Raw genomic sequence first — 440,391 nt, forward strand, 5'->3', positions numbered from 1 at the left:
ATGAACAATGGAAATGGAATAGTGCGGGAGAGGAAAATCTCTTGAAATGCTTTCATAACCGTCCATTAAATCTTTATAATCCATTTTTTCTGATTCTTGAATTAATGGATAAACAATATAGACTTGTCGTCCTTTGGCTATTTCATCTTTTAAAAAACGCCAAACTTTCAAGCGATTACTATCATACCGATGTACCGTTTGAATGGGTTTTCGACCAGCAGGTAATTCATCAATAACCGAAATATCCAAATCTCCATACAAACTCATGGCAAGTGTACGTGGAATAGGCGTAGCGGTCATGACTAAAATGTGCGGTGGAATAGTGGCCCCACCAACCTCCTCAGAAGGGAGGCTTTGCAATACGTGTTCAATTTTATTTAAAACAGCTGTAGTATTTCCAATTACTTCTTCATTAGTAAATCTAATTACTTTGAATCCTAATTCATTTAATATTTCTGTTCTTAATTCATCAGCTTCTTTTTGCTCTTGTAATTGATGATAACCACCATCAACTTCTATAATCAAATTCTTTTCAAGATTGACGAAGTCAACAATAAAAATATCTATAATATGTTGTCGTCTAAATTTATAATTCAATTTTTTATTTCTCAAAAATTCCCAAAGTATAGATTCTGCTTGTGTAGCTTTCTTTTTATTGTTAATTTTTCTTTCTTTTAATAATGCATAAGTTGAGGGTCTAGCAGTTTGGTACTTTTGTAGCACTTTTTCTACTTCCTTCCTTTGGAAGGATTGAGGTAGGCTCCCTTTTTTCCATAATTTGCTACGTTGTTCCACTCCAAAACGATGTTGTTCGTCTATAATGGCTAAACCAAGGTTATTAAAAATCACTTTATCTTCTAGTAACGCATGTGTACCAATAAGAATGTCTAAAGAACCGTTTTCAAGTGCTTCATGAATCACTTTTCGTTCTTTTGTTTTGGTTGACCCTGTTAAAATTTGAATGTTGATATTTAAGTTTTTCGCTAATTCGGTCAAACCAATGTAATGTTGGGTAGCTAAAATTTCAGTAGGAGCCATCAAACAACTTTGAAAGCCGTTATCTTTAGCCATAAGCATACAAAGTAAGGCCACAATTGTTTTTCCCGAACCAACATCACCTTGTAGCAGACGGTTCATTTGTGCATTGCTACCTAAATCGTTGCGTATTTCTTTAATAACTCTTTTTTGAGCATTGGTTAGTTCGAAAGGCAAATGATTGTTGTAAAAATTGGTAAAATTTTCTCCAATAGTTTTAAAAGGCAGTCCTTTAATTTTATGCTTACGAATGAGATTTTTAGTAATCAATTGCAATTGAATGAAAAATAATTCTTCAAATTTCAATCGAAATTGCGCTTTGGATAATAAATCTTGGTTTTTCGGAAAGTGAATATTAAATAAAGCTTCTTTTTTAGAAAGCAATTTTAATTCGTCAAGTAAATAATTAGGTAAGGTTTCAGAAAACAGTACATGCGTTTCAATAAAAAGTTGTTGCATGAGTTTGTTAATCACTCGATTTGAAATCCCTTTGTTGGCTAATTTTTCTGTACTTGGGTAAACCGGTTGCATAGCCGATCGCAAACTCGCTTTATGTTCGGCAAGTACTTCCATTTCAGGGTGTGCCATATTAAAGGTGCTTCCAAACTGAGTCACTTTTCCAAAAATAACGTATACTTCATTCAGTTTTAAACTTTCTCTGATCCATTTATGACCTTGAAACCAAACCAATTCCATTTCTCCAGTATCATCGATAAAGGTAGCGACTAAGCGTTTGCCTCTTTTTTGTTCTACTGTTTTAATATGGATGATTTTTCCAATAATTTGAACTTCGGAGTTGTTATTTTGTAGTTGATTGATTTTGAAATAGCGCGTTCGGTCGATGTATCGATTGGGAAACAAATGAATTAAATCACCATATTTATGAATATTGAGTTCCTTTCGAAGTAAATCCCCTCGATTGGGACCCACTCCTTTTAAATATTCAATAGGTGTTTCTAATAAATTCATGTTTACTGTCAATGTCAATATCAAAAGCGAAGATAAAGTATAATTTAAGAATAATAAAATGTACTTTTTATATTAACAAATTAAAAACAGGTAAAAATACCTATATGGGATTTTTTTAGATGTACTACTTTTATGACAGTAAATTTTCATGCTCTAACAGACAAATAAGGCATTATGGAAACTAGTAAAAATACAACCTGTACTTGTAATTCTTCTTCTTGTCCTAATCAAGAGAAGTTACAATGGAATACGTTTAGAAAAGCATTGCGATCCATTCCAAGCTTTACAGTAAGTATTCTTATTGCTTTCTTTCCTAAATGCCCTGTTTGTTGGGCGATTTACATGAGTATGTTAGGTAGTATTGGTATTACCGAAATGCCTTACATGCAATGGTTATTACCGGTTTTTATTATTTTCTTAGCGATACATCTCGGCTTGTTGTTTCGAAAAATTCCTACAAGAGGTTATGGACCTTTTCTTATTAGTATAGTGGGTTTTTGTATTATGATTCCAAGTAAATTAGTTTTTAATTTACCAGATTGGATAACCGTATTAGGAATGTCTTTCGTGTTGATTGGGTCTTTATGGAATAATTTTAAGACGCCTTACCCTAATTTTTTGAAACAGAATTTGTCGTATAAAAATTAAAACTAACTTTTTTTGAGAAATATCATTTAGAAATTATAGATAGTTTTTTGCCAACTAAATGATAGAATATCCAGATTTTCATATTGAAAATCTGGATTTATTTTATTTACTAGGAGCGATTGCAATCCTTTTTAAGTCAGTATTGAGGGCTTTTAAGTTTTGATTGGCTTCCATTTTTGTGTTTTTATCTACATTAGGATTTAGTAATACCTTATAATTAACCGCCATCTCTTGTTTTAAATTATCAATTCCTGTAATTCTTTCTTCAGTAGAATTTGCGATAGTTAAAGTAGCTTTTATACTGTCTAAAGCTTGATTTTGTTTGTCGATAATTTCCTGCATGGCATTTTGAATAGAGTCTTCGTTCGTTTTAGGAGCTGAAATTAAATTTTCTATTTCATCTGCATTTTGAGCAATTTCTTTCGTAAATTCTTCCATATTATTATTAGAAAGCTGAGTAACACTTTCATGTAGTTTTGCGTTTTGATTGAAAAGTGGAAAGGAAATAAAACCGTTAACAAGTACCATGAAAACAGTCATTAACATAAAACGCCAAATCATTTTAATAATTAAAGGTCTTGGTTCTTGTTCTCTTTTTTGTTCTGCTCTTAAGAGAAAAAAAGTAAGCAATACTAGCAGAAAGCTAAAGCCAGTCATACCATAGCCTAGAATTTTCAGAACGTCTAAATTTTCAAACATAATAATGGTTTTTTATAGTTGTATAGATTGTACAAAGGTCGTACAGAATTATTAGAAAAAGATAAGGAAAAAACAGGTATTTACATGAGGTTTTTCCTCAAATTTATTCTATTTCTTTACTGATTTTTTTAATTAGTTCTTCCGCAATAGGGGTATTCATGGTTTTTAGCTGTGCTAGAAGCAGCTTTTTTTCAGCTAGGGTAAGTTGGGGTTCTGGTTTTACAAATTGTTCCGGATTGGCTTCTTTAAAAAATAACTGGTCAGTCCATTCATTTCGAATACCATCTATCACTAAATGAATACGATCATGTGCTCCTTTATTGGCTACAGAATGCGTGAAATTAGCATCTATATACCAACATTCTCCTTCTTTCATGATCAAACGTTCATTATCCAAAATAAATTCAACATTTGGATTGGTAATTATGGGAATATGAATTCTAAAGACCCCATCTTCATAACCCAAACAATTATCAGTATGCGGTTTAATGTAGCCTCCAGCAGCTAATCGTAAGAGTCTTACCGTAGTTTTTTCAAACAAAAAGGAATCCATAATTTCTTTGAGATAGGTACAAGAGGCCATTATTTCAGTATAACTCACTTTTTCGTTACCTATGTTTATCGCATTGATATTCTCTGATTTTCCGCCTTGAGAAAGTAACGCAATAGAACACCATTCGCCTTCATAATCATTGGTATTATAATGATTGATCCATTTTTGAGTGAGTATGGTTTGTACTTCTTGTTGTAATTTCTCAACATCGAATGTAAAAGGGAATCGAATATGTTTGACTAAATTTTCCATGACTATTTTCGAATCCATTGTATCATGTGAGGAAAAGGTTGTTCGTTATTTTCTATCGCTTTTTCAAGTCCATAGGTTAAACCAAACCATTCTAATAAGGGTAAACCAATGAAATTATTTTCTTTGTAGGATTGAATCAACCATTCCGAACTTCCTTTGTAACCATTGGAATGAAAAACGACATCGAGCGGAATTTCCAAATGAATCGCTGCAGCATACGACCAAAGCATTGCTCCAATTTCATCTCCTTGAGTCGGCCATTCTTGAGGCATATCTGGAGTACCAATTTTTTCTCGATCTTCAGCAGTGGTAACAGCTAAATGTCCGGCTTCATGTAAAATATCACCAGGATATAATAGCTTGTTGTAATCAATTTCAATTCCTTTATTGGAAAGTGCTAAACCAGGTAAAAAAGTATCGTATGTAAGTTCCTTTTCCAAAACAGAAACACCTATTTCAGATAAAAAAGAAGTAATTTTTTCAAGAGTAGCTTCCATAATCGTTTATATTAAATCACAATACCAAAACCCGTAGGTATAAGGTGAATCTTCCGTTTTACAAACATCGTTTGAAGAAGAGTTAGTAGGTTCATATTTTCGATACACAATTTCACCTAATTCAAAGGGAACGGGTTTTGAGAAGATAGGACCGTCAAATGTAAAGGTATGAAATTCTCCGTTTTCACCACAAGGATCTACATTAGGAGGTAAATCATTGATGAAATTTTCATCGATAACACGACCTACAAATTCTTTACCTAAATATTTTTCGTTGACACAAACAATAATCGTTTTAAAACCCAGTTCAAGAAATTCCTCAATTAGAGCTTTCGTATCTTTTTTCCATAAAGGAAATACTCCTGTAAAGTTGGCCAAAGCCAATTTATCTTCTCTGTATTTTCGTAAATCTTCTAAGAAAATGTCTCCAAAAATAGAGTAATCAATGCCTTTTTCTTTAAATTCTAGCAAGGTCTTACGCATTACTTCATCATAGATCTCCATAGTTGGCATTTCTGGAATCATCATTTTGGTTAAGGGTAACCCCATAAGCTCCGCTTGCTTTTCCAATAGTTCGATACGCACACCATGCATCGAAATGCGTTGGTATTGCGAATTTACACTCGTAAGCAAGGTTTCAATTTCGTATTCGTTTTCTTGAAGGATTTTATATAAAGTTAAGGCCGAATCTTTGCCACTGCTCCAGTTAAAAATAGCTTTCTTTTTCAATTTTGGTATAATTATAGTGTAAACTTACAAAAAACGGTACATTATTGCACTAAGCTTTGTAAATTTGAAACAATTAATCCGAATCATGAAATACTTCTATATTTTATTCTTTACTTTTTCGTTGGTAGCCCAACAAACCAAAAAAGTAGATTTTATTCAATGTGATGCTTTGGTACAACCAGATTTTTCTGAAAAAACAATAAAAGGAAAAGTGACTTATACCTTTGAGGTTTTAAGTGCGATAGATACAATTAGAATGGATGCTATTCGTATTGATTTTAAAGATTTTATAATTAATAATAAAGAAGTTGCCTATAAAAATTCTGGTAAAGAATTGTTACTTTTTGAAGGTTTTACTAAAGGAAAAAATACTGTTTCGTTTAGCTATGAAGCAAAACCTAAACAAACCTTATATTTTACTGGAGCAGGAGAAGATTTACAAATTTGGACACAAGGTCAAGGCAAAAATACCAGTCATTGGTTACCTAGTTTTGATGATGTAAATGAAAAAGTGATTTTTAATATAGCAATTGAATTTGATAAGGATTTTGAAGTTTTATCCAATGGAATGCTTCATTCAATAGGAGAATATCCTCCTTTGTCTTCAAGTAATAAGGTTTGGGAATACAAAATGCAAAAACCCATGTCTTCCTATTTAGTCATGCTTGCCATTGGTAACTTTGCCAAACAAACCACAAGAACAAAATCAGGTTCCACTTTAGAATTTTATTTGGATAAAAAGGATGTTGCTAAATTTGAACCAACCTTTCGTTATTCCAAACAAATTTTTGAGTTTTTAGAAAAAGAAATAGGAGTGAAGTACCCTTGGAAAGTGTACCGACAAGTTCCAGTGAGAGATTTTCTATACGCAGGGATGGAAAATACCACTTCTACGATTTTTTCACAGGATTTTGTGGTAGATTCCATCGGTTTCAATGATAAAAACTATTTAAATGTTAATGCACACGAATTGGCACACCAATGGTTTGGGGATTTAATTACCGCAAAGGAAAGTAAACACCATTGGTTACAAGAAGGTTTTGCTACGTATTATGCTTTGTTAGCTGAAAAAGATGTTTTTGGCGACGATTATTTTTACAATCAGTTGTACCAATCTGCATTGGAATTAAAGCAAGCCAATACCTATGATAGCATTCCTATTTTAAACGAAAAGGCGAGTTCGTTAACCTTTTACAAAAAAGGGGCTTGGGCTTTGCATGTTTTAAGAACGAATGTTGGAGCAAAAAACTTTCAGAAAGCCGTTCAAAATTATTTGAAAAAGTATGCATTTCAAAATGTAACTACTGATGATTTTTTAGCAGAAATACAGAAAGTATCTCGTTATGATGTGGCTTCTTTTAAAAAGAATTGGCTAGAAAATCCCACATTTAATTTAGAAGAAGCGATTGGTTATTTGATACAAAACGAATCGGTCAATCAATTGGTTGAATTTGGTAAAACCAACAACCATTTATCGAATGAAGCTTTGTTTGACAAATTTAGAACCATGATTCAATCCAAGTTGTATTATACTGTAAAACAAGAAATCGTGTATGAAACGCAAAACTTGACAGAAGCACAGCAATTGGATATCTTAAAATTAGCTTTAACCACAAATGATATTAAAGTTAGACAAGCCGTTGCAGAAGTACTATCTCGCATACCCTTATCTTTTAAAAATGATTTTGAAACGCTATTAAATGATCCCTCTTACATTACTAGAGAGATAGCTTTATTTCGATTGTGGACTAATTTTGAAGCTGATAGAGATCGTTTAGTTGCGATGTCTAAAGATTGGATAGGTTTGAATTACAATTTGAAATTAGCACATTTAACATTAACCATTGTTGGTTCCAATGATAATCCAGCAGTGCGAGAAAAAGCTGTACATGAATTAGAAACCTATACACAATTGCCTTATGAAGCTTCTGTACGCGAACCTGCATTAGAAACGTTGATTAAACTTGGAAAAATATCTGATACAGTATTAGAACAATTGATTGATGCTTCTTTACATCACAAATGGCAATTTGTAAAATTTGCAAAGGATAATATTAGGGTTTTAATATCTAATGACGAGTTTAGAGAAAAATTTATACTTTTAAAGGATAAATTGAACCCAACACAAAAAGAACGAATCGATTATTTTTTAAAGGAAACAGCATAAATGAGAGCATTAGTTATATCAGGAGGAGGAAGCAAAGGAGCCTTTGCTGGAGGCGTAGCACAATATTTAATTGAAGATTTGCACAAAGATTATGATTTGTATCTTGGAACGTCTACAGGTAGTTTGTTAGTTTCTCATTTAGCGTTGCAAAAAGTTGAAAAAATCAAAGAAATATATACTTCGGTAAACCAAAATAGTATTTTCAGTAATTGTCCGTTTATTATTAAAAAAAGATATGGTGAAGATACCATAGCAATTAATCATTTTAACGTTTTCCGAAATTTTATGAAAGGATCTAAAACGTTCGGTGAAAGTAAAAACTTAAAAAAATTAATTCGTAAAGTATTTACAGAAGAGGAGTTTGAAGAATTAAAAGGAGGTCCAAAAGAAATTATCGTTACGGTTTCCAATTTGTCTTTAAATATTGTGGAATACAAATCCATAAATGATTTTAGTTATGATGATTTTTGCGATTGGGTTTGGATTTCCTGTAATTATATACCTTTTATGTCTTTGGTACGAAAGGATAGTTTTGAATATGCTGATGGTGGTTTTGCTTCGATGATTCCAATTGAGGAAGCCATTAAAAGAGGTGCAACTCATGTAGATGCTATCATTTTGCAAAGTGAAACCAATTTATACAATCGAATGCCGGCTCGTGGTCCTTTTGGATTATTAAGTAATCTTTTTGCTTTTATGATGGATCGTATTGAATATCAGAATATTAAAATTGGTAAATACGAGGCGAAATTAAATAACGCGACCATCAATTTTTATTTTACACCCACATTATTAACTACAAATTCATTGGTTTTCAATAAAAAACAAATGTTGGAATGGTGGAAAATTGGTTACGAATATGCCAAAACCAAAGAAATTGACCGTCAGGAAATTCCTGATGAAGAATAAATAATTAAATTTAAACTTTTATGTTATCTTTGCCACCTTATCAAAAAATATGAAACAATTTTACACTTTTTTATTACTTGCTTGTAGTTTTTTGGTTCAAGCCCAAATAGTTACAATTCCAGATGCCAACTTTAAGTCGAAATTACTGAGTGCTAGTTCTTCTAATAGAATTGCAAAAAATTTAAATGGAAATTACACTCGAGTTGACTTAGATAATAATGGAGAAATTGATCTTAATGAAGCCCATCAAATTAAAGAATTGGACGTATCATATTCTAGCATTTCTGATTTAACAGGTTTAGAGTCATTTTCGAGTTTGGAGATTTTATATGCACGATTCAATACAATAACTACTGTAGATATTAGTCAAAATATTAATTTAAAGAATTGTTACATAAGTAGTAATCAAATCACAAGTTTTGATGTGAGTCAAAATGTAAATTTAGTAAATCTTGATTTAGGATACAATCATTTAACTAATATTGATCTAACTCAGAATACGAATTTAGAAAGTTTAGACATAGGCGGAAGTGTTCTTAATAATATTGATATCAGTCAAAATTTAGCTTTAAAATATTTAAATGTTAATGGAACTAATATCTCTAATTTAGATGTTACACAACATTTGGGTTTGTTAAATTTGTCAATTGCTGGGAATCCAATTACAAATATAAATTTGCAAAATAATATTTTGTTAGAAAGTTTATTTATTAATCAAAACCAAGTATTAACAGGAATAGATTTAACTTACAATACCGCTTTAAAAAATTTAACTTTGTCCAATGTTCCTTTTAACACATTTGATCTATCAACCTTAACAAACTTGACCAATTTATACTTAGTAGGAGACAATCTTAATACCATTGATTTAAGTCAAAATACAGCACTTAAATTGTTTAAAACGTCAGGTAATAATTTCAGTACTATAGATTTAACGAATAATGTTAATTTAGAAGTTCTCGATATTTCTAACAATCCAATTGTAAATATTGATTTAAGTCAGAATACAAAACTTAATGAAATTAGAGCTGTTAATACTTTATTAACCGTATTCGATTTGTCATACAGTAATTTTCTTAGAAATATTCAATGTTATGATTCTCCTCAATTGGAATATATAAATATAAAAAATGGAATGCCATCTCTTCCTTTTTATAATTTATTTATTAGAAATTGTCCAAATTTACGCTATATATGTTGTGATGAAGATCAAGTAAACTTTGTTCAACAGCAAATTAATAATGCAGGTTATGCAAGTGTGTGTAATTTAAATACTTATTGTTCATTTGTTCCCAATGGCACTTATTATGAAGTTACTGGAAATGTTGCATTAGACTTAAATAATGACGGTTGTAATAATGGTCAAGACGATGTTAATGTACCAAATTTAAAATTTCAGATTGTTAAAGGACAGAATACAGGATTTATAATTTCTAATGGGTTAAACAATTATAATCTTCCTTTAATAGCTGGAAATTATACCATTACACCACAAATGGAAAACCCAAATTACTTTGTAATTAATCCTAATACTATTTCGGTTGATTTTCCAGTTCAAAACAGTCCTTATATTCAAGATTTTTGTTTTACTCCAAATGGACAGCATTCTGATTTAGAAGTGTTTGTCTTTTCTACAATTCCTGCAAGGCCAGGTTTTGATGCTAAATATAAAATTGTTTATAGAAATAAAGGCAATAAAATAGAAAATGGACAAATTTCTCTTACTTATGAGGATACCGTTTTAGATTTTGTTTCTGCTGTTCCTTCTTATAATTCTGCTACTACTGATTTATTATCATGGAATTTTTCCAATTTGCAACCTTTTGAAACAAGAGAAATTGAAGTTATTTTGAATGTTAATTCACCAATGGAAAATCCAGCAGTAAATATTGCAGATGTTTTAACTTATTCGGTAAACATTTCAACAGCAAATGTGGATGAAATGCCAAACGATAATTCTTTTCAGTTAAATCAAACCGTTGTAGGTTCTTATGATCCAAATGATAAAACATGTTTAGAAGGAGAAAAAATAACTAGTAATGAAGTTGGTAATTATGTATATTATATTATACGATTTGAAAATACAGGAACTTATCCTGCAGAAAACATTGTGATTAAAGATGTTATTGATATTAATAAATTTGATTTAAATACCATAGTTCCTTTAAAAGGTAGTCATGAGTATTTTACACGTATTAATAGTAACACGGTTGAATTTATATTTGAAAATATTAATTTAGATTTTAATGACGCATTCAATGATGGATATGTGGTTTTTAAAATTAAGTCATTGCCTAATTTACAAATTGGTGATTCATTTTCTAATAGTGCCAATATTTATTTTGACTATAATTTTCCTATAGTAACGAATACATACACTACTGTTGTAGAGAATACGTTGCATACAAATGAATTTGATTTTGATTCTGTTTTTTCAATATACCCAAATCCTGCAACTGAACTTTTAAATATAGATATTGCTAATAATCTTAAAGTAACTAAAATTGAAATCTTTAATATTTTAAATCAAGTTGTTTTTACAGGCAATCATAGTATGAACAGTATTAATATTTCTAATTTAGAAAGTGGAACATATTTTATTAAAGTTTCATCTGAAAATGGAGCTAAAACAATCAAAATTATCAAAAGATAACTATTTGATATATTAAATTTATAAAGCACTTAGAGAAATTATTTTCTAAGTGCTTTTTTTCATTTTACTATAATTAAACTTAGGGAAAACCCTAGATTTTAAAATCTAGGTTTAATCCTATTCCATGACTTTATTAGTTTTCTCAACTTGCAATAGTAAAAAAAATACTATTCCTTATGAGAACACAAATTTTATTCAAAACACTATTAAGATTTATAATTTTAGTATCGTTTCAATTTGGATTTACCCAAAATATCCAAGTTAAAAGTTTGCCAGATGAACCTGGAGAAAGAAAAGCAACTTCCATCGTAAAATTATTAGGTATTCCTTTAAATAATGTTTCAATTTCGGTGGTTTATGGAACCGATTCTTTAGAAGTTAAAAACGCTTTTATACTGAACAAGAAGAATCCTTCTAAATATTTTGAGACCAAAGCCAGCCTTAAAGATTTAAAAAATGGAACTGTTGAAGCTACTGTCGTATTTCCTCATTCAGGTTTAGAACCAAAACCAAGAGAAAAGATTTTTACGAATGGTACTAAAGTCTATTTTTCATGGGCAAGAACTCATATTCCAAATGGAGCAACAGAAGAACTTACCATTAATAGTCCAGTGAGTAGTTTTGTAATGCCAAGACCTTTAACAATAGCTTATATGGGAGATTCTTATGCTTCTGGTGAAGGTGGTAAAGGAGATGAGCCATGGGAAAATGACGCTTGTCATCGTTCCAATAATAGTGGTGGTATTTTAGCAATAAAAAAATTAATTAGAGAAAGAAAAGATGTGGCTTTCGATTATGTGAATACAACGTGTAGTGGAGCAAGAGTAATTGACTTTTTTTTAGTAGCACAACCTGTTGATCCAAGTAAAAATGCAACCAAACAAGATAAGCAATTGGATATTGTTAAAAGTTGGTTATCAAGAAAAAAATATGACGGTTTAGATATTTTACTTGCTGATGGTGGCGGTAATGATATTGGTTTTGGAAACCTTGTTGGTAGCGGCTTATTATCTTTTTTTAGAGAGTTAAGAACCGATAAAGCTCTTAACCAAGAATTAAATACAGCGCTCGATAATTTACCAGATGTTTATGAATCATTCATGAATTTTTTGAATGCAGAAATAACTCCTTCAAAAATTGTTTGGATGAATTATCCCAATCCTTTAATTGGTGAAGGAGATAGACTATGTTATCAACATCCGAGTGCATGCTGGGGAATCCTAGAAAATCAAATTGCCAATGAAGATTGGGAATTTATAAACAATAATATATTTAAAAAATTAAATGATAGAGTAGCGGAAGCGGCAACCCTTCATGGTTGGGATTTAGTAGATGTCTCTAAAAAAGCAAACGGTTTTGGAGTTTGTAATTGTGAAGGATATTTTAATACACTTGGCCAATCCATAATGAGACAAGGTGATGAAAGAGGAACTTTTCACCCAAATATGAGAGGATTCAATATAATTTATAAAGAAGCAGTATATAAAAAATTAGATGCAAATGTGGATGCCATTTTCAAAGACAGAAGAATGTTAGCAATTAAGAAAGCGAAAGAAGCCGCTAAAGCAAAAATAAAATTGCAAAATAATAAGAAAAAAGAACTGACTTTAATTAATAATCAATCCAATTTTTCGGATAAAATAAAACCTATTCAAAAAGTTTCAATTGAATCGAAATAATCTAAATGCAAAATAATATGAAAGCGTCATTAATATGTATTGGTATCGTAACATTATTTATGTCATGCCACAACACAACACAAGCACAAATGGAAGGGAATTACACAGGAGAAATAAATGGAGCTATCATTACGCTGTCTTTACAAAAGCAAAGTAAAGATATGTATGTAGGAACCATGCAGGATGAGCAACAAACGTATGCTATAACTGCCCAAAAAGAAGAGAATTGCTTAAAAGGAAATGCAGTAGAGAACAATCTACAAATCAATATTATTGTTTCAGGTTGTTTGCAAAATAATCAAATAGATATGAGTTTTGATTTTAGTAATATTGGTTTAGCACAAACTCAAAATGTAGTTTTTACCAAAACTGGAAGTCAAAATGCTACAGTAGTCTCTAATCCAAAAACAGCAACAACACAAAAGAGTTCTAATACGGAAAGAGATTTAAATGTTGTGGGAGTTTGGAAACAAGAACAATTGTATAATTCAGGTTCTGGAGATGGTTTTTTTGGAGGCAGTTTTACGCAAAAAGTAGTTTTTTACACTGATGGCGGAATAGCAGATGGAGGAAGTCAAGCTACCATGAGTGGAAGTGATTATTCCGGAAGTTCCTCTTCAGGTTATGGCAATAAAGTAGCTGGTGTTAGCTGGTCCACGCAAAACAAACATTTATTCATTACGGTAACACAAAATGGACAAACTCAGACCGTTGATGTGGGTAAATACTATGTTGAAAACGGAAAAATGTTGATTACTAGTCAAAATGGAACTAAAACCTTATTACTAAAAGTGCAATAAAAATGTTCAATTTTAAAGCAAAAATTATGAAAAATAAGCATATTCTATACTTAAGTGTTCTTTCAATTTTGTGGAGTTGTAGTGAAGAAGATTCAAGTGATACACCCAATCAAAATCCAAGTGTTTTTGATTTAGTTGCTATAGCTGATGGAGCAACAAATGTGACTTTAAACCCTACTTTTATTTGGGAACCAGCAATTGATCCAGAAGGTTTTAATGTAACCTATGATGTATTGATAGGGACTTCAGAAAATGATTTACAACCAATAGCATCCAATATTAACGGAACCACTTTCACTCCTTCAGAAAGATTGCCTTTATCCGAAAATTTATTTTGGAGTATTAAAGCCAAAGATAATTTAGGGGCACAAACCCAAGCGAATAGTGTCTTTAATTTTACAACAAGAAACTTGACAAATGGCACTTTAGGTTTAAATGGTTTTACGCTTTTAAATGAACACACTACTCTAGTTTTTCAAGATAAACTTTGGATATTAGGAGGAGAAAACAACGGCGTTCGCAATTCTTCTGATGGTGTAAACTGGACAGTAATTAATTCGAGTCCGCCTTTTGGAAGTAGAAAAAATCATTCATCCGTTGTGTTTGATAATAAAATGTGGGTTATTGGTGGGAAAACAAACACTGTTAATAATAAGAATGATGTGTGGTTTTCTACAGATGGAGTTACTTGGACACAAGCAACAGCAGCTGCTTCTTTTTCTGTTCGTCAAGGCCATTCTTCAGTAGTTTTTGACAATAAAATGTGGGTTATTGGTGGTCATTTAAACGCATCACAATCACTTAATGATGTATGGTTTTCCACGGATGGAGTAACTTGGTTACCTGCTACAAATAATGCTAACATTGCGATTAAGCAAGAACACGCTACCGTTGTTTTTAATAATAAAATGATTATGGTTAATGGAAATGAAGTACGAACATCAACGAATGGTGCAACGTGGGAATTAGTAACTACTGTATCCGGATTTGGTAGTCGTTCCCATCATCAACTATTGGTATATGATGCTAAAATTTGGTTAATTGCAGGTTTTGCAACCATTGATCGAAATGATGTTTGGTTTTCTAAAAATGGTTTCGATTGGACTAGAAATGTAGAGAGTGCTAATTTTAATGATCGTTCATCGCATACAGCAACCGCTTTTAAAGATAAAATTTGGGTTATTGGAGGATTGAAACTCTTTGCTTCTTCTTCAGAAGAGCCAAATAATGGTATTTGGTTCTTAGATTAATTGTATAAATATCATTGTACTTTTTTCACTTGAGTACAATGATATTTTATTTATTTTTACTTAAAATCGATTTATGCTTTTCTTTTTATGGTATGCTGCATTGTCTTATCTGATATTATTTACAATTATCAGTGGATGTATCTATTGGTATACCAAAGAAAAAAGTTTTAAATATTATGTTTTTTATAGTACTTTTTTGTTAGCCTACTTAAGTACTAAAGACGAACGAATTTATATTCCTTTATCAAAAATAATTGATTCGGATATTCTCTTACATTATAATTGGTTAATTCAAGTAGTATTCTATAGTTTCTACTTTATTTTTGCCTTATACTTTTTGGATTTTCAAAAATTTTTACCAAAGGTTTTTAAAAAGGTACGCCTATTTTTATTTGCTGTAATTGGTTTATTCCTAGTTTTTGCGTTTGTATCGATACACTACCATTTATACACTTTGTTTTTTTCGCTTTTTACCTATTTCTATTTGCCAATTGTTTTGTTACTTTTTTTCTATTTTTTTCCATTAGCTTTGAAACATTCCGATAAACATAAATATTTTTTATTAACAGGTATAATCGCTTATATTGTTTTTGCCTTACTTGCTTTTATCTTAAGTTATCATAAATTACATGATTACCAACCCTTGCAATATTTTATCATTGGAATTATTATTGAAACTTTTTGTTTTAGTTTGGGATTGGCCTATAAAATTAAGTTAATAAATGACGAAAGTGTGAAACAAAAGAACGAACAGTTAAAAACCAGACACCAACTTGAAATCACAAAATTAAATGCCCTTATTGAAGGTGAGGAAAAAGAAAGGAATCGAATTGCTCAAGATTTGCATGATGGTATTAATGGTGATTTATCAGCAATTAAATTTCAATTGATGGCATTTAAAAATAAGTTGGCAAATGATGTTGGCAAAGAAAATTTAGATAAAAGTATCGCTATGATAGATACTACTTGCGAACAAGTTAGAACCATTTCACACAATCTTACTCCCTATACTATTTCGCAATATGGATTATCAGTAGCATTGGAACAATTTTGTAATAAAATGAATCATTCTTCATTATCAATCGATTATCAGTGGTTTGGAGAAGACTTGGTTTTACCAAAAAATAGGGAAACCAGTTTGTATCGAATTGTTCAAGAATTGGTTCAAAATGCTATTAAACATGCAAAAGCGAAAGAAATTCTGGTGTATTGCAATAATTTAGAGGAGTTCTTAAATATTACCATTGAAGATGACGGAATTGGTTTTGATGAAAATAAACAAACTAAAGGAATTGGGCTTATTAACATAGAAAAAAGAGTAAATTATTTGAATGCTAAAATGGAAATAGAAAGTTCAAACCAAGGAACCACTATTTTAATTAGTATACCATTAAAAACAAACAATTATGATTTCAATAGCCATAACGGATGATCATGCCATGATTATTGAAGGCTTAAAAGCCATGTTTCAACAAGATCAAAACTATAATATAACCGCTTCGTATACTTCTATTGAAGAAACGTTACAGCATATTTATCTAGATAATCCAGATATATTATTGTTAGATATTAATCTAAAAGATGGGAATGGAACAGAAGCGTGTAAAGAAATTTTAAAGCTAGTTCCTAAACTAAAAATTATTGCTTTAACTAGTTTTGAAGATATTAACTTAGTTCGATTGATGCTTCGAAATGGTGCCAAAGGCTATTTATTAAAAAATACCTCTTCTGAAGAAATCATAAAAGCCATTAATATGGTTATGGAGGATGAAATTTTTTTGCCCAAAGAATTGAAAAATCAAATTTTAAGCGAAACTATTGGAATAGATAAAAAACAAGATTTTTTACCTAAAATTACCCGTAGAGAAAAAGAAGTTTTAGAATTAATTGTTCAAGAATTTACAACGGATGAAATTGCAGAAAAACTTTTTGTGACTCATAAAGCTATTGAAGCACATCGTAGTAACTTGATACAAAAACTCAACGTTAGAAATACCGCAGGATTAGTTAAAATTGCCATAGAAAAAGGATTGGTTTAAAAAAAATTAGGGTTAGGGGTAACAATTTTGTTTGGTAATGTATCTGTATATATAAAACTTTAAAAAACAGATATCATGAAAAATTTAAAAGCTAGATTAAGTGTATTCTTTGTTTTTTCGCTTCTATTGATGAGTTGTGAAACTAATGATGACACGTATGTTCCGGAAGAAAATCAAGAAACAACCATAAATTATGATTTTGGAGCCACCGTTTCCAAAGATTTTATGGGGCAAATAATCGACGAAGACAAAAATCCTATTTTGAATGCAACTGTAAAAATTGGTTCCTCTCAAGCATTTACTGATGCGAATGGAATTTTTATCATTAAAAATGCATCGGTAAAATCTAATTTTGCCTATATCAAAGCAACTAAAGCAGGATATTTAACAGGTTCAAGAACGGTAATTCCTACTTCAGGAGTGAATCATGTAAAAATTATGTTGTTAAGTGCAACTGTTGTAGGTTCTGTAAATTCTGGCACTACTGGAAATGTAGTACTACCTAATGGAGCCAAAGTCAATTTTGACGGTAATTTTAAGAAAGAAGACGGAACAGCTTATAATGGAAATGTGAATGTAGTTATGCATCATTTAGACCCTTCAGATGAAGACATCGATGCAAAAATGCCAGGTTCTTTATTAGCTTCAGATGCAAATGGAGACGCAAAAGTGTTGGAAACCTTTGGTATGTTAAACGTTGAATTACAAGGTACAGGAGGTGAAAAATTGCAATTATCTGGAACAGCTTCCATCGAAATGCCAATCGATCCTGCTCAAGCTACAAATGCACCCAGTATCATTCCGTTATGGCATTTTGATGAAGATGCTGGATATTGGGTAGAATCGGGTTCAGCAACTAAACTAGGAAATAAATATGTGGGAAATGTTACTCACTTTTCATGGTGGAATTGTGATGCACAGTTTCCAACGGTTAATTTATGTTTAACAATTGTGAATCCAAATAATCAACCTATCGCAAATGTACAAGTACAATTGGTTCCAAATAATCAAACCTATCCACGAACAGGTTTTAGCGATAGTAATGGTGAAATTTGTGGTTTAGTACCTTCAAATCAAACTTTAACGATGAATATTTTCGATAATTGTGGTAATTTAATAAGTACTTCGCAAATAGGTCCTTTTGTTGCCAATACAGTTTTACCAAATATTGTTTTAACGGCTGGAATGGTGCAACAAACTACTGTAGTAGGTACTTTGGTACAATGTAATAACACAGTTGTAACAGATGGTTATGTTTTATTGCATTATGGAAATCAAACTTTAGTATCTGATGTTACCAATGGTGATTTTCAATTTAATGCTTTAGTTTGTAGTACTAATGATTCTTTTACTCTAGAAGCATATGATTATGCAAACTTACAAACATCTGGAGAAATAGCATATACGTTTACAACACCGGTAACTAATATCGGTAACTTAATTGCTTGTACGGCAGTAAATGAGTATGTTACCTATCAAATTGATAATAATCCTGTGCAATATTTAATAGGTCCTATTCAAGCGGGTTATTCTCCAAATGGATTATCTATCAGTGTTCAAGGAAATGGAACAAGTACAAATGGTTTTTATTTGTGGGGAAATAATAATGTACCTGGAATTTATACCACAAGTACGTATCAATTAGAAGGTGGTGACTTTAATTATATTGGCCAACAAACCACCAATACAGTTTCTTTTAATTTAAGTAATTTTGGACTTGTTGGGGATTATATTGACATGACTTTTAGTGGGACTTATGAAAATCCTACAACAAACACATCGCATTCCATAACAGGTGTCATTCACGTTGTTAGAGATAACTAATAGTGTATAAGTACATGAAAAAGAAAATAAAAATCCCGAAGTAATTCGGGATTTTTTATTTAAAAAACAGTTTTTAGTTCTTCCTTAATATAACTGATGGCTACATTACTTGGTGCTTCACTTTCTGTCAATTCTATTAAAATGGCTTCTCGCAATTTTTCTGCATTGGCAACTTCTTCAGAAATTGATTTCTGACGTATCATCTGAATCGTTGAATTTTTGGCTTTATTAATTACATCCCAAGTAGTTGCAGTAATATAAATTTGTTGGGTCAAATTATGTTCAAATTCTGTCTGAATAGTATGTATTAATAAAGTAGCATAGTCATTCTTATCTGTATTGGGCGGACTAACACGTAGCAATAATTGCGCTGGGTTAATTCGTTCTAATAACAAAACCAAACGCTCATAAGCTTGCAAACGAATGGGTAAAGCTTGTTTCTGATTTTCTTTTAATAATTCAAAACGTCTTCTGCTTTCTTCACTTTTAAAAAAAGAATGAAATAAAAAATAAGCCACACCACCTGTAATCAATGCGGGCAATGTATAAAAAGCTAATTCAATAAGTTTTGCACTATCCATAATTATAAATTTTCAATCACAAAGAAAATATTAAAAAAATCAAAAAACAAATGAGATGTCTATTAATATTTGAAAGTTTTTAAATTGTTTTTGATAAATAGAAGCACTCAAAATTAGTTTTTAAGAAGAATTGTCCCGCTATTCGTTATATCTTTTTTATTTTTTAATCTATAGGGTAAAAAAAAAATTATAAAAATAAAAAAGGATGTCACTTTTATCGGGGCTAAAATACACTTGTTCCGAATCCATGCATTTCATGTAAATACTAGTTTTAGAAATAAATGGTAGGTACTAAAAAAGCAATGGTATAAGTGCAACTATTTGGTTAATAATAAATTATTCAAAATTCAATTTTTAAAATTCAAGTTGATTATTGCATCGGAATACCTTATTTTTGTAGATTACTAAAAAGTATAAAATTATCGTGATACAAAATATAATTTCCCAATTAAACGAAGCACAACAAGCTCCTGTTTTACAAAAAGATGGTCCTATGATTGTGATTGCAGGTGCAGGATCTGGAAAAACAAGAGTACTAACGGTTCGTATTGCTAATTTGATGAGCCAAGGAGTGGATGCTTTCAATATTTTAGCGTTGACTTTTACGAATAAAGCAGCAAGAGAAATGAAAAAACGTATTGCTGATATTGTGGGAAACAATGAAGCAAAAAACCTTTGGATGGGAACTTTCCACTCTGTTTTTGCAAAAATTTTAAGAATTGAATCTGAAAAATTAGGGTATCCTTCTAATTTTACTATTTATGATACGCAAGATTCGGTACGTTTAATTGGTTCCATCATCAAAGAAATGCAATTGGATAAAGATATTTATAAACCGAAGCAAATTTTGGGTAGAATCTCATCCTATAAAAATTCCTTAATCACAGTTAAAGCCTATTTTAACAATCCCGATTTACAAGAAGCAGATGCGATGAGCAAAAAACCAAGAATGGGAGAAATTTATCAGCAATATGTAGAACGCTGTTTTAAATCGGGAGCTATGGATTTTGATGATTTATTGTTGAAAACCAATGAATTATTAAATCGTTTTCCAGATGTTTTAGCGAAATACCAAGATCGTTTTCGTTATATTTTAGTGGATGAGTACCAAGATACCAACCATTCTCAATATTTAATTGTAAGAGCTTTATCCGATCGTTTTCAAAATATCTGTGTCGTTGGTGATGATGCGCAAAGTATTTATGCTTTTCGCGGAGCTAATATTAATAACATTCTGAATTTCCAAAAAGATTACGACAACGTTCGCATGTATCGTTTGGAACAAAATTACCGTTCTTCTAAAAATATAGTGGAAGCAGCGAATAATGTAATTGATAAAAACAAAACCAAATTAGATAAAGTAGTTTGGACAGCAAATGATGACGGCCCAAAAATTAAAGTGCATCGCAGTGTAACGGATAGTGAAGAAGGGCGTTTTGTGGCTTCAACAATTTTTGAACAAAAAATGCAAAATCAATTACCCAACAGTAATTTTGCAGTTTTATATCGTACCAATGCACAATCACGTTCTATTGAAGATGCCTTACGAAAAAGAGATATTCCGTATCGAATTTATGGTGGTTTATCGTTCTACCAAAGGAAAGAAATTAAAGATGTTTTAGCTTACTTACGTTTGGTTATTAATCCTAAAGACGAAGAAGCTTTAGTACGTGTAATCAATTATCCTGCTCGTGGTATTGGAAATTCAACAGTTGAAAAACTAACGGTAGCGGCAAATCATTTTAAGCGCTCTATTTTTGAAGTGATGGAGCATATCGATAAAATAGATTTAAGATTAAATACAGGAACAAAAACAAAACTGCAAGATTTTGTGACAATGATTAAGAGTTTTCAAGTCATTAATGAAAATCAGGATGCCTTTTACTTAACAGAACACATAACTAAAAAAACGGGTTTAGTTCAAGAATTAAAAAAAGATGGAACTCCGGAAGGAATTACCCGTATCGAAAATATTGAAGAACTTTTAAACGGTATTAAAGATTTTACGGAAGGTCAGAAAGAGATTGATGGAGCTAGAGGTGCTTTAGCTGAATTTTTAGAAGATGTAGCTTTGGCAACTGATTTAGACAAAGATACAGGTGATGATGATCGTGTGGCTTTAATGACGATTCACTTGGCCAAAGGACTCGAATTTCCACATGTGTTTATTGTTGGATTAGAGGAAGATTTGTTCCCAAGTGCCATGAGTTTGAATACCAGAAGTGAATTAGAAGAAGAAAGACGTTTGTTCTATGTGGCATTAACTCGCGCAGAACATCAAGCGTATTTAACCTATGCACAATCTCGCTATCGATGGGGAAAATTAGTAGATAGTGAACCCTCTCGATTTATAGAGGAAATTAATGATTCGTATTTGGAATATTTAAATCCTGTAGATCATGGAGGTTATCGTTACAAACCCCAAATGGATATTGATATTTTTGGTGATATTGACAAATCGAAACTGCGTTTATCTAAACCAGTTTCAAGTGCACCACCTGCTTATTTGAAAACTGAAGTAAATGATAAACCGAATATTCGTAAATTGAAACCCGTTTCAGGTATTAAAACGCAAAGTAATACCAACTTATTCGATTCTAATCTAATGGTTGGTAATATCGTAATGCACGAACGATTTGGCAAAGGGCAAATTATGAGCATAGAAGGAGTAGGAGCAGATAAAAAAGCGGAAATCAAATTTGATGTAGGTGGTTTGAAGAAATTATTATTAAAATTTGCCAAACTTCAAGTAATAGGATAAATCCAAGATGACCCGTTTTAAAAAAACAATAAAGCAAAGAAAAAGAGTTTTAAAAAATAAGAAAAAGAAAATTGAAAATCGAAATTATAGGATTTTCAAAGGTTTTATACTATTGTATTTAGTTTTTACTCTAATTTTAGAATATGAAACAATAGGGGGTAACTCAAATTATTTTTATTATATTATTCTTTTGCCAACATTCATTGGTGTTTATTTGAGTACAAAATATATTTTTTTAAATAATGTGTGGAAAGAAATAATATCAGATAGTAAAAATAATTCATTTAGTAATACTGTTTCAAAAATTTTTGTGTTTTTTGTTGTAAATTTAGTACTCTCCTTTATAGTTTTCACAACACCTCCACAACTGATTTGGAATTACATCAATTATTATAAAGCTAAGAATCAACTATCTGAAACGTATATAACTGATGTTACTGGAATAAGTACTAAAACCAATAAGGCAAGTCCTAGGTTTTATTTTAATTTTAATGGTCATTCAGAAAGTGTTAAAGCTTCATTTAAGTATGTAAAGGCTCATGAGGACTTTAAAAAATTTCAAATTAGATTACTAATTAGAAAAGGTGTTTGGGATGAATATTTACTTGAAGACTGGGAAATTATCAGCAAGTGGTAAGAATAAATGCTAATTTATAAAAATGTAACTTAAAACAATTTTTCTAGTATCTTTACTTTATATTTAAAATAAAATGGCCGAATTCATAAGAATATACGAAGATAAACCCAGCGAAGCAGCAATACAAAAAGTCGTAAATGTATTACGTGATGGAGGATTAGTCATTTATCCTACCGATACGGTTTATGGATTAGGTTGTGATATTACAAACTCTAGAGCATTGGAAAAAATTGCTAGACTTAAAGGAATTAAACTTGAGAAAGCGAACTTTTCTTTTGTCTGCAGTGATTTGAGTAATATTTCGGACTATATCAAACAAATAGATACTTCCACGTTTAAAATTCTTAAAAGAGCTTTGCCTGGTCCATATACCTTTATTCTTCCTGGAAATAATGAACTCCCGAAAGAATTTCGTAAAAAGAAGACCGTAGGTATTCGTGTTCCCAATAATAATATTGCGCTTCAAATTGTAAGTAAATTAGGAAACCCAATTGTTTCTACTTCGATTCGAGATGAAGATGAAGTTCTAGAATATTCTACTGATCCAGAGCTTATTTTTGAAAAATGGCAAAATAAGGTAGATTTAGTAATCGATGGAGGCTATGGTGATAATGTAGCTTCCACTATCATAGATTTATCAGGTTATGAACCGGAAGTTATTCGTGAAGGAAAAGGAAGTTTAGATATTTTATAAATATGAAAGCAAATTGGGTGCTATTTTTCTTATTATTAAAAAGTATTTTCTGTTTTTCTCAAATTGAAATAGAAGGTTGGGTCAGTAATACAAATAAAGAACCTTTATTTGGAGCATCCGTATATGTGGACGGTACAACTATTGGAACAACAACAGATGATAAAGGTTATTTTAAACTATTATTGTCGTCTTCAATGAATTCGATTTTAGTAGTTAGCTATTTTGGCTATACTACTTCATATCAGAATATTAAAAATGAATCAAATCTTCTATATATAACTTTAAATGAAGAAGTTAAAGCATTAAAAGAAGTTGTGGTTCAAAGAAATCAATTTACTAGAGCTGAGATGCTTAAACTATTTAAAGAACAATTTTTAGGGACTAATACAGCGGGTAGTAATTGTGTTATTGAAAATGAAGACGAACTTTATTTTGATTATGATAAAAAAAACTTTGTTTTTAAGGCATACGCTGATAAACCTCTAGTAATAAAAAATAATTATTTGAACTATAAAATTCAGTTTCAATTAATAGATTTTGAATGTCAATTTTATAAATTAAGTATTAAAAGTTTGGATATTATTAATGCTCTGTATGCAGGTACTTCTTTTTTTACAGAAATTAATAATGACAGTAAATATACTAAAAGGAGAAAAAAATCTTACGAAGGTTCTTCTTTGCATTTTTTTAGAAATCTAATTGCAAAGCAATGGAACAAAAAGGAATTCTTATTGTTTGAAGGAAGTTTTATGACGTCACCTGATACACATTTTGAAATTTCAAATCAAAGTAATGCTTTATATAAAATTAAAGTTGCGCAACAAAAAAAGAGCGCCAAAAATAATTTTGTAGCAGAATTTAGTATTTTGTTCAATAATAAAGAACAATCAAAAATAAGTTTTTTTACGGATACTTTTTATGTGGATCGTTTTGGTCAATTTACGGATTATGATAAAATATATTTTTCTGGAGATATTACAACTAGAAAAATAGGAGATTTGTTACCAACGAATTATGGTTTATAAAAAAAGCGCTTCAATTGAAGCGCTTTTTATAGTTTATATAAATTATTTTCCTAATAATCTTTTCTTTAAAGTACGGTCTACGCATCGATCTTCTAACCAAATACCAAAAAGTGCTTTTCTAAAGTCTAGACCTTCAATTTCTCCTGTTAGTTTATCATTGATGAATACATAGGTTTTTACATCTTCTTTAGAATAAACGAATTCTAAATATCCTTTTTCAGTTACATTTTCAAAGAAAGACATGAATTTGTGCATTCTATCTCTTAAAGGTTCTAATTCACTTTGATATGATTTTTCAATACCTTCTTCAATGGCTTTGATTAATTTTTCTCTCGTTACTAAAGATGAAGTTACATATAATCGAGTAGCTATGGTTTCATCAGATTCTAAAATCTTTTTAGGATCGTCTGTTTTTTCAGTCAAATATAAAGCCTGAACATATAAGTTAATCCACATTTTATCTCGAATCCCATATCCATTAAGAACTAATTTGGTTTTCCCACCTGAATCGCGAACCTTGATGTGTTTCTTAATTTTAATTCCATCAACATCTAAATCATCTTGAGAAAATGCTGATACGCTCAACAGAAAAGCTAATAACAAAATAATTTTTTTCATAAATTTCAAAATTTGGGTTTACAAAACTAATTAATTAATAATAAAGATAACGTTTTTTTAATAAAAAAAATAATTTTTATTAATATTAAAACATATAGTTACAAAAGTAATGCCAAAAATAAAAGCATGATTTTTAAATCATGCTTTTATACTATTCTAAAATGTCTTATCGACGATTATTTATTTTCACTCAAACTTTTCATTTCTTTTTCAATCATATCATAGAACTGATCGATTTTAGGTAAAATGATAATTTTTGTTCTTCTATTTTTAGCGCGGTTTTCAGGAGTATCATTCGCTACTAAAGGAATAAAATAACTTCTACCAGCTGGTATAAGCTGTTTTGGATCTACACCTAAATCATTTTGTAATACACGAACAATAGAAGTGGCTCTTTTAACAGATAAATCCCAGTTGTCTAATAATACTGTATTTTTAATTGGCACATTGTCTGTATGTCCTTCAACCATACATTCAAAATCGGGTTTACTATTAATTACTTTTGCAACTTTACCTAAAACGGTTTTCGCACCTGGACTTACTTCATAACTTCCTGATTTGAATAATAAGTTGTCGGCTATAGATATGAATACAACTCCTTTTTCAACATTTACATTGATATCTGGGTCGTTTAAACCAACTTCTTTTTTCAAACTAGTTACTAAAGCTAAAGTAACACTATCTTTTTTAGACAAAGCGTCTTGAAGTCTTGATATTTTTAAATCTTTTTCTTTTAAACTTTCTAATGATTTTTCAAGATTTTCTGCTCCTTTAGTGGTTAACACTGTTAATTCTTTAGAACTGTTAATCAAATCAGAGTTATTTTTTTTCAAATAATCTAACTGATCGCTCATGGCAGATTTTTCAGTCAAACAGTTATTCAATTTAACTGTCGCAGAATTTAATAAATCCTGAATTTCTTTGTTTTTGTTTTCTAGTTCCGCATATTTCTTTTTAGAAACACATGACGTAAAGGTCAACATTAATGCGGCTGCAACTACGGTGATTTTCTTCATAATTCAATTTATTTTGATACAAAATTAAGAACATTTATGTCTAACTTTAAAATAATAATAGCTAAACTATTGTTAAAATATTTTTGTATAAGTTTGTTGTTTTTGTATAAAAAAACGATTTACAATTGAAGATATTGTATAGTAATTCCTAATATTTTGTGAATTTCTTTTCTTGTAATAATGCTTAAAGTTGCTATAAAAATGAAAATGAGCACGTAAGATGGCAAATAGATGTTTAAACTTTCCTTGACTTAAAAAACGAAAGGCAGCTACACCGTCTAAAAGTAATCTTATAAATAAAATAGGAACTAATTTATTATCAGGTAAATTTTTAGTCAACATATATAAAGAGTTCCTAAAATTTAAATAGGTTTTTTTAGGATTCTCATTGCTTAAAGTTGCGCCTCCTACATGATACACCAACGACTCATAACAGAATTGTATTTGATAACCTAAATTATGCGCTCTCCAACACAAATCAATTTCCTCTTGATGGGCAAAAAAATCTTCATCAAAGCCATATAATTCTTGAAATACTTGGTTGCGAATGAAGAAACAGGCTCCTGAAGCCCAAAAAATATTTATAGTAGTATCATATTGTCCTTTATCTTCTTCAATTTTATCAAAAATTCGCCCTCTACAATACGGATATCCATATTTGTCTATAAAACCACCTGCAGCTCCAGCATATTCAAAATAAGATTTGTTTTTAAAATCTAAAATTTTAGGTTGAATTATAGCAATTAAGGAATCTTGTTCAAATTGATTTAAAATAGGTTGTAACCAATTTTTTGTAACTTCAATATCGCTATTAACTAACGCAAGATAGGGCTCTTTTATAGTCTTTAATCCTTCATTATACCCTTTAGCAAAACCAAAATTACCTTCGTTTTCTATGATATGTATGGATGGAAATTCAGTACGTAATACCGAAAGAGATGTATCTGTAGAAGCATTGTCTACTACATAAATTGTGGCTTCTTCAGAATATAGAAGTATGCTAGGTAAAAATTGTTTCAATAAATCGACCCCGTTCCAATTTAAGATAACGACAGCTATTTTTTTCATCTTGAATTTTCAATTATAATATGGTAATTCTTTTAGAAAACGATACTTTTCATTTTCAAAATCCATTTGGCAAAAATAATGATTTAAGCCATTGGTAACCATTAAATACGTTGCTTTTAAAACTAAATTATAACGAGCGATTTGATCAAAAGTGTGCTGGGAAATAGCAACTTCGGGTGCTTTACATTCGATAAGCAAAAAAATACTTCCATCTGAATTAAAAACAACGATATCATAGCGTTTATTTATTCCATTTACTTTTACTAATTTTTCAACATTAATATAAGATTTAGAATACTTTTTTTCCTGAATTAAATAGTGTATGGTATTTTGACGAACCCACTCTTCTGGTGTGAGTACCACAAATTTTTTTCGAATTTCATCAAAAATAAAGGTTTTATTTTCACTATTTTTGAACCGAAAGGAATAGGTTGGAAATTGCAATGGAATCATTTCGCAAAATTAACGAAATAAAATAAACGGTCAACAATACTTGCTTTATTGAATATTATGGATGAAGTGTTACAAATTATAAAAGAAATTAAATCGGGAAATTACAAACCGATCTATTTTTTTATGGGTGAAGAACCTTACTATGTCGATAAATTAACGGAATATATTGAAGATAATGTACTAACAGAAGATGAAAAAGGCTTTAATCAAGTTGTTTTATATGGAAGAGATACTTCAATAGAAGATATTGTTTCTAATGCCAAGCGTTATCCTATGATGGCAGAAAGACAAGTGGTTATTGTAAAAGAAGCACAAGAATTATCTCGAAATATTGATAAATTAGAAGCCTATGCTGAAAATCCGCAGCCAACAACTGTTTTAGTTTTTGCTTACAAATACAAGACGTTAGATAAAAGAAAAAAAATAACCAAGCTCTTAAGTAAAACGGGTGTCGTTTTTGAAAGTAAAAAATTATATGAAAATCAAGTTGGTGATTGGATAAAAAGAGTTTTGTCTGGTCAAAAATATGCTATTGAACCTAAAGCAGCTGCTATGTTAGTTGAGTTTTTAGGAACCGATTTATCTAAGATAAGTAATGAATTGGATAAACTTAAAATTATACTACCTCAAGGACATACCATTACAGCAAAAGATATTGAAGATAATATAGGTATTAGTAAAGATTATAATAACTTTGAACTTAGAAAAGCAATAGGGGAGAAAAATCAACTAAAAGCCTATCAAATTATTACTTATTTTTCTCAAAATCCAAAAGATAATCCTATTGTGGTTACTACTGGATTGGTATTTGGTTTTTTTTCCCAATTGTTGCAATATCATGGCTTGAAAGATAAATCAAAAGCAAATGTGGCAAAAGTTTTAAAAATTAATCCTTATTTCGTTTCAGATTACGATGTGGCCATTCGAAATTATCCCATGAAGAAGGTAAGTGCAATTGTTTCTGCTTTACGAGAGGTAGATGTAAAGAGTAAAGGAGTTGGGGCAAACTCACTTTCTCAGAATGATTTATTAAAAGAAATGCTGATTCATATCTTTAATTAACTATTTTACTTGAAATATAGAAAATTGAGCGTCAGCGTTGTTAAAAACGAGTAGGTTACTGGATTTTATTCCAAAGTAAATGCGTTCTCCTGCAACTAACTTCACTAAGGTTTGTGTGCTTCTTACGGGTGGAGAATTAACACCAATACCTAAAATCGTAACAGATAAGGATTCATAAGATTCATCTGCAATTAAAGTTGTGGTTCCACCTGAAAACTTGAAAATTCCTACTCCTAAATCGGAAACACTAACTAAGGATGTCATTTTTACATATACAGCAATATTATAAATTCCATCTAATGGCGCAACAAAATATTGATTGGTTGTATTATAATCCGAATTTTCATCAAAATCTATGGTAGGAAATGAAATCTGATTCCAACCACTTAATAAAGTAGCGCCTAATACAGTAAATCCAGAACCTCCTAAACCTTTAACAAAAGATTTGGCAGCGTCTGTATATTCTATTCTATTATCGGTTGCATTTAGGGTAAGGGTTTTTGTTAATGGCGTTGTTAATTTTGGCACAGTTTCTACAATTACATCTCCATCAACATGTAAAGTAGCTTGAGGGTCAGTTAAGTTAATACCCACTTGTGAATGTACAGAAAATAAATTCAAAAGGAGTACCGTTAGTAAAAGTCTAAAATTTCTCATAGTTAGTAAGATTAAATTGATATTTCACGGTTAATAGTAAACTATACTCTTTTTAAATCAAGAAAAAGTAGCTATTGCTCAACTAGGGTACTTCCAGTTGAGGATAAATAATGGAATAATAAATTTGAAATTTTTGTAAATTAATAGTTTGTAAATAAATTCGATTACAAGAATCGAATGGAGAAAATATAATGTTATTAATTATCTTCCTAAACGAGAATTTCGTTTGGATAATTTGAGGATCAAAAAGAGATAATAATACTAGTTTCATAAATACCTATAAATAGTTCAATTGCCCTCCATTGCAGTAATGAAAAACAACAATTACTAAATCAATTATTAGAAATAAAAGATATACTAATCTTAATTTCTAACAAGACTTATAGATAGTTATTTAGAAGTTTGTTTTTATAGTTGTATTGTAAATTTACAAAAAAAAAGTTAATATGTTAATTTTTTTAGACTTAAAGTGTTAAATTTATGTAAATATAGTTTTAAGTTAAAGAATACTAAGTACATTTTATTCTAAAAAACAGACCACTTAAAAATAATTTTAGATTTTGTATATTTGCTGTCCTCAAATTTTTAAAACGATACAAAATGGGAATGAATAAAAATACAGTATTAGCTTGGGCTACTTTTATTATGATACTTATGGGATTATTATTGATAGGTCTTGGTATTTATCGCTATGCAGATGTGGCAGGTTGGGGTTTTTCTGCAGTTGGTGTTGGTTTTTTTGCCATTGCATGGGTTTTTAATGCTTTGAAAGGTAGAGTATAAAAGGTATTTTTAAATATAGAGAATAAAATTAATTGAATAAATAAATATGTCAGACGATAAGAAAGTAATTTTTTCAATGTCTAAAGTAAACAAGATTTACTCTAGCACAAATAAGCAAGTTCTAAAAGACATTTACTTGAGCTTCTTTTATGGAGCGAAAATTGGAATTTTAGGTCTGAATGGTTCTGGAAAATCTTCTTTATTAAAAATTATTGCAGGTTTAGATAAAAATTTTCAAGGAGATCTTGTATTTGCACCAGGATATACAGTAGGCTATTTAGAGCAAGAACCACAATTAGATGATACTAAAACTGTTATTGAGATAGTTCGAGAAGGAGCTGCAGAAATTTATGCGTTACTTGATGAGTTTAATAAAATTAACGACAGTTTTGGTTTGCCTGAAGTTTATGAAGATGCTGATAAAATGCAGAAACTTATGGATCGTCAGGCAGAATTACAAGACAAAATTGATGCTGCTGGTGCTTGGGAAATTGATAATAAATTAGAAGTTGCTATGGATGCCCTTCGCACACCTGAAGCAGATACTCCAATTAAGCATTTATCTGGAGGTGAAAGAAGACGTGTAGCGCTTTGTCGTTTGTTATTACAACAACCAGATGTTTTATTACTGGATGAGCCTACCAATCACTTAGATGCAGAATCGGTGTTGTGGTTAGAGCAACATTTGCAACAATATGCTGGAACTGTTATTGCTGTAACTCACGATCGTTACTTTCTAGATAATGTGGCAGGATGGATTTTAGAATTAGATAGAGGAGAAGGTATCCCATGGAAAGGAAATTACTCTTCTTGGCTAGATCAAAAATCGAAACGTATGGAACAAGAAGAAAAAGTAGCTTCAAAAAGAAGAAAAACACTAGAAAGAGAGTTAGATTGGGTTCGACAAGGAGCAAAAGGAAGGCAAACCAAACAAAAAGCACGTTTGCAAAATTATGATCGTTTATTAAATGAAGATCAAAAGGTTTTAGAAGAAAAATTAGAAATTTATATTCCTAATGGACCTCGATTAGGTACCAATGTAATTGAAGCTAAAAATGTTGCCAAAGCTTATGGTGACAAATTATTATATGATGACTTAAATTTCACTTTACCTCAAGCAGGAATTGTTGGTATCATTGGACCTAATGGTGCTGGAAAATCAACTATTTTTAGAATGATTATGGGTGAAGAGCAATCCGATAATGGAACTTTTCAAATAGGAGATACTGTAAAAATAGCTTATGTAGATCAATCGCATAGTGATATAGATCCAGAAAAATCCATTTATGAGAATTTCTGTGATGGTCAAGAATTAATGATGATGGGAGGAAGACAAGTGAACTCAAGAGCCTATCTTTCGCGATTTAATTTTGGTGGTAGCGATCAAAATAAAAAAGTAGCTACCCTTTCAGGAGGTGAAAGAAATAGATTGCATTTAGCAATGACACTTAAAGAAGAAGGTAACGTTTTGTTATTGGATGAGCCAACAAATGATCTGGATATTAATACATTAAGGGCTTTGGAAGAGGGGTTAGAAAATTTTGCGGGTTGTGCTGTAATTATCTCTCACGACAGATGGTTCTTGGATAGAGTATGTACGCACATTTTAGCTTTTGAAGGGGATTCTCAAGTCTATTTCTTTGAAGGTAGTTTCTCAGAATATGAGGAGAACAAGAAAAAACGACTTGGTAAAGAGGTTACTCCAACCAGAATTAAATATAAAAAACTGATTAGAAACTAATTTCTAATCAATAAAATGTTTTATACAAAAGACCTATTAAAAATTTAATAGGTCTTTTTCATGGTAAGATTATTTGATTAAATTATCTTACCATGAAATATACATCATTTATGACAATACGTAGCTATTTTAGCTAATATAATCAGTAGATTCTTAATAAATTAACCTAACAAATCCATTTTTTAATAGTTTTATTTATTTAAAAATAGTATTTTTAACGTGTCACAAAATCTTATAATTTATCCAAATCGCTTTCAATGAATCATTTATTTCAGACACTTCTTGTTATTTTATGTTTCGTTTTTTGCCAAGTTAGTAATTCGCAAAGTCAAAATACTAACGCAAAAGCGATTCAAAAATACCTTAGAGAGTCAGGAAAATATTTGCATTCTGATCGGCCTGAATTGTCGCTTCAAAATGCGAAAAAAGCATTGTCATTAGCTATAAAAAGTAACGACGAAGCTTCTATCGCAAAAGCCTATAATTTTATTGGTTTAAATTTTGTTGAAATTTACGATTATGATAAAGCAATAGATTATTACAATAAAGCGCTCATTCATGCCGAAAATACAGATAATGATACGATTAAAAGTTGGTTGTATAATAATTTAGGAAACGTATACTCTTATAATAAAGATGACGATGAGACAGGAATTAAATATTATTTGCAGTCTCTAGAATATGCAAAAAGAGTCGATATTATTGAATTTGCCTATAATAAATTAAATTTGGTTAATACTTATTTTGAAGATAAAAAATTTGAAGAAGGAAAAATCCATTTAAATGAAGTTAGACCACATATTGATTCTTTAAAAAACGAACACGAAGCACAATTTTTTTATTACTCATTAAGTGGTGATTATGAAGAATACAAAGGAAATTTAGCTATTGCAGAACACAATTTATTAAAAGCATTAAGCATTTGTCAAGCGAAGCATAAAAATTTCAATCCGCTACATGAAATAGGAATGAATGAAAGTATCTCTTTATTTTATTACCGAAGAAAACAGTTTGATAAAGCCTATAAATATTTGTTAACTACCGACTCTTTGAGAAAAGTAGATTATGAAAATCAAAGAAATGAAAAAGTTAAAGGGTTAATTAAACAAATTGAAAGTGAAGAGGTTACAAAAGATTTAATTCGAATGGAAGCCGATAAAAGAATGCAAGATCAAAGGCTTCTGAATAGTAAAATTTTAATCATTTTAATTGGTGTTATTTTTTTGACTACTTTAATTATTTTATATTCTCAATTAAAATTAAATAAAATAAGAAGAAAATCAAATGAAGAATTAAAAGAGGCCAATGAAAAACTAAAAATTGCAAAAGAAAAGGCGGAAGAAGCTTCTATTGTAAAATCTCAATTTGTATCCACTATTAGTCATGAATTGAGAACTCCTTTGTATGGCGTAATTGGAATTACCGATATTATTGAAGTAGAACACCAAGAATTAGAAAATAGTCCGCATTTAAAAGCGCTAAAATTTTCAGCGAATTATTTACTTTCACTAGTAAATGACATACTCAAGGTATATAAATTTGAAGAGAACAAAGTAGTTTTAGAAAATAATTTATTCAATCTAGAAGATAAATTAGAAACTATAAAAGACTCTTTAGACAATATTGCATTAAAATATAATAATGATATATTAATTAAAGTTGATAAAAGAATTCCAGAATATATAATAGGAGATAGTATTCGACTGTCTCAAATCATTTTAAATTTAGTCAGTAATTCTTTAAAATTTACTCATGATGGAAAGGTAACGATTTCTGCAGATTTAGAAAAAACAGATCAAGAATCGGTTTATATTAAATTTAAAGTAAAGGATACTGGAGCCGGAATTCCAAAAGAATATCAAGACAAAGTTTTTGATAAATTTGTTCAAATAGATCGAAAAGAAGACGATTATCAAGGAACAGGATTAGGGTTAACCATTGTAAAAAAATTAATAGAATTATTCAAAGGTGATATTCAATTGGAAAGTGAAATTAATAAAGGTACAACAGTTACTTTTACCATTCCTTTTGAATCGGGCGAAAACAAAGTCAATGAGTTTGTAAACAACATTGAAGTAGATTTATCTTTACCAAAAACCTATAAAATATTAATTGTAGAAGATAATAAAATCAATCAGATTGTCACTAAAAAATTATTGGAGAATCATAAATTTCAATGTGAAATTGCAGATGATGGCTTTTATGCTTTAGAATTATTGGAAAAATATCAATTTGATGCTGTTTTAATGGACATTAACATGCCAAAAATAAACGGTTTTGAAACTACGAAGTTAATTCGTCAAAAAGGGTATACCATTCCAATTATAGCGGTAACTGCTTTTGAAAAAGAAGAAGTTCAGGAAAAAGCAAAACTTTCTGGTATAGATGATATTATTGCAAAACCTTTTGATACGCGAAAATTATTTCAAATGATTCGTTTTCATATCAATTTAAAAGAAAAAGAACAAGCTTAGATGGTATCTTATTAATACCATCTTTTTTTATTCTTTTTTGAACCGTCTGATTTTCTAGATTTGTTGTTCTTTTTACCCGAATTGTTTTTGTTTTTATTCCTTAAATCAGGCTTTGCACCTTCTTTTTCTTCTTCTTCTTTCCAAGGATATGGATGATTATCGACAACTTTCACCTTCATACGAATTAATTTTTCGATATCAGTCCAATAATTTTTTTCATCTTTTCCACAGAAGGAAATCGCTAATCCAGAATTTCCTGCTCTACCCGTTCTACCAATACGGTGTACATAGGTTTCAGAAATATTTGGAATATCAAAATTGATTACATAAGGTAAACTTTCAATATCAATACCTCGAGCCGCAATATCGGTCGCCACCAAAACTGGAATTTCTTTATTTTTAAAGCTTTCTAATACGCGTTGCCTAGCACTTTGAGATTTGTCACCATGAATAGCACCCGCTTCAACACCATGTTTTTTTAAGGCTTTTACTACATTGTCTGCACCGTGTTTGGTACGAGTAAAAACCAAAACATTCTTCAAATTGTCATTGCGAATTAAATGATACAATAAATTCCTTTTGTCGGATTTATCAACAAAATATACTTTTTGACTCACCGTTTCCGCAGTACTAGAAATAGGAGCAACAGAAACATATTTTGGTTGTGTTAAAAAGGTATCGGCTAATTCCCTTATTGCTAAAGGCATTGTGGCAGAAAACAATAAGGTTTGTCTATTATCTGGAGTTAGTTTGATAATCTTTTTTACATCATTAATAAAACCCATATCAAGCATTTGATCGGCTTCATCTAAAACCAATTGGTGCATGTGATTCAAGTCAATAAATCCTTGCTTGTATAAATCCAATAAACGTCCTGGTGTAGCCACTAAAACATCGATTCCTTTTTTTAATTGATCTACTTGAGGCACTTGATTTACTCCTCCAAAAATTACTAAGGTTTTAATATTGGTATACTTACCATAGGTATCAAAACTTTCGCCAATTTGAATGGCTAATTCTCGAGTAGGCGTAATCACTAAGGTTCTTATTCTCTTGGTTTTTTTGGCTGAACCCACAATTTGATGAATCAACTGAATAATTGGAATCGCAAAAGCAGCTGTTTTACCAGTACCAGTTTGCGCACAAGCTACTAAGTCTTTTTCGGCTAATATTTCAGGAATGGCTTGTTCTTGAATAGGAGTAGGGCTTTTATATCCTTCTTCTTCTAGAGCTTGTTGAATATTATTAATTAAATGAAGATCTTTAAATGTCATGATAAAATTTTCTCCAAAGGTAATCAAAACTAAATAGACTTTATTTTATAGAATAGCGTAAAGTATTTACACCCTTTAGAATTGGGTTTATAACGTTTTACTTTTAATAAAATCGGTAATTAAATAGGCGATTAGTTTTCCAGTCAAATGGTTGTTAGTAGTATTGTCTAAATCTGGAGCTCCTTCACAAATATGCAAGTAAGAAGCGTTTTTATGTTTACCAAAATAATGTATATACTCTCTTGCTTGTTGCACACTAAATCCGCTCAAAGTCATAGCACTTGAAGGAATATTTGGAATAGCATCTAAATCCAATTCAACACCAAAAGGATCTTGTTTGATAAAAGATAAGCCTTCTTCTAATTGGGAAGCAAAGGTTTTTTGTTTTCTAACTTCAACTTCTTCATAGGAAACATATTTCAATCGCGCTTCTTGTTCTTTTATCGAATTAAATACACTTTTGGAAACAAAATTTTCATGTAACCCAAAAACAAAGTATTTTTTTAAAAAACCTTCTTCAAAAGCATAACTAAAGCCATTACCGGAATGTCTACCTTCTAAAATTCTAAAATCGGTATGTGCATCAAAATTAATGGCATTTACAGGTTTTCCTTTGGCTAAAGCCAATCCTTTGATGTTTCCATAAGCATTGTTATGACCTCCGCCAATTATAATAGGTATCTTTTCACATTTTATAATTTGATGAATAATATGAGAAACCTCTTTGTCAATTTTTTCAACTAATTTGAACAGTTTCTTTTTATGCTCTTTATTGGATACTTTTAATTCATTTGCTTCTTGTAATTCATGGGTCACATTCAAATGACCTAAAAGCAATAAATGATTTCCTTTACAAAATTTATTGTGTTGTGTATTTACCAAACTTTTTAAAGCACTTTCATAAGCTGATGCTGTACCAATTCTACCTAAATTAGCCTTCACGCCTATATCTTCTGGAATACCAAAAAGAACAAATGGAGCTTCACAATTGGTAATATAATCCCAAAGATTTTCATCAGAAGGAACGGTCAATGCTTTTTCTCCTAATTTAATCTCACCGCTTCTGTGGTGTGTGATTTTAGCTAAATCTTTAACTGTTAATAGTTGTATGTTTTCCATTTTGTAAAAAAAATTTCATTTCAAAAATACTATTTTAATATAACTTTCGTTCTTAGATTGAATAAATACTTTATAAATTGTAAATTTGTTTAAAAATTAAGTAATCACCCAAAAATTAAGTAATCACCCAAAATTTATGGAAAACACAAACACAAAAAGTAATTCGGGATTAAAAGCAGCAATAGTTGTATTAGCATTATTGTTGTTAGGTAGTATTGGTTATATCTACAAATTAACCTCTGATAACAAAAAACAAGTAACAGAATTAAGCACAGAAAAAGCAGCTTTAGAAGATGATATTAAAGCTAGAATCGCTGAATTAGAAGCAATGTCAGGAGAAAATACGGCATTAAAAGGCGATATTGATGCTCAAAAAGAAGAAATGACAAAACTTTTAGAAGAATTAGAGAAATCTAAAGGTGATGTACAAGCTATGGCTCGTTATAAAAATGAGTATTTCCGTTTAAAAAGAGAAATGGATAATTTAGTGGCGGAAAATAAATTATTAAAAGAACAAAATGTAACATTAACTACTTCTTTAGACAGTACAAATACAGTTTTAGAAGAAAACAGAAAGTTTACAGATACGCTTTTAGTTCAAAATAACAATATGACTAAAACGATTGAAAAAGCTTCTAAATTAGCAGTTTTAAACTTAAATGTATTAGCAGTTAAAGAAAGAAGTTCTGGTAAACAAATTGAAACTACTAAAGCAAGTAGAGCAGATAAATTAAAAATCAGCTTCGTTATTGCTGAAAATCAAATTGCGTCTTCTGGAGATAGAAAATATTATGTTCAAGTAATGGACACAAAAGGAAATATCTTAGGAGAAAAGAAAACAATTCCAATGGGAGATGATCAAACTTTAACGTATAGTTTTATTACTACTGTTAAGTATGAAAATAAATCGGTACAAGTTACTGAAGAATTAGCAGGAGACAACTTTGAAGCAGGTACTTACTTTGTAAATGTATTCAGCGAAAAAGGTGAAAATGTTTCTAAAACAAGCTTTGTTTTAAAATAATTAACCTGTTACTTTTAACAAATAAAAAACGGAACTTGTGTAAGTTCCGTTTTTTTTATTCCTCTTCTTTAGGTTGGTATCTTTCATACGTTTTTTCAATAATACGCAGCATTCGTCTTCTTAAATTCTTGGGTTTAATTACTTCTAAACCATTTCCAAAACCCAGTAATAATCGTTCTAATTCATAATTTGGAATTAAAAATAAGTGTACCAAAATACTGCCATCTTCATAGGTTTCAATAATTCTTTGGCTTTGATGTAACGGTTTTGTGATCACATATGGAGCATTCATTTGATCAATCCAAAGTTCAATTATCATTGGATACAAACCCTGATTAACGGTAACACCAACAATATTCTTATAATAGTTTTCCGCATTGAATTCTTCCTCTAAAAATGGCAAATTAAAATCATAATCAATCTTTTCAATGCGATCTAATGCTAAATTGGTTATAGGTTGGCTGGCTTTGGTTCTGCCTACTAAAAACCATCGATTGTTAAATTCTTTCAATAGAAAAGGATGAAATGTAAGCTCTTGGGCTTCTTTAGATTTAAAAGACTTATAGGAAATTACTAAAACAACTTTTTTAACGATAGCTTGATAAATTTCGTCTAAAAAATGCAAACCCTTTAAATTTTCATTTTTATCCAAATGAATCACCGGTTGTGTATGCGATTTTTCAGCGTAAATTTTATCTTCTAATCGTTGCAAAATGTCGGATACATCATGAAACAAAGAAAAATCTTTGAATTGTTTCAACATCGAAACGGTTTCGGTCAACACATTAATGTCGGTTTCTGTTAACGGAATATCAGTTATTGAAAAATCTTCTTCCGCATAATGATAATATTTTTTATCATACACTTCAATAGGAGCGTTGTAACCCAACTTTTCGCTACGCATCATCTGTAAGTCCAATTGAATGGTACGTTTGCTTACAGGAGTTTCTTTTCCTTCATATTCATATAATGCCTGACTACAAGCTTCAATTAAATCTTCTAAAGTCCATTGACGGTATTTGTTTTGAAGACATTTATCTATGGTTTTGTACCGAATAAGTGCGTTTTTATTTTGTGCCATATTAGAAGTATTCTGTTTGTTTAATTTTATTTAAAAAAGTTGAAATCTAGTGTAATTATAATACTTTTCTTTTTGGTATTCTAAATCAAATGAAAAGCAATTGAATTCGTGTCGAAAACTGTAATCATAATAAAAGAATTTCCTTTTTAATATTTTCTCTTGCTTTTGCTTCATATGCAGCTCGAAATACATCCGTTTGAAAAATAAAATCCCTTTCCAAAAAATGTTGTAATGCTTTTTTGCGTCCTGGATTATAGAGCATATTAGGATATATTTTATATTCTTGTCGAATTTGTTTGTAATACACTTCATAATCTTTCCATGGTGCAGCTAATATTTGTAAATCAAAATCTAATAACCAATTGATGTCCATTTCTCCTTGATATTCATGCATTTGAGTGGCACAAATCATTTCAAAGACCAATTTTGTATCAATTTTAGCAAATTCAGGTAGCAACTTTATCGCTAATTTAGCGCTTTCCAGTTCATTGTCTTTTCTGGTCACTTTATAAATGATATCGTGATAGAAAATTGCATATTCTATTTCATTGGAATGATTTATTTCTTCTTGGTATAGTTTGTAAAGCCTCATCATGTTCTCCAAATGAGTCAAATTATGATATTTCCTGCTTTTAGCAGAATAGGCTTTTTCTAAAAGAATCCAATGCTTATCAATAGCGAACTTTTCAAATCCTATACGTAATAATAATTCATCATATTGGCTTTGTAATGACATGTTTTTTAGTAAAAATACAATTTTTTTAAGACTACGTAAAATTATTGCGCAGCAATGAGCAAAAATTTGTTTGTTAAAGAATGATCTTGTAGCTTAAAAGGAAAAGCCTGTGGAAAAATTTGCTTACCATAGTTTTTACGGATATCCCTGTTAGACCTGCGCGGACTAATGGGTAGAGTTTACAGAAGCACCGAAATTTTTGGGAAAGTAGGGAAGCGTATTTACAGCCGTAATGCCCGTGAGGGAATGTGAGTTCGAATCTCACCAAGATTACAAATAGTTTAAAGTATTAGTAACACAAATTAATTAAGCATAGCTTCTTGATTTATAAAAATAGTATTTTTGTACATAAATCGGTTATTAAAAAAAAAGAACTATATAAAAATGTTTTTACACAAACATCCTTACGCGCCCTTTATTCAAACGGATACTGAAAAATTAATTGTAGGTACTTTACCACCACCGCGATTTTCAACTGGACAACTATTGGAAAAGGATGTTGATTTTTGTTATGGAAGTTATTATAATTCCCTTTGGTTATATATCGATAAGATACATAATTTGAAATTACGTTATGATAATTCAGACGAAGCGGTGGCCCAACGCAAATCATTTTTAATAGAGCGAAAAATAGGAGTTTGTGACATTGTGGAAAGTTGTGAACGTACCAAAATTGATGCTTCTGATTTAGGAATGCAAAATGTTGTATTGCGTAATTTGATTGAATATTTGAACGAATATCCCAATATAAAAACCCTTCTTTTTACAGGAGGAAATAGTAAAAATGGTCCGGAATATTTCTTCAGAAAACAACTGAAAGAATATGGAGTATCCTTAGAAACTATTTCAGAAGAAATTCCAAGAATTCATGAGTTTGTTCTTCCTTCTTTAAAAGGTTCTAAAAAAAGTAGCAAAAGAAAAATACAAACCGTTTCCTTAACTTCTGTTTCAGGTGCTGCAAATATATCTATAAGTAAAAATCCTACTTATCAATATTTCAAAAGCAAATATCCTACTTTTAACACCTTTGATTTCAGACTTTTACAATATGCTGAATATTTTAAATAGTAGTACGTAAAATAATTGCGTATTTTAATTTCACCTTTGCTTCAAATTTAATAGTATGAAAGCAATACCAAATGATTTTGAAGCATTTTTATATTGGGTAAAAGAAACTACAGAGAGCAGATGGTCAAATTTTAGTGAAAGTAAAAAAGATGGTAACTGGTGGAATCATAAACATCAAGTTTTGGAAGGAGCTAAATGGATAGATCCGTTGAGTGACGATGAAATAGACGCTTTAGAAATAAAATGGAACATAAAGTTTCCATCTGATTACAGAAGTTTTCTACGAATTCTTCACAAAGTTGATAAAGACGATGCTTTTGAAGAAGAGAATGAGGAAACAGGTGAAATGACACTTAGTTATTTTCCTTTATTTCACGATTGGAGAAATGATGCATTAATTCAAGACAGATTGGAATATCCTTTTAAATTTATTAAATGGAAGGTATTTGAATCCTCACAACCTGGATGGTTAAAGTCTTGGGGAAATAGGCCTTCATCTGAATCAGAATGTCTAGCAATTGTTGAAAATTGGATTGAAAAAGCTAGAATTTTAATTCCAATTAATTCACACCGATTCATGGTTTCTAATCCAAATTCAACTGCAAATCACATCATTTCTTGTTATGGTTTTGATACTATTTTATATAGTTTGAACCTAAGAGAACACATCATTAATGAATTAAGATGGGATTTAGGTCTAGATGAAAGAGAATATGCTGATGATACAGGTAAACCACCACCCTTAGCTATTTCTAATGCGATACAATATATTAAGGGTGATATTTCTGAAGAAGAAGAAGAAGATTCTATTGCTAAGGAAAAATTATACGAGAATAGTTTACTTGAACGCAGAAATGCCTATCATACGATTCCTTATTGGGAAGAAGTTATTTTATATTATAGCTCAGGCTGGAGTTCAATTGGATTGAGATTCCCATATGAAAATTACAATAAACCCAATCCAATTGTTGTTGCTGACCCTTCATAATTTTTAAAATCAAATACAATTCTATTAAAATAGATAATGAATAATGAATAATGAATAATGAATAATGACTTGAAAATACTAACAGATTATATACTTTCTTTTAAAAATCTTGAAATATTTGACAATTATTTAATTGAAAAGTGGTCTTTTGAATTACTACATCAAGATTATAAAGAGGAAAGTATTTATATGTTGGCATCATTTTGTCAACCCATTGATTACTACGATATTTTGCCTTATTTAAATAAAGTATTTAGAGATTTACGTTTAGTTGAATATGAAGAAAAATTGGCCAGAAACAGTTTTAATATATATCATCTCAATTTAATTAATAAAGGTATAGATGTAAAATATAACCTATCAAAAATTGTTGCATTTAATGACTACGAATTTTGTGACGATTTATATTTACTTCATTATGCCTGGAATGAACTTTTTGAAATAGGAAGTACAGGTTATTATCAAAACGTTTCTTTAGATAATATTGAACAAAAAATCAGGGAACAAGCATCCCGTTTGATGAAAAGACTAACATAAATAATTATAATGAAATACATAGACATTGGAATTAACATAACAAACAAACAATTCCAAAATGACCAACAAGAAGTTATAGAAAATGCCTTACAAGCAGGTGTTTTTCAAATGTTACTCACAGGAACAAGTGTAACCAAGAGTGAGCAAGCGCTACTCATAGCAAAAAAATACCCCAATGTTTTGTTTAGTACTGCTGGTATTCATCCGCATGATGCCAAAAGTATGAATGCTGAAAGCATAGCCAATTTAAAAAAAATATTGATACAGGATGAAGTTGTTGCGGTAGGAGAGTGCGGCCTCGATTTTGATCGGGATTTTTCACCTAGAAACCAACAAGAAAGTTGTTATGAAGCTCAATTGGATTTAGCTTGTAGCATTCAAAAACCACTTTTTCTTCACGAAAGAGCAGCATTCAATCGATTTTTACCTATTACACAACAGTTTTTACCGCAACTGTCTAAAGCTGTCGTGCATTGTTTTACAGGTACTCTAGATGAAGCAAAGCACTATTTAAATCAGGGATTTTATTTAGGATTTACAGGAGCAATTACGGATCAAAAGCGTTTTTCTCATTTAGAAAAAGTCATTCAATATGTACCTTTAGATCGAATTATGATCGAAACCGATGCGCCTTTTATGTTGCCAAAAAATATTTTGAAAGCAAATCTTAATCCGAAACATCAACGTAGGAATGAACCTACTTATTTACCTTATGTAGCTCAATACATAGCCTTAATTAAAAACATAAGTGTAGAAAGAGTAGCTTTAGAAACTACTACTACAACACAAGCTTTTTTTAAGCTTCCAAAATAATAATACCTAAACCTTATGTAGTTGTCAATCGATACTTAATTTCGATGTAAGTACCTTTAACGCTTGGAACTATTTCAAACTTCCCTTTAATATTTTCCATGCGTAAAGCCATATTGGTTAAACCATTTCCAGTTTTATTTGCTTTGGTAATACCAATTCCATCGTCGATAATTTGAATAGTAAATTCAGTACCTACTTGTTTAAAATGTACTTGAATGGTTTTGGCTTGACTATGTTTATATACATTATGAACGGCCTCTTTTACTACTAAAAAAAGATTTCTTCGAGCCGTTACAGCTAAGTTGGTATGTTCTTCTATAATTTCAGATAGTAATAAGGTTTGAATGGGAGTTTTATCTAAAAAACGTTCTACATAAGTCGAAGTATAATCAATAAAATTACCAATTGTATCGTTTTTCGAATTCAAACTCCATAGAATTTCTCTCATGGCTAAATTCATGTCTTCTGAAGTAGCGATGATGGCTTCAATATCTTCTTTATAGGCTTCATTAGAAATTTTATACGTAAGAAATTCGGCTTGAAGCTTAATGGCGGATATTCCAGCACCTAAATCATCATGCATATCTTGTGAAATTCTTTCTCTTTCTAATTGAATTGCTTTTTGACGTTCTAATTCCTTTTGCAACAGTTGGTTTTGAAATTCGGCTTCCTTAATTTGGTTTTCTTGGTGTTGAATTAATTGTCTTTTGTTATACACAAGAACAACCATAATAATAAAACCTACAAATACAAGCAGTATTACAATAGCAATAATAAACAAACTTTTAATGGACGGATCTAATTCATTCATATTTTACAAAAAAGGCCTCTTAAAAATAAAAGATAGGAAAAAATAGTGATTATTTGAAATCCAAAATTAATTTGAATTAGAAATTCAAGATCATTATTGTTTAACGAATACATAGGAATGGATCTAAAAATAAAAAAAACTGCCCAAATGAGTAAGGAAGTACTTATCCAAAAGGCTTGTTTTTTTAAAAGAGGATTCTCATCAGTATTTAAAATTTGCGATAATAACCACAGAAGAGAATATACGATATAAACAATGCTCATTAAAGTTCCCGCATATATGGAATATTCTTCAAGACCTTCAAATGCATAAAAAAAAATGCAACTAATGAATGCTATGGAACCAATTAAATAAATGTTTTTTTGATTCGTTTTTTTTTGATTAGCAAAATAAAAAGTAAAAAAAGGAATGTAGTATAAGGGAGAACTATTATAGATATCTCTAGGTATTATTCTAAAAAAAGCGCCAATTTCAATAATAACAACCAATAGAAAATAAATATAGAACAAGTTTTGCCTTGAAACTTTTCTTATAAAAGAAGCACCAAGGCAAAACAGAATTATAAAAAAGTAAATTTTTGTTAGCATGATTTAACAACCAGGAGGACAAAGTTGGAAGGTATCAAAGTAGTTTCTATTAGTATTATTTAATGGAGATCTCAAGTTATAATGTTCTTCTTTTTTACCAAATCCCATAACAAAAGTAAATCTATGATGATTTTTATCGTAAGGATTATTCACTATTGCAGAATAGAAGTGAATGTATTCATTCTCATCCAATTTAAGATCATTAAAATTGTTAGTGTAGGGAATGGTTATTTTTCGAGTATTATCTTTTAGTGTAGTGTTTGAGAGTTTATATAAATTATCATCTAAGGCTTTACCTAAGTTTTGGTTAAAACTATTTGTTACTCGATTCCATTTGTCTTCATTAATTAGAATTAATTTTTGATTTTCACAGTCAATCAAATAGCGATTGTCATTTGACAGATAAACTAATTGTAAAATACCCTCATCTTCAACCAATTGTAAAATTGTATCTTTTTGATTACTAATTGAGTCTCTAAATAAAGTAGATTTAATTTTAAAACTTTCCGTTACTGCTGGATGTAATGAAAAGTGAGTTGTAAATAATGTTATATAATCATTGGCTAATTTATTAGAAACGATATCATCCATTTTTTTATAAACAGCATGCAAACTTTTATTATTGCTTTCTAAATCATTCACAAAAAGATGAATATAATCGAGATGATTTTTATCTATATTTTTAGAACTATAGGCTTTTTCTATTAAATATAGTATTTCATTTAAATATTGGTTATGTTCCATTTTGCTATTTATTTTGGTTTAATTTATTAATTGCTTCAATTTTGTTATTTACTTGTAATTTCCTGTATATGTTACCAATATGCTTTTTTATAGTATCTATAGTAACACATTTTTTATCTGCTATTTCTTTATAAAGTAATCCCTCAGATAATAATTCCAATACCTCTTTTTCAGTAGGTGTTAACGCAGCCAAGTCTTGTACTTGTACTTTCGATTCATGAAAATGATGCAGAACTCTTTTAGCAATTGCAAAACTCATAGGTGCTCCACCTTTATAGGCTTCTTGTATGGACTGAATGATTTTTTCCATAGGCTCTCCCTTAACTAAATAACCGCTAGCACCTGCCCGTAAAGCAGTAAAAATTTTATCATCGTCTTCAAAACTGGTGCACATAATAAAATTGGTTTGAGACATGGTTTCTGTTAATTTAAAAACCAAATCAATTCCAGAAGCATCTTGAAGCTGTATGTCCATGAGCACAACATCAGGATCCAGACTTTCTAATTCTTTTAATGCAGAAGTACCATTAAAGAATTGTGCCACACAAATCATGTCTTCTTGAAAATCAATAATTTTCTTTAAAGCTTGATTGTAATTTTTATCGTCTTCAACTATGGCAACATTAACTTTCATAGGATATTATTTTCATAGCAAAATTGGAAAAAATCCATTTTTTATGCAATTACCCTTTTGGGTGATATTTCTCTAATACCTCACTAAAGATACAAATCTTATCTAGAAAAAAACTTACAAAAATGATTTTAAAATAAGGCAATGAATATCACCCAAAAGGGTAATGGTTTGATATAGTTCGCTCTAAATACCTTTGAACCAATAACTAATACAATAAAATCATGAAAAAAACAACCTTTAGAAATAAGATAGTACTTCTTTTAGTCAGCTCCTTTTTAGTAGTAAGTTGTGGGATATTTAGAAAGTATGAAACGATTACAACTAAACCAGAAATGCACTTTTCAAATAAAATAATAGCTCAAGACACAAGTTTGTTTTCATTTGATTTAAAAGTAGATTATAAATCATTTGAAGCTAAAATAAATGAACAATTATCACAACCTATAACCGATAGTGAAACGGGAGAATTTAAAAAAGAATATAGAGGAAAAACAAAAAATCCACTATATAATCCAACAGAATGGTTGAAAACAAAAGATCCTTTATATCATCCTAATAAATGGATTAAAATTAGAATTTTAGGAAAAACGATTAAAACCAAAGACCCCTTATATCATCCAAATGAATGGATTAAAACCAAAAATCCATTATATGATCCGAACGAATGGATTTATGCTGATATAGTGGATATTACAGTGGGATATAAATATGAATATTCCATTGAAAAAAGAGAGAATATTAGATTTGAAAATATAGGAAATAATATCCTTCGTATTATAATTCCATTAGACATTACAGGCTCTGTAGGATTTACAGGTGATGGAGCAAAATTATTCGATCTAGATAAAAAGAATGTTAAAGCAAAAATTGATTTTTATGTTGACACGAAGATATCTTTCAATACAAATTGGTGTCCAGTAGTAGAATCAAAAATAAGTCATAGATGGATATCCGACCCTAAAATTGAAATTGTTGGAGGCGTATGGTTGAATTTAAAAGTACCAGCAAATAGTGCTTTAGAAAATAAAGAAAAAGAAATTGAAAAAGAAATTGCAACTAAAATTGAATGCGAAAAATTAATTACTGAAATTAAAAAATGGATTAAGCCATCTTCCTTACAACTAAACCATCTTTCAGAACAATTATACTTAAATGTGAATCCTCAAAAATTTTATCTCTCTGATTTAATGATTGATGAATCCAACATAAATATAAAATTTGCAACAAAATTGCTAACTGGAATAAGTACAAAAAAACTATACAATGATGAACCTTATGAGCTTCCTAATTTAGAAAAATATGCTTTTGAAAAAAACTTAATAGCACTAACAGTTCCTGTTTCTATTCAGTATGAATCACTTCAAAACACTTTAAATGCCCAACTTCAAAGCGAAGGTTTAAACTTTTCTAACGATAAAGCAAAAATAGAAGTGGAAGAATTTGAACTATATCCTAGTGGAGAAAATATTACAATAGGTGTTAAACTTACTGCAAAAATTAAAGGCAATTTTTTATCAACTAAAGGGAAAGTATTCTTAACGGCAAAACCTGTCATAAATAACAAACAATTTGAATTAGAAAACATCTCATTTAGTACCCAATTAGATAATGAATTATATCCAATTTTGGGAACAATATTTAAAAACAAACTGAACAACTTTATCTATTCCAAAACCAAAAGAGATCTTAAAGATGATTTTACAAAAGCCGAAAATATTGTAGAAAATAAACTTAAAGAACAAGTACAAAAAGTAAACAATATGGATATCAAAACAGAAAAAATCATTTTTGATATTCCATATATAGCTATCCAAGAACATGATTTTGTTATTCCCATACGATTGGCTACTGGTGTTGAAATTAAGGTTAAAAATATTTGGTAATGGCAGAAATTAATTTAAAAACATAAAATCATGAAAACAAAATTTTTAATAATTGCTATATGTTTTCTTACATCAGCACATATTATGGCACAGAAAGCAATATCAATTCAAGGTAAAAAAGTAAAAGATGGAGTAATCTACTTGACTTTTAATGGTAAGGAGTTAGAATATTTTACTACAGATAACACTGCGGATAGTAAAAAAACAATTCAAGAGACAACTACTTTTTCATTAAAGGATGATAACTCTTGTAATATCTATTTAAAGTGGATTAATCCTTTAAAATATAAATTAACATGGAAAGACACCACCTATGTTGATGAACGAGATAAAGCAATCGATGATTTTGTAGATCTCTTAACTTCTCAATTTGGCTCAACAGTAACCTCATTAAATAAGAGTGAAAATGCTGCTCTTACTGAGAATTCGAGAAAAGGATTTTTACGAGCTGGTGCAACGGAATTACTAATACCAGAAAAAGGATTCAATAACACAGATCTAACATTACTTTATATTCAGCTTCGATCAAATCAATCTCAGCTTTCAGATACTGAAAGAAAAGAATTAAATGTTATCACAAAATCGATAATAGACTTAGATGCTATAATAGCAACTGATATTTTTAAAAAAGTGGATGCTATTTTCACGGAATTAGTATCACTAAACGAACCAACTAATGTAGCCAATAAAGTTGCGGAAAATGAAACTGAAATAGAAGAGCAGGAAAAATTATATGCACAAATAGACGAACTCCAGAAAAGCATCATTAAATCACTTACTGCATTGGAATTAACTGATAAATTATTAAATAGTTACTCAAAAACTATAATTTCAAAATTTATAGATCAAACCGTTAATACAACTAATTCTAACAAGCAACTAACAGCGAAATTAAAACCTATTTTAGAAATACTTAAAAACTCTATTAAGGAAGAATCAGCCAATGCTACTACAAAAGGTTTTTATAAATCAAGAAGTTTAGGCTTTGAAGATGGTAAGAAAATTAAAGCAGAGATAAGAATAACAGAATTTGAATATAATAATAAAACGAAAGAATTTTCTAAGAAAAGTGATATTCTTAACAAATCATTAGTTTTTCAGAAGTACGATTTCTTTGCTATTTCTGTTAGTACAGGTTTATTTTATTCCAATACTACTTTAAAGGGATATGGAGTAGCAAACGGCACTGATGGACAATTTGCTGTGACAGAAGAAGATATTACAAAAAATAGTGCAGTTACTGCTGTTTTTCTAAATTTTAATTTTGGTGTTGGTTCAAGATACTTAGCTCCGTTAGCACAAATAGGCATTGATCCAACAAAGAAGCGACCATTTTTATTGTTAGGTGGAGGTTTCTCTATTCCAAGCGCAAGTATTGCCTTTACAGGAGGGCCTATTTGGACATGGAGTCCTACTTTAGATAAACTATCAGTTGGACAAGCTATTTCATCAACTACAGAACTGGAAAATGATATCCAATATAAGTTTGATATGGAACCTAAGGGCTGGTATTTAGGGATTCAATATAATTTTTAATATTGTAATTATATAAATAAAAACACTCCTACGTAAAATAATTACGTAGGAGTGTTTTTATTTTGTGGCTCCTAATAGAACGTTTTTATGCTTTGATAATCAATTAGTATTAATTATCAAAACAATAAATACGTAAAAAATGAATGCAATTAAAATTCAAAAGCTATTAGCAGGAGAAACAATTGTTTCTCGAGAAGCAGGTAACAGTATGTTGCCTATTTTAAAATCCAGACAAGCCGTTCGATTGGCTCCCACTACTTGGGAAGCTTGCGAAGTAGGAGACATTGTGTATTGCAAAGTAAGAGGAAATGTCTTCACCCATTTAGTCAAAGGCAAAAACGACAAACGAGGTTTGCTCATTGGTAACAATCACGGTCACATTAATGGATGGACCAAACAAGTGTACGGAAAGGTCATTGAAATTCTCAAAGACTAACCGTGCTTTTTTTGTTTTTAAATGTAAATTTTCTGCTCAAAAAGCAGTTTTAAAAAATAAAAGACATCTTTTCCTAACTATAATTTAAAGATTCATAAAAATAATCTACCTGACTTTTAAAAAATAATTAAGCTTTGGTTATTGCTGATTTTCAATGCTTTGAATTCCTACATTTGTTTGAAATACAGTAGCCTAAAAGTAGTTGGTTTACTTTTTTCTGCTGTGTAACTTTGGTTTATGAAAATATTTTATGCGGTTCAAGCAACAGGAAACGGACATATTAGTCGGGCAACACAATTGTTTCCTTATCTCCAAAAATACGGTGAAGTAGATTTTTTCTTAAGTGGTAGCAATGCCACACTTCAAGCAACTATTCCAGTAAAGTATAGAAGTAAAGGTTGTAGCTTGTTTTATAGTAAATGTGGTGGATTGGACTATTGGAACATCGTTAAAAAATTCAAGCCGTATCAAATGTATAAAGATGCGAATGACTTGCCTTTAAAGGAATATGATGTCGTTATCAATGACTTTGATTCCGTAACTGCTTTAGCGTGTAAATTACAAAAAGTCCATTCCGTACAGTTTGGACATCAAGCCAGTTTTTTATCCGAATATACGCCAAGACCTGAAAGCAGGAGTACAGTAGGGGAATTTATCTTTAAAAATTATGCTCCAGCACCTCAAAATTTAGGCTTGCATTTTCAACCCTATGACACATTCATTCATCCTCCTATTATTAAAGATGGAATTGTACAGGCTACTCCTACAAATTTAGGGCATATTACCATCTATTTGCCTTCATTTGACAAAGATTGTTTAGAAAGAGCTTTTCAATCATTGCCTCAGGTTCATTTTCATTGGTTTTTAGACACGGTTAAGGAAAAACATACGGTTCAGAATATTACCTATTTTCCGGTAAACCAAAAAGACTTCAATCAAAGTTTAATTCATTGTGAAGGAATTATTACGGGTGGTGGTTTTGAAACGCCTTCTGAAGCTTTATTTTTAGAAAAGAAATTACTTTCTATACCTATTAAGTCGCATTACGAACAAGAATGCAATGCAGCGGCATTAAAAGCAATGGGCGTTCCTGTGGAATATGAGGTACAAGATGATTTTAACCAAGTGATTGAAAATTGGTTGAATAGTAAAAGGGTGTATCCCAAAATGAAAGCGAATAATATTCCCGAAACCTTAGCATATCTGTTTGATACGTATAAGAGGAATTAGGAAAATTATAAATTAGGAATTTGGAATTAGGAAATTGGAATTAGGAATTAGTGATTTTCTATTTCCAACAATCCAATAATCCAACAATCCAACTATAATAAAAATTGTTCATCTTCATCGATAAACTCTAATTCGGCATCTTTTTCCCAAATTTCCATTTCACAAGGCTTGCAATTGAATTTCAATTTATAAGCATTTTCACCGTGGGTTAAGGTTAAGGGTTCTACCACTTTTTCTCCCATGGTATCGCGTTGAAAACGAGCACATTTACCCAATTCATATTTGACGCAATATTTGGTTACCATTACTCTAGATTTACCTGGATCCCATTGTAATTCAAAGGCTTTTTCTATTTCTGTAACACCATGACGCTTATAAAACTGTCTCGCCAAACTATTGGAAACATTATAGGTAAAATCTAATTCTTGTACAGGATAAGGATGTTCTGTTGGTTTAATTTGGAACTCTTCTCTATGGTATTCGTTAATACGAATGTCAATTAATTGTTCTAAGACGGTTCTTCTAATTTCATTAACTTTTGAAATGGGTAAAAACCAGTTGTTGGAAAACTCAATAGCAACATTTTCTACCATAAATGGGGTATTTCCTGTTTTTACAAGATTTGCTTTAATATTGGGAAGGGTATCATTCCCATTTTTAGCCGCTTCTTTTTCTATTTCTAAAGTCGCAATACTCGTATGACCGTCTTCGTCTGTGGCTACTAACATAAAGCCGTCTTGTGTTTCTGTAAAGACTAAATCAACACTTATTTTTCGAACCGCACTGTTTTCTTTTTCTACAATTCTATTAAATTCAGCATCCGAATTTCTATAGATTTCTGTACCAATAGGAATGGCTTTAAAAGTATTGGGAACAACAATATTGTTGATGATAATGTTAATTTGCGCGCCATCCGCTTCACCCGCTTCATTAATAAAATATAAACCATCACCATTGTTTAGTTTCTCTGAGTTTTCAATCACATAACCATTGGCTTTGGTTTCAATTAGTTTACCAATGTATTGTCCTTGAGATTTTGGACTTTCCCAACTTCCAATTTTTGCTTTTCTTTGGTTTACAAAATAATCGGTGTACCCTCTATTGAAGCTACGGTCCATTTCTGGTTCGAAATTATAAAATGTTTTTCCAGAGGAAGCTTTTTGGAATTGGTCATTATTTTCTAAAAAGGCATCTAATTTTTTACGTAAAAAGGAAGTATTATTCTTCACATACACCACATCTTTCAAACGACCTTCAATTTTGAAAGAGGTAATACCCGCTTCAATTAAATTAGGCAACTGATCACTTAAATCCAAGTCTTTTATTGATAATAAATGACTATTCGCAATTAAAGTCTTTCCAGTTCCATCGGTTAAGTTATAAGGCAAACGGCAATTTTGTGCACACGAACCTCTATTAGCGCTTCTTTCGCCACCAGCAATACTCATATAGCAATTCCCACTAAAGGATACACATAAGGCTCCAGAAACAAAAAATTCTAGCTCTACATCGCTAGCTTCATGAATCTCTCTAATTTGGTCTAAGTTCAATTCTCTGGCTAAAACCACACGTTGTATGCCAGCATCTTTTAGAAACTTAACGTGTTTAGGATCTCTATTATTCGCTTGTGTACTGGCATGAAGCACAATAGGAGGCAAGTTCATTTCTAAAATGGCCATATCTTGAATGATAAGAGCATCAACGCCTATAGCATATAATTCGTGAATTAATTTTTCACAAGGTTCTAATTCTTTTTCATATAAAATCGTATTTAAAACCACAAAAACTTGTGCTTTAAATAAATGCGCATACGCCACCATTTCTGCAATATCTTCAACCGAATTGGTTGCATTGGTTCGCGCTCCATACAAAGGAGCTCCCATATACACTGCATCTGCACCTGCATTAATTGCAGCAATTCCTTGCACTAAATTTTTGGCTGGTGCCAAAATCTCAACCTTCTGTCTCATATTTTTAACTACTTACTTTCCAAAAAGTATTGGAAACTGCAAAATTATAAAATAGTTCAGAAATATTGGGAAGAATATTTAAATTTCATTGGTAATAGTTCAAGGTACAATCAATTTAAACCAACCATTTATGGAGTATCTTCTCTAAATCATCTTTAATGATGGGTTTAGAAAGATAATCGTCCATGCCAGCTTCAAAACAGCGTTCTCTTTCATGGGCTAAAATACCTGCAGTAATAGCAATAATAGGGATGTCTTTTCCTTTGCCAATGGCTCTTATTGCTTTGGTTGCTTCATAACCATTCATATTGGGCATTTGTACATCCATTAAAACCAAATCAATCGCTTCTTTCTCAAAAAGGGCTACAGCTTCTAAACCATCTTTGGCTTCAAAAAGCGTAGTATTAGGATTTGTCTTTTGAATTAAGGTTTTGGTTAACAACATGTTAATCTTGTTGTCTTCAACTATTAGTATACGGTAAACTTTTATGTTTTCTTTTTCAAAAGTAGGAATGTCACGAACATATTTTTTAGTTGTATAGTGTTCTTCTTTTCTAGGGATTACTTTCTTAAAGGTGATGGTAAAGAAAAATTTACTGCCTTCTCCATATTTACTTTCTAATTCCAATTTGCTACCCATAAGCGCAAGCAATTGGTTGGAAATAGCTAATCCTAAACCTGTACCGCCAAATTTTCTACTCGTAGAAGTGTCTTCTTGAACAAAAGAATCAAAAATCTTTTCATTGTTATCAATACGAATTCCAATTCCTGTATCATTTACTGAAAATTGAAGCTCCGCTTCTTCAGTGGTGTGTTTTATAGCAGAAATATTCAATTGTATTTCTCCAAACTCTGTGAATTTTATGGCATTACTGAGTAAATTCATCAAGATTTGCTTCAATCGAACTACATCGGCTAAAATATATTGTGGTACATTTTTCCCTTTAAGGAGTACCAAATTCAATTTCTTTTGATTGGCTTGATACTGAAATAAATCAACCACTTGTTGGGTTAATTCATACAAATCTACTTCTTCAATATTCAATTCAAATTTACCCGACTCAATTTTAGAAAAATCAAGAATATCATTCACAATTTTTAATAGGGAAGAAGCCGATTCATTAATCGTAGTCATGTATTGATAATGCGTCTTCTCTAAATTGGATTCCATTAACAAATGACTAAAACCAATAATTCCATTCAAAGGAGTTCTAATCTCATGACTCATATTGGCCAAGAAATCCGTTTTAGCTTTATTGGCTGCTTCTGCTTGTTCTTTCCCTTTAAGAATTTCCATTTCCATTAATTTCCTTTCAGTAATATCAATAAAACTAGAAACAATTTCTACTATATCTCCTTGGGAATTGGTTACTGCAAATGCATTGAATAATAACCAAGTGGTTTTTTCTGACGCAGATTTAGCTACCCCTAAGATTAAATTTTGAATAGGCATACCGCCGTTAAGGATTTGCTGAATTGGATAGTGATCTTTTGCCATCATCATACCATTTTCATGAAGAAAAATCCAATTGGGTATTTCGGTGGCATTGATTTTAATATCCAATAATTCAGCTGCTTTAACGTTGTTTAAAAGAATGGTGCCATCAGGAGCTTGAACCACAATTCCAGCATCTAAATTATTTAAGATGTCGCGATAGCGTTCCCTACTTTTTTGCAATTCAATTTCAGATTGTTTCGCAATGGTAATATCTCTTGAAAGGCAAATAAAATGAGGTTCATTTGTTTTGGTGTCTTCCATTGGGGCAATCGATAATTCAAACCAATGGGTTCCGTTGGCTAATTCTAAATCATATTGCTTTCCTGTTGAAAATCCTTTGGTAGCCACTTCTTTTAAGGCTAAAGAGAAGCAAGCTGCTGCGGCTTTGGGTAATACTTCTGAAAAAGATTTCCCTATAATAGCTGTAGTGGAGTGTGATAATAAATCTTCTTTGTGCGAATGATAATTGTAAATTCTTCCTTCTAAATCAATTTCAATTAATAAATCGGGAATAGCATCGATGATTGCTTCTAATTTTTCATACGATTTTTTGAATTCTTCTTCTACTTTCTTCCGTTCGGTAATATTAGTGGTAGTACCCACGTAACCGACCACTTCGCCTTCTGCATTTCTCTCAGGCATGGCTTGTCCCATTACCCAAACAATAGAACCATCTGGCTTAATAAAACGGTATTCTGATAAAGATAAATCTTGATGTTCTGTTGCGCTTTCCCATCCTTTCTGTAAAGAGAGACGATCTTCTTCATGAACCGCTTCTAACCAGCCATTACCCAATGCTTTCTCATAGGGCAAACCAGTTATTTCTGACCATCTAGGATTTACATAGGTGGTATAACCAGCTGCATCTGTTCTAAAAATACCTACGGGAGAAATTTCTGTAAGAATATGATATCGATTCTCACTTTCGGTCATTTCTTGTAGGGCTCTCTTTCTTATTTTTTCGTTTTCGAATACTTCTAAAGCAAAAGAAACATCTAGCGTTGCTTCTACTACTAAAGCGATTTCTTCTGCATCAAAAAAGTGCTTTTCGCTTGCATAGAAACAAAAAATGCCTACCGTTTCTTCAAATTTTCGAATAGGAAGAATCATTAACGATTGGTAACCTCTTTTTAAAGCTTCTTCTTTCCAAGTCATTAAATGATCTTGAGAAATATCATTAATTACGATATAGGGATCTTTTTTAATAGCTTCACAGCGAGAAGAAATAATAGTTTCTTGATTATCTAATAGCGTACTTTGAATCATTTCCACATAACCGTTATCTTCTCCTGCAATGACTCTGGGAACAACTTTATCTGAAATTTCTTCTTTAACACCAATCCATACCATTTTAAATTTTCCTACGTTCACCGCAATAGAGCACGCTTCTTTAAAAATAGTATCTTCATCAGTCGAGCGTACAATCATTTGGTTCATTTGACTGATAAATTGGTACAAGCGATTGGCTTTAACAATTTTTTGTTTGCTAGAAATTCCTTCAGTGATATCGGTCGCAATTCCATGACAAATAACGGTTCCTTCCGCTTCTACAACCGGTAACGAATTGACTTCATGCCAAACCAATCCTTTTTTAGGATGGTAATAGCGATAAGTACAATGAAGAGGAACTAGATTGGTTTTTGTATTCGTTACACTATCAATTACAAACTGTATGTCTTCGGGATGAATTAATTCAAATATCTTATGGGGCGCATCTTTAATTTCTTCGTGTGTAAAACCATAAATTTCTCCAACAGCTTCACTGGCATAAGGAAAGGTAAGTGAGCCATCTTTGTTTTGCCTCATAGAATAAATCAATCCTGGAGAAGTGGCTGCTATTTTATCGAACTTTTCTTTTTCGTCTGTAATGAGTTCGAATATTTTTTTTCGTTCGGTAATGTCTCTTAAAATTACGATAATACCTCTAATATTAAGATCATCCATTCGATTGTTAATAACTCCTTCCAACCAAATGTAATTCCCGTTTTCATGTTTTACTTGTAGCGTAATACTTAAAGGTGTTCTAGGTTGATCTAATGCTTGTTGGATCATTTCATGTACATAACTCACATAATCAGGATGTATGTAAAATAAGAGCGGTGTTTCTTTATGTGCTTCATCGACCCAACCCGTAATTAAAGCCGTAGATTTACTGCGATATAAGGTATTTAAATTTTCATCCATTAGAATAACAATGCTATCATTGTTATCTAATAGTGCATGATAAAGATTTTTATAAGTATCTTCTCCTTTTTCAATAGAATCATAATGCGCAAGCCGCTCGCGTAGGCTTTCAATTTCTACCTCATGGGCCTTCGTTTTCTTAAGTAGCGCTTCATAGGCTCTTTCAATGTCTTTCATGCAATTTTTAATATTTCTATCTGGTACTCAAGTAAACGACAAATTTATAACATAATAATAAATTTTATTATTAAAGATAATCTTTTAAAATTACTAATTTTTTGTATTCTTACTCAGTTTTATATCATAAAATTAATAACAATTCTAAATACCTATACTAATAATAAAGAATTAGTATTTTTTATAGTGCAAAAATAATACCATTTTTGTTTGTAGTGATTCAAATTAAAGGCCTAAAATTTTGAGTGTATCCAATTTTTTATTGTAAAAGATTGTAGGAAATTACTTTAATTACATCTATTATAGTAAATACAAAAATAAGAATACTTCTTAAACTTTTGACTTCTAATTGTTTACAAGTAATTGCCTCGTTGCTTTAAATATTGGCACAAACTTTGGTTAACCTAAATTACAAAACAAATAAAACAATATGAAAAATTTAAAACCCATAGTTGTCCTTATAGCAGTAAGTTTTTTTAGTTATGCTCAAGCACAAGTTAGAATAGGAGGTAGTGTAGACATAAGTATTAATTTACCCACTCCCAAAGTGATTATTGTAAAAGAAGAACCCAGACCTGTTTATACTCCTAAACCACACAAAAAACCGAAAGCGCACAAACCCAAAAAGCACCATTGTGAGGAAGTGGTTTATGCTTTAGGAAGCATACGCAACCAAAATGGTAGATACGATAGTTTTGATTGGATTATTGTAGATGCTTCATTGGAAAATCTAGGAAATGGTTTGGAACGTTTGACGTATTTTACCAATACCAGAGAGACCATTGAAATTATTATTCGCACGAATAACCCTAACGATTATAATTATCACTTTACTAGAAACCCGCATTGCACGGCAAACACCATTGTTTCAGTAGCTAGGAATGGTTATGTAATTGCGTTGCACCAAGGAAGTCTTTCTTTGCAACCCGGACATCAATTGCATACTGTTCTTAATCTAGATAGCTGTAATGAAGGTACTTTCAACGGAACAGTGACATTGTAAGTCTTAATTTGTTATGCTTTTATTTGAGCCTCTTTTCTTGATATGGAAAGAGGCTCTTTATTTTTTGTTAACATCTATATCTAAAGCATAACGTTTCCTTTATGCGTTCGAAATAATGAGGTAATCTGGCTTTGTTTTCTTTGTGAATAACAAACAAATGAAAGACATGAAAAAAAACAGTTCCTTTATTATCAAAGGTTTGCAAATGGTTTTATGCACCGTTTTAGGTTTAGTAACCATCACAAGTTGTAGTACATCTGAAATAGATGAAGAAGTACAAGCAGTTCAAAAAAAAGAAACCGCAATTGAAACAGCTCGAGAGTCGGCTGCATTTTATGACAATTTAGTGTTACGTTGGGCACCAGTACATCATCAAGATGTAGATAACGCAGGTTGTGGTTCTATGAATGGAAGAGGGGATTATATTACCAAAATTGATTTTGATAACGATTGGAATTCTTCTAATAACTGGAACAATATTGAACCCAATAGAGGATACCAACCCACTGCGCATTGTTATTATTCTGTGGTAGAAACCAACACCCATTTCTTTATTATATACGCTTTTTTCCATCCAAGAGACTGGACCAATATTTGCTTTTTTGGGATTGATTATCATGAAAATGATTTGGAAGGACAATTGTCTATTATTAAAAAATCTACTGCAAATAATGGTTACGGTGAATTTCAAGGTATGGTAACCGTAGCACATTCCGATTTTTATTCTTTTATCCCAACTGGAAGTCCGTTGCAAGCCAATCAAGAAAGTATTGATGGTAGTGTTTCCTATGAAAATTATAACAATCAATTGCATCCTGTTACGGCTCAAGAATCGAAAGGACATGGTTTAAAAGCTTGGCCAGCGTATAAAATTATTGGAGATGGTATTAAATATTACCCTAGTTTAACCACTGCTGAAGCACCTTCTAACAATGACGACCGCGATGTAAAATACAAGTTGGTTAACATTTTTGAGACCAATGGTTTTTGGGAAAGACGTTTTAATACGGCCTTTTTAAACAATGCCAAATCATTTCCTTCTACTCAAGGTTCAGGAAATGCGAATACACCTTGGAATTGGGATGATAAAGACGATGCTCCTGGAGCAGGTGAATTAGCTACTAATCCAGCCAAATTAGTCAACAACTATTTTAAAAATTTAGGGAATTTCAGTATGACCTATACTTTGAATCCCTATATCGGAATCAATTAACGTTCTTAAGTTTAGTTTTTTAAATGGGAAAGGTCGTCATAAGACGACCTTTTTTTACTTGTTATTTAATCAATTGGGAAATAGGCACATTCTAGTTCTGCGCACATGGACCCAAATTTGATGCAATTTCCATATTGATCTTTACATTTCATTCTTCCGCCTTGAATGGTTTGCAATTGTTTTTTACCTAATGAAGTTACTCCGTCTAATTTTAAAATTTTCTGAATCATATGAAATATATTTGAATGTTATATTTCTAAAAGTAAAAAAATAAATTGTGTAAAACATAGAATTTCAATAGTTTAACGAACCTTACAGAAAAAATGTACTATTTTATAAAAAGAGTTTAAAAGCTTTATTTTTTTAAAAACGGCACAGTTTTTATGGCTTCTTTTTTGTTTTGATTCTTGTTTTTTTCGAAAGGTATCCAGTTAGTAACCCTTTTTAGTTTAGTTTACTTGCAAAAAGGGTACCACAACACCGAACAAAGCCCGAACAAAACCCGAACAAAAGCGCAACCATACAAACAAACAGCACCATGGCAAAAATAGAAGTAGAAGGCACTTTCTCTAGAAGAATAGGGAATTATGTAATTTATGAATTAAACGGACAAATGATTATTAGAAGTATCAGTGGGTTTAGTAGTACCGACTTATACCACAATAAAAAATATGAAAAATGCAGGCAAAACGCCCATGAGTTTGGAAAATTATCTTCGCAATGCAAAGCCATTCGAATGGCTTTAAAAGAGATTTTACCTAAAAGCAACAATTTAGCGGTGGTGAACGCTTTTACTAAAAAGATGCGAAGTTTACTTCTTTTCGATACCACGTCTGAGAAAGGAAAACGCCAATTGGCACAAGCGCTACAAAACCCTTTAGCCAAAACAGCTTTGCAATATTATCCTTTTAATCCCATGAACCCGTTGGGTTTAGAACCAGTAACTCTAAACAATACAAGTCTGCGTTTTACAACCACAGCTTTGACTTTTCCAGCACAAGCCAATAGTATAGGTATAACAACCCATTTTCTTTTTTTTAATTTTATAACTAATGAAAGTTGGTTATACAGTAGTTCGATTACCCATTTTCAAAAAGCGACCCTGCCAGAAACCGTAACGGTTTCCTTACCAGACCAACCCAAAGCGGGTAGTGGCATACGTTTTACGTTGGTAGAAATAGCTTTTTTTGAGCATACAAAAGACATTTTTATTCCTTTAGAAGAGGACGCTAGTAAAATGGTGGTAGTGCTTGCTGTGGAGTAACTTGTCCTGCTGAACTTGTTTCAGTATCTTAATTATAGAATAAGACCCTTACAGGGTGACAGTATTGAGGTAAATGATTAAAGTTTAACCATAAACAAACAACCACCAACCATTTTCCTTAAACTTGTCATAAAGCCAGTACTGAGCCTGTCGAAGTATAAGCATCCCATAAGTAACTTGGAAAAAGCGAATGAGACCCTTACAGGGTGAGACTATTGCGTGAATCATTTTGAAGAATTTTTAAAATAAAAAACGAGCATATTTTAAAAAAAGCTCTATATTTGCTTCATAATGAACACAAAAAGACAACCTATAGCAATGCTATCAAAAGATAGTATCACCCTTTTAGTAGGAGCATTTTCTACTAAAGGAGCTAGGCCGTTTGTCGTGTTTTATAAGGGTTAAGAATTTACAGTAACACCAACCAAAATAACCGAGCGTCCTTCAAAAGAGGACGCTTTTTTTGTTTCGCTAAATAAAAATTAGGAATTAGGAAATAGGAGTTAGGTTATACAATTGAAAAAAATATGTAATTATTTACCATGGATACAAAACAAAAACATTGGTAAACAACAAAAAAATAAAAAAAATGTTGCATGCGTAGTACAAATAACACAAAATAAAATTTGAAAGCTAAGCAAATGAGAGACAGTCATTTGACTATTTTAAAGAAATCTGTTAGTAAACGGACAGGATATTTTATGCTTTGTATTTAATATAACTAATTGAAAATCAATAAAATAAATTTAAAAAATACTTGGAAAATAGTTTTTTTTGACATTATCTTTGCAACAGAAATTTTAATACAAGCGATACGCTAAAAGGAATGGCTCTTTTAGTATTCAGGAATAAAAAATAAAAACATGAGAGTAGCTAATTTAAACTATAATAGAACAGTAACAATGAGTATATCATCAATCGTACGAGTAGTTTTTGCTGTAAGTACATCAAGTTTCGACTTTGGAGCTACAACGAGTATGCAGGTGCATCCCTATAAACCCTAAGAAGTTATTCTTACTTTATATACAAAGCACCTTTTTAAGGTGCTTTTTTTATGCTCAAAACAAAGGAGAGTAGGTAAATATTGGTTTGTTACACCCGACTGCTAATCGGTTTACTCACAAGGTAATGAGGGTTCGATTCCCTTGCTCTCCGCAACAACTAATACACATCAGCAATACCGTATTGCTATTGAAACATACAAATGGTCTTTAGAAAGGACTAAGGCTTATTGGGGTAATGGTAACCTTCCCGACTGTCTCTCGGGAGCTATGAGTTCGATTCTCGTATAAGCCGCTGGTGTAGTTAAGAGCAGTTCGTCAGTTCGTTTGTTTTTAGTGTCATACAAATCATAATTTCACTAAAAGAATATCAAGAACGAGTCGTACTCTAAAGGTTTAAAAATAAGCTTATAAATGGATAATGCTTGAAAAAATGGAAATTTAAAAGACACAAAAATGAAGACAATTTTAATTATAAATGGAGAAAAATATTGGCACGACTATTTACCCATGTTTCAAGTAGTTCATAAGAAAATTCAAGATGCTGAATTTATTTTGAAAGAACAACAGCTTGTAGTGGTGGATAAAGAAGGCGTTTGTAAACCCGATTTCATTTTGTGGAGATTGGGTGCCATTACTCCCAATTGGAAACACAGAACCGCATTGGAATTAATACAATTATCCACTGTAGTTTGTTTAAATGATGCAAAAAGTTTGTTGCAAGGGTATGATAGGTTATCCATGTTGTACACCTTAAAAGCTTTAGATTTACCAGTAATTCCATTTGATGTAGTTACTCATAGTCGCTTTTTAAATACCCTTCAATTGCCTTTTCCTTTTGTTGTTAAAATTGGAAATTATCATGGAGGCTATGGAAAAGTTTTAATCGAAAATGAAGCAAAATGGCAAGATATAAAAGATATGGCTTTTGTTACAAACGATTATATTACTGTTGAACCCTTTATTGACTATCAGTATGACATTCGTTACTTGATTGTAAACGATAAAGTTTGGGCGATGCAACGTAAAGGCAAATTTTGGAAATCCAATGTGTTAACCAATGCTTTTCAATTGATTCCTGTACAACCTTACTGGGAAGCTAGAATAAAAAGACTTCAGGAACATTTGAATGCTATTATTTTGGCATTAGATATTTTGAAAGATGATGAAGGAAATGAGTATATCGTAGAATATAATGATATTCCTGGTATAAGTGGTTTTCCAAATGAAGTAAAAGAAGAGTTTGTGAAGGCCATACAAGAAAAGTGTAATTTTTAAAGAGAAGTAAAATGTATTTTTTAGTACAATCCAACATTTATTTAGATCCAGATCATAATAAAATTTTTGATGCCTTAAAAGATTTAGGCATTGCTTATGAAGCGATAACCGTAAAATCGACAGATACAAGTTTACCAATTACAACCGATAGAAAAGATGTTTTTGTGTATGGTTCAGTACAAATGGCAAGGTTAGCAAAACAATACACGAATTGGTATCCAGGTTCATTTTATGGGGGCAATCATTTGTATGAAATATATGCAAAACAGTACGGTTCCAATCTATTAAATGATGCAATAAGGATTGCCAAGCTAACGGATGATTTGGTTTGGCAAAATGGAGAAAAGAAATTTATAAAACCCTATCAAGTAGCAAAAGCCTTTACAGGAAAAGTTTTCGAAAAGGAAGAATGGGAAGATTTTATTATTGAAGGTCTCGCTCATCCAAAGCGCTTCATGAAAGAGGATATGCTCATTCAAATTGCAAAGCCTAAGGAAACCATAAAAGAAGCCAGGCTTTGGATTGTGGGCGGTCAAATTATCGATGCGGGTTACTATAAATTTAATGGAGATTTTCCATTTGAAGCAACTGTAGCAACAGAAGGAATAGCTTTCGCAAAAGAGATGATTGGGCTCTTTAATGTAGAAGAAGCCTTTGTAATGGACATCTGTTATACTCTTGAAGGTTGGAAAATTGTAGAGATCAATTGCATTAATAGTTCTGGGTTTTATACCAATACGAATGTAAAAAGTATCCTAAAGGCCTTGGATATTTACTTTACTCATAAGATTCAAAAAATGTAAATAAAAACGGCAATAACAATTAAAATTAAAATTATGAATACCTATAATAGAATTGCTTTAATAGGCATCGAACCTGAAGAATACGAAGTCATACGCGCACATTATACCGGTCATATTATTTGGCATTTGGCCATTCCAAAGATTGTCGTTAAAGATGAAGTTTTGTTCATAGAAAAAGCCAATGGAGTAGGTATGTTACCGGTAGATAAAGTAGTGTATTATGGAATTTATGACGATGATTTTGATTTTATTTCGGGCTTAGCCATTTGGAACGGACCTTGTTATCCCAACGCAAAAGGGATGTTAGATTGTCGTTTTAAAATTCCTTGTTTAATTAAAGCTTTGTCTTTGTCGCAATTTAGCGCCCCTAGAGGCTTTGTAAGCGCTGGAGCAACGGTAACAACAACACAAGATACCGTTGCAAAATGGGGAAATTGGCATTGTGGAGAAAACAAACATCGATTTACAGGCGCATGGGAAAGTGAGTATACAGCAACCATTGAACCCTATTTTGAAGGGGAAGCGGTACGTATTATGATTATAGGCAATAAACATTGGCAAATTCAATTAGAAGGACCCACATGGTTGAAGTCTATCCACCCAGAAACGGCCGGTTTTATGCAAGTTGATGCGGATTTATTAGCCGATACGCTACATATTAAAAAGGCCTTACAAATGGATATGATAGGAAATGATTATATCGTAACTAAAGAGGGTAAAAAATACCTTTTAGAAGTAAATCATATCCCTAATATTACACGATTTGAAACCGTTAGAACAGTATATCTTGAAACAGTAATTGATTGGATTACTTCTTCTTAATTGCTTGTTTATAAAGAGTTTATTGTTTACGCAAAATAATTGCGTATGTAGTTTTCAAATTTGTAACAGAAAATAAATGTTCTTTTTTTAATTAGCCAAAAAACAACTTGTCTTTGCTTTTGTACCCCTTTCTTTTATAAAGAAACAAAACAAAAGACCTGAAGACGCAAACGGTATTCTAACTGTTATTTTGCTGACCTATTTTATTGCCAACCTTAGCTTTTATTTGCAAAAAATAGAAAACCATTCTAACACTTTATATACCCTTTCTTTTTCCGTTCTTGTATGCAAAGACAACTTGTTTTTTATTATTAAAAAGGTATAGGATAAAAAAAAGAACTTACTAAATAATTACAAAAATTAAGAGCGAGAAACGATTCGCTTGTATCGATAACAATGAAAACAACAGAAAAAATAATTATAATTGATTTAGAAGCTACTTGTTGGAACGGACCAGTGCCTCAAGGACAAGTAAATGAAATCATAGAAATTGGTATTTGTGTTTTAGACACATTTACAGGAGAAATTAGTAAAAATAGAGGTATTTTAATTCAGCCAGAATATTCCACTGTAAGTCCTTTTTGTACTGAATTAACTACTATAACATCTGATTTATTAGAATTAGAAGGCATTCGTTTCGAAGATGCGATTGCTATTCTTGAAGAAGAATATCAAGCTGAGCACTATACTTGGGCAAGTTATGGACAGTATGATTTAAATATGCTCAAGAAGCAGTGTCATTCTAGGAAAATAGAATATCCTATGGGCAACCAACATATTAATGTTAAAGAAAGGTTCAGTGAAGTGAAAGGCTTACGAAAAAAAGTAGGTATGAATGGCGCTTTGGAAATTTTAGGTATTCCTTTAGAAGGCACCCATCATAGAGGTGTGGATGACGCAAAGAATATTGCCAAAATTCTACACTGGTGTCTTGTAAATTAGTGATTAGCACCTAGTGAGTTGTAGTGCTATAAAAATACTCTTGATGTGCCTTTACTAAAGTATTCTTACAGTAGAATTTTCTTTGGTAAAGGCTTTTTTATTAGTGTAAGGGATAGGTATAAAAGAGGTAATTCTCTTATATTTGTTGTATTAACCCACAAAAAAATGATTGTAACAATTGATGTTCATTATAAAACAGATTATGCTAAAACGGTTTTGCTTTTTTTTGAGAATTGGCAAAGCGAAACTCCTGCAAATATTATCACACATATTACAAAAGACGTATTACCCTATGAACCCGGTTCTTTTTATAAGAGAGAACTGCCTTGTATTTTAAATGCTTTAAAAGAAACAACATTAGAAGCAATCCAACTTATTATTGTAGATGGCCATATTTATGTTGATAATGATGGAAAATATGGATTAGGAGGACATTTGTATGAAGCATTGGATAAAAAGTTTCCTATTATTGGAGTGGCAAAAACATCTTTTCAAAGTAATAAAGAAACTGTAGTTGAAATTTTACGAGGCGAAAGTAAAAATCCGTTGTTTGTTTCTGCTATTGGAATGGATAAAGAAGAAGCGGCACATCATATACAAAATATGCATGGTGCATATCGTTTGCCTCATTTAGTAAAGTTAATGGATCAAATTAGCAAAGAAGCCTGATTTTGTTATAAAAATATCATAAAAAACCCTCAAGAACTAATCGAGAGGGTTTCATCTAAGAGTGATAGTTTAGCAGGTTGTTTTACTCTTTGATAAATTTTTTGATTGCTTTTCCAGAATCGCTGTTTACAATTAAGATATAAAAACCTTTGGATAACGCATTCGTATTAATAGTAATCGGATGATTGATTGAACCAATAGTTTCTTGGATTACTATTTTTCCTAAATTATCTACAACGGTGTAATCGTGAATAACAGTTTGATTAGAAATCGATACAAAAAGCGATTCTTTCACAGGATTAGGATAGAGTGTTATTGAATTAGAAAAAGAAGGGTTATCTATACTTAAGTTACAAGTGGTATCCCATTCCACAATCATAGGCACGCCTTGGTTGCTGCTAGTGCTATTTGGGCAAAATTGGGGTGCTGCAACCACATAGTAACTTCCAGGCTCTGTTATAACATAAGAGAGATTATTAGCTCCAGGAATGGCAACATCATCTTTATACCATTGAATATTTGTATCGTAGGGACTGCCAATTGTATTGTTGAAGCTACCTCCTTGACATAAAAGAAAATTACCGTTGTTACCATCTACAGATACAGTACTATTCATTTCATTATAAATAACTAAACTTGCCCAAGCATAGCTATCAATTTGAATTTCATTGGATTCGTACGTATTTCCTCCAGAGGTAACCACTACTTTTAAAAGCGCCTGATCATATGTGTACCAGTCGTAGGTAAAAGATGCTGTAGTAGCTCCTGAAATTTCAGTGTACGGATCGTTTGTAAACCAATATTTAAAATACCATTGATAGGTATCATAGTTTCCATTAGTTACTGTAGCAGTTCCATTGGTCCAAGGACACAACATTACATCACCTTGAATTTGTGGATTTTGAGCAACCAAAAAATAGCTGCAACTTAAAAATAGGAGTAGTAAATTTTTTTTCATAACAATTTATTTAAATGTGTATCGCAAATGTAATAAGCCTATATATAGTAAGGCTTTTATTAAGCGTGACAAATTGTGACATGGTTGAAAACAAATTGTGACATTTCAATAAAAAGGTACTTTTTTATTTTTGAGGAAGGAATTAAATACTTAAGAGATAAGCATTCAAAGAAATGGTATCGGGTAAGGCTAGTCTTTTTTCAATTCTTTCTTTTCTTTTTCTACATGCAACCGGTGTTATATTAAGCATATTGGCTATTTCTTTGGTATCCAAATTCATGTATACATAGGATAAGTAACGAATATCGGTAGTTGTTAAATCGGGATGTTTTTGAGTTAAACGTTGAATAAATCCTTGGTTCACATCATCAAAATGGCGAACGTAATTGTCCCAATCATCGTCTGTTTTTAAGTGCTCTTCCAGCGTTTTTATATTTTTGATAACAGCTTTGTTCTCGTTTATATTGGGTATAGTCGCAAACGACTTCATAATATCTTGCAATAATTGGTTTCTGCCAGATATATAAAGAACCCTCGACAAAATTCTTTGGTTTCTAATTTGGATTTCATTTTTCAAGCTTTCTTGTTCCAAAAGCGTAGTTTTTTCTTTTTCTAACAATAATGATTTTTCAGCAATTTCTTTTTCCAGTTTGAAAGCCGTTACTTGTTGTTCTCGCTTTGCGATAAGTTCTTTTTGTTTGATTTTTATAGAATAGTTTCTAAAAATCAACAATAAAATAATCAATGCAAAAACAATAATAATGATAATGGTATAAAAGAGTTTTCTTTCACTTTTAAGACGCATCTCTTTTTCTAGTAGTTTTTCTTTATAATTTTGAATTTGAAATTTTACTTCACTACTTTCAAATAATTTTCCATTTTTTATAGTATTTAATTTAGAAGTAGAAACGGTAATAGAATCTTTATATTGAAAAGCGATACCGTAAGATTTAAGTTGGAAATAAATAGTTGCAAACAAATCATAGAGTTCTATTTTCTTTTCTAAATCTGGTTTTTCAGCAGCAGTATTATTAGCCCATTGTAAGGCTTTTGCTAAATTATGCTGTTTTAAATAGCATTTTGTAATGAGTAAGGATAGCTCAATTCGGTTATCATTGTTAGGTTCATTAGTTAATTTTAAAAGTAAATTTTCAGCACCTGAACGAGATTGTTCGATATGACCCAATAAGAAATCATTTTGATATAAACCTACTAGAGTAGGGATTTTTACTTCTGGTATGTTAACATATTGCAGCGCTTGATTCAGATGTTTTCTTGCTTGTTGTAATTTATTTTGCTCATTTGCTAATAATCCTAAATTCATGGCATACATTCCCATTTTTAAAGAATCCTTATACTTTACAGCTAAAACGAAAGCTTTGTTGAAATAAGCATTAGCTTTTGGATACTTCTTTTCTTTACTGTACAAAATTGCCATATTATTTAACACAATCATGAGTTGTGCATCATCTAAATGTTGGCTAGCTATTTTATAACTTTCAAGATGTTGTTTTAACGCCTCGCCATAATCTAAAAGCATGTAATAATTGTTTGCGATATTGTTTTGAGCAAGAAAAAGCTGTTTGTACCATTTGTTTTTTTGTGCCATTTCTTTTGCTTCAGAGAGTAATTCTAAAGATGCTACATGATTTTTTAAAGTCATCAATACGACTGCTTCCTTAATGATGGAATCGCATTGTTTAGTGGTTTCCATACTAAACAAAAAGGTCTGCCAAAAAATGCAAAAAAATGTAATTATAAAAGTATTTTTAGTAGTCATTTTTTAAAATTCAGCTCAAAATTAATTCTAAATTTTAATAAAAAAGCAATTTAGTTTATGAATATTCATAAACTAAATTGCTTTTTTATAGAGTGAAGTAGAGTACTTCTATTTAAGATGTAGGCATTTGACTCATATCCATATAAAAGATTTCCCAATTATGTCCGTCAAGATCTTCAAAACCTCTTAAGTACATAAAACCATAATCTTTGGGTTCGTTTGGTTCTTTTCCACCTGCTTGAAGCGCTTTTTCTGCCATTGCATTAACCGCTTCATTGTCTTTAAGTTCCAAGGATAAAATGGCTGCTGCTGTTGTAGAAGTGGTTGCGATTTCTTTTGTAGTAAATTCACTGAACTTAGCGTGCGTTAATAACATGACATAAATTTCTTCACTAAAAACCATGCAAGCAGCGGTTTCATCCGTAAAATGTTTGTTATTTGTAAATCCGATAGCTGTATAAAAATCCATGGATTTTGCTAAATTGCTAACAGGTAAATTGATAAAGATTTTTGGTTTCATATTTTGTTTATTTTTTTATGTTTTCAATGACACTTTAAATCAGATCTGCAGTTTTTGTTTCGACTTCGGCATTAGTGATTTTCCACGTATTTTTTGAAATTGTCTAAAATATTTTGCCAACCGGATTGTTGCATTTCCATAGGATTCTGTGTTTCCGCTTCAAAGGTTTCAATAATTTGTAGTTGATCTTTAACAGGTACAAAAATAATTCTCACAATACGACCGTCTTCTAAAGTATACGCTAACAATTCATTGGGTTTTACTGCGGTATACGTTCCTGAAAAATCAAAACTAAAACTGCCATCTTTTGCAGCCATAGTATTCGTAAATTGACCACCTGTTAAACAATTGTTTACTGCCTTTGGTGTATGCCAATCATCCGAAGCAGCACACCATTGGGTAATATGTTCGGGTTCATTCCAGTAGTTCCATACCTTTTCAATGGGTGCCTTTATTTTTGTAGTTATAGTAATGCAATTTCGTTCCGATAGTTCTTTCACTATAGCTAAAGCTTTTGGAAACACATCCTCAAAATAGGTAGCATATTCTTCAACAGAATTTAAGTTAACGACTACATGCGTACTACCATTTGTTTCATTAAGTAGGTATTGTTCTTTCGAATTGCTCCATTCCGATGCCTTTTCGTCGTTTGGTAGTTCTTTATAATCATCAATTTCACCTAAATGATTGAACGTCATTTCTACATTGGGTTTTAAAGCAATAATAGTACTATACATTCCTTTTCCTCCAGGAGAATAAAAGTGTACACGACTTCCTTCTTTCCAATCGGATACTGCATAAGAACCGTGACAAAAGACACTTGTCCATTGCCTGTACGTTAAATCATTCCATAAAACGTCCCACACTTTATCCGCTTTAGCGTTAATGGTTACTTCAAATTTTTGTGCTATCATGTTTTTGTTTTTTTATTTGTTATACGCTTGTTGTAGTTTTTCACAATCTATTTTTTTCATTTGCAGCATGGCTTGCGTAACCTGCGCTACTTTTTTCGGATTTTTATCATTCATGAATTGAGGTAACATTTCAGGTATAATTTGCCAGGATATTCCAAATTTATCTTTCAACCAGCCACATTGACTTTCTTGACCACCATTTTGAAGAAATACAGTCCAATAATAATTTACTTCTTCTTGATTGGTACAGTTTACCACAAAAGAGAAGGCTTCATTAAAATCAAAATGATGTTCCATCGGACTTTCCATAGCAATGAATTTTTGGTTGGCCAAAGTAAATTCTGCAAATTCAACTTTTCCTGCTGCATTCGGATTATTTGCATCAAATTTACTGATGAAGTTGATTTCGGAATTTGAAAATAAAGAAGTATAAAAAGTAATTGCTTCTTCTGCAAGACCAAATTTCGTATCTACAAAAAGGAATGTAGGTACAATTTGCAAAGGATCACCGTCTAGAAATAATTGCCAAGACAAACCATATTTATCGTTGACCCAACCGTATTTTTTACTCCAGGGATATTCACCTAAATCCATTAAAATAGTACCTTTTTCCTTCAAAGCATTCCATATGGTATCTATTTCGTCTGTGTCATTTGATTTTATAAAAAAGGAAATCGCATTGGTAAATATAAAAAGCGGGCCGCCATTAAGTGCGTTGCATTCTAAATTATTTAAATGAAATGTGGTAACTAATGGATTGTTACTTTGAATTTTAGAATTTGGGAACACAGAAGTGTAAAAGCTTGCCGCTTCATTTGCATTAGTATCAAACCATAAAAATGGAGTTATTTTTTGTGTTTTCATCCTTATTTTAATTTTGCTTTTTTAATTGGTGATAATAAAAATACGAAACAGATAAAACAAAAAGCACAATTAGAGGGAAAAAGGTTTGTGCATTTATTCCATCAACAGCAGCATGACTAATCATGGCGAAAATAAAATTAAAAGTAAAACCTGCATAAGCCCATTCTTTTAGTCGGGATGGGATTTTAGGAACGATTAGAATAATAACGACTAAGATCTTAAAAACTACTAATGCAGTACCAAAATACTCAGGATAACCCAAGTGTTTGATTCCTTCTTTGGCTAATTCAGTTTGGGAAGTTAAAGCAGGCATAACTCCCTCAAATAAGGCTATTAAAACGGTTGCTGTCCAAAATACTATTTTTTGTTTTTTCATGTGAAATGTATTTGTTGTTAGGTAATTTTTAGAATGGTAATTCATTGGAATTCAAAAAAAGAATTTTAAAATTATTTACCTTTTTACAACGATAGGTTCCCTTTTTAAGCGTAATGTTTTCCATTTTATGTTCGTTTTCTTCATTTGGAAATAATTTTGTAGCTATTGCTTTATAGATAATACTTCCGTTTGTATTCTTGTAAGAGACACCTAAATAAATTCTATTTGAATTATAGCCTACATTAGAATGTAACTCTTGATGTGCTTCTAAAACACCATCAGGAAACGTGTTCGCAGTTACACAAAAGGCATTACTATCTGTTTGTAAATTAAAGTATTCCATTTTTAGTTGCTTTCGATAGTTCAAAATTAATGAGTTCTGTTATACTAAAAAAGGTGTAATTATGACAATACCATTGGTTAATTACGACAATAGTTTTTTATATTTGTTTACCAACAAACAAATCATGAAGGCAATCAGTATTTTAGTACCTAAAACGGCTGTTACAGCAGCTATAGTTGATTCACAATATCTTTTTACTTCTATTAATCAGTTTTTTATTAATGACGGAAAAGAAGTTCCCTTTAAAATACAATTAGTTGGTGAAACCAAGACCGTACTTTTAAATCATGGAACAGTTGCTATACATACCGATTTTGTTTTAGAAGATAAACCTCAATCGGATTTAATAATTGTGTCACCAATAGGCCAGAATGTGACAGATGCCTTAGCACAAAATGAAAAAATGATACCTTGGTTGGTTCAAGAATATGAAAAAGGAGCAGAAATTGCCAGTTTGTGTATTGGAGCCTTTATGTTGGCTAAAACAGGCTTGTTGAATGATAAATCCTGTTCTACGCATTGGATGTACGTAGAAACATTACAACAATTTTTTCCAGAAGTACATGTAGTTAATGATTTAATTATAACGGAAGAAAAAGGTTTGTATACCAGTGGAGGCGCAACGTCTTATTGGAATTTACTATTGCATTTAGTAGAAAAATATACCGATAAAGAAACGGCAGTTTTAATCTCAAAATTCTTTCTTTTAGATATAAATAGAAGAAGTCAGAATGCGTTTACTATTTTTAAAGGACAACGTTCGCATAATGATTCCGATATTTTAAAAATACAAGATTATATCGAAGCGGAGTTTGATAAAAAAATGAATATTGAGGAATTAGCTTCTTTTAGTAATTTAAGCCGCAGAACATTAGAGAGACGTTTTAAAAAAGCGACTAATAATACCATTATTGAGTACATGCAACGCGTTAAAATTGAAGCCGCAAAGAAAGAATTAGAAAAGGGATTAAAAACGATTAATGAAGTCATGTATGAGGTAGGCTATTCCGACAGTAAATCCTTTCGTGAGATTTTTAAAAAATATACTTCCATGTCGCCCATAGATTATAAAAAGAAATATAATGTAAATTAACACATGAGAGCGCATTATTTTTTGAGTGTTTTTTTTATAATTTTATTTTCATGTACTAATTTTCATTCGATTGAAAATAAAATTGTTGGTATTCAGCCTTATGAGAATTTCTCAGAAAAAATGACGGACAGTATTGTCCAAGTTATTCATTCTATTTATAATTTAAAAGTAGTTGTTTTACCAACACAAAAACTGCCCAAGCAAGCATTTGTTAATCAAAAATCACCTCGATATAGAGCAGATAGTTTGATTCAATTCCAAAGAATAAAGCAATCAGATACAATCAATTATATTTTAGGCTTAACGCACCAAGATATTTCTACAACTAAAAGAGATGGTAATGGAAATATAAAAAAGCCTCTTTATAAATATGAAGATTGGGGAGTAATGGGATTAGCCTATTGTCCTGGTACTAGCGGCATTGTTTCTACTTTTCGTTTGCAACATAAAAATTCCAAGGTTCATATGCTACGCGTAAAGAAAATAGCCATACATGAATTAGGTCATAATTTAGGATTACCACATTGTCAGAATAAAAAATGTGTAATGACTGATGCAGTAGAAAGTATCGCTACTATAGATAATGCGGAATTAGCTTTGTGTTCTGATTGTAAAAGAAAAATTACAAATTAAAGCTAATTCCGATTTTTAGAGAATTTTAATAATTTCCATTTAATAATGCACCACCAATAGTGGACTTTGCTTCGATACCTATTTTTTTCATCATTTCATAGGTGGTACAAACCGCAGCAGAAGTCACAGGAATGCCACATTCCGCTTGAATTAAATCAATTGCTTCTAAAGATGGCATTTGTACGCAAGCCGAAACGACTAATACATCTACATCTGTTAAATCCAATTGCTTGTAGATTTGCAAGAGATTCATTGGATCTTGAGCGGCAACTTCTAAATTATCGGGGATTTCTAAAGCAATACTTTCTTTCACTTTAATGCCTTGATGTTCAATGTAATCGACAACTTTATCAGTTAAAGGACGCATGTAAGGCGTAATAATGGAAATTTGTTTCGCGCCTAAAACCTTTAATCCGTTAATTAAAGCACCCGCAGAGGTTACAATAGGAGTAGGGAAGTCATTTGCTACCGTTTCTTGATGTAAATTTACTTCGGAAACACAATGATAGCCACGTCCCATGCTCATTATAGCAACAAGGCAAGCATAACCCATAACATCTACATGAGCATCGGATAATTCTTGAGCACATTTTAAACTCATTTTATCCATAGCTTCGAGTTCTTCTTTGGTTACTTTTTTCATGCGCATTCGGCTACTATGAAACGTAAAACGTTCTGGTAGAATGGTTTCTCGGGCACGAAAAATTGCGGGTATTTCCGTTTCCATTGTGATATTGGAAGATGGAACAATTTGTCCTATTTTGTATTTTTTAGTCATATTCTAAAATTTAGTGCTACTAAGTTGCAAAAATTATTTGCTAAAAATAGTACGCTTTTTTTTATTATTTTGTCCCTCGACTGCGCTCGGGAAGACAACGTTATCCTAATCTCGTTTGTCACCCTGAGCGCAGTCGAAGGGCATTTAATTTATATCTCTTTTACTGTATTTTCTATAAATCCAATTTTTTCAACTGTACATTTCACAACATCACCCTCTTGTAACCATTCTTGTGGTGTTCTTCCAGCACCTACACCAGCAGGCGTACCTGTTGCAATAATGTCTCCTGGTTCCAATGTGAAAACCGTACTTAAATCTTCAATTAAATCATTGATGTTAAATAACATGAATTTAGTATTAGAGCTTTGTTTTTCAATACCATTAACGGTTAAAGAAAGATTTAAATTATGAGGATTTTCTATTTCATCTTTAGTAACCAAAATAGGTCCCATAGGCGCAAAAGTATCTTGCCCTTTGGATACAATCCATTGACCAGAACGACGACAATCTCTGGCAGAAATATCATTAATTATAGTATATCCAAAAACATAATCTAAAGCATCTGATTTTGGGACATACTTTCCTTTCTTTCCAATTACAACGGCTAATTCTACTTCCCAGTCTAATTGATTGGTTAGTTTTCTATTTAATAGTACGTTTGTATTTGTTGCAGTAACTGTAGTGGGTGGTTTTGAAAAAATAACGGGTTGTTGTGGTAATTCTTTTGAAGTATCCAAAGACCGTGCACTTTCCGCCACATGTTCCGTATAATTTAAACCAATTCCGATAATATTCTTGCGAGGCTTTGGAATAGGTGCTAAAAAAGTTGCTTCTTCAATAGGAATACTAATTTCTTCAAAATCAACAGCTCTGGTTTCTGCAATTAGGTCCGTAATTTCAGAAATAACTTCGAAGCCTAAATCAATTAAATCGAGCATATTATCGGGTAGTGGAAAATTGGAAATATTTCCAAAATCTTCCATATCAACCACTAAATTATCATGTAAAAAACCTAATCTTGGTTCTGAATCTTTGGTTTGGTAGGTAAGTAGTTTCATTATTTTTTAGTTTACTGTTTTAAGTTAACAGTTTAGTTTATTATTTTTTAAAGAATAAAAGTCTTTTCTCTTTCTTCTTTTCTCTATTTTTCTTCTAATTGATGTCCGTTATTTTCTAAATAGTCTTTGCCTTGATACAAACCTAGTTTTTCAATAACTGGCAAATCATTAAAATTGAACAAACAAGCATCTTCTGTTTCGGATAAGTTATGATGTTCGTGCCAAGCCCAACTTGGAACACAAAATATATCTCTTTCTTTCCAGTCGAAACGTTTCCCATCGATTATGGTATAACCTTTTCCTTTGGCACATTGGTACACAAATGAACCCGTATGCTTGTGTGCTTTTCCTTTAAATCCTGCAGGTAATAATTGCATGGCTGCACCCATAGTTTGCATAACATGTCCACCTGTTAAAGGATTAGAATATTGCATAAAAATACCATCAAAAGGATTAATTGTATTGCTTTTTGAAGCTTCAACTAAAGCAGGATAAACTTTAGACCAAGAAAATTTGAATAAAGGAGAATAGGGTTTGTCCCAAACTTTGTCAGCTGGAATGATACCTGCTGTACCATAATTTATAGGCGAATAATTTAATGGTACATCCAAAGGTTGTTTGCCATCAAAAACAGCATAATCGTTTGCTTCTAAAGCATTTACTAAGGGAATATCTAAACCGTCTTGCCAAATACAAGTCTTTCCATTGGCATTTACACCATGTTCGTGCCAAGTAGAATTAGGAGTAATGACAAAATCATTTACTTCAAATGTAATTTTATTGCCGTCTACAACTGTGTAACCACCTTCTCCTTCCATAATAAAGCGTAGGGCAGAAGCTTTGTGTTTATGAGCAGACGTAAACTCACCAGGTTTCGTAACTTGAATTCCAGTGTACAACCATCCCACAGCAGCCGAAACGTCTTTTCTTTTGTCATTAACCAAATACACCACGCGTCTTCCAGCTTGTTCTGGAGTCACTAATTCGGAAGATTGTAATACTAATTCTCGTAAATCATCGTATTTCCAAAGCATAGGAACAGAATTGGATTTGGGTTCCCAAGGTTCAATATCATTGGCAACGGTCCATAAAGCACCTGCACCAAGATTTTCAAGCTTTTTATAATAAGCCATTAATTCGGGTGAGTCTTGTACTCTTGCACGACCATATTGATCGTCTGAATGGTTTTCTTGCATTTTATTTTCTTTTTTGTGTCACCCTGAACGGAGTCGAAGGGCAACTATTTTGTATTAAATTCGTCGTGATCGTTAATAAATGTAATCTTTCTTGTTGGAGCAGTATTTACCCGCAAATCAAAAATATCAAATCGATTGTAATGTCCTAAAATATCGTGCATTTGTTTCGGTTGGATGCATTTAGACAAATCGATGTCGGCATAAATAATACCTTCCTCATCAATTAAAGGTTCTCCAATTACAGCACCATTCGGGCCAATAAAACCAGAAAAAGCTGAATTTTTTCGTGTTAAAACTTCGTCAACATTGGGTACATCTTCTCGTAAAGCTTCTTTAATTTCTTCAGAAATAGTGGAACATGAAACAATGGTGAATAATTTTCCTTCAAAGGAATGAGCAGCAGCTCTAATTTTAATTGCTTCTGCCATATTGTAATCGGGTGGTGCAACAGGTAACGAAATATAGTTGGCAATGTGTACCAATTCGCCTTGAGCTAATAATGTAAAACGCGCTAATGTATTGGTGTTTTCTCCACAAGCCAAAGTACCCAGAGGACCAACTTCCGTATCATATACTTTTAAAGAGGAACCGTCACCAGAAGTCCATGTTAATTTTTCAGCCCAAGTAGGTACTAATTTTCGGTGTTTACCAATGAGTTTCCCTTGGTTGTCAATTATAATATTAGTATTGTAAATTTCGCCAAAAGAATCCCCTCTTTCATTTAATCCAATAACGATGTGAATATTATAGTCTTTAGCTGCTTGAAACAAAGGTTGCATTGCTTCATCTTCTGTTTTTACAGCAGCTTTATATAATTTTTCATACCACTGACTGCCTTGAACGGGTGTCATAATCCAGTTCCAATAGGGATAACCCGCAATAAAGACTTCTGGAAATGCAATTAATTGCGCTCCATTATTACTAGCTTCTTTAATGAAAGCAATGGCTTTTGCAATTGTTTTTTCGACATCTAAAAAAACGGGAGCGGTTTGTACGGTTGCTGCTTTGAATTTTTTAAACATCATATTATTTGTAATTCATAATTTTATTTTTTATTTCCTCATTAAAAGGTTCCGATTTTATACTATTTCTGTCTTCAGCTATGGTGACGTTTACCAAAGTGACTTCTCCTTCCAAAACCATTTGTTGGTTTTCATTTACAAATTGAAAACCGCAAATCACAGCAGATGATTTTAGTTCCTTTACCCAAAGCGATTTTGTTAAGACTTCTCCTATACGAGCTGCATTTTTAAACTGCACTTTTAAATCTACAGTTGGTATACCATTCGTATCATGCATTTTTGAAAAAGGCCTTTCTAAAGCTTCTTCAAACCAATCTTCTACTAAATCGTTTAACATTTCTAAAAAGCGAGGATAGAATACAATTCCTGCGTAATCAATATGTTTAAAACGTATTTTTTCTTGTTTTATAAAAGGCTTATTCATTTTTATTATTGAATTTTGATTTTAATTCCAAACTTCTCTTTTCTGCTAATTTCGAATAATTTTCTTCTTCTTCTTTTGTATCAGTTAAATAGGTAATTCCGAATTCCTCGAAAAGATTTTGTTGGAATAACATACTATCTTCTAAAAAGGTTAAATTTTTAGTCGCATAAGAATTAAAACAACCAAAACATAGCTCAATATATCCCAGTATTTTATCTTCTTTATTATAAAAGACGATAGTGTGTCTTGGAAAGTAGCAATCGGCTCTTTCATCAATATAATCATCTGTAGAAACTAAACTATTCTTTAGCTTTTTAATTTGTTTTTTGTTTAAAATAATTTTATTTCGTAAATATTTTTCAGGAAATGAGATTGCAACTACTTTTCCTTTGTTATAAATCATATATCTTTTTTCACCTTCCCATTTAGTTAACTCTAGGAATGCATAGATTTCAATTTTTTTTGTTTGTTTGAAAATGCAATTAATTAGTTTTTTATTTTCATTTTGACTTAAGCAAGTGAATAATTGAAACAACGCGAGTATTAAAAAAATCTTTTTCATAATTTACTTCAACTTAAATCGTTGTATTTTTCCCGTTTCGGTTTTAGGCAAACATTCCCTAAAATGAATTACTCTAGGGTATTTATAAGGAGCAGCTACTTCTTTGAACCACAATTGTATAGATTTAGCTAATTCATCTGATGCTTTAAAAGTGTCTTTTAACACAATATGTGCACATACAAGCATGCCTCTTTCGGTATCAGGTAATCCAACAACCGCACATTCTAAGACGGCTTCATGTGTTAAAAGTACGGATTCTACTTCAATTGCAGCGATATTATAACCAGAAGAAATAATCATATCATCGCCTCGAGCGACAAACCAATAATACCCTTTTTCGTCTTTTTTGAAAATATCACCCGTTATATTCCAACCCTCTTCAACGTAGGCTTTTTGTTTTTCTTCTCGATTAAGATATTTACAACCTGTAATGCCTCTAACGGCTAATCTTCCCGGTTGATTTGCGGCTAATTCTTTTCCTTTTTCATCAATTATTTTGGCTTCATATCCTAAAATAGGCAAACCCGTTGCTCCAGGAATTCTATTTTCTTCATTGGACGAAATAAAAATATGAAGCATTTCTGTTGCACCAATACCATCAATTATTTTTAATCCTGTTGCTTTATACCAATCTTCCCAAACTTGAATAGGTAGGGTTTCACCTGCTGAAACACATCTTCTCAAACTGGAAACATCATATTCAGTTAATTTAGTAGTTAAGATACGCCAAGCGGTAGGTGCTGTAAAACAAATGGTAATTTTAAAGCGTTCAATGGCTTGTAATAACACATCGGGACTTGGTTTTTCAATTAAAAAGGTAGAGGCTCCAAAATACATTGGAAACAAAACCAAACCACCCAAACCAAAAGTAAAGCCTAAAGGCGGACTACCCGTAAAAATATCTTCTTTCGTAGGTTGTAGCGAATAATTTGGAAAAGCTTCACAAATATTCAAAATGTCTCGATGAAAATGGGCAGTCATTTTGGGTAATCCAGTGGTACCAGAGGTAAAGCCAATGATACAAACATCATCTGAATTAGATGAATAATTGTTAAAATCCTTGGGTTTGGATTGCATTAATTGTTTTAAATCACCATTTCTATAATAGCATTTTTGTTTTAAAGAGGGAGCAGTTACAAGTTCGAGTTCGTCGGCCAAATCACTATCAGCGATCGCAATACTAATTTCGGCACAATCAATAATCGTTGTCAATTCTTTAGCACGAAGTAACGGCATGGTTGCTACAACTATACCGCCAGCTTTAATAATGGCAAACCAGCAAGCCACCATCATAGGATTATTGGCAGAACGTAATAAAACACGATTTCCAGAAACTAATCCTAAATCATCGACTAAAACGTGAGCAATTTGATTGGCTTTATCATATAAATCTTGATACGTCCAAGTTTCGCTAAACGTACGTAAACAAACGGCATTTCCATTTCCATTTTTAATGTGTATATCCAATAAATTTTCCACACAATTTAGGCTTTCAGGTCTTTTAAATTGAGGTAAATCCAAAAAAGAATACTGAGGCAGTAATTCTTCTGAAGGTAAATTATCATATGCAAAATTATCTGTATACCTTTTCATTTTAAGTATTTAAAAAGTTAACAATGGAATTAAAATAGAGTTCGTAAGCATCAAGCCATCCATAATGACCACAATTTTCCATAAGCACTAGTTTAGAATTTGGAAAAGCAGTTTCAATTTCTAAAGCTGTTTCTACTGAAATAATATCATTTTTGCCTTGTAAAATAAGAACAGGTTGTTTAAAATTGGTAAAAGAATCGGTACAGTTATATTTTATTGCAACCAAGTTATTAAAAACTAAAGCATTGATATTCATTTTTACTTGTGTTAATCTTTCCGCTATAATTGGCGCTTTAGATTTATCGTAAACATATGCATAAGCCAAATATTTAGCTCTTTGAGTTGCAGTTTCAACTGAAGTGTCACCATTGGCTATTTTTCTTCGATAATACGTAAGGCTATCCAATTGATTCTTAGTTAAATTATTTTCTAATCTCTCTTGGATAGTGGTGGTAAAGTTCATACTAACACCACCTGATGAAGAAAAAATGAGTTTATCAATAGTTTCAGGATGTTTGGTACTGTAATAGGAGGCTAAAATACCTCCGAAAGAGTGCCCCAAAATCGTCCATTTCTCAATTTTAAGATGTTGTCTCAAATTTTCAATATCTTTCACCATCGCATCCATAGTGACAGTTTTAGCATTTACCTCTTTGAGTGTTGATTTTCCTGTTCCTCTTTGGTCATAAAGAATACATTGATAGTTTCTGTTGGCTAATTCCTTTGCCAAATAACCAAATCCTTCTGAATTCATTCCAGGACCTCCATTAATTATTAATATAGGTTTACCTGAACCAAAGATTTGATAATATAGATTAGAATCGTTGCTTTGAATATTATCACTGGTTTGTGAAAAAATCAAAGAAGGGAAAAATAATAAATAAACGAGAAGTTGTTTCATCATGATTTTTTATTACTCTTTGGTTTTAAAACCTTTTTCATACTTTCCATTTGTTTTCTTTCACTTTCTTTTAAAGGGTATAAATGTGACATTCCCATTTGATACGACTTAGGAATATCGTTTGTTTGAAACCCTTCATAAGCTTGCGCATTTCTAACAAAATAAGGGTCTAACAATAAAGGTCGGCCTAAAGCGACTATATCAGCTCTACCATTTAATAAAATCGTATTAATTTGATCGATGTCTTGAATATAACCAGCAGTGATAGTTGGGATGTGTACGGTATTTCGAATGGTATCCGAAAATGGAGTTTGCCACATTCTTCCCGTTTGCGGTTTTTGATTACTAACTGTATTCCCTGTGGAAACGTTAATAATATCGGCACCAGCCTCTTTAAAAGCTTGAGCGATATAAATAACATCTTCTTCACTAATTCCATTTTCTGCCCAATCGGAAGCAGAAATACGAACAGAAATGGGCTTTTCTTCTGGGAAAGCGGAACGAATACTATTAAAAACATGAAGAGGAAATCGCACACGATTTGCAATACTACCTCCATATTCGTCTTTTCTTTTATTGGTTAAAGGTGATAAAAAGGAAGCTAATAAAAAACCATGATGCGCTTGTAACTCAATCATGTCAAAACCTGCCTCATTTGCATTTTTAGTCGCTTGGATAAATTGATGGGTTATTGCTTCCATATCATTTCTATCCATTTCTTTTGGTACGGGTGTGTTTTCATTAAACGGAATGGCTGAAGCTGATATCAAATTCCATTTTTCTTTTAATTCTTCTGTTTCCCAAGGCTTTTTAGTAGCTCCTTTTCTCCCAGAGTGTCCTAATTGAATGCCTATCTTACAATTCGTATATTGATGAATGAAATTAGTTATCCTCTTCCATTCAAGCACTTGATTTTTAGTATAAATACCTGCACAACCTAAAGTAATTTTTCCAGTTTCTGAAATAGCTGTCATTTCGGTAAGAATTAACCCCAAACCACCTAACGCCCGAGACGTGTAATGTTGGAAATGCCAATCGTTAACTACACCATCAATGGCTGAATATTGTCCCATAGCACTCATTGCGATGCGGTTTTGTAAAACTACATCACGCAATTTAAAAGGTGTAAAGGCAGCAGGTATTTCGACTCCGTTTGATGCGACAGTTTGATTTTTGGTATTGAATTCTTGTAAGACTTTATCTGTAAATGTTTTATCACGAATACGAAGGTTTTCATATGTCACTTTTTTGGAACGCGTCATGCATCCAAAAGCAAATTGATAAAAAGGGTGTTGCATATGACGGTCCATATTTTCAAACCAATCTAGGGAAATAGTAGCTGCATATTGAATCATTTCAACTGTATTCCTTCTTGTTTTTTCATAGGTTTCAAAAGCTGTAGTAATCGCTTCGGGATGCGCTACAATAGCATCCGATAATGCAATCGCACATTCCATAGCTAATTTGGTTCCTGAGCCAATAGAATAGTGCGCTGTAGCTTTGGCATCACCTAAAAGCACTACATTATCTTTGTACCAACGCGCATTGGTAACGTGTGGAAATTGTCTCCAGTGCGATTTATTGGTAATCAAAGCATGACCCTCTAATTCTTCTTTGAATAAGTTTTCCAGTTTATCAGTTGTATCTTTTTCATCATACGTGTCAAATCCTAATTTTTCCCAAGTTTCAGGAGCACATTCAAAAATCCAAGTGCTTTTTCCTTCTTCATACTGATAGGTATGTGCTGCAACCGTACCCATAGGAGTTTTTTTGAAAAAATAAGTAAAAGCATCTAAAGGTTTTGTAGATCCCATCCAAACAAATTTGTTTTTCTTCAATTGAATTTGGGTACCAAAAGAAGCCTCAAACTGACTTCTGATAGTGCTGCTAATACCATCACAGGCTACAATAACATCAACATCTTTAAAAGCTTCAAGGTTGTCTATATTGGATTCAAAATGCAAACGAACGCCTTCTTGTTCGCAACGCAAGTGTAATAATTGCAATAAAGTCTTTCTCGAACAGCCACAAAATCCGTTCCCTGCGCTACTTACTTGTTGACCATCTCTTGCAATAATAATATCATCCCAATACGCAAATTTACTTCGGATTAACTCATAGGAAGGCATGTCTCTTTTTAAGAATTCGCCTAAAGTTTCATCAGAAAAGACAACTCCAAAACCAAAACTGTCATCGGGTTTATTTCGTTCATACACATCAATTTCGCAATCTGGCATTGCTTTTTTGGTTAATATTGAAAAATATAAGCCTCCAGGACCACCACCTATAACTGTTATTTTTAATTTCTTAGCCATTTATTGAGTAAAATTTGCTTCTAAAATTGTATGATTTAATATTATGCATATTTATTATTTTCTCTTTATAGAAAAAATTTCACCTAGTTTTCCATAATTAGAACCTGCTAATCTCGCAATAGGAGTATAGGTTTCTAAATTAATTCTATTATTTTCCATAAGAATGGAATCATCGATATGCATCGTAATTATTTTACCAATTACTACACAAGCGCCACCTTTAGCATCATTATCAATAAAATAATGGTGTATCATTTCGCATTCAAAATGTACTAAACTTTCTTTCACTCTTTTGGGTAAGACAGATACGGAATCAATAGGCGTGAGGTTAGCCAATTGAAATTCGTCTATTTCAGCTCCTACACTTTCTGAAGTAAGATTCATTTGTTCTACCACATTTTCAGTAACCAGATTTACTACAAACTGTTTATTTTCTAGCACATTATTCAACGTATCTTTATTGGTGTCATTATCTCTTCGTGTAGAAAATAGAACACAAGGAGGATCACTACTTACCATATTAAAATAAGAAAAAGGAGCTAAATTGTTAATGCCATTTGCATCAATTGTTGAAATCCATCCGATGGGTCTGGGTATAATAGTACCTGTTAAAAGTTTATAAAGAACCGAAGGTTCGGTTTCTTTGGTATTGTATTGCATTTGTGTCGTTGTTTTTACAAATTAAATAAAATTTATGCTATTTTTTTAAGAATAAATAAATAATTACTAAAAATTATTACAAATGATAGATACACAATGGTATGGATGAATGCATCCAAGAACCTTTACAATCACTTTTTAGTAAAATACTATACATAGTCGTTGTTAATTTTAAATAACCTTTTATTAATATAAGTCGTTTTAGGTTACTCAGATATTTTTGTAATTTTGAAACAATACAAACAAACATTTTAATAACATGAAAAATTTAAAAAGAGCTGTTTTAGCTTTGGCTTTAGTACTATTTATTTCTTGTGATAAAGAAGAAATCAACGATTCAAACAAGTTAGATTCAAAAGCATTACAAACTAAAGAAGCGACAGCAAGAACAACAGAAGTACGTTTTGATGTATACATTAAATTAGTTACGCAATCAGGACAAGAAATTCCAGCGAGTACGTTACCTGGTTATGGAGCAACGAATTTAGACACAGGTGATTTTTATTATGATTCTCCTTATGAGCCAGGTTTATTTGAAAGTTTACCAATAGGAACGTATCGTTTTATTGCACGTGATGGCTATTGGGATGGTGCTTCTTCAGCTATTGTAGAGGTAACTCCAGAGAATGAGGAGCCAGAAGGATGGATTTACGCAACATTGCATTATTGGTCTGAATAATTCAAATACCCATTTTAATTCATACAATGCGAAAAGGAAACTAAGATCAATTAGTTTCCTTTTTTTATTGAAAATGAAGGTTATGTTAGCTTTCTAACAATCAATACCATAATGATGATGTATTTTTATAGTATAAATCGAATCGTTATGTTAAAGAAAATAATACTATTGTTACTTATTGTTTTATTAAATAGTTGTGCTAAAGAAGAGAATATAAGCAACGAGCAAATGACACAGCCTGAAGTTTTGAGCAGTGGTGTTTTTGAACCTACTAGTGGTATAAATGTAATGGGCGGAGTTACTATCTATAAAAATGGAACACAAAGAAATGTAACCCTTACTAATTTCAGCATTTCAGAAGGTCCTGATTTAAAAGTATATCTTTCCACTACAAATACTCCAGATACCTTTATTAGTTTAGGAGATTTAACTACTGCTACTACTTATACTATTCCACAAGAAGCGGATTTAAATGTATATACCTATGTTTTAATACATTGTGAGACCTATAATCACTTGTATGCTATAGCCTCTTTAACTGCAAATTAAATAGTATAAATGTAAGTTTACAATACTTTTTTAATTAAATAATACACGATAATAAAAACAATAATGCTTCCAAAGCATCCTAATTTAGTTTTCTTAGCAGCAAAAAGTGCTACAAAAAAGGCGATTAATTTTTTCATGTTTGTGTTGTATTTAAGGTAAACGAAATTCTGGATTATAAATCAGTCCAATAAGATTATCCCATGGATCTTTTACCGTGGCCACCATAATATCGCCACCCACATTTTGTGGAGCTTCATCAGCAGTAGCACCATTTGTAATAAAGAAATGATAGGATTCTTCTATATTTTCCACACCCCAAAAGCAACTTACATTGGGAACTTTTGAAGACGTAAGTTCTTCTGGTTGTAAACCTAATTCGTAACCCCCAATATTGAAACCAATGTAATAGGGTTCGTCAAAATAGGGTTGTGTTTGAAATACTTTACTATACCATGCTTTGGCATCTTGTAATCTCGCAGGACTTATCTTATAAATGACAGTGCGAAGCCCCAGAATTTTGTTTTTCATTATTTGTTCTAAATTTTTACTAAGATAGTTAAAATTTAAAAACCAATGTGTTACAAGATTTTATGCTATTATTTCAAAATTTTAATTCTTATCAATAAAACCAATAACCTTTTCAAAATACGCATCGCCACCCACTTTCCAAACATTTAAATGGTTGGCCTGATCTATTTCTAAGAATTCTTTTTGTAAACTAGGAATGGCTGCAAAGTTTTCTTTAGCATATTTAATATGAATTCTTTGATCTTGGTTACCATGAACTAATAAAATAGGTTGGGTTATCTTTTCACAATAGGCAATAGGTTTTGCCTCTTCAGGGTTAAAATCTGCTATTTTTCCAGCACGATGCACTAAATAATGGGTGAGTGGTTTCCAGTTAAAGCCCAAATGAAATCGGAAATAATCATGAGTAATCGTTTCAAAATCGGTAAACGTACTTTCAATAATCCCATAATCTATTCTTTTATCGGTACCCATAGCTTGCAAACCAATGGCACCACCAAGTGATTGTCCCCATACGCCTATAGGAGTTGTAATTTTTTCTTCAGTTATGAGATAATCAATTATTTTTGAAATGTCTTTTTTCTCTTTTACACCAAAAGTACAATGTGTTCCACCACTTTCACCGTGTGCTCTTACATCCACTGCAACAGCATTATAACCCGCATTCGCCAAGCGTTTACTCAAAGCTACAAAATGTTCTTTTCTTGAACGGATACCGTGTAGTAAGATAATTGTCCCTTTGGTAACCGTATCATTGGAATAGGTTAAATAACAGGATAGCGGAGTACCATCAAAAGAAGTTATTTGCAATGCCTTTCCATTTAACGAACTATTTTTAAAGCTTTCTGTAGTTTGTGGCGGTTGTTTGCTTTTAAAACTTTCAATGAGTGGATTTTTAATTTCGGTAATAAATCTTGGAACATAAAAATGCAAAAAAAGAAAGCCTAAAAGCACTAGGGAAATTAGACTTAACCGAATAACTTTTCTCTTTTTTTTCATTATTATTACAATTGGATAAATGATTAGTATTCTCTTACTTTACCTAACATAATTCCTAAACCAACGCCACAATAGCTTCTGTCTTTGTTAATTTGTGCCATAGGTGAAACCGAAAAACCAAAATATTTAGAAATAGGGAACTCAATTTTCGGACTTATTATTAGACTTATTGTATTATATTTATAATAATCATAGGTGTAATTTTCATCTAAATTAACTGTAGCATTATTAGGTATGTACTGCCAGTTTTCGGGTTCCTCAATTACAGTATATCCTACTCCTAAAGCTACGTTGGCTCTAATCGTTCCTTTTTGATTTAAATTATAAATTTTACCCAATTCTACTTTGTAAGTGGAAAAATAATCAAAAGGATAAGAAAACGATAAAAAACCTAATCCTCTACTGTAATCGTCTGGTTTGGATTTTGGATCTCTTATATTTCTAGTATAACCCACTTTTATGGAATATGTATTTTGAATGACATAATTCAACGTCCAATCGAGTCCAAAATAGTTCCCAATATTTACTTCAGATGTGGCATAATATGTATTTGCAGTTACATTTTGTGCTTTTACTGAAGAAAAAGTTAGCACAAAGAAAAGTAGTAGAAAATAATTCTTCATGATTAGTATATAAAAAGTTTATTTAGAGATTAAGGTTAATAAAGAAAGGTTGCGTACAGTAGCGTTTTAAATTTAGAATTATAGTACCAAAATAAAACATATCTAGTTAAACGAAACAATGTTTTTAAAAATTAATTTTTTCTTAATAACACCACGCCGTTAGGAATAATAGCAATTAAAAGACAAGTGCTTATAATGATGCCATAATTGATATCGTTCCAATGCAAGTTTCGAATACCGTGTTTGCAGGCAGTACATGCTGCAATTTTTAAATGTGCATCTAAAGCGGAAACCGCAGTAAGAAGCAGTCCAAAGAGTAGAAGACTAACACTAATATTTAGAAGAGCTTGGTTGAATTTAATTTGATAGTTTTCAAGAACAAGAACAACAAATACAATTCCGAAAGAGATATAATACAGTTCATTCAAATAAAAATAAAAATCTTTACCCACAAAATGAATTTTATGAGCCGTAGACCAAACAAAAATGGTTTGAATACTATTTCTTAAATAACGCTCTACAAGGAAAGCCGCCACTATTCCCAAAAAAAAGGCAGAGAGAGATAAAATGATTTTTTTTGTCATAATACTTCTTTTTTTTGAAAATTATCTTTCATTCAAAAATTAACATAAGTTCTTTTTTTGATGAATTTATATATTAATTTAATTTCAAAAATTGTATTATGCAACAAATGTTAAAATTTTAACATTTACATACTAATTTTTCACAAAAAAATGGAATAAACAATTAAAAATTGGCAAATAAAAAGAGATTTTACCTTTGTACTTCTTTTGAACCGATATGTAACACCATTCATCTGGTTTTTAATTACAGTATAAAAAACAGAAAACAATAGGCTATTTTTTACAAGTGCTTATTTAAAATATTTTCTGTACCCCATTTTTCCATAGCAGCAAGTACAGGTGCCATACTTTTTCCCAATTCGGATAGCGAATACTCAACTCGTGGTGGAGTTTCATTAAATTGTTCTCTAATAATTAATTGATCTTGTTCCAACTCTTTAAGCTGATCTGTAAGAACCTTTCTAGAAATAGTAGGTATTCGGGTTGCAATTTCACCAAATCGTCTCGTATCTGAACGCAAACAATATAATATAATGGGTTTCCATTTGCCGCCAATTAAGGCTACCATAGCACTTACCGGACATGGATTTTGGGTTGTTTTTTCTTCTTTAGTTACCATTACGTTACCACTATTTTTACAGTTACCAAGAGGTAACTGGTTACTTTTTAAAACTTTTATTAGTTACTTTGTGTAACAAAAGTAAAGTAATAATTTATAAATACAAAAAAAATGATTTTAATAACAGGAGCAACAGGTAATTTTGGAAGCGCAACTATTAATTTTTTAGTAGAAAAAGGAATCCAACCTCATGAAATTAGAGCCTTAGTGCGCAATGAAGCATCTGCTACTGCCTTACTCGAAAAAGGCATTGGTATCGCAATAGGTAGTTATGACGACTATAACTCACTTACCAAAGCATTTACAGGTGTAGACCAACTCTTGCTTGTATCGGGTAATGATATTGAAAACCGTCTGCAACAACATCTAAATGTAATTAATGCAGCAAAAGAAGTGGGTGTAAAACATATAGTATACACTAGTTTCCAACGTAAAAATGAAACGCCATCTTCACCGCTTTGGGTGGTAGCGCATTCGCACCTAGAAACAGAAAAGGCTTTAAAAGAAAGTGGTCTTACGTACACCATATTAAAAAACAATTTGTATATGGATTTCTTACCAGGATTTATTGGCGAACACGTTTTAGAAAATAAAACCATCTATGTACCTGCTGAAAACGGTACCATTAGTGCGGTGTTACGTAGTGAAATGGCAGAAGCAGCAGCTACTATTTTGAGTTCGAAAGGACATGAAAATAAAGAATATGATTTTACCAACAATGAAGCATTGTCCTATAGCGAAATAGCAAAAATTATTTCTGAAACTTCGGGTAAAAATATTGTTTACGTTTCACCCTCTGCAACAGAATATCAAACCACTTTAAAAGGATTTGGTTTACCAGATGAAGCTGTTGGAGTGTTCACAAGCTTTGCGGTAGGTCAGGCAGAAGGAGAACTAGAAAAAGTGAGTACCGATTTAGAAAATATACTACAAAGAAAACCCGTATCGGTTCGAAGCTTTTTAGAAAAAACATACGCTTCTTAATTTTAATTTAATTCTTTTATACAAGTTGAACTAAGTATGGGTGTACCCATGCTTAGTTCTTAGTTTTTAAAATAATCTTATTTTAAAGTTTAATCATATTATTTATTTCTTGAAACAAGAATAACATTCAGGTTTTAAAATAGTAGTTTTTTCAGGTTTACCACAGCAATGACATACATTTTCTTTATAGTCATAATTTTGCCATTCATTCCAACTACTAAAACAACTTTTACAATAAGGACGATCAGTACTATATATTACTGGAGCTTCACATCTTATACAAAAGCCTTTTTGATGTGAAATTTTGGATGTAAATGTATTATTACTAAATTTATTGTTATCAAATTCCTCTCTAGACATTTTAACATCAGAATCAAATATTTCATATTCAAAATCATCATAGTAAAGTTCTTTTATATTTTTATTTTGGTATAAATCATTGGTTTTGTCATAGATAATTTTTGAAGATATGAATTTTTTTGAAAGGCCTAAATTAGTTTTAATATAAACTGGTCTCTTAACAAAAATGCATGGATTATTTTGAATCACTTTATTTGTATAATCATAGGTTTCTTTATACAATTTATCCATATTAAGTGTACCATTTGAAAAAGCAATACCATATTCAACATTACCTGTCATAGATTTACCTAATAAATTTAATGAAGTGACTAAACCTTCATTTTCATTCGCATAAAATTTAGCATGCAAATTTGCACAGTAAATGATGACTACATTGTGAAACTGTTTAAAAAAATCTAAATCCTCAGGAGGCAAACTTTTTTTAGTATCTGTTTCATTTTTTCCAAAAACAATAATGAGCTCTAAACTGGGATTATTGGTATAATTTTTAAACATTTCTTTACTGTAGGCATCTAATCTAATAAAAGGAGAAAGTATAATTAATTCTTTTTTGGCTTCCCATATAATGCTTGTAAGCTTATCATCTAAAGCTTTTCCTGTTAAAAATTGTGACATTGAATTACATCTTTATTTTACAAATTATAAAAAGGTATAAAAACATCATTATTATAAAAATCTGTTTCTAAATGTATTTTTATAAAACTATTTGAGGTAGGATTATTAAATGCAGAATCTAAATAGAATTTTGAAAAAAAATTAAAAACTTCATCATTTAAGTTAATAATTTTTAATAAACTGTATTTTTCAACTAATGGTTTAAATTTTTTATAACCTTTATCAGATAAACAATTTAAAAATAACCAATTAATTTCTGCATCTGACAATTGAGCTCTAATTATTGAAGTATAGGAATATTTAATTTTATAGTCCTCAATAATATTATTACTAAATTTTTTTTCATCGACGATTTTAATTAATCTATATAGATTACGATAATAATGACCATAATCTGTATCGTATTTTTTATAGAATAGATTATAAATGTAATTAAAAGAGGTATTAATTTCTTGTTTTTTATTCATTATTTTAATTGTAGGAAATTTCTTTATATTATTATAAATTTCAACATTTTTTTTGTTTTTTTTAGAAGTCCTTCTAACTTCAATCAATAAAAAAAGATGTAGCAATCTAAAAGAGTTTTTAAAAACATCTCTAGATTTAGTTATTTTTTCTTCATTCCTAAAAATAAAATCATTCTTACTAAATAAATAACTATAATCTGCACCTTTTATTTTATAAATTGAATTTAAATAAAAATCCATATCTTGAATAATTTGATGATGAATAGATAACAATTTGTAAAAATTATTCTCAAAATTTTGAATATAATCCCCATCTTTTTGTTCTTCAAATTGTAATTGAACTTGACGATTTGCTTCATATTGCATGTAAAAAGCTAAAGAAGCAGCTATTATACCAATAAACGCTAATATTGGATTTAAAATACCTCCAAAAAAATCACCATAAGCTCCAATTTCTTTAAAATCTTTTTTGAATGCTTGAGGTTTGTTATATACATCTCCTAAATAATCAATTGTAAATACTAAAATCACAAGTGATAAAGCTAAGAGGATTAATGATACAATAATAATTTTACTATATTTGGTTTTATTGCTAGTTGCGTTCATAAAAATAAGATATATAGCAGAACCAAATGATATAACTGCAATTAACGATAATATATTTTCTACTAATTTCATTTATGGAATTTCAACTATTTTAATTGGAAATGAAAGCATATTCATTTCTCTTACACATTGAATTAATGAATATTTAGCAATATTCGATTTTACTAGATGAACATTTCCTTTAATTGCAGGTATTTTTTTTGAATCTGATTTAAAAGCCATAACAAATTCAAACCTTTTATTTTTATTTGTCAACTTATTTATAAATATATCTTTATCTATAATTTTATCTGAGTTTTCCTTTTTTCTATTATATGAGTTAATTACTTCATTAACGAATTTTAAACCACCGGAACTTACATCATTATTAAATCTTGCTGCAGAAACTTGAATTTGATTACTTAAATCTCTAATTTTCCCATCAAAACCTTTTTTAACATGCACAAAATATAATACATTATTACTTTCATAGAGAATATCACATAATTCAATATTTTGACCTAAAGATTTGTCAAAAACCCAATAATTATCTTTTAGATGATATTTTCTATTGTAGGAGTCTTCATCTTCATTTAAATCAAAATTCCATTTTTCTGTAAGAATATTTTGGTCTAAATAATTGAATTCAATCATTCTGTTGCAAAGTTCATTAATAGAGTTAGTAAAATTATCTTCAACTTTAAACCATCTTGTGTCAATTTGAAAGATTGGCCTGTTTTCAATATTCAGTTCGCAAATTATATGATCTAAAAACACACCTCTTGTTAAAATTTTATTTTTTCTTAAACCATAAATCCATAGACCACTAATTATTCTTCTAAATTCCATTAAATCAAGGTTCTCATAGTTCTCATATATAATTTTTAAGCCTTGATATAATAGTTTTTCTTTATCTCTAAACTCAAATTTTTTATTATTATCTTTAAGTTTAAAAATAAACATATCACTTTCATAAAAATCTTGAATATTTGATGGATGAACAAATTCAATCTCTGGGTGTTTAGGAAAATCAGAACGACTTGGAGAAAATAATTCATTCATATAATTGAATAAAACAAATATTAACTCTTTTTTGTAAACATCTTTAATTATAGTTTTATCTTTTATTTCAACAAATGAAGTTAACTGCTTTTTATAATTACTTTTAGATATTTCGTTTAAGGTTAAGAAAATACTATGTAATTCATTAAAATTGATTTTATGTTTTATATTAAAATAAGATCCGATTTCAAGAATAGTAGTTCTATCACCAAAATCTATAAATGGAAACACACTATCTTTAATTTCTTTTTTTAATTTTAAATTTATTTTTGATGGAATATTGGTAAAATTAAGAACATCAATTAGTTTTAATCCGTCCTTAAAAATATCTTTACGTTTAGATAGTTTACCTGAAATACCTCTAAATTCAATCGATAATACTTCTTCATCTAAATCAGTAATGTATTCAAAAAAATCTAAACCAAATCTTTGATCTTGATACCTGATAATAACTCTACTTCCACCACCACCAACAATTGCATAAATATTATTTTCTGCACAAGCAAATAAAACAAATGAAATTTGTTTAACTGAAAAGTCATGTAGTTTAGATAATGACTCGGGTATAAAATCTTTCCAATAGGATTCTTTTTCTTCTGTATAAGAATAAGTAAAATACTCAATATTATTAATTATTATTGGATGTAATCTATAACTTTCTTCAACTTCGTTAACTTTTTCTTTATGCTTATTTACAATATGATTTATTATATCATTGTTATTCACTAATTCATTTTTTTTAAATTCAAAGTGAGTTTTATCAATTCTATAAATTTTAATATCGTATTCTGGATTTTCAAAAAAAATATCATTCATATATAAATTTTGCAACAATTTAATTTGTTTAATATTAAAAATATATATAAAACTTCTCAAATGTTAAAATTTTAACATTTTAATCCGTTTTTTTTCCAAAATTAAAACTTGATATGAGTCTGATTTTATGGTTAACCATAATTTTAGTTTCTAATTTTATATGCTTTTTCAATATATATCCCTTTTTATCTGTTATCTGCTACAGTTCATCTTGTTTTTGAATTTTACAATAACAAATCCCTAACAATTGCATCCTTTTTTCTTGGTACTTTGCAGTTTCAAACGCGTTTTGTAAAGTGTTTGTAGCGAAAATGTATAGGTTTCATGCTACTTTACCGAAGCTTTTCCGAACAACATCCGAACAAAACCCTTAAAAAGGCCCTTTAAATACGTCAGTATACATCAAAACAGGTCAAAACCCGTCAAAACCATTCAAAACCAGTCACAGCCTCATTTTTTTATGTTTTTGGCAAAGTTGTTGAATCTATCCTTATACTTAGCTAAGGAAAATATAAAGTGTAGTACGATTAGGATCATACCATTAAGTTACTGATTGCATTATACTTTAGAAACACAAAAAAACAATTAGAAAAATTTAAAAAATTAAAATTATGGGAACATACAACAAAGGCATTATTGGTGCCTTCTCAGGAAAAGTAGGTCCAGTGGTAGGCGCAAGCTGGAGAGGTAAAGAAATTTTACGTAGTTTACCTAAAAAGAGTAACAGAATAGCAACACCAGAACAAGCGTTGCACCGTATGAAATTTACGGCTGTTATCTCTTTTTTAAACCCAATTCATCCTATTATTAGTCGTTATTACGGTAATAATCAAGGAGAAAAATCAAGGATTAATCGTGCCATGTCTTATCATATGAAAGAAGTAGTGCAGTATGCTGATCCAGAGTATACTTTTGCCTACAATAAGGTACAAGTATCCAAAGGCTATTTACCAGGTATAGAAGGCGGTACAGTTGCTTCGTCTATTGCCAATACTCTTACTTTTAGTTGGAATGATAATTCAGGGCAAGGGGAAGCTCAAGCAACGGATGCATTAGTCGTAGCGGTTTATGAACCTTTAAGCAAACAATGGGTGTATTCTTTATCTGTAGCAAATAGAAATACCACTACAGGTTCTTTAGTATTGCCACCCACATTCAGCGGTACGACAGTAGAAGTGTGGGGTTTGTTTGCTTCGGTAGATGAAAAAAAGTACGCCACAAGTACCTATTTAGGAAACGTACTTGTAAGTTAATTTATTTATAAACTAAAAAAAGAATAATTTAAAAGTGCAATATCAAGGTATTGCACTTTTTTTATAATAGTAGGACTTATACAAAATTAATTTCAAATATGAAATATTAAAAACTGTAAATTATCATATTTTTAACATGTTTTTACTGAATTATGGAATGGTTTTGGATGTAATTCTAGTTCAATAAACAAACAAAAATGAAAAAACAAATTGATCACTTAAAGAAAGAAGTTTCTTATCTTAAAACTTTAATTTTAGAGCTATTACCAGTAAAAGAAGAAGAATGGTTAGACAGTGCAGATATTAAGCAACGGTTTAATTTTAGCGAAAGTAAATTATACCGATTGCGAAAAAACAATGCCATTCCACATACTAAAATAGGAGGCAGGTACCATTATCCTAAGAGCTTTTTCAATCAGTATTTAATGAAGAAAATAGAAGCCTAAATTTTAAAAAGGGATTGCAATAAACCTATCTTTGTAAATCCCTTTTTCTATTACCCAAACCAAAGCATAACTTCCAGCACCATCACTGTTCATGGTTTCTATATATAACGATTGATTCGTTTCGTCATGATAAACTCTTGTAGTTGTTAGATTAGGTTCGTATAAATTTGAGATACCATTATATGGAACTTTTGTTGTAACACCGTCTATCGTTATGCTAATACTTTTATATGCAAGTTTTGGTAAATTACCATCCGTACCAAAAGATTCTTTACCATCAATTTTTTCAATTTGACTTGGATTATCTTTATAATAGGTATAACTATGGTTACTTTTAACAAAAGGTGATGTAGTTAATTCTATAGAAAGGGTACCTTTGGATAAAATGATTCGGTCATTGTCTATAATTCTTTGTGGAATACTCGGAAGAGATGATAAATTTACAACTCTATTGTAGTAAACATAACCATTAAAAGTTTGATTGTTTTTATTATAAGTGATATCGACCCAATTTCCTTCTGGACCAAAATGACTAACGACAGTACCATTGGTAACTTTATCTATAATATTGTTGGAAATTTCTTTAGAACTGCGCACATTCACATAACCATCAGTATCTTTTATGATTGCAAATTCAAAGTCTTGAGAATGACATAAAGAAATAGCGAATGAGAATACAAGTAAATATATTTTTTTCATTTTTTAGTTATTTTCAAAATAATCATCTAAATTAGAAAGTGCCATTGTAAAGCCTTCTTTAAAGCCCATTGCGATTATTTTTTCTAAATCTTCCAAACTTTCATATTGCGCTACGATGCTTACTAGAGTAGTATTCTTGTTGGTATTTTCTGTAAAAGTATTGGTCCATTTGGTGCGAGGCATTTCGGTAGAAGTAGTACCTTCTTCGTCACAAAATGCGTCTAAACCAGTATAACTATGCAAAGGTTCAATTTGTAAATAGTCATTTTTACACCAGTGGTATTCATTTTCAGGACTTTTCATAGCGTATAACCAAGTACCACCTTCTCTAAAATCCATCGATTTTGTAATCGTTTGATAGGGTTTTGGTGCCCACCATTGGTCTAAAATTTCAGGTTTTGTCCAAGCATCCCAAGTATGAGAAAGATTGGCATTAAATTCTCTTTTTACTAGTACCGTATGATCCTCTTTATTGATTGTAAAATCAAATACTAAATGCGTTTTCATAGTTGTTATTTTTGTGGATTGGTCTTTTTTAATTGTTCTAAAACTTGATCCAATTGGTTAAAACGCGTTTCCCAAATTTTCCGATATTGCGCGAGCCATTGGTCAATTTCTTTCATTTTTTCAATTTGTAAGGAATAGTAAATTTCTCTCCCTTTTTGTTCTTGGGTAACCAAATCACACTCACTCAAAATACGCAAATGCTTTGAAACTGCTTGACGCGTGGCTTCAAAATGATCGGCAATAGCATTAGGAGTCATCGCATTCACGGCGATTAAAGAAATAATAGCTCTACGCGTGGGGTCGGCAATCGCTTGAAAAACATCACGTCTCATAAAAAGGCATTGTTTAATAGTGAAACTAATTGGTTGCAAATATAAGTGCAACTATTTGGTTTCACAAGTTTTTTTACTATTTTTTTTAATTTTAAAAAAGGAGTAGGGATGCCCTCAACACTAAATAGTTTCTATAAAAAACAAATTTTATTCGTAAAGACCTAAGCGTGTTTTTAATAGTTTTACTTCAGAGGTGAGTTGGTTCATCTTATGCAATAAGTCTAAAATAACGGCTATACCTTCCTTATTGATATTTAAATCATTATGCATGCGAATAATTTTTTCCACGTGTACCAATTCTTCTCGATGAAGGTATTTTGTATTGTTGTAAACAATTGTATGTATCAATCCAAAATCTTCTAATTCCTCTATGAAATGAGTTTCAATTTGGCATTCTTCACAAAATAGGTCTATAATAATTAAGTCTTGCGTATCCATGTGGTTTATTGTTTTGCTAATTGTTCAAATAATTCTCTTTCTTTATCCGAAAGTTTGGTAGGAATGGCAATAGCGTAGGTCACATATAAATCACCAAAATTGCCTTCTTGTTTGTACATTGGAAATCCTTTTCCTTTTAAACGTACTTTAGTTCCGTTTTGAGTGCCTGGAGTAACCTTTAATTTCAATTGTGTACCATTGAAATCGGTAATTGTAGTTTCACCACCTAAAACGGCAGTGTATAAATTTAAATCGTGATTCAAATACAAATCAGCTCCATCTCTTTTAAACGGCGTATCATTGGTAATGGAAAAAGTAATATACAAATCACCTTTCGGCCCCTTATTTATGCCTTCACCACCATAGCCTTTTATTTTTATGGTTTGACCGTCTTCAATACCAGCAGGAATGGTAATCCGAATACTATTTCCATTTACATTAAAAGTTTGTTTGTGCGTGGTAGCGGCTTGTTTTATATCGAGTTGAAGGGAAGCATTAAAATCTTGTCCTCTAAATTGAGCGCTACTTCTTCCTGAGCTACTGGATTGTCTTCCAAACATAGAAGAGAAAAAATCGGAGAAATCTTCACCTCCAAAATCTGCAGTAGTGCGATGTCCTGAGTCATTGGAATAATGCTGTTGTTGTCTTTGCTGTTGCTGGTACTTTTCATATTCTTCTCCATGTTCCCAATCCTTGCCGTATTTGTCGTATTTTTTACGTTTTTCAGGATTACTCAGTACTTCATTGGCCTCATTAATTTGTTGAAATTTAATTTTGGCATTGGCATCGTTAGGATTTACATCAGGATGCCATTTGCGAGCGAGTTTGCGGTAGGCTTTTTTAATAGCTTCAGTAGAAGCATTTTTATCTATTTCTAGAATTTTGTAGTAATCTATAAATTCCATAAAAATCCTTTATAATTTGTTAGTTTATGTATGTTGTTTGATACGTAAATTTACAAATAATTGGAATATCAATTTTATGATATCTATCAGGAATTTTATAAAATTATAAGATGTAGTTATTTTTATACGGCTATTAAAAATGTTCTACTGTAGCTTTTTTCCAAAAATAGTCAAATTCCTCAGGGATATTATTTTCATCCAAAAGACGTCCTTTTACTATTTCAGGATATAGTTGAGAAAAAGTAGCCACTTTATTGCTATCTATTCGAGTGGTAACACAATCTCGAGTTACATCATCTGGATGCGCAATTCCTGCAGAAGCCATTAAATCTACTGCACTTTTTACCGTTTCTTTTTGATAGCGCGCTACACGAACGCTCTTTTCTTCAGGAACTAAACCTTTGGTTAATCTAGGGTCTTGAGTGGCTACACCTGTGGGACACGTATTTGCGTGACATTCTAAAGCCTGAATACACCCTAGAGCAAACATCATTCCGCGAGCAGAATTGCATAAATCGGCACCAATTGACAAATTACGAATAATATCAAATCCCGAAATAACCTTACCACTAGCAATAATTTTAATTTCGTGTTTGATACCGAAACCATTTAAGCAATCGTAAACAAAAGCCAATGCATCACGAAGTGGCATTCCTACATGATCCGAATATTCAGGAGGTGCAGCACCAGTACCACCTTCACCACCATCTACGGTAATGAAATCAAAATAGGTCTTAGTATGTACCATTGCTTTACAAATTGCTATAAATTCCGATTTATTACCGATACAAATTTTCATTCCTATGGGTTTTCCACCTGATTTTTCTCTCAATAATTGCATAAACTCCATTAATTGAAGCGGTGTTTTGAATGCCGAATGTGAAGGTGGAGAAATAATATCATGGCCTTTATCCACCAAACGAATAGAAGCAATCTCATCGGTCACTTTTTCTTTTGGTAAAATACCTCCATGTCCTGGTTTAGCACCTTGAGAAAATTTGATTTCTATCATCTTTACTTGTTCCAAAGTAGCTCTCTTTTCAAATTGATCTACATTAAAAGTACCATCGGCATTTCTACAACTAAAATAACCCGTACCAATGTTCCAAACGACATCACCACCTTCTAGATGATAAGGAGAAAGGCCTCCTTCACCTGTATTATGATAAAAACCACCTTCTTTAGCACCATGATTTAAAGCTAAAATGGCATTTTTACTTAAACTACCATAACTCATCGCACTAATATTGAAGATACTCGCAAAATAAGGTTGGCTACATTGTGAAGAACCAATTTTTACTCTCGGATTATGATTTAACAATTCAAAAGGAATGGCATTGATACTATGATTGATCCATTCATACCCTTCAGAATACGTATTCAATTGGGTTCCAAATGGTTTTGCATCTGTTTCTTTTTTACTTCTAGAATACACCATACTGCGTTGCAAGCGGTTAAAAGGTTTTCCTTCAGTATCCGTTTCTATAAAATACTGACGCATTTCCGGCCCTAAATCTTCCAATAAATAACGCATCCTACCTAACAATGGAAAATTACGTTTTATCGTATGTTTCGACTGATACATATCGTACAACCCCATAAGGATTAAAGGAATAAAAATAGCCAGTAGTAAACTGAATTTCCAGTCTATATAGATTAAAATAGCCGTAATAGCTAAAACCGTAAAACTGATAACAAGGAAAGCTTTTCTCATGTGGTCTGGTCTTTTATAGTAGTAGTTCAAAAGTAAGTTTTTTTGATTGTTTTAGCAGGTGTAAAGGTTATTTTTTTACTAAAAATGAGTTAAACAATTCAGAGTAAAATACTTATAAATAATGATTTTTAATTTGTTGCATGCTATTATTTTTGAAATTTAATTCATATTAAACCAATGATTGGTATTGAAAAGATGTAACATTCTCTATTTTTTAATGTCCTATAAGTATCAATCAAAAAAATCAAACATCATGAAGTATTTAAAAATCGTAGCCATAGTCTTAGCATTTGCAAGTTGCTATGCACAAGACAAACAAGTTTTACTTAAAAAAGAAGCCTTTACTGATTTTTCAAAATTGCCTGTTTATTCTAGATTAACCGAAAAAGACAATGGAAAAACAGTTTGGAAAAAGAAGTATCAATATCTAGATAGTATTACTATCTACAACATCCAATACCTAAGTGATGGGTTAAAGGTTAATGGGTTATTGATTACTCCAAAAACAACATCAAAAGTACCTTGTATCATTTTTAATAGAGGTGGAAATCAAGATTTTGGTGCCTTAAATATGATGGCAGCTTTGCATTTAGGGAAGCTAGCCAATGAAGGATATGCCGTTATTGCGAGTCAGTATCGAGGGAATGCTGGAGGAGAAGGAAGAGAAGAATTTGGAGGTAGAGATGTAAACGATGTGCTACAATTAATTCCCGTTTTAGCAGAAGAAAAAGTTGCCGATACTTCTAAAATAGGAATGTATGGTTGGAGTAGAGGCGGTATGATGACATATAGAGCATTAACCAAAACCAATACAATTAAAGCAGCTGTTGTAGGAGGTGCTTTAGCAGATATGGAAGAGGCTATTAAAGATAGACCCGAAATGGAAAGCCAATTACTTGCTGAATTAGTTCCAAATTATAAAGGAAATGAAGCCGAAGAAATAAAAAAGCGTTCGGCTATACAATGGGTTGATCAATTTCCAAGAAAAGTGCCTATTTTATTACTTCATGGAAATTCGGATTGGCGTGTAAAACCGGAACAAAGCTTACGAATGGCCTTAGCTTTTACTGAATATCGTATTCCTTATCGTCTTATTATCTTTGAAGGAGCTGATCATGGAATTAATGAGTTTAGAGAAGAAGTGAACGAGGCTGTTTTAAATTGGTTTGATAAATATTTAAAAGGGAATGCCAATTTACCCAATATGGAATATCATGGAGATTAACATAAAAAGGCTTTGATTCACTCAAAGCCTTTTTATTTAGAAGTCTAATTCAGTTGCTTCTTTATATTTATAATGATTCGGATTTTCTAAAATTTTGGTTTTCATTTCTAAAGCCTTCTCTTTTTGATTGGTTTTTAAATACAGTAGTAATTGGTACCAATACCCTTTAGAATATTCCTCAGAAGTTGTTAAAGAAGCTAGTTTTTGAAAGGTTGCAATAGCTGCTTCATTTTCATTTAATTGGTCATAAGAAGCTCCTAAATAGAGTAGTGCAAAAGGGTACCATTTGTCTTCAGGTTCAATAATTGACAATGTAGCAACTGCATTTTTATATTCTTTGTTCTTAAAAAAGACTTCTCCTTTCTCAAATAGTTCTTCGGGGTCACCTTTTACTGTAAAAGAGGGCAGTTCTTCCCAATTTACATAATTCTGGTAATAATCGGGTAATGCTTTGGGTGTATTAAAAATAAAAAACAAACTGATTAACACAACAATAGAAGCTGCAGCAGAATAGAACCAGTTTACAGTTTTCTTTCTTTTGAAACGAACTGTTGTATGGGGTTGCTGATTTTTACCAATTGCTCTTATTTTTTGAGATAATTTAGCATTATCTTCCTCGTTTAATATTTCGTTCATTTGAACTAATTCCTGCTGATAAGAAGTATTCGTCAAAGAAATTTTTTCTTGTTCGTGTATCGCTAAAAGCTGTTGATGTATCAAAACTTCTTCTTGAAGGTCTTCTTCAATAGCTATTCTTTTTTCAAAAGCTTCTTTTTCTGTATCACTTAAGTTACCTCTAAGGTATTGATCTATTAAATCTAGTGTATCTATGTCCATATTAAGCTCCCCATTTGATTATTTTTTGAAACTCTTTATCATTTTTTATCAATTCTATTAATTTAGAACGACATTTAAAAACCCTTTGCCTCACTGTATTCACCGTTGCATAAGCATTTGCTAAGGTTATTTCTTCATAACTTAAACCATTGAAATAACTGCTTAAGATGTCTTTACAATTTTCGGATAAAAGACTAAATTTAGCAATGTAAAATTCAAAACATTGTTGTTCTAAAATAAAAGCACTTAAATTCGTTTCTTTTTCTTCTAGTGTCAAAACATCTGTTTGTATTACCTTGTTTTTTAAGTTTTTTTTCCAAATATTTTTGCAAATCACAAAAAGGTATGCTTCAAAGGAAAGTATCACACTTCTTTTTTCTTTTTGAGTTATAATAATATACATCAAGGCATCGTGAAAAACATCTAATGCATCATCTTCATTACCTTTATTATATAAAATAAATGCCAGAACCTTTGGATATATTTTTTTATAAATCTCTTGTATAATTTGGTCTTCACCTTGAATGAGTGCTTGAATATAGCGTTCAGTGTTTTCCATTTATGATTAGTCTAAAACGAGTTATCTTTTGTAAGTTTCATTTGAAATGAATTATAATTTTAAGGATTTGGCACTTTAAAATAGATATTCAATTATGGGAGTAAAAATACATATTTTTTTACATTGTAGTTTCTGTTTGTAAATTAGCTACTTATACTATTTTATAATTGATTATTTTTATTTTATAAAATTGGGTAATAAAAAATAAGAATGCATACTATATAAAAAATTAAAAAAATAAACCATGAAAAAATTTAAAATGACCAGTTATTTTGGTCTACTGCTCTTTGTTTTATTTTCTTGTACCAATGAAGATACTTATGATGAAAATTTTTCTAACGAAAATGAAAAGAGTAATGAGACAACTATTGCCAATAGACTAATGTCAAGAACTGCTTTACCAAGATATTCTAATGACAGACTTATTGTAAGGTTTGCACCAGGCGTTGCAGATAGCATCAAAGCCGATTTAAGAGACATTCACGGTGTAACGAACTTTAAGCTCTGCGAACACTGTACTGATGACACGATTGAACTTTGGATGTTTGGGAATGGTATTAATATTGAACCTAAAAAATCGGCAATTGAACAAGGAAGTGGTGGTGGAGTTGAAGCCATAGTGGATGTGGATTATGAATTTACCTTTGGTATCGATTTAAATAATCCTGATTTAGGCACTGCTAATGATTATAATTATCATTCGTATATTAAATCCTCAAATGATGGTGTTACCATTGCTGTTTTAGATACAGGTATTGCTCCCACAATTGGTGGTGATGATAATGCGGTTTTTACAGCACCTTTCCTTTATAATGCTGATGGTGATGGAAATCCTTCGATTCTTTCTGGTTGGGATTTTGTCAATCATGATCACAACACTTTTGATGATAATAATGGTCGTCATGGAACTGTAGTTTCTTCTATCATTACAAGTATTTTAAATGATAGTCCTTCTGCAATTCCACATCAAATTATGCCTTTAAAAGTATGTGATCAATATGGGAAAGCCAGTTATTTTGATTTTTTATGTGCTACTAATTTTGGCCTTGAACATGCCGATATTTTACAAATGAGTTTAGGTTGGTATGATGATGGATTTGGCGATTTTTTAAACACCATAATTTCTTCCTTAATCAATGAACATCCAGAAGTAATAATTGTTACTTCAGCTGGAAACCAGCAAAATAATAATGATCTGTTGGCACATTATCCTTCGGGTTATACGCATGAAAATATTATTGCAGTTGCTGCAGCAAATAAGTATGCCAATGAAGCGTTTACTTTTGGAAATTCTAATATTGCTAATTTTTCTAATTATGGTTTAGAAAGTGTAGATGTATTTTCGAGAGGAGAAAATATTCCTTTTCTCGGTTATGACATGAGTGGAACCTCTTTTGCAGCACCCGTTGTAGCAGGAGTAATAGCGAGATATAAATACGAACATCCAGGGTTTAGTACAGGCGAATTACTATTTCAAGTAATTAATTCAGGTAGTGTTTGTCCAACCAGTTTTGATACGGCTAAGAAAGTAAAATATAATAAAGTTATTTTACCGTAAGTTCAAATCCTTTAGAAAACAAGCAAAAATATACATGAGAATCGTAATTTTTGCTTGTTTTTTTATATTTTCATGGCAAAAAATGTCATGTCTCTTTTTGCAAAATGTTTTTGTTGTATTCTATTATTTACGGTTTCAACTGTTTTTTCTCAAAAGCATTTAGCGCTTCAAATAGAAACCATTCTACAACCTGACAAAAGTGGAAAAGAAACGAATAATGCATTCGTTTTAGAACAACTTTTAGTAGTATTATCGCATCAACAAAAAAGCAGTATCACAGCTGAAATGGGCCAACTTTATGCTGAAATTGGTAAATACTACTATAAAACAGCGGCTAATAACGAAGCTATTTTATATCTTAAAAAAGCGATTGAAATCCAAAAAAAATACAAAAAGAATTCGTTAGAAATTTTAAACAAAACTAGAAATAATTTGGCATGGATTTATTCTTACGAAGGTTTTGAAAAAAAACGTTATGATGTTCTTCAAGAAATTCTTTCCGATAATGGGAATGATAAATATACCTTTAATGCAGGAATTGACAGTGCTGTTATTGAAGCGAATACGGGTGACTTTTACTCAGGTTTGAGCAGACTCAACTTGTTATTAACAAAATTTAATCGTGTCGATATTGATAAAGAATTGCAATTGCGAATGGTAATTGTAGGTATTTATGGAAAAATGTATGAAACTACTTTTCTTTCAAAAAAGACTTCCGATTTAGAGATTATTAAAAAACATCAGAAAGAAATTGAAAAAGAATTTGAAAATAGCAATTTACCTGATACATTTTTATATGCCGCTTACAATAATATAGCTAATGTGTATGAAGCTTTTGATAAGGATAAGGAAGCACTAGAATTGTATCAAAAAGTAGCTCTTTTTTATGCAAAAGAAGAAGCACTATCAGAACAAGTAAGTGCTTTAAATAATATGGGTTTTTTGTATGCCAAACAAGGAAAACATAAAGAAGCCACTGCTTGTTATAAAAAAGTATTGTCCCAATCTGTAGATAACGTACAAAAGGCTACTGCTTATGATAATATGGGATATTTTCTACAAAACAGCAGTGCGGTTGAAAAATTAAACTATTTTCAAAAAGCAATACAAGTACTATTGGATAAAACTACTTCTGATTTTCAAATACCAACCTTACAAACGATTAGAGATTCTAACCATGAACAAGAAGCATTAATTTTTTTAGTGGATTTAGCCTATCATTATGTAGCAACATATAAAGAAAGTAAAAGAATGGAGTACTTACATTTGGCAAAAGCAACGCTATTTCGGATTGATGAATTGGTTTCTCTTTTGCGATATGAAAGTAATTCGGAACAATCGAAACTATTTTGGATTGAAAAAGGAGTCAATACTTATTTGTTAGCGGTTGAAGTTTGTTATTTATTAAACCAACCCGATGATGCCTTTTATTTTATGGAGAAAAACAAGGCAGTTTTACTTCAAGAAAATATTAAAAATTTACAAGCAAAATTAGCTTTTGAAATTCCAAATGAACTATTGGAACAAGAATACAAATTGCATTACGAATGGATGGTTTTAGACAAACTATTTCAGCAAAACACAACTGATATTTCGATTCAAAAACGATTGATTTCAAAAGCAAATGAATTCAAATTGTTTATGGATAAAATGCAACATAATTATCCAAAATATGTGCAACTGAAAAAAGAAACAGAAACCATTTCTTTTGAAAAAATAAAAAAACTAAGCCAATCTACTAATACCTCTTTTATAACATATATTTTAAATGATAATGAAGGCTATGGTATTTTTTATTCCGAACAAGAAAGTCATTTTTTTAAAATAAATGAGGTGCCTCTTTTGCAAAAAAGAATACAATCTTTGAAACATTACCAAAAACAACCTATTCTATCTCCTGACACAATTAGGGATTATCAAAAAGTTGCATTTGATGTTTTTCTCACTTTATTTCCTTTTAAAGATGCTCTTGAAAAACTTAGTAATAAATCACTTATTATAGTTCCAGATGATAACTTGTTGAATTTTCCTTTTGAAGCATTAGCTGTAAATGCTAAAGATAAATTATCGGAAAGTTATTTACTTCAAAAAACGGCTATTTCTTACTTACAATCCTTTTCGGTATTTGAAAAAATAAAAAATAAAAAAAATAACCCTGCAAATAAGTTATTATTTATGGCTCCATCTCAATTTTCGGATGAGAGTTTAGCGCCTCTACAAATTTCAAACGAAATGACGGGCAACTTAAAAGGGTATAAATCAACAACCATTTATACTGAAAATGAAGCTTCTAAAAATAACTTTTTTAATACTAGTGGTACTTTTGAAATAATTCACTTAAGTACACATGCAGGAGTGGATTCTATCTCTCATACTCCTTGGATTTCTTTTCAAAATGAAAAAGTAACTTTATATGAATTATACGGAATTGAAAACCAAGCAGAATTAGTGCTGTTAGATGCATGTAAAACCAATGATGGACTTTTGGCTTCGGGTGAAGGTATCATTAATTTGTCAAGGGCTTTTTTTAATAATGGCTCCCAAAGTGTTGTAGCTTCTTTGTGGAATGTAAATGAAAAAGCGGGTAACGAAATTATAGAAAACTTCTATAAACAATTAGAATTGGGACAATCAAAATCAAAAGCGTTGCAATTTGCTAAAATAAAGTATTTAAAGAAACATCAATCCTATGAAACTTTACCCTATTATTGGGCTTCTTTCACACTTACAGGAAGTACTAAATCAATACATTTGGATACAACCAATTCCATTATCTATATTTTTAGTATACTAACTATTTTACTTATTGGACTCTTACTTTGGCTAAAAAATAAAAAACTAAAATAGTCTATCCCTTCCCATTTTATACCAGCTTTTAAAGGGCTGGTTTTTTTTTACTTTTTTTGGGTAATGAATTTTTAAAGCAAACACTTATGGTTAGATCGATCAAAAAGGTGTAACCCGAAAAACCTGAAAAAATAGAGTAGGGACAAACTTATAAAAATTCAAAATGGAATCTAGAAAAAAACTAAAATTATTAGTGCTACTGTGTAGTCTTTTTTTAATCAATATGAATGTGTTTTCTCAAAACAGAGAGGAAAGCGAATCAATTGAAATTTCAAAAGAAATGTTTGATAGAGTAAAACTTTGGCAAGAAGCAGGAAGAAACCAAAGAGTTCCTTTAGATCAATATTTACAAAATTATTACGAAACAAATGATACCGTATCATTAATTGTAAATAAACTACGAGAAAGTAGTAGATCCAAAAAAACTGCTTGTGGATGTATTACTTTAAATGTAAATAGTTCATATGAAATGGCTCCCGCTTCTGGTGGAGTTTATTACCCTTATGAAGATCAAGGAGGATTGACTACTTGGGCAAGAACGAATATAAATGGAGCGTCCTCAGTGCAAAGATTGTATCTTAATTCGATGGATGGTAATACCGACTATGAATATTCGAATATTATTAACAATCAAACGGGTTCAACTACCGCTCATGCTAGAATGTCTTTTAACTATCTGTGTACTAATGGTAGTCTTTTACCTGAAGATTGTGGTTGTGATAAGACCATATATATAAAATCGGGTTATTATGGTTATGGATCAGTATATACAGAAGTAGGAGGAATCTTAAACAATCGTTTTTCTAGAGGTTCAGTTGATGATGCGTCTGTTTTAGTTAAAATAGATCAATATCAATCTACCACAGATTTAGCAGTTTTAAAAGCGGGTTCGATGCTGGTTTCAAGATGGCAACATGAACAATGGAATCCACAAGCATGGTCCAATTATCTTAATTTAGCAGCAAGTGTTACAGGTGTAGTGGTGTCGGTTGTTGGAGGAGCTCCATTACCTCCTTTAGGAAATATAGCAGATCAAATAGCAGCTGCTGCAAACACACCAACCATAATTCAATTGGGTTCAAATGATACTAATGGAACAGCTGAAGGTAATTTTGCAGTAAATTACGATGGTGGAATAACTTTAAGTCCCAATCATATTGTAACTGTACAAATGGTTTCTAGTACCAGAGTTTTTGCAAAAGGAAACAAAAAATATCGTTCTCATGTAAATCGTACGAGTGATTTCTATATTTCAGCGGTATTACCATTTAATGATTCAAATCCAGAGTGTTGTATGGAAAAATATGCAAAATGGGTTAGTGCCTCTTCTGGAGGATATGGTGTGCAAGCCTATGGAAATACGGGTCTAAGAAATGGAATTTCAAGTCATGTTACGCTTTGGTCACCTTGGAATAATTTATTTGATAGTAATGGTGATGGAAATATTGACATCAACACTTCTATAGGGTATGGTAACAATTCAAAAGAGTGCATTGTTTGCGGTCTTGATCCTATTACTGGAATGTCAGTGAGAGCAAACGGATTAAATATAAATAGTAATACTAGACCTGCTATTTTTACTTGGAATGGTCAAATGAATGTATCTAATTATGTTCTTTACATTTATAATGCGTCGGGTGTATTAATTCATACTATTACAACTAGTTCACCACCAGTTACAGTTAATTTAGCTCCTGGTAATTATAGTTTTAAAGTAAAGGCAAATTGTGAAAATGGAAGTTCAACTACATCAGGTTTAACTAACTTTGAAGTTAAAGAATTATATGCAGAACAAGATCCTCGAGATTTGTCTTTTGGTAAAACAGGAGTTTCTAATCAACTAATTTTATATCCAAATCCAACCAAAGAAAACACTATAATTCAAGTTGATAAATCTGAAAAAATACTTTCTTACACCATATATGACAACACTGGAATGGTTGTTAAAACGGAAAAGTTTACAGGTGAGTTTAATGAGAAGTCCATTCAGTTAAGCGATGTAAGAAAAGGCTTTTATTTAATTACTGTTGAAACTAATAAACAAGTTTACAAAGAGAAATTAATTAAAGAATAATATTTTTTTAATTCTCTACAAAGGTTCGATTGTTGTATTGCTATAACAATCGAACCTTTACCTTTTTTCAGTTATATGAATATTACTTTTTTTATAATATTGATAAAAATAAACTTTTATAAATTCATATTAAATATTTTTTTAGTAAAAAAAATAGGAATTCAATAAAATAAATCCTGCTAATTTAATATATTTATGCAAAATTTATATATATGGATGTTATCACTTGTCCAAAATGTAACGGTTCAACACTTGTCAAAAGTGGCATAATTAAAGACAGACAGCGCTATTTATGCAAGTCATGCATCTATTATTTCACAGTAAATAAATTAGGTAAAAAGATAGATGATTATTATGTTACAAAGGCTTTACAACTCTATTTAGAAGGTTTAAGTTTTAGAGAAATAGAAAGGATTATTGGAGTTTCTCATGTATCTATTAGTAACTGGGTGAAAGAATATAAAATAAAAAAACCACCACATCCAAATTATCATCCTAGCTATAAGATATTTAAACATAATGAATTAGTAGAATATTTAAAAACAAAAGACCAATTATCAGGTGCAGGTATGATTATAACTGAACTTGGAGACAAATTCATGCTCATAAAATGGGAACGTTTTAAGGATTAACTATACTACTTTACACTTATATATATAGTTTTTTACAGTACAGAAAATAATTTCAAAATTTGATAGAACAAAATAACTAAAATCAAATTTTAAATTATGAAAAAAATACTATTTATTATTGGATTACTTTTTTCAGCTTTAACATTCTCTCAGGGTTCACCTGATTATGAAGGCGGACTTAAAGTCAAAATTAATGAAGAAGGTACAAAATATTTTAGAATTATATCTTGGGCACAATTCTGGGCACAACATAATTCAGACCGTCCTTTAGACGCAAATGGGAACGAACAATCTGATTTAAATTTTAGCATCCGTAGAGCTCGTATCTTAATGTATGCTCAAATTAGCCCAGATTTCTTAATCTTAACACATTTTGGACTGAATAGTTTAAATGCAGAAAACATGAGTCCGACAGGTACTCGCGACGCTTCTCAACTGTTTTTTCATGATGTATGGGCACAATATAGTTTAGGAAAAAATCATGCTATTGGTGGAGGTTTGCATTATTGGAATGGTATTTCTCGCTTGAACAATCAAAGCACTTTAAACATAATGACATTAGATAACCAAAGACAAGCATGGGCAACTTTAGGATTATCCGATCAATTTGCTAGACATTTAGGGGTATACCTAAAAGGTTCTTTTGGAAAATTACAATACCGAGTTTCTATAAATGAAGCCGAAACCAATAACTTAGATACTTCTACACCTGTAAATGATGGACCAGCTTCTTATACAGGACGACGTTTATTAGGATCTAAAGAAGCTGGAAAAGTATATGCAGGTTATTTTGATTATGCGTTCTTTGATGCTGAAAGTAATTTCTTGCCCTACAAAGTAGGGTCTTATGTAGGTACTAAAAAAATATTTAATATCGGAGCTGGTTTCTTTTTACATCCTAGTGGCGCAGTAGTAGCTGATGCAACTGGGAATTTGAGTGGCGAAGATGTTAGTATTTTCGCGGTAGATGCTTTCTATGATGCACCAATTGGGAGTAAAGGAGGTGCTCTTACCGCTTATGCTTTGTATCAAAATGCTGATTATGGTAAGGATTTTAGATTAGGAACAACCTATGAAACGGGTTCTCTTTTACACGGACATTTAGGTTATGTTCTACCCATTCAAACGAAAGCAAAAATCCAACCTTATTTATCTTATGATTCTAGAAAAATTGATGCAATTGATGATAATGCTTCACAATTGGGTATTGGTACTAATTTCTATTTAAGCGGTCATAATTCCAAACTTACTTTGGAATATCAAACTCTAAAATATGCTGATAATGATGCCATCAATACCATTACTCTGCAGGCAATGATATATCTATAAATAAACCAAAAAATAAATATTATGAGCGAAAAACAAAAACACGCTACGGCCTATTGGAAGGAAAACTTAAAGTACCTTCTTATTTTATTAAGTATTTGGTTCGCTGTTTCATATGGAGCAGGAATACTTTTTAAAGATGCTTTAAATGAAGTTAAAATCGGTGGGTTTCCTTTAGGATTTTGGTTTGCCCAACAAGGATCAATATATGTATTTGTGATATTGATTTTTGTATACGTTCGATTAATGAATAAACTCGATAAAAAATTCGGTTTCGACGAATAATAATTAGTAACATAAAAATAAGATATCATGAATGTACAAGTTTGGACTTACATTATAGTAGGGATTACATTTGCTTTATATATAGGAATAGCAATTTGGTCTAGAGCCGGATCAACTAAAGAATTTTATGTTGCTGGTGGAGGTGTTTCTCCCTTAGCAAATGGGATGGCAACTGCTGCCGATTGGATGTCTGCAGCTTCATTTATTTCCATGGCTGGAATTATATCTTTTGCAGGATATGATGGTGCCGTATATCTGATGGGTTGGACAGGAGGTTATGTGTTATTAGCATTATTGTTAGCACCTTATTTGAGAAAATTTGGAAAGTTTACAGTTCCTGATTTTATTGGGGAACGCTATTATTCAAACACGGCTCGTACAGTTGCTGTAGTTTGTGCATTAATTGTTTCTTTTACCTATGTTGCAGGTCAAATGAGAGGCGTTGGAGTTGTTTTTTCTAGATTTTTAGAAGTTGAAATTGAAACGGGTGTGGTTATAGGTATGGTAATTGTTCTTTTCTATGCTGTTTTAGGCGGAATGAAAGGAATTACATATACACAAGTAGCACAATATTGTGTGTTAATTTTTGCTTTTATGGTTCCTGCTATCTTTATTTCTATTCAAATGACAGGAAATCCAATTCCACAATTAGGTATGGGTGGTACGGTAACTGGTGGTGAGAATATATATTTATTAGATAAATTAAATGGATTATCTACAGAATTAGGTTTTGCCGAATATACCAATGGTTCTAAATCATTAATTGATGTATTTGCCATTACTTTAGCATTAATGGTAGGTACAGCTGGTCTTCCTCATGTAATTGTTCGTTTCTTTACTGTTAAAAAAGTAAAAGATGCCCGTAAATCTGCGGGATGGGCATTATTATTAATTGCGATTTTGTACACAACAGCACCAGCAGTTGCTGTATTCGCAAAAACCAATTTAATTGAAACGGTTAGCGACAAAAATTATGCAGATATGCCAAAATGGTTTACCAATTGGGAAAAAACAGGTTTGTTAAAATATGAAGATAAAAATGGAGATGGAAAAATTCAATATTATAATGATAAATCAAAGAATGAAGCATTTCTAGCAGCTCAAGAAGCAAAAGGGTTAAAAGGAAGCGAATTAACTATCGATAATGATATTATGGTACTAGCAAATCCTGAAATCGCACAATTACCTAATTGGGTGATTGCTTTAGTTGCTGCAGGTGCCTTAGCAGCTGCTTTATCTACTGCAGCGGGACTTCTATTAGTAATATCTTCTTCTGTTTCTCATGATTTAATTAAAAAAATGGTTAATCCTAATATTTCTGAAAAAGGAGAATTATGGGCGGCTCGTGGTGCTGCAACTGTAGCAGTTGTAATCGCAGGATATTTTGGAATTAATCCTCCAGGGTTTGTAGCAGCTGTAGTGGCTTTAGCTTTTGGTTTAGCAGCAGCTTCCTTTTTTCCAGCAATTATTTTAGGTATCTTCCATAAAAAAATGAATAAAGAAGGTGCAATTGCTGGGATGATTGTAGGATTATTACTAATGCTTTTCTATATGCTAAAATTTAAATTTGGGTTGTTTGATGGTGGCAAAGATGCTGTGGCTGGACTAAAAGACAGTTGGTGGTTTGGAATCTCACCAGAAGGTTTTGGAACTATTGCAATGATAGTAAACTTTATTGTGGCTTTTGTAGTTAATAGTTTTACCAAAGAACCACCTCATGATGTTCAAGAAATTGTGGAGCATATTAGAATTCCATCTGGAGCAGGTGAGGCTACTGGTCATTAAAAATTAAATATATTATTTTAAAAACGCTGTAAACTCTTACAGCGTTTTTTTCAGTTTAAAAGATAAAATTGTATTTTTAAACAGATTAAAATCAAATGAAAAAAAGACACCAACAAAAACTAGTTGTATTAACAGTTTTTCTTTTACTAAGCTTAAATCTACCTTTACTGTTATTATTTGATAGTAGTGACGCTTTTTTTGGTATACCCATATTCTATATTTATATTTTTTCAGTTTGGGCTTTTTCAATAATTGTTTCTCTTATTATAGTGAATAGATATTATGAATAGTATAGTCTTAATTTTCATTTTGTTATTGTATCTAACGTTTCTTTTTTTTATTGCACATTGGGCTGAAAAAAAAGAAAATTTAAGATGGGCAAATAATCCTTATGTATACTCTCTTTCATTAGCAGTGTACTGTACCGCTTGGACGTATTATGGTAGTATAGGTGTTGCAGCTAATTCAGGATTAAATTATTTAACGATTTACATTGGTCCCATAATAATTATTCCTGCATGGATTATCATTCTTAGAAAAATTATTCGTATTTCTAGATTGAATAATGTGTCTAGTATTGCGGATTTTATTTCGTTACGATATGGCAATAGCCGGTTTTTAGGTGCGTTAGTAACTTTAATTTGTTTGGCTGCTATACTTCCTTACATAGCTTTACAATTAAAAGCCATTTCAGAAACATTTCATGTGGTCACTAAAACTTCAGAGAATTCTTTAATCATATTAGACACTACCACTTACGTAGCTGTTGCTTTAGCTTTGTTCGCCTCCTATTATGGAACTAAATATGTAGATGCATCCGAAAAAAGAAAAGGAATTATAACTGCAGTAGCTATGGAAAGTACTTTAAAATTACTATTTTTTGTACTTATCGGTTTGTATGTTACTTATGTCGTTTATGATGGGTACGGGGACATTTATCAGAAAGCTTCATTATTAGAACACTTTCATGAAAAAAATACCATTGGAAGTATAGAAAATGGAATGAATTGGTTCTTTTTATGTATGCTATCCTTGTTTGCTATTTTTTTATTACCAAGACAATTTCATGTATCTGTTGTTGAAAACAATAGAGAAAGACATATTAAAACCGCTTTATGGTTATTCCCATTATATCTTTTTATTTTTAATCTTTTTGTTTTCCCAATTGCTTGGGGCGGAAATGTTCTTTTTTTTGGAGAAGCTAAAAATGCAGATACCTTTTCGTTATTAATTCCACAATTTTATGATAATACTTTTTTAACGGTTTTGGTATTTCTAGGAGGTTTTTCAGCGGCTATTTCCATGATTATTGTTTCTAGTATTAGTTTGTCGACAATGTTAAGTAATAATCTTTTAATTCCATATACCTTTTTAGGTAAGTTAAAAAATGAAGCGCAAGAAATCAATAATAAAAAAATTGTAAACATAAGAAAGGTAGGTATTTTTTTGTTGATTATAATAGCCTATCTTATTTATCGTTTTTTTGCTTTAGATTATAGTTTAGGTTCAATTGGATTAGTTTCATTTGTTATTATTGGTCAGTTAGCACCGTCCTTTTTTGGAGCCTTATTTTGGAGAAGAGGATCTAGTTTAGGGGCCAAAAGTGGTATTATTATGGGATTTTTAGTGTGTTTATATACTCTCTTAATTCCATATGCTTATGGTTTAACCAATACTACAAATACCTTTATTGCATCAGGTCTCTTTAATAGTGATTTGTTAAAACCTTTAGCATTATTTGGACTTGATTATTTGTCACCTATAGCGCATGCCTTTTTTTGGAGCATGTTATTTAATACGATGACCTATTTTGCAGTTTCTGTTAGTTTTAAAGGTAATTATAGAGAACGTAATTATGCTGAAATGTATATTGATATTGATAAATACAGTACCAATCATGAAAATGCCTTTGTATGGAGAGGAACTGCTTACACAAGAGATATTGAAAAGGTCTTATTAAAATTTCTAGGTGAAGATCGTACCCAAAGAGCGATGGCAATTTTTAATACGAAATACAATGTCGATAAAAATCAAGAAATGGCAGATGCACGTTTGGTTAAATTTGCCGAGAATCTTTTAACAGGTCATATTGGTACGGCTTCTGCAAAAATTTTAATTTCTAGTGTTGTAAAAGAAGAAAAAATAACGTTACCAGAGGTTTTAAAAATTTTGGAAGAATCCAATGAAACAATCTTAATCAATAAAAAATTGACGGAGACATCAAATGAATTGAAGAAAATTACCAACCAATTGCAAAAAGCCAATGAAAATTTAGTAATAAAAGACAAACAAAAAGACGATTTTTTAGACACCGTTACTCATGAATTGCGAACTCCCATAACTGCTATTCGTGCTGCGAGCGAAATTTTAATAGATGATGATGAAATTCCAGAAGACATAAAAAAACAATTTCTAACCAATATTATTTCCGAATCGGACCGCTTAAACCGTTTAATTGATAAAATATTAGATTTAGAAAAATTAGAAACAGGAAAGCAAAAATTAAATCTAACACTAAATGATTTTCATCAAACCTTACTCAAAACAATCGAACCCCTACAACAATTAATCAAGAATAAAAACATTTCGATTGCTATTGAAAATAATAAGCCAATAAATTTGAGGTATGATGAAGATCGAATCATACAAGTGGTAACTAATTTGCTATCGAATGCTATTAAATTTTGTCCCGATAAAGATGGAAAAATTAAGATCAAAATTATTGATAGAGAACAATTTTATGAAATACATGTTATGGATAATGGTAAAGGAATCGATGAAAAAGATGCAGAAATGATTTTTGATAAATTTTATCAATCTGATAATCAAAACATTAAAAAACCGCAGGGTAGTGGTTTAGGTCTTGCCATTTGTAAACAAATAATCGAATTACACCAAGGAAAAATTTGGGTAAAAAACAATGATATTACTGGGGCATGTTTTACTTTTACACTTTTAAAATAATACAAAAAGACACAATTAAATGAAGAAAATACTATTAGTTGACGACGAACCGAATATCATTATGTCTTTAGAATATACATTTAAAAAAAATAATTATGAAGTATTTATAGCTCGTGATGGTCAAGAAGCATTAGAAATTTTAAAAACACAAATTCCAGATGCGATTATTCTAGATATCATGATGCCAAATGTGGATGGTTATGCTACCTTGGAACACATTAAAAAAAACGATGCTTTACAAGAGTGTAAAGTCATTTTTTTATCGGCGAAAAATAAAGAATCAGACATTCAAAAAGGTTTAAACTTAGGAGCAAGTGCTTATTTAACAAAACCTTTTTCTTTGAAGAAATTAGTGGATCAAGTAAAAGAATTAATAGAATGATAGCATTACGTTTAACTATACCAATTTAGCAATATTATCTTTACATCTTCTTAATAGAATTACTATATTTACCTAACAAATAAAAAATTATAACAAATGAGCTATTATAAAATAAATGACTTAGAGAATTATTTTAAAATGTATAAAAAATCGGTTCGTGAACCTAGAAAGTTTTGGGATAAAATTGCTGATGAGAATTTTAGTTGGTACCAAAGATGGGATAAGGTCTTCGAATTTGATATTGAAGAAGCTCAATTTAAATGGTTTACCAATGCAAAAGTAAATATTGTAAAAAACTGTATTGATCGTCACTTAAATAAAAGAGGTGATAAAACAGCTATTATTTTCGAACCCAATAATCCTGAAGAAGAAGCACAACATATTACGTATAATGAATTATATGTTAAAGTAGCTAAAATGGCTAATGTACTTAAATCACAAGGTATTAAAAAAGGAGACCGTGTTTGTATTTATCTACCAATGATTCCAGAATTAGCGGTAGCAGTTTTAGCGTGTGCGCGAATAGGAGCGATACATTCTGTTGTTTTTGCTGGTTTTTCCTCAACCGCTTTATCTAGTCGAATCAATGATAGCCAATGTAAAATGGTAATCACATCTGATGGTGGTTTCAGAGGTAATAAAACGATTAACTTAAAAGGCATAGTAGACGAAGCTTTAAAAGATTGTCCAAGTGTCGAAAAAGTGTTGGTAGCTAAAAGAACGAATGAGAATATAGCGATAAAAGAAGGTAGAGACTTATGGCTACAACCTCTTTTAGACGAAGCTCTAGATAATCATGTAGCCGAAATTATGGATGCAGAAGATCCGTTATTCATCTTATATACTTCTGGTTCTACTGGTAAACCAAAAGGAATGGTTCATACAACTGCTGGATATATGGTGTATACGGCTTATACTTTTAAAAATGTTTTCAATTACGAAGAAAATGATGTGTATTGGTGTACTGCAGATATCGGTTGGATAACAGGCCACTCTTATATTGTTTATGGTCCTTTATTAAATGGTGCAACTACCGTTATGTTTGAAGGTGTACCCTCTTATCCAGATTTTAGTCGTTTTTGGCAAGTAATTGAAAAACATAAAGTCACTCAGTTCTATACTGCACCAACCGCTATTCGTGCCTTAGCAAAAGAAAGCGTGGATTATGTAAAAGGATTTCCTTTAAGTAGTTTAAAAGTAATTGGTTCTGTAGGAGAACCAATTAATGAAGAAGCATGGCATTGGTATAATGATCATGTAGGTGGTAAAAGATGTCCGTTAGTAGATACTTGGTGGCAAACGGAAACAGGTGGTATCATGATTTCTCCAATACCGTTTGTAACACCTACAAAACCTACGTATGCTTCTTTACCTTTACCCGGAATTCAACCCGTTTTAATGGATGAATTGCGAAATGAAATTGAAGGCAATCAAGTTACAGGAAGTTTGTGTATTAAATTCCCATGGCCATCTATGGCTAGAACCATTTGGGGAGATCACGAACGTTATAAACAAACGTATTTCTCTGCTTATCCTGGAAAATATTTTACAGGTGATGGTGCACTTCGCGATGAAGTAGGATATTATAGAATTACGGGTAGAGTAGATGATGTTATTATCGTTTCTGGTCATAATTTAGGTACAGCACCAATTGAAGATACTATTAATGAACATCCAGCAGTTGCAGAAAGTGCTATTGTTGGTTTCCCTCATGATGTAAAAGGAAATGCTTTATATGGTTTTGTTATCTTAAAAGAATCGGGTGAAAGTAGAAATCAAGATAATTTGAGAAACGAAATTAACAACCTCATTGCAGATAAAATTGGTCCTATATCTAAATTAGATAAAATTCAATTTGTGAATGGTTTACCAAAAACACGTTCTGGAAAAATTATGCGTCGAATTTTACGTAAAATTGCTGAAGGTGAAGATGGTAATTTTGGGGATATTACCACTTTATTAAATCCTGAAATTGTAGAGGAGATTAAAAATGGTAAATTGTAAATACCAAATATATACTACTAAAAAAGGTTGCTTTCTTGAGCAACCTTTTTTGTTTTTTATGGCAGCATAATTGTATAAAAATTAGTACATTTATACACCTAAATTTCTTCAAAAATGCAAATCATAAAAGTAGCATCTCCTTCAGATTCATTACTTTTTGGGAAAGCTAACAAGTATCATTATATGGATAGTTTTCAAGGAAGTATCATCGATACAGATAATACGATAACTCCTTTAGCAGTTTTAAAGGCTTTTTTTCAAACCAGTCCCAAATGGGTGAGTGCCTTGTTTTCATTAAGAAATAAAATAGTGAAAATAATCGGTTTAAAAACCAGCCAAACTATTAAAAATAAAGAAGAGCTAATCGCAAATTTAAAGGGCGTTACCAATGAACAAATTGGATTATTTAAAATTTTCGAAAGTTCGTCCAACGAAATTATAATGGGTGAAGATGACAAACATCTTAATTTTAGGGTTTCACTTTTGTTAGACTCATCTTCATCACATCAAGAATTAAAAAATATTACCATCACAACCACAGTACAATTTAATAATACTTTAGGAAAATTATATTTTATACCTGTTAAACCTTTTCATCATCAAATTGTACCAAGTATTTTAAAAGGAATTATTAAAGAATTAAAAAACTGCAAGTAACCTAATGAATCCAAATATTCACGTTAAAATAGTTAAAGATACTTTATCTGAAAATGTAACCCAATTGTTGCAACAACTCAATCCATCAATAGCACTTGAAATAATAAAAAAACGGCAAGCTGAAATGTTTCAATATCCAAATTACATCTGTTTCGGATTATATGTTGACCATCAGCTTATTGGAATTACTTGTGCTTGGATTATGACCAAAATTTATTGTGGAAAACAAATTGAGATTGATAATGTTATCTTAGATGAAAAACATCAATCAAAAGGATATGGAAATATACTATTAGACTTTATCGAAAATTGGGCCAAAGAGAATCAGTGTGAAACTATTGAATTGAATACATATGTACAAAATTCAAGATCCCATAAGTTTTATTTTTTAAAAAATTACAGCATATTGGGTTTCCATTTTCAAAAAAAATTAAACAAATAAGATATAATTCATTTATTAAAATAGTGAAACTAATAATTTAAGCTAAACAAGGGTTAAATAGTACGATTTTTCACACTTTTTAACTTATCTTAGCTTTTATGAACAAACAAACAGAAATTGGAATCATTGGTGGTGGTTTAGCAGGCTTAATAGCCGCAATTCATCTTCTTAAACAAGGGATTTCTGTAACTGTTTTTGAAAAGAACACCTTTCCAAAACATAAAGTCTGTGGCGAATTTATTTCTAATGAAGTATATTCTTATTTGAATTATTTAGGACTTAATATCGCTTCTTTACATCCTGCAACTATTAATACAACCTTAATTTCTAATCAGGATGGAAAAAGTATTTCTGCACCTTTAGAAATGGGAGGTTTTGGCGTGAGTCGCTTTACATTGGATTCATATTTAGCTGATAATGTGATAGTTTTAGGAGGTGAATTTATAAAAAGTACCGTTTCTCAAGTCAATTTCAAAGAAGATAATTTTATAATTACTACCGAAAATAAGGAGACCTATCAGTTCATTCAAGTTTTAGGAGCTTTTGGAAAACGTTCTAATTTAGATACTGTTTTGCAACGAAAATTTATCCAACAAAAATCTCCTTGGTTGGCTGTAAAAATGCATTATTCAGTAGATTATCCAAGTAACTTAGTAGGTCTGTATAATTTTAATGGTGGTTATTGCGGGGTTTCTCAAGTAGAAAATAAAGTGGTTAATATTTGTTATTTGGTACATTATAAAGTGTTTAAAAAATATAAAAATATTGAAGCTTTTCAAGAAAACGTTTTATATCAAAACCAAAAACTAAAAGCAATTTTTACTCAAGCAGTTCCTTTATTTGAAAAACCATTAACCATTAGTCAAGTTTCATTTGAGAATAAGCCTAAAATTGAAAATCATATGTTAATGATTGGCGATACTGCGGGTTTGATTCATCCACTTTGTGGAAACGGTATGGCTATGGCAATTCATAGTGCCAAAATTGCAAGTGAATTGGTTATTTCGTTTCTTAAAAAAGAGATGAATAGAGACCAATTGGAACGTTCATATAGTACTATTTGGAATCAAAACTTTAGAAAAAGAATACAATTTGGGAAACTACTATCTAAAATTATGCTGCATGATTTTGCTTCTAAAAATATCATGAATTTGATTGCTTTTTTTCCATCTATTTTATCCTTTATAATAAAAAAAACGCATGGAAAAGAACTTCTAGATAACATATGAAAAACTACAAACTTTGAAAAAAATAAACACGCAACATAGAACGGATGAAGAAGAAATTATGGATGATTTTTCTCTGAAAGGAGAAGAATTGCGTGACGCATTGGATAAAATTGCCGTTATAAATCGATTGTTAGGAGGCAATACATTGACTTTAGAAGGTATTAGACAATTAGTAGCAAATACCAAAGAAAAACAAATAACAATTGTAGATGTAGGTTGTGGAAATGGTGATATGTTACGTGCTTTAGCCGATTTTGGTAAAAAAAACAAGTATACCTTTCATCTTATAGGCATAGATGCCAATGCATTTACGATTGAACATGCCAAGCATTTATCTACTGATTATCCTATGATTCAATATGAATGCTGGGATATTTTTCAGGATGCATTTAGCAAATTAAAATATGATATTATATTGTGTACCCTAACATTGCATCACTTTAAAAACAATCAGATCAATTATTTATTGCAGTTGTTTTATAGCAATGCAAAATTAGGAATTGTGATTAACGATTTGCATCGAAATATACTCGCATATCGATTATTTCAATTGGTGTGTTTTGTTTTCCAACTTAATAAAATGTCTCGTGAAGACGGATTAATCTCTATCTTAAGAGGCTTTAAAAAACAGGAATTAGTTGAGTTTTCTGAAAAAAATAATTTAAAAAACTATTCCATTCATTGGAAATGGGCTTTTCGTTACCAATGGATTATTCAAAAATAAAATAGAACAGAGACTCAATATAGATTCTCTATCTAAATAAAAAAATATGGCGGTAAAAATAGCAACAGTAACAACACAAGTCCCTGAATTTTCAAGAGAAACAGCAGAAATTCTTCCTTTTTTAGATGTATGGCTTGCCAATCAAGAGGATCGTTTCAAAAGAAAAGTGAAGAAAATTTTTGAAGGTGCTCAAGTTGATAAGCGGTACTCTATTATGAGTCCTGAAGAAGTGTTTTCACTCCAATCTTTTGAACAAAGAAACGCTATTTATGCGAGGGAAATGATTGTTTTAGGTGAAAAAGTACTTCAAAAAGCCTTAGAAAAAGCAAACTGGTCTGCGGAAAGCCTTGATTTTATTATTACGGTAAGTTGCACGGGTATCATGATTCCTTCTTTAGATGCGTATTTAATTAACAAACTAGGACTCAAACAAGATATTGTTCGCTTACCTGTAACTGAAATGGGTTGTGTAGGTGGCGTTTCTGGTATCATTTATGCTAAAAATTTTCTAAAAGCAAATCCTAATAAGCGTGCAGCCGTGATTGCGGTTGAAAGTCCTACGGCCACTTTTCAACTAGATGATTTTTCGATGTCCAATATCGTAAGTGCAGCTATTTTTGGAGATGGTGCTGCATGTGTTTTACTTTCTTCCTATGAAGAAGAAATAGGTCCGACCATTAGTGATGAAGCAATGTATCATTTTTATGATAACGAACATATGATGGGTTTTGAACTAACCAATTCGGGTTTAAAAATGATATTGGATATAGAAGTTCCTAATACAATTGAAGCGCATTTTCCCAAGATTATGCATCCCTTTTTAGAAAAAAATCAGTTGACTATTGCTGATATTGATCATTTAATATTTCATCCTGGTGGAAAAAAAATAGTTACCTTAGTAGAAGGTTTGTTTTCAGAATTAGGTAAGAATATAGATGATACGAAAGAAGTTTTACGATTGTATGGAAATATGTCAAGTGCGACTGTATTGTATGTATTAGAACGGATTATGAACAACCAACCCAAAATAGGTGAAAAAGGAGTAATGCTTAGTTTTGGTCCTGGTTTTACAGCCCAACGAGTTTTATTAGAATGGTAAGCAAACTAAAGTATATAATTAGAAATCAAAATGAATAAACAAGATATTCTAAACAAGTTGCCATATTCCAAACCATTTTTGTTTGTGGATGAAATTATTTCAATTACAGAAAATGGAGTAAAAGGTACCTTCATTTTTAATGAAAACTTGGATTTTTATAAAGGTCATTTTAAAAATAATCCAATCACGCCAGGAGTACTACTCATTGAAACTATGGCTCAAATCGGTTTAGTATGTTTAGGAATCTATTTAAGTGAGTCTGAAAAAAAAGAAAATATTGCTTTTACATCCTCTGAAATTGAGTTTTTAAAACCGGTATTTCCAAACGAAAAAGTAACGGTCATTTCAGAGAAACTATATTATCGTTTTGGAAAACTAAAATGTAAAGTAAAAATGATAAATGAAAATAAAGAAGCAATTTGCACAGGAACTTTAGCAGGAATGATAACTTAGGAAGTATACCTGTATAATTGGTTTAAAATTGTTTAAAGTTAATTTTTGAAATTGTAATTGTAATTGAAAAAAAGAGTTGTCATAACAGGTTTAGGTATTGTTGCTCCAAATGGTATTGGTTTGGAGGCTTTTACCCATGCTATTAAAAATGGAATTTCGGGTATCGAATTTCATCCTGAATTAGAACGCTTGAAATTTTCTTGTCAAATAGCGGGAACTCCAAAAATTTCAGAAGAAATCAAACGAAATTATTTCAGCGAATTAGAATTGCGTAGTTTCAACTCTAGTGGTATTTTATATGGTGTTATAGCTGCTCTAGACGCATGGAAAGATGCGGGTTTAACTTTGGAAAATAACGACCAACCCGATTGGGACAGTGGAACTATTTTTGGTTCAGGTACCTCAGGAATAGAAACCTTTAGAGAAGCCATTTATAAAATTGATGCTTTTCAAACCAGAAGGTTGGGAAGTACCGTTGTAGCGCAAACCATGGCAAGTGGTGTTTCCGCTTATATTGGAGGGAAATTAGGGTTAGGAAATCAGGTAAGCACCAATTCATCTGCTTGTACTACAGGAACAGAAAGTATATTACTCGGATTGGAACGCATTCAAAATGGAAAAGCTAAAAGAATGTTGGTAGGTAGTACTAGCGATTCTGGACCCTATATTTGGGGAGGGTTTGATGCCATGCGAGTGTGTACATTCAAACATAATAATGCTCCAGAAAATGGCTCAAGGCCAATGAGTGCTAGTGCATCTGGATTTGTACCTAGTAGTGGAGCAGGAGCCTTAGTTCTAGAAGAATTAGAAAGTGCTTTGGATAGAGGAGCCAAAATTTATGCAGAAATTAGTGGAGGCAATGTGAATTCGGGTGGCCAACGTGGTACAGGAACAATGACAGCACCCAACCCAATTGCAGTTCAAAAATGCATTAGAGCAGCTTTAGAAGATGCTGGAATTCACCCCAATGAAATTGATGCTATAAATGGTCACTTGACTGCCACATCAAAAGATGCTTTAGAAATTGAAAATTGGACCCAAGCCTTGCAGCGAAAGGGAATTCATTTTCCATACATAAATTCGCTTAAATCCATGATAGGCCATGGTTTATCTGCTTCTGGCAGCATGGAATCAGTGGCTACTGTACTTCAAATTTATTATGGGTTTATTTTTCCAAATATAAATTGTGAAGATGTGCATCCTAATATATTAGAATTAATTGATGAAAATACCATTCCGAAGCAAATGATTAAGAAATCCTTAAATGTAGTCGCAAAAGCTAGTTTTGGTTTTGGAGATGTAAACGGTTGTCTTATCTTTAAAAAATATTAAAAATCTAAAATAAACATGACAAAAGAAGCAATTATAGAAAAACTAAAGCCTATCGTACAACCTTTTGTAAAAAATGAAGAGGCATTTAAAAATCTTACGGATACTACCGATTTTATAACCGATTTAAACATCAATTCTGCAAATTTAGTAGATATTGTTCTAGATATTGAAGAAGCATTCCATATTGAAATTGATAATGAATCTATGGAAAAGATGCTCAATGTGGAAAATACAGTCGCGATAATCCAAAAAAAACTAGCAGCACAATAATGGGCAATGATATTGTTGATTTAGCATTGGCGAAAAGAGAAAGTAACTGGAAAAGAAAAGGCTACTTGAATAAGCTTTTTACTGAATTGGAACAAAACTATATTCGTACTGATAAAAATCAAGATATAATGGTTTGGATACTTTGGTCTTTGAAAGAAAGTACGTATAAAGCTTATCAAAGAATACAAATTAATAGAGGTTTTTATCCCCAAAAAATTAAGATTAAAAGTTTAGAAATTAAAGATGCTATAGCTATTTCAACACTTGAATTATTTGGAATGGATTTTTTTGGAAAAACAACGATTACAACTGACTGGATTCATTCAATCGTAACAACAAAATTTTCTCATTTAAATCAAATCACTGAAGTTACTCCTCAATGTATTAAGAAAGACAAAAATTCCTTACCTTACTGTGCCTTAACCAATCAAAGCATTTCGATTAGTCATCATGGTGCTTATCAAAAAATAATACAATTCAAACTATAAAATAAATAAGATGTCACAATCAAAAATTAAAAAATTAGGAGAATTAGCCTCAACAGCCATATGTGGAAACGATATTAGTTCTTCAGTATTGTATGTTTCCGCATTATCCATATTTTACGCAGGTCAATATGCATGGATAACCCTTTTGATAGTTGCTTTTGTTTTATTTTTATTTCGTAAAATATATGGAGAAGTTGTAGGTGCTTTACCTTTAAATGGAGGTGCTTATAATGCCTTATTAAATACAACTAGTAAACAATTAGCTTCAGTTGCTGCCACATTAACTTTGTTGTCTTATATGGCAACAGCTGTAATCTCTGCTAACGAAGCCATGCATTATTTACATCATTTAGTACCTCAAATGCCAATATTACTTGCAACCATAGTTTTATTAGCACTATTTGCAGCATTAGTTATAGGAGGAATTTCTGAATCGGCTAAAGTGGCAATCGGAATATTTCTTTTTCACTTAGCTTCATTATTAGTTCTTACCTTATTTATTTTATATTATTTCTTTTATAATGGTTTGGACCAATTTATTGAAAATTGGCATTTACCCACTCATGGAAGTATTGTAATGGCAATCTTCTTTGGCTTTTCTGCTTCTATGTTAGGTGTTTCAGGATTTGAAAGTTCTGCCAATTTTGTTGAAGAACAGAAAAAAGGAGTCTTTCCTAAAACCCTACGAAACATGTGGATTGTAGTCAGTATCATTAATCCATTAATGGCATTTTTTGCCCTAAGCATTTTTAATATGGAAATGTTGCAAAGTGATGCTTTTCAAAATACCTTATTAATTGAGATGGGACTTTTTGTAGGCGGAAAATGGGTGGCTATGTTAATTGCAATTGATGCAGTATTGGTATTAAGTGGAGCCGTTTTAACCAGTTATGTGGGTGTCTCTGGTTTATTAGAACGAATGACATTGGATCGAATTTTACCGAATATGCTTTTGAAGAAAAACAAAAGGGGAAGTTCGTACCGAATTATTGCCTTGTTTTTTATCTTAAGTGTTTCGGTTTTATTGATTACAAAAGGAAATGTAAAATTATTAGCTGGTGTTTATACCATATCTTTTTTATCTGTAATGGCTTTGTTTGGCTTTGGTAACATCTTATTAAAATTAAAAAGATCGAAATTACCAAGACCTGAAAAAGCAAGTTGGATAGCTGTAATTATTGCGATAACTGCTGTTTTAATAGCTTTAAGCGGAAACATTTTGATGGAACCTAAAGATGACTTACCAAGTAATGTGCAGGTGTTTTTACCTTATTTTATTATTACGATTGGTTTCATTGTGATGATGTTGAAACGCATTGTTATTTTAAAAGCAATTTTAAGTATTTTTAAATATTTCAATACAAAGATTATCAACTTAATTAATAGTATCATTATTCAAGAATTTGTTTTCTTTACCAAAAATGATGATTTGGAGCATTTAAATATTGTAATGTTATACATTAGAGAAAATGAACAAACCAAAAAGATAAAGATTGTTACAGTTGTTAAACCAAATGAAACGGCTTCTGAACGCTTAAAAAATGATATTGCTTTTTTAGATCGAGAATATCCTGAAATTAAAATTGATTTTATTGAAATTGAAGGAGAATTTGGTCCTAAACTAATCAATGAATTGTCTAAAAAATGGAAAATTCCTGTAAACTTCATGTTTATTGCCTCACCAAGCGATAAGTTTCCCTATAAAATTGAAGAATTAGGTGGTGTCCGATTGATTATGTAGATATTAAATTCCTAATTTTCTTTTTAGTTTTAAAAATAGCAAAGCAGTAATATAGGCATCACCAGTTGCTGTGTGTCTATCGGTTTTACGAATATTAAAAACAGAACAAAGTTCATCCAAAGAAGTGTGTTGTTCTTCTGGAAAATGTTTCCATTTTTGGTACATAATATCCGTATCCATATATTGATTTTTTAATCTGCCTGCATCCATTCTGTCCAGCGCTTCATTGATTATTTCAATATCAAAGGCAATATGATGACCAACAAGCGTTGCATTTTTTATAAAATTTAAAAATTGAATTACAGCTTCTTGTTCGCTTATTTTGGGAAGATTTCCTTCTTTCAAAATACCATGAATAGGCACTGTTGCTGCATTAAAAATTTCTTGCGAAATGAAAACCTGAAAATAATCATTCACCACGATTTGATTTCCAGTAATAGCAACAGCTCCAATCGATAAAATACGATCATTTTGTGTATCTAATCCTGTGGTTTCACTGTCAAAAACGACATATCTTCTCTCACTGTTTTTTTCTTCAAAGTAGGAGAGATACGTTTTCCAAAATGGAGGATATTCTTTAATTATATTTTTAAAAGGCCATTTCATATTACGTAAAATAAGTCAACTTAAAGCGATTTTTGATTACTTCCTGAATATCATTAATCGGTTGAAAATCATTTTTAAGTTTTACTTTATCTAATTTTGTTAACTCTTTTAAATTCAAATACCTACCATCTGAATTATGCTCTAAACCTTCTTCTGTTCTAAATTTTAATAACTCCAAAAACGCTTCTTCACAAGACTTGTAAATTACCGCATTTTGTGGTTCTATTTCCGCTAATTTGGCAAAGCGTAAGGCTGTATTATTAATATTTCGAATTCCCACACTTAAAATTAAAATACGCGCAGCATCTACTAATGGAAGCAATGCTCTTGATTTAATATCGAATGTATCTTTGTGTTCTCCATCATTTTCAACTAAAAATTGTCTAAAAAAGCCTAATGGTGCAGGATTTTCTAATGCATTGGCACCTAAATAGGCATAAAATAATTGGTTGTCATGTGTTTCTTTTAAAATGGTATTGGTAATTTCATGCATCAAATTTTCATCACCATACACAAAATCATAATCAAAAAAGATAGTACACATTAATATTCCTTTTTCACCAGGATGATGAATCCAACTATAAAATTGATTTTGCCATTCACTTACGGATTTACACCACAAGGGGTTACTTGCCATCATGTTAGCGGGACAAAATTCGTAACCAATGGTATTTAATTTTTTAGTTACAATATCTGCTAAGGCTATAAAATAATTTTTGACTTCATCATATTGTGCTTCACTAACGTCTTCAAAAACTAGGGCGTTATCTTGATCGGTTAATAATAATTGTTCTTTCCTTCCTTGACTTCCCACGTTCAACCAAGCAAAACGAGTAGGAGGTGGCGTTCCTAATTTTTCAATGGCTTGTTCAATGGCTCTTTTGGTAATGGCAATATTAATTTCGCCTACAATCGAACAAATATGATAGATAGGTATGTCTTTATCAATTGAATTTTGAATCAAATCGGTTACTTTCTCACGAATACTTTTTAAATCGTTTGTGTTTTGTGCTCGTCTTGTTTGACGCAATAAAACGCCAGGATTATTAGCTTGTGCCACTACAATATCGTGTTCTGAAATAATACCTTTTATTTCAGAAAGATTGGTTCCATCTTTAGTAACACATAAATGCGCTACATTATGTTTTAGCATCATCATTTGAGCTTCAACCACAGAAATATTTTCCGCTACAGTGATTACAGGGGAAGACATGATTTTATCAATTGTAATATCAATGGGATGTAAACCAGTGGCAATTTTGGAGCGCAAATCTTTATCCGTTAAAATTCCAACGGGCAGCTTATTTTCATGAATAATAATACTACCAATTTTTTTACTGGTCATCGTTTGAGCCACTTGTCTCACAATATCTAAGGTTGAAGCAGTAACCGGATTTTTAGTATAATGGATGGGTTGATAATATTGAATTTCATTAGAAGTATCATCATAAATTACGTTTTCAGAAAGTAATTTTCCTTTATTTTTTTTATCCAAAGGATTTCTTGTATTTGATGCAAAACTTTGCAATAAAAATTCTAAAACACTTGCATTTTTAATGACAATTGGCTTAAAAACAGCAATAGGAATAGCATATATGATTGATTCTTCTCGAGCCTTAGCATTCATCAAATAATTGTCTTTGGCAAAAAAAGGTCGAAGGCCTAATATATCACCTTCATCACATTTATCAATTAAAACATCATCCGAATCTGATGTAATACTTAATCCAATAGCACCAGAAGCAACTACATAAAAGAAATCATGTGTTTCGTCATTTACTTTAAATAAATAATCATTTTTTTCAAGATATAGAACACTTATACTTTGTGCTATTGTAAATAAATTTTCATCATCTATACTTTTAAAAGGGTGAAACTTTTTTAAAAAATCATGAATTCTTTCTGCAATTGCATTTTTCATATACTTAAGACTCTCAATTGAACATTTAAATATAATAGATTTTTATATATAATAGCGTTTAAAAAAAGATATTTTTCTGATATCAGAAAAATATTTAATCAAGAGATTATCTCTTGAATTATATAGCAAAAAAACACCCTTTATTTTATGACATCTGTTAAAAAATGTGATTATTTTTTCAAAAAATTATTTTTATTAAAAAAAAATAGTACTTTTACGTAATCGATTACGAAAATATTTTAGATAATGATTACAACAGATTTTAGATATGCCTGTCATCCAAATGATGCTAGAAAATATGATACCGATGAAATAAGAAAACAATTCTTAATTGAAAACCTTTTTCTACCCGATAAAATACAATTAACATACTCCATGTATGATAGATATATTGTAGGAGGAATTATGCCAGTAAAAGAAAGCTTACATTTGCAAAGTATTCCGTATTTAAAATCTGAAAACTTTTTGGATAGAAGAGAATTAGGCATCATCAACGTAGGAGGAAAAGGTAAAGTTACGGTAGATGGAGAAGTATATGAATTAAATAAAAAAGAAGCTTTATATATTGGATCTGGAGCAATTTCTGTTTTGTTTTCAAGTATTGATAAAAATCCTGCCTTGTTTTATATTAATTCTGCACCAGCTCATAAACATTTTCCAACTAAAAAGGTTACCAAAGAAAATGCAGAAATTGTACATTTAGGTGAAGAAAAATATTCGAATAAAAGAATCATTAATAAACTGTTAGTGAATAGTGTAGTTGAGACTTGTCAATTGCAAATGGGTTTAACGGAACTTTTGCCAGGTAATGTTTGGAATACCATGCCAGCACATACTCATAATAGAAGAATGGAAGCCTATTTCTATTTTGATTTAGAAGATGGACAAACCATAGCTCATTTTATGGGTGAACCCGAACATACCAGACATCTATTTTTACAAAATAACCAAGCTGTTTTATCTCCAGAATGGTCAATTCATTCAGGATCTGGAACCTCTAATTATTCCTTTATTTGGGGAATGGCTGGCGAAAATTTAGATTATGGAGATATGGATATTGTAGCACCTAACCAATTAAAATAAGATGAATTTATTTGATTTAAAAGGAAAAAGAGCTTTAATAACAGGTGGAACCCATGGCTTAGGTATGGCTATGGCGGAAGGATTAGCAAACGCTGGAGCTGAATTAATAATTACGGGTACTACACCTGCAAAAATGGAAGAAGCTTTAAATTATTATAAAGGTAAAGGATATACCGCTTCCGGTTATTTGTTTGATGTTACCAATGAATTAGATGCTGCCAAATATTTTTCAATAATTACGAAAGAAATAGGAGACATACACATCTTGGTTAATAATGCAGGAATTATAAAAAGAGAATTAGCAGTTAGTATGCCGGTATCCGATTTTAGAAAAGTAATTGATGTGGATTTAGTTGGTCCCTTTATAATGTCTCAATTAGTAGCGAAACAAATGATTGAAAGAAGAGAAGGTAAAATTATTAATATCTGTTCCATGATGAGTGAACTAGGTCGCAATACGGTTTCAGCTTATGCAGCGGCAAAGGGTGGTTTAAAAATGCTTACAAAGAATTTGGCCACAGAATGGGCAAAATATAATATACAAGTTAATGGAATAGGACCTGGATATTTTGCTACCTCACAAACGGAACCAATTCGTGTAGATGGACATCCTTTTAATGATTTCATAATTAATAGAACGCCTGCAGCTAGATGGGGAAATCCTGATGATTTAGCTGGAACAGTCATTTTTTTAGCCTCTAAAGCAAGTGATTTTGTAAATGGTCAAATTATATATGTTGATGGTGGCATATTGGCTACTATTGGTAAACCTTCTAACGAAGACTAATTTTATTAAAATGAGTAAGCACTTTATACACGATAATTTTCTATTAGAAAATAAATATGCAGAAGAATTGTATCATAACTATTCTAAAAACCAACCTATTATAGATTATCACAATCATTTATCTCCTCAATTAATTGCAGAGAATCATGTTTTTGAAAATATAACTAAAGTTTGGATTAATGGAGATCATTATAAATGGAGAGCCATGCGTACTTTAGGAATTAATGAACAATTTATAACAGGTAATGCTACCGATAGAGAGAAATTTCAACAATGGGGAAAAACCGTTCCTTATACTATGCGAAATCCTTTGTATCATTGGACACATTTAGAATTAGCGCGCTATTTTGACATCTACGAATTATTAAATGAAAAAACGGCTAATGCTATCTATGATGTAGCAACTGAAAAAATAAAAACAAATGCTTTTAGTACTCAAAACTTACTACGAAAAGTAAATGCAGAGTTCGTATGTACTACAGAAGACCCAATTGATAACTTAAAGTATCATAAGCAAATAGCAAAAAGTAATTTTGAAATAAAAGTAAGTACCGCATTTAGACCTGATAAAGCTATTTTAATATCTAATGAAGGTTATAACGATTACTTAGATACTTTGGCTACCGTTTCAGGAATAGAAATTAATTCGTACACCAACTTATGTGAAGCGCTTCTAAAAAGGATGCATTATTTTAATGAAAATGGCTGTAGACTTTCTGATCATGGTTTAGAACATATTTATTTTGAAAATTTTACAGAAAATGAGATTGATTCTATCTTTAAAAGAAAGCGTCAAAATGGAGTATTAAACCAAGAGGAAATTTTAAAGTTTCAAAGTGCTATTTTATTATTTCTTTCAGAATCTTATCATGAATTAGGTTGGGTTCAGCAATTTCATTTGGGTGCTTTGCGAAATAATAATGCGCGCATGCACCACATTTTAGGACCAGATACCGGTTGGGATTCCATTGGGGATTATGCACAAGCTCAAAAATTATCAGCTTTTTTAAATGCTTTAGATAGTAATGATAAATTGACAAAAACAATTATTTATAATTTAAATCCCTCTGATAATGAAGTAATGGCGACAATGATTGGTAATTTTAATGATGGAAGTATAAAAGGGAAAGTGCAATTTGGGTCTGGATGGTGGTTTCTAGATCAAAAAGACGGAATGACCAAACAATTGAATGCATTATCCAACATGGGTTTAATTAGTTGTTTTATAGGGATGTTAACCGATTCTAGAAGTTTCTTATCTTTCCCTAGACATGAATATTTTAGAAGAATTTTATGTAATCTTTTAGGAGATGAAATTCAAAGAGGCGAATTGCCAAATGAAATGGAATGGATTGGTAAAATGGTAGCCGATATTAGTTATCATAATGCCAAAGAATATTTTAATTTTTAAAAGCATGTCAAGAACAACACTATTTTTTAATGATGATAGTATTAGTTGGGAATATGTAACCGATAAAATCCAAAGAAAAATAATGGGTTTTGATGAAACTATGATGATGGTTAAAGTTCAATTTGAAACAGGAGGGATTGGAACCTTACATTCTCATGAACATACACAAATTACCTACATAACAGAAGGGGTTTTTGAAGTGATTATTGAAAATGAAACCAAAACCCTACAAGGTGGTGATTCATTTTTTATTCCATCCAATGTTAGGCATGGCGTGATTTGTAAAAAAGCAGGAATTTTAATTGATGTTTTTCACCCTATGAGAAACGATTTTATTACTAATGAAACATAGAAATGAATACAGTAGTTAGTTTTGGAGAAATAATGTTGCGTTTGTCAACTGAAAGGCATTTGCGATTCAGCCAGTCAAAAAGTTTTGCAGCGTCTTATGGTGGTGGTGAATTTAATGTCGCTGTTTCGTTAGCGAATTATGGCATTGAGTCAGAATTTGTAACGCGCATACCTGACAATGAAATAGGGCATTGTGCCTTAAAAGAAATGCGTAAAATGAATGTTACTTCTGAAAATGTTCTTTTTGGAGGTGATCGATTAGGTATTTATTTTTTAGAAACTGGAGCAGGAAATAGAGGCAGTAATGTCGTTTATGATAGAGCTAATAGTGCAATTGCAACCATACAACCTGGAACTTTTGATTGGGAAAAAATTCTAAAAGGTAAAACATGGTTTCATTGGAGTGGCATTACTCCCGCAATTTCACAAAATGCTGCTGACGAGTGTTTGCTAGCTATTAAAACGGCTCATAAATTAGGTCTAACCATTTCATGTGACTTAAATTATCGCTCTAAACTATGGAAATATGGTAAAACTCCTGCTGATATTATGCCTGAATTACTTCAATATTGTCATGTGATTTTAGGAGATATAGATACGGCTTATTTTATGCTGGGAAAAGAAAAAGTAGCTCCTAATTACACAGATGAAAATGCATTACCTAGTTTGTATGAAAAGCTTTTTGATCATTGTACGAATTTAAAAATAGCGGCTACCACCTTACGTTATTCCATTAACGCATCTCATCAAAAAATTGGAGGTATTTTATATGATGGGGAAAAAATTTATAAAGCAGCAGTTAAAGAAGTTACACCAGTTGTCGATAGAGTAGGTACGGGTGATGCCTTTATGGGAGGATTAATTTATGGGTTATTAAATCCATCCTTTGAGAATCAAAAAACATTAGAATTTGCAGTTGCTGCTTGCTGTTTAAAACATACTATTGTGGGGGATTATAATTTAGCTACTTTAGAAGAAATTGAGCATATTATTGAAGGAGATGGTTCTGCAAAAGTATCTCGTTAAATAGCTTAAATTTAAAAAGATGATTACATTAAAGAAAATATCGCATTTAACAGGTTTTTCCATTTCAACGGTTTCTAAAGCCTTGAATGATAAGGATGATATCAATCACGATACCAAAAAAATAATTCAAGATTATGCTTGTAAAATCAATTATAAGCCTAATAAAAACGCTCTGGCGCTTCGAGGTTGTAAATCCTATATTGTAGCGGTTATTGTACCGAAAATAAATGACTCCATTTATAGTGATATTCTTTGTGAATTAGAATTAAGTGCTACAAAATTCGGATATCGAATCATGTTATTTCAATCTTTCGAAGAAATTAATAAAGTGACCGAATATTTGTACGATGTAAATGATGGGAGTGTGGATGCGGCAATCGTTTTTTCAGAATTTGACGAAAAAATTATCCGTTACAAACATGCTCCAAATAAAAATATTCCTGTTGCATGTATACAAATTCAAAAAGAAGAAAGTAATAGAGTTTCTAAAAACTATTGCTTATCCATTTTCGAAAATTTATTAAAAAATATAAAATAGTTATGGCTCAATTTACTCGTATTGAAGTATTTCAGAAAATGAAAGAAACGGGCTTAGTACCATTGTACTATAACGCGGACATTGAAATTTGTAAAAAAGTAATAAAAGCTTGCTATGATGGTGGTGCGCGCTTATTTGAATTTACCTCAAGAGGTGATTTTGCACATCACGTTTTTACAGACTTAATGCATTATACCACAAAAGAATTACCCGGAATGATTTTGGGTGTAGGCTCAGTAACAGATGCAGCAGCAGCATCTTTATATATGCTATTGGGAGCCAATTTTATTGTAACTCCTGTTTTAAGAGAAGATATTGCAATTGTTTGTAACCGAAGAAAAGTGTTATGGTCACCAGGTTGTGGCTCTTTAACAGAAATAGCCAAAGCAGAAGAACTAGGTTGTGAAATTGTAAAACTATTTCCAGGTGATATCTACGGTCCAAATTTTGTTAAAAGCGCTTTGGCACCGCAGCCATGGACTGCTATTATGCCTACTGGTGGAGTTTCTCCAAATGAAAAAAATCTAAGCAGCTGGTTTCAAGCAGGAGTAACATGTGTTGGAATGGGTTCACAATTAATTTCTCACGAAATTATTAAGAATCAAGAGTATATTGTACTTACCAATCAAGTAAAAAATACTTTGGCCATTATTCAAAAAATAAGAAAATAATACAATCTATTAAAAAATAGAGCTAAATACAAAATAGTATGAGTGAAATAACTCCAAAAAAGACCAGTCATTTTAGATGGACCATTTGCGGACTTCTATTCATTGCAACAACAATTAACTACTTGGACCGACAAGTGCTTTCCTTAACTTGGAAAGATTATATCGCTCCCGAATTTCATTGGACAAATAACGACTACGGAAATATAACTGCTTTATTTTCAATATTTTATGCAATATCTTTATTGTTTGCTGGACGATTTGTAGATGTTATGGATACCAAAAAAGGCTTTTTATGGGCTATAGGTGTTTGGTCTGTAGGAGCTTGTTTACATGCATTTGCTGGTATTGCAACTTCAGGATACATTACGGGAAGCTGGTTTGTTGGTTTTCAAGAAGCAAAAGATACTATTGAAACTATTAACAATACTGGTTTGGTAATATCTGTCAGTGTTACATTATTCATATTTGCTCGCTTTGTACTTGCTTTAGGGGAAGCGGGTAATTTTCCTGCTGCTATTAAAACAACAGCCGAATATTTTCCAAAGAAAGATAGAGCTTTTTCTACGAGTATTTTTAATGCAGGTGCAACAGTTGGTGCTTTAATGGCTCCATTAACTATTCCTTTCATAGCTGATGCATATGGTTGGGAAATGGCTTTTATTATTATTGGGGCTTTAGGATTTGTTTGGATGGGATTTTGGATATTTATTTACGAAAAACCTGAAAAACATCCACGTGTTAGTCCTGCTGAATTAGCATACATACAACAAGATACTATTTCCGACAGTAAAATCGAAGGATATGTTCCAGAATCTTCTAAAAAACCATCTTTATTAGAATGTTTTAAATACAAACAAACTTGGGCATTTGCTTTTGGAAAATTTATGACCGACGGCGTTTGGTGGTTTTTCTTATTTTGGACCCCAGCTTATTTGAGTTCTGTATATCAAATGGACGCAACACAAGCAGCACTTCCATTGTTTGTTTTATATATGATTACGTTAATTTCAATTGTTGGAGGTTGGTTACCAACGTATTTTGTGGATAAAAAAGGAATGAATCCATATGAAGGAAGGATGAAAGCCATGTTAATTTTTGCTTTTTTCCCACTATTAGCATTAGTAGCGCAACCTTTAGGTCATTATACCTATTGGATTCCAGTAATTATAATTGGTATTGCTGGAGCAGCACATCAAGCATGGTCAGCCAATATTTTTACAACTGTAGGCGATATGTTTCCTAAAAAAGCCATCGCAACTGTAACTGGAATTGGAGGTCTGGCAGGTGGATTAGGTTCTACGTTAATCAATAAAGGATCAGGAGTATTATTTGATTTTAGCGAAAATACAAACATGGTATTCCTTGGATTTAAAGGCATTGAAGCTGGATATTTCATTATTTTTTCTATCTGTGCTGTATGTTATCTAATTGGTTGGATAGTAATGAAAACTTTGGTTCCAAAATACAGTCCGATTACTAATTTATAAATGAACCCGTAATTACTTTATAAATAAAAAGTAAATTTTAAAGAAATGGAAAATACAATAAAACAAAAATTAAATAGGGTAAGTATACAAGAACCTGTTTCTTTTCCTATCAAAGTGGTACAGTTTGGTGAAGGTAATTTCTTAAGAGCCTTTGTAGACTATGCTTTTCAAAGATTGAATACGGAACTCAATTTTAATGCTGGTATTGCTGTAGTACAGCCCCTTGCAGGTGGTGTAGTTCATATGCTAAATGATCAAGATGGATTATATACTTTATTCATGAATGGTGTAAAAAAAGGGGAGAAAATTCAAGATATTGCCTTAATTAAAAATGTAGTAAAAGGGATTAATCCTTACACCGAATTTAAAAGTTTTATAGCTTTAGCTAAAGAAGAGGAGTTGCAATTTATAATTTCAAACACTACTGAAGCAGGAATCGAATTTGTAGCTACCGATTTACCAACTATGGAACCTCCAGCTTCATTTCCTGCTAAATTAGCCATTTTATTGCACGAAAGATTCCAACATTTCAAAGGTGATTTTAGCAAAGGTGTAACCATTATACCTTGTGAATTAATAAATTATAATGCAGCTACTTTAAAGAATATTTTATTACAGTATTGTGATTTATGGAATTTGGATAACACATTCAAAACATGGTTATTAGAAGCTTGTACCTATCACAATACTTTAGTTGATAGAATTGTACCCGGTTATCCAAAAAATGAAATAGAAGAATACGATAATAAACTAAATTATTCCGATAATTTAATTGTTACAGCAGAACCTTTCTTTCTTTGGGTAATTGAAGGAGATGAAGCTTTAAAACAAAAGTTGCCCTTTCATAAAACCGATTTGAATGTGAAAATTGTGGAGGACATGCAAGATTTTAGAACTTTAAAAGTTCGCATTTTAAATGGAGCACATACAGCCATGGTACCGTTCTCTATTTTATATGGAAATCAAACGGTAAGAGAAACAGTAGACGGTACATTTACAGGAAACTTTGTAGATTCAGTACTTCACGAAATTAACAGTACGCTTGACATGAATCCTACAGAGATTACGAATTATGTAGAAGAGGTGATGGATCGTTTTAGAAATCCATTTATCATTCATAAATTATCGGATATTGCTTTAAATACGGTTTCAAAATTTAAAGTAAGAGTATTGCCAAGTCTATTAACGTACGTTACCAATACTCAAGAATTACCTTTACATCTCACTTTTTCATTGGCTTGTTTAATCCAATTCTATAAGGGCGATTGGAATGGAAAAGCTTTGCCAATTAATGATAACGCTGAAATCATATCTTTTTTTAATAAGCTTTGGAAAACCAATGACTTACCTAAAATTGTCAATTCAACTTTAGAAAATAAAGATTTTTGGGAATGCAATTTACTAGAAGTAAAAGGATTAGCTGAAGCTGTTGTAACAGCTCTATCTGAAATTGAAACCAATGGAATTGATATTGGTTTTGAAAATTTTAAAATGAAATTCAATTCTTAAGAAGGTAATCATGCAAAAGCAATTAATAAAAGTACATCCTTCAGACAATGTGATTGTAGCACTAGTTGATTTAAATGAAGGTGAAAAAGTAACTTTTGAAGGCACTACAATTACGATTACAAAATCGGTCAAAGCAAAACATAAAATTGCGGCTCAAGATTTTGAAAAAGGAGATCGAATAGTTATGTATGGAGTATTAGTAGGTAAAGCCAATACTACTATTGAAAAAGGGGAAGTACTAACTACGATTAATGTTACACATCAAAGTGAAAAAGTATTCGAAAAAACAGGTTCTATTTCTTGGGTTGCTCCAAATGTTGAAAAATGGAAAGATAAAACCTTTCTAGGATATCATAGGGAAGATGGGCAAGTGGGAACAGAAAACGTTTGGCTGTTTTTTCCTTTGGTATTTTGCGAGAATAGAAACATTGAAATTCTAAAAGAAATATTCGAAAAAGAGCTTTTAAAACATAAAGTTAATAAACATCAAATGTTATTGCGTTCTTTAGTAAATAGCGGTGCATCTGCTGATGAAGAAACGGTTTCTGAGAATGTTTTTGAAAATATTGATGTTAAATTTATTACACATCAAGGAGGCTGTGGAGGTATAAGACAAGATTCAGAATTATTAGCAAAGTTATTGGCTGGATATGTTAATAATCCTAATGTTGCAGGTGCAACGGTATTGAGCTTAGGTTGTCAAAATTTGCAAATTGAAATTTTTAAACAAGCGTTACAAACCATTAATCCTAACTCTAAGAAACCTATTATTATTTATGAACAACAAAAAATGGGTACCGTTGATGAAATGTTATCAGCTATAATTAAAGATTCCTTTGAAGCTATTAAGGAAGCCAATAAAATACAACGAAAACCCGCTCCTTTATCTAAACTGAGAGTTGGTTTAGAATGTGGTGGTTCTGATGGTTTTTCTGGTATTTCTGCAAATCCTACTTTGGGTCATGTATCAGATTTATTAGCAGCTTTAGGAGGGACTGCTATTTTATCGGAATTTCCAGAATTATGTGGGGTTGAACAAGAATTAGTAAACCGTTGTGTAAACGAAGAAAAAGGAGAAAAATTTTTAGCTTTAATGAAAGCCTTTGAAAAAACGGTTGTTGATGCCGGTTCTGGTTTTGATATGAATCCTTCACCTGGAAATATCAAAGACGGTTTAATTACAGACGCTATGAAATCGGCAGGAGCAGCAAAAAAAGGAGGAACTTCACCAGTTTGTGATGTTTTAGATTATGGAGAATATGTATCCACTACAGGTTTAAATTTGCTAAATACACCAGGAAATGACGTAGAAAGTACAACAGCTATGGTGGGTTCTGGAGCTACTTTAGTTTTGTTTACTACAGGTTTGGGAACACCAACTGGGAACCCAATTGCACCTATAATTAAAGTTTCATCCAACTCAGAATTAGCTCAAAAAATGCCTGATATTATTGATATCGATACAGGTGCAATTATTAGAGGAGAAAAGACAATTGAAGAAATGGGAGAGGAGATGCTTCATTTTATTATTGATGTCGCAAGTGGTAAAACTATAACAAAAGCAAAACTTTTAAATCAAAATGATTTTATTCCTTGGAAAAGAGGAGTTTCCTTATAGGTAAAAAAAGCCGTTTATTTTTAAACGGCTTTTCTTTTATAAGGAATTGTTTGTCGATTTTCTAATAATTAATTCCGGTTCTAAAATAACTTTTTTCTCAATTTTTACTTTTTCAGTATTATTGATTTGTTCCAAAAAGACTTTAGCTGTCATTTTACCCATTTCTCTAGGAAACTGATCTATAGTACTAATCGAAAGTTCCATAAATTTTGTAAAAGGTTCATTACTAAATCCAATTACTGAAAAATCTTCTGGAATTTTAATACCTTTTTCCTTTAATTGTTGAATTGCTCCTAAGGCAGCAAAATCACTCGCTGAAAACAAAGCATCAGGAGGATTTTTCATAGAAAGTAATTTTTTAATCGCTTTTTTTCCATCATCCAAATTACTTTCAGTTCGTACAACATAATCCGGTTCGTAATCGATATTGTTGTCTAATAACGCTTGTTTATAGCCCAAAAAACGGTCTTTAAAAATTTCAATATTAGTATCCCCTGAAAAATGTGCAATTTTAGTTCTTCCAGTATCAATTAAGTGTTGTGTTGCTTTATAACCTCCATTAAAGTCATTAATAGTAACCGAACTCACATTATTTAATGATTTTTTTCTATCAAAGAAGATTAAAGGTACATCTTTCTTCAAAATGCGTTCAAAAATAGAGTTTTTACTACTTGAAGTAGAAATAAGAATTCCATCCACTTGCGCATTCAATAAGGCCTCAATATTATCACCTTCTTTTATTTCATTTCCATCCGTTTGACAAATGATAATATGATATCCATGCGGATTTAATTCTTGTTCAATCCCTCTAATTACGGAACCAAAAAAATTACTGTCTACTCGAGGTACAATAACACCAACGTTATTGCTTTTTCCGCTTTTAAGTGCCAGAGCTAACTTATTTTGTTCATAATTCATTTTTTGAGCCGTTTTTAGAACAAGTTCTTTGGTGGCTTCGCTAACATCATTTTGATTATTAAGCGCTCTTGATACTGTTGCAGCAGTAATATTTAATTTTTTAGCGATATCGTAAATAGTGGTTTTTTTCTTCATTTATAAGGAATCTACTTAAAAGGTATTAATAATAAAAAACTTTAAGTGTAATGGATTAAGAAAACAAAAATAAGTATATTATTAGATTTATCAATATTTTTTTAATCTATGAATATCACAATTATTTTAAGTAATTATTATGCATTGAATAATTATTTAATCTTTTTTTTATTTTTTATTAAAATTTACTTGTTTAGTAACACACTTTTATTTATTTTCGTAATCGATTACGGTAATAATTTATTAATTAATAAATCTAAAATGAAGTTTCCTTTTGAAATACTAAAACTAATGCTTGTTATTCTTGTAATAACTTCAATAGATTCATGTAAACATAAAAAAGAAAATACAGCAGTTCAAAATGAAAAAACGGCTACTAAAATTTTAAACGAAATTATTGCTTCCGTAAAAGAACCACAATTTAAAAATGAGGTATTTAATATACTTGATTATGGTGCAATTGCAGATGGAAAAACGTTAAACACTAAAGCTATCGAAAATGCAATACAAAAATGTGCAAAAAATGGTGGTGGTGTGGTTGTAATACCTAATGGTAAATTCTTAACAGGTCCGATTCATTTAGAAAGCAATGTTAATTTACATTTAGAGGAAGGAGCAGAAGTCTTATTTTCTACTAATCCTAATGATTACTATCCTTTAGTACACACTTCATTTGAAGGTATTGAACTTCTTAATTATTCACCATTAATTTATGCCTATCAAAAAAATAATATCGCAATCACTGGTAAAGGGATTTTAAATGGTCAAGCCAATGAAACCAATTGGTGGCCATGGAAAGGAAGTACTTCTGAAGGACATTCGTATGGATATATTGAAGGTAAACCCTCTCAAAAAGACAGTTTAAACTTACCCACATTAATGCATATGGGACAAAATGAAATCCCTCTAGAACAAAGAACATTTGGTAAAGGACATTATTTAAGACCTAATTTTATTGAACCTTTTGAGTGTACGAATGTGTTAATTAAAGATGTTACCATTATTAATGCTCCATTTTGGATCATCCATCCCATAAAATGCAATTCAGTAATTGTGGATAATGTTTCAATTACAAGTCACGGACCCAATAACGACGGTTGTGATCCTGAATATTCCAAAAATGTAATCATCAAAAATTGCACTTTTAATACAGGTGATGATTGTATCGCTATTAAAGCAGGAAGAGATGCAGAAGGGAGAAAAGTAGGTATTAAAAGTGAAAATATTGTAGTTCAAAATTGTAAAATGATTGATGGACATGGAGGTGTTGTAATTGGCAGTGAAATGTCTGCTGGAGTACAAAACGTTTTTGTTGAAAACTGCATTATGGATAGTCCTAACTTAGAAAGAGCCATTCGTATTAAAACCAATACGAGAAGGGGAGGAACAGTTGATGGAGTATATGTTAAAAATTTAAAAGTTGGAGAAGTGAAAGAAGCACTCTTAAAAATAAATTTAAAATATAGCATCTATGACAATCAAGAAGGCGATTTTATTCCTAAAGTTAAAAATATCTTCTTAGAAGATGTAACTGTCAAAAATTCTGGAAAATATGTAATTCTAGCGGACGGTTTAGAAAACTCAATCATTGAAAATATAGAATTTAAAAATGTATCAGTTGATACAGTTCAAAATGATTTTTCACTAAAACATGTCAGTAAAGTACTATTTATTGATACCTACATAAATAAAAGAAAACTAACCAACAACCCTAATTAAACTAAATTTTATTATGAAGATGAAAATTTTATTAACCCATAGGCAACTCTATTTAATTGCGTTGTTTCTATCTTTATTCATATCCCAAAATGGATTTGCACAAAATGGCAAAATTAAAATTTCTGGAACAGTAATAGACTCGAGTGACAAATTACCCATTCCAGGAGTAAATGTATATGAAAAAGGCACTAAAAATGGACAATCTACAAATTTTGATGGTTTTTTTGAAATTGAAACCAACAATCCAAATGCCACACTAGTATTTAGTTACATCGGTTATGTAACAAATGAAGTTCAAGTAAATGGTCAAACTAAATTAACTGTGAACCTTATTCAAGACACAAAAAAATTAGATGAAGTAATTGTCATTGGATATGGAACCTCAAAAAAAGCTGATTTAACAGGATCAGTTGCAGCCATATCAAGTGAAGAAATTCTAAAAAGACCTGTTACAAATGTCGCAGAAGCTTTAACGGGGCAAATTGCTGGAATAAACATTACCACTACAGAAGGTTCACCTGATGCTGAAATTAACATTCGAGTTCGTGGAGGCGGCTCATTATCTCAAGATGCTTCACCATTGTATATTGTAGATGGATTTCCGGTTACCAGCATTAGTGATATTTCTCCATCCAATATTGAAAATATTACTGTATTAAAAGATGCTTCTTCTACTGCAATTTATGGTTCAAGAGGTGCATATGGTGTTATTTTAATTACTACAAAATCTGGAACCAAAGGAAATAAAATAGAAGTTTCCTATAATACCTTTACGGGATTCAATAAAATTCGTAAAACATTAGATATAAATGGTTCTAAAGACTATGTAAATTGGCAATACGAATATGCTTTATTAACAAATGATTTAACTTCATTCGAAGATTATTTAGGAACTTGAGATAATATCAATCAGTACGATAATACACCTACAACTAATTGGCAAGACAATATTTTTGGGCAAACTGGAATTGTACAAAATCATGATTTAAGTGTAAGAGGAGGTTCTGATAAAATCAATTACAATTTTAATTATACTCATTATGATTTGAAAGGAATTATGATTGGTTCCAATTATAAAAGAGACAACTTATCGTTACGATTAAAAAGTAAACCGAATGATAAAATTAATCTGAATTATACCGTAAGATATTCCAATACTGAAATTAATGGTGGAGGAGCCAACGAGCAAAATGAAAAATCTACGACAGATTCTCGTATGAAACATTTTATTGGTTATGCTCCTTTTGAAATTGATGGTGTTACCAGTAGTAATACGGATGAAGATTTAGCCAGTAACTTAACAAACCCTTACATTAGTGTGGCTGATAATAACAGACGTCAGTTGAGAAGAAATTTTAACATGTTAGGAGGGATTTCATGGAATATTACTGACGAACTTCAATTGGCTACAGATTTTGGTATCGATTATTATAAATTTCAGGATTATCGTTTCTATGGCTCGACTACCTATTACGTAAATAATGCACCAGCTCCTGAAAATCAAGGTGTTCCAGCTCTAATTTTTAGTACAAGAGACGATAAAAGGTTTAGAAATGCAACTACCCTAAACTATGATTTTAAAAAATTACTTGGAAATGAGCATCATTTAAAAGTTTTATTAGGAGGGGAAACTATTAATTTTCAATCGAATACCTTAACCAATACCATTCATCGTTATCCTGATTTCTTTACTTTTGAAAATGCGATTAACTTAACGCCTCAAGGTGTTCCTTTTTCAACTGAAAATTATAATTTACCAGAGGATAAACTATTATCATTCTTTGGTAGAGTTAATTATGACTATAAAAATAGATATTTACTTACAGCAACGTATCGCGCTGATGGATCTAGTAAATTTTTAGGAAAAAATAGATGGGGTTATTTTCCTTCAGTTGCGGCTGCTTGGAAAATATCAGAAGAAAGTTTTCTTGAAAACGCAAAATGGTTAAATCTATTAAAAGTTAGAGTAAGTTATGGTAAAGCAGGTAATAATAATATTCCTGTTGGACAAACAATTCAAACGTATCAACCTAACATCACTTCTTGGATAAATAATGTGAATACCTATTGGACAACTTCAAATGTTTTGGCTAATCCTGATTTAAAATGGGAGACCACTACAACTCAAAATTTAGGTATTGATTATGAGATTTTTAATGGAAGAATTACTGGTACTTTTGATACGTATAAAAATATAACAAATGATCTATTATTAAATTTCAATATTCCTGGAACTGGATATGTTTCTCAATATAGAAATATGGGTGAAATTCAAAATAAAGGTATTGAAGCTTCTTTAAATCTAGACGCGATTAAAAAAGAAAAATTCAATTTAAGTCTGGCTTTTAATATCAGTCTTAATAAAAACAATATCAACTCTTTAGGTGAATCTCCAGATTTTAAATGGCCATCAAGGTGGACATCTGCTGTTGATACCGACTTTTTAGTAAATGTAGGACAACCTTTAGGTCTAATGTACGGTTTTCAAAGTGACGGACGTTACGAAGTATCTGATTTTGATTATGCTGGTGGAACATATACTTTAAAAAATGGTGTTGCTGACAATTCATCAATTATTAATACTCAAGTTGTACCAGGTTCTATGAAATTAAAAGATATTAATGGAGATGGAGTAGTTGATTTAGAAGACAGAACAGTAATTGGAAATGCAAATCCAAAACATACAGGTGGTTTTATTATTAATGCTAATTATTCCAATTTTGATTTTTCTGCTGGCTTTAATTGGAGCTATGGGAATGATGTATATAATGCTACTAAAATTGAACATTCTACAGCAACACCAAATGGAGGACAATTTAGAAATTTATTGACTACTATGGCTGAAGGCACTAGATGGACAAATGTTGATCCTAACACTGGTAGTTTAGTAACAGATCCTACCGAATTAGCCGCTTTAAATGCAAATACAACCATGTGGTCTCCTTTCTCAAATTATGTTTTCACTGATTGGGCTGTTGAAGATGGTTCTTTTTTAAGACTAAATACAATTACATTAGGATATAGTTTACCAAATCAACTTACACAAAAAATAGGTATCTCTAGATTACGATTATATAGTACGGTAAGTAATGTATTTGTATGGACGAAATATTCTGGTTTTGATCCAGAAGTTTCAACTAGAAGACAAACTCCATATACTCCAGGAGTTGATTATTCACCTTATCCAAAAAGCAGACAATTGCTATTAGGATTAAACTTAAATTTTTAATAACTAAAACTATTATAAAATGAAAAATAGAATATTAGTTTTTGCAATCATTATAAGCGCTATTTTAAGCTCTTGTGAGGAAGATTATCTCGATTCTAAAACATTATCTACCTTAGATGAATCTGTAATTTTTTCAACTCCAGGATTAGCACAAGGTGCTGTAGATGGTATTAAAGTTCCTTTTGGTGAAACCAATTCCTACAGAGGTCGTTTCTTACCATGGTACGGAATGAATACCGATATCGAATGGTATAATGCTTCGGAATCTACTTCAAATGATAATGCCACTTTATGTAATTATAATGCTTTACCAAATAATTCCCAAATGAATACTTCTAACAATGCTTGGGATAAAATGTACCAAGGTATTGAAAGAGCCAATATTTGTATTCGTGGTTTACGTGCCTACGGAAATCCAACACCTGGTTCAGAATTAGGGTATTTGTTAGGTGAAGCCTTAACTTTAAGAGCTGTTTATTATGCCGATTTATTAAAAGCATGGGGTGATGTGCCTGCGCGATTTGAACCTATAAATTCGGAAACATTGTATTTACCAAAATCAAATAGAGATATCATCTATAAGCAATTAATCCAAGATTTAGGTGAAGCTGCTGATTTAGTGCCTTGGCCAAACGGAAATACAGCTACTGGAAGTGTTGAAAGAGTTAATAAAGCATTTGTAAAAGGATTAAGAGCAAGGTTAGCGCTTGCAGCTTCAGGATTTCAACAATATCCTGATGGAATTAGAAGAAGTAATGATCCTGAATTGTCAATTCAAAATATGTACACTTTAGCTTTTAATGAATGTAAAGCAATTATCGATAGTGGAACGGCTCATTTAGAACCAACATTCGAAGGTTTATGGAAAAAATACAATCAAGAAAATACCCAAGCTGGAGGTGAATCGTTATGGGAAATTCCTTTTTCAGCAGGTAGAGGTAGAATGCTATTTACATTTGCTGTAAGACATACAAACAATGATCAATATCATTCTAATGGAAATAATAGAGGAGGACAAGCTGGTCCATTACCTTTTATCTTTTATGATTATGATGAAGCAGATACAAGAAGAGATGTAACCTGTGTACCTTATTTATGGGGACCAGCTACAAACGGATTTGCAAAACAACAACTAGGCGCATTGAATAAATGGTATTTTGGTAAATACCGTTATGAATGGATGAATCGAATTGTAACTTCTACTAATGATGACGGTGTCAATAAAATATACATGCGCTATGCAGAAATACTTCTAATGGCTGCGGAAACAGCAAATGAATTACAAGGTCCAAGTGCTGCTGCTCCATATTTAAAAGAATTACGAATGAGAGCTTTTGATCCATCACAACATCCAACTAAAGTGGATGCTTATGTGGATGCTTTGGGTAGTAAACAACAAATGTTTGATGCTATCGTAGAAGAACATAAATATGAATTTACAGGTGAAATGGAACGTAAACAAGCCTTAATTCGTTGGAACTTATTAGAAACAAAGTTAGTAGAAGCTAAAGCAAAAATGTTTGATTTACAACAAAGAGCAGGAGACTATTTTGATGTACCTTCTACATTGTATTATAAATATGCAAGTGATAATGAAACGCTAATAATTTACGGATTGAATAGAAATGAAAATACAGATCCAGGTCCTGACTATACCGCTTTCCAATGGGATAATCTTACAGATTCTAAAATAAATGCCCTATATAGTAGTGCTACGAGTCCAAATAATAGACAATTTTGGCCTATTTGGCAGGTCTTTTTAGATTCTAGTAACGGCACATTGGTTAACGATTACGGATATTAATTGGACCCGTTTAATTTGAGTTAGTATACTTGTAAAATTTGTTTTTCCGAGTGCTTGAGAATGACATTTCGTTTGAATTAGGTTTTCTTATGGCATTCGGTAAAACAAATTAGTTTCTAAACCCAAAACTTTATTTTATTTAATCGATTAAAAATCAACAAAATACAAAATCATGCCAAAAAAAATACTCTTTTTATTGCTTTGCTTTGTGTTATCCATTTCTTTTAGTCAATCACAAAATATTGATGTTTGGGATTTTGGGGCTACACCATTAGATACGAACCTATATACTAATCATTTGAATGAAACAACTATTAATTCTTGGTATGATGGTAGTATAACGCCTGGTAGTACCAGTATTAATTTACCCACAAGCTTTACAGCTGGAGATTTATCATGGACTGGTAATAGCGGTGATCGATTACGAACTACAAATACGAATTTAACTCGTTATGATGCCAATATTGCTAGTGTAACTAATTTTAACGGAAGAATATATTGTAATGGAACTCCCAATCTTTCGAATGGCATTCCTACCAATAGATTTATGCAAATAACCTTAAATGAAGATGATGAAGTAAGCATTATATCTAGAACGGATGCTGGTGGAGATTTAACATTTATGGATGAAACTAATCCATCTTTGCAAACTGACATGATTAACTTAACTTCAACAAGTGGTGCCACTACTGAAGCTAAATTTGTAGCAAAAAACACAGGTACTTTTAAACTTTATGTAGCCAATGGAAAAGCTAGTTTTTATAGAATTTACCGAAAAGCGGCAGTATATACAACCGTTTCTGGGTCAATTGATGTGACTCAAGCAGCTTCAATTCCTAATTCATATGCTGTTGTTTTTACCAATCTAGCTGGAAAATCTTGGACAGCACAAATGAATGCAAATAATACGTATCAAATTGATTTACCTCAAGGATATAGTTATACAGCTAGTTTAATGGATGCGAATGGTTTTATTATAACGAATGGTCAGTCATTAGACTTATCGACAGTAATTACTCCAACATTTACTCATGATATCACAATTTTAGAAGTTTCTTTATATGAGGTAACAGGCTCAATCATTGGTTTAAATACGAATATAAATGACTTGCAACTATTATATACAGCTGATTCATCGAGTAATACTGTATTTGTACCAACGCCTGTAATCAATTTTAATACGAGTACTTATTCGGTGCAACTTGAAGCTAATATTGCTTATACAATTACAGCAAATGGAGTAAATGATTATGAATTAGACTCCAATACAATCACAATAGCAAATTCTAATACGAATTCTAATATTACTTTTTCTCCAAAACCAACGTATCCTGTTTCAATTACGACAACAGGATTAACAACTACTGAAGAAAGTAATTTGCAACTTACTTTTTCAAATTTAAATGAACCTAATTATACCTATTCTTTTTCATCAATTAGCGGAATCAGTTTAAGAGATGGTGTTTATACTATTACTACAAGGGGTTTAGATCTTTATCCAATGCAAATGGCATTGACATCTAATCTAGTTATCAATGGTAATCCTGCTTCAAAAAATATTGCTTTTGAACCTGTTACCAATTGGCCATTTAACGATCAAGTGATAACAACATCAAATTCAGCTTATAAAGGCTTACTTTTTTCTGGAAATATCTCCAACTCTATGAGTCAAGGACATTTAATCGCACAAGCTGGTTCTTCCATACAAGTACCTGTTAATGTGGGTGATAAAATAACTATAGATTATTATTACTCTGCTAATTTTTCAATTGAAAATGGTGCTGTAATTAGTACTATAAATTCAACGGGAACAACTTCAACAACAGATAGTGTAGAATATACTTACACAGGTTCAAATTCGGGTTACATTACGATAAACAATAATGCAACTACATATTTTACCAATATCAAAATAGGAGGAACACTACCTTACAGTGCAACAATTACCGTTGGAACAAACAAAGATTTTGCTACAATAAATGAAGCCTTATTGGCAGTTTCACAAATGGTACGAACTCCTTCAGAAAGAGTTACTATTCTTATAGATCCAGGAAATTATGAAGAAATGTTAGTTGTTGATCAGCCTTTGATAACCTTGAAAAATGCAGCTTCAAATCCTACAATTGGATTATTAAATGCAGGAGTAGATATTGATCCAAATGCAGTTAGAATAACTTCTTATTACGGGCATGGTTATACGTATTACAGCATGTCATCCGATCAGAAATGGCATCAAGATGTATTGAATGTAAACTTACAAAATGGTTATCCTTCCTATCAAAATACAGGAGCAGGAACAACTAATGGTTCCTATTGGAATGCAACCGTGGTTATTGCTGCAGATGGTTTTGAAGCGGAAGATATCATTTTTGAAAATTCATTTAATCAATATATTTCAAATAAAGAATCGCAAGATATTGTTGTAGCATGGACAAATGGAAGTCCAGGAAATAGACCTACAAATGCAGGTAACACAACGGTACAAAATAGAAGTTATGTTGAAAGAGCAGCTGCAATTGCTATTAAAAACAATGTGCAAAAAGTAATTTTAAATAAATGTAGAGTTGTAGGAAGACAAGATTCCTTTTATGGTGGAACAGGTGCTAGGGTGGCGGTTTATAAAGGAGAAATAATGGGAGCCGTGGATTATATTTTTGGAGCCATGGATGTTGTCTTCTATCAAGCTAAATTAAGCATGAATGTAAGTGATGCTTCAAATGATTCAGCCTATATTACTGCAGCCCAACAAAGTACTGGGCGTGGTTTTTTAATGTATGAATGTACTATTACTACTGCACAACCAGGTTCAGAAACAGCTTCTATATACAGAGCAAAGCCAGGTTATTTTGGGCGACCTTGGCAAGCCAATACCAGTGAGGTTGTTTTTTATAATACTACAATTGAAACTTCAAATTATCCAGGTTTTGTAGGAAACTCATTGATTATGCCTTTAGGTTGGCAAAATACTCTTGGAGGAAATTCAAGCGGAATGTATGAATATGGAACTGTTGAACAATCCAACGAAAATAATACACCTAGCAGAGCTTCTTGGTCAACCTCTTTAAACACACCCTATCTAAATGATGGTACAGAAGTTACAACTTTCAATTTTACGAAAGGAAATGATAATTGGGATCCATTTCCGCAATTAATTGCAGATGACTTATTAGGAAACACTCCTTTTGAACAAAATCGTGCGGTAAATGTATTTTCATTTAAGAACCATATCTACTTCAATAATGTAACCTCACTTACAACAGTTACAATTTATGCACTTAACGGTGCCTTGACTCAATCCTTTGAAATCAATTCAAACCAACAAATTGAAATGAATCAAGGAATTTGGATCGTTGTTGTAAAGGACTCAATAAACCAAGATTCATTTAAAGTTATAACGTTTTAAAAATATAATATGAAAACTTACCTTTTAATTTTCTGTTCCCTAATCTATGCTATCAGTTCATTTGGACAGAATTATTACATGGCAACTCCACAAGGCTTTGGAGCAAATGCGACTGGTGGAGGTAATGCCACACCAGTTACAGTATCTACATATACGGCTTTTAAAAATGCATTATTGTCAACTTCTCCTACAAATGCCGTAATATTAGTTTCAGGAACCATCGATTGCGAATATACGAGTGTACAATTGAACAATAAATCAATCATTGGTTTACCAGGTGCTAGATTAAGAAACCTACAAATTACGGTTGGTAATTCCAGCACTTCTGCTGCTAATTCGGGTATTTTAAATATCAAACCAAATTCTAATAATGTGATTATTAGAAATCTAATTTTTGAAGGTCCTGGAGCATATGATGTTGATGGAAGAGATAATCTAACAAATGAAGGTACTAATGTTTGGGTGGACCATTGTGAATTTCAAGACGGGATGGATGGTAATTTTGATAATAAAGGTGCAGCTGATAACATTACTATTTCCTGGTGCAAATTTACGTATTTAAAAGCGCCAATTGCTGGTGGTTCAGGAGGTTCAAACGACCATCGTTTTACTAATTTAGTAGGTTCTTCCGCAACTGATGTTACAGCTGACGGTCATTATAGCATCACTTTTCAAAATTGTTATTGGGCAAATGGTTGTAAAGAAAGAATGCCGCGAGCAAGAAATGCCGAATTACATTTAGTAAGTTGTTACTACAATACTTCAGTTGCTAGTGCAAAAGCTATTGGACTAGGCGGTGGTACTAATAATTCAACTTGTTATGTAGAAAATACAAATTTTGCCAATATAGCGAATGTGTATACTTATTATAGTGGTGATGGAGGAACAGTAGCTGTCGCATTCAATAATTGCTTAAATGGTGCTTCAAATGTGGGTTCCGTAACAGCACCATCTTATAGTACAACACCAGTTCCAGTAAATGAAGTTGAAAACTTATTAACTGATCCTACTTGTGGTGCTGGAGCTACGTTACAAGTCTCTGCATCAGGAATTATTACACCTAGTAATTGTTCGACACTTTCAAACCCAAAAGTAAATGAGCAAACCATTCGTTTTTTTACTTCTATGGCAGATAAAAATATTGAAATTTATCTTCCATCAGCCATTACAAATGGAGTAGAAGTTGTTATTTATGCTTTAAATGGTCAACAAACAGATAAATTTGAATACAAAAATCTTTTAGCAAACGAGAGTATAAAAATTAATATTGAAAATTTAGCTAAAGGAGTATATTGTTGCAATGTAAAGTTTGATAATCAAATGGAATCTTGGAAATTCGTTAAAAACTAAATAAATAACTACTACTTTGATTTAACACTATAACTATTTTTTTAAAAATTTACTTAATCGATTACGAATATTAAAACTACAATTATGAAAACAAAATTACTTATCTGTAGCATGATTATGCTAATGCAATCCATGATTGTTTTAGGACAAACTAAAACTTGGGATTTTGGAAACGATGATACAACCTGGCCATTAAGCTCTGGAATAGGAACTTCTCCAATAGTTGTAGATAACCTTGGATTATATCCAATAGCAACAAATTCAAATTTTGGTGCGGTTACAAGTAGTAATGCTACATTTGATGATGGATTCACTGCTCCAAGAAGATTTCAATTAAATGGTGGTGGTGGAGTAACAGCTCCAGTTTACATGCCTACACAACGTTATCTATTTTTCGATGTAGATGGACCTTGCACTGTTAAAGTTTGGTTTAAAACTGGAAGTAATGGTACGCAGAGAACGGTTTATGTAACTGATGGTAGCAATTTAATAGGTGAAGGATCTTCAAACGATGGAACAAATGCAGACTTAGTAATTTTTACTGCTAATTACACTTCACCAACAGGAGGTAGATTGTATGTGTATGGTAGTTCAGCTTGTAATTTATATAAAATGGAAGTTACTGGAGCAAATGTTAGTGCAACTTTAAGCAATGATTCTTTCACAAATGAAATTGCAACAAAAATTTATGCTAATGAAAATCAATTATATATAACAAATATTGAAACGGAGAATACAATTTGGGTTTATAATTTAAGTGGTCAGCTAGTAAAATCTTTAACTACAACTGAAGATACAACTATGACTTTATTAAAAGGGTTTTATATCGTAAATGTCGAATCTTCTGAAGGAAATAAAAAGTCTTTTAAACTAATTATTTAAAAAGAACCTATGAAATTATTTGTTGTGCAAATACAAAAAAATAGCATTATCCTGATTTTTTTCATCTTGATAAACAGTAATGCGATGTTGTTATTTGCACAGCAAATGATTCAAAAAGATACTTCGTATACCATTCATTCTGAATATATAAAACAGAAAAGAAAATATCCTCAAATAACTATTGTTAAACCTGATACAACGAAGAATACCATAACAGTAACTCATAATATCATTTACAATAAAAAGAATAACAAACCTTTACATTTAGATGCGTATTACTTTAAAAGTAAAGATAAATTACCTGCTGTGTTTTTAATTCATGGAGGAGGCTGGAAATCTGGTAATAAATCTATGTTACAACCTTTAGCGCAGTCTATTTCTAAAAAGAGATATCAATGTTTCTCCATAGAATATAGCCTTTCTAATGAAGCAAAATATCCTCAATCTATTGATGATATTTTGGAAGCCATAACCTTTGTAAAAAAAGAAGCTGCAAAATTTAGTGTTGACACTTCAAAAACAGTAATCTTAGGTTGTTCTTCTGGCGGTCAAATGGCAAGTTTAATTGGAACAAAATATCCTAAAAAAATTCAAGCTATTGTTAATTTAGATGGCATATTAGCTTTTCATCATCCTGAATCAAAAGAAGGTAAATTAGCCTCAAAATGGTTAGGAGGTACTTATGAAGAAAAACCTGAGGTTTGGCAAGAAGCTTCAGCTCTTTCTCATGTTAATGAAAATACACCGCCCATTTTATTTATTAACAGTCAATTTGAACGTTTTCATGCTGGAAGAGACGACATGATTCAAATTTTAAATCAATATCACATTTACAACCAAATAAAACAAATTGAAAATAGTCCACATACTTTTTGGTTGTTCCATCCATGGTTTAATGAAACCACAATTTGTATCACCCAATTTTTAGATAAATTTTTTAAATCAAATCCATAAAATGAAAAAGATAACAGTTCTAACAGGTATCCTATTGCTACTGAATTTATCCGCTTGTAAAAAGAATATAGAACCCGAAAGTACAATAGATGAGCAAGCCCAAAAAGAATCAACTGAAGTAAAAACCTATGCCGAAATTTCTATAAAAGAAGGTGGTCATTGGGAAGGAAGAAAATACTTAGAAGGTACATTTAAAAATGTGGACAGTTTAAAAGTTCCTGCTGAACATACCGATCATTCATGGTATATTCGCTATGAAGGACCAGGTTGGGAAAGCAATAAAATTGGTTACCGACTCTATTTAGACTGGAGAAATGCAATTGATATTTTTGGTAAAAAAACAGACACCATGGTACTTTCTAAAGTAGGTCTAGATGGCTTCGATTCCTATCACGAAATGCAAAACTGGGGTTCCGATATTTTAAAAGCGGGCAAAGGTTTAGGTATTGGTGCTGTAGGTCGTTACGTGAATAAAGAAGTATTGCATTTCAACGAAGTAGATTCTACATTTGCTAAAACTGAAAATTTTGATAATCAATCTGTAGTTAAAGTGAATTATTTTGGTTGGAAAACCAATAATCAAAAAACAAATCTTATTTCTAATCTAAGCATTTCAGCAGACGAAAGATACACAAAACACACTATCCAAAGTTCTGAAGCACTAGAAGGAATTTGTACTGGTATCGTAAAACTTAGCGATTTACCATTACTTCAAAAAGAAAGTGAAAATAAAAAATGGGGATATATAGCTACTTATGGTAAACAATCTTTAGTACCAGATCATTTAGGAATGGCTATCTTCTATAAAAAAGAAACTATAAACGAAATAACAGAAGGTAATTACGATCACGTACTTGTTTTCAAACCTACAACTTCAGCTATAACCTTTTATTTTTTAGGTGCTTGGGAACAAGAGAGCAATGGAATTCAATCTCAAAAGGAATTTTTATCTTATCTTAATCAAAAATTAACCGAATTAAACGCTACAGATAAATTAAAATAAGAATGAAAAATAAGAGTAAAATCCTAGTCCTACTTTGTTTTGGATATATTTTAATACAATGTAAAGCTGATAAAAATAAAGCAGTCGCATCTGATTCAGATAATACTAATTATATTATTTCAGACACCTTAAAATGGTCGGAACGAATGGCTTTAACCCTTATGGAGCAACATCCTAAAGCCTATCAAATTGACGACAAAGAGGAACCAAAATGGGACTATGTACATGGTTTAGTATTAACCTCTTTTGAAAAATTATATGAAAAAACAAAAGATAAAAAGTATTATGATTACATTAAAGGTTATGCAGATGCAACAATCGATAGTTCGGGTGTAATCGCTTCTTACAAATATGAAAACTTTAATATCGATATGATTGAAGCTGGGAATATTTTATTCAATTTGTATGATACTACTCAAAATGATAAGTATTTGAAAGCCATGCAACTTCTTAGAAAACAATTATCAGAACATCCTAGAACTACAGAAGGTGGTTTCTGGCATAAAAAAAGATATCCTTCTCAAATGTGGTTAGATGGTTTATTTATGGCAGAACCTTTCTATGCACATTATACAACAAAATTTGAAAATGGAGCAAATTTAGATGATGTTGCGAAACAATTCGAACTCATTCAAAAACAGGCATATGATTCCAAAACAGGCTTATTGTACCACGGCTGGGATGAAAGTAAAAAAATGGACTGGGCAAATAAAGAAACAGGAACTTCACCCAATTTTTGGTCACGTTCTCTAGGTTGGTATGCAATGGCATTAGTGGATGCTTTGGATTATTTTCCTGAAAATCATCCGAAACGAAAAGAATTAATCGCATACTTAAATCAATTAGCAAAAGCTTTAGCAAAACAACAACATCCTTCTGGTTTATGGTATCAAGTAACGAATCTAGGAGATAAAGAAGGAAATTATTTAGAAGCATCTGGTTCGGCAATGTTTGCATATGCTTTTGCAAAAGGAGCAAACAAAGGCTATTTACCTATCGAATACAAAACAAAGGCTAATAAAGCTTTTGATGGCTTAATTGAAAAATTAGTAAAAGTTTCGGAAAAAGGTAACGTTATTATTACGCAAGCTTGTGCTGTTGCAGGTTTAGGTGGTAATCCTTATCGAGATGGCTCATATGAATATTATATCAACGAAAAAAAGAAAGATAACGATCCTAAAGCAACAGGACCTTTTATTTTAGCAGCAATTGAATTAAATCGATAAAATGAATTATAAACCAACGCATATTGCAACAATTATAGTAGTACTTTTTGTCTCCTTAACAAGAGGTCAGGTTTTAAATAAATCATGGAAAGATATTATTTACAAAAGTGAAAGAGCTTGGTTTAGTACTACTGAAGCAAAAGAAATAGCTGAAAATGTGCTTTTATACCAAAGAAATATTGGAGGTTGGCCCAAAAATATTCAAATGCAACAGAAATTATCAGAGGATGAAAAAGATGCATTAAGTGCTCTAAAATCGAGTACAAAAGAAGTGACTACAGACAATGGAGCAACCATTCAAGAAATGGAGTTTTTGTCTAAAATATATGAAAATGTTCCAGATAATCGTTATAAAGAAGCATTTTTAAAAGGTATAAACTACCTTTTAGAAGCCCAATATGAAAATGGAGGTTGGCCTCAGTTTTATCCACTTAAAAAAGGATATTATACGCATATTACATATAATGATGATTCTATGGTTAACATTCTTTCACTTCTAAAAGAAATTAAAGATAGAAGTGATTATTATTCTATAAAACCAAATGAAGAAATTGTTTCAAAAGCGCAAACTGCTTTCAATAAAGGAATTGATTGTATTTTAAAAACTCAATATAAACAAAATGGGGTTTTAACAAGTTGGTGTGCCCAACACGATGAAAAAACATTATTACCAGCTAAAGGTAGAGCGTATGAATTACCTTCGTTAAGTGGCCATGAATCTGCTAATATTGTATTATTACTAATGGCTGTTGAAAATCCTTCTCCAGAAATTATAAAAGCAGTACATGCTGCAGTGGCTTGGTTTGAAAAAGTACAAATAAATAACCTAAGAGAAGAACGAATTTATAATGATGAAGGTAAGGTAATTGATAAAAAATTAATCCATGATGAAAAAGCAAAACCCCTTTGGGCAAGATTTATGGAGTTAGAGAATAACAAACCTTTCTTTTGTGATCGAGATGGGATTAAAAAATACAGCTTAGCAGAAATCGGTCCCGAAAGAAGAAATGGTTATGCTTGGTATATTACAACACCTGAAAAAGTACTAAAAAAATATCCTAAATGGAAAGAAAAATACGGTATTACAGCTACAAAAATACCATCTGAAGATAAGTACTATATGGTTGTTGCCCAAGATGGTAGCGGTGATTATACAAATATTCAAGAAGCCATAAATAATGCAAAAGCTTTTCCTTATGAAAAAATTACCATTTTTATTAAAAAGGGTGTTTACAACGAAAAAATAAAAATTCACGAATGGAATACGAATATCCATTTAATTGGTGAAAGTAAAGAAAAAACCATAATTCGGTATGATGATGCCTTCAACAAAGTAAGCCTCGGAAGAAATAGTACTTTTTATACCTATACACTTTTGGTTGAGGCAAATGATACTGTTCTACAAAATCTTACTATCGAAAATGCAGCAGGAGAGGTGGGACAAGCAGTAGCTTTATCGGTTTTTTCCAATAGAGTAGTGGTGGAAAACTGCAATATCTTAGGAAATCAAGATACGTTGTATGCTTCAGGCATTGGTAAACAATACTATAAAAATTGTTATATTGAAGGTACAACCGACTTTATTTTTGGAAGCGCAACCGCCTATTTTGAAAATTGTATAATTCATTCTAAAAAAGATTCTTATATAACTGCTGCTTCTACACCTAAAGATGCCAACTTTGGTTATGTTTTTAAAAATTGTCATCTTACAGCTTCTGATACTACTACACAAGTATATTTAGGCAGACCTTGGAGAATTTATGCTAAAACTGTTTTTATTCAATGTACTTTAGACCAACATATTCTTCCGGAAGGATGGCACAATTGGTCTAAACCCGAAGCTGAAAAAACAACTTTCTTTGCCGAATTTGAAAATAAAGGAGCTGGAGCAATCTCTTCTAAAAGAGTTGCTTGGTCACACCAACTAACCAAAAAAGAAATAAAAAGGTATCGTTTACAAAATATTCTAGGAAGTAATGAAAGTCAATCCAATTGGTATGAAACTAAATAATTTTATAATTTTGATACTTTTTTTTTGGAGTTGTTCAGCTTTAAAAACGAATGATACCCAATCCATAACTATTTATATGATTGGCGATTCAACAATGGCCAATAAAAAAAATCCAAATAGCAATCCAGAGCACGGTTGGGGACAAGTCTTACCTAATTTTTTTACTGAAAATGTGATTATAAAAAATCATGCTGTTAATGGAAGAAGTTCAAAAAGTTTTAGAGATTTAAAACATTGGAAAGCAGTTCTAGATTCCTTACAAAAGGGAGATTATGTATTCATACAATTTGGTCATAACGATTCAAAAGATACAGATCCAAAAAGATATACCAATCCGCAAACTTCCTATCGTTATAATTTAATGCGTTATGTAGAAGAAACCAGAGCAAAAGGAGCAATTCCAGTTTTATTTTCATCTATAGCGCGTAGAAAATTCAATGCTGAAGGAGTATTATTAGATTCTCATGGTAATTACACCTTAATTACGCGTTTAGTTGCTCAAGAAATGGATGTTCCTTTTATCGATTTACAATATACAACAGAGCAATTAGAAGAAACTTATGGGGTTGAAGCATCAAAAAAATTACACCTGCATTTTAAAAAAGGTGAAAATGAATATTTTCCTGATGGCATCGAAGATAATACGCATTTGTCTAAGTTAGGAGCCAATGAAGTAGCTACTTTAGCAGTAAAAGAACTGTCAAAAAAAGTACCCGCATTAAAAGATTATAGTAAACTTAACGAATGAGAATTGGGTGTAAAATAGCTCTTTTCTTTGTATACAAAAGAATACTCCTGGTTTTGTAGTTGGAAATACAAGCAGTAATTCCCATTGGTTTACTACAAACCTAAATTAGTTATATATCTATAATTTTTAAGATTATATATTTTTTAAATAAAAAAGTAATCGATTACGAGAAATAAATTACTGCCTATTAACCATATAATTTAAACTTTAAATGAAAGGTTATGAACCCAATTCAAAATTGCAAAGCAAGAAGTAGTATACCTTAAGTTTTCTCAATCTTAAGGAAAAAAAGTAATTAACAATTCAAACAAACACAAATCATGAAAAAAAACATCTTATTCATGCTTGTATTATTTAATATAGGCATGACAACCTCATGGGCAACAAATTATTATGTCGCAACTAATGGTAACGATTCTAATTCAGGTACTTCAACTAATAATCCTTTCCAGACTTTGACCAAAGCCATCAATCAAGCGACAGGAGGCGATACAATTTATGTAAGAGGTGGTACTCACAATTACAGCAACACTATAGTGATTACTAAAAACGGTTCGTCTAGTGCAAAAATTAATGTTTTTGCATACAATAATGAAATACCCATATTAAATTTCAGTATGAGTGAAGGTGCTTCTAATAGAGGTATTGTATTAGATGGTGATTATTGGAATTGGAGAGGCATTACTATTCAAGGTGCTGGTGATAATGGTATGCTTTTATCGGGTAATAATAATACTATCGAAAATTGTATTTTTAGAAACAATAAAGATACTGGTCTACAATTAAGTAGATATAGTACTAATGCAAGTAGCATCAGTCAATGGCCTACAAACAATTTAATTTTGGACTGTGAATCGTATGACAATAAAGACAGGGGAAATGAAAATGCCGATGGATTTGCGGCAAAATTAACTTGTGGAACTGGAAATATCTTTAGAAACTGTGTGGCGCATCATAATATAGATGATGGTTGGGATTTATATACCAAAAGTGATACTGGACCAATTGGTGTGATTATTTTAGAAGGTTGTATTGCACATCATAATGGTACTCTAACTAGTGGTGGCACTTCAGGTGGAGGTGATAAAAATGGGTATAAATTAGGATCATCGGCTCATCAAATCAATCATATTGTAAGAAGATGTATTGCTTTTAATAATGGAAAACATGGTTTTACTGATAATGGTAACATTGGTGCCATAGAATTTACAAATAATACATCATATAATAACGAAGGTTATAATTGGCATACTAGAGACGGTGCAAGCCATATTTTTAAAAATAATCTTTCTTTTGATAATGGTACTAATGATCGCATTAGAGGAAATAGTACCGCACCAAATTCTTTTGTTGGAGCAACAGGTGGTTTTACCGTAACTAGTTCTGATTTTGTAACTTTAACTATGGGAGCCAATGCAAATCCTACAGGAAATGGTTTTCTTAATTTAAATTCGAATAGCGATTTAATTGATGCGGGTGTGACTTCTACAGGAATTACTTATTCTGGTGCTAAACCCGATTTAGGTGCTATTGAATCCGGAACAACAAATGGAGGAGGAGGAACAGCCGAAATTCTACTATCAGCAACTGCTACTAATAGCGCTGTAAATTTAAATTGGAGTATTTCAAATCTTACTGTTACAGGTTTAGAAGTTTACAGAGATACCGATTCTAATCCAAGTGGAAGAGTACGTATTGCACAAGTTCCAACAACTACAAGAAATTACACTGATAGCAATGTAACAAATGGAACTACCTATTATTATTGGATAAAAGCCAATGGAAGTATCAATTCAAATGCTGCTTCTGCAACTCCAGCTGGTTCTAATGGAGGTGGTTCAACAAGCAATCAAATTCATAATTTTACCTTGTCAGAAAAAAACAGTTCTTTTTATAGTATTTCAGGAAATATGAATGCAACTGATGGTTCCGTAACTTATAACGGACTCAACTTAACACGAAGATTGAAAATTGAATCCAGTACTTCCATTGCTTTTAGCACAACAACTTCAGCAACATTAACATTAGTATTTGACAGTAATTTTACCGGGAATGTAAAAGTTGATAATGTTTCTTATGCAGCAAGTTCAGGAATTGCAACTATAAGTATATCAAGTGGTTCGCATACTATAACGAAGGATAATGTAGCCAATCTATATTATATCAGTACAATTTTTAACTCCAATCGTATGAGTTATGGAACTGAAAAAGAAAGTACCAATGAAACTGATATTGTAGTGTATCCCAATCCCGCACAAGGTGATTTACAAATAAAACTTCCCAATAAATATGTAAATGGAACTATTACAGTAATAAATCTAGAAGGAAAAGAAATTTTAAAAAATGATATTGAAAATGATCAAAGCAAAGTAGATATAAGTTTTTTAAAATCAGGAGTTTATATTCTTAAAATAAATAGCAATAATGGTTCCTATACCAAACGATTTGTTAAAGAATAAGTAAATGAATAACCCGATAAATAAAACTATCGGGTTTCTTTTTTACAAAATCCAGAGACTTTTAAAGTTTTAGTCTCAATTAAGCTATTTCTTTTCAAAAATTAATAGATTTTTAACAGCAAATGTAAGATAGTTAACATTTGTTCCTTTATATCATTAGTAATTTTGTAATACCAATAAAATTAGTAGTGAAAATGAAAAATATAAAAACAATAAGTTTGATTCTCATTAGTTTGATAACTTTAAATTGCGAATCTAAAAACTCAGAAAAGAAATCAGAAGACACTCAAGAACTTCAAAATGTCTCAGAATCTAAAATAACAAAAGAAAATCAAAATTTAGATCAATATGCAACAGCATATTTTGCATCAGGGTGTTTTTGGTGTGTGGAAGCTATTTTTGAAAGTGTAAAAGGAGTTCATGAAGTAGTTTCTGGCTATAGTGGTGGTAATCAACCTAATCCAAATTATGAAAAGGTGAGTAGTGGTAGTACCGATTATGCGGAAGCTGTTAAAATATATTATGATCCAAAAATAATTTCCTTCAACGATTTAGTCATTATCTTTTTTGGTTCACATGATCCAACTACTTTAAATAAACAAGGGCCAGATGCAGGTACCCAATATCGATCAATAGCATTTTACAAAAATGATTCTGAAAAAGAGATCATTCAGAACTACATCAATCTATTGAAAAAGGAAAAACGTTTTGATAAACCCATTACCACAGAAGTAAAAAAATTCACTAAATTTTATCCTGCGGAAGACTATCATCAAAATTATGAATCTTTACATCCCAATAATTCGTATATAAAAAATGTATCAGTACCTAGAATCAATAGATTCAAAAATAAATTTCCAAACTATTTAAAATAAAAAAAATTATGAAAGCTATTGCAAATCAGTTTATAAATGTCTTAATGGTAAGTGTTTTGACCATTTCATCATTATCTTGTCAAGAAAAGAAAACAAATTCAAAAACAACCGCTCAGAAATATCCGGAAGCTTTAAGTAAAAACGAATGGAAAACGAAATTAAGTCAAAATGCATATTATATAATGGTCGAACAAGGTACAGAGCCAGCATTTGACAATGCATATTATAACAATCATAAAAAAGGAATTTATGTAAGTGCAGCAACGGGAAAACCTTTGTTTAGTTCAGAAGATAAATTTGATTCAGGCACCGGTTGGCCATCTTTTACTAAACCTATCAACAAAGATGCTGTGATTTGGGTAAAAGATAACAGTTATGGAATGACACGTGATGAAGTTGTTGAAAAAGCTACTGGTTTACATTTAGGTCATGTGTTTAATGATGGACCGGAACCAACAGGATTAAGATATTGCATCAATTCAGCGGCTTTAAAATTCATAGAAGAAAAATAACAAAACGAGTGAGAAATAGTTTCACTCTATAATTTTATATTTTACATAATGTATATTATATTTCAATTATATATATATTTTTAAACGCTATAATTATAGCAATTCTTAACGTTCTAAAATTTATTGAATAATTAATTTATCAGAATAAATTGCGTTATCGGTTTGGATTTGAAATAAATAGATACCTTTAGAAAGATGATTGGTAGTATATCTATTTGAAGAAATATTCTTTTTGTCAATCAATTTTCCAGAAAAATCATATAAAGAAAATACAAATACATCCGAATCTACTTTTATATTTAAAATTTGATTTTCACGAACTGGATTTGGGTAAATTTGTATGGTAGCATTTAAATTAATCGTATCAATACCTAAAGAATTACAATTTCCTGAATAATTCGCTGTAGCGTCTTTTAACCAAGTTGCATAATTTCCAATACCAGCAGTTGCATTTGTACCATTATCAACTTCAATACAACTTAATGAAGGATTATTCGTTGCATTAAATGAATTTAAAATGTTGTTACTTCCGTTTTTAACAGATAAAGAACTTAAATTATTATTGGCCGCATTTAAGCTTGTTAATTGTGTATTTGTATTTAGATTTAAATCAGTAATTTGATTTCCAAATAGGTTTAGATATTGTAGATTTGATAAACTACTCACATCTAAACTTGTTAAAGAATTATTAGATACGTCTAAAAATGCAATAATTGAAGTATCAGAAAAAGTTATACTCGTTAGATTCATATTTGTTAAACTAACATCATATAAAATAGGATTTCCACTTAAATCTATAGTTGTAATTGGATTATTATTAATATATAGTGCTTCTATAGATGTAAAATCTTGTAAACCAGTTAAATCTGAAATATTATAATTGCTTAAAATATTTAAGTCTTCTAAGCCAGAAATATTGTCTGTAGGTACATAATTATCCAATGGTCCAAAATCAATGGATAAATCTATTAGTAATTGTTCAAAACCATCATCTGGAATATAAGTGTTTTGAGAATAAATAATATGGGTAAATAGCAGTGAAATTAATAAAAAGTAATGCTGCTTCATAAATTTATAATTAAAATTATTAACAAATTTATAAAAAAGTTTGAAAAAACAATGCTTTTACAGAAAAAACCCCCATAAACAGGTGTTTTTACCTGGTAAAAAAAGCGTATGTGTTTAAAATTACGAAATAAAAAATTGTATACCATTGAATAAAATCTTAGATTTGCGTCCCTTTAACTATTACGTCTATGGAAAATAAATATGCACAAAAATTAATTGAGAAAATTCAAAAAGAATTGTTACAAAACAAATTTGATTTGGACTCAATTATTAACGATTTAAAAAAAATTAGGGAATATTCTCTTGAAGAACAAAACCCAGTGGTTACTAAAGCTTTACGTTTAGCTTATGAACATTTAGAAGCAAACAATGCATTTTTAATTGGTATTCCAGATGATGAACCAATACATGAGGATGATCAAACGGAACAAAATGTATCTGATGAAAATGATATTGAAAGTTTTGAATATTTCTTATCTCTTTTACATGATTTATCTAAAAAGAATAATCTATTAGATCTAAGAGAATACAATAAAGCATTTATTGCTTTTTAATAAAACTCAAAAAAATACTAAAAGAGTTCATCATGAACTCTTTTTTTTTATCTATACTTTAACAGAAAAACCTTAAAAATCTTAGTAAATTTGCATTCCTAAATCTATTTTTATGTACAAGCAAAAAAAATCTAGAGTCAGACTTCTACATCAATATTATAAATATACCGGCTTTTATTCCTTTATTTGGGAAAATTCAAAAAAAGCTTTAGTACCTCTTGCAGTAATTGTTGGTATTCTTTTGTACATTAATTATTATGTAATGAGTATTGACAAAATGTTGGTTTATGCGACTCAAAATTTTAGTGATATATCCATATTTTCTTTATTTCTTGTTTCTGAAAGTATTTTAGGTTTATTGCCTCCTGATATTTTTATTGCTTGGACCAAAAATACTTCTTCTCCACTACTCTATTTATCGATATTAGCAGCTCTTTCCTATTTAGGTGGTGTTATATCTTATTATAAAGGAAGAACTTTATTACTGATTCCCAAAATAAATGATTATTTAGAAGGAAAAATGACAAAGCATATTCGAAACATGCAAAAATGGGGCGGTTTTTTAATTGCTGTAGGAGCCTTATTGCCTTTACCTTTTGCAATTGCTTGTTTAGCTGCTGGAATGATTAAATTTCCGCAAAAACATTTTTTCCTTTTTGCTTCCCTTAGAATATTTCGTTTTGTTATTTATGGATACGTTATTTACGCCGCTTTATCATGATTAAATTTTTTAAAATTATCGCTTCTTTAGAAGGGATTTCCTTACTTGCTCTTTTATTTTTTGCTATGCCAATGAAATATGCATTTGACCAACCTGTATATGTAAAATATATAGGAATGGCGCACGGTATATTATTCTTATTATATATTGCTTTAGCAGTTCTATTAAAATTCGAACAAAAATGGGAGGCAAAAAAATTTGCTATCATCTGCTTGGCTTCAGTTATTCCTTTTGGAACATTTTATATTGAAAAAAAATACTTGTAACATTTATTAGATGATTCTTTTTAATTGGGCATATAAAATATTGAAAGACTTAGATTTTAGTGAAAATATTGCCATTTACACTAATCTTCTAATCAACCTATTTATTTTAATTGTTATAGCCTATTTACTTGATTACATTTTTAAAAAAATATTGATTATTATTTTAGCTATTGTAGCAGCGCGAACGAAATCGACCTTTGATGATTTTTTAGTTGCTAATAAAACTGCTAAATACATAGCCCATTTAATTCCACTCATTTTTATTTACAAAACGGTTCCTATTATATTAAAAGATTTTAGCTACTGGGAAGGTTTCTTCGAAAAAAGTGTCAAAATATATATTATTATTCTTTCACTTTGGATCATTCGAAGTGTTTTTAATGCTTTAAAAGACTATCTCAAAAACAAACCAAGATATAGTGATAAACCCATCGATAGTTATATACAAGTAATCATGATTATGCTCTGGATATTTGGAATAATTTCTTTTATATCCGTGCTATTTAGTGTCAATAAAACTGTTTTTGTAACTACTTTAGGTTCAGTTTCAGCTATAGTAATATTAATTTTTAGGGATACAATTCTAGGTTTTGTGGCCAGTATATCAGTTTCCGTAAATGATATGGTTCGCATTGGTGACTGGATAACTATGGATAAATTTGGAGCAGATGGAGATGTAATCGAAATTAATTTGGCTACAGTAAAAGTTAGAAACTTTGACAATACTACAACAACAATACCTACTTACAGTTTAATTTCTGATAGTTTTAAAAATTGGAGAGGTATGCAAAATTCGGATGGTAGAAGAATTAAACGTTACCTTTTAATTAAAGCAAAATCCGTACATTTTATAGAAAAAGAACAATTAGAATATTACAATAAAATTCAGAATATAACGTCATACATTACGCATCGACAAGCCGATATAGAAAAATATAATACCAATAATAATATTGATAAATCATTAATTGTTAATGGAAGAAATCTTACCAATTTAGGCCTATTTAGAAAATATATCGAAACGTATTTAAAAAATCATTCTGGTATTAATAAAGGTATGATGCTTATGGTAAGGCATTTACAACCTACTGAGAAAGGAATACCTATCGAAATCTATTGTTTTTCAAAAGATAAAACTTGGGAGAATTATGAACATATAATGGCCGATATTTTCGACCATATTATAGCGTCTGTTTCCTTTTTTAATTTAGAAGTATACGAAATAGACAATTTAGTAACTACTCCTTAAAATTTTTTTTCAATCTTTCATCAACAAATTCAACTTTTGTTTTACCATGTGGCTTAGGTTTTCCATGCTCGTCTAAATTAACCATCGTTATTGAATCCACTGTTAATATTGTTTCCTGAGTCATCTTATTTCGAGCTTTGCATTTTAAAGTTAAAGAAGTTTGCCCAAATTTAATAACTTCAATCCCTAATTCAATAATATCCCCTTGTTTAGCAGAACTCATAAAATTAATCTCTGTCATATGTTTGGTAACTACACGTGTATTTTCCAATTGAATAATAGTGTATAATGCCGCTTCTTCATCAATCCAAGCCAATAATCTTCCTCCAAATAAAGTTTCGTTAGGGTTTAAATCTTCTGGTTTAACCCATTTTCTAGTATTAAATCGCATCATTATTTTATTTTCTATTACATTAAAAAAAAACAAAAATAGAACAATGCCTAAAATTATTGATATAATAACGTAATTTTTATTTTTTATAAACTTAAAAATGCCTACTTTCGCACTTATTTTTTAACATTATAAAAATTATGAAGAAAGTTATTGTTTTTTTATCCCTTTCAATGATGTTTACGTCTTTGATTTCTGCCCAAGAAGAAGCTAAAAAACAAGATGAGATTGATTTTAACAAATGGTCTATCGATTTTAATGCTGGTCTAAGTAAACCTACTACACCATTTTCTGCAAATTACTATGCGAGTAATACTAATTTTATCCATGGTGATTTAGGTTTAAGGTACATGTTTAATAATAAATTTGGTTTGAAATTAGACGTGGGGTATGATTCATTCAAAAACAAATCAGAAAGTTTTGAATTTGAAGGACAATACTATAGAACAGATTTACAAGGTGTACTTAACTTAGGTAGGGTACTTAACTTTGAAGAATGGACGAACACTGTTAATCTACAAGCACACACAGGTTTAGGTTTTTCTTTCATGACAAATGATAAATTTGAAGGTAATGATGACATGACTAACTTCATTTTAGGTCTTACTGCTCAATTCAGATTATCTAACAGACTTGCTTTGAATGCAGATTTTACCATGATTAATAATGTGAATCAAACCTATACATTTGATGGTTATGAAGATCCTTCTGTTGCTGGTGACAGAGGTTTTAACAGTACTTTGTATAATGCAAGTATTGGATTCTCTTTTTACTTAGGTAAAAATGAAAAACACGCAGATTGGTTTATTCCAAGAAACAAACAATTGGATGAATTGGAAGCTCGTGTAGCTGAATTAGAAACCATGATGAATGATACAGATCGTGATGGTGTGCCTGATTATTTAGATGTTGAGCCAAATTCTATTACGGGTGTTGCTGTAGATACAAAAGGACGTGCCGTTGACATGAACAATAATGGTATTCCTGATGAAATTGAGTCTTATATTGAAAAAGTAAAAGGAAATCAAACTGCAAAAGAAGGTCAATCTATTGAAGATATCATTAATGGTGGTTATGTAAATGTTTATTTTGATACCGCTTCAAGTAAACCAAGAGCAGATTCTTACGCTGCAATCAATTTTGTTGTTCAATATTTAAAATCAAATCCTGGTACTAGCGTTGAAGTAATTGGTTACGCTGATGAAATTGGTACTTCTGAATACAATGATAAATTATCTGCAGCAAGAGCTTCTTTTGTTAAAGATGTTATCATTAAAGCTGGTGTAGATGCTTCTCGTTTAGTGGATGTAGCTAAAGGTGAAGACGCATCTGTAGATGTAAATTCTCCTCATGCAAGAAAATTAGTAAGAAGAGTAACTTTCAAATTGAAGTAATTAACAATACTATCTTAATAACTTAAAAAGAGCCTCCAAATTTGAAGGCTCTTTTTCTTTAACTTTAGTTATACTATAAATCACACTATTATGAGAACTAAAGATGAAGCTATATTAGAAATTAGAGGTGAATCCATAGGTGTTATTACTGAAACTTCTTCAACTGAAGAAAAATTTCAGAATCTAACTTTAAGACCTATATTAAAATTTCAAAATGATTTGTTTTTAGAAGTTTTTCGTAATTATGCTGTAAAACAAAAAGGTGTCTTTTTTACACTTAATCCAGAAAAAAAAATGAATTATATTGAACATGTAATTCAAAGAGATATTAAATTTAGAAATGCCTTAAAAGGAATGGTAATTGGCATGTTTACCATTTCAGAATACAAAGAGTATATTCAAAATTCTTCTAATATTAATAAAAGAATGATGAATTTACTCATTGAAAGGTTAAAAAGTCAAATTCAATTATTTGAATAATTTTTTACGAATACAAACTTTCTCCATTTAAATTTGTGGTTAAAACGTCACTCATATAATTAAAGAAAGGTCGCATAGCTTGAAAAGTGTCAATTACTTCATCTTTAAAATTAGGCGCTAATACTTCCTCATTCGTAAAAGTTCGTGTAACTAAAAATTGTTTTTTTCGAATCAAATCTATATTGGGATGATTCTTATCAAAATCTCGCGGAGCTGTCTTCAACTCTTCCCCTTCTAAAGAACCAAAATAGGTTTTAAATGTTGAATCAGATGTAATTTCTCTTAATTCGGATGCATCTAATTCCAATTCTTTTCGAATACGCAACAAATCCTCGGCATTAGGTTCCCAAAAACCACCACCTACAAAACTTTTATCATTTTCAATATGCAAATAGTAACCTCCTCGCAATAATGGTTTGGTTCTTCGATAAGCTACACTAAAATTAACTTTGTATGGTAATTTATTCTTTGAAAATCGAACATCTCTATAAATTCTAAAAATTTGCATATGTTCTATATGATCTATTTTTCCTAAATCCTCACCAACTTCTGTAAAGAATTGTTTCATAGATTTAGCATATTTATCATATCTTTTTTTATTTTCAGTAAACCATTCCCGATTATTATTTTCTTTTAATTCTAATAAAAAAGATATATATTCTTTATTAATTTGGCTCATTTTTTAATTTTTTGAAAATTTAAATTGTTAAAAAAATGTTAACGAACTATTTTTTGTGATTATGTTTAAAATTTTAATTCATAACTTTAAATACCCCAAAGTCTAATTAAATACTTACTATTATGAAAACAAAGTTACTTTTATTACTGCTACTAACTAACTTCGTTTACAGTCAAGTAACGGACGTATTAACCAATTACAGCTCCGCTGGGATATCTAATCTTACGTATAAAGATAATTTTATTTATTTTAATTCGTATGTAGAAAAGAAAATTTATCGTTTTGATTACACACAAACCAATCCAACAGTTGAATTAGTGTATCAATTCTCTGAAAATCCTAATTTTGTATTTGTCAAAAATGACATTTTGTATGTGGGTGTAGAAAACCCATATCGAACCTACAAAATTGAATTAGATAGTGATAATTTTTACACTACTCCTGTAGCAAATGTGGCTGGCCCAATGGTACAAATTAATGATGATTTGTATATTGGCCAATATGCTGCATCAAAAATAGTAAAAGTAAATCTAACTACCTTACAGCAGTCTGATGTTTTAGTAGGTTACAAACCTAACTTTTTTACGGTTTATAATAATAAATTATTTTTTACATCGAATTACACGAATGCATTATATAAATATGATGCATCAACCGGAAATTTAGATACCGTTTTAAATAATTTAAATTATGCTTCCGGAATTGTTATGAATGATACCTCATTTTACATTTGTGAAAGCTCCGCTAGTTCCATTTCTTGGTATACCAATCCAGATTTTCAATTTGAAAGTATGGTTCAATTACCAGCTAATTCTTGGCCTAATGGATCTATTATAATAGACAACGAACTCTTTTTTGTTCAAACAATTGCAGGAAAAATTTCAAAAATGACCATAAATACTACATTAAGTACTACTCATTTTGCGAATCAGGGATCAAAAATTATGATTTACCCAAATCCGAGTTCTGATACTATAAATGTTGAAAGCTTATATGCTCTAGATACCTACCAGATTTATGATATGCAAGGAAAATTGATTGAAAATAAAGAAATGAACAATAATAGCATTAACATTTCTAATTTATCTAAAGGAAAATATATTTTGGCTTTGGATAAAATGAGACATTCCTTTATAAAGAATTAAAATTGAAATTATTACATATGAATTCTAAAAAACTATTCGAGTTACGTTTTTAAAATTCATCTAATAACCATAGTATTAAAAAACGCTCTATTATATAAATTTAGAGCGTTTTTTATTGTTTTAAATCCAAATTTATTTCACTCGTTCCTTTAGAACTTGAACCACATTTTCCAGTTGAAAACCCTTGGCTTGTAATAAAATCAAATAATGGAATAATAAATCTGCACTTTCAGATAGAAAGAGATTATCATTGGTATCTTTTGCTTCAATTACTACTTCAACAGCTTCTTCTCCTACTTTTTGTGCTATTTTATTTATCCCTTTCGAAAATAAACTAGCCACATAACTTTTTTCAACTGCATTTTCTTTTCTATTTTTTATAGTTCTCTCTAATTCACTTATAAAACCATATTCTTGAGTATTTGTTTCTTGCCAACAGGTATCTGTGCCTGTATGACAAGTAGGTCCTTTTGGCCTAACTTGAACCAGTAAACTGTCATTATCACAATCATTTTTAATAGAAACTAATTCTAAATAGTTCCCACTCTCCTCACCTTTTGTCCATAATCTCTTTTTGGAACGGCTGTAAAAAGTGACTTTATTTGTTGCTACTGTTTGGTCAAAAGCTTCTTGATTCATATAACCCAACATTAACACGTTCTTGGTAACATTGTCTTGAATAATTGCTGGAATGAGTCCGTCATTATTTTTTGTAAAATCTATTTTCATATTCAAAGTTTATTGACAATTTATTTATCAATTATGTTGTATCATTTTAAATTCTGATAGCGATACCTTTATCTTTTAAAAAATATTTCAAATTTGGAATTTCAATTTCTTGATAATGAAAAACACTTGCTGCTAAAGCTGCATCAGCTTTTCCTTGTATAAATGCATCAGCAAAATGTTGTGTATTACCTGCTCCTCCTGAAGCAATAATTGGAATATTAACCCATTCGGATAGTTGTGACAAAGCTCCATTTGCAAAGCCATTTTTAGTTCCATCATGATCCATAGAAGTAAATAAAATTTCTCCTGCACCTCTTTTTTCCACTTCCTTTGCCCAATCAAACAAATCTAAAGTAGTAGGTTCTTTGCCTCCTACAAGGTGAACTACCCATTTATCATTGATTTTTTTGGCATCAATAGCTACTACAACACATTGACTTCCAAATTTTGTTGCCAATTCATTTATTAAATCCGGTCTTTTAACAGCAGAAGAATTAATTGAAACTTTATCTGCACCGTTTTGTAATAAAAGAGTCACATCTTCTATAGAAGAAATACCTCCACCAACCGTGAAAGGTATGTTGATTTTTTGAGCAACTTCTTTTACCAGATTAGCTAAGGTTTTTCTGCGTTCTTCAGTTGCTGAAATATCTAAAAAAACTAGTTCATCTGCTCCAGTCTCTGAATATTTTTGAGCAAGTTCAACTGGGTCACCAGCATCTTTTAAATCTAAAAAATTGATACCTTTTACGGTGCGCCCATTTTTAATATCCAAACAAGGAATAATTCTTTTTGTAAGCATTTTAATTAATAATATAAGATTCTAATTGCTTTAATGTAATTTTTCCTTCATAAATTGCTTTCCCAATAATGGTACCTTCGCATCCTAAAGCTGCCAATTTTGGTAACTCTTCAAAAGTAGAAATCCCTCCAGATGCAATTAATTTAACAGAAGAAACTGATTGTAAAATTTCTTTATATAATTCAAAACTAGGTCCTTGAAGCATTCCATCTTTCGCAATATCGGTACAAATCACATAAGAAATCCCTTCTTTTTCATACTTTTGAATAAAAGGAATCACTTCTTCGTTGCTCTCTTCTAACCAACCAGAAACAGCAATTTTTCTATGATGTGCATCTGCTCCAAGTATGATTTTGTTGGCACCAAATTCCTGTAACCAATTTTTAAATAAGGATGGATTTTTTACTGCGATACTGCCACCTGTAATTTGTTGTGCTCCACTATTGAAAGCAATTGTTACGTCTTCGTTGGATTTTAATCCTCCTCCAAAATCAATTTTTAAACTCGTTTTTAAAGCAATTTGTTCCAAAACTTTATAATTTACAATACGATTCGATTTGGCACCATCTAAATCCACTAAATGTAAATGTGTAATACCATGATTTTCAAAAGATTTAGCTACTTCAAGAGGATTTTCGTTGTATATTTTCTTTGTCGAATAATCGCCTTTAGATAATCGAACACATTTTCCGTCTATAATATCAATTGCTGGTATAATTCTCATATTTTCAGTAATTTTAATTGGTCATTGTTATGAAATTTTTAAGGATTTTTTCACCATATACTCCACTTTTTTCAGGATGAAATTGTACGCCATAAAAATTATCTTTACGTAATGCAGTTGCGTATTCGGTTTCATAATTTGTAAAAGCAATTGCATATGAATTTTTTGGTGCGTAATAACTGTGAACCAAATACATATATTCATATTCAGAAATACCTTCAAACAAAGAAGATTTGAGTTGGTAAATTGTATTCCAACCCATCTGAGGGACTTTCACAGAATTAGAAAATTTAAGAATATCCACATCAAAAACACCTAAACCTTTTGTAGCACCTTCTTCAGAACTTTTGCATAGTAATTGCATTCCTAAGCAAATCCCTAAAACAGGTTGTTTTAATGTGGGAATCAAGATATGCAAACCACTTTCTATTAATTTTTCCATTGCGCTGCTAGCTTCTCCTACACCAGGAAAAATTACTTTATCGGCATTTTTTATTTCTTTCCAATTGTTAGTAACCACGGCTTCAATACCAATTCTTTGCAAAGCGAATAGAATACTTTGAATATTACCCGCTCCATAATCTATGATTGCTATTTTCATTTGTTTACATTTATCATTTAAAGCATTCCTTTTGTACTTGGCAAAATCATTTTATCTGCATCTCTTTTTACTGCAACTTTAATCGCTTTAGCAAAAGCTTTGAAAATAGCTTCAATCTTATGATGCTCATTGATTCCTTCCGCTTTTATATTTAAATTGGCTTTTGCACCATCTGTAAATGATTTAAAGAAATGATAAAACATTTCTGTAGGCATTTCACCAATTTTTTCACGCTTGAATTGTGCATCCCAAACCAACCAATTTCTCCCTCCAAAATCGATTGCCACTTGTGCCAAACAATCATCCATTGGTAAACAAAAACCATAACGTTCAATACCCAGTTTATTTCCTAAAGCTTTAGCAAAAACTTCTCCTAAAGCGATAGCAGTATCTTCAATGGTATGGTGTTCATCTACTTCTAAATCACCTTTAACTTGAATGTCTAAATCCATTTGCCCATGACGTGCAATTTGATCTAACATATGATCAAAAAAAGCCAAACCAGTTTGAATATTGCTTTTTCCGGTACCATCTAAATTTAATAGGAGTTGAATATCCGTTTCGTTGGTTTTTCTAGAAACAGTAGCTGTCCTTTCTTCTAATTTTAAGAATTCATAGATTTGTTGCCAATCGTTGGTTTCCAATGCAATACAAGTATTTAATTCTTCTTTTTTAACTGAAATTTCATTGGTTCCTAAATGTGTAAAATCATTGATAAAAATGGCTTTTGCACCTAAATTTTTAGCCAACTCAACATCAGTTAATCGATCGCCAATAACATAGGATTTTGCTAAATCATATTCCTCTGAGAAATATTGCGTTAATAAACCAGTTCCAGGTTTACGAGTGGGTGCCTTTTCATAAGGAAAAGTTCTATCAAGAAATACTTGATCAAAAACTACCCCTTCATTAGCATAGGTGTTAATTATAAAATTATGCACGGGCCAAAACGTTTCTTCAGGAAAAGAAGCTGTTCCTAATCCGTCTTGATTGGTAATCATAACCAATTCAAAATCTAATTCTTGAGCAATTTTACTTAGAAAAGGAATGCATTTAGGGTAGAAAATCATTTTTTCAAATGAATCGATTTGTTCATCTGATGTTTCTTTAATTATAGTGCCATCACGATCGATGAATAATACTTTTTTAGACATTTTTTAAATTTTTAAGTAGTTCAATTACTTTTTCGTTTTCTTGAGGCGTACCAATTGAAATGCGCAAACAGCTTCTGCACAAAGAATCATTAGAACGATTTCGAACCACAATTCCGTTTTCTAAAAATTGATTGTATTGAAAAGTAGCGTTATCAACTCTAAACAAGATAAAATTGGTTTCAGACGGAAAAATTTCCGTAACAATCTTGCAACAAACCAATGCTTTCATTACCTTTTCTCTTTCTTGCTTTATTTCTTCAATTTCATAGATATACTTTAAACTTGAAAGTTTTTCGATGGCTAAACTTTGAGAAACACTATTTACATTATAGGGTGGTTTAATCTTTTCTAACACAGCTATAATTTCTGAAGAGGCAAATAACAACCCTAAACGTAATCCAGCCATTCCATAAGCTTTCGACAAGGTTTGTACAATAATTAAATTGTCAAATTCAGCAATGCGTTTTAACCAAGTAGGACGATCAGAAAATTCAATATAGGCCTCATCTATCACAACTAATCCATTAAATTCATTTAAAATCCGTAAAATGCTTTCTTCAGAAAAACTATTTCCTGTAGGATTATTAGGCGAACATAGAAATAGTATTTTGGTATTTTCATTTGCTCTATTTAAAATTGAATTCACATTGGGTTGGAAATCCTCATTTAGAATAATCTTTTTATTTTCAATAGCATTTAAATTTGCCAAGACACCATACATTCCATATGTAGGTGGTAAAGTGATTACATTATCAACATTGGGTTCACAAAAAGCTCTAAACAATAAATCGAGTACTTCGTCACTACCATTACCCACTAAAATATTTTTTGGAGAAACATTTTTAATAGTTGCCAAAACTTCTTTTAAAGCCGTTTGGTGTGGATCAGGATAGCGATTTATTCCATTTTCAAATGGGTTTTCATTGGCATCCAAAAAAATCATTTCCTCACTAGTTGCGTCATTAAATTCATCTCTTGCAGAAGAATAGGGTCGCATAGATTTCACATTTTCTCTAACCAATGCTTCTAAATTTACATTTTTCAATTTAATTGCCATACTATGTTTACTTATGTTTGTTTTTATTTCAGTTGATTTAATCGAAGCGTTACTGCATTTTTATGTGCTTGTAAACCTTCTGCTTCTGCCATTTGTTCAATTGCATTACCAATATTTAGAATTCCTTTTTCAGAAATTTTTTGAAACGTCATTGCCTTTAAAAAACTATCTAAATTGACACCACTGTAACTTTTAGAATAGCCATTTGTTGGTAAGGTATGATTGGTTCCAGAAGCATAATCACCAGCACTTTCAGGTGTGTAATTACCAATAAAAATAGAGCCTGCATTTTCAATATTATTTACAAAATAAGCTTCATTTTTAGCACATATAATAAAATGTTCAGGTCCGTATTCATTAATAAGTGCCAATGCTTCCTCATCTGTTTCTACAAAAAGTAGCTTAGAATTTTGAATAGCAATAGTAGCTATTTCTTTTCTAGGTAATACTTGTAATTGGTTTTCGACTTCTTTTTCTACTTCTAAAAGCATTTTTTTAGAAGTTGTAACCAAAATGACTTGACTGTCTTTTCCATGTTCTGCTTGGCTTAACAAATCGGAAGCTACAAAACTAGGAATAGCCGTTTCATCTGCATAGATTAATAATTCACTTGGTCCAGCTGGCATGTCTATAGCAACGCCTAATTGTGATGCATATTGTTTAGCTATAGTAACAAATTGATTTCCAGGACCAAAAATTTTATACACTTTGGAAATAGATTGGGTACCCAATGTCATTGCTGCAATGGCTTGTATACCGCCAATTTTATAAATTTTATTTACACCACATAATTGCGCAGTAAATAAAATAGCAGGATTAATAGTACCGTTTTTATCAGGTGGTGTGCATAAAATTATCTCTTTACAACCTGCAATTTTAGCTGGAACTGCTAACATAAGTACTGTTGAAAAAAGAGGTGCTGAACCTCCTGGAATGTATAAACCTACTTTTTGTATAGGTCTTTTCTCTTGCCAACACAAAACTCCTTCAGTGGTTTCTACTTCTAACCTAGAAGTTTTTTGAGAATTATGAAATTTTTCAATATTATTTTTTGCTAAGCAAATGGCTTGTTTCAATTCGTCAGAAATTCGATTGGAAGCTTGTTCTATTTCTTCTGATGTAACTTCTAATGATTCTAGAGTAACACCATCAAACAAAGAAGTATATTTAAATAGGGCTTGATCACCTTTTTGCTGTACTTCTTTAAAAATTCCTTTAACCGTTTCTTCCACATCATCAAAAGTTGAAGTGGGTCTTTTTAGAATATTTCCCCATTCATTAGGATTTGGATTGTATATTGTATTCATATTGACTTAATTTTTAATTATAAAACCATTTTTTCAATTGGGCAAACCAAAATGCCTTCCGCTCCAGCTGCTTTAAGTTGATCTATTACTTCCCAAAACGTATCTTCCTCAATTACAGAGTGCAAACTACTCCATCCCGCTTCACTTAGGGGCATTACTGTGGGGCTTTTCAAAACAGGAAGAATTTTAGTTATTACAGGTATTTTTTCATTGGGCACATTCATTAAGATATATTTTGATTTTCTAGAGCGTAATACCGCTTGAATACGGAATTGTAGTTTATCTAGAATTTGTTTCGCTTCTTGAGCAATTTGTGGAGAAACCGCTAAAACTGCTTCACTTTTTAAAATGACTTCCACCTCTTTTAAACCATTTTTAAACAAAGTACTTCCACTTGAAACAATATCAACTATAGCATCTGAAAGACCAATATTTGGTGCAATTTCAACGGAACCAGAAATTTGGTGAAGGTCTACTTCCATACCTTTTGAAGAAAAATAATCAATTACAGTATTCGGATAAGAAGTGGCAACTCTTAAACCATTTAAATCTGAGATTGAGTTGTAATTAAAAGCTTTAGGAACAGCTACAGAAACTTTACATTTTGAAAAGCCTAACTTTTCGGCAACCGAAATATTTTTCCCTTTTTCTACCAAAAGGTTATCGCCTACAATAGCTACATCTACTACTCCATCAATTAAATACTGTGGAATATCCGAATTTCTTAAAAAATAAACTTCTAAAGGAAAATTGGATGCGGTTACCTTTAATTGGTCATTCCCATTATAAATGGAAATACCCGAATCCTTCAATAATTGAATACTGTCATCATAAAGACGACCTGATTTTTGAATGGCAATTTTTAAAATACTCATTGGTTTGTTCTAAAATGTTTGAGTAAATCATATTGCTTTTTGTAAAAAGAAAAAACCCGTTTGATTTACTCAAACGGGTTTATAATTATTTTGGATTACTACAAAATCATCATTGCCTCGCTCGAGCGTGGAAAAAATGATGATGATGATGTAATTGATTTAAAAACATAGATTTGTTTTATTTTTTAACAGTACAAATATAAAAATAAACTTTTTTAAAAAACAAATCTTTTACGTAAAAAATGTTTTTATTTTTTATGTTAAGCCAAATTTACACCAAAAACATGTCCAACTATAGCGGTTAAAACCATAGCAAGAGTTCCCCAAAAAGTAACTCTTAAAACCGCTTTTAAAACATTCGAACCACCTGTTTTTGCAGCTAAAGCTCCTAAAAATGCTAAAAAAAGTATGGCTAAGGCATACAGCCAATATTCCATATTTTTGACCGGTAAAAAAAGAGTTACTAAAAAAGGTAATGCTCCGCCCACAGTAAAAGAAGCCCCAGAAGCTAAAGCTGCTTGTAAAGGTTTAGCTTGACTAATTTCATTAATTCCAAGTTCATCGCGAACATGAGCACCTAATGCATCGTAAGCTGTTAGTTCATGTGCGACTAAAAGCGCAGTTTCTTTTTTGAGTCCTCTAGCTTCATAAATTTCTGCTAGTCGTTGTAATTCAAGTTCTGGCATTTCGATTAATTCTTGTTTTTCTCTTTCAATATCTGCTTTTTCTACATCGGTTTGTGAACTAACAGAAACATATTCTCCTGCAGCCATAGATAAAGCTCCTGCAACTAAGCCTGCTAAAGTTGCTAAAATTACAGGTTCTCTAAACTCGCTTGCAGCCGCAACACCAATTGCAATACTAGAAGTGGATAAAATACCATCATTCGCTCCTAATACAGCTGCACGTAACCAATTGCTTTTATGAATATAATGGTTCTCTAAATAATTTTCTAATTCCTCTTCTTTACTCATATTAGACTGCTTTTACTTATAATAATATATAAATTTAAGAGATTTTAGCGCAAAATCATTAATTAATTTGAAAAATACCTTTTGTAAGCACTTCAGAATTTTGATGTATAAATGAATTGGTCAAAACTTCTGTAAACCTATCGTTTTCAAGACCTGTTTTTACAGCAACTTTTTGGAACTCATATTCAGTTGCTGTTTTTTTGGTAACTAAATATAAAAATTTTTTATCGCCTTCTTCTGAAAAAGATGTTGTGGGTAAGGCTAATGCTTTTTTGTTACCAATTACAATTTTAGCATCTGTAAACATTCCTACAATTAATTTTTTCTTTAATTCTGCGTCTAAATCTCCAAAAACAGGAATGGAACGATCCATTTCGTTAATGGCTCTACCAATCGTTTTAATTTTTGATTTGTAAACAGTTTCCATATTGTCGCCGATAGTAAATTGAATCTCTTGATTTTCAGAAAGCTTTAAAATGTCTTTTTCAAATACCGATAAACTCAACATTAAATTGGAATCATTTACTACTTCTACAATTGTATTTTCTGGAGCAATATAAGCACCAATATTTGCATTTGTGGTGACCACTACTCCATTAATTGGTGAATAAATCGTAACCTGTGAACTCAATTTAGCACGACTAATAGCATTTGGATTAATATTAATTAATTGTAATTTTTCACGTAATGAATTGTAACTACTTACCGCTTGTTGGTAATCACTTTCAGCTTTTAAATAATTTTTTTGAGACGTAATATTTTCTTCGAATAAGGCTTTTTGACGCAGATATTCTGATTTTAAATACGTTAATTGTTCTGAAACTTCAAGATATTCTTTTTGAATATCTATAAATTCAGTATTTTCAATTATAGCTATAGGTTGACCTTTTGAGACTTTCTGACCAATGATAACATTGGAAACTTTTATGTAACCACCTAAAACCGCTGTTATCTTTGCTTTATCTTTAGCTGGAACATCAATTTTTCCTGAAACTTTTAAAATTTCATTAAATTCTTGTTCTTTAGGAGAACCTATTTCCATTTTTGAAGTCTCAAATTGCTCTTTAGAAAGCATAATTTTATTTGAGATTTCGTCTTGAGATACATTTATGTTTTTTTCCTTACAAGAAATTAATGTTATTAAAACTAAAAATGCATATTGTATTTTGTTCATAATCTATTGGTAATTAATAAATTCTATATCTAAAATGGTATTGTTATATTCTAAAATGGCATCTAAATAATCAATTTTGATTTGCAATGCATTTTCTAAACTTTGAATGTACTGAAAGAAATCAATTTCGCCATGTTTGTAACTCATATTGGCCACTTTTAAAATTTCATCGGAAAGCTTTTTGCCTGAAGTTTCATAATAATCAATTGTGGTTTTTATCCCTTCTAATTGATTGTTTTTTTGGGAAATAAATTGGTTTATTTTAATTAATTCGGCTTCTTTTTGTTGGTTCCAACTTTCCTTTTCTAGTTGTAACATTTTTGTTTTTTTAGCATTTCCAGAAAAAAATAATGGAATATTTAAACCTATTTGAAATCCGTAAAGAGCACTTGACAAACCTGTATTTTTACCTTGAAAATATTCGGCTGAAACGGAAGGAAACCAAGCTTGCTTTTGAAATTTTAATTGTAAATTATAATTTATTGTAATACTTTCATAATAAGAATTATAAATGTTTTTATTTGAATTTTTAATTGAAGTATAATTCAATTCGTTTTCATTAACAACAACTAATGAATCCGTTTGTAATAATGCCTGTAAAGAATGGTATGAAGCGTTTTTTTCTTTCTCTATTTTTACTAATTCAGCAGCTATTTTTTGTGATTTTGCTTGTGCTGTAATTTTCTCTAAATAATTAGTTTCACCCAATTCAAATCGTCTATTACTTGCTTTAGAGAAACTTTGGTACAAACTATCTAAATACTGATACAGTTTTTCTCTATTTTGCCAATACACTATTTCGTAATAATTTTGGGAAACTTTACGATTTAGTTTATTTTTTTCAATTTCTAAGACTTTACTTTCAACTTCATAGTCTGATTGTAATTGCTTCTTTTTTGCGAAATACAGTGAAGGGAAATCAAAATTTTGTTGCACACCAAAAACTTTCAAAGGCTGGTTGTTCACCGCTATATTATTTTGATCATAACTATAATAAACAGTAGTTTTATCCAATGTAAATGCCATTGTTCCATTTACTTTTGTCTTTTCTAATTTTAATTCTAAAGCTTTAATCTCTTTATTATTTTGATTGGCTAGTTGAATTAAATTTGATAATTCATCCTTTTTTCCTTGACTTTGAGCTGTGATTCCCAAAAACAGGAATACTAAGATTAAAGTCGTTGATTTCATTTTTTTGAATTTAAATTTATTTGTTTCTTTTTTATCCAATAATTTGAATAAAACAGGCAAAACCAGCATCGTTAATAAAGTTGCAGTGACTAAACCACCAATAACAACAGTCGCAAGTGGTCTTTGAACTTCTGCACCTGCTGAACTTGAAATAGCCATTGGTAAAAACCCCAAAGCAGCTGCTGAAGCCGTTAGTAAAACAGGGCGTAATCTATCGGTTGTTCCTTTTATAATTAATTCATCCAAAGTCAAATTACCTTGATGCAGTTTTAACTCTTTGAAATGCTCAATTAATACAATTCCATTTAAGACAGCAATTCCAAAAAGAGCTATAAACCCAACACCTGCTGAAATACTAAAAGGTAAATCGCGAATCCATAAAAATAAAATTCCTCCAACAGCTGAAAGCGGAATCGCTGAATACACCATTGCCGCTTCTTTTATGGAACCAAAGGCAAAATATAATAAAATGAAAATCAATACTAAAGCAATTGGAACAGCAATCAACAAGCGTCCTTTTGCACTTTCTAAGTTTTTAAATTGACCTCCATATTCGATAGAGTAACCTTCTGGTAAAATCACTTGACTGCTAATGTTATTTTTTATATCCTCAACAACACTTTGTAAGTCTCTATTTCTAACATTTACACCTACTACAACTCTTCTTTTGGTATCATCTCTAGAAATCTTAGCCGGACCTTTACTATATTCTATGGTTGCTAATTCGTGTAACGGAATTTGTTCCCCGTTGGGTAATGAGACAAATAAATTACGTAAATCGTCAATAGAAGCACGTTTATTTTCATTTAAACGAACCACTAAATCAAAACGTTTTTCTCCTTCAAAAACTTGTCCTGCAACTTTTCCTGCAAATCCTAGAGCAATGAAGTTATTCAAATCGGAAATATTTAATCCATAACGTGCAATTTTTGCTCTGTTATAACGAACTGACATTTGTGGCAACCCTTCCGTTTTTTCTACTATAATGTCTGAAGCTCCATTAATATTTCTAATTGCGTTTTCAATTTCGGTTGCTTTTTGGGCCAATATATCTAAATCTTCTCCAAACAATTTAACTGCAATATCCGAACGAGTTCCTGAGATTAATTCGTTAAAACGCATTTCAATGGGTTGGGTAAACTCAATTTCCATATTTGGAATTTTCTTCTCGATTGCTACTTTAATTTTATCAGCTAATTCATCTTTAGAAGGAGCAGAAACCCAATCACTTTGTGGCTTTAACTTCACGATAACATCACTTTCTTCCATGCTCATAGGATCCGTGGGTACTTCTGCTGCGCCAATTCTACTAATTACTTGTTCAACTTCCGGGAAATTATCCAAAATTGTTTTTTCAATTAAAGTTGTGGTTTCAATTGTTTTACTTAGCGATGTTCCTGTCTTTAAAACAGGTTGAATTACAAAATCACCTTCGTCTAATGTTGGGATGAATTCACCTCCCATTGTAGTAAATAATACAATAGTTCCTATTAACAAAATAGAGGCACTAATTAGAACTTTTTTAGTATTTTTTAATACCCATCGAATCACAGGTAAATACCAAGAATTCAATTTATTGATTAATCTATTTGAAAACGAATTTTCTTTTTCTTCTTTAGGCTTTAAAAAAATTGATGAAATAACTGGAACATACGTTAAACAGAATAGCATTGCACCTATTAAAGCAAAACTAAACGTCATTGCCATAGGCTTAAACATTTTTCCTTCGATACCAGATAAAGACAAAATAGGGATAAACACAATTAAGATAATTAATTGACCAAATATGGCAGAGTTCATCATTTTTGTAGCACTTATATGTGTTATTTTATCAATTTCTGCTTGTTTCACCCCTTTTTTTAACTGATTTAAAGCAGCTGATTTTTGTGTAATTTGAAAAGCAATAAATTCAACAATTATTACAGCTCCATCAATTATGATTCCAAAATCAATAGCACCTAAACTCATTAGATTCGCATCTATTCCAAAAATATTCATAAATGAAATGGCAAACAATAAACATAATGGAATTACAGAGGCTACTACTAAACCTGAACGCCAATTACCTAATAGTAAAACCACAACAAAAATTACGATTAAACAACCTAATATTAGATTTTCACCAACTGTAAATGTGGTTTTGCTTACTAATTCACCTCTTTCTAAAAATGGATTGATATAAATTCCTTTTGGCAATGTTTTTTGTAGTTCAGCAACTCGATATTTAACATCCTTTAAAACTTGCTTCGAATTCGCATCTTTAAGCATCATAATTTGTCCCATTACCTTCTCCCCTTGTCCATTCCCTGTAATAGCTCCAAAACGATTGGCATGACCGTATTTAACTTCAGCCAGATCTTTGACATATATAGGAATGCCATTTGTAGTTTTAACTACTATAGTATTAATGTCATCCAAATTTTCAACTTTTCCTTCACCACGAATGAAATAGCTTTCATTTTCTTTCTCAATGTAACCACCACCTGCAATACTATTATTTTTTTCAAGTGCTGAAAATAAATCTGTTATAGTTACATTCATTGCTTTTAAAGTTGATGAATTCACAGCAACTTCATATTGTTTTAAATAACCGCCCCAAGTGTTAATTTCCACTACACCTTTTATTCCAGAAAGATTACGTTTAACGGTCCAATCTTGTATGGTTCTTAAATCGGTAATGGTATATAAATCGGCATATTCTGGTTTTACTTCTAAAGTATATTGATAAATTTCACCTAGACCGGTTGTAATTGGGCCCATTTCTGGTGTACCAAATCCATTTGGTATTTTTTCAGAAGCCGATTTGATTTTTTCTGCAATCAATTGTCTCGGCAAATAAGTTCCCATGGCATCGTCAAAAACGATAGTAACTACAGATATACCAAATTTTGAGACAGAACGAATTTCTACTACACCTGGTAAATTTGCCATTTCTAGTTCTATTGGATACGTAATAAATTGCTCAATATCTTGTGTAGATAGATTTTGTGAAGTTGTGATTACTTGAACTTGATTATTGGTAACATCGGGTACGGCTCCAATTGAGATTTGAAAAACCGAATAGATACCAAAACCTAATACTGCTAAAGTTAAAAGCATAATTATAAGTTTGCTTCTTAAACTAAAGCCAATAATTTTTTCTAACATTTTTAATTAATTAAAGAATAATAATTAGCATTTATTATAAAAAATAAATACAATGAGATAAGCGAAAAGAAATTCGCTTTATAACTAATAAATGTTAGGCTATTTTAGGAGGTAACCAAATTGAAACAACTGAATTGGATTTAAAAAAGCAGTGGTAAAAAAACACTTTACTTCCTTTAAAAAAGACGTCTTTCAGAAGTAATTGAAAAGACACTAAAGGAAAAACAATTAGAATATTAGTGAGGTATCGAAGGTTTTAAAGGGTAAGTCTTGATGCTCTTCAGTATCAGAGGTAACATTTTTGGTATAATGTTCTTTAATAAAATCAAAAAAAGTAACGGTAGTATCTTTTCTTTCTTTTTGATGCTCTTGATAATGAATAATAAGATTGGGAAATTTAAATAATTGTCCTATTGATGTGTTGGCACACAAAAATAGTGAAGCTAACCATAGGACAATTATTCTTTTCATAACATAAAATTGAAAAAATGAATTCTTTTAAAAACCAAATAAAAGTACATTTGGATTAAAATAACTACTTACAAAAATACAGATTAAATGTTATATAAATCTTAAGTTCTACTTAGGATTTTCTGAAGGAAAACTTAATCTAATTTCGGTGCCTTTATTTAGAACACTCTGTACTGTGATTTCTATTTTTAACAAATCACACAACCGTTTTACAATAGACAGGCCTAAACCCGTTCCTTTAATTTCAGGGTGATCCGAAACATCAGAGCGGTAAAAAGAATTGAAAATTTTATCTATATTTTCATTGGAAATGCCTATTCCATTATCTTTAATACTGAATACAATTTGACTTTTTTGTTGCGTTAATGAAAGATAAATAGTACCATTATCATTAGTATATTTAACCGCATTCGAGATTAAATTACTGATAATTATTGATACCAAATAGTGATCGGATGTATAATAATAATCATCTGAAAATAAGGTCTTAATCTGAATTTTTTTGGTTTCAATTTTTTCAGAAAAACGAGCCAAACAATCTAATATTATGGCATTTAAATAAATAGTTTCTTCTTTACTATTTTGTTTTTGGTTTTCAAAACGGGCTAATAATAACAACTGATCTACCATATGATTCAAACGATTCACTTCAGAAATACAAAAGTTAATTTTTGATTCATATTCTTCTTGACTTCTCGATTTTCGTATTAGAACCTCCATAGTTCCTTTAATTACAGCTAAAGGTGTTCGCAGTTCATGAGAAGCATCAGATGTAAATTGTTTCTCTCTTTCTATGGCATTTTCAATTCTATCCAATAAATTATTGATATTTTCAGAAAGAGTATACAATTCGTCTTTGTTATTCGGCAAAGGAATTCGGGTTTGCAGGTTATCTTTGGTAATTTTACTTGAAGTTTCTATAATAGTACTTACCGGTTTAATACTTCTTCCTGCAAAAAAACGGGCAATTAAAAATAGTATGATTAAAATTATAGGAAAAGTGATGAGAAGTATTTCCTTTAAAATTTTTACAATTTCAAAATCTTCTAAAGACATTGCAACAACGAGATAACCTACCACTTTCCCTTTATTTAGAATTGAAGTTTGCGTTTGTCGGAGCGGTATGTTATTAAGAGAAGAATTGATATACTTTCCATTACAATTTTCATCAAATAATTGCAGATGAGAATCGTTTAGGTTGGGTGATTTATCAATAAGTTGCTTGTTATTGTCATAAAATTCAACAAAAACAGGGTTTACTTTAATAGAGTTATGTTCTCTTGCTCTCCATTGGTCCACCTGAATTAAGTGAGTATCATTACTATCTGTAGTTACATCATCGAGATGTTTCAATAATTCATTGGAAATTTCATTATTTACGTGTTGGTTCACACTATAATTGACAATTCCATAAATAAAAATAAACACAATAGCAATTAGGATTGAACTACTGAGAATGTAGTTAAATGCAATTCTGTTTTTAAATGAAAAGGATAAAAAATTAGTCATTTGCTATGTACCCAACACCTCTAATTGTTTTAATTAATTCTTCGTCTTTAGAAAGGTTTAGTTTTTTTCGAATGGCATTCATAAAAACATCGATTACTCCCGTATCATAATCAAAATGGATGTCCCAAACATCTTCAATGATTTTATTTCTTGTACAAACTTTTCCTTTGTTACTAATAAGATACGCTAATAATTCAAATTCTCTTTGGGTTAATGAAACTTCCTTTTTATCAACAAGAACTTGGAATTTATTTTTATCTAGGGAAATATTCCCCAAAGTTAATTTTTCTATAGCATGATTTGAACGAAAATGTACTTTTATGCGTTCCAATAACTCTTCAAAGCTAAACGGTTTCTTGATATAATCATTTGCTCCCGATTTTAAACCTTCTATAGTTTCTTGAACCGTATCTTTAGCCGTTAAAAAGATAATGGGAACGGATTGTCTTTCTTTGCGTATAGCTTTGCACACTTCTATACCACTCATTCCTGGTAACATCCAATCTAAAAGTACTAAATCTACCGAATGCTGCAAAGCTTTTTCAAGTCCTTCTTTTCCATTAGTAGCATAGGAAATAGCATATCCTTCCTCTTCTAAACCTTGTTTTAGAAAATCTATAATTCCTTTTTCATCTTCAATTATAAGAATGTGCATTCGTAAAGTATTATTGTTGGACAAATTTCACTCCAAAGGATATAATATTAGCATCTAAACCATCACTTCTTTTGTAATAATTATATCGTACATCAATATTCTTTAAACCAAATTTCCAAACTTTTGCATTGGTAAAAATATCAGTATAATTCAAACCAAAACCAATTTGATTGGCATTAAAAGTAGATAAGTCATAATCTGAAGTATAATATTCCTCAGTAGAAACATGTTGTTCATAAGGTGCAAAATACTTCGATTGCTGTTGGGTGTAATATCGATACATTGGGAAAACCGTAAATTTATCTGATAATTTTACAGGTAACTCGATATTCATGGTATGTGAGGAAATATCCCAATTATCCGTGTAATACCTATAATACGTTCGAACCACCAATCTTTCGTTAACATAATAATTGAAGCGTGCTCCCATTGGTAATTTAAAACGTGTATCAGGAAGACGTTCAATATCGTCTGCTAATTGAAATTCATTAATAAATGAATCGGCTACATCAGAAAAATAAACCCTTTGATAAGGAGTTGATAATAAACCTTGCTGTTGTAGCACATCTAAAAAGATAGAAAATTGCAGCTTTCTTGTTACAATTTGCGAAAAGCTTAATGATAAAGCAAAAGAGTTTCTATTTTTATTTTCATGAAAAGAAAACTTCGTAGGATTATAAGCTGTATTTCCAGTAATCGTATAATTGTTAAAAATACCACCGTTTAAATTATTTCCATTGGATTTATAATCTTGTAATTCTTTAGGATAAATAGGACTCCAAGTATCCAAATAAACATTGGCAGAAATATTGAATTCGGAGTTTTTATCATTAAATAATTTGGTCAAACCACCTCCAAAACCAAAAGAAGAATAGTCATATTCTACTGAACCGGAAAGATGTGCATTCCAAACGGTATTTCGATCGTCTGAACTATGGCTATAATTAACGACTAAACTCGTTAAAGCATCCGATTGAGAAGCACCCGAAGAAGCTTGCCAAGGACTAGGATTATTAGTATCAAAAGGATTGATATTACTAGACGAAGCAGAGGAATAGGCTGAAATTCCAGCATCCACAGTCAAGATATCATCATCGTTTAACGGAACCGCTACAACAATTGTGGGAGTTACATCTGTTAAATTCTCCGTTCCTTTACCACCAGAAACAGCAGAATGAATTCCATCTTGTTTGTAATAACTTGCTAAAAAGTCCACTTCAACACTCTCTAGAACCCTCTTTTTGTAAGTTACATTTGTAGAATCTTTTTCTTGTGAAAAAGAAAAACTACACGTTAAAAGCAAGGCGATTATTATTTTATGTTTCATACCTTTTTTAATTACATCCACAACCACCACCTGTTTTTCCTCCATTGGCTCCAGCTGCAGCTTCTCTATATACTTGAAAATTAGTCTCAAATCGTTCGCTTAAACGAGCAGCTAATTTCATATCAGGATCGTTAATATATTGTTTATCGTACTCTTTAACTGTATTACAAGAGATTCCTAAACTTGCAAAAACCAATACAATTACTAATTTTTTCATATGATACCTTCTTATTTTAAATTTATTTTGATTGTAAATCAATGTTCTTGGAATAATGTACACCGCCTTTATCATCTATAATAATACATTCGATTCCGTTAATTTGATTGATTAAATTCATTCCCACATCAACACCTAAAACAAAAACACCTGTAGCAAGAGCATCTGCAATTTCAGTTTGTTTGGCAAAAACAGAAACACTAATAATGCCCGAAGCTGGATAACCACTTCTTGGGTCAATGATATGAGAATATCTTTTTCCATTAAAGGTAACATATTTTTCATAACTGCCCGAAGTTTCTACTGCACTATCTATTAAAGGAAAAGTAGCGAAAACTTTTTCTTTATTTAAGGGATTCACTATAGCCACTGTCCAAGGTTCACCATTTATTTGAAAGCCCCAGGTATTAATATCTCCTGAAACATTGACAATTCCAGATGTACAACCTTTACTAATTAGTAAGGCTTTAATTTGATCGGCTATATAACCTTGACCAATACCTCCTAACCCTAATTTCATCCCTTTTTCTTTCAAAAAAATAGTTTTTTCTTCAGGATTTAAGAGGATTTTTTGGTAGCCTACTCGTTCAACTGATTTCTTAATTTCAATTTCTGTTGGCATCTCTTTCATCGAACCATCGAATTTCCAGATTCTATCCATAGAAGCATAGCTAATGTCGAATGCTCCATTGGTAAGTTGTGAAACTTTAATGGATCGTTCTACTAAATTAAAAACTTCTTCATCTACAGCAATCGCTTTAACACCAGCATTTTGATTGACTTTTGAAATTTGTGATGAAGGGATCCAATCCGAAATTAAATGTTCAATTCTTTTTACTTCATTTATTGCCAAATTACAAAATTGTTCTCCATTAATAGAGTCCGTTGCAACGACTGTAATTTCGAATGGACTTCCTAACAAAGAAGCCTTTTTCTTATGGAGTTGCTGTCCAAAAGAAAAAAAAGTTGAAACACAAAAAGCTAGGATTAAATTTTTCATTATTTTTTTAAGGAATGAATCATTTTAATATATTCTTCTGGAGAAACATTTTTAAAACCCATTTTACCTAAAACTTTACCCGTATTATCCAATAAAACAACTAAAGGAAAACTTCCCTCTACATTATATTTTTCAGCAAGAGCTCTGTTATGTTCTGTTTGGGCATCCGATAATTGATTGGCTTTTTTTCGTGGGAAATTGGCTTTTACTAATATCCATTGCGATGCCGCTTCTTTTTGAAAAGCTTCCGATTGCCAAATATTTTTATCTAATCTGATACAAGGAGCGCACCAATCAGAGCCTGAAAAAATAAGGACAATATCTTTATTTTCTTTTTTAGCTAATTCTTTGGCTTCATCAAAATTGTATTTCCAATCTTGCGAAAAACTCATACTTGCAATAAACAAAAACAATACGGTTACAATTTTTTTCATTTCTAAATTATTTTAATACAAATTAAACGATTTTTTAAAATTCTTGTTGCTGTGTCTTTTTTAATTAAGTGAAACTTAAGAATGTTTTAAGTAAAACTTAAGTCAATCTGAAACTGCAAAAACTACTTTTGATTCATAATATTATAGATATGAACAAATACCTTGCCCCTTTTAAAAATCTACTATTCTTTTATTTAATTTTAAATTTTCTTGTTAGAATTATATTACTTTTTCATCCGATTACGCAATCTCATTTTAGCTTTTTATCCTTGCTAAAGATATTCATTTTTGGAACAATATCCGATGTATTTGTGTTTATAATTGCAAGTATTTTCCTATGGATGTATTTACTATTTCTATCCAATTCAAAATTTAAAAAACCATGGGGTTATATTATATTTAGTTGTTATGTCATTTTATTACTGTATATACTTTCGGGTAAATCGATCTTACATGAATATGGTGGGGTTTTACCCGAATTAGGGATTCTATTTGTAGGATTGAAAACTTTATTATTCGGACTTTTGCTTTTCCTACCTCGTTATCGAAAAACCATAAGACTGGTGGTTTTTTCTTTTACATTGTTTCTTTTTATACTTCTCATTTTATTAAATGCAGTAAGTGAATTTTTCTTTTGGAACGAATTTGGAGTACGATATAATTTTATCGCTGTTGATTATTTGGTTTATACCAATACGGTTATTGGAAATATAATGGAATCTTACCCAGTTATTCCCTTATTCACGGTTTTAGGAATTGTAACATTGCTTATCACCTATTATATAACAAAACGCTCTAAAATATATTTGGAAATATTACCAACTTTAAGAAAAAAAATACAACTTACAGGAATTTATCTCTCCGTTTTTCTTATTTCATTATTAGGTATAGTTCAATTAGCAAAACTTGAAAATTCAAAAAATGTATTTACTAACGAACTTCAGGCCAATGGGATTTACAAATTTTATTTGGCTTTTTTGAATAGTGAATTGGATTATAATACGTTTTATAAAACTACTTCAGACGAAAAGGCATTCGCCTTATTAAAAGAACAATTACCAAACATTACTAGTACAACCACCATTCATCAGATTGATAATGATAGTGTAGAAATGAAAAAAAATGTGGTGCTAATTACTATAGAAAGTTTAAGTGCCGAATTTATGCAACTCTATGGAAATACTAAAGAAATAACACCATTTTTAGATTCATTGGCTTTACAGAGTATGACTTTTACCAATTTATATGCTACTGGAAACAGAACGGTAAGAGGATTAGAAGCCGTTACCTTATGTATTCCACCCACTCCAGGAGAAAGTGTCGTAAAAAGAGAAGATAATAAAGACAAGTTTACGACAGGTAGTATATTTAAATCCAAAGGATACGATGTAAAATATTTATATGGTGGAGATGCTTTTTTTGATAATATGCAAGATTTTTTTAGCGGAAATGGATATGATGTAATTGACAAAAGTAGTTTTAAACCAGAAGAAATTACATTTTCAAATGTTTGGGGCGTTTGCGATGAAGATATGGCCAAAAAAGCAATCGAGATTATGAATACGGAAGCGCAAAAAGGAAAACCCTTTTTTAATCATTGGATGACGGTAAGTAATCATAGACCTTTTACTTATCCTGATGGCAAAATTGATATTCCAAACGATACAAAATCAAGAGAAGGTGGCGTCAAATACACAGATTATGCCTTAAAACAATTCTTTACTATGGCTCAAAAACAACCGTGGTTCAATGAAACTATTTTTGTAATTGTTGCTGATCATTGTGCATCGAGTTCAGGCAAAACCGAGCTGCCCATGGATAAATATAGAATTCCCGCCATGATTTATGCTCAGAATACAATCCAACCCAAGATGGTAAATCAATTAATGTCTCAAATTGATATAATGCCTACGCTATTTGGTTTATTACATTTTAAATACCAAAGTAAATTTTATGGTCAAGATGTTTTGCAACCCGATTATAAACCACGTGCATTCATTGCAACCTATGAAGATTTAGGATTGATTAAAAATAACAAACTGACAATTCTTTCACCAGTAAAAAAAACCAAACAGTTTGATTTACAAATACATAAAAATGACCTTATAGATTCAAATTTTCAAATATATTATGATGAAGTACCTAGAAAAATAATGGATGAATCACTTGTTGATGAAGCAATATCGTATTATCAAACTGCTAGTTATTTGTTAAAAAACAAGAAATACGAACGCTTAGAGTAAACCGTTATATTTTCTAACAAACCATTCTGTTGCTAATAAACCGCAAATCAAAAGTAATAGCAATTTCCAATCTATTAAAGGTGTTTTTTTAAGAACTTCTTTTTGTACAGGAAGATAATTTGTGTCCTTGAGTAAAGACTGGATTAAATCTTCTGATTGATTCGGATAAAATAACTTCCCTGATGAATGGCTCGCTAATTGTTCCAAACGCAAACGATCTGGATTGACAAATTGTTTTTCAATGTCAAACTCTAAAATTTCAAAGTTTCCAGAAAAAGTTTTTTTAGAATCTTTTTCAGTAACAATAAAATTATAATTCCCTTTTTTTAGGTTATCAAATTCAACTTTATAATCAATGTTGGATTTTAGAAAATTATATGATTTTTTTTCATTGGTATCTTTATTAGTCAAAAGAATACTCAATTGTGCATTTTCATCCAATTCATAATTTTTATCAAAATATTGTGCAGTTATTTGAAAGGTTTCCCCTTCATTATAATAACTTTTATAATCAACTTCTAGATTCTTTTTTGCAGCATTAGAGGTTAAATATTGCACCCATTTATCTGTAAAAAAATCAAAATCATCAAATGAATTCTTTTTTAAATGTGTTTCTAATCTCCATTTCCAAATATTCTCACCAAAAAGGTAGCCGTTTCTTTGTTTTCCTTTTTCTACAAATGTTAGCAAAGGATTACCTGATGGTATGTTTCGAATTGTAGCTTCTAAAAGTGTAGCTGTATTTCCTTTACTAGTTATCGTTCCAAATTTGTTTTCTAATGAAGAAAAGTTTTCAAAACCGATATTTTCTTGAGCAAACAAGTTAAAACCAGAAATATAAGAAGCAAAATAGTCCTCTTTTTGAGAGGCCATTTTAAAAGAAAAATCATCTTGATATTGCCCTAAAAATGTAAAGTCAGTATGCAAACCTGTAATGGTAAACGTGTTTATTTTAGCCTTTTTATTGGCTTCAAAAATACTTTTAAAAGAAGCATTCGGTTGATAAAAAATCAATACGTTATATTGCTGTAAATCCTTGATTTCATTAGACTTAAGTATACTTACTTTACGTTGTTCATTTGCTTCAATACTACGTTTCAAAGCACTTAAATCTGGGTGAATGATATCAGAAAGTAAAGCAATTTCTGTTCGTTGATCGATAACTTCTATAATGAAATTCTTATAATTATTAGTCTTATTTTTTTCATCTTTTAAAGAACTAATTGAAGCTGTATACTTTTGAATACCAATTTTTGTAGCATCTAAAAGCAAAGAAATAGATTGCGCTTTATTTTGTTGTGAAAAGGATACATTTTTTTTAAAAACAACTTGATCTTGATTTTTAATTGTCAGTATTGAATTTACAGTTTCATTTCCATTATATTGAAGAAAAACTTCAACAGGAAATTTATTTTTAAGAAACGTATATTTATTGGCATTGATTTGATCAATTTTTAAATCAAAGACAGTAGTTGTATCACCTAAAACAATTGGATAAACTTTACTGTTATCCTGAAAACTAAACACATAATCATTCCCTTGTGTTTGATTTCCATCTGTAAAAAGGACAACAGGATAATTGGTATTGCGATATAATTGCTTTAAATTTTTGGCAACATTATCAATTAAAGATTGCTTTCCAGAATAATCAATGGTTCCATTTGCTGTAAAGTCTTTATCGAATGTATACACTTGTACCTCAAATTTTTCATTTAACTTTTGATTTTGGATAAATGTATTGTACGTGTCATTATTTATAACACTCGATAAATTTTTGATAGATTCTGAGTTGTCTATTACAATGGGTAAGGGAGTTTTTACTACTTCATAGGATTTACTTGAAAAAATTGGATTGAGCAATAATAAAAACACACCAAACCAAATTAAAAAACGCATAAAAGCTAAGAATAAATTTACTTTAAGTTTATTCTTAGCTTTATAATAATATTGATAATATGATAAACCAGTAGCTATAAATACTGATAAAATAAGAAGTAAAATAGTACTTGTTGTCATACAAATGTTTTAGAGTTCAGTTTTCAGTTTTTTAATGTTTTATAAAATTCTTTAAAACACTAATTTCTGAACTGCCTAGGTTAGCATACCTCCATCAACATTGATTACCTGTCCTGTTACATAGGCACTCATGTCAGATGCTAAAAACACACATACATTGGCTACATCTTCTGGAGAACCACCTCTTTTCAAAGGAATAGCTTCTCTCCAACCTTTCACAACATCTTCATTTAATTTAGCGGTCATTTCGGTTTCAATAAATCCAGGAGCAATTGCATTACAACGAATATTTCTTGAGCCTAATTCCAAAGCAATCGACTTCGTAAAACCAATCATTCCCGCTTTAGATGCAGCATAATTTGCTTGTCCTGCATTTCCTTTTACTCCTACTACACTACTCATATTAATGATAGAGCCTTTACGGTTTTTAAGCATCGTTTTTTGAACCGCTTTTGTCATGTTGAAAACCGATTTTAAGTTAATTTCAACAACTTTGTCAAAATCTTCCTCACTCATTCGCATCAACAAATTATCTTTTGTAATTCCTGCATTATTGATTAAAATATCAATAGTACCAAAATCAGCCAGTACATTTTCTACTAATTGCTGAGATTCATCAAAATCAGCAGCATTTGACTGATATCCTTTAGCTTTAACTCCTAAAGCAACTAATTCATTTTCTAATTCCTGAGCTGATGAAGCTGAAGAACTATATGTAAAAGCTACATTTACACCATTTTTTGCAAATACTTCAGCAATCCCTTTACCAATACCTCGACTAGCACCAGTGATAATTGCTACTTTACCTTCTAATAATTTCATCTTTGTTTCTTAAAATTTGAAGTCAAATATATTAATAATTTAAAGTTTAAAAAAGAACAATTAAAAATTGTTATCACTTTACGAATTAAACTTTTTTGAAAAAATTGTGTCATACACATACAAACCTATTTAACCTTACAAAATATGAGAGCTATTACAATTTTATTTTTTCTATTGAGTTGCTTATTTATATCTTGTTCCAAAGATACAAATGACACCTATGAATCGATCCCTGAGTATCCCAATGTAAAAGCTACTTTTGGAAATACTATTGATTTGAATAATTTGGAAAACTATGACAACCAATTTGTTCCATCTTATATAACCAAAGATAATAGCATTCTAAATCCAATCTCTAATAAAGGAGCTACTTTAGGAAGAGTTTTATTTTATGACACGAATTTATCTGTAGATCATACCATTGCATGTGCGAGTTGTCATAAACAAGAAAATGCATTTGGAGATAATGCACTTATGGCCAGCAACGGTGTTAACGGAGTTACTGGTAGACATTCGATGCGTTTAATCAACACTCGATTTGCTACCGAAACTAAATTTTTCTGGGACGAAAGAGCAGCAAGTCTAGAAATTCAAACCACAATGCCCATTAAAGATCATGCGGAAATGGGTTTTAGTGGTACCAATGGCGATTTATCTTTTGATGATTTGATTACTAGATTGGAAGGCATTGACTACTATAAAGAACTTTTCACTTTTGTATATGGAAATGAAGAAATCACAGAATCTAAAATACAAAACGCTTTAGCTCAGTTTATTAGAAGTATCCAATCTTTTGATTCTAAATATGATTCCGGAAGAACATTAGTTACTAATGACAACCAACCTTTTCCTAATTTTACCCAAAATGAAAATACAGGTAAAAATTTATTTTTAACACCTCCTCAGTTTGATGGAAATGGATCTCGTATTGGTGGTGGTGTAGGTTGCGCAGGATGTCATAGAGCACCAGAATTTGATATTGATCCTAATTCGCTTAATAACGGTATCACTGGAACCCTAAGTAACACTGGAATTGATATCACCAATACGCGTGCACCTTCTTTACGAGACTTGGTAAAACAAGATGGTACGCTCAATTCAACCTTAATGCATACAGGTAATATTGCTACTTTACAAGCTGCAATTGGGCATTATAATACAATTACTATAGCACCTGGAAATACCAATTTAGATTCCAGATTACGACCAGGTGGCAACGGTCAACAATTAAATATGACAGGAGCAGAAATGAATGCCTTACAATCTTTTCTATTAACTTTGGCAGGTTCAAATGTATATGTAGATTCGAAATGGAGTTCCCCTTTTGAAGAATAATAGCATAAAAAAAGTCCCTAAAAAACGGGACTTTTTTTATTTATAAGAAATTGTTTTATTTAGCCTAAAACTTCTTTCACTTTTTTACCAATTTCTGCAGGAGAATCTACTACGTGTATACCATTTTCTCTCATGATACGTTTTTTAGCTTCAGCAGTATCATCAGCTCCTCCAACAATTGCTCCAGCATGCCCCATTGTTCTTCCTTTAGGAGCAGTCTCACCAGCAATAAAACCTACAACAGGTTTGCGGTTTCCATCAGCTTTTACCCAACGTGCAGCATCCGCTTCTAATTGACCTCCAATTTCTCCAATCATAATGATACATTCAGTTTCTGGATCATTCATTAGTAATTCAACTGCTTCTTTAGTAGTTGTTCCAATAATTGGATCACCACCAATTCCAATAGCTGTTGTAATTCCTAAACCTTGTTTTACAACCTGATCAGCTGCTTCATATGTTAAAGTACCTGATTTAGAAACGATACCTACTTTTCCTTTTTTGAATACAAAACCTGGCATAATACCTACTTTCGCTTCTTCTGGAGTGATTACTCCTGGACAGTTAGGACCAACTAAACGACAGTCTCTTGATTTAATATAATCATAAGCTTTAATCATATCAGCAACAGGAATACCTTCTGTAATACAAATGATAACTTTAATACCTGCATCAGCAGCTTCCATAATAGCATCAGCAGCAAATGCTGGTGGTACAAAAATAATCGATGTATTTGCTCCAGCTTTCTCAACAGCTTCTTGAACTGTGTTAAAAACAGGTTTGTCTAAGTGAGAAGTTCCTCCTTTTCCAGGTGTTACACCACCCACAACATTCGTACCGTATTCAATCATTTGAGAAGCATGAAAGGTTCCTTCACTTCCTGTGAAACCTTGAACAATTATTTTTGAATCTTTATTTACTAAAACACTCATGATATGATTATTATATTATAATTTTTAAATTGTGATGCAAAAGTAAGTTTTTTGTAAAAAAAACAGGAACTTTTTAAGTTTTATTTTTATTAATTTATGCGGGTTGGCTAATTTGATACCCTTTGTACAATTTATCTCCCAAAAATTCCCAAATAACAATAAATCTCGCAATCGGAATTATTTCAGAAGGATTTTCAAATGTAGCAACTTTATGATTGTATTTAATTACAACTTTATGATCTTCTTCAATTAAATGTGTTATTTCAACGATAGAATTGGTATAATTTTGTTTCAATTCGTTTGCCAAATCTAAAATTGCTTGTTTATCAAGTGATAATAAACCATCTGAACTCGACCATTCTAAAAGTACATCATCGTGAAGCAAGTCTTTCAATGCCGAAGCATCTCTAATTCCATCTTCAAGATAAAATTTCTGAATTTGCGCTTTATTTGTCATTTTCTTTTAATTTATCTATAATTTGAGGTATCTTTTTAATATTAGCTAATTGCTTCAATTTCTCACGGGATTCTTCAATAGGAGTACCAAAATACGTTTTACCGCCTTCTATCGACTTGGTAACACCGGTTTGTCCCATAACGACTGCTTTAGAACCAATTGTGATACCGCTAGTAGTACCAACTTGACCCCATAAAGTTACTTCATCTTCAACTACAACACAACCCGCAATACCTGTTTGTGCAGCAATTAAACATTTTTTACCAATTACAGTATCATGCCCTACATGCACTTGATTGTCAATTTTAGTGCCCTCACCTATTGTAGTGTCTCCTGTAACACCTTTATCTATAGTACATAAAGCACCTATACCTACATTGTTTTCGATCACTACTCTACCGCAAGATAACAATTGGTCAAAACCTTCTGGTCTTTTTTTATAATAAAAGGCATCCGCTCCAATAATTGTTCCAGCATGAATAATGACATTATCACCAATGACTGAATTATCGTAAATTGAAACATTAGAATGAATGATACAATTTTTTCCGATAGAAACATTATGTCCAACAAAACAATTTGGTTGAAGAACACTTCCTTCACCTATAGTTGCTGAATTTGAAATGGATACTGAAGCATTTGTAAAAGGTCGGAAATGTTTGGATAAGGTATTGAAATCTCGAAATGGGTCATCAGAAATTAACAACGCTTTCCCTTCAGGACATGCTACTTCTTTATTAATTAAAACGATAGTGGCAGCCGATTCGAGTGCTTTATCATAGTATTTTGGGTGATCCACAAAAACAATATCTCCTTTTTCAACAACATGAATTTCATTCATTCCTAAAACAGGAAAATCTTCAGGACCAATAAAATTGCAATTAATAATCGTTGCAATTTCTTTAAGTGTATGCTTTTTTTGGAATTTCATTTGTAGTGATTAGTTTAAAAGTGAATAGTGAATAGTAGCTACTAAGTACTATTCACTAATTACTAATTACTATTTTTATACACGCTCCATGTATTTACCAGAAGCCGTATCTATTTTAATTTTATCGCCTTCATTGATAAATAAAGGTACATTCACAGTTGCACCTGTTTCAACAGTTGCAGGCTTTGTAGCATTTGTAGCGGTATTCCCTTTTACACCAGGCTCTGTATAAGTCACTTCTAAAACAACTGAAGCTGCCATATCTACTGATAAAGGCATATCTGTTTCTGTATTAATTTGAACCATCACATTTTCTCCTTCTTTTAATAAATCTGGAGCATCTAATACATCTCTATTTAAAGTGATTTGTTCAAATGTTTCATTATTCATAAAGTGAAAGTCATTCCCTTCAGCATATAAATATTGAAAAGTGTGTGTTTCCACTCGTACTACATCAATTTTATGACCTGCAGAAAACGTATTATCTAATACTTTTCCATTTGTTAATGATTTTAATTTGGTTCTAACAAATGCTGGACCTTTACCAGGTTTCACGTGTAAGAACTCGATAATTTTATAAATATCATGATTGTACTTAATACAAAGTCCATTTCTAATATCTGATGTACTTGCCATTTTTATATATTTATTTTGATAATTTTTAAATTGTACTTCCTGTATATCCTTTCATAATTCCTCTAGAAGAATTTCTGATAAACTGAATGATATCGTCTCTTTCTGGAGTTGCTTCCATTTCTGCCTCTATAATACTTAAAGCTTGAGTTGTATTGAAATTTTTCTGATATAAAATACGATATATATCTTGTATTTCTCTTATTTTTTCAGTTGAAAAACCTCTTCTTCTTAATCCAACAGAGTTAATACCTACATAGGATAAAGGCTCTTTTGCTGCTTTTGTATAAGGAGGAACATCTTTTCTAACTAAAGAACCACCAGATACCATGGCATGTTCTCCTACTGATATAAATTGATGAATTGCAGCTAAACCACCAATAATCGCAAAATCACCTATTGTTACGTGTCCTGCTAAAGCTACTCCATTAACAATTATAGCATTGTTTCCAATGTGACAATCATGAGCAATATGAGCCGTAGCCATAATTAAACAATTATCACCAATTTTGGTTTGACCAGATGCAATAGTTCCTCTGTTAATGGTTACACATTCTCTAATCGTGGTATTGTCACCAATGATTACTAGAGAATCCTCTCCTCCAAATTTTAAATCTTGTGGAACTGCTGAAATAATTGCTCCTGGAAAAATATTACAATTTTTACCAATTCTAGCTCCTTCCATAATCGTAACATTAGAACCTATCCAAGTTCCTTCTCCAATTACCACATTATTATGAATCGTTGTAAAAGGATCAATAACTACATTGCGTGCAATTTTAGCTCCTGGATGTACATATGCTAAAGGTTGATTCATCTTTTTTTAATTTAAAATATTTTTATTGTTTTTTTGCGATTTGAGCCATAAGCTCCGCTTCAGCAACTAATTTTCCATTAGCATATGCATTTGCTTGCATGTGGCAAATACCTCTTCTAATAGGAGCAATTAAGTCACACTTAAATATTAATGTGTCTCCTGGCAATACTTTTTGCTTAAACTTAACATTATCTATTTTCATAAAATAGGTTAAATAATTTTCAGGATCTGGTACAGTACTTAATACTAAAATTCCTCCTGTTTGAGCCATAGCTTCCACAATTAATACTCCTGGCATTACTGGAGCATCTGGAAAATGTCCAACAAAGAAAGGCTCGTTCATGGTTACATTTTTCAAACCAACCACATGAGAATCTGTCAATTCCAAAATTTTATCAATTAGAAGAAAAGGAGGTCTATGAGGTAACATCTTCATAATCTGATGAATATCCATCAAAGGCTCTTTATGCAAATCATAAACAGGAACCTGATTTCTTTCTTCTATCTTGATAATTTTGGATAGTTTTTTTGCAAATTGCGTATTCACAAAATGACCCGGTTTAGTTGCTATAATTTTACCTTGAATTCTTTTCCCAATTAACGCCAAATCACCTACAATATCAAGTAATTTATGTCTCGCTGCTTCATTTGGATAATGCAATGTTAGGTTATCTAAAATCCCATTTGGATTAACCGAAATAGATTCTTTATTAAATGCTTTTTTCAAGTTTTCCATCGTTTCTGAAGAAATTTCTTTATCTACATAAACAATTGCATTATTTAAATCTCCTCCTTTAATTAAACCATTATTCAATAAAGATTCTAATTCATGTAAAAAACTAAAAGTTCTACAATCTGCAATTTCTGATTTGAAATCATCGATACTTTTTAATGTTGCATTTTGGGTGCCTAAAACTTTAGTTCCAAAATCTACCATAGTTGTAATCGTATAAGTATCACTAGGAATCACCGTAATTTCACTTCCAGAAGCTTCATCTAAATAGGAAATTACTTCTTTTACTACATATACTTTTCTTTCTGCTTCCTGCTCTACAACACCTGCTTTTTCAATAGCTTCAACAAAATATTTTGATGAACCATCCATAATAGGAAGTTCAGAAGCATTTAATTCGATAATCACATTATCTAAATCACAACCCACAAGTGCTGCCAACACATGTTCTGGAGTTTGAATCATTACACCTCTTTTCTCAAGGTTTGTTCCTCTTTGTGTATTTACCACATAGTTTGCATCTGCTTCAATTATGGGTTGACCTTCTAAATCAACACGTATAAAAGTGAAACCATTATTTACAGGAGCTGGCTTGAAAGTCATTTCAACTAATTGTCCAGTATGTAACCCTACTCCTTTTAATGAAACATCGTTCGCAATGGTCTTTTGTTTAACCATGATTTTTTAAAATTAATTGTTTTTCTTTATTTTGTCTATTTCTGCTACAATCTTTGGAAGATTTTTAAAGTGCACATAGGATTTTGTAAAATCAGAATAATTAAATGCTGGAGTACCTTGAACAACTTCTCCGTCTTGTAAACTTTTTCCAATTCCTGATTGCGCTTGAACTTTAACATTATCTCCTATAGTAATATGGCCAACAATACCAACTTGCCCACCAATCATACAATTCTTGCCAATTTTAGTTGATCCAGCAACACCAGTTTGGGAAGCTATTACAGTGTTTTCACCAATTTCTACATTGTGAGCAATTTGTATTTGATTGTCCAACTTAACTCCTTTTCGGATAATTGTAGATCCTAAAGTAGCTCTGTCTATAGTAGTACAAGCTCCTATTTCCACATTATCTTCTATAATTACATTTCCTATCTGAGGAACTTTTTGATAGGTACCATCTTCTTGTGGTGCAAAACCAAAACCATCGGAACCAATAATAGTACCCGAATGAATGGTACAATTATTACCTATAGTAGTTTCAGAATAAATTCGTACTCCTGCAAAAAAGACACAATTATCACCAATTGTAACGTTGTCACCAATAAAACTATTCGGATAAATCTTAACGTTTTTACCAATGGTTACATTTTTTCCTATATAACAAAAGCTTCCTAAATACAATCCTTCACCATACACCACTTCTTCAGAAATAAAAGAAGGCTGTTCGATACCCGATTTCATTAATTTAACCTGATTGTAATATTCTAAAAGTTTCGAAAAAGATTTATAAGCATCTTCAACCTTGATTAATGTAGTGGTTAAATCTTGTTCTGGTATAAAACTTTTATTAACAATAGTTATTGTTGCTTTTGTGGTATATATATGACTTATATATTTTGGATTGGCAAGGAAAGTTAAAGAACCCTCAATACCTTCTTCAATTTTGGCAAGCTTTGAAACTTCTGCATTAGGATTTCCTACTACTTCACCTTCTAAAATACCCGCTATTTGTTCCGCTGTAAATTTCATTCAGTTATTTTAAATTATCCAAAACGTAAAAGAAAATGTTTTCTTTTAGGTCTTTTTTTGATTCCATAACATCTTGACAAAAATATAAAATTAAATTAAATACTTATGCTTCTAATGTTACTTTTGGAAAACATATAAAATATTTAGTTACGGGTTTAGATAAAGCCTTTAAGTTTAATTGGTCTGAAGCTTGTACAACATCTTCAATTGTTTTGTCTTTTTTAAGAATTCTAATAGGCTCACTTTCTTTACTATAAGCTTGATTTTTAATTTTCCCTTTGAATACAAAATAATCAATATCTTTTTCAGAAACCTCATGTAATTTCATAAAGGCTTCCTTATATGGATTTAAAATATCTTTATGTGGTTTTTCTTCTAGCATTCTAATTTTTAGTAAATCTCGATTAATAATCATTTTACACAAACTAGAAAGTACAAAATCATCATTAAATTGCCACGTTTTAATTGCACTTAATACATCATAATCATCTAAATAGGAAAATGTATCCAAAATTTCTTTTGTAAAATGAGTTAATTCCACCTTGTTCTGTAAAAAAAATTGCAAAGGTTTACTACATTCCAATGTAATCCCTTTATGAGTTAATTCTTTGGCTCTTTTTAAAATTTTGGTTAAAATTAATTCTGCAACAACTGAAGTTTTATGCAAATAGGCCTGCCAATACATTAACCTTCTGGCTACTAAAAACTTTTCAACTGAGTAAATTCCTTTTTCTTCTATGACTAAATAATCATCCTGTACGTTCATCATTTGAATCAAACGCTCACTGTTGATATTTCCTTCAGCAACTCCACTGTAAAAACTATCTCTACGCAAATAATCCATTCGATCCATATCCAACTGACTCGAAATAAGTTGCAACATAAATTTTCGATGATACTCCCCTTTAAAAATCTCAATAGCTAAAGACAATTTACCTTTAAAATCTTTATTTAATTGCTCCATAAATAACAATGACAGCTGCTCGTGATGCACATCTTCTACAATACTGTGCTCCATGGCATGACTAAAAGGTCCATGTCCAATATCATGCAATAAAATTGCAATGTACAAAGCATTCTCTTCTTCATCGGAAATAGCAACTCCTTTGAATGTTAAAGTTTGTACAGCCTTTTGCATAATGTGCAAACAACCTAATGCATGATGGAAACGAGTATGATGGGCTCCAGGATAGACTAAATAAGTCATTCCCATTTGTGAAATTCTCCTTAATCTTTGAAAATAAGGATGTTGAATTAAATCGTAAATTAAAGAATTGGGTATTGTAATAAATCCGTAAATAGGATCATTAAATATTTTAAGCTTATTAGTAGCGTTCACGTAGTACAAATTTTATAACAAAGATAAGGTTTTATAAAAGACTAATTAAAACATTTAAACACATTATTGTATACTGTAAGACACCGATTTAAATAACCCAATTTTAACGCTTGTTCATTTTACAACTACAATAAAAACGTTATTTTTGTAACTCTATTAGAATCAATATTTTAAAATGAAAACTACTTTCTCTTTAAAAATAGAATTAGACGCTATAAAAGATAATATTTCATTACATTCTGATGATTTTAAATTCCAAACGATTACAATTGAAAAATCCACAAGTATAAAAGAACGTTTGAACAAATCAGATGGAAACCTTCAAAACACATTTGATTTTAACCAATTGGAATCAGAGCGAATTTATTCCTTATCAGCTATTAAAAAAATTTGTTTGGCTAATAGACTTCGTTTTTTAGACACCCGATTTTATAAAAATGAGTATCCAGAAGCTGTTATTCAAAGTATTAAACAATTTGAAGAACTACATCAAACAGAACTACAACATTTTAAAATCGTAGCACCTAAAAGCAATTTTAAACTTCATAATTATGATGACCCTCTGCTATTTATGAGTTTAGGAAACGACTATTATTATCTGTTAGACTATTGGGGAAATGATTTACATTGGACAAGAAAAATAAAAGCTTTACCACTAAAAAACCTACTTAATTTAACCCTTTTTACAATAGTTATAAGTACACTTCTCACCTATTTCATACAGCTTTTTAAAACCGAATCTTTAACTACTAGCTACCAAATAATTATTTTTCTTTTCACTTGGAAATCGGTTATTGCAATTGTTTGCTATTATATCATAAAAACAGGAAATAATGTAAGTGAATACAATTGGAACAGTGAATTTTATAACAAGTAGTTAAATTTTCTTAAAAGTGTTATTTTTATACAATTTTTAATACAATACTCGTTTATTAAGTATTAAATTGCATAAAATTTCAAATAAATGAACAAAATAAAAATATTATGGGTCGATGATGAAATTGATCTTTTAAAGCCGCATATCCTTTTTTTAGAGAAGAAAAACTATGAAGTAACCACTTGTAACAATGGACAAGACGCTATAGACGCTTTTGAAGAGAATAATTTTGATGTTGTATTCTTAGATGAAAATATGCCAGGATTGAGTGGTTTAGAAACCTTATCCGAAATTAAAGAAAAAAAATCTTCTGTTCCTGTAATTATGATTACAAAAAGTGAAGAAGAATATATCATGGAAGAAGCCATTGGTTCCAAAATAGCTGATTATTTAATCAAGCCTGTCAATCCCAATCAAATTTTATTAAGTTTAAAAAAGAATTTAGACCATTCCCGTTTGGTTTCTGAAAAAACGACCTTAGATTACCAAAAAGAATTTCGAAAAATAGCTATGGATATGGCTATGGTACGTTCTTTTGAAGATTGGGTTGAGTTGTACAAACGACTTATTTATTGGGAAATGGAACTCGAAAATATATCGGATCAAGGTATGGTTGAAATTTTGGAAAGCCAAAAAACAGAAGCCAATGTTCAATTTGGAAAATTTATTGAACGTACCTATGAAGATTGGTTTGATGAAACAGAAGATAAACCCATTCTTTCACACAAATTATTTGGTGAATTAGTTGCTCCCGAAATTAGAAAAAAAGACAAACCTATCCTTTTTATTGTAATTGATAATTTGCGTTATGACCAATGGAAAGCCTTTGAAAATATTGTGAATAATCATTATAAACTAGAAAAAGAAGTCAGTTATTTTTCTATCTTACCTACAGCAACACAATATGCAAGAAATGCTATTTTCTCTGGTTTGACACCTTTGGAAATGGAAAAGAAATTTCCAGAATATTGGAAAAATGATATTGATGATGGTGGTAAAAATTTATATGAAGGAGAGTTTCTTACGGAACAATTGAAACGATTAGGTCTCAATATTAAACAAGAATATTATAAGATTACTAATTTTAAAGATGGTAAAAAGCTAGCGGAAAATTTCAAAGGCTTGAAAGGTAATGATTTAACTACTATCGTATATAATTTTGTAGATATGCTTTCACACGCTAAAACCGAAATGGAAGTAGTAAAAGAATTAGCTTCTGATGATAAAGCATATCGATCATTAACAGTTAGCTGGTTTAAAAACTCTCCTTTATTAGACATGATTCAACAAGCTCAAAAACAAGGATTTCGATTAATAATCACTACAGATCACGGTACTATAAATTGTAAAAATCCTTCAAAAGTTATTGGAGATAAAAATACCAGCTTAAATTTACGCTATAAAACGGGACGAAGTTTAACGTATGAAGATAAAGATGTGTATGCCGTAAAAGATCCTAAAAAAATAGGACTTCCTGCTTTAAATATGAGCAGTTCTTTCATTTTTGCAAAAAACGATTTATTTTTAGCTTATGTAAATAATTTCAATCATTATGTAAGTTATTATAGAAATACTTACCAACATGGAGGCATTTCGTTGGAAGAAATGATTATTCCGTTTTTAGTATTGGAACCTAAATAAAAAAACTCCAAAGAGATTTAGAAATAAGTCTCTTTGGAATAAAAAGTATAAACCGCATTTTATATGATGATAAACTTTACTCTAGATGAAATTCAAGAGGTAGTCAAACAGATTCTTGCTACACCAAGACTTAAAAAAGTAATTACATTTCATGCCACTATGGGTGTTGGAAAAACAACACTTATTAAAGAATTAGTCAAACAATTAGGCGTAAATGATACTTCCAGTAGTCCCACTTTTTCTTTGGTTAATGAGTATCAAACCAAGGAAGGAGAAACGATTTATCATTTCGATTTATACCGCTTAAATAGCGAAGAAGAAGCCTATGACATGGGTATTGATGAATATTTCTATTCAGGGAATTGGTGCTTTATCGAATGGCCTGAAAAAACTCCTAATCTCATTCCAATTGACCATGCTAGCATTCATATGAAAACCACTAAAAATGGGACTCGAGAATTGATTTTAAAAAATTGATACTTTCTAAAAAATGATGCAATTGTTTTTTATACTATCTTTTTTCATATTCTTTTTTTAAATTTTAAAATTATTCCTAAATTGGCTCAACTTTACAAAAAACAACATGTCAACTTTTAGTCCTTTTTCAAAAATGCAATTGCTTCCTCAAGAAGAGAAATTGGAAATTACTAAGCACAAAAGCGAGTTATTCATAGGTATTCCAAAGGAGACATCCTATCAAGAAAGACGTATTTGCTTAACACCAGATGCAGTGAGCTCTTTAACTTCTCATGGACATCGCGTCATGATTGAAGCAGGCGCTGGAGAAAGTTCAAGTTATTCCGATAAAGAATATTCAGATGCAGGTGCTGAAGTTACAAACGACCCTAAAAAAGTATTTAGTTGCCCAATTATACTAAAAGTGGAACCGGCCACTTTACCTGAAATAGAGATGATGAATCCACAAACTATCATTATTTCAGCCATACAATTAAAAACCCAACGCAAAACGTATTTTGAAGCTTTAGCCACTAAAAGAATTACAGCGCTAGCTTTTGAATTCATAAAAGATGAAGACGGATCCTACCCTGCCGTTAAATCATTGTCAGAAATAGCAGGAATTGCTTCCATACATATAGCTGCCGAATTAATGATCAATCAAAATATTGGAAAAGGCTTGCTTTTTGGAAATATAACAGGCGTTCCTCCAACAGAAGTAGTCATTTTAGGCGCTGGAACCGTAGCAGAATATGCGGCAAGAACCGCATTAGGCCTTGGAGCTAGTGTAAAAGTATTCGATAATTCCATTACCAAATTAAGACGTTTACAAAATACTTTAAATCAAAGAATTTTCACATCTACTATTCAAGAAAAATCGGTACTCAAAGCTCTTCGAAGATGTGATGTTGCCATTGGTGCCATGCGTGGAAAAAACAGAACTCCTATTGTGGTTACTGAAACTATGGTAGAACACATGAAAAAAGGAGCTGTAATTGTAGACGTTAGTATCGATACAGGAGGTTGTTTTGAAACCTCAGAAGTAACGACACACGAAAGACCTACATTTATAAAAAACAATGTCATTCATTATTGCGTGCCTAATATTCCGTCTAGATATTCTAAAACAGCTTCGCTTTCAATTAGCAATATCATCACTCCTTTCCTGCTTCAAATTGCAGATGATGGTGGTATTGAAAGCGCCATTCGCTGTAATAGAGGCTTAAAAAACGGAATTTACTTTTATCACGGTTTACTAACGAATAAATCCATTGCAGATTGGTTCAATTTAGAACATCGCGATATTAATCTAATTGTTTTTTAGGGCATTCCCTTCGGTCGCGCTATTCGTTATATCTTTTATTTTCTCTATGGATAAAATAAAAGGATGTCACTCCTATCGCTAATGCTAACCAAAATAGTATATTTGCAAAAAAAAATCATATGAAGCTTAAATACAGATTAGCTTATTACTTATTTGGATTATTATTAGGCCTGTTTTTCGTTATCAAATTCTTAGGTGCAAAAGCTGAAGCCAAAGGAGTTGAATTTTGTTATTTACCCAATTGTAGAGTTTTAAAAGAATTAAGAAGTAAACCACTCGATTTTTCACCAGAAACAAAATCGATTTTAACACAAGATTGGATTTCTTTAGAAGATATAAAAGCCACTTTAAAATATGGAGATGTAGATTTTTCTAAAAGTAATTTACCATACAATAATGGAAAAATTTATATTATAGAAGGCAAAACTACTCAAAATGAAGAAATTAACATTACCATGATTAATTACCCTTCAAAAGTGGTTTTGGAAAAGATTGAAAAAAAATAATTTTTTTATTAAAAACACTTGCAGATACAAATAAACCTTGTATATTTGCACTCGCAATCCAGGAATATTGGTTGCGATTCATTGGGGCGATTAGCTCAGCTGGTTCAGAGCACCTCGTTTACACCGAGGGGGTCGGGGGTTCGAACCCCTCATCGCCCACAAAACTTAAATCCTACAGAAATGTAGGATTTTTTTGTTTCTACTTTTCTCTAAAAAATCCTATTTTTTATTTTCAATTTTGGATTATTCAAAAAAATTTCTTTTTCAATCAAAAAATACGTATATTTAAGACACGCTTTTCTCAAATCTGAAACTATTACTTAACTTAACACCGTAATAAATGATAAAAAACTACCTACTCATTTTACTGCTTTTTAGTCCATTTTATTCTAGCCAAGCACAAAATATCAATTTAAGTGAAGAAGAAGTTCTAAAAACCTTATGCCATACTTGGAGTTTAAGTTCCGCGTCCATTAAAGGCAAACCCATTCAAATTGATTTAGACTTTAAGGTTCAGTTTAATAGTGATTACTCCTATTTCTTACTCAGCAATCCTGAAAATCCAGGAAAATGGATGTATAATAAACAAGGAAAGTATATAGAATTAAGAACCAATAACAGAATTGCTCGAATTACTTACCTAAATAAGAATGAATTAATCTTTATTGAAATGGATATTGATGAATATCAAAGAGTCACACCACAAAATTCTCAATTTCATTTTATCAGGAATGAATAAAATCAATATTTATTAAATTATAGCCAATTTTAACTATACAACAACTCAACTTATTTATCACCATGTTTTTCAAAAGATGATAATTAAGTATATTTGAAGAATATAAATAATAATTTTCTTCAATGGTATCTAAATTAGTTAAAGTAGTATTTTTTATTACTTTATTTTCTTATGCACAACAAATAGCGAAACCAACAGATTTAGTTGAATGGATTAATCCTTTAATGGGAACTGATAGCAGTTATGAATTAAGTAATGGAAATACTTATCCTTCCATTTCATTGCCATGGGGAATGAATGCTTGGACACCACAAACTGGCAACAATGGCAACGGTTGGCAATATACCTATGATGCTAATAAAGTTAGAGGATTCAAACAAACACACCAGCCTTCACCCTGGATGAACGATTACGGTCCGTTTTCTTTAATGCCGATGACAGGTAAAGGTACCGTTGATGAAGAAGAAAGAGCCAGTTGGTTCAGTCATAAATCTGAAATCGCCAAACCATATTATTATAGCGTTTATTTGGCTGATTATGATGTTACTACAGAAATCACACCTACAGAAAGAGCCGCTTCCTTTAGATTTACTTTTCCTAAAACAGACAGTGCTTTTGTAGCCATTGATGCTTATGACAGAGGTTCGTACATCAAAATCATTCCATCAGAAAACAAAATTATTGGCTACAGTTCAAGATATGCACGAGGAAAATTGAATAATTTCAAAAATTATTTTGTCATTGTTTTTGATACTCCTTTTACAACCGCTACTCTTTGGAACGATAAAACTAAAATTAATACAAACGAACTTTCTGGATCACATATAAGCAGTCTTGTTCATTTTATAATTAAAAATAAAAACACTACTATTCACGCTAAAGTTGCTTCATCATTTATCAGTTTTGAACAAGCAGAACAAAATCTAAAAGAAATTGGTTCTGATAATTTTGATACTGTTAAACAAAAAGCCAAGAATACTTGGAATACAACTTTAGAAAAAATACAAATTGAAGGAGGTACAACAGAACAAATTAGAACCTTCTACTCTACCTTATATCGCACTCTCTTTTTCCCAATGAAAATGTATGAAATTGATACCAATGGAGCTATCGTTCATTATAGTCCCTATTCTGGTAAAACCATGCCAGGATATCGCTTTGCTGGAACTGGATTTTGGGATACTTTTCGAGCGTTATATCCTTTTTTAAATTTAATATACCCTTCCATTAATAAGGAAATGCAAGAAGGGTTACTAAACGATTATAAAGAAGGAGGTTGGTTACCTGAATGGAGCAGCCCATCCTATAGTGATATTATGATTGGCAATAACTCAGCTTCTGTTGTTGCAGACGCCTACGTAAAAGGTTTGCGTGGTTACGATATTGAAAAATTGTATCAAGCACTACTCCATGGCGCAAACAATGAAGGGCCACAAGCTACAGGAAGAAAAGGAGTTCAGTATTATAATGAATTGGGTTATGTTCCTTATAATGTTGACATTAATGAAAGTGCAGCTAGAACATTAGAATATGCTTACGATGATTTTGCTATTAGCCGTTTGGCCAAATTATTAAATCGCCCTCAAAAAGAAATTGACTTATATGAAAATAGAAGTATGAATTACAAACATCTTTTTGATCCTGAAACAAAATTAATGCGTGGAAAAAATAATGATGGAACTTTTCAGAAACCTTTTAATCCTTTAAAATGGGGTGATGCTTTTACAGAAGGCAATAGTTGGCATTACACTTGGAGTGTTTTTCACGATATTGAAGGATTAGCACAACTAATGGGCGGACATCAACAATTTACCACTATGCTAGATTCTGTTTTTCAAATGGCTCCTGTTTTTGATGACAGCTATTACGGAGGGACAATTCATGAAATCCGTGAAATGCAGATTGCAAATATGGGACAATATGCCCATGGAAACCAACCCATTCAACATATGATTTACTTGTACAATTATGCGGGCCAACCTTGGAAAACACAATATTGGGTCAGAGAAGTTATGGAACGCATGTACAAACCTACTCCAGACGGGTATTGTGGAGATGAGGATAATGGTCAAACCTCTGCTTGGTATGTTTTTTCCGCTTTGGGCTTCTACCCTGTTTGTCCTGCAACGAATCAGTACATATTAGGTTCTCCTTTATTCAAAAAAGTAACTTTACATCTTGAAAATGGTAAAACATTTACCATTAAAGCACCTAATACTAGTTCAGAAAACAAATATGTTGATAAAATTAAATTAAACGGAAAAGAATATAAAAACAATTGGATTAGCCATGAGGATATCTTAAAAGGCGGTACTTTTAACTTTATTATGAATAACACACCCAATACAAAAAGGGGAACAACCACCGATACTTTCCCTTTTTCACTATCTACTAACAATTAAATCATGAAAACATTATTTTCAGCAATTAGCTGTTTTTTTACACTACTTTTTTTTGGCCAACAAACTTCAAAAAACTTAATTCCTTTTGTAAAACCAATTATTGGAACACAACGCATGGGACACGTTTATCCGGGTGCTACCGCTCCATTTGGAATGGTACAACTAAGTCCAGATACCGATACAATTCCTTATGCTGTTAATGGAAAATACAATCCAGATGTATATAGATATTGCGCAGGTTACCAGTACGATGACAAAACTATAGTTGGTTTTAGCCATACCCATTTCAGTGGAACGGGCCATTCTGATTTAGGAGATTTCTTAATCATGCCAACGATAGGAAATTTACAATTAAATCCAGGAACAGCAACAGCACCTTCAAAAGGGTTTAGATCTACTTTTTCTCATGAAAATGAACTAGCCGAAGCTGGATATTACAAAGTAAAACTAGATGATCATAATATTACAGCAGAATTAACGGCTTCTACCAGAGTAGGTATGCATCAATATACCTTTCCAAAAACCGATCAAGCTCATATTATTTTAGATTTAATGGCTGGAATTTATAATTATGACGAAAAAAATGTTTGGACTTACATAAGAGTTGTAAATGATACTTTGGTAACGGGTTATAAACAAACCAATGGTTGGGCTAGAACCAGAACAATCTATTTTGCTATGAGTTTCTCCAAGCCTTTTAAGAATTATGGTCAGAAAAACTTTGATGAAAAACAAGTATACCGAGGTTTTTGGAGAAAATTTGATCAAGAAGATAATTTCCCAGAAATAGCAGGTAAAAAAATAAGAATGTTTTTTGATTTTGATACAGAAGCAAATGAAAAAATTAAAGTTAAATTTGCTTTATCACCTGTAAGTCAAAAGAATGCACTACAAAATTTAACAGAAGAAATACCGCATTGGGATTTTGAAAAAGTAAAAAAACAAACTCAAAATAGCTGGAATCAAGAATTAAATAAAATCCAGGTTGATGCATCTCCTGATGATAAAACCAACTTCTACACAGCTATGTACCATGCTTTTATTACACCTACTGTTTATCAAGACAGAAATGGAGAATACAAAGGGTTAGATCAAGATGTACATCAAGCGAATGGTTTTACAAATTATACAACTTTTTCACTTTGGGATACCTATAGAACCTTACATCCTTTATTTAATATTCTCCAACCCAAAAGAAATGCAGATATGGTTGCTTCTATGTTAGCTCATTATGACCAAAGTAGTTTACACATGCTTCCTATTTGGAGTCACCATGCGAATGACAATTGGTGCATGAGCGGTTATCACAGTGTATCCGTAATTGCAGATGCTATCTTAAAAGGAACGTATACAGGTGATGCAGAAGCGGCTTTAAATGCTTGTGTTATTACAGCAAGGAAAAGCAATTATGAAGGAATTGGCTACTATATCGACAAAGGGTATATTCCAGCCGAAAAAAGTGGTATTTCGGTTTCCAACACATTAGAATATGCATATGACGATTGGACTATTGCACAATTGGCAAAAAAATTAAATAAGACTGATATTTACAACGAGTTTATACTACGTTCCGAAAATTGGAGAAATAATTTCAATCCAGTTTCAGGTTTTATGGAACCTAAATTAGCCAATGGAACATTCAAAAAAGACTTTGATGCTTATAGCACGCACGGACAAGGATTTATTGAAGGAAACAGTTGGAATTATAGTTTTTTTGTACCACACAATCCTGATGCATTGGTAACAATTATGGGAGGCAAAAAACAATTTGGTAAAAAATTAGACACCCTTTTCACCATGCATTTATCTGATGCTTTCTTTGCAGAAACCGAAGACATCACAAGAGATGGAATTATAGGAGGTTATGTACATGGCAATGAACCTGCGCATCATGTAGTTTATTTGTATAATTGGGCAGACCAACCTTGGAAAACACAAGAAAGAGTACGTCAAATATTAAAAATGCAATACAAACCTACACCCGATGGTTTAGGAGGAAATGACGATTGCGGGCAAATGAGTGCTTGGTATATTTTCAGCTCCATGGGATTTTATCCAGTGGCTCCTGGTTCTTTAGAATACGCAATTGGTAGTCCCTTAATTACAAATGCAATCATTCATTTAGAAAATGGAAAAACATTTGAAGTTGCTACTCAAAACCAATCAGAAACTAATCCATATGTAAAAAAAATTATCCTGAATGGGAAGACGTTAGAACGTTATTACATTACTCATGATGAAATTATGAATGGCGGAAAAATAACCTTCATAATGAGTTCTAAAAAATAATTATACGATGGTTTCCAATTCATTTTTCACTACATAATCACCCCATTTAGCCATTTCTTGCAAAAGTGGAATAAGCGTTTTTCCAAAATCGGTTAATGAATATTCCACTTTTAAAGGAGGCTTTGTAGTATATACTTTTCTTTGAATCACACCATCAGCCTCTAAGTCTTTTAACTGCAAACTCAACGTACGTTCGGTAACATCTTTCATTTTTTTTCGCAACTCATTGTAACGCAACGGTTCTTTAATCAAATAAAATAAAATCACCGATTTCCACTTTCCACCAATAATTCCCATCGTAACACTGGTACAACAAGGATATTCTTTTCCTTTTACTGTATACATACTTTATTTTTTATTAAATTTAAACTATCCTTTTTGACCGTTATTGCACAACAAAAATACTATACTTACTTTTGTAACTATAAAAAATATAGTATAAATCAAATCACAAAAATATGAGTTTTATTACAGCTATACAAGAGCGTTACACTACAAAAAAATACGATGCTTCTAAAAAAATTAAAAAAGACACTTTAGAACAATTAAAAGAAATTGTAAGACTGAGTCCGTCTTCTATAAACAGTCAACCTTGGAAATTTACATTTATAAGTGATGAAAAAACCAAAAACGAATTAGCCAAAGCATCTTTTTTTAATGATACCAAAGTAATCAATTGTGATACGCTAGTTGTTTTTAGCCGAATTGATAGTATTACAGCATTTGAAGAACAAATTCAAGCAACACTACCAGAAGGTGCGGTAGGGTATTACAACCAATTTATAAAACCTTTACCAGAAGCAGAAATAAAAGCGTGGTTTGACAAACAAGTATATTTAGCGTTAGGCGTTTTCTTAAGTGCTTGTGCTACCATGAATATCGACTCTACACCTATGGAAGGTATTGAACCCGAAAAATATGATACTATTTTAAAATCGAATCATCATCATGCTTTAGTAGCTGTAGCTATTGGCTATAGAGATACTGAAGATACGAATCAACCCCAAATAAAACCCAAATCGAGAAGAGCATTAGAAGAAGTTGTTAAATCTGTTTAATTCAATTTGAAAATAAATTAATATAAAGGGTAAACTAATTTTGTTTGCGCTTTTTCATTATAAATAATCTATTAATCTAACTATTTTCTTTATATTTCAAAATTAATTCATGCTTTATCAATACAATATGGCACATACTATTAATGGAATTATTACTAGTTTTAAATATGATGGAAAATTGCCACATGTTAACTTAGTCGGAAACTATTATTTAATAACTTTTGTACCAAAATATAGTTCTAGTTATTCTGAAAAAAAAATTGAACCTTTTCAAGAATTAACTTCAGAAATTAAACAAGTTATCAAAGAATTGTCTTTCAAAGGCAAATGTATTTATATTGAAACCGATTATTTTGGTGGACCAGGTTATCAAATGGCAATTATTTGGGAAAATGGAAAAGCTATTTCAGATCCTTTTATTTCTTATGATAAGATTGAAAATCCAAAAATACCTGAAAAAGCAAAATTAGTAATTAATGCCATTAATATTGGATTGCATAGCATAGGTATTTATACTCATGAAAACAAAGATGAATTTGACACGGTTAGACTTGGAGACTATCGTTCTTATGAAGATGTTTTGGAAGAATTTTTGAAAACTAAATAAAACATGATTATTACTTTTAATTCTTAAATTACAAATGAAAAAAACATTACACCTTATTAATTCTCTTTTCTATATTATCACATAGCCAAAATAATTTTTTAATTGAATATCAAAAAGCTGAACAATTATTAGATAAAGATGATATAACAAATGCATATTTAAAATTTAAAGATTTAGAAAATAGAATTTCCAAAGAAGATACACTATACAATTATACACTTTGGAACAAAATTTTAACTGGTAGTTATCTAGAAAAAACAAATAGATTACAAGAGAAATTTCAAGAATCACTTGAATTAGGATTAGAAACTTTAAAAGATTTTAAAAAAGGCGAATTAATTTTCGATGAAAAATTTAAAAAAAGAGAATTCTTTATTGTAAAAAATATAATTGTTTCCTATTATGGTTTAAATAATTTCGGAGAAGGAAATAAATGGAAAGAAAAAATGTATGCTGCTAAAAAAACAAATTTATTATCCGAAGGTATTGATGAGTATTTCAACTACGACTTTTTTAAATGGGAAGACAAAAATGTTTGGGGTTATGAATGGTTTCATGAATTACCAGACAATCGTTATTCGAGTAGCTTTACAAAAGTAGTTTACTATGTTTACAGCACAAATCCAGACGGTACTGATAAAGATCAACTCTATAGACTTCATGTATTAATGTTTCATGGAGATAATAAAAATTTTGATTATATTTTAACTAAGAGATTAGAAACAGCTTCAGAAGGTGAAATAAGTGGTTCTTTATACTCATACACTTATAAAAAAGACATTGATTTTGAAAAACTTAAAAAGGATATTAAAGAGGTATTAAAAGGCAATTTGCAACCAAACATTACAACAACTACTACAATAAAGAAAACAGCAAATAATTTATCTTCCAACTATTTATTCAGTCACCAAATTAAACACAGGGCAACTCCCTGCTTCAGGTATCATACTATGCACTGGTGGTTTAGGATAATATTGTAAGGTTCTTTGCACCGAAATAGCACTTTCTTTTCCTGCAATGAGTTCTACTAAATATAAGGCTTCATCTAATCCAGAGGAAATTCCTCCACCCGTAACTCTATTTCCCGATTTCACATATCTAGGATGTCCTTCAGCGACTGTTACTTCAGGATATTTTCCAAAACAATTCACAAATGCCCAATGTGTTGTAATCGTATGTCCGTTTAACAAACCTGTATTAGCGAGCAAAACGGCACCTTCACAAACGGAACATACCCATTCTGCTTGAGAACCTGCTTGAGTTACATAAGCTGTAAATGGCGACTCTTTATCGGCAATGATAGCTGCTAATACATCAGCATCTCCACCTGGTACCCAAATTAAATGTGGTTTTTGTACAAAGGCGTCATCAAAAGTGGCTTCAACTGCTATTTTTACTCCGTTAATGGTTGTAAAAGTAGGTTGATTTCCGCATACATAGTAAATTTTAACCTCTCTTTCAAAACTAGGATCTTTTGCTAACCAACCAAATATTTCTCTTGGAGCAGCGATATCCATATAATCTACGCCGTCATATACAGGAATTGCGATTATAAAGGGTTCTTTTGAAGTAGTGCTTGTCATAACTGTTGTTTATTAGTAAACTAAAAATACAAAAAACAATTCATGAACGATAATTTTACAACATAAAAAAATCCCTTTTTCAAGGGATTCATCTTATAATTTTCTTCTAGCTCTTTCTTTTTTTATCAAATCAAGTTCTCTACTCGTTTGTCCTGCAACTGAAGTATTTTCTTCTGCTCTTCGTATTAAATATGGCATTACATCACGAACAGGGCCAAATGGTAAATATTTAGCCACATTATAACCATTGGCTGCCAAATTATAACTGATATTATCACTCATTCCATATAATTGACCAAAAAAGATTCTTGGATCATTTTTAGCAATATTACGTTCTGCCATTAATTCCATTAAACGGTACGAACTATTCTCATTATGTGTTCCTGCAAAAATAGCCATATGATCAATATGATCTAACATATAAGCTACTGCTGTATCATAATTTTCATCTGTAGCTTGTTTGCTATGACAAATAGGTGATGTATAGCCTTTTTCCTCTGCTCTAGCATTTTCTTTTTCCATGTATGCACCACGAACTAATTTCATACCTACATAAAACCCTTCCGCTTTTGCAATGGCGTTTAATTTTCGCAAATATTCCATTCGATCCCAACGGTACAATTGCAAGGTATTGAAAACAATCGCTTTCTCTTTATTGTATTTGCGCATCATTTCAGTAACCAAATCATCTGCAGCATCTTGCATCCAACTCTCTTCACCGTCAATTAAAACAGCAACGCCTTTATCATGAGCCATTTTACAAACTGTATCAAAACGAACTACTACTCTATTCCATTCTGCTTGTTCTTCTGTAGTAAACGATTTCCCTTCACCTATTTTTTGATATAATGCAAAACGACCTAAACCCGTCGGTTTAAAAACAGCAAAAGGAATTGCTAAACGCTCTTTTGCAAATTCAATCGTTTTTAACGTCATTTCTAAGGCTGCATCAAACTGATTTTCTTCTTCTTTACCTTCTACAGAATAGTCTAATACAGACGAAACCCCTTTGGTAAACATCTTATCAACTACAGAAAGACAATCTTTTTCATTAATACCACCACAAAAATGATCAAAAACCGTACTTCTAATTAAGCCTTCTACTGGTAAATGTGCCTTTAAAGCAAAATTAGTTACAGCAGTACCAATTCTTACAAGTGGCTGACTTTCAATTAATTTGAATAAAAAATAGGCTCTTTCTAATTCAGTATCACTTTTTAGTGAAAAAGCAACTTGAGTATTGTTGAATATTTTTTCCATTCTTGGGCTTTGTTTTTGTGATGCAAATATACTTTACACCATTGTAATTTTAAATAAAAATTGCCTTATTTTGCAATAAATTGAAATTGATTACCATGCAAACCATTCAAGCCAATAATTATCAGGTTTTATTTAATGAAAAAGGATACGAATACCTTAATAGTATTTTATTGCCACAAAAGTATTCTAAATTATTCATCCTAGTTGATGAAAACACCTCAAATTATTGCTTGCCTCATTTTTTATCGCAATTGGCTATCGAAATGGAAATTGAAATTATTGAATTAGAAGCCGGTGAAGAACATAAAAATATTGAAACATGCTTGCAGATTTGGCATTCATTAACCGAATTGGGTGGTGATCGAAAAAGTATCATCTTAAATTTAGGAGGTGGTGTAATTACCGATTTGGGTGGATTTATTGCTTGTACTTTTAAAAGAGGAATCGACTTTATAAATATACCTACTACTTTATTATCCATGGTGGATGCATCCATTGGCGGTAAAAATGGTGTGGATTTAGGCAACTTGAAAAATCAAATTGGAATTATTAGAGAACCTAAAGCAGTTATCATTGATACGCATTTTTTAGAAACTTTACCTGGTGAACAAATGCGTTCTGGATTTGCAGAAATGTTAAAACATGGGCTAATATTCGATAAAATCTATTGGGATAATTTAAAAAACTTATCTGATTTAAGCACAGATGATTTAGATACTTTAATTCATCAATCAATTGTAATAAAAAATGAAATTGTTTCTCAAGATTTAACCGAAAATGGCATTCGAAAAGCACTGAATTTCGGTCATACTTTAGGGCATGCTATAGAAAGTTATTTTTTGGAAAATGAAAACAAAAAGAGTTTACTCCATGGAGAAGCTATTGCAATTGGAATGATTTTGGAAAGTTTCATTTCTAAAGAAAAAGGCTTACTTACTTCAGAAGAACACCATGAAATTAAATATATTTTAAGTGATATTTATGACGCAGTATCATTCAATCAAAATGACATAAAAAATTGCATTGATTTACTTATTTATGACAAAAAAAATGAATTTGGAACGGTACAATTTGCCTTATTAGATAAAATTGGTCACTGTAAAATTAACGAAACTTGTGAAAACGAACTGATTTACAAGGCTTTTGAAGATTATAAATCTTAATTATTTTTACCTGTATCATTATTATTTGATAATAATATTTTTTTACCTTTGTGGGAATGAAAGAACACTCATTTTCTCGTTTTTCGAAATGCAGTAGTGCAAATACAATAACTGATTTGTCTATCAGTTTATGTTTTTTATGGGCTACTTTTTCTTTTATTGACGCTTTTATTTTCTCTAAAACCTTTAGGGAGAAATTATTAATTCAATTTTCAAATATTAGAGTATAAAAAAAAGAAACAAACTGAAATGATCCTTTTTTTTAAACTTTAAAATCTTATTTTTCAAATGAATACTAAATATTACGATTTAATTAACCAAACTTTTTATTTTCCTCAAGAAGAATTCACTTTAAATAAAGATACCCTTCAATTTCACGGAATTGATTTAATGAAATTAGTAGAAGAATATGGTACGCCATTAAAATTTACGTATTTACCTAAAATATCAAAAAACATCAAAAGAGCGAAAACATGGTTCCGTAATGCTATGGAAAAGCATGATTATGATGCAAAATACTATTATTGTTACTGTACCAAAAGTTCTCATTTTGAATTTGTATTGAATGAGGCTTTAAAAAATAATATTCACATTGAAACTTCTTCCGCTTTCGATATAAATATCGTTGAAAAATTAATTGAAGAAGGTAAAATCAACAAAAATACTTTTGTTATTTGCAACGGTTTTAAAAGAGATCAATATATTGAAAATATAGCGCGATTAATCAATACAGGACATAAAAACACCATTCCAATTATTGATAATTATGAAGAATTAGATCTTTTACAAGAGCAAATTAAAAGTAAAATCAAAATTGGTATTCGTATTGCTGCTGAAGAGGAACCTAAATTTGAGTTTTATACTTCGCGTTTAGGTATTGGTTATAAAAACATTTTACCTTTTTACAGAAAACAAATTCAAGAAAATAAAAAATTAGAGCTTAAAATGCTTCACTTTTTTATTAATACTGGAATTAGAGATACTGCTTATTATTGGAACGAACTTTTAAAGTGTATGAAAGTTTACATCGCACTTAAAAAAGAATGCCCTACTTTGGATAGTTTAAATATTGGTGGTGGTTTCCCAATTAAAAACTCCTTAGCTTTTGAATATGATTATCAATATATGATTGATGAAATCTTAAATCAAATCAAGATTGCTTGTGATGAAGCAGAAATTGATGTTCCCAATATTTTTACAGAATTTGGTTCGTTTACTGTAGGTGAATCTGGAGGAGCTATTTACGAGGTATTGTATCAAAAACAACAAAACGATAGAGAATATTGGAATATGATTGATTCCTCTTTCATTACTACTTTACCTGACACTTGGGCAATCAATAAGCGATTTGTAATGTTAGCCGTAAATAGATGGAATGATACTTACGAAAGAGTTTTATTAGGAGGAATGACATGTGATAGTGATGATTATTACAATTCAGAACAACATATGAATGCGGTATATTTGCCAAAATACAATAAAGAAAAACCTTTATACATTGGTTTCTTTAACACAGGAGCTTATCAAGAAACAATTGGTGGTTTTGGAGGATTACACCACTGTTTAATTCCACAACCCAAACACATATTAATTGATCGAGACAAAAACGGCATTATAGCAACCGAAGTGTTCTCAGAACAGCAAAATGCTGAAGAAGTATTAAATATTTTAGGTTATAATAAGAAATAAATAAAAGAAAAATGAGCAAAGGACCAATTAGTCAATTTATAGAGAAAAATTATCTTCATTTTAATGCTGCTGCCTTAGTAGATGCTGCAAAAGGATATGAAGAACATTTATTAGCAGACGGGAAAATGATGGTAACTTTAGCAGGCGCAATGAGTACCGCTGAGTTAGGAAAATCATTAGCAGAAATGATTCGTCAAGATAAAATTCATATTATTTCTTGTACTGGCGCAAACTTAGAAGAAGACATTATGAATTTGGTTGCTCACAATTCCTATAAAAGAGTACCTAATTATAGAGATTTATCACCTCAAGAAGAATGGGATTTATTAGAAAACCATTACAACCGTGTAACAGATACGTGTATTCCAGAAGAAGAAGCTTTCAGAAGACTGCAATCCCATTTATATGATATTTGGAACAAAGCAGATAAAGCTGGAGAAAGATATTTCCCTCACGAATTCATGTACCAAATGATTAATTCAGGAGTTTTGGAGCAATATTATGAAATTGACCCTAAAGATTCATGGATGGTTGCAGCTGCTGAGAAAAACTTACCTATTGTAGTTCCTGGATGGGAAGACAGTACTATGGGGAATATTTTTGCCTCTTATTGTATTAAAGGAGAATTTAAAGCTTCTACTACTAAAAGCGGTATTGAATACATGATGTGGTTAGCGGATTGGTATCCAAAAAATTCAAGTGGAAAAGGTGTTGGTTTCTTCCAAATTGGAGGTGGAATTGCTGGAGATTTCCCAATTTGTGTAGTTCCAATGTTATATCAAGATATGGAAATGCACGATATTCCATTTTGGAGTTATTTTTGCCAAATTTCAGATTCAACCACTAGTTATGGTTCTTATTCTGGAGCGGTTCCTAATGAAAAAATTACTTGGGGAAAATTAGATATTACAACGCCTAAATTTATTGTAGAGTCTGATGCTACGATAGTTGCGCCTTTAATTTTCGCTTATATTTTAGGCCATTAATTTTTTTTATTTTTTTTTATAAAAATTGTTTGATAATTTGATTTAGGATATTACTTTTGAAAAATATCTATGAATAAAAACAACCCAATGAAAAGAGTTATTGTTGATTACGCAAAATTGACAAACGAAATTTTAACTTTATTAGTTGAAAAATTTCCTGAAGGATATGACGAGTCAGACATTATCCGTTTTAAGAACGCTAAAAACGAAGCAATTGAAGCTGTAGAAGTACGTACGGAAGATACTATTTATTTAGTAAAAGTAAGTACAAAACTAGCTGATCGAATTGAAAACTTCGATGAGGATGATGATATTGATGACACTATAGATGTACCTGTATTAGATCCTATCAAAGGTATTGACTTAGACGATGACGATGACGATGACGATGATACAGATGCTGATGATGTGGAAGATAAGGCTGATGATGAAGACGAAGATTCAGACGAAGATTAATAAAAAAATAAGGCATGTAAATTACATGCCTTATTTTTTTATAAATATCGTTCTTGAAGCACGCTTTTGTGATGCAATTCATGTCCTATAATGATACTTCCAATAGCACGAACCGAAACTGTACTGTTTGAAGCAATACCAACACGCAATAACTGATCTTCTGTCAAATTATCAAATAAAGTTATAGTTGCATTTCTAACCGCTTTATATTCCTCCAGCAAACTCTCTATAGTTCGATTATTCGCATTGGCAAATGGCACGTAATCATTTTCTTCAAAACCTGGCAAAGGAGTACTATCATTTCTAGAAATACGTAAAGCTCTATAACTAAATATACGTTCTGCATCAATTAAATGCAATAGAATATCTTTAGGTGTCCACTTCCCTACTGCATATTGATATTCTAATTTATCTTTAGGAATAGCTTGAAAAAAAGCAATATTTTCATCTCTCAGTTGTTGTAGCCCTTCAATTATATTGGTATGTTGTAACGATTTGGCAATATAATTTGCATAAAAAGGGGCAAATTCATTTTCATTAAAGTGTATCATAAAAATAGAATAAAAAAAATCCCGAAAAAATCGGGATTTAAATTAATATTAAAGTTCTTTAAAAATGGTATGCATTAAACGTTTTTTATCATTAATGCTTTCTTCTAAAGAAATCATAGTTTCTGTTCTGTATACCCCTTCAATATCATCAATCATGAAGATTACCTCTTTAGCATGTTTTGTATCTCTTGCTCTAATTTTACAAAAAATATTAAACTTACCTGTTGTAACATGCGCTACAGTTACATAAGGAATTTGATTAATTCTTTCTAAAACAAACTTAGTCTGTGAAGTATTGTGTAAAAACACTCCTACATAAGCAATAAAAGAATATCCTAACTTTTCATAATCTAAAGTTAATGAAGAACCTTGAATAATTCCTGCATCTTCCATTTTTTTTACCCTAACGTGCACTGTTCCAGCAGATATTAATAATTTTTTAGCAATATCTGTAAAAGGAACCCTTGTATTGTCAATCAACATGTCTAAAATTTGATGATCAACTTCATCTAAACGAAACTTACTCATAAGAGAATTATATAAATTTATTGTACTTAAACGGTTTATAGCTGTTGATATTGTATCCCATTTATAAATTTAATACGGTCATCAATTGAAAAATTTGCTTTTTCACCAAGCTTTGGCTTGTTTCCATAATTCGCATTAAATACCCCTCCTTCTGCATCAAACTCATAATGACCTACATATCCTTCCAAATTTTCTATTTGAACAATATAGGCTTCAAAATGAATTGCTCCATCTTTTAATATCTCAGTAAATTGAGCAGCAAAGTTAATTAATTTTTCTTGAGAATTATCAATAATTCTAACATTTTTATAAAGAAAATCGTAAAAACACTTAGAATTTTGAGAAATATTTAAGTAATCCTCCAAATTATTAGAAACTATAACGTTTTCGTTAATTGCTTGAAAACCACTCCAAAGCGCACAAAAAATAAATTTTCTAACTTCATCTCTTTGATAATCTTCCTTATAATGCCCTGCTTCAAAAAGAATTGTGGGTGTATTTCTATACGTTAAATAATCTCCAATACAATTAATATTAAAAGAATCATCAAAACGCCCTATTTGGTTTGGAATAAATGAAGCTAAATTCGAATTCATAGCATTTATAATTGCTATTGCCTTATGTCTAGTTTCGTTAAAAGCCCTGGTTTCATCAAAAGCAGGAGCCAAAAAAGATACAGAAGCTGGCAAATCATTCATTTCTGTTCCAAAAATAGTACGTTGATCATGTAAATTAAAGCAATAATCCGGTTCAAATTCTTCATATATACGACGCAACAGCTTACTTTCTGGTTGTGTAATATCAAAAGCATCCCGATTTAAATCGATTTGATTCGCATTTACTCGAGTATAAGCAACAGCGCCATCTGGATTTAATATAGGAATACTTAAAAAGGTAAAACTAGTATACCAATTCTCAGCTAGAGTTTCATTTGATGCTAAATAATTAAAAAAATCAAATAAAGCTTTTGTAGTAGTAGATTCATTTCCATGCATCTGAGACCAAGCAAAAACTTTTATCTTACCAATTCCAAATCGAACACTATAAATAGGTTTATCTAAAACAGATTTTCCTTCTAGGTTAATTTTAAATCGATTATTCAAAAGTTTTATTAGTGGCAGAATATCCTCATTTGTTATATACCTTCCTTGTAAATCTGACTGCAAATAGGTTGTTGCTAATTGTAAACTATCCATGTCTTTTTATTAAGTTACAAATGTAAACAAGATATCATTTACATTTGTAAACATTAAAAAATCTTTTTTTGTATACTTGTGTAAACAGATTATTCTATGTAATTACACGTTAGTAAACAGTATTGATTTACATATTTAAACTATTTTAACATTTCAAACATAATTAACTACTAATCAGTCGTTTAATCGTATTTATTTAATGTAAAAGTTTAGTTTATTTCACTATATTTACATTTGTAACCAATAATAATTTGTGCATTATTTTTCTTTTTATTACATTTGTAAACAAGTGAATTTTCAAATGCAATTTACAATGGTAAACATTGATGATTTTATAAAAAGACTACAAATCATACTCGATTATTATGGCTTATCGGCCTCTGCCTTTGCAGATCGTATCGATGTACAACGATCTAGTATTTCCCACCTTCTCTCTGGAAGAAACAAGCCTAGTTTAGATTTTATTTTAAAAGTGATTGAGATTTTTCCTGAAGTAGATTTATATTGGATTCTAAATGGAAAAGGAAATTTTCCTAAATCTGAAAAAAAGTATGATGAAAAAATTAACACTCCTATTTCATCTAATTCTTTTTCAGAAGAAAAAAAAGAAACTGTTTCAGAAAGTGATTTATTTACACAAATGGATTACCCAGAAAATACTGCCGCAATTGAAACTAATTTTGAAAAAAAATCAAATATTGAAAATTTGAGCACCATAGAGGAAGACCTAGATTATATAGTGATTTTTTATAAAAATGGTACTTTTAAAAAATATCATAAAAAATAAAAGCGCTATTTCAATGAAATAACGCTTTTAAAAACTAAAATCTACTAATTCAAAAAAACTATTTTCACATATTTTATTTTCTAAATAAATACACCGCTGCTACACCTGCTTCTGCACGAGTTGATACCGGTGCAATATTTCCAGAAGTAGCTGGAAAATCAAAAGTTAAGACGGTTCCTCCAGCATTTGCTCGTTCAGCAACATAAATTCGGTTAGAAACATAATCATAAGCAACATCTACAGGGTTACCTAAAGTAGTACTTGAACCATAAACTCTAATTTGATTTGACATAGCAATCGTTCCCATATTGGATGTAGTCCCAAATATATTGGTAAAATTATTAATTATAACTAAGCCTCCATCTGTAGCATCTGCAGCACTAGCCACATCTGTTAAAATCATCACATCATCTTCAGGTGAGTAGGTTATTCCATGTGTTCTAGTCAACCCTTCAATAGTTACTCTTTTAGAAGCGCTTATATTTCCTGAAGGCAAAGAAAAAAAGTTATTAAACACCACTAAGTCACTCGTTAAATCTGCAATAGCATATAAGTTATTCCCATTTATATGAATTCCCCAAACTTTAAAATCTAAAATATATTCATTTACTAATGTAAATCCTGTTGCTGTTTTTTGGTAAACTAACAATTTATTCGTATCACTATTACTAGCAGCTTGGTCCTGAGTTACAATTACTTTGTCATCTGAAACTGCAATTTCTCTTGGATTTGTAAAATCGGCATTTAAATTAAAATTCGCTAGCATTAAATTATCTGTTTTTGCTTCAACAGTGTTTTTTAAGTTCGTATACCTTTCAATTCGATTATTGGTTCTAGAAGCTAAGATGACTTCGTCTGAACTACTATCATAATAAATTCCATCATTATCGGTTCCGTTAACCGAAAGAGAAACAGTGGTTGGGTTAAGCAGTAATAAATCCGTAAAAGAAATTTTTCCAGAAGTGTTGCTAGAAGTTACTAGCTTAAATTCTGAATCTGACATAGTTGTCATGCTGTCATCATCATTACATGAAAGTATCGATAAAGACGCAAAGGCGGAAAGAAAGATTGTTTTTTTCATAAAAAATTCTTTTAAAGTTGATACTTAAAAAGCATTTACGAAAAAAAATTACTTTTGGTTTTAAATTTCTTTTGGATTGAAACTTTTTTCTGGAAATTTACCTTTAACGCCTTTATAATAGGAATGTAAAACGGTTAAATCATGAGTAATGTCTCCAGTAGGATAAAATGGTGGATGGAAAATAACTTTTTTATTGCCATAATCAAAAACACCAGGAATGATAGGTACATTGGCTTTTAAAGCCATATAATAGAATCCAGTTCTCCATTCTTCCACCTTTTTACGGGTGCCTTCAGGTGCAATAGCCAAACGAAAAATCTCTTTTTCCGAAAAAAGCTTTGCTATAGCATCTACTTTATTTTCTTTTTTGGCTCTATTTAAAGGAGCGCCTCCCATCCATTTGAAAAAATAATGAAATGGAAAAACAAAAAGTTCTTTTTTTGCCAAAAAATGAATTTCTTTATGAATAATACCTCTTGCAAATACACCAATAACAAAATCCCACCAACTCGTATGTGGTACGGCAATAACAATACATTTTTTTATTTCAGATGAAATGGTACCTTCTACGTGCCATCCAAAAAGGGTTGTGAAAATAAATCGATATATTTTTTGCTTCATAGATGCTAATTTGATGTAAAATTAAAATTATATTTACAATTAGAAACTTTTTATATGATTAAACGTTTATTGAGTTATATTCTCCCTATCAAAATTTACGAAAAACCCTCTAAAATTAGTAAGACCTTAGAAGTGTCATGGAATAATGGAAAATTGGTTTTAGATTCTAAAAACACGAATTATTCCTATGGAAGTTTACAGAAAGTACTTCGTAAAGGCTTGATAGCTATTGGTTTTGACAAAATTAAATCGATGCAAGAAATACTTGTTTTAGGTGTTGCAGGTGGAAGTGTGATTCGAACTTTAGTAGACGAATTTAAATTTGAAGGAAATATTACAGGTATAGAAATTGATGAGAGTAGTATTGAAATTGCCAATCAATATTTCGGTTTGAACCAAATAAAGAATTACAAAACTATAATTTCAGATGCCAATGAATTTGTTCGAAAATCTGAAAAACTATACGATTTAATCATTATCGATATTTTTGAAGACACAACAATGCCTTTATTTTTATTTAAAAAAGAATTTGTTGAAGCTTGTAAACAATTACTTCAAAAAAATGGATTTATTTTATTCAATACCATGATTTTAAACGAAAAACAAATTGATAGAAATAATGTTTTTATTCGTCTTTTTGATAATGAAAAATACTATTGTAAAACCTTTTCTAATGTAGAATATTACAATCAGTTGATTATTATTGAAAAAATAATAACTCAATAATTATCTTAAATAAAAGAATAATGATTTTTTTTATCTCTTATTTACAATGATATTCCTTGCTTTCTCCAAATCTTCAGGTGTATCAATTCCAATGCTAACATGCGCAGTTTCTACCATTTTGATACGTTTGCCATATTCTAGGTAACGCAATTGCTCTAATTTTTCAGAAGCTTCTAAAGACAACATCGGTAAACGATAAAAATCGAGTAAGGCTTCTTTTCTAAAAGCGTAAATACCAATATGTTTCATATAGCGTACACCAACATTTATTTCTCTTGGATAAGGAATCACGGAACGAGAAAAATACAAGGCAAATCCGTTTTGATCAGTAATTACTTTTACATTATTTGGGTTTTCAATGTCTTCTTTTTGATGTATTTCAAACATTAAAGAGGCTAAATCTACCGTTTTATTTGTGTCATTTTTAAATACTTCAATCACTTTTTTTAGTGGTTCAGCATCTATAAAAGGTTCGTCTCCTTGCACATTAATTACGATATCTACCTCCATATTTTCAACCGCTTCTGCAATTCGGTCGCTTCCACTTTCATGCTCTTTAACACTCATAATGGCTTTTCCATTATTTATAACTATTTCATTATGAATTAGTTCTGAATCTGTAACCACAAATACATCATCAAACAATCCAGTAGCCAATGCAGCTTCATACGTTCGAAGAATTACTGTTTTTCCACCTAAATCTTGCATTAATTTAGCAGGAAAACGAGTGGATGCGTAACGGGCAGGAATAACAGCTATTATTTTCATTATTATTGATTATATTGTTCTAAAATCTCTTTAAACTTAATGTAATCTTCACTATTCATCATGATTAGTTCTTCATTAATCTTAGATATTTGATAAATTAATACATAACAATTTTTACCATTTCTATTAATTTCTTTAAAATGAAAGTTTTCCATAGAAATTACATCAATTACTTTCCTTTTATTAATCAATTGATTACCCTTGAAGTTTTTTTTAAAAACTATTTTATCAACTAAATCAATTTCAATTTCATAATAAAAAACACTCTTAGGTAAACGAATTAAAAAATAAATACTGAAAATTAATATACATAAAATCGGAGCTATTATTCTATCTACCAAAAAAACACTTAAAAACATTGGAAGAATAACAAAATAGACTAATTCACTCCAATGAAAAGATTGTTTTGTACTAATATTTATCTTTAAATCTGAATGATGAATATCCAATTTATTCGATACAAATTTAAAATTATTCTTCATTTTATATTTTTTGCTATCTAAATAAAATAAAACAATTATTAACAAATACATTATAAAATACCAATGTAACATTTATCAGTACCAAATTCATGACTATCTAAAATTGGGATTAATTTAATTTTCGAAACTTTCCTCTTTAAAACCAATCAAATATAATTTTTCTTTGGCTCTTGTAATCGCGGTGTACAACCATCTTAAATAATCTCTATCAACTCCATTTGGCAAATACGGTTGTTCTACAAAAACAGTATTCCATTGCCCACCTTGCGATTTATGACAGGTCATAGCATACGAAAATTTAACCTGAAGCGCATTAAAATGCGGATTATTTTTCACTTTTAAAAATTTTCGATACTGTTGCCTTTCTTCTTCATAATCTTTCATTACTTCTTGATAAAGCAAATTAGACTCTTCATACGTTAATGAGGGTGATTCACTAGTAATGGTGTCCAATAGTAACATGGTTTCAAAAGAAGGTTGATTCGGATAATCAATCATTCGAATGGTTACTTTGGCAAACTTAAAACCATACAATTCTTGAATAGAGTTAATTTTAAGTACTTCTATAATATCACCATTGGCTATAAAACCTGCATCTGAATTTTCTTTAAGCCAAAAATAATTGTTTTTTACCACCATCAATAAGTCACCTGTTGATAGCTCACCTTCTCTATTTAAAATTTTAGCTCTAATTTGTTGGTTGTACTGATTGGCTCTTTTATTAGATCGCACTATAAAAGCTGTTTCTTCCGACCCGTTTTTCTCAAAAGATTGATAAATGGCATCTTCAATTTCATAACCGTCTTGCAATCGAATAATATCTTTAAAACTTTTAAGTTGAAATTTAAAAGCATCAATAAAATGCGATTTCAATTCTTCTCTTAAAGCGGTAGCATTAAATAGAATTCCAGATTTTTCTGCTTGTCGCATTACTTCATCCAATTCTATTTGGTGAATTTCTTTATCAAAATGAATGCTAAGCGTATCGCTATTTAAAGCGGGGCTAACTTCTAAATTTACAGGTGGTAATTGCGCTGTATCTCCGATAAAAACAAGTTTACAATTGGTGCCTTGATCTACATAAAAAATCAAATCATCTAATAAGGAACCGTTTTCATACAATTTAGATTCTTGAGATGTATCTGAAATCATGGAAGATTCGTCAACTATAAAAATGGTATTTTTAAACTTATTTTGTTGCAACGTAAAAGATACGCCACCAGACTGACTCTTTTTGGGAAAATAAATCCGCTTATGAATAGTAAAAGCTGGCTTTTGGGAGTAATTACTAATTACTTTAGCCGCTCTTCCAGTAGGTGCTAATAAAACATATTTTTTATTGGCTTCTTTTAAATAATTAACTAAAGTAGAAATTAAGGTTGTTTTACCCGTTCCAGCATATCCTTTTAATATAAAAATTTCATTATTTTTATCATTTAAAACAAAATTGGCAATTTTTTGAAAAAAAATATCTTGTTTTAAAGTCGGTTCAAAAGGAAAATTATCGCGTAAAGTTTTGTAAAACAGTGAAGATTTCATCATTTCTTAATATTGGCTTGTAGAATTTTTCAAATATACTGATGATTTTTTTAAGAAATTCTTTTGAGAAGAAAAAAAAATTGTAGATTTGCGTACCATATAACTAAAAAATTAAATATAAATGTTACTAATCATTTCCGTAATTCTGACATGCCTTGTAGCACTAGGCTTAGTTAAGTTGATTGATAAATTTCTGCCAAGTGGTGCTCGACCAGTAGTTTCTATACTTCTTTGGGTTGCTACTTTTTTCTTAGCGTACCTTATTTATGAATCTGTAATGAAGCCTATTCGTTTTGATGAAGCAAAAAACGAGCGTTATAAAGTTGCTGTTCAAACTTTAATTGATCTTAAAAAAGCACAATTAGGGTATAAAAAAGTAAATGGTGAATATGCTGATTCATTTGATAAATTAGTAGCTTTTATTGATAATGGTACATTCGATATCATCACTAGAAAAGATACCACTATTATTGACCGTAAGAAAAACAAAGCTTTTAATTTAACAGTTAACGAAAAAGGTGAAGGTGGTTTCTTTAAAGATACTGTAATCATTAATAAAATTGGAACTGTTTCTGTTAAAGACTCATTATTTAGTGGAAATGACCGTTACAAGCGTTTAAATTCTGTTAAATTTAATGAAATTGAAGTTCCAGTTGAAATGAAAACTGGTTTCGTATATAGAAACGAAACAAAACTTCCTGTTTTAGAAGCTACTATCGATAAAAATGCATTATTAGCTGACTTAGATCAAGATTTGTTAGCTCAAGAAAATAAAGTAGAAGATATTAACGAAATTAACGGAGATAAAGTAATCCTAGGTTCTTTAGTGGACGTAACACTATCTGGAAACTGGCCAAAAAGATATGGTAATAACGACTAACGATATTACAACCAAAAATTATAAAAAGTTGTCCATTCAGGTCTCTCTGAGTGGACTTTCTTTTTGTGTCTTTGATTTAATTTCAAAAAAGGTAATCACTTATCAGAATGTGGATTACATAAAAAGTAATGTAATCGAAGAACAATTATGGAAGGTTTTTACAGATTATACTATACTTTCCAATACTTATGATGAAATTGTAATTTTACATGATAATAGTTTAAACACATTGGTTCCCGATGTGTTATTTGATACTAATTTCATGGGAAGCTATTTGCAATACAATGTAAAAGTGTTTGATACAGACTTTTTTACATTTGATAAAATAGAAAATTACGATATTTCGAATGTATATGTTCCGTATGTAAATATTAACAATTTCTTATTGGACCAATACCATTCTTTTGACTATAAAAACGTAAATTCGATATTAGTAAAGAAAATTTTAGATCATTCGATTGGAAATCCTGAAAAAGAAGTATTTGTTCATATACAAAAAGGACATTTTGAAATTGTAGTGGTTAAAAACCAACAATTATTGCTTTTTAATTCTTTTGAATATACAACTCCAGAAGATTTTATCTATTATATTCTTTTTACTTACGAACAATTGCAAATAAGTCCTGAAACTACCCCAATCTTTCTATTAGGATCAATTGAAGAAACAGATGATTATTTTAAAATGGCTTATAAATTTATAAGAAACTGTAATTTATTTGACACAACTAAATGGACAAGTATTTATGATCAAACTGCTAGCGAAATTCGTACTAATTTCATACTTTTTAATTCATGAGAATAATTTCAGGTAAACATAAAGGAAAAAGAATTCAAGCTCCAAAAAAATTACCCGTACGCCCTACTACAGATATGGCTAAAGAAGCTTTATTTAATATCTTGAATAATTTTTTCAATTTTAGTGGACTCAAAATTCTAGAATTATTTGCAGGTACTGGTAATATTGGCTACGAATTTGCTTCAAGAGGTAGTAATGCAGTAGTTGCTGTAGATGCAGATATGGGTTGTGTCGCTTTTATTAAAAAAACTGCAGCTGAATTAGACTTGGATATTTCAGCAATTAAATCGGATACTTTCAAGTATTTAGAAAGATGTAATGCAAGCTATGACATTATTTTTGCAGATCCTCCTTATGATTTATCACAAGAAGATTTTGAAAAAATTGCGTTACAAATATTTGAAAATAATATATTAGATGAAGAAGGTATGCTTATCATTGAACATTCTAAACATACCAAATTAGATCATCTAATAAATTTTTCTTTCTCTAAAAATTACGGTGGTACCGTTTTTTCCTTTTTTGAATTTGATTTTGACGAAGAAGAAATTGAAAAAGAAGAAAGTGAAGAAGACTTTTAATTACTTAAACTCTTTAACCATTTTTAAAATAGTTTCAATTCCTTTTTGTGTCTCATCTTCATCATCATAATAGAATTTATCATAACTATTATCTAATTTTTCTTCTATAAATAAAGCAATACTTTCTAAAATTGCTTCATCATCAATGGAGAGGATGCGCTTGATTACATCAATTTTTAAATTTTCAGTTTTCATAAGATTTATTTTTTTATAGTTTACTTACCACTTATCTAAAAAGAAACGCTTTCTATATAAGTGTTCTATAAATTTAATTAAAAAAAATATTTTAAATCGATGAAAATCCGTTATTTAACGTATAAATAACATTTTTAAGAAGTCGAAAAATTTAGAAAAAAGCAGACCTATAAGCCGGATTCTGTCTCCCTAAGGAGCCTTATCATTTATCTAGACTAAACATTACTGTTTAGCTCAAGCTGCCTACCCTTCAACATCGAACGAGTAGCTCTTATCTAACCGAAGTTAGAGTTGTTGATATACTTGGCATTTCACCGCATAGAGTTTACCTGGTTTCACTACAGCATTATCTGTACATACTTTCTGTTGCACTTGTCCTCACCTCTCGGCGGATGGGCGTTACCCATTATGCTACTCTTTGGTGTCCGGACTTTCCTCTCCTAAAATTAGGAACGATAAGGCGGTCTGCGCTGCAAACTTACAATAATTTTATTTCTGAAAATAATAAAATCTTTCCTACTTTAACATTACTTTAAATGTTAATGAGCTTAAAATTGATAACTTTATGAAAACTATAAAAAACAAACGCTATGTCAGAAAGATATCATTATGCTTCCGTATCAGAAGCTTTAGAATTATTGAAAGAGAAAGGATACGACTATGATTACAATATCAATGAACAAGAAATTGAACGAAATCCAGATCATTTCGAAATTCATCACGTCTATCGTTATGAAGGAAATACCAATCCTGATGATGAATCTTGGGTGTATGGAATTCAATCAAAAGAAGGTAAAAAAGGTGTATTTGTTAATGGTGCTTCTTCCGATTCTTCGGTTGAAGTAATTAAATTTTTGCATAAATTGGCCATAAAAGGGCAATAAAAAATAAAAAAAGTGAGCTTAAAAGCTCACTTTTTTTATGATTTTACTTCGTATTAGTTGCTGGTGTTAAGGGTCTTGGTATTTTTTCATCCCAATGTGCTCTTTGCGACAACAACCAACTAAAATCTCCCGATAATTGATCTCCCGTTATAAATTTACCATTTTCAATTTTATTGTAAATTCCAGCACTGGAATGGCAGCCCATACAACTTTCTGTTCCAAATATAGTGATGTCACTAGCTGGATTGGCTTCCATTAAATTTGAAGCAGACTGATTTCCGCCTTGAAAAAAGGTTTCCATAGTAATGTTTGTTAGTAAGGCAATATTGGGTTCGCCACCTGGTTTATTGGTAACGGATGCCGGCAATCTATACCCATCTTCCGTATGTGAACTAGGAGGTACATTTTGATTTAAAGGATACTGTGTATCAATTAATTGGTAATACTGAAACACACTATTAACCGATTTAAAATATTTTTGAATTCTCTGATTGATTTGTTGCACACGCACTGGAATATCAACCATTCTTTTGGCTTGGGTTTTCATAATATCAGTATTGGCGAAATATCTGTCGGTAGTATCTCCTGAAATCGTCCAATAATCACCATGATTACCTGTATGATGCGTATAAGTAGTACCACCACTAGTAACGTCTACATTCACCGGGCAAATTTCACACTCTGGATTGGTCAAAGAAGGATGAATAACTGATCTTTTACCTTCTTTTTCAACCACATTTTGATCTAAATTATCGATGTGTTCAAAAGTAGACCACACCCATTGCTTGCCTGTTGGTGTTTTCTGACTAATATGAAATCCAATCATTCCTAATTCTTTCTTGGTTAAGATGCCATTTTCATCAATAACATAACCAAAATTTCTATAGTAGCGCTCTTTATGATCGCTGTCGGTTAATATTTTCCAAGCAAACTTAATTTCCACCGCTCCAAGCTTTGTAGTTGCATAATCACCCGCTGGAAAATTAGCTATCGCCCCATTTTTTGAAAATTCAATTTGACCATTAATGTTGTATAATTTATTGGTAACCAAATAATCAAACTCTTCTTTATTCATTAAAACCTCATAATACACCACATTCCCATTTTGATCAAAAAGCTGACCTGCAAAGGCTTGATCGGTTTCATCAGCAACGTTTTTAGAGTGTATTCTTTTTGTAGGAGTTTCTGAAGATAAAAATACGCGTACTGTATTTTCTTCTATCATGGTCTGATTTAAATTATAACCTGCTTTTACTCTCGGACTTTCCCAAGGTGCGGGTACTCCTCCATCTTTTCGATACACTTGAGCTGCTTCTTTCCAGCCTAACCAAGTAGATTTTCCTTCATCTGTAAAATTCGGCATTGGTTTTCCTTCTTTATCTCTAGGCCAAAAAATGGCAACCATGGCTTTCCAACTGAATTCATTAAAGGCCTCGTTCAATTGGTAAATATCTCCTTCTTTTTTTAATTTATCTTGCAATTCTGGGTTTACATCCACTGGAATGGAGGCAGATAATTCAAATGGCTGTTCTATTTTTTCATAAGGGTCTCCTTTTTTATCACAGGAGAAGAAAAAACTTGCCAAACCTAAGAGTGCAAGCTTAGCTACTAATTTTTGTTGTTTCATGCTAGTTGGTTTTAGTTATATATTAATTTCATGTCTTCTTTTCCAAAAAAGAGTATTGGAAAAGCGGCTTTCTTGTTGGTAAAATTCTTTTCTTTTCTTTTCATATACTTCAAAATCATGGGCTACTAAATTTTGATATTTTCGCAAACCGATACGGTCATTCTTTAAGAAATCTTGGATAGCAAAACTCGCCCATTGACTCATTACTAAGGCTTTATAGATTCCCAAAGAAGAAATCGGGTCATAACTGGAAGCCGCATCGCCCACTGCTAACCAACCTTCTCCAACACACGATTTTAAATATTGGGTTTGAGCAGCTACTAAAAAAGGCGTAGTTGTATCCGATAGTGTTGCTACTCTTGTCGCAGTTATAGTCGTTTGTTGCAATTGGTCTTCAAAATGAGAGGTGACTTTCATTTTCAAATGGGAAGCAATATCAGAATCGGTTAGGTACCCCAAAACTAATTTCTGGTTGGGTAAAGTGGCACTATACCACCAACCATTCGCATCTGTTTCTACCACAATACCTTCTTTTATTTCAGTTGCATTCGCTTGTTTTAAATCATAAAAACGATACACGCCTACCTGTTTGTCCTTTTTTATTTTTTCCGTGCCTTGTAGGGCTGAAAAAGCAGCTTTTTTACCAGTAGCATCTACAACAAAGTGTGTATTCAATAATAAGGTAGTGGATTCCTGATTACATTGCAAAATCCATTCTTCATTTTGCCAAGTGGAATCGATACAACTGGTATTCCAATACACTACTACTCCTTGTTCTTTAGCTTGTTCCATCATAAATTGATCGAAAGCATTTCGGTCTAAATTCCAACCATAACCATAAGGAGAAAAAATATATTCATTGGTATAAACCGTATGGGAACCCCAAACCGATGACGTTCCATAGGAAGAAGAAAAATTACAGGCTAAAAAAGCCTCCCAAATTCCTAAATTTTGAAATTGTTTAGAGGCTTGGGGTGGCAATGTTTCTCCTATTTTAAAAGCGTTTTCTAATGATGCACTACGTTCTATAATAGCAATATGCAAGTCTTTATTGACTTTTTTTAAAGCCAATGCGGTAGCACAACCTGCCACTCCTGCTCCTATTATGATTACATCATACTCCATCCTTATGCTTCATCTTGTTTTACGGCTATCCATTGGGCCACAACACCAGCTGGTGCCGTGGAATCTCCATTAGCTCCTGTTGGATGCGGAATAACTCTTACTATAGTTCCAACTAAAGCCGGTCTTTGATTGACTCCATTTACCCAATTCGGTACAAAATACCCCACATAATTGTAAATCCATTCGGCTCCTCCTACTACTCCTTTGCCTTGAAATTGAACCGTAAAAGGATTGCCATATCCAATGGAACCAGTTAATTTCAATTCCCAACCTGGACCAAATATCAATCCATCAAAGGTTTGCATCGGACCTTCATTAATTTTAATAGTGCCTCGACCAAATTCCAAGCTGTCAAAATCAGCAGTTACATCTGGATTACTTAAAAAACTTCTATATGTCCATAGTCCGGTAAGAACTTCTGGGACGCCATTTATTGTAGTACTCATAGTTTTATTTTTTTGATTTCGAACGGGTATCACCAAGCCCTAAAATGCGGTTTCCTGGTTGTACGGGTTCACCTAAAGCTTCATTATTGCGTTCTACTTGATAAAATTGTTTGTTATTGCCTTCTCCACTCGATACGATGAAACCTAAGTCTTTCCAAGCTTCCACCATTTGTAAATCTCCCGCATTATTATCTGGTATTCCTGAAGCCCAATACACTTGCGGACCATTCAGAGATTCAAATACCACCATAGGTCTATGGGCAGGCCACCAAGGTATATTGTATGCAATTTGCTGTTGCACCGGATCACCCGTTGAATCTGGGTAAATGGTATTCCAATTTTCATAGGTAACATCTACATTTTGATCGGTACACTCATGGAAATCAGCTTGCCAAGGCACGCCAATATATTTGGTTAAATCTCCAGGTTCTAAACCCGCTTTTAGATTAGGAGCCGTACTGCCGTCTTTATCTGCAATTGGTTTGGGGATACTTAAAGCCCCTGGAACATAGGTTGCATGTTTGATACGATACGGTTCACTATAAATAGCCGGATTTTTCATAATCCATGTCATTTCTGCACCCGGACAGAAAGCACCTCCAACGGCATTTCCTAAAACGCCTCTATCGATACCAATTCCTGTTGTAGGTGGTAATGCCCAAGGATTTGAACAATTAGGGTTGCCTTCCTCCCATTCCTGACATTCATTGACGAATTTACCAGCTGCCCATTGTCTTAAAAAGAACAATTGGGTAGGTCGCATCGCTAAAAACTTATCGGGCGAAACATTGGTTAACGGATTATTACCACACAACATCGGCATTAAACGAGGCTTGTTTGCTGATTTTGCATTGCCTTCCACGGTATATGCATTGGTTTGCGAACTTTTTCTCATGATACCCAATACAAATTGGCGCAACTTGAAATTAGGATCTTCCCCATTTTGTGGGGGTTGTGATAACGCAGCCTGACTTAAATTACCGCCCGTACCTCTATTGTGAGGATCACCTCCATCACTGGGGTCAAATACCATCGTAAACGTGGTTTGTTCGTAAGGCCTTCTTAAAATAGGCCAAATATCTCTATAGAATTTAGGATAATAATCGGGATTAAAACGCGCCGCATTTTTCCATAAATCCAATTCTTCTTGGGTTGTAGGACTATTATTTTCAATAGTAAAAGGTGGCACCCCAAAAAGCCTTGGTTCGTAAGCCATGTTGCGTACAAAAATATCGTACATGGTTTCGTCCATGGTAATCATATCTTCCAGTTCTGGTGCATATCTGGGATAACCCACCACTACCCAAGCTGGAACTTGAACTTCCATAGTGGCTTTGGTTTTGGTTTTGATCTCTTTATCACCATCATAGCTAATGTTGATAAACGTATATTCTATTTTTGCCGTAACTGGTCCATCAGAAATATCATCAAACCAACCGTCGTTATTCACAAAATTATCTATTACAGGAGTTTTGGTAGAACCCGAATTTCCATTACCACCCAAGACTAACAAGCGAATGTTTTTATCTTGTTCGTTGACCAAAACACTCCCCAAAGTCTCAATCGAATTGGGTTTTATATCTGCTGGTGGAAAGGTTTGCGGATAGGCTACTTTTTTATTTTTACTGTTGTCATTTCTTTTACTTTCCGAACCAAATTTAGCAAAAGCACCTTGATTGTTCTTTAAGTTCACCGTTACAGGTCCGGGATCGATAATCAATTGTCTTCTTAAATCGGGTTGGGTAACTTCAGGATTACGCAACGGATGATCAGGTGCATAACCGTGTTGGCCATTGGTCTCCTGAAACTCATACCATGAAGCCTTTTTATTCGCTAAATGTACGGTCCAATCAATATCAGTTACGGTTCCTTCCACTATTCTTGGAGCGGTTACTGCCGTTTGATAAATAAAATTATATTTACCTCCTACTTGAATCTCTTTGCCTTCGCTATCGCCTTCATCTGCATAAGCAAAAACACGAAAACGAGCGGCTTGCTTTTTGATTTTTGATAAATCGTTATCGTCTTTAAAGGAAGAAACACGTACCGGATTTCCATTGGCATCTTGTTTTTCTTTACCCGATGTATCACACGCAATAGGCAAAGTACCTGGTTGTTCAGGAGCGATGTAAAATTGGTCTGAATTCCCTAATCTCGCAATTCCGATACTAGGATGTATTTTGAATGTCGTATATGATTTGCTCATTTGTTTTGTTTTTTTAATCCATAAAATTTAATGAAACGCCTTCTATGAATACCGCATTTTCTACTGGTTTTCCGTTTAAGCCTACGATTACCAATTGCACGGTAATGTTTTTCGCTCCATTATTTAAAACACGTTGTACCGCATCAGTAGCATCGATTTTATAATTTCGAGGTTCGTGATTGTGCAACGGTCTTCTATCGAATGTACGCGTATTGGGTAAGGGTAAATTACAATGTCCCGGACCACCAAAACAACTGCCGTTAAAGGTAGAAAAGGCTTCTACAAAATTAGGGTTATCGGTAATAGGCGTGTCTACAGAAGCATCAGGTGTGTTTAAGAAAACACGAATACTGGCATTTTGTAAATTCCCCATTTGAACACGGTGCAATACAATTTCCGCTTTGCGGTGTGCTTGTAAAGTGGTTTGTGAGACTTGTGCAGGAGCTGCTTTAAATTGGGTTAAACCCACCGCATTAGAAACCGGATAAAACACGGAATCTCTCATATAGGTATAGCCTAATTTCTGAATGCTCATTGCTTCTTTAACCGTTAAGGTCCAAGGTGCCATAACCGCATCCATTTCAAGTGGTGTACCAGTATGTTGTTCTTGCCATTTGGCCCAAATTCGGTCTACGTTAGAATGATGTCCCCAAAACAACGGATCAAACGCGGTAGTACGATTATCGGTCATCCAACCGTAAATAGGATTGTCTAAATTTTGTGGATCTGGAGTTAGGTTTAATTTTTGGTATATCTTAACCCAATCTTTGTTATTATCAGGATAATTCGGATTGGTTCCTCCTGAAAAATTATGCATGCCATTGTGGACTTTTTCCAAAGCTCCAAAATAGTGGTCGTAAGCCGAACCACCACCCATATCGGCAAAGTTATTAATGTCTAAAATTAAGGCAATATCGTCTTTGGTTGGGTATTGTGAAATGGCAGCTGTACCATTTAAAGAACCGGGCCATCTATTTGGGAACCATAAGGGATTGACTTCTTTTAAAACGGTATACAAGGCATTGATTTTGGGTGACCAAATCGCAACATTATTCTGATTGATAATTTCATAATCGATGCCCGCTGCTTTTAAGAAACGCAATCCCGAATTGAAAATAGTGCCTTTTTTGGTTAACGAAGCCAATGCGGTGGTTTCTTTGGGTGAAAACAATAACGAACCGTCAGCGGCTTTCATCGTACTTAGTTTTTCAAACCCTTTGGCAGTTAAAAAACAACCGTATGCATCGGGAATGACTCCTAAATCGAATTGCGAATTGTTAAACGTATTCGTATTTACATCCGCATAATCGGTCCAAGACCAATACGGCAATGATATGTTGGGGTTGTAATCTTGTAATTTTTGTTCGAAGAAATACAAATACAAACGGTGCCAAGGTAAGAATTGCTCCCAACCGTGCTGACACGAATTGGTGTGAATACGTGCCCAATAATCGAAACTTCTATCGTCTTGCCAATAGTCGTTGTATTGATTCATGCAATTAATGGCTTCACGAAAAGTTTCCAATTCTTCAGCAGTTAACGAACTCACCTCTTTACGAACGGTTAAGCCATTCACGCTGGCTTTACTTTCGTTAGTAGGTGCTTGCGCTTGTGCATGCAACATTTCACCACGAGCTAAAGCCACTAAATTGCTCACTTTGGCTGTGGAAACCATTTGCAGTTTATTCGTTTGCTCCTCTTCTAACGTCAACGGGCAACCCGAATCGATCCAATTGGCAATAAACTGAATTTGTTCAGCAGTAGCTTCATTGGTTGTGTCCCATAACAATTTAGGAAACATACTTCCATCGAAAGGATATTGGCCTTTTAAACCGATGATAATACCCGATTGGTCGCTTCTTTTCACTGTTGGAAAAGCACCACCTCCACCACTACTGCCACCCGAAGGCCAACAATCAGTAGTTACTTTAGGAGCCGCTAAGTTAGCCGAAGAAGTCAGTTTAGGTTGACTATCGATAGGTGCCGTTGCGGTTTCTTGAGAACCACAGCAGCCTTCTGTTTTTACGGGACTCATAGTTTTATCGGGTGCATGGGTTGCGGGAGCACTACTACCACAACATCCTGAAGCCGTCGTTTGGGTCGTAAGCCCGTCTTGAGGAGCAATTAAGCGTTGCCCATACAAAGACGCATTGAGGAATACCTCTGGATTTTGCCAGAAGGCATACAGGCCTTGATAACTGGGAATGGTATTTCCTTGTAAAGTATCTAAAATAGAAACCACCTGGTCATACATTGCCTTTTGATTTTTGGTACTAGCCATATTCGGGTTGTTTATTGTTTGATTAGTTTACCCAAAGTAACAAAGAATACTGCAGGCATTTATAGGTAGAAATACCTGTTTTTTTTTGAGTTGTTGGTTGTGAGTTGTTGGTTGTGGGTTGTTGGTTTAATTTGATATTGACATTGAAATTGATATTGACATTGAAATTGCGATTAAAACACCTTGCAATTAACTTAAATGGTTTTACAAAACTTTTTTAATCGTTTGTAAGTAGAAAAATAATATATTTGAAAAACGCTAGTTTGTAGCGCCTATACACCCAATATTAGGTAGATTGGCGCTAGGTAGTAGCGTATATATACTAGTTAGCGGTTATTTTTACCGCAACGTCTGAAAATAGAACTAATAAAACAGAAATTGAGAATATTAATTGACACAAACATTCTGATTAATCTTGAAGACAATAGAGTCATCAATAAACAGTTTTCAGAATTTTACAGATTAGCAATTACTAATAATTGTCAAGTTTTATATCATCCAAAAGCTATTCCTGTTGATATTAGTCGTGACAAAAATTCTGATCGAAAAGAAATAATAAAGTCTAAACTTGATAAATACGAAAAGTTAAAAGACTATACTGAACCAACGACAGAGTTCAAAAAACATATTGGTGAAAAAAAAGTTAATGACGAAATCGATAATAAACAACTTTATCAATTATCGAAAGGCTATGTAGACGTTTTAGTAACTCAAGATAAAGGAATTCATATAAATGCTAAAAAAATTGGCATTCAAGATAAAGTTTTAGACATTGAACAAATTCTAACTTTACTCGAAGAACAATTCACTATTAAAATCCCAAGCCATCCAATCCTCAAAGAGCATAGCATTAGGGAAATTGAAAATAAATTTAATTCAAGTTTTTTTGACAGCTTACGGGAGGATTATGGTGTAAAAGAATTTAATCTTTGGTTAGAAAAATGCGCAAGCAAAAACAGAAAATGCTATTCTTTAATAGTTGAAGATGAATTACAAGCAATCCTAATTTACAATTTAGAAACTGTTGAAGAACATCAATTAGAAAACATCTATGAAAAAGCATTAAAAATATGTACTTTCAAAGTTTCTGACACAGCATTTGGAATAAAACTTGGAGAATTATTTCTTCACAAAATGTTTGAATATTGTATTAATCAAAAATTAAATTTCTTATATCTAACAGTTTACGAAAAACAAAATCATTTAATCAAACTATTAGAAACTTTCGGTTTCTATAAAGTTGAATTTATGAATAAACAAGGATTATTAGAAATTCAAATGATTAAATGTTTGGACAAAAAGAAATTAGTATCAAATGAAAATACTATAAATAATCATCCTTTTTATTTTGACAGCAAAAAAATCTCAAAGTTTGCAATTCCAATAAGACCAGATTATTATGAAAAACTTTTCAAAGATGGAAAACTTCGTGTTCCAACTTTGTTTGACACTTCACCAGATAGTGTTAATGAAATTCAAGGGAATACAATCATAAAAGCTTACATATCAAATTCTAAAATTAAAAACCTTAAAAAAGGGGATTTACTTTTCTTCTATTCTTCAAAAACAAATCAAGAAATTGAACCTGTAGGAATTCTAGAAACTATACAAATAGTAAAAGATTTCGATGAACTATGGAACTTAGTTGGCAAAAAGACTGTATTTTCGCAACAAGATTTATTAAAGAAACTAGATGAGAAGAAGGAATTGAACGTAATTACATTCAGGCTAATAACTTACTTAAAAAAGAAAGTAAAATTGGCGAAAATAAAAGAAATCGAAAGTTTCAAAAATAAAATACAAACTATTACAAGAATATCAGAAACCGATTATCAAGAACTGAAAAATGAAGGATACTTTGACAAGCGTTATATTATCGATTAAACCAATTTACGCACAAGCAATAATTGAAGGAACGAAAAAAGTAGAATTTCGTAAAAAAATTTTCAAACGAGAAGTTGAAAAAATTTTTATTTATTCTTCAACGCCAAAGAAAATGATGATTGGTTATTTTACAATATTAGACATTGTTGAAGATACACCAATAAATTTGTGGAATGAGTTTAAAGAAGTTGGAGGTATATCTGAAAAAGACTTTTTTGAATATTACAAAAATGTTGAAAAAGGTTTTTCGATTAAAATAAATGAAGTCGTAAAATTTGAAAAAGAAATTGATCCAGAAGATTTTATTGAAGAATTTTGTGCTCCACAATCATATATATATATTGAAGAAAAAACGACTGCTAACAGCGGTTTTAAGAAATTGGGAGTTTAGGCAAAATTTAAAGGTAATTTTATATATTTGACTTTAGTCCTAATGGAATGGTTTGGGAACAAAAATCCCCAACTTCTTAAAGCCGGCGGGACGTTAGCGGCAAGCTTAAACCGATAAGAATGATTAAAAATATTATCATTACTATTTCTCTTCTTTTAATCTCATGTTCGAAAGACAAACATAAGATTGAAATATACACATCACCTTATAGATTCAACAATCTAGAAGGAATTCAATTATCGAAACACTTTGAAAATGAGATTAAAAATGATGCTGATTTTTTAAGAAAATTTGGCGCTAATACAACTTTTGATACTTTAAACAATGATATTATTTTTGCCGGGAAATTCAATTTTGTCAGTACTAAATTAAATAAAGAACCGACGATATCAGACGAAGAAATCTTGATGTTAGATTTAGACAAAAACGAAATTATTTTTTCTGAAGCAGGTAGAAAACAACTAAGTAAACTAAAAGAAAGTTTATATGGTATTCAATTCATTATGACTGACAATAAAAAACCAATAATGACAGGTTACTTATGGAATGATTTTTCACCTTATTGGTCTAATTGGAATACTATTTCTTACTCCACAGATTTTAAGAAAAAAAAGAAAAATAGAATTTTTAAAGGAATTGGAAGACAAGATTTATTGGGACAACCTATAAATTTCTCAAATTATACAGATCTTTTGATTGCATTTAAAGAATCTAATCGCTTAAAAGAAAAAGCTAGCCGCTAACAGTGGTTTTGCTAGATTGCGAAAAATGTGCAAAAAATCACATTTTTCTCTCGTAAGAAATTATATCTTTAACAGAAAATAATCGGTTCCGAAGCTCGCAACCTCGCCATGTGCCTGAACGTTATGCTTCATTTTGGTCGAACGAAACGAAAATCAACGATAATGGAATTTCACGAAAAATATCAAATTGAAATTTATGTAGACGAAACTTATAAAAGCGGTTCTGCAGACAACTTAAATAAATATGATTTTGAATATTTTAGCGAAACAAAATATCAATTAACCACTCAAATTGGAATAAAAGTTCTTGAAAATGCAGAAACAATTTATAGTGCAATTATTGGTTCTGAAGGTGGCGCAACAGGTATATTCGAAAACTCAGTAATTATAGAAGAAGATAAAGTTCTAATTTGCTGTTCAGATTCAGTATTTTGTCTCTCGCTCCCTGAGTTAAAAATTTTATGGAAAACAAAAACAGACGAAATTACTTGTTTTGGACTTTATAAAAAAGATGATTTTTATATTGTGCATGGAGAATTAGCAATTTCAAAATTAAACAATCAAGGTAAAATTCTTTGGCAAAATGGTGGCGCAGATATTTTCGTAACGATAAGTGGAGAAAATGATTTTGAAATGACCAAAAAACTTATAATTGCAAAAGATTGGAATAACAAAATCTATAAATTTGATTTTGACGGCAATGAATTTACAGATATGCAACAATTTAAATTATAAAAACCAACGCCCAACATTCGTTTTTAGCAATTACTAAACTCTTTCAAAGAACTCCTTTCCTAAAACATCTCATTTTTACCCCAATAACCTAAAATTTTACCTCAAGGACTTAAAAGTTTAAGTAGCACACCTAAAATTTTATGTCTGGGACTTAAAATTTTAAGTAGGGAGACGTAAAATTTTATCTCAACAACATAAAATTTTAAGTCGGGAACATAAAATTTTAACCTCGACACATAAAATTTTATGTTTTTTCATGCATTTAACATATTTATAACACATTTCATACCATTTGTGGCATATCATTTGTAAATAGTTTCTTATAACAAATAAATAGTACAAATATGTCATTAAACAATTTAGGAGTATACCATCTTACTCCAGCACAGAAACAAGCTATTGACGATGCTTTGGCGAGCATTGAAGCAAATTTAACTTCGGTTACTCAAAACTTATCTAATGAAGAGCGTCAGAAATTTGGTAGCATTAAAGAAACCAATAAGTTATTGGTAAACAAATGCCGCGAATTTCAACAAACCCAAAGTAGCTTGGCTTCTCCCGATGTGGATTGGGTAGAATTTGAAGCCGATTTTCAAGATCGTCTTTTTGCCGATACCCGTTTAGACCGTTTGGCAACGATTACACGCATGTTGAGTGACTTTAAAATTGTACACGATTACGACAATTACCAAGATGCCCTCACCGATTATGATTTTAGTAAATACAAATCCACAACTAAAACGCCTGGTTTTACTGGAAAAGTAGACGAACTGAGACAGTTCTTCCCAAATACAAGTGCCAGCAGTACATTGGTTACCAAAAATAATCCTACTACCGAATAAGGGTAGTTTTTAAATAATCCTATTTACTAGTTTGTTGTTGAATTATTTGTAAAAGAGTGTCGTAAAGGCACTCTTTTTTTGTTTACAAACTCGTGTTTTAATTCTTAGTTTTGTGGGAAAAGAATCTTTAAACCTTATACATGGAAATAGCAGAATTTGAAAAGAATTTAACGCTCTCTACTGACTACTTGAATAGTACTATTGAATTGAATGATAAAATTAAGAGTTATGAAGCGCTGGGAATAAAAACTCCAACCATTATCCAAGAAACATTAATTGATATTAATATTAGTGCCAATTTAGTGTATGTTTATACTGATTGCATTGCCATTGGAAAATCTTTTAATACAAGTAATCTGTTCTTATATCAACTATTTTTTATAAAATCTATCATTAGAACGGTTCATGAAGGTTTCAGAATTATTAAAAAATATGAAACTCGTTTTTTTATTGAAGACTTAGAAAATGATAAGGTAAAAGAAGTAACAAACTTGCGTAAAGTTTTTAAAAAGAAGTTCAATTTGGAGATAATTCAGGAAAATAGAAATAAAATAGGTTCTCATTATCCAGAAGATTTTATGGAGCATTACAATACAATTAAGAATATTGATGTAAAATTGACTTTAGAAATGTTTTTTGCTTTTTTGCTTATAATTACTAAAATAAATGATTATCTTATTTTTGAAAGATTTTCCCATGCAAAATTAAATCAAGTTTTTGCTCCCTACTTCAAAGATGTGGAAGAAAAGTTAACGATTTTAGGGAATCAAGAGAATTCATAAATTTCTCTTATTATCCTTTATGCATTATAAAAGTGAATAACTACTCCAGTAAGTATACTAATCCGATGCTGCATAAAATGGTTTGGTATATTTGTTTGAGTTTACTCTTACTTTACTTAAAAGAAAGTAAGACCGAAAACATAGATTTTGAAACCAAAGACTAAATATGAACTTAAGATCCAAGCAATTTCTAATTGTACTTATATTTCTTGTAACAGTGACTATTCTACGAGAAAGTGGAATTTTGAATATCAATTTTTTCACTTCAGAAATAACAGCTAATACGAAACTTAATTTAGTAAGCAATGAAGAGATAATGTCTGTTGAAAAATCGGGTTTAGATTCGATTAAAGGCGGAGAAAGTTATCAAGATTTACGTATAAAAATAGTTGCCATTACATCAGATTCAGCCAATAATGATTTTGATTTTGTTATCAAAGAGCAATTAATACCCACTTCTTTTATTCCTTTACATGCTAACCTAAATTATAAAATTACTGCAACAATAGATGATGAAGTTCGTATCTATAAAACAGATATAGAGCAAATTCATCTTTTAAAAAATGCAATTAAAGGTAAAATTACTGTTGAAGGTCAATTTAAAAGCACAGGTTTAGTATCCAATTACGAAATTAAAAATCTGATTTTCAAAAAGTTTACAGCATCTATACATCAAGAATTTAAAAAGTATCTTGAAGCTCATAAAATACCCTTAACAGTGGTTGAGTAAATAGCTACTTTTATAAATAAAGTATCTTTACTTGTTCATTGGAAAAACCTATCTTAGTCAGAAATTATAGTTATCCATACATATTGGTCAAGCCTTAGAACATTACTAATAAACAACACATAAATACAAAATTAAACACTTTACTTGAGTCAAAACATGAAACCAACATACTATTTATCTATAATATTATTCCTAGCTTTTTGGAGTTGTGAATCTAGAGACGAAAGCCTTAAAACAAATTGGAAATATCAGGAAGGAAAACATTTTGGTGACTTTCTACACTTTGAAAATGAAAATATTAAAATTCAAGGGGATACTATTTTTATAAATTCCATTCCGTTTGCGATAATTGAAGAATTTGACAGGACATTTTTCCCTGGAAGTGAAAATAAGTTACAACTTAAAACTATTGAAACTGGAGAATTCGGTTTTTATACCGATAAAGGAAAATAATACTAGTCACAAATTCACTTTTTAACAATTACTAGGCTTGTTCATCCTAATTTTCTTTGATTAGTTTTCACTTTATATATAAATCCTAAAAAATCCTAAATGCATTTTTTTACTTGTCATCTTTTGTTATAAATTTACACTTTTGCTACTAATTAGTCAAAAGCTAGCAACAATTTTGTAAAAACCAAATAATGAAAATTACACCCACATTAATTGTATTGTTTTTTATTTCATTTTTTTCAAACTCTCAATCTATTGATGATCCTCTTTCGCAGGTAAAAATGAAGCAAGATTTTGAAATCTTTAAACAAATATCAAGGAGTGCCAATTCAGGACTTTATAAATATAGAACCAAAGAACAAATAGATAGTATTTATAATTGGGGGAATCTACAAATTGAAAAGCTTACTACTTTCAGAGATTTTTTTAATCTTATTTGCACAATTTCAGACTTTGAAGGAAGTGTACATAATACAATTTCTTTACCAAAAAAGTATTTTGAAAATTTAAAAAACGAAACGTATGGCTACTTTCCCTTTCCCATCAAATGGATAGAAGGAAAATGGCTCGTAAATATAGATGATAAAGAAATACCTGTTGGAGCAGAAATTATTTCAATAAATTCAATTCCAATTTCTGAGATTATACCCAATTTGTATAAATATTATTCTACCGATGGTGTTAATATCACGGGAAAAAGAATTGGTTTAAGAACCAGTTTTTCTAAGTATTATAGACTGCATTATGGTTTATCCAAAACCTTCACCGTAAGCTATCTGAATCCAACTTCAAAACTTTTAGAAACTAAAGTCATTGTAGGAGTTGGAAATAAAAAATATTATGAGAATTTCAATAAAATACATTCCTTACCCCTTGATAAATTCTATTATTATAATTTGAAAGAGAATCAAAAGTATAATTACAAACAGTTGAATTCTACTACTAGTATTCTTACTATTCATACTTTTAGAATGGGAAATGAATCTACCAATGAGCATCAAAAGTACAAACAATTTTTAGACAGTATTTTTGTAACAATAAATACAAATGGAATAAAAAATCTAATTGTTGATGTTCGTAATAATGGAGGCGGAACTGACCCAAATGATTTAATTACTTATTCCTATTTAACAAATAGAACTTTTCAAGAAAATAAAGAAGCTTGGATTCAATTTAAGAAAATTCCATTGATAAAATATTACAACATTGGAATTCCAAAATTTATTAGACCATTCGTAGTTGGTAAGTATAACAAAGAATTTCAAAATGAATTTCCTATAGAAAAAGATGGAAAATTCTATCAAGACGAAAAATCAAATGATCATAAAACTTGGTATCCTAATAAAAATGCTTTTACAGGTACTATTTATTTACTAATAAGTCCGGCAATTGCTTCAGCAGGAAGCCTTTTTGCTGCCATGCTCTCTGGAAATGAAAATACAACAACAGTTGGAGAAGAAACAATGGGAGGCTATTATGGGCACAATGGGCACACACCCTTGGAATACAAATTACCCAAATCGAAAATCATTATGGAATTTTCAGTTGTAAATTTAGAACAAGATGTTCCTAAAAAAGAAAATCATCAATATAATAGTGGTATTATTCCAGATTATGAAGTTACCCAAAATAAGGAAGACTTCTTAAATAATATTGACACACAAATGAATTTTACATTGGAGCTAATAGAAAAAAATTAAAACTATCCCTAAAAAGATACATATACCATTAAAAATTTAAATGACGCTGTCTTGTCTTAATGTATTAGTTGAAAGGTGTAATTTTTATATTTAAATGGAAAAAATAACTTCTGCTAATAGCGATTTCATGTAATTGTATCGTGAGTACTATTCTGAAAAATAATTCATTAATTCAAAATTTGTAGCCTTATCTCCAAATTAGTAATATTTTAATTATTTTTGACAAAAAAATTGACCGCTAATAGTTTCATAATTCGTCTTCTATAATATTCAGTTAAAAAAAATCATGAAGAAAACATTATTATTTGTATTCCTAAACCTCAATTTATTTTTATTTTCCCAAGAATCTAAATTAAGTATTGAGTTAAATTATCCAATCCCAGTAGATAATAATTTTATTGGAAAAAATTATAATGGAATCGTCGATATTGGAGCTAAATATAAAATTATAGATAAAAACATTTTAGATTTTGGAGTTGCTTTCAATACGGGACTTTTAGTATTTAATAATTCGAAAGATAGTTTTACACAGAATTTTAAAGTGTATGCTTATCCAATACAGCCTAAAATTTATTGTGAATTCAATATCAAAAATGTTGAAAAACTTCATCCATATACTTCTCTTGGCTATAGTTTTATTGTCTTTAAAGCAACAGGAACCAATAATGGATATGACATATCTAACTTTAATGATACACAAAGTGGACTAAATCTGAACTTAGGTTTATCCTATGATATTACAAATAGGTTTTTTGTTAATGGTCAATTTGACTTTATAAAACTGCAAAAAGAAAATGGTATTCCAAATTCTACATATAACACAAGTGTTAATTTGATAAAATTTGGTATTGGCTTAAGAATATAAACGTTACATACCCTATTTTACTACTAAGCAATGTGTAGAATAGCAATAAAATTGTTTGCTAGGTTGTTGTATGTGCTTAAATCTCCTATAATTTGATAGCGTTTGTATGCCTTCCTTTTTTTAACTTTTTTAAATCAAGGAATGCTTTTTCAAACTACAACTTACCCTTTATGCGTTAGAATTCCAATAACAACACCAACAATTAGGATTAAAAGAAAGAAACTCGCAATCAACAATACAAAGAATAAGACTCGCAGTAACATGGCTTGGATGCTGAGACCAAATATTTTTCGAAGGGAATAGGTAAAATAAGCCAGCTGAAAGAAAAACATCAACATATTAATCACTACTATTATTTCTGCATTAAAAGCCGAAAATAACAAGACCACTGTGCTAATGATAGCCGCTTCCGAATACAGGTAAATATTGATGATAAAATGTTCGGCCCAATTGTAATCCTTGTATTTCGAGAATAAAACTTTGGTAAAAAACACATATAAAGGAATAAACAGCACCGCAAAAGCATTCGAATATTCTACAATATACGAATTGATTTTTAAAGCCAATTCTTTTTGCATTTCGTTATCATAAGAAGCCGCAGAAGCATCCATCATTTGTCCATAATCGATAAAACCTTTTTGTACCAAATAAAAGTACAAACCCGACAAGGTTAAGGCAAAAGCAAAATAAGAAACCGGATTAAAATAACGCACCCTCTTCCCTTCTAAATAACCCGAAATTACTTCCTGTGGTTGTTTCAATAAGGTGAGGAAGGTTTGGTAGAATTTATTGTCAATATTAAAGAATTTATCCAAAAACTCTTCGAATATGGTTTTAAAAGTAACTCTTTGCACTCCTACTTTTCCTCCACATTCTGGGCAAAACTTTTGATTATTAGTTAACTGGTTCAAGCAATTTTTACACTCCATGGTTTGACCTATTATTTTTCAAATATATATTAAATTTACTTTTGAATAATCATAATTTGTACACTATATTTGTAATTCAATTACTGCAATGGAACAATTTATAGTATCAGCTCGAAAATACCGTCCGCAAACCTTTAAAGATGTTGTGGGACAGAAAGCTATTACCAATACTTTGTTGAATGCCATTGAAACCAATCACTTAGCGCAAGCCTTGTTATTTACAGGTCCGAGAGGTGTTGGTAAAACCACTTGTGCGCGTATTTTGGCACGAAAAATCAATCAGGAAGGTTACGATGATCCGAATGAAGATTTTTCATTTAATGTATTCGAATTGGATGCGGCATCCAATAATGGTGTGGATGACATTCGTAGCATTATCGATCAAGTACGCATCCCACCACAAACTGGAAAATACAAAGTATATATCATTGATGAGGTGCACATGTTGTCTCAGGCTGCTTTTAATGCTTTTTTAAAGACGTTAGAAGAACCGCCTAAACATGCCATTTTTATTTTAGCAACTACTGAAAAACATAAAATTATCCCAACGATTTTATCGCGTTGTCAAATTTTTGATTTCAAACGTATTACGGTTAATGATGCCAAAGAACATTTAGCAGAAATTGCCAAAGAACAAGGTGTAACTTTTGAAGATGATGCTTTGCACATTATTGCGCAAAAAGCTGATGGTGCGATGCGTGATGCTTTATCCATTTTTGACCGAGTGGTTTCGTATTGTGGCACCAATTTAACGCGTCAGGCAGTAACCGAAAATTTAAACGTACTTGATTTTGAATATTATATTAAAATCACCGATTTAATTTTAGAAAATAAAATTCCGGAATTGCTTTTAGCCTATAATGATATTTTATCGAAAGGATTTGACGGACATCATTTTGTTGCCGGTTTGGCATCTCATTTTAGAGATTTATTAGTGTGTAAAAACCCTGTTACTCTTGCACTTTTAGAAGCTGGAGAACAAGCACAAACCTTATATGCTGCTCAATCCCAAAAAGCGTCACAATCTTTTTTATTACAAGGAATTGAATTGGCAAACGACACCGACTTAAAGTATAAAACGAGTCAGAATCAACGTTTGCTTGTAGAACTCTGCTTAATGCAATTGGCCTCTATCACTATTGATGGAGAAAAAAAAAAGCTAAGTCCTTTATAATTCCAGCTACATATTTTAGAAACGGAGGTTATTCGATAACGGAAGTTAAAACTCAAAAGCCTGAAATTGAAAGTCCGAAGGCTGAAATTAAAAGTCCAAAGTCGAAAGTTGAAAGTCAAGTTACTGAAAACAGACCACAGCCAACAGAAAACAAACCACAGCTAACGGAGAACAACCCCCAAACGGATACGAGTCCGAAAATATCGGCTTTATCTTTATCGAGCATTCGTGCAAAAAAAGAACTAGAAGCCAAACAAGCTTTACATCAAAAGCATCATGAAGAATTACCCACAGAAGCTTTTACTGAAACCGATATGCTCTTGTTGTGGAATAAGTTTGCCCAACGCTTAACCGATCAAGGAAAACGTTTAATGGCAACCTACATGCAAATGAATGATCCAGTACTTAATGGTACAACGATTACCTTAGAATTACCCAACCAAAGTACGAAAGAAGAATTTTTAAGTGGTTATCATGATCTTTTAGGCTATTTAAGAGGCAAACTACACAATCACGACATTACAATTGAAGTTAAGGTAAACGAAGTTTCTGAGACCAAATATGCATTTACACCGCAAGAAAAATTTGAAAAACTAAAAACCATCAATCCAAATATTGAATTGTTGAAGAAATTGTTTGATTTGGATGTTTAAAATTGGAATTAAATATTATCTTTAATTCGTTAATTAATGAATTTTTCTAAAAGAAATATTACTTACATACTTTTATTTATTACTATCGTAATTTACATTAGTATCTTAACTATAAAATCTTATTTATTTCAATTTTCTTATGTATTAATTTCGTACGTGATTATTATTGTGCTTTATGAAATTACAAAAAGGAAAAAAATCAATTTAGAAATCAATTCTCAAATTTTAAATTATTCTTTGATTAGTCTTACAATACAGCTCATTTCAATTGAATTTGGTATCCATTTCTATTCGGTTTTTATCTTTTTATTATTGCTATTACTCTATTTAATATTAATATTAAAAAGCATAGATTGTCTATTCATTCAAAATTGGAAAAGATACCATTGGAAAAGTCGTATCATAAACATCTTGGTTGTATTTCATGTTTTTCCCATATTAATTTTATATTTATTTTTTTTAATTAACTATATTACAAGACCTAAAAATGTAGAATCCATTTCTCCTAATGAGCTACATTATATAGATACTCAAACTGGTAAAGAAATATCTATAGATAGTCTTGCTCAAAGAACCGTTGATAGCATAATTAAAAGTAAAAAAAAGGATGAATGAAATTAATTGTACTCGATTTGGATGAAACGTTAATACATGCCACAAAAAAGAAGATTCATGAAGAATATTCCTTTCAAGTTTTCAACTATTTTGTATACAAACGACCTTTTTTAGACGGGTTTCTTTCGGAATTAAAAAATCATTTTAAAGTTGCGGTTTGGTCTTCTGCCTCTGATGATTATGTGGCAGAGATTGTTGCTAAAATTTTTCCTAAAAATTACCCTTTAGAGTTTGTTTGGGGACGATCTAAATGTACCTTACAAATAGATTCACAAAGTATAGATGATTATGGTTATTTTGATTATTTTAATCATATGAATTATGTCAAAATACTCAAAAAAGTGGCTAAAAAAAAATTTGCAAGACTAGAAGACATTCTAATAGTTGATGATACACCTAGAAAATGCAAATACAATTATGGAAATGCCATTTATCCAACGGAGTTCTTAGGAGAGTCTAATGACAGTGAATTACTTTTATTATTAGACTATCTTATTTCTATAAAAGAAGTAGAAAATGTAAGAACTCTAGAAAAAAGAAACTGGAAAAATTTTTAAGTTATGGACGGACAAATAGTAGCAATTTTGATTGTATTTTCATTTTTTTCATTCATTTTCTTATTGATAGTTCGTTATTTATTGCTCCCTCTTTTTATGAGACCTATTCTATTGCAAAGTGAAATACTGACTTTTTTAAATAATAAACAATTAATCTATCGAGAACATCATGCTATAGGTCAGAAACAGACAGTGACCCCCGAACTATCATTTTATCAAAAGATTACATCAATTAGTTCCTATTTTATTATTATTGGTTATTCCAAAGAAAATGATACATTTCAAGTATTCTACGCTATTGTTACAAAAAATATAGCTATTCCTTTTTCTTTTCCAAAAAATAAAAAGAGAAGCATCCATTTTATCGAAGAAACTAATTTAAACGTTTTAAATACTTGGATAGTCAATCAAAAAGAAATTATCGAAATAAATAATTTTTGTCCTGCATGCGGAAATAAAACGAATCCACAAAATCAGAAATGCACTTCCTGTGGATTAGCTTATATTTAAATGTATTTTGGCTTAATTTTTGCGATATTTCACAAAACCAAAACCATGAAAAATTATACTTCACTCTTATTATTATTCTTATTTTCTTTTATTTCCAATGCACAAAACGACAACTATATGGGAATTTATGAAAAGAAAATTAAAACCGTAAAAAATGAGGTTCTAGAATACGAACTACAAATTCTATCGGATAGCACCTTTACCTTTCATTTTTTTAGAAATTTAGGACAGTCAATCAGTAAAGATGAAAATGTGTATGGTAAAGGCACTTGGAAAGTCATCAAAAACGTGATTCATTTTTATACCAATGCTAGTGATTTAGATGAAAAATATACCTTAAATTTCACGAACACTTCTGGAAGATTTGATGGTAAAAACAAAAATCAATTTCGATTCTATCACTCAGAAATACCTTGGATTGAAAAATTGACTTTAGACAACAACAAATACGTATTCTCTAAATAAATTGATATTCTATTAATTTTCTATTTTCTTAAACAAGAATTAAAATTTTGATATAATCCACCAATTGCTTCCATCACTTTGCAAGGTTAAGGTTTCTTTATTGGTTTGTACCAATTGACTCGCATTTCCATCTATTGTACCTCCTAGAGAAGTAATTTGAAGTCCTCCAGTAGTAGGTTGTATGTTTGAAACAATTAATTTAATCACATAAATTCTTCCAGGACAAGAAGAAGCCGTTGGAAGTCGCACCGTGGAAATATCGGTTCCTGTAGTAGAATTATACTCTGCAATAAGGCTATGATGATTACTTGTTAAATCAAATTGCGTACTAACGGGTATCGATTGGTATAAGATTGCTGTTGCGAGAGACCCATTAATATCCATTGCACTAGAGGGTGCCTTTTCTTTGATTCCAATATTTCCTGTTGAAACGGTTGTACCTGTTCCATCCATATCGATACCATAAATAATATTGCCTATATTGAGTTGGTTACTTCCACTTAAATTAACGGGATCAATTGTAAGTCCTCCTATAGTAATGTTATTATTTCCTCCTGATTGACCGTTAGCAGCTAATCTTCCAATTGCAATATTAAAATCGCCGCTAGTTAAACTTTCAATTGCACCAGAACCTATGCCTACATTAGAAGAACCCGAAATATTGTATTTCATTGCAAAGGCACCCACTACAGTATTATTATTGCCATTGACATTTTTTTGCAATACATCATTTCCTATTGCAGTATTTTCAGAACCACCTAAGGTAGATTGTAAAGTGGTATTTCCTACACCAACATTATGTGTCCCGGTAGTTGTAGATTCCATACTTTTATAACCTATGGCCACATTTTTTCCTCCTGTATCAGAAGTTGCTAAAGCATCAATTCCTATTGCAACATTATATTTCCCGTTAGCAGCAAAAGGACTCGGATCAGGAATAAACAGTGTTCCAGCATTTTCTCCTAAAGCAACATTGTACAGTTGGTCAGAAGCTCCGTCTGCAAGATTCTCAATTTTGCCGGCTCCATTTAAAGGCGTCCATGAAGTTCCATCCCAATAATAAAACCCAACTCCTACAGTAGCATTGGTATTATAAACCAATAAACTTGTGGCTGGTGAAGGAATGGTAACCGTATCTGTTGTAGAAGACAAACTTATTCTAGGAATTAGCAAGCCTGAATTAGAACTTTCTATCTCAAGAATAGATGATGGATCGGGTGATGTTGTACCAATTCCTATTTGGGAAACTAGTCTTTGATTAGAAAAAATGAGCAAAGTTAATAGCATCGTTTTTAATAATCTACGCTTCATGTTAGTATAATTAATTTGTTTAGAGTAAAGATACTAAAAACTTATTTTAAATCACATCAAAACTAAAGCCTTCTCTTTATTAAATGCGTCCGTAATACATGGCTTTCACAATACCATCAGAGAGTCCAATTTTAGGTACAAAAATTTGTCGGGCACCACTCCATTTCATTGCACTCAAATAAATGCGGGTTGCTGGAATAATAACATCTGCACGATCGGGATTTAAACCTAACTCGGAAATTCGCTGTTCGTACGTTAAACTATTTAATTTTTGATATTGCGAATTGATATACAAATACGAAAGTGGTTTTTCCTGATGTTTTTCCGATAATTTGAACAATTTATTGATGTTTCCACCAGAACCAATCATGGTAATTTCCTCGTAAGGAGCGGTTACTGTTTTAATCCATTTTTCAATTTCGTTCCAAACAATATCGTTCACCATATTATTTAATAAACGTACGGTTCCATTTTTAAAGGAGCGAGAGGCCACAATTTTGCCTCCAGAGAAAATCGAAAATTCGGTACTTCCACCACCTACATCTACATATAAGAAAGTTTTATCAGAGTTGATAAACTGTTTTAAATCGGAAGAAGCAATAATGGATGCCTCTTTTTTTCCATCGATGATTTCAATTTTAATATCTGCTTTTTTCTTGATGAGTGCTAAGATTTCATCATTATTAATCGCTTCTCGCATGGCAGAAGTAGCACATGCTTTGTATTTTTCCACTTTATGCACCTTCATGAGCAATTTGAAGGCTTTCATTGCATCTACCATTCGTTCGATATTCTCATCCGAAATCTCTCCCACGGTAAAAGCTTCTTGCCCAAGACGAATAGGAACACGTACTAATGAGCTTTTGTTAAATTGAGCTGGTTTTCCTTCTTCTTCAACGATATTGGTTACTAATAGACGCATGGCATTCGACCCAATATCTATAGCTGCATATTTTTTTAATTTAATCATTTAGTTCTTATTTTGAAGAAAGTAGATATTTACAATTCTTCAATTTTGGTTACTTTATTTTTTTCAGTAGCAGCCTCCATTTTTTCTTTGTAATAATTATACATTTCTAATTGGGCTCTAAATGGTTTTTCACCGTCTACTTTTCGGTATTCATTTTTTAAGTTTTCAGAATGAATACGCGCTTTTACATTTGCTTTCCAACCAATTTCAAAGGTTTCAATTAATTCCTTTTTAATATCTTCATCGTAAATAGGACAAGTTACTTCTACACGAGCATCAATATTACGAGTCATGAAATCAGCAGAAGAAATATAAATTTCTGGATCTCCATTGTTCCCAAAAATATACACACGTGAATGTTCCAAATAATTATCTACTATACTAATGGCTTCAATATTTTCACTCATGCCTTTCACACCAGGAATCAAACAACATATCCCTCTAATTATCATTTGAATTTTAACACCTGCATTACTCGCTTCATACAGTTTATCAATCATTTTAAAATCGGAAACGCTATTCATTTTCAGCTTAATATAAGCTTCTTTTCCAGAAAGTGCATTCATAATTTCTCGATCAATTAACTTAATAAATTTAGATCGGGTATAATGTGGAGATACGAATAGATGTTTGTAGCGGTGTACTTTATAATTAATTTCGAAGAAATCAAAAACTTTAGCTACATCTTTTAAAATAGGTGTATTCGAAGTAAATAAGGTTACATCGGTATATACTTTAGCCGAATTTTCGTTGAAATTACCCGTTGAAATAAAGCCATATCTTTTAATCTTAGCCTCTTCGATTCTTTCGATGTAACAAATTTTACTATGTACTTTTAAGCCTTTAATACCAAAAATAAGGTGTATACCCTCCGTTTGCATTTGTTCGGCATACGAAATATTACTTGCTTCGTCAAATCGCGCTTGTAATTCAATTTGAACAATTACTTTTTTACCGTTTTTAGCGGCATTAATCAAAGAACTAATAATTTGTGAGTTTTTAGCCAAACGATATAAGGTAATTTTAATAGAAACTACTTTTGGATCCAAAGCAGCTTCCCTTAAAAACTTAATGATGTAAGAGAACGATTGGTAGGGAGCATTTAACAGATAATCTTTATGTCGGATTTTTTCTAGAATACTACCTTCCAAGTTTAATCCAGGGATTGATAAGGGTGGATTTTTTTTGTATAGCAAATCGTAACGACCAAGATTTGGAAAGTTCATATAATCTCTTCGGTTATGATATCTTCCACCTGGAATAATACTATCGGATCTATCGATATGCATGCGTTCCAATAAAAAAGCCAAAGTATCTTTTCCGATGGCCTGATCGTAAACAAAACGAACCGGTTCACCCACTCTTCTTTCTTTTACACTATCTGAAACTTTTTCGATAAAACTCTTACTCAAATCACTATCAAATTCTAACTGCGCATCTCTAGTAATCTTAATCATGTGAGCCGAAATACTTTCGTAATTGAAAATATTAAAAATATAATTCAAGTTTAAACGGATTACATCATCTAATAGAATGATAAATTGTTTCTCGGTATTAGAAGGTAAAACTACAATTCGGTTAATGGTACTTGGAATTTCAACTACAGCATAGCGTATTTCCTTTTCTTCATTTTTATCTTCATGTTCTGGCTTCATCACCAACTTGATTGCTAAATAACCTGAAGTATCTTTCAATAAAGGAAATTTAGCCAAATCATTTAACATGATAGTCACAATAGCAGGACTTACTGTTTGAATAAAATAATCGCGAATAAACAGTTCTTGTTCTTTGGAAATTTGTTTTTCGTTCAGAATAAAAATATTCTCTTTTTCAAGCTTTTGTTCAATTTCACTTAAGATACGTAAACTTTCTGATTGGTGTTCAATTACAATTTCTGTAATTTCTTTTAGTAATTGTTCGGCAGAAACACCTCCTAAAATTTTTTCACTATCAACGTTTTCAAAACGCATTCTACGTATAGCCGCATAACGCACTCTAAAAAATTCATCTAAATTATTTGAAAAAATTCCTAAAAATCGCAAACGATCTAAAAGCGGTACCGATTCATCAGCAGCTTCTTGTAAAACTCGAGCGTTAAATGTTAGCCAACTTTTTTCTCTATCAATGTATTTGTTTTGCTGTATGTTGCTCATTTTTGTAATGACTTGGGAAAACGGTTTTTATAGTTTCTCCTTTTTTAAGATGGCTCCAATCATCAATTTCAAATTGCATCGATACAAAACCCGATGTTGGAACATTATCTATGAAAAGGCTTCCAAATTTATTAACAAAATTTGTAATAGCTTCATTATGTCCAAAAAGAATTAAGTTATCATATCGATTTTCACATTTTTTTATGATTTCTTCCAATCTTTTTTCATCAAAAGTATACAGCTCATCTTTGATGATAATTGTTTCAAATGGAATCGTTAAATTTTGAGAATAAATCATAGCCGATTCTCGGGCTCTCTTAGCACTACTCGACCATACAATAAATGATTTTGGTAGACTCGTTTCAATATTTGAAGATATTAAGAGCGCATCATGAATTCCTCTTTTAGACAAAGGTCTTTCGATATCGTTAACTGGTAAATCCCAGCTTGATTTAGAGTGACGAATAAGGATTAAATTTTTCATAATCATTTATTTAGTCATATAAAGTAAGTGTTTTTTTTTTACATAAACTAACATTTTGTTCAAAAATTAACTAGAAAAATCAATTCTAAAAAAAAGGTCTTGTTATGATTAATTTTGTCCAAAAAAAACACAAATTAAGCGCCTTTTTACTACTATATATCTAATGTAAAGCATTTTATAAAAATTAAATCTTATTTTTATACAACTTTATTAGTAACGAATAAAGAGGTTATTACGCCTATGCCAAAAATTGTACTTTTCATCTTTACACTGTTTCCTTTTTTATTTGCTTATTCCCAACAGGATTCGCAATACACCCAATACATGTATAATACACTACAAATTAATCCTGCATATGCTGGAAGTAGAGATATTATGAGTGTGTTTTTGTTGCATCGCAATCAGTGGTTGGGTTTGAATGGTGCTCCTGTAACCAGCAATTTTTCGATTCACACACCTTTAGGAGTTAGTAATTTTGGAGGAGGTTTATCTTTTACAAGAGATGAAATTGGTCCAACTGTAACCAACCTGATTAGTGCGAATCTTGCCTATTTTGTGCCACTTACTGATACCTATAAATTAGCTATAGGTTTAAATGCTTCAGCAAGTATATTTAATTTAGATGTAGGTAAACTTATGCTTTATCATCAAGAGGATCCTGAATTTCAAAATATAAAGACTAAATTTTCTCCCAATTTAGGTGTTGGTCTTTATTTATTTTCAGAAAATACGTATGCAGGTATATCTGTTCCTAATTTTTGGGAAAGCTATCGATATGATGATAATTCAGTATCCATTTTTAAACAAAAAATGCATTTTTACTTTTTAGCAGGTAAAGTGTTTCGTTTACATGAAAATTTAGATTTTAAACCAGCTGTATTAACAAAAATAGTGGAAGGAGCTCCTTTGCAAGTAGATCTTACTGCTAATTTTTTAATTCAAGATAAACTAACTTTAGGAGTAGCTTATCGATGGGAAGCAGCCTTTAGTGGATTGGTTGGTTTTCAAATTTCCAAATCATGGTTTATAGGTTATGGATATGACTCCGAAACTACCCAACTTCGTAACTACAATTCAGGTTCGCATGAAATCTTTTTACGTTATGAATTTAATACGACATCCCGAATTACATCTCCTCGATTTTTTTAATAGTAAACCAATATGAAAAAAATATTTCTTCTTCTCACTTCCTTTTTTTGCCTCTACACCGTGGCACAAAGAAGTGCTATAGCTATTGCAGATAAGAAATATGAAAAATATGCCTATATTGATGCTATAAAAATCTATGAAAAAGTAGTCGAAAAAGGGTATAAGTCACCAGATTTAATTAAAAAAATTGGCAATGCTTACTATTTTAATGGGAATCTACAAAAAGCAGCTCTTTGGTACAAAACCCTATTTGATGAACCACAAAGCCAAATAGAACCTGAATACTATTATCGATATGCGCAAACTTTAAAAAGAGTTGAAAATTATAAAGAAGCTTCCTATTATTTACAACTATATAATGAAAAAATTGGAACAAATGTCACCGATTCCCTATTTAATTTTAATAGTATTGCAACGCATAAAAATTCCTTCATTGTTGAAAGCACCAATTTAAATACACCTTATTACGATTTTGGTCCTACTTATTATAAAGAGGATATTGTATTTGCCTCTTCTCGATCCGATTTAGTTTTGGTAAAAAAAACGCATCAATGGACCAAACAAAATTTCACCGATTTATATAAAGCTTCCAAACAAAATGATACACTTTTTTCACAACCCATAAATTTTGCATCCCCTATAAATAGTCCATTCAATGAGTCAACAGCTGTGTTTACCAAAGATGGAAAAACCATGTATTTCACTAGAAATAATTATTTGGAAGGTAAAAAAGGAAGAGATAAAGGCAAGAATAATGAAAATACAACGTTACTCAAAATTTATAAAGCAAGTCTTAGTAATGGAATTTGGACCAATATAAAAGAACTTCCATTTAATAGTGATCATTTCAACACTGCACATCCTGCTTTAAGCGTTGATGAAAAAACACTTTATTTTGCATCGGATCGACCTGGAACTTTAGGAGGAGCTGATATTTTTAAAGTAGCAATAAAAGATAACAATCAGTATGGAAAAGTAGAGCATTTAGGAAACATAATTAATACGGTTGGAAGAGAATCTTTCCCTTATATAGCACCAAATGGAAATCTTTATTTTGCTTCAGACGGTCATCTTGGTTATGGCGGTTTGGATATTTTTGAATCGAACTATGAAAATAGTGCTTTTCAAAAACCGATTAATATGGGAAAACCAATAAATAGTGTTTCAGATGATTTTGGATTTATTACAAAAGATTTAAAAACAGGTTATTTCACTTCAAATAGAACAGCAGGTTTAGGTTATGATGATATTTACGAATTCAGGCCTTGTCAAGTTACTTTTAATCTACAAATAACGGATTCAAAAACGCAAGAAACGATTTTAAACCCTAAGATTACATTGCTAGATGAAGAGGGAAATCTAATTCATACTGAAGTTACTTACAAAGAAGGTTTTTATTGGATAGAAATGGAATGCCAAAAAAAATATTTTTTACGCACAGAACATCCCGAATATGAAACGGTTGAACAACCTATTGAACCATTAAACACATCTATTTCAAAGGAAATTCAATTGCAGCGAACCATTTTTCCTTTTGAAATTGGTACCGATTTAGCCAAAGTTTTTGATATTAGTATTATTTATTTTGATTTGGATAAATCCAATATTAGACCTGATGCTGCGAGAGATATTCAGAAAGTGATTGAAGTAATGAAAGAATATCCTAAAATGCATGTGGCTATCCGTTCCCATACCGATAGTAGACAAACTCATAAATACAATGAAGGACTTTCAGACCGTAGAGCTAAATCTACATTTGCCTTTATGGTTGCAAATGGAATTGAAGCAGAACGATTAACTGCACAAGGCTTTGGGGAAGTAGAACTAGTAAACGAATGTGCTGATGGCGTGTATTGTAGTGAAGAAGATCATCAAAAAAATCGTAGAAGTGAATTTATTGTTACTAAAGTGGAGTAATTCATTTTACTTCGGAAAAGACAAAGAAAAAAGGCATTACGTTGGCGGTAGTAATGCCTTTTTAACAAACAAATAAACAAACATGAAAAATTTATATATTATAAATACTTTTTTCTTATTTTAAAAATTTATACGATTCAGGGCAAAAAGGTATAAATCGATTTTTTAATCTTGTAAATATCTCTTCTTACATATTTACAAGACAAAGATATAACAAAATCGCTTAACTGCAAATAAAATCGATGAAGTACACTAAATTTTAACATATTTAACGCAATTTAGTATTTATGGGGATAATCTATCAATCTTCCAGTAGTATTTTTCTGACAATTTATATCGTATTCTATCGTGTAAACGATTGGGCCTTCCTTGCCAAAATTCTACTTCGACTGGTCGAACTAAAAAACCACCCCAAAATTCCGGACGAGGCACTTCTTTATTTTCAAATTCTTGCTCTAAACTTTTCAACTTATTTTCCAGATAAGTCTTATCGGGAATAATCTCACTTTGATGAGAGACTAAAGCTCCTAATTGACTACCTACAGGTCTTGACGCAAAGTAATTATCAGAATTCTGAGAAGTTGTTTTCTCAGCAATTCCTTTTATAATAACCTGGCGTTCCATAGAATGCCAGAAAAAAGACAAACAAACATTCGGATTTGTGAGTATGGCCTTTCCCTTTTCTGATTCATAGTTGGTATAAAAAATAAAACCTTCTTCATTGAACTTTTTCAACAAAACTACTCTACTTTTAGGAAAACCATCTAAGCCTAACGTAGCAACTGTCATGGCGTTCACTTCATCTACTCCACCAAAATCTTCTACTTCATGAAACCATCTATTAAAAAGATTAATAGGATCTTCTGGTAGGTTTGTTTCTAAAAGTTCGCTTTTTTCGTAAGATTTTCTATAGTTACTTAAATCTGACATGATTATAAAATTAGACTACAAAGGTAGTAATAAGCTAAGAATTGAATGCGTTAACAAGTACTAAAAAAGTGATAATTTAGCCCTGATGGCAGTGAAAATCCTTTTTTTAGATGTCTAATTTAAAATTTGTTCGGACAAAAGTAGGTCTAACAATCTAAAAAAAGATTGCAACGAACAGCAGGAATTGCGTAGCCAAGAAAGCACTCAATTAGCGCTACTAAAAATTATTTCTTTTTCTTGGTAAAAAAGTTAAACAAGAATCTAATAATTTTGGTAAAATACGTTTCAGAGTTCGATTTCTTTTCCATCATCTCCTAAAATTACGTTATTAAAAATAGTTTGAGCCTCTTCTTTGAATAATTCTATATTTCCATATCTAGTGGAATAATGTCCCATAATTAAGGTTTTAACTCTAGCTTTTTGAGCTATAGTTGCGGCTTGTTTTGCCGTTGTATGCATTGTTTTTTCAGCTAAATGTGCTTCACTTTCTAAAAAAGTAGATTCATGATACAAAGCATCTACTTCATTTATAATGGGAAGAATATCTTCGTTGTAAACGGTATCACTACAAAAGGCATACCTTTTTTCTGGATCTGGGTCGAAAGTTAACTCTTTATTTGGGATAATCGTATCATCTTCTAAAGTGATAGCACCACCAAATTTAATCTTTTGATAATAACACGTATCAATTTTATACTTTTCTACGGCTTCAATATTCAGTTTACGTTGTTTATTTTTTTCTTGAAATAAATAACCATTGGTGTAAATTCGGTGTTTCAATGGAATGGTTTTAACCACCACTTTTTCATCTTCAAAAATAATTTCACTTTCGGTTCCTTCTAATTCGTGAAAAAAAAGTTGGTAACCTGTGTACGAACCTGAAGCTCTTAATTGCATTAAAATTAATTCTTTAATTCCTTTCGGTCCATATACATGCAAGTCATTTTCTCTGTTAAGAAGCATAAAAGTAGAAATTAAACCTACTAAACCGTAAAAATGATCCCCATGTAAGTGAGAAATAAAAATATGATTGATTCTAGAGAACTTAATTTTATGTTTTCGTAATTGTACTTGTGTTCCTTCTCCACAATCAATTAAAAACATTTGATTTTTTATTTCTAATACTTGTGCAGTGGGATTAGTAATCGTTCGGGGCGTGGCTGCATAACAACCTAATATGGTTAGTTTCAAATTGACAATTTAAGTTGGAGCATTATCTTTCTTACTATTTTTTAAGGACATAAACATGCTCACAATTAATAGTACATTAGCAATAATAGCTAAGTATTTAATTTCTCCTTCCGAAATAGAAAGATAAATATTGATTGCAAGTAGAACTAAAGCGGCAATAGCTACTCTTATTCTTACTCTATTGATTCCTGTATTTTTTTTATAAAAATCCATTTTTTTAAAAGCCTAAATCACGTTCAATTTCTTCCATTTCTATAATATCATGTGCTTCCAATAGAGAAGGAACGACAGTTATATCATCAGGCAATTCATTAAATTCAACTACATCACTAACAATTACAAAAGATTTTTTGGCTTTTTGATGTTGTTTAGCCAATTTTTTAAAGTTAATAATATCGGAGATAGTAACTTTTTTATCTTGAGTAACATCTAAGATAAGATTTTGATCTTTGTAAGAAGCATATTGATTGGAAACATTATCAATAAAAGCTAATATATCACCTTTTGTTTCTTTCAATATGGTCGTATGTCCTTTTTTATCTACTTTCATGATATAAATTATATCGTTTAATGACTTTATTTAAATTTGTAACTAAAATACTTGTTTTTTTTAAAAATGGCAAAAAACAAATGCTTTATTGTTTGATTTTACTTGCCAATAAATAAATGACAGCCATTCGTATAGCTACACCGTTTTCTACCTGATTTAAAATAACAGATTGTTGAGAATCTGCCACATCAGACGTTACTTCTACTCCTCTATTAATCGGGCCAGGATGCATAATTACAATTTCTTTATCTAAAGAATCTAAAAACTCTTTGGTAACACCATATTGCTGTGCATATTCTCTAGTAGAAGGGAAATAATTAACATCTAAACGTTCGTTTTGAACGCGAAGCATATTGGCTACATCTGCCCACTCTAAAGCTTTACGAAGATTCGGTTCTACTTTTACACCTAAAGTTTCAATATATTTTGGGAGCAAGGTTTTTGGTCCACATACTTTGACTTCTGCACCTTGCAATTGTAAAGCAAAAATATTTGATAAGGCAACTCTAGAGTGGAGAATGTCCCCCACAATTACAATTTTTTTGCCCGCAACATCACCCAGTCTTTCTCTAATAGTATAACTATCTAATAATGCTTGTGTAGGATGTTCATGTGCACCATCACCAGCATTTACAATACTTGCATTTACATTTTGTGATAAAAAATGAGCTGCACCTGGGCTGCTATGACGCATGACCACCATGTCAACTTTCATAGATAAGATGTTATTAACCGTATCGATGAGTGTTTCTCCTTTTTTAACAGAGGATTGTGCTGCTGAGAAGCTTATTACATCAGCCGAAAGTCTCTTTTGAGCGAGTTCAAAAGACAACTTGGTACGTGTACTATTTTCAAAGAAAATATTAGCAATAGTAATATCTCTTAAGGAAGGCACTTTTTTAATAGGACGATTAATGACTTCTTTAAAGTGATCTGCAGTTTCAAAAATTAAATCAATATCATTTTTATTAATGTGCTTAATTCCAATTAAATGATTTACTGATAATTCTTTCATTTAGGTTGTTGTGTTGTCGTTGTTGTTATTTTTTTTGTTCTAATAATACTAAATCTTCACCATCATTTTCTTTCCATTTTACTACCACTTTTTCATTATTTATGGCATCCACTTGTCTTCCTCTATAATCAGGTTGAATGGGTAAATGACGACTAAATCTTCTATCTATTAAGGTTAGTAATTCTATTTCTGAAGGTCTTCCAAAAGATTGAATAGCAGTTAGCGCAGCGCGAATACTTCTACCTGTATATAAAACATCGTCTATGAAAACTACTTTTTTGTCTTCTACGATACAATTAATTTCGGTTTTATTGGCTTCTAATGGTTTTTCTCCTCTTCTAAAATCGTCTCTAAAAAAAGTAATGTCTAAAAATCCTAACTGTACATTTTTAATACCGTATTCTTCTTTTAAAACGGTTGCTAATCGCTGGGCTAAAAATTTACCTCTTGGTTGAATTCCTATTAGAATGGTATTGGAAAAATCAAGATGATTTTCTATAAGTTGGCAAGCCAAACGATGTAATATGATATTGACCTCTTTAGCAGTTAGCAATATTTTTTGACTCATTGTGTTGTATTGTTTGGTGGGTAAATTTACAATAAAAATCTCAATTTTAATTTGGTAAAAAAAAGTTTTAAAAATGTAAATAAATTCGTATCTTTATAAGGCAATGTAACTCAGTAAATTATGTATCGAATTATTTATCTAAGTTCTGCTACAACCAAATTTACAAACGAAGAAATTCTAACCTTATTAAATGCTTCTAGAAAAAACAATGAAGCAAATGAAATTACGGGTTTACTTCTCTATTCAGATGGTAATTTTCTTCAGATTATTGAAGGCAAACAAAAAAAAATTAAAGCGTTGTATGCCAAAATAAATATGGATCAGAGACATCGTAATATTATTAAAGTCTTTGAAGGAAAAGTTTCACATCGCATTTATCCCAAATGGCATATGGGTTTTAACTCTATAGATAAAGAGTTTGAAAATCAAACTATTGGAACTGACAGCTATCAATCGATAAGTAGCGAAGATGATTTAATTGCTTCAACTTTTATAGCCACTTTTTTAAAATCCAATAAAGAAAAAATGAATATTAAATAAAAAAATCCCGATTGCAATCGGGATTTATCTTTTAAGCATACATAGCTTTTCTTTGTTCTTTAATTTTTGGATCTTCTAAATATTCATCGAAAGTCATATAGCGATCAATCACTCCTTTTGGTGTAATTTCTAAAACTCTATTGGCAACAGTTTGAGCAAACTCATGATCGTGAGTTGTAAATAAAACAGACCCTTTAAAGTTCTTTAAGGAATTATTAAAAGCTGTAATAGACTCTAAGTCTAAGTGATTGGTTGGTTCATCTATCATTAAAACATTGGCACGAAGCATCATCATTCGAGATAACATACAACGTACTTTTTCACCTCCAGATAAAACATTACATTTTTTTAAGGCTTCTTCACCTGAAAAAATCATTTTTCCAAGGAAACCGCGAACATAAACTTCATCTCTTTCTTCTTCTGTTTTTGCCCATTGGCGTAACCAGTCTACTAAATTTAAATCGGATTTAAAGAAATCGTGATTTTCAGCAGGTAAATAAGATTGAGTAGTTGTAATTCCCCAATCAAAAGTACCCGAATCTGGTTTTTGATTTCCATTTAATATTTCATAAAAAGCTGTTGTAGCACGAGAATCTTTTGAAAATACAACCACTTTATCTCCTTTGGCCATGTTCAAATCTACATTGCTAAACAATACTTCTCCATCAATGGAAGCACTTAAGTTTTGCACATTTAAAATTTGGTCACCTGCTTCACGCTCGGTTTCAAAAATAATCGCTGGATATCTTCTACTTGAAGGTTTAATTTCGTCTAGATTTAATTTTTCAATCATTTTCTTACGTGACGTAGCTTGTTTTGATTTTGCTACGTTTGCACTAAAACGACGTATAAACTCTTCTAATTCTGCTTTTTTCTCTTCCGCTTTTTTGTTTTGTTGCGCTTTTTGCTTTGCTGCTAGTTGACTCGACTCATACCAAAACGTATAGTTACCCGAATAATGGTTAATTTTTCCAAAATCGATATCCGAAACATGTGTACAAACAGCATCTAAAAAGTGACGGTCGTGTGAAACAACCAATACAGTGTTTTCATAATTAGCCAAGAAATTTTCTAACCAACCAATGGTTTCGAAATCTAAATCATTGGTAGGCTCATCCATAATCAATACATCTGGATTTCCAAAAAGAGCTTGTGCTAATAACACACGAACTTTTAACTTTCCTTCTAATTCGCTCATTAGTGTGTAATGATAATCTGAAGAAATTCCTAAATTGGATAACATGGCACCTGCATCTGAATCGGCATTCCATCCATTCATTTCATCAAATTGCAACTGCAACTCTCCTATTCTATCTGCATTTTCATCGGTATAATCCAAATACAAAGCATCCATTTCACTTTTAATAGCGTGTAATACTTTATTTCCCATTAAAACTGTTTCTAAAACCGTATATTCATCAAACATATTGTGATTTTGGTTTAAAACCGACATACGTTTTCCTGGTTCTAGTATAACTCTTCCAGATGTAGGGTCAATCTCGCCTGATAAAATTTTCAAAAAAGTAGATTTCCCAGCACCGTTAGCACCAATGATTCCATAGCAATTTCCTTGAGTAAAGGTTACATTTACTTCATCAAATAAAATACGTTTACCAAATTGAACTGATAAATTAGAAACTGTTAACATTATTATTGTTTTTATAAAATTGTTGCAAAAGTAGAAAAAATTATGCAGTTTTGGAATCCTAATGAAGCTATAAGTTATATTAAGCTTATTTTAACGCATCATTAACAAGACCTTTAACATGTAAAATTTATTTTTGTTCTCTAATAATTAGTAAATTAATAAATGATTCAAAACAATATTAAATACTTTTTACCCCTATCTATCCTTGCATTAACCACATTATTTTCTTGTAAAAAAGCTTTTCAACCTGACAATTATGTGGCTTATTTTGGTGGAGAAATTATTAATCCTCAAGACAATTACGTTGTATTCATGAAGGATGAAACGGTTATTGATACTATCTTTTTAGATAAAAGTAATCGTTTTTTACATAAATTTGATTCCTTAGCGCCTGGACTTTACACCTTTAAACATGCTCCCGAATTTCAATACATTTATTTTGATAAAAATGATAGTTTAATGATTCGTTTGAATTCATTAGATTTTGATAATTCTTTATCATTTTGTGGAAGAGGTGATGAAAAAAATAACTTTTTAATCGATTTATATTTAAAAAATGAACAAGATCGCTCTAATTTATATGACATTTTAGACAAAGATTTAGAAACCTATACAAATGCTATCGATTCGAGTTATAAAAACAGGAGAACCTATTATCAAAAGAGAAAATCTCAGATTAATTGGAACGATAATTTTGATGCAATAGCTCAAGCTGGAGTAGATTTACATTATTTTTATAAAAAAGAATTATATCCCTATGTTCATGAATACAAAACCGGAGAAAATATTTGTCCCAAATTACCCAAAGATTATTATTCCTATCGAAAATCACTAAATCTTAATAATCCTGATTTAGGTAGCTTTTCACCATTTATAAAATATGTTTCGGCTTTACTAAATAATGTAACTTATGAGAAAGGAAAATGTAAACTGGAAACCAAATCGCTAGAAAAAAATATTGCAAAATTAAATATTGCGGATACGTTACTAAAAGATCAAAATGTTAAAAACATAGTTCTCAATAATATTGCGTACATGTATCTTTTAGAAGACCAGAATATGTACAACAATAAAAAATTTATTGATCGCTATATTGAACTTTCTTCAGATGAAGAAAAACATAGAGAAGTAACTCAAATTTATAATGCAGTACAAAATTTAAAAGTGGGCAATCAACTGCCAAAAATTGATTTAATTGACAAAAATTCTAAGGCTGTTTCAATCAATGATTTCCTTAAAAATCAAGAAACTGTAGTCTTCTTTTGGACTACTCATGCAGAATCTCATATTAAATCGGTACATGAAAAGGTAAATTTTTTAAAAGAAAAACATCCAAACATTAATTTTATAGCAATCAATATTAATGATTCCAAGGAAAATTGGTTGGAAACTTTTAAAAAATATAATTTTAAAGATGTAGTCGAATTAAAAGCAACCAATTTTGATGAAATTAAAGAGAATTGGGTGATTACCAAAGTACATCGCACTATTATTTTAAATCCTGATGGAACCATTAAAAATGCATTTGCTAATTTATTTGATGCGCATTTCGAAAAGAACTTATAATTATTAATTCTTCATAAAATAAAAAGAGCGGTTTTAATTGAAAACCGCTCTTTTTTGTTTTATATAATCTGAATTCTATTTATTTCCTTTTTCAAAATCTGCAATAAATTGAGCCAAACCAATATCCGTTAAAGGATGTTTCAATAATCCTAAAATGGAAGACAAAGGACCTGTCATTACATCAGCTCCAATTTTAGCACAATTTACAACGTGCATGGTATGACGCACTGATGCTGCCAAGATTTGTGTATCAAAACCGTAATTATCATAAATTTGACGAATTTCATCTATTAAATTTAAACCGTCTGTAGAAACATCATCCAAACGTCCTAAAAAAGGAGAACAATAGGTAGCTCCTGCTTTTGCAGCCAATAAAGCCTGACCTGCAGAAAAAATTAGAGTAACATTGGTTTTAATTCCTTTGTCAGAGAAATATTTACACGCTTTAATACCTTCTTTCGTCATAGGTAATTTCACAACGATTTGCTCATGTAAATCAGCTAATTCTTCTCCTTCTTTAATCATTCCATCATAATCCACTGCATTCACTTCTGCACTCACATCACCATCCACAATATTACAGATGTCTACATAATGCTTTAGAATATTGTTTTTTCCAGTTATACCTTCTTTTGCCATTAAAGAAGGATTAGTCGTTACACCATCCAATACTCCTAATGCTTGTGCTTCTTTAATTTGATCTAAATTAGCTGTGTCAATAAAAAATTTCATACTTTTTTGTTTTATATACTAAGTGTGTTGTTTAAAAATGCAAAATTACAATTTATTTATTCAGATTTCGAAATAAATTATTACAACTTATAATGTTTCATTAATAAGCGTTCATAAACGGTATCTGGCAATATTCTCTTCAAAACAATCGAAAACTTTTGCATAAAAGCCCCTACTTTATAATGAATTTTTGGTTTTTTGGCATTTATAATTTTCAAAACTACTTCAGCCATTTGTTTTGGATCACTACCTGAGTCTACATGCTCATTCATCATTGCCAATGTCATTCCATACGTTTTTTCATATGCTGATCCTTCCATAACAGGTGCATGATATCTACCTGCTGCAATATTGGTAGCAAAATCCCCAGGAGCTACATTTGTAATTCGAATTCCAAAAGATTGTACTTCCATATTCATCGCTTCAGTAATTAACTCTAAAGCACCTTTAGAAGCCGAATAAACACCTCTAAAAGGTAATCCCATATAACCTGCAATAGAGGTTATATTTATAATTAACCCACTCTTTTGCTGACGCATTTGAGGCAAAACTGCTTTCATAGCTTCAATTGGGCCAAACAAATTGGTTTCAAAATTATTTTTTATTTCATCACTTGGAATTTCTTCCAATGGCCCAGTAATTCCTACACCTGCATTATTTATCAATACATCAATCCTATTTTCTTTAGCAATTAATTCTGAAACTGCTTTATGAATACTTGTAGCATTTCTAACATCTAAAGCTAATAATGGAATTCTCGAATTTAGGACCTTTTCAGGATTTCTACTCGTACCATAAACAATATATCCTTTATCTAATAAATATTCTCCTATGGCTTTACCAATTCCTGAGGAAGCTCCTGTAATAAAAATAACTTTGCTCATTTTTTATATTTAAAGTGCGAAATTAAAACTTTTAATAGGTTATTTAAAACTATTTCATACAAATTCCTAAACCTGGCTTTTCAGACAGTATAATTTTACCCTTATCAATAGTCGTTCCATATGCTACATCATTCGCTATGAGATTGGCTCCATCTAAATCCACATAATCTGCAAATGGAGTAAGAACCGCTCCAGCAGAAATACCAACAGTACTTTCCGTCATACAACCCATCATAATTTTAAAATTATTTTTTTTAGCTTCACGAATCAATTCTAAAGCAGGAGTTAAACCACCCACTTTAACTAATTTGATATTGATTGTTTTATAATGAGAAATTAACTGAGATAAACTTTCCTTCTCTTGACAATCTTCATCGGCCATCCAATTCGCTTTTTTTGAAGCATTTAATTGTACATAATTGGAATAACCAACAGGCATTGGTTGTTCAATATAATGCAATCTTTCAGCAAGAGTATGATCTTCTAATAGTTTGCAATCTTCAATCGAAAAACTACCATTAGCATCCAAAGCGATTTCTTTATCTGTTTCTAATAGTGCTTTAATTGTATCTAGATTACACGTATTACATTTTACTTTAAATTTTTGCCAATGGAATGTATTGATTTTTTCAATTTGTTCTTCAACTGAAGCAATACTTATGGTTAAAGAAGATTCTGGAAGTATTGTATACGATAGGTCATTAAGACTTAAAAAATTTTTATGCTCTAACTTACCAAATAAATCCCAATAAGCGCAATCTAAAGCGGAAGTTAAAAAAGTAGATACATGAAGCTGTTTTAAAAAAGAATAAAACAAAACTGGATGTTCTATATTTTGCTTTTCAATTTGAGATTGAATTCGGATAAGCGTAGCTATTAAATCTTTAGATTGGATACCATAATAATCAATTGCAGTACATTCTCCGTAACCAGAAATGCCGTTGTGACTTAATGAAACAATTATGGCTTCTCGATAAGTGTAGGCACCATAACTTATGGTAAAGGTTTCTTTTAATTGCAATTGAACAAGTTGCCAATGTAACTTCATAATGTTTAGAATTGGCATAAAAATAAAAAATCCCCTTAAAGGAGACTAAAGAAATGCAAAAAAGATGTAGAAATAAAAAAATGGCAAGCGACCTACATCGCACCGCTACAACCGCTTACCCTTGCTGCGTTCCCACCCTGGGGGAGTCTGCAGGAGCTGGTCGTGTAGGACTTGCCGGTGCAAATATACAAACATTTTATATTTTTGCAAGGACAATTGTAACTTTAAAAAATCGTTGTATATTGTACTAATAAAATTTTACTCTAATGATGAATCTTAAGCCATTCGCTTTCATACTATTAAGTCTTTTTATCAATTCGTGTGGAAACAACAAAAATGATGAAAAAAATTTATTTTCTATTGATACTTCTGCTCTAAAGCAGGTTTATCAATTAGATGAACGCGTAAATTTGGTCCTAAAAAATGAAAATAAAGAAACAATTGATTCGGTAGTTTATTTTATAAACGACATAAAAATTGGGTCTGTAAAAAACAATACATCTTTCAAATTTGATTTAAAGAATCAAAAATTAGGTTACCAAGGTGTAAAAGCAATTGTACATGCAAATGCAACTTCTTATGAAGCCAATGCCAATTTTATGGTAGCATCAAATACGAATCCAAAAGAATTAAAATATAAAATCGTAAATACGTATCCTCATGATATCAAAGCCTACACACAAGGTTTCGAGTTCTATCGAGATACGCTTTATGAAGGAACAGGAAATGGTGAAGGTAAAGGAACAGGAACTAGAGGAATTTCTAGTTTACGTAAAACCAATTACAAAACAGGAGAAGTTTATAAATCGGTACCTCTTGCACAAGAATATTTTGGAGAAGGTATTACTATTTTAAATAATAAAGTGTACCAATTAACTTGGTTGAATAATGAAGGTTATGTTTATAATGCAGATACTTTTGAAAAAATAAAAACCTTTAAATATTTTAAACAAATGCAAGGTTGGGGCTTAACCAATGATGGAAAGCATATTTACATGAGTGAAGGTAGTGAGAAAATTTACGTATTGGATCCAGAAACGCTTCAAGAAGTAGATTATATTAATGTTTATACTAAGAAATCTAAAATTGAAGCACTTAATGAATTGGAATGGATTGATGGAAAAATATGGGCCAATGTATACGGCAGAGATGCCATTGCTGTTATAAATCCAAAAAATGGTGCTGTTGAAGGTATCATGAATTTGAGTGATTTAAAAACAAAGATTACACAACATCCAGATGTAGATGTTTTAAATGGTATTGCGTATAACCCAAAAACAAAAACCATTTTTGTAACAGGTAAAAATTGGGATAAAACATTTGAAATTGTTGTAGAATAAGAAGTAAGATAATGGCAACTAAAATTAAAATAAATGTCCCCTCGCCTTGTCATGAGAATTGGCAAGCTATGACAAAAGTGGAAAAAGGGAGATTTTGTTCTAGTTGTCAAAAAAAAGTATATGATTTTACGAACGCTACAGATACACAAATCATTGCTGCTATTGATGGTAACGACAATTTATGTGGTCGTTTTTTGAAAAGTCAATTAGATAGAACGATTGAAAAGCCCAATCAAATAAGAAAGAAATGGTTGGCTTTAGCAACCTTAACTGGATTTTTAAGTTTGGGTACACAAGAGGCTTTTTCTCAAGGAGAACCTGTTAAAATTGTCCAAACGGATACAAACGTTAATTTTAATAAAAAGAATCCGACTTTTAAGCAAGAAATAATGTTTATAGGATCAGTTAATGATGCTGAAGGTATATTATCTGGTGCTTCAATAAATGTAAAGGGAACCCAAAATTACACTAATAGCGATTTTGATGGTAATTTTGCTATAAAAGCTTCTATCGGTGATATTCTAATTATCAGTTATCCAGGCTATATGAATAGAGAGGAAGTTGTAATAAAAAGAGAAGAATATAAAATTATTTTACAAAAAGATAATTTTTCTGAAACTGATCAAGTAATTATAATGGGATATGCAATCAAAAGAAGTTTCTTTGGCAGGCTCTTTCATAAATTAGGAAATCTATTTCGATAATAAAAAAGGGAGTTACAACTCCCTTTTTTTATATGTTATACAATAATATTTTTGGTTTAGGAAAATCTTCCGTTATTTTTGAAACCCATTTTTTAGCGATACGCAGTTCTTCTCCCATTATAAAATCGTTCTTATCCGCTTTAAAAAACTCCAAACGAATGTTCTCGTTTTGATCTTGCATTTCCAAAATTAATTCTAAAAGTGCAACTGACTTGGAGTTATTCTTTTGCTGATTAGTATAACTGTTTTTAATTTGGCTAACAAGAATTTTAACTTTAGTATGATAGTCATTTTTATCTCTAATAAAGAAAAGATATTCTTTATCAGTACTCATACCAATAATCGAATTATCAGTCCAAGTATCAAATTCAAGTACTCGTTTATTTTCTTGAGCAGCAAATTCATTTAAAGTGTTTATAAGACGTTTTCTTTTTTTATTTAATTTATTATTGATTAAGAGAATAGGTATAAATATTAGTACAAAAAACAATATACCCATTAGGCTACTATATATATCCATTTTAATTTAAGTTTTGATTAATTATTCTTTTTTTACTAAAAAATAATTCTTTTTACCAAAAACTATGAAATGGAAAAATAATTTGAAACTTTGAAAAAGCAACAAGATTGTGATTTTGATTTTTTTCATTTAAAGTATTTAAAAAAGAAAAAAACAACTCCTTGTTTACTATAGAGGTTGTGAAATAATTTAAAAAAGGGTTATCAACTTTACTTTCAATAAAGATTTCGTTAACCTCTTCAATAAAAAAATTTGGATTTTCAACTAAAAGTGAAGTAAGAGTACTTTTAGAAGTGAAATGATATTGATCTTGATGAGAAGGTACAAATTGATTTTTATTTGTAATATTATTTTCGCTCTTATTTAATAAAAACGAAAAAAGATATATTAAAATAAAGTACAACAGATACTTTTTCATTTGGAACCAATTAACTAAAGTAAATTTAATCACTTTTAAAAGCAAAAAAGCAAAAATAATGTTAATTTATTTTAGCTTTTAAAAAATATAGTTGGACTTAATATTACATCAATTCTTTCTTTTTTGCTCTTTTCTCATTGTAATATACTTTAGAACTTATATAAATGGTTTTAGCAATTTCAGTATACACTTTCCCATCTGCATCAGTTATATTCAAAAGCTTTATTAAATCCATTTCCTTTTCTTGTGCTACTCTTTCCTTTATATATTGAATCTCATCTGAAGTAAACTCAAATCTTACAAATGCATTTTGGTAAACAGGTCTTTTAAATTTAATTTCCGTCGCTTTGTCCCAAACCACATACTCTTTCCCTAAAATTTGCATTAACTGAATCATATAAATAGGATCAGTTGCAGCAAACAAGCTTCCTCCAAACATAGAACCTACATAATTCTTATTTTTATAACTCAATCGAATAACAATTTTTACATGATGTAAATCTTCAGAAACCGTTAGAATTTTTCCGCAACTTCTTCGGTACATTGGAGATAGATTGAACAGAGTTTTAAATAAAGTTGCTTTTTTAAAAAATCGATTCAAAAATTGAAATAGAGCGTCATACATAACATTATACTGTTAAATGGGACACTATATCTTTTACAGGTAGAATTGATTTGGTATGTTCAATACTTGGTCCAGCCACCCAAACCGTTTTATACGTTACTTGTTTAGCTGCTTTTTCAGTTGCCTTCATTCCAATATAAAAACGAACCATTTTTACCCATTTTTTTAGGGATTTATTTTTGTTTAAAATGCGTTCTAACCAGCTTTGTTTGGTTCCTACTTTTTGAACATAAGGAGTATTAATAACCGTACAAGGAGTTCCTGATATGCGCTCAGTCATGACAATGTCTTTTTCTCCGTATTCCACACATGCTTGTTTGTATTCATCAGATACACCCGCTTCAATTGAAGCTATAAAAGGACTTCCAACAGATACACCAATCGCACCGTAACGCAACATCGAATCTAACTCTTCTTTACTACCTACTCCACCAGCAGAAATTACAGGTAAAGAAGTACCTTCATTTAACTGTTTTATTAATTCTTCCGGACTAATATTTCCTCTATGACCACCCGCTTGATTGTTTACAGCAATTAAGGCATCAGCTTGTAGACTTTCCACTTTTTTTGCAAAATTCAAATCGGTAACATCACAAAAAACTTTTATTCCAACCTTATGTGCTTCTCTAATAGTTTCTTCTGGGCTACCTAAAGAAGTGATGATAAAATCTACTCCTTCTTCGCATAAAACGCGAAGCTGTTCTTTATATTTTACGTTCGATTTATTTACAATTAGGTTGTAACCAAAACTACCACCTTCAATTTTTGTTGCTTTTAATTCTTTAATTGAAGCTCTTAATTCTTCTAATGTTCTATAATTAAGAGCAGGAATACATCCAGCAACACCACTTTTCATTCCTTCAATCACCATTTTAGTATTGGATACTAAAAACATAGGTGCCATAATGATTGGATATTTTATTCCTAATATTGTCGTCAAATTTGGTTTTTCCATCGTAGTATAATTTTATTCAAATATAGGAAAGTTTTATTAAATAGTATGCACGCATACTATTTAATAAAAAACATTATCTTCTTTTTTTTGAAGAAGTAGACTTAGAAACACTTCCTTTTTTCATTTCATATTTATCTGAAGCTACATTGTAAGCATAAGTGTTTTGTTGCGTTTTGTTCTTTAAAATTAAATCACCATTAGGTAATAGATTAAATTCAAAACCTTCTTTTCTATTTCTTTCCTGAGTTTCAGAAGCCGTTTTATTTTTATCTAAAAAAACAGTCTCAACAATATGACTTGATTTTTGAACATTGCCAATCAACAATTCTTTTTTTGCTACATTCCAAATTTGTGACTCTACAATATCTTGTTCTTCTTTTTTTAATTTTGTACTTATAGCATTTTTTTCTTCCCAATGAATATGATATAATTTTACATTGCTAGCTGTAAATGGAGTAATTTTAAAATTTAAGGGTGAATAATTTGCATTATCAATAATTTTTAAACGTAAAGTATCTTGAACACCTTCATTAACAACAAATAAAACAAGCTGTTTTTGTTTATTAACAGTAATGATTTCAGCAGTAAGATTATCAACTTTAGCCAAAACCGATTTGGCAGAAGATTTTTTACTTGTAGCTTTCTTTTTTTGAGAAAAAGTAACAGTACTTACAACTAACAGACAAATTAAAAATAATTGTTTCATAATTAAGGTTTGTTTTTTTAAGAGGTTGGTGTAAACTAACTTGAATAAAACATTATAAACTAAATATTTAGGATTTTATTGTCTGTTTTCAAGATTACCAAAATACGAAAAACATTGGAACAAAAATAAAACACAAAAAACTTCTTTTTTGTAATTAAAATTATCCAAATGTTAAATAAATCTAATAATTTATTAATAAAATAATAATTCTGTTTTTTTTCAGATAAATTTGAGAAAACAAAACCAATATAACCTATAATTTTAATTTATGTTAAAAAAAGTAACTCTACTAGCCACCTGCTTAGTTTTTCTATTTGCAGTGGATAGTCACGCCCAAAGAAAAAGTAAAAAAAAGAATGCTAAAGCTACTACTACTGCTCAAGCAAAAAAAACTGAAGAAAAAAAGGGTCCAAAACCCTATAACAAGGTTATTGATTCTTCAGCTGTATCTCAAAAAGGACTAATTGATGTGCATAAAGTAGATAAAAAGTTTCTTTTTGAAATTTCTGACTCTTTAATTGGTAAAGAAATTATGACCATTACTCGATATTCTAAAACCCCTGCAGGAGGTGGGATTTTTGGAGGTGAGGAAATCAACCGACAAGTTGTAAAATTTGAAAAAGGATTAAATGACAATATCCTTTTACGATCGATAACCTATGTAATTATGTCTCCTGATGAAGACAAACCTATTGCAAGAGCCGTTAAAAATTCTAGTTCAGACCCAATTATTGGTAATTATGAAATTTTAGCATATAAAAAAGATGCCTCTGGTAAAGAAAATGTTGCTTATGTGATTGATATGAACAGTACTTTTGATGCCGATGTTCAAACTTTTTCATTAAGTCCAATAAACAAACAGTTGTTAAGCATTCAATCGTTTCAAAAAGACAAATCTTTTATTCAGGATATTAAAAGTTTTCCAATTAACACTGAAATTCGAAGTGTAAAAACCTTTACAACAGAGCAACCTAAAATCTCTAGAAACCCAACTCCTAAAATTGGTGTGGATTTACCATCAGGATTAGATGCTGGTGTGGTAACTTTAGAATTAAACACCTCTATGTTATTGCTTCCTGAAAAACCAATGCGAAAGAGAGCGTTCGACAAGCGAGTTGGTTATTTTGCAAATGATTATGATGTTTTTAAAGAAGAGTCCTTAAAAGCAGATAAAGAGATTTTTGCCGTTAGGTGGAGATTGGAACCCAAAAATGAAGAAGATGCACAAAAGCAGAAAAATGGGGAATTAATTGAACCCAAAAAACCGATTGTATATTATATTGATCCTGCAACGCCTGACAAATGGAAGCCTTATATCAAACAAGGAATTGACGACTGGAAAGAAGCTTTTGAATTTGCAGGTTGGAAAAATGCAATTCGTGGTGAATATTGGCCTGAAAACGATTCAACTATGAGTTTAGAAGATGCTCGTTTTTCAGTTTTACGTTATTTTGCTGCTGATATTCCAAATGCTTATGGACCAAATGTTCATGATCCAAGAACTGGAGAAATTTTAGAAAGTCATATCGGCTGGTATCATAATGTAATGAGTTTACTAAGAGATTGGTATTTAGTTCAAGCTGCAGCAGTAGATCCTAGAGCTAGAAATAAAAATTTTGATGACAAATTAATGGGAGAGTTGATTCGTTTTGTATCCTCGCATGAAGTAGGTCATACGTTAGGATTACGTCATAATATGGGAGCAAGTAATGCTACTCCCGTAGAAATGTTACGCGATAAAGACTTTATTGAAAAAAACGGACATACGTCTTCCATTATGGACTATGCTCGCTTTAATTATGTAGCACAACCTGAAGATAATATTACAGATTTATTTCCAAGAATTGGAGATTATGACAAATGGGCAATTAAATGGGGTTATTCTTATTTTGATGGAGCTAAAAATGAAGCAGAAGAAAAAGCGTTGCTGAACACCATGACTAAAGAAGCCTATAAAAACCGTCGTTTATGGTTTGGAACAGAAACAAGTCCGTATGATCCTCGTTATCAAACCGAAGATTTAGGCGACAATGCTATGAAAGCTTCAACTTATGGTATTAAAAATTTAAAACGAATTCTACCAAATTTAATACAATGGAGTAAGGAAGATGGAGAAGATTATTCTGAATTACAAGATTTGTATGGTTCATTAGTAGGCCAATACCGAAGATATATGGGGCATGTAACTAAAAATATAGGTGGTATTTATGAAACTCCAAAAACATATGATATGGAAGGACCTCAATATGAAGTGGTGCCAAGTTCCATTCAAAATGATGCTATAGCATTTTTAAATGAAAATCTATTTGCAACGCCAACATGGCTACTAGATCAAAATATACTTTCAAAAATTAATCCTGAAAGCGGTGTAGAAGCTATAAAATCTTTGCAAAACAGTACTTTATCTAGTTTATTATCTGGTGATAGATTGATTCGTTTAATTGAAACATCTTCTTTAAGTAAAGAAAATTATTCGGTAGATGAATTAATGAGTGATTTAAGAAAAGGAATTTTTTCTGAATTAAAAACGGGCAAAGCAATTGATGTATATCGAAGAAATTTACAAAAGTTATATATCAACGAATTGATTCAAGCATTAGATGTAGATGGAAAACAAACTGCTAGAGCGTTAAATAGAAGAACCGTAAGTTATAATGAAACGGATATTCCATCAATTGCTAGAGGTCAGTTGTCAGAATTAAAAAGAGACGTTAAAACAGCGTTAAGTATAACTAATGATCGCTTAAGTAAATTTCATTTACAAGATGTCCTAGCTAAAATTGATGCTGCTTTAGATCCTAAATAAAATCTTTTACATCTATAGAAAAAGCCGTTTCGAAATATTTTGAAACGGCTTTTTTTATTTTATAAAATTTAAATCAAGAAAGTTTATACATTACTATTAGTATTCAGTAACAGTATATTCAATGTTATCAATATTTCCTTCAGTTATTTCAACTGTAGTTGGAATTAAAACATTACTATCATAAAAATCATCATCGAAACCATTATCAAGAAAACAAGAAAAACTAGCTGTAACTTTTTTTTGGTTACTATCACAAGAAGTTACGTCATATAAAACGGTACCTAGGTGATGGTACGAGGCAGTATTTCCAGTTGGAAGTTTAAAAAGTATATTAAATTCTGCGTAAAATACTGCAGTTTGAATATTATCAACATTATAGTTCCCTAACGGAATAGAATTTAATGAATTATTATAATCAGAAATCAATTTTAACCTAAATTTATATTGCGAATTTTCAGCCTCAATATATAAAGTTTTATGATTTATTGACTCTGCTTTTGCTAATAAAGCAGTTGTAACTGTTGCTGTCTGAGCAACACCATTTACTTTCAAAGAAATTGTATTATTACTAGCTGTAGTAGTTGGCGAATCATCACTATTACTACTGCAACCAGTTATTATAATAATTAAGATTAAAAAAACAGATTTAAGAGCATTTTACATTTTATTTTTTTTTAAAATTTTCCAAATATAAAAAAAGTGAACTAATTAAAGTTCACTTCTTTATTATATATATTATAAAAATCTTATTTTACCTCTTCAAAATCAACATCTTGAGTTTGGTCACCAGAAGCTTCTCCTTGTGGTTGTGCTTCTTGAGCTCCACCTTCCGCTTGCGCTTTGTACATTTCCTCTGATGCATTTTTCCAAGCTTCATTAATTTTATCTAAAGCTGGAGTAATTGTAGCTACATCTTTAGATTCATAGGCTGCTTTCAATTCTTCTAAAGCTCCTTGAATAGCTGATTTGTTACCTTCAGATAATTTTTCACCAAATTCAGCTAATTGCTTTTCAGTTTGGAAAATCATCGAATCTGCTTCATTTAACTTGTCTGCTTTTTCTTTTGCTTGTCTGTCCGCTTCCGCGTTCATTTCAGCATCTTTTTTCATTTTTTCAATTTCTTCTGGAGTTAATCCTGAAGAGGCTTCGATACGAATATCGTGAGATTTACCCGTTCCTTTATCAGTAGCAGAAACTTTAATGATACCATTCGCATCTATATCAAAAGTTACTTCGATTTGAGGAATACCTCTTGCTGCTGGTGGAATACCATCTAAATGGAATCTACCAATTGTTTTATTGTCTTGAGCCATTGGTCTTTCTCCTTGTAAAACATGAATCTCTACCGATGGTTGGTTGTCTGCAGCTGTTGAGAAAACTTGTGATTTCTTAGTTGGGATTGTTGTATTTGCTTCGATTAATTTTGTCATTACACCACCCATAGTTTCAATACCTAATGATAATGGAGTAACATCTAACAATAATACATCTTTAACATCTCCTGATAATACACCACCTTGAATTGCAGCACCAATTGCCACTACTTCATCTGGGTTTACCCCTTTGGATGGTTTTTTACCAAAGAATTTTTCTACTTGTTCTTGAATAACTGGAATACGAGTAGAACCACCAACTAAAATTACTTCATCAATATCTGAGGTTGATAAACCTGCATCTTTTAATGCTTTAGCCACTGGATCCATTGATCTTTTAACTAAATTTTCAGATAATTGCTCAAATTTAGAACGTGTTAAAGTTTGCACTAAGTGTTTAGGACCTGTAGCGGTAGCCGTTACATATGGTAAATTTACTTCTGTTTGTGCAGATGAAGATAATTCAATTTTTGCTTTTTCAGCTGCTTCTTTTAAACGTTGTAAAGCCATAGGATCTTTACGCAAATCAATTCCTTCAGCAGTATTAAATTCATTGGCTAACCAATCAATAATTACTTGGTCAAAATCATCTCCTCCTAAGTGCGTATCTCCATTTGTAGATAATACTTCAAATACACCATCTCCTAATTCTAAGATTGAGATATCAAAAGTACCTCCACCTAAGTCATAAACAGCGATTTTTTGATCTTTACCTTGTTTGTCTAAACCATAAGCTAAAGCAGCTGCTGTAGGTTCATTAATAATACGCATTACTTCTAAACCTGCAATTTGACCTGCTTCTTTAGTAGCTTGACGTTGCGCATCATTAAAATATGCTGGCACCGTAATAACTGCCTGAGTTACTGTAGTTCCTAAATAATCTTCAGCCGTTTTTTTCATTTTTTGAAGTGTCATAGCTGACAATTCTTGCGGTGTATACAATCTACCATCGATGTCTACTCTAGGAGTATCATTATCACCTTTAACCACTTTATAAGCTACAGTAGAAGCTTCTTTAGCGCTTTCCGAATATTTATTACCCATAAAACGTTTTACAGAAGCAATCGTTTTAGTAGGATTTGTTACAGCTTGTCTTTTAGCAGGATCACCTACTTTAATTTCACCACCTTCTACAAATGCAATTACTGAAGGCGTTGTTCTTTTTCCTTCTGCATTAGCAATTACGACTGGTTCACCACCTTCCATAACTGCCACGCATGAATTTGTTGTACCTAAATCAATTCCAATAATTTTACTCATAATTTTAATCTTAATTTATTGTGTGTTTTTTATTTTATTCTTTAAAACTTGTTTAGTATTTGTCAATCTTTGTGCCAAGACAATTTTATTGAATAATTGTCATTTTTTTTGACAGCTAAAAAAAACAACAATGACATAATGACATAAAAGTATAAAAAAAGGTTGCCAATTGGCAACCTTTTTTCTATTGAGATTTTTGAAACTTATCTTAAGTTTGTATATTCTTCTTGAGACATTTCTCCTCTTGCAATTCTTCCCAATTCTTCCATGTGTGACATCATGAAATCGTGGAATTGAGCATCAATACCTTCTGGTTGTGGCATTCTGTAAGTACCATTCAATACTCCATTATAGTAATAGAAGAAATAATAGTCGAAATTAGTTGCTGATAATTTAGCATTTTGTGGGTCTGCAAATAAGAATCCTAAACGCACAGCAGATCTTCTTTGTGGAGGTGTACCATGGTGACCCGCACTTGTTGTAGAATAATCTCCAATTGCATAAGCCGCTTCATAAGCAGTTGCAATTGATGCGAAAGTTGATTTACCATATCCTCTTCTTAAATAGTATCCAGCAAAACCATCTGCTTCTAACTCAGCAGCTCTTGCAGTAGATTCATTTCTAGTTGGTAATCTATATGCATATTGAAGTTGGTGGCCATATTCATGAGCCAAAATCATTACATTAATTAAGTTTGAGTTGTCTCTGTCATAAGCCCATTTGAAGATAGCTTCTCCAAAATAAATTTTACCATTACTATAAGAAATAGCATTAAAAGTTGAACTAGGGTTAGATAAATCTCTTACATAACGAAATGTAGGAGCTGATCTTCCCCAAAAAGATGCAATAGCACTATTTTGTGAAGTAATTAAACTTGAGTTTCTTGTACTTCCACTGTTAGGTAAACTAGTATAAAGACTTGCTGATGAACTCCAGTTTCCATCAACATAACCGCATTCTCCTTCTCTGCCGTTAGGTTGTTGGTCAATAACTGATAGAACTTCTTCTTGAGAATCAACAGTTGTTTCTTCGTCTTTACTACATGATAGCATAGTAGATAATGCTAAAGCTCCTAAAAATAGAGATGCATTTCTGAAATTTGTTTTCATTGTTTGAAATAGTTAAGGTTATTAATATGGCAATATTATGCATTTTTTTAATATTAAAATTACATTAAATCTATATTAATAGTTAAAAAAACCTTTAAAAACCATATATCTATAAAAAACAAACTTTAATCGATGTTTCTTGTTAAAAAACAGTAAAAATTAACAAAAAACAGGAAGTCAATCAAAAATGTAACACGTTAAGATTTTGCAATAATTAATCTAAATTTAATTTTCTACTCTATATTTGTAAACAAAAAAACTCATGGAATGTATCTCTGTCTTTGATATGCTTAAAATAGGTGTTGGTCCTTCCAGTTCTCATACTTTAGGACCATGGAGAGCTGCTGAAAGATTTATTAAAGAATTAAAAGAAAAAGAAATTTTAGACTATATTAATAGGATTAAAGTTGATTTATATGGTTCTCTTTCACTAACAGGTAAAGGACATGCTACCGATTTAGCTGTTATGCTTGGCTTAAGTGGAGCCGATCCTGAATATATTCCTGTTGAAAGTATAGATGTCATCATTTCTGCCATTAAAAATAAAAATGAGCTGTTTTTAGGAAATGAAATCATTATTCCCTTCCATACAGATAAGGATATTGTTTTTAATAGAGAATTCTTACCTTTTCATGCCAATGGAATAAAATTTACGGCATATACTACACATTCAGAATATGAAAACACCTATTATTCTATTGGTGGTGGATTTGTAGTTGTAGAAGAGAGAATCAATTCTGCTGCTAACGAAGAAATTAAATGTGCCTTTCCTTTTCCAATAGATAAAGCTTCAGAATTATTAGCATATTGTCAATCTCAAAATAAAAAAGTTTGGGAAATTGTTTATGAGAATGAAAAATCCATGCGTTCTGAAACCGAAATTCATAATGAATTGATGCGTATTTGGGACACCATGTTAGAATGTATGTATATTGGATGTCATTCAGAGGGAATTTTACCTGGCGGACTGAATGTTAGAAGAAGAGCTTATGATATGCATAAAAATCTTATTGGGGTTTTACCATATGATAGTCCGTATTCTTGGATGCAAATTATTAGACAAACAGAAGTAAAATTCAGACAAATTTTAAAATGGGTAAGTTGTTTCGCATTAGCTGTGAATGAAGTAAATGCTTCATTAGGAAGAGTTGTAACCGCTCCTACAAATGGAAGCGCTGGAGTAATTCCTGCTGTTTTAATGTACTATTTGGTAATTGAAAATCATCAAGCCAATGAAGAACAAATCAAACAATTTTTAATGACTGCTGGAGAAATAGGTAGTATCTTTAAAAAAGGAGCTACAATTTCAGCAGCTATGGGTGGTTGTCAAGCAGAAATTGGAGTTTCAAGTGCAATGGCAGCAGCAGGTTTATGTGAAGTAATGGGAGGCACACCAGAACAAGTTATGGTGGCAGCAGAAATTGCAATGGAACATCATTTAGGTCTAACTTGCGATCCAATTGGCGGTTTGGTTCAAGTTCCTTGTATTGAAAGAAATACTATGGGAGCAATCAAAGCAATAAATGCAGCCGAATTAGCTTTAGAAACAGATGCTAAAAACACTAAAGTTCCTTTGGATAAAGTAGTGAATACGATGTGGGAAACTGCAAAAGACATGAACACAAAATACAAAGAAACTTCAGAAGGAGGTTTAGCTGTAGGAGTTAATTTAGCTGATTGTTAAAACATTACCTTATTCTCGTATCTATAATATGAATAATTACCCATTGCTCCTTTTCTTTCACCAAAGAAAAGGAGTTGGTTCCTTTATGACTCAAATTACCATTAACATAAAATTCATAGGGTGTCCATACATGTGCTAATACCCCATCAGATTGCACTTTATAGTCCAAGATTCTTTCTTCAAAAACCAAATTCTCAGGTAAACTTTTTATAGATTTTAGAAAATTAGAAAAGGTTTCCGTGGTAACTTTATTTCCTTCTTTGGTTGTAGCAACCGATTGCATCACTATATCTTTATGTGTTGTTGCACGCAAAGCCAAAGTATCTTTTTTATGAAATTCGTTAAAGAAATTCTCAATTACATTTTTAGGTTCTATATCTTGTGCCTGAATAAAATTGGCTACAATAAAAAATACAAAAAATAACTTTTTCATTGTTTTACAAATTTTTAGTTGCTCCCTATAAGTAGTTTTTTATTAAAAATAGTTACAATTTCTAAGAATATCTTAATTTTACAAAGAATTTTGATTTTAAAAACGAGAGTTTCTCAAACTATACTATAATATTATGTCAGTAGCCAAAAAAGATTACAAAAGAATTACCACTAAAACACTAATCGAGATGAAAGAAAATGGAGAAAAAATCTCCATGTTAACAGCCTATGATTACACTATGGCTAAAATTGTGGATTCATCTGGTGTAGATGTTATATTAGTGGGTGATTCGGCAAGTAATGTGATGGCAGGACACGAAACCACGTTACCAATTACATTAGACCAAATGATTTATCACGCTTCATCTGTAATTAGAGCTGTAGAAAGAGCTTTAGTAGTTGTAGATTTACCATTTGGTAGTTACCAATCTGATCCAAAAGAAGCGTTGCGTTCTGCCATTCGAATTATGAAAGAAAGTGGCGGTCATGCCGTTAAATTAGAAGGAGGAAGTGAAATTAAAGATTCTATAAAGCGAATTTTACATGCTGGAATTCCGGTAATGGGACATTTAGGTTTGACACCACAATCTATTTATAAATTTGGAACCTATACGGTTCGAGCAAAAGAAGATGCCGAAGCTGAAAAGCTAATGGAAGACGCTAAAATGTTAGAGCGCATTGGTTGTTTTGCCATTGTCTTAGAAAAAATACCCGCAGCTTTAGCTGAAAAAGTAGCGAAAAGTGTTTCCATTCCTGTAATTGGTATTGGAGCTGGAAATGGTGTAGATGGCCAAGTATTAGTATTACATGATATGATTGGAATGACACATGAATTTAGTCCAAGATTCTTAAGAAGGTACATGAATTTATATGAAGATATGACCACAGCAATTAGTCAGTATGTTACTGATGTTAAGGCTGTTGATTTTCCAAATGAAAACGAACAATATTAAGAAAATTAGTTCAAAAGTTGAAGTGTTTAATGTTGTTTAAAATAGTTTAATGTTAAAAAAAGTTTTATCTACAAAAGATAACATTCAAGTTCTCCACGAAGACAATCATATCATTGTGATAAACAAACGTGCTGGAGATATTGTGCAAGGTGATAAAACGGGAGACAAACCTCTTTCAGATGTAGTAAAAGAATACCTTAAAGAAAAATATAATAAACCTGGAGAAGTTTTTTTGGGAGTGATTCACCGTTTGGACAGACCTACAACTGGTATTGTTGTTTTTGCCAAAACATCAAAAGCATTAACCCGTTTAAATGAAAGTTTTAAAAATAGAGAAACTAAAAAAATCTATTGGGCAGTCGTAAAAAACTCTCCACCAAAACCCAATGATACTTTAGTTCATTTTCTAAAAAGAAATTCCAAAAACAACACTTCAAAAGCACATATAAAAGAAGTTCCTGATAGTAAAAAAGCGAGTCTAGAATATCGCCTATTTAAAAAATTGGACAATTATTTTGGCCTTGAAATTCTATTACACACAGGAAGACATCATCAAATTAGAGCCCAATTATCTGCTATTGGTTGCCCAATAAAAGGAGATTTGAAATATGGTTTTGACAGAAGTAATTCAGATGGAGGTATTCATTTACATGCTAGAAAATTAGAAATTATCCATCCAGTAACCAAAGAAGACCTATTTTTTGTAGCTCCCACTCCAAATGAAGTGATTTGGAATGCAATCATACAATAAAAAAGGGAACAAATGGTTCCCTTTTTTATTAGCTTAATATTGTACTATATTTTTTAATTCTGTTTCAAATCGATTTTTAGGCAAATATTGATCTTCTAATGCTTTTACAAACGGAATAGCCGTTTCAATACTACCTACCCTTTTTACAGGTGCGTCTAAATATTCAAAACAATTTTCCATAATCAAAGCGGAAATATCGCTTGAAATACCTCCAAATAAAGTATCTTCTTGTAAAATAATTACACGACCCGTTTTCTTCACCGAATTAAAAATAGTTTCCGTATCTAACGGTTGCAACGATCTTAAATCTATCAAATCTGCTGAAATATCAGGATTATTAGATAACGTTTCTAAAGCCCAATGCACTCCAGCACCAAAAGAAATAATAGTCACTTCATTACCTTCTTTTAATACAGCTGCTTTTCCAAAAGGAATGGTGTAATAATCTACTGGAACATCTTGATATATACTTCTATACAATTGCTTGTGTTCAAAATACAAAACAGGATTTGGGTCATTAATGGCCGTATTTAAAAGTCCTTTTGCATCATATGGAAAAGCCGGGTAAACCACTTTTAATCCAGGCGTTTTAGTAAACCAAGCTTCATTGGTTTGCGAATGAAATGGACCTGCTTGAGTTCCACCACCACAAGGCATTCTCACTACAACATCAGCTTTTTCGTTCCAACGGTAATGTTGTTTTGCTAATAAATTTACAATCGGATTAAACCCGGTAGAAACAAAATCCGCAAATTGCATTTCCACAATCGCTTTATAACCGTTGATTGACAAACCATTTGCTGCAGAAACGATGGCGCTTTCACAAATTGGTGTATTTCGAACTCTTTCCTTACCAAATTCGGCTACAAAACCTTCTGTAATTTTAAAAGCACCTCCATATTCAGCAATATCTTGTCCCATGATTACTAAATTCTCATGTTTCTCCATGGATAATTTCAAAGCACTTGAAATCGCATCAATAACTCTAATATTTTCGGTTACATCAGAATGGAAGAATTGTTCGTACTCATAAGGCTCGTACATATCGTTTAATTCTTCTTCTAAATTGGCTTCTACTTCAGGTTCTAATTGCGTTTTTGCCCAATGTTGATCAATTTCTGCTTTAATTCGCTCTTTAATTAAAGCATCATCCTCTTCATTCATAACAAAAGTCCTAAATAAATAATCTTTAAAATTGGCAATCGGATCTTTTTCAGCCCATAGATCCATTAATTCTTGAGGCACATATTTAGTTCCACTCGCCTCTTCATGACCACGCATTCTAAAGGTTTTAAATTCCAATAAAACAGGTCTCGGATTTTCTATCATGGATGCTTTTAGTTCTGTAATTTTATGAAAAACATCTAAAATATTATTCCCATCTATAATATGACTTTCCATTCCATAACCTACTCCTTTATCTGCTAAATTTTCACAACGATATTGTTCATTTGTAGGTGTGGAAAGTCCATATCCATTATTTTCAATCACAAATAAAACTGGTAAATCCCAAACGGAAGCTATATTTAATGCTTCATGAAAATCTCCTTCTGAAGTGGCACCTTCACCCGTAAAAACAGCTGTAATCTTGCCATTTTGCTTCAATTTATTAGCTAAAGCAATTCCGTCTGCAACTCCCATTTGAGGTCCCAAATGAGAAATCATTCCTACAATCTTAAATTCTTGTGTACCAAAATGAAAACTTCTGTCTCTACCTTTAGTAAAACCTGTCTTTTTTCCTTGCCATTGTGAAAACAAACGATGCAAAGGAATTTCTCTAGTGGTAAAAACACCTAAGTTACGGTGCATCGGTAAAATATATTCGTCTTTATCTAAAACCGCTGTAATTCCAACAGAAATTGCTTCTTGACCAATTCCTGAAAACCATTTAGAAACCTTACCCTGACGCAAAAGAATGAGCATCTTTTCTTCAATCATTCTTGGTTTTAAAAGTTTTTTGTACAAATCTATCAATTCGGGATTGCTTAACTCTTTTCTATCAAAGTTCATGGTAATGGGTTTGTAATTATTTGAATTCAAAAATAGGAAAAATAACATTTTCAAATGGAATTGTTATAAAATTTATTTTATCAAAATTTACCAGTATCTCAAAATGTTGATAACTTCCTCATTTTAAATTAAAAATAAATCAATACATTTGTATTTACTTGGGCTAAGCGCCTTTAGATTTATTAACAATAAAGTTTTAGTATGCAACAAATTCCTAGTGTTGACTTACGTGATTTCCTGTCGGATGATCCGACACGTAAACAAAAATTTGTAAATGAAATCGGAAAAGCCTACGAAGAAATCGGCTTCGTAGCATTAAAAGGTCATTTTTTAGATGACAAATTAGTAGAGGATTTATATGCTGAAGTTAGAAATTTCTTCAATTTGCCTCTAGAAACCAAATCAAAATATGAAATTCCTGGTATTGGAGGACAAAGAGGTTATGTATCTTTTGGTAAAGAGCATGCTAAAGGTCGTTCTGCTGGTGATTTAAAAGAATTTTGGCACTTTGGACAATATGTTTCCGAAGGGTCAAAATACGAAAACGAATATCCTGATAATGTTCAGGTAACAGAATTACCTAATTTTAATCCGGTTGGAAAACAAGCCTATCAAATGCTTGAAAAGACTGGTATTTATGTTTTAAGAGCTTTGGCCTTATACATTGGTTTAGATGAATTTTATTTTGACAAATACATCAAAGACGGAAATAGTATTTTAAGACCTATTCACTACCCTCCTATTACGGATGAACCTAAAGATGGTGCTGTTAGAGCTGCTGCTCATGGTGACATCAACTTGATTACATTATTAATGGGTGCTCAAGGAAAAGGCTTACAAGTACAAAACCATAATGGCGAATGGGTAGATGCGATTGCGCAACCTGATGAATTAATGATTAACGTGGGTGATATGTTATCGCGTCATACGAACAATAAATTAAAATCTACGATTCATCAAGTAGTAAATCCACCAAGAGAATTATGGGGAAGTTCTAGATATTCCATTCCTTTTTTCATGCATCCAGTAAGCGATATGAGTTTAAACTGTTTGCCTGAATGTATTGATGAAAATAATCCAAAATTATACGAAGATATAACCGCTGGTGAATTCTTACATGAAAGATTAGTGGAATTAGGATTAATCAAAAAGTAATCGGAATAGTTCCAAATTATAGAATTCCAAATCCCAATTATTTTGGGGTTTGGTTTTTTCTTTTAGTTTAAAATCTTAGGAACACAGATTTAAGAAATTAAAAAAATTAAAATCTATTATAATTTTATTGAAAGTAATTACTTTGATTATATAGATTTATTTAATCTTTTTTAATCTGAATTTTAAAATAATGATAGCAATTAATGAAATTTTTCCCTCATTAAGAATTAACAAAAGCAATCATAGGTATTTATTATGATGTTTACAATGAGCTAGGCTACGGATTTCTAGAAAAAGTATATCATAATGCATTAATAATTGAGTTAAAGTCTAGAGGATTTGAAATTGAAAGCTATAAAAAAATAAATGTATATTATAAAAATATCATTGTTGGAGAATATATTCCAGATATAATTGTAAATGAATCAGTAATAGTTGAATTGAAATGTGTTGAATATTTAATAGAAACACATGAAAGTCAATTATTGAATTATTTAAAAGCAACAAAGTGTGAAGTTGGATTAATTCTTAATTTTGGAAAAGATCCTCAATTTATAAGAAAAATTTTTACTAATGATTTTTACTAATGATTTAAAAAAAACATAAGTAAGATTTTTTATTATTTCTTAAATATCTCCAATCTGTGATTCAAAATAAATAAAAATGAGTTTAGAAGACCAATTAAAAAAATTATTTCCAGACCATCAACCCTCAACCGAAAAAGAAGAGACAGCAGAAATTTCAGAACATGAATTGTTTGTTCAAAAGGAACCAATGATTTGTAAATATGAAAAAAGAAAAGGAAAACCAACAACTATTATTGCTGGATATGAAGGTGAAGAAGAAGACTTTAAATTATTAGCCAAAGAAATCAAAAATAAATTTGCTGTAGGTGGTAGTTTTAAAGATGGGGAAATTATCATACAAGGCGATTATCGTGATAAAATAATGCAATTCCTTCAAAATAAAGGTTTTAAAACAAAACGTGTTGGAGGTTAAAAAAATACAAAGTTGACAATTTATAAAATTTAAATAAGAGCTTGCTTGGCAAGCCCACAATAACATTATGATTAAAAATTCAGAATTAATATTAAACCCAGATGGTAGTTTATACCATATTAACTTAAAACCAGAAAATATAGCTCACGATATTATTTTTGTGGGAGATCAAGAGAGAGTTGCAAAAATAACTTCTCGATTTGACAGTGTAGAATTTACCACTCAAAAAAGAGAGTTTAAAACGCAAACGGGTAGTTACAAAGGAAAAAGAATCACTGTAATTTCAACTGGAATTGGTCCTGATAACATAGATATCGTTTTAAATGAATTGGATGCTTTGGTAAACATTGATTTAGAAACCAGAAAACCAAAAGAAACACATACAGCACTTAATATTGTGCGTATTGGAACTTCGGGATCTTTACAAAAAGATATTCCTGTAGATGCATTTGTAATGAGTGAATATGCCATTGGTTTAGACAATATGTTACGTTCTTATTTAATAGACACTATTTCAGAATCAGCAATTGAAGAAGCGTTTATTGCACAAACCAATTGGGATTTAAAGAAAGGACGTCCTTATGTTATTAAGTGTAGTGATACATTAGCCAATACAATTTTCAGTTCCAAAATGCACAAAGGTTTTACTGGAACTGCTGGTGGTTTTTATGGACCACAAGGTAGAGTGTTGCGTTTGGCTATTCAAGATCCAGAGTTGAATACCAAAATGGATAATTTCAATTTTAATGGTACACGAATGACCAATCTTGAAATGGAAACTGCTGCCATTTATGGTTTAGGAAAACTATTAGGACATCATTGTTTGTCTTTGAATGCCATCATCGCAAACAGAGCAACAGGTGATTTTAGTCAAAATCCATATGAAGTAGTTGAAAATTTAATTGATTATACTTTGGAGAGATTGATTCAATAGAAACTTAAGCAACACTGATTAAAAAAATTTGAGAAATTTTTAAAATTATTTCGATTTTTCTAATCTGTGTTAATAAAATAAATATGGATTTAATTTTAGAAACCAAAAGACTTATTCTTAGACCACTTGAAATATCAGATGCTGACGATATGTTTGCTATGGATAGTAACCCTAAGGTACATATTTATTTAGGCAACACCCCATTTACAACAAAAGAAGAAAGCATTGCTTATCTTAATAATGTCTTGCAACAATATGAACAACATGGAATTGGTCGTTTTGCTATGGTTACTAAAGATGGAAATCGATTTGTTGGTTGGTGCGGATTAAAGTTTATTACCGAAATAGAAAACAATCATTCACATTTTTATGAAATTGGTTATCGTTTAAAAGAGGAATTTTGGGGTAAAGGATATGCTTATGAAGCGGCTAAGAAATGGTATGAATATGCTTTTTCAAATTTAAAAGTAAACACATTATATGCTTCTACGCATATTGACAATAAAGGTTCTCGAAGAATTTTGGAAAAAATAGGATTACAATTGAAAAACGAATACCTTTGGAATAAGACCATTCCTTGTGTTTGGTATGCTTCAAAATAAATCACTATGTTTCAAGAATTGACTACAGAACGATTACTATTAAGACCCTTAATTTCATCAGATACCAAGGCTTTTTTAGAAATGCATTCGGGTACCAAAATCAATCGCTTTTTACGAAATCCAATTCTAACCTTAACAGATGCTGAAAACTATATCCATAAAATTATATCGGAACACCAAAAAAATGGTATTGCACGTTTTGCTGTAATTTTAAAAGAAAATGAGGAACTAATTGGTTTTTCTGGACTAAAATTCAGAACAACAGAAGAAAATGGATACTCCAATTTTTACGATTTGGGTTATCGTTTTGCTGAAAAACATTGGAACAAAGGCTATGCTACCGAAGCAGCAAAATTTTGGCTTTCGTATGGTTTACATACTTTAAAATTACCTAAAATTCATGCATGTGCTGACAATGAAAATAAGGCTTCCAATCATCTATTAGAAAAAGTTGGTTTTAAAAGAAGCAATCAATATATGGTAAACATCACCTTACATAATTGGTACAAAATTAAAAAAGATGAATTTGAATCTCAAATTTGAAACAGAACGCTTACTACTTCGCCCTTTAGAATTATCGGATGGAAAAGCCATGTTTGTTATGGATGCCAATCCATTGGTTCACCAATATCTTTGGAATAAACCTGCAAAAGATATTCAAGAATCCATACAAGTTATTGAATATGTACTACGACAATACCAAGAAAACAATATAGGTCGTTTTGCTACGATTTTAAAAGATACGGGCGAATTTATAGGTTGGACAGGTATAAAATTTGTGAACGATCATGTTGAAAATGGGAATACTAATTTCTTTGATTATGGCTATCGTTTAAACGTTCCTTTTTGGAATAAAGGATATGCAACTGAAGCGACTCAATTTTGGTTGGATTATGGAATGAACCAAATGAATATTGATGCAATAAATGCGTATACTCATGCACAAAATGTAGCTTCCAATCGAGTACTCTATAAATGTGGCATGGAATTTAGAGAAGATTATCCAGATCCTGAAGGCGTTTTATGGAAATGGTGGCAAATAAAAAACAGTAACAAATAACACAAGCGTATACTAAAAAATATGAAAACAATAAAAATAGTAGGAGTACCCGAACATTTTAATTTACCATGGCATCTTTGTATCGAAAATGGAGAATTTGAAAAAGCTGGAATTGATTTACAATGGACAGATGTTCCCGAAGGAACCGGAAAAATGTGTCAAATGCTTCGGGAAGGTGAAACAGATATTGCTGTAATTTTAACCGAAGGTATTGTTAAAGATATTGTTGCTGGAAATCCATCTAAAATTGTTCAAATATATGTAAAAAGTCCTTTAATTTGGGGAATTCATGTTGGTGCCAATGCTCCTTATGAAACACTATCAGATTTAGAAAATACAACAGCAGCTATTTCACGATTAGGCTCAGGATCACACTTAATGAGTTTTGTTAATGCACAGAAAAATGGTTGGAATACTTCCGATTTACAATTTGAAATCGTACATACTATAGAAGGTGCTGTAACTGCTTTATCTTGTGGCACTGCCGATTATTTTATGTGGGAACGTTTTATGACAAAACCTTTAGTTGATAATGGAACTTTTAGAAGAATTGCGGACTGTCCTACTCCATGGCCTTGTTTTGTTATTGCGGTTAGAAATGAAATTCTAGAAAAAGAAATGCCTGTAATCTCTCAAATTTTAGAAATTATCAATGCAACCACGGAAGAGTTTAAAAGCATTCCAAGCATCGATCGAACATTAGCTTCTAAATACAATCAAAAAATTGAAGACATACAAGAATGGTTGCGTGTTACCCATTGGTCACAAAAACAAATTGATAAAACAACAATAGAGAATGTTCAAAACCAACTCCATACGTTAAATATTATTGAAAAAATGGCTTCTTATGAAACCATAGTTAAATAATTACTTAATTTTATCGTTTTAATTCTAAATGATAACCCAAAAAACCATTTCTCTTAAACAACTTAAAGAAAAGCTTTCTCTGCCAAAGCCTTGGGATACTATTATCATTTTTTTATTAAACATCTTAGTTACCATACCCGTTTTTTTAATCGCACATCAAAATTTAATTGAACTCAATTGGATTTATAATCTAGACAGAATCTTATTATTTCTAATCATTCTAGTACTTATTCAGTTATTATTACGGCTTTTAAAAACCATTATAATTATTTGCATTTTTATATATTTACTCACCTTAATTTATGGTACTTTATTTGGTAATTATGGGTTTGATCGCGTATTTGAAGATTATAAATACATGATTTATTCGATGAGTGAAAATCCAAAACCTCAGGATTTGATTATCTCTAAATTATTGCCTTTTCCTAATAAATCTAAAATTATTGACGCTGTGGATTTTACGAATCCTAAAGTGAGAAATTTTGCTTTATATGCTACCACACAACATTTTAAAAATGTACAAGGCTATGCTAAAAACAGAAAATTAATACAATGTTTTGCTGTATTTAAAGAAATTAAAGACAATTGGAATTATGTGAATGATCCTAAAGGGAGAGAATATATTGCCTATGCTTCTGAAAGTTTGCAACACTTTTCAGGAGATTGTGACGATCATGCTATTCTAATGTCGGCAAGTATAAAAGCAATTGGTGGAACACCCAGAATAATCCACACAGGTGGTCATTTATATCCTGAAATGTTAATTGGTGATAAAAACAACCTAGAAACGGCAATTTATTTAATTAAAGAAGTACTTTTTAAAGAAGAAGCTAAAAATCAAGAAATTCACTATCATATTGATGAAAGAGGGCAAATTTGGTTGAATTTAGATTATACTGCTAGTTATCCTGGTGGTCCTTTTATGAAAGAAGAAATACTAGGTGAATTAACCTTTAATTAGTACATGATTTCTTCATTGGTTTACCAATTAATTTCGGGTTTACCAATGCTTTTCAAATATGCATTCGTTTTACTAAAATGCTTGTTTCCAAACCACAAACCTCTATTCGCACTCAATGGTGATGGATGTCCCGTTTCTAAAATGAAATGTTTGTTTCTATCGATTTTTAAGCCTTTCTTTTTAGCAAAACCGCCCCATAATAAAAAGACCACATCCTTTTTCTCATCAGAAATCTTTTTTATTACAGCGTCAGTAAACGTTTCCCATCCTTTATTTTGATGACTGCCCGCTTGCGATTCTCTTACTGTTAAAGTAGCATTCAAAAGCAATATTCCTTGTTTTGCCCAACGTTCTAAGTTACCTGTAGCTGGAATGGGCTGTCCTAAATCATTCTGAATTTCTTTAAAAATATTAATTAAAGAGGGAGGAAAGGGTATTCCATCGTTTACAGAAAAACACAAACCATTCGCTTGCCCTTTACCATGATAAGGATCTTGTCCGATAATAACAATCTTAACATCTTCAAAATGGCAAGTATCAAAAGCAGCGAAAATTTGATTTCCTGGAGGATAACAAGTATGGGATTGATATTCTTCTTTTACAAAAGCAATTAATGCATCAAAATATTCTTTTTCAAATTCATTTTGTAATACGTTCTTCCAAGAATCATGAATTTTAACAGACATAACTTAAAATTTTACCAAAAATAGAAATTTATACTAGAATAGAACGTAAATTTGCAAGTAAAAAGAGAGCGAGAAGAATGATTTCAGTTACCAATAAGACTTTACAGGATTTAGAGTTTCATACAATTTTAGAAACTATTTCCAATAAATGTACTACCGAAATTGGACAGCAAAAAGCACAAGAAATTGTACCATTTAAAGATAAAGAAGCCTTATTGCTGGAGTTAGCACAAACTTCCGAATATGTTGCTTCGTATTCCAACAATAATGCAATTCCAAATCATGGATTTGAGTCTATTACAAAAGACTTGCAATTTTTAGGCATAGAAGATAGTTTTTTAGATGCATCCAGTTTTAAAAAAATTGCGCATGTAGCTGAAACTGCCAATACATTATTACTTTTCCTTAGAAAATTTCAAGAATATTATCCGAAATTATATTTTAAATCGAGTACTATTGAAAATACTAAAGAAATAGCAAAACATATTGATACGGTTTTTGATAAATATGGAGAAATAAAAGACAGTGCTTCTCCAGATTTAGTAAATATTCGTAGAAATATGCAATTGGTTAGAGGTAAAATTAATCAAAGTTTTGGTACTGCTTTAACGCAATATAATTCATCTGGATATTTAGACGATATTAAAGAAACTGTAGTTGAAAATCGAAGAGTTTTAGCGGTTTTAGCCATGTATCGAAAAAAAGTAAAAGGTTCCGTTTTAGGAAGTTCGAAAACAGGCAGTATTGTTTACATAGAACCTGAAGCTACCTTGCGTTATTCGAGAGAGTTAAGTGATTTAGAACAAGACGAAAGAGAAGAAATTATTCGTATCCTTAAAAAATTAACGAATCAAATAAGACCTTATAAAGATTTGTTATTAGAGTACCAAAATTTCTTAGCAGCTGTGGATTTAATTTCTGCTAAAGCCAAATATGCCAATGCAATAAACGCAATTCTACCTACAATTACTGAAGAAAAGCGCTTGTATTTTAGAGAGGCTTTCCATCCCATTTTATATTTAACCAATAAAGTCAAAAACGAAGTTATTCATCCACAAACCATTGAGTTGGATAACCAAAGTAGAATTATAGTTATTTCAGGACCCAATGCTGGTGGTAAAACCATTTCATTAAAAACAATAGGCTTGTTGCAATTAATGCTTCAATCTGGAATTTTAATACCAGTACACGAACGTAGTTCTACCTTTTTATTCGATCGTATTTTAACCGATATTGGTGACAACCAATCTATCGAAAATCATTTAAGCACGTATAGTTATCGATTAAAAAACATGAATTACTTCTTAAAAAAATGCAATTCTAAAACCTTGTTTTTAATCGATGAATTTGGTACCGGTTCGGATCCAGAATTAGGTGGAGCTTTGGCAGAAACGTTTTTAGAAGAATTTTATGCAAGAGAAGCTTTCGGAATTATTACCACACATTATACTAATTTAAAGATATTAGCTAACGAATTGCCTTTTGCCACCAATGCAAATATGTTATTTGATGAAAAAACGTTAGAACCGTTATACAAATTACATTTAGGACAAGCCGGTAGTTCTTTTACGTTTGAAGTAGCACAAAAAAACGGAATTCCATTTGGTTTAATTAACAGAGCCAAAAAGAAAATCGAAGGCAGTAAAGTACGTTTTGACAAAACCATTGCAACTCTTCAGAAGGAACGTTCTAAATTAGAAAAAACGTCACAAAATCTAAAGGAAGAAGAATCAAAAGCGAGAGAAGAAAGCAAAAAAATGGAGAGTATTAATGCTAAGATTCAAGATAAATTAGAGCGCTATCAGGAATTGTATGATGCGAACCAACGCTTGATTTATTTAGGTCAGCGTTTAGATGACATTTCTGAAAAATATTTCAATAATAAAGATAAAAAGACTTTAATTGGTGATTTTTTAAAGATGGTTGAGATTGAAAACTCTAAACGAAAAAAAATCACAAAAAGAGAGAAGATTGCCAAAGAAAAGGTGGAAAAACAAATTATTGAAGAAGTAAAAGAAAAAGTAGCAGAAATTAGAACGGAGAAAAAAGAAAAGAAAATAAAAGCTCAAAAAAATGAAGCTGAAAAACCAAAAGTAATTTTAAAGGTAGGTGATCGCGTTCGAATGAATGATGGAAAAGCGATTGGTACAATAGATAAAATTGAAAAAAATAAAGCTACTGTGAATTATGGAATTTTCACTTCTAAAGTAAATTTAGACCAGTTAGAATACATTCAACCCGTATAAATAATTAAAAAAGAAGAATAATGGAAATAGAACATTTACCCAAAGACAAACAAATTATTCTTTTTGATGGAGTTTGCAATTTATGTGAATCTTCTGTTCAATTTATAATCAAAAGAGATACAAACGATGTTTTTCGTTTTGTTGCTATCCAATCTGAATTAGGTCAAAAAATCATTAAACATATTGGTATCGATATCTCAAAAACGGATTCTATTATTTTGTATATCCCTGGAAAAGCTTATTTTTATAAAGCTGAAGCTGCCTTACAAATTGCAAAAAGAATAAAAGGTTTTTATGCTTTGTTAGGATATTTCAATTTTATTCCAAATTTTATTAAAAATACGGTTTATGATTATATTGCAAAAAACAGATATAAATGGTATGGCAAAAAAGAAGCCTGCATGATTCCAACACCTGAATTAAAAGCTAAATTTTTATAAATAAAAAAACGCTCAATATATGTTGATATTGAGCGTTTTTTATATAGTTTAAGAATGTTAATTTTTGATGATCTTTTTATCTAGAATTCCTTCAGCCGTTTTAATTTTCATAAAATAAATCCCTGAATTTAAATCGGAGATGTTTAAATTATAATTGGTAACGGAATTAGTGGCCGTTTCTTTAACAATTCTTCCATTAATATCAGTTAATGAGATATTTTCAAATACTACATCATCACTTGAAATTGAAATAATTTCGTTAACAGGATTAGGATAAATTACAAAATTTGAGGCAAGGAAAGAATCCGTACGTAAATTTGCTCCAGTATATTTGTAAATTCCATCTGTTGTAGATGAAGTAGTAAATCCACCAGCCCAACCAGTAGTACCATTTAAGAATTTAATACTTGTTCTTTGTACACCACTGTCAATTGCTGTCCAAGTTGCACCAAAATCAGTACTGTATCCAGAATTGTAAGTTAAAGTTGTATTATTACTAGCCGTTCCAACTAAAGTAGTTGTACCAGGAATAAAACTTAAACTAAGATAAGGCTGTGTATATGGTACACCTGCACTCCAAGTAGCACCACCATTTGAAGTAGTATACATTGTATAAGTAGCTGAAGCTCCAGAACCACTTCTACCTAATAAAATACCATTATTATCATCACTGAAAAGAACAGTCCCACCTACACTTGCTCCAGCAAAATCAGTAATTGGAGTATTGAATTTTGACCAAGTAACTCCCATATCTGTGGTTCTATAAAGTTTACCCAAATTAGTAACAAACCAAAATGAGTTTCCTGCTGCTACATTTCCACCATTATATCCATATTCACCAGAAATAATATTTGGCATATTAGCAGGAGGAACTGCTGTCCAAGTTGCACCTCCATCAGTTGTTCTATAAACCTCAAAATCTGTAGCCGTAATCGGATCACCTTGTGTTATTCCCACGTTTGCATTAAAAAAATGTACCACATTAAAGAACGAACTTGCATTTGTATATGCAGTCGCATTTTGTTGCGTCCAAGTTGTTCCTCCATTTGATGTTTTCCAAACACCTCCCATACCAGCAGTTGGACTTACAGCTCCTACCCATGCAGTTGTTCCATTAACGGGAGAAATATTTGTAATCTCTAAATTTAAATTACCTACATTAATTGTTCCTGCTGTCCATGTTGTACCACCATCTATAGTTCGAGTAAATTCTTGAACATTTGCTCCACCACCACTTCCATCATAACCTAAAGCCCAAACAGTATTTGCGTCTACAATGTTAATATCACTTACACCTCTACTTGTAGTAGTAAAGCCCGTTGCTTGTGAAACCCATTGTGCTTGGAAAGTTGCTGAAATTGATAAAAATAAAATAAGTAAATTTTTCTTCATGATTGTTAATATTTAATTGTTTTTCAAGTTGAAAATACAAAAAACTATTCTTTATTAAAATTTATTATTAAAAGTTTAACTTTTAAAGTTAAACTTTTAAACATTATTCAGAATATATAGTTCCCATTTATCATCCTAATAAAAAAACAGTACTAAATAGTACTGCTTTTTATCAATTATTCTTAATTCAAATTATTTATCAAAAAATAATTATTCTTTGGTATTTTGTAACAAATAAAAATCTGCCATTACTAAGGCTGCCATTGCTTCAACAATAGGTACTGCTCTTGGAACGACACAAGGATCATGTCTGCCTTTTCCTTGCAAATTAATGATATCTCCTTCTTTGGTTAAAACATCTTGCTTTTGAATTAAAGTAGCAACTGGTTTAAATGCCACTCTAAAATAAATATCCATTCCATTGCTTATACCACCTTGAATCCCTCCAGATAAATTCGTTTTAGTCGTACCATCTGAATTAAATAAATCATTATGCTGACTTCCTTTCATTTTAGAACCATCAAAACCGCTACCAAATTCAAAACCTTTGACTGCATTTATAGATAACATGGCTTTACCAAGTTCAGCATGCAATTTGTCAAACACTGGCTCTCCTAGACCAATCGGAACATTTTGTATAACACAAGTAATTACACCTCCAACGGTGTCTCCTTGCTTTTTTATTTCCTTGATATAGTTTTCCATTTCAAGAGCCATTTCTAAATCAGGACAGCGAACAGGGTTTTTCTCAATATTTGAAAAATCCATTTCTTCATACGATTTATTCAATGAAATTTCTCCCACTGATGAAACAAATGCAGTAATCTTTATGTTTGAAATTACTTGCTTAGCAATTGCACCTGCAACTACTCTACTTGCAGTTTCTCTTGCAGAACTTCTTCCACCTCCTCTATAATCTCTTAGTCCATATTTCTTTTCATATACATAATCTGCATGGCTTGGTCTAAAAGTATCTTTAATATCGGAATAATCTTGAGACTTTTGATTGGTATTAGGAATAATAAACCCTATTGGAGTTCCAGTAGTTTTTCCTTCAAAAATTCCAGATAAAAACTGCACTTCATCTTCTTCTTTGCGTTGGGTAACAATAGCAGACTGTCCAGGTTTTCTTCTTTGCATTTCTACTTTTATAGCCTCAAAATCTAACTGAATTCCAGCTGGACAACCATCAATAACACCTCCAAGTGCTTCTCCGTGAGATTCTCCAAATGTCATTAGTGAAAAAATTTTACCAAATGAATTTCCTGCCATAATGTAAACTAATATGTAGTTACATAGATGTAACTATTACACTTTTTATTTTTTGATTGGGTGAAAACAAATTTATGTAATATTTATGAGTTTTAGTAAATACTCTAATTACTTTTATTACTAATGCAAAGAAGTTATATATTCATAGCTATATCATTAAAATTATAAGATATAGATTATTAATTATTAAAAAATTCTATATTTGCTAGAAACCGTATTTATTAATTTATGAAAAACATAATCCCTCTTTTTCTAATTGCTACGATTTTATTTTCCTGTTCCAATGATACTGATTCAGCTCAAAGTGAGCCATTTGTATTACCATTTAATAGTAGTAATTATTGGACCTATGACATAACAGATGATACACAAAACAACTCTAGAGATTCATTATATGTAGGAAATGATACCGTTATCAATGGGAAAACCTATAAAAAAATGAAAGCTAAGGATAACGTAGCATTTGGATTTTATTCCAATTCATTACATAATAACGGTGTAAAAGTAAGTGGTAATAAATTATTACTCTCTGGAACATTTTCATTAAACAATGATCAAAACCTCCCTTTTAATTTTAGTTTAGTTTTAGATGATTTCATTGCTTTTGATGCAGATGCTCCATTAGAAGGTAATCCTTCAACAAGAACTGGTGTTATTCAAGAAATAGTAAATGGCTATCCACTTACTATTAATTATGTTCTAAAGTCAGTTGGAGGGAATTCTTATCCAACATACACTTCACCATATGGAAATACTTATAGTGATGTTAAATCTGGAAAAATTGTTTTAAATATTAAAGTTACTTCTACTCAAGATGTTGGAGGGTTTCCCATAACATTTACAATTTTACAACCACAAGATGTAATTATTTCTGAACAATTTGTGGCAAAAAATATTGGAGTAGTACACACACATACGATATCTCAGTACAATTTGGACAGTCAATTTGCACAAGATATTAGCAATCAATTAAATATACCCACATCCTATATAGGTAATCAATTTGAGTATTTAGATACTTATGTAGTAAACTAACAAAAATTGCAATTCTGTAACTTATTTTTATAATTTTATAAAAAATAATTCGTTTTAAGTTCTAATTTTGTATTCAACAATTTAATAAATTAAAAAACAAATGAGAAAATTAATTTTAACAGCTTTTATGCTAGTAGGTTTGGCTTTCAGTTCCCAAGCGCAGGACATATCGAAAAATGCATTAGGACTTAGATTAGGAGATAATGATGGTTTTGGTGGAGAGCTTTCTTACCAAAGAGGTTTATCAGACAACAATCGATTAGAGTTCGATTTAGGTTGGAGAAATAGTAATCATATTGATGCTTTTAAATTAGTTGGTTTATACCAATGGGTTTGGAATATTGATAAAGGTTTTAACTGGTACGCTGGTGTTGGTGCTGGAGTTGGTTCATGGAGTATTGATGAAAAATATTACGGTGCTGATGATAGTGGTTCATACATTTTAGCTGCTGGAGACATTGGAATTGAATATAACTTTGATTTCCCATTACAATTATCATTAGATTTCAGACCAGAATTATATTTTGGTGGAGATTATGCTGATTATAGAGATGGTTTTGGACCAGATATCGCATTAGGTATTAGATATAGATTCTAATAATCCATTATATTTACAAAAAAGGAACTCAATGAGTTCCTTTTTTATTTTACACTATATTTTTTAGCTTTTGGAATAATGGCAATACAAAAAGGGTTCGTTAAAGCCATGGTTACATTCTCTCCACTTTTCGGTCCAATTTGTTTGGAATAAATTACTATTTCTTCCTTTATTTTTTCAACTTTATCAACAGTAATACTATAACCACCTGTATTTTTTTGACCTAAATACAAAAATAGAACTGCTTTTTCATCAAAATTAATTTTATGAATTTCTGGTAATTGAGAAGTAAGTTCCAATCTTTCTAATTCCTCATTCAGGTCAGTTGTGTTTTCTGCAATTAAGTAGTTAAAAGTATCCTTACCTCCATAAGAAGAAGAATGGACAACTTCGAAAGTTACGTTTTGGTTTTTAGTAGTATTATCTATATTCTTTTCTGATTCTGAATTTGTTTTATTGGAACAACAAGAAGATACAATCAAAAAAACAAATAACAAGTAACTAATTTTCATTGGCATACGATTTAATAACTTCTTCATAAACATTTTCGTAAAGTGGTAATATTTTTTTAATATCATATTCAGAAGCTTCTTGCAAAGCATTTCTTTTAAATTGACTTAAAATTTTATCGTCTTTTAAAATTGATATGGCATTTTTACTCATGTCTTGAACATCACCCACATTACTTAAATATCCGGTAACTCCATCAATATTTACCTCAGGTAAACCACCGGAATTACTAGAAATCACTGGAACACCACAAGACATAGCTTCTAAAGCCGCTAAACCAAAACTTTCTGTTTCGGATGGAAGTAAGAATAAATCGGTAAAACATAAAATTTTATCAATTTCGTTACTGTTTCCAAAAAAGATGACTTTACTTTGAATACCTAATTCTTGACACAGCGTTTCTGCTTTTTCTTTTTCAGGACCATCTCCTACCATCATTAACTTAGCTGGGATATGTTTTTGGATTTCAAAAAAGATTTTAACCACATCGTCAATCCGTTTTACTTTTCTAAAATTAGAAATATGAGTCACTACTTTTTCATCAGAAGTTGCCATTAAAGATCGATGACAAGGATCATTTACATCTAATCTTTCTTTATTAATTTCGATAAAATTTGGAATTACCTTAATCTCTTTTTTAATATCAAATAAACGATACGTATCTTCTTTTAGGCTATTGGAAACACTAGTTACTACATCCGATTTATTAATACTAAAACTAACAGCAGGCTTATAAAAAGGATGATTACCTACTAAAGTTATATCGGTACCGTGCAAAGTGGTTACCATAGGAATTCGTATTCCTTCCTCTTCCAACATTTTTTTAGCCATATAACCTGCATAGGCATGAGGTATCGCATAATGCACATGTAATACTTCAATTTTGTGCAATTTTACCATATCGACTAATTTACTCGATAGTGCTAGTTCATAAGGTTGGTAATGAAATAAAGGATATTCCGGAACGTGTACTTCGTGATAAAATATATTTTGATTTAAAAGTGCTAACCGCACGGGTTGACTGTAGGTTATAAAATGAATTTGGTGACCTTTTCGAGCCAATTCAAGTCCTAATTCAGTTGCTACTACTCCACTTCCTCCGAAAGTTGGATAACAAACTATGGCTATTTTCATATAGGTTTATTTATTGACATACACTTCATATTCTAATTCTAATTTTAATCTCAATATAAAATCAACAATTGTATGAAATGATTTACAGTCTATAAAAGTACTATTATTTTACAAGCCTATTTTTTAAATATTCGTTAAATTATTTAGTAAACGCTTTTTCATAAGTAGCAATCCAATCTGCAACGGTCATTTTAGTAACCAATTCTCCAATTAAATCATAAGGAATATCTTCTTCCTTTTTGAAGCGCATACAACTTTTACCCATGTCTAATTTTTTACTTGAAAATTGAGGATAAGCCGCAACAAACCAATCGTACAAATCTTTTTTAGCATAAATTCCCATATGATAAAAATTGATACTATTTTTTTGGGAAGCAAAACTCATAAAAGGCAAAGGCAATTTAGGATTACAATGATAGCCCGAAGGATATAGCTCATGAGGCACCACATAACCAATCATTCCATAACTCATTTCTTCTCGAAAACCTTTGGGCAAATTTTTTAAAATGACTGCTCTAAGTTTATTTATGGCGTTTTTTCTTTCCTCAGGAACTTCTTTAATATAGTCCTCTGGAGATTTTGCTGATGATGTCATGACTAATGAATTATAGATTCGTAAATAACTTTTTGAATATTTTCTCTAATATTTTCTTTTGACAGGTAATTTGTAGTTGCTTCAGGATAAGTTCTATTCGATAAAAACACATAAACAATTTCACTATCTGGATCAGCCCATGCCATGGTTCCTGTAAAACCCGTATGCCCAAAACTAGTCATAGAAACACAGCCACAAGTGGGACCAGCTTCTCCTAATTGGGGTTTATCAAAACCTAAACCTCTTCTGTTTTTATCTTTACAATAATAACATGTATTAAAAGCATTAAATGTTTTTTCAGAGAAAAATTCTTGGTTATCGTATTTTCCTCTTTGCAAATACATTTGCATCATTTTAGCAACATCTAATGCATTCGAAAAAAGTCCAGCATGCCCAGCAACACCACCTTGCATAGCAGCACCCATATCGTGAACATACCCATGAATGGTTTGGTATCTAAAATAATTATCCACTTCTGTTGGTACAATTTGATCCACATCAAATTTATGCAATGGATTGTAGGTCATGGTAGTTAATCCCATTTTAGCAAAGTAATTTTCAACTACTAAACTATCTAATTTTTTTCCCGTTTTGCGCTCCAAAAATTCTTTCATCAAAATAAACGAAAAATCACTGTATTTGTATTTTGCTTTTTTCAGTAATTCGCTATCAGCAATTCTTTTTATAATAGTATCATTATAATCTTTTCTTATAAAAAGATGCTCCGCTACTTGATAGGGAAATTCTTCAGAATATTTTTTACGATAGATTTCCTTTTTGGGTTTACCCAAAGAATCCAAGGTTTCTTTATAAAATGGAATCCAAGCTTGAAAACGAGCTTGATGCGTAAGCATGTCTAAGAAAGTGGCATTTTCTTTATTACTTCCCTTAAAAACAGGTAACATTTCTTTTAATTTTGTTTTTAATGTAAGGTTACCTTTATTATACTGAATCATGATATTAGGTAAGGTAGCTAAAATTTTAGTCAACGAAGCAACATCATATAAATCTGTATTTTTTACTTCTAAATCTTTATCATACGTGTGATAACCAAATGATTTCTCATAAACCACTTTTCCTTTTCTGGCAACAATTATTTGCGCTCCAGGAGTCATTTTTTTGGCAATGGCATAGTTGGCAATAGAATCAATTTTAGATAAAATAGTAGAATCCAATCCTACATTTTCAGGAGCACCATATCCCAAAATATTTAAAGCTTTTGTAGCAATTCCATCATTTATATAAAAATTCTTATTAATAGATACTGGCAATTTACCTTTAGTACCAATAGCACCAAATATAGCTTCTGCAGCAACCGTGCTTGAAAAGTTATTATTTTGATAGGCTAAAATAAACCCTTCAAAATCTGAAAACCGATCCAATTTTAGCAAAGCATAAGGTTTCGTAAAAAAAGTAACCACAACTTTATTTTCTTTAGCAATTTTTTCTAAAATTGCAATTTCATCTTTATCTGGATTATGATTTTTCCATGCACCATCTTCTTTATGAAAACCTATAATAACTTTAGTATATTTTTTCAATTCTTCTAAAGTCTCTTCTATTTTCTTAGCATTTACTTCAATTTGATCTACAATAGTATATTTTCTTAATTCTTCCAAAAAAAAGTCAGAATTTGCATCACCTAATTTTACATAAGCAATTTTTTCTTTATCCAAATTTTGTATGGGAAAAACTGCATCTTTATTACGTAAAGTAGTAACAGCATTCTCATATAAAGCATAATTCATAGCTTCATATTTCGATTGATTTAAATCTTCATACAAATGGTTTAAATCTATAGGCTTATAATTATGTAACTGCGCTTTATACTTGTATCTCAATATTTTTTTAACTGAATACGCTAGACGTATTTCCGAAATTTTACCCTCTTGAAAAGCTTCCTTAAATTTTTCGATTGCAATAGGCACATTTTCTGCAAAAAGTAAGACATCATTACCTGCTAAAAATGCCTCTAAATCAATATCTCCAGGCTTTTTAAAATTGCTGGCTCCTTTCATATTTAAAGCGTCAGTAAAAATAAGACCGTCAAATTTTAACTCATTCTTTAAAATATTGGTTACAACATTAAAGGAAATTGAAGTAGGGTATCCTTTTCTAGGCTCTATACTTGGAACATCTAAATGTGCAACCATTACACTAGCTAAACCATTCTTAATAAGCTCTCTGTAAGGATATATTTCTACAGCATCGAGTCGTTCTTTAGAAAACTTTACAACGGGTAAAGTATGATGAGAATCGGTTTCTGTATCACCATGACCTGGAAAATGTTTGGCCGTTGCAAAAACTCCTTCACTTTGTAAACCTGTCATTAAAGCAACAGCAGCATTGGTAACATTAATCTTATCTTCACCAAAAGAACGATTACCAATAATAGGATTATTCGGATTGGTATTAATATCTACAACGGGAGCAAAATTAAAATGGATTCCCATTCGTTTAGATTGTTCGCCCATTTGCATTCCTAACTTTTCGATTAGTTTAAAATCTTGAATAGCACCCAATGTCATGTTCCAAGGATATCTAAAGGTAGAATCTAATCGCATACTTAAACCCCATTCTGCGTCAATTCCTATAAATAAAGGTACTTTAGATTTTGATTGGTATCGATTGGTTAATTGAGCTTGTCGAACAGGACCACCTTGAAAAAAGATTAAGCCACCTACATTATATTTTTCAACTAATTCATCAACATCTTTACAATGAGCCTCATTTTTATTAGAATAAGCTGCAACCATGAAGAGTTGCCCCACTTTGTCTTCAAAACTCATCTGGTTATATATGCTATCTACCCACTTTTCTTGAGGCAAATTTGATTTTTTTTGAGCATAAATAACTGGCGATAAGAAAATTAGAAAAAGTAAATAACGCATTGGAAAATAGTATTAATAAAAAAACATCATTAAGTTGGTTTAATGATGTTTTCAAATATAGTGAAATAATAACAATTTTTTCTTAAATCTTTTATAATGAAATGCAGATTTTAATGTAAATCTATGTGTTTATCGTGGTAACCTAAGAGGTAAAGAACACCATCAAGTCCAATACTAGAAATGGCACTTTGTGCATTATCTTTTACCAAAGGTTTGGCATGAAATGCAATTCCTAATCCTGCTAAATTAAGCATCGGAAGATCGTTTGCACCATCACCAACGGCAATGGTTTGATTGATGTCAATTCCTTCTTTTATGGCTAATTCTTGTAAGTATTCAGCTTTTTTATTTCCATCTACAATTTCACCAATATAATTGCCTGTTAGTAAACCATCTTTAATTTCTAACTCATTAGCAAATACATAATCAATACCTAATTCTTTCTGAAGGTAATGACCAAAATAAGTAAACCCACCTGAAAGTATAGCCGTTTTAAAACCGTATTTTTTTAAAGTATCTATAAGTCTTCTAGCTCCTTTAGTGATGGGCAAATTAACAGCCACTTCTTCCAATACCGTTTCGCTTAATCCTTTTAGAAGTTGCATGCGTTGGGTAAAACTTTCTTTAAAATCTATTTCCCCTTGCATAGCAGATTCCGTAATTTTCCGAACTTCTTCTCCTACACCAGCTAATTCAGCTAATTCATCAATAACTTCGGTTTGAATTAAAGTGGAATCCATATCAAAACAAACCAAGCGTTTGTTTCGTCTAAAGATAGTATCTTCTTGAAAAGCGATATCGAGGTCTAGTTCTCTAGAAATTTGCATGAATTTCTCTGTAAACTCTGCCTTATTATGTATGCCACCTCGAATAGACAATTGAATAGAAGCTTTAGGATAGGTATCATGTTTTACCAATGAAACTCTTCCGGTTAACCTTTTAATCGCATCAATATTGAGTCCTTTATCTGATATTACTTTGGTTACTTCAGAAATTTGTTTGGCAGATAATTTTTCGCCTAATAAAGTAACAATATAACGGTCTTTACCTTGAAGATCTACCCAATTTTCGTAATCATCAAGTGGTATGGGTTTAAATTTAGCTTTAATCCCTAATTCATAAGATTTAAAAAGTAAATCTTTTAAAACGGCTGCCGATTTTTTGCCCGATTCAATTTGAAAAAGAATTCCTAAAGATAAAGTATCATGTATATTGGCTTGACCAATATCTAAAATTTTTGCATCATATTCAGATAAAACAGCAGTTAAAGAAGAGGTTAAACCAGGTTTATCTTGCCCGGAAATGTTTAGTAAAAAAATTTCACTCGCCATTAGTGATAATTAATATTTTAAAAAAAACGATTATGCCAACTTTCACTAGCCGGAACCATCCAAAAGTCTTCCCATTCTTCAATTGTATTAACCAAATTATTAAATACAATAGTATTAGCAGACACAGCTTTTTCTTTGGCCATTTTTTTAAATTCGATTAATGTTTTGTGTGCAATATGTTCACCGAGCTTAAAAGTCACATTCATTTTGTCTAACAAATCGATTTGATACTTTTGCTCCAAATTTTGAATAAACTGAACCGAAGCATCTATAGAACAACCAGTTGCTGTTTGCACATCTTGATTTACTGCAATGATGATAAATCGATTGTATTCCATTTTAAAGGAAGCCTCTAAACTTTGTCCGTGTGCAGACCAACCCTCTAAAAATTCTTTTGTAGCAGCTTCTATAGCTGTTACTTCGTCATCAGACAGTTTTCTATTCGATTGGTAAATCCAAATTCTAGAATGAGGAGGTAATGTGTCAAAAGATACGTACATTATAACTTAACTAAATCGTTTATTACTTTAAAATTTTCGAATTTATTGGTTTTTGCATTGTACAATAAAGCATCAAAATAAAATACTTTTACTTTATCATTTGCTTTTAAAACTTTATCCAAAATTAAATACGAATTATCAAAACTATTAATTAATAATAACTCATGTGTTTTACCAGAAGCTTCTTTTATTTTTACAAAAAGGAAACCGTCAACATTAGAATTCACAAAAGCTCCTTCTAAAATTTCATCTTCATACGTTTCAGCACTTGTATTATCGCCAAAATTATCACCTGTAGTTTCTAATATTTTCATTAGAAGATTAGGACAAACTACTGCAACTTTTTCACCAACGTCTCCACCAATCTCTTCAATTTTAGAAATATAGTCTTTCCCATAATGGTATTCTACATCAGATTGGTATTTATTTACTGCTTCCAAAATGCAAAGTCCTAAAGACAATTCGTAATTTTCTTTCGTCATTTCTTTGCCTTCAGCACATTTACAGGTTACTTCAGCTAGTTTTGTTTTTAACTCATCCTTCGTTAATTTTTGAGAAAAAAGAGCAGTTGTAAAAACAAAAAATATTATAAAAAAGGTTGTTTTTTTCATACAAAGTGTGTTTTATAAATCTTGAGCATTTGCAATTAATTCAGCCACGTCCATTACTTTAACCTGGTTTTCTTTTTCCTTAAATTTAATTCCGTCTGTCATCATTGTATTACAAAACGGACATCCTGCAGCAATAATTTCAGGTTGTGTTTCTAAAGCATCTTCTGTACGCTCAATATTGATATCTTTATTTCCTTTTTCAGGTTCTTTAAACATTTGAGCACCACCCGCACCACAACAAAGACCATTTGCTCTAGAACGTTTCATTTCAACAAGTTCTGCATCTAATTTCTGAATTAAATCTCTTGGTGCTTCATATACTTGATTCGCTCTTCCTAAATAACAAGGATCGTGAAAGGTAATTCTTTTGCCTTTAAACTGTCCTCCTTCAATTGTTAATCTCCCATCTTCTAATAATGACTTTAAAAACTGAGTATGATGTACTACTTCATAAGTACCTCCTAATTCAGGATATTCATTTTTTAAAGTATTGAAACAATGAGGACATGCGGTTACAATTTTTTTAATTTCATACGCATTCATGACCTCAATATTTGTCATGGCTTGCATTTGGAATAAAAATTCGTTACCTGCTCTTTTAGCCGGATCGCCTGTACAACTTTCTTCCGTTCCTAAAACAGCAAATGATATATTGGCTCTATTTAAAATTTTCACAAAAGCTTTGGTAATTTTTTTGGCACGATCATCAAAACTTCCAGCACAACCTACCCAAAATAAAACTTCTGGCTGTTTTCCTTCTGCCATCATTTCTGCCATTGTTGGCACAACTATAGTATTATCTGACATATTAAAATTTGATTTTAGATTAAGAATTAATTACTCAATCTGATTTTCAATTAGTATTTCTAAAGCGAATGATTCAAAACTTGAATCTGCATTTATTAATTTTCGTTTTTCCAATTTAAGCGATCCATTTGGTTGTATTGCCATGGAGCACCGTTATTTTCAATATTGGTCATCATGTTATTTAATTCCATAGGAGCTGCACTTTGTTCCATAACTAAATAACGTCTCATATCCATAATGATAGATAACGGACTAATATTTACAGGGCACTCTTCAACACATGCATTACATGACGTACAAGCCCAAAGCTCTTCAGTTGTAATGTAATCGTTTAACAAGGTTTTACCATCTTCTACAAAAGTTCCTTTATTCGCATCTATATTTTTACCTACTTCTTCTAGACGATCTCTCGTATCCATCATAATCTTTCTTGGAGATAATTTTTTTCCTGTTTGATTTGCAGGACATGAAGATGTACATCTTCCACATTCTGTACAGGTGTAAGCATTTAATAATTGTACCCAATTTAAATCCTGCACGTCAGAAGCTCCGAATTTGGCAGGCACAGCATCTGGATTTGCGGGTGCAGCAAATGGGTCAGCTGAAGGATCCATCATTAGTTTTACTTCATTGGTTACACTTTCTAAATTATCAAATTGACCTTGTGGTTTTAGATTCGCAAAATACGTATTTGGGAAAGCTAATAAAATATGTAAATGTTTAGAAAAATATAAATAATTTAAAAACACTAAAATGCCACAAATATGCAACCACCAAGCTGTTCTTTCAATCATAAAAACTACACTATTATCCATTCCATCGAAAATAGGAGCTATTAACTGAGAAATAGGATAGCTTCCTGCTTGATGATAATGTGAGAATCCACCAGGAACGTATTGCAAATGAAAATCAGCTGCATTCATGGTTAAGAATAACGTCATTAATACGACTTCAAAATACAAAATATAATTGGCATCATTTTTAGGAAAACCTTTCATTTCTGGTTTCCAAAAACGTTGCAATTTGATTACATTTCGTCTTAACCAAAATATAATTACCGCTACTAGAACTAAAAAGGCAAGAATTTCAAAAGAGCCAATTAAAAAGTTATAAAAACCTCCTAGAAAAGCAAATACACGATGTGTACCAAATAAGCCATCAATAATAATTTCTAAAACCTCTAAATTGATAATGATGAATCCAACATATACAATAATATGTAAAAATCCAGCAATGGGTCTTTTTACCATTTTTGACTGTCCTAAAGCTATCATCATCATATTTTTCCATCTTGCAGAAGGATTGTCTTTTCGATCTACATCTTGACCCAATTTTATATTGCGAATTAGTTTTTTTACATTTTTAGCAAAATAACCAATTCCAATAACTAATACGATAGCAAATAATAGATTAGGTAAAATACTCATAGGGTTCGTCTTTATTTATTTTGTTCTGAATTTTCTGTTTTATTATTTTTTTCTGGAGCTACATAAGGTTTTTCTTTTTTACCAAAAAGTGAAACATTTACATAACGCGTAGGATGCAATCTTAAATCTTGCAATAACAACTCTAGTTCTTTAGAAGCCTTAGTAAAATTGGTATACATCGCTTCATCATTCATTAATTTACCCATGGTTCCTTTACCACTCTCAATTCCTTTCATAATTTTATCTACACTAGCCAAAGTTTTCTCCAGATTTTTTACAGTTTGACCTAAATTAGCTTTCGCCAAAGAATCTGACATTACTGCAAAATTAGCTGTAGTTTTATCTAAATTGTCAAACGATTGGTTCAACTTGGTTTTATTTTCCGTTAATAAAGTATTTAAATTTCTAGAAATACCACTAAATTGAGTCATACTTCTATTCAATTCATTAATACTACCTTTCAAATTGTCTTTGGTCTTTTGATCCAATATTTCATTAAAATTTGCAAATAAGATATTGGCATTATTTAATAATTTATCTATTTTGTCTTTCAAAGGTTCCATTTGTTCAGCTAAAGCATCTGTAAGACCAAGTTTAGATCTTGATGGAAGAAAATCACCAGATACAGCTAAATTAGTATCTTCATCATTAGGAATGATGATAATTTCTTTACCACCTAAAGGTGATGAACCAGATAATTCGGCAACACTAGTTTTTGAAATAGGATAATCTGAAGTAATTGCAATTTCAACTTCTACTTTTTTATTTTCCAAAAAGTGGTACGAATTCACTCTTCCAACATTTACACCTTTTAGCTTTACAATAGAAGAAGGTTCTAAGCCTTCAACAGAATCATAAACTACATATAATTTTTTACTAGAATCGAATAGATTTCTCCCTTTTAAAAAACTATATCCCCAAATAAAAAGTAAAATTGAGGAAATAACTAAAATCGCGGTTTTAATTTCTTTGGTCAGTTTCAAAATACATTATTTTTAACAAAAATAAAACTTTATTTTATTTAATAGCATCAGATAGGTTAATTTTTACTCCATCTTTATAAGCTACTATAAACGCCGATTCAAAACCTTTATTTTTAGCTTCTGTTAATTTATTTTGTGCCAATTCATAACTATCCTCAGAACCAAAAAGATACTTATAAATTTTACCGGATTGTTCCACATGAACACCATTTAACCCTTTAAAATTAGAAGGAGATGTTGCAATCTTAGTACTACTTGCAGACAACTGTACTTTAAATTGAATACCATTTTTAACATTTTCAATTATGGCTTGAACTGGATCTTCTTTTACAACAGCTGGAGTTTCCTCTACTCTTCCAGTTTCTGTAACAACAGGTTTCGTTCCAGATGATGTTTTATAATATTGCTTTTTATACGAAAAAATTGCATCTGCAATAGCTTTTGCCACTTCATTTTGTCCTTTTTCTGTATTTAAATATTCACCTTCAACTTTATTAGACAAAAAACCTATTTCTATCAAAACTCCTGGCATGTATGAAGCGTCTAACACCCAAAGTGGTGCTTGTTTAACACCTCTACTCTTTTTACCTAAATTATCTTTGAAATTATCTTCTACAAACGCGGCTAGTTCAATACTTTGATTTAAATACTCTTCTTGTAAAATTTTTAAACCAATTAAAGATTCAGGTCGGTTTGGATCAAAACCTTTATAATTTTCTTTATAATCGTCTTCTAATAAAATTACCGAGTTTTCATTTTTAGCAACTTCTAAATTAGTAGAACTTCTACTCAATCCCATTACAAAAGTTTCGGTTCCAAAAGCAGAATAATTTTTAGCTGCATTACAATGAATGGAAACAAAAAGATTAGCATCTTGTTTATTTGCTTGAATGGCTCTGTCTTTTAATTCAACAAACACATCCGTTTTACGAGAATAGAAAAAATCGAAATCGCTATCTTTACTTAAATATTCTCCCACTTTTAAAGTTACTGCCAATGCAATTTTCTTTTCAATGTAACCATGATGCACATTTCCATAGTCTTTTCCGCCGTGTCCTGCATCTAATACTACTTTAAATTTTGACTTTGACTGTGCCATGACATTTGAAAAAGACAAAAACAAAACAGTGATTATTAACACTTTAAGGTTAAATTTTAATTGGGGTGTATAGCAGGTTTCTTTCCGCATAGTTATAATTTTATTAAAAGCTTATTTTTACAAAAAAATATATGTAAGTTTGACACTTCAAAAAGTAAGCCAAATTTTTACAAAAATACTATTATTAGCGTTGTATACAAAGTTATTTCATATCGTTTTTTTAGCAATTTTTCTAACAATTGGAAATCATGCGCTGTACTCACAAGAAATAAAACCTAAAAAATCTTTTAACAAGCAGGATAAGGTTAAAAATGACTCTATTACTACTAGTATTGTTATCGATTCTTCTTTAGTAAAAATTGAGAATCCTCTTGATCCCACAAAGAAAACAAACGATACAGTTAAAAAAAAGCCATTATTAGAAGGTGTTGTAACTCGTAAGGCAAAAGATTATGAAAAAGCCAATCAGAAAACAAAAGAATTAACACTTTATAATGAAGCAGAATTATATTATACCGATATTGAATTAAAAGCGGGAATTATCGTTCTCAATTATGAAAAGAATGAAGTATATGCAGGTCGAATAAAAGACAGCTTAGGAAACTATATTCAATATCCTGTTTTCAAACAAGGGAACAATGTAATCGAACCCGATTCAATTCGTTTTAATTTTAAAACCAAAAAAGCGCTTATTTGGAATTCTAGAACCAAACAAGGCGAATTAAATATTAAAGCAGAAGTATCCAAAAGAGAAAACGATTCTGTTATTTTCTTAAAAAATGCTAGAATAACAACTTCAAAAAATATAGATGATCCAGAATATTATTTTGCGGTTTCCAAAGTTAAATTTGTACCTAAGAAAAAAGTAGTAGTAGGTCCAACTCATTTAGTAATTGTAGATGTTCCTACACCTGTTTTCCTACCTTTTGCTTATTTTCCAATGTCTGAAAAAAGCACCTCAGGATTTATTGTGCCTACACCAGGACAATCCAACCAACAAGGCTATTTCTTACAAAATGGAGGGTATTACTTTGCTCTAACAGATTATTATGATTTAGCAGTTTTAGGAGATTATTATACCAATGGTAGTTATGGATTGCGATTTGAAAGCAGTTATGCAAAAAGGTATAAATTTAATGGTCGCGTCAATTTTAGATTTGAAAATAACATTCAGAGTGAAAAAGGATTACCCGACTATGTAAAATCGAAACAATATAATATTCAGTGGTCACATAGTCAAGATGCAAAAGCAGCAGCTAACTCTCGATTTTCTGCTTCTGTAAACTTAGGTAGTAGCCAATATTTTAGACAATCCGTTAATTTAGCTAATATTGGTTCCAGTTTAAATAACAACTTAAGTTCTTCGGTTTCCTATTCAAAAACATTCCAAACTGTTCCTCAAGTTAACTTATCATTATCTGCCACTCATAATCAAAATACAAATACTGAAGTCATCAATATGACTTTACCAACACTACAAGCTAGTGTGGATCGTATTTTCCCTTTTGCACCAAAAGATGGCGTTAAAAAAGGATTTATCAAAAACATCAATTTTCAATATAATTTGAGAGGTGAAAATAGAATTTCAACAGCTGATTCTTTATTTTTCAAACCTCAAATGTTTAGAGATGCTAAAACAGGCTTTCAACATACTATTCCTATTAGTACTAATTTTAAAGTATTCAAATATTTTAGCGTTACTACAGGAGCTAGCTATAATGAAGTTTGGGCACTAAATACCATTGAAAAATCATTTAGTTCTACTGAAAACAAAGTCGTTACTGAAGATGTAAAAGGATTTGACGCTTTTAGAACGTATAATTTTAGTGCGAGTATCGGAACCACTATTTATGGTACTTTTAATTTTGGTGAAGATAAAAAATTTCAAGCTTTAAGACATGTAATGCGTCCAAGTGTATCGTATGGATACACGCCTAGTTTTGATCAATATTATGATACTTATGCTATTGATGCAACTGGTAATACCTATCGAGAATATACTCGTTTTGAAGGAGGATTATTTGGAGCACCTGGAAAAAGTTATTCCAATAATTTAGGTTTTTCATTAAGTAACACCTTTGAAGCAAAGGTTAGAGATGATGAAAGTGAAAAAGATGAGCCTAAAAAAGTAATGCTTTTAAACAATTTGAATTTTTCAACTAGTTATAATTTAGCTGCTGATTCATTAGCCTGGTCACCTATGCGTGTAAGTGGTGGAACACAGCTTTTTAAACAAAAAATGAATCTTAATTTTGGAGCTACTTTAGATCCTTATGCAATCGATAATTCTGGCAGGAGAATTGAAAAATACAATATTGATAATGGCGGTAGTTTGTTTCGATTAACCAGTGCTAACATGACTATTAATTATGGTTTTTCTAGTGCAGATGGTGATAAAAACGGAAATGGGTCTAGTCAAACAGAACAAAATGGTGGCCGTCAAGATGATTTATTTGGAACTGGTACTAATTTAAATGATAACCGTCAAAGTCTTTTTAATGATGATGGTAAAGAAGAAGACGAAGATCCCCATAGTGAATGGTATAACACCAAATTGCCTTGGGATTTGCGCCTCGCCTATTCTGTTACCTATTCGAATAGTAATAGACAAAATGAAATTGCCTCACACTCCTTAATGGTTTCCGGAAATATCGAATTAGCACCTAGATGGAAAGTAGGTGCATCCTCTGGATATGATTTTAAACAAAAAGGAATTACTTTTACACAGTTACGTTTTGAGCGCGATTTAGAAAGTTGGAGAATGAGTTTCAATTGGGTTCCTTTTGGTCCTAATACCTATTGGGGATTCTTTATTGGAATTAGTTCATCTGTATTAAGCGATATTAAATGGGAGAAAAACCAATTACCAGATCGCGTTTTCAGATAATCGTTTACTTATAAAATAAATTTACAAACCAAATGAAAAAAATAATTTTTACAGATAAAGCTCCAGCACCAATTGGCCCATACAACCAAGCTGTTTTAGTAGGAAACACTTTATATACTTCAGGACAAATAGCAATCAATCCTTCTACTGGAGAATTGGTTTTAACGGATATTGAAACCGAAACAAAACAAGTAATGGAAAATATGAAAGCTGTACTTGATGCAGCTGAAATGACCTTTGACAATGTAATTAAAACCAGTATTTTTATCAGTGACATGAATGATTTTGGTAAAATTAATGGTGTTTATGGAAGTTACTTTGATGAAAAAACAGCACCTGCAAGAGAAACCGTTCAGGTGGCTTGTTTACCAAAAAATGTGAATGTTGAAATTTCAATGATTGCGATGAAATAAGAAAGATTATTGACAACTATAATATAAATCTCATTCTAATAAGTTTAAGATTTTTTATTCTAATTAAATGTGAAAGAAAGTAACGGAATTTTATTTTACACTTACTGTATTTTTTTGAGTATTATGTTTTCCATGTTCCTCATCTATGTAAAAATTAGTATAGGGACTAATTTCAAATTAGTTGAAACCTTACAAAATTTTATCATCTTAAGTATTGGTAGTATTTTAGGGCTTATTTCTGTAATACTCTTTTTTATAATTAATCATTTAACAATGAAATCCTTAACTCCATTATTAAGAAAAAGAATAACACAAACAATAATAATCCTACTTCTTTGTCTTCTAGTGCATCAAATTCATCAAATTTTAGAATTTGATTTAGATATTATATAAAAAATCCCAAGTAAAAACTTGGGATTTTTTATATATAACCAGAATTATCTTATTACGATAAAGCAGCTTTTACTTGATCAGCAGCTTCTTGGAATTGAACAGCTGATAAAATTGGCATTCCTGAATTATCAATTAATTCTTTTGCAATTTCAGCATTCGTTCCTTGTAAACGTACAATAATAGGCACTTTAATTGCATCACCCATATTTTTATAAGCATCTACAACTCCTTGTGCTACTCTATCACAACGTACAATTCCTCCAAAGATATTAATCAAAATAGCTTTTACATTTGGATCTTTTAAAATAATACGGAAAGCTGTTTCCACACGTTTTGCATCAGCAGTACCACCAACATCTAAGAAGTTTGCTGGCTCAAAACCTGCATACTTAATTAAATCCATAGTTGCCATTGCAAGACCAGCACCGTTCACCATACATCCTACAGTACCATCAAGATCCACATAATTTAAACCAACTTCTTTAGCTTCAACTTCAATTGGATTTTCTTCACGAATATCTCTCATTTCAGCTAAATCTTTATGACGGAATAATGCATTATCATCTAAATCAACTTTAGCATCTACTGCAATAATTTTATCATCAGACGTTTTTAAAACAGGATTAATTTCAAACATTGAAGCATCAGAACCAATATAAGCTTTGTAAAGAGCGTCAACAAATTTTATCATCTCTTTAAAAGCATTACCTGATAATCCTAAATTAAAAGCAATTCTTCTTGCTTGAAACCCTTGCAAACCTACAGCAGGATCAATCTCTTCAGTAAAAATTAAATGAGGTGTTTTTTCAGCTACTTCTTCAATATCCATTCCTCCTTCAGTAGAATACATAATCATATTTCTACCTTTTCCTCTATTTAATAAAACTGACATATAAAATTCTGAAGTTTCGCTTTCACCTGGATAATAAACATCCTCCGCTACTAAAACTTTATGAACTCTTTTACCAGTTGGAGGGGTTTGAGGTGTAATTAAATCCATTCCAATAATTTGACCAGCTAATTCAGCAACTTGATCTAAATTTTTAGCCAATTTAACTCCTCCACCTTTTCCACGACCACCCGCGTGAATTTGAGCTTTAATTACGTGCCAACCTGTTCCTGTTTCAGCAGTTAATTGTTTTGCTTTTGCTACAGCTTCTTCAGCGTTATTAGCAACATGCCCACGTTGAATACGCACTCCATAGCTAGCTAATATTTCTTTACCTTGATATTCGTGTAAATTCATAATATAATAGGTTATTTCTTTTTAAAAAGTGCCACAAAAATAACAAACTAATTTCTAATTGGCTAACATTTTTAAGGATAATTTGGAATTCTTTAAAGCTTATAAGTTAATTTAAAAAATTTGAATATTGTTATATTTATAACTAAATGTTATTTTTTGTTTAATTAACATCATTTTAATTATTTCTAATGACAAATGTTTTTAATTTGCAGAAAAAAGGGACAATGAAAAATCAAGATTTATTACAATTAGTGGAAGAATTTGGTTCACCATTATATGTTTATGATGCTGCTAAAATTGAATCACAATATAAAAGATTAACAGATGCCTTTTCAAAGGTAGAACAGTTTAAAATTCATTATGCCGTTAAAGCCTTGTCGAATATATCTATTTTAAAAGTTTTAAAAAAATTAGGTTCAGGTTTAGATACAGTTTCCATTGAAGAAGTTATGCTTGGTTTACATGCTGGTTTTGACCCGCAAGAAATTATGTATACTCCTAACGGTGTTTCTTTAGAAGAAATTGAAAATGTAGCAGAAATGGGCGTTCAAATTAATATTGATAATTTGTCCTTCTTGGAACAATTTGGTACAAAGCATCCAAAAACACCCGTTTGTGTGCGAATTAATCCACATGTAATGGCTGGAGGAAATGCTAATATTTCTGTTGGTCATATTGATAGTAAATTTGGCATTTCGATTCATCAATTGCCACATTTACTTCGCATAATTGAAAATACCAATATGAATATAAATGGAATCCACATGCATACAGGTTCAGATATTTTAGACATTGACGTATTTTTGTATGCAGCAGAAATTTTATTCGAAACCGCTAAGCACTTTAAAAATTTAGAATTTATTGATTTTGGTAGTGGTTTTAAAGTTCCTTACAAAAAAGATGATATTGAAACCAATGTAGAAGAATTTGGCAAAAAATTAACCAAACGTTTTCTTGCATTTGAGAAAGAATATGGCAAACCTTTAACGCTAGCTTTTGAACCTGGAAAGTTTTTAGTGAGCGAAGCTGGTTTTTTCTTGGCCAAAGTGAATGTAGTAAAACAAACAACTTCAACTGTTTTTGCTGGTATAGATAGTGGTTTTAATCATTTAATAAGACCCATGTTATATGGTTCTCAACATTATATTGAAAATATTTCCAATCCAAAAGGGAAAGAACGCTATTATTCGGTAGTTGGTTACATCTGTGAAACCGATACTTTTGCAAATAATAGACGTATTTCTGAAATACATGAAGGAGATATCTTATGTTTTAGAAATGCTGGTGCTTATTGCTTTTCAATGGCATCTAATTATAACTCAAGGGTGAAACCTGCTGAAGTACTTTGGTTAAACGGAAAAGGACACTTAATTCGACAAAGAGAATCTTTTGAGGATATTATTCGTAATCAAGTAGAAATCGATATTTTAAATGAAACTGTAATTGCATAAAAAAAAGCTTCTCTTGTGAGAAGCTTTTTTATTTAATTAATTTTATTTAAAAACCGTTATTTTCCAATTTCTTCTGGTGGGATTTATAGTTCCTAATATAGAAGCGTTTAAGAGTCTAATTTTAACAGCATCCTCAATAACATAGCAACTCCAAGTTAATCCACTTTCAATTGGTCCAACTGGAGAGCAGTTACAAGTACTATTTTGAGAAACACCATTCAAAGGAATTTCGAGTTCATAAGAGGATAAATTGGCAATTGAAGGAAAGTCTAAACTTCTATCTACAACTATCCCTTTCATAACAACTTCTCTTGTATTACTGGCATTTGTAAAATATAAATTGGTACCATCATATTCCATTGCGCCTGGTTCTGGATTGGCGAGAGAAGTTCCTGCTGTTAATTTTAAAGGAGCCGAATTAGAAGATCCATCGGATGCAGGTAAATTTAATTTTGCCGAAGGATTTAGTGTTCCAATTCCTACATTTCCATTTCCTCTAATAGTAAACGAGCCTGAATCAGTAATTTGATTATTCTTAGTCGTATTAATTACAAGTTTTGTTGGTAAACTAGAAGTACTTGGAGTTCCATCTATAAAATAATGAATACCTCCTACTTCTTGCATACCGTAACCATTATTAGTTTTAAATACTAAAGCTCCAATTTCTTGATTCGTATTTGGCAAAGATGGATAATCTATAGTTCCACCTGTATTATATAAAATTAAATTTGGTGGATTTGAATCAGCACTAGTAATTTGAAAATCATTATCTCCAACTCCTCTAAATTCAAATTTTTCTACAGGATTATCTGTTCCAATACCAATCTTCCCTTCGTCAGTAACCACAATCTTAGTTCCATTAGCATTTGCTTGTGTAGAATAGATCAGTGCTTCACCATTTTGATTTACTCCCGATTTCCATTCTCCCGAACTCATGGGAAACCAATCTACAGCCTCACTATCCCAATATAGAAAACCTTTTGAATACGCTTTTGCATTTTTAACCACATCATTACTTAGATAAATTAGCATGCCGTTTTGGTTTGATGAAGGATTTACTTCAGCTAAATTAGTCACTCTTGGAATTAACAAACCATCATTTGGACTAGGGTTTGCAGCATTAGTAGGTTGAATATCCAGTATGGCTACTGGAGTTGTAGTGTTAATACCCACTTGGGCTTGTAACAATGAGAAATACAACATACTCATTGCACTTAAGTACTTTTTTTTCATGTTTAAAAGAGTTTTGTTTGGTTTTTACCAAATTTAATATTTTCAACTTTCAATGAAAAAAATAATTTGTTAATAAAATCGATAAAAGGTAAATTTTACAGACAAAAAACACAAAAAAACTAAAAAAACGAGTATAAAAAGAAGATTAATCGTACAAAGTATGCTCGTTTTAACACTACATTAACATAAAATATAGATTTTATAACATTTTACACTATTATTGTGAAATGAGTAAAAATATTACAAATAAAAATCAACGCTCCTATTTTACTTAAAATTTATTAGTTGAATATATTTGTAATGTATATTATTCTAGTATTTCTTCTAAAATAATGGCCTCGGTTCCATTTGGCAAAGTTGTTTTTAATTTTAATGCTAAACTAGGTGCAATTTGAGTGATTTCTTTTTTATTATAAGATGCACCGTGTTTCACTTTCCATCCAAAGAACAACATTGGAACATGGGTATCATAAGCATAAGGTGAACCGTGCGTTGTACCTGTTGCTCCATATTCTAGATATCCTGGTTTCTCTAAAATAACCAGTTCTCCATTTTGCTTCGGATCATATCCTTTTGCAATTGCATTTAAATAAATGTCATTACCCGAATTATTTAAAATTTCATCATCCGTATATACTCTTCTAACAAATTCTTGCTTATAAATAAACGCTTTAAAACTAGCTTTTACTTCTTCTATATCTAAATTGCTAGTCTCAATATTTTCTTTATTAAAAAAAACATTAGAATTAGAATAATTTAAAATCAGATTTTCACCGTATTTTTCTTTAGAATAAGCTTCCAAATCATGCGTAAATTTTCTTGTATTTACCTGATCTACATTATATTTATTATCTTTAAGATAGGTTACATTTTCAGCACCAGCGTGATCTGCAGTTAAGAATACTAAATAATTATTTTTCCCTACTGTTTTATCTAAATAAATTAAAAAATCAGCAAGAGTTTGATCTAATCTTAAATAAGTATCTTGTAATTCAATAGATCGAGGTCCTAATAAGTGGCCAATGTAATCCGTAGATGAAAAACTCACAGTTAAGAAGTCGGTAATATTGTCTTTTCCTAAACTTTCTTTTTCAATCGCTCGTTTAGCAAAATCAGCTAATAAATTATTTCCAAAGGGTGTAGAACGTAAAACTCCAGCATCATTATTAGCATACATATCTTTCATATTATAGGGAAAGAAAGGAATTTTTTGATATAATTTTCCTTCGTATGGATTATTATCATTCAAACTTTCGTTATATACTTCTTTTGGCTTAAATAATTCCCAAGTAGTATTCAGATAATTTTCATAGTGCTTTTCATTGTTAAACTGTGTCACCCAATCTGGTAACTGGTTTCCATAATAAGTACTCGATATAAAAGCTCCAGTTTTACTATACCAAAAAGCCCAATCTGCAAAATGTCCAGCTGGTAAAATAGCACCTCTATCTTTTAAACTCATTCCTATTACTTTGCCCTTAAAATTAGTAGCTAATTTTAATTCGTCAGTTATGGTAGTGCTCAATAAATTTTTAGGAGACATTTTCCCTTCATAATCTGTTCCATTACCTAAGGTTGTCACCGAATTATCATCTGTACAATACATTTCTTTGCCTAAACCTTTATTAAACCAATTATTACCAACAATTCCATGAACGCTAGGCGTTGTACCTGTGTAAATAGAAGCATGTCCAGGTCCAGTATAGGTTGGCATATAATTGTAGTGTGCATTATGAAATGTAAATCCTTCCCTCATTAATCGTTTAAAGCCATTTTCAGAAAAATCGTCTGAAAAACGATATAAATACTCCATTTTCATTTGATCGACCACAATACCAACGACTAATTTAGGTCTATCTTGAGCTTGTATATTGGAAATAAATAAAGCGATAAAAAGCAGTAAGAACTTTTTCATTGTAATCTTTTTTGTGTAGGTTTTAGAAAATTATTGTACCATTTCGAAAATATCATAGCAAAAGATATATTCTTCACTATAAACATATAATTGAGGTTTGTTTTTTAAATCTTTTCTGACGATAAAAGAAATTTTAAAAGGATAACCATCCACATCTTTGCAGAGATAAGAATTAATTTCATCCACTTTAGAAACTTCTTTTGGTAAATATTCAACAATAGCATAATATTGAATCACATTAGAATAGATGATAATTTTATTTTTATCATAATCTAATTTAACAATAATGTTAACTTTTTCAGGAGTACTCCATTTTCCCCAATTCCCTTTTTTGTCTTTTTGTAAAACGGACAACGAAGTGGTTTGGAAATTAAATTGTTGTGCATTTGCAACACCAAGTGCAAAAAATGCAATCCATACAAGGAATTTAAATAACTTCATAAAATATTAAAAAACAAAATTATGGATTTCTTCTTTTGCTTTTTGAAATTCATCCATAATTGTATCAACAATAGTTTGCACAGGTAAAATATCATGAATAACACCTGCAATTTGCCCAATTTCTAATTCTCCATCTTCTAAATCTCCTTCAAACATGCCTCTTTTAGCTCTTGCTCTTCCTAACAGTGTTTTTAAATCTTCTGTTGAAGGACATTGAGAATATAATTCTTGCAATTCGTTATAAAATTTATTTTTTATAAGTCTAACAGGTGCCAATTCTTTTAAAGTTAAAACAGTATCTCCTTCATTGGTTTCTACAATCGTTTTTTTAAAGTTATCATGAGCACTTGATTCTGTAGAAGCTGCAAAACGACTTCCCATTTGAACTCCATCTGCACCTAGAACTAAGGCTGCTAACATGCCTCTACCTGTAGCAATACCACCAGCAGCAATTAATGGAATTTGCAGGTATTGTTTTACCATTGGAATTAAAGTTAGTGTAGTTGTTTCTTCTCTTCCATTGTGTCCACCTGCCTCAAAGCCCTCAGCAACAACAGCGTCCACTCCAGCTTCTTGTGCTTTTAATGCAAATTTTGAACTACTAACTACATGTACAACAGTAATTCCATTTTCTTTTAAATAAGAAGTCCAAGTCTTCGGATTTCCAGCAGAAGTAAAGACAATTTTAACGCCTTCTTCCACTATAATTTGCATTATTTCTTCAATATTAGGATATAACATGGGCACATTAACACCAAATGGCTTATCCGTAGCTTTTTTACATTTTTGGATATGTTCTCTTAAAATATCAGGATACATTGATCCTGCGCCAATTAAACCTAAACCACCTGCATTACTTACAGCGCTAGCTAATTTGTAACCACTATTCCAAATCATTCCACCTTGTACTATTGGATATTTTATATTGAAGAGCTCTGTAATTCTATTCATTATTGTTTGATTAATTTGCCCTGCAATTTAGCACTATTAGAAGAGAAATCATAGCTATAAATTCCAGATGATAGGCTTTCTAAAGAAATTATTTCTTCATCATGTATGTTTTCAACTTGTAAAACTCTTTGCCCCAGATTATTGTACAAAAATAAGGTAGCATTACCTAAATTGTTTCCCTTAATATATAATTGATTGACTACAGGATTAGGATAAAAAATGATTCTTTCATTTAAGAACATTTCCGAATTTAATGCATTTGTTAGAGCCAATTGAAAATCTGGAACGCCATATCCTTTTAAATTGTCTGGATTATTATACTGATCTGAAGATTCTTTCACAATTTGAATTACTTCTGCAGCAGTTAAATTAGGAAGTGCAGACCAAAAAGTAGCAACCATACCCGCTAAAATAGGACTGGAAAAAGAAGTTCCGTTGGATGTGGTAATGGTTCCATTGGAACTACTAACTGTAGCACTTTGACCTTTTGCACACACATCGGGTTTTATTCTACCATCATAAGAAGGTCCAATTGAACTAAAACTCGCACGAACTTCTGTGCTATTAACAGCACCTATTGTTAAAATATTATCCGCATCAGCAGGAATACCTATGTGTGGTTCAGAAGAGTTTCCTTCATTTCCAGCACTTATTACACAAACAATTCCTTTTGTAACGGCTATTGCAGCTGCTCTTGAAGCAAAACCTACTTGACCATTACGTTGCGCATAAGAATAGCTATAATTAGGATTATCATATTCACCATAACCCAATGAAGAATTAACAACATCAACCCCTAAACTATCTGCCATTTCTAATGCTTCAACCCAATAGGATTCTTCAACTGGATTTTCAGAACTTACATCTTCTGTTATGAACAAATAATAAGAAGCATCTGGAGCTGTTCCCACAAGTTGACCATCAACATAACCACCCATAGTGGAAAGTACATTCGTACCGTGAGAATTCCTAGTATAAAAGTTGGTACTTCTATCTGGAAAATTATAACCACCTAAAATTAAATTATTATCACGTAATCTTTGAAAAGGTGTTGCAGAATCAACACCTGGAAAACCTGCATCTAAAACCGCTATTATTTTTCCTTGACCAGTATAGTCTTGTTCATGCAATAAATGCCCATTCAACATTTGAATTTGATTACTTGAATTCCCATAGTTAAAATTGGCTGTTACATCGAATGTTTCATTATTTTTATACGAATGTGACGCAACTACAGGCTTATTTATGGTATTCAAACTATGATTTGCAAATTGAACATGGTCTACAAATGATAATGCTGTTAAAGCTTCAATATTAGCTTGCAAACCTCTTATATGTAAAGCGTTTAACCACTTTGACTTTGCCATAACGGTAATACCAGTAGCGCTTTCAACTTGTAAAATATAGGATTCAGAAATAGGTATATCTTTATTATCTAATGTTATATTTTGAGTAGATCTTCTATCCAATGCTCTTTGTGTGAGCATTTCAAGAGGGTTATTTGTATAGAACTCTGCATCAGGTTTATCAGTAAAATAAACCCAAGCGTCTTCTTGAGCCCAAGAGCAAAAATAAAAGAGTGATAGTAAAAGAGTAGCTGTTTTTTTCATGTTTTTATTTATTTGTATTCAAATATATAAAATTCTGATAGTTAGCTTACTTAAATTACTGTGAAATATAAAAAGACTCCATATGTAAGCAACAATAAAACTCCTTCTTTAAAACTTAAACTTCCCCTTTTAGGTAAGATTACCATTGGTAACAAAACAAAGGCAAAACCTAACATCCAGTAAATATCTTGATGAATAATACGAACATCAACTTTTTCAATGGGTTGAATGATTGCTGTAACGCCTAAAACACTCAAAATATTAAAAATATTGGAACCAATAATATTTCCTATGGATATATCATTCTCTTTTTTTACAGCTGCAATAATGGAAGAAGCTAATTCTGGAATACTCGTACCAATAGAGACTACAGTAATGGCAATAACACGCTTGCTTACACCTAAATTAGTAGCTAAATTAACAGCTCCTTTAACTAATAATTCAGAGCCACCCCATAGTGCTACACCACCTAAAATTAAAAATCCTACAATTTTAATATAGGGCATCTTATCATCAGTTGTACTTTCAATATCTACCTGTACCTTTTTATTGTTTCGAATTAAAATAATTAAAAATACAGCTAAAACAAGTATAAAGATAAATCCATCCACTCTCGTTAAACCACCATCAATAACCAAGAAAACAAATAACAAAATAGAGGCAATCATTTTAGTAGGCCAATCTGTTACATAAAAACTTTTTTCAACCTGTATTGCATTAATTAATAATACAACTCCTAATACTAAACCAATATTACCAATATTAGATCCTATTACATTACCCAAAGCAATATCGGGAAAACCATCCATAGCCGCTTTTATACTCACTATCATTTCTGGTGCAGAAGTCGCAAAAGAAACTACAGTTAAACCCACTATAATTTTAGATATATTAAGACGATAGGATAAACCTACAGAAGATTTTAACAACCAATCACCACCTAGGACTAATAGCACTAATCCTACTAAAATATAAAACATGTTTTCCATAAAAAAATTTAAGAGATTACGCCACTACCTAAAACTTCATCATCATGATGCCAAGCCACAAACTGACCTTCCGTAATAGCCGATTGTGGTTCTTCAAATACCACATACATTCCGTTTTCAAATTGATGCAATGTTGCTTTTTGCAAAGGTTGACGATAACGAATACGAGCCATAACTTCCTTTTTTTCATTAGGTTGCAATGCTAAATCTTCTCGAATCCAATGAATTTCATTATTTTTAATAAAAAGTGCTTTTTTAAACAATCCTGGATGATTTGCTCCTTGACCTGTATAAATTATATTTTTTTCAACATCTGTTTCTATTACATATAAACCTTCTTTAGTGCCACCAACATTCAACCCTTTTCTCTGACCTTTAGTAAAATAATGCGCACCTTGATGTTTTCCAACTGTTTTTCCGATTTCATTTGAATAATCTCTATTTCGAGACTCATATGCAAAAGTATCTTCCTCAGAACTAAAATTGGGCACTTCTTGATTGAAAATTGAAGCTTCTTCTGGAACTTCAATAATAATGCCTTCTTTTGGTTGTAATTGTTGTTGCAAAAATTCAGGTAAACGTACTTTCCCAATAAAGCATAATCCTTGAGAATCTTTTTTCTCAGCAGTTATTAAATCTAACTTTGCTGCAATTTCACGTACTTGAGGTTTGGTTAGTTCCCCAATGGGAAACAAAGCTTTTGACAATTGATCTTGAGATAATTGACATAAAAAATACGACTGATCTTTATTACCATCTTTACCAGCTAATAACTGATAAATTTCTTTACCATCTTTTTCTAATGTACCTTTTCTACAATAATGTCCTGTAGCTACATAATCTGCACCTAAAGACAAAGCAATTTTAAGAAATACATCAAACTTTATTTCACGATTACATAATACATCCGGATTGGGAGTGCGTCCTTGCTCGTATTCTTTAAACATGTAATCTACGATTTTCTCTTTATATTCTTCGGATAAATCAACTGTTTGAAATGGAATTCCTAATTTTTCGGCAACCAATAAAGCATCATTACTATCTTCCAACCAGGGGCATTCATTAGAAATGGTAACAGAATCGTCGTGCCAATTTTTCATAAAAAGACCAATCACTTCATAACCTTGCTCTTGTAATAAGTAAGCGGCAACACTAGAATCTACTCCTCCCGAAAGTCCTACTACTACTCTTTTCATTTTATTCAATTTTATTTTTTGGCTTTAATTCTGTGGGTGCCAATTGTCCATCTTTATTTTTTTCTAATCGAAATGTTTTTCTAGTTTCTTTTGAAATCTTCTCTTTAGAGACTAACTTTCCTTTTTCATAAGTTTCCCAATAGCCCCACTTTCGATCGTTTTTATATTGTCCCTTTATATTAATATTTCCTTTTCCATCATAATACAAAGCTGGACCATCTAATTTTCCTTTTTTATAATTATAATCTTCTAAAATAGTTTCGTTCTCAGCATATTTCTTATAATTTCCATCTAATTTACCATTAGCATAATTAGATACTTCTGCTAAAGAACCGTCTTTGTAAAATACTTTTCGAACACCATCTAATTTGCCTTGTTTATAATTTTCAACAGACATTAATTGGTCACTATCAAAATGATAATACTTCCATTCGCCTTGTGGTAATTTATTAACTAATAAACCTTCACTTACTTTTTTACCATTTTGATGATAAAAAATAGCATAACAAGAACCATCTCCTTTTGTAAAATCTCTTGTTGCTATAACCTTTCCTGCTTTAGTGTCATCAAAATAGGAAAAGATTCCAGTTTCTTTACCATGATTGAAATTTCCTTCATATCTGGGTCTTTTAGATACTTCATAAGTACCTTTCCATACACCATGACGTTGTCCTTTACTATCTAATTGATTTATATTATTTTGAGAAAGAACCAACTGACAATTAAAAATTATAATGAAAGCGAGTAAGTACGATTTTATTAACATGTGTCTAATATTATATTTTTTATTCACTTATTTTAGTTTCAATTACTTAAACAAAATGAAACGCAACGTTAAACTTTTTTATTTAATACATTTTTTCTTGTTTGACTATAGGTTATTTTGTTTAAAGTTTTTTACATTTGCTTAAACAATAAAAACAAATTACTATGAAAAACTTTGCAAAATTAATCAAATTAACTTTAATCGCTACTACATTTGTAACGATGTTTTCTTGTTCTGATGATGACACTGTTGTAACACCAGAAAATAACAGCATTGCAGCTGTTGCATCAAGAGCTCCACAATTTACAACTTTAGTTTCTGCTCTAGACAAAGCAGGATTAGTACAAACATTAGACCAAAATGGTCCTTTCACTGTTTTTGCTCCTACAAACGATGCCTTCCAAGAATTTTTAAACGATAATGGATTTGCAAATTTAGATGCAGTTCCAGTTGCAACGCTTAAAGAAATTCTTTTAAATCATGTTGTAATGGGTACCAATTTATCTTCATCACTTTCAACAGGATATGTAAAATCTTTAGGTAAAGGTTCAGCTTCTTCTACTAATACCTTAAGTTTATTTATCAATACAGCCAGTGGTGTAGAAATTAACGGTGTTGCTACCGTAACTGCAGCCGATATTTTGGCTACTAACGGAGTAATTCACCAAGTAGATGCTGTTATTGGCTTAGCAACAATTGTAGATCATGCTATGGCAAATCCTAATTTTTCTACTTTAGTAACTGTTGTTACCAGTACAGATACGAACGGTAATGGTTTTGGTGACCAAAGTGCAGTAGCAACTGCATTAACAACAAATGCATCTCCTCTAACGGTATTTGCACCAACTAATGATGCTTTCGCTGTAGCTGTAGGTTCTGGTGGTTTTGCTGAAAATGCTACTCCAGCACAAGTTACAACTGTATTACAATATCATGTTACCGCTGCCGGAAATGTACAATCATCAGCTTTAACAGACGGACAATCAGTACCCATGATTACAGATCCTACACAAAACATCACTATTGATTTAAGTACTCCTTCAGCACCAAAAATTACAGATCAATCTGCTACACAAGCGAACATTATTGCTGTAGATGTTCAATGTGCTAATGGTATTATCCACGCAGTTGACAAAGTATTACAACCAAGCTTATAAAAAAATAGAATTTTAGAAATCAGTTAAGTTTATATGTATTATTACATCCCTATTGTTTGACTAGCAATAGGGATGTTTATTTTACTAAGGATTTCCCTAATTCTTCAGCCCTACTATTTGCTGCTAAAATTCCATTTTCTATTACCTTATTCAACTCTTTATCGTTAAAAACAAGCAAAGCCGCTTCAGTAGTTCCTTTTTTAGAGGCCACTTTATCAATCCATTGTTCATGCGATAAATCACTTCTATTTTGCAATTGTACTGCACCAATAAACGTCTGATTGACTAAAAACTCAGCTTCAGATTTGGAAAAACCTAAATGCATTGCAGCTTGTATCATAGCATTCATAAAATAAAAAACATAAGCTGGTCCGCTACCAGAAACTGCAGTTGTAGCATTCAACATTTCTTCTTTATCGATATAAATTGATTTCCCAGTAGTATTGATTAGATTTTGAATAATAAATAATTCTTTACGATCTACCTGTGAAGAAGCCGTAAAAACAGTCATTCCTAAACCTATTTGTGTGGGAATATTAGGCATGGAACGAATGACTTTGGAACATCCTAATTTTTCCTGTATAGATTCGATGGTTACTCCAGCCATAACTGATAAAATGAGATGTTCCTCATGAATATACGAACGTATATCACTTGCTAATGCATTAAAATCTTGTGGTTTAACTGCTAAAATAATAATATCAACTTCAAATAACGAGTCAATGGGTTTAGAATAGAAGTTAGAATCCATTATGGTATATTTGTTTTTGTCACCAATTGGACTTCTGGTTAGCACAAAAATATCCGATGGCAAAATAAACCTTGAACTAACAAAACTATTAGCATACGTTTGTCCCATATTTCCGTAACCAATGATAAGCGTTTTCATGTTGTAATTGTATTGTTTTTAAAAATGATTTTTATAGTTTTCATAAGATGATTTAAATATATTGACTAATTCTTCAGTGAAAAACTTATGCTGTATTTGTAACAATTTGTCTCATATTGTTTAAAAAAAAAATCCCTATTTAAAAATAGGGATTCGTATATATAAAAGTAATCTTCTTACTTATTTTTCTTTTGAGCTTCCGCTTGTTCCATCATTTCCCTCATTTTTCTTTGGAACTTGCTTTCTGTTTTGGGTTTAGATTTATTCTCTTGAATTTGAGCATGAATTTTATCTTCTTTTACGATATAATTTTTTATTACTAACATGATACCAATAGTAATTAAGTTCGAAATAAAATAATATAATGATAAACCAGAAGCATAGTTGTTAAAGAAGAACAACATCATCAACGGAGAAATATAAATCATAATCTTCATGATTTTACTCATATCTGGCATACCTTCTTGTGTAGGTGCACTCATTTGTTGATCACCCGTTGTCATTCTCATGTAAAAGAAAATTGCAATAGATGCCAAAATTGGAAATAAACTCACGTGACTTCCATATAAAGGAATACGGAATGGCAACTCATAGATACTATCATATGATGATAAATCGTTTGCCCATAAGAAACTTTTTTGTCTTAAATCAAACATCGATGGGAAGAATTGAAATAAGGCATAGAAAACTGGCATTTGCATTAAAGCAGGTAAACAACCAGCCATTGGATTTACACCCGCTTTAGAATACAATTTCATAGTTTCCTGTTGCTTCTTCATTGCATTATCTTTGTACTTCTCATTCAATTCTGCAATTTCAGGACGAAGTACTTTCATTTTCGCTTGAGAAACATACGATTTATATGTAACTGGCGACATTGCTATTCTTACCAAAATGGTAAAAATAATAATTGCAAATCCGTAACCGATACCAATACTAGAAATAAGTCCGAATACAGGAATGAAAATATAACGATTAATCCAACCGAAAATTCCCCAACCTAAGGGCATGATTTCATCTAAATTTCTATCATAATCATTTAGAATTTGATATTTAGCAGGTCCGTAATACCAATTCATATTATAATTAATCGCACCGTTTTTAACTTCTAAAGGTACTTGAGCGATAAAGTTTTTTGTAAAAATGGTATCTTTCTCTTCATCATCAACCAAATTGTCAGAAACAAATTTTGCAGATTTAAAAGGAGTGTCTGTCAATAAAATGGAAGTAAACATATGCTGTTTGAACGCAATGTAAGTAACCTCTTCAGCTGTATCCTCTGAATCTCTTGCTGCATTTAAATAATCGTCTTTTCCACCTTCGTATTCAAAGACCAATTCTGTATATCTATTTTCATAAGAAATACTTTTCTCATTACGATAGGTTTTTAATTGCCACTCTAAATCAACTGGTTTAGTAGTATTAATTACATTTTCTAATCCTTGAGAACGAATAGAAAAATCCAACATATACTCACCAGGTTTCAATACATAGCGATACTCTAAAAATTGTGTGGGACCAGCTTTTAATTGCATCGTTATCACTTGATTTTCTCCTTCTTTTGACTTTTTAGGTTCGAAGAATAAATCAGAAGTATGTAACAAACGATTATCGGTAGTATTTAAAGCTATATCAAATTTAGCGTTGTTATCCTTGATAATTTTTACAAGTTGATTGGAATCTTTTTTAAATTTATCATACCCTAAAACCGTTGCATCAACAATATAACCCCCTTTATTAGCAATTTTTAAAGAAAGCACATCGTTTCTTATTTCTGTAACCTCTTCTTTAGCTGTAGGTAATGTTGCTGAATAAGCAAAAGTTCCTAAAGCTGCTTTTGCTTTTTCTTTAGAAATAGAATCTGATTCGATACTAGCAGTTGCAGGTGAAGCCACTACATCTTGCTTTTCTTCTTGCTCTTTTTTAGCCTGTTCTTGTTTTTCTTTTTCTTTTAATTCTTCAGGTGTGGGTTGATTTGAATACATCATCCACATTAAAATACCAGAAATTAATACAAATCCAATAATTGATTTAAAATCAAACTTTTTTTCTTCCATTTTAATTATTTGTTCTATAAGCCAATGCTCCTAGAAATTACTATTACTACTAATTATCGAATAGAAAAAGGAATAGCCCCGATTGTAGTGAACATCCTGTTTGGATTAACTATCATATCGTATGGAAATGATTTTGTTATCCAAACAGATGGCAACGTAAAGCGGGAAAATGGATTGCAACAATTACCAAGCCATTCGCTTCAAATTCTATTTATTTTTATATTCCACAGCCGCTTTCACAAAACTCACAAAAAGAGGATGCGGATTTGCTACCGTACTTTTATACTCTGGATGATATTGTACTCCAATGAAAAACGGATGGTTTTTAATTTCCACCACTTCTACTAAACCTGTATCTGGATTAATTCCTGAAGCTGTTAAACCAGCATTTTCAAGGTCTTGTAGGTATTTTCCATTAAATTCATATCGGTGACGGTGACGTTCCATAATATCGGTTGCTCCGTATATTTGATTGGCCAACGTATTTTCTTTTAAATGACATTTCCATGCTCCTAAACGCATGGTTCCACCCATGTTTTTAATATTTTTTTGTTCCTCCATCAAATTGATTACAGGATGCAAGGTACTATCGTTCATTTCGGTAGAATTGGCATCAGCATAACCTAATATGTTTCGTGCAAATTCAATTACTGCCATTTGCATTCCTAAACAAATTCCCAAAAAAGGAATGTTATTCTCTCTTGCAAAACGAACGGTATCAATTTTTCCTTCGATACCTCTATTTCCAAAACCAGGAGCAACTAGTATGCCATCTAATCCTTTTAAGTGTTTTTCTGCCGTTTTGACATCTAAATGTTCCGAATGAATCGAAATAATGTTCACTTTAGTCTCATTGGCAGCACCTGCATGTATAAAAGCTTCTAATATTGATTTGTAAGAATCTTGTAATTCTACATATTTTCCTACTAAACCAATATTTACTTCGTGTTTCGGATTTTTATGCTTTTGTAAAAACTCATTCCACTGTTTTAAATCGGGACTATTTTTTTCTGGTAAGCCCAATTTCTTAAGGGTTACGGTATCCAATCCTTCTTCTAACATTAAATTAGGAACGTCATAAATAGTTGAAGCATCAATAGATTGAATGACTGCTTCTTTTTTCACATTACAAAATAAAGCCAATTTTTGACGTAGATCATCAGACAATTCATGTTCGGTTCTACAAACCAAAATATCAGCTTTAATACCACTTTCCATTAAGGTTTTTACGGAATGCTGTGTAGGTTTTGTTTTTAATTCGCCTGCAGCTGCTAAGTAAGGTACTAAGGTTAAATGAATAACAATTCCATTTTCATCACCTAATTCCCATAACAATTGACGCACCGATTCGATATAAGGCAATGATTCAATATCACCAACCGTACCTCCTATTTCAGTAATTACAATGTCAAAATTACCACTTTGACCCAGTAATTGCATTCTCGATTTAATTTCATTTGTAATATGTGGAACAACTTGTACCGTTTTTCCTAAAAATTCTCCTCTTCTTTCTTTTTCAATTACTGATAAATATACTCTACCAGTAGTAACATTATTCGCTTGTGAGGTAGGAACATTTAAAAAACGCTCATAGTGACCTAAATCTAAATCCGTTTCCGCTCCATCATCGGTTACATAACATTCTCCATGTTCATAAGGATTAAGTGTTCCTGGATCGACATTAATGTAAGGGTCAAACTTTTGAATGGTCGTTCGATACCCTCTTGCTTGCAGCAATTTAGCTAGAGAAGCTGCTATAATTCCTTTTCCTAAGGAAGAAGTAACACCTCCAGTAACAAAAATATACTTCGTTTGATTCATTGTGTTGTGGTTTGTAGTTGTAGTTGTTTAAAAAACTTGGCAAAAATACGATTAAATTTATGAATTAGGCAATTTCATATCTCTAAAATTTATTTTTTACTAACAACATAACTTAGGACATTTAATCACAATAAATTAATGCATAAGAATTTGTAAACAGTTGTTATTATTGACAAAAAGGAACAACCTGAATATGTTTATATTTTTTTCTTAAAAAATAAATATTAAATTATAGATACTGTTAAAAAAAATAACTTTTTTTAATATATTTGGTACACTAACAATTAAAACTATAAAGATGGACAAAAAAACATTATCGATTGTAAGTTATATTACAATTATAGGATGGCTAATCGCGTATCTGATTTATCAAGGAAAGCCAGATAAATCTTCTTTGGAGAGATATCATTTAAAACAATCTCTTGGAATTGGAGTTTTAGGGGTTTTAAATTTCGTTGTTGAAGCTATACTAACCACTTTAATTTCATATTCCTTAGGTATTATTTTTACTATTACAGGAATACTAATTTTTATTCTATGGATTATTGGAATAATAAATGCTGCCAACGCAGAAGAAAAACCATTACCTATTATTGGCTCATTTTTTGTCGATAAATTTGACTTTATAAAATAGAAAAAATTATATAAAAAAAGCTCCAATTGTTGGAGCTTTTATTTTTTTGGAAAATTTCTTCTAATATTTCGAATCATTTCTTCTAAACCATTTAATTTGAGTTCGTAAACCAATTGCAATTGTGTACCTAATTGTCCTTTTGGAAACCCTTTATTGGCATACCATACCATATAATATTCTGGCAAATCGATTAAATACCAATCTTTATATTTACCGAAAGGCATTTTGGTATGAGCCAATTTTATGAGTTGATCGTTTGGTGTCAAAGTTAGAAGTTAGAAGTTAGAAGTTAGAAGTTAGAAGTTAGAAGTTAGAAGTTAGAAGTTAGAAGTTAGAAGTTAGAAAGGTAAAAACTTAAATTAATTTGGAATAAATTTTTTGTAATTCTTTTTCCAATAGTTTTCTATAAATTCCCATTTATCCTCATAATATTCTGCTTCACGTTTGATATATTCCAATTCATTTTTTTTATCATCTTTTATTTTCGAAATTATAATTCCATTTCTTTCTTCTCCAATACAACCTCTCCCAGAAATATTTCCAATCTTGAAACATTCAAAATTTTGGATGTAAAATAAATCACTGTCCCAATTCGCATCTGCACAACCCGAGCGATGGTAGGAATAATAGTAATCTGAACCTTTAATTTTTATAGCACTTGGAAAATTATCGAAGTTTTTAACTGGTTTAAAGTTTGTATTGTTAGTATCATACAAAAGTAAATCATCTACTCCAGGATCATTAAACAAATAATTCAATTGAATATCCTCAAAACCATCTTCATTAAAATCTTTGATTTCATATCCACTAGTTAATCCATCATGTTTGTAAAGCGTATCATGATTTGAGTCAAAGAGAATAAAATTACAATCTTGAATACTCTTATCTTTCCAAAAATGAGTATCTAATCTTTCAAAATAAAATTTTTTATTATCAATCACTATGGAATCAAAACTAGGCAGAGCGGAATCTATTTCTGAAGTTTCTCGTTCATGAATTAAAGCTACATTTGTAATTTCAATTTCATGCTCGACCTCTATTTGCCTTTCATTTTTACAGGAAAAAAAATCATTAAAAGTATCAGTATAAAACTTCTAATGATTGAGTTATTTGTCATATTTAAATAAAAAGTTATTTCCAATTAAAAGTGACTTCTTTTTCAATATCGGGATGCAAACTCAATAAAACGGGACAGGTCATGGCAGCTCTTTCTAAAATCGATTTATTTTTTTCTGTAGTTGCAATTGATAAATTCAATTCTACAATTATTTTAGCAATCTTTCTAGGTTCTGCTTGCATAATTTTAGTAACCGAAAGTGTAGAATCTTTTAAATCGATATCCAAATCCTTGGTTTTGATGGCCATAATTGACACCATACAACTTCCTAATGCGGTTGCTACTAAATCGGTTGGAGAAAATGCTTCTCCTTTTCCATGATTGTCTGTTGGTGCATCGGTTAAAATTTCAGTTCCCGATTGTAAGTGAATACAAGTAGTTCTTAATTCACCAACATAAGTTATTTTTGATGTAGGCATATTTATTCTATCACTCTTTTAATGGAATAATCTGTATCGTAATACATTAAATAGACTCCTTTATTAATAATATTTCCGTTGTCGTTGACATAATCAAACGTATTCTCAAAATATTCTGTTTTGAATGTTTGATTTGATTTGGCATAGCCTTCATTTTGACAAATTCTTAAAATGGTGTCGAAAGTAACATCGAAACCTCTAGCTGCAGCGCTACTTGGCAATGTTCCGTTTTCCTTTTTATATTTGTTAGCAAAGATTTTATCAGAATCCGTTTCTATTTCTTTTCTAATAGAAGGGAATAACATATTTAATTCGGTTAAATTTGTCATTGGAATTTCTTCAAAATCTAAAGTGTCATACAATTTTAAAACCACCATTTGAATATCGTATTCTGGTTTTAATTTTTTAAGAAAATTGGTAACATTTAAAATTTGAGCTGTAGTTTCCGACTCAATAATTACATAATTTTTTTTATTCTTTTGCAAAAATATTTTCAACTGATCCGTATCTACACTTCCTTTAGCTGTATAGCCTGGAAATTTAATGTCTTGATAACGCGATTCCAAATATTCTTTAGTTGATCCTTTTTTGTTACTCACCACTGCAACAATATTACCTTTATTTGCTTTAAAATGATCAAATAATTTTTTAACCATATAGTCTTCTGATGGTACTGCATTATAAAGGTTAGGCAATTTTAGACCCACCTCTTTTGATAACGGAGAAATTACAGGAATACTATCTTTTAATAAGAATTCTGCTGTTTTTTCTGCATGCGAATTTTGAAAAGGACCAATGACAGCATCTACATTTGAAAAATCATTATCCGAAATTAATTTTGCAATATTAGAAGAGGTTCTTGAACTTTCCACATCTAAAATTTTAACTTGTACTGGTAATCCTAAAACACGCGCTGAATCTATAGCCATCATTGCACCAGAATAAAATTCCAATGATAAATTTAATAAAGGATTTTCTTTTAAAGCTTGCTTGGTAAGAGCTGTATTGGTATCTACTTTACCTAAATTAAAGGGTAATAACAATACTAAATTTTTCTTTTTCTTTTTGTTTGCCGATGCTAATAAATTACCAACCGGTTTTACAATAAAATTAAGGGTATCTTTTTTTGGAAAATCGTCTAATGGAATCACTTTTATAGAAGATTCTGGAGAAGTAGTATTCGTAACAACAGTTGAAGTTGAAGTTGAAGTTGTTGTAGGTAACTTTAAAACCATTCCTTCTTTTAAGCCATCTTTTAATTCAGGATTTAAGGCAAAAAGCTCTTCTCTAGAAATGTTCAATTCTCTCGTTAAACTGAAAAGTGTCTGTCTTGGTTTTACGGTGTACAAATTAGCATTTGAATTTGTTGAACCCACAGTTGTTACTGTTTTTTCCGTCTTTCTTTTTAAAGTTAAAATAGAACCTTCTTTTAAACCATCTTTAGCATCAGGATTTTGAGCAATAATGTCCTCAATTGCTATATTGTATTTTTTAGAAATTCCATATAACGTTTCTTGTGGTAATACTTTATGAGAAAAAGTTTCCACAGTATTTTTAGTATTTTCTACTTCTAAATAATTTTCAGTTACAGCAACTTCCTCTTTACCTACAATAATTTCTTGTCCTTTTTTTAAACCGTCTTTTAAAAGTTCAACATTCCACTCTTGTAGTTGAGGAACCGAAACCTCATATTCTCTAGCAATACTGTATAAAGTTTCTTTTGCTTTTACCTCATGAATAATATTTTTGGTTTCTTTTTTTGTAATTGCTACACTAGAAGCTTTGGGAATAAGTAGAATCGTTCCTTCTTCTATTCCTTTTTTGGCATCTGGATTTAATCTATAAATATCATAAGGTGTTACTTGATATTTTATTGCAATTTGATATATCGTTTCGCCTTTAGCGACATTATGTCTTACAAAATTATCTTGTTTGGCTTTGGCTGCGCAAGAAATAAAGACAAAAAAAAGAATTAAAAGCTTAAAAATTCTCATAATTAGGTTTTAAATTGTTATAGAATAACAAATAGATTTGTGATTTATTATATGGTATTGTCAAATTTTATTCCAATTTTACTTCGACAATTTTTACATTTTCATACAAAGGTAAACTTTCTTTCGTTTTTACAGCAAACAAAGCTTCTTCAAACCATTTAAATTTTTCTATATAGACACAATAGGTAAACGTACTGATATCATAGAAAAAACTGGTTTTTAAAGCGCCCTCATCAGATAATTTTCGAGCAAAAGCATCTCTTTCTTCCTGATTCTGAGTCACTTTGGCTACTAAATAAAATCCGTCTTCAACCTGTTTTAAATTGGTCATTTTCTCTATGGCTGGTAGTTTTTCATTGGTAAAATGACTCTCCTTTATTTTTGCTCTGATTGCTTCTAAAGACTCTGGCTCTTCTTCTTTTTCAACAATATTTTTTTCTTTACGAATTTTATCCTGATAGCGTTTTAATTTTTGAAGCGCTAAACGATCGTCATATTCTCTTGCTGCAGCACTATAAAAAGTAGCTTTTTCAATACGCTTAGTGATGATATATTCTTTTTCTTTTTCAATGGTTGCCATTTTAAAGAAAAGAGATTCATTTGTTCTATCACTATCTGCATGTAACGCTTTGATCTTTTCAATTTGCTCCTGTTCGGCTTTTTTTTGTGCTTCTAATTCAGCCATAGTTTTGCTGCGTTTTTTTAACTCTTGATCTTGAGCTACATTCACACGCTGGACTTTATTCATTAAAGAAACATAATTCTTTCTAGATTCATTCAAATCTTTTTTCAATTGAATAATTAACTTACTGGTTTCAATTCGATTGGCTTGTGTTTCCTTTTGTAATTTTCTATATTCTTCAACGTCTAAATTTGAATTTTTTAATTTTTCCAAATCCTCATACATCGAACCTACTAATGAATCTAGTTTAGAGGTTAATACCTCTTGAATATTTTTATTAGACGCTAAAATAAGTTTCAATTTATCTACTGAAGAACCTTTCGAATTATCTATTTCTTTTAAATCCACTTGCAACGAATTCATTTTAATAATTTTTTCATTCATTTGCTGTTGCACAATCAAACGATCTTCTAAATCTTCAATTTTAGCATTTTGAGCTTTATTTTTTTCGATTGCAGCCTCTTTTTCAGCTATAGCAATCATTAATTCGTCTGAAATATCTGTAGGTGCAATTCCATTTTTATTCACTGCTAGAACTGTTCCTTCCGCAAAACGATTGATAATTTCAGGGTTTTGTAACTCCAATTGTTTGATACTAATATTATACAATTTAGAAACTGAATATTTTGTTTCACCCGCTTTAATTTTATGGAAAACCGTTTCTTCAGTTATAATTCTCGACTTTCCATCCACTGTTTTCTTACGAGAAGGAATGGCAATAACTTGTCCGGTTTTCAAACCTTCTTTTAAAATTTCTTGGTTTAACGTTTCTAAGTCTTCTACTGAAACATTATACTTTTTTGCTATACCAAATAGCGTTTCTTGAGGTTCTACGGTATGACTTGAACTTTTTTTATAAGATTCTTTTTTAACTTCGTTTGTTTGAATAGGAATGGTAATTTCTTGTCCTATTGAAAGTGAATTATTTTGTAAAGAAGCATTGGCTTTTTTTAATTCGTCTACACTAATATTGAATTTTTTCGATATAGAATACAGTGTCTCTTTAGGTTGCACTGTATACGTTTTAGTTTTTTGTTGAGCAAAAAGTAAATGAGTACACGCAAATACAATTAAAAGATATTTCATTGATAGTTTGTTTGTTTTTAAAATTAAAAAGAGTCGTTACAAAGTTATTTATTGTAACGACTTTTCAAAGCTTTTTTGTTAAAATTATCTAAAAATTATGCAAAACTTATTCCCATTCAATTGTTGCTGGTGGTTTCGAACTAATGTCATACACCACTCTGTTCACACCTTTTACTTTATTAATAATTTCATTCGATGTTTTCATTAAAAATTCATACGGTAAATGTACCCAATCTGCCGTCATACCATCGGTAGATTCAACTGCGCGTAGAGCTACCACTTTTTCGTAAGTACGTTCGTCTCCCATAACGCCCACACTATTTACAGGAAGTAAAATAGCACCCGCTTGCCAAACTTTATCATACAAACCATGTTCTTTTAGTCCATTAATAAAAATAGCATCCACTTCTTGAAGAATAGCTACTTTTTCAGGAGTAATATCACCTAAAATACGAATAGCTAAACCTGGTCCTGGGAAAGGATGACGACCTAATAATTCTGGATCAATTCCTAATGTTGCACCTACTCTTCTTACTTCATCTTTAAATAACATTCGCAGTGGCTCCACGATTTTTAATTTCATAAAATCGGGTAATCCACCTACGTTGTGATGCGATTTAATAGTCGCTGATGGTCCACCTGTTGCAGAAACAGATTCGATTACGTCTGGATAAATTGTTCCTTGACCTAAATATTTTACATCGGTTAATAAATGGGCTTCATCATCAAACACTTCAATGAAGGCATTTCCAATCGCTTTACGTTTTGCTTCTGGATCATCTAAACCTGCCAAAGCATCATAAAAACGTTGAGAAGCATCTACTCCTTTCACATTTAAACCCATATCTTTATATTGATCTAACACACTTTGGAACTCATTTTTACGCAACAATCCATTATTCACAAAAATACAGTATAAATTATCACCAATGGCTTTATTAAGTAAAACTGCTGCTACTGTAGAATCTACACCTCCTGAAAGACCTAAAACCACTTTGTCATTTCCAATTTTCTCTTTCATTTCAGCGACAATTTCTTCTACGAAAGCATTTGGCGTAAAGTTTTGAGGCACTTCTGCAATTTTTACTAAGAAATTCTCTAGCATCTGTTTTCCATCAGTCGAATGATATACTTCTGGATGAAATTGAATCGCATAGGTAGTTTCTCCTTCAATTTTATAAGCTGCATTTTCTACATCTTTGGTACTAGCTAAGCGAATAGCATTTGTTGGCAACGCTTTAATTGTATCGGAATGGCTCATCCAAACCTGACTTCCAGTAGAAACACCTTCTAAAAAAAGTTCGTTTTCTTTTATATACGAAAGATTCGCCCTACCATATTCTCTAATATTGGAGGGCGCAACTTCTCCACCCGAAAAATGCGCTAAATATTGTGCTCCATAACAAACCGCTAACAAAGGTTTTTTTCCTCTAATTTCGGATAAATCAGGATGAGGCGCATCAGCTGCACGAACTGAAAACGGACTTCCAGAAAGAATAACAGCTTTATAACTATCTAAATCTTTAGGAGGATTGTTGTAGGGAAAAATTTCACAAAAAATATTTAATTCTCTTACTCTTCTTGCGATTAATTGGGTGTATTGAGAACCAAAATCTAAAATTAATACGTTGTGTTGCATTGTTGTACTTTTATTTGAAAAGTTTTGATGTAGTGTTATTATTTATTTAAATACAATCGAAAATTAAAAAAGATGCTGAAACAAGTTCAGCATGACAAATCTTTTAATATTCAAAAGTTCCGTATTCGCTGGTAATGGTTAGTTTTTTAGTTTCTGAAGCTTCCACTCTACCTACAATTTGAGCATCAATACGAAATGATTTTGAAATGGCAATAATATCTTGAGCTATTGCTTCAGGTACATAAATTTCCATTCGATGTCCACAATTAAAAACTTGATACATTTCTTTCCAATCGGTTTTAGATTGTTGTTGAATCAATTGAAATAAAGGAGGAACAGGAAACAAATTGTCTTTAATCACGTGAACGTTATCCACAAAATGAAGGATTTTCGTTTGTGCACCACCACTACAATGCACCATTCCATGAATGGCATCTGACTTGTATTTTGATAAGATTTTCTTAATCACTGGAGCATATGTCCTGGTAGGCGATAAAACTAATTTTCCCGCATCTAGAGGACTGTTGGCAACAGCATCAGTCAATTGGGTGTTACCCGAATAAACCAATTCATTAGGTACAGCAGCATCAAAACTTTCTGGATATTTTTTAGCTAAGTATTTGGCAAAAACATCATGACGAGCCGAAGTTAAACCATTACTTCCCATACCTCCATTGTATTCATTCTCGTAGCTTGCTTGCCCAAAAGAAGCCAATCCCACAATTACATCACCTGGTTGTATATTCGCATTATCAATTACATCCTCACGTTTCATTCGAGCGGTAACTGTTGAATCTACAATAATCGTACGCACTAAATCGCCTACATCTGCAGTTTCACCGCCTGTAGAGTGGATTACAACTCCGTGCTCTTTTAAATCCTGAATTAATTCTTCTGTTCCATTGATGATAGCCGATAAGACTTCACCAGGAATAATGCTTTTATTTCTACCAATAGTAGAAGACAATAATATATTATCCGTTGCGCCTACACACAATAAATCATCTATATTCATGATTAAAGCGTCTTGTGCAATGCCTTTCCATACCGAAATATCACCTGTTTCTTTCCAATACATATATGCTAAAGACGATTTTGTACCAGCACCATCAGCATGCATAATAATACAATAGTCTTCATCGTTAGTAAGATAATCCGGAATAATTTTGCAGAAAGCTTTAGGGAACAATCCTTTATCGATGTTTTTGATGGCATTATGCACATCTTCCTTAGAAGCAGAAACTCCTCTAAGATTGTAGCGTTGGCTCGTATCAGAACTCATTAAAAAAGTAGTTTGTTGTGTTGTGGCACAAAGATAGTTTTTTATCTGAAAATTCTAAAATTTGGCACAAAAAAAGGACTAAATTTTTACGATAAACACCCCTTCTTCATACTGCGAATTATTTTCTGGAAATAAAATATTGGTAAATTCAAAAGAAGTATAGCACTCTTCTACTTTAGATTCAACATTATATTTTAAATTAACTTCCTCCTCAACCATTGTAGTTTGGTTATTTAAAGTTATCTTCAAATCTATATTTCGAGCATCGATAGTTGTTTTGGGTAATAAATGAATGATATTTACTTCTTCAACAAATTCAAAAGGGATTTCGGTACCAATAACATCTGTAACTGTAATATCATTTGCTGAAAAGGTTTCATTGGTAAAAACATTTTCCTCTGAAGTCGCATCTATAATTTCAACAAATATTGATGCTGGAATGGGCTGTTTACCTTCAATACATTTATCAGAACAACCACCCATAATAAGGCTTAAAAAACTAATAATAGCAATACCTTTATTTCTCATTTATATTGTTTATTTACTTAAAATTTCAATTTCTACTCTTCTATTTGCAGCTGCTTGTTCTTCGTTGGCTTCTGGAATTGGGTAAATAGGATGATTGATGCCAAAACCTGTAACCGCCATTCTTGTTATAGGAATTCCTTTCGCTACTAAAAAACGTCTCACTTGCTTTGCTCTTTCAAGAGATAATTTTCTTCGATCACTACTCACACAACAAATGTGACCTTGTATTTCAATTTGAAGTGTAGGATTATTTTGCATAACATACAGCAAATCATTTAATGCATTATTAGATTCAGGAGTAATAGCAAACGTATTTTGAAAAAAATTTATGTCTTTTAACCTAATTTTTGTACCCTTTTTAGCTAATTTAATTTTTTCAAATAAAGGTAAATTTTCATCAATAACAATATCTTTAATTCCTAAAATTTCATTTTCTCGATGTAAATCTTTCTCTAATATATAATAAATGGTTGCTTTTCTGTTTTCTGCTCTATTCTCAGATTGATTGAATTTTTCTCCATAACTTCTGGTCTTAAAATCATCACGAATTGGGACTTTTTCCAAAACAAATTCAGATATAAAATCAACCCGCTTTTGTGCCAAAGAATCATTATAAGCTGTTGTACCTACTTCATCTGTGTAGCCGTTTATAGCCACAATTTTTGATTTTGAATTTTTATACATCCAATCTTCCAAGCGCAATCTTTCCTTTGGTGTCAAATCCGATTTATTACTTTCAAAATAGACTGTAAATTGCTCTTGGGCAAAACATCCATTAATAAAAAGCAATAATACTATTGACAAAATAGGCTTCACTTTAACTGATTTTTTTACGAAGTAACACTTTTTTTAGATAATAAAAAAATGTATCACTTGTATTTTAACGTAATAAAGAAGCATAAAGTATATAAAAAAAGCCTATTCAAATAATGAATAGGCTATTCTATTAAATTTCCTTTTTAAAACAGACACTATTTTCAATTCCAATATATTGTCCGTAATTAGGTATTATTACAAAACCATTTTTTTTGTATAAAGCAATGGCTTCGGGTTGTTGCAATCCAGTTTCAAGAACTAAATAGTAATATTGTAGCTCTTTACTCCACGATTCGAGTTCTTGCAACACTTTTGTAGCAAAGCCTCTCTTTCTAAATGCCTCAGGGACATACATTCTTTTTACTTCAAAAGTAGCCGTATCAAAATGTTTAATCGCTCCACAAGCTACAGCTTTATTATTCTCATACAAAACAACAACATACTTAATGGTAGCAATGGTATTGAATTGTGCATAAAAGGAATGATCTTCTCCATCACGAATAGCCAAATCTTTGTCCAATTCAGCTACTAAATTAATAAAATCTTGGTGTGAAGAATTCGTTCTTAGAACTTGAATCATTGTAAAAGATTATCTTAAAAACAATAACTCTCTATATTTCACTAAAGTCCACATTTCATCATCTACTAATAATTCTAATTTATCAGAATGATAACGAATTTCTTCAAAATATGGTTTTACTTTATCACAATAAGCAGCAGCCATTTTAGAGATATCAGAAAGGTTATTTGCTTTTTTACGCTCTTCAGTCATTGCGTCTACTTTTGCATTAATTCCTTCAATATGTTCTGAAATTTCTTTAATTAAAGAGATTTGTTGTTTCGCTATTTTTTCAAAATCTTTACCAAAAATTTCTTTTAATCCTTTCACATTTTCAATTAATGTATTTTGGTAACGAATTGCTGTTGGTACCACATGATTTCTAGCAATATCACCAAGTACTCTTCCTTCGATTTGAATTTTCTTAGTATATTCTTCTAGTTCAATTTCATAACGAGCTTCCACTTCCACATGATTCATGATAGCCAATTCTTCAAATAAATCAATTGCTTTTTTAGAAACTTTTGCTTTTAAAGCTTCAGGAGTCGTTTTAAAATTACTTAAACCACGTTTTTTAGCTTCTTTTTCCCAAGCTTCACTGTAACCGTCTCCTTCAAATAATATACTTTTCGTTTGTTTGATATATTCTCTTAATACATTAAATATTGCTTCGTCTTTCTTTAAATCTTTTTTAGCAATTAATGCATCAACTTCTTCTTTAAAGTCTTTTAATTGTTTAGCAACAATTGCATTTAAAGTAGTCATTGATGTAGCACAATTCGCTGAAGAACCAACTGCTCTAAATTCAAATTTATTTCCTGTAAATGCAAATGGTGAAGTTCTGTTTCTATCGGTATTGTCTAATAAGACATCTGGAATTTTACCAACTACATTTAATTTTAAATCTGTTTTTTCTTCTGGAGATAATTTCCCTTTGGTAACACCTTCTAATTCTGCTAATACTTTTGTTAATTGTTGTCCAATGAAAACCGAAATAATTGCTGGTGGAGCTTCGTTAGCACCTAAACGGTGATCATTACTTGCTGAGGCAATAGCCGCTCTTAATAATTCTTCATAATCATGTACCGCTTTAATAGTATTAATGAAGAAAGTTAAAAACTGTAAGTTGCTCATTGGGGTTTTCCCAGGAGACAATAAATTTATTCCAGTATCAGTAGCCAAAGACCAGTTATTGTGTTTACCAGAACCATTTACGCCTTTAAACGGTTTTTCGTGAAATAAAACTTTATAATCATGACGTTCTGCCACTTTTTGCATTACATCCATTAATAAAGAATTATGATCCACCGCTAAATTAATTTCTTCAAATATTGGAGCTAATTCAAACTGACTTGGTGCTACTTCATTATGACGTGTTTTAACAGGTATACCTAATAACATACACTCATTTTCTAAATCACGCATGTAATTTAAAACACGTGAAGGAATAGAGCCAAAATAATGATCATCCAATTGTTGTCCTTTTGCAGAAGCATGTCCTAATAACGTTCTACCAGTTGCTAATAAATCAGGTCTAGTATTAGCTAACGATCTATCTATTAAAAAGTATTCTTGTTCCCATCCTAATGTAGGAGTTACTTTTCTCACATTTTTATCAAAATATTTGGCTACATCAGTTGCTGCACTATCAATAGCTTGTAAAGCTCTTAACAATGGTGTTTTATTATCTAATGCTTCACCAGTATAAGAAACAAAGATAGTAGGAATACATAAAGTAGTTCCATATATAAATGCTGGAGACGTTGGATCCCATGCGGTATATCCTCTTGCTTCAAATGTATTTCTAATTCCTCCATTTGGAAAAGAAGAAGCATCTGGTTCTTGTTGTACTAATTGACTGCCTCCAAATTTTTCTACTGGATCACTACCATCAAAAGAAGTTTCAAAAAAAGCATCATGTTTCTCTGCCGTATTACCTGTTAAAGGCTGAAACCAGTGTGTGTAATGGGTTACATCTTTTGACAAAGCCCATTCTTTCATTCCCATTGCAATTTGATCCGCAATTACACGATCAATTTTTGCACCGTTTTGAACTGCATTTTGAACCGCTTTATACGCTTCAGGTGTTAAAAACTGACGCATTGCTTTATCATTGAATACATTACTTCCAAAAATTTTGGATTTTTTTTCTAATTTTTCGACAGCAATTAGCTTTCTATTTGCAGTCTCTTTTAAAGCTTGGAAACGAAAAGTTGACATAAATTTTACATTTTTTTAAGTTATACCCCTTAATTTTGAGTACAAATATATAAAAATATATAAGTTATATAATTCATACCCCTATTTTTTTTAAACAAATCACAGTTTAAAAAAAATTATAACATTTTACATAAAAATGCAATTAAATAAAACAAGTAATAGGTTATTAACATTTTAACAATAAAGTGTTAATAATTTCTAAATTTTTCTTTTATTTGCAGTTAAATACGTTGTTAACCGATAAAAATGACTGGTATGAGGAGATGTAAATTAGTACTAATTATGTTTATAATTAGTTTTTTTGTGTACGATTATGAAGGATATGCACAATGCGCTGGTAACGACAACAGCATAACTATATGTAATAAAGAGACTTACAACCAAGGCATTGGTAATCCAAATGGAGTTATTAATCTTTTCTTACTTTTAGGAGGTGCTCCATCTCCTGGTGGAACTTGGGTAAATTTAAACAGTTCTGGTGGATTAAACTCCTCTACTGGGATTTTAAATACTTGGCAAATTAATCAGAGCGGAAATTATAATTATCAATACGTAAATAATAGTATTCCTGGTTGTACAAATAATAGTGCTATTATTACTTTAACTTTAGGTGGATTTCCGGGCGTAGATAATAATAATGCTAATGCATGTGAAGATGATACATCTGTTAATTTATTTACTCATACTGGGAATAATCCAAATCCGCATCTTAATGGTACATGGTCAGGTGGACCAGCAGGAGCTTTAACAAATAACTTTTTTAATGCGCAATTGGCTGGTATTGGAACATACACCTTAACTTACACAGTTCCCGCTATAGGAAGTTGTCCTTCACGAAGTGCAAATGTGGTATTAACCGTTCATCCCTTGCCTGAGTCAGGAACACCATCAAATTTGACATTTTGTGAAACAGATGATTTTTCAGCTTTCACAAATGTAGATTTATTTAATTTATTAATTAATGAAGACACTGGAGGTTTTTGGATTGATAATGCTTCAACTGGTGAATTATCAGGTAGTAATGATTCTTTTATTAATATTCAGAATATTGTAAATAATTTTGGACCTGGCACATACACATTTACATATAATGTAAGTCCAACCCATCCCATTTGCGCTCCTGCATCTTCAAATGTTGCCATAATAATTGAACCCGTTGTAGATTTAAATGGGGCTACTTTAACACTTTCACCAACACCTATCTGTTTTAATGATTTAAGTACTACTCCATTAACTGGAACTATTTCGCAAGGAGCAAGTTCTATACCAGATGGTACTTATGATATTACTTATGTTTTATCAGGTTCAAATAACGGTTCTGAAACAGTGAGTGTAACTTTTGCAGGCGGAACAGGAAGCTTTACTGTTAATCCTGCTTTTGTAGTTACTATTGGAACAACTACAGTTACTATTACCGATGTTACCAATCCAAATAGCATTACGAATTGTACTCGAATCATAAACAATTTAAATAGTTCCTTTACTATAGCAGAAAACCCTAACGCAACAGACAGTCAAATAAGTGTTGCCAACTTTTGCTTAGGTCAAAATGCTCAAGTTAATCTAATAGATATCAATAACAATACTATTGAGCTATCAGATGATCGTTATATCATCACCTATACTATTACAGATCCAAACGGTCAACAGACTACTCAAACCACAGTTATACAAGTTGTGAATGGAAATGCTTTATTTTCACTAATAAATAGTTTAACCAATATTCCAGGAAATTATTCTATCGCTATAACGAATATTCAGAATGAAACTACAGGTTGTTCATCAACAACTAATTTAAACAGTTCTTTTATTGTATATCCAATACCAGATGCAAGTAACTTAACTATTAGTATTGATGATATTTGTTCCGGAAATGATGTGGTAGTTAATTTATCGAATGCAATCAATTTAACGGATGGCTTATATGATATTGAATATTCTATTTCTGGAGCCATTTCGGTTAGTAATTTAACAGCAACTAATATTTCTTTTACAAATGGTTCGGGAAGTTTTACATTACCAAATGGCATCCTTGTTGAAGGTAGTTCTACCTTAAGCATTGCTAATTTTGTTAGTGTGACTACATCATGTGGTACAGCAACATCTAGCGGAGCTAGCGATACTTTTTCTATTTTACCTTTACCAGATACTACTGGTGCAACTATAAGTGCAATTAATATTTGTATTTTGGATGTAGAAACTATCTCTATTGATAATGCTTCTTCTTTAGCTGATGGAGATTACACTTTACTATATGACTTATCAGGTGCTAATAACAGTACGGCTAATTCAATTGTAGTAACTTTTAACAATGGAAGTACTCAATTTGATATTCCATCAACTTTACTTGAAAATGGAGGAAGTACGACAATTACAATTCAAACCCTAACAAGTAATACAACTACATGTGGATCAAGTGATTTAGTATCAAATCCAATAAGTTTCACTATAACAGATCCAGGTGTACCAACACTAGCTGATGATGGAAATGAATTTTGTATTCAAGATTTACCCAATCCTACTATCGCTGATTTAAATGCTAACATTACTAGTTCTGGAACCATTACTTGGTATGATGCACCTACAGGTGGCAATAGCTATACTTTAACCGACCCTATTACAAATGGCACTACTTATTATGCTTCATTAACAGACACTCAAGGTTGTGAAAGCGCTAGTAGATTAGAAGTAACAGTAGATTTAGCAAATTGTCCCGATTTATTTATTCCAGATGGATTTTCTCCTAATAATGACGGTTTAAATGACACTTTCTACATTAAAAACATTGATATCATCTACCCAAACTTTGAGTTAGAAATATTTAATCGTTATGGAAACCTAGTATATAAAGGAAATATCAATACGCCTAATTTTGATGGTAAATCCACCGAATCTACCGTTTTAGGAAATGATATTTTGCCAACAGGTGTCTATTATTATGTACTCTACTATAATGATGTAACAAACAAAAAACCAACACAAGGAAGATTATACTTAAGCAGATAAGAGAAAGAAAATGAGAAAAATTAATTATATATTCGGAATTATCTTGTTGGTATTTTGTAAATCATTTGCACAACAAGATCCACAATTCACTCAATATATGTACAATATGAGTGTTATTAACCCTGGCTACGCTACAGATGATTTAGGTACTATCAATTTTGGAGGGATTTATAGAATGCAATGGGTAAAAGCTACAGGAGCTCCCACAACTTCATCGCTTTTTGTTCATACTCCTTTATCTGAAAAAATTGAAACGGGATTAAATGTTATTAAAGACGAATTAGGAGAAGATGTATTAAATGAAACCACAATTAATGCTGACTTTTCTTATAAAGTTAATTTAAATACAAATGCTAAATTGGCCTTAGGTTTTAAAGTGGGTGCTAATTTTTTTACTACCAATTTTAATGGTTTTCAATTAAATGATGACGACATCAGTTCTGATCCTGCGTTTCAAAATTTAAATCAAACCTTTTTTAATCTTGGTGCTGGTGCTTTTTACTTTACAGATAGTTATTATTTAGGACTATCTGTTCCAAATTTTCTTCCCAATAAGCAATTAAAAGAAGCAAATGGAGTTCAGGCTATCGGAATAGATGAATTGCATTTCTTTTTTACAGGAGGTTATGTTTTTAAACTATCTGATAATATTAAGTTCAAACCAGCATTTATGACAAAAATTGTTAAGAATTCACCATTATCTGCTGATATAACTGCTAACTTTATGTTTTTTGATAAGTTTGAAATTGGTGCTTCGCATCGATTTGACGATTCTTTCAGTGGTTTGGCAAATTATCGAATTACGCCTCAATTAAGAATTGGTTATGCCTACGATCACACGATTTCTAATTTAGGAAGTTTTAATTCGGGTTCTCATGAAATCATTATATTATTTGACCTAGATACCTTTGGCAACAGAGGATATGATAAATCTCCAAGATTCTTTTAAAACGAGTTTGATATAGCCTAAAACCTAATTTTACATTTATATATTTCGTAAAGAAGGTTAGACAAAAATTAAAAAGTATGAAAAAATTAATACTCATATACCTACTTTCAACTGCAACACTATTTGCCCAAGAAAGTCAAAAAAAGAGAGCCGATAAATATTTCAAAATCGCTTCTTTTGCAAAAGCCGCAGAAGCCTACTCTAATTTACTAGAAGAAGGAAACACCACTGTTGAAGTTCTAAAAAAAGCAGCTGATTCCTATTATTATATTTCGGATTTCGAAAAAGCATCTAGTCTCTACAAGACATTGCTTGAAAAACATAAAGAATCGGTAGACGAACAATACTTGTTTCGATATGCGCAAACACTTAAAGCACAAGGTAACTTTGAAGCTTCCGAAAAATGGATGCAATTATATGAAAAAGAAGTTCCAGAAACGCTATATAAAGCTAATGTTGAAAAATTAGAGAATATAAAAAAACAGGGAAATAAATTCGACATTAAAAATGAAGCTATCAATACGCCTAATTCCGATTTCGGACCTGCATTTTATAAAAATCTATTGGTTTTTTCTTCACCAAGTACTTCACATGGTCTTTTTTCAAGAAAATACAATTGGAACAAACAACATTATTTGGATTTATTCGCAGCTTCAATCACCAATAATAAGCTAGATAGTATCAAAAATCCTTTTTCAAAAGAATTAAATTCAAAATTGCATGAAGCGAATGTGACTTTTACCAATGATGGAAATCGAATTTATTTTACAAGAAATACCAGTGATGAAGGTAAAAGAACTAAAGATGACAATAAAGTAACACATTTGAGTATTTTTTCTGCTGATTTAAAAGATGGAAAATGGACCAACATTACTTCTTTACCTTTTAATGGAGTTGATTTCTCTACCATGCATCCTGCTTTAAATAAAGAAAATAATCGTTTGTATTTTTCGTCAGATAGACCCGGAACTATAGGCTCTTTTGACCTTTTTTATGTAACTATCGACGCAAATGGTAATTTTGGAGAACCGGTTAATTTAGGAAGTGATATCAACACGAAAAATAGAGAACAATTCCCTTTTATAAGTTCTGAAAATAAATTATTCTTTGCTTCTGATGGACATCCAGGTTTTGGCCTTTTAGATGTTTTTATGTCGGAAATTAAAGAAGATTCGTATACAAAACCTTTAAATTTAGGTTTACCCATAAACACGAATTTAGACGATTTTTCTTTTATTTATCAAGAAGAAACAAAAAGTGGTTTTTTCGCTTCTAACCGAGCAGATGGTAAAGGTGATGATGATATTTATAGTTTCTTACAAACAGCGCCTCTAGAAGATTTTCAATACTACATTCAAGGGATTGTTGTAGATGAAGAAACCAATTTACCTATTGATGAAGCAACGGTATTCTTGTTTGATGAAAAAGAAAATCGTATTAATGAAGTAACCGTAAATGATTCTGGTAAATTTTATTTTGAATTACCTCCAGGAACTTATAAAATCAGCGTATACCATCCTGATATTATTCCTGCTGAAAAAACCTTTACTGTATTGGATAATGGAACTACCAAAAACGAACAAAATATAAGTGTAAAAAGAATTCCAAAAACGTTCTTAGAAGAACTTATAGCAGAAGAAGGTGACCCAAAAGTAATTACAGACAATGGCGTTTTAATGTTTGATTTACCAGAAATCTTATTCGACTTTGATAAATTTAACATACGTGCAGACGCAAGAGTACATTTAGACCAATTAGTAGACAAACTCAATCGTTATCCTTTAATAAATATTGCTATTGGTTCGCATACCGATAATCGAGGTACTGATGAATACAACCGTCAATTATCGCAGGATAGAGCAACTGCTACGATGAATTATTTAGTAGAAAAAGGCATTGATGCTTCTCGTATTACTGCAAAAGGATACGGAGAAAGCCAACCTAAAGTAGATTGTATCCATAAAGAATGTTCTGATGAAGAACATCAAATTAATAGACGAAGTGAATTTGTCATTATTGTAAAACAAGATTAATTGTAAGACCTCAAATGAGGTCTTTTTTTTTATATTTGAATATGGAAAAAAATACTTTATTTATGGTTATGCTGGGTTGTACTCCTAAAGGAAGAGTAACGGAGCAACACGATATATTTTTTGGAATAGGAACTTCACTATATGATTTAAAACAAGATATGCTCGATTTTTGGCCAGAAGTGAAAGGTAAAATTCACTTAGATGCATGGCAAACGGTTACCCAAATGGATGGTTATTCTATTACAGTAGTTTCGAAAGAAGAAAAAATAGAACAAGAAGAAAAACTCTTTTTTATTAATCTAGGAGGTTATAAAGAGAATGAATTTGAAGAATATCATTATAAAGTTTTAGCAGTTGCTAAAAATAAAGCAGAAGCTATAAAAAAATCCAAACAAACTACTTTTTATAAACATTATGGTTTTAAGGGTGCTACTTCTCATATAGATGATAAATATGGTGTAGATGTAGATGATATTTATGAAATAGATGATATTTTAGATTCAAAATTTAAAAAGAATTTTCAATTGAAAATAACAAAATCAACTACTACTGAAGAAGATATAAAACACATTGGTTATGTAAAATTTGACAAAATAAAAGCGTCCTAATTAGGACGCTTTATTCATGAAATACTTTCATTTTCTTCTTTATTTGTTATTTCATTTGGTTTCGTTTCAACCACCTCTTCTTCTGGAGCTGGAGCCAAAAATAACATCGCTAAGCCAGCTACTAAAAAGGCAACCATAATAATCCAGGCTACAGTATCACCCCAAGTGTAAATCCAAAACAGCAATCGAGGAACACGATCAAAAAATTTCAATATAATAGCAAAACCCCCGAAAAAAGCGAGATAACCGCCTATTTTTCTCATAATATTAAAGTTTTTAGTTATACTGCAATATATAAAATAAAAAAAGAATCCAGCACAAAACTGGATTCTTCAATAATTAATTTATAGGATTTTTTATTTTTTTATCTTAGTAACGTTTTTGTCATTTATACCATAATAGGAAATAACAGCCTTATAATCATTGAAATCTACTGGTGTTGCAGATTTATTACTTAAAGCTGCAGGTATAACAACTACTCTCAATACTTGGTCTAATCTAAATTCTGGGTTTAAAGCAGGTAAATCAAATCCATATAAACTCACTTCTGCATTATAACGTGTAGCATCATTTCTATAGCCAAAGTCTAATGTACCATCATCAAAATAATACGTTTCTGGTAACAATTTCCAATAATCTCCTGTTCCTGAATTATAATTTGATAATCGGTATACTAATACCATGTCTGAACCATAAATAGTATAAGGAAAATCTAAAATTACTGAATATCCATTTGAACTCGTAAAATCAACATTGGAATATTCAAAAACTTCGCTTATAGTATCATTATCAATAGGATCATCAACAATAACTTCTTCTGTATAACAACTCTGTAGCGTAATCATCCCGATTAAAGCTAAAATTAAAGTAAATTTCTTCATATCTATTCGTTTTTAAAAATTGTTTCTATTTACTTACAACCAATAGTCGTGCCAAAAAATATTTTTAACACCAATTTACTTATGGAAATTATGTAAGTAATTTAAAATTCCTTGTAAATCAAACTACTTTAAATAGCATAATTTTGAACCATACATAATTAAGTAACAAAAACATAAATAAACCAAACAGTATGAAAGCAACAAAAATTATTGGAATCGTATTAATTGCCTTATCACTATATGTAGGCTATTTAGGAGTAAATAAAGTATCAAACAATACAGCAGAAGTTAAATTCTTAGGAATTGAAATTGACGCATCTAATGAATCAGGTCAAACACAAGGCTTTATATTTATTGGATTAGCAGTCGCATTATTCGTTGGTGGTTTGTATACCGTTAAAAAATAAGAACAATTAACAATTACTTTACTTGTTTACCATTATGAAACATTTCAGTAAAGTTTTCAGAATAATTTCGTAATTTTTAAATAACGTTTTCGTTACATCATACCAGTAAGTTTGTGGCACAACAATAAACTTACAAAATGAAAACAAAAATTACGCTATTCTTTTTAATTTTAAGCAGTGCTTATAGTTCTATACTATATGCAACAAATGGTGATTTAATCGCTTCAGATATCACTTTTGCATCCGATTTTTATATCGTAAACGAAAATACCGCTACCGTAGATGTAGTTATAAATTTAAACAGCCCTTCAACTGGTTCTACTCAAGTTGATGTGGCTGTTGCTTTATTTGGTACAGCAACTAACGGACAAGAATACTCCTTCACCAATCAAATGGTTTCTTTTCCTTTAAATAGTACTTCGCAAACCCTAACTATTCCTATTATAAATAACACTATTTATAAAGGTGATACGTATTTTGTATTAACACTTTCAAATCCAGTGGATGGAGCTATTGTAGGTACCTCTCAAACTACGGTTTACATTTTAGAAGATGAAGAAAATGTACCAACTACTTCTGCTGCATTAAATATCAATTACTTGACAAGCTATTTAGTAGATGCTGCAGGCTCTGCAGAAATAGTGGCTCATGATCCTGTTTCCCAACGTTTATTTGTAATGAACTCAACAGCTTCAAAAATTGAAATTTTAGATTTTTCAAACCCGAATTCCATTACTTCTGTTCAATCGGTAGATTTAGCGGCTTATGGAATTGGTGGAACCAGTATTGCTCATAAAAATGGTTTAGTGGCTGCTACTGTTCAAGGAGCTAATTATACCAATGGTAAAGTTGTTTTCATGGATATTAACGGAACTATTGGTGCTACCGTTGATGCTGGTATTTTACCCGACATGATTACGTTTACACCAGATGGTACTAAAGTAATTGTGGCTAACGAAGGAGAACCAAACGATGATTATACGATTGATCCAGAAGGAAGTATTTCCATTATTGATGTAACTGCTGGTTTAAATAATATTCAACAAAGTGATGTTACCCAACTTAACTTTAATGCTTTTGACAGTCAATTAGCGACATTAAGAGCTAATAATGTTAGAATATTTGGAGTGAATACTACGGTTTCCAAAGATTTAGAACCAGAATATATCACGGTTGCTGCTGATGGTACTACTGCTTGGGTTTCTTTACAGGAAAACAACGCAATTGCTACTATTGATGTAGTGAATAAACAAATAACAGACATTGTACCTTTAGGTTTTAAAGATCATATGCTTGCGGGTAATGAATTGGATACTTCCGATCAATTTGGGGAAATTTTCTTAGGAAACTGGCCGGTTAAAGGCATGTATATGCCAGATGCAATTGCGAATTACACCGTAAATGGCACCACGTATTTAGTGACTGCAAATGAAGGAGATTCAAGAGATTATAACGGACTATCAGAAGAAAAAAGAGTAAGCAGTGGTAGTTATGTTTTAGATCCAACAGTTTTTCCAAATGCTTCTTTTTTAAAAAATAATAAAAACTTAGGAAGATTAACGGTTACCAATGCAACTGGCGATACAGATAATGATGGTGATTTTGATGAAATACATGTTTTTGGTACACGTTCTTTTAGTATTTGGAATACTACTACAGGTCAATTCGTGTATGATAGTGGTTCCGATTTTGAAAGAATCACTGCTGCTGATCCTGTGTATGGAAGTTTATTCAATGCAAGTAACGACAACAATACTTCTAAAAATAGAAGCGATAATAAAGGTCCGGAACCAGAAGGGATTACCGTTGCTGAAATTAATGGTGCAATGTATGCATTTATTACATTAGAAAGAACAGGTGGTTTAATGGTTTATGATATTACGGATCCAATGAACGCTACTTTTGTTTCCTACCACAATAGTAGAAATACCGCTAGTTTAGGAGGCGATTTAGGTCCGGAAGGAATTATTTACATTGCTCCTGAAAATAGTCCGAGTGCTAAAGGATTAATCATAATGGCAAATGAAGTAAGTGCTACTTTAAGCCTATATGAAATTACAAATGATGTTTTGGCAACCCCAAATTTTACAGAAAACACAAATTCATTTGTGGCTTATCCCAATCCAGTTACAAACGGAATCGTTTATTTCAAAGAAAATGTTACCATCAGTTTATATGATTATACGGGCAAAAAAATTACAGAAAAGGAAAACACAAAAAGCTTAGAAATGCAGTATCCAAAAGGTATTTATTTTCTAAGAACGAAAGATGGAATCGCACAAAAAGTAGTTGTTGAATAATTATAAATGTGTTATTGTTGATTCCAAAAAGACCTTCTTCGGAAGGTCTTTTTTATGGGATAACCTCAAAAAAACAGCATCTTAATATTCTATAACAGTCTTACAAAATCCTGTAACAAGCAAGGGGGAATCGTTTCGTAATTTTACACTAACAAATTAATAGTTAAACAGTAAAAACATTTAAATTATGAAAAAGAAAATAGCTATTTTGGCTACCAATGGATTTGAAGAAGTAGAATTAACATCACCTAAAGAAGCTCTTGAAAAAGAAGGCTGGAGTACAGAAATTGTAAGTCCGAAATCGGGAAGTATTAAAGCTTGGGCGTCAACAGATTGGGGAAAATTATACCCCGTTGATAAAACACTAGAGGAAGTACATGCATCCGATTATAATGCGCTGCTTTTACCAGGAGGCGTGATTAATCCAGATCAATTACGAACGAATGAAAAAGCATTAGAATTTGTGAAAGCTTTTTTTGAAGCGGGGAAACCCGTAGCTGCCATTTGTCATGGTCCACAAACATTAATTAGTGCAGACGTAGTAGATGGTAGAAAAATGACTTCTTATCCTTCTATCAAACAAGATTTAATCAACGCAGGTGCCGAATGGCATGATAAAGAAGTAGTAGTCGACAAAGGATTAGTAACCAGTAGAAATCCTGATGATTTACCGGCTTTCAACAAAAAAATGATTGAAGAAATTAAAGAAGGGAAACACGAACCAGTATTGTAATCCTTTATTCTATTTTTTATATTACAAAAAGAAAGATCTTTCAATAATGAAAGGTCTTTTTTATTTAAGAAAACATTCATTTAAAACCAAATAGCTTATCGCGAATACCTTTTAGCTTATTATAAAAAGCTTTGGGGTTGAAATTAAGAGCTTTTTGCTTATAATTAATAGCTATAAGGTTATAATTAGAACCTTTTTGGTTATTGCTAATAGCTTTTTGCTTATAATTTGAACCTTTTTGGTTATAAATAATAGCTTTTAGCTTATAATTTGAACCTTTTTGGTTATTACTAATAGCTTATAGGCTGTAATTAATTGCTTTTAGCTCTTATTAAATAAAAAAACCTTTCATTGCTGAAAGGTTTTTTATTTATAATCTTTAATTTTTAGTCTGAAATATTTCCTCAAGCTCGGTAGAAGCGATTCGCACCAAATCTTTTTTAAAGATTTCGATTATCTCAAATGCTTCGACAAGCTCAGTAGAAGCGATATGCAATTCTTCAACTTCGGCTTCTGCCTGGTTTCAGATGCATCCTGCTTACATATTACGTCTGTACTGACCTCCTACTTCAAATAAACCAGAAGTAATTTGACCTAACGAACAATACTTAGTAGCATTCATTAATACTTCAAATATATTTTGGTTGGTAATAGCTGCTTCTTGTAACAAGGCAATTTGTTCTTTTACTTTATCTGCATGTGCTTTGTGCAAGTTTTCCAATGTCTTAATTTGGAATTGTTTTTCTTCTTCTGTCGCACGAATTACTTCCGCAGGAATAACCGTTGGGGAACCTTTCGAACTTAAGAAAGTATTCACACCAATAATTGGGAATTCTCCTGTATGTTTCAACGTTTCATAATACAACGATTCTTCTTGAATTTTACTTCTTTGGTACATGGTTTCCATAGCACCCAAAACCCCTCCTCTTTCGGTAATTCTATCAAATTCTGCTAAAACCGCTTCTTCTACTAAATCGGTTAATTCTTCAATAATAAACGAACCTTGTATGGGGTTTTCGTTTTTCGCTAAACCTAATTCTTTATTGATAATCAATTGAATTGCCATCGCTCTACGCACCGATTCTTCTGTTGGTGTGGTAATCGCTTCATCATACGCATTGGTATGCAAGGAATTACAGTTATCATAATTGGCATATAACGCTTGCAACGTTGTACGAATATCATTGAAATCAATTTCTTGTGCATGCAAAGAACGACCCGATGTTTGAATATGGTATTTCAACATTTGCGCTCTTTCATTCGCACCATATTTTAATTTTAAGGCTTTCGCCCAAATTTTACGTGCTACACGTCCAATAACTGCATATTCTGGGTCAATACCATTTGAGAAAAAGAACGATAAGTTCGGTCCGAAAGCATTGATATCCATACCTCTACTCAAGTAATATTCCACGTAAGTGAAACCATTGGCTAAAGTAAACGCCAATTGTGTAATAGGATTAGCACCTGCTTCTGCAATATGGTAACCTGAAATGGAAACCGAGTAGAAATTACGTACATTTTGTTGGATGAAATATTCCTGAACATCACCCATTAATCGCAACGCAAATTCTGTAGAGAAAATACACGTATTTTGCGCTTGGTCTTCTTTTAGAATATCTGCTTGAACCGTACCACGCACTTGCGCTAAGGTTTTTATTTTAATATCTTGGTACACATCAGCTGGTAAAACTTGATCTCCAGTTACACCAAGAAGCATTAATCCTAAACCATCATTCCCTTCAGGCAAAGCCCCGTTATAGGTGGGTCTTTCTAAATCTTTAGCTTTATAAATCGCTTTAATTTTAGCCTCTACTTCTGCTTCTAAACCATTTTCTTTAATATACTTTTCACAATTTTGATCGATAGCTGCATTCATAAAGAAACCTAACAATATAGGTGCTGGTCCATTAATCGTCATGGAAACAGAAGTTGCTGGGTGACTCAAATCAAAACCAGAATATAATTTTTTTGCATCATCCAAACAACAAATTGAAACTCCTGCATTCCCAATTTTACCGTAAATATCAGGTCTGTGATCGGGATCATTTCCGTAAAGTGTTACCGAATCAAAAGCCGTTGACAAACGTTTTGCTGGCATACCCAAACTCACGTAGTGGAAACGACGATTGGTACGTTCTGGTCCTCCTTCACCTGCAAACATACGCGTTGGATCTTCCCCTTCACGTTTAAACGGATACAGTCCTGATGCAAATGGGAATTCTCCAGGTACATTTTCTTGTAAATTCCATCTTAAAATATCACCCCAAGCTTGGTACTTTGGTAAGGCAATTTTAGGAATTTGTGTATGTGATAACGACTCACTATGCGTTTTAATTTCAATTACTTTATCCCTTACTTTAAACGAGTAAATAGGATTCTTGTATTTATTTACTTTTTCATCCCAAGTTTGAATTACTTCCCAATTGTATGGGTCTAAATTCATTTTAACTCGGTCAAATTCTTTTACTAAAAGGGAAACGAAATCTTTGTTTGAATCGTTAATTTGTAAAGACGATTCAACGATTCCTGCTTTATCAATTTGAGGGAAATTTCCGTTTACCGATTCTATTGTTTTGAAAATTCCATATAATTTTTGAGCCACTTCAACTTGCGTTAAAACCGTCTCATCATATTTGCGATTGTTTTCAGCAATCTCTGATAAATAACGCGTTCTATGTGGAGGAATAACGAAGATTTTCTCACTCATTTCTTTGGTGATTTCAAAAGTAGAGTGTAAATCAATTCCTGTTTTCTCCACAATTTTATCCATTATCGCTTTGTAGAGCGAATTCATTCCAGGATCGTTAAATTGAGACGCAATGGTTCCAAAAACAGGCATATCATCTGGATTGGCATCCCAAAGATTATGATTGCGTTGGTATTGTTTTTTTACATCACGAATAGCATCTAAAGCACCTCTTTTGTCAAATTTATTTAGTGCTACCAAATCTGCGAAATCCAACATATCAATTTTTTCCAACTGAGTAGCTGCACCAAATTCAGGTGTCATTACATACAAAGAAACGTCAGAGTGGTCCATAATTTCAGTATCCGATTGTCCGATACCTGAAGTTTCCAATACAATTAAATCGTATTTCGCCGCTTTTAAAACTTGAATCGCTTCCGCAACATATTTTGATAAAGCTAAATTAGATTGACGTGTAGCTAACGAACGCATGTATACTCTTGGATTATTAATGGCATTCATACGAATACGATCTCCTAATAAAGCACCACCTGTTTTACGTTTGGATGGATCGACTGAAATTAAACCAATTGTTTTCTCAGGGAAATCAATTAAAAAACGACGTACTAATTCGTCTACTAAAGACGATTTACCTGCTCCACCTGTTCCAGTAATTCCTAAAACGGGTGTGGTTGACGTTTGGTTTTCTTGATGAATTTTATCTAATGTTGCTTTTGCAATTTCAGGGAAATTTTCAGCTGCAGAAATTACACGTGCAATATCACGAGGGTTTTTATTCATTAAATGATCTGCTTCTCCATTTAGAGAATCTCCAATAGGAAAATCAGAACGTTTTACTAAATCGTTAATCATTCCTTGCAATCCCATGGCACGACCATCATCTGGAGAATAGATTTTTTCAATTCCATATTCATGCAATTCTTCAATTTCAGAAGGGAGAATAACACCACCTCCACCAGCAAAAATTTTGATATGACTTGCTCCTTTTTCGTTCAGCAAATCAAACATATATTTTAAATATTCGGTATGACCACCTTGGTAAGAAGTCATAGCAATTGCATTGGCATCTTCTTGAATAGCCGTATTCACTACTTCTTCCACACTTCTATCATGACCTAAATGAATGACTTCACATCCAGTAGCTTGAATGATTCTTCTCATGATATTGATTGCTGCATCATGTCCATCAAAAAGTGAAGCTGCAGTAACAATTCTTACTTTATTAACAGGAATATATGGTTTTTGTTGCTCCATTGATAATTTTATAACTATTTAAAGGGTGCAATTTACGAAATTATCAGTCATTTAAAACAAATGACTGATAATATATTGTGTAATTAATAAAAATTATTTTTTATTAATTTTACTGGTGTAAGTACCTTTTTCAGTAAAAATTTTAATCAAATAAGTACCTGAATTTAGTTCCGAAATAGAGAAACTGTTTTCATTAGCTAAAAATGTTTTTATTTCCTGACCTAAAAGATTCGAAATTGTAATTTTTTGAATTGTAAACGAACTTTCCACTTTAAAAGAATCCAAAGTTGGATTAGGATAAATTAAGAAATCCGATTTTTGAAAAGATTCGTTATTTAAAACAGTAATTGGAATACAATCTGAAGTTACTGAGTTTCCAATTCCATTTGTAATAATAACAGCATAATTACCTGTATTTGTTACTACAAAATCTTGGGTATTAGCACCAACAATTGGTAAATTGGTATCGCAATCTATCCATTGATACGTTTCATCATTTTCTACTGCCGATAAAAGGTATCCATTTTGAGTTACTTGATTGGAAGGAAAACAAGTACGAACGCTAAAACTTTCTGTCATAGAACGACAAGAAACACCAGAATACTCATTTAGTACTTCATAGATACCTGCTTGTTGTACTTCGATAGATTGATTATTGGTTCCACTTACTACAGAAAAATTAGAATTAGTTGGACTATTCCAATTATAAGAAGTATAACCGTTTGTTCCTGATAAAACAGTATTTGGGTTACATATATACACCACTTGGTTTGTATCACAAGAAGATGCTAACAAATCGTTTTCAATTGTATATGAAGTTGTAGTACAACCAAAATTAGTTATATTCATTTCATCTGAAAAAACAGCAGTATTTACAATACCTCTGTAAGTTGCATAACTTTCGGAAGAAAATACATTGGTACAAGAAGTATCTAAATCTAAACAAGAACAAACTACTTTTGCATGTATTCTAATTTCTTGTACACTGCTATTTTGGGTTACTAAATTATCATCTATTGTAAACACCAAGGTTCTTGTTCCTGCATCGTAAGATGTTAAAGCAACACCTGTTGGTAAAACCAAATCGGTATTAGGATTGAACGTAATATTTAAAGGTAAGACTTTTTTAATAGTGGTATTCACCGCGTCATCAGTACCTGTATTTTGAAATTGAATCCCATACACTACTTCCTGACAAATACGTAAAGGTTGATTTGTAATATCATTACCTATAGTATTTTCTATACTTTGAGTAATTACAATTTTTGGTTCAACAATATCTACAACAAGTGCAAATAAATAAGGATCATAAGTGTCTCCATCTGTTTCTAAAGTAAATGTAGCACTAGTTGCATTGTTAGCAATCACTGAATTTGAAGGGTTAGGAACATTAAATATATCTAAATCAAGACCCAATGTATTTGAACTATTGGGTACTCTATTTACTGGCATTCCATTATTACTGATTGTACTATTGAAAAAATTATTAGCTATTCTATTAGGTGTAGACATAGATGTTCCATTAATACGGAATCTATCATCTGTAAAAGATCTATCACCTTCTAAAGATGCTATTCCTAATTTTACTTTTACCGAACCAACTGGTATTGTTGTAAAACCATTAATAACAATATCAAGTGGAGGACTACTGGCCACTATTTCTGATAAACCATCAAAAATTGTAATATTTTTACTTGTAGCAAAAGGACTTTCATAAATTATTATTAAATTCCAACCACCAGAAAATCCCGCTCCTCTAGATGCTCTTTGATTAGCTATTGTATAAGTTCCATTTGCGTCCGAAAGACCTTGCAACAAACTCGTTACATTTTTATAACAAACATAAGGAACTGAAGTAATTGGTAATTCAGTTGCACCAATAATAATATCATCTTCTTCTCCAATTGGATCTGCATCTTCATCAGCAATAATATCAATATACTCTCCATTTGGTATTTTAAATTTCACCGTATTCCAATCAGTATAAATTTCTTCATTATTTTGATTATCTGTTTCGCTACGGTATTTAGCTCCCCAATATAATCCTGCATACACTATTCTTTTACAATCAGAAGGTATATCTAAATCTGCACTACTAGAACTAAAAGTAGCTGCATCATTATCAATATCTATATATTGCATATTGAAGCCATTATTACTTCCTGTTCCCATGTAAGGGACATTCGCAGAATTTACTCCAGATTGTCTATTGAGAATATTATTTCCAATTAAAACTAAATCTCCTTTTACTTCTATATTCCCTTGCGGTAAACGCGTTGAAAAAGGCACATGATTTTGAGCATGTAACGAAATGCAATTTAAAAAAAAAGCTAGAATTAAAAATAAGTAGCTTTGTTTCATACGATTAAGGTTTAAAAATTTAGTTTACAAATGTAGGAAAATATAATTCAGTTAATTTTATTTTATGCATCTATAATCGAAAAGAAATAAATTATTTTAAAAAAAAAATTAAAAAGGCATTATATTTGAAGAAAAGTCCTAAAATAGTACACATGAAAAAAATTGCATTTTGCGTATTGGCATTTATTAGTATCAGTTGTTCCGAGTTACAACAAGTTGTAAATCAATTACCACAAGGTCCTGGTGGATTAAGTCAGTTAGATATTGCGAATGGTTTGAAAGAAGCCTTAGACAATGGAATTGACAAACAAGTTACCAAATTAACCGCTGTAGATGGTTTTTACAAAAATGAATTGGTAAAAATTTTATTACCTCAAGAACTACAAAAAGTAGACAAAGGCTTGAGGGATATTGGTTTATCCAAATTAGCCGATGAAGGTCTAAAAGTTTTAAATCGTGCTGCGGAAGATGCTGTTAAAGAAGCAACTCCTATTTTTGTGGATGCAGTAAAACAAATGACATTCAACGATGCTAAAAATATTTTAATGGGAGACAATAGAGCGGCTACTTCTTATTTAGAAAGTACCACTTCAAGTGCGTTGTACAGTAAATTCAATCCTGTAATTAAGAATTCTTTCTCAAAAGTAGGTGCGGATAAAGTTTGGGCAAATATTATAACCAAATACAACAGTATTCCTTTTGTAAATCAAGTAAATCCAGACTTAACAGATTATACTACCAATAAAGCTATGGAAGGTGTATTTAAAATGATTGCTATTGAAGAAGGAAATATTAGAACCCAGCTAAGTTCGAGAACTTCAGATTTATTAAAAAGAGTATTTGCATTACAAGATAATAAGTAATTAAATTTTAATATTCAATAACATATATATAACACATTGTTAACACACCTTGGTCAAAAATAGTCGGATATTTGCAGAGTTAAAAGTAACAAATCTCATATTTGTTTGGTTAAGGTTAGTTAAAAAAATTACCACGTTTCCCGAAACGTGGTTTTTTTATGTTTTTAATTTTACCTATTTATTAGGCAATTTTCTCATGTAATTTTTTAAAATAATCAAAAGCTTTAACCAATCGGCTTCCATACCAAGAAAACATTTCCCCATCTACAAATACTGTTTTCGCATGATGGGTTGCTCTACCTATTTCAAAAGCATGTTCGTCTTTAAAAGGAAAAGGTTCAGAAGATAAAAACACATAATCGGGATCGCCTTCTAATCTAATTTTTCTAAGTTCGACTTCTGGATAACGACTGTCTTTATTTTCATAAATATTATTAAAATGATTTAAGTGTAATAATTCATTGATGAAAGTAGTATTTCCTGCTACCATATATGGGTTTGCCCAAATAAAATAAGCGGCTTTTTTAATGGGTTTGTCAGCAATATTTTTTTTAAAATCTTCCCAAGCAAAATGGGTTTTATCAATCCATTTTCTAGCTTCCGTTCGTTTATTAAAGAGCAATCCGAAATCATCAATCATTTTCAAATTATCTTCAATAGTCAGAACATCGGTAACCCAAACCGGACAAACACTACTTAATTCTTCCACTATTTCTTTCGTATTCTCTTCTTTGTTACAAATAATAATATCAGGATTTAAGGCTTTGATTTTATCTATTTTTATCTTTTTGGTACCACCAACAATCGTTTTGGTCGCTTTTAAATGATACGGATGTATGCAAAATTTTGTAATACCTACTAAACTATCTTCCAAACCTAAATCATATAATAATTCGGTTTGTGAAGGTACTAAAGAGATGATGCGTTTGGGTGTATATTCAAATAGGTGTTTTGTTCCCATTTGATCCATTAATTCTTTCATTTTTTATCTAAGAAAAGACTAATTCTTTTATAATTTGTAATCAAAATTAATCCTAAAACTAAATTGATAATGGCAGTACTAAAACTAAAATAATTTACTTCATTACCCATAATTCCATGATTTGAAACTTTCATTTTAAAAATAGTAATAATTTCGAATAGAAAATTGGGAAAATAATCAATCAATAAAAAGCCGCCAATAAGTATAATGGCTAATTTTAAAATTTGTTCGTTAGAAAAATTACCCAAAACAATAGTATCGGTATCAAAGCCCTTGTCTAACTCTAATTTATCAATGATATAATCTGCTTTAAATAGTAATAAATAGAACAATACTAATAATAAAATTACAGAACCAACTATTATAAGTTGAATCCAACTTTCATCTCTATACACAAAAACATTAGTTATATTTTGAGGAATAAAAGTAAATAACGTAATTATTAACGAATACAATCCAAAAATTTTAATTAGCAATCTAAAAAAATCTCTTTTTGTCATTATTTTTTATGTAATAGAATTGTTTCCATTTCTTGTTGTAATTTCAATGCTTCTGCTCTTGCTTTTTCGGCAAAATCTTCTTGATTGGACGCATAAATAATTCCTCTGGAAGAATTAATTAATAATCCGACATTATCATTCATTCCATATTTACAAACTTCAGACAAACTTCCGCCTTGTGCGCCTACACCAGGAACTAAAAGGAAATTTTCTGGTACAATTTTTCTGATTTCAGTAAAATATTCAGCTTTTGTAGCTCCCACCACATACATTAAGTTTTCAGCATTTTTCCAATTTTTGGAGGTTTCCAATACTTGCTTGTAGAATTCTTTATCTTTTACTTGCAACGTTTGAAAATCAAAAGCGCCTTCATTGGAAGTTAAAGCTAACATAATCGTGTGTTTTCCTTCAAACGCTAAAAACGGTTCTACAGAATCTTTTCCCATATAGGGTGCCACTGTAACACTATCAAATGCTAAATCTTCGAAAAAGGCTTTGGCATACATTGATGACGTATTCCCAATATCTCCTCTTTTAGCATCGGCTATCGTAAAAATTTCAGGATAGTTATCATTGAGGTATTGTATGGTTTTTTGCAAAGATTGCCATCCTTTTATTCCATAAGCTTCGTAGAAAGCAGTATTCGGTTTATACGAAACACATACATCATGTGTGGCATCTATAATGGCCTTATTAAATTCAAAAATAGGATCTTCTTTTTCTAATAAAAATGCAGGGATTTTGTTGAGATCAACATCCAAACCAATACATAAAAAAGATTTTTTGGTTTGAATTTGATGCACAAGTTGTGTTGTTGTCATGTAAAAAAAATTGTTGTTGTTGCAAATCTACAAAGTTTAACGCATTAAAATAAATATTGTATAAATATCTATTGAAATTATATAAGTAAGAATAGGGCTACTCGCAATAGATTTGTACTATAAATATAAAACGTTATGAAAACGCTAGTATTATTCAATCGATTATGTGTACGTACTTTTTGCATCTTGGTAGCAACCTGTACGAATGACCTAGTAATTCACGCCAAACAAGTGAATTATTTTGAAATGTTTTTACTTTCTTTTGTAGTAGAATGCAAAAGAAGCATTCAAGTGAGTACATCTTACCATACTATGCTACAAAAATTATCAAAAACGAATACTTCCTTTGATTGGTTAAAATGGAATAAATTTTCAAATCCATTAACTCCCAATAACGCTTAATACATAAGATGACTTAAGTTTTAAACTAAGTTCACTTCAATTACTTCTTTAGGTGTGAGTACATAAACTTTATCGTTTGGTGTAGGTTTTAGGGTATAATTACCCGTAAATTCCCCAAAAGCAGGCAATATGAGTTGGTTTGGTTTCCTAAAATAACAGGGGATTTTTAAATATTGCTTTCCAAGTCCAGTCAGCACTACTCTTGGATGAATGTGACCACAGAAATTAAAACTAGTCTCAGTTGCAACTGGATGATGTGTTAAAAGAAAATCATCTATTTGTAAACTCTCCAAAACCTCAACATGAAGATTTTCATAATGGTGTTTGGCAACAATGTCGTGATTTCCTTCGATTAAAATAATTTTTTGTGATATGGATTGGATCCAATTATCAAAATAATGCCATTCACTATTTAAGGTACTATGAAACAAATCTCCTAGGAAAATAATTTTTTGAGGTTGGTATACATCCAATAACTCATTTAATTTTTCAAAATTTTTGGGAATAGCCGAATTAGGAATGGCCAATCCATTTTTTCTAAAATGCGATATTTTTCCCAAATGCAAATCCGAAATTAACAAAATATTCTTATCCTTCCAATACAAACTACCAAAAGGATGCAGCATAAAAACTTGTTTCTTAATTGTAATATTCATAAAAGCATTTCCTATTAAACTTTTAAATAACTCGCTGTCATTTTTGCGATACGTTCCGCTAAAGTTTCACTTGATAATTTTTCTCTCAATCGATCTGTAATTATAGGAAAACTGAAAGGTGTTGGCTTTTCACATCTTTTAACCACTATTTCCTGATTATTAATCCTCTCCAAAGCTTGTATTAATCTTCCTTCTTCCAATTGATGTTCGAAGGTTTCAATATACGCTTGTCTCAACAACAAATTATCGGGTTCATAATCTCTAAAAACTTCAAATAACAATTGAGAACCACTTTGTAAATGTTTGGTTTTTACAGGTTGTCCAGGTCTTCCTGTAAATACTAAACCTGCAATAACTGCAATATCTCTAAATTTTCGTCTCGCCATTTCGGTAGCATTCAAACTACTTTGTAAATCGTCATGCAAATGAGAAGTACTCAATAAATTATTATCAAATAGTGCTTCTAAATCCAGTATTTGATCGGAAAGCAATTCAAATCCGTAATCATTATAGGCTAACGAAAAAGATATTGGCGACAATAAACTGATTCGATAGGATAAAAGACTGGCTAAAGCTTCATGAACGAACCGACCTTCAAACGGATAAAAAATCGTATGATATCCTTCTCTTGTTTTAAAAGATTCAATGAGGAGCTGATTGTCATTGGGTATGATACTTTCTTTTTGCTGTCTTTCAAAAACAGGTTGTAATGCCTTCAATTCAGGAGTTAACAACTCTTGATTCACTTTGTATAATTCTTGTCGGAGTAATTCACTCATTTGAGCAGAAAAAGTCATTCTACCACCCATCCAACTCACCGATTTCGATTCTTTTTTTCCATTGGCCAATTTCACTAAAACAATCATGTTTTTTATAGAATGAAATTCTAGTTTTCTACCTGCAAATATAAAAGTATCTCCCCTTTGCAACTTAGAGGCAAACCATTCTTCTATAGAACCAATATAACCACCACTTAAAAATTTAACGTTCAAGACCGCATCACTAACAATCGTTCCTATTTGCATACGATGTTGTATGGCGATTCGCTTATTATTAATTTTAAACAAACCGTTTGCTTCTATTTCTACTTTTTTGAATTCATCATAAGCTTGCAAACTTTGACTTCCTTTGGTTATAAAATTTAAAACCCATAGCCATTCTGCATCAGAAATATTTTGATAACAAAATGTTTGTTTTATCTCTTTGAAAATTTCATTGGGATAAAATCCGTCCGCAACTGCTAATGTATTTAAATATTGAATTAAAACATCATAACAATTTAAATAGGGAATTCTGTCTTCTACAATAGTTTCCGCAGCCGCCTTTTTTAAAGCAGATGCTTCAATTAATTCCATAGCATGAGTGGCTAAAAAATAAATAACACTTTCTTTTCCTGGTTGGTGACCACTTCTACCTGCTCTTTGTAAAAATCGTGCGACTCCTTTTGGTCCACCTACTTGAATAATGGTTTCAACTGGAGCAAAGTCAACTCCTAAATCCAAACTAGAAGTACAGACTACCAACTTTAATTCTTCATTTTTAATAGCATTTTCTACCCAAATTCGGGTTTCTTTGGCAATACTTCCATGATGCATGGCAATTTCACCTGCAAATTCTGGATAATGATCTAATAGGGTTTGAAACCAGATTTCGCATTGCGAACGTGTATTGGTAAAAAGTAAGGTTGTTTTACTTTTACGAATGATTTGCACCACCTCATCTAATAAATGCAACCCCATATGACCTCTCCAAGGATAAGTTTCCATCTTTTTTGGAAGTATGGATTTAACGGTTATTTTTTTCGGAAGATTTGCTTTAATTAAAACAGAATTTTTAAAAGCATCCGTTTCTTTTCCAAGTAACACTTCTTGTGCCAATTCTAAGTTGCCAATGGTTGCCGAAATCCCCCAAATTCGCATATCCTGAGTAATTGATTTTAATCTTGATAAAGCCAGTTCCATTTGAACTCCTCTTTTGCTTCCTAATAATTCATGCCATTCATCAATAACAATAGCAGTACATTTCGCAAAAGTTTGAGCATAGTTTTTGGATCCTAATAACAATTGCAAGCTTTCAGGAGTTGTAATTAATAAATCTGGCATTTTATTTTTCTGTTGGGTTCTTTCTGTTGTTGAAGTGTCACCTGTACGAATCCCAACTGTCATTGGAACACCTAAATCGGTAATAACACGTTCAGCAGCTTGTTTGATTTCTGTGGAAAGTGCTCGTAAAGGTGTAATCCAAATGGCTTTTAATCCAGATTGTTTTTTTATTTTTCCTTCATCAACTTGCTTTATATAATTTAAAATAATAGGAAACCATAGTGCATAGGTTTTTCCACTGCCTGTAGGCGCATTCAAAAGACCATTTTTACCTTGTAAGAACGCTTTCCATGTTTGTTTTTGAAAAGCAAACGGTTTCCAGTTTTGTGCTTCAAACCAATTTTCAGCAATTTGATATAAGGCTGCTCTATTCATAACTTAAATAATCATGTTTTTTAAATCTTCAATAGAATTTGCTTCTTCAATTTTCTTATCCTGACGCCATCTTAAAATTCTGGGAAAACGAGTAGCGATACCACTTTTATGTCTTTTTGAAAGTGCAATACCTTCAAATCCAATTTCAAACACCAATTGAGGTGTAACACTTCTTACCGGTCCGAATTTATCAATCGTATTTTTTTTGATAAAATCATCTACTTTTCTAAATTCAGCATCTGTTAGACCAGAATAGGCTTTAGCAAATGTGACCAATTCTTTTTCACCATGTTCATTTTCTTGCCAAAGTGCAAAGGTGTAATCGGTAAAAAGAGTACTTCTTCTTCCACTTCCTCTCATAGCATAGGTTAAAACCGCATCTATGGTTAACGGTTCTAATTTCCATTTCCACCAATCTCCTTTCTTTCTTCCTACTTGATACGTGGAATCTTTTCTTTTTAACATCAAACCTTCACTTCTTTTTTCTCGAGCTTGCATTCTTTCTGCAGTTACCTCATCCCAAGAGTTAATTTTTATTCGTTCCGATAAATGAAATTGCAATTTTTTATTTTCAATTGTTTGATATAATTTCTCCAATACATCACGTCGGTATTCATAAGGATAATTTCTAAGATCTTTTCCTTCCCATTCTAATACATCATAGGCTTTTAAAATAACTGGTGTTTTCTTTAATACCGCATTTGATATTATTTTTCTACCGATGCGTGTTTGTAAATCATTGAAAGTTCCTATTTGATTGTTTGGAAAAGCTAAGATTTCAGCATCTATAACTGTCCCATTAGGAATTAAACCTATCAAATCATGGAATTCAGGATATTTATCGGTCACTAATTCTTCTCCTCTTGACCAAATAAAAATTTGGTCCTCTCTAAAAATAGTTTGAGAACGAATACCATCCCATTTATGTTCCATATACCAATCCTTTGGATCGCCCAAACTTTCAATTTCACCTTCTACAGGATAAGCCAAATAAAAAGGATATGGTTTTGAAATGTAGTCACTACTCTTTTCTGCAAGAATTAAATCATGAAAGGTAATGGTATTAGGGTTCCAATTTCCCATTAGCTTATACGCTAAAATGTTTTCATCTATCCCTTCCGCTTTGGATAAGGCTTTGGTCATTAATTTTTGACTGACTCCAATTCTGAAACTACCTGTAATTAATTTGGTAAATACAAAACGTTCGTAATAATTTAAAGCCAACCAATTTTCTTGTAAATAAGTTTTCTTTTCAGCTTCAGGTTTACTTTTTAAGGCTATAATTTCTTGTAGATAAGTTGTCAAACTTTTAGAAGAATTTGCTTCATTAGTAGGTATAATTAAAGCAATGGTTTCAGCTAAATCACCCACAATATGATAACTTTCTTCAAACAACCACATGGGAATATTAGCCAGTTCATTTGCCCATAGTCGTAACAAAGTAGTATTAACAGGTCTTGCAGGTCTACGATGCGATAAAATAGCAATAGTCCAAACTTTATCTTCTGGAGAAGCCGTTCTAAAATATGCTGTTAAAGCCTCTACTTTGACATTCGTTTTATTAGAACTATCCAATGTTTTAATTAAGTTGGCAAAATTCCTCATTTTGTAATTTTTAAGGGATAATTTTTTCTAAATCCTCTTCTTTGTTCATTTCTGCATTTTCACCTTCATATTGTGTTTTTTCTGTGCGTGCATCATAGCCTAACTCCCTTAAATATTTGGAAAAGATATCGGTATATCCATGTGTACAAATTATTTTTTCTGCACCCGTAGCTTTAATACTACTCAATAATCCATCCCAATCACAATGATCACTTAAAACAAAGCCCTTGTCTATTGCCCTTCTTCTTCTAGCTCCACGAAAAGCCATCCATCCACTAGCCGTTCCAGTAACAAAAGGAGTCATTTTTCGAATCCAAGTGGTTCCATGAGCACTTGGCGGAGCTAATACAAGATTTCCTGAAATAGCTTCCTTTTTTGTTTCTCTAGTAATTAAAGTGGTTTCTGGTAACGCTACCATAGGTCGAATCACATTATTCATATTTTCAATGGCTCCATGCGTATATATTTTACCAATGTTGGTATCCAAATACTTTAATAAACGTTGAGCTTTACCTAAAGAGTAACCAAACAGTATAGATGTTTTTCCTTCTGCTTTATTCTCAGACCACCATCGGTTAATACTATTCATAACTTCAGTTTGAGGAGTCCATTTAAACACAGGTAATCCAAATGTACATTCCGTTATGAAGGTATGACATTTAACTACTTCATAAGGAACTGCAATACCATCATCTTCAGTTTTATAATCACCTGTAAATACCCAAACTTCCCCTTTATATTCAACGCGTACTTGGGAGCTACCAATTATATGTCCGGCTGGATGCAATGAAAATTTGACATTATTAACTACAAAAGTTTCATTCCAATTTTTTCCTGTAACAGAAATAGCACCTAATCGATGTTTTATAATAGGGACATTGGTATGATGTGTAATATAATTTTGATGTCCCCATCTAGAATGATCTGCATGCCCATGAGTAATAATTGCATTTTTAACTGGGCGCCAAGGATCAATATATACATTTGCTTGTGCACAATAAATACCTTTATCATTAAATTGTAGAAGAGGTGGATTCATATATCTAAATTAATAAAGAATAAAATTAACTATTATGAATATGTAAATATTACATCTTTTCCCGCTTTTCTTATATAACTAACTGTATTGTTATCAAAAATGAATGGTAGTTATGTAATTCATAATTGAAATACTGTAACACCAACATACTTATAATAAAATACTTTAGATACACTTTTAAAAAGTTACTTTAAAAGTAATGAATAAATGATAAAATTACCATGAAAAACATTGCTATCATAGGAAGTGGAGCAACTTCAATTTATTTATTAAAACATCTTTTAGACAAGATGTCTGTTTTAAAAAAAGAAATGTATTCTATTTCAATTTTTGAAAAGAATACTATTTTAGGTATGGGAATGCCTTATAATCCTATTACTACAGATTTATACAATTTGTCCAATATTTCCTCTGAAGAATTGCCAGATTTAGAAGTTACATTTGAAGATTGGTTGAAAAAACAATCGGTTACTTTTTTAAAAAAAATGGAAATAGAAAAAGATAAAATAAGTAAAAGTGAAGTGTATAATCGTTTGGCTTTAGGTCAATATTTACAATCTCAATACCAATCTATTATCCAAAATATAAAAGATTTCGGAATTCAATGTATTGAATACCCAAATACTGAAATAATTGATATTACTTATAACAACACAACTAAATTTGTCAGTTTACACTCCACTACTCAACTATATGAATTTGACAAAGTAATTATTGCAACGGGACATCAATGGGAAGACGATGATCAAGAAAAAAATGGTTTTTATGCTTCACCTTGGCCTATACATAAAATTTTACCTCAACAAGGAACTTTTCATAATTTTACCATTGGAACACTTGGGGCTTCTCTTAGTGCTTTTGATGTAGTTTCTTCTTTATCTAGAAGGCATGGTAAATTTGTAACTGACTCAAAGGGCAACTATACTTACCAACCTTATAAAGGAACCGATAATTTCAAAATGGTGATGCACGCTGCTCACGGTTGGCTACCACATTTACAATATGAACAAGAAAAGCCTATTCGCGAAATATACAGACATTTTGATAGAAAAGCACTTTACAATGCATTAGACGAAGATGGGTTTTTAACCCTTTCTTCTTATTTCACCAACTTTTGTGTTCCAGCATTATCGAAAGCTTTTCAAAAAGATAATCTCACACAATTATCAAAAAAAATAACAAATGTTGATTATACCTTTAAAGATTTCGTTACTGACATGGCAGATAAGCATGAATATGACAATCCTTTTGAAGGTATGCGAGAAGAAATGAAACAGGCTTCTGTTTCCATTACTAAAAACAAACCCATTCATTGGAAAGAAGTCATTGATGATTTAATGTATGCACTTAATTTTCATGCCGAATTATTACCTGCTGAAGATCATATTTTTTTCAGAAAAGAAATTATGCCTTTTTTAATGAATGTAATTGCTGCAATGCCACTCCCTTCAGCAAAAATTTTATTGGCTCTTTATGATGCAAATAAAATTGAAATTGTTCCTGGTTATGTAAACATTTTGGAAAATAAGGATTTTACAACTATTGAAGTGACACATAAAGACACACAAACCATTCATTTATATCAAATGTTTATCAACTGCAGTGGCCAAAGAGCCATTAGTGTTGATGATTATCCATTTCCAACATTAGTCAAAGAAGGATATATTACACCCCCTCAAATTCCATTTAAAAAGGATGCAAGTGCTATGGAATTAACCTCTGAAGAGAAAGAAAAGATTATAAAAAAAGGGAATACTTCTTTATATGAACTTCCTGGAATTACAATTAATAGTAGTTATTGCCTTGTAAATGCAAATGGAGATACAATTGAAGCGATACAAGATATAAGTTTTGCACATAGCTCGGGTTTACGTCCGTATTCATATGGATTACAAGCTTGCAGTGCAACCAGTGAAATTGTAGTTGCGAATTGGGTAGCTTCTTTTCAGAATAAGAAATTACCTAGTGGAGATTTAAAAGAAGTAAGTAAAATTTATGAAAAGGATCCACAATTATAATTTTTAGAGTTCAACTTATAATTATATAAGTATTGTCAAAAATCATATAAGCTTTTCCCTAACCACTCCGCTTAACTTTGTAATAGATAAAAAACCAAATAAAAGAATACATCATGGAAACAATGTTAGCACCAAAAATTGGATTAGAAAAAAAAGAATTATCACAAAGCATTAAAGACTTAACTGTGGTTTTATCAAATGAGATGGTTCTATATGTTAAGAGTAGAAAATTTCATTGGAATGTAACGGGTAATAGTTTTATGGAATTACATAAACTTTTTGAAAATCAATATAGTAAATTAGAAAAAACAATTGATGAAGTTGCAGAAAGAATCAGCAAATTAGGTGGTAAAACTATTGGTACAATGAAAGAGTTTATTGAAAATTCAATTCTTAAAGAAGAATCAAAATATGTGAACCAAAATCAAATGCTGGAAGAATTATTAGACGACCATGAAAAAATTATTATCCAATTAAGAGAATTCATCGAAAAGGCAGAAGATTCTCACGATGCTGGAACAGCCGATTTCTTAACGAGTGTACTTCAAGATCATGAATCAAAATCTTGGATTTTAAGAAAATATTTAAGCTAAAATATAGCGCGTTAACAAACATGAAAAAAACCAAATATTAATTTTTAAATACAAACATTATGAACACTACAGAATTAAAAGGAAACTGGAACGAAGTTAAAGGTAAATTAAAACAAAAATATGCCGATTTAACAGACGATGATTTGCTTTACGAAGAAGGTAAAGAGGACGAACTTTATGGACGTATCCAAAAGAAAGTGGGTAAAACCAAAGATGAAATTAAACAATGGATTGCTGAACTGTAATCTAATGATCAAGTAACACTACTGTCTATGGATTTATTAGTATCTTTTTAAGCTATTAATACATTTATAGACAGTTTTTTATATCAAGAACAATGAATACAGCTATCCAAAAAACTCATATTGTAAAAGATTTATTTGCATTTATATTGATTGTATTCATGTCATATATATTGCAAGATTTTTTAATACCTATTTTATTTGCAATATTACTTAGTGTATTGGTTTACCCAATTGTAAAATTCTTTGAAACTCGATTATGTTTTAATCGAATCGTTTCAATTGTAATTGCTATTCTCATTTTTACCATTATCATTTTTGTCATTTTTGTTGCCATTGGAATACAATTTCAAGACATAATGGATAAAAGTGATACCTATTATGATAAAATCTTAGAAAAATTAAATATCCTAATTAAAGAAACTGAAAATTCCACAGGAATTGAAAGTGAGGATATTGTAGGCACTGATAAATTAGAAGTAAAAGAAATTGTAAAACAAAACTCGAATAGAATTTTAAATTTTATTACTAGTTCAGGATCGGTAATTAGCGATTTTCTTTTTACGCCCTTGTATATGTTTTTTCTGTTATTATACAGGAACTTTTTAATAAGCTTTTTATATAAAGCTACAGCTCGTATCAGTACTAAAAAAAGCATGCGCGATATCTTAAGACAATTATATAAAGTACAACAAAATTATTTAGTCGGTTTAGTAAGCGTAATGGGAATAGTTGGGCTTCTAAACAGCATCGGACTTTTAGCATTAGGAATAGATTATCCCTTTTTCTTCGGCTTTCTTTGTGCCTTACTTCTATTAGTGCCTTATATTGGAATTATAATAGGTTCCTTATTACCAGCTTTAGTCGCTTTGGCTATTAAAGATTCGTATTGGTATGCCATTGGTGTAATTGCTATTTTTGGGTTTATCCAATTTATTGAAGGTAATTTTATTACTCCAAAAATAACGGGTTCCAAAGTATCTTTAAATTCTTTTGTATCGATTTTAGCCATTTTACTTTTCTCAATGCTATGGGGAATTCCAGGAATGATACTCGCTTTACCTATTACAGCATCATTAAAAGTACTGTTTGATAACTCCGAAAAGTTTAAACCTATAGGATTCTTATTAGGTCAAGCCGATGAAAAATATTTTTGTAGCAAAGCCAAAAACCGATTGAAAATTTGGAAAAAAATTAGAAAAAACAAAAGCAAAGAAGTACAATAATTCTTTACTTCATATATACATTAAAAAATGTCTGGACAATTAGAAAATATTAATCAAATACTTCAAGAAAGTTGGAATAATTTTTACAATTCATTACCTGCGATTTTATTTGCATTAGGTATTTTTATTATCGGATTATTTATCATTCGAAAATTAAAAACCGTTGCTTTTAAAATGATAGATAAAAAATCTAAAGATCCTTTAGTTAGTGATTTTTTAGTCAATGTAATTGCCTTAGTATTGACTATCTTTTTATTGGTTATTTCACTAAGTATTTTAGGTTTAGGTGAAATTACAGATAAAATATTAGCTGGAGCAGGAATTACAACTTTTATTATTGGATTCGCTTTAAAAGATATTGGAGAAAATTTCCTTTCAGGAATTATTATGGCTTTTAAAAGGCCTTTTAGAATTGGCGATCTTATTGAAATTGATGGTTTTAAAGGAAAAGTAACCAATATGTCTCTGAGAGAAACCTTAATCAAAACTTTAGATGGCAAAGAAGTTTTTATTCCCAATGGATTGATTGCTAAAAATGGCTTGGTAAATTATACTTTAGACGATTTATTACGTACCGAATTTGTTATTGGTCTAGACTATAATGATAATACTGAAGAAGCATTACAAATGATTGAATCCATTTTACAAAATGAAGAAGGTGTATTAAAAAACCCTGAACCTTTTGCTGTAATTGATGAACTAGCCACCAGTACCGTTAATGTAAGAGTTTCTTATTGGTATATGACAAATGATATTAAAGTTCCTGGTGTAAGACTAAAAAGTAATATTATGCTCAAAGTTTTTAAATCTTTATTAGATAAAGGGTTTGGATTACCTTCTGATATTGTAGAAGTAAAAATGCTTGAAAAATAATACTTACTTTTAAAAATTATTATCAACTAAAATAAATTAAAATGAAAAAGTACCTCATATTCACCTCATTCTTGTTTTCTAGTGCCTTATACTATTCCTGTATCTCTTTAGATTCAGATATCAAACAAATTGATGTAACTGAAGTACAAGAATTTTCAGATAAATTAGATGAAGTTTCTGGAATGACCTATGTTAATGATACCTTATGGGTCATTCAAGATAGTGGCAATCCTGATAAATTGTATCAAGTTGCTACAGACGGAAAATTACTTCGCGAAGTGAAACTTAATGGCATTAAAAATCACGATTGGGAAGCTTTAACTTCTGATGAAGAGGGCAATGTTTATATTGGAGATTTTGGTAACAACAATAATAAAAGAAAAAATTTAGCCATTTATAAAATCAATCGTGTGGATTTAAAAAAAGAAACTATCGATTCTATTCAAAAAATAGAATTCTACTATGAAGATCAGGAAGATTTCCCTCCTAAAAAAGATGAGTTATTTTACGACTGTGAATCTTTCTTATATAAAGACGGTTATTTCTATTTGTTTACCAAAAACAGAAGTAAAGATTTTGATGGCACGACTCATATTTATAAAATTCCAAATGAAATAGGTGAACATAAAGCTATTTTATTAAACAAATATGTTACTTGTGATAAGTTTACAACTTGTGCTATTACAGATGTAGCTATTAGTCCAGATGAAGATAAAGTAGTTTTATTAAGTAACAAAAGAATGTGGATATTTTCTGATTTTGTGGAAGACAATTTCACTAAAGGAAGCTTAAAAGAAGTACAGTTTAATTCTTTTACACAACGTGAAGGAGTTACGTTTAAAGATAATGACATCTTACTTATTTCAGATGAAAAAACGAAGAAAGTAGGTGGTAAAATTTACGAATATAAAATTCAAGAATAGTTTTCCTACTCGTATTAAAAAATAACATGCATTAACATATTTATAAAAAGAGAGAGAGTAACCAATTCGTTACGCTCTCTTTTCTGCTTTAATATTATTTCAATTTAGAATCCAAATTGTACTGCAAAAGTAACACGCCCCTTATCATTCGGATTTTTAAAATAACCCAGTTTGGCAGTTACCATATTAATCCCGTTTAACCAAAGTGCTCCACCGTAAGAAGTATGCCAAATATTTGAAGTATCATTATTGGTCCAAACTCTTCCATAATCAAATCCTCCAATAACTCCATATTTCATTGGAACAAAACTGCGCTTGATACTTCCTAAAGTCAATCGCACATCTGAGGTTTGATAAAAAGATTGTCTTCCAATAAAACGTTCATTTCGTAAGCCCCGTATTCCATTATTTCCGCCAATAGCTGCAGCATGATAAAAATCAAAATTATCATTTGTAATTATTTTTCCTCTAAATAAGGTTTCGAAAACTAAATTCCCTTTCGTAGAAATCTTATGCGAAAAATTAAATTTACTTTCTAAAGTGAAAAAATTCTTATTGGTATCCTCTAAATTGCTTTTCCATTCCGCTGCCAATAAAAATCCCATGCCATAAGTTGGTAAAGAAACAATGTCATAGTTTTCAAAACCATAACTTAATTTAGTACTGGTATATTGCTGGTGCGTAAACACGCGATCTGCTACCACATTTGACTCACTAATAAAACGATTCGCAGTTTTTTCAACTTCTAAATCTTCAAATCCTAATTGCCAACTAACCAAACTTCCTTTTTTACCTACTTTATTTAATGAAGGATAAAAATTGAAATTTCTTAATTTAACTCGATTATAATCAAATTCTATATCTTCATCTAAATCATTATAAACCGATTCATTACCATATCCAAAATAATTAATGGTAAAATTCGGACTGGTAATTTTAGCATCGATATTAAAATCGAGTTGTCCTACTAATTTTGGGAAATGGCCTTTATATTTTACTTCAAAACCGTTGGTTGCGAAAAAATAATTAGGCGTTATAGTATGTTTACTCGTATACGGATTTTGTCTAAAACCATTGTGAATATAATTCATAATTACACCTAATTTCACACCATCATCCGGATTAAATCCACCTCCTGGAATAACAGAAAAGGAATTGTATTTGGCTTTTCTGTAGGTGTACACATTCATTTCATAATCATCGCTTAAACGAGTATTGGTTTTTCCATCAATTTCAAAAGTATTGTCCTTAGTCTTATAATCATAAATCTTCACATTATGACCGTTTTCTATTTTATAAACGTCGTTATTTTGACCACCAATAAGCTTCACATGAATTTTCGATCTAAAGTCTCCTTCAACTATAAACTTATCATCTTCATCTAAACCATAAATCCAAATTTCTTTGGTGTTTTTAGAGGTGAACGTACGTTTCATGATAAATTGTTCTTCACCATCTTTCTTATTTCTAATCTGTAAAACTTCGATTTCATTGGGACTAATTTTTTTAATATAAAAATCTTCTTTTTTATCTGTACCAACAATAATCGCTCTCTTTTCTAATAATTTATGATATTGAACTGCATATTCTTTTAAATGATCTCTTCTCGATTTTAAATCCGATTTCAACTTATCACTTGTAGTGTCTTGAACTTCTTTTGGTAACTGTAAAAAGGCATTATCAATCACTGCATCGGTTAAATTTTCTTGAATAAAAACCGCTTGTTTTTCCCAATTTTCCTTTTTGTTCGATTGTAAAAAAGCAATATCCAATTGATAACCTACATGATTCAACCATTTTAAATTTTGAATTTCTGAATCATAAGATTGCATTTTTCTAAATTCAGGAAGATTTAGAATTAAGCTCATTAAAACGCCACCATATTTAGGAAAGGCTTGATCTCTGTCTTTTGGGATGGGTTTATAAACAACCTCATTATCCCCTTTTTTAAATTCCGACCATTTCCATTGATCTGCATGACGGTCCCAATCTCCTAAAAGCATATCTAAAAGTCGTGCTCTAATAAATGCTTTTTCATCTACTTGGTATTTTTCGTCTTTTCTTAATTTTTTAAATAAATCATCGGTTCCAATAATATCATCGGGTTTACCAAAGGTAGATTCATCCAATTGGCTATCCGATTCTCTTTCTTGAACCATGTATAGTTCATCACCAAAGCTAGAATTAAATTTACCTAAAGCATCGTGTTTGGGTATATAATACAACTTAGGATTAGCATGATAAATACCAATATTCTTTGAAAGATCATCAATTATAAAAGAGGTAAAAGGATGTCCGGTTGTGAAAAAATCCATTAAAAAAGTTTCTACATACGTATCTTTCAAATCATCTTGTACATATTGATCGGTAAATACAGCTGCTTGAAAAAAACGAGTTGCATTTTTCTTCACAGCACGCAAAACATATTCTTGTTTCTTGGCATCAATTACGCGTAAAGAATTTGATTGTTGTCCTCCTCCTTCTCTATCAATTTTTAATCCCCCAAAAAGAGTATCAATAGTGGCTACTTTTGCCGTAATGGGTAATCCATAATAATTGCGGTAATGCTTACCCCATAAAAAATTATAAAAACCAGATTTTTTAGTTTTTTCTGGCTCATATACAGTTGCTTCTTTGTAAGCAGGAAATGTGTTAGGGTAGTCTTTTGTTTCTGTATTAACTGGTTTTAAAATAGATTGTTTATAAAGCACAATTTCTTTATCATTCTTTTTGCCATAAAAAGTTAGAATTCCTTCTCCTGTTTTTAAGATTTCTAAAGTTGCAAATCCATTTTTCCCATAAGAGAAATCATTTGGGTAAATTGCTCTTGCGGCATTTGTTTTGGTTCCAGAACCACTAACAATTTGTTTCACACCATTTTTCTCAATGTATTCCAAACTATGTTCGTGACCCGAAACTACAATAATATTTTCATTTTTTTGAATTAAAGTTTGAATGCGTTTTGATAAAGCAGTATAATCTTTATTTAAAACGTCTTGCGAACTAATTCCAGAAGTTTTTCGCAATAAATTATATAAAGTTCCTAATAATGGTACTGGAAATGAATTTTCAGCCGATAATAACATTTTTCTTACTCCAAAATGACCACCATGAACTCCATTGGTAAACAAAGGATGATGCATTGCAACCACAACAGTTTTATCTTGATTTTTATTTAAAAGGCTTTCAAATTCGGCAAAAAACTCTGCTCTGCTCTTTATATTACAATCATCGTTAATCGTAGGGTTTTTATTCCAATCTTCTAAATACCACTGGCTATTAATCGTAATTAAAGTAATGTTATCATTAATTTCAAAGTCTTCAATAGCACACCCTTTTCGAGGTGAAAAGGATTCTTTATCTTTGAAGTAGGAGATTACAAAATCTTCTTGATTATTCAACCCCTTTAAACCACTGTACCAATCGTGATTCCCAGGTATTACGATTGTTTTGCCTTTGAAATTTTTAGTAATTTTTAATTGGTTTTCTAAGATTTTCTCTGCTATTTTATATTCTTCTGTATCTTTATCACCTGACATTCCAACTGGGTAAACATTATCGCCTAAATACATTAAAGTACTGTTTTTGGAGGCCTTTTCCAATTTATATTCTAATGGCAATAAAGCCTGTTTTGAATTCACGGCATCTGCATTTCCAGCATCTCCAACTAAATAAAAAATATGATCCACTTCTTGAGCTTCAACCTCAATAGGCGCAATTGGATTTTTAATATTTTTACCCGTTTGAACAGAATAAGTAGCACAAGAATTCAGAAAGCCTAATAAAGCCAAAACACCAATTATTTTTACAAAAAAAAGCTTTCTAAAGTAATTAAATTTCATAATTTAGTAGTATAATTTTAATGGATGAAATTAGTAAAAAAAGCGGAACTATACGTTACAGAATTATTTAAAAATGTATTAGAATTTAAATATAAATACCATGATGTAACGCATACAAAAAATGTGGTCAATGCCGTTGAAGAAATTGGTCTGCATGAACAGATTTCTGAAAAAGATATTGAGATCTTGCAGTTGGCTGCATGGTTTCATGATACAGGCTATATTAAATGTAAAGATGGCCATGAAGGAGAAAGTGTAAAAATTGCCACTACTTTTTTGGTTGCGAATGAAGTTGATCAAAACACTATTGATGCGGTTAGCAATTTAATTATGGCTACCGTTTTTAATCATGAACCCAAAACCATTTTAGAAAAAATAATGTGCGATTCTGATTATTACCATGTGGGTAGTGATGCTTATTTCTCCTTTTTAAAGGAATTACGTACAGAATGGAAATTGTGTGATGTCGCAATTTTTTCTGAGAAAGAATGGTTGCATGAAAACATCTCATTTTTAAAAGATAAACACCAATTTTATACCAATTACGCAAAGGAAAATTGGGAACCAATCAAACAAAAAAACATACAAATTTTGGAAGAAAAAAGAATGAAAAAAAATGAAGATCTTGTTGTAACCCCAAAAAAGAAAAAAAAGAAAAAGAAAAAAAAATTAGGTCGCGGGGTTGAGACCTTATTTAGAGTTACTATTACTAATCATACTAGATTAAGTGATATTGCTGATAGTAAAGCTAATATTTTACTCTCTGTTAATGCGGTTATTATTTCAGTAGCCTTATCCGTTTTAATTCCTAAATTAGACAGTCCTGGAAACATATACCTTACCTTACCTACATTTGTACTTTTATTTTTTAGTGTGATTTCGATTGTATTTGCGATTTTAGCAACGCGTCCGAAAGTAACCTCAACCGAATTCACCAAAGAAGACATTTTAAACAAAAAGGTAAATCTATTGTTTTTTGGAAACTTTTATAAAGTTCCTTATCAAGATTATGAAGATGAAATTAACAAAATGATGTTAGACAACGATTATTTATATAATTCACTTACGAAAGATTTACATTATTTAGGTATTATCTTAGATCGAAAATATAAATTATTGAGAATTACTTATAATATTTTTATGGTGGGAATTGTTGTTTCTGTACTTACCTTTTTATATGCGTATCAACATTCTTGATCTGGAATGGGTTTAATGGTAACTCGCAAAGCTTTTAAACCCGAAATACTTTGTAGTTCTTCCACATCAAATTTTTCAATTTCTTCCTCAAGTAAACCTTTAGCAATAAGGTATTTTAAGTATTTCATATACTCCACTTTTTCAGAATTTTGAGCGTATACAATGGTAATTTTGTTTTCTTGTGTAATGCGTTCTTCTGAATTTTTAATGTGTGATTTATCAATTCTTTTTTTGACAACCTCATAACGTGCATTGTAAGAACCATCTACATCAAATAATTTTTCATCCATTCTAAAACGAATGGTTAAAGGAGAGCTAAAAGCCAAAATTAAAGTCGTTACTTCTAAAGGAAAATCTAATATATGTTTCCATTTTTGAAAATTATAAACGGTTTCACACAACGATTTTAATTGCCATAATCTTAAATTATTGAAGAATAGCGGACTAAATTCCATTCTAGGATTAATAGAAGCACCAATGTACATATTGTGTTCAATACCATCCGTTGCATATCGTTCGTAATAATGAGGAAATATTTTTTGCGCTTCTAGCTGACATTCGTCTAAATAAGAAGACATCTTTTTATTCAACAAAGCAACCGATTCATCATAGGCTTTTCTATTGTCATAAATAATATTCAGTTTTGGGTCTAATTTTTCATAATAAGCCTTTACTTTTTCAGTAATATTTTCTGAAAAAATCATGGTTTCCAAAACGGGATGTACCTCACTCTCGACATATAATTTAAAAGTACTTTCGGAAGTAGTATCAAAATTATTTTCAACCTCAACAGAAAATTTATCCAATTCAAAAAGAATCTGATCGGCAATTAAAATTTTATTTTCTTTAATAATAGATTGAAATAAGTTAACTAACAGTTCTAATTGATTCCTAATATCCTCAATGGTAGCCAATTGTCTATTGTGAGAAGAGTTTTTAATATCTATTTGACCAAATAATGCAAAAACGTCTTTAAACACAATATCTTTAAACGTATACGCTTCTAAGTTTTTATCGGAATTCAAAAAATCCCTCACACCTTGTTTAAATTTCCAATACACACTAGGATGAATGGAAGTGTATTCGTTTTGAATGATGGCATCAATTCGATTGGCAGTAGCTTCTAACGAACGCTCTAAAGTATTGGTTATAATCGGTAAAATCAATTTCAATCTACTCAAACTCTTTTTATTGATGGCATATTTGGTTTCCGATACCAATTCAATCGTACCAATAATTCCCTTTCTACTAGCAATGGGAGCAATAATAAAACTTTGAATATTTTGTTCCAACAATACATTTAACAATACGGATTCAGTATTTGAAATACTATATTGCTCTAAATTTTGAATAAAAATAGGTTCTCTTTTTAGAATGCTAGTCTTTAATAAAGAATCGCTCTTAAACTCAGAGATATTTTTACTCATTTTATCGTTTAATACAAAACTGTCAATCTCAACATCATTATAACGTGTTTTAATTAAAGTATTTTCTTCGCTATCGTAGATAGTTATACCAATTTTCAAATCGGGAATATCAAAAATAGATCTGAAAATTTTTTTAAAACTTTCATCATTTACTAAGGTGTCACTTTGAGAACTTAACAGATTCGTTTTCAATTGGGAAACCGCATTATCTAAGGTATTTTCTACCATAGTTAAAATACAAAAACCCTCTACATTCCAACTTCCTTCAGGAAAAATTTCTTTCCATAAATCTATATTATCCAAGTCGTTTAACAACATATTGATTTGTTCGGTTGTTGGATAACTGGAGGAATCTTTGGGATAAATTTTTAAAAAATCATTTCTATTAGAGATAAAAAATGTTTTATAAACCCCTTTGGTGTCTTTGAATTCAAAAATGATTTTGTTGTCCAATGTTATTTTATTTTCGATAATCGAATTTAAAACAATCATGGCTTTCAACTTGTAAATTATATCTGGGGAAGCATCAAAAAAACGAATACTTTCTTTCACCGAACAGTCAATTTCGTTTAATTTTTCACTTCGAAATAAAATGGTGTTTTTTACAGGTAATACAACAGCTTTGTATTCATTTTTAGAAATATGTTCTGGAATTAGAATGGAAAAGAACTCTTCAAACAAAGAAGCATTATCTCTTACAATTCCTGTAATTTCTTTTTCTTTAACCAGTACATGTTCTATTTTAGAAAACAAATTTTGATAATATTCCTTTAGCTCTGGATTTTTCGGAAAAGTAAAAGTATCAAGAAAGGGTGCAATGGAAAATTCCACTTCATAAGGAGATAAAACTATGTTTTCTTTAGTAATCATTTTTATTTTTTGCTATCATCTACTTTATAACTAAATCCTATACTAAAATAGGCATTTGGTTTAAAGGAATCATTATAATAATCGGTAATATCATCAAAACTACTGTTGTATTGTTCATACAATCTTAGAATCGTAATTCCTGCTTTTAGAGTAACCCAAATATCTGAACCTAAGTTTCTTGAATAAGAAGGATACACAAAAACATTCATGTTTCTAAGATACGTAATATTATTGGGATTAACAGCAGGATCATCCGACAAATTTAAATGGGTTATATTACTTTCAGAATGATATCCAAAACCATAGGCATATTTTTCATTAGCAAATGTAATGGAAGCTTTTGAAGGAATGAAGGCACTAATTTTCATATTGTCTTTTTGATATTGAAAATAAGCGGTTGGCAACACTCTAAATTTCCCATTATTATTATTGAAATTAATCCCAATACCGTATTTGTAGTGCGGATTTCGAACCACATCTTTTACAAACATAGCTGTAAGAGCTGGAAATAAATCACGATAGGTAAAATTACTCTTAAAATCGGTTCGAATATTTAACCTAGGCGCAATATATGCATTCCAATGTTCATTTATTTTTTGTCTAACCAATAACGTATATTTAAAATGATGCATGTTATCGGGATAATTATCAGATTCTGGGACTGGAGAGTCAAAATTATAGTCATATAATCTATAATTGATAATACTATTCAATTTTGTGTTTTTTCCAATTCGAATCGTGGGTGTAAAACTTTGAAAATCAACTTCCGTTAAATCGGCTCTAGCATCTGCATTTTTTAAATCCGAATTAGGAATGTGACTTACATTTAAATGAATTGCATCAGTATCAAATTGAGCATGAACCCATGATGCAAATAAAAGGGCTATAACTACTATACGTTTTTGGAATCTCATATATCTAAATTTATATAGTAAAATTAGAAATATGTGAACCGCTACTGTTACATCTTACAAGTCATGATTTACATAATTACAATAAAGGATGCCTAACCCTTCAAAATTATATTTGAATTATATAAAAGTTAGTCTGCATTATATAAAACAAATCATAACCTTCTACTGTTACTTTGTTTCATTGGAAAATAAACAGAGACAAAATGAGAAAGATAGCCCTTCTATTTGCTTTAGCACTGCCCTATTATCTTGTAGGTCAAAAAGAATCACCTTACAAAACTGATTTATTAACTGACGGTTCTATCATTGTTGGTGCTGCAGGAATAAACGCTTGGGGACTTTTAGTAATTAAAGATAAAAAACCACTCACAGAAGAAAAATTAAACGCATTGAATGCAGATGATATTTGGTTTGTAGACCGATGGTCAGCTGGAAATTATGATGAAAATGCATCAAACCAAAGCGACATTCCTCTTTATACATCTTTAGCAATACCCTTTCTATTTGCTTTAAATAAAGATACCAGACAACATGCAGGACAATTATCGGTCATGTATGTAGAAGCTGTAGGTTTATCTTTGGCTACATTTACAGTATCATCTGGATTTATTGAAAAATCAAGACCAAAAGTATATAATATCGATTTAAGCTTGGATGAAAGACTTGAGAGCAACAATCAAAGATCCTTTTTTAGTGGCCATGTAGCTGCAGCTGCCGCATCTACTTTTTTTGCAGCACAAGTTTATGCAGACTTTTATCCAAATTCCAAAGCAAAGCCTTATATTTGGGCTGGTGCTGCATTACTTCCAGCTGCAGTAGGATATTATAGAGTAAAAGGCGGAAATCATTTCTTATCAGATGCTATTGTGGGTTATGTTATTGGAGCCACTAGTGGTATCTTAGTACCAAGATTACACAGAAAAAAAGATAGCAACTTAAGAATTGCACCAGAAGTTGGTTTTGGGTATCAAGGAATAGGAATTCAATATACTTTCTAATTTTGAAAAAGAAGTTTAAAAAAGTTTTAAAAATAATTTTATGGATTATAAGTTCAATTTTTGGACTTATTTTGCTTTTAATACTAGCCTTACAAATTCCTTTTGTACAAAATAAAGTAAAAGACAAAGCAGTTCGCTATCTTGAAAGTAAGATTCATACGGAAGTTCGTGTGGGGACAATTGAAATTGGTTTACCCAAAAAAGTCATTTTAACTGATTTTTATTTTGAAGATCAATCAGGTGACACCTTATTATCTGGAAAAAAACTAGATGTAGACGTAAGTCTTTTTAAACTCCTTTCCAATACACTTGAAGTCAATCATGTTTATATGGATGGGATAACTGCTAAAATAAATAAAAACAAAGATTCAGTTTTTAATTTTGATTATATCATTCAAGCATTTGCCTCAAAAGAGCCTAATACAACCTCTGAACCAATGGCAATAGATGTAAACAAAGTTAAAATTTCTAATACTCACTTTTACTATGATGATGCCATTAACAAAAATGATCTTGCCACTTCCATAACCTATTTTGAAACTGAAATAGATGCTTTCGATTTAGAAAAGTTAGCCTTTGATATTCCAAAAATTCAATTAGACGGTTTAAAGTTAGAACTCAATCAAGGACTTTCAGAAGCAATTGAAAAAGCAACAGATAAAATCAATAAAGAGACTCAAAATCAACCAATTAAATTACAGTTAAAAGACATTGCTCTTTCAAAAATAGCGATAAAGTATAAAGATGAAAAAACACAATTAGCTACGCAATTACAATTCCAAAAACTAAACACTAAGGTTAAAGAATTTGATTTAAATCAACAAAAAATAGCCTTACATGATCTTCAGCTCGAAGATACATATGGAAAGTTATCTTTAAATTTAGAAGACAATAAAGTTTCATCAAGCAATAGCTCAACACCTAGTAAAGGTTGGGAATTGAGTGCTAATAAAGTTACATTTAAAAATGTGAATGTTGATTATGACAATACTGCTGTAAAGAAAAGCAGTTATGGTTTAGATACCAATCATTTATCTATTAAAAAACTCAATTGGGAAGCTACGGATTTAGTCTATACAACTAATATTATAAAAGGTACAATAAATAACCTCTCATTTATTGAAAGTAACGATTTTGAAGTTACCAAATTAAGCACGCAATTTGAATATGCATCACAAAATGCCTTCTTAAAAAATTTAGTACTAGTTACGCCCAATACAAACCTCGATAAGGAAACACTTTTATTAAAATACCCCTCAATTGCTTCACTTTCTAAAAATCCTGAAAGTATTGAAGTCCAAGCTAATTTTACTGATAGTAAAATTGGATTCAAAGATATTTTATTTCTTGTGCCAGATTTAGCCAATCAAGTTCCATTCAATACCAATAAAAATAGTATTGTAAATTTAACCGCGCAAGTTAGTGGAAAACTAAACAATTTAAAGATTAAGAAAGTTCAAGCTTCTGGAATAGGTTTCACTTCAATTGACATGAATGGAGTAATTACTGGCTTACCAAATACAAAAGCAACCTATTTAGACATTAGTATTAACGCATTAATGAGCACCGCAAAAGACGTCAATACCTTTCTTCCTAAAAATACAATTCCAAACGCAATAACCTTACCTGAAAATTTTGAAACTACTGGAAATTTTATTGGATATTTAGATAATTTCACAACGCATATTGATTTAAAAAGTTCTTTCGGAAATGCCGTAGTCGATGCAACTTTGAATCAAAAGGAAATGCATCAAGAACAATATACTTTAAATGCATCCTTAGCACAATTTGACATTGGTAAACTCATTCAAAATGATAAATTAGGTAAAGTTTCGGTTAAAACGATAATTAATGGGAAATCTTTGGATCCCAAAACAATGAATACAAATGCTGATGTTACTGTTATTTCAGCAGATTACAATGCCTATAATTATAAAAACCTTATCCTAAATGGAGAAATTCAAAACGGCCATTTTGTAGTTACAACTAAAAGTAATGATCCTAATATAACTTTTCAATTAGAATCTAAGGGAGATTTTGATGGAAAATACCCTAAAGCGCAACTCCATCTAAATCTAGATTTAATCGATTTAAACAAATTAAATTTACATGCAGGTCCTTTAAAGATGAAGGGAAATATTACTGCAGATTTTGAAACTTTAGATGTGAACCATTTGAATGGTTCTTTAATGGCAACTAATTTTTTAGTAGCGCTTGAAAACGAACAATTTCCTTTAGATACCATTTATTTAAAATCGGTTGCAACGGAAACACAAGATTCGATTCTTTTAAAATCGCAATTTGTAAATGTTAATTTAAATGGAAACTATGAATTGGCTTCTTTACCAACAGCTGTTTCTCAATCGTTTAACCATTATTTTAATAGTACTTCATCTTCTGGTTCAAAAGCACCCAATCCACCGCAACATGTAAATTTTGATATTTATATAAAAGAAGAAGAAATTTTAAAAAAGATAGTACCTGATTTAGAAGAAACATCAGCTATTCATATCAATGGTAATTACAATTCGGCCAATGACAGTATCCGTATAAAAGGAACTATTCCTCATGTAAAATATGCTAATAATGAAATAAATGGGGTTACAATTTCTGTCGATAAAGAAGAAAAAGCATTAGTATATGATGTAGAAATTGGGAAACTAAAAAATAGTGATATAATCGTTCCAAAAACTCAAGTTTCTGGTAAAGTGGAGCATAATCAACTCGATTATCAACTTCGTATCTCAGATAATAAAGACGTTGAAAAATACAATTTTGCTGGAAATTATAAGCAAACTGATACAAATTCTACTATTCAAATTGATGCTGAAAAACTAGTACTGAACTATGAAAATTGGAATATTGATTCAAAAAATACCATTATCATCAATAAAAATGGAATTAACATACAAGATTTCATCTTAAACCATAATCAGAATAACTTAAAAATACAATCCGAAACGGAATCATTCGAATCGCCGATTCAAATAGATTTGAAAGATTTCGAATTAGAATCTATTACAAATATAGTAACTTCCAATTATGAATTTGGAGGAAGAGTGAATGGATTCACCACTATTGAAAACCTACATAAAACACCCGTTTTTGTAGCCGATATTACGATTGATGATGCGAGCTTCAAAAAAGATACCATTGGAACCATTGCTTTAAAAATAGATAATAAAATTGCCAATACTTACACTGCTAATATTAATTTAAGTGGGCAAAACAATCAAGCAGCAATACAAGGTGATTATCAAATTGGTACTGGAAACTTAGATTTTAAAGTGGCGTTAGAAAAATTACAAATGAAATCGATACAACCTTTTACCTCAGGAAGTTTGACAGAAAGTGAAGGGTATTTGAATGGAAATTTAACGATTACTGGGCAAGCCAATAATCCAGAAATTCAAGGCCAAATCAAATTTAATAATGTTGGTTTTGTTGTAGCTCCTCTTAATTCGAAGTTTAAACTAATTAATGACGCTATTGATTTCAACAATCAAACAATAACGTTTAATACCTTTCGATTTAAAGATGAAAATGAGAATGATTTAGAAATTAATGGTACTGTTAATAGCGCTAATTATGCTAATTTAGGGTTTGATTTAAAGATTAAAGCAGACAATTTTAGAGCAGTAAATTCAGAAGCAAAAGATAGTGATTTATTTTATGGTAAATTATATTTAGACAATAACCTTATCCTAAAAGGAGATTTTGAAAGTCCGATAATTGAAGGGAATATTAAAATTAATAAAGACACTGAATTTACTATTGTTTTACCACAAGAAGACCCTTCTATTGCAGACAGAGAAGGAATTGTAAAATTTGTTGATGAGGATCAGCCCGTTTTAATAACCGTAAAAGATCCTACCAAAGTAATTACAGAAACCGATATAAAAGGGATGAATGCCTCTGTTAATATTGAAATTGATAAAGATGCTGAAATCTCAATCATCATTGATAAAGCGAATGGAGATTTCTTAAAGTTAAAAGGAGAAGCAGAATTAAATGGAGGTATCGATCCATCAGGAAAAACTACCTTAACTGGTAAATATGAGTTTACTTCGGGTTCATATGAGATGAATTTTAACCTTATAAAAAGAAAATTTGATATTAAACCGGGTAGTTATATTGTATGGACTGGTGAACCAACAAGTGCTAATGTAAATGTAACCGCAATATACAAAACCGATATCGCTCCTATTGATTTAGTGAATGATCAATTAGGGGAAGTAACCGCTGGAGTGAGAAACACATACAAACAAAAAATACCCTTTGAAACCCAATTAAAAATGACAGGTGAACTCATGAAACCTGAAATTCATTTTGATATTGTTTTACCGGAAGGAAATAATGATGTTTCAGCTGAAGTTATTAATACGACTCAAGCAAAATTAGAACAAATTCGTCAACAAGAAGATGTTCTAAATAAACAAGTTTTTGCAGTTCTTTTACTGAATCGATTCATTGGAGAAAATCCATTCCAAAGTGAAACTGGAGGAATTAGTGCATCCTACTTGGCCAAACAAAGTGCAAGTCGAATCTTATCGGAACAACTCAATCAAATTGCAGGTGATTTAATTCAAGGTTTTCAAATTGACTTTGATTTACAAGCTACTGAAGATTACACATCGGGCCAAAAACAAAATAGAACCGATTTGAATGTGGGTATTTCTAAAGAACTAGTAGACGATCGTTTAAAAATATCTGTTGGAAGTAGTTTTGGAATTGAAGGTACTCAAAATGAAAATGAACAAGCAAATAATATTGCTGGTGACCTTACAGCTGAATATTTGATTACTAAAGATGGTAGATACAAATTAAAAGCCTATCGAAAAAACAACTATCAAGTTGCGCTTCAAGGACAAGTTATAGAGACTGGAGTGGCTTTCATAATTACTATGAATTATGATAAGTTTAAAGAATTATTCCAAAAAAACAAGGACAAAAAAAACGAATGAAGACAAGATATTCCATACTAATTTTTACTCTTTTGATTTTATATAGTTGCAGTGGTACAAAAAATATACCCGAAGGCGACTTACTATATACCGGACATAAAATAGAAGTAAATGGAGAAAAAACATCTCGTAGTGAAAGGAAAAAAATTGAAAAATCACTGGATGAATTGATTCGTCCAAAACCAAATCGTTCTATTCTTGGAATGCGACCTGGCATCTTCTTTTACAATTTAGCTGGTGATGTAAAAAAAGAAAAAGGATTTCGTCATTGGTTAAAATATAAATTAGGGGAAAAACCGGTTTTATTTAGTGAAGTAGATTTAGCATACAATAAGAAAATCATACAAAACCATGCAGAAAATAAAGGTTTTTTTAATGTAAAAACACAAGCTGATTCCACTAAAACAAGAAAAAAAGCTACTGCAGATTATGTGGTTAGTTTAAATTATCAATATAAAATAAAAGAAATACAATATCCTAATGATTCTACTTCTTTAGGAAAAGAAATTGTTGGATTAAAGCAAAACAGTCTATTAAAACTTGGTGAACCCTACGATTTAGATAAAATTAAAACGGAAAGAGCCCGAATAGATGTAAAATTGAAAGAGTTAGGTTACTACTATTTTAATGAAAACTTTATACTAACTCAAGTCGATAGTACGGTGGGCAATCATGAAGTAAAGCTTTGGTTAGACATTAAAGAAACGACTCCCGAAAAAGCTAGAAAAGCCTATCATATTAACAATATTTATGTGTATTCTAATTTTAAATTAGAGCAAGATACCTTACAAGAAAATTCTTCAGCAGCAGAAAAATATAAAAACTTTACCATTATTGATCGTGAAAAGCTTTTCAAACCTAGCGTTTTTGAAAATACCTTGAATTTCGAAAAAGGAGATTTATATAACAGAACCAATCATAATTTATCATTGAATCGATTAATTACGTTAGGAACTTTCAAATTTGTAAAAAATCAGTTCAAAGAAAGTGACACTATTGGAAATTATTTAGATGCCTATTATTATCTCACGCCATTGCCTAAAAAATCAATACGAGTAGAAGCTTTAGCAAAAAGTAATTCAGCCAATTATTCAGGTACCGAATTAAATATCAATTGGAGTAATCGCAATACCTTTAGAGGTGCAGAATTACTTAGTATCAAAGCATTTGGTGGTTTAGAGGTGCAAGTTTCTGGACAAAATAATGGTTTTAATGTGTATCGTTTGGGTGGAGAAACCAGTTTAATTTGGCCTCGATTTATTACTCCTTTTAAAGTACATACAGCAAGTGGATTTGTCCCTAGAACCAAAGCTTCTATAAATTATGAGTACCAATTACGAACACAATTATATGCCTTACATACATTTCAAAGTTCCTTTGGTTATATGTGGAAAGAAAATGAAAGAAAAGAACATAACTTAAATGTTTTTGATATTACATACACCAAGCCCAACAAAGTAACCGATTTGTACAGAGAGCAAATCCAAGAAAATGCTTCTTTGGAAAAAGTCATCCAAAAACAACTTATTTTTGGTCCTACCTACTCTTACACCTATACTAACACCATGTATACTCAGAAAAAAAACACTTTCTACTTTAAAGGTGCTTTAGATTTATCTGCTAATGCAACAGGATTGATTATGGGTGCCAATGATCCCAATAATCCAAAAAGTATTCTGGGTGTTTCTTTTAGTCAGTTTGCCAAATTTGAAACCGATTTTAGACATTACTTAAACTTTGGTAATGAAACCAAATTAGCTAGTAGAATCATATTAGGTGTTGGTATTCCGTATGGTAACTCCAATGAACTCCCTTTTGTAAAACAATTCTTTATTGGAGGAACCAGTAGTATTAGAGCCTTTAGAGCACGATCTATTGGTCCTGGAACGTATCTTGACACTACAAATAATACGTTTTTACCCGATCAATCTGGAGATATTAAATTAGAGTTTAATACCGAATTAAGAACTAAAATTTATGATTTTATCAAAGGAGCTGTTTTTGTAGATGGAGGAAACATTTGGTTACTAAATGAAATTTCAGATAAACCTGGAGCTCAGTTTTCCAATCAATTTCTAAAACAATTGGCTATAGGTACTGGTGTGGGACTTCGATTCGATTTTTCTTTTCTAATTTTAAGAACCGATTTTGCCTTCCCATTACGAAAACCTTACTTACCAAAAGGACAAGAATGGGTAATTGATGCAATTGATTTTGGTGACAGAAATTGGAGAAAAGAAAACTTAATATTCAATTTAGCTATCGGATATCCTTTTTAAAATGTAATTCTAGAATCACTTTAGATACCAAATTATATAAACTTTGGAAAAAATTATGTAAGCATACCAATTGGTTTTATATCTAGCTTTGAATAACTAATAAAAAACCAACCATGTCTTATTTAAAACCAAATAATTCATTCATAACCAATAGTTTTATGAATGATATAAAGCAAAAATTTATCGACTTTTTTATAGACGTTGCCAATGTAATGTATTATTTAAAAAGTGTGATGAAAAATATTTTTCATTCCTCATTTGAAAAAAGCGAATTCCTAAAACAATGTTATCAAATTGGAAATAAATCTGTTGGATTAATTTCTATTACAGGTATTATCATTGGATTGGTTTTAACCATTCAATCACGACCTCCTTTAGTAGAGTTTGGAGCAGTTGCTATGCTTCCTGGCATGGTTGCTATATCCATTATTAGGGAGATGGGTCCTGTTATAACCGCACTTATTTGTGCAGGAAAAATTGGTTCAAGTATGGGTGCTGAATTAGGTTCTATGCGTGTAACGGAACAAATCGATGCTATGGAAGTTTCCAATACGAATCCAATTAATTTTTTAATTGTACCTAGAGTAATTGCCGCTACAGTAATGATACCTATTTTAACCTTATATGCAGATGTTATTGGAATATTTGGAAGTTGGCTAGGTGTAAATATCAAAGACGATGTAAGTTTTACTTTATTTATGCATCAAGCGTTTGATAGTGTAGAATTTATAGATTTACTTCCAGCACTTATCAAATCTTTCTTCTTTGGTGCCGTTATTGGTTTAGTAGGATGTTATAAAGGTTTCAACGCAGGAAGAGGAACAGAAAGCGTGGGTGTAGCTGCCAATTCAGCAGTAGTAACTGCTTCCTTATTATTAATTATCGTCGACTTAATTGCCGTTCAAATAACTGATTTATTATGAAAAACGTATTAATCGACATAAAAGATGTAACCAAAAGTTTTGGAACACAAGATATTCTAAAAGGAGTGACTTTACAACTTTTTGAGAATGAAAACTTAGTGATTTTAGGAAAATCAGGAACTGGAAAATCGGTTTTAATCAAATGTATCGTTAATTTACTGCAACTCGATTCAGGATGCATTAAAGTAGAAGATTATGAAATAGCAAATAGCTCGGATGAAGATCTAATTGAAGTTAGAAAAAAGATAGGTTTCTTATTCCAAGGAGCTGCATTATATGACTCTATGACGGTAAGAGAAAATTTAACCTTTCCATTAACACGATTGGATAAAAAATTTTCAAATGAAGAAATCACTCAAAAAATTGAAAAAGTATTAGAAGATGTGAGCTTACCAGAAGCTATTGATAAAATGCCTTCCGAATTATCGGGTGGTATGAAAAAAAGAATTGGTTTAGCTCGAACGTTAATCGTAAATCCAAAAATTTTACTTTACGACGAACCTACAACAGGTCTTGATCCTATCACATCAGATGAAATTAGTCAACTCATTAATGAAACCAAAAATAAATTTAAAACTTCATCTATTATTATTACGCATGATATAAAATGTGTACAAACAGTAGCAGATCGTATTATAATGCTAAAAGATGGCGTAGTATATAAAGAAGGAACACTATCCGAATTTGAAAACGACGACGATAGCTATATACAATCATTTTTCAACTAATAAAAAACAACAAACATGGAATCACAAAATAAATCATATAAAGTAAAATTAGGCTTATTTGTAAGTTTAGGCTTAACATTTTTAATTGTAATTATCTTTTTAATTGGTAGCCAACAAAATTTATTTAGCTCAGAAATAAAGATAAAAACTAAGTTCAGAAACGCAAGTGGTTTGCAAGTAGGCAGCTCTGTTCGTTTTTCAGGAATAGATGTGGGAACGGTTGATAATGTTGAAATTATTAACGATAGCACCGTACAAGTAGATTTATCCATCAAATCAGATGTTAAAAAGTTTATCAAAAAAAACAGCAAAGCTTCTATAGGTTCTGAAGGCGTAATTGGGGATAAATTATTAACTATTTCACAAGGTTCATCTCATTCGAAAGAAATTCAAGACGGTGACACTATTGGCTCATACGAACCCGTTGAAATGGATGATATCATGGCTTCGGTAAAAGTAACAGCTGAAAACGCAGAAGTAATTACAGATGAATTAGCCATTCTATTAACTGATATTAATGATGGTGAAGGAACTTTAGGTAAATTAATGAATGATGAAAGTATGGCACAGGATTTAGAAAAAACCATGGAGAATTTAAGAAAAAGTTCAAAAGGATTGAATGAAAATATGGAAGCGGCTAAACATAATTTCCTATTAAGAGGCTATTTTAGAAAAAAAGAAAGAGAAAAAAGAAAAGCCCAAGAGGAAGCAGAAAAAGAAGCAGAAAAGAAACAAGAAGCAGCAGATAACAAATGATAAAAGACTACATTTTTGTTTAATAAAAACTATTTATTAATTAAACATTTTTCTTACTTTTACTAAAATTTAAAAACAGTACCGTGAAATTATTTTTAAAGCTTGACATCAATGTTTTAGCAAAAAAAATTTTAGAAGAAAAATTGAAAAGTTTCAATATTCGATTTGAAATTGTAAATGCTTCTGAAGTTTTGTTTTTAGAAAACATACCCACAGAAACGTATCATCAAATTACAGCCTTGTTAGAAGAGTATGGTTTTGAAATAATTGAAAATCAGAAAAACATCTTGGTTCAAAAAATTAAGGATGCCATTATTGAAATGGTATTTAATGAAGAGGCACCTAATGTAAAAAGTTCCGTTTATTTGGCTGAGAAATTAGACCATAGTTATGGCTATTTATCCAATATTTTTTCTGAAGTTACTTATACTTCTATTGAAAACTTTATCATTCTACAAAAAATTGAACTGACCAAACATTTGATTGTAAATGAAAATTTAAGTCTTACCGAAATTGCATTTAAATTGAATTATTCTAGTGTCGCACATTTAAGCACTCAATTTAAAAACACAACAGGTATTACTCCTTCTGCTTTTCAAAGGATTATTACTAAAAGAAGAGAAATTGCTACAAAAAATATAAATTAATAAACTAAAACCATGCAGAAAGATTATATCTTAATTACTTTAGCCGATGATGACGAAGATGATCGTTTATTTTTTACAGATGCTTTTGATGAATTAAAAATAAATACAGTTGTCAATACTTTTAAAAATGGTAAAGAATTATTAGATTTTCTACATCACCCAGAATCTGTTTTACCAAATATTATCTTTCTAGATTTAAATATGCCTATTCTAAATGGAATTGAATGTTTAAAAGAAATTAAAAAAAATCAAAAATTTGATAATATTGCTATTGCCATCTATTCAACCTCATCGTCTGATCAAGATGTTGAGAATACCTTTGTTTTGGGTGCCAATATTTATATTAAAAAACCTAGTGATTTTAATACTCTAAAGAAAGTGTTATCAGAAGTAGTAACCATCAATTGGCAATACCATACAAGTGGATTAAATAAAGATAATTTTCTATTACGCCTATAAAGTGAAAGCTGTATGAGAGAAAATAAATTTAAAACTTCAAAAGTTCATAAAATTATCTTTACCATCAGTTTATTTGTGGTACTTTTTGTGGGTGCTGTAACGTATAAACATATCGAAAACCTTTCGCAGTCATCAAAACTCGTAGTACATACTTATGAAGTCAATTTAGAACTCGAACAATTATTTTCTTATATCAAAGACTCTGAAAATGGAATGAGAGGCTTTTTAATTACTCGAGATGAAAATTATTTAAATCCTTATTATACCGCTAATAGTAATATAAATGAGTCTTTTGCCAAATTAAAAAAACTTACCAAAGACAACAAACAACAGCAACAAAACCTAAACGAGTTATATGAAATTATAAAAAAGCGTTTAGATTATAATGGAGAATATTCAGATCCTGATCTTAGCAGAAATATTGTAAATACTAAAGAGTTTAAGAAAAATTTTAATGAAAGTAGTCGATTACTGGTTGCTATTCGTAATAAAATCAATCAAATGACAGAAATTGAAGATACTTTTTTAATTAAAAGAAATTCAATTTATAACGAACAAATTAACTTAACTCCTATTTTAACCTTAAGCATTTTATTAGTTACCATACTTTTAATTGTGTATGCATACTATAAAACGAATAATGATTTAGAAAAATTAAAAGAGGCAAATAATACCTTAAATAAAGCTTTTTTTCTAAATTCTCAAGCTGAAATTTTATCTAGTTTTGGTACTTGGGAATGGGATTTAGTTACGCATGTTACGAAATATTCAGAAAATTTTTATCGCATTTTAGGTTACGAACCTTACTCCTTTCCTTCAACAAATGATAATTTTCTAACTTTTGTACATCCAGAAGACAAAGAAATTGTGTTAGGAATCATGGATCGAGTTGTTAGAGAAGAAAACTTACCACCTTCTACATTCAGAATTATTCGACCCGATGGAGAAATACGTTATTTTAGAGCGACTGGAAAATTATTTCTTGAAAAATTAAAACATAAAACGGTTTTAGGTGTTACGCATGACATTACAGATGAAATTAATAACAACAAGCTTTTAGAAGAAAACATTCAAAGTTTAGAAAAATTAAATAACGAACTTATCATTTTTGATGAATCGAGTCGTCAAGCGGAAATTTTAGGAAATTATGGCAGCTGGATTTTTAATTTTGAAACCAATGAATTTATCTATTCTGAAAATAAATACCGTTTAATGGGATTTGAACCTAAATCATTCCAACCTACCTTAGAAAATTTAATGGATCATATTTATGAAGATGATAGAGAGTTAGTTCAAGAAGCATTTGAAAACGCCAATACAACGGGTGAGATTCCTGCTCTCAATTATCGTGTTGTGCGTAAAGATAAAGAAATAAGACATTTCAAAACGGTAGCCAAATCCTTTACCGACTTAAGTGGTTTAGAAAGTATGATTGGAACCACTCAAGATGTAACAGAGGATTACCACAAAAATGAATTACTAGAAGAACGAAATTATGAATTGGAACAAAACATAAAAGAATTAAGTGAATTCAATCATGTTGCCAGTCATGACTTACAAGAACCTCTAAGAAAAATTCAAACTTTCATCTCTAGAATTAATGATAAAGAAAAAGAAAATCTAACCGATTTTGGAAAAGATTATCTCATTCGCATTGAAAAAGCTTCAAGTAGAATGCGTATTTTAATTAATGATTTATTACAATATTCTAGAACTAATAGAGGCGATAACGTGTTCACCCAAGTAGATCTTAATGAAGTATTGGCTAATAGTATTCTAGAGTTATCTCAAAACATTGAAGACAAAAAAGCAATCATCAAATATGATTCTTTTGATGTTATTGAAGGAGTAGAATTCCAAATGCAACAACTTTTCACCAATTTAATAAGTAATTCTTTGAAATATTCTAAAGAAGATGTCGTTCCAGAAATAGTAATTAAATATAAAAAGGTAAAAGCTAAAAACGAACCTATATTAAAAGAAGATTCTCACGAAGTATATCATAAAATTAAGTTTACTGATAATGGTATAGGGTTTGAACAAGAAAATGCTGAAAAAATCTTTTTATTATTCAATAGACTTCATGGCAAAACAGAATATCAAGGAACAGGTGTAGGTTTAGCAATTTGTAAAAAAATTGTTGAAAATCATAATGGCTATATTTTTGCAAAAGGGGTACCTGGAAAAGGCGCAACATTTACTATTTATATTCCTAAATATATTTAATGATGATAGATTTTAAGCGATTTTGGAAAGTATTGAAAAACACCTTTACGGGTTTTTTAGAGAAAAAAATCTTAAAACTAAGTTCTTCCTTAGCCTATACCACTGTTTTTTCAATTGGTCCCTTATTGCTTGTACTACTTTATTTATGTGATATTTTTTGGGGAAGAGAAGCAATTGAAGGTAGCATTTATAACCAACTCAAAAATTTTGTAGGGGAAGAAAGTGCTATCCAGGTTCAAGAAATGATTAAAAACTTAAGTATTTCAAATAGTACTAGTTTAGCAGGAATTGTAGGTATCATCATGTTAATTATTGGAGCTACTTCTGTTTTTGCCGAAATTCAAGATTCAATCAATACGATTTGGGATATTCGACCCAAAAAGAAAGCCTCTGGATTTTGGATATTTATCAAGGCACGCTTATTGTCCTTTGGAGTAATTGGTAGCATTGGTTTTATTCTACTTGTTTCATTAGGTATTTCAGCTATTTTAGATGCTATTAGTAACGAATTGACTTCTTATTTTCCCGAAGTACTTTATTATGTCATTTATGTGATTAATTCTTTAATCTCATTTTTAGTCATTTCCTTCTTATTTGGTGCCATTTTTACCATTTTACCCGATGCTGAAATCAAGTGGAGACAGGTTAAGTTTGCTTCATTTACCACTGCTATTTTATTTATTTTTGGCAAGTTTTTAATCTCTTTCTATATCGCTAATTCCAATATTAACTCTGTATATGGTTCTGCAGGTTCTTTTGTAATCGTTATGGTTTGGGTATATTACTCATCGATGATATTGTATTTTGGAGCACAATTAGCAAAATCATACGCTGTTGAATATGCGGCTCCAATACAACCTTCCGCTTTTGCAGAATTTATTACCACCACTGAAAAAAAAAGTAGTGTTCAAATCTTACACGAAAATCCAACAGACAAATAAGACTCTTCAATAAATTTTCATAATCAATACAAAAAAACGCTCTCTTATAGAGCGTTTTTTTGTGCTTTTTATGAATGATGATGCATAAAACTTAAAATTCTATAAGCTTCCCTAAAAATGATATAACACAAACCCTTTGTATGTGACGTAATTTTGTCTTGTAAGTTCTTAGAAAAGAAAATGAAATTGAATTAAGTAGTTGGCAAATGGAAATGATATAAGCAATACAAAAAATGATGTAATAAAGAATTTTCCATAATACACCAACTTTGTAATGTAATTAAAACGAATAAAATGAGAAAGACACACCCCAAGAGAACGTTAAACTTCTATTTCATTCTGTGCAGTATTACACTATTAACGGTTACTTCTTGTGTTTTTACAAACAATACAAAAGAAGAAAGTATACTAACCAATATTAGTAGTAATACTAACAATTATAAAAATGTAGAAGCAGAACTATTGGCAAAGTTTAATGAAAAGAATCTAAACTTAATTACAATAAGTAATCATGTTAAAGAAAAAGAAGTTCCTTTTAGAGTGAAATGCTTAGCAACAGAATTAATAAAGGAACAGAGTAAGATAAATAAAGTAATCAGTAAAATTACTTCTGAAAAATTAATAATCGTTCCAAACCTTAATGTAGAACAAAGCATTAATAGATTGGAAAAAGCTAAAAAAGACAATTATAACAATGTTTATTTGGAAACCGTTTCAAAAATTTTGTCGAATCAAATTCAAGATTTAACGGAATTATCAAAAACAACTAATGATGTAGACTTTAAAATTTTAGCCTTACAAACCATAGTAAAACTAAATACATCCTTAGATAAGGTAAATCAAATAAAAATTGCAGAAACATGAAAAAATGGATAATAGCATTAGTCGTATTTATTGTTTTTACACTAATCGCAAATGCCACAATAATAATTAACAATTAAATTAATAAAAACCAAATACAAACATTAAAAACAATTGACATGAAAAGAAGAAAAAAAATTGTAGCCACTTTAGCATTAGCCTTAATGACTTCACTAGGAGTTAATGCTCAATCAGAAGAGTCTAATGCAGAATTCGGAGTTAAAGGAGGGGTTAATTTCTCCAACATGTACACAGAAGATGTAGATGACAACAACGTTCTTACAAGTTTTAACGCAGGTTTCTATGCAAAATTACCTATTTCTGATGCAGTAGCTATTCAACCAGAGTTATTGTACAGTAGAAAAGGTGCTGAGTTGGTATATGACAACGCTTTTGCTGAAGGTACCGCAAAATTTAAATTAAATTACATTGAATTACCAATCTTGTTAAAATTAAACATTACAGATAGTTTCAATGTACACGCTGGTCCCTACTTTGCATACCTTGTAAATGCACAAGTTACTAATGAAACAGACAGTGGAACATTCGATTTCGAAGACAATTATGACAATGATGATTTCAACAAATTCGATTACGGTTTATCGGCTGGTGTAGGTCTAGATTTTCAATCAATAGGTATTGGAGTTCGATACAACTATGGTTTACAAACTGTTGGAAAAGATAGAGAATTTGCTGGAACAACATACACAGTACCAGATGGAAAAAATAGCAACCTAAGTTTATACTTAGCCGTTCGTTTAAATTAATAACAATTAAAATTTAATCAAGATGTCAAATTTATTATATCTCGTTGCAGTCATATTGATCATTGGCTGGGCATTAGGATTCTTTGTGTATAGCGTGGGTTCATTAATACACATATTATTAGTAATCGCTATAATAGCAATTATCGTTAGAATCATTCAAGGAAGAAGAATTTAAAAAACAATATTAAAAATCTAAAAAAAAGAAATTATGAAATCAAATAATGCAATATTAGGAGTAGTAGCTGGATTAGCAGCTGGAGCAGTTATCGGAGTATTATTAGCACCAGATAAAGGTTCAAACACGAGAAAAAAAATTGGTAAAAAAGCCAATGAGTTAAAAGATAACTTAAAAGAAGGTTTTGATAACACCGTAAGTACACTAGAAAAAAAATATGGTGAACTTCAAGAAAAATACAATTTCCTTTCTGAAAATATCGATGATAAACTTCAAGAAGGTAAATCAAAAATTAAAGAAGAATTATCAAAAATTTAAGTAAAACAAGATGGAAAAGATAGCTACAAATTTCGAAATGCTTTTAGAAAAGGCACAAGATTATACAAAGTCTAGCATTGAATTATTTAAATTGAATGCTATTGATAAAACAGCAGACATAACTGCCTCTTTAACTTTTAGATTAGCATTCGGTTTAATTGTAGCTATGTTCTCCTTGTTTATCAATATTGGAATTAGTTTATACATTGGAAAACTACTTGGAGAAACATACCTAGGTTTTCTTATTGTATCTGGATTTTATTTAGTTCTTGCTATTCTATTATTTGTTTTTAGAAAACAATTAATTAAAGTGCCAATAACAAATATGGTTATTAGAAAACTTTTGGAAACTAAAATCAGATAATTATGAAAAGGATAGACGAAAATCAACTTCTAGATGAAAAAATTAGATTACTAGAAATTAAACGAAATCAAGATTTTGAAGTTTTACGTAATCAATTTAATGATACCGTAGATAGTTTAAAACCGGTGAATATTGTGAAAGAAACAATTGCAGATTTTAAAAAATCGAAAGAAATAAAGAGTTCTTTATTGGAAACAACTTTAGGAATTGCAGGAGGTTACTTAACTCGAAAAATGATGATTGGAAAATCTGCTGGAACATTAAAGAAAATATCTGCTACAATTGTACAATATTTGGTTTCCAACTTTATTACAAACAAGGCTGAACAAATAACTTCAAAAGAAAAAGAAGACAAATTAGAGCCCAGTCCTATTCAACAGAACTAATAAATAATTATTATTTATGATATCAATGCATTTTAAACATCTATTAGTAATGTTTTTAATGTATGTTTTTCAAAATATAAATTATGTAAAGGATTACAAAAATTATATAAAAAGTAATCTAAAAAACTGGACTAATTTTACACTATAATAATAACATAAATAAAAAATAAAGATGAAAAACTTAAAAATCACATTAGGACTATTAGCTGTAGCAGTATCATTTACTGCATGTACAGATGAAAAAAAATTACAAGCTGAAAAAGATGTTGCCATGTATGCAAATTATGTAGACTCAGTAAGCAATGTTGAAATGAATGAAGCAGCAAACGATTGGGATGAAATCCAAAAAGATTACGATCGTTTAAAAATGAATGCTGAGAATTCTTTAACTGGTGTTGAAGAAGATCAAAAATTAAAAGAATCTATTGATAATGCTACTGTTAGATATGAAGAATACAAAGTAAAAGTAGTTACTGAAAAAGAAAAAGCAGACGCAGAAAATGCAAAAATGACGATGCGTAAAACGCTTTTAGGACCAACCTATGACGGTTCTGCAGATATGACTTTTGCTTGGGTTAATAAAGATAACATTTTAAGTGTTTATGACAACTTTGTAACTACAGTTGAAAATAATAAAGATTCGTATTCAAGAGAAGATTGGGACGAAATCAAATTACTGTATGAAGCGTTAGATACTAGAAAAAATACGGTTGAAAAAGAAGGCTTATCGTCTGAAGATAATAGAAAAATTGCAGCTTTAAAAATCAAATTTGCTCCAATGTATACTGTAAACAGAATTGGTGCTAAATCTGAAGAAAACGAAGAAGCTAAAAAATAATCCCTTGGGATAAAAGTAAAACAGCAAGCTTTTACTTGCTGTTTGTTTTTTTCAATAAAAAAGGTTTTAGTTATTGAGAGCCGTTTGAAAGTAAATTTCAAACGGTTTTTTTATTTATCATTATGATATAATGGAATTTTAATACCTAAATGCACATCCACCGCATTCGAATAACCAAACAAGCCATTAAAAAGAGAACCTGAACCTAAAGTAATAGGTCCTGCTCTAAATCCAAATCCAGATAAAAATCCTGAATCTTCTACAACAGAAAACGGCAAATAGATACTAAACCATCTCGTTTCATATCTTGGAGTCATACTAAATGTGTTCTTAATATAATTTGAATTAGGCTTCGTCTCTTTATTCATATTTAAATCGGTATTTAGATTCAAATAGAACTTATCATAGGCATTCCAATCTGCGTTAAAATGAAGCGCTGTAGGTAAAGAAACGTTAAACGATTTACTTTCACTAATTCTTGAATAGTAGGAATCAAAATCATCATTAATTGCATATTCAGCATCGGTATAAGAGGCATCCGCTTCATACACCACTTTTTCACCTTCTTTAAATTTGATACTTCCAATATCAGTTACAGAAACTCAGAATTTTACTAAATACTTATTATATGCTTTACTAGAATTAGCATTGGACTCATTGGTTCTTAATTCATAGGTGAAACCAATATCGGTTCCAAAACCACTTCCTCGATTGTCAATTGGATCATCAAAATTTTCTAAACTACTAACATTTCCCGTTTCTATTTCACCAGAAGTCGTAGTTGTATTCGTTAATTCTAAACCGGTATAATCATAAGCAATTGACAAATTTCTAGCTTTAATATAACCTGAATACAAACCACCAATATATTTTACCGAAACCCCTCCTTTTATAAAATGTTTTTCATTATTAAATAAAATTCTAGCATAAGACAAACCCACTTCAAACCAAGAATTTGTGGCAATACTAAAATTTTGATTTTGTATATCAATATCTTCTTCAATATCTTCTTGAATTTTTTCTAAAAATAAACCATTAATTTCTGAAGCATGTCCTATTCCTCTAGCTCTTGTAAAGAATCCGAAAGTACTATTATCATCAATATTAAATAAAAATGAGGGCCCTAAAAAATCAACATTGGTATACAAATTATTATTGTCTGTAGGCGTCTTTTTTGCATACGCTTCAAAATCAGAATTACTTAAAAGATCTCCTATTTTAACCGCATAATAGTCGCTACCTGCAAAAAAACTACCTGAAACAATATTAATATCCGATTTAAAACGTGAATCTGCAATATTGGCAGGGTTATTCATAACACTGTAAATTCCAGCATAATTATCATATTGACTTCCAAAAAAAGATTGGGATTGCAACGTATAACTCAGTAATAAAATGAGTACTAAAAAAGCTTTCTTTATCATAAAAATTGGATTTAGGGTTATAAAAAAAGGCTATAAACATCAGTTTATAGCCTTTCAAAAATACTATTTTTTTTTAAAATACTTCGGTCTCTTTTAGTTTTTCTGTATTAGCAACTAACTGAAGTTCATCAACAATTTTATGAATATCACCGTTCATGATATTACCTAAATCATATAAAGTTAAACCAATTCTATGATCGGTAACACGACCTTGTGCGTAGTTGTAAGTTCTAATTTTTGCAGAACGATCTCCACTACTCACTTGAGAAGTACGTTTTGAAGCATCCTCTGCTTCTTTTTTTGCTAATTCTAATTCGTACAAACGAGAACGTAACACTTCTAAAGCCTTATCTTTATTTTTATGTTGCGATTTTTGATCCTGACATTGTGCCACTAAACCTGTAGGAATGTGAGTTAAACGCACCGCTGATTTTGTGGTATTTACAGATTGACCTCCAGGTCCAGAAGAACAAAAGAAATCAACTCTTACATCGTTCATATCGATTTGTACATCAAACTCTTCTGCTTCTGGTAAAACCATAACAGTCGCAGCAGAAGTGTGTACTCTACCTTGCGTTTCTGTTTGAGGAACACGTTGCACACGATGTACCCCTGCTTCATATTTTAAAGTTCCATAAACGTCTTCACCAGTCACTTCAAAAATAATCTCCTTAAAACCACCAGAAGTTCCTTCATTCATATCTACTACAGAAGTTCTCCATCCTTTGGACTCGCAATATTTCGTATACATTCTATACAAATCTCCAGCAAAAATAGAAGCTTCATCTCCACCAGTACCTGCACGAATTTCCACCATCACATTTTTAGCATCTTCAGGATCTTTAGGAATTAACATGAACTTAATTTCTTCTTCTAATTGAGGCAATCTTTCTTTCGCTTCATCTAACTGCATTTTAGCCATTTCTACCATTTCTGGATCAGAACCATCCGCTAGAATTTCATTTGCTTCTTTAATATTACCATCTAATACGATATATTCGTCACGCTTCTCAACTAAAGCTTTTAAGTCTTTATATTCCTTATTTAATTGTACATAACGTTTTTGATCCGCAATAACATCAGGTTGAATAATCAAATCCGATATTTCATCAAAACGTTGTTTCACATATTGCAATCTATCTAGCATAGTATACTTTTATTTGGAGTGCAAAGTTAATAAAAAAATCATTCTCTTATTACAGTTTATAATTGACATTTTTACCATCTGAAAATGTGCTTCTTAGAAATTTTATTTGAAATAAGTCTAATTAAATTTTGTAAACTAATTTTCTCCAATTATTTTTGCGTAATTATTTTTATTAAATCTAAATAAACATGAAAAGTAAATTCTACTTTACCGCAATATTTTTGGTAACAACCCTTGCTTCTGCTCAAGACAATTCGTTTTTAGACCAAGAAACTGAAAAGGACACCGTGAAACCAAAAAAATACATTTTAGAAGAAGTTATTGTTGCTGGTTCGCACCAAAATACACCTAGTGTAAGTAAATCAAACATAAAAGAAATGGATTTGCCTCAAGCTACAAGTAGCATATCTTCTGATGTTTTACAAAAACAACAAACCAAGACTCTTACAGATATTTTAAAAAATGCAAATGGTGTCTACATCATGGGAACTAGTGGTGGCTATCAAGAGGAAATAGCTTCTAGAGGTTTTTCTTTACGTAGTGATAATACGTTTAAAAATGGAATCCGATATTATAATGGCATGATGATAGAAACATCTGGTCTTGAAAAAGTTGAATTTTTAAAAGGAAGTGCTGCTATGTTATATGGAAACGTTGCTCCTGGTGGTGTTCTGAATTTGGTTACCAAAAAACCGAAGAAAAACTTTGGTGGTGCAATTGGTTTTGCTCAAGGTAGTTTTAGTACTTACAAACCCACATTTGATGTTTATGATGGACTTGGAGCCAAAAAAAATGTTGCTTTTCGAATTAACGGAAGTTATGAAAACGCTGAAAGTTATAGAAATTATGTAACGTCTGAAAAATATTACATCAACCCTTCTTTTACTTTCCAACTATCTGAAAAAACCGAATTATTAGTAGAAGCGGATTACACCAATGATTCTAGAACTCCTGATTTTGGAGCGGGTGTTATTAATTATGAAATTGTAGCACTACCTAGAAACCGATTTTTAGGTGTTAGCTGGGGAAGGTATGATGCGGAACAACTATCGAGTACACTTACTTTAACACATAAAATCAATGAAAATTGGAGCGTAAATTTTATAAACGGAATTCGTTACTATCAAACCAACCTTTTAGCCAATGCACGTCCGAATACAGGTGGTTTAATTTCGGAAAATGGAGATTGGAATAGAAGCATACAAAAAGCAGATTCTAAAGATAATTATTTCACCCAACAGGCGAATTTAAATGGATTATTTGCACTTGGCACAACAAAACATAATGTTTTATTTGGAGCTGATGTTGAAAATTTTAAAAATTATGCCACGAGATACAACAATGCTTCATATGATACGATAAATATTTTTGAAGACTATAATCCTGATACGGAAGCAGCAATTCCAGATATTACAAAAAATAGGTTAACTACTACTCCAATCAGTCGTTTTGGAATTTATGCACAAGATTTAGTAAGTCTTACTGAAAAATGGAAAGTGTTAGCAGGTGTACGATATAGTTATCAAGATACAGAAACGAATGTAGTAACGTATAACAATAATACCTCAACAACAACAAATAATTATGATGATGCTTTTTCACCAAGAGTAGGTTTAATTTACCAACCTACTAAAAATCATACTGTTTTTGCTACGTATTCCAATTCATTTGATGTAAATACTGGTGCCGATATAAATAATGAACCGTTAAAACCTTCTATCATTGATCAATATGAAGTAGGTTTTAAAAACAAATTATTCAAAGAAATTATCCAAGCCAATATTACATTTTATCAAATTAACAATAACAACTTAGCACAAACTTCATTAGTGGATCCTAATTTTAAAGAATTAGCGGGTTCCATTCGAAGTGAAGGTGTAGAAATTGATATTATTACCAAACCTTTTAATGGTTTACAAATAATGGCTGGTTATAGCTTTAATGAAACAAAATACGTAAAAAGTAATACGTATATTGAAGGCAGTTTATTGCGATATAACCCAAAAAATACAGCTAATCTTAGTGCAAATTATAGCTTTGAAGCAGGACGCCTTAAAGGTTTAAACCTAGGTTTAATAAACACCTATTTTGGTGAAAGATATGCAGGAAGATCAACACAAGTAAGAGTTGCAAATGATACCCGACAATTAATATATTTGCAAGATTTTTTTCAAGTAGATGCTACTGTTGGTTATCAATTTAAAAAAGCAACGCTTAGAGCCAAACTAAGTAATGTTTTTAATGAATTAAGCTATAATGCTCATGATGACAACAGCTTAAATCCAATAGCTCCTAGAAATTTTTCAATTGCTTTACAATACAATCTTTAATATTTATTATAAATGAAACAAACTACTGTTAGAAACCTTCATAGAGATTTAGGCTATATTTATTTAGGTTTAATTATTTCCTTTGCTTTTTCAGGAATTCTGATGAATCATAGAGAAAATTGGCATCCTGAAAAATATACGTTAGAAGCCAAAGAAATTCATGTTGCGCTCCCTGAAAATGAAAAAGACATTACTGATGCTTATGCTGAAAATCTAGCAAAAGAATTAAAAATTGAAGATAAAATCAGAAGGCACAATGTTAGAAAAGGTAAATTTAGAATGCAATTTGAAAATACACAAGTCGAAATTGATTTAAAATCAGGAGATGGAGAAATTGTTTCTTTTATTAAAACACCTATCATTAGCCAAACCATGTTTTTACATAAAAACACTTCGAACTGGTGGATTTATTTTTCTGATATTTTTGGTATTTCTTTAATTATAATTGCTGTAACTGGTGCGATGATGATTAAACATGGAAAACATACTTTTAAAAGAAGAGGTTGGAAATTAACACTAGCTGGTCTACTCTTCCCTATCCTATTTTTGATTTTTTCATAAAAATTTCAATACAAAATCCTCAATAAAAATTTTATTGGGGATTTTTTTAAATTCTTTACACCCATCAAAATTCACAACATTTAAGCATTTATTTGTTATATTTTATATTAAATAAGTCTAAATAAACTTTGCATATTTCTTTCGACAAGTTTATTTTTGCAATATTATTTTAATTTAATCTAAATAAAATGTACAAACAAATTTTACCCGCTATTTTAATTTTTACATCCATATCGCTTTTCAGTCAAGAAACGAATGTAATCCAAAATGACACTGTTAAGAAACTAAAAGAAGTTACTGTTACAAGCAACTATAAATACAGTCGAGAAAAAAGTAACACGGTTGCCAAGATGCCTCTTAAAAACATAGAAAATCCACAAGTCTACAATTTAGTTACGAATGAATTATTGAAAGAACAAGTAGTCACGAACCTTAACGATGCTTTAAAAAATGCTACAGGTGTAACGAGACTCTGGGAATCTACTGGTAGAAATGGTGATGGTGCTGAATTTTATTCGATGCGTGGTTTTTCTGTTCAACCTTCTATGATAAATGGATTACCTGCTTTAAGTAATACCACAATTGACCCAATTAATATTGATAATATTGAAGTAATTAAAGGTCCCTCTGGAACATTATTTGGTAGTAGTGTTATCTCTTATGGTGGTTTAATAAATATTGTTACCAAAAAACCGTATTATAAATTTGGAGGTGAAATCAGTTATAATTCTGGAACTTACGGATTAAACAGAGTCACAACTGACCTTAACCTTCCTCTAAATGATAAAGCTGCAGTAAGAGTGAACGCGGCTTATGAAAATGGTGAATCCTTTCAAGATGCTGGTTTTACGAATTCTTTGTTTGTGGCACCTTCTTTGAAATATCAAATAAATGAGAAATTAACTTTCTACATCAATACCGAAATCTATAAAAATACCTCTGCAAAAGCGGCTATGATTTTCTTGAGTAGATATTCCCCATTGTCTTTTGATTCTATGGATTTATTTGAAAAAAATTATAAAAAATCATTCACTGCAAATGATTTAACCATAAACACCAATTCCTTCAACTTACAAGCACAAGCCTTCTATACATTATCTGATAAATGGACGTCTCAAACGGTGTTATCAAAAAGTACCACTAAAACGAATGGGTATTACCAATATTTATGGGATTCGGCTAATGGTGATGAATTTACGCGTTTTATTTCAAAAGCAATTGGTACCAATTACACAACAGATATTCAACAAAACTTTATAGGTGACTTCAAAATTGGTTCATTACGTAATAGATTAACCGTTGGTTTAGATTACTTTAATTCAAGATTAACGAATGGTGGTCCAGGCTGGGTAAGCTATGGAAATGTTTCTTTAGTAAATGGTACCGATTTAAATGGTGTCAATCCAACTGTTTTAACACAAGCTGGTGTAGATCAAGCATTAGCTGGTTCTTATTCTCCAAATGGTGAGGCAACTCAAGAAATTTTTAGCGCTTATTTTTCAGATGTACTAAATATTACGGATAAATTAGCTGTAATGACAAGCTTACGTTTGGACAATTTTAGTGGAAAACCTTCAGAATATGATACGGAAGAAATTGACAATCAAACATTTTTGTCTCCAAAATTAGGTATAGTGTATCAAATCATAGAAAATAAGGTTTCTATTTTTGGAAATTATATGAATGGATTTAAAAACATTTCACCACAGACAATTGCTAATGTGGACGGTAGCGACCAAAGAATAGCTTCTTATGATCCAGAACATGCCAATCAGTTGGAATTTGGTCTAAAAACCAATTTATTCAAAGACATTTTAACGGCTTCCATAAGTTATTATGATATTTCTGTTCAAAACATATTAATGGCAGATCCTAATAATCCAAATAGTTTTACACAAGGTGGAACAGTAGAAAGTAAAGGTATTGAACTGAGTTTAATTGTAAACCCAACAAAGGGGTTAAATATTATTACAGGTATTAGTAATAACAAAAGTGAAGTGACTGAAGAAACACCTGGAGTAGGCTACTTAGGTTTACGACCAGAACAAGCAGGTCCAGAAACCTTACTTAATTTATGGGCAAATTATACCTTTACAGAAGGTTCGCTAAAAGGTTTTGGAATTGGCTTTGGAGGAAATTATGCAAGCGTTTATAAAACCTTAAATAGAGCCAATATCGGTACTTTCGAGATTCCTTCTTATACGGTTTTAAATACGGCTTTATCCTATAATACATCCAATTTCAACTTTGCCTTAAAAATCAACAATCTATTGAATGAAAAATATTATGCAGGTTGGTCCACAGTTACACCACAACAGTTACGAAATGTTGTGGCTGGTTTAACCTATAAATTTTAATACTTCATTTCTAAGACGTTTCAATGCGTTGAAACGTCTTAGTTTTTAATAAAAGAATCATGAATTTTAAAAAAAGTATTCGAAAAATACATCTTTGGTTAGGATTAGCTTCTGGTATTATTGTATTTATTGTTGCAATAACAGGTTGTCTCTATGCATTTCAAGAAGAAATATTAAATCTAACCGAAACATATAAAAATGTTGAAAAACAAGAACACGATTTTTTACTACCGAGCCAATTAAAAAGTATAGGACAACAACAATTACCTCACAAACACATTCATGCAATTCAGTATAGAGGAAAAGAACAAGCCGCTGAAGTAATCTTTTATAATGCAGAACCATTATACTATGACATTTGTTACATTAACCCATACACAGGGGAAGTACTTCAAACCGTAAATGAACTTTCGGGTTTTTTCAGATTTATATTAGATGGTCATTTTTATCTTTGGCTACCTGAAAAAATAGGGCAAACTGTTATTGCTTCTGCCACATTAATTTTTGTACTACTCATTATATCTGGTTTCATTCTTTGGTTTCCCAAAAATAAAAAAGCGGCTAAACAACGTTTTTGGTTTCAATGGAAAAATACTACGAAATGGAAGCGTAAAAATTATGATGTACATAATATTACTGGTTTTTATGTTTTATCCATTGCACTCATCTTTGCAGTTACGGGTTTAGTTTGGGGTTTTCCTTGGTTTGCTTATTCGTATTACACGGTAATTGGTGGTAAAAAATCATTAGTGTATGAAGAACCTGCATTTACTAAAACAGATTCTCCTTTGATTGTAGACAATCCATTGGACAAAGTATGGATTAAAATGCAAGAAGAATATCCAAATGCATCCGCTATAGAAGTACATCCACCTGAAAAAGCAGATGGGATAATTGCAGCTAATGCGAATTTAGGAAAAGGTACTTATTGGCAAACCGATTATCGTTATTTTGATTTTTATACTTTAGAAGAAAAAGAGGTGGCACACATTTACGGAAAACTTGAACATGCAACTGTTTCAGATAAAATTATGCGAATGAATTATGATATTCATACAGGTGCAATTTTGGGTTTACCTGGAAAAATATTTGCATTCCTAATTAGCTTACTCATTGCCAGTTTGCCTATAACAGGTTTTCTAATTTGGTGGGGAAAGAGAAAGAAATAAATTCTGAATTTTCTTATAAGGAAAATACTTTTATAAAAATATCTGTAAAGAGTTAATTCAATATTGTATATCTTTGAGTAACTTATAATTTATTGGATTTGTGGTATAAAAGAATCATATTGTTTTTTATCTGTAGTGTTTGTATATATATAACTGCACAAGAAAAAAAAACAATCGATTCTACTTATATCAAATCGTTTCCAGATAAAGTTTCGGTGCGCATCAATATCGATACGCAAGAAGATTTGTTTTCTATATATAATGCTGATGATAACAGCCAACTTACCTTACAATCCAACAATAGTTTTAGACTTTTTGTTTCCTTAGATTATAAATTTATTGGAGGTAGTGTGGGTTTTGCACCCAAATTCTTTTCAGACAATAATGATACGTATTTAAAAGGTAAATCTTCTTATACCAATTATAAATTTCGATTTTTCTTAGGCAAATGGGTGCAAGGTTTTGAGTTTTCCAAAGTTAGAGGATTCTATGTAGAAAATTCGCAAGATTATATCGCAAATTGGACCGAAAATAAAGATCCTTACATCCAATTTCCGGATTTAAAATATTTAACTATTGGTGCAAATACGAGTTATGTTTTCAATCCGAAGTTTTCTTTTCGAAATGTTCTCTTTCAATCGGAATGGCAACAAAAAAGTGCCGGAAGTTTTGTACCCACTTTATACTATGATTATAATAGAACTTCCTTACCACTTGAAACTATAAAAATAGCGGAAGATTTTTTTAATGTTCGATTGGCTTTGGGTTATTACTATACTTTGGTAGTGAAAAAAAAAGGATTTGTTTCTGCTTATTTGGCTCCAGCCTATGGCATTCGCTTTTCAAAAAATACAAATACTACTCAAAATGAAACTTCTAGATCTAATGACACCTATACTACACAATATTTAGATGGTGGCATACAATTAGGCTACAGTTCGGATCATTTTATTTTTGGAAGCCAACTGAATTTTTCAGCTAATGCATACAAAGAAGAAGGTTCAAAAACCATTAGTCAGGGCAAGAGCTATTTGCTTTTTTATGTAGGATATCGATTTAATCCTCCTAAAGCAGTTGCGCGCTTGGTTGATAAAATAAGTCTAAAAAAGAAAAGCGACCTATAAATTTTTTAAATTATATAACATTTTAAGAAAAAACTATAACACTGTCAGGCTATTTTACAAGTACTTTTATAGTATGAAAGACCCAAAAAAAATAGCATTTTATAAAAGAAAGCGATATATCTTTATTGCTATACTAGTGTTAGGTCTTCTAATATTTAGAATCTACTTGCCCACATTGGTAAAAAACCAAATCAACAAAACATTGGCTACAATTCCGGGTTATTATGGTTATGTAGATGATGTTGATATTGCTCTAATTAGAGGAGCCTATGTTATTAAAGGGTTGTATTTGAATAAATTAAATGCAAAAACTGAAATCCCTTTTTTAAAGTTTCCAAAAAGTGACATTTCTATTGAATGGAAATCGCTTTTCAAAGGTAAAATTGTAAGTGAAGTTATCTTATACAATCCTGATGCTATTTATGTATTTGAAGATCAAAATTCAAAAGGTAAAGAGCCCGATGTAGACGATTGGACCAAAGCATTAACTGATATTATTCCTATAGACATTAACCATTTTGAAATTCATAGCGGAAAAGTTGCTTTTGTACAAATACAAGCCAATCCAGATATCGATTTACATATTGAAAAAATTGAAATGTACGCAGATAATCTTAGAAATGTAGTAGCGAAATCTCGTACCTTACCTTCTCCCTTTCATGCCACTGGTGTATCTGTTGGCAATGGAAAAATGACATTGGATGGCAATATTAATTTAATTAAGGAAATTCCCGATATGGATCTTACTTTTTCACTTCAATCGGCCCAAGCAACTGCATTAAACGATTTGTCTAAACATTATGCTGGTATTGATTTTGAAAAAGGTACTTTTGAATTGTATAGCGAAGTGGCTATTGCTGATGGTTATTTAAAAGGATATATCAAACCTCTTTTAAAAGATTCAAAATTAATTGGAAAAGAAGATGGATTTTTTGAAAAAGTATGGGAAGGTTTTGTTGGTTTCTTTAAATTTGTCCTCAAAAATCAACGTACCAATACCTTAGCTACTAAAGTTCCTATTGAAGGTGATTTAAAAAATGTAAAAGCAGGAGTTTGGCCAACGGTTATTCATATTTTTCAAAATGCTTGGATTGAAGCTTTTAAAAGACAAGTGGATAATGATGTCGAATTTAGAGATGCTTTTCAAGAAGCGCAAAAGGAATCTAAAAAAGAAAAAAAATAATGCAGAAAATCATTTTTAGCTTTTTTAAAATTGCAATCATACTCTATGTACTGCTTTGTAGTGTTTTGTATTTTTTTCAAGAAAAAATAATTTTTTTACCCACAAAACTAAATCCTAATTTTCAATTTAAATTCAATCCATCTTTTGAAGAACGAAACTTTATTACTAGTGATGGAAAAAAATTAAATGGTTTGCTTTTTAAAGCTGAAAATTCAAAAGGGCTAATCTTTTATTTGCATGGTAACGCAGGTAATTTGAGTTCGTGGGGTTTTGCTGCTGAAACCTATACACGTTTACATTATGATGTTTTTATTTTAGATTATAGAGGTTATGGTAAAAGCGAAGGTAAAATTAAAAACCAACAACAACTTTTTGATGACGTTACTTTGGTCTATAATACCTTAAAAAAAGAATATGTTGAAAATAGCATTATAATTACCGGTTATTCCATTGGTTCTGGAATTGCTTCCTATTTAGCTGGAACAAACCATCCAAATATGCTGATTTTACAAGCTCCCTATTATAATTTATCGGATATGATGCGTCAAAAGATGCCTTTTATACCCACTTTTATTTTAAAATATAAATTAGAAAACAATCTGTACTTACAAAATTGTAATTGTCCAGTGTATTTATTTCATGGAAAAGAAGATACCATTATACCATTTCAATCCTCGCAAAAACTACAAAAGGAATGCAAATGTGTTTCCCAACTCATTTTACTAGATAATTTAGGTCACAATGGTATGAATGAAAATAGTATGTATCAATCTGAAATTGAAAAAATACTACAATGACAGAAGAATATCAAAAAAGAATCAATGCAGTTTTTGAATTTATTGATACTAATTTGGATAATGAATTGTCATTAGAAATTGTAGCACAAATTGCTTGTTATTCTCCTTTTCATTTTCATCGTATTTTTAAAATGATTACCAATGAAACCCTGAACCAATATATCATTCGCAAAAAAATAGAAAAAGCAGCATCTTTATTACTACACAAAAAGGAACTTACCATTACTAGTATTGTGCATCAATTAGGGTTTACAAGCAATGCTGTTTTTACGAGAACCTTTAAAAACTATTACCATCAAAGTCCTTCTAATTTTAAAAAAACACATCTCCATAAATTTAGCAAGATAAGTCAAATAGATAGCAAGAATAGTCAACAAATGGAAAGTTATGAAACCTACATTTGTAACCTAATGAATCTTAAAAATTTTACGACTATGCATGCAAAAATTGAAATTAAAGAATTGGCTACCCAACCTTATGCTTATGTTACTCATATAGGTGTGGAAGGTTTAGAAAAAGCCTTTCAAAAAATAATTCAATGGTGTACTCCAAAACAAATTTTAGAAAACAACCGTTCCAAAATTATTCGAGTTTTTCACGATAGTTTTAAAATTACAAATCCAGATAAAGTACGCATGAGTATTGGGGTTACTTTGACAGAGACTATTGCCGTTAATGGAGATATTAATATAGGACACTTACAAAAAGGAAAGTATATTGTAGGTCGTTATGAATTGTTAATTGAAGATTTAGAAAAAGCTTGGACTGGTTTATTTATATGGATGAATGAAAATGGCTATAAAAAAGCAGATTACAATCCGTTTGAAGTGTATCATAATGATTTCAATAAGCATCCTGAAAAAAAAGCAATTCTCGATTTGTATATTCCTGTTGAATACTACTTTAATTAAATTTGCACTCCATTTTTTTATATATTTGAGAGAATAAACAAATTAACTTTCAATACATTATGATAAAAAAATTACATGTACTCTTTTTTAGTTTACTTTTTACTTTCGTCTTTTCGCAATCTTATACTCCTATTTTAAATAATTCAAAGTGGAATCTTACCGTGGCCAATTTTGGTGGCTCATATAATTTCGTAATCAATGAAGGAGTTGATGTTGTTGTGGGAGCTTACACCTATAAAAAATTTGTGGATCCATTTTTTAATAATGAGGTCTATATTCGGGAAGATGTAGCATCCAAAAGAGTGTATCGACTCGTAAATTCAGTGGATCAATTATTATATGATTTTAGCCTACAAGTCTCTGATATGATAACACTTTCAAATGGTAATACCTACACTGTAACTTCAATTACTGACGTTACTGTAAATGGTGGTACCAGAAAAAAATACAATTTATATAATTTTGCTGGTGGAGAAACTTGGATTGAAGGTGTAGGTAGTAATCGTCATCCTTTATTTCCTTCTTATGAATTACCAAGTGATCCTTATGTTTATATGACTTGTAGTTCGCAAAATGGTCAAGATGTATACAATCATGGACTTGCAAATGATGCTACTCCTACAGATTGTTCAATGTTAAGTACAGATGATTATCATTTGAATGATAAAAATATAGTTTTTTATCCTAATCCATTTCAACAAGAACTAACAATTACATCCGAAACACGTCTTGAAAATGCAAAATTGAGGATGTTTAACTCATTAGGACAACTTGTTAGGTTAATTGAAAACATAAATGGTAATTCATTCACAATTTACAGAGATAATTTAAATGATGGAATCTATTTATTTGAACTACTAGAAAATTCAAAAGTGGTTAAAAAAAGTAAAATAATCATTAAAAATTGATTTCTTATTCCTTTTTCTTTTTAACAGATTTTGGTTATTCCTATATTTTTAATAAATTTAAGGTACTAAATTAGCTGTCATGGAAACTACAAAACGATTTGATACTGCTGTAAAAAAACTATATCAAGCTTTTCATAGTAATACCTTGCATCCCGAATCGTGTACTCAATGTGCTGTAGGTAATATTTTGAATAATACCGACTCTTGGAAACATTTATCTGACAATCATGGTTCCCTGCAACTCAACTATGTGGGTTTAGTAAATCAACGATTAGGGAAGCGTTTTAATGGGTACACACCGCTTGAATTATTACAAATTGAAAGGGCATTTTTAACCCATTGTGGTTATCAATTACCCTTACAATTAAATCGTAAAAAAACAAAAACACCTTCTAAAGACATTTTATTTAAAGGTTTAGAAGCTGTTGTTGCCCAACTTTGTGCATTGGATCATATTCCAAATGTAATGGATTGTTCTCAATTATTTGAATACCAAAATTCGAAAGCAACAGCAATCACATTCGTATAAATCATACCAACTATTACTAAAGAATCTAAAACACCAATTAGTACTGCTTTGGTGTTTTTTTATATTTACTTTATCAACAAACAAACAAACAAACAAACAAACAATGAACGATACTTCTAAACCACGACTTTTAGCTTTAGATACTTTGAGAGGATTTGATATGTTTTGGATTATTGGAGGTGATTTGTTTTTTAAAGCATTAGGACAAGAAACCCATTGGGTTTGGGCAGACCTTTTTGCAAGACAAATGGATCATGCTGAATGGAAAGGATTTTATGCTTACGACTTAATTTTTCCTTTGTTTATGTTTATCTCTGGAGTTGCTATTCCATATGCTTTGTTTAGTCAATTAGAAAAAGGAAAAACTACAAAAGAATTGTATCCTAAAATTTTAAAACGAACATTTATTCTTATTGTATTAGGAATCATTTACAATGGTGGTTTGAATTTTCAATTTGATACGTTGCGAATTGCTAGTGTTTTAGGACAAATTGGTATTGCTTATGCTATAGCTGCTTTCATCGCGATACATTTTAAAAATTTTAAAACCTTACTTTTTTGGGTAATCGGGATTTTAGTGGGTTATGCAATTCTACAATTGGTTGTTCCTGTACCTAATTTTGGAGCAGGTACTTTAACACCAGAAGGAAGTATAAACAGTTATATGGATCGAATCCTACTTCCAGGAAAATTATATGGAACTGTCTTTGATCCAGAAGGCATTTTATGCATTATTTCGGCTTCAGCCATTACCTTAATGGGAACGTTGGCAGGAATTATTTTGCGTTACAATTCTCTTACTGCTTACAAAAAAGTACAATTCTTTATCATAATAGGAATCGCTTTAATAGGACTCACTTTACTGTTACAAAATGTGTACCCAATTATCAAATCGATTTGGACATCTACTTTTAATTTATTGACTGGAGGTATCAGTTTTCTTTTATTGGCACTATTCTATTTGGTTATTGATGTTTGGAAATACCAAAAATGGACCTTTGTTTTTAGAGTCATTGGTTTAAACTCTATTGCTATTTATATGGCAGTCGCTATAATACATTTTCAAGCTACCTCCAATTTTATTTTTGGCGGAATTGCTTCGTTATTTGGAAACTACCAAACCATTATTCTAATCCTCGGATTACTTATTGTCGAATGGTTCTTCTTATACTTTTTATATAAAAAGAAAGTTTTTATTAAAGTGTAACCTACTTTCTCGAATTAAAATAATCTTCAAAAGCCGTGCAATTTCTATCAGAAAGATCATAATATTCATTTTCGAATTCAATTTTTAATTGTTTATAATCTTCAGCTAACCATAAACATAATGCTTTAAATTTTTCTGAATTTGAATATTTTGATGCTAATTTATAATACTTTTTAGATAGATAACCATTTTGAAACTCGGCTTCATCTTCAGGAAATGGAGCTACATCATAACTAGAAGTTCCAAATCGTCTCATCATCCATACATTTCCATATTTCATCATGTTTTTATAACAATTTGCTACTATGAAATAATAAAAATCTCTTTCGCTTTCGTTTGGATTATTGGCTTTTTCTAAATAGTAAATCAATTTTTCCGTTACCGTTTTTTTTGTTAAATAAAAATCTTCCTTTTCTGTTATAAATTCTGGTGTGTTTTTAAATGTGAAAAAAGGGTTTTTATCAAATATTTTATCATATGCAAGATAATCATCACCCCATAAAGAATAATTTGTAATCCAATATCTTTCATCAATTTTTTGAAAACATGCTAATGCTTTTTCTAAATTATTTTGCCTAATATATTTGGTTCCAAGCAAATCATATAATTTAGGCATTTCTTTAATAATTCGATCTTTCATCCAGTTTATAAAAATAGAATTAGCATTATTTTCTGAAGCAGTTTTAATAATAGCTTCTAGTTGTTGTGGTGTATAGATAATATCTAAATATCCAAAATAATCATAGAAATAATCTCCGTAAGAACCTTTCTTATGAGCACGAGATTTCCAAGTTAAAAAACTACCATTATAATAACCTTCTTCAAAATTACTATCATAATTAATTTTTGAAAAAAGAAAAGCTGCATCAGTAGTATTTCCTAAAAATTCTAATTCTCTAGCAATGGCAAACAAAAATCTATCATTGTCTTTATTTTGTAATAGTATTTCTTGTATGTTTTTAGAAATTATTGCATTTCCGCTTTTTTGATTCACTATCTCATTCAGAGCTTTTATCAATTGAAGTTCGCTAGTAAGCTTTTCATCTTTTTGTATTTGATGTTCTACATTTGCAATTATTTCATTACACTCTTGATACTCTTTTGAAATAAAAGCCAAATGCGCTTTACAAACTTCAATTTGTGGATTATTAAAAGGTAATGAATTTAAAAATTGAAGTACTTCCTTAGCATATAATCTATCCGATTGCATTCTTTTCTCCAAAATTGAATATGAAAAAATTAAATTATCATCCCATTGAAAAGGATTCTTTTCTAAAGACGGAAAAAAAGTAGTGTAATATGGTGTAAAGACCCAATCTTCAATTTTATTGATTTCACGTAATAATATAAAAGTATTAAATATAGCATTAGAATTTAGTTCAAATGCCTTTTTAATATAATCCAAAGATTTATCCACTTTCTTCATAGCAGCTAAAGCATAAACATTAGCTTTCTCTTCATTATTCTTAGCATATTTTAATATGGATTCTAAAGCAATTGATTTATCAAAATTATCATGTATTGCAAATCTTTTTTCTGGAGCATTTGCAAATACTTGAGCTGCACAAAAACTTTGCAACGCTTTATTTTCTTCCACTAAAGTTCTAAAATATAAGCACCAATAATCTAAAATAGTTGGTTTATTAATTTGTGGTAATGATTCAAAAATAGAAATCACTTTGGTTCTCTCACCAGCATAAAAAGCGAGACGAATAGCTAAGAATTGATAACGAAAGGCTAGTTCCTTGTTTTTGACATTGTTAGAAAAAAATATTGCTTCATTTATCTTATTAATCATTTTATCTTTTTCAAAAACAGCATTTCTCTCCCAAGGATCATTTAGATACATATTTCCTGCTTCACAAGATTTGGCAAATTTTAAATAGTTGATAGCTTCTAAATCTTTACTTTCATAAAGAAATTGAATCATTCTATTTTGATTGCTTTCATTAAAAAGTTCAATAGGTATTGTATAAACTGCGTCTTCAATTGCTTGAATTGGCACTTTTCCTAAACAATAGTCAAACCATAGTTGATCATTTGGCGCAATTTCATTTTTTGCATAAGGATATTCTAATGAAAAAGACTTAGAAGAATAATGAAAACCATTAAAAGTAGAACAATTAAAATGAGATGGATTTAAAAAATACATTCTTATTTCTTCTCCGTAAGGGTAAAAACCACAAGAAAAAGAATAAAAATTATTAATTAAAAGCACTATAAAAACTAGAAATTTCTTCATCAGTATATTTTTTCAATTGAGAATTATCTAAATGAAATAAAGAAATGGTAGTTTCATCATCAAATTCTACATTTCTTTTTAATAGATCTATTGTTTGATGTACCAATTTTTGATCAATTTCTTCAAACTTAATTTTATCACCAATTCTGAAATATGTTTCACTTGCAGTAAAATCATTTATTACTTCATACCATAAATTGTCATTTTTTTTTAAATTTTTCATTATCAATTCATGGTTTTGATAAATAACTTTTTGAAATTGATTGTTTTGATATAATTGCATCCAAGAATAAATAGGCAAAGCGATATCTAAATGCAAAGGATATTGTTTTGTGCCTTTTAAGTAGCTTGATAGTTCTTTTACATCTAAAATAGAATTTTGTTTAGGACTTGATAATGGATTTAATAAATTATAACACATTAATGTAACCTTATCAACTGGAGGAATTCCCATCTTTTCAGGATACTTATAAGGATATAAACGTAGTGTGCAACTAATTTCTTTTTTGGAAATTTCTTTAATTTTCTTCAAAAAATAAAAATAATTATTTCTAGATTTTAATGTCCAATCACAATCAATTTGAAATTCCTTGCAAGATTTTGCATTGAAATAATCATCTTCTGAATAATCATTGGATAGCATTTTAGTAATTAAAAAGTTCATATTATCAGCCAATACATCTAATTCCTTCTCAGAACTTTTTAGAAAAACATCATTGTTTATAAAAACTGTTGGTATAAATTCAACATTTAAATTGTTAAAACGAATACTATTTTTTGAAATAGGAATATTACCCATTAATTCATCATGTGAAACTTCAAAAAATTTCGCATATACTTTTTTTACTTGAGTATTTTTTAAAATATTCATTAAATTATCATCTAATCTCCAGTCAGAAGTTTTCCAATAATAAAATGCTGGTGTTACATTTTTTATCTTATTTGTATCTGAGCAAGATTGTAAAATCAATACAATTAGAATAGATAATAGCCATTTTTTCATGAAGAGAGAACCTTTTTAATACCAACGGAAATTCTCAATAAAATTATACAATTCTTACCATATTTACCTAAATTTAAGGCTTAAATTAATAAAAAAATGAATTTTAAAGAAAAGATTACTTTTGCATCATTTGAAGACTTAGAAAATCACTTAAAAAACTGTATTCATTGGTATTCAACCGAAAATGTTGGGCAATTTGATACCGTTGGTATAACCATCTTATTAAATGCATTAGTAGAAAATTTAAGAAAAAACACTTCTTATACAACTAGTAAAGATTTAAAAAACATTTTATCTCAAGAAAACAGAAATTATTTACTAAAAATGTTAGAATAAAAAAACCTCGTTTATTTAAAACGAGGTTTATTCTATTCACTATTACTTTATACTAATTACTTTTCACTGGAATATTTTCTAAAATTTCCAACACAAATTTCCAATATTTTTGAGCAGAAGAAATACTTGCTCTTTCGTCTGGACTGTGTGCACCATGAATGGTTGGTCCAAAAGAAATCATATCCATATCTGGATAATTCGTACCTAAAATACCACATTCTAATCCAGCATGACAAGCCACTACATGGGCTTTACTTCCATTCTGTTTTTCATAAATAGTAGTTAGCACATCTAAAATTTCAGAATTAGCATTTGGTGTCCAACCCGGATAACTTCCTGAAAAGTCTACTTCACAACCCATTAATTCAAATGCAGAACGCAATGCATTCGCCAAATCAAACTTAGCTGTTTCAACAGAAGAACGAGTCAAACACTGAATGTTTAATTTTCCATCTCCTACAATTACTTTGGCAATATTATTTGAAGTCTCTACTAAATTATCAAAATCAGCACTCATTCTATACACACCGTTATGTGCCGTGTACAAAGCACGTACTAAATAATATTGTGCCATTGGAGGCATAACCTTAGCAGGAGTGGTTTCCGATTTTTCAATTACAATTTGTAAATTTGGTTCGGTGGTTTTTAATTCTGTTTTGATTTCATTAATAATGTCTTGCATATCAAAAACGAAAGCTTCATCATAGACATTGGCAATAATTACCTGAGCCACACTTTCTCTTGGAATTGCATTTCGTAAACTTCCTCCTTTAATAGAGGCAATTTGTAAACCAAAATTATCAAAACCATCAAATAATAAGCGGTTCATGATTTTGTTCGCATTCCCTAATCCTTTATGAATATCCATACCCGAATGACCTCCTTGTAATCCTTTCACGGTAATAGTATATCCAACCGAACCTTCTGGAGTGTCTTCTTCATCGTATTCTGCTACAGCTGTAACATCTACTCCACCAGCACAACCAATATCAATTTCGTCATCTTCTTCAGTATCTAAGTTTAGTAAAATTTCACCTTCAAGCATACCGCCTTGCAAGCCCATAGCACCTGTCATTCCCGTTTCTTCATCTATGGTAAATAGCGCTTCAATAGCTGGATGTGGAATATTAGTACTTTCTAAAATAGCCATGATAGTTGCTACACCTAAACCATTATCAGCTCCTAAAGTAGTTCCTTTAGCACGAACCCAATCACCATCAACGTACATTTCAATACCTTGTGTATCAAAATCAAAAACGGTATCGTTATTCTTTTGATGTACCATATCTAAATGCGATTGCATGACAATCGTTTTTCTGTTTTCCATTCCAGGAGTGGCCGGTTTTTTTATAATGACATTTCCAACTTGGTCTTTTATGGTTTCAAAGCCTAGTTTTTTTCCAAAGTCCATCATAAAAGCAATCACACGCTCTTCTTTTTTTGAAGGTCTTGGTACTGCATTTAGATCGGCAAATTTGTTCCAAAGTGCTTTAGGCTCTAAGTTTCTTACTTCTTGACTCATGTTATTTTATAATTTCAAGGTTTTAACATGCCAAAGTTACAAAGTTTAAATGCTTTACTAAATGATTTCTAATTATATTTACGTTTAAAATTGATGCTTTGAAGAAAAAATATATTTTACCGCTTTCTTTACTCCTACAAATTCTTATTGTAAAACTAATCGCATTATTTCCAGAAGGAGTTGAGAAATGGTACAGTAACGGTTTATATCCAAAAATTGCCTTTGTTTCCAGAAATAGTTTGGGTTGGATTCCTTTCTCTATTGGAGATGTCATTTATTTTATTCTTATCTTTTTTTTATTGAGATGGTTTTGGAAAAACAGAAAAGGATTTTTTAAAAATTGGAAAACCAATGGATTAACCATCATGAGTTGGTTTGCGATATTCTATTTCTTCTTCAATATTTTATGGGGTTTGAATTATTATCGGGTTCCATTAAACAAAAAATTAGGTATTCCCAAAGAATACACCTTGGCACAATTAGAAGCTTTCACCGATAAAATGATTCGTAAAACCAATGCTTTACAAGAAGAAATTACAGGTACTGATTCGTTAGCAGTAACGATTCCTTATACAGAAACAGAAATTTTCACATTAGCGATAAAAGGCTATCAAAACTTACCTGAAAACCTAAAAGAGTTTCAATACAAGCATCAAAGTATAAAGGGTTCGTTATTGAGTTATCCGTTAAGTTATATGGGTTTTGGTGGGTATTTGAATCCGTTTACCAATGAAGCTCAAGTAAACATTCTAAAACCCAAATACAATTGTCCGATGACTACCTGTCACGAAATGGCACATCAAACTGGTATTGGAAGCGAAAGTGAGTGTAATTTTATTGGTTTTCTAGCTGCCATAAAAAATGAAGATGTCTATTTTCAGTATTCTGCTTATAATTTTATCACACGCTATTGTTTAGGAAATTTAGAAAAAATGGAAGAAGGTAAAAGCAAACCTTTTTTTGAAAAACTCAACAAAGGAGTGGTAAAAAACTTAGATGAAAACGAAGCCTTTTGGGAAAGTTACCACACTCCTATTGACACCTTTTTTGAATATTTCTATGATAACTTTTTAAAGATGAACCAACAAAAAGATGGTTTAGAAAGTTATAGTAAATTTGTAGGCTTAATGATTGGGTATGAAAAAATAAGCTAAAATGAAATTAATTAATTTGTTTTCAACTCTATACCAGAAAAAAGTATTTAAAAGAATTATAAATATTTTTATTGGTCTTTTTTTAACCGTACTATTAAATTTTTTATTACCCCTTTTAAAAATAATACTACTTCCTTGTTTAGCTTTTACATTCTACAACTCTATACTTTTAATGAATAAAAGTGATAATGACAATAAATGGGACACCATCACGTATACCCTTTTTTTTTCAGGCTTAATAGGTTTTGGTAGTTCCTATAATTTATTGGATAAAACGTTCAATTATGATATGACTTTCATTGGTTTATTAAGTCTTAGTATTTGCATGTTAATACTAATTACTATTAAATTAGTTTATATAAAAGATTTGTTTTCAAATAAAAGAAGCTATGTCATAAGAATATTAGTTGGAATGCCCCTTTTTATAATTACATCCATATTGTATTTGAATTATAGTTATGCTTCAGAAAACATATTTGAAAATAATATTGAAATTATTGATACCGTTCAAAAAAAGAATAATGATGACAAATTAGATTTTTACGTGTATGTTAGATTTAGAAGTAAACCTGTTAGAGTAAAAATAACCCAACAACAATTCACTCAATTCGAAAAAAAGGATGTATTGACAATAATTTATAAAAAAGGATATTTTGGATTTTATATTATTGAAAATGTTGAGAAAAGAAAAACGAGTTCAATATAAATTTAGGATAACTTTTTAAAGATGAACAACAAAAAGTAGTTTTAGAAAGGTTATAGTAAATTTATGGGTTTGATGATTGGGTATGAGAAATTAGTGGTTAGTGAAGAGTGATTAGTTTTCAGTTAATACTTTGAAATAAAACATCACAATTGTAATAGTAATAACTTAAAACCATTAAGTCATTTGGTTTAACAATCTTAATCACTTGCCAATTATATTTTTCAACATGAAAATTAATAATACGAAAAGGAGAGTCATCTTTTAATTTTATAATTGGTAGTGCATTTCCATCTATAAATTGCTCTACAATAATTCCAGTAGAATTAGTTAGATTATTTTCTCTTTGAATATTTCTAACAATCATTCCAACAACTAGTTCTTGCCATGAAACATCAATCCATTCTGAAGATTGAATAATTTTATTTACTTCATTAATAGTCTGTTGAACTTTTAATATTTGTTTGTTTTTTTGTATTTTATTTTCACGAATTAATAAAATTTCACCAGAAACCTCATTTAAATTTTTAATAAAAAAATCTTCCCAATTTTCAATGGCTTTTTCAATTAACTCATCAAAATCACAAATAAAATTATCATTAAAATCTACAATATCAGCCTTAAATTGAACATTAGAATCCATTATATTATGATAGACCTTCGATAAGGGAAAATTTATATCCCAGGATTTTCTAATATTTGTAATTTTTGGGTCTAATTTAGACCTTCTAGTTTTTGTTAATGGATAACCATGCTTCTCTGAATTAGATAAATCAGCTATTATAGATAAGTGAATTGAGTCATCAATTATCATTTCAACAACTTTTTGATTTAAATTTCTCTCAGATAAAAATTTTTTTAAATTATCTTTTATATTTGCTATATTATGAATAATGAGGATAATTCTATTAAAAAAATCTAACTTTTCATCTTCAGTTGTAATCCCTGCTCCCAATTTAACAGTCAAATATCTTTTACCGTTATTTTCTCCTTCTTCTGTAACGGGAATCATAGGTTGTTTAAAATCGTAATAAAGTTCAATCGCCTTATATAACAAAGATATTCTTTGTTGAATATTATTAAAATCCATATCTAAATCTCATCAGTAGTAAAAGTGGCGATTTGTTTCTTTTTATAAGGTCTGATGATTAATCGAGCTTCTCTGTCAAAACGAACATAATTATAAACCCAATTTAAAAAGACAACCGCTTTATTTTTAAAACCAATTAAAGAAAAAAGGTGTACAAACATCCAAACATACCATGCAAAAACACCAGAAAAATGATAATGTGGCAAATCGACAACCGCTTTGTTCCTACCAATGGTTGCCATAGAGCCTTTGTCTTTATATACAAAAGGTTTCATTTCTTTTTTATCTAACAAACGCGCTAAATTTTCAGATAAATGTTTGCCTTGCTGAATAGCAGGTTGTGCCATCATAGGATGTCCTTGTGGATACTCTTCTAAAGACATGGAAGCAATATCACCTATTGCAAAAATGTTATCATAACCTTCTACTTGGTTGTACGCATTGACTTTAATGCGATCGACTCTTGCTATTAAAGAATGTACATTAAGGCCGTTAACCAAAGCACCTTGCACACCTGCTGTCCAAATTACTGTAGCACTATCAAAAGTTAAATCAGAATTAGTGGTTACTACTCTACTGTCATACCCAGTCACACGTACATTTTTCCAAACACTTACTCCGAGTTTAATTAAAAATTCTTCCGCTTTTTGAGATGCATTCTCACTCATCGTATTCAAAATACGATCACCACTTTGAATGAGATTGATTTCCATTTTTCGAATGTCTAAATCGGGGTAATCTTTGGGCAAAATGGCTTTTTTCATTTCTGCTAAAGCACCAGCTAGTTCTACACCTGTTGGTCCACCACCCACTAAAACAAAGTTCATTAAACTATGTCTTTCATCGATATCATTAGTTAATAAAGCCTGTTCAAAGTTTTCTAAAATAAGACTACGAATGTTTAAGGATTGCGGAATGGTTTTCATAGCCATACAATTGCGTTCCATTTCTTTGTTCCCAAAAAAGTTCGTTTTTGAACCCGTAGCAATTACCAGATAATCGTATTTTAATTCCCCAATATCGGCAATAATTTTATTATTAATGGAATCAATTTCTTTTACGTCTGCTAAACGAAAGTAAAAGTCTTTATGCTCTTGTACTACTTTACGAATAGGATACGCAATAGAATCGGGTTCTAAACCACCTGTAGCAACTTGATACATTAAAGGTTGGAAATTGTGATAATTATGTTTGTCTAATAATACCACTTGCACTTTTTTATTTCTTAATCTTTTGGCTAAAGCGATGCCTGCAAATCCTCCTCCTATAATTACAATTCTAGGAAAACTACTACGAGGTATATTCATTTTTGAGATACTTAATTTGGTATACCCAAAGATACACATTTATTCATGGAATTTATACTATTCATAAGGCATTTAAAAAGTCAATTAAAACAATAAATACATATAAATATTGGAATGAATCCAATAAAATTGAAATTGCTATTGAATTTGTTATTGCTATTGTTATTGTATTTCTAGCCCTGATAGTAGTGGAAATCTTTTTGAAATCCTTTTCTTATTTTTGTTAAAAGGACAAAACGACCGCAGGAAGTTCTTGTGCTTGTTAGAAAAATACAAAATGATTTCAAAAAATTGTAACGAATAGCAGGAAATGGCTACTTATAGTTCTATGAATCCAACATCGGAAGAAATTTTTGTAAAACAGTTGCAGGAAAATCAGAATATAATCCACAAGATTTGTCGGTTATATACTACTGATGAGGATGCGCATAATGATTTGTTTCAGGAAATTACCATCCAATTATGGAAGGCCTTTCCAAAATTTAGAGGAGATTCAAAATTTACCACTTGGGCGTATCGTGTAGGTTTAAATACCGCCATAACTTTATATAGAAAAAAGAAAAAATCAATAAATACTATAGAATTTGACAGTACCTTTCATAAAGTAAAACAAGAAGATTACAATTATGAAGAGGAAGAGCAGTTAAAACTTTTATATAGTGCTATAAGCGAGTTGAATGATATAGAAAAAGCATTGATATTTTTATATCTAGAAGATAAAGACTATGCTGAAATTTCAGAAACACTTGGTATTAGTGAAGTTAATGCCAGAGTAAAAATGAACAGAGTAAAAGGAAAATTAAAAAAAATATTAAATCCGTAATTGAATGGATGAATTAGAGATATTAAAAAAAGATTGGAAAAAAAGAGAACATTCTTTTAACCAACTTACCGAAAAAGACATTTATAAAATGCTTCATAAAAGATCTTCTTCTATTGTGAAATGGATTTTAATTATCAGTATTTTAGAGATTGTCTTATGGCTTACCTTAAGCTTTTTTACAACCGACGAACATTATTTCAAAACGCTAGAAATCTATCATTTAAATAAAATTATACCTGTAATTACTATTATTAACTATGGTATCATTATATTCTTCATCTTTCAGTTTTATAAAAATTTTAAAAATATCAATACTACTGAAACGGTAAAAAAATTAATGCAATCCATTATTAAAACTAGAAAAACAGTAAAATACTATGTGTGGTATAATTTAATGATGTCATTTATTCTGTTTATACTTGTTTTTACTTTTCAATTTAAATATGATCCTAATTTAAATGAAGTTATAGAAAAAGCGACACAAAATGTGAATCCGAATGTATTCTACACACTTCTATTTGCTGCATATACTGTTTGTGTATTAATTATTATAGGTGTGATATGGTTGTTTTATAAACTACTGTATGGTATTCTATTAAAACGATTGAATAGAAATTACAAAGAATTAGAAAAATTAGATTTATAACTAAATATATTTCATTATGATACGAATTATTGTAGATCTTGTCAAATTTTCAGTAGTATTTGCCCTTATGATTTTTAGTTATTTAGCCAATGCACAAAAATTAGAAAATAGCCTATTATGGAAAATTTCTGGTAATGGCATTGAAAAACCTTCCTATTTATATGGAACAATGCATGCGGTATGTGAAACCAATATAGATGATGATGTTTTAAAAGCATTTGATGAAACTTTGCAATTGTATCTTGAGATAGATATGGATGATCCCAATTTACAAGCTACGATGATGCGTAAAGTTATGATGAAAGATGGGGTAACTGTTAGTTCACTAATTACAACAGATGAAGCAAAAAAATTAGATACTTTCTTGAAAGAAAATACTGGATTTTCTTTACAAATGATAGACTCATTCAAACCCTTTATGATTAGTTCCATGTATTTACCAAAATTATTAGATTGTCCAATGAAAGCTGTTGATATGGAACTTATGAAAATTGCTAAGGAACAAAATGAAGAAATTTATGGATTAGAAACTATTGAAGACCAGATGAATGTTTTTGATAAAATACCCTACAAAATACAAGTAGAAGAACTATTAAAAGCTTCAAATGATAATTTAGTTTCAGATAAAGATGAAATGGCCAAAATGCTTGCCGTTTATAAAAGCGAAAATATTGAAGGTATACTAACTCTATCTAAGGAATTTGAAAGTAAGATGTTTACTGAATATGAAAATGATTTAATTGTACAAAGAAATAATAATTGGATTCCTATAATTGAGAAAGTTACAAAATCAAAACCCACTTTTTTTGCTGTTGGTGCGGCACATTTAGCAGGTCAAGAAGGCGTTATAAAATTACTTAGAAAACAAGGATATACAGTAGAAGCTGTAAAGTAACATGTGTTATTATTATATTAAACTTTATAAGAGGCTAATTAGGCCTCTTTTTTATACAATTACTTTTGATTGATATGTAGATGTACTCATGTCCTCTTTCAAAATGAACCCACCTTCAAGAGTATCTTCAACTCTAATTCTAATAATCTTTTGTTTATTCTCAAGTGTAAGAAACTATTCTAATAAAATCAACTGGATTTTAGATACCACTAGTGTTTTAAAAGACAAAACTATTCCTAAAAGACTAGATGAACTAGTTAAATTAAAAGGTATTGGTCGAAAATCTGCAAATGTTATCTTAAGAGAAACACATCAAAAGCCAGAAGGTATTCTAGTTGACTTACATGTTTTACGAGTAGTACCTCGATTTGGATTAACTCCAGAATATAAAGATGCTAATAAAATTGAAAAAATACTTATGGAAAAACTTCCTTATTCGATGTGGAATGATATTGGTATGGCTTTTTCTTTTTTAGGTAGAACTATTTGTAGACCTACAAATCCAAAATGTACTATTTGTCCCATACATACAGATTGCGTGTATTTCAAAAAGATTCCAAATACGTAAAAACAAATCTATTTTAAAACCATATAAAAACAAAAAACCCTTATCGTTAGATAAGGGTTTTCAAAAGAAAGGCGACGACATACTCTCCCACAAGATTGCAGTACCATCTGCGCAGTCGGGCTTAACTTCTCTGTTCGGAAAGGGAAGAGGTGAGCCC

Annotated in this window: 399 protein-coding genes, 3 tRNA genes, 1 rRNA gene, 2 other RNA genes and 2 pseudogenes (1 of these 407 cut by a window edge); 216 read left to right on the top strand and 191 right to left on the bottom strand. The window is 31.0% G+C overall.

What is annotated here, in order from left to right; translation table 11 throughout:
* Nucleotides 1-2,004, bottom strand: partial view of a DUF559 domain-containing protein gene (locus FHG05_RS03070; RefSeq protein WP_140996547.1) — the 5' portion only. 534 nt of this gene lie to the left of the window's left edge; only the first 2,004 of its 2,538 coding nucleotides appear in the window; its start codon is at nucleotides 2,002-2,004; the stop codon falls past the left edge of the window.
* Between the two features lie 174 nt (nucleotides 2,005-2,178).
* Between FHG05_RS03070 and FHG05_RS03075 the strand changes: the two genes are divergently transcribed.
* A complete protein-coding gene (locus FHG05_RS03075; RefSeq protein ID WP_140996548.1) occupies nucleotides 2,179-2,652 on the top strand; it encodes a MerC domain-containing protein in 474 nt (157 codons plus the stop codon).
* Nucleotides 2,653-2,754: 102 nt separating this feature from the next.
* On the opposite strand, the gene FHG05_RS03080 is transcribed toward FHG05_RS03075, so the two are convergent.
* The 4 genes from FHG05_RS03080 to FHG05_RS03095 form a co-directional block, all read right to left on the bottom strand.
* Nucleotides 2,755-3,351, bottom strand: a complete 597-nt coding sequence (locus FHG05_RS03080) for a hypothetical protein (protein ID WP_140996549.1) — start codon at nucleotides 3,349-3,351, stop codon at nucleotides 2,755-2,757.
* Nucleotides 3,352-3,454: 103 nt separating this feature from the next.
* Nucleotides 3,455-4,156 carry an aspartyl/asparaginyl beta-hydroxylase domain-containing protein gene (locus FHG05_RS03085; RefSeq protein ID WP_140996550.1) on the bottom strand — a complete coding sequence of 234 codons (702 nt, stop codon included), beginning with the start codon at nucleotides 4,154-4,156 and terminating at the stop codon, nucleotides 3,455-3,457.
* 2 nt (nucleotides 4,157-4,158) lie between these two features.
* Nucleotides 4,159-4,653, bottom strand: coding sequence for a hypothetical protein (locus FHG05_RS03090; RefSeq protein WP_140996551.1), 495 nt, complete (start codon nucleotides 4,651-4,653; stop codon nucleotides 4,159-4,161).
* A gap of 6 nt (nucleotides 4,654-4,659) precedes the next feature.
* A complete protein-coding gene (locus FHG05_RS03095; RefSeq protein WP_140996552.1) occupies nucleotides 4,660-5,382 on the bottom strand; it encodes a Dph6-related ATP pyrophosphatase in 723 nt (240 codons plus the stop codon).
* Between the two features lie 85 nt (nucleotides 5,383-5,467).
* Here FHG05_RS03095 and FHG05_RS03100 point away from each other — a divergent pair, with 85 nt between their 5' ends.
* The 9 genes from FHG05_RS03100 to FHG05_RS03140 all read left to right on the top strand — a co-directional run bounded on the left by FHG05_RS03100 (nucleotide 5,468) and on the right by FHG05_RS03140 (nucleotide 18,703).
* Complete coding sequence (locus tag FHG05_RS03100) at nucleotides 5,468-7,549, top strand: M1 family metallopeptidase (RefSeq protein ID WP_140996553.1); 2,082 nt, start codon at nucleotides 5,468-5,470, stop codon at nucleotides 7,547-7,549.
* Entirely contained in the window at nucleotides 7,550-8,458 is a 909-nt protein-coding gene (locus FHG05_RS03105) for a patatin-like phospholipase family protein (protein ID WP_140996554.1), read from the top strand.
* 49 nt (nucleotides 8,459-8,507) lie between these two features.
* On the top strand, nucleotides 8,508-11,111 hold the full coding sequence (locus tag FHG05_RS03110) for a DUF7619 domain-containing protein (protein WP_140996555.1): 2,604 nt from the start codon (nucleotides 8,508-8,510) through the stop codon (nucleotides 11,109-11,111).
* A gap of 176 nt (nucleotides 11,112-11,287) precedes the next feature.
* Nucleotides 11,288-12,790 carry an SGNH/GDSL hydrolase family protein gene (locus tag FHG05_RS03115; RefSeq protein ID WP_140996556.1) on the top strand — a complete coding sequence of 501 codons (1,503 nt, stop codon included), beginning with the start codon at nucleotides 11,288-11,290 and terminating at the stop codon, nucleotides 12,788-12,790.
* A 17-nt stretch (nucleotides 12,791-12,807) separates the two neighbouring features.
* Nucleotides 12,808-13,590, top strand: a complete 783-nt coding sequence (locus tag FHG05_RS03120; protein WP_157504157.1) for a hypothetical protein — start codon at nucleotides 12,808-12,810, stop codon at nucleotides 13,588-13,590.
* Between the two features lie 26 nt (nucleotides 13,591-13,616).
* On the top strand, nucleotides 13,617-14,840 hold the full coding sequence (locus FHG05_RS03125; RefSeq protein ID WP_181369134.1) for a Kelch repeat-containing protein: 1,224 nt from the start codon (nucleotides 13,617-13,619) through the stop codon (nucleotides 14,838-14,840).
* 73 nt (nucleotides 14,841-14,913) lie between these two features.
* Complete coding sequence (locus FHG05_RS03130; protein WP_140996559.1) at nucleotides 14,914-16,272, top strand: sensor histidine kinase; 1,359 nt, start codon at nucleotides 14,914-14,916, stop codon at nucleotides 16,270-16,272.
* On the top strand, nucleotides 16,247-16,879 hold the full coding sequence (locus FHG05_RS03135) for a response regulator transcription factor (protein ID WP_140996560.1): 633 nt from the start codon (nucleotides 16,247-16,249) through the stop codon (nucleotides 16,877-16,879). Before FHG05_RS03130 ends, FHG05_RS03135 begins: the two co-directional genes overlap by 26 nt.
* A gap of 75 nt (nucleotides 16,880-16,954) precedes the next feature.
* Nucleotides 16,955-18,703 (top strand): hypothetical protein, encoded by a 1,749-nt coding sequence (locus FHG05_RS03140; protein WP_140996561.1) that lies wholly within the window; start codon nucleotides 16,955-16,957, stop codon nucleotides 18,701-18,703.
* 59 nt (nucleotides 18,704-18,762) lie between these two features.
* On the opposite strand, the gene FHG05_RS03145 is transcribed toward FHG05_RS03140, so the two are convergent.
* Nucleotides 18,763-19,284 (bottom strand): DUF7935 family protein, encoded by a 522-nt coding sequence (locus FHG05_RS03145; protein ID WP_140996562.1) that lies wholly within the window; start codon nucleotides 19,282-19,284, stop codon nucleotides 18,763-18,765.
* A 427-nt stretch (nucleotides 19,285-19,711) separates the two neighbouring features.
* On the opposite strand from FHG05_RS03145, the gene FHG05_RS03150 reads away from it, so the two are divergent.
* The 4 genes from FHG05_RS03150 (at nucleotide 19,712) to FHG05_RS03165 (ending at nucleotide 24,401) form a co-directional block, all read left to right on the top strand.
* Complete coding sequence (locus FHG05_RS03150) at nucleotides 19,712-22,045, top strand: ATP-dependent helicase (RefSeq protein WP_140996925.1); 2,334 nt, start codon at nucleotides 19,712-19,714, stop codon at nucleotides 22,043-22,045.
* A gap of 190 nt (nucleotides 22,046-22,235) precedes the next feature.
* Nucleotides 22,236-22,682, top strand: coding sequence for a hypothetical protein (locus tag FHG05_RS03155; protein ID WP_181369135.1), 447 nt, complete (start codon nucleotides 22,236-22,238; stop codon nucleotides 22,680-22,682).
* Between the two features lie 73 nt (nucleotides 22,683-22,755).
* Nucleotides 22,756-23,376, top strand: a complete 621-nt coding sequence (locus FHG05_RS03160; RefSeq protein ID WP_140996564.1) for an L-threonylcarbamoyladenylate synthase — start codon at nucleotides 22,756-22,758, stop codon at nucleotides 23,374-23,376.
* A gap of 2 nt (nucleotides 23,377-23,378) precedes the next feature.
* The gene (locus FHG05_RS03165) at nucleotides 23,379-24,401 is read left to right on the top strand and encodes a carboxypeptidase-like regulatory domain-containing protein (protein ID WP_140996565.1); all 1,023 of its coding nucleotides are present in this window, start codon (nucleotides 23,379-23,381) and stop codon (nucleotides 24,399-24,401) included.
* Between the two features lie 42 nt (nucleotides 24,402-24,443).
* Here FHG05_RS03165 and FHG05_RS03170 read toward each other — a convergent pair whose 3' ends face one another.
* The 4 genes from FHG05_RS03170 to FHG05_RS03185 all read right to left on the bottom strand — a co-directional run bounded on the left by FHG05_RS03170 (nucleotide 24,444) and on the right by FHG05_RS03185 (nucleotide 27,556).
* Nucleotides 24,444-25,019 carry a chalcone isomerase family protein gene (locus tag FHG05_RS03170; RefSeq protein WP_140996566.1) on the bottom strand — a complete coding sequence of 192 codons (576 nt, stop codon included), beginning with the start codon at nucleotides 25,017-25,019 and terminating at the stop codon, nucleotides 24,444-24,446.
* 176 nt (nucleotides 25,020-25,195) lie between these two features.
* Nucleotides 25,196-26,035: an OmpA/MotB family protein gene (locus tag FHG05_RS03175; protein ID WP_140996567.1), complete on the bottom strand. Its 840-nt coding sequence runs from the start codon at nucleotides 26,033-26,035 to the stop codon at nucleotides 25,196-25,198.
* 72 nt (nucleotides 26,036-26,107) lie between these two features.
* Entirely contained in the window at nucleotides 26,108-27,103 is a 996-nt protein-coding gene (locus FHG05_RS03180; protein ID WP_140996568.1) for a glycosyltransferase family 2 protein, read from the bottom strand.
* A 9-nt stretch (nucleotides 27,104-27,112) separates the two neighbouring features.
* Nucleotides 27,113-27,556: a type I restriction enzyme HsdR N-terminal domain-containing protein gene (locus FHG05_RS03185; RefSeq protein WP_140996569.1), complete on the bottom strand. Its 444-nt coding sequence runs from the start codon at nucleotides 27,554-27,556 to the stop codon at nucleotides 27,113-27,115.
* A gap of 57 nt (nucleotides 27,557-27,613) precedes the next feature.
* Between FHG05_RS03185 and holA the strand changes: the two genes are divergently transcribed.
* A complete protein-coding gene (holA, locus tag FHG05_RS03190; protein ID WP_140996570.1) occupies nucleotides 27,614-28,618 on the top strand; it encodes a DNA polymerase III subunit delta in 1,005 nt (334 codons plus the stop codon).
* Here holA and FHG05_RS03195 read toward each other — a convergent pair whose 3' ends face one another.
* Complete coding sequence (locus FHG05_RS03195) at nucleotides 28,619-29,275, bottom strand: hypothetical protein (RefSeq protein WP_140996571.1); 657 nt, start codon at nucleotides 29,273-29,275, stop codon at nucleotides 28,619-28,621. It abuts the gene before it with no gap.
* A gap of 600 nt (nucleotides 29,276-29,875) precedes the next feature.
* On the opposite strand from FHG05_RS03195, the gene FHG05_RS03200 reads away from it, so the two are divergent.
* The 3 genes from FHG05_RS03200 to FHG05_RS03210 all read left to right on the top strand — a co-directional run bounded on the left by FHG05_RS03200 (nucleotide 29,876) and on the right by FHG05_RS03210 (nucleotide 34,273).
* Nucleotides 29,876-30,058 carry a CAL67264 family membrane protein gene (locus FHG05_RS03200; protein WP_008258152.1) on the top strand — a complete coding sequence of 61 codons (183 nt, stop codon included), beginning with the start codon at nucleotides 29,876-29,878 and terminating at the stop codon, nucleotides 30,056-30,058.
* Nucleotides 30,059-30,104: 46 nt separating this feature from the next.
* Nucleotides 30,105-31,799 (top strand): energy-dependent translational throttle protein EttA, encoded by a 1,695-nt coding sequence (gene ettA / locus FHG05_RS03205; protein ID WP_140996572.1) that lies wholly within the window; start codon nucleotides 30,105-30,107, stop codon nucleotides 31,797-31,799.
* Between the two features lie 257 nt (nucleotides 31,800-32,056).
* On the top strand, nucleotides 32,057-34,273 hold the full coding sequence (locus FHG05_RS03210) for a tetratricopeptide repeat-containing hybrid sensor histidine kinase/response regulator (RefSeq protein ID WP_140996573.1): 2,217 nt from the start codon (nucleotides 32,057-32,059) through the stop codon (nucleotides 34,271-34,273).
* 11 nt (nucleotides 34,274-34,284) lie between these two features.
* On the opposite strand, the gene FHG05_RS03215 is transcribed toward FHG05_RS03210, so the two are convergent.
* Both FHG05_RS03215 and FHG05_RS03220 read right to left on the bottom strand, forming a co-directional pair.
* Complete coding sequence (locus tag FHG05_RS03215) at nucleotides 34,285-35,547, bottom strand: DEAD/DEAH box helicase (protein ID WP_140996574.1); 1,263 nt, start codon at nucleotides 35,545-35,547, stop codon at nucleotides 34,285-34,287.
* Between the two features lie 87 nt (nucleotides 35,548-35,634).
* Nucleotides 35,635-36,666, bottom strand: a complete 1,032-nt coding sequence (locus FHG05_RS03220) for a formimidoylglutamase (protein ID WP_140996575.1) — start codon at nucleotides 36,664-36,666, stop codon at nucleotides 35,635-35,637.
* A 136-nt stretch (nucleotides 36,667-36,802) separates the two neighbouring features.
* Here FHG05_RS03220 and FHG05_RS03225 point away from each other — a divergent pair, with 136 nt between their 5' ends.
* Entirely contained in the window at nucleotides 36,803-37,690 is an 888-nt protein-coding gene (locus tag FHG05_RS03225; RefSeq protein WP_140996576.1) for a hypothetical protein, read from the top strand.
* 55 nt (nucleotides 37,691-37,745) lie between these two features.
* Here FHG05_RS03225 and FHG05_RS03230 read toward each other — a convergent pair whose 3' ends face one another.
* Nucleotides 37,746-38,771, bottom strand: a complete 1,026-nt coding sequence (locus FHG05_RS03230; RefSeq protein WP_140996577.1) for a helix-turn-helix transcriptional regulator — start codon at nucleotides 38,769-38,771, stop codon at nucleotides 37,746-37,748.
* A gap of 124 nt (nucleotides 38,772-38,895) precedes the next feature.
* On the bottom strand, nucleotides 38,896-39,507 hold the full coding sequence (locus FHG05_RS03235; RefSeq protein ID WP_140996578.1) for an HD domain-containing protein: 612 nt from the start codon (nucleotides 39,505-39,507) through the stop codon (nucleotides 38,896-38,898).
* 384 nt (nucleotides 39,508-39,891) lie between these two features.
* Between FHG05_RS03235 and FHG05_RS03240 the strand changes: the two genes are divergently transcribed.
* Genes FHG05_RS03240 through FHG05_RS03255 form a run of 4 tightly spaced genes read left to right on the top strand, consistent with a single transcriptional unit; the run spans nucleotide 39,892 to nucleotide 42,913 of the window.
* Complete coding sequence (locus FHG05_RS03240) at nucleotides 39,892-40,575, top strand: uracil-DNA glycosylase family protein (protein WP_140996579.1); 684 nt, start codon at nucleotides 39,892-39,894, stop codon at nucleotides 40,573-40,575.
* A gap of 55 nt (nucleotides 40,576-40,630) precedes the next feature.
* Complete coding sequence (locus FHG05_RS03245) at nucleotides 40,631-41,563, top strand: SMI1/KNR4 family protein (RefSeq protein WP_140996580.1); 933 nt, start codon at nucleotides 40,631-40,633, stop codon at nucleotides 41,561-41,563.
* 57 nt (nucleotides 41,564-41,620) lie between these two features.
* Nucleotides 41,621-42,100 (top strand): hypothetical protein, encoded by a 480-nt coding sequence (locus tag FHG05_RS03250; protein ID WP_140996581.1) that lies wholly within the window; start codon nucleotides 41,621-41,623, stop codon nucleotides 42,098-42,100.
* 9 nt (nucleotides 42,101-42,109) lie between these two features.
* On the top strand, nucleotides 42,110-42,913 hold the full coding sequence (locus tag FHG05_RS03255; protein WP_140996582.1) for a TatD family hydrolase: 804 nt from the start codon (nucleotides 42,110-42,112) through the stop codon (nucleotides 42,911-42,913).
* 13 nt (nucleotides 42,914-42,926) lie between these two features.
* Here the strand turns inward: FHG05_RS03255 and FHG05_RS03260 are convergent, their stop codons facing one another.
* The 3 genes from FHG05_RS03260 to FHG05_RS03270 all read right to left on the bottom strand — a co-directional run bounded on the left by FHG05_RS03260 (nucleotide 42,927) and on the right by FHG05_RS03270 (nucleotide 45,689).
* The gene (locus FHG05_RS03260; protein WP_140996583.1) at nucleotides 42,927-43,724 is read right to left on the bottom strand and encodes a sensor histidine kinase; all 798 of its coding nucleotides are present in this window, start codon (nucleotides 43,722-43,724) and stop codon (nucleotides 42,927-42,929) included.
* A gap of 590 nt (nucleotides 43,725-44,314) precedes the next feature.
* Nucleotides 44,315-45,055, bottom strand: coding sequence for a hypothetical protein (locus tag FHG05_RS03265; RefSeq protein ID WP_140996584.1), 741 nt, complete (start codon nucleotides 45,053-45,055; stop codon nucleotides 44,315-44,317).
* 4 nt (nucleotides 45,056-45,059) lie between these two features.
* Nucleotides 45,060-45,689 carry a response regulator gene (locus tag FHG05_RS03270; RefSeq protein WP_140996585.1) on the bottom strand — a complete coding sequence of 210 codons (630 nt, stop codon included), beginning with the start codon at nucleotides 45,687-45,689 and terminating at the stop codon, nucleotides 45,060-45,062.
* A 221-nt stretch (nucleotides 45,690-45,910) separates the two neighbouring features.
* Here FHG05_RS03270 and FHG05_RS03275 point away from each other — a divergent pair, with 221 nt between their 5' ends.
* The 4 genes from FHG05_RS03275 (at nucleotide 45,911) to FHG05_RS03290 (ending at nucleotide 50,774) form a co-directional block, all read left to right on the top strand.
* Nucleotides 45,911-47,572, top strand: coding sequence for a DUF4403 family protein (locus FHG05_RS03275; protein ID WP_140996586.1), 1,662 nt, complete (start codon nucleotides 45,911-45,913; stop codon nucleotides 47,570-47,572).
* Between the two features lie 84 nt (nucleotides 47,573-47,656).
* Complete coding sequence (locus tag FHG05_RS03280; RefSeq protein WP_140996587.1) at nucleotides 47,657-49,108, top strand: hypothetical protein; 1,452 nt, start codon at nucleotides 47,657-47,659, stop codon at nucleotides 49,106-49,108.
* Nucleotides 49,109-49,247: 139 nt separating this feature from the next.
* Entirely contained in the window at nucleotides 49,248-49,544 is a 297-nt protein-coding gene (locus FHG05_RS03285; RefSeq protein WP_140996588.1) for a phage repressor protein, read from the top strand.
* A 237-nt stretch (nucleotides 49,545-49,781) separates the two neighbouring features.
* Nucleotides 49,782-50,774 (top strand): glycosyltransferase family protein, encoded by a 993-nt coding sequence (locus FHG05_RS03290; protein WP_140996589.1) that lies wholly within the window; start codon nucleotides 49,782-49,784, stop codon nucleotides 50,772-50,774.
* Between the two features lie 92 nt (nucleotides 50,775-50,866).
* On the opposite strand, the gene FHG05_RS03295 is transcribed toward FHG05_RS03290, so the two are convergent.
* Together FHG05_RS03295 and FHG05_RS03300 are read right to left on the bottom strand one after the other, a co-directional pair.
* Entirely contained in the window at nucleotides 50,867-52,744 is a 1,878-nt protein-coding gene (locus FHG05_RS03295; RefSeq protein ID WP_140996590.1) for a peptidase U32 family protein, read from the bottom strand.
* A 115-nt stretch (nucleotides 52,745-52,859) separates the two neighbouring features.
* Entirely contained in the window at nucleotides 52,860-56,603 is a 3,744-nt protein-coding gene (locus FHG05_RS03300) for a PAS domain S-box protein (RefSeq protein WP_140996591.1), read from the bottom strand.
* A gap of 430 nt (nucleotides 56,604-57,033) precedes the next feature.
* Between FHG05_RS03300 and FHG05_RS03305 the strand changes: the two genes are divergently transcribed.
* A complete protein-coding gene (locus FHG05_RS03305) occupies nucleotides 57,034-57,606 on the top strand; it encodes a hypothetical protein (RefSeq protein ID WP_140996592.1) in 573 nt (190 codons plus the stop codon).
* Nucleotides 57,607-57,772: 166 nt separating this feature from the next.
* Nucleotides 57,773-58,819 carry a hypothetical protein gene (locus FHG05_RS03310; RefSeq protein ID WP_140996593.1) on the top strand — a complete coding sequence of 349 codons (1,047 nt, stop codon included), beginning with the start codon at nucleotides 57,773-57,775 and terminating at the stop codon, nucleotides 58,817-58,819.
* A gap of 65 nt (nucleotides 58,820-58,884) precedes the next feature.
* Here the strand turns inward: FHG05_RS03310 and FHG05_RS18315 are convergent, their stop codons facing one another.
* Nucleotides 58,885-59,049 (bottom strand): hypothetical protein, encoded by a 165-nt coding sequence (locus FHG05_RS18315; protein WP_181369136.1) that lies wholly within the window; start codon nucleotides 59,047-59,049, stop codon nucleotides 58,885-58,887.
* Between the two features lie 308 nt (nucleotides 59,050-59,357).
* On the opposite strand from FHG05_RS18315, the gene FHG05_RS03315 reads away from it, so the two are divergent.
* From FHG05_RS03315 to FHG05_RS03340, 9 genes are all read left to right on the top strand, one after another.
* Entirely contained in the window at nucleotides 59,358-60,083 is a 726-nt protein-coding gene (locus tag FHG05_RS03315) for a hypothetical protein (RefSeq protein WP_140996594.1), read from the top strand.
* Between the two features lie 863 nt (nucleotides 60,084-60,946).
* Entirely contained in the window at nucleotides 60,947-61,087 is a 141-nt protein-coding gene (locus FHG05_RS18320) for a hypothetical protein (RefSeq protein WP_157504161.1), read from the top strand.
* Nucleotides 61,088-61,151: 64 nt separating this feature from the next.
* A tRNA-Ser gene (locus tag FHG05_RS18325) sits at nucleotides 61,152-61,238 on the top strand.
* A 70-nt stretch (nucleotides 61,239-61,308) separates the two neighbouring features.
* Nucleotides 61,309-61,379 (top strand) — tRNA-Asp (locus FHG05_RS18330).
* Between the two features lie 161 nt (nucleotides 61,380-61,540).
* Nucleotides 61,541-62,362 (top strand): ATP-grasp domain-containing protein, encoded by an 822-nt coding sequence (locus FHG05_RS03320; protein WP_140996595.1) that lies wholly within the window; start codon nucleotides 61,541-61,543, stop codon nucleotides 62,360-62,362.
* A gap of 11 nt (nucleotides 62,363-62,373) precedes the next feature.
* On the top strand, nucleotides 62,374-63,165 hold the full coding sequence (locus FHG05_RS03325; RefSeq protein WP_140996596.1) for an ATP-grasp domain-containing protein: 792 nt from the start codon (nucleotides 62,374-62,376) through the stop codon (nucleotides 63,163-63,165).
* Nucleotides 63,166-63,198: 33 nt separating this feature from the next.
* Nucleotides 63,199-63,987, top strand: a complete 789-nt coding sequence (locus FHG05_RS03330; RefSeq protein WP_157504163.1) for an ATP-grasp domain-containing protein — start codon at nucleotides 63,199-63,201, stop codon at nucleotides 63,985-63,987.
* A gap of 396 nt (nucleotides 63,988-64,383) precedes the next feature.
* The gene (locus FHG05_RS03335; RefSeq protein WP_140996598.1) at nucleotides 64,384-64,929 is read left to right on the top strand and encodes a 3'-5' exonuclease; all 546 of its coding nucleotides are present in this window, start codon (nucleotides 64,384-64,386) and stop codon (nucleotides 64,927-64,929) included.
* A 165-nt stretch (nucleotides 64,930-65,094) separates the two neighbouring features.
* Nucleotides 65,095-65,598, top strand: coding sequence for an endonuclease V (locus FHG05_RS03340; protein ID WP_140996599.1), 504 nt, complete (start codon nucleotides 65,095-65,097; stop codon nucleotides 65,596-65,598).
* Nucleotides 65,599-65,680: 82 nt separating this feature from the next.
* Here FHG05_RS03340 and FHG05_RS03345 read toward each other — a convergent pair whose 3' ends face one another.
* From FHG05_RS03345 to FHG05_RS03375, 7 genes are all read right to left on the bottom strand, one after another.
* Nucleotides 65,681-66,556, bottom strand: coding sequence for a T9SS type A sorting domain-containing protein (locus FHG05_RS03345; protein WP_140996600.1), 876 nt, complete (start codon nucleotides 66,554-66,556; stop codon nucleotides 65,681-65,683).
* Between the two features lie 142 nt (nucleotides 66,557-66,698).
* Entirely contained in the window at nucleotides 66,699-68,270 is a 1,572-nt protein-coding gene (locus FHG05_RS03350) for a tetratricopeptide repeat protein (protein ID WP_181369137.1), read from the bottom strand.
* A 178-nt stretch (nucleotides 68,271-68,448) separates the two neighbouring features.
* Nucleotides 68,449-68,856, bottom strand: a complete 408-nt coding sequence (locus FHG05_RS03355) for a VOC family protein (protein ID WP_140996602.1) — start codon at nucleotides 68,854-68,856, stop codon at nucleotides 68,449-68,451.
* A gap of 71 nt (nucleotides 68,857-68,927) precedes the next feature.
* Nucleotides 68,928-69,770, bottom strand: a complete 843-nt coding sequence (locus FHG05_RS18665; RefSeq protein WP_317130128.1) for an SRPBCC domain-containing protein — start codon at nucleotides 69,768-69,770, stop codon at nucleotides 68,928-68,930.
* A 12-nt stretch (nucleotides 69,771-69,782) separates the two neighbouring features.
* A complete protein-coding gene (locus FHG05_RS03365; protein ID WP_140996603.1) occupies nucleotides 69,783-70,634 on the bottom strand; it encodes a VOC family protein in 852 nt (283 codons plus the stop codon).
* A gap of 7 nt (nucleotides 70,635-70,641) precedes the next feature.
* On the bottom strand, nucleotides 70,642-71,010 hold the full coding sequence (locus tag FHG05_RS03370) for a DoxX family protein (RefSeq protein ID WP_140996604.1): 369 nt from the start codon (nucleotides 71,008-71,010) through the stop codon (nucleotides 70,642-70,644).
* A 28-nt stretch (nucleotides 71,011-71,038) separates the two neighbouring features.
* Nucleotides 71,039-71,353, bottom strand: a complete 315-nt coding sequence (locus FHG05_RS03375; RefSeq protein ID WP_140996605.1) for a hypothetical protein — start codon at nucleotides 71,351-71,353, stop codon at nucleotides 71,039-71,041.
* Nucleotides 71,354-71,414: 61 nt separating this feature from the next.
* Between FHG05_RS03375 and FHG05_RS03380 the strand changes: the two genes are divergently transcribed.
* Nucleotides 71,415-72,446, top strand: coding sequence for a GlxA family transcriptional regulator (locus tag FHG05_RS03380; protein ID WP_232338044.1), 1,032 nt, complete (start codon nucleotides 71,415-71,417; stop codon nucleotides 72,444-72,446).
* A 3-nt stretch (nucleotides 72,447-72,449) separates the two neighbouring features.
* The gene (locus tag FHG05_RS03385; RefSeq protein WP_140996606.1) at nucleotides 72,450-73,079 is read left to right on the top strand and encodes a matrixin family metalloprotease; all 630 of its coding nucleotides are present in this window, start codon (nucleotides 72,450-72,452) and stop codon (nucleotides 73,077-73,079) included.
* A gap of 25 nt (nucleotides 73,080-73,104) precedes the next feature.
* Here the strand turns inward: FHG05_RS03385 and FHG05_RS03390 are convergent, their stop codons facing one another.
* The 10 genes from FHG05_RS03390 to FHG05_RS03435 form a co-directional block, all read right to left on the bottom strand.
* Complete coding sequence (locus FHG05_RS03390) at nucleotides 73,105-73,857, bottom strand: maleate cis-trans isomerase family protein (RefSeq protein WP_140996607.1); 753 nt, start codon at nucleotides 73,855-73,857, stop codon at nucleotides 73,105-73,107.
* Between the two features lie 149 nt (nucleotides 73,858-74,006).
* Nucleotides 74,007-74,915 carry a fumarylacetoacetate hydrolase family protein gene (locus FHG05_RS03395; RefSeq protein WP_140996608.1) on the bottom strand — a complete coding sequence of 303 codons (909 nt, stop codon included), beginning with the start codon at nucleotides 74,913-74,915 and terminating at the stop codon, nucleotides 74,007-74,009.
* Between the two features lie 83 nt (nucleotides 74,916-74,998).
* Nucleotides 74,999-76,111 (bottom strand): cupin domain-containing protein, encoded by a 1,113-nt coding sequence (locus FHG05_RS03400; protein ID WP_140996609.1) that lies wholly within the window; start codon nucleotides 76,109-76,111, stop codon nucleotides 74,999-75,001.
* A 44-nt stretch (nucleotides 76,112-76,155) separates the two neighbouring features.
* Nucleotides 76,156-77,136, bottom strand: a complete 981-nt coding sequence (locus tag FHG05_RS03405) for a carbon-nitrogen hydrolase family protein (protein WP_140996610.1) — start codon at nucleotides 77,134-77,136, stop codon at nucleotides 76,156-76,158.
* A gap of 1 nt (nucleotide 77,137) precedes the next feature.
* Nucleotides 77,138-77,557: an acyl-CoA thioesterase gene (locus FHG05_RS03410; protein ID WP_140996611.1), complete on the bottom strand. Its 420-nt coding sequence runs from the start codon at nucleotides 77,555-77,557 to the stop codon at nucleotides 77,138-77,140.
* Nucleotides 77,550-78,119 carry a hypothetical protein gene (locus tag FHG05_RS03415; protein ID WP_140996612.1) on the bottom strand — a complete coding sequence of 190 codons (570 nt, stop codon included), beginning with the start codon at nucleotides 78,117-78,119 and terminating at the stop codon, nucleotides 77,550-77,552. Before FHG05_RS03415 ends, FHG05_RS03410 begins: the two co-directional genes overlap by 8 nt.
* A 3-nt stretch (nucleotides 78,120-78,122) precedes the next feature.
* A complete protein-coding gene (locus tag FHG05_RS03420) occupies nucleotides 78,123-79,712 on the bottom strand; it encodes an AMP-binding protein (RefSeq protein WP_140996613.1) in 1,590 nt (529 codons plus the stop codon).
* Nucleotide 79,713: 1 nt separating this feature from the next.
* Nucleotides 79,714-80,616 (bottom strand): alpha/beta fold hydrolase, encoded by a 903-nt coding sequence (locus tag FHG05_RS03425; RefSeq protein WP_140996614.1) that lies wholly within the window; start codon nucleotides 80,614-80,616, stop codon nucleotides 79,714-79,716.
* Entirely contained in the window at nucleotides 80,613-82,928 is a 2,316-nt protein-coding gene (locus FHG05_RS03430; protein ID WP_140996615.1) for an oxidoreductase, read from the bottom strand. Before FHG05_RS03430 ends, FHG05_RS03425 begins: the two co-directional genes overlap by 4 nt.
* A 54-nt stretch (nucleotides 82,929-82,982) precedes the next feature.
* A complete protein-coding gene (locus FHG05_RS03435; RefSeq protein ID WP_140996616.1) occupies nucleotides 82,983-83,588 on the bottom strand; it encodes a flavin reductase family protein in 606 nt (201 codons plus the stop codon).
* 259 nt (nucleotides 83,589-83,847) lie between these two features.
* Here FHG05_RS03435 and FHG05_RS03440 point away from each other — a divergent pair, with 259 nt between their 5' ends.
* Both FHG05_RS03440 and FHG05_RS03445 read left to right on the top strand, forming a co-directional pair.
* Nucleotides 83,848-84,267, top strand: a complete 420-nt coding sequence (locus tag FHG05_RS03440; protein ID WP_140996617.1) for a hypothetical protein — start codon at nucleotides 83,848-83,850, stop codon at nucleotides 84,265-84,267.
* A 147-nt stretch (nucleotides 84,268-84,414) separates the two neighbouring features.
* On the top strand, nucleotides 84,415-84,816 hold the full coding sequence (locus tag FHG05_RS03445) for a DM13 domain-containing protein (protein ID WP_181369138.1): 402 nt from the start codon (nucleotides 84,415-84,417) through the stop codon (nucleotides 84,814-84,816).
* A gap of 150 nt (nucleotides 84,817-84,966) precedes the next feature.
* Here the strand turns inward: FHG05_RS03445 and FHG05_RS03450 are convergent, their stop codons facing one another.
* The 5 genes from FHG05_RS03450 to FHG05_RS03470 all read right to left on the bottom strand — a co-directional run bounded on the left by FHG05_RS03450 (nucleotide 84,967) and on the right by FHG05_RS03470 (nucleotide 88,169).
* Entirely contained in the window at nucleotides 84,967-85,344 is a 378-nt protein-coding gene (locus tag FHG05_RS03450; RefSeq protein ID WP_140996619.1) for a VOC family protein, read from the bottom strand.
* A gap of 81 nt (nucleotides 85,345-85,425) precedes the next feature.
* The gene (locus FHG05_RS03455; RefSeq protein WP_140996620.1) at nucleotides 85,426-86,343 is read right to left on the bottom strand and encodes an alpha/beta hydrolase; all 918 of its coding nucleotides are present in this window, start codon (nucleotides 86,341-86,343) and stop codon (nucleotides 85,426-85,428) included.
* 23 nt (nucleotides 86,344-86,366) lie between these two features.
* On the bottom strand, nucleotides 86,367-86,966 hold the full coding sequence (locus FHG05_RS03460) for a hypothetical protein (RefSeq protein WP_140996621.1): 600 nt from the start codon (nucleotides 86,964-86,966) through the stop codon (nucleotides 86,367-86,369).
* Between the two features lie 131 nt (nucleotides 86,967-87,097).
* A complete protein-coding gene (locus tag FHG05_RS03465) occupies nucleotides 87,098-87,550 on the bottom strand; it encodes a hypothetical protein (RefSeq protein ID WP_140996622.1) in 453 nt (150 codons plus the stop codon).
* Nucleotides 87,551-87,830: 280 nt separating this feature from the next.
* Nucleotides 87,831-88,169 carry a winged helix-turn-helix transcriptional regulator gene (locus FHG05_RS03470; RefSeq protein WP_140996623.1) on the bottom strand — a complete coding sequence of 113 codons (339 nt, stop codon included), beginning with the start codon at nucleotides 88,167-88,169 and terminating at the stop codon, nucleotides 87,831-87,833.
* 111 nt (nucleotides 88,170-88,280) lie between these two features.
* On the opposite strand from FHG05_RS03470, the gene FHG05_RS03475 reads away from it, so the two are divergent.
* Complete coding sequence (locus FHG05_RS03475; RefSeq protein ID WP_140996624.1) at nucleotides 88,281-89,153, top strand: SDR family oxidoreductase; 873 nt, start codon at nucleotides 88,281-88,283, stop codon at nucleotides 89,151-89,153.
* Nucleotides 89,154-89,255: 102 nt separating this feature from the next.
* Here the strand turns inward: FHG05_RS03475 and FHG05_RS03480 are convergent, their stop codons facing one another.
* Genes FHG05_RS03480 through FHG05_RS03490 form a run of 3 tightly spaced genes read right to left on the bottom strand, consistent with a single transcriptional unit; the run spans nucleotide 89,256 to nucleotide 93,061 of the window.
* A complete protein-coding gene (locus FHG05_RS03480; protein ID WP_140996625.1) occupies nucleotides 89,256-90,131 on the bottom strand; it encodes a phospholipase D family protein in 876 nt (291 codons plus the stop codon).
* Nucleotides 90,132-90,148: 17 nt separating this feature from the next.
* Nucleotides 90,149-91,276: a putative phage abortive infection protein gene (locus tag FHG05_RS03485; protein ID WP_140996626.1), complete on the bottom strand. Its 1,128-nt coding sequence runs from the start codon at nucleotides 91,274-91,276 to the stop codon at nucleotides 90,149-90,151.
* A complete protein-coding gene (locus FHG05_RS03490; protein WP_140996627.1) occupies nucleotides 91,277-93,061 on the bottom strand; it encodes a DUF6119 family protein in 1,785 nt (594 codons plus the stop codon). It abuts the gene before it with no gap.
* Nucleotides 93,062-93,672: 611 nt separating this feature from the next.
* Between FHG05_RS03490 and FHG05_RS03495 the strand changes: the two genes are divergently transcribed.
* Nucleotides 93,673-94,314 carry a DUF6266 family protein gene (locus FHG05_RS03495; protein ID WP_140996628.1) on the top strand — a complete coding sequence of 214 codons (642 nt, stop codon included), beginning with the start codon at nucleotides 93,673-93,675 and terminating at the stop codon, nucleotides 94,312-94,314.
* A 197-nt stretch (nucleotides 94,315-94,511) separates the two neighbouring features.
* Nucleotides 94,512-94,760 carry a helix-turn-helix domain-containing protein gene (locus FHG05_RS03500; RefSeq protein WP_140996629.1) on the top strand — a complete coding sequence of 83 codons (249 nt, stop codon included), beginning with the start codon at nucleotides 94,512-94,514 and terminating at the stop codon, nucleotides 94,758-94,760.
* A 3-nt stretch (nucleotides 94,761-94,763) separates the two neighbouring features.
* Here the strand turns inward: FHG05_RS03500 and FHG05_RS03505 are convergent, their stop codons facing one another.
* The 6 genes from FHG05_RS03505 to FHG05_RS03530 all read right to left on the bottom strand — a co-directional run bounded on the left by FHG05_RS03505 (nucleotide 94,764) and on the right by FHG05_RS03530 (nucleotide 99,355).
* The gene (locus FHG05_RS03505; RefSeq protein ID WP_140996630.1) at nucleotides 94,764-95,459 is read right to left on the bottom strand and encodes an SH3 domain-containing protein; all 696 of its coding nucleotides are present in this window, start codon (nucleotides 95,457-95,459) and stop codon (nucleotides 94,764-94,766) included.
* A gap of 3 nt (nucleotides 95,460-95,462) precedes the next feature.
* Entirely contained in the window at nucleotides 95,463-95,966 is a 504-nt protein-coding gene (locus tag FHG05_RS03510) for an SRPBCC family protein (RefSeq protein ID WP_140996631.1), read from the bottom strand.
* A 5-nt stretch (nucleotides 95,967-95,971) separates the two neighbouring features.
* On the bottom strand, nucleotides 95,972-96,298 hold the full coding sequence (locus FHG05_RS03515; protein ID WP_140996632.1) for an ArsR/SmtB family transcription factor: 327 nt from the start codon (nucleotides 96,296-96,298) through the stop codon (nucleotides 95,972-95,974).
* A 147-nt stretch (nucleotides 96,299-96,445) separates the two neighbouring features.
* Nucleotides 96,446-96,736: a chaperone modulator CbpM gene (locus FHG05_RS03520; RefSeq protein ID WP_140996633.1), complete on the bottom strand. Its 291-nt coding sequence runs from the start codon at nucleotides 96,734-96,736 to the stop codon at nucleotides 96,446-96,448.
* Nucleotides 96,737-96,741: 5 nt separating this feature from the next.
* A complete protein-coding gene (locus FHG05_RS03525; RefSeq protein ID WP_140996634.1) occupies nucleotides 96,742-97,641 on the bottom strand; it encodes a DnaJ C-terminal domain-containing protein in 900 nt (299 codons plus the stop codon).
* A gap of 133 nt (nucleotides 97,642-97,774) precedes the next feature.
* Nucleotides 97,775-99,355, bottom strand: coding sequence for an FMN-binding glutamate synthase family protein (locus FHG05_RS03530; RefSeq protein WP_140996635.1), 1,581 nt, complete (start codon nucleotides 99,353-99,355; stop codon nucleotides 97,775-97,777).
* A 253-nt stretch (nucleotides 99,356-99,608) separates the two neighbouring features.
* Here FHG05_RS03530 and FHG05_RS03535 point away from each other — a divergent pair, with 253 nt between their 5' ends.
* Entirely contained in the window at nucleotides 99,609-100,580 is a 972-nt protein-coding gene (locus FHG05_RS03535; RefSeq protein ID WP_181369139.1) for an alpha/beta hydrolase family protein, read from the top strand.
* Between the two features lie 36 nt (nucleotides 100,581-100,616).
* Here the strand turns inward: FHG05_RS03535 and FHG05_RS03540 are convergent, their stop codons facing one another.
* Together FHG05_RS03540 and FHG05_RS03545 are read right to left on the bottom strand one after the other, a co-directional pair.
* Nucleotides 100,617-101,417 carry a tetratricopeptide repeat protein gene (locus FHG05_RS03540; RefSeq protein ID WP_140996637.1) on the bottom strand — a complete coding sequence of 267 codons (801 nt, stop codon included), beginning with the start codon at nucleotides 101,415-101,417 and terminating at the stop codon, nucleotides 100,617-100,619.
* Nucleotide 101,418: 1 nt separating this feature from the next.
* Nucleotides 101,419-101,976 carry an RNA polymerase sigma factor gene (locus FHG05_RS03545; RefSeq protein ID WP_140996638.1) on the bottom strand — a complete coding sequence of 186 codons (558 nt, stop codon included), beginning with the start codon at nucleotides 101,974-101,976 and terminating at the stop codon, nucleotides 101,419-101,421.
* 244 nt (nucleotides 101,977-102,220) lie between these two features.
* Between FHG05_RS03545 and FHG05_RS03550 the strand changes: the two genes are divergently transcribed.
* The 20 genes from FHG05_RS03550 (at nucleotide 102,221) to FHG05_RS03650 (ending at nucleotide 126,268) form a co-directional block, all read left to right on the top strand.
* Nucleotides 102,221-103,534, top strand: coding sequence for a S8 family peptidase (locus tag FHG05_RS03550; protein WP_140996639.1), 1,314 nt, complete (start codon nucleotides 102,221-102,223; stop codon nucleotides 103,532-103,534).
* A gap of 72 nt (nucleotides 103,535-103,606) precedes the next feature.
* Nucleotides 103,607-106,381: a CHAT domain-containing protein gene (locus FHG05_RS03555; protein ID WP_140996640.1), complete on the top strand. Its 2,775-nt coding sequence runs from the start codon at nucleotides 103,607-103,609 to the stop codon at nucleotides 106,379-106,381.
* Between the two features lie 163 nt (nucleotides 106,382-106,544).
* Nucleotides 106,545-108,455, top strand: a complete 1,911-nt coding sequence (locus tag FHG05_RS03560; RefSeq protein WP_140996641.1) for a T9SS type A sorting domain-containing protein — start codon at nucleotides 106,545-106,547, stop codon at nucleotides 108,453-108,455.
* A gap of 212 nt (nucleotides 108,456-108,667) precedes the next feature.
* Nucleotides 108,668-109,087, top strand: coding sequence for an IS1/IS1595 family N-terminal zinc-binding domain-containing protein (locus FHG05_RS03565; protein WP_140996642.1), 420 nt, complete (start codon nucleotides 108,668-108,670; stop codon nucleotides 109,085-109,087).
* A gap of 96 nt (nucleotides 109,088-109,183) precedes the next feature.
* Nucleotides 109,184-110,416, top strand: a complete 1,233-nt coding sequence (locus FHG05_RS03570; protein WP_140996643.1) for a hypothetical protein — start codon at nucleotides 109,184-109,186, stop codon at nucleotides 110,414-110,416.
* A 21-nt stretch (nucleotides 110,417-110,437) separates the two neighbouring features.
* Nucleotides 110,438-110,698, top strand: a complete 261-nt coding sequence (locus tag FHG05_RS03575; RefSeq protein WP_140996644.1) for a DUF4212 domain-containing protein — start codon at nucleotides 110,438-110,440, stop codon at nucleotides 110,696-110,698.
* A gap of 27 nt (nucleotides 110,699-110,725) precedes the next feature.
* Nucleotides 110,726-112,483: a sodium:solute symporter family protein gene (locus FHG05_RS03580; protein ID WP_140996645.1), complete on the top strand. Its 1,758-nt coding sequence runs from the start codon at nucleotides 110,726-110,728 to the stop codon at nucleotides 112,481-112,483.
* 282 nt (nucleotides 112,484-112,765) lie between these two features.
* On the top strand, nucleotides 112,766-115,447 hold the full coding sequence (locus tag FHG05_RS03590) for an ATP-binding protein (RefSeq protein WP_140996647.1): 2,682 nt from the start codon (nucleotides 112,766-112,768) through the stop codon (nucleotides 115,445-115,447).
* A 19-nt stretch (nucleotides 115,448-115,466) separates the two neighbouring features.
* Complete coding sequence (locus FHG05_RS03595; protein WP_140996648.1) at nucleotides 115,467-115,829, top strand: response regulator transcription factor; 363 nt, start codon at nucleotides 115,467-115,469, stop codon at nucleotides 115,827-115,829.
* A 96-nt stretch (nucleotides 115,830-115,925) separates the two neighbouring features.
* Entirely contained in the window at nucleotides 115,926-117,833 is a 1,908-nt protein-coding gene (gene acs, locus FHG05_RS03600; protein WP_140996649.1) for an acetate--CoA ligase, read from the top strand.
* A 114-nt stretch (nucleotides 117,834-117,947) separates the two neighbouring features.
* A complete protein-coding gene (locus FHG05_RS03605; protein ID WP_140996650.1) occupies nucleotides 117,948-118,490 on the top strand; it encodes a DUF2867 domain-containing protein in 543 nt (180 codons plus the stop codon).
* 4 nt (nucleotides 118,491-118,494) lie between these two features.
* Nucleotides 118,495-118,932, top strand: a complete 438-nt coding sequence (locus FHG05_RS03610; protein ID WP_140996651.1) for a GNAT family N-acetyltransferase — start codon at nucleotides 118,495-118,497, stop codon at nucleotides 118,930-118,932.
* A 98-nt stretch (nucleotides 118,933-119,030) separates the two neighbouring features.
* Entirely contained in the window at nucleotides 119,031-120,161 is a 1,131-nt protein-coding gene (locus tag FHG05_RS03615) for an NAD(P)/FAD-dependent oxidoreductase (RefSeq protein ID WP_140996652.1), read from the top strand.
* 13 nt (nucleotides 120,162-120,174) lie between these two features.
* Complete coding sequence (locus tag FHG05_RS03620) at nucleotides 120,175-120,885, top strand: methyltransferase domain-containing protein (RefSeq protein WP_232338045.1); 711 nt, start codon at nucleotides 120,175-120,177, stop codon at nucleotides 120,883-120,885.
* Between the two features lie 46 nt (nucleotides 120,886-120,931).
* Nucleotides 120,932-121,984: a type III polyketide synthase gene (locus FHG05_RS03625; protein ID WP_140996653.1), complete on the top strand. Its 1,053-nt coding sequence runs from the start codon at nucleotides 120,932-120,934 to the stop codon at nucleotides 121,982-121,984.
* A gap of 30 nt (nucleotides 121,985-122,014) precedes the next feature.
* Entirely contained in the window at nucleotides 122,015-122,437 is a 423-nt protein-coding gene (locus FHG05_RS03630) for a 3-hydroxyacyl-ACP dehydratase FabZ family protein (protein WP_140996654.1), read from the top strand.
* Nucleotides 122,438-122,500: 63 nt separating this feature from the next.
* On the top strand, nucleotides 122,501-123,769 hold the full coding sequence (locus FHG05_RS03635; protein ID WP_140996655.1) for a beta-ketoacyl-[acyl-carrier-protein] synthase family protein: 1,269 nt from the start codon (nucleotides 122,501-122,503) through the stop codon (nucleotides 123,767-123,769).
* 15 nt (nucleotides 123,770-123,784) lie between these two features.
* Nucleotides 123,785-124,039 (top strand): acyl carrier protein, encoded by a 255-nt coding sequence (locus tag FHG05_RS03640; RefSeq protein ID WP_140996656.1) that lies wholly within the window; start codon nucleotides 123,785-123,787, stop codon nucleotides 124,037-124,039.
* Nucleotides 124,039-124,527, top strand: a complete 489-nt coding sequence (locus tag FHG05_RS03645; RefSeq protein ID WP_157504165.1) for a 4'-phosphopantetheinyl transferase family protein — start codon at nucleotides 124,039-124,041, stop codon at nucleotides 124,525-124,527. Before FHG05_RS03640 ends, FHG05_RS03645 begins: the two co-directional genes overlap by 1 nt.
* Before the next feature lie 10 nt (nucleotides 124,528-124,537).
* Nucleotides 124,538-126,268, top strand: coding sequence for an APC family permease (locus FHG05_RS03650; RefSeq protein WP_140996658.1), 1,731 nt, complete (start codon nucleotides 124,538-124,540; stop codon nucleotides 126,266-126,268).
* A gap of 3 nt (nucleotides 126,269-126,271) precedes the next feature.
* On the opposite strand, the gene FHG05_RS03655 is transcribed toward FHG05_RS03650, so the two are convergent.
* Nucleotides 126,272-126,874, bottom strand: coding sequence for a 3'-5' exonuclease (locus FHG05_RS03655; protein WP_140996659.1), 603 nt, complete (start codon nucleotides 126,872-126,874; stop codon nucleotides 126,272-126,274).
* Nucleotide 126,875: 1 nt separating this feature from the next.
* A complete protein-coding gene (locus FHG05_RS03660; protein ID WP_140996660.1) occupies nucleotides 126,876-128,795 on the bottom strand; it encodes a DUF294 nucleotidyltransferase-like domain-containing protein in 1,920 nt (639 codons plus the stop codon).
* Between the two features lie 246 nt (nucleotides 128,796-129,041).
* Between FHG05_RS03660 and kduI the strand changes: the two genes are divergently transcribed.
* From kduI to FHG05_RS03710, 10 genes are read left to right on the top strand one after another with little or no spacing between them, the layout of a single operon-like run.
* A complete protein-coding gene (kduI, locus tag FHG05_RS03665) occupies nucleotides 129,042-129,878 on the top strand; it encodes a 5-dehydro-4-deoxy-D-glucuronate isomerase (RefSeq protein ID WP_140996661.1) in 837 nt (278 codons plus the stop codon).
* A 1-nt stretch (nucleotide 129,879) separates the two neighbouring features.
* Nucleotides 129,880-130,665, top strand: coding sequence for a gluconate 5-dehydrogenase (locus FHG05_RS03670; RefSeq protein ID WP_140996662.1), 786 nt, complete (start codon nucleotides 129,880-129,882; stop codon nucleotides 130,663-130,665).
* A gap of 10 nt (nucleotides 130,666-130,675) precedes the next feature.
* Nucleotides 130,676-132,076: a glucuronate isomerase gene (gene uxaC, locus FHG05_RS03675; protein ID WP_140996663.1), complete on the top strand. Its 1,401-nt coding sequence runs from the start codon at nucleotides 130,676-130,678 to the stop codon at nucleotides 132,074-132,076.
* A gap of 4 nt (nucleotides 132,077-132,080) precedes the next feature.
* Nucleotides 132,081-132,428 carry a cupin domain-containing protein gene (locus tag FHG05_RS03680; RefSeq protein ID WP_140996664.1) on the top strand — a complete coding sequence of 116 codons (348 nt, stop codon included), beginning with the start codon at nucleotides 132,081-132,083 and terminating at the stop codon, nucleotides 132,426-132,428.
* Between the two features lie 2 nt (nucleotides 132,429-132,430).
* Nucleotides 132,431-133,453, top strand: coding sequence for a sugar kinase (locus tag FHG05_RS03685; RefSeq protein ID WP_140996665.1), 1,023 nt, complete (start codon nucleotides 132,431-132,433; stop codon nucleotides 133,451-133,453).
* Nucleotides 133,454-133,472: 19 nt separating this feature from the next.
* On the top strand, nucleotides 133,473-133,991 hold the full coding sequence (locus FHG05_RS03690; protein ID WP_140996666.1) for a LacI family DNA-binding transcriptional regulator: 519 nt from the start codon (nucleotides 133,473-133,475) through the stop codon (nucleotides 133,989-133,991).
* Between the two features lie 2 nt (nucleotides 133,992-133,993).
* On the top strand, nucleotides 133,994-134,662 hold the full coding sequence (locus tag FHG05_RS03695; RefSeq protein ID WP_140996667.1) for a bifunctional 4-hydroxy-2-oxoglutarate aldolase/2-dehydro-3-deoxy-phosphogluconate aldolase: 669 nt from the start codon (nucleotides 133,994-133,996) through the stop codon (nucleotides 134,660-134,662).
* Nucleotides 134,663-134,700: 38 nt separating this feature from the next.
* Entirely contained in the window at nucleotides 134,701-136,149 is a 1,449-nt protein-coding gene (locus tag FHG05_RS03700) for an MFS transporter (RefSeq protein ID WP_140996668.1), read from the top strand.
* 45 nt (nucleotides 136,150-136,194) lie between these two features.
* Nucleotides 136,195-137,658 (top strand): tagaturonate reductase, encoded by a 1,464-nt coding sequence (locus FHG05_RS03705; RefSeq protein ID WP_140996669.1) that lies wholly within the window; start codon nucleotides 136,195-136,197, stop codon nucleotides 137,656-137,658.
* A gap of 10 nt (nucleotides 137,659-137,668) precedes the next feature.
* The gene (locus FHG05_RS03710) at nucleotides 137,669-139,276 is read left to right on the top strand and encodes a UxaA family hydrolase (protein ID WP_140996670.1); all 1,608 of its coding nucleotides are present in this window, start codon (nucleotides 137,669-137,671) and stop codon (nucleotides 139,274-139,276) included.
* 36 nt (nucleotides 139,277-139,312) lie between these two features.
* Here FHG05_RS03710 and FHG05_RS03715 read toward each other — a convergent pair whose 3' ends face one another.
* Nucleotides 139,313-140,329, bottom strand: coding sequence for a LacI family DNA-binding transcriptional regulator (locus FHG05_RS03715; RefSeq protein WP_140996671.1), 1,017 nt, complete (start codon nucleotides 140,327-140,329; stop codon nucleotides 139,313-139,315).
* Nucleotides 140,330-140,590: 261 nt separating this feature from the next.
* Between FHG05_RS03715 and FHG05_RS03720 the strand changes: the two genes are divergently transcribed.
* The 15 genes from FHG05_RS03720 to msrB all read left to right on the top strand — a co-directional run bounded on the left by FHG05_RS03720 (nucleotide 140,591) and on the right by msrB (nucleotide 162,504).
* Nucleotides 140,591-142,048 carry a glycoside hydrolase family 28 protein gene (locus tag FHG05_RS03720; protein WP_232338046.1) on the top strand — a complete coding sequence of 486 codons (1,458 nt, stop codon included), beginning with the start codon at nucleotides 140,591-140,593 and terminating at the stop codon, nucleotides 142,046-142,048.
* Between the two features lie 13 nt (nucleotides 142,049-142,061).
* Nucleotides 142,062-142,946: a TonB-dependent receptor plug domain-containing protein gene (locus FHG05_RS18585; protein ID WP_235889672.1), complete on the top strand. Its 885-nt coding sequence runs from the start codon at nucleotides 142,062-142,064 to the stop codon at nucleotides 142,944-142,946.
* Nucleotides 142,947-142,952: 6 nt separating this feature from the next.
* Entirely contained in the window at nucleotides 142,953-145,277 is a 2,325-nt protein-coding gene (locus tag FHG05_RS03725; RefSeq protein WP_262710443.1) for a SusC/RagA family TonB-linked outer membrane protein, read from the top strand.
* Between the two features lie 19 nt (nucleotides 145,278-145,296).
* Entirely contained in the window at nucleotides 145,297-147,081 is a 1,785-nt protein-coding gene (locus tag FHG05_RS03730) for a RagB/SusD family nutrient uptake outer membrane protein (protein WP_140996672.1), read from the top strand.
* Nucleotides 147,082-147,253: 172 nt separating this feature from the next.
* Nucleotides 147,254-150,484, top strand: a complete 3,231-nt coding sequence (locus FHG05_RS03735; RefSeq protein ID WP_140996673.1) for a pectinesterase family protein — start codon at nucleotides 147,254-147,256, stop codon at nucleotides 150,482-150,484.
* A 9-nt stretch (nucleotides 150,485-150,493) separates the two neighbouring features.
* Nucleotides 150,494-151,834 (top strand): pectate lyase family protein, encoded by a 1,341-nt coding sequence (locus FHG05_RS03740; RefSeq protein ID WP_140996674.1) that lies wholly within the window; start codon nucleotides 150,494-150,496, stop codon nucleotides 151,832-151,834.
* Nucleotides 151,835-151,918: 84 nt separating this feature from the next.
* Nucleotides 151,919-152,716, top strand: coding sequence for a T9SS type A sorting domain-containing protein (locus FHG05_RS03745; protein WP_140996675.1), 798 nt, complete (start codon nucleotides 151,919-151,921; stop codon nucleotides 152,714-152,716).
* Between the two features lie 9 nt (nucleotides 152,717-152,725).
* Nucleotides 152,726-153,670: an alpha/beta hydrolase gene (locus FHG05_RS03750; RefSeq protein ID WP_140996676.1), complete on the top strand. Its 945-nt coding sequence runs from the start codon at nucleotides 152,726-152,728 to the stop codon at nucleotides 153,668-153,670.
* Between the two features lies 1 nt (nucleotide 153,671).
* Nucleotides 153,672-154,673 carry a DUF4861 family protein gene (locus tag FHG05_RS03755; RefSeq protein WP_140996677.1) on the top strand — a complete coding sequence of 334 codons (1,002 nt, stop codon included), beginning with the start codon at nucleotides 153,672-153,674 and terminating at the stop codon, nucleotides 154,671-154,673.
* 2 nt (nucleotides 154,674-154,675) lie between these two features.
* Nucleotides 154,676-155,899: a glycoside hydrolase family 88/105 protein gene (locus FHG05_RS03760; protein WP_140996678.1), complete on the top strand. Its 1,224-nt coding sequence runs from the start codon at nucleotides 154,676-154,678 to the stop codon at nucleotides 155,897-155,899.
* 1 nt (nucleotide 155,900) lies between these two features.
* The gene (pelA, locus tag FHG05_RS03765) at nucleotides 155,901-157,910 is read left to right on the top strand and encodes a pectate lyase (protein ID WP_140996679.1); all 2,010 of its coding nucleotides are present in this window, start codon (nucleotides 155,901-155,903) and stop codon (nucleotides 157,908-157,910) included.
* Nucleotides 157,911-157,920: 10 nt separating this feature from the next.
* The gene (locus tag FHG05_RS03770; protein WP_317130130.1) at nucleotides 157,921-158,658 is read left to right on the top strand and encodes a rhamnogalacturonan acetylesterase; all 738 of its coding nucleotides are present in this window, start codon (nucleotides 157,921-157,923) and stop codon (nucleotides 158,656-158,658) included.
* A gap of 320 nt (nucleotides 158,659-158,978) precedes the next feature.
* Nucleotides 158,979-161,117, top strand: a complete 2,139-nt coding sequence (locus FHG05_RS03775) for a T9SS type A sorting domain-containing protein (protein WP_140996681.1) — start codon at nucleotides 158,979-158,981, stop codon at nucleotides 161,115-161,117.
* A 194-nt stretch (nucleotides 161,118-161,311) separates the two neighbouring features.
* A complete protein-coding gene (gene msrA, locus FHG05_RS03780) occupies nucleotides 161,312-161,992 on the top strand; it encodes a peptide-methionine (S)-S-oxide reductase MsrA (RefSeq protein WP_140996682.1) in 681 nt (226 codons plus the stop codon).
* Between the two features lie 8 nt (nucleotides 161,993-162,000).
* On the top strand, nucleotides 162,001-162,504 hold the full coding sequence (msrB, locus tag FHG05_RS03785; RefSeq protein WP_198172260.1) for a peptide-methionine (R)-S-oxide reductase MsrB: 504 nt from the start codon (nucleotides 162,001-162,003) through the stop codon (nucleotides 162,502-162,504).
* 120 nt (nucleotides 162,505-162,624) lie between these two features.
* On the opposite strand, the gene FHG05_RS03790 is transcribed toward msrB, so the two are convergent.
* On the bottom strand, nucleotides 162,625-163,572 hold the full coding sequence (locus FHG05_RS03790) for a T9SS type A sorting domain-containing protein (protein WP_140996683.1): 948 nt from the start codon (nucleotides 163,570-163,572) through the stop codon (nucleotides 162,625-162,627).
* Between the two features lie 188 nt (nucleotides 163,573-163,760).
* On the opposite strand from FHG05_RS03790, the gene FHG05_RS03795 reads away from it, so the two are divergent.
* The 4 genes from FHG05_RS03795 to FHG05_RS03810 all read left to right on the top strand — a co-directional run bounded on the left by FHG05_RS03795 (nucleotide 163,761) and on the right by FHG05_RS03810 (nucleotide 166,362).
* Nucleotides 163,761-164,126: a hypothetical protein gene (locus FHG05_RS03795; RefSeq protein WP_140996684.1), complete on the top strand. Its 366-nt coding sequence runs from the start codon at nucleotides 163,761-163,763 to the stop codon at nucleotides 164,124-164,126.
* Between the two features lie 112 nt (nucleotides 164,127-164,238).
* On the top strand, nucleotides 164,239-164,847 hold the full coding sequence (locus tag FHG05_RS03800) for a YqaA family protein (RefSeq protein ID WP_140996685.1): 609 nt from the start codon (nucleotides 164,239-164,241) through the stop codon (nucleotides 164,845-164,847).
* Nucleotides 164,844-165,113 (top strand): DUF3817 domain-containing protein, encoded by a 270-nt coding sequence (locus FHG05_RS03805; protein ID WP_140996686.1) that lies wholly within the window; start codon nucleotides 164,844-164,846, stop codon nucleotides 165,111-165,113. Before FHG05_RS03800 ends, FHG05_RS03805 begins: the two co-directional genes overlap by 4 nt.
* Nucleotides 165,114-165,123: 10 nt before the next feature.
* Nucleotides 165,124-166,362, top strand: a complete 1,239-nt coding sequence (locus FHG05_RS03810) for a mechanosensitive ion channel family protein (protein ID WP_140996687.1) — start codon at nucleotides 165,124-165,126, stop codon at nucleotides 166,360-166,362.
* Here FHG05_RS03810 and FHG05_RS03815 read toward each other — a convergent pair.
* A complete protein-coding gene (locus tag FHG05_RS03815; protein WP_140996931.1) occupies nucleotides 166,352-166,753 on the bottom strand; it encodes an acyl-CoA thioesterase in 402 nt (133 codons plus the stop codon). The two genes, FHG05_RS03810 and FHG05_RS03815, sit on opposite strands and share 11 nt — an antisense overlap.
* A gap of 140 nt (nucleotides 166,754-166,893) precedes the next feature.
* On the opposite strand from FHG05_RS03815, the gene FHG05_RS03820 reads away from it, so the two are divergent.
* A complete protein-coding gene (locus FHG05_RS03820; protein WP_140996688.1) occupies nucleotides 166,894-168,147 on the top strand; it encodes an OmpA family protein in 1,254 nt (417 codons plus the stop codon).
* A 90-nt stretch (nucleotides 168,148-168,237) separates the two neighbouring features.
* Complete coding sequence (locus tag FHG05_RS03825; protein WP_140996689.1) at nucleotides 168,238-168,627, top strand: glyoxalase; 390 nt, start codon at nucleotides 168,238-168,240, stop codon at nucleotides 168,625-168,627.
* A 4-nt stretch (nucleotides 168,628-168,631) separates the two neighbouring features.
* Here FHG05_RS03825 and FHG05_RS03830 read toward each other — a convergent pair whose 3' ends face one another.
* Nucleotides 168,632-169,306: a DUF2461 domain-containing protein gene (locus tag FHG05_RS03830; RefSeq protein ID WP_140996690.1), complete on the bottom strand. Its 675-nt coding sequence runs from the start codon at nucleotides 169,304-169,306 to the stop codon at nucleotides 168,632-168,634.
* A 122-nt stretch (nucleotides 169,307-169,428) separates the two neighbouring features.
* On the opposite strand from FHG05_RS03830, the gene FHG05_RS03835 reads away from it, so the two are divergent.
* A complete protein-coding gene (locus FHG05_RS03835) occupies nucleotides 169,429-170,451 on the top strand; it encodes a T9SS type A sorting domain-containing protein (RefSeq protein ID WP_140996691.1) in 1,023 nt (340 codons plus the stop codon).
* A 132-nt stretch (nucleotides 170,452-170,583) separates the two neighbouring features.
* Here the strand turns inward: FHG05_RS03835 and hisIE are convergent, their stop codons facing one another.
* From hisIE to FHG05_RS03925, 18 genes are all read right to left on the bottom strand, one after another.
* On the bottom strand, nucleotides 170,584-171,180 hold the full coding sequence (gene hisIE, locus FHG05_RS03840) for a bifunctional phosphoribosyl-AMP cyclohydrolase/phosphoribosyl-ATP diphosphatase HisIE (RefSeq protein ID WP_140996692.1): 597 nt from the start codon (nucleotides 171,178-171,180) through the stop codon (nucleotides 170,584-170,586).
* 46 nt (nucleotides 171,181-171,226) lie between these two features.
* Entirely contained in the window at nucleotides 171,227-171,982 is a 756-nt protein-coding gene (gene hisF, locus FHG05_RS03845) for an imidazole glycerol phosphate synthase subunit HisF (RefSeq protein WP_140996693.1), read from the bottom strand.
* 1 nt (nucleotide 171,983) lies between these two features.
* A complete protein-coding gene (hisA, locus tag FHG05_RS03850) occupies nucleotides 171,984-172,706 on the bottom strand; it encodes a 1-(5-phosphoribosyl)-5-[(5-phosphoribosylamino)methylideneamino]imidazole-4-carboxamide isomerase (RefSeq protein ID WP_140996694.1) in 723 nt (240 codons plus the stop codon).
* A 13-nt stretch (nucleotides 172,707-172,719) separates the two neighbouring features.
* Nucleotides 172,720-173,307 (bottom strand): imidazole glycerol phosphate synthase subunit HisH, encoded by a 588-nt coding sequence (gene hisH, locus FHG05_RS03855; protein WP_140996695.1) that lies wholly within the window; start codon nucleotides 173,305-173,307, stop codon nucleotides 172,720-172,722.
* Nucleotides 173,308-173,324: 17 nt separating this feature from the next.
* A complete protein-coding gene (hisB, locus tag FHG05_RS03860; protein ID WP_140996696.1) occupies nucleotides 173,325-174,461 on the bottom strand; it encodes a bifunctional histidinol-phosphatase/imidazoleglycerol-phosphate dehydratase HisB in 1,137 nt (378 codons plus the stop codon).
* Complete coding sequence (hisC, locus tag FHG05_RS03865; RefSeq protein WP_232338048.1) at nucleotides 174,454-175,518, bottom strand: histidinol-phosphate transaminase; 1,065 nt, start codon at nucleotides 175,516-175,518, stop codon at nucleotides 174,454-174,456. Before hisC ends, hisB begins: the two co-directional genes overlap by 8 nt.
* Before the next feature lie 23 nt (nucleotides 175,519-175,541).
* Nucleotides 175,542-176,825, bottom strand: coding sequence for a histidinol dehydrogenase (gene hisD / locus FHG05_RS03870; protein WP_140996697.1), 1,284 nt, complete (start codon nucleotides 176,823-176,825; stop codon nucleotides 175,542-175,544).
* A 17-nt stretch (nucleotides 176,826-176,842) separates the two neighbouring features.
* The gene (hisG, locus tag FHG05_RS03875) at nucleotides 176,843-177,700 is read right to left on the bottom strand and encodes an ATP phosphoribosyltransferase (protein ID WP_140996698.1); all 858 of its coding nucleotides are present in this window, start codon (nucleotides 177,698-177,700) and stop codon (nucleotides 176,843-176,845) included.
* A 260-nt stretch (nucleotides 177,701-177,960) separates the two neighbouring features.
* Nucleotides 177,961-178,674, bottom strand: coding sequence for a VIT1/CCC1 transporter family protein (locus FHG05_RS03880; RefSeq protein ID WP_140996699.1), 714 nt, complete (start codon nucleotides 178,672-178,674; stop codon nucleotides 177,961-177,963).
* 58 nt (nucleotides 178,675-178,732) lie between these two features.
* A complete protein-coding gene (locus FHG05_RS03885; protein ID WP_140996700.1) occupies nucleotides 178,733-179,848 on the bottom strand; it encodes an efflux RND transporter periplasmic adaptor subunit in 1,116 nt (371 codons plus the stop codon).
* A gap of 3 nt (nucleotides 179,849-179,851) precedes the next feature.
* Complete coding sequence (locus FHG05_RS03890; RefSeq protein ID WP_140996701.1) at nucleotides 179,852-184,186, bottom strand: CusA/CzcA family heavy metal efflux RND transporter; 4,335 nt, start codon at nucleotides 184,184-184,186, stop codon at nucleotides 179,852-179,854.
* Nucleotides 184,187-184,414: 228 nt separating this feature from the next.
* The gene (locus FHG05_RS03895) at nucleotides 184,415-184,657 is read right to left on the bottom strand and encodes a hypothetical protein (protein WP_140996702.1); all 243 of its coding nucleotides are present in this window, start codon (nucleotides 184,655-184,657) and stop codon (nucleotides 184,415-184,417) included.
* Nucleotides 184,658-184,765: 108 nt separating this feature from the next.
* Entirely contained in the window at nucleotides 184,766-186,166 is a 1,401-nt protein-coding gene (locus FHG05_RS03900; protein ID WP_140996703.1) for a sensor histidine kinase, read from the bottom strand.
* Nucleotides 186,159-186,821, bottom strand: coding sequence for a response regulator transcription factor (locus FHG05_RS03905; protein WP_140996704.1), 663 nt, complete (start codon nucleotides 186,819-186,821; stop codon nucleotides 186,159-186,161). Before FHG05_RS03905 ends, FHG05_RS03900 begins: the two co-directional genes overlap by 8 nt.
* Nucleotides 186,822-186,831: 10 nt before the next feature.
* Nucleotides 186,832-188,148: a DUF3570 domain-containing protein gene (locus FHG05_RS03910; protein ID WP_140996705.1), complete on the bottom strand. Its 1,317-nt coding sequence runs from the start codon at nucleotides 188,146-188,148 to the stop codon at nucleotides 186,832-186,834.
* A gap of 7 nt (nucleotides 188,149-188,155) precedes the next feature.
* The gene (locus FHG05_RS03915) at nucleotides 188,156-188,365 is read right to left on the bottom strand and encodes a DUF4266 domain-containing protein (protein WP_140996706.1); all 210 of its coding nucleotides are present in this window, start codon (nucleotides 188,363-188,365) and stop codon (nucleotides 188,156-188,158) included.
* A 22-nt stretch (nucleotides 188,366-188,387) separates the two neighbouring features.
* On the bottom strand, nucleotides 188,388-189,365 hold the full coding sequence (locus FHG05_RS03920) for an FAD:protein FMN transferase (RefSeq protein ID WP_140996707.1): 978 nt from the start codon (nucleotides 189,363-189,365) through the stop codon (nucleotides 188,388-188,390).
* The gene (locus tag FHG05_RS03925) at nucleotides 189,365-189,799 is read right to left on the bottom strand and encodes a thioredoxin family protein (protein ID WP_140996708.1); all 435 of its coding nucleotides are present in this window, start codon (nucleotides 189,797-189,799) and stop codon (nucleotides 189,365-189,367) included. Before FHG05_RS03925 ends, FHG05_RS03920 begins: the two co-directional genes overlap by 1 nt.
* A gap of 149 nt (nucleotides 189,800-189,948) precedes the next feature.
* Between FHG05_RS03925 and FHG05_RS03930 the strand changes: the two genes are divergently transcribed.
* Nucleotides 189,949-192,042, top strand: a complete 2,094-nt coding sequence (locus FHG05_RS03930) for an LTA synthase family protein (protein WP_140996709.1) — start codon at nucleotides 189,949-189,951, stop codon at nucleotides 192,040-192,042.
* Here the strand turns inward: FHG05_RS03930 and FHG05_RS03935 are convergent.
* Both FHG05_RS03935 and fabG read right to left on the bottom strand, forming a co-directional pair.
* Entirely contained in the window at nucleotides 192,034-194,058 is a 2,025-nt protein-coding gene (locus FHG05_RS03935; RefSeq protein WP_140996710.1) for a hypothetical protein, read from the bottom strand. The two genes, FHG05_RS03930 and FHG05_RS03935, sit on opposite strands and share 9 nt — an antisense overlap.
* A 75-nt stretch (nucleotides 194,059-194,133) precedes the next feature.
* Nucleotides 194,134-194,880, bottom strand: coding sequence for a 3-oxoacyl-[acyl-carrier-protein] reductase (gene fabG, locus FHG05_RS03940; protein ID WP_140996711.1), 747 nt, complete (start codon nucleotides 194,878-194,880; stop codon nucleotides 194,134-194,136).
* Nucleotides 194,881-195,024: 144 nt separating this feature from the next.
* Between fabG and FHG05_RS03945 the strand changes: the two genes are divergently transcribed.
* On the top strand, nucleotides 195,025-196,215 hold the full coding sequence (locus FHG05_RS03945; RefSeq protein ID WP_140996712.1) for a cytochrome-c peroxidase: 1,191 nt from the start codon (nucleotides 195,025-195,027) through the stop codon (nucleotides 196,213-196,215).
* A 59-nt stretch (nucleotides 196,216-196,274) separates the two neighbouring features.
* On the opposite strand, the gene sucD is transcribed toward FHG05_RS03945, so the two are convergent.
* The 8 genes from sucD to FHG05_RS03985 all read right to left on the bottom strand — a co-directional run bounded on the left by sucD (nucleotide 196,275) and on the right by FHG05_RS03985 (nucleotide 203,764).
* Nucleotides 196,275-197,147 (bottom strand): succinate--CoA ligase subunit alpha, encoded by an 873-nt coding sequence (gene sucD, locus FHG05_RS03950; RefSeq protein ID WP_140996713.1) that lies wholly within the window; start codon nucleotides 197,145-197,147, stop codon nucleotides 196,275-196,277.
* Between the two features lie 94 nt (nucleotides 197,148-197,241).
* A complete protein-coding gene (locus tag FHG05_RS03955) occupies nucleotides 197,242-197,604 on the bottom strand; it encodes a nuclear transport factor 2-like protein (protein WP_140996714.1) in 363 nt (120 codons plus the stop codon).
* Nucleotides 197,594-198,535, bottom strand: coding sequence for a UDP-3-O-(3-hydroxymyristoyl)glucosamine N-acyltransferase (locus tag FHG05_RS03960; protein WP_140996715.1), 942 nt, complete (start codon nucleotides 198,533-198,535; stop codon nucleotides 197,594-197,596). The genes FHG05_RS03955 and FHG05_RS03960 overlap by 11 nt, the downstream gene beginning before the upstream one ends.
* A 75-nt stretch (nucleotides 198,536-198,610) precedes the next feature.
* On the bottom strand, nucleotides 198,611-199,171 hold the full coding sequence (efp, locus tag FHG05_RS03965; protein ID WP_140996716.1) for an elongation factor P: 561 nt from the start codon (nucleotides 199,169-199,171) through the stop codon (nucleotides 198,611-198,613).
* A gap of 25 nt (nucleotides 199,172-199,196) precedes the next feature.
* Nucleotides 199,197-199,985, bottom strand: a complete 789-nt coding sequence (gene lpxA / locus FHG05_RS03970) for an acyl-ACP--UDP-N-acetylglucosamine O-acyltransferase (protein ID WP_140996717.1) — start codon at nucleotides 199,983-199,985, stop codon at nucleotides 199,197-199,199.
* A 22-nt stretch (nucleotides 199,986-200,007) separates the two neighbouring features.
* The gene (locus tag FHG05_RS03975; protein WP_140996718.1) at nucleotides 200,008-201,396 is read right to left on the bottom strand and encodes a bifunctional UDP-3-O-[3-hydroxymyristoyl] N-acetylglucosamine deacetylase/3-hydroxyacyl-ACP dehydratase; all 1,389 of its coding nucleotides are present in this window, start codon (nucleotides 201,394-201,396) and stop codon (nucleotides 200,008-200,010) included.
* A 12-nt stretch (nucleotides 201,397-201,408) separates the two neighbouring features.
* Nucleotides 201,409-202,425, bottom strand: coding sequence for a UDP-3-O-(3-hydroxymyristoyl)glucosamine N-acyltransferase (gene lpxD / locus FHG05_RS03980; protein ID WP_140996719.1), 1,017 nt, complete (start codon nucleotides 202,423-202,425; stop codon nucleotides 201,409-201,411).
* A 103-nt stretch (nucleotides 202,426-202,528) separates the two neighbouring features.
* A complete protein-coding gene (locus tag FHG05_RS03985) occupies nucleotides 202,529-203,764 on the bottom strand; it encodes an HD domain-containing protein (protein ID WP_140996720.1) in 1,236 nt (411 codons plus the stop codon).
* A 175-nt stretch (nucleotides 203,765-203,939) separates the two neighbouring features.
* On the opposite strand from FHG05_RS03985, the gene FHG05_RS03990 reads away from it, so the two are divergent.
* The 9 genes from FHG05_RS03990 (at nucleotide 203,940) to FHG05_RS04030 (ending at nucleotide 213,998) form a co-directional block, all read left to right on the top strand.
* Nucleotides 203,940-204,641: a hypothetical protein gene (locus FHG05_RS03990; RefSeq protein WP_140996721.1), complete on the top strand. Its 702-nt coding sequence runs from the start codon at nucleotides 203,940-203,942 to the stop codon at nucleotides 204,639-204,641.
* 87 nt (nucleotides 204,642-204,728) lie between these two features.
* Entirely contained in the window at nucleotides 204,729-206,282 is a 1,554-nt protein-coding gene (gene porX, locus FHG05_RS03995) for a T9SS response regulator signal transducer PorX (protein ID WP_140996722.1), read from the top strand.
* Nucleotides 206,283-206,345: 63 nt separating this feature from the next.
* Entirely contained in the window at nucleotides 206,346-206,759 is a 414-nt protein-coding gene (tsaE, locus tag FHG05_RS04000) for a tRNA (adenosine(37)-N6)-threonylcarbamoyltransferase complex ATPase subunit type 1 TsaE (protein ID WP_140996723.1), read from the top strand.
* 106 nt (nucleotides 206,760-206,865) lie between these two features.
* A complete protein-coding gene (locus FHG05_RS04005; RefSeq protein WP_140996724.1) occupies nucleotides 206,866-208,062 on the top strand; it encodes an alanine dehydrogenase in 1,197 nt (398 codons plus the stop codon).
* A gap of 119 nt (nucleotides 208,063-208,181) precedes the next feature.
* A complete protein-coding gene (locus tag FHG05_RS04010; RefSeq protein ID WP_140996725.1) occupies nucleotides 208,182-208,568 on the top strand; it encodes a DUF4258 domain-containing protein in 387 nt (128 codons plus the stop codon).
* Between the two features lie 84 nt (nucleotides 208,569-208,652).
* Nucleotides 208,653-208,727 (top strand) — tRNA-Val (locus FHG05_RS04015).
* 181 nt (nucleotides 208,728-208,908) lie between these two features.
* Nucleotides 208,909-209,307, top strand: a complete 399-nt coding sequence (locus FHG05_RS04020) for a hypothetical protein (protein WP_140996726.1) — start codon at nucleotides 208,909-208,911, stop codon at nucleotides 209,305-209,307.
* 122 nt (nucleotides 209,308-209,429) lie between these two features.
* Nucleotides 209,430-211,709: a GH92 family glycosyl hydrolase gene (locus FHG05_RS04025; protein WP_140996727.1), complete on the top strand. Its 2,280-nt coding sequence runs from the start codon at nucleotides 209,430-209,432 to the stop codon at nucleotides 211,707-211,709.
* Between the two features lie 3 nt (nucleotides 211,710-211,712).
* Nucleotides 211,713-213,998, top strand: coding sequence for a GH92 family glycosyl hydrolase (locus tag FHG05_RS04030; protein WP_140996728.1), 2,286 nt, complete (start codon nucleotides 211,713-211,715; stop codon nucleotides 213,996-213,998).
* Here the strand turns inward: FHG05_RS04030 and FHG05_RS04035 are convergent, their stop codons facing one another.
* Nucleotides 213,999-214,343: a winged helix-turn-helix transcriptional regulator gene (locus FHG05_RS04035; protein WP_140996729.1), complete on the bottom strand. Its 345-nt coding sequence runs from the start codon at nucleotides 214,341-214,343 to the stop codon at nucleotides 213,999-214,001.
* A gap of 113 nt (nucleotides 214,344-214,456) precedes the next feature.
* On the opposite strand from FHG05_RS04035, the gene FHG05_RS04040 reads away from it, so the two are divergent.
* From FHG05_RS04040 to FHG05_RS04050, 3 genes are all read left to right on the top strand, one after another.
* Nucleotides 214,457-215,056: an NAD(P)H-dependent oxidoreductase gene (locus tag FHG05_RS04040; protein WP_181369140.1), complete on the top strand. Its 600-nt coding sequence runs from the start codon at nucleotides 214,457-214,459 to the stop codon at nucleotides 215,054-215,056.
* A gap of 109 nt (nucleotides 215,057-215,165) precedes the next feature.
* A complete protein-coding gene (locus FHG05_RS04045; protein WP_140996730.1) occupies nucleotides 215,166-215,663 on the top strand; it encodes a hypothetical protein in 498 nt (165 codons plus the stop codon).
* Between the two features lie 446 nt (nucleotides 215,664-216,109).
* Nucleotides 216,110-216,643, top strand: a complete 534-nt coding sequence (locus FHG05_RS04050; protein ID WP_140996731.1) for a hypothetical protein — start codon at nucleotides 216,110-216,112, stop codon at nucleotides 216,641-216,643.
* On the opposite strand, the gene FHG05_RS04055 is transcribed toward FHG05_RS04050, so the two are convergent.
* Both FHG05_RS04055 and FHG05_RS04060 read right to left on the bottom strand, forming a co-directional pair.
* Nucleotides 216,560-217,246 carry a DJ-1/PfpI family protein gene (locus FHG05_RS04055; protein WP_140996732.1) on the bottom strand — a complete coding sequence of 229 codons (687 nt, stop codon included), beginning with the start codon at nucleotides 217,244-217,246 and terminating at the stop codon, nucleotides 216,560-216,562. The genes FHG05_RS04050 and FHG05_RS04055 overlap by 84 nt on opposite strands.
* A gap of 93 nt (nucleotides 217,247-217,339) precedes the next feature.
* Nucleotides 217,340-218,506, bottom strand: a complete 1,167-nt coding sequence (locus tag FHG05_RS04060) for a proline dehydrogenase family protein (protein WP_140996733.1) — start codon at nucleotides 218,504-218,506, stop codon at nucleotides 217,340-217,342.
* A gap of 95 nt (nucleotides 218,507-218,601) precedes the next feature.
* On the opposite strand from FHG05_RS04060, the gene aroB reads away from it, so the two are divergent.
* From aroB to FHG05_RS04080, 4 genes are all read left to right on the top strand, one after another.
* Nucleotides 218,602-219,669, top strand: a complete 1,068-nt coding sequence (aroB, locus tag FHG05_RS04065; protein ID WP_140996734.1) for a 3-dehydroquinate synthase — start codon at nucleotides 218,602-218,604, stop codon at nucleotides 219,667-219,669.
* A gap of 288 nt (nucleotides 219,670-219,957) precedes the next feature.
* Entirely contained in the window at nucleotides 219,958-221,358 is a 1,401-nt protein-coding gene (locus FHG05_RS04070) for an arginine decarboxylase (protein WP_140996735.1), read from the top strand.
* Nucleotides 221,359-221,369: 11 nt separating this feature from the next.
* A complete protein-coding gene (locus FHG05_RS04075) occupies nucleotides 221,370-222,344 on the top strand; it encodes a deoxyhypusine synthase family protein (protein ID WP_140996736.1) in 975 nt (324 codons plus the stop codon).
* An 87-nt stretch (nucleotides 222,345-222,431) separates the two neighbouring features.
* Nucleotides 222,432-222,800: a DNA primase gene (locus tag FHG05_RS04080; RefSeq protein WP_140996737.1), complete on the top strand. Its 369-nt coding sequence runs from the start codon at nucleotides 222,432-222,434 to the stop codon at nucleotides 222,798-222,800.
* 38 nt (nucleotides 222,801-222,838) lie between these two features.
* Here the strand turns inward: FHG05_RS04080 and FHG05_RS04085 are convergent, their stop codons facing one another.
* From FHG05_RS04085 to FHG05_RS04095, 3 genes are read right to left on the bottom strand one after another with little or no spacing between them, the layout of a single operon-like run.
* Entirely contained in the window at nucleotides 222,839-223,351 is a 513-nt protein-coding gene (locus tag FHG05_RS04085) for a DinB family protein (RefSeq protein WP_140996738.1), read from the bottom strand.
* A gap of 48 nt (nucleotides 223,352-223,399) precedes the next feature.
* Nucleotides 223,400-223,879 carry an Lrp/AsnC family transcriptional regulator gene (locus FHG05_RS04090; protein ID WP_140996739.1) on the bottom strand — a complete coding sequence of 160 codons (480 nt, stop codon included), beginning with the start codon at nucleotides 223,877-223,879 and terminating at the stop codon, nucleotides 223,400-223,402.
* Nucleotides 223,880-223,914: 35 nt separating this feature from the next.
* Nucleotides 223,915-225,075, bottom strand: a complete 1,161-nt coding sequence (locus FHG05_RS04095) for a M14 family zinc carboxypeptidase (protein ID WP_140996740.1) — start codon at nucleotides 225,073-225,075, stop codon at nucleotides 223,915-223,917.
* A 313-nt stretch (nucleotides 225,076-225,388) separates the two neighbouring features.
* On the opposite strand from FHG05_RS04095, the gene FHG05_RS04100 reads away from it, so the two are divergent.
* Nucleotides 225,389-225,862, top strand: coding sequence for a helix-turn-helix domain-containing protein (locus FHG05_RS04100; protein ID WP_140996741.1), 474 nt, complete (start codon nucleotides 225,389-225,391; stop codon nucleotides 225,860-225,862).
* Nucleotides 225,863-225,935: 73 nt separating this feature from the next.
* Here FHG05_RS04100 and FHG05_RS04105 read toward each other — a convergent pair whose 3' ends face one another.
* Together FHG05_RS04105 and FHG05_RS04110 are read right to left on the bottom strand one after the other, a co-directional pair.
* A complete protein-coding gene (locus FHG05_RS04105; protein WP_140996742.1) occupies nucleotides 225,936-226,943 on the bottom strand; it encodes a hypothetical protein in 1,008 nt (335 codons plus the stop codon).
* 60 nt (nucleotides 226,944-227,003) lie between these two features.
* Complete coding sequence (locus tag FHG05_RS04110) at nucleotides 227,004-227,564, bottom strand: 1-acyl-sn-glycerol-3-phosphate acyltransferase (RefSeq protein WP_140996743.1); 561 nt, start codon at nucleotides 227,562-227,564, stop codon at nucleotides 227,004-227,006.
* Between the two features lie 54 nt (nucleotides 227,565-227,618).
* Between FHG05_RS04110 and FHG05_RS04115 the strand changes: the two genes are divergently transcribed.
* Nucleotides 227,619-228,290 (top strand): spermidine synthase, encoded by a 672-nt coding sequence (locus FHG05_RS04115; protein ID WP_140996744.1) that lies wholly within the window; start codon nucleotides 227,619-227,621, stop codon nucleotides 228,288-228,290.
* 30 nt (nucleotides 228,291-228,320) lie between these two features.
* Here FHG05_RS04115 and kdsB read toward each other — a convergent pair whose 3' ends face one another.
* The 3 genes from kdsB to FHG05_RS04130 form a co-directional block, all read right to left on the bottom strand.
* A complete protein-coding gene (gene kdsB / locus FHG05_RS04120) occupies nucleotides 228,321-229,058 on the bottom strand; it encodes a 3-deoxy-manno-octulosonate cytidylyltransferase (protein ID WP_140996745.1) in 738 nt (245 codons plus the stop codon).
* A 2-nt stretch (nucleotides 229,059-229,060) separates the two neighbouring features.
* Nucleotides 229,061-229,540 carry a hypothetical protein gene (locus tag FHG05_RS04125; RefSeq protein ID WP_140996746.1) on the bottom strand — a complete coding sequence of 160 codons (480 nt, stop codon included), beginning with the start codon at nucleotides 229,538-229,540 and terminating at the stop codon, nucleotides 229,061-229,063.
* 114 nt (nucleotides 229,541-229,654) lie between these two features.
* Nucleotides 229,655-231,079 (bottom strand): ATP-dependent DNA helicase, encoded by a 1,425-nt coding sequence (locus tag FHG05_RS04130; protein ID WP_140996933.1) that lies wholly within the window; start codon nucleotides 231,077-231,079, stop codon nucleotides 229,655-229,657.
* Nucleotides 231,080-231,200: 121 nt separating this feature from the next.
* On the opposite strand from FHG05_RS04130, the gene FHG05_RS04135 reads away from it, so the two are divergent.
* Genes FHG05_RS04135 through FHG05_RS04145 form a run of 3 tightly spaced genes read left to right on the top strand, consistent with a single transcriptional unit; the run spans nucleotide 231,201 to nucleotide 233,336 of the window.
* Nucleotides 231,201-231,959, top strand: coding sequence for a hypothetical protein (locus FHG05_RS04135; protein ID WP_140996747.1), 759 nt, complete (start codon nucleotides 231,201-231,203; stop codon nucleotides 231,957-231,959).
* Entirely contained in the window at nucleotides 231,943-232,755 is an 813-nt protein-coding gene (locus tag FHG05_RS04140) for a DUF3822 family protein (RefSeq protein ID WP_140996748.1), read from the top strand. Before FHG05_RS04135 ends, FHG05_RS04140 begins: the two co-directional genes overlap by 17 nt.
* Nucleotides 232,752-233,336 (top strand): RsmD family RNA methyltransferase, encoded by a 585-nt coding sequence (locus FHG05_RS04145; RefSeq protein WP_140996749.1) that lies wholly within the window; start codon nucleotides 232,752-232,754, stop codon nucleotides 233,334-233,336. Before FHG05_RS04140 ends, FHG05_RS04145 begins: the two co-directional genes overlap by 4 nt.
* Here FHG05_RS04145 and FHG05_RS04150 read toward each other — a convergent pair whose 3' ends face one another.
* Both FHG05_RS04150 and rnpB read right to left on the bottom strand, forming a co-directional pair.
* A complete protein-coding gene (locus tag FHG05_RS04150) occupies nucleotides 233,337-233,531 on the bottom strand; it encodes a hypothetical protein (protein WP_140996750.1) in 195 nt (64 codons plus the stop codon).
* Between the two features lie 154 nt (nucleotides 233,532-233,685).
* Nucleotides 233,686-234,003: RNase P RNA component class A (gene rnpB, locus FHG05_RS04155), an RNA gene on the bottom strand.
* 118 nt (nucleotides 234,004-234,121) lie between these two features.
* On the opposite strand from rnpB, the gene FHG05_RS04160 reads away from it, so the two are divergent.
* Nucleotides 234,122-234,415: a hypothetical protein gene (locus FHG05_RS04160; RefSeq protein ID WP_140996751.1), complete on the top strand. Its 294-nt coding sequence runs from the start codon at nucleotides 234,122-234,124 to the stop codon at nucleotides 234,413-234,415.
* A gap of 43 nt (nucleotides 234,416-234,458) precedes the next feature.
* Here the strand turns inward: FHG05_RS04160 and FHG05_RS04165 are convergent, their stop codons facing one another.
* The 5 genes from FHG05_RS04165 to FHG05_RS04185 are packed head-to-tail and all read right to left on the bottom strand — an operon-like array spanning nucleotide 234,459 to nucleotide 242,100.
* The gene (locus FHG05_RS04165) at nucleotides 234,459-236,042 is read right to left on the bottom strand and encodes a hypothetical protein (RefSeq protein ID WP_140996752.1); all 1,584 of its coding nucleotides are present in this window, start codon (nucleotides 236,040-236,042) and stop codon (nucleotides 234,459-234,461) included.
* A gap of 15 nt (nucleotides 236,043-236,057) precedes the next feature.
* Complete coding sequence (locus FHG05_RS04170; protein WP_140996753.1) at nucleotides 236,058-237,167, bottom strand: NAD(P)/FAD-dependent oxidoreductase; 1,110 nt, start codon at nucleotides 237,165-237,167, stop codon at nucleotides 236,058-236,060.
* 2 nt (nucleotides 237,168-237,169) lie between these two features.
* Nucleotides 237,170-237,613 (bottom strand): hypothetical protein, encoded by a 444-nt coding sequence (locus tag FHG05_RS04175; RefSeq protein ID WP_140996754.1) that lies wholly within the window; start codon nucleotides 237,611-237,613, stop codon nucleotides 237,170-237,172.
* 4 nt (nucleotides 237,614-237,617) lie between these two features.
* Nucleotides 237,618-239,819 (bottom strand): LodA/GoxA family CTQ-dependent oxidase, encoded by a 2,202-nt coding sequence (locus FHG05_RS04180; RefSeq protein ID WP_140996755.1) that lies wholly within the window; start codon nucleotides 239,817-239,819, stop codon nucleotides 237,618-237,620.
* Nucleotides 239,820-239,832: 13 nt separating this feature from the next.
* Nucleotides 239,833-242,100, bottom strand: a complete 2,268-nt coding sequence (locus FHG05_RS04185) for a tyrosinase family protein (RefSeq protein WP_140996756.1) — start codon at nucleotides 242,098-242,100, stop codon at nucleotides 239,833-239,835.
* Nucleotides 242,101-242,478: 378 nt separating this feature from the next.
* On the opposite strand from FHG05_RS04185, the gene FHG05_RS04190 reads away from it, so the two are divergent.
* The 10 genes from FHG05_RS04190 to FHG05_RS04235 all read left to right on the top strand — a co-directional run bounded on the left by FHG05_RS04190 (nucleotide 242,479) and on the right by FHG05_RS04235 (nucleotide 251,225).
* Nucleotides 242,479-243,984: an EVE domain-containing protein gene (locus tag FHG05_RS04190; RefSeq protein WP_140996757.1), complete on the top strand. Its 1,506-nt coding sequence runs from the start codon at nucleotides 242,479-242,481 to the stop codon at nucleotides 243,982-243,984.
* The gene (locus tag FHG05_RS04195; protein ID WP_198172261.1) at nucleotides 243,959-244,375 is read left to right on the top strand and encodes an ASCH domain-containing protein; all 417 of its coding nucleotides are present in this window, start codon (nucleotides 243,959-243,961) and stop codon (nucleotides 244,373-244,375) included. Before FHG05_RS04190 ends, FHG05_RS04195 begins: the two co-directional genes overlap by 26 nt.
* 119 nt (nucleotides 244,376-244,494) lie before the next feature.
* Nucleotides 244,495-245,118, top strand: a complete 624-nt coding sequence (locus tag FHG05_RS04200; RefSeq protein WP_140996759.1) for a hypothetical protein — start codon at nucleotides 244,495-244,497, stop codon at nucleotides 245,116-245,118.
* A 162-nt stretch (nucleotides 245,119-245,280) separates the two neighbouring features.
* Nucleotides 245,281-245,853: a hypothetical protein gene (locus tag FHG05_RS04205; RefSeq protein WP_140996760.1), complete on the top strand. Its 573-nt coding sequence runs from the start codon at nucleotides 245,281-245,283 to the stop codon at nucleotides 245,851-245,853.
* Between the two features lie 344 nt (nucleotides 245,854-246,197).
* Nucleotides 246,198-246,695 (top strand): hypothetical protein, encoded by a 498-nt coding sequence (locus tag FHG05_RS04210; RefSeq protein ID WP_140996761.1) that lies wholly within the window; start codon nucleotides 246,198-246,200, stop codon nucleotides 246,693-246,695.
* A gap of 140 nt (nucleotides 246,696-246,835) precedes the next feature.
* The gene (locus FHG05_RS04215; RefSeq protein ID WP_140996762.1) at nucleotides 246,836-247,477 is read left to right on the top strand and encodes a hypothetical protein; all 642 of its coding nucleotides are present in this window, start codon (nucleotides 246,836-246,838) and stop codon (nucleotides 247,475-247,477) included.
* A 166-nt stretch (nucleotides 247,478-247,643) separates the two neighbouring features.
* A complete protein-coding gene (locus FHG05_RS04220; protein ID WP_140996763.1) occupies nucleotides 247,644-248,207 on the top strand; it encodes a hypothetical protein in 564 nt (187 codons plus the stop codon).
* A 156-nt stretch (nucleotides 248,208-248,363) separates the two neighbouring features.
* Complete coding sequence (locus FHG05_RS04225; RefSeq protein WP_140996764.1) at nucleotides 248,364-248,660, top strand: hypothetical protein; 297 nt, start codon at nucleotides 248,364-248,366, stop codon at nucleotides 248,658-248,660.
* Nucleotides 248,661-248,851: 191 nt separating this feature from the next.
* Nucleotides 248,852-250,360, top strand: a complete 1,509-nt coding sequence (locus FHG05_RS04230) for a S41 family peptidase (RefSeq protein ID WP_140996765.1) — start codon at nucleotides 248,852-248,854, stop codon at nucleotides 250,358-250,360.
* Nucleotides 250,361-250,646: 286 nt separating this feature from the next.
* On the top strand, nucleotides 250,647-251,225 hold the full coding sequence (locus FHG05_RS04235) for an outer membrane beta-barrel protein (protein WP_140996766.1): 579 nt from the start codon (nucleotides 250,647-250,649) through the stop codon (nucleotides 251,223-251,225).
* A gap of 161 nt (nucleotides 251,226-251,386) precedes the next feature.
* Here the strand turns inward: FHG05_RS04235 and FHG05_RS04240 are convergent, their stop codons facing one another.
* Nucleotides 251,387-252,154 (bottom strand): DUF3667 domain-containing protein, encoded by a 768-nt coding sequence (locus FHG05_RS04240; RefSeq protein ID WP_140996767.1) that lies wholly within the window; start codon nucleotides 252,152-252,154, stop codon nucleotides 251,387-251,389.
* Nucleotides 252,155-252,242: 88 nt separating this feature from the next.
* Here FHG05_RS04240 and dnaX point away from each other — a divergent pair, with 88 nt between their 5' ends.
* From dnaX to FHG05_RS04265, 5 genes are all read left to right on the top strand, one after another.
* The gene (gene dnaX, locus FHG05_RS04245) at nucleotides 252,243-253,328 is read left to right on the top strand and encodes a DNA polymerase III subunit gamma/tau (protein ID WP_140996768.1); all 1,086 of its coding nucleotides are present in this window, start codon (nucleotides 252,243-252,245) and stop codon (nucleotides 253,326-253,328) included.
* Nucleotides 253,329-253,648: 320 nt separating this feature from the next.
* Nucleotides 253,649-253,981: a DNA polymerase III gene (locus FHG05_RS04250; RefSeq protein WP_232338049.1), complete on the top strand. Its 333-nt coding sequence runs from the start codon at nucleotides 253,649-253,651 to the stop codon at nucleotides 253,979-253,981.
* 611 nt (nucleotides 253,982-254,592) lie between these two features.
* On the top strand, nucleotides 254,593-255,153 hold the full coding sequence (locus FHG05_RS04255) for an HAD family hydrolase (RefSeq protein WP_140996770.1): 561 nt from the start codon (nucleotides 254,593-254,595) through the stop codon (nucleotides 255,151-255,153).
* Between the two features lie 3 nt (nucleotides 255,154-255,156).
* The gene (locus FHG05_RS04260) at nucleotides 255,157-255,663 is read left to right on the top strand and encodes a hypothetical protein (protein WP_140996771.1); all 507 of its coding nucleotides are present in this window, start codon (nucleotides 255,157-255,159) and stop codon (nucleotides 255,661-255,663) included.
* A gap of 45 nt (nucleotides 255,664-255,708) precedes the next feature.
* Complete coding sequence (locus FHG05_RS04265) at nucleotides 255,709-256,128, top strand: hypothetical protein (protein WP_140996772.1); 420 nt, start codon at nucleotides 255,709-255,711, stop codon at nucleotides 256,126-256,128.
* Between the two features lie 39 nt (nucleotides 256,129-256,167).
* Here the strand turns inward: FHG05_RS04265 and FHG05_RS04270 are convergent, their stop codons facing one another.
* The 4 genes from FHG05_RS04270 to FHG05_RS04285 all read right to left on the bottom strand — a co-directional run bounded on the left by FHG05_RS04270 (nucleotide 256,168) and on the right by FHG05_RS04285 (nucleotide 261,046).
* Entirely contained in the window at nucleotides 256,168-257,439 is a 1,272-nt protein-coding gene (locus FHG05_RS04270) for a hypothetical protein (RefSeq protein WP_140996773.1), read from the bottom strand.
* A gap of 79 nt (nucleotides 257,440-257,518) precedes the next feature.
* Nucleotides 257,519-258,409, bottom strand: a complete 891-nt coding sequence (locus tag FHG05_RS04275) for a Ppx/GppA phosphatase family protein (protein WP_140996774.1) — start codon at nucleotides 258,407-258,409, stop codon at nucleotides 257,519-257,521.
* 29 nt (nucleotides 258,410-258,438) lie between these two features.
* Nucleotides 258,439-260,562 carry a polyphosphate kinase 1 gene (gene ppk1 / locus FHG05_RS04280; protein WP_140996775.1) on the bottom strand — a complete coding sequence of 708 codons (2,124 nt, stop codon included), beginning with the start codon at nucleotides 260,560-260,562 and terminating at the stop codon, nucleotides 258,439-258,441.
* Nucleotides 260,531-261,046 carry a SixA phosphatase family protein gene (locus FHG05_RS04285; protein WP_140996776.1) on the bottom strand — a complete coding sequence of 172 codons (516 nt, stop codon included), beginning with the start codon at nucleotides 261,044-261,046 and terminating at the stop codon, nucleotides 260,531-260,533. Before FHG05_RS04285 ends, ppk1 begins: the two co-directional genes overlap by 32 nt.
* Nucleotides 261,047-261,286: 240 nt before the next feature.
* Here FHG05_RS04285 and FHG05_RS04290 point away from each other — a divergent pair, with 240 nt between their 5' ends.
* The gene (locus tag FHG05_RS04290; protein ID WP_140996777.1) at nucleotides 261,287-262,195 is read left to right on the top strand and encodes a PorP/SprF family type IX secretion system membrane protein; all 909 of its coding nucleotides are present in this window, start codon (nucleotides 261,287-261,289) and stop codon (nucleotides 262,193-262,195) included.
* A 12-nt stretch (nucleotides 262,196-262,207) separates the two neighbouring features.
* Nucleotides 262,208-264,112 carry an OmpA family protein gene (locus FHG05_RS04295; protein ID WP_140996778.1) on the top strand — a complete coding sequence of 635 codons (1,905 nt, stop codon included), beginning with the start codon at nucleotides 262,208-262,210 and terminating at the stop codon, nucleotides 264,110-264,112.
* Between the two features lie 285 nt (nucleotides 264,113-264,397).
* On the opposite strand, the gene pdxH is transcribed toward FHG05_RS04295, so the two are convergent.
* From pdxH to pyrR, 6 genes are all read right to left on the bottom strand, one after another.
* Nucleotides 264,398-265,042: a pyridoxamine 5'-phosphate oxidase gene (gene pdxH / locus FHG05_RS04300; protein ID WP_140996779.1), complete on the bottom strand. Its 645-nt coding sequence runs from the start codon at nucleotides 265,040-265,042 to the stop codon at nucleotides 264,398-264,400.
* A 285-nt stretch (nucleotides 265,043-265,327) separates the two neighbouring features.
* Nucleotides 265,328-266,233 carry a ribonuclease Z gene (locus FHG05_RS04305; RefSeq protein WP_140996780.1) on the bottom strand — a complete coding sequence of 302 codons (906 nt, stop codon included), beginning with the start codon at nucleotides 266,231-266,233 and terminating at the stop codon, nucleotides 265,328-265,330.
* A 9-nt stretch (nucleotides 266,234-266,242) separates the two neighbouring features.
* The gene (locus FHG05_RS04310) at nucleotides 266,243-266,446 is read right to left on the bottom strand and encodes a hypothetical protein (RefSeq protein WP_140996781.1); all 204 of its coding nucleotides are present in this window, start codon (nucleotides 266,444-266,446) and stop codon (nucleotides 266,243-266,245) included.
* A 4-nt stretch (nucleotides 266,447-266,450) separates the two neighbouring features.
* On the bottom strand, nucleotides 266,451-266,783 hold the full coding sequence (locus tag FHG05_RS04315) for a ribonuclease Z (RefSeq protein WP_140996782.1): 333 nt from the start codon (nucleotides 266,781-266,783) through the stop codon (nucleotides 266,451-266,453).
* Nucleotides 266,784-266,868: 85 nt separating this feature from the next.
* Complete coding sequence (locus FHG05_RS04320; protein WP_140996783.1) at nucleotides 266,869-267,798, bottom strand: aspartate carbamoyltransferase catalytic subunit; 930 nt, start codon at nucleotides 267,796-267,798, stop codon at nucleotides 266,869-266,871.
* A gap of 25 nt (nucleotides 267,799-267,823) precedes the next feature.
* A complete protein-coding gene (pyrR, locus tag FHG05_RS04325) occupies nucleotides 267,824-268,366 on the bottom strand; it encodes a bifunctional pyr operon transcriptional regulator/uracil phosphoribosyltransferase PyrR (protein ID WP_140996784.1) in 543 nt (180 codons plus the stop codon).
* A gap of 120 nt (nucleotides 268,367-268,486) precedes the next feature.
* Here pyrR and FHG05_RS04330 point away from each other — a divergent pair, with 120 nt between their 5' ends.
* A complete protein-coding gene (locus tag FHG05_RS04330) occupies nucleotides 268,487-268,906 on the top strand; it encodes a BLUF domain-containing protein (RefSeq protein ID WP_140996785.1) in 420 nt (139 codons plus the stop codon).
* 31 nt (nucleotides 268,907-268,937) lie between these two features.
* Here FHG05_RS04330 and FHG05_RS04335 read toward each other — a convergent pair whose 3' ends face one another.
* Nucleotides 268,938-270,554 (bottom strand): ABC-F family ATP-binding cassette domain-containing protein, encoded by a 1,617-nt coding sequence (locus FHG05_RS04335; protein WP_140996786.1) that lies wholly within the window; start codon nucleotides 270,552-270,554, stop codon nucleotides 268,938-268,940.
* Between the two features lie 162 nt (nucleotides 270,555-270,716).
* Between FHG05_RS04335 and FHG05_RS04340 the strand changes: the two genes are divergently transcribed.
* Nucleotides 270,717-272,120 carry a TlpA family protein disulfide reductase gene (locus FHG05_RS04340; protein WP_140996787.1) on the top strand — a complete coding sequence of 468 codons (1,404 nt, stop codon included), beginning with the start codon at nucleotides 270,717-270,719 and terminating at the stop codon, nucleotides 272,118-272,120.
* 75 nt (nucleotides 272,121-272,195) lie between these two features.
* Here FHG05_RS04340 and fsa read toward each other — a convergent pair whose 3' ends face one another.
* The 4 genes from fsa to ffs form a co-directional block, all read right to left on the bottom strand.
* Nucleotides 272,196-272,852, bottom strand: coding sequence for a fructose-6-phosphate aldolase (fsa, locus tag FHG05_RS04345; protein WP_140996788.1), 657 nt, complete (start codon nucleotides 272,850-272,852; stop codon nucleotides 272,196-272,198).
* An 80-nt stretch (nucleotides 272,853-272,932) separates the two neighbouring features.
* Complete coding sequence (locus tag FHG05_RS04350) at nucleotides 272,933-273,736, bottom strand: SDR family oxidoreductase (RefSeq protein ID WP_140996789.1); 804 nt, start codon at nucleotides 273,734-273,736, stop codon at nucleotides 272,933-272,935.
* A 49-nt stretch (nucleotides 273,737-273,785) separates the two neighbouring features.
* A complete protein-coding gene (locus tag FHG05_RS04355) occupies nucleotides 273,786-274,784 on the bottom strand; it encodes an enolase C-terminal domain-like protein (RefSeq protein ID WP_140996790.1) in 999 nt (332 codons plus the stop codon).
* 78 nt (nucleotides 274,785-274,862) lie between these two features.
* Nucleotides 274,863-274,961, bottom strand: an RNA gene (gene ffs / locus FHG05_RS04360) — signal recognition particle sRNA small type.
* 89 nt (nucleotides 274,962-275,050) lie between these two features.
* Between ffs and FHG05_RS04365 the strand changes: the two genes are divergently transcribed.
* Together FHG05_RS04365 and FHG05_RS04370 are read left to right on the top strand one after the other, a co-directional pair.
* Nucleotides 275,051-276,124: a glutaminyl-peptide cyclotransferase gene (locus tag FHG05_RS04365; protein WP_140996791.1), complete on the top strand. Its 1,074-nt coding sequence runs from the start codon at nucleotides 275,051-275,053 to the stop codon at nucleotides 276,122-276,124.
* An 11-nt stretch (nucleotides 276,125-276,135) separates the two neighbouring features.
* Entirely contained in the window at nucleotides 276,136-276,828 is a 693-nt protein-coding gene (locus tag FHG05_RS04370) for a carboxypeptidase-like regulatory domain-containing protein (protein WP_140996792.1), read from the top strand.
* A 28-nt stretch (nucleotides 276,829-276,856) separates the two neighbouring features.
* Here the strand turns inward: FHG05_RS04370 and FHG05_RS04375 are convergent, their stop codons facing one another.
* The 5 genes from FHG05_RS04375 to FHG05_RS04395 form a co-directional block, all read right to left on the bottom strand.
* The gene (locus tag FHG05_RS04375; RefSeq protein ID WP_140996793.1) at nucleotides 276,857-277,348 is read right to left on the bottom strand and encodes a hypothetical protein; all 492 of its coding nucleotides are present in this window, start codon (nucleotides 277,346-277,348) and stop codon (nucleotides 276,857-276,859) included.
* Between the two features lie 52 nt (nucleotides 277,349-277,400).
* Nucleotides 277,401-277,766: a hypothetical protein gene (locus tag FHG05_RS04380; RefSeq protein ID WP_140996794.1), complete on the bottom strand. Its 366-nt coding sequence runs from the start codon at nucleotides 277,764-277,766 to the stop codon at nucleotides 277,401-277,403.
* Nucleotides 277,767-277,869: 103 nt separating this feature from the next.
* A complete protein-coding gene (locus FHG05_RS04385; protein ID WP_140996795.1) occupies nucleotides 277,870-278,391 on the bottom strand; it encodes a DUF4442 domain-containing protein in 522 nt (173 codons plus the stop codon).
* A gap of 4 nt (nucleotides 278,392-278,395) precedes the next feature.
* On the bottom strand, nucleotides 278,396-279,346 hold the full coding sequence (locus FHG05_RS04390; protein ID WP_140996796.1) for an NAD(P)H-dependent flavin oxidoreductase: 951 nt from the start codon (nucleotides 279,344-279,346) through the stop codon (nucleotides 278,396-278,398).
* Nucleotides 279,347-279,419: 73 nt separating this feature from the next.
* Nucleotides 279,420-280,052 (bottom strand): hypothetical protein, encoded by a 633-nt coding sequence (locus FHG05_RS04395; RefSeq protein WP_140996797.1) that lies wholly within the window; start codon nucleotides 280,050-280,052, stop codon nucleotides 279,420-279,422.
* Between the two features lie 268 nt (nucleotides 280,053-280,320).
* Here FHG05_RS04395 and FHG05_RS04400 point away from each other — a divergent pair, with 268 nt between their 5' ends.
* On the top strand, nucleotides 280,321-282,858 hold the full coding sequence (locus FHG05_RS04400; RefSeq protein ID WP_140996798.1) for a zinc-dependent metalloprotease: 2,538 nt from the start codon (nucleotides 280,321-280,323) through the stop codon (nucleotides 282,856-282,858).
* A gap of 96 nt (nucleotides 282,859-282,954) precedes the next feature.
* Here the strand turns inward: FHG05_RS04400 and FHG05_RS04405 are convergent, their stop codons facing one another.
* The 3 genes from FHG05_RS04405 to FHG05_RS04415 all read right to left on the bottom strand — a co-directional run bounded on the left by FHG05_RS04405 (nucleotide 282,955) and on the right by FHG05_RS04415 (nucleotide 286,600).
* Nucleotides 282,955-283,410: a hypothetical protein gene (locus tag FHG05_RS04405; RefSeq protein ID WP_140996799.1), complete on the bottom strand. Its 456-nt coding sequence runs from the start codon at nucleotides 283,408-283,410 to the stop codon at nucleotides 282,955-282,957.
* A 194-nt stretch (nucleotides 283,411-283,604) separates the two neighbouring features.
* Nucleotides 283,605-285,491, bottom strand: coding sequence for a molecular chaperone DnaK (gene dnaK, locus FHG05_RS04410; protein ID WP_140996800.1), 1,887 nt, complete (start codon nucleotides 285,489-285,491; stop codon nucleotides 283,605-283,607).
* A gap of 203 nt (nucleotides 285,492-285,694) precedes the next feature.
* On the bottom strand, nucleotides 285,695-286,600 hold the full coding sequence (locus FHG05_RS04415; RefSeq protein ID WP_140996801.1) for a neutral zinc metallopeptidase: 906 nt from the start codon (nucleotides 286,598-286,600) through the stop codon (nucleotides 285,695-285,697).
* A gap of 262 nt (nucleotides 286,601-286,862) precedes the next feature.
* Between FHG05_RS04415 and FHG05_RS04420 the strand changes: the two genes are divergently transcribed.
* Nucleotides 286,863-288,284, top strand: coding sequence for an L-serine ammonia-lyase (locus FHG05_RS04420; protein ID WP_140996802.1), 1,422 nt, complete (start codon nucleotides 286,863-286,865; stop codon nucleotides 288,282-288,284).
* A 4-nt stretch (nucleotides 288,285-288,288) separates the two neighbouring features.
* Here the strand turns inward: FHG05_RS04420 and FHG05_RS04425 are convergent, their stop codons facing one another.
* Complete coding sequence (locus FHG05_RS04425; protein ID WP_140996803.1) at nucleotides 288,289-288,717, bottom strand: nuclear transport factor 2 family protein; 429 nt, start codon at nucleotides 288,715-288,717, stop codon at nucleotides 288,289-288,291.
* Between the two features lie 133 nt (nucleotides 288,718-288,850).
* Here FHG05_RS04425 and panB point away from each other — a divergent pair, with 133 nt between their 5' ends.
* Together panB and FHG05_RS04435 are read left to right on the top strand one after the other, a co-directional pair.
* Entirely contained in the window at nucleotides 288,851-289,669 is an 819-nt protein-coding gene (gene panB / locus FHG05_RS04430; RefSeq protein ID WP_140996804.1) for a 3-methyl-2-oxobutanoate hydroxymethyltransferase, read from the top strand.
* Between the two features lie 49 nt (nucleotides 289,670-289,718).
* A complete protein-coding gene (locus FHG05_RS04435) occupies nucleotides 289,719-290,420 on the top strand; it encodes an RluA family pseudouridine synthase (RefSeq protein ID WP_140996805.1) in 702 nt (233 codons plus the stop codon).
* A gap of 33 nt (nucleotides 290,421-290,453) precedes the next feature.
* Here FHG05_RS04435 and FHG05_RS04440 read toward each other — a convergent pair whose 3' ends face one another.
* Nucleotides 290,454-292,430 (bottom strand): alpha-ketoacid dehydrogenase subunit alpha/beta, encoded by a 1,977-nt coding sequence (locus FHG05_RS04440; RefSeq protein WP_140996806.1) that lies wholly within the window; start codon nucleotides 292,428-292,430, stop codon nucleotides 290,454-290,456.
* 201 nt (nucleotides 292,431-292,631) lie between these two features.
* On the opposite strand from FHG05_RS04440, the gene FHG05_RS04445 reads away from it, so the two are divergent.
* The 9 genes and pseudogenes from FHG05_RS04445 to FHG05_RS04485 all read left to right on the top strand — a co-directional run bounded on the left by FHG05_RS04445 (nucleotide 292,632) and on the right by FHG05_RS04485 (nucleotide 299,008).
* A complete protein-coding gene (locus FHG05_RS04445) occupies nucleotides 292,632-293,585 on the top strand; it encodes an isopenicillin N synthase family dioxygenase (protein ID WP_140996807.1) in 954 nt (317 codons plus the stop codon).
* Between the two features lie 236 nt (nucleotides 293,586-293,821).
* A pseudogene (locus FHG05_RS04450) lies at nucleotides 293,822-294,172 on the top strand (GxxExxY protein); the annotation flags it as partial.
* 76 nt (nucleotides 294,173-294,248) lie between these two features.
* Nucleotides 294,249-294,584 (top strand): translation initiation factor, encoded by a 336-nt coding sequence (locus tag FHG05_RS04455; RefSeq protein WP_140996808.1) that lies wholly within the window; start codon nucleotides 294,249-294,251, stop codon nucleotides 294,582-294,584.
* Between the two features lie 67 nt (nucleotides 294,585-294,651).
* A complete protein-coding gene (locus FHG05_RS04460) occupies nucleotides 294,652-295,518 on the top strand; it encodes a nucleoside phosphorylase (protein WP_140996809.1) in 867 nt (288 codons plus the stop codon).
* Nucleotides 295,519-295,601: 83 nt separating this feature from the next.
* On the top strand, nucleotides 295,602-296,120 hold the full coding sequence (locus FHG05_RS04465) for a GNAT family N-acetyltransferase (protein WP_140996810.1): 519 nt from the start codon (nucleotides 295,602-295,604) through the stop codon (nucleotides 296,118-296,120).
* Between the two features lie 6 nt (nucleotides 296,121-296,126).
* Nucleotides 296,127-296,663, top strand: coding sequence for a GNAT family N-acetyltransferase (locus FHG05_RS04470; protein WP_140996811.1), 537 nt, complete (start codon nucleotides 296,127-296,129; stop codon nucleotides 296,661-296,663).
* Nucleotides 296,641-297,180 (top strand): GNAT family N-acetyltransferase, encoded by a 540-nt coding sequence (locus FHG05_RS04475; RefSeq protein WP_232338050.1) that lies wholly within the window; start codon nucleotides 296,641-296,643, stop codon nucleotides 297,178-297,180. Before FHG05_RS04470 ends, FHG05_RS04475 begins: the two co-directional genes overlap by 23 nt.
* Before the next feature lie 21 nt (nucleotides 297,181-297,201).
* Nucleotides 297,202-298,047, top strand: coding sequence for a substrate-binding domain-containing protein (locus FHG05_RS04480; RefSeq protein ID WP_140996812.1), 846 nt, complete (start codon nucleotides 297,202-297,204; stop codon nucleotides 298,045-298,047).
* A 28-nt stretch (nucleotides 298,048-298,075) separates the two neighbouring features.
* Complete coding sequence (locus FHG05_RS04485; RefSeq protein ID WP_140996813.1) at nucleotides 298,076-299,008, top strand: transglutaminase; 933 nt, start codon at nucleotides 298,076-298,078, stop codon at nucleotides 299,006-299,008.
* Nucleotides 299,009-299,028: 20 nt separating this feature from the next.
* On the opposite strand, the gene FHG05_RS04490 is transcribed toward FHG05_RS04485, so the two are convergent.
* Nucleotides 299,029-299,694: a uracil-DNA glycosylase gene (locus tag FHG05_RS04490; protein WP_140996814.1), complete on the bottom strand. Its 666-nt coding sequence runs from the start codon at nucleotides 299,692-299,694 to the stop codon at nucleotides 299,029-299,031.
* Between the two features lie 77 nt (nucleotides 299,695-299,771).
* On the opposite strand from FHG05_RS04490, the gene FHG05_RS04495 reads away from it, so the two are divergent.
* Both FHG05_RS04495 and FHG05_RS04500 read left to right on the top strand, forming a co-directional pair.
* On the top strand, nucleotides 299,772-301,940 hold the full coding sequence (locus FHG05_RS04495) for an endonuclease MutS2 (RefSeq protein WP_140996815.1): 2,169 nt from the start codon (nucleotides 299,772-299,774) through the stop codon (nucleotides 301,938-301,940).
* Between the two features lie 20 nt (nucleotides 301,941-301,960).
* On the top strand, nucleotides 301,961-302,380 hold the full coding sequence (locus tag FHG05_RS04500; protein WP_157504169.1) for a thiol-disulfide oxidoreductase DCC family protein: 420 nt from the start codon (nucleotides 301,961-301,963) through the stop codon (nucleotides 302,378-302,380).
* A gap of 57 nt (nucleotides 302,381-302,437) precedes the next feature.
* On the opposite strand, the gene FHG05_RS04505 is transcribed toward FHG05_RS04500, so the two are convergent.
* Both FHG05_RS04505 and aroC read right to left on the bottom strand, forming a co-directional pair.
* Nucleotides 302,438-303,772 carry a T9SS type A sorting domain-containing protein gene (locus FHG05_RS04505; RefSeq protein ID WP_140996816.1) on the bottom strand — a complete coding sequence of 445 codons (1,335 nt, stop codon included), beginning with the start codon at nucleotides 303,770-303,772 and terminating at the stop codon, nucleotides 302,438-302,440.
* A 210-nt stretch (nucleotides 303,773-303,982) separates the two neighbouring features.
* Nucleotides 303,983-305,044 carry a chorismate synthase gene (aroC, locus tag FHG05_RS04510; RefSeq protein ID WP_140996817.1) on the bottom strand — a complete coding sequence of 354 codons (1,062 nt, stop codon included), beginning with the start codon at nucleotides 305,042-305,044 and terminating at the stop codon, nucleotides 303,983-303,985.
* Between the two features lie 228 nt (nucleotides 305,045-305,272).
* Between aroC and FHG05_RS04515 the strand changes: the two genes are divergently transcribed.
* A complete protein-coding gene (locus FHG05_RS04515) occupies nucleotides 305,273-306,079 on the top strand; it encodes a hypothetical protein (RefSeq protein WP_140996818.1) in 807 nt (268 codons plus the stop codon).
* 100 nt (nucleotides 306,080-306,179) lie between these two features.
* Nucleotides 306,180-306,677: a hypothetical protein gene (locus FHG05_RS04520; RefSeq protein WP_140996819.1), complete on the top strand. Its 498-nt coding sequence runs from the start codon at nucleotides 306,180-306,182 to the stop codon at nucleotides 306,675-306,677.
* A 44-nt stretch (nucleotides 306,678-306,721) separates the two neighbouring features.
* Here the strand turns inward: FHG05_RS04520 and FHG05_RS04525 are convergent, their stop codons facing one another.
* From FHG05_RS04525 to FHG05_RS04575, 11 genes are all read right to left on the bottom strand, one after another.
* Entirely contained in the window at nucleotides 306,722-307,189 is a 468-nt protein-coding gene (locus tag FHG05_RS04525; protein WP_181369141.1) for a protease complex subunit PrcB family protein, read from the bottom strand.
* Nucleotides 307,179-308,321, bottom strand: coding sequence for an N-acetyl-alpha-D-glucosaminyl L-malate synthase BshA (gene bshA / locus FHG05_RS04530; protein ID WP_140996821.1), 1,143 nt, complete (start codon nucleotides 308,319-308,321; stop codon nucleotides 307,179-307,181). The genes FHG05_RS04525 and bshA overlap by 11 nt, the downstream gene beginning before the upstream one ends.
* A 139-nt stretch (nucleotides 308,322-308,460) precedes the next feature.
* Nucleotides 308,461-308,916: a DUF1801 domain-containing protein gene (locus tag FHG05_RS04535; protein WP_140996822.1), complete on the bottom strand. Its 456-nt coding sequence runs from the start codon at nucleotides 308,914-308,916 to the stop codon at nucleotides 308,461-308,463.
* Nucleotides 308,917-308,918: 2 nt separating this feature from the next.
* On the bottom strand, nucleotides 308,919-311,807 hold the full coding sequence (locus FHG05_RS04540) for a glycoside hydrolase family 3 N-terminal domain-containing protein (RefSeq protein WP_140996823.1): 2,889 nt from the start codon (nucleotides 311,805-311,807) through the stop codon (nucleotides 308,919-308,921).
* A gap of 110 nt (nucleotides 311,808-311,917) precedes the next feature.
* Nucleotides 311,918-313,138 carry a phosphoserine phosphatase SerB gene (gene serB, locus FHG05_RS04545; RefSeq protein ID WP_140996824.1) on the bottom strand — a complete coding sequence of 407 codons (1,221 nt, stop codon included), beginning with the start codon at nucleotides 313,136-313,138 and terminating at the stop codon, nucleotides 311,918-311,920.
* A gap of 17 nt (nucleotides 313,139-313,155) precedes the next feature.
* Nucleotides 313,156-313,638, bottom strand: a complete 483-nt coding sequence (locus tag FHG05_RS04550) for an ABC transporter ATPase (RefSeq protein WP_140996825.1) — start codon at nucleotides 313,636-313,638, stop codon at nucleotides 313,156-313,158.
* Nucleotides 313,638-314,249 (bottom strand): hypothetical protein, encoded by a 612-nt coding sequence (locus FHG05_RS04555; protein ID WP_140996826.1) that lies wholly within the window; start codon nucleotides 314,247-314,249, stop codon nucleotides 313,638-313,640. Before FHG05_RS04555 ends, FHG05_RS04550 begins: the two co-directional genes overlap by 1 nt.
* Nucleotides 314,250-314,261: 12 nt before the next feature.
* Entirely contained in the window at nucleotides 314,262-315,056 is a 795-nt protein-coding gene (locus tag FHG05_RS04560) for a (Fe-S)-binding protein (RefSeq protein ID WP_140996827.1), read from the bottom strand.
* 95 nt (nucleotides 315,057-315,151) lie between these two features.
* A complete protein-coding gene (locus FHG05_RS04565; RefSeq protein WP_140996828.1) occupies nucleotides 315,152-316,483 on the bottom strand; it encodes a (Fe-S)-binding protein in 1,332 nt (443 codons plus the stop codon).
* An 11-nt stretch (nucleotides 316,484-316,494) separates the two neighbouring features.
* Complete coding sequence (locus tag FHG05_RS04570) at nucleotides 316,495-317,466, bottom strand: MlaD family protein (protein ID WP_140996829.1); 972 nt, start codon at nucleotides 317,464-317,466, stop codon at nucleotides 316,495-316,497.
* A gap of 34 nt (nucleotides 317,467-317,500) precedes the next feature.
* Nucleotides 317,501-318,565, bottom strand: a complete 1,065-nt coding sequence (locus tag FHG05_RS04575) for an N-acetylmuramoyl-L-alanine amidase family protein (protein ID WP_232338051.1) — start codon at nucleotides 318,563-318,565, stop codon at nucleotides 317,501-317,503.
* A 139-nt stretch (nucleotides 318,566-318,704) separates the two neighbouring features.
* Between FHG05_RS04575 and FHG05_RS04580 the strand changes: the two genes are divergently transcribed.
* Nucleotides 318,705-321,452: a putative LPS assembly protein LptD gene (locus FHG05_RS04580; RefSeq protein WP_140996831.1), complete on the top strand. Its 2,748-nt coding sequence runs from the start codon at nucleotides 318,705-318,707 to the stop codon at nucleotides 321,450-321,452.
* A gap of 32 nt (nucleotides 321,453-321,484) precedes the next feature.
* Nucleotides 321,485-321,865, top strand: coding sequence for a RidA family protein (locus FHG05_RS04585; protein ID WP_140996832.1), 381 nt, complete (start codon nucleotides 321,485-321,487; stop codon nucleotides 321,863-321,865).
* A gap of 445 nt (nucleotides 321,866-322,310) precedes the next feature.
* On the opposite strand, the gene sucC is transcribed toward FHG05_RS04585, so the two are convergent.
* Entirely contained in the window at nucleotides 322,311-323,504 is a 1,194-nt protein-coding gene (gene sucC, locus FHG05_RS04590; RefSeq protein ID WP_140996833.1) for an ADP-forming succinate--CoA ligase subunit beta, read from the bottom strand.
* Nucleotides 323,505-323,728: 224 nt separating this feature from the next.
* On the opposite strand from sucC, the gene lysA reads away from it, so the two are divergent.
* Nucleotides 323,729-324,955 carry a diaminopimelate decarboxylase gene (lysA, locus tag FHG05_RS04595; RefSeq protein ID WP_140996834.1) on the top strand — a complete coding sequence of 409 codons (1,227 nt, stop codon included), beginning with the start codon at nucleotides 323,729-323,731 and terminating at the stop codon, nucleotides 324,953-324,955.
* A 42-nt stretch (nucleotides 324,956-324,997) separates the two neighbouring features.
* Here the strand turns inward: lysA and FHG05_RS04600 are convergent, their stop codons facing one another.
* The 8 genes from FHG05_RS04600 to FHG05_RS04635 all read right to left on the bottom strand — a co-directional run bounded on the left by FHG05_RS04600 (nucleotide 324,998) and on the right by FHG05_RS04635 (nucleotide 334,056).
* Nucleotides 324,998-326,188 (bottom strand): hypothetical protein, encoded by a 1,191-nt coding sequence (locus tag FHG05_RS04600; RefSeq protein WP_140996835.1) that lies wholly within the window; start codon nucleotides 326,186-326,188, stop codon nucleotides 324,998-325,000.
* 307 nt (nucleotides 326,189-326,495) lie between these two features.
* A complete protein-coding gene (gene pafA, locus FHG05_RS04605; protein WP_140996836.1) occupies nucleotides 326,496-328,103 on the bottom strand; it encodes an alkaline phosphatase PafA in 1,608 nt (535 codons plus the stop codon).
* A gap of 30 nt (nucleotides 328,104-328,133) precedes the next feature.
* Nucleotides 328,134-328,544: a hypothetical protein gene (locus FHG05_RS04610; RefSeq protein WP_140996837.1), complete on the bottom strand. Its 411-nt coding sequence runs from the start codon at nucleotides 328,542-328,544 to the stop codon at nucleotides 328,134-328,136.
* 6 nt (nucleotides 328,545-328,550) lie between these two features.
* On the bottom strand, nucleotides 328,551-329,495 hold the full coding sequence (locus tag FHG05_RS04615; protein WP_140996838.1) for an NAD(P)H-dependent flavin oxidoreductase: 945 nt from the start codon (nucleotides 329,493-329,495) through the stop codon (nucleotides 328,551-328,553).
* Complete coding sequence (locus FHG05_RS04620) at nucleotides 329,495-331,105, bottom strand: S8 family serine peptidase (RefSeq protein ID WP_140996839.1); 1,611 nt, start codon at nucleotides 331,103-331,105, stop codon at nucleotides 329,495-329,497. Before FHG05_RS04620 ends, FHG05_RS04615 begins: the two co-directional genes overlap by 1 nt.
* Nucleotides 331,106-331,155: 50 nt before the next feature.
* Nucleotides 331,156-332,094 carry a calcium/sodium antiporter gene (locus FHG05_RS04625; RefSeq protein WP_140996840.1) on the bottom strand — a complete coding sequence of 313 codons (939 nt, stop codon included), beginning with the start codon at nucleotides 332,092-332,094 and terminating at the stop codon, nucleotides 331,156-331,158.
* Nucleotides 332,095-332,102: 8 nt separating this feature from the next.
* Nucleotides 332,103-333,290: a tRNA 2-thiouridine(34) synthase MnmA gene (gene mnmA, locus FHG05_RS04630; protein ID WP_140996841.1), complete on the bottom strand. Its 1,188-nt coding sequence runs from the start codon at nucleotides 333,288-333,290 to the stop codon at nucleotides 332,103-332,105.
* Between the two features lies 1 nt (nucleotide 333,291).
* Nucleotides 333,292-334,056 (bottom strand): toxin-antitoxin system YwqK family antitoxin, encoded by a 765-nt coding sequence (locus tag FHG05_RS04635; protein WP_181369142.1) that lies wholly within the window; start codon nucleotides 334,054-334,056, stop codon nucleotides 333,292-333,294.
* 164 nt (nucleotides 334,057-334,220) lie between these two features.
* Here FHG05_RS04635 and FHG05_RS04640 point away from each other — a divergent pair, with 164 nt between their 5' ends.
* Nucleotides 334,221-335,213, top strand: coding sequence for a fasciclin domain-containing protein (locus FHG05_RS04640; protein WP_140996842.1), 993 nt, complete (start codon nucleotides 334,221-334,223; stop codon nucleotides 335,211-335,213).
* A gap of 76 nt (nucleotides 335,214-335,289) precedes the next feature.
* Here the strand turns inward: FHG05_RS04640 and proC are convergent, their stop codons facing one another.
* From proC to FHG05_RS04655, 3 genes are all read right to left on the bottom strand, one after another.
* Nucleotides 335,290-336,102, bottom strand: coding sequence for a pyrroline-5-carboxylate reductase (gene proC / locus FHG05_RS04645; protein ID WP_140996843.1), 813 nt, complete (start codon nucleotides 336,100-336,102; stop codon nucleotides 335,290-335,292).
* Between the two features lie 176 nt (nucleotides 336,103-336,278).
* Nucleotides 336,279-338,159 (bottom strand): membrane protein insertase YidC, encoded by a 1,881-nt coding sequence (gene yidC, locus FHG05_RS04650; protein WP_140996844.1) that lies wholly within the window; start codon nucleotides 338,157-338,159, stop codon nucleotides 336,279-336,281.
* Nucleotides 338,160-338,366: 207 nt separating this feature from the next.
* Nucleotides 338,367-339,980, bottom strand: a complete 1,614-nt coding sequence (locus FHG05_RS04655; RefSeq protein ID WP_140996845.1) for a CTP synthase — start codon at nucleotides 339,978-339,980, stop codon at nucleotides 338,367-338,369.
* Between the two features lie 298 nt (nucleotides 339,981-340,278).
* On the opposite strand from FHG05_RS04655, the gene FHG05_RS04660 reads away from it, so the two are divergent.
* A complete protein-coding gene (locus FHG05_RS04660; protein ID WP_140996846.1) occupies nucleotides 340,279-340,614 on the top strand; it encodes a DUF4870 domain-containing protein in 336 nt (111 codons plus the stop codon).
* A gap of 38 nt (nucleotides 340,615-340,652) precedes the next feature.
* On the opposite strand, the gene FHG05_RS04665 is transcribed toward FHG05_RS04660, so the two are convergent.
* The 11 genes from FHG05_RS04665 to FHG05_RS04715 all read right to left on the bottom strand — a co-directional run bounded on the left by FHG05_RS04665 (nucleotide 340,653) and on the right by FHG05_RS04715 (nucleotide 352,956).
* Nucleotides 340,653-340,880, bottom strand: a complete 228-nt coding sequence (locus tag FHG05_RS04665; RefSeq protein ID WP_140996847.1) for a DUF3820 family protein — start codon at nucleotides 340,878-340,880, stop codon at nucleotides 340,653-340,655.
* Nucleotides 340,881-340,973: 93 nt separating this feature from the next.
* Nucleotides 340,974-341,555 carry a hypothetical protein gene (locus tag FHG05_RS04670; protein ID WP_140996848.1) on the bottom strand — a complete coding sequence of 194 codons (582 nt, stop codon included), beginning with the start codon at nucleotides 341,553-341,555 and terminating at the stop codon, nucleotides 340,974-340,976.
* A 190-nt stretch (nucleotides 341,556-341,745) separates the two neighbouring features.
* Complete coding sequence (locus FHG05_RS04675; protein ID WP_140996849.1) at nucleotides 341,746-342,150, bottom strand: OsmC family protein; 405 nt, start codon at nucleotides 342,148-342,150, stop codon at nucleotides 341,746-341,748.
* 2 nt (nucleotides 342,151-342,152) lie between these two features.
* Nucleotides 342,153-344,144: an amino acid ABC transporter substrate-binding protein gene (locus FHG05_RS04680; protein WP_140996850.1), complete on the bottom strand. Its 1,992-nt coding sequence runs from the start codon at nucleotides 344,142-344,144 to the stop codon at nucleotides 342,153-342,155.
* Nucleotides 344,145-344,211: 67 nt separating this feature from the next.
* Entirely contained in the window at nucleotides 344,212-345,912 is a 1,701-nt protein-coding gene (locus FHG05_RS04685) for a LysM peptidoglycan-binding domain-containing protein (RefSeq protein ID WP_140996851.1), read from the bottom strand.
* Nucleotides 345,913-346,018: 106 nt separating this feature from the next.
* On the bottom strand, nucleotides 346,019-347,551 hold the full coding sequence (guaA, locus tag FHG05_RS04690) for a glutamine-hydrolyzing GMP synthase (protein WP_140996852.1): 1,533 nt from the start codon (nucleotides 347,549-347,551) through the stop codon (nucleotides 346,019-346,021).
* Between the two features lie 103 nt (nucleotides 347,552-347,654).
* The gene (locus FHG05_RS04695) at nucleotides 347,655-348,833 is read right to left on the bottom strand and encodes an AIR synthase related protein (RefSeq protein WP_140996853.1); all 1,179 of its coding nucleotides are present in this window, start codon (nucleotides 348,831-348,833) and stop codon (nucleotides 347,655-347,657) included.
* A gap of 78 nt (nucleotides 348,834-348,911) precedes the next feature.
* On the bottom strand, nucleotides 348,912-349,361 hold the full coding sequence (locus FHG05_RS04700; RefSeq protein WP_140996854.1) for a hypothetical protein: 450 nt from the start codon (nucleotides 349,359-349,361) through the stop codon (nucleotides 348,912-348,914).
* A 9-nt stretch (nucleotides 349,362-349,370) separates the two neighbouring features.
* Nucleotides 349,371-350,165 carry an OmpA family protein gene (locus FHG05_RS04705; RefSeq protein ID WP_232338055.1) on the bottom strand — a complete coding sequence of 265 codons (795 nt, stop codon included), beginning with the start codon at nucleotides 350,163-350,165 and terminating at the stop codon, nucleotides 349,371-349,373.
* A gap of 142 nt (nucleotides 350,166-350,307) precedes the next feature.
* Nucleotides 350,308-350,757, bottom strand: a complete 450-nt coding sequence (locus FHG05_RS04710; RefSeq protein WP_140996855.1) for a GNAT family N-acetyltransferase — start codon at nucleotides 350,755-350,757, stop codon at nucleotides 350,308-350,310.
* 9 nt (nucleotides 350,758-350,766) lie between these two features.
* Complete coding sequence (locus FHG05_RS04715) at nucleotides 350,767-352,956, bottom strand: glutamine synthetase III family protein (RefSeq protein ID WP_140996856.1); 2,190 nt, start codon at nucleotides 352,954-352,956, stop codon at nucleotides 350,767-350,769.
* 282 nt (nucleotides 352,957-353,238) lie between these two features.
* Between FHG05_RS04715 and FHG05_RS04720 the strand changes: the two genes are divergently transcribed.
* From FHG05_RS04720 to FHG05_RS04735, 4 genes are all read left to right on the top strand, one after another.
* Entirely contained in the window at nucleotides 353,239-355,962 is a 2,724-nt protein-coding gene (locus FHG05_RS04720; RefSeq protein WP_181369143.1) for a gliding motility-associated C-terminal domain-containing protein, read from the top strand.
* Between the two features lie 10 nt (nucleotides 355,963-355,972).
* Nucleotides 355,973-356,911, top strand: coding sequence for a PorP/SprF family type IX secretion system membrane protein (locus tag FHG05_RS04725; protein ID WP_140996858.1), 939 nt, complete (start codon nucleotides 355,973-355,975; stop codon nucleotides 356,909-356,911).
* 77 nt (nucleotides 356,912-356,988) lie between these two features.
* Nucleotides 356,989-358,944 carry an OmpA family protein gene (locus FHG05_RS04730; protein WP_140996859.1) on the top strand — a complete coding sequence of 652 codons (1,956 nt, stop codon included), beginning with the start codon at nucleotides 356,989-356,991 and terminating at the stop codon, nucleotides 358,942-358,944.
* Between the two features lie 41 nt (nucleotides 358,945-358,985).
* Nucleotides 358,986-359,552, top strand: coding sequence for a DUF1543 domain-containing protein (locus tag FHG05_RS04735; protein WP_140996860.1), 567 nt, complete (start codon nucleotides 358,986-358,988; stop codon nucleotides 359,550-359,552).
* Between the two features lie 14 nt (nucleotides 359,553-359,566).
* On the opposite strand, the gene FHG05_RS04740 is transcribed toward FHG05_RS04735, so the two are convergent.
* Both FHG05_RS04740 and FHG05_RS04745 read right to left on the bottom strand, forming a co-directional pair.
* Nucleotides 359,567-359,815, bottom strand: a complete 249-nt coding sequence (locus FHG05_RS04740) for a hypothetical protein (protein ID WP_140996861.1) — start codon at nucleotides 359,813-359,815, stop codon at nucleotides 359,567-359,569.
* Nucleotides 359,816-359,908: 93 nt separating this feature from the next.
* Nucleotides 359,909-360,433: a hypothetical protein gene (locus FHG05_RS04745; protein WP_140996862.1), complete on the bottom strand. Its 525-nt coding sequence runs from the start codon at nucleotides 360,431-360,433 to the stop codon at nucleotides 359,909-359,911.
* Between the two features lie 191 nt (nucleotides 360,434-360,624).
* Here FHG05_RS04745 and FHG05_RS04750 point away from each other — a divergent pair, with 191 nt between their 5' ends.
* From FHG05_RS04750 to FHG05_RS04760, 3 genes are all read left to right on the top strand, one after another.
* Nucleotides 360,625-360,840 carry a DUF5963 family protein gene (locus FHG05_RS04750; protein ID WP_140996863.1) on the top strand — a complete coding sequence of 72 codons (216 nt, stop codon included), beginning with the start codon at nucleotides 360,625-360,627 and terminating at the stop codon, nucleotides 360,838-360,840.
* Between the two features lie 137 nt (nucleotides 360,841-360,977).
* Entirely contained in the window at nucleotides 360,978-363,140 is a 2,163-nt protein-coding gene (locus FHG05_RS04755) for a choice-of-anchor I family protein (protein ID WP_140996864.1), read from the top strand.
* A gap of 187 nt (nucleotides 363,141-363,327) precedes the next feature.
* The gene (locus FHG05_RS04760) at nucleotides 363,328-363,873 is read left to right on the top strand and encodes a type 1 glutamine amidotransferase domain-containing protein (RefSeq protein ID WP_140996865.1); all 546 of its coding nucleotides are present in this window, start codon (nucleotides 363,328-363,330) and stop codon (nucleotides 363,871-363,873) included.
* Between the two features lie 538 nt (nucleotides 363,874-364,411).
* On the opposite strand, the gene FHG05_RS04765 is transcribed toward FHG05_RS04760, so the two are convergent.
* Nucleotides 364,412-367,837, bottom strand: coding sequence for a methylmalonyl-CoA mutase family protein (locus FHG05_RS04765; protein WP_140996866.1), 3,426 nt, complete (start codon nucleotides 367,835-367,837; stop codon nucleotides 364,412-364,414).
* A 93-nt stretch (nucleotides 367,838-367,930) separates the two neighbouring features.
* On the bottom strand, nucleotides 367,931-370,198 hold the full coding sequence (locus FHG05_RS04770) for a T9SS type A sorting domain-containing protein (RefSeq protein WP_140996867.1): 2,268 nt from the start codon (nucleotides 370,196-370,198) through the stop codon (nucleotides 367,931-367,933).
* A 152-nt stretch (nucleotides 370,199-370,350) separates the two neighbouring features.
* Here FHG05_RS04770 and FHG05_RS04775 point away from each other — a divergent pair, with 152 nt between their 5' ends.
* On the top strand, nucleotides 370,351-371,061 hold the full coding sequence (locus FHG05_RS04775) for a DUF4197 domain-containing protein (protein WP_140996868.1): 711 nt from the start codon (nucleotides 370,351-370,353) through the stop codon (nucleotides 371,059-371,061).
* 181 nt (nucleotides 371,062-371,242) lie between these two features.
* Here FHG05_RS04775 and FHG05_RS04780 read toward each other — a convergent pair whose 3' ends face one another.
* The 3 genes from FHG05_RS04780 to pyrF are packed head-to-tail and all read right to left on the bottom strand — an operon-like array spanning nucleotide 371,243 to nucleotide 373,364.
* On the bottom strand, nucleotides 371,243-372,043 hold the full coding sequence (locus FHG05_RS04780; protein WP_140996869.1) for an ABC transporter substrate-binding protein: 801 nt from the start codon (nucleotides 372,041-372,043) through the stop codon (nucleotides 371,243-371,245).
* A complete protein-coding gene (locus FHG05_RS04785; RefSeq protein WP_140996870.1) occupies nucleotides 372,040-372,543 on the bottom strand; it encodes a hypothetical protein in 504 nt (167 codons plus the stop codon). Before FHG05_RS04785 ends, FHG05_RS04780 begins: the two co-directional genes overlap by 4 nt.
* Nucleotides 372,543-373,364 carry an orotidine-5'-phosphate decarboxylase gene (pyrF, locus tag FHG05_RS04790; RefSeq protein ID WP_140996871.1) on the bottom strand — a complete coding sequence of 274 codons (822 nt, stop codon included), beginning with the start codon at nucleotides 373,362-373,364 and terminating at the stop codon, nucleotides 372,543-372,545. Before pyrF ends, FHG05_RS04785 begins: the two co-directional genes overlap by 1 nt.
* A 135-nt stretch (nucleotides 373,365-373,499) precedes the next feature.
* Between pyrF and FHG05_RS04795 the strand changes: the two genes are divergently transcribed.
* Nucleotides 373,500-373,766 (top strand): hypothetical protein, encoded by a 267-nt coding sequence (locus FHG05_RS04795; protein ID WP_140996872.1) that lies wholly within the window; start codon nucleotides 373,500-373,502, stop codon nucleotides 373,764-373,766.
* Between the two features lie 20 nt (nucleotides 373,767-373,786).
* On the opposite strand, the gene pdeM is transcribed toward FHG05_RS04795, so the two are convergent.
* From pdeM to FHG05_RS04815, 4 genes are read right to left on the bottom strand one after another with little or no spacing between them, the layout of a single operon-like run.
* A complete protein-coding gene (gene pdeM / locus FHG05_RS04800; protein ID WP_140996873.1) occupies nucleotides 373,787-374,422 on the bottom strand; it encodes a ligase-associated DNA damage response endonuclease PdeM in 636 nt (211 codons plus the stop codon).
* A 14-nt stretch (nucleotides 374,423-374,436) separates the two neighbouring features.
* Nucleotides 374,437-376,899 (bottom strand): ligase-associated DNA damage response DEXH box helicase, encoded by a 2,463-nt coding sequence (locus FHG05_RS04805; RefSeq protein ID WP_140996874.1) that lies wholly within the window; start codon nucleotides 376,897-376,899, stop codon nucleotides 374,437-374,439.
* A gap of 3 nt (nucleotides 376,900-376,902) precedes the next feature.
* Nucleotides 376,903-378,504 (bottom strand): ATP-dependent DNA ligase, encoded by a 1,602-nt coding sequence (locus tag FHG05_RS04810; protein WP_140996875.1) that lies wholly within the window; start codon nucleotides 378,502-378,504, stop codon nucleotides 376,903-376,905.
* Nucleotides 378,505-378,514: 10 nt separating this feature from the next.
* Nucleotides 378,515-379,543 carry a ligase-associated DNA damage response exonuclease gene (locus FHG05_RS04815; protein WP_140996876.1) on the bottom strand — a complete coding sequence of 343 codons (1,029 nt, stop codon included), beginning with the start codon at nucleotides 379,541-379,543 and terminating at the stop codon, nucleotides 378,515-378,517.
* Nucleotides 379,544-379,764: 221 nt separating this feature from the next.
* Between FHG05_RS04815 and FHG05_RS04820 the strand changes: the two genes are divergently transcribed.
* The 6 genes from FHG05_RS04820 (at nucleotide 379,765) to FHG05_RS04845 (ending at nucleotide 385,418) form a co-directional block, all read left to right on the top strand.
* Nucleotides 379,765-381,561, top strand: a complete 1,797-nt coding sequence (locus FHG05_RS04820; protein WP_157504171.1) for an FAD/NAD(P)-binding protein — start codon at nucleotides 379,765-379,767, stop codon at nucleotides 381,559-381,561.
* A 113-nt stretch (nucleotides 381,562-381,674) separates the two neighbouring features.
* Complete coding sequence (locus FHG05_RS04825) at nucleotides 381,675-382,154, top strand: Dps family protein (RefSeq protein WP_232338052.1); 480 nt, start codon at nucleotides 381,675-381,677, stop codon at nucleotides 382,152-382,154.
* Between the two features lie 59 nt (nucleotides 382,155-382,213).
* On the top strand, nucleotides 382,214-382,399 hold the full coding sequence (locus FHG05_RS04830) for a CsbD family protein (RefSeq protein WP_130733594.1): 186 nt from the start codon (nucleotides 382,214-382,216) through the stop codon (nucleotides 382,397-382,399).
* 92 nt (nucleotides 382,400-382,491) lie between these two features.
* Nucleotides 382,492-383,622: an AI-2E family transporter gene (locus tag FHG05_RS04835; protein ID WP_140996877.1), complete on the top strand. Its 1,131-nt coding sequence runs from the start codon at nucleotides 382,492-382,494 to the stop codon at nucleotides 383,620-383,622.
* 27 nt (nucleotides 383,623-383,649) lie between these two features.
* A complete protein-coding gene (locus FHG05_RS04840; RefSeq protein ID WP_140996878.1) occupies nucleotides 383,650-384,495 on the top strand; it encodes a mechanosensitive ion channel family protein in 846 nt (281 codons plus the stop codon).
* 41 nt (nucleotides 384,496-384,536) lie between these two features.
* Nucleotides 384,537-385,418, top strand: a complete 882-nt coding sequence (locus tag FHG05_RS04845; RefSeq protein WP_140996879.1) for an SdiA-regulated domain-containing protein — start codon at nucleotides 384,537-384,539, stop codon at nucleotides 385,416-385,418.
* A gap of 104 nt (nucleotides 385,419-385,522) precedes the next feature.
* On the opposite strand, the gene FHG05_RS04850 is transcribed toward FHG05_RS04845, so the two are convergent.
* Nucleotides 385,523-389,260 (bottom strand): metallophosphoesterase, encoded by a 3,738-nt coding sequence (locus FHG05_RS04850; RefSeq protein WP_140996880.1) that lies wholly within the window; start codon nucleotides 389,258-389,260, stop codon nucleotides 385,523-385,525.
* A gap of 24 nt (nucleotides 389,261-389,284) precedes the next feature.
* Here FHG05_RS04850 and FHG05_RS04855 point away from each other — a divergent pair, with 24 nt between their 5' ends.
* Nucleotides 389,285-390,457: a Pycsar system effector family protein gene (locus tag FHG05_RS04855; protein ID WP_140996881.1), complete on the top strand. Its 1,173-nt coding sequence runs from the start codon at nucleotides 389,285-389,287 to the stop codon at nucleotides 390,455-390,457.
* Here FHG05_RS04855 and FHG05_RS04860 read toward each other — a convergent pair.
* Together FHG05_RS04860 and FHG05_RS04865 are read right to left on the bottom strand one after the other, a co-directional pair.
* Nucleotides 390,445-392,754, bottom strand: coding sequence for a GAF domain-containing protein (locus FHG05_RS04860; protein WP_140996882.1), 2,310 nt, complete (start codon nucleotides 392,752-392,754; stop codon nucleotides 390,445-390,447). The two genes, FHG05_RS04855 and FHG05_RS04860, sit on opposite strands and share 13 nt — an antisense overlap.
* 2 nt (nucleotides 392,755-392,756) lie before the next feature.
* Nucleotides 392,757-393,668: a DUF6268 family outer membrane beta-barrel protein gene (locus FHG05_RS04865; protein WP_140996883.1), complete on the bottom strand. Its 912-nt coding sequence runs from the start codon at nucleotides 393,666-393,668 to the stop codon at nucleotides 392,757-392,759.
* A 203-nt stretch (nucleotides 393,669-393,871) separates the two neighbouring features.
* Here FHG05_RS04865 and FHG05_RS04870 point away from each other — a divergent pair, with 203 nt between their 5' ends.
* The 17 genes from FHG05_RS04870 to FHG05_RS04950 all read left to right on the top strand — a co-directional run bounded on the left by FHG05_RS04870 (nucleotide 393,872) and on the right by FHG05_RS04950 (nucleotide 412,298).
* Nucleotides 393,872-394,666: a phosphatase PAP2 family protein gene (locus FHG05_RS04870; RefSeq protein ID WP_140996884.1), complete on the top strand. Its 795-nt coding sequence runs from the start codon at nucleotides 393,872-393,874 to the stop codon at nucleotides 394,664-394,666.
* A gap of 2 nt (nucleotides 394,667-394,668) precedes the next feature.
* Nucleotides 394,669-399,630, top strand: coding sequence for a translocation/assembly module TamB domain-containing protein (locus tag FHG05_RS04875; protein WP_449404236.1), 4,962 nt, complete (start codon nucleotides 394,669-394,671; stop codon nucleotides 399,628-399,630).
* Nucleotides 399,627-401,909, top strand: a complete 2,283-nt coding sequence (gene tamL / locus FHG05_RS04880) for a translocation and assembly module lipoprotein TamL (RefSeq protein WP_140996886.1) — start codon at nucleotides 399,627-399,629, stop codon at nucleotides 401,907-401,909. The genes FHG05_RS04875 and tamL overlap by 4 nt, the downstream gene beginning before the upstream one ends.
* A gap of 113 nt (nucleotides 401,910-402,022) precedes the next feature.
* Nucleotides 402,023-402,832, top strand: coding sequence for an MlaE family ABC transporter permease (locus tag FHG05_RS04885; protein ID WP_262710442.1), 810 nt, complete (start codon nucleotides 402,023-402,025; stop codon nucleotides 402,830-402,832).
* The gene (locus FHG05_RS04890; RefSeq protein WP_140996887.1) at nucleotides 402,829-403,560 is read left to right on the top strand and encodes an ABC transporter ATP-binding protein; all 732 of its coding nucleotides are present in this window, start codon (nucleotides 402,829-402,831) and stop codon (nucleotides 403,558-403,560) included. Before FHG05_RS04885 ends, FHG05_RS04890 begins: the two co-directional genes overlap by 4 nt.
* A 15-nt stretch (nucleotides 403,561-403,575) precedes the next feature.
* Nucleotides 403,576-404,316 (top strand): MlaD family protein, encoded by a 741-nt coding sequence (locus FHG05_RS04895; protein WP_140996888.1) that lies wholly within the window; start codon nucleotides 403,576-403,578, stop codon nucleotides 404,314-404,316.
* Nucleotides 404,317-404,399: 83 nt separating this feature from the next.
* Nucleotides 404,400-404,963 carry a helix-turn-helix domain-containing protein gene (locus tag FHG05_RS04900; RefSeq protein WP_140996889.1) on the top strand — a complete coding sequence of 188 codons (564 nt, stop codon included), beginning with the start codon at nucleotides 404,400-404,402 and terminating at the stop codon, nucleotides 404,961-404,963.
* A 12-nt stretch (nucleotides 404,964-404,975) separates the two neighbouring features.
* Complete coding sequence (locus FHG05_RS04905) at nucleotides 404,976-405,422, top strand: response regulator (RefSeq protein ID WP_140996890.1); 447 nt, start codon at nucleotides 404,976-404,978, stop codon at nucleotides 405,420-405,422.
* 12 nt (nucleotides 405,423-405,434) lie between these two features.
* The gene (locus FHG05_RS04910; RefSeq protein WP_140996891.1) at nucleotides 405,435-407,648 is read left to right on the top strand and encodes a PAS domain-containing protein; all 2,214 of its coding nucleotides are present in this window, start codon (nucleotides 405,435-405,437) and stop codon (nucleotides 407,646-407,648) included.
* Nucleotides 407,648-408,589 carry a YihY/virulence factor BrkB family protein gene (locus FHG05_RS04915; protein WP_140996892.1) on the top strand — a complete coding sequence of 314 codons (942 nt, stop codon included), beginning with the start codon at nucleotides 407,648-407,650 and terminating at the stop codon, nucleotides 408,587-408,589. The genes FHG05_RS04910 and FHG05_RS04915 overlap by 1 nt, the downstream gene beginning before the upstream one ends.
* Before the next feature lie 294 nt (nucleotides 408,590-408,883).
* A complete protein-coding gene (locus tag FHG05_RS04920; protein WP_140996893.1) occupies nucleotides 408,884-409,453 on the top strand; it encodes a DUF4142 domain-containing protein in 570 nt (189 codons plus the stop codon).
* Between the two features lie 116 nt (nucleotides 409,454-409,569).
* Entirely contained in the window at nucleotides 409,570-410,217 is a 648-nt protein-coding gene (locus FHG05_RS04925) for a porin family protein (RefSeq protein WP_140996894.1), read from the top strand.
* Nucleotides 410,218-410,239: 22 nt separating this feature from the next.
* Entirely contained in the window at nucleotides 410,240-410,392 is a 153-nt protein-coding gene (locus FHG05_RS04930) for a lmo0937 family membrane protein (RefSeq protein ID WP_140996895.1), read from the top strand.
* A gap of 33 nt (nucleotides 410,393-410,425) precedes the next feature.
* Entirely contained in the window at nucleotides 410,426-410,710 is a 285-nt protein-coding gene (locus FHG05_RS04935; protein WP_140996896.1) for a YtxH domain-containing protein, read from the top strand.
* A gap of 10 nt (nucleotides 410,711-410,720) precedes the next feature.
* Nucleotides 410,721-411,074, top strand: coding sequence for a hypothetical protein (locus tag FHG05_RS04940; RefSeq protein WP_140996897.1), 354 nt, complete (start codon nucleotides 410,721-410,723; stop codon nucleotides 411,072-411,074).
* 2 nt (nucleotides 411,075-411,076) lie between these two features.
* Nucleotides 411,077-411,460 (top strand): hypothetical protein, encoded by a 384-nt coding sequence (locus tag FHG05_RS04945; protein WP_140996898.1) that lies wholly within the window; start codon nucleotides 411,077-411,079, stop codon nucleotides 411,458-411,460.
* Nucleotides 411,461-411,632: 172 nt separating this feature from the next.
* A complete protein-coding gene (locus FHG05_RS04950) occupies nucleotides 411,633-412,298 on the top strand; it encodes a DUF6565 domain-containing protein (protein ID WP_140996899.1) in 666 nt (221 codons plus the stop codon).
* Nucleotides 412,299-412,408: 110 nt separating this feature from the next.
* Here the strand turns inward: FHG05_RS04950 and FHG05_RS18590 are convergent.
* A pseudogene (locus FHG05_RS18590) lies at nucleotides 412,409-413,722 on the bottom strand (DUF5723 family protein).
* A gap of 73 nt (nucleotides 413,723-413,795) precedes the next feature.
* Nucleotides 413,796-414,869 (bottom strand): peptide chain release factor 1, encoded by a 1,074-nt coding sequence (prfA, locus tag FHG05_RS04965; RefSeq protein WP_140996902.1) that lies wholly within the window; start codon nucleotides 414,867-414,869, stop codon nucleotides 413,796-413,798.
* Between the two features lie 188 nt (nucleotides 414,870-415,057).
* Between prfA and FHG05_RS04970 the strand changes: the two genes are divergently transcribed.
* From FHG05_RS04970 to FHG05_RS05020, 11 genes are all read left to right on the top strand, one after another.
* On the top strand, nucleotides 415,058-417,199 hold the full coding sequence (locus tag FHG05_RS04970; RefSeq protein ID WP_140996903.1) for a TonB-dependent siderophore receptor: 2,142 nt from the start codon (nucleotides 415,058-415,060) through the stop codon (nucleotides 417,197-417,199).
* Nucleotides 417,200-417,211: 12 nt separating this feature from the next.
* Nucleotides 417,212-417,760, top strand: a complete 549-nt coding sequence (locus FHG05_RS04975; RefSeq protein WP_140996904.1) for a PepSY-associated TM helix domain-containing protein — start codon at nucleotides 417,212-417,214, stop codon at nucleotides 417,758-417,760.
* 188 nt (nucleotides 417,761-417,948) lie between these two features.
* A complete protein-coding gene (locus FHG05_RS04980) occupies nucleotides 417,949-420,117 on the top strand; it encodes a TonB-dependent siderophore receptor (protein WP_140996905.1) in 2,169 nt (722 codons plus the stop codon).
* Nucleotides 420,118-420,176: 59 nt separating this feature from the next.
* Nucleotides 420,177-421,286: a PepSY-associated TM helix domain-containing protein gene (locus tag FHG05_RS04985; RefSeq protein ID WP_140996906.1), complete on the top strand. Its 1,110-nt coding sequence runs from the start codon at nucleotides 420,177-420,179 to the stop codon at nucleotides 421,284-421,286.
* 119 nt (nucleotides 421,287-421,405) lie between these two features.
* Nucleotides 421,406-422,410, top strand: a complete 1,005-nt coding sequence (locus tag FHG05_RS04990) for a DUF4421 family protein (protein WP_181369144.1) — start codon at nucleotides 421,406-421,408, stop codon at nucleotides 422,408-422,410.
* A gap of 73 nt (nucleotides 422,411-422,483) precedes the next feature.
* Nucleotides 422,484-423,593: an AsmA family protein gene (locus FHG05_RS04995; RefSeq protein ID WP_140996908.1), complete on the top strand. Its 1,110-nt coding sequence runs from the start codon at nucleotides 422,484-422,486 to the stop codon at nucleotides 423,591-423,593.
* Nucleotides 423,593-424,390 (top strand): alpha/beta hydrolase, encoded by a 798-nt coding sequence (locus tag FHG05_RS05000; RefSeq protein ID WP_140996909.1) that lies wholly within the window; start codon nucleotides 423,593-423,595, stop codon nucleotides 424,388-424,390. Before FHG05_RS04995 ends, FHG05_RS05000 begins: the two co-directional genes overlap by 1 nt.
* Nucleotides 424,387-425,301 (top strand): AraC family transcriptional regulator, encoded by a 915-nt coding sequence (locus tag FHG05_RS05005; RefSeq protein WP_140996910.1) that lies wholly within the window; start codon nucleotides 424,387-424,389, stop codon nucleotides 425,299-425,301. The genes FHG05_RS05000 and FHG05_RS05005 overlap by 4 nt, the downstream gene beginning before the upstream one ends.
* A 59-nt stretch (nucleotides 425,302-425,360) precedes the next feature.
* Entirely contained in the window at nucleotides 425,361-426,209 is an 849-nt protein-coding gene (locus tag FHG05_RS05010) for a T9SS type A sorting domain-containing protein (RefSeq protein ID WP_140996911.1), read from the top strand.
* Between the two features lie 79 nt (nucleotides 426,210-426,288).
* Entirely contained in the window at nucleotides 426,289-426,738 is a 450-nt protein-coding gene (locus tag FHG05_RS05015) for a Na(+)-translocating NADH-quinone reductase subunit F (RefSeq protein ID WP_140996912.1), read from the top strand.
* A 103-nt stretch (nucleotides 426,739-426,841) separates the two neighbouring features.
* Nucleotides 426,842-427,945: an acyltransferase family protein gene (locus FHG05_RS05020; protein WP_140996913.1), complete on the top strand. Its 1,104-nt coding sequence runs from the start codon at nucleotides 426,842-426,844 to the stop codon at nucleotides 427,943-427,945.
* A 1-nt stretch (nucleotide 427,946) separates the two neighbouring features.
* Here the strand turns inward: FHG05_RS05020 and FHG05_RS05025 are convergent, their stop codons facing one another.
* On the bottom strand, nucleotides 427,947-430,187 hold the full coding sequence (locus FHG05_RS05025) for a hypothetical protein (RefSeq protein ID WP_140996914.1): 2,241 nt from the start codon (nucleotides 430,185-430,187) through the stop codon (nucleotides 427,947-427,949).
* Complete coding sequence (locus FHG05_RS05030; RefSeq protein ID WP_140996915.1) at nucleotides 430,150-431,190, bottom strand: hypothetical protein; 1,041 nt, start codon at nucleotides 431,188-431,190, stop codon at nucleotides 430,150-430,152. Before FHG05_RS05030 ends, FHG05_RS05025 begins: the two co-directional genes overlap by 38 nt.
* Nucleotides 431,191-431,286: 96 nt before the next feature.
* On the opposite strand from FHG05_RS05030, the gene FHG05_RS05035 reads away from it, so the two are divergent.
* Nucleotides 431,287-431,526, top strand: coding sequence for a hypothetical protein (locus tag FHG05_RS05035; protein WP_140996916.1), 240 nt, complete (start codon nucleotides 431,287-431,289; stop codon nucleotides 431,524-431,526).
* 52 nt (nucleotides 431,527-431,578) lie between these two features.
* On the opposite strand, the gene FHG05_RS05040 is transcribed toward FHG05_RS05035, so the two are convergent.
* Complete coding sequence (locus FHG05_RS05040; RefSeq protein ID WP_140996917.1) at nucleotides 431,579-433,048, bottom strand: aminoacyl-histidine dipeptidase; 1,470 nt, start codon at nucleotides 433,046-433,048, stop codon at nucleotides 431,579-431,581.
* A gap of 98 nt (nucleotides 433,049-433,146) precedes the next feature.
* Here FHG05_RS05040 and FHG05_RS05045 point away from each other — a divergent pair, with 98 nt between their 5' ends.
* Both FHG05_RS05045 and FHG05_RS05050 read left to right on the top strand, forming a co-directional pair.
* Nucleotides 433,147-434,202 (top strand): DUF3810 domain-containing protein, encoded by a 1,056-nt coding sequence (locus FHG05_RS05045; protein ID WP_140996918.1) that lies wholly within the window; start codon nucleotides 433,147-433,149, stop codon nucleotides 434,200-434,202.
* A gap of 172 nt (nucleotides 434,203-434,374) precedes the next feature.
* On the top strand, nucleotides 434,375-434,908 hold the full coding sequence (locus tag FHG05_RS05050; protein WP_140996919.1) for a hypothetical protein: 534 nt from the start codon (nucleotides 434,375-434,377) through the stop codon (nucleotides 434,906-434,908).
* A 118-nt stretch (nucleotides 434,909-435,026) separates the two neighbouring features.
* Here FHG05_RS05050 and FHG05_RS05055 read toward each other — a convergent pair whose 3' ends face one another.
* Together FHG05_RS05055 and FHG05_RS05060 are read right to left on the bottom strand one after the other, a co-directional pair.
* Entirely contained in the window at nucleotides 435,027-435,995 is a 969-nt protein-coding gene (locus tag FHG05_RS05055) for a hypothetical protein (RefSeq protein ID WP_140996920.1), read from the bottom strand.
* Nucleotides 435,996-435,997: 2 nt separating this feature from the next.
* Nucleotides 435,998-437,302, bottom strand: coding sequence for an NAD(P)/FAD-dependent oxidoreductase (locus FHG05_RS05060; protein WP_140996921.1), 1,305 nt, complete (start codon nucleotides 437,300-437,302; stop codon nucleotides 435,998-436,000).
* A 328-nt stretch (nucleotides 437,303-437,630) separates the two neighbouring features.
* Between FHG05_RS05060 and FHG05_RS05065 the strand changes: the two genes are divergently transcribed.
* The 4 genes from FHG05_RS05065 (at nucleotide 437,631) to FHG05_RS05080 (ending at nucleotide 440,234) form a co-directional block, all read left to right on the top strand.
* Entirely contained in the window at nucleotides 437,631-438,125 is a 495-nt protein-coding gene (locus FHG05_RS05065) for an RNA polymerase sigma factor (protein ID WP_140996939.1), read from the top strand.
* Nucleotides 438,126-438,129: 4 nt separating this feature from the next.
* Nucleotides 438,130-438,771 carry a hypothetical protein gene (locus tag FHG05_RS05070; protein ID WP_140996922.1) on the top strand — a complete coding sequence of 214 codons (642 nt, stop codon included), beginning with the start codon at nucleotides 438,130-438,132 and terminating at the stop codon, nucleotides 438,769-438,771.
* A gap of 16 nt (nucleotides 438,772-438,787) precedes the next feature.
* Complete coding sequence (locus FHG05_RS05075) at nucleotides 438,788-439,666, top strand: TraB/GumN family protein (RefSeq protein WP_140996923.1); 879 nt, start codon at nucleotides 438,788-438,790, stop codon at nucleotides 439,664-439,666.
* Nucleotides 439,667-439,769: 103 nt separating this feature from the next.
* Nucleotides 439,770-440,234 (top strand): endonuclease III domain-containing protein, encoded by a 465-nt coding sequence (locus tag FHG05_RS05080; protein ID WP_198172262.1) that lies wholly within the window; start codon nucleotides 439,770-439,772, stop codon nucleotides 440,232-440,234.
* A 66-nt stretch (nucleotides 440,235-440,300) separates the two neighbouring features.
* On the opposite strand, the gene rrf is transcribed toward FHG05_RS05080, so the two are convergent.
* Nucleotides 440,301-440,391, bottom strand: a 5S ribosomal RNA gene (gene rrf, locus FHG05_RS05085); the annotation flags it as partial.

The organism is Flavobacterium profundi, from assembly GCF_006491645.1.
GTDB classification, from domain to species: Bacteria; Bacteroidota; Bacteroidia; order Flavobacteriales; family Flavobacteriaceae; genus Flavobacterium; species Flavobacterium profundi.

Coding starts and splice junctions, on each gene's coding strand:
- FHG05_RS03075 (WP_140996548.1), top strand. CDS start 2,179: ATGGAAACTAGTAAAAATACAACCTGTACTTGTAATTCTTCTTCTTGT.
- FHG05_RS03080 (WP_140996549.1), bottom strand. CDS start 3,351: ATGTTTGAAAATTTAGACGTTCTGAAAATTCTAGGCTATGGTATGACT.
- FHG05_RS03085 (WP_140996550.1), bottom strand. CDS start 4,156: ATGGAAAATTTAGTCAAACATATTCGATTCCCTTTTACATTCGATGTT.
- FHG05_RS03090 (WP_140996551.1), bottom strand. CDS start 4,653: ATGGAAGCTACTCTTGAAAAAATTACTTCTTTTTTATCTGAAATAGGT.
- FHG05_RS03100 (WP_140996553.1), top strand. CDS start 5,468: ATGAAATACTTCTATATTTTATTCTTTACTTTTTCGTTGGTAGCCCAA.
- FHG05_RS03105 (WP_140996554.1), top strand. CDS start 7,550: ATGAGAGCATTAGTTATATCAGGAGGAGGAAGCAAAGGAGCCTTTGCT.
- FHG05_RS03110 (WP_140996555.1), top strand. CDS start 8,508: ATGAAACAATTTTACACTTTTTTATTACTTGCTTGTAGTTTTTTGGTT.
- FHG05_RS03115 (WP_140996556.1), top strand. CDS start 11,288: ATGAGAACACAAATTTTATTCAAAACACTATTAAGATTTATAATTTTA.
- FHG05_RS03120 (WP_157504157.1), top strand. CDS start 12,808: ATGAAAGCGTCATTAATATGTATTGGTATCGTAACATTATTTATGTCA.
- FHG05_RS03125 (WP_181369134.1), top strand. CDS start 13,617: ATGAAAAATAAGCATATTCTATACTTAAGTGTTCTTTCAATTTTGTGG.
- FHG05_RS03130 (WP_140996559.1), top strand. CDS start 14,914: ATGCTTTTCTTTTTATGGTATGCTGCATTGTCTTATCTGATATTATTT.
- FHG05_RS03135 (WP_140996560.1), top strand. CDS start 16,247: ATGATTTCAATAGCCATAACGGATGATCATGCCATGATTATTGAAGGC.
- FHG05_RS03140 (WP_140996561.1), top strand. CDS start 16,955: ATGAAAAATTTAAAAGCTAGATTAAGTGTATTCTTTGTTTTTTCGCTT.
- FHG05_RS03145 (WP_140996562.1), bottom strand. CDS start 19,284: ATGGATAGTGCAAAACTTATTGAATTAGCTTTTTATACATTGCCCGCA.
- FHG05_RS03160 (WP_140996564.1), top strand. CDS start 22,756: ATGGCCGAATTCATAAGAATATACGAAGATAAACCCAGCGAAGCAGCA.
- FHG05_RS03165 (WP_140996565.1), top strand. CDS start 23,379: ATGAAAGCAAATTGGGTGCTATTTTTCTTATTATTAAAAAGTATTTTC.
- FHG05_RS03170 (WP_140996566.1), bottom strand. CDS start 25,019: ATGAAAAAAATTATTTTGTTATTAGCTTTTCTGTTGAGCGTATCAGCA.
- FHG05_RS03175 (WP_140996567.1), bottom strand. CDS start 26,035: ATGAAGAAAATCACCGTAGTTGCAGCCGCATTAATGTTGACCTTTACG.
- FHG05_RS03180 (WP_140996568.1), bottom strand. CDS start 27,103: ATGAAAAAAATAGCTGTCGTTATCTTAAATTGGAACGGGGTCGATTTA.
- FHG05_RS03185 (WP_140996569.1), bottom strand. CDS start 27,556: ATGATTCCATTGCAATTTCCAACCTATTCCTTTCGGTTCAAAAATAGT.
- holA (WP_140996570.1), top strand. CDS start 27,614: ATGGATGAAGTGTTACAAATTATAAAAGAAATTAAATCGGGAAATTAC.
- FHG05_RS03195 (WP_140996571.1), bottom strand. CDS start 29,275: ATGAGAAATTTTAGACTTTTACTAACGGTACTCCTTTTGAATTTATTT.
- FHG05_RS03200 (WP_008258152.1), top strand. CDS start 29,876: ATGGGAATGAATAAAAATACAGTATTAGCTTGGGCTACTTTTATTATG.
- ettA (WP_140996572.1), top strand. CDS start 30,105: ATGTCAGACGATAAGAAAGTAATTTTTTCAATGTCTAAAGTAAACAAG.
- FHG05_RS03210 (WP_140996573.1), top strand. CDS start 32,057: ATGAATCATTTATTTCAGACACTTCTTGTTATTTTATGTTTCGTTTTT.
- FHG05_RS03215 (WP_140996574.1), bottom strand. CDS start 35,547: ATGACATTTAAAGATCTTCATTTAATTAATAATATTCAACAAGCTCTA.
- FHG05_RS03220 (WP_140996575.1), bottom strand. CDS start 36,666: ATGGAAAACATACAACTATTAACAGTTAAAGATTTAGCTAAAATCACA.
- FHG05_RS03225 (WP_140996576.1), top strand. CDS start 36,803: ATGGAAAACACAAACACAAAAAGTAATTCGGGATTAAAAGCAGCAATA.
- FHG05_RS03230 (WP_140996577.1), bottom strand. CDS start 38,771: ATGGCACAAAATAAAAACGCACTTATTCGGTACAAAACCATAGATAAA.
- FHG05_RS03235 (WP_140996578.1), bottom strand. CDS start 39,507: ATGTCATTACAAAGCCAATATGATGAATTATTATTACGTATAGGATTT.
- FHG05_RS03240 (WP_140996579.1), top strand. CDS start 39,892: ATGTTTTTACACAAACATCCTTACGCGCCCTTTATTCAAACGGATACT.
- FHG05_RS03245 (WP_140996580.1), top strand. CDS start 40,631: ATGAAAGCAATACCAAATGATTTTGAAGCATTTTTATATTGGGTAAAA.
- FHG05_RS03250 (WP_140996581.1), top strand. CDS start 41,621: ATGAATAATGACTTGAAAATACTAACAGATTATATACTTTCTTTTAAA.
- FHG05_RS03255 (WP_140996582.1), top strand. CDS start 42,110: ATGAAATACATAGACATTGGAATTAACATAACAAACAAACAATTCCAA.
- FHG05_RS03260 (WP_140996583.1), bottom strand. CDS start 43,724: ATGAATGAATTAGATCCGTCCATTAAAAGTTTGTTTATTATTGCTATT.
- FHG05_RS03265 (WP_140996584.1), bottom strand. CDS start 45,055: ATGGAACATAACCAATATTTAAATGAAATACTATATTTAATAGAAAAA.
- FHG05_RS03270 (WP_140996585.1), bottom strand. CDS start 45,689: ATGAAAGTTAATGTTGCCATAGTTGAAGACGATAAAAATTACAATCAA.
- FHG05_RS03275 (WP_140996586.1), top strand. CDS start 45,911: ATGAAAAAAACAACCTTTAGAAATAAGATAGTACTTCTTTTAGTCAGC.
- FHG05_RS03280 (WP_140996587.1), top strand. CDS start 47,657: ATGGCACAGAAAGCAATATCAATTCAAGGTAAAAAAGTAAAAGATGGA.
- FHG05_RS03285 (WP_140996588.1), top strand. CDS start 49,248: ATGAATGCAATTAAAATTCAAAAGCTATTAGCAGGAGAAACAATTGTT.
- FHG05_RS03290 (WP_140996589.1), top strand. CDS start 49,782: ATGAAAATATTTTATGCGGTTCAAGCAACAGGAAACGGACATATTAGT.
- FHG05_RS03295 (WP_140996590.1), bottom strand. CDS start 52,744: ATGAGACAGAAGGTTGAGATTTTGGCACCAGCCAAAAATTTAGTGCAA.
- FHG05_RS03300 (WP_140996591.1), bottom strand. CDS start 56,603: ATGAAAGACATTGAAAGAGCCTATGAAGCGCTACTTAAGAAAACGAAG.
- FHG05_RS03305 (WP_140996592.1), top strand. CDS start 57,034: ATGAAAAATTTAAAACCCATAGTTGTCCTTATAGCAGTAAGTTTTTTT.
- FHG05_RS03310 (WP_140996593.1), top strand. CDS start 57,773: ATGAAAAAAAACAGTTCCTTTATTATCAAAGGTTTGCAAATGGTTTTA.
- FHG05_RS18315 (WP_181369136.1), bottom strand. CDS start 59,049: ATGATTCAGAAAATTTTAAAATTAGACGGAGTAACTTCATTAGGTAAA.
- FHG05_RS03315 (WP_140996594.1), top strand. CDS start 59,358: ATGGCAAAAATAGAAGTAGAAGGCACTTTCTCTAGAAGAATAGGGAAT.
- FHG05_RS18320 (WP_157504161.1), top strand. CDS start 60,947: ATGAGAGTAGCTAATTTAAACTATAATAGAACAGTAACAATGAGTATA.
- FHG05_RS03320 (WP_140996595.1), top strand. CDS start 61,541: ATGAAGACAATTTTAATTATAAATGGAGAAAAATATTGGCACGACTAT.
- FHG05_RS03325 (WP_140996596.1), top strand. CDS start 62,374: ATGTATTTTTTAGTACAATCCAACATTTATTTAGATCCAGATCATAAT.
- FHG05_RS03330 (WP_157504163.1), top strand. CDS start 63,199: ATGAATACCTATAATAGAATTGCTTTAATAGGCATCGAACCTGAAGAA.
- FHG05_RS03335 (WP_140996598.1), top strand. CDS start 64,384: ATGAAAACAACAGAAAAAATAATTATAATTGATTTAGAAGCTACTTGT.
- FHG05_RS03340 (WP_140996599.1), top strand. CDS start 65,095: ATGATTGTAACAATTGATGTTCATTATAAAACAGATTATGCTAAAACG.
- FHG05_RS03345 (WP_140996600.1), bottom strand. CDS start 66,556: ATGAAAAAAAATTTACTACTCCTATTTTTAAGTTGCAGCTATTTTTTG.
- FHG05_RS03350 (WP_181369137.1), bottom strand. CDS start 68,270: ATGGAAACCACTAAACAATGCGATTCCATCATTAAGGAAGCAGTCGTA.
- FHG05_RS03355 (WP_140996602.1), bottom strand. CDS start 68,856: ATGAAACCAAAAATCTTTATCAATTTACCTGTTAGCAATTTAGCAAAA.
- FHG05_RS18665 (WP_317130128.1), bottom strand. CDS start 69,770: ATGATAGCACAAAAATTTGAAGTAACCATTAACGCTAAAGCGGATAAA.
- FHG05_RS03365 (WP_140996603.1), bottom strand. CDS start 70,634: ATGAAAACACAAAAAATAACTCCATTTTTATGGTTTGATACTAATGCA.
- FHG05_RS03370 (WP_140996604.1), bottom strand. CDS start 71,010: ATGAAAAAACAAAAAATAGTATTTTGGACAGCAACCGTTTTAATAGCC.
- FHG05_RS03375 (WP_140996605.1), bottom strand. CDS start 71,353: ATGGAATACTTTAATTTACAAACAGATAGTAATGCCTTTTGTGTAACT.
- FHG05_RS03380 (WP_232338044.1), top strand. CDS start 71,415: ATGACAATACCATTGGTTAATTACGACAATAGTTTTTTATATTTGTTT.
- FHG05_RS03385 (WP_140996606.1), top strand. CDS start 72,450: ATGAGAGCGCATTATTTTTTGAGTGTTTTTTTTATAATTTTATTTTCA.
- FHG05_RS03390 (WP_140996607.1), bottom strand. CDS start 73,857: ATGACTAAAAAATACAAAATAGGACAAATTGTTCCATCTTCCAATATC.
- FHG05_RS03395 (WP_140996608.1), bottom strand. CDS start 74,915: ATGAAACTACTTACCTACCAAACCAAAGATTCAGAACCAAGATTAGGT.
- FHG05_RS03400 (WP_140996609.1), bottom strand. CDS start 76,111: ATGCAAGAAAACCATTCAGACGATCAATATGGTCGTGCAAGAGTACAA.
- FHG05_RS03405 (WP_140996610.1), bottom strand. CDS start 77,136: ATGATGTTTAAAAAATTCAAAGCAGCAACCGTACAAACCGCTCCCGTT.
- FHG05_RS03410 (WP_140996611.1), bottom strand. CDS start 77,557: ATGAATAAGCCTTTTATAAAACAAGAAAAAATACGTTTTAAACATATT.
- FHG05_RS03415 (WP_140996612.1), bottom strand. CDS start 78,119: ATGAAAAAGATTTTTTTAATACTCGCGTTGTTTCAATTATTCACTTGC.
- FHG05_RS03420 (WP_140996613.1), bottom strand. CDS start 79,712: ATGAAAAGGTATACAGATAATTTTGCATATGATAATTTACCTTCAGAA.
- FHG05_RS03425 (WP_140996614.1), bottom strand. CDS start 80,616: ATGATGAAACAACTTCTCGTTTATTTATTATTTTTCCCTTCTTTGATT.
- FHG05_RS03430 (WP_140996615.1), bottom strand. CDS start 82,928: ATGGCTAAGAAATTAAAAATAACAGTTATAGGTGGTGGTCCTGGAGGC.
- FHG05_RS03435 (WP_140996616.1), bottom strand. CDS start 83,588: ATGCAATACAATACCAAAGAAACCGAACCTTCGGTTCTTTATAAACTT.
- FHG05_RS03440 (WP_140996617.1), top strand. CDS start 83,848: ATGAAAAATTTAAAAAGAGCTGTTTTAGCTTTGGCTTTAGTACTATTT.
- FHG05_RS03445 (WP_181369138.1), top strand. CDS start 84,415: ATGTTAAAGAAAATAATACTATTGTTACTTATTGTTTTATTAAATAGT.
- FHG05_RS03450 (WP_140996619.1), bottom strand. CDS start 85,344: ATGAAAAACAAAATTCTGGGGCTTCGCACTGTCATTTATAAGATAAGT.
- FHG05_RS03455 (WP_140996620.1), bottom strand. CDS start 86,343: ATGAAAAAAAAGAGAAAAGTTATTCGGTTAAGTCTAATTTCCCTAGTG.
- FHG05_RS03460 (WP_140996621.1), bottom strand. CDS start 86,966: ATGAAGAATTATTTTCTACTACTTTTCTTTGTGCTAACTTTTTCTTCA.
- FHG05_RS03465 (WP_140996622.1), bottom strand. CDS start 87,550: ATGACAAAAAAAATCATTTTATCTCTCTCTGCCTTTTTTTTGGGAATA.
- FHG05_RS03470 (WP_140996623.1), bottom strand. CDS start 88,169: ATGGTAACTAAAGAAGAAAAAACAACCCAAAATCCATGTCCGGTAAGT.
- FHG05_RS03475 (WP_140996624.1), top strand. CDS start 88,281: ATGATTTTAATAACAGGAGCAACAGGTAATTTTGGAAGCGCAACTATT.
- FHG05_RS03480 (WP_140996625.1), bottom strand. CDS start 90,131: ATGTCACAATTTTTAACAGGAAAAGCTTTAGATGATAAGCTTACAAGC.
- FHG05_RS03485 (WP_140996626.1), bottom strand. CDS start 91,276: ATGAAATTAGTAGAAAATATATTATCGTTAATTGCAGTTATATCATTT.
- FHG05_RS03490 (WP_140996627.1), bottom strand. CDS start 93,061: ATGAATGATATTTTTTTTGAAAATCCAGAATACGATATTAAAATTTAT.
- FHG05_RS03495 (WP_140996628.1), top strand. CDS start 93,673: ATGGGAACATACAACAAAGGCATTATTGGTGCCTTCTCAGGAAAAGTA.
- FHG05_RS03500 (WP_140996629.1), top strand. CDS start 94,512: ATGAAAAAACAAATTGATCACTTAAAGAAAGAAGTTTCTTATCTTAAA.
- FHG05_RS03505 (WP_140996630.1), bottom strand. CDS start 95,459: ATGAAAAAAATATATTTACTTGTATTCTCATTCGCTATTTCTTTATGT.
- FHG05_RS03510 (WP_140996631.1), bottom strand. CDS start 95,966: ATGAAAACGCATTTAGTATTTGATTTTACAATCAATAAAGAGGATCAT.
- FHG05_RS03515 (WP_140996632.1), bottom strand. CDS start 96,298: ATGAGACGTGATGTTTTTCAAGCGATTGCCGACCCCACGCGTAGAGCT.
- FHG05_RS03520 (WP_140996633.1), bottom strand. CDS start 96,736: ATGGATACGCAAGACTTAATTATTATAGACCTATTTTGTGAAGAATGC.
- FHG05_RS03525 (WP_140996634.1), bottom strand. CDS start 97,641: ATGGAATTTATAGATTACTACAAAATTCTAGAAATAGATAAAAATGCT.
- FHG05_RS03530 (WP_140996635.1), bottom strand. CDS start 99,355: ATGAGAAAAGCTTTCCTTGTTATCAGTTTTACGGTTTTAGCTATTACG.
- FHG05_RS03535 (WP_181369139.1), top strand. CDS start 99,609: ATGAAGTATTTAAAAATCGTAGCCATAGTCTTAGCATTTGCAAGTTGC.
- FHG05_RS03540 (WP_140996637.1), bottom strand. CDS start 101,417: ATGGACATAGATACACTAGATTTAATAGATCAATACCTTAGAGGTAAC.
- FHG05_RS03545 (WP_140996638.1), bottom strand. CDS start 101,976: ATGGAAAACACTGAACGCTATATTCAAGCACTCATTCAAGGTGAAGAC.
- FHG05_RS03550 (WP_140996639.1), top strand. CDS start 102,221: ATGAAAAAATTTAAAATGACCAGTTATTTTGGTCTACTGCTCTTTGTT.
- FHG05_RS03555 (WP_140996640.1), top strand. CDS start 103,607: ATGGCAAAAAATGTCATGTCTCTTTTTGCAAAATGTTTTTGTTGTATT.
- FHG05_RS03560 (WP_140996641.1), top strand. CDS start 106,545: ATGGAATCTAGAAAAAAACTAAAATTATTAGTGCTACTGTGTAGTCTT.
- FHG05_RS03565 (WP_140996642.1), top strand. CDS start 108,668: ATGGATGTTATCACTTGTCCAAAATGTAACGGTTCAACACTTGTCAAA.
- FHG05_RS03570 (WP_140996643.1), top strand. CDS start 109,184: ATGAAAAAAATACTATTTATTATTGGATTACTTTTTTCAGCTTTAACA.
- FHG05_RS03575 (WP_140996644.1), top strand. CDS start 110,438: ATGAGCGAAAAACAAAAACACGCTACGGCCTATTGGAAGGAAAACTTA.
- FHG05_RS03580 (WP_140996645.1), top strand. CDS start 110,726: ATGAATGTACAAGTTTGGACTTACATTATAGTAGGGATTACATTTGCT.
- FHG05_RS03590 (WP_140996647.1), top strand. CDS start 112,766: ATGAATAGTATAGTCTTAATTTTCATTTTGTTATTGTATCTAACGTTT.
- FHG05_RS03595 (WP_140996648.1), top strand. CDS start 115,467: ATGAAGAAAATACTATTAGTTGACGACGAACCGAATATCATTATGTCT.
- acs (WP_140996649.1), top strand. CDS start 115,926: ATGAGCTATTATAAAATAAATGACTTAGAGAATTATTTTAAAATGTAT.
- FHG05_RS03605 (WP_140996650.1), top strand. CDS start 117,948: ATGCAAATCATAAAAGTAGCATCTCCTTCAGATTCATTACTTTTTGGG.
- FHG05_RS03610 (WP_140996651.1), top strand. CDS start 118,495: ATGAATCCAAATATTCACGTTAAAATAGTTAAAGATACTTTATCTGAA.
- FHG05_RS03615 (WP_140996652.1), top strand. CDS start 119,031: ATGAACAAACAAACAGAAATTGGAATCATTGGTGGTGGTTTAGCAGGC.
- FHG05_RS03625 (WP_140996653.1), top strand. CDS start 120,932: ATGGCGGTAAAAATAGCAACAGTAACAACACAAGTCCCTGAATTTTCA.
- FHG05_RS03630 (WP_140996654.1), top strand. CDS start 122,015: ATGAATAAACAAGATATTCTAAACAAGTTGCCATATTCCAAACCATTT.
- FHG05_RS03640 (WP_140996656.1), top strand. CDS start 123,785: ATGACAAAAGAAGCAATTATAGAAAAACTAAAGCCTATCGTACAACCT.
- FHG05_RS03645 (WP_157504165.1), top strand. CDS start 124,039: ATGGGCAATGATATTGTTGATTTAGCATTGGCGAAAAGAGAAAGTAAC.
- FHG05_RS03650 (WP_140996658.1), top strand. CDS start 124,538: ATGTCACAATCAAAAATTAAAAAATTAGGAGAATTAGCCTCAACAGCC.
- FHG05_RS03655 (WP_140996659.1), bottom strand. CDS start 126,874: ATGAAATGGCCTTTTAAAAATATAATTAAAGAATATCCTCCATTTTGG.
- FHG05_RS03660 (WP_140996660.1), bottom strand. CDS start 128,795: ATGAAAAATGCAATTGCAGAAAGAATTCATGATTTTTTAAAAAAGTTT.
- kduI (WP_140996661.1), top strand. CDS start 129,042: ATGATTACAACAGATTTTAGATATGCCTGTCATCCAAATGATGCTAGA.
- FHG05_RS03670 (WP_140996662.1), top strand. CDS start 129,880: ATGAATTTATTTGATTTAAAAGGAAAAAGAGCTTTAATAACAGGTGGA.
- uxaC (WP_140996663.1), top strand. CDS start 130,676: ATGAGTAAGCACTTTATACACGATAATTTTCTATTAGAAAATAAATAT.
- FHG05_RS03680 (WP_140996664.1), top strand. CDS start 132,081: ATGTCAAGAACAACACTATTTTTTAATGATGATAGTATTAGTTGGGAA.
- FHG05_RS03685 (WP_140996665.1), top strand. CDS start 132,431: ATGAATACAGTAGTTAGTTTTGGAGAAATAATGTTGCGTTTGTCAACT.
- FHG05_RS03690 (WP_140996666.1), top strand. CDS start 133,473: ATGATTACATTAAAGAAAATATCGCATTTAACAGGTTTTTCCATTTCA.
- FHG05_RS03695 (WP_140996667.1), top strand. CDS start 133,994: ATGGCTCAATTTACTCGTATTGAAGTATTTCAGAAAATGAAAGAAACG.
- FHG05_RS03700 (WP_140996668.1), top strand. CDS start 134,701: ATGAGTGAAATAACTCCAAAAAAGACCAGTCATTTTAGATGGACCATT.
- FHG05_RS03705 (WP_140996669.1), top strand. CDS start 136,195: ATGGAAAATACAATAAAACAAAAATTAAATAGGGTAAGTATACAAGAA.
- FHG05_RS03710 (WP_140996670.1), top strand. CDS start 137,669: ATGCAAAAGCAATTAATAAAAGTACATCCTTCAGACAATGTGATTGTA.
- FHG05_RS03715 (WP_140996671.1), bottom strand. CDS start 140,329: ATGAAGAAAAAAACCACTATTTACGATATCGCTAAAAAATTAAATATT.
- FHG05_RS03720 (WP_232338046.1), top strand. CDS start 140,591: ATGAAGTTTCCTTTTGAAATACTAAAACTAATGCTTGTTATTCTTGTA.
- FHG05_RS18585 (WP_235889672.1), top strand. CDS start 142,062: ATGAAGATGAAAATTTTATTAACCCATAGGCAACTCTATTTAATTGCG.
- FHG05_RS03730 (WP_140996672.1), top strand. CDS start 145,297: ATGAAAAATAGAATATTAGTTTTTGCAATCATTATAAGCGCTATTTTA.
- FHG05_RS03735 (WP_140996673.1), top strand. CDS start 147,254: ATGCCAAAAAAAATACTCTTTTTATTGCTTTGCTTTGTGTTATCCATT.
- FHG05_RS03740 (WP_140996674.1), top strand. CDS start 150,494: ATGAAAACTTACCTTTTAATTTTCTGTTCCCTAATCTATGCTATCAGT.
- FHG05_RS03745 (WP_140996675.1), top strand. CDS start 151,919: ATGAAAACAAAATTACTTATCTGTAGCATGATTATGCTAATGCAATCC.
- FHG05_RS03750 (WP_140996676.1), top strand. CDS start 152,726: ATGAAATTATTTGTTGTGCAAATACAAAAAAATAGCATTATCCTGATT.
- FHG05_RS03755 (WP_140996677.1), top strand. CDS start 153,672: ATGAAAAAGATAACAGTTCTAACAGGTATCCTATTGCTACTGAATTTA.
- FHG05_RS03760 (WP_140996678.1), top strand. CDS start 154,676: ATGAAAAATAAGAGTAAAATCCTAGTCCTACTTTGTTTTGGATATATT.
- pelA (WP_140996679.1), top strand. CDS start 155,901: ATGAATTATAAACCAACGCATATTGCAACAATTATAGTAGTACTTTTT.
- FHG05_RS03775 (WP_140996681.1), top strand. CDS start 158,979: ATGAAAAAAAACATCTTATTCATGCTTGTATTATTTAATATAGGCATG.
- msrA (WP_140996682.1), top strand. CDS start 161,312: ATGAAAAATATAAAAACAATAAGTTTGATTCTCATTAGTTTGATAACT.
- msrB (WP_198172260.1), top strand. CDS start 162,001: ATGAAAGCTATTGCAAATCAGTTTATAAATGTCTTAATGGTAAGTGTT.
- FHG05_RS03790 (WP_140996683.1), bottom strand. CDS start 163,572: ATGAAGCAGCATTACTTTTTATTAATTTCACTGCTATTTACCCATATT.
- FHG05_RS03795 (WP_140996684.1), top strand. CDS start 163,761: ATGGAAAATAAATATGCACAAAAATTAATTGAGAAAATTCAAAAAGAA.
- FHG05_RS03800 (WP_140996685.1), top strand. CDS start 164,239: ATGTACAAGCAAAAAAAATCTAGAGTCAGACTTCTACATCAATATTAT.
- FHG05_RS03805 (WP_140996686.1), top strand. CDS start 164,844: ATGATTAAATTTTTTAAAATTATCGCTTCTTTAGAAGGGATTTCCTTA.
- FHG05_RS03810 (WP_140996687.1), top strand. CDS start 165,124: ATGATTCTTTTTAATTGGGCATATAAAATATTGAAAGACTTAGATTTT.
- FHG05_RS03815 (WP_140996931.1), bottom strand. CDS start 166,753: ATGCGATTTAATACTAGAAAATGGGTTAAACCAGAAGATTTAAACCCT.
- FHG05_RS03820 (WP_140996688.1), top strand. CDS start 166,894: ATGAAGAAAGTTATTGTTTTTTTATCCCTTTCAATGATGTTTACGTCT.
- FHG05_RS03825 (WP_140996689.1), top strand. CDS start 168,238: ATGAGAACTAAAGATGAAGCTATATTAGAAATTAGAGGTGAATCCATA.
- FHG05_RS03830 (WP_140996690.1), bottom strand. CDS start 169,306: ATGAGCCAAATTAATAAAGAATATATATCTTTTTTATTAGAATTAAAA.
- FHG05_RS03835 (WP_140996691.1), top strand. CDS start 169,429: ATGAAAACAAAGTTACTTTTATTACTGCTACTAACTAACTTCGTTTAC.
- hisIE (WP_140996692.1), bottom strand. CDS start 171,180: ATGAAAATAGATTTTACAAAAAATAATGACGGACTCATTCCAGCAATT.
- hisF (WP_140996693.1), bottom strand. CDS start 171,982: ATGCTTACAAAAAGAATTATTCCTTGTTTGGATATTAAAAATGGGCGC.
- hisA (WP_140996694.1), bottom strand. CDS start 172,706: ATGAGAATTATACCAGCAATTGATATTATAGACGGAAAATGTGTTCGA.
- hisH (WP_140996695.1), bottom strand. CDS start 173,307: ATGAAAATAGCAATCATAGATTATGGAGCGGGTAATATTCAAAGTATT.
- hisB (WP_140996696.1), bottom strand. CDS start 174,461: ATGTCTAAAAAAGTATTATTCATCGATCGTGATGGCACTATAATTAAA.
- hisC (WP_232338048.1), bottom strand. CDS start 175,518: ATGGCAATTAAATTGAAAAATGTAAATTTAGAAGCATTGGTTAGAGAA.
- hisD (WP_140996697.1), bottom strand. CDS start 176,825: ATGAATACAATATACAATCCAAATCCTAATGAATGGGGAAATATTCTA.
- hisG (WP_140996698.1), bottom strand. CDS start 177,700: ATGAGTATTTTAAAAATTGCCATTCAAAAATCAGGTCGTCTTTATGAT.
- FHG05_RS03880 (WP_140996699.1), bottom strand. CDS start 178,674: ATGAGTAAAGAAGAGGAATTAGAAAATTATTTAGAGAACCATTATATT.
- FHG05_RS03885 (WP_140996700.1), bottom strand. CDS start 179,848: ATGAACAAAATACAATATGCATTTTTAGTTTTAATAACATTAATTTCT.
- FHG05_RS03890 (WP_140996701.1), bottom strand. CDS start 184,186: ATGTTAGAAAAAATTATTGGCTTTAGTTTAAGAAGCAAACTTATAATT.
- FHG05_RS03895 (WP_140996702.1), bottom strand. CDS start 184,657: ATGAAAAGAATAATTGTCCTATGGTTAGCTTCACTATTTTTGTGTGCC.
- FHG05_RS03900 (WP_140996703.1), bottom strand. CDS start 186,166: ATGACTAATTTTTTATCCTTTTCATTTAAAAACAGAATTGCATTTAAC.
- FHG05_RS03905 (WP_140996704.1), bottom strand. CDS start 186,821: ATGCACATTCTTATAATTGAAGATGAAAAAGGAATTATAGATTTTCTA.
- FHG05_RS03910 (WP_140996705.1), bottom strand. CDS start 188,148: ATGAAACATAAAATAATAATCGCCTTGCTTTTAACGTGTAGTTTTTCT.
- FHG05_RS03915 (WP_140996706.1), bottom strand. CDS start 188,365: ATGAAAAAATTAGTAATTGTATTGGTTTTTGCAAGTTTAGGAATCTCT.
- FHG05_RS03920 (WP_140996707.1), bottom strand. CDS start 189,365: ATGAAAAATTTAATCCTAGCTTTTTGTGTTTCAACTTTTTTTTCTTTT.
- FHG05_RS03925 (WP_140996708.1), bottom strand. CDS start 189,799: ATGAAAAAAATTGTAACCGTATTGTTTTTGTTTATTGCAAGTATGAGT.
- FHG05_RS03930 (WP_140996709.1), top strand. CDS start 189,949: ATGAACAAATACCTTGCCCCTTTTAAAAATCTACTATTCTTTTATTTA.
- FHG05_RS03935 (WP_140996710.1), bottom strand. CDS start 194,058: ATGACAACAAGTACTATTTTACTTCTTATTTTATCAGTATTTATAGCT.
- fabG (WP_140996711.1), bottom strand. CDS start 194,880: ATGAAATTATTAGAAGGTAAAGTAGCAATTATCACTGGTGCTAGTCGA.
- FHG05_RS03945 (WP_140996712.1), top strand. CDS start 195,025: ATGAGAGCTATTACAATTTTATTTTTTCTATTGAGTTGCTTATTTATA.
- sucD (WP_140996713.1), bottom strand. CDS start 197,147: ATGAGTGTTTTAGTAAATAAAGATTCAAAAATAATTGTTCAAGGTTTC.
- FHG05_RS03955 (WP_140996714.1), bottom strand. CDS start 197,604: ATGACAAATAAAGCGCAAATTCAGAAATTTTATCTTGAAGATGGAATT.
- FHG05_RS03960 (WP_140996715.1), bottom strand. CDS start 198,535: ATGAAATTCCAAAAAAAGCATACACTTAAAGAAATTGCAACGATTATT.
- efp (WP_140996716.1), bottom strand. CDS start 199,171: ATGGCAAGTACATCAGATATTAGAAATGGACTTTGTATTAAGTACAAT.
- lpxA (WP_140996717.1), bottom strand. CDS start 199,985: ATGAATCAACCTTTAGCATATGTACATCCAGGAGCTAAAATTGCACGC.
- FHG05_RS03975 (WP_140996718.1), bottom strand. CDS start 201,396: ATGGTTAAACAAAAGACCATTGCGAACGATGTTTCATTAAAAGGAGTA.
- lpxD (WP_140996719.1), bottom strand. CDS start 202,425: ATGAAATTTACAGCGGAACAAATAGCGGGTATTTTAGAAGGTGAAGTA.
- FHG05_RS03990 (WP_140996721.1), top strand. CDS start 203,940: ATGAAAACTACTTTCTCTTTAAAAATAGAATTAGACGCTATAAAAGAT.
- porX (WP_140996722.1), top strand. CDS start 204,729: ATGAACAAAATAAAAATATTATGGGTCGATGATGAAATTGATCTTTTA.
- tsaE (WP_140996723.1), top strand. CDS start 206,346: ATGATGATAAACTTTACTCTAGATGAAATTCAAGAGGTAGTCAAACAG.
- FHG05_RS04005 (WP_140996724.1), top strand. CDS start 206,866: ATGTCAACTTTTAGTCCTTTTTCAAAAATGCAATTGCTTCCTCAAGAA.
- FHG05_RS04010 (WP_140996725.1), top strand. CDS start 208,182: ATGAAGCTTAAATACAGATTAGCTTATTACTTATTTGGATTATTATTA.
- FHG05_RS04020 (WP_140996726.1), top strand. CDS start 208,909: ATGATAAAAAACTACCTACTCATTTTACTGCTTTTTAGTCCATTTTAT.
- FHG05_RS04025 (WP_140996727.1), top strand. CDS start 209,430: ATGGTATCTAAATTAGTTAAAGTAGTATTTTTTATTACTTTATTTTCT.
- FHG05_RS04030 (WP_140996728.1), top strand. CDS start 211,713: ATGAAAACATTATTTTCAGCAATTAGCTGTTTTTTTACACTACTTTTT.
- FHG05_RS04035 (WP_140996729.1), bottom strand. CDS start 214,343: ATGTATACAGTAAAAGGAAAAGAATATCCTTGTTGTACCAGTGTTACG.
- FHG05_RS04040 (WP_181369140.1), top strand. CDS start 214,457: ATGAGTTTTATTACAGCTATACAAGAGCGTTACACTACAAAAAAATAC.
- FHG05_RS04045 (WP_140996730.1), top strand. CDS start 215,166: ATGCTTTATCAATACAATATGGCACATACTATTAATGGAATTATTACT.
- FHG05_RS04050 (WP_140996731.1), top strand. CDS start 216,110: ATGTATGCTGCTAAAAAAACAAATTTATTATCCGAAGGTATTGATGAG.
- FHG05_RS04055 (WP_140996732.1), bottom strand. CDS start 217,246: ATGACAAGCACTACTTCAAAAGAACCCTTTATAATCGCAATTCCTGTA.
- FHG05_RS04060 (WP_140996733.1), bottom strand. CDS start 218,506: ATGGAAAAAATATTCAACAATACTCAAGTTGCTTTTTCACTAAAAAGT.
- aroB (WP_140996734.1), top strand. CDS start 218,602: ATGCAAACCATTCAAGCCAATAATTATCAGGTTTTATTTAATGAAAAA.
- FHG05_RS04070 (WP_140996735.1), top strand. CDS start 219,958: ATGAATACTAAATATTACGATTTAATTAACCAAACTTTTTATTTTCCT.
- FHG05_RS04075 (WP_140996736.1), top strand. CDS start 221,370: ATGAGCAAAGGACCAATTAGTCAATTTATAGAGAAAAATTATCTTCAT.
- FHG05_RS04080 (WP_140996737.1), top strand. CDS start 222,432: ATGAAAAGAGTTATTGTTGATTACGCAAAATTGACAAACGAAATTTTA.
- FHG05_RS04085 (WP_140996738.1), bottom strand. CDS start 223,351: ATGATACACTTTAATGAAAATGAATTTGCCCCTTTTTATGCAAATTAT.
- FHG05_RS04090 (WP_140996739.1), bottom strand. CDS start 223,879: ATGAGTAAGTTTCGTTTAGATGAAGTTGATCATCAAATTTTAGACATG.
- FHG05_RS04095 (WP_140996740.1), bottom strand. CDS start 225,075: ATGGATAGTTTACAATTAGCAACAACCTATTTGCAGTCAGATTTACAA.
- FHG05_RS04100 (WP_140996741.1), top strand. CDS start 225,389: ATGGTAAACATTGATGATTTTATAAAAAGACTACAAATCATACTCGAT.
- FHG05_RS04105 (WP_140996742.1), bottom strand. CDS start 226,943: ATGAAAAAAACAATCTTTCTTTCCGCCTTTGCGTCTTTATCGATACTT.
- FHG05_RS04110 (WP_140996743.1), bottom strand. CDS start 227,564: ATGAAGCAAAAAATATATCGATTTATTTTCACAACCCTTTTTGGATGG.
- FHG05_RS04115 (WP_140996744.1), top strand. CDS start 227,619: ATGATTAAACGTTTATTGAGTTATATTCTCCCTATCAAAATTTACGAA.
- kdsB (WP_140996745.1), bottom strand. CDS start 229,058: ATGAAAATAATAGCTGTTATTCCTGCCCGTTACGCATCCACTCGTTTT.
- FHG05_RS04125 (WP_140996746.1), bottom strand. CDS start 229,540: ATGAAGAATAATTTTAAATTTGTATCGAATAAATTGGATATTCATCAT.
- FHG05_RS04130 (WP_140996933.1), bottom strand. CDS start 231,079: ATGAAATCTTCACTGTTTTACAAAACTTTACGCGATAATTTTCCTTTT.
- FHG05_RS04135 (WP_140996747.1), top strand. CDS start 231,201: ATGTTACTAATCATTTCCGTAATTCTGACATGCCTTGTAGCACTAGGC.
- FHG05_RS04140 (WP_140996748.1), top strand. CDS start 231,943: ATGGTAATAACGACTAACGATATTACAACCAAAAATTATAAAAAGTTG.
- FHG05_RS04145 (WP_140996749.1), top strand. CDS start 232,752: ATGAGAATAATTTCAGGTAAACATAAAGGAAAAAGAATTCAAGCTCCA.
- FHG05_RS04150 (WP_140996750.1), bottom strand. CDS start 233,531: ATGAAAACTGAAAATTTAAAAATTGATGTAATCAAGCGCATCCTCTCC.
- FHG05_RS04160 (WP_140996751.1), top strand. CDS start 234,122: ATGTCAGAAAGATATCATTATGCTTCCGTATCAGAAGCTTTAGAATTA.
- FHG05_RS04165 (WP_140996752.1), bottom strand. CDS start 236,042: ATGAAACAACAAAAATTAGTAGCTAAGCTTGCACTCTTAGGTTTGGCA.
- FHG05_RS04170 (WP_140996753.1), bottom strand. CDS start 237,167: ATGGAGTATGATGTAATCATAATAGGAGCAGGAGTGGCAGGTTGTGCT.
- FHG05_RS04175 (WP_140996754.1), bottom strand. CDS start 237,613: ATGAGTACTACAATAAATGGCGTCCCAGAAGTTCTTACCGGACTATGG.
- FHG05_RS04180 (WP_140996755.1), bottom strand. CDS start 239,819: ATGAGCAAATCATATACGACATTCAAAATACATCCTAGTATCGGAATT.
- FHG05_RS04185 (WP_140996756.1), bottom strand. CDS start 242,100: ATGGCTAGTACCAAAAATCAAAAGGCAATGTATGACCAGGTGGTTTCT.
- FHG05_RS04200 (WP_140996759.1), top strand. CDS start 244,495: ATGATTAAAAATATTATCATTACTATTTCTCTTCTTTTAATCTCATGT.
- FHG05_RS04205 (WP_140996760.1), top strand. CDS start 245,281: ATGGAATTTCACGAAAAATATCAAATTGAAATTTATGTAGACGAAACT.
- FHG05_RS04210 (WP_140996761.1), top strand. CDS start 246,198: ATGTCATTAAACAATTTAGGAGTATACCATCTTACTCCAGCACAGAAA.
- FHG05_RS04215 (WP_140996762.1), top strand. CDS start 246,836: ATGGAAATAGCAGAATTTGAAAAGAATTTAACGCTCTCTACTGACTAC.
- FHG05_RS04220 (WP_140996763.1), top strand. CDS start 247,644: ATGAACTTAAGATCCAAGCAATTTCTAATTGTACTTATATTTCTTGTA.
- FHG05_RS04225 (WP_140996764.1), top strand. CDS start 248,364: ATGAAACCAACATACTATTTATCTATAATATTATTCCTAGCTTTTTGG.
- FHG05_RS04230 (WP_140996765.1), top strand. CDS start 248,852: ATGAAAATTACACCCACATTAATTGTATTGTTTTTTATTTCATTTTTT.
- FHG05_RS04235 (WP_140996766.1), top strand. CDS start 250,647: ATGAAGAAAACATTATTATTTGTATTCCTAAACCTCAATTTATTTTTA.
- FHG05_RS04240 (WP_140996767.1), bottom strand. CDS start 252,154: ATGGAGTGTAAAAATTGCTTGAACCAGTTAACTAATAATCAAAAGTTT.
- dnaX (WP_140996768.1), top strand. CDS start 252,243: ATGGAACAATTTATAGTATCAGCTCGAAAATACCGTCCGCAAACCTTT.
- FHG05_RS04255 (WP_140996770.1), top strand. CDS start 254,593: ATGAAATTAATTGTACTCGATTTGGATGAAACGTTAATACATGCCACA.
- FHG05_RS04260 (WP_140996771.1), top strand. CDS start 255,157: ATGGACGGACAAATAGTAGCAATTTTGATTGTATTTTCATTTTTTTCA.
- FHG05_RS04265 (WP_140996772.1), top strand. CDS start 255,709: ATGAAAAATTATACTTCACTCTTATTATTATTCTTATTTTCTTTTATT.
- FHG05_RS04270 (WP_140996773.1), bottom strand. CDS start 257,439: ATGAAGCGTAGATTATTAAAAACGATGCTATTAACTTTGCTCATTTTT.
- FHG05_RS04275 (WP_140996774.1), bottom strand. CDS start 258,409: ATGATTAAATTAAAAAAATATGCAGCTATAGATATTGGGTCGAATGCC.
- ppk1 (WP_140996775.1), bottom strand. CDS start 260,562: ATGAGCAACATACAGCAAAACAAATACATTGATAGAGAAAAAAGTTGG.
- FHG05_RS04285 (WP_140996776.1), bottom strand. CDS start 261,046: ATGAAAAATTTAATCCTTATTCGTCACTCTAAATCAAGCTGGGATTTA.
- FHG05_RS04290 (WP_140996777.1), top strand. CDS start 261,287: ATGCCAAAAATTGTACTTTTCATCTTTACACTGTTTCCTTTTTTATTT.
- FHG05_RS04295 (WP_140996778.1), top strand. CDS start 262,208: ATGAAAAAAATATTTCTTCTTCTCACTTCCTTTTTTTGCCTCTACACC.
- pdxH (WP_140996779.1), bottom strand. CDS start 265,042: ATGTCAGATTTAAGTAACTATAGAAAATCTTACGAAAAAAGCGAACTT.
- FHG05_RS04310 (WP_140996781.1), bottom strand. CDS start 266,446: ATGGATTTTTATAAAAAAAATACAGGAATCAATAGAGTAAGAATAAGA.
- FHG05_RS04315 (WP_140996782.1), bottom strand. CDS start 266,783: ATGAAAGTAGATAAAAAAGGACATACGACCATATTGAAAGAAACAAAA.
- FHG05_RS04320 (WP_140996783.1), bottom strand. CDS start 267,798: ATGAAAGAATTATCAGTAAATCATTTAATTGGAATTAAGCACATTAAT.
- pyrR (WP_140996784.1), bottom strand. CDS start 268,366: ATGAGTCAAAAAATATTGCTAACTGCTAAAGAGGTCAATATCATATTA.
- FHG05_RS04330 (WP_140996785.1), top strand. CDS start 268,487: ATGTATCGAATTATTTATCTAAGTTCTGCTACAACCAAATTTACAAAC.
- FHG05_RS04335 (WP_140996786.1), bottom strand. CDS start 270,554: ATGTTAACAGTTTCTAATTTATCAGTTCAATTTGGTAAACGTATTTTA.
- FHG05_RS04340 (WP_140996787.1), top strand. CDS start 270,717: ATGATTCAAAACAATATTAAATACTTTTTACCCCTATCTATCCTTGCA.
- fsa (WP_140996788.1), bottom strand. CDS start 272,852: ATGAAATTTTTTATTGACACAGCTAATTTAGATCAAATTAAAGAAGCA.
- FHG05_RS04350 (WP_140996789.1), bottom strand. CDS start 273,736: ATGAGCAAAGTTATTTTTATTACAGGAGCTTCCTCAGGAATTGGTAAA.
- FHG05_RS04355 (WP_140996790.1), bottom strand. CDS start 274,784: ATGAAGTTACATTGGCAACTTGTTCAATTGCAATTAAAAGAAACCTTT.
- FHG05_RS04365 (WP_140996791.1), top strand. CDS start 275,051: ATGATGAATCTTAAGCCATTCGCTTTCATACTATTAAGTCTTTTTATC.
- FHG05_RS04370 (WP_140996792.1), top strand. CDS start 276,136: ATGGCAACTAAAATTAAAATAAATGTCCCCTCGCCTTGTCATGAGAAT.
- FHG05_RS04375 (WP_140996793.1), bottom strand. CDS start 277,348: ATGGATATATATAGTAGCCTAATGGGTATATTGTTTTTTGTACTAATA.
- FHG05_RS04380 (WP_140996794.1), bottom strand. CDS start 277,766: ATGAAAAAGTATCTGTTGTACTTTATTTTAATATATCTTTTTTCGTTT.
- FHG05_RS04385 (WP_140996795.1), bottom strand. CDS start 278,391: ATGTATGACGCTCTATTTCAATTTTTGAATCGATTTTTTAAAAAAGCA.
- FHG05_RS04390 (WP_140996796.1), bottom strand. CDS start 279,346: ATGGAAAAACCAAATTTGACGACAATATTAGGAATAAAATATCCAATC.
- FHG05_RS04395 (WP_140996797.1), bottom strand. CDS start 280,052: ATGAAACAATTATTTTTAATTTGTCTGTTAGTTGTAAGTACTGTTACT.
- FHG05_RS04400 (WP_140996798.1), top strand. CDS start 280,321: ATGTTAAAAAAAGTAACTCTACTAGCCACCTGCTTAGTTTTTCTATTT.
- dnaK (WP_140996800.1), bottom strand. CDS start 285,491: ATGAGTAAAATTATTGGAATTGATTTAGGTACAACAAATTCATGCGTG.
- FHG05_RS04415 (WP_140996801.1), bottom strand. CDS start 286,600: ATGAAAACAAATTTCAGAAATGCATCTCTATTTTTAGGAGCTTTAGCA.
- FHG05_RS04420 (WP_140996802.1), top strand. CDS start 286,863: ATGGAATGTATCTCTGTCTTTGATATGCTTAAAATAGGTGTTGGTCCT.
- FHG05_RS04425 (WP_140996803.1), bottom strand. CDS start 288,717: ATGAAAAAGTTATTTTTTGTATTTTTTATTGTAGCCAATTTTATTCAG.
- panB (WP_140996804.1), top strand. CDS start 288,851: ATGTCAGTAGCCAAAAAAGATTACAAAAGAATTACCACTAAAACACTA.
- FHG05_RS04435 (WP_140996805.1), top strand. CDS start 289,719: ATGTTAAAAAAAGTTTTATCTACAAAAGATAACATTCAAGTTCTCCAC.
- FHG05_RS04440 (WP_140996806.1), bottom strand. CDS start 292,430: ATGAACTTTGATAGAAAAGAGTTAAGCAATCCCGAATTGATAGATTTG.
- FHG05_RS04445 (WP_140996807.1), top strand. CDS start 292,632: ATGCAACAAATTCCTAGTGTTGACTTACGTGATTTCCTGTCGGATGAT.
- FHG05_RS04455 (WP_140996808.1), top strand. CDS start 294,249: ATGAGTTTAGAAGACCAATTAAAAAAATTATTTCCAGACCATCAACCC.
- FHG05_RS04460 (WP_140996809.1), top strand. CDS start 294,652: ATGATTAAAAATTCAGAATTAATATTAAACCCAGATGGTAGTTTATAC.
- FHG05_RS04465 (WP_140996810.1), top strand. CDS start 295,602: ATGGATTTAATTTTAGAAACCAAAAGACTTATTCTTAGACCACTTGAA.
- FHG05_RS04470 (WP_140996811.1), top strand. CDS start 296,127: ATGTTTCAAGAATTGACTACAGAACGATTACTATTAAGACCCTTAATT.
- FHG05_RS04475 (WP_232338050.1), top strand. CDS start 296,641: ATGAATTTGAATCTCAAATTTGAAACAGAACGCTTACTACTTCGCCCT.
- FHG05_RS04480 (WP_140996812.1), top strand. CDS start 297,202: ATGAAAACAATAAAAATAGTAGGAGTACCCGAACATTTTAATTTACCA.
- FHG05_RS04485 (WP_140996813.1), top strand. CDS start 298,076: ATGATAACCCAAAAAACCATTTCTCTTAAACAACTTAAAGAAAAGCTT.
- FHG05_RS04490 (WP_140996814.1), bottom strand. CDS start 299,694: ATGTCTGTTAAAATTCATGATTCTTGGAAGAACGTATTACAAAATGAA.
- FHG05_RS04495 (WP_140996815.1), top strand. CDS start 299,772: ATGATTTCAGTTACCAATAAGACTTTACAGGATTTAGAGTTTCATACA.
- FHG05_RS04500 (WP_157504169.1), top strand. CDS start 301,961: ATGGAAATAGAACATTTACCCAAAGACAAACAAATTATTCTTTTTGAT.
- FHG05_RS04505 (WP_140996816.1), bottom strand. CDS start 303,772: ATGAAGAAAAATTTACTTATTTTATTTTTATCAATTTCAGCAACTTTC.
- aroC (WP_140996817.1), bottom strand. CDS start 305,044: ATGGCAGGAAATTCATTTGGTAAAATTTTTTCACTAATGACATTTGGA.
- FHG05_RS04515 (WP_140996818.1), top strand. CDS start 305,273: ATGAAAAACATAATCCCTCTTTTTCTAATTGCTACGATTTTATTTTCC.
- FHG05_RS04520 (WP_140996819.1), top strand. CDS start 306,180: ATGAGAAAATTAATTTTAACAGCTTTTATGCTAGTAGGTTTGGCTTTC.
- FHG05_RS04525 (WP_181369141.1), bottom strand. CDS start 307,189: ATGAAAATTAGTTACTTGTTATTTGTTTTTTTGATTGTATCTTCTTGT.
- bshA (WP_140996821.1), bottom strand. CDS start 308,321: ATGAAAATAGCCATAGTTTGTTATCCAACTTTCGGAGGAAGTGGAGTA.
- FHG05_RS04535 (WP_140996822.1), bottom strand. CDS start 308,916: ATGACATCATCAGCAAAATCTCCAGAGGACTATATTAAAGAAGTTCCT.
- FHG05_RS04540 (WP_140996823.1), bottom strand. CDS start 311,807: ATGCGTTATTTACTTTTTCTAATTTTCTTATCGCCAGTTATTTATGCT.
- serB (WP_140996824.1), bottom strand. CDS start 313,138: ATGGCGAGTGAAATTTTTTTACTAAACATTTCCGGGCAAGATAAACCT.
- FHG05_RS04550 (WP_140996825.1), bottom strand. CDS start 313,638: ATGTACGTATCTTTTGACACATTACCTCCTCATTCTAGAATTTGGATT.
- FHG05_RS04555 (WP_140996826.1), bottom strand. CDS start 314,249: ATGAAAAAAACAACCTTTTTTATAATATTTTTTGTTTTTACAACTGCT.
- FHG05_RS04560 (WP_140996827.1), bottom strand. CDS start 315,056: ATGTCAGATAATACTATAGTTGTGCCAACAATGGCAGAAATGATGGCA.
- FHG05_RS04565 (WP_140996828.1), bottom strand. CDS start 316,483: ATGAGTATTTTACCTAATCTATTATTTGCTATCGTATTAGTTATTGGA.
- FHG05_RS04575 (WP_232338051.1), bottom strand. CDS start 318,565: ATGGCACAGTCAAAGTCAAAATTTAAAGTAGTATTAGATGCAGGACAC.
- FHG05_RS04585 (WP_140996832.1), top strand. CDS start 321,485: ATGAAAAAAATAATTTTTACAGATAAAGCTCCAGCACCAATTGGCCCA.
- sucC (WP_140996833.1), bottom strand. CDS start 323,504: ATGAATTTACACGAATATCAAGGTAAAGAAATATTAGCTAGCTATGGA.
- lysA (WP_140996834.1), top strand. CDS start 323,729: ATGAAAAATCAAGATTTATTACAATTAGTGGAAGAATTTGGTTCACCA.
- FHG05_RS04600 (WP_140996835.1), bottom strand. CDS start 326,188: ATGAAAAAAAAGTACTTAAGTGCAATGAGTATGTTGTATTTCTCATTG.
- pafA (WP_140996836.1), bottom strand. CDS start 328,103: ATGAAAAAGTTCTTACTGCTTTTTATCGCTTTATTTATTTCCAATATA.
- FHG05_RS04610 (WP_140996837.1), bottom strand. CDS start 328,544: ATGAAGTTATTTAAATTCCTTGTATGGATTGCATTTTTTGCACTTGGT.
- FHG05_RS04615 (WP_140996838.1), bottom strand. CDS start 329,495: ATGAATAGAATTACAGAGCTCTTCAATATAAAATATCCAATAGTACAA.
- FHG05_RS04620 (WP_140996839.1), bottom strand. CDS start 331,105: ATGAAAAAAACAGCTACTCTTTTACTATCACTCTTTTATTTTTGCTCT.
- FHG05_RS04625 (WP_140996840.1), bottom strand. CDS start 332,094: ATGGAAAACATGTTTTATATTTTAGTAGGATTAGTGCTATTAGTCCTA.
- mnmA (WP_140996841.1), bottom strand. CDS start 333,290: ATGAAAAGAGTAGTAGTAGGACTTTCGGGAGGAGTAGATTCTAGTGTT.
- FHG05_RS04635 (WP_181369142.1), bottom strand. CDS start 334,056: ATGTTAATAAAATCGTACTTACTCGCTTTCATTATAATTTTTAATTGT.
- FHG05_RS04640 (WP_140996842.1), top strand. CDS start 334,221: ATGAAAAACTTTGCAAAATTAATCAAATTAACTTTAATCGCTACTACA.
- proC (WP_140996843.1), bottom strand. CDS start 336,102: ATGAAAACGCTTATCATTGGTTACGGAAATATGGGACAAACGTATGCT.
- yidC (WP_140996844.1), bottom strand. CDS start 338,159: ATGGAAGAAAAAAAGTTTGATTTTAAATCAATTATTGGATTTGTATTA.
- FHG05_RS04655 (WP_140996845.1), bottom strand. CDS start 339,980: ATGAATCAAACGAAGTATATTTTTGTTACTGGAGGTGTTACTTCTTCC.
- FHG05_RS04660 (WP_140996846.1), top strand. CDS start 340,279: ATGGACAAAAAAACATTATCGATTGTAAGTTATATTACAATTATAGGA.
- FHG05_RS04675 (WP_140996849.1), bottom strand. CDS start 342,150: ATGCCTACATCAAAAATAACTTATGTTGGTGAATTAAGAACTACTTGT.
- FHG05_RS04680 (WP_140996850.1), bottom strand. CDS start 344,144: ATGAGAATTTTTAAGCTTTTAATTCTTTTTTTTGTCTTTATTTCTTGC.
- FHG05_RS04685 (WP_140996851.1), bottom strand. CDS start 345,912: ATGAAATATCTTTTAATTGTATTTGCGTGTACTCATTTACTTTTTGCT.
- guaA (WP_140996852.1), bottom strand. CDS start 347,551: ATGCAACACAACGTATTAATTTTAGATTTTGGTTCTCAATACACCCAA.
- FHG05_RS04695 (WP_140996853.1), bottom strand. CDS start 348,833: ATGAGTTCTGATACGAGCCAACGCTACAATCTTAGAGGAGTTTCTGCT.
- FHG05_RS04700 (WP_140996854.1), bottom strand. CDS start 349,361: ATGAGAAATAAAGGTATTGCTATTATTAGTTTTTTAAGCCTTATTATG.
- FHG05_RS04710 (WP_140996855.1), bottom strand. CDS start 350,757: ATGATTCAAGTTCTAAGAACGAATTCTTCACACCAAGATTTTATTAAT.
- FHG05_RS04715 (WP_140996856.1), bottom strand. CDS start 352,956: ATGTCAACTTTTCGTTTCCAAGCTTTAAAAGAGACTGCAAATAGAAAG.
- FHG05_RS04720 (WP_181369143.1), top strand. CDS start 353,239: ATGTTTATAATTAGTTTTTTTGTGTACGATTATGAAGGATATGCACAA.
- FHG05_RS04725 (WP_140996858.1), top strand. CDS start 355,973: ATGAGAAAAATTAATTATATATTCGGAATTATCTTGTTGGTATTTTGT.
- FHG05_RS04730 (WP_140996859.1), top strand. CDS start 356,989: ATGAAAAAATTAATACTCATATACCTACTTTCAACTGCAACACTATTT.
- FHG05_RS04735 (WP_140996860.1), top strand. CDS start 358,986: ATGGAAAAAAATACTTTATTTATGGTTATGCTGGGTTGTACTCCTAAA.
- FHG05_RS04740 (WP_140996861.1), bottom strand. CDS start 359,815: ATGAGAAAAATAGGCGGTTATCTCGCTTTTTTCGGGGGTTTTGCTATT.
- FHG05_RS04745 (WP_140996862.1), bottom strand. CDS start 360,433: ATGAAGAAATTTACTTTAATTTTAGCTTTAATCGGGATGATTACGCTA.
- FHG05_RS04750 (WP_140996863.1), top strand. CDS start 360,625: ATGAAAGCAACAAAAATTATTGGAATCGTATTAATTGCCTTATCACTA.
- FHG05_RS04755 (WP_140996864.1), top strand. CDS start 360,978: ATGAAAACAAAAATTACGCTATTCTTTTTAATTTTAAGCAGTGCTTAT.
- FHG05_RS04760 (WP_140996865.1), top strand. CDS start 363,328: ATGAAAAAGAAAATAGCTATTTTGGCTACCAATGGATTTGAAGAAGTA.
- FHG05_RS04765 (WP_140996866.1), bottom strand. CDS start 367,837: ATGGAGCAACAAAAACCATATATTCCTGTTAATAAAGTAAGAATTGTT.
- FHG05_RS04770 (WP_140996867.1), bottom strand. CDS start 370,198: ATGAAACAAAGCTACTTATTTTTAATTCTAGCTTTTTTTTTAAATTGC.
- FHG05_RS04775 (WP_140996868.1), top strand. CDS start 370,351: ATGAAAAAAATTGCATTTTGCGTATTGGCATTTATTAGTATCAGTTGT.
- FHG05_RS04780 (WP_140996869.1), bottom strand. CDS start 372,043: ATGAAAGAATTAATGGATCAAATGGGAACAAAACACCTATTTGAATAT.
- FHG05_RS04785 (WP_140996870.1), bottom strand. CDS start 372,543: ATGACAAAAAGAGATTTTTTTAGATTGCTAATTAAAATTTTTGGATTG.
- pyrF (WP_140996871.1), bottom strand. CDS start 373,364: ATGACAACAACACAACTTGTGCATCAAATTCAAACCAAAAAATCTTTT.
- FHG05_RS04795 (WP_140996872.1), top strand. CDS start 373,500: ATGAAAACGCTAGTATTATTCAATCGATTATGTGTACGTACTTTTTGC.
- pdeM (WP_140996873.1), bottom strand. CDS start 374,422: ATGAATATTACAATTAAGAAACAAGTTTTTATGCTGCATCCTTTTGGT.
- FHG05_RS04805 (WP_140996874.1), bottom strand. CDS start 376,899: ATGAATAGAGCAGCCTTATATCAAATTGCTGAAAATTGGTTTGAAGCA.
- FHG05_RS04810 (WP_140996875.1), bottom strand. CDS start 378,504: ATGAGGAATTTTGCCAACTTAATTAAAACATTGGATAGTTCTAATAAA.
- FHG05_RS04815 (WP_140996876.1), bottom strand. CDS start 379,543: ATGAATCCACCTCTTCTACAATTTAATGATAAAGGTATTTATTGTGCA.
- FHG05_RS04820 (WP_157504171.1), top strand. CDS start 379,765: ATGAAAAACATTGCTATCATAGGAAGTGGAGCAACTTCAATTTATTTA.
- FHG05_RS04825 (WP_232338052.1), top strand. CDS start 381,675: ATGGAAACAATGTTAGCACCAAAAATTGGATTAGAAAAAAAAGAATTA.
- FHG05_RS04830 (WP_130733594.1), top strand. CDS start 382,214: ATGAACACTACAGAATTAAAAGGAAACTGGAACGAAGTTAAAGGTAAA.
- FHG05_RS04835 (WP_140996877.1), top strand. CDS start 382,492: ATGAATACAGCTATCCAAAAAACTCATATTGTAAAAGATTTATTTGCA.
- FHG05_RS04840 (WP_140996878.1), top strand. CDS start 383,650: ATGTCTGGACAATTAGAAAATATTAATCAAATACTTCAAGAAAGTTGG.
- FHG05_RS04845 (WP_140996879.1), top strand. CDS start 384,537: ATGAAAAAGTACCTCATATTCACCTCATTCTTGTTTTCTAGTGCCTTA.
- FHG05_RS04850 (WP_140996880.1), bottom strand. CDS start 389,260: ATGAAATTTAATTACTTTAGAAAGCTTTTTTTTGTAAAAATAATTGGT.
- FHG05_RS04855 (WP_140996881.1), top strand. CDS start 389,285: ATGAAATTAGTAAAAAAAGCGGAACTATACGTTACAGAATTATTTAAA.
- FHG05_RS04860 (WP_140996882.1), bottom strand. CDS start 392,754: ATGATTACTAAAGAAAACATAGTTTTATCTCCTTATGAAGTGGAATTT.
- FHG05_RS04865 (WP_140996883.1), bottom strand. CDS start 393,668: ATGAGATTCCAAAAACGTATAGTAGTTATAGCCCTTTTATTTGCATCA.
- FHG05_RS04870 (WP_140996884.1), top strand. CDS start 393,872: ATGAGAAAGATAGCCCTTCTATTTGCTTTAGCACTGCCCTATTATCTT.
- tamL (WP_140996886.1), top strand. CDS start 399,627: ATGAAGACAAGATATTCCATACTAATTTTTACTCTTTTGATTTTATAT.
- FHG05_RS04885 (WP_262710442.1), top strand. CDS start 402,023: ATGTCTTATTTAAAACCAAATAATTCATTCATAACCAATAGTTTTATG.
- FHG05_RS04890 (WP_140996887.1), top strand. CDS start 402,829: ATGAAAAACGTATTAATCGACATAAAAGATGTAACCAAAAGTTTTGGA.
- FHG05_RS04895 (WP_140996888.1), top strand. CDS start 403,576: ATGGAATCACAAAATAAATCATATAAAGTAAAATTAGGCTTATTTGTA.
- FHG05_RS04905 (WP_140996890.1), top strand. CDS start 404,976: ATGCAGAAAGATTATATCTTAATTACTTTAGCCGATGATGACGAAGAT.
- FHG05_RS04910 (WP_140996891.1), top strand. CDS start 405,435: ATGAGAGAAAATAAATTTAAAACTTCAAAAGTTCATAAAATTATCTTT.
- FHG05_RS04915 (WP_140996892.1), top strand. CDS start 407,648: ATGATGATAGATTTTAAGCGATTTTGGAAAGTATTGAAAAACACCTTT.
- FHG05_RS04920 (WP_140996893.1), top strand. CDS start 408,884: ATGAGAAAGACACACCCCAAGAGAACGTTAAACTTCTATTTCATTCTG.
- FHG05_RS04925 (WP_140996894.1), top strand. CDS start 409,570: ATGAAAAGAAGAAAAAAAATTGTAGCCACTTTAGCATTAGCCTTAATG.
- FHG05_RS04930 (WP_140996895.1), top strand. CDS start 410,240: ATGTCAAATTTATTATATCTCGTTGCAGTCATATTGATCATTGGCTGG.
- FHG05_RS04935 (WP_140996896.1), top strand. CDS start 410,426: ATGAAATCAAATAATGCAATATTAGGAGTAGTAGCTGGATTAGCAGCT.
- FHG05_RS04940 (WP_140996897.1), top strand. CDS start 410,721: ATGGAAAAGATAGCTACAAATTTCGAAATGCTTTTAGAAAAGGCACAA.
- FHG05_RS04945 (WP_140996898.1), top strand. CDS start 411,077: ATGAAAAGGATAGACGAAAATCAACTTCTAGATGAAAAAATTAGATTA.
- FHG05_RS04950 (WP_140996899.1), top strand. CDS start 411,633: ATGAAAAACTTAAAAATCACATTAGGACTATTAGCTGTAGCAGTATCA.
- prfA (WP_140996902.1), bottom strand. CDS start 414,869: ATGCTAGATAGATTGCAATATGTGAAACAACGTTTTGATGAAATATCG.
- FHG05_RS04970 (WP_140996903.1), top strand. CDS start 415,058: ATGAAAAGTAAATTCTACTTTACCGCAATATTTTTGGTAACAACCCTT.
- FHG05_RS04975 (WP_140996904.1), top strand. CDS start 417,212: ATGAAACAAACTACTGTTAGAAACCTTCATAGAGATTTAGGCTATATT.
- FHG05_RS04980 (WP_140996905.1), top strand. CDS start 417,949: ATGTACAAACAAATTTTACCCGCTATTTTAATTTTTACATCCATATCG.
- FHG05_RS04985 (WP_140996906.1), top strand. CDS start 420,177: ATGAATTTTAAAAAAAGTATTCGAAAAATACATCTTTGGTTAGGATTA.
- FHG05_RS04995 (WP_140996908.1), top strand. CDS start 422,484: ATGAAAGACCCAAAAAAAATAGCATTTTATAAAAGAAAGCGATATATC.
- FHG05_RS05000 (WP_140996909.1), top strand. CDS start 423,593: ATGCAGAAAATCATTTTTAGCTTTTTTAAAATTGCAATCATACTCTAT.
- FHG05_RS05005 (WP_140996910.1), top strand. CDS start 424,387: ATGACAGAAGAATATCAAAAAAGAATCAATGCAGTTTTTGAATTTATT.
- FHG05_RS05010 (WP_140996911.1), top strand. CDS start 425,361: ATGATAAAAAAATTACATGTACTCTTTTTTAGTTTACTTTTTACTTTC.
- FHG05_RS05015 (WP_140996912.1), top strand. CDS start 426,289: ATGGAAACTACAAAACGATTTGATACTGCTGTAAAAAAACTATATCAA.
- FHG05_RS05020 (WP_140996913.1), top strand. CDS start 426,842: ATGAACGATACTTCTAAACCACGACTTTTAGCTTTAGATACTTTGAGA.
- FHG05_RS05025 (WP_140996914.1), bottom strand. CDS start 430,187: ATGAAGAAATTTCTAGTTTTTATAGTGCTTTTAATTAATAATTTTTAT.
- FHG05_RS05030 (WP_140996915.1), bottom strand. CDS start 431,190: ATGAAAAAATGGCTATTATCTATTCTAATTGTATTGATTTTACAATCT.
- FHG05_RS05035 (WP_140996916.1), top strand. CDS start 431,287: ATGAATTTTAAAGAAAAGATTACTTTTGCATCATTTGAAGACTTAGAA.
- FHG05_RS05040 (WP_140996917.1), bottom strand. CDS start 433,048: ATGAGTCAAGAAGTAAGAAACTTAGAGCCTAAAGCACTTTGGAACAAA.
- FHG05_RS05050 (WP_140996919.1), top strand. CDS start 434,375: ATGAATAAAAGTGATAATGACAATAAATGGGACACCATCACGTATACC.
- FHG05_RS05055 (WP_140996920.1), bottom strand. CDS start 435,995: ATGGATTTTAATAATATTCAACAAAGAATATCTTTGTTATATAAGGCG.
- FHG05_RS05060 (WP_140996921.1), bottom strand. CDS start 437,302: ATGAATATACCTCGTAGTAGTTTTCCTAGAATTGTAATTATAGGAGGA.
- FHG05_RS05065 (WP_140996939.1), top strand. CDS start 437,631: ATGAATCCAACATCGGAAGAAATTTTTGTAAAACAGTTGCAGGAAAAT.
- FHG05_RS05070 (WP_140996922.1), top strand. CDS start 438,130: ATGGATGAATTAGAGATATTAAAAAAAGATTGGAAAAAAAGAGAACAT.
- FHG05_RS05075 (WP_140996923.1), top strand. CDS start 438,788: ATGATACGAATTATTGTAGATCTTGTCAAATTTTCAGTAGTATTTGCC.
- FHG05_RS05080 (WP_198172262.1), top strand. CDS start 439,770: ATGAACCCACCTTCAAGAGTATCTTCAACTCTAATTCTAATAATCTTT.